This is a genomic window from Sphingomonas epibiotica (assembly GCF_039615155.1).
GTDB lineage: Bacteria > Pseudomonadota > Alphaproteobacteria > Sphingomonadales > Sphingomonadaceae > Sphingomonas.
Map to the genome: position 1 here is coordinate 1 of NZ_JBDGHY010000004.1, position 458,378 is coordinate 458,378.

Below are 458,378 nucleotides of genomic sequence, written 5' to 3' on the forward strand. Positions count from 1 at the left end.
GGGAAAACCAGAGGTTCGGACCTGTCAAAACCTGTCATGGCGGACACCGATCGCTCGGCCGGCCGGTTGACATTTGTTGACATGCGGACCCCGCAAAACCCAACGCTGCGCCGGCTGCGCGCGATTGTAGGCGCTTCAGAAAACTTCAGGTCGGGCAGGCTCAAATCGGAGCCATAGGGCGAGTTAGGAACCTAATAAAACCTAACATCGCGGACCTGTTTTGCCAGGGCGGTAACAGGCTGGTGGGTGCGCAACCCACGCCGAAGGTATGGCCATGATGGCCACACGTCGGCGGGGTTTCGCGACCAGTACGCGCAGGCGCGCGCGATAAGTAAGGGGCGGGTGCGGAGGCAGCGAATCCACCCGCTGCCTTTCCCTCACTTTTGACGGAAAGAACGGCGCAAATCTGCGGCCGGGACTGGGTGAACCGTCTACCGCCAATCCGCACCAGCGGCGGCATTTGCCGGTCGTTCCGCACGTTCCCCAATGGGGGCAGTCCCACCAACGGTGTCCGTGCAATTCCCTCCACCGGAGGCAATTCATTTCCCCCGGTCCAGGCGCAAATCGCATGCCCTCAAATTGAGGAACTCCAGCCGGGCAGCAACCTCGCGCTGGGGGTGTCCCCAATATTGGGGAGAGCTCGCCCGTTAAAATAACTGGGAAAAACGGGCGCGACTTGATCGCCGGCAAAGGAAAGGGCGACGCCAACCTGTGACGCTGGGAATGGCCGGACAAACCGTTAGCGTTTGGCAGCCGGCTGCGTTCCGAAACGGACATCCCTGAAGCCGGCTTCCTGCAATCTGTAGATCGTGCCGCCTATGCATCGGTAAGGCGTCTGCGCCATGTCCGTTTCGATCTGCGCGACCTGCGTCCGCTTCGACTCCTGCTGCCCAATGGTTCGCAGTTCGTCTGCCGTGACCTGACGGCCCCCAACCGTAGTGGCGCATTCGGCGCCCGCACCGCGAACAGTAATAATGAAGGGCGTGCTGGGAGCGCGTGTCACGCAACCAGATCCGGTGCTGGCGAGCATGATCGCGACGAGCAGGTTCCGGAATGTCCTCACGCTATGATGGTGCATTACGCGCCTTCCTGAGGCAATGTCCTGCCTCATGCCTCAACGCCCATTCCGTCAAAGCGACATAACGAAAGTCATCAAGGGTATGCAGGCGGCTGGCATCCGCGCCCGGCAGATTCAATTGCGGACGAGCAGTTTGTCACCGTTCCGCACTATGAATTGTTGACCATCGTCACACATTTAGGCATAGTATCGGCACGCGCCCATTCGCTGACAGAGCAGCGAAAGCACGTTTCCCCACAGTGGAACGGAGCGGCGCATGTATCTCGATCAGCAAATTGACGACATAAGTCACGGCTTGCCGAATGGTACCGCCGTGCGTCGTCTTTCCACGCGCGAGGATGCCATGCAGAAAATCGTGAACGACAAGACATTCTCTTTCCGAGGGAACGGGATCCTGTTCGCAGCCGCCCATGAGCGCGCACGCCGTGCGAACATGACTTTTGCGGAGTTCTGCCGGGCGGCGGTTCGCGATGCGGTCAAGGATCAGGCGGCATGATGGTCGACATGGTCATCCCCGATTATGAGGAAACGCCGCCTCCGATCGTTCGGACCCAGCAGAGTGAGGCGTCCCGCTTGGCGGCGGAGTGGGATATGGATTGCCAGCGCGTCTGCGCGGAAACACTGGCCTTCGCTGCTGCCTATCAGACGCCTGGCATGGACGTTGAGGCCGCATGGGCGGCGCTCAAATCAATGCCGCTGTCCTGCTTGGACTGGCTCTACACGCCGGACGGCTGGGCCATTCTCATCGACGGCCTCCGGCAAGGCTTGGGCCTTGAAGGCGCAGCCCCCCGCATCACGATCCATTGAGGTAGCGCTATGCCGTTCGGAGCCCTCCCCCTCTCTGCTTTCGCTGCCGGGCCCCGCGCTTCGGCGATCTATAATCCCAACGAGCAGGCGTTAATGCCGCAGGTTCCGCGCGGAATGATGTTCGCAGGCTTTGGAGGCCAGCCGCCACGCCCGTCCGACGCTTTCGGCTTCAACCGCCAGCCGGTCACGACGCCGCCCTACAGCCCCGGCGTACCTGTCGGGTCGGACACGTCCGCGCCGCTGATGGGCAGCTACAACCCGACGCCGACCCAGAACCGGGCGGCTGGCGCGCCGGGGGGCTATGTCGACCCCACGGCTGGTCAGCAGCGGCCGAAATTTTTTGGCAAGGGCGGCGCGGGTTGGGACGTTCTGTCCAGTATCGGCGATAGCCTGATGATGCTGAGCGGGATGCCCGGAGCCGCAGAACTCGTCAGCGCGCGGCGGCATGCTCAGACGCAGGCGCAGGCCCGCCAGTGGCAGATGCAGGACCGCGAACGCGAACGAGCGCTTGAACAGCAGCAGTGGTTGGAGCGCCAGATCTGGGAGCGGCAACATCCTGCACCAGTCCGCAACGACACGGTGAACGACTACGAATTCCTGCGCCAGAAGCTGGGCGACGATGTCGCGAACCAGTACCTACGCAACTTCGCTGCTGGACCGGTCACCGCTGTTGATGGGTTTGACGCAGCCGGCAACCCCACGAAAACCTTCGTGCCGCGCGGGTCACTCGGAGGGGGCATGATGCCGGCGGGCAGCGACATGGATCTGGACCCCGCACCTACGCAGCCAGTTGGCAAGCTGCGTCCGCCACGGGGAGGTGCGCCCTCGCAAGGGGGCGCAACCTTTCGCTGATCCCTTTGGAGCCCCGGGGCGGGTAACCAGCGGCCGGCGCACACCAGCGGGTAATCGGGCAGTCGGAGGCGTGCCGAACAGCAGCCATCTTCGCGGCGATGGCGTCGACCATGTGGGCGCGACCGAAGCGCAGTTGCGCGCCTACTACGGCCCCGGCGTCCGGCTGTTGAACGAAGGCGACCACATTCACGCGACGCTGCCTGGCTATGGGCGCGTCCCCTATTTTGGCCGCCGGGGTGCGGCAGGAGCGCGATGATGCAGCAGCGGTTAATGGAAGACGAAGCCGGCAACCTGTGGGAAGTCGACGACAATGGTGAGGCGATCCGGCTGGCGCAACGTGCGCGTCGTAGCCCCTCCCCAGCTACGATTACGACACAACGTGATCCGTTCGACGTCAGCCGCGAACAGAGGGCACAGGCGCAGGACGCTCGAGCGAACGCCAATGAAGATCGAGCAGGACGCCGGGAAGACCGGCAAATCGATCAGCAGCGGCGCACAAACGAGATTGAAACCCAGAAGCTGGGCAACACGCGGTTCGACAACGTGACGGTGCTGCGCAAGGAGTTCGACGACCGCAAGGAAGTCCAGAACTTCAAGACGGTGTTGCCGATGATCGCGGGTGCCATGCGGATCGCGGACAACCCGAATGCGACTGGCGCGAACGATCTGGATCTGATCTACACCTTCGGCAAGGTCATGGACCCCGGTTCGGTCGTGCGCGAGGGTGAGCTGGCGCTGGCGTCAAACACGGGCAGCTTCGCGCAGAACCTTGAAGCGGCTATTCAGAAGATCAAATCGGGCGAAAAACTGCCTCCGGAAGTGCGCCATAACCTCGCCGAAGCTATGCGCCGCCGCGGCGTCGAGTTCTCCCGCGCTTACAACCAGACGCGGCAGGACTATGCGGGCCTTGCCGAGCGCAATGGGTTCGCGTCGCAGGACGTGATTGGCCGCCACCCTGCCATTCCGTTCCAGCAAGCGGAAGCAGACTTCACCAAGCGGCAGTTCCGCAATCTGGATGGGTCGCCGGGGCCCGCGCCCATCGGCATGACGAACACTGGCGGTAGCGCTACGCCCCCCATTGGTCCGCAAGGTCATTCCTTCTCCCCGGCGAATGTCATCGACTTCGCGGCTGGCCTGAACGGCGGGAAGTACACGTTCGTTGAGGGCGGCGGGCTAGCCTACAACGGCAAGGAAGTGCCGGTCTCAGAGACGATCGCGAATAGCGAGCCGTACCGGGAGGCTTATCGTGCGCAGTTCGGTAGCTATCCCCCGCTGACGGTTGACGTTGTAGGCGGCGAACTGACGCCCGGTGCGCAGTCGGCGCTGGACCGGCAGCGTGACACATTCGGCGGCGGTGTTGATGCTGTGGGGCGCGGCGTTGCCGACACGTTCAGCGTAGGTCTCGCCGACCCGTTCGCGGCAGCAATGGACACCGTGACAGGCAACGGCACTTTCGCCGACAATCTCATTCGCCAGCGCGGCGTGAGTGCTGCCGACGAACGGGTCAATCCGGGTCTTCGTATGACCGGGCAGGTTGCCGGAAGCATCCTTCCCTTCATGGGCGCATCGCGTCTTGGAGCGGCGGCTCTGCCATCGCGCCCGATGCTCGGGGCGGGCATTGCCGACACTGGCCTCGGTGCGTTCTACGGGGGCGCGTCGAACGACAAGGACCGTCTGAACGGCGCGGTTGTCGGCGGGGCTGCTGCCTTGGCGGGCAATCAGTTCGGCCAGCGTGTTCTGGCCCCCGCCTTCCGGAGCGTGGCAGGATCGCAGTTCAGCCAGCGGTTCGGGCGAGGCGTCGCTGCAGCGTTTGATCGGCCCTTCGCGCCGCCCCCTGTCCGACCAGCCGCAGTTGACCGCACGATCGCCGGCAGCGCCAACGCGAACCTCGACGTGATCCGCTCCACACTGGACGATGCGGAGCGACTGGGACTGCCTATGTCGCTTGCCGACACGTCCCCCCAGCTTCGCACGTTGGCCGGCAGTGCTGTGCGACGGTCGCCGGATGCGCGAGCGTTCGCCGAACAGGCTTTGACGCCTCGATCGCTCGGAGAGGGTGGCAGGGCTATTCAGGCGATCCGCCGCGACTTCGGGCCAGCCGTGAACATGCGGGATGAACGCGATAGCATCTTGGGCGCCGGCCGCGTTGCGTCCGCGCCGCTGTACGATCAGAGCTATGGCGCACCGATCGTGTCGACGCCCGAACTGGATGCCGTGCTGAACACTCCCTTCGGACAGCAGGCGATCAGCCGGGCGCGCATCATTGCCGCGAATGAGCGCCGCGACCCGACTGGGGCCGGGTTCAGCCTCGATACCGATGGCAATCCGGTCCTGAACCCAATCCCGATCAACCTGTATCAACGGCAGGCGGAAGCCCGTTCGGCGTTCGACGCCGCACAGGAGGCGCACCGGGTGGCATTGCGGACGCAGGGCGCGGACACGAACGCCACTCGGCAGACACTGATGGCGGCGCGTGAGGCGATGCAGATTGCGGATCGTGCGTTGGCATCGGCACCCGCCGCCGGCACCGCTGCCACACAGCGCGGGTACACCACGCAGACGCTCGACTATGCCAAGCGCGGCATGGACGACATTCTGGAAAGCCAGCGCGATCCGATCACGGGCCGGCTCAATCTGGACGAAGCCGGACGGGCGCAGAACGGGGTGCGCGGGCAGTTGCTTGCCGAAATGGATCAGTACAACCCGTTCTATCGCGATGCCCGCTCGACCTATCAGGGATACGCTCGGCAAGCTGACGCGCTAACCTCGGGCTACAGCGCCACGCGGCCTGGCGTCGGGGTGGACGACCTCAACACGATGACGGCGCGGCTGGGGCCGGCCGAACAGGCGCGGTTCGGACAGGGCTACAGCACCGGCCTTACCGAGCGGATCGAAAAGCAGGCGTTCACCGGCAACCCCTACACCGCAGTTGCCGGCAGCAGCGACGACCAAGCCAAGCTGTCGGCTCTGTTTCCTGAAGGCACCCCTAACTTTCTTCGGCAAGCCGAACTGGAACGCCAGATGGGGCTGACGAAGTACGAGACGATCGGCGGGTCGCCGACCGCAGGCCGCGCGCAGGCTGATCGGTTGCTGGATCCTGCGTTCGGCGTGCAGGCTTTGGCCGAAACCGGGCTCAGCATGGCGACAGGCGTTCCTCCGATCGGGGCCATGGCTGGCGCAGTCCGGCGCGGGTTGGGCGAGCGGTTCAACGTCACGATGGGGCAGAAGAAGGCGACGGCGATCGCCCCCCGTCTGCTGGCACCGGACCCCGCACAAGCCCGTGCCGAACTGGACGCGATGGTCCAGGCCAACGATGCCTACAACATGTACAGTCGGCGCACGAACCGCCTGCTGGGCATGTTCGGGCGCGGGTTCGGTCTGCCGGTTGGAACGACCTTCCTAGCCGACTGACTGGCTCTACGTCCGCCTGTCCGGGTCGAACAAGTTGGGCCACCGCCACATGGCGAGCGCGGTTCCGATCGCGCTTCCTATCGCCATTGCTAGCATACCTGTCGTCACTGCTGTTCCCCCTCAAACCTGCTAAGTGGGGAGCGTAGGGCAGATTGCGAAGGTGGTGGTGATGATAGCGACGGTGCTGCTGCTGGTGATGGCGACACAAGGTCCCGGGGCAACGGTGAACATGCGCGGCGTCGGTGCGATGACGTGTGTCACTGCCCTACAGGCTGAGAACCGTGTGGCTTCCGAGAACTGGATCGCGGGCTACTGGGCGGCATGGGACATGGCGCGCATTGGCACGGCCGCGCCCCTCGCGCCCGCGTCGGACCTGAACGGAATTGTTGCCGAGGTCGAACGGGAGTGCCGAAGCGCGCCCAGTCATTCACTTTTGATGGCCACGATGGCCGCTCGCGTCGCGGTGCAGGCACGATCGAAGCGGGCTCGCTAAACATTGCCCAATCATCGGCCAGCCTGGATCTGCTGTACCCGCCTTCGATAGTGGTCGGCCAAGTGGTCCTCGTCCGGTACGACGATTGTCTTTGTCGCTCTCTGCAAACGGTTAGCAGCGAGTAATGCGTCATTGGTCTTTGCGGGCAGCGTGGCGGTGGGCAAACCCCTCACACTCGCTTGAAACGCCCTCGCCTCATCCGCTGCCTGCTGTATCGCATTAAGCGTAGCCTCAGCAGTTTCTCGATCTGCTTGGGCCTTAGCCAACGCGAGTTTGGTCGACGTCAGCCTCTCCTGCACCCTCATTTTCTCTTGGGAGAGCCATGCGGCCTGGCTGCGGACCTGCTCTCTATCCTTCAACAGCTGTTGCCGGTTATTCTCCTGCTCGGCACGAAGGCGCTGAAGGGCGGCGAACTCATCGTTCCATTGAGCCTTTCGACGCTGTTCAGCATCGTTGTTCTCATCCGCCAACCGGATCGCTACCGCTTCGGCCTCGTCGGCAACCGCACGCTGGGCATCAAGATCGGCAAGCTCTTCGGCGTAGGGGCGGTACTTGGCGCGGGATCCAGACTTGCCCCTCACCAGCCCGAGAGGGGCCATCACCTGCGCGTACTCATCGTGGACCTTCTGGAACTCGCCAGGTCCAGCGACAGATCGACCGTTCAGTGTCCACGTCATCCCGTCCTCCGGCCGGCGCTTGAAGACCCGTTGCACAAGCGGGACGATGACGACGTGCATATGCGGGGTGTATTCATCCAGATGCATCACGATCGACGCGACGCGGTCTTTCCCCCACTTTTTCTTGGCGAACTCCAGCGCCTCTACAATCCAGCGACCGACGTTTTTGCTCTGTTCGAAGAATGCGTGGGAAGCGCTCAGTATCACTTCGAATGCTATGGCCGCGTTCTTGCGTAGGCGTGCAGGATCAATGTCGTGCCGTAACAGCAACGCCTTAACGTCCGCAATCAGGTTACCCGATCCATGCAGATGTACCGGCGGAGGCATATCCGGGTCGCAATGCGGCTCTGCCTTTTCACGGTTGTTATGCGCACAAACGGCACGCATCTGTGACCACGTCTTGATTGCTCCTCGATCATCGAACGCGACTATCCCGAACATACCGCTCATTGCACCCTCCTTGGTGGCGGTACTATTGTCCGGCATCATTCAATATGGGGCAATCACCCCCTCAAAATATTGTTTACCGTGATAACACACCAACGCATCCCCACCGCGACATCATAAATTCGCTAGGCCTATTAGCGGTTTCGAAATGAGTGATCGCAGGAGGAAGGAGGAAAGATTGACCGGGGTGGGCGCTAAGCGCGCCGAACCCCTTCGCCGCCCACGGGGCCAGACTGACCAGCGTCGAGCAATATCAAGCCGGCATCCGCTATGGCACGTTCGACCGCAGTCACCGACGCAACGTTGACGACCTGGCCTGCCTCGAAGCGCTTGATAGTGGCCGTTCCGAGCGAGGACGCCGTCGCCAGCTCGGCAACTGACCAACCCAGCAGCGCTCGGGCTGCACGACACTGATCCGGCGATACCATCATGATCTATTTAGCATCAGGAAACGCTTGCGCGCCAGTATAATCACTGATACCGATTAGGTCAGAACGGCCGAACAAGGAGCTTGAGCCCTCCGTGTCCGGCCTGACCACCACCGTTCCAGGAGAACGATTATGGCTATGAAGACCCTAACGCCCCACGTGCGTCCGGCCAAGACCGCTCGCGCAATTCCCGCCCTCACCGTCGTCGCAACGAAGACCGTCGACATGGCGCGTCAGCATCTGCGTAACGGCAACCCCTTCGCCTACGCTCGCCTGCTCGCTGGCCAGCACCGCGCGTCCACGATGCGGCAGCAGGAAGCGATCGAAGCGGTGATCGCCGCCGACGCCTGCCAGCGCCTGTTCGCTCGGCATGCCGTTAATGGCTGCCTCATCGCGCGGGAGGGCTGAACCATGCTCGCTACCCGACGCAACCTGATGGCAGCAATCGCCGTCCTGCCTGCCGCTGTGTGCCCCGCCCCGGCGTTCACTGCGGTTCCCAGTTCGGCTGATGCCGATTGGACCCGCCTATATGCTGCCTATCGTTCGGCAGAGGCCGAAGAAAAGGCCTGTTGCCGCATCTTCGGCGCGCGAGAAGACGCATGGGACGCGGGTAATGCCTTGCGTGAGCCCGAACCGCAGCCGTTGGAATCCCCTCCGTTCGACATGTCGCTGCCTCTGGCAGAGGCGCTTGCAGCAGCCATCGGCCCGGATTGGGAAGAACGATGGGAAGCGCGGGAAGGCGAGCGCAAGGCATGGAAGGTACGTGATGACGCGGCCTATGCCGCTTTCATCGGGGACACCGAAGCACGATGGGAAGCTGCCGACGCCGTCTGTGACAAGGCCCTCAAAGCCTTGCTCGCGCATCCGGTCGTCTCGCTATCGGCACTTGCGGAGAAGGCGCAGGTCATCACCGAACGTTTCGGTGACATGGTGGACGGCGACGACGCGAAGGTCCTGATCGCCGACATTCGTCGTCTCGCCGGCGGGGAGGCATGATCATGGACACCAGCCGCCGCGCCTTCTTGGCCGCCCCGATCGCCATTCCGCTGATCGCCTGCTCCATGCCGAGCAGCGCGGCGCCTGTCGGGGTCACACCCGCCCTCGCTCAACTTGTTGCTACGTACATCGCGACAGAGGCTGAGTACGACCGCTTCTGCGAGGAGGTACACAACCCGGCGATTCGGCGGCAGGACGCGATGATCGCCGCTATTCCACACTTCGAGATCGACGCAACGCTAGCGGCGGACGGTTCTCGCATGTGGTCGACCCGCCAAGGGAACGGCTCCGAAGCGCGTGGCATCGCCAGGCTCGCCCGACGCTACCAAAATGAAAGTCCGGAGTGGCAGGACAAACTGCGACGTGCTCGAACGTTCACTGCCGCCGACCTCCGACGCAAGCGGGCTATCGACCGAACGCATAAGGCCGCCGGCCTCGATGTGGTTGGCGTCCAAGAAGCCGAGATTTGCAACAGGATCGACAGCGCGCGCGACTGTATCCGAGACTTCCCGGCCCGCACGGCGGCGGACCTGCGGACCAAGCTTGAGACACTCGACGAATGGCTGACCCATGCGGAGATGAAGGACATGACACTGTCCGACCTCGACAGCATTCAGTCGCCCGGAACCTGAGCCATGGCATATTCAACGCACTCCGCGCTTCGCAGCGCCACCACGTCGTTCGACCCGCGCGCATGGTTATCGGCCTTCGTTGCGATCGGCGGCGGCTACGCCCTCGCATCGGGCCGGAAGCTCTGGCTGGTCGTGCAGGACTGCCCCGCCGACGACCTGACGCCGGTCATGGCCCAGATTGTGGGCAAGCCCGATCGTGCCGAGGCAATCCGCCTTTTCATTGAAGCGCAACAGAACGGGGAGTTGCACTGATGAACGCCATCACCTCTCATCCGCGCGCAGCGTTCGAAGCCGCGCACAAAGCATACACCGACGCCTTCGCATACTTCGAGGCGTTGCCAGTCGGCGACGACCGCGAGAACGCGGCACTCGACAGGTGGATCGCGGCGATGGACCACCTGATTGAGAACGTACCCGCTCCCGATGGCGAGGCGCTGGCCGTCAAGATCGAGCTGGCCGCTACGCGCGACATCCCAATGTACGACGAGTGGATCGCGGCGTTCGCCGCTGATGCCCGTCGCATGACCATGAAGGACCGGTGACATGACCGACGACAAACGCAACCTGATGACCGTGTTCGCCGGCACCGATCAGATGGGTACTCGGAAGCGGTTCGAGGCAATGTACCCCACGAACCCGACGCTCGAAATGTTCGAGAGCGTCCCGGCGTGGGCGTTCGTTCAGGCCGCCAGTGACGATCGCAACGCGCCCCTGATCCGGACGGGCGAGGTCGTGGTCGCGGAACCGGGCGCGTTCCTGCCGACTGATGGCGACCTGTTCGTGATCGAGTACGTGTCAAAACCCCAGGTGCCGTTCGAGCGCGAGCAGCGGACCCGGCAGATCGTTCTGACCCGCCACACCCCCGTTGGTTGGTGGGCATCGTCGTTGCGCCAAGGCGACGACGGCAGCAGCATATTCGTGTCGCACGGCCCGTACCCTGATCCCGTCGTACTGGCCGACAAGATCGTCGGCCGCGTGGTCGGAATCCTCGCAACGTCTTCGGTAGTCAGACGGATGGCCCGCAAATGACCGCGCTGCTGATCTACCCCGGCCGAGCGGCAGTGCTGCCGATAGAGGCGGTCCTATCAGCGATACCCCAACTCCCCCGCCCTGCCCTCAACCGGCTGGTGGCGCGGATGATCGACCGCCTCGACGACATGGACGGCGACCCGGACCTCGAACCGGACGCCGACGACGAAGACACCCACGACCAGGAGAAGACCGACGACTAGCCTCGCGGGCCATAGTGCCTCAGTTCCCCGCCCGCCTTTCCCGCTGATCGATAATCGGTCGGCGGGGATTGGTCGTACCCATCGATTCCGTGACAGCCTGGCACTTTCCGAACAATATGGGGACGGCTGGTGGCTGCCGATTTACCGCCGGGCTTTTCCGTCCCTCATGTCGGCCGTCGCCGTCCGCAACGACGGCTGGGCGCAGCGTGGTGGGATCGATAGGCTGCTGACGCTGGCCTGCGGGCGGACCTTCACAGTGGACGAGAAGATCAGGACCGAGGACTGGCCCGACGTCCTACTGGAACGCTGGTCGGACGAAACCGCACGGTCTCCGGGGTGGGTGCAAAAGCCGTTGGCGGCGGACTTCATCGCCTACGCCCATGCACCAGCCGCTACGTGTGTTCTATTGCCTGTGCCGGCGTTGCAGCGCGCTTGGCGGCAACACGGTCGGCAGTGGACCGGGCTGTACGGTCAGCGTCGCGCACGCAATGCCGGCTACACGTCGGTCAGTGTGGCTGTTCCGCGCGGGGTGCTGATGCAAGCGATCGTAGAAGCAATGTTCGTGTCGTAATTGGCACCTAACTGAACGCCATGCGTTCAGTCAGCTATTGACGAATGAAACGTTCAGTCTTAGTCTGATTCCACATGAGGATCGAGTTCGCTGATGAAGCGCTCAAACGAATTTGCACAGACGAGGCTCACAAGCTTGGGCTTCCGTTTGCGGTCATTAAAGCCGCGCAACGGAAGCTTTTACAGCTTGAAGCGGCTGTCGACGAGCGCGACCTCAGAAACCTGAAGAGCCTTCATTTCAAGAAGCTTCAAGGCGCGCGAAGTGGAAGGCATTCGGTGAGGGTGAATGATCAATACCGCATAGAGTTCACAATTTCGGAAGGCTTGAAACACCCGGTGATTACCATCCTAGAGATTGGTGATACACATTGAAGGAAACAGTATGAACATTGCCGCTTGCCTTGATGATGTTCCCCATCCCGGCGAGTTCGTGCGTGAAGAGATCGAGGCGCGTGAGTGGTCGCAGCGCGATTTGGCTTATATTCTCGGTGTTCCGGAGCAGGCGGTCGGTCTGATCCTGTCGGGAAAGCGTGGCATCAGCCCCGAGATGGCGAAAGCTCTGGGGAAGGCATTTGACGTATCTGCCGACTACTTCGCAAACTTGCAGAAGGCGTTCGAGATGTCGAATGCCCGTGCTCCTGACCCTGCGGTTGAGCGGCGTGCAAGATTGCAAACTGCGTATCCTATTCGGGAAATGATTAAGCGCGGCTGGTTGACGGATACTAATATCGGACTCCTCGAGCAGCAGGTGATGCGCTTCTTCTGCGCGAACGATTTGGACGCTGTCCCTCATCTTGCTCATGCAGCAAAGAAGGCCGATTACAGTGAGACGTCGCCGGTTCAGCTCGCATGGCTGTTCAGGGTTCGTCAGATCGCTGCCGAGATGCCGACGACTGCCTATTCCACCTCCAGGTTGCGTGGGCTGGTTGCGGACCTTCCGCGATATATGAAAGATCCGGAGGAAATTAGGCATATTCCTCGTTTGCTTTCCGAATGCGGCGTCCGCTTTGTAGTCGTCGAGACATTGCCTAAGGCGAACATCGACGGTGTTTGCTTCTGGTTGGATAACAAATCGCCGGTAGTCGGAATGACGCTTAGACATGACCGCATCGACAATTTTTGGTTTGTCCTTCGGCATGAACTCGAACACGTGTTGAACGGTGATGGCCGTGGCGAACTTAACGGCGGCCAAGTCGACGTTGATTTGGAAGCATCTGGGTCTCGTGACGACCTGCCGCCAGCTGAGAAGAAAGCAAACTCCGCAGCCCAAGACGCGTGCGTCCCGGCGGACGAAATGGAATCGTTCTACATCCGGAAATATCCGTACATTGCGGAGAAGGACGTGATTGGCTTCGCTGGGCGGGTGGGTCGCCACCCTGGCATTGTGGTCGGACAGTTGCAGCGGCGAATGAACCGCTATGACTGGCTTGCGCGGCACAAGGTTAAAATCCGGCAATTTTTGATCGGTTCAAGCGTCGTCGATGGCTGGGGTAGCGTTGCCCCGGTGTCATTCTGAAGGAGCGTGCAGATGACTTACAATGAGCAACTTCAGAAGGTTTGGCACGCTTACGAGAAAGAGCACGGCCATGTACCGGCGACTGCACGGGACGCAGTCCAATGGGGTGTAGGTCAGCGGATGATCGAAACGCCGCCTGTCGACCCTTTGGCGAAGTTGGCGGAAGACATGTCGCGCGCTCTACGCGAAGAGTACGCCACTGACCGGGACGGGCGCCGCTACCGAGTGAATCATGCAGTGCGGGTCACGCGCGGCGGAGTCCAATATACCTTTTGGGCTATGATGGCGGATGCGCCTCGCGAACATATGCAGAAGGCTTTCATCCAGCGTCGTGAACAAATCGTGGGTGACTGCGTCCAGTTGGCTACCGACGTCGAAGCCTACAATGCCATGAAAGACACCCAGCCGCCGATCCCCATGCTTTTCGACTTCCGAGACGACGTTGAAGAGCGCCGCTATTGGGACGGTCGGAAGGCGGCATGATAGTGGGACTGGCATCAGGATTGCCGTGAAAACCTGTTGCGTGATTACCCGGTGATTGCCAGCCTCGACAATCACCCTCCTTATTCCGGCAAAACCCCAGCAATTCCGCGCTTCACATCGAGAACGATACCTAAAATCTGGTACTTCCGGTATATCCGCCTCTAGACCGCGACCGGGCTCGCCACGCGGCCGCTCTCGCCGAAGATGCGCAGATAGTGCGCGATATCGGCGGGATCGCCGGTCGCCTTGGCCGGATTGTCGGATAGCTTGACCGCCGGGCGGCCATTGGCGCTGACGACCTTGCACACCAGCGAGATCGGCTCCAGCCCCGCCCCGCCCAGCGGGTCGCAACCGCGAAAATCGTTAGTCAGGTTCGTGCCCCAGCCGAAGCTCATGCGGACCCGACCATGGAAATGGCGGTAGGTCGCCATGATGCTGTCGACATCCATCCCGTCGGAGAAGATTAGCAGCTTCGAGCGCGGATCGACGCCGCGTTCCTGCCACCAGTGCAAAATCTGCTCGCCGCCCTCGATCGGCGGCATGCTGTCGGGACGGAAGCCGGTCCAGTCCGCCAGCCAGTCGGGAGCATTGCGCAAGAACGCGGTCGTGCCATAGGCATCGGGCAACGCGATCAGCAAGTTGCCGCCATAATGTCGTCGCCACTCCTCCAGCACGCGGTACGGCGCGGCGGCGATCCCGGCGTCGTCCTCTGCCAGTGCCGCCTCGACCATCGGTAGCTCGTGCGCGTTGGTCCCGATCGCCTCGACCCCCGCCTGCATCGCTAGCAGCACGTTCGAGGTGCCGACGAACCGATCGCCCAGCCCCTCCTGCAACGCCTCGACGCACCAGCGCTGCCACAGGAAACCGTGCCGCCGCCGCGTGCCGAAGTCGGATAGCACAAGATCCGGCAGCGCCCGCAGCCGCTCGACCTTGTCCCACAACCGTGCTTTTGCCCGCGCATAGGTCACGTCGAGCGCGAACCGCCCGTGATCGCGCAGCGCCGCCCGCGCGCGGAGTTCGTTGACGATGGTCAGCGCCGGAATTTCCCACAGCGAGGTTTCGGCCCATGATCCTTCGAAATGCAGCACATACTGGCCATCGCGCACCGACAGGTCATAGTCGGGCAGGCGGAACCGGCTGAGCCATTCAATGAAGTCGGGCGAGAACATGCGCTGCACGCCGTAGAAGCTGTTGCCCGCCAGCCAGATCAGTTCCTGCTTGCTGAACCCGATCGTCCGCGCATGGTCGAGTTGGGCGCGCAACTCGGCCTCGTCGATCACCTCCGCCAGCCGAACCGACTTGCTGCGGTTGATGACGGCGAAGGTCGCGCGGACGTCGGGATGCACCGCGCGGATCATCTGCACCATCAGCAGCTTGTAGAAATCGGTGTCGAGCAGGCTGCGCACCACCGGGTCGAGTCGCCAGCCATGGTTCCACACCCGGGTCGCGATATCGGTCACCACCATCGATCAGCCTTTCGGAATATGGGCATAGCGTTCGAACGCTTCGGCAGGCGGCCGAGCAGCCCGCCCCGGCCCCCGCAAACGTAGACGGCGCGGCAGATCAAGGCCGGCCGTATCACAGGCTGAAGGGGAGCAATGCATAATCGATATGCTCTACCGATATCGGTCCGGAATGTGCAATCAGTCGGGAACTGGAGGTACGACATGGCCGAACTGATCGTCGTGGTGGATACGCAGGCGGATTTCATCCGGGCGGACGGTGCGCTGCCCGTCGCGGGTGCGGAAGATATCGTCGGGCCACTGACCGAGTGGCTGCACGCGCGTACCGCCGCCGACACGGCCGCGATCATCTTTACCTTCGATACCCATTTCGTCGAAACCTATCCCGCAAGTGCCGAAGCCGAGCTGTTTCCGATCCATTGCGTCCGGGGAACCGCCGGCTGGCGGAACCTGATCGATCCCCTGACGATGCCCCCCGCCATCCCATGCCGGACATTGGAAAAAGGCGTATTCGACATGTGGGCTGAAGACCGATTGGTTCTGCACGACCCGCATGACGTCGCGCCGCCGACCGATCGCGATACGTTCTTCAATGACCTACGTAAAAGTGGCGTCGACCGTGCGATCGTGGTCGGCGTCGCCGCCGATTATTGCGTGCGCTGGGCGGTCGATGGACTGATCGCGCGTGGCTTCGCGGTTGCCATACCGGCCGCCCTGACTCGCGGCATTACGCGCTCGATCGAACAGGTCGTTGCCGACGATTTTCGCGGTCGCGCGGAGGTTGTGTAATTGCGCAATCCCAAATCGAACTTGTTCAACCACTTGGTAACAGACCATACGGCATGATATACCAAATGCGCTCCGCTCTCGAACGAAAGCGGAAACAAGGGTTGATTGATGACGCATATTCTTGTCGCTGACGACCATCCGATGTGCGCGACCGCGCTCGGCATGGCGGCGCGCGCCGTCGATCCGACCGTGACGAAAGACTGCGTGACGACGCTGGCCGAAGCCGAAAGTCTCGTTCGGCAACACGCATATGACTTGGTCCTGCTCGACCTGATGCTTCCCGATGTGCAAGGGTTCGCCGGGCTGGCGCTGCTCCGAGCGGTACGGCCGTCGACGACGATCGCGATCGTCTCGGGCCGTGAGGAACCGGCGGTGGTTGCGCAGGCTCGGGCGCTCGGCGCGCAGGGCTTCATCCCGAAATCGTCATCGATCGACGAGATGATGGACGCGATCCGCAACCTTCTGGCGGGCAATTGCTGGGTTCCTGCGGGGTCGGAAGACGTGCGGGAGGCCGATCCGCGCATCGACCTGGCCGAACGCATGGGGACCTTGTCGATCGCGCAACTGCGCGTGCTCCGCGCCATCGCCAACGGACATCAGAACAAGCAGATCGCCTACGACCTGCAGCTTGCCGAACCGACCGTCAAATCGCACCTGTCGGCGATCTTCCGAAAGCTGGGCGTCAATAACCGGACGCAAGCCGTACTGGCGTTACAAGCGTTCGACGCGTAGAGCGCTACCGGACCAGGTTGAACCACCGTCATCGCCGTGCCGGCGATCTCGCTTGATCCGGTAACGCTTTAGCGACTGCTTTACGAACGCGGAAACGACACCGCCGCCGGTCACACCGGCTCGGCCATCGCCCGCTGAGCCGCGTCGATTACCGCCGTTGCGCAGCGATCGATCTCGTCGAGTGCCGCCGGATCGATCGGCATCGCGTCGGGCGCATCCTCGATCACCTGCAATGCCGCGATCAATTCGATCGCGCCCATGCTGGCCGCCGCCCCCCGCAATGCATGGGCTTCGCGCCGGGCAAGATGGAGCCGGTCATGCGCGACCAGCGTACGCAGACGGGCCGGTATCCGCCCCGCATCCTCGATCAGCAGCCCGAGCAACGTATCGCGCTGCGCCGGACCGAGTGCGTCGGTCAGCGACTGGACACGGTTGGGATCGATGGCCCCGCCCCCCGTTTCGCGTGCCGTTGGACGGCGGATCGGCATCGCCGTCCGGTCGAGTACGGCGCGCAGTTGCGGTACGTCGACCGGCTTTGTCAGGATGCCGTGCATCCCCGCCCCGATCACTTCGGCCCGGCGTTCGGCGGACAGATCGGCGGTCAGCGCATAAATGGGCACGCCCGCCCCCGCGCCGCTCCACGCCCGGATCGCGCGGGTCGCGGCGATGCCGTCCATCACCGGCATCTGCACGTCCATCAGCACCAGATCGACCGGATTGCCGGCCGCGGCGGTGACATATTCTACCGCCCGCGCGCCATTTTCCACCGCGACGACCGTATGCCCCAACCGTCGCACGATCTCTGCGATCAGATAGCGGTTGGTGTCGTTATCCTCGGCGACCAGGACACTCGACACGCCACGTCGTTCGCCCGGCCGTAGCGGATCGGATTCGAGCGCGGATGCCTTACCGGACAGGGCAGCGCGTCCGGCGAACGGCAGCGGCAGATGGAACCAGAAACGCGATCCGGCCCCTTGCCGACTGACGACGCCGATGCTGCCACCCATCGATTCGACCAGCATTCGGCTGATGCTGAGGCCAAGCCCGGTACCGCCATAGCTGCGGGTCGTGGACGCATCGGCCTGAACGAACGGTTCGAAGATCGCGTCGAGCCGGTCCTCGCGGATACCGACCCCGGTATCGGCAACCTCGAACCGCCAGTTGTCGGCGCTTTCGCGCGTCGCGGTGATGTGAATCGATCCGGCGCGGGTGAATTTGACGGCATTGCCGACCAGATTGGTCAGCACGCGTTGCAGACGCGCCGGGTCGCCGATCACCCGCCCCTCGGGCACGTCGAAATCAAGCGACAGGTCGTGGCGTCTGGCTTCGGCCGCGAACATGCCCGTGACCGTCGCCAGCAGCTCGCGCGGTTCGAACACGATCGCTTCCGAATCGCTATGGCCCCCTTCCAACTTCGAAAAGGTCAGCACATCGTCGACGATGTCGGACAGGGTCCGACCGGCTTGTTCCAGCGCATCGAGATGCCGCATCCGTTCACCGCGATCCGGCGTGTCGCGCAGCAATTGTACGGCAGCGAGGATCGAGGTCAGCGGCGTGCGGATTTCGTGGCTGATCGTGGCGGTAAAGGTGGCTTTGGCCGCCAGTGCCCGCTCGGCCGCTTCGCGCGCCTCGCGTAGTTCGGCCATGGCCTTCACCTGATCGGTCGTGTCCTGCATCACCCCGAACACGCCGACGACCCCCGCGCCCAGCGCCCGTTCGGCCTGCCCCCGCGAAGCGACCCAGCGCATCGTGCCGTCGCGGCGGATCAACCGCGCGTCGAAGGCGAACGATCCCCCAGTGGCGATGGCGTGGTCGATCGCAGCACGAACCGTCCCCCGATCGTCGGGATGGTAGAAGTCGATCGCTGCGTCGAGATCCGGCTCCTCTCCTTGCGGCACGCCGTGCATGCGAAAAATCTCGGGCGACCACATTACATGCCGATCGAGGATATTGAGCCGCCAATGGCCAAGCCTCGCCGCACTTTCCGCCATGGCGAGCAGTCGTTGGCGTTCCTCGACCTGGCTTGCCGCGTCGACGGCCCTGCTCTCGGCCTCGCGTCGCTGCCCGATATCCCGGATCGATCCGACCACCTCGGCACCGCCCTGACTGTCACCGACCAGCCGGAACGCCCCCTCCAGCCAGACATAGTGGCCAGCCTTGTTCAGCATCCGATAATGGAACACGACACTGTCGCCACCGGGGACCAGCGCCATCATCATCCGTTCCACCCGGTCGCGGTCGTCGGGATGCACCTGTCCACAGGGACTGGAGCCGATCATCTCCTCGGGCCGATAGCCGAGCACCCGTTCCGACGCGGACGAGGCGTAGCGCCTTACCCCGTCGAGCCCCAGCCGCACGATCAGATCGCTCGAATGATCGGTCAGCAACCGCAATTCGCGTTCCTTGTCAGAGATTTCGTCTAGCGCGCGCGATTGTTCGTACAGCAGCGCCGCGACGGGGAAGGCGGTAAGTGTGATGATGCCGATGAAAATCTGCAGGAACAGCACCCGATCCGGAACCTGTGGAAACGCGTCGGCGATTGGCCCGCTGCCGTTCATCGTATAGACGACGGCAATGGTGGCGATCGTCAGCGTCGATGCCGCCGCGCCGATGAAGCGATAGAGCAGCGCCGCAAACACCGTGCAGGGCAGTATGAAGAAAAGCGAAGGATTGGTACCCGTGCCGAAGATGACCAGGGCGACCAGCATCGATACCGCTACCGGCAGCAGCAGCACCGGCGAAAATAGCCGCAACTCCTGCGACAGGGCGTGGCGCGTCGCCTTGAGCGCCGGCAGCAGCACGATCAGTGCCATTGCGATCGACGCGAACCAGTTTGCGCTGGAATAGGGCGTGCCGTTGCTGGTCAGCAGCGCGTTGACCGGTGCGGCCAACAGCGTACTGGTTCCTGCCCCCAATATCGAGATGAAGATGACCCCGGCATAGCCGCGCAGCGTACGGGGATCGGGGTCGATCCTGCGCAGGCAACCGGCGACCTGCAGCATGACGATCACATCGATCAGGACGTAACAAACGGCGAGTTGTGACGGCACGCCGTTCAGCATGCTGAAAATGAACAGGCTGACCGCGGTAACACTCAGTACCAATGGCCAACGCGATAACGGCACGCGGGTCATCTTCGCTACCGCGACCGGTGTCGCCGGCCAGATCAGTACCGGGGCCTGCGGCAGCGGCGACAGCGACATCGCAACGAAGGACAGGGCGATCAACAGGATCGCATAGCTGGCCAGATCGGCGGCGTGCCGCACGGGCGGCAATTGCCACCAGCCGCCCCCGGCAAGCGAAGCCCGTTGCCGGTGGACGTGCGCGCGCAGGACGGATAGCGATGGGCCAGTCATGTTCGATCGTTGCCGGTGGCTGTGACGTCGCGATATTGGCCGATGCGCGGCCGGTCGGCAATGCTGCATAGGTTTCGGCTAGTCCCCATCCGGGCCTTCGCGGATTGGTGCCTGACCCTGCATCGCCCAGCGTTTCGCCAGCAGCCCCCCTGCCAGCGCGGGCAGGCCGGGCCGCAGGAACAACCAATCGCGGATCGCCGGCCCCGGCTCGGCGCCGATCAGCCGCTTGTACCCGCTGTCGCCCGCGCCCCAATCGACCCGGGTGATGCCGTCGTCTACGGCGCGGACGAGATTGCGGTAATAGAGCAGCTTTCCCGGCGAACGCTGGCGGAAGGCGACGTCGTAACTGTTGGCGATCGCGAACTTATGGGTCCCGGCGTTGATGTCGAACGAGAAGGCGACGGGCTTGCCGTCCATCCGCAGCAGCGCGACCCACAGCATGTCGGCCAGCACCGGATCGCTGACGACCGAGCGCCAGAACCGGCCGTGTCCCTCCAGAGTGAATTTGGCGTCGCTGCCATCGGTCCGGCTGTTCAACCAGCTTGCCCGTTCGACAGCGGCAAGGTCGTCGAACAGCGCCGGCGTCCAGTCGGCACCGCTGGCGAACGACCAGTCGGGTTCACCGAGCGCCGCCAGATGCTTTTCGTTGAAGCGGTTCTTGCGCAGCGTCGACAGGCGCGGCCAGACCCCTTCCGCCTGGCGCGCGGTGATGTCGAGCAGATAGCTGTCGGCGATGAAGCGCGGCATGGCCCGCCAGCCGCTCGCCCGGGCGGCATCCAGTAGACCCTGTAGCATCGGATCGTCGTCATAGACCGGACCCAGCCGGAACCCGCGCACCCGCCGCCCCGCCTCGCCCAGCAGCGCCGCGAAATCGTCGGGTCCGGCGTCCAGCGCGACGGGTCCGCTGCGGAACGGCCAGTAGCAACCGGGCAGTTGCGCCATGCGCAACGCTGCCGGCCCGAGCCCGATCAACGGCAACGCCAGCGTCGGCCGTTCACCACGTTCGACCAGCACCGTCCGCGCGTTGCCACCATAGGTAGCGACCGCCGCCGCATACCATTGGCGGCGCAGGAACCGATGCGTCGGAGCCGCCGACTCCGCGACATTGTCGATCGCGTCGGGCAATTCGTCGGTCGTTCGCGCGACCGGTGGGGAAGTACGCAGCAACATGGGCAACATCATGTCGATAACCCGTTACGATTGGGTAGCGATCCGGTGTCGCAATCCCTGCGCAACCTTGCCCGCCCCTTCGGCCCACGGCATAGCAGACGCGTGGAATTCGCACCTGTCCTGTCGACCGTCGCCAAGACGATCCAGACCGCCATCGCGCCGGTCTTCCTGCTCGCCGGGATCGGCGCGATCCTGAACGTCATGGTCGGGCGGCTGGCGCGGATCGTCGACCGGGCTCGTGACTTGGAGAAGCTCCATCCCTCCTCGACGGGGCCGGAGCATGAACGCCACGTATTCGAATTGCGGCTGCTCGACCGGCGCATCCGCGTCATCAACAATGCCGTGTTCCTGGTCGTATTGTCGGCGGTCGCCAACTGCACCGTCGTCGCCATGCTGTTCATCGCCGAGCTGCTCGATCTGGGTCTTGGCAAGGCGGTGGCGATCGCCTTCGTCCTGTCGATGGTGTTGTTGATCGGCGGGCTGGTCTGGTTCCTGTTCGAGGTGCGGATGTCGGTCCATGCAATTCGCGTGCGCGCCGAATTGCTGGAGCGCGAACGCAAGTGACCCCGCGCCGCGAACGGGCGCTGTTGCAGGCGGCGGTCGCGATCGTCTGTATCGTCCCGATGGTGGTTTCCACGCTCGGCATCGTGCGCGGCGCGGTATGGTTGCAACCGGCCCCGGCGACCGATCTCGACAGTCACTTCCGCTATCTCTCCGGCATCTTCCTGGTAATGGGGATCGCCTTCGTGACCTGTATCCCCGCGATCGAATCGAAGACTGCACGGTTTCGGTTGCTCGGCGCGATGGTCGTGGGCGGCGGTCTGGCGCGGCTGGTGTCGCTCGGCAGTGTCGGCGTGCCATCGGCGGGACATGTGACGGGATTGGGTATCGAACTGATCGTCGTTCCCCTGCTGCTGCTCTGGCAGACACGCATCGCCCGGCGATATCGCGACGCCGCCGCCACATAAAGTTCCGCGCGGAAACCCGATTTCGGGCGATCATATTTTTCTATGTTCCCGAAAAGTTCGCTTGCATTTCACGAACCCGGCGGATCACCGTGCGTCGCGTATCGCCGCGCCCCCGATACCGCCATTGGCCGGCGCGAATCAAAAATTTGCCGTCTTGCGCGATGCCAGCTTTCCTACAATTAGTGGTGGCGAACGCGGGAGAGGCGCTACGGATAGTGTGTCGCCCGCCGGAACCTCCATTGCCGCCAACGCTTGTCAACAGGGAAGGCGCGCGCGGACGTTCCACAGAAATCGACAGGGGTTAGCGCCCCGTGCTAGAACACAAAAGGAACGGGACGATGACCTTCCAGGATAGTCAGGATGCCCAGATGAACGAGCTGCAATTCGCCGATCCGGCCCCCGCCGCCCCGGCCCCGGAACGCACCAGCCGCACGGTCGATGCGCTGCTGCACGCGGTCGAGGTCGATCATTCGCGCGACGCGCTGCTGACCGATTTCGGCAAGGATACGCTCAAGGACCGCTACCTCCTGCCGGGCGAATCGTATCAGGATCTGTTCGTGCGTGTGGCGTCGGCCTATGCCGACGACGCGGCGCATGCACAGCGGCTGTACGACTATATCTCGAAGCTGTGGTTCATGCCGGCGACCCCCGTGCTGTCGAACGGCGGCACCGGGCGCGGCCTGCCGATCAGCTGCTATCTCAACTCGGTCCCCGACAGCCTCGAAGGCATCGTGGAGACGTGGAACGAGAATGTCTGGCTGGCGTCGCGCGGCGGTGGCATCGGCACCTATTGGGGCAGCGTGCGCGGCATCGGCGAGCCGGTCGGGCTGAACGGCAAGACCAGCGGCATCATCCCGTTCGTCCGCGTCATGGATTCGCTGACGCTCGCCATTTCGCAGGGCTCGCTGCGGCGCGGGTCGGCGGCCTGCTATCTCGACATCAGCCATCCGGAGATCGAGGAGTTCCTCGAAATCCGCAAGCCAAGCGGCGACTTCAACCGCAAGGCACTGAACCTGCACCATGGCGTGCTGATCCCCGACGCGTTCATGGAAGCGGTGCGCGACGGTGCCGAGTGGGAGCTGAAGAGCCCGAAGGACGGATCGGTGCGCACCACCGTCGATGCCCGTTCGCTGTTCCAGAAGCTCGTCGAGACCCGCCTCGCCACCGGTGAGCCGTACATCGTGTTCAGCGACCATGTGAACAACACGATGCCCAAGCATCACCGCGACCTGGGCCTGAAGGTATCGACGTCGAACCTGTGCAGCGAAATCACGCTGCCGACCGGCAAGGATCACCTCGGCAACGATCGTACCGCCGTGTGCTGCCTGTCGTCGCTGAACCTCGAAACCTGGGACGAATGGAACGGCGACAAGCGCTTCATCGAGGACGTGATGCGCTTCCTCGACAACGTCCTGACCGACTATATCGAGCGTGCGCCCGATGAAATGGCGCGTGCCCGCTACTCGGCGGAGCGCGAGCGGTCGGTGGGTCTGGGCGTCATGGGCTTCCACTCGTTCCTGCAGGCGCGCAGCCTGCCGTTCGAAGGGGCGATGGCGAAAGCGTGGAACCTCAAGATCTTCCGCCACGTCAACGCGCAGGTGAACGAGGCGTCGATGCATCTCGCCAACGAGCGCGGCCCCTGCCCCGACGCGGCCGATATGGGCGTGATGGAACGGTTCAGCTGCAAGATGGCGATCGCGCCGACCGCGTCGATCAGCATCATCTGCGGCGGCACCAGCGCGTGCATCGAACCGATCCCGGCGAACATCTATACCCACAAGACGCTGTCGGGGTCGTGGTCGGTCAAGAACCCGTATCTCGAAAAGCTGCTGATCGCGAAGTCGAAGAACAGCGATGCGGTGTGGAATACGATCCTCGAGCGCGGCGGGTCGGTCCAGCATCTCGACTTCCTGACACAGGAAGAAAAGGACACGTTCAAGACCAGCTTCGAGATCGACCAGCGCTGGCTGCTCGAACTGGCCGGGGACCGTGCGCCGTTCATCGACCAGGCGCAGTCGCTGAACCTGTTCATCCCAGCCGATGTCGAGAAGTGGGACCTGCTGATGCTCCACTATCGCGCATGGGAGCTGGGCATCAAATCGCTCTATTATCTGCGGTCGAAGTCGGTGCAGCGCGCCGGGTTCGCGGGCGGGGTCGAGGCGGACAATACGTCCGAACTGGCCAAGTTCGATCTGGGCGAGACGACCGATTATGATGAGTGTCTGGCGTGCCAGTGAGCGGGTCGCCTCACCTTGTGTATGCAAGGTGAGGACAGACCATGGCGGGCAGCGGGGTCGCGTAGCGATCCCGTCTGACGGCGTGGTCGAGGCACCCACGAAAAAGGGGGCACGCCGCCCCCTTCCCCGTCGCATGTCGGGCGATCGATCAGATGGCGCTGCCGTCCTCTTCGGTTTCGAACGTCACGGCGACGTCGGCGTTGGCGGACAGGCGGACGGTGTCGCCCTCGACCTCGGCGACGAGGCCGCCGTCGATATAATGGTGATGCCCTTCATGCGAACCGCCCTCGGCCCCTTCGACTTCCGCGCCGCTGTCCTTCTTGGTCAACTTAATGCGGTCGCCTTCGACGCGGTCGACGGTGCCGACATGGACGCCGTCGGCGCCGATGACTTCGGCATGTTCCTTGATGTTGCTGAGATCGGCCATGATAATCCTCCGTTGGGGGCGGCGGTCAAACGCATGTCCCGGCAGTTGGTCGCATGACGCAGAACGTACTCATCATGCTGGCCATCGCGCTGATCGCAGGTGGCGCGGGCATGTGGCTGTTGCTGCGCCTGCGGTCACGCGCGACGCAGCAGAGCCGCTATGCGCATGGCATGGTGGGGATGATGGCGCTGGCACTCGGGATCATCCTCGCGATCTTCGGGATCGCGCAATGGTCGTGGGGGTCGGCATGATGCCCCCTCCCCTTCCGTCATTCCGGCGCAGGCCGGAATCCATGGACACGGGCCGCATCGAAAGAGCCGCGACTGTCACCTGTCCATGGATCCCGGCCTTCGCCGGAATGACGACCTGATTTTCATCTGTTCTTATCAAGTTTCTCCGGAGTAACCCCATGTCGCTCACCGAAGCCCGCAAGCAGTACAAGCCGTTCGAATACCCCTGGGCGTTCGATTTCTGGAAGCGTCAGCAGCAGATCCACTGGATGCCCGAAGAGGTGCCGTTGGGTGAGGATTGCCGCGACTGGGCACAGAAGCTGACCCCGCACGAGCGCAACCTGCTGACGCAGATTTTCCGCTTCTTCACCCAGGCGGACGTCGAGGTGCAGGACTGCTACCACGAAAAATATGGTCGCATCTTCAAGCCGACCGAGATCAAGATGATGCTCGCCGCCTTCTCCAACATGGAGACGGTGCATATCGCGGCGTACAGCCATCTGCTCGACACGATCGGCATGCCCGAAAGCGAATACGGCGCCTTCCTCGAATATAGCGAGATGAAGGATAAGCACGACTATCTGCAGAATTTCGGGGTCGATAGCGACGAGGATATTGCCAAGACGCTGGCGATGTTCGGCGGCTTCACCGAAGGACTGCAGCTGTTCGCGTCGTTCGCGATGCTGATGAACTTCCCGCGCTTCAACAAGATGAAGGGCATGGGGCAGATCGTATCGTGGTCGGTCCGCGACGAGAGCCTGCACTGCGAAGGTATCATCAAGCTGTTCCACGCCTTCTGCAAGGAACGCGACTGCCTGACCCGTAGCGTCCGCGACGACATTGCCGACATGTGCCAGACGACGGTGCGGCTGGAGGACAATTTTATCGACCTCGCCTTCGAAATGGGGCCGGTCCACGGCATGACCGCCAAGGAAATCAAGAAGTATATCCGCTACATCGCCGACTGGCGGCTGGGGCAGCTGGGCATGAAGCCGATCTACCTGATCGACGAACATCCCCTGCCGTGGCTGGCGCCGCTGCTGAACGGCGTCGAGCATGCCAACTTCTTCGAACAGCGCGCGACCGAATATTCGAAGGCGGCGACGCGCGGCAACTGGAACGAGGTCTGGGAAGGCTTTGACAAGCGCCAGAAGGCGAAGGTCGTGGCGCCAGCGAACGAGGAAGCCAGCGGAATGGGCGACATGTTTGGTGGGGTTGCGGCGGAATAGCGCCGGGCAAGCGGCAGCGTAAGCTGCCGCGAGCCTCAAGGCGCGGCCGGCCGGCGGCGCCGGCAGCGCCGACCGACGGCACGGGCTTTGCCCGTGCCGGCCGCCCAAAGTTCACGAAGTTCACACTTGCACGTTGTTAACGTGACGATCCGATTTGCCATGTCAAAGAGCGCGGGTCGCGACGGCCCGGCAGCATGATGACAACCGTTGATCGTGTAGGACAGTGCGAATGTCGCGTTGCCTGCGTTGGAACGACACGAGGGCCGGCAGCGAATGCGCTCAGCGCCCTCGCCGGACCGGCACCCGGAAATCCGCGGGCTTGTCGGCGACCCATTTGACGAACTTCGCGACCGCCGGAACCTCGCGCAGTGTGTCGAGGTCGGCGAGCGGACCCGCGAGTTCGGCGTTGGTCGCGCTGGCGTGGATGGTGCGGTGGCAGATCGGGTGGACGGGAACGGTCTCGCGGCCGCCCTCGCTCTTGGGCACGCGGTGGTGCCATTCGACCTGAAGCCCGATTGGTCGGCGGCATAGCGCGCAGGCCATCGGCTCGACCACGCGTGCGGCGAGCGCTTCGGCCGCCGCCAGTCCCGCCTTGCGCCTCACGCGTCCGGCCATTGCCTGCTCCCGTTCATTGGCCCAAGATCGTCATCCGTGGTCGATCCGGCAAGACCATCGAAAATGGCAAGTCACCGTTCGTCCAACGGCAGATGAACGGCAGATGAAGGAACCGCGATCAAGCCATGCGGGTTCTTCCCCGGCAAGTTCTGATCCAGGGAGAACCCGCATGAACCGCCTTCCATTACTGATCGCCGCAGCGGCAACTGCCTGCATCGCAACGCCGTCGCTGGCCAAGGACCGGTCAGTCCCGGTCTATTCGGACTATAACCCATATTATCTAGATTATAAGACCGACATCTCCGAAGCGAAGCGCGAACTGCGCAAGGATTTGCGGCGCACGAAGGACGCGTCGTCACGCGAGGATGCGTGGCACGAATATCGCCGCGAGGTCGCCGATGCCGAACATGATTTCCGCAAGGAAATGGCGGAGCGCGGCATGATCGTCCGCCGCGGTCGGGTGACCGTCGAAGAATAAGCATTCCCGTCGTCCTACGGGAATCAGCCGCCGGGTTCGCGCCCGGCGGCTTTTTCATTGCGAACGATAGGTCGCCCTGCACGAGCGGGCCGTGCGAAAAAGAAAAAGGCCCCGGGCCGATGCCCGGAGCCTCTGTCTGTACGCAATTACCGGGGCAGGTCCCGATACGCCGGACCCGCCCATACCGGGTCGATGCTTAGAAGTGGGTCGTCAGACCCAGCATCGGACGGAAGCTGTGCGCCGAACCGAAGGTCGACACTTCACCGCGCAGGCGGACGCCCGAGTTGCCGGTGATGCCGCCGAGACCAATGTCCTTCGGGCCAACTTCGAAACCGGCGCCATAGGTCATCTCGTGATAATCGCGGCTGGCGGTGCCGAACCGGTCGAAATTGACCCAGCGATAGCCGACCTTGCCATAGATCAGGCCCGAGTCACCCGCGCGGAAGCCGAAACGGCCGGCCGCGCCGTAATCCCAATCGATATCGCCCGACACGCCCTTCGAGACGCTGCCTTCGGCACCGACGAACACCGGACCCAGCGGAACGTTGAAGCCGACAATCCCTTCGACCAGCGCGCCGTTGAGTTTGTCGTTACGGGCGACCTGCGGAATGCCGGCCTTGGTCGCTTCGGAGTCGAACTGCTCCCAACCGCCCATGACGGCGATATACGGTTCGAAACCGATGCCGCTGGTGCCGTCGGGTGCGGTCACGGCAGGGGCCGGTTCGGTGGTGGTCGCCGTGTCCTGCGTCGTGGTCGACATGTCCTGCGCAAAGGCAGGGGCAGCGACGAAAGCGGCGGCAGCGGCAGCGACAGTGAAAAGCTTACGCATACAAAACCTCATCAGCGTTTACGGTCCCGGCGTCGAAGCTGCGCCGGTTTGTCCGTGGCCCCTCTGAACCCCGGACCGCGTCCCCGGTTGCATTGCGTCGCAACAGGAACGTCATGAAACTGGATACTGTGTTATAACGGCAACGGTATCTTGCAGTCGGATGAACGAACCGTGGCGAAGCTGTCCGGAACAAGGTGGTAATATGGCAGCGTTGGTGCGGCATGGCGGCAACGGGGCGCAACGAAGGGCGCGCCGAAGGGTTGGTAATCCGGTCGTACGGTGCGGCCGGACCCGCGAAAAGGACGAATGGAGGCCATATGCGACCCCATATCATCATCCTCGGTGCCGGCTTCGGCGGGATCGCGGCGGCACAGTCGCTGCGCAAAGCCGATGCCGCTGTGACGCTGATCGACCGGACCAACCATCACCTGTTCCAGCCGTTGCTCTATCAAGTGGCTGGCGCGGCGCTGTCGCCGGCGGATATCGCGACCGCCAATCGTGCCCTGCTGCGTCGCAATAAGAACACGCGCGTATTGATGGCGGAGGCGAGCGGGATCGACGCGGCTGCAAACGACTTATGCCTCGCCGATGGGCGGCGGTTACGTTTCGATTACCTGATCGTGGCGACCGGTGCCGGCTATAGCTTCTTCGGCAATGATGGCTGGCGCGACCATGCGTTCGTGCTCAAATCGATCGACGATGCGCTGGCGATCCGGGCGGCGCTGCTCGGCGCGTTCGAACGGGCCGAGCAATGCGACGATCCGGCCGAGTTGCGGCGGTTGCTGACCTTCGCCGTCGTTGGTGGCGGGCCGACAGGCGTTGAACTGGCCGGCACCATCGCCGAACTGGCACGCACGACGCTGGCGCGCGATTTCAGCCGCGTCGATCCGCGCGCAACGCGGGTGGTATTGTGCGAGATGGGCGAAAACATCCTGAACGCGTTCGACCCGAAGCTGTCGCAGGCAGCACGGGAGATGCTCGAGTCGCTCGGCGTCGAGGTGCGGACCGGCGAAAAGGTACAGGCCATCGACGAGCGCGGACTGACCGTCGGCGACCAGCGGATCGACGCGGCGGCAGTGCTATGGGCGGCAGGAACCCAGGCGCGACCGGCGGCCCAGTGGCTGTCCGCCGATGCCGCACGCAACGGCGCGGTGAAGGTGCGCCCCGACTGTTCGGTGCCGGGGCATCCCAATATCTTCGCCATCGGCGACGTGGCCAGTTTCGATGCAGGCGACGGCCCCCTGCCCGGGCTGGCCCCGGTTGCCAAGCAGCAGGGGCATTTCGTCGGCAGGCTGCTGGCGGTGAAGGTGGCCGGGCATCGCCCCGACGATACGTTCAGGTATCGCGATTACGGAACGATGGCGGTGATCGGCCGGTCGCGCGCGGTCGCGGAGATTGCGGGCCTGAAGCTCAAGGGTTTCGTCGCGTGGCTGGCATGGTCGCTGGTCCATCTGATGCTGCTGGTCGATTTCCGCAGCCGCATGTCGGTCTATGTCCATTGGGCATGGTCGTGGTTCACCTATGGCCGGGGCGCACGGCTGCTGACCGGCTATGCGCCCGATCCGGGGGAGACGCCGCGCGCGGCGGTGCTGCCGGAGATCGAGAAAGAGGTGCGGGCGGCGGAGTAGCGGCCGGGAACCGTTCTTTCTCGCCCGAAGGCGAGACCGCTGCGAACGTCGCGCTCCCAATCCCAAATCCAGCGTACCCCGGCGCAGGCCGGGGTCCAGTTGGCATGGCATTTCCGCAAGTACGAACGTCCCCCGACTGGGCCCCGGCCTCCGCCGGGGTACGGGAAAAGAGATTTCAGAAGTCTCGGATGGCGGGAATACAGTCTGCAGCGGGCGCGTCCCCAAACGCAAACGGCCCGCCCGCATTGCCTGCGGACGGGCCGTTTCTTTTACGTCGGAACCGTTCAGCCGACGCGGTTGCCCGCCATCGGGAAGCTGCCGAACGCGCCCGCGCCAACCGTGCCCGAAATCGTGTCGCCCTCGACCGTCGCTTCGCAATCGAGCGTCATCGGCATCGGCACGACGATCGCGACCTTCCACGACAGCTTATCGCCATCGACCTTGCCGTCGGTGATCTCCGTCGATCCCATCGCGCCGGAATAGGTGCCGGTGAAGGTGCCCCCGTCGCTCTTGACGTTCAACGTCGCCTGCTGGTCGCCCATCGGCGACTTGGTGATCGTGTTCCAGCTGCCATCGACATTCGCCATCTTCGCTCTCCTTACTTCGCCGCGGCGGCCGGGGCGGACGGCGGCGTTGCCGACACCACCTCCACCGGCAGGCCGAGCGCGTCAAGCTGTGGGCGAACGACCTTGGCATCCCCGATCACCACATAGACGAAGCGTGCGGGGTCAATCGCCGCGCGTGCCGCAGCGTCAAGCTGGGGCACGGTGAGCGCACGATATTTTTGCGGCAACGTCGCCTGATAGTCGTCCGGGCGGCCAAGGAAGTCGTTGAACCGCATCGCCGCCAGCACCGCGCGCGACGTTTCGTAGGTACCGGCAAGCTGCCGCGTCTCGCCATCAATCGATCGGCGGAATTCGACCGGGGTCACGCCGTTGGTCCCGAGGAAGCCGTTGATCTGTTCGCGCAGCGACGCGATCGCCGGGCCGGTCTTGTCGGCCTGCACCGGCGCGTTGATGACATAGGGTACCGCATTCTGCATCAGCTGGAACCCACCCCGCGCGCCGTAGGACCAGTGCTTGGCCTCGCGCAGGTCCATGTTGATCCGGCTGAGGAAGCCCGAGCCGAGCACGGTATTGGCCGTGGTTGCGGCCAGCGTGTCCGACTTCGCCTGCACCGGCGTCATCTGTCCGGCGACGATCAGCGACTGGGGCGAATTGGGCCGGTCGACCAGCACGATCTTCGGCGTGGTCGTCGCGCGCTGTGCCGGGAAGCTCTTGGTGCCTGCCGCACCGGTCGGCTGCCAGTTGCCGAGCGAGGCGTTGAGCGCCGCCTGTACCTCGGCCAGCGGACGGTCGGACACGACGAAGACCTTCGCCTTGTCCGGACGCAGCCAGGCATTGCGCCACGCGATCAGGTCGTCGCGCTTCAGCGACGCGACCGCCACCGGATCGCCGACCCCAGCCGCCAGCTTGGCATAGGGGCTGTCGGCGCCGTAGAGGAGCGGCGGCAGCGTCATGTCGGCCAGCCCCTGCGGGTTGGTGCGCTGCTGCCCGATCTGCGCCATCACCCGCCCGCGCACGCGCTCCAGTTCGTTCGCATCGAACGCCGGATTGCGCAGCACGTCGGCGAACAGCATCGTCGCGCTGTTCAGATTGGCGCTGGGTGCGACGAAGCCGACCGTCGTCTGATCGGCGGAATTGCCGCCGCCCATCTCCATGCCGAGCTTTTCCTTTGCCTCCGCCAGCGCGATCGAATTGCGGGTGGTGGTGCCTTCGTCGATCAGCGACAGCGTCATGCCGGCGGTGCCAAGCTTGCCCGCCACATCGGCGGCGGTGCCCGCATCGAACACCATGTCGACCTGCGTTACCGGCACGGCGGTACGCTGTGCATAGACCAGTTCCATGCCGTTCGACAGGCGGCTGCGGGTGACCTTCGGAAATTGCAGCGTACCGCCAGTATCGGCGACGCCGGGCATGGTGCCGCGCGTGCCCTGGAACGGCGTTTCGGCAGCGGCCGGCGCGGCGGGCGCGGCAGCGACCGCCTTTGCCTCCTCATAGCCTTCGCGCTCGCCCTTCTCGACGATCAGCGTATAGGCGGGGCGCGACATCCACTTCTGCGCGGCGGCGCGGGCACGCTCCGGCGTCATCGTCGCCAGCGCGTTCAGCTCCTTCTTGTAGAAGCCCGGATCGTTCGAATACAGTTCGCCCGACGCCAGCGTCACCGCCTTGCCACCGAAGCCGCCGACCGCCTCCAGTCCGCTGATAGTGCTCGACACCTGCGTCGTGGCGACGCGCGCGACTTCGTCGGCGGTGGGACCGGTGCGGAGATAATCGGCGATCATCTGGTCCAGCTTTGCCTCGACCAGCTTTTCATCGACGCCCGGCCGCACGATCGCGCGGACGATCAGCATGCCGGCCTGCGCCAGCGACTGGACGCCGGCCGACACCTGCACGGCCAGCTTGTCCTTCTTGACCAGTTCGTTGTCGAGCCGCGACGAGGCAAGCCCGCCGAACGCACTCATCGCGACGTCCAGCGCCGGCGCGTCGGGATCGTTCAGGCCCGGCACCGGCCAGACCTTCATGATCATGGTCGCGGCGACATTGTCCTTCATTACCTCGCGCACCGGGGCGGCCAGCGTCGGCACCGCGATCTTCGGGAGGACCGATTCGGGCCCCTTGGCGATCTTGCCGAAATATTTCTCGACCAGCGGACGCGCTTCCTTGGCGTCGATGTCGCCGGCCAGCACCAGCACCGCATTGTTCGGGCCATAATGACTACGGAACCAGTTCTTGACGTCCTCGAGACTGGCGGCGTCGAGATCGGCCATCGAACCGATCACCGAATGACGATAAGGGTGGCCGACCGGGAAGATGCCCTCGGTCATCTTGTAGCGGACGAGACCATAGGGCTGGTTGTCGCCCTGCCGCTTCTCGTTCTGCACGACGCCGCGCTGTTCATCGAGCACGCCCTGCGTCACCGCGCCGAGCAGATAGCCCATGCGGTCGGATTCGAGGAACAGCGCGCGGTCCAGCGCCGCCTTCGGCACCGTCTCGAAATAATTGGTGCGGTCGTAGCTGGTCGTACCGTTCAGGTCGGTCGCGCCGATCGAGCGCAGCGGGTCGAAGAAATCGCCCGGCGCATTCTCCGACCCGTTGAACATCAGATGCTCGAACAGATGCGCGAACCCGGTCTTCCCTTCCGGCTCATGCTTCGACCCGACATCGTACCAGACGGACACAGCAACAATCGGCGCCTTGCGATCGGTGTGAGTGATGACGGTCAGGCCGTTGGGCAGGGTGAATTTCTCGTACGGGATGTTCACCGGCGCGACCAGCGCCGACAGCGGTGCGGCCTTGACCGGAGCGGGCGCAGGGGGCGTGGACTGGGCGAACGCACTCGCCCCGACGAGTGCCGTGGACGCGAGCAGGACGGACGCGACGGTACGAAACATGGAACCCCCATTATCGATAAACGGAATGACGGTGTATGGGCTGGCATTGTAACACGCAAGCGCGATGACGTTGCCGTTGGCCCTCCCCATTCTTACGCGCATGTAACTTATGATGTCTTCGGAGCGAACGGCCGTTTTGGCGGTTTTCATCGCGCAAACGGTGATTATGTTGCGATGCGCCATGACTATTCCATTCGAAACGCTTCGCACGATGCTGCCGATGGCTGAACAGTTCGACCGCCTTTTGGCGATCGGTTGGGAGGATGTCGGCGGGGTCGTTTTGGCCGTGGGAGGCATCGTCTTCCTGACGGCGATCGGGGCACTGCGCTCGCGCTGACCCCCGCACGGCAATGATTGCCGTGTCGCAACATTTCCCCGGACGTGTGTTGGTCCCGGAAGAAAGGTAAGAGCTTCATGATCCGATCGATGACGGCCCTGTTGGCCGGAGCGATGGTGGCTGCGTGCGGAACGTCGGCCAATACCGTGCCGACCGAGAATGCGGCGGAGCGCGTCGACTTGCGTCATTTGGTCGAGACCGACGTGGCCGGCAACGGGATCGAACGCTATCCATTGGAAGGTACGGTGATCCCCACGCCTTCGGATGATCAGTCGCGTTACGAACTGCTCCGCCAGCGCAAGACCGCTGCTGGCACGACGATCGCGATCCTGCGCCAGCAGCGTGGCGACCGCTTCGTCTATGCTCGCACCGAACTGGATTGCGAACGCGACCTGTTCCATGTCGTCGGGGTCGCCGACACGCGTGCGCATGTCGAAACCAATGTCGCGCATGACGGGCCGCTGCGGTCGACGGCGGGTCTGCCACTGCGGCAGGAATTGTCGCGCTTCATCTGCCAACGCGCCGAAGCGTAACGGCTATTCGCCCGCCGGCGGCACGGCCGGCGTGGCGACCTCCGCCTCGAATGCCGGATCGGGAACCGCCTCGGGCAAGGTACCGCGTCGGCGTTCGAAGCTGGTAAGCAGGAAGAACAGGAGGTTGCTGCCCTGCGTCAGCGCACCGCCCGCCAGCAACAGCCCCGCCATCGCCGCGCGGGGGCCATCGATGATATGGCTCATCTCCAGCGCCGCTGACAGGAACAGCAGGTCGCGATTGGGCACGATCGGCAGGCGGCTGATGACCATCTGCACGGTCAGGAAGGTGACCCACACCGTCCACGCCTGCCCCGGTAACACCACCGCCCATTGCGTCGCCTGTAGCAGGACGACGACGAGGATGCGGGCGACGTGGATCGCCAGCACGGTGGCGGCCACCCGCCATGATACCGACAGTATCTGGCGGCGCAGACGCAGCAGCAGCGGCGTCAGGAAGGCGGCGACCAACAGGCCGGCAAGGATGACGCCCCCCGCCGAATGCAGCCAGTCGGCGATCCACTTCGCCCGACCGGTCGCCATGAAGACGATCAACAGTCCCGAGGTGATCGCTGCCGAGGCGAGTGCCGAGAGGATCGCATTGTCCTTGATCGCCAGCAGCAAGGTCTTCGACGCGATGCCGAGGCGCTGACGGGCCCAGACGAACAGATAGAGTTCGCCCGAATAGCCGACGAAGGCCGAGTTGAAGACCCGCTTGCGCACGAACACCGGCAGCGCGCCGGGCAAGGTCCGGCCGAGCAGGCGGCGGAAGATCCAGACCTCCGATACCGGCAACGCCATGAACATCACGACGAACAGGATGTAGAACCACGGCGTGCGCGGCAGCGCCGCGGCGACGTTGCTCCATCCGATCGCCCGGACCTTGAGCACCAGCCACAGCAGCACGCCGACGAAGAACAGCGCGCGAAAGACCTTGCCCAAGCGCGCCGCTGCCGGGGTCTGCGACCAGTCGTGCAGCCGCTGCCCGCGTTCGGCGAGGGTCAAGCGAATACTCCCGTACGACGCGAGTCGGCGACGAACGCTTCGAATGCGGCGCGGGTATCGGGATCGAGGCGGAAGCGCGAATGACGCCACTTGCCGCCGGGCAGCAGCGAACGCAGCGCATATTCGAGCGCGGCGGCGGGCGTGTTGCGCACCCGGCGTTCGAAATGGGTCCGCTCCCAGGTGTTCGACCCGTGAAAGGCGCGGACGAACAGGCCGGGCGCGTCGAGGACACCGATCCGGTCGAGTGGCCAATGGGCCAAAAAATCGGTATCCTCGCCGCGCCGCTTTTCGGGATAGCGCGCGGTCGAATCGGCGCGATGGACGATGCTGCCCGGTACGCCCGGTTCCAAGGTGCCGACATAGGGATGGTCGAACCAGTCGGGCGCGTCGAGATGCATCAGTGTGCCACGCAGGACGCAGGCATGCTTGCCCTGCGCCAGCACCGCGACCTGCCGCGCCAGCCGGTCGGGATGATACCAGTCGTCGTCATCCCATTGCGCGACGATGGTGCCGCGTGCGAGGTCGAGCGTCCGGTTGCGCAGGCGACCCAGCGTCGTCTCCGGGGTCTTTTCGACCCGGTCGTAAATCAGCCGGTCGGCGGGAATGTCGGCGAACAGCGGCGTATAATCCTGCTCGCCGTCATCGACTACCACCAGTTCGCGGTTTGCCCAGCGTTGCCGCAGAAAACAGTCGACCGCCCGCCGCGCCAGCGCGGCCCGGTTCGCGGTCACCATCACGCAGCTTACCCGCGCGCCGTCATCCGACCAGTTCATCGCCAGCGCCTTAGCCGCAGCATGCGCGATCGACAATCGGGTGGCGCTGTCGGCGATGCGCTGGTAGCCGGACGGCGATGCGGATCATCTTCGTCCTGACCTATCCCAGCCATCATGGCGTCGCCGATACCACCGAGTGGCTGCGCTGGGACAATCGCGACAAGCGGATGCCGGGTATTCTGACCGAACTGGGCGTCGAGAGCGAATTGTGGGCGTTGGCCCCTGCGCCGCTGAATACCGTCGTATCACTCGATGGGGTCGCGCCCTACCCCATCCGGCTGTTCGCGCCGTCCAACCCGGCGGCCAAGACCCGCGATCAGGTGAGCGACGCGATGATCGCCGCGGCGCGCGCCGATCCGGCCGACCTGTTCGTGTTGGTCGGCAGCAATGGCGGCGCCGGGTTCGACCTGTTCGACCGGGTATTACGACCCGAGCGGCGGCGGTTCGCAGTCATCATCGGCGGCGATTATTGGAGCCGGATCGTGCCGCATGCCGCCTTCGTCTTTCCCGAGACGTCGGTGCAGGAGGTGAAGCTGACCCGGCCAGGCTGGCGATTCTGGCGGCGGTCGGTGCCGGCGGCGCGGATGCAGCGGCTGCCCAAGACGATCGATACCGACCGCTTCGCGCCGATGCCGGCCGAGAAGCGGTATGACGTGATCGCGACCAGCCGGCTGAGCCCGTACAAGAAGTTCGACGAGATCGCGGCACTGGGCAAGACGATGCGGGTGGCGGTGATCGGCGACGGGCCGCAGGCGGCGGAACTGCGCGGGCGCTTCCCGCAGGTCGCATGGCTGGGACACGTACCCAATGGTCAGGTGCCCGCGATGCTGGCGCAGGCGCGGCTGTTCTTCCATGCCGGGCGGCGCGACTATTTCCCGCGCGCCATCCCCGAGGCGATGGCGTGCGGACTGCCGGTAGTGGCGTTCGACGACCGGATCGGGACCGACGTGATCCCGCCCGATTGCGGCCTGCTGGTCGGCGATGGCGATTATCGGCAGCGGGTGGCGGCGTTGCTGGCCGATCGCGATCGGCTCGACGCGATGGGCAGTGCGGCGCGGACGCATGCGGTGGCGACGCATGGGCGGCGATCGTCGGAGGCGGCGTGCCGGAAGCTGATTGAGGTGGCGGGGTGACCCGCTGGACCTTCGTCATCGCCTATTACAACGAGGCGGATTATCTGCCCGCGACGCTGGCCGCGCTAGCCAGGCAAACGGTGCCGTTGCGGCTGGTGCTGGTCGACAATGGATCGACCGATGGATCGGACGCGATCGCGCGGGGCTTTGTCGCGCCGGGGATCGAGGTGGTGAACCTGTCCGAAGCGCGGCCGGGGAAGATTCACGCGCTGGAAACAGCGATGGGCGAGCTGGCCACCGAGTTCTGCGCGTTCGGCGATGCCGATACGTGGTACCCGCCGCACTATCTGGCCGAGGCCGAGCGGGCCTTCGATGCCGATCCGGGGGTGGTGGCGGTCATGGCGCTTGGAGTCGATACGTCGGGGCAGAAGATCCGGCGGGCAATTTATGCGGGATTGGTCACGAAAATCCTCTCGAAGCAGACGCATACCGGCGGTTATGGACAGGCGTTCCGAACCAGAGCGCTGATCGAGGCGGGCGGTTTCTCCGAGAAGCTTTGGCCCTATGTCCTGCTCGACCATGAGGTCATGCAACGCGTCGCGAAGCTGGGTCGGGTGGTCTATCCGTTCCGGTTCTGGGCGAAGCCCTCTCCGCGCCGGTCCGACCGGCGGCGGGTGCGCTGGACGCTCGCAGAACGGCTCTTGTACCACGCGACGCCGTTTGCGGCGAAGGACTGGTATTTCTATCGCTTCCTTGGGCCGCGATTGAAGGCGCGAGGAATTACGCACCTGAATTTGCGGGATAAACCTTGGGAAGCGAAGCCGTAGGCCGGTCCAAAGTTCACAAAGTTCACACTCGTGCGCGTTTTGTGGCGTGGCGGGTTTGCCTTTGGGCGAGGCGCGCCGATGGTGAGAAAGAGCGCCAACCGGTATCGCACGGTCGGACGGTCGTAGGACAGCGCCGGCGCCCAACCTCTTCCGCACCCTCGCACAGGCGGGGGCGTGGCAGCGCGGACGTTACCGTTCAGCCCGGAACTGGCCTTCGCTTACGACCGCCAGCCTTGCCCCGACCGCTGCCGCCGCGCTTGCCAGTTCACCCCCTGCCTTGGGGTCGTCGGCCTCGATTTCCACCACCGTCGCCCCGTCGCGCAGTGCCCTGGCCAGACGAATCGCCGGCCACGGACAACGCATGCCGCGGGCGTCGATGCGGATCACTTGCTATGGTCGAAGGGGTTCTTCGGCGCCCGCAGGTTCAGACGCACCGGCACCGCGCCAAAGCCGAATTCCTTGCGCAAGCCGTTGACCAGATAGCGCTTATAGCTTTCGGGCAGCTGGTCGACACGGGTGCCGAACAGGACGAAGCTGGGCGGGCGGGTCTTGTTCTGGGTGATGTAGCGCATCTTGATGCGCTTGCCACCGGGTGCGGGCGGCGGGTTGGCCTCCAGCGCGCGGTCGAACCAGCGGTTGAGCTGGCCGGTCGAGACGCGGCGCCCCCATGCCTCGCGCGTTTCGAACGCGGCCTGCATCAGTACGTCGAGACCCTTGCCAGTCGCGGCAGAGACGGTCAGCAGCGGCACGCCCTTGGCCTGCGCCAGCCCTTCATCGAGCGCGCCCTTCACGCCATTGAACAGCGACGAGGCATGCTCGGCGATGTCCCATTTGTTGAGCGCGATCACTAGCGCCCGGCCCTCTTGCAGCACGCGATCGGCGATCTTGATATCCTGCAGTTCGAGGCCGCGGGTGCCGTCGAGTAGGAGCACCACCACCTCGGCGAAGTCGATCGCGTGGAGGGCGTCGGCCACGGAGAGCTTTTCAAGCTTTTCCTGCACCCGCGCCTTCTTGCGCATCCCCGCGGTGTCGATCAGCCGGACGGGGCGGACGCGGCCATCGGGGGCGGTCCAGTTCCAGTCGACCGCGATCGAATCGCGGGTGATGCCGGCCTCGGGTCCGGTGATGAGCCGGTCTTCACCGAGAAAGCGGTTGATGAGCGTCGATTTGCCCGCGTTCGGACGGCCGACGATGGCGAGCTTCAGGACCGCGGTTTCGGGGTCGTATTCGCCCTCTTCCTCGGGTTCGGGTTCTTCCTCGCGCTCGATATAAGGCTGGAGCGCTTCGAACAGGTCGGCGACGCCCTCGCCATGTTCGGCGGATAGCTGGACCGGATCGCCAAAGCCCAGTGCAAGCGATTCGAGCACGCCATTCTCGCCCGCGCGCCCTTCGGCCTTGTTCGCGACGAGCACCACCGTGCCGTCGGCGGAACGCAGCCAGCGGGCGATCTCCTCGTCCAGCGGGGTGATGCCGGCGCGCGCGTCGATCATGAACAAGGCGACATCGGCCATTTCGACCGCCGCCTGCGTCTGCATCCGCATCCGGCCCGGCAGCGTCGCGGCATCCTCATCCTCGAACCCCGCGGTGTCGACGATGGTAAAGTCGAGGCCGAGCAGCGTCGCCTGCCCTTCGCGGCGATCGCGGGTCACCCCCGGCTGATCGTCGACCAGCGCCAGCCGCTTGCCGACCAGCCGGTTGAACAGCGTCGACTTGCCGACATTGGGACGGCCGATGATCGCGACGACGGGTAAAGCCATGGGAATTCCTGGGGTGCGGGGTTGCCGCCGAGTGTAGGGGGTAAGGGAGGTTGGGTCGAGAACCGATCCCGTTCGTCCTGCGTAGCCGTGGAGCTTGTCGAAGCGGCGTATCGAAGGACATGGTACTGCCACGTACTTCGATACGGGTCTTCGACTTCGCTCAGCCCCTACTCAGCACGAACGGTAGGTAGCGGGGCGATCCCCGCCTGCGCGGGGATAACGGGGAACGATGTTACTTCCAGGCAGTCAGTTCGCCTGCATCATCGAGCAGGTACAGCACGCCGTTCGCCACGATCGGCGACAGGGTGTAGCCGGCCTTCGACCGGGTATCCTGCGTCGTGGTGATGCTGCCATCGGCGGTCGACACCGATACCAGCTGCCCCTGCGTATTGGCGAGGAGCAGGCGGTTGCCGGCAAGGATCGGGCCGACCCAGCCGATCGGGTTCTTGCGCTTCTTCAGGTTGCGGAAGCCGGGCAGTTGCTGGACCCAGCGCAGCTTGCCGCTGCCGCGCGAGATGCACAGCAGGCGGGCATCGTCGGTGACGACGAAGATCCACTCACCCGCGACCCACGGCGTCGAAATACCGGCGAGATTCTGTTCCCACAGCCGCTGGCCCGACGTCAGTTCGAGCGCGACCATGCGTCCGCCCTGCCCGACCGCATAGACGCGGCCATTGTCGATGACCGGTTCGGCGTCGATATCGGCCAGCGCCGACACCGAGGTCGAGGCCGAGGTGCGCGACAGGCTGTCGCCCCATACCGACCGGCCGTTTTCATAGCGATAGGCGTTGAGTTCGCCCGACGAGAAGCCGGCGACGACGGTGCCCTGTGCCGAGGCCGGGGCAGCAACGCCGAACACGCCCTGCGATTCGAGGCTGCCCGACTGAGTCCAAACCACCTTGCCATCGGCCTGATCGAGCGCGAACAGCTGGTTGTCCTGGCTGACGACATAGACCTGGTTGTTGGCGACGGTCGGGGCGCCACGCAGCGGGCCGCCCGGCTTGGCGCGCCACACTTCCTTGCCGTCCGCCGTGTCGAACGCGACGACATCGCCAAGGCCATCGGTGGCGAAGGCGCGGTTGCCGTCGACCGACACGCCGCCACCGAAGCGCGCGCGCGGATTCTCGTCACCCTTGACGGTGCGCGCGGTCCACACGGTCGCACCGGTATCGGCCGCCATCGCGGTGACCATGCCGTTGACGTCGATCACATAGAGCCGGCCATCGGCGACGACCGGCGCGGCGGCGAGGCGGGTGCGGGTATTGCCGCCCGCGATCCGCGCCGACCAGAGCTGGCTGAGCGTATCGCCCAATGCGACATGGCCCATTGACTTGGACGGATTGCCGCCGGGCTGCGCCCAGTTGGCGTTGGTTTCGGGCAGCGGCAGCACGACCTGCAGATTGGCGAGCGCGGGATCGACCTCCGCCAGATTTTCCGAGGCGAGGATCGGCACACGCTGTCCAACGATCGGGGTGCGCGCTGGGCCCTTGCCCTTCAAGGCGCCGCAACCGCCCAGCAGCGCCAACGCCGCGACCGCCGCCGAGAGTTTGAGATGCGTCTTCATCGAAGGGGTTCCGGAAACTGGAGAGAGGTTATTGCGCGGCGGTCTGGTTGGCCGACGCGTCGACCGCATCGACGCCCAGCGACCCGGCCATCTGCACCGCGCGCGCGCGCAGCGATTGCGGCACGCCATCGGTCTGCGCGATCAGGGCGAAGGTCTGGCCCGCCTGTTGCAGCTTGTTCTGACGGAGATAGGCGACCGCGACCATCTCGCCGGCGCTGCCGAGCCACGGGCTGCCCTTGTCGGCCAATCCGCGCAGCCGGTCGATGACCTGTTGCGGTTGCAGGCTGTCATATTCGACCGCGGTCTGGCGGACGAGCGCCATGTCGCGGAACGGCTGCGCCAGCGATTCGTCGGCAGCGACCTTACCGAAGGCGGCGGCCGCGCCCTTCTGGTCGTTCTTCGACAGCAGCAGGTCGGCCTGCGTCAGCAGCGCGGTGGCGCGCACCGCGTCGCGATCGGACGTGGTCAGCTTCGCGACCTCGGCCGTGCCCTGCGCGACGCGGCCCTGCGCGATCTCGTCGAGCGCGGTCGCGAGTTGCTCGCCCTGCTCGGCGGCGAGGCTGGTCTGGTGATGCTGCCACCATGTCCAGCCGCCGAACGCCGCCAGCGCCAGCAGCACCGCGGCGATGATCCACAGGCCATAGCGGCGGCCGATCGCCGACATCTGCTCGCGACGCATTTCGTCATCGACTTCGCGGATGAAGGCATCGTTGTTCTGCGGGGTCAACGCCAAGGGAACAGCTCCAGGGGATGGGTCAAGCGCGCTCCTTTAGCCGAGCGTCGATGGAAACGAAAGCGAATGGTCGCGGGGCGGCATGCCGGGGCGGGACCATGGCAGATCGAGGCTGTTCGGAGGATGAACGGGGAAAGGACCGCTCCACCCCGTGGCGACTTCAGCCCTTGGGCGCGTACAGCTGGTCCGGTCCGGGAAAGGCGCGCGAACGGACGTCGGTGGCGTAGGTCTCGACCGCTGTCGAGATGCGCCCGGCGATGTCGTCGAACGTCTTCACGAAGCGCGGAGTGCGTTCGAAGAAACCGAGCATGTCCTCGGCGACCAGCACCTGCCCGTCGCACTGCGCTGACGCGCCGATGCCGATCGTCGGCACCGATATGCGACGGGTGATGTCGATCGCGATCGGTTCAACCACACCCTCGATCACCACGGCGAAGGCGCCGGCTTCGGCGACGGCGACGGCATCGGCGACGATCTTTTCCGCCTCCTCCGGACTACGGCCGCGTGCGCCATAGCCGCCGAGCTGGTTCACCGCCTGCGGCGTGAGGCCGACATGACCCATGACCGGAATCCCGCGCTGGGAGAGGAAGGCGACGGTCTCGGCCATCGCCGTACCGCCCTCCAGCTTGACCGCGGCGGCGCCGGTCGCCTTCAGCAGCATCGCCGCGCTTTCGAACGCCTGCTGCGGACTGGCTTCATAGCTGCCGAAGGGCAAATCGATCACGACCAGCGCATGATAGCTGCCCCGCACCACCGCCGCGCCATGTGCCGCCATCATGTCGAGCGTGACCGGCACGGTCGAAGGCAGGCCGTAGATAACCTGCCCGAGGCTGTCACCGACCAGCAGCATGTCGCACTGCGCGTCCATCAGCTGCGCCATGCGCACGGTGTAGGCGGTCAGCATCACCAATGGCGTCCTGCCCTTGGCGGTGCGGATGGCGGGGATGGTCAGCCGTTTCATCGGCGCCGGGGTCGGCGTCGCGCGGCTGGTGGCGGTGTCGATGGTGAAGGTCGTGGACATGGCCGTCCCCTAGCGGACCGCCGTCAGCTAAGCCACCCACGGGCATCGGCATGCCGCGCCACCGCGACCTCCAACAATGCGACGGCAAGGATCGCCAGCGGGAACGGCACGACCGTCGCCGCGCCCTTCACCGCGATCAGATCGGTCGCGGCGAACACCCAGCCGAACTGAAGGACGATCGCTACCAGCGACACGACGAACAGGATCGTGGCGAACCGCCGCCGCAGCAGCAGCGCGATCCCGCCGAGCAATCCGCCCCATGTCGCCAGTCCGTAGATCCAGACGAACCAGCCGGGCAGCGCGAGAAAATAGGCGCGGTCATAGTCCGGCATCGCGGCCAGTTGATCCGGCCCGGTCGCGACATGGGCATAGAAGGCAGCGACCCCGGCCGCGCCCCACAAGGAGAACAGCAAGGCCACCGCCCGGAACCAAAGCGGCGTCAACCGGAACATCGTGGCAGCCATGTCTCTCCTGCAACCGAATCGCTGCGGTATCGCCATTGGCCCCCGCACGGACGGATGATAGCGCAATCAGCCGGCGGTCGACAATCGTTTCGCGTACTGATCAGGCTTGAAACCGACCTCGATCCAGTCGCCCGCCACCAGCACTGGACGCCGGATCATCGACGGCTGGGCAAGCATCAGATCGATCGCACGCCCGGCATCGAGGTCGGCCTTAGCGGCGTCGGGTAGCTTTCGGAAGGTGGTGCCCGATCGGTTGAGCAGCGCCTCCCAGCCGAGCGCATCTACCCAGCCGGCAAGCGTCGCGCGGTCGATGCCGGCCTTCTTATAGTCGTGGAAGCGATAGGCGATGCCATGCTCGTCGAGCCAGACGCGCGCCTTCTTCATCGTGTCGCAATTCGGGATGCCGTATAGAGTCGGGGTCACGGGGAGCCTCTTCGAAGCATAGCACGGTGCAGGTAGATCGACGCTGGAACGATCACAATATCGGTGCGATCATCCTGTCATGCTGCACCATGTCTCGCTCGGAACCTCGGACCTCGACCGCACCCGCCGCTTCTACGATCCGGTCATGGCGGTGCTGGGGCTGCGGCGGACGCTCGATGTGGCGGAGGCGGTGGGCTATGGTGCGGGGATCACGGTGTTCAGCCTGAACCTGCCCGCCGATGGCCAGCCGGCGCGTGCGGGCTACGGCACGCATGTTGCGTTCGAGGTCGAACACCGCGCGGCGGTCGACCGGTTTTTCGCGGTCGCGCTGGCGCAGGGTGGCAGCGGCGACGGGCCGCCGGGGCTGCGGCCCGAATATGACGCGCATTATTACGCGGCGTTCGTTCGCGACCCCGACGGCAACAAGATCGAGGCGTTGACCTTCGCCGCCGGCTGAGCGCTACGCCGCCGCGCGCAGGTTGCGCGGCTGGTCCCAACCGGTCTCTTCCGCAACGCTGAAGCGCGCGACGTGATGGGTGAGCGCCTCGGCCTCGCTGGCGAGGCTGCGGGCGGCGGCGGTGGCTTCCTCGACCATCGCCGCATTCTGTTGTGTCACCGCGTCCATTTCGCCGACGGCGATGTTGACCTGTTGCAGCCCGGAGGATTGTTCGTCGGCGCCCCGCGCAATTGTCGCCACCAGATCGGCGATCTCGGCGATGCGCCCGACGATGCGTTCGAGCGCGCCGCCGGTCTCGCCGACCAGGTTGACGCCGATCTCGACCTGGCTGCCGCTGGCAAGGATGCGGGCCTTGACGTCGTTGGCGGCGTCGGCGGAGCGTTGCGCCAGCGCACGGACCTCGTTGGCGACGACGGCAAAGCCCTTGCCGGCGTCGCCGGCCCGTGCCGCCTCGACCCCGGCATTCAGCGCCAGCAAGTTCGTCTGGAACGCGATGCCGTCGATCACGGTGATGATCTCCGAAATCTCGTCCGAGGCGCGCTTGATGCCGCTCATCGCCGTCACCGCTTCTCGCACGATGCGCACGCCGTCCTCGGCATCGCCGCGCGTGGCGGTCATGGTGGTGTTCGCCTGTGCCGCGCCCGCAGCGGTGCGGCGCACGGTGGCAGTGATCTGGTCGAGCGCGGCGGCGGTCTCCTCTAGGCTCGCCGCCTGTTGCTCGGTACGGCGCGACAGGTCGTCGGACGCGGTGCTGATCTCGGTCGCGCCGGTGCGGATGCCGCCGGCCGAGCGCGTGACCGAGCGCATCGCATCGGCGACCGCCGCCATCGCCGAGTCGAAATCGCTGCCGATCTTGGCGAAGGCACCGGTCAGCCGACCGCCGATCCGCGTGTCGAGCCGTCCGCTCGCGAGCGAATCCAGTCCCGATCCGACCGTCGCGACGACCCGCTGCTGCTCGGCCTCGCGCTCGGCGGCGACGATCGCGGCACCGCGGAAGGTTTCGAGCGCGGCAGCCATCTCCCCCACCTCGTCGATGCGCTCACGACCCGGGATCGGGGTCGCGGTGTCGCCGCTGGCAAGGGCACGCATCCGTGCCGACAGCGCCTCGACCGGCTGCGAGATCGAGCGGCCGATGCGGTAGGCACAGAAGGCGACGATCAGCAGCACGACCAGCGCGAGCGCGCTTTGATACAGCGCCGCGCTCCACACCGCCGCATTGACGCGGTCGAGATACACGCCGGACCCGATCACCCAGCCCCATGGCGCGAAACCGGCGACATAGGACAGTTTCGGTTCGTCATGGCTCTTGTCCGGAGTCTTCCACAGATAGCGGACGAAGCCGGCGCCGTGCGTCTTCACGACCTGCGCCATTTCGACGAAATGCGCCTTGCCGGTGGCGTCGCGATTGTTGGTCAGATCGGTATTGTCGAGTTCGGGCTTGGTCGGGTGCATCAGCATCGTAGGATGCAGATCGTTGACCCAGAAATATTCCTTCCCTTCGTAGCGCATTTCCTTGAGCGTCGAGAGCGCGGCCCGCTGCGCGTCGGCCCGGCGCATCCGGCCGGCGACTTCCTCGCTGTGATAATGCGCCACGACCGATCGGGCGGTTTCGACCACCTGCCGGGTGTTGCGTTCGATATCGTCCTGCATGATCGCCGATGTGCGGAAAATGCTGATGCAGAGCAGCGCAATCAGTCCGAGCGCCGCAACGACGCCGATCAGGTTGATACGGCCACGGACCTTCAATGTCATGAAATCGCCCTTTCCTTTCATCGTGATGTGCGCGGAAATACTGAAAATCCCGTTTATTCCTTCGCCACTTCCGCCGATCGGTTCGGGTGCGACACGGAAATCGGCACCGTGCATCGCTTCCGGCCATTGACGCCCTCAGAACGTGCCGATAGTCTCTGCGAATGAGTATCAATAGCGAGGCTCTATGTACGACCTGATCGACCGGCCGATATCGATATTATCGCGCGGCGACCGTTTCCTGGTGGATGCGATCCGGCTGTGGGTGGCGGCGCGCTCCGCGTGCCAGAACCCGTCGGCGTTGCTGGCGGCGCGCTTCGCCCAGGCAGGCGCGCTCGACGCATTGTGCGATTTCGATGCGTGTATGACGCAATTGTCGGAACATGCCCGGGTGCCGATCCAGATCAATTGTAAATGCGGGCTTGTGACCGATGATGAATCGGTTCTCTTGACCTTGGCGCGCGATCTCGTAACGGGTCGCGATGCGAAGGCACGCACCACGCTTTCGCTGCTGGTCGCCGACGGGGCGATCGCACCAACCTTTTGCGCGCTGGCCCGGACGGCGGCGATGCTCGGCCAGATCGGGCTGCCACCGGGGACCAGCGTCAGGACGTAAGGATTATCGATGACCGACCGCACCGCCGTCGTCCACGGCCTCGAACCCACCAACGCGCTCAGCGTCGAGCGCGTGCGTTCGGTGCGTCACTGGAACGAACATCTCTTCAGCTTCACCATCACCCGCCCGCCGAGCTTCCGCTTTCGCTCGGGCGAATTCGTGATGATCGGCCTGCCCGGCGACAACGGCAAGCCGCTGTTGCGCGCCTATTCGATCGCCAGCCCGGCCTATGCCGAGGAACTGGAGTTCCTGTCGATCAAGGTGCAGGACGGGCCGCTGACCAGCAAGCTGCAACAGATTGTTCCCGGCGACGAAGTCTATCTGGGCAAGAAGCCGACCGGCACGCTGGTCACCGACGCGCTGAAGCCCGGCGAGCGGCTGTTCATGCTGTCGACCGGCACCGGCCTCGCGCCGTTCCTGTCGCTGATCCGCGATCCGGACGTGTATGAGATGTATTCGTCGATCGTCGTAGTCCATTCGGTACGCCGCGTGTCCGACCTCGCCTTCCGCACCACGCTGGAGGCGAACCTTGCCGGCGATCCGCTGGTCGAGGATCAGGCGGCGCAGCAATTCACCTATGTGCCGACGGTGACGCGCGAGGAATTTCACACCACCGGCCGCATCGACGCGCTGGTCGAGAACGGCACGCTGTTCTCGGCACGCATCGGCGGCGCCCAAGCCTTCGACCCGGCGACTGACCGCATCATGCTGTGCGGGTCGACCGAGATGATCCGCGATTTCTCGGAATATCTCGAAGGACTGGGCTTCGAGGAAGGGTCGAACGCCAAGCCCGGCGATTATGTGATCGAGCGGGCGTTCGTGGGGTAATCAGCAAGTTGCCCTCTCACCCCGTTCGTCCTGAGTAGCCGTTGAGCTTGTCGAAACGGCGTATCGAAGGGCTGCCAGGGGTGCTTCGATACGAGTCTTCGACTACGCTCAGCCCGTACTCAGCATGAACAGTTCGTAGTTGGGAAAGCCACCGGTGAAAGAAGGGGGCGGCACCACCGCCCCCTTTTCGCGTCAGTAGCGGACCCGCACCGTGCCGAGCACCGTACGCGGCGCGATGAAATAGCCCTGATCGAAGTTGATCGCGCTCAATGCCTTCGCATCGTTGACGTTGCGGACATTTACGCCCAGCGACAGCCGCGGCGTCAGTTCGTAGCGCGCCATCAGGTCGACCGTCGCATAGCCGTCCTGCGTGATCCGCACCGGCTGTCCGGTGGTCGCGGTGACGCCGGGTTCGAGATACATGCGGCTCTGATACTGGCCCGACGCGCCGACCTTCAACGCCGGCAGCGTCGTCGGCGACCAGACGATGTTCAGCCGCGCGGTATTGCGCGGTACGAAGGTGCGGACCGCCGCGTCCCCCTCCCCGCGGATGCGCATGGTCGTGAAGCCACCGGTCGCCTGCAGCCCCGGCGCGACCTGTCCGCTGACCTCCAGTTCGATCCCCTGCGACTTGGCATCGACCCCGCGATACAGCGTCTGGCCGATCGTCGCATCGAAACCGGCGGCTTCGGCGGTGTTGTTCTGCCGCGCCTGGAACACGGCGATACTGGCGTTCAGGCGGCCATCATACCATTCGCCCTTCAGCCCCGCCTCCAGATTGTCGCCCTCGATCGGGTCGAGCAGGCGGCGGTTCGCATCGACCTGATCCTGCGGATTGAAGATCGTCGCAAAGCTCGCATAGGCGCTGATATTGCCGGTCAAATCATAGGTCGCGCCGACGAACGGCAGGAAGCGGGCGCGGTCGTAATCGGTCGGCGCACCATAGGACACGCCTTCGCTGAACGCTCGGGTGGCATTGCCGCCGACCATGACCTTCAGCGCATCCGTCGGGTTCAGGCGGACAAGGCCGTAGACCGTCTCGCGCCGGACATGGGTGTCGAGGCTGCGCGAAAATGCCGGGAAGTTCGGTTCGGGGAACGATCCGTCGAAGCCGCTGAACAACGGCAGCGAAATGCCGATCGTCGACACGTCATAGGCAGAATCCTGCGTATAGCGTTGCGCCGAGCGGTTGACGCCGAACATCACGTCGTGCGCGCGGCCGAACAGCGACACGGTACCACCGATATTGGCGTCGATCGTCAGATTGCGCGCGAACGAGCGGAACGCGCCGGGATAGCTGACGATGCCGAGGCCGGTCGCCCGGTCGGGCGCGCCGTTGCCGCCATCGGCATAGTTGTTGCCATAGACGTAGAACAGCTTGTCGTCTTCGTCGATCGCGCGGCGCTGCACGGTCAGCTTCGCGGTCCAGTTGCCGAAGCGGTGGGTCACGTCGCCGAAGATCTGGCGGTCGGTGACGTCGAAGCTCGACCAGTCGGGAGAACTGTTGGTCGAGCGTGCATAGTCGATGCGGCTGCCGTCGCTATAGTAGAGCGGCAGCGCGCCCCACATCGCCGCGCGGCTCTTGTGGTTCTGATGGCCATAGCCGGCACTGACGACGGTATCGGGGCCAAGGTCCGCCTCGACGATGCCATAGCCGGTCCAGCGCGTCAGGCCGTAGCGGTCGAGATAGCTGTCGGTGTTCAGATAGGAACCGACCGCGCGGGCGCGGACCGATCCGCTGCTGGTCAATGGGACGCTGACATCGCCGTCGAGACGGAGATTGTCGAACGAATCATATTGGGCGCTTGCCGATGCGGCGAGGTCGCGGGTCGGACGCTTGCGGATGAAGTTGATGACCGCCGACGGATTGCCGGTCGACGACAACAGCCCCGGCGCGCCGCGCACCACCTCGATCCGGTCGTACATCGCGGTATCGATCGACCCGTTCTGGATACCGAACGGGAATGGCAGGCCGACGCCGTCGATCTGGAAGGTCTGAATGTCGAAGCCGCGCGCGGAATAATAGAAGCGGTCGGTTTCCTGCGCCTGCACGTTCACGCCGGGCACGGTCGCCAGCAGCTGGTTGATGTCGTTGAGCTGGAAATCCTCGATCTGCGCGCGGGTCACGACGCTGATCGATTGCGGGGTTTCGCGCTGGCTGAGCGGGAGGCGCGTCGCGGTAGTCTGCGCCTTGACCGCATAGTCGTCGCTGCCCTCGGTCCGCGTGCCGGTGACAATAATATTGTCGCCACGCTGCGGATCCTCGGTCGGCGGTACCTCCGGGACGGCGGTGGCGGCGGCGAGGAGGATAGCGAAGGCGGACATGCGAAACGATTCCCTGACTGTTTCGCGCCGGGTACGCCGCCGTTACTGCTTTTGCAAGTGACTATCAGTAGCCTAGCATGTCATGGTACGGCGTTGGTCAGGAAGCGACCGAGCACGACGACATCCTGCCGCGTCAGCCCGATCGCGGCATAGAAGCCGAGCGCGGCAGCATTGTCGCTGCGGACCATCAACTGCACCTTGGGCGCGCCGGCATCGCGTAGCCAGTCCTCGGCAGCAGCGAACAATGCGCGCCCGATCCCCTGCCCCTGCAGATCGGGCGTGACCGCGAGATAATAGATCCAGCCGCGATGTCCGTCATGGCCGACCATGACGCTGCCGATCACGTCGCCATCGTCACGGGCCAGCAGCACGGTCGAGGTCGCGCCCGTCGATGCTCTTGCGAAATCGGCATGCGGGTCGTTCCACGGCCGGGTCAGCTCGCTACGCTGCCACAGCGCGACCACCGCCGCCGCATCGTCGGGCGTTGCCGGCGCGATCACCGGGCGATGCAGGTGCTGCCCGCCCACAGCGCGGTGACATTGTCCTTCGCGTCATAGATGCCGGACAGGCCGCCGCTGCTAAATTCGCGGCCTAGGCTGGTTTCCTCGACCGGCGCGTCGATCGAGGATTCGACGGTGGCGCGCTTGGCACCGATGCCGACCCCGCTCATCGTCGTGAGGCCACGACCGCGCGCCGACCAGCCGACGAAGCGCCCCTCCTGGACATAGACCGCGATCTTCGGATAGGTCGCGATATCGAGCGGGCCTTCGCCGCAATCCTTGTTTTGCGAACGTTCGGGCAGCGTCTGGGTCGCCGCTTCGACGACGCGCAGCACGATCTCGCTCGGGCTGCCGAAGGCGATCGACCGGCTGCTCGCGCCGGCGACGGTCTGGAGGCCATCGGGGGCGAGGTTCAGTGCGATCGCGTTGCGCGCCGCCGCCTCGGCACCGGCCGGCGCATCGCAACGGACGCGGCGGACCGGCCCGGCATCCCCGTTCATGTCAAGCGTCCCGCCCTCGCCCAGCGCAAGGCGATAGCGGCGCTGTTCGGTGATGCCGCCACGGTCGCCGACAACATCGACGTCGATCGCCCCGGCATCGGCGACAGTGATGCCGCGCACCGGCAGGTCGCGCTCGCCGACCCGCAGCGCGTTGGCCGTAACGATGAGCCGGTTCGCACCGGCCGGATCGGCGGCACAGGCGGCGCCGTCGCTGTCCCAGCTGCCCACGAAGCGCGTCGGGATCGCCGCCATCGTCTCGGGCGTGGGCGACGGGAAGGGCAGGATCGGATCGTCCTGCGACAGGTTGACCGACGCAGCGGGTTCGTCGGCCTGCCCGCATCCGGCCACCAATGCCAGCACTCCGATCGTCCACCGCCGCATCCACCGACTCCCGTTACCCGACAGTGCAGGACTGCCGGATTTCCCCCGAACGCGAAAGAGGTCAGTGCGGCAGCGGCGCCGCTCCGACCGCGACCACCGGAGCGCCGAGCGACGCGAAATAGGCCTTGGCCGGCAATTCGATCACCCTGATTCGGCCGGCATTGGCGCGTTCGAGCGACTGGGTGAAGGAGCGCGGCTTCTTCATTAGCTTCCGGTCCTCGACCACCGTCAGCCCCGATCGCCGCGCGGCCTCCGCAACGAAATGGACGCAGTTTCGGCGGTTGAGATTATAGTGCGAATCGCCCGCCTCGCCCCATTCGTCGATCAGCGATCGGACCGCGGCATATTGCGCATCGGTCAGCACGACCGAGAAATGGGCGTTGCTGCGGTCGATATAGGATGGCTTGGGCCGGTCGATCCGCCCGCCGACCGATCCGGTCAGCAAGGCGGGGGTGATCGCCTTTGCCGTGAAGCCATAGCTGCCGTCGACCGCCGGACCGCCGGCATCGGGGGTGCCCGAAAAGCTGAAAAAGGCGTGCGGGAAATTCTGTCCGAACTCCTGTGACCAGAAGGTGATCGTCACCGCCGCCTGTGCCGGCACCACCGCCTGCACCGCCAGCAGCAGCGCCGCAAGGACCCGCAGCACGGGCCGGAACCACCGATCGGTCGTCATGCCCCCTCCATAGCGAACGCGGCGCGCCGGCACCAGCCGACACGCCGCGTCCTTTCCGATCGATACCGTACGATCAGTCGGCGGTGCCGTCCCTCGCCAGCTTCGCTTCCTGCTCGGGATCATAGCCCGACGACGGCGCCGGGCCGTTATTGTGGACCGGCTGGGTCGAGGCGGGCGGGTCCGATGCATCCATCGATTCGTCGAGCCCGCGGTCGAGCCGCGCGTCGCTGTCGCCCGGATCGCTTTCCATCCGGCCGGCGATGCTGTGGTCGCCACCCGCATCGCCACGTCCCGGCGGGGTGTGCGCTTCGCTTTCATTGCCGTCCGGTGCGACCGACAGCGACGATAGCGCCTTTTCGTCGATTCCGGTGGTGTCGTTGGTCATGTCCCTCACTCCTTCACGCGCAAAAACGAAAGGATCGCGAAGGACGTTCCCCGGATATGAAAAGGCCCGACGGTTTCCTGCCGGGCCCTTCATGCCGTTGGCCGTGCAGCGATCAGTCGCGGTTGCCGAGGAACGACAGCAGGAACTGGAACATGTTCACGAAGTCGAGGTACAGCGACAGCGCACCCATGATGACTGCCTTGCCCGCAAAATCGGTACCCGCGACCTGGTAATACAGACCCTTGATCCGCTGCGTATCATAGGCCGTCAGGCCCGCAAACAGCAGCACGCCGATCGCGCTGATGACCATGCTCATCATGCCCGACTGGAAGAACAGGTTGAGCAGCGACGCCACGATCAGACCGACCAGACCCATGATCAGGAAGGTACCAAAACCGGTCAGGTCACGCTTCGTCGTATAGCCGTAGAGGCTGAGCGACAGGAACGCGGCCGTGGTCGCGAAGAAGGTCAGCGCGATCGACGATCCGGTGTAGCGCAGGAAGATCGTCGACATCGACAGACCCATGATCGCTGCGAACGCCCAGAACAGCCCCTGCGCCGCACCGGTCGACAGACGGTTGATGCCGAAGCTCAACACCATCACGAAGATTAGCGGCGAGAAGATGATCGCGTATTTCAGGATGCCCGGCTGATAGAAGACGGCCGCCGCCGGGGAGGTGTCGCCACCCCACGAAAACAACAGCGCGACGATGCCGGTCAACAGCACGCCGGAGGCCATGTAGTTGTACACCGAAAGCATGTAGGACCGCAGCCCTTCGTCGCGCGCCATGTCGCGGTCGCGCGTACGGGTAATCGGTGCGGCCGTCGTCCGGGGATCGGACCAGTTCGCCATTGTAAACTCCTCTTCCCGGCACTCATGCCGGATGATGGAAATATCGTCCGCCGCATCGGCGATTTCAAGCCAAACGCGGGGAGCAACATTTTGTTACGCTGCCGGGAGAATCCGCCATGCACCGTCTGTTTATCGCCCTTCGCCCACCCGTCGCGATGCGCGAGGCGCTGTTCGACGTGCAGGACGGCGTCGAGGGTGCACGGTGGCAGGATGACGAGCAACTGCACCTGACCCTGCGCTATGTCGGCGAGGTCGAACGGCCGGTAGCCGAGGATATTGCCGTGGTTCTGCAGGGGGTTCGCGCACCAGCGTTCGACCTCGCGCTATCGGGCGTCGGACAGTTCGATGCCGGCCGCCGTGGCCGCGCGCTCTGGGCCGGGGTGACGCCGCACGATGCGGTGGCGGCACTGCATCGCAAGGTCGATCATGCGCTGGTCCGGATCGGCCTCCCGCCCGAGGGACGCGCGTTCCTGCCGCACATCACCTTGGCAAGGCTGAACAAATCAAGCGGACCGACCGAAATGTTTTTGGCTGCCCATGCGGGACTTACCTCGTCGCCGATACGATTCGATCACTTCATTCTGTACGAGAGCCATGTCGGCCATGCCGGCGCATGGTACGAATCGGTGGCCCGCTATCCGTTCGATCCGCCGCCGGCAAGCACCTGACGCAACGTCCCGTCCGGGGACAGGTGCAAGCTGTCGTTTCGTTCATGAAACCGTCAGGCGGAGGGTGCGTTAAACCGGCCAGCAACGACATGGACGAAAGGAAATCCCCCATGCGCAATATCATGCTGGCGCTGGCCGCCGCATCGCTGATGGCCCCGGTCGGGGCGACCTGGACCAAGCACGGCATTTCGGTCGGCAAGAGCGAGGCGGAAGCGCAGCGTCGCTACAAATATCGCGAATGGCGCGGGCGTGATGGCCGTCGCTATTGCCGCAAGCCCAATGGCACGACCGGGCTGGTCGTCGGCGGCGTCGCCGGCGCGCTGGTCGGCCGCACGGTCGATACGCGGGGCGACCGTACGCTCGGCACGCTGCTCGGCGGCGCCGCCGGTGCGCTCGCCGGTCGCGAGATCGAACGCAGCGGACAGCGCGGCCGCTGCCGTTGAACCTTCGCGGGAGTGACGAATTCTGAAGGGCGGGTCCGGCAACGGGCCCGCCCTTTCTCCATCGCAAAGGTTTCCGCATGATCCGCAGTGCATCCGCTCGCTACGAAGGTCTCGGCAAGGACGGCAAAGGCCATGTCTCGACCCAGTCCGGCGTGCTCGACAATCAGCAATATGGCTTCAACACCCGGTTCGAGGACGGCAAGGGCACCAATCCCGAGGAACTGATCGCGGCCGCCCATGCCAGCTGCTTCACCATGGCGCTCAGCTTCGCCCTGGCCGGCGCCGGCTATAGTGACGGCACGCTGGAAACCACCGCGAAGGTCAGCCTCGACAAGGATGGCGACGGGTTCAAGGTGACGAAGTCGGCGCTGACGCTGACCGCCAACGTCCCCGGCATCGATGAGGCGAAGTTCGAGGAAATCGCCGCCGGTGCGAAGGCCGGCTGCCCGATTTCGAAGCTGCTGAATGCCGAGATCACGCTGGACCACACGTTGAACGCCTGATGCGGATCGGGCCGGGGCATGCCGCCCCGGCCCGTTTTCGCCGCAAAGCCTTCACCATTATCGGCTATCACGCCGTCCCATGCTCCGCGTCCTGACCCTTGCCACGCTGTTCCCCGACACCACCCGGCCGAATTTCGGGGTGTTCGTCGAACGGCAGACGCTGGGTCTGGCGGCGCTGGACGACGTGGCGGTACGCGTCGTCGCCCCGATCGGGCTGCCGCCCTTTCCGCTGTCACTCCATCCAAGCTATCGTCCGCTGGCGCGCCTGCCGCTCCACGAAGACTGGAAGGGTCTGAGCGTCGGTCGCCCGCACTTCGTCAACCTGCCCGCCACGCACGGCCGGTTTCATGCCGGCGCGCTGGTACGCTGCCTGACGCCGCATCTGGATGCCTTGCGCAAAACATTCCGGTTCGACGTCATCGACGCCGAATTCTTCTTCCCCGACGGGCCGGCGGCGGTGGCGCTGGGGCGGCGCTATGGCGTTCCGGTGTCGATCAAGGCGCGCGGGGCGGATATCCATCATTGGGGCCATGCGCCCGCGACCGCTGCACAGGTGCGTGTGGCGGGCCGCGACGCCGACGGCCTGCTGGCGGTGTCGCAGTCGATGGCCGCCGATATCGCCGCTGCCGGGATTGACCGCCCGGTCCGGGTGCACCGCACCGGTATCGACCGCAGCCGGTTCGGCACCGTCGACCGGACCGACGCGAAGGCACGGTTGGGCGTGGCAGGTCCGCTGGTCATGTCACTCGGCGCGCTGATCGCGCGGAAGGGACACCGCATCGTGCTGGAAGCGGTCGCCGCCCTGCCCGGCGTGACGTTATGGATCGTCGGCGGCGGACCGGATCAGGCGGCGCTGGCGGGGCGGATCGCGGAGCTGGGGGTTGGCGACCGGATCAGGCTATGCGGGGCGCTGCCGCATGACAGCCTGCCCGATGTGCTGGCGGCAGCGGACGTGATGGCGCTGGCATCGTCGTCGGAGGGGCTGGCCAATGCATGGGTCGAGGCATTGGCGAGCGGGACGCCGATCGTCATTCCCGACGCCGGGGCCGCGCGCGAAGTCGTAACCTGCCCCGCCGCCGGCCGGATCGTCGCGCGCGACGCGGCGGCGTTCGCGCAGGGGATTGCGGCAGTGCTGTCGCAGCCAAGCGATCCGGCCGCGACGCGGGCGACGGTCGATGCCTATAGCTGGGAACGCAATGCGCTGGAGCTACGCGACCACCTGACCGCGCTGGTCGCTCAGAAGGGGTAGAAGGCGGCGACGATCCGTCGCCCTTCGTCGCGTAGCACGCCCCAGGCGCGTGCCGCCGCGCGGCTGTCCATCGCCTCGATTCCCAGCCCCCGCGCATCGAGCGCACGGACCAGCGCGCGCGGCGGCTGGCGCAGCGTCGCCCCGGTGCCGAGCAACAGGAACTCCGGGGCCGGGTCGATGCCCAGCACCGCTGCCAGCGCATCGGCATCGAGCGCCTCGAAGGCGGGCGGTTCCCACACGTCGGCGCGCTGCGGCGTCATCAGCAGCGCCGGATAGATGCCGTCATCGACCCGGAACCCGCCGGCCGTCATGCCCGATACGAGCGGGCCGTCGCCCCGGCGGGTCCGGTCGAGCTTCACCGCGCGCCCTTTTGCGGGACCGGCTCCTTGACCGTCCCTTCACCCACCGGCGCACCGGGCTTCAGCCCCAGCGTGATGAGCAGCGACGACGACACATAGATCGACGAATAGGTACCGACGATCACGCCGAGGATCATCGCCGCAGTGAAGCCGCGCAGCACATGGCCGCCGAACACGATCAGCGCGGTCAGCGCCAGCAGGATGGTCAGCGAGGTCATGACGGTGCGCGGCAGCGTTTCGTTGACCGACAGATCGATCAGCTCACGCATCTCCATCTTGCGGTACTTGCGCATGTTTTCGCGGATACGGTCGTCGATCACCATCTTGTCGTTGATCGAATAGCCGATGATGGTCAGCACCGCCGCGACGATGGTCAGGTCGAATGCGAACTGTTCACGAAACAGCGCGAAGAAGCCGAGCGTCATCAGCACGTCGTGGATGATCGCGACCGCGGTCGACACGCCGAATTGCCATTCGTAGCGGAACCACGAGAAGATCGCGATGCCGACGATCGCCAGCAACACCGCGAGCACGCCGTTGGTCACCAGCTCTTCGGACACCTTACCCGACACGGTCGAATAATTGCTGAAGGTCGCGCCGGGAAACTCGTTGGCCAGCGCGGTCTTGACGCGCTCGACCAGCCGATCCGTGGCGCCGGCATCGCCCTCGGGCACCGGCAGACGGATCGACACCAGAGTCGGGTCGCCAAACTGCTGGATCGCGGGTTCGCCCACACCCAGCCGTTCGATCGTCGCGCGGACGCGGTCGATCGCCGGCGGGGTAGCGAACTTCTCTTCGATCGCGACGCCGCCCATGAAGTCGACGCCGAAATTGAGGCCACGGACGAACACCAGCCCGACCGCCAGGATGCTGAGGATCAGCGTGACGGTGAACGCGACCTTTCGCAGCGCGACGAAGCGGATATTGGTGTTGTCGGGGACCAGCTTGATGAGACGCATGACGGCCGGGCCTTAGATATGGATGTCGGTCGGACGGTTGCGGCGCATCCATCCGGCGACCAGCATCCGCGTGAAGGTGACGGCGGTGAACACCGAGCTGGCGATGCCGAGCAGCAGCACGACCGCGAAGCCGCGGATCGGGCCGGAACCGAGGATCAGCATGATCCCGCCGGCGATCGCGTGGGTCACGTTCGCCTCGAAGATCGTACGGCTCGCTTCCTTATAGCCCAGTTCGAGCGACTGGAGCACCGATCGCCCACGCCGCCGCTCTTCGCGGATGCGCTCGTTGATCAGCACGTTCGCGTCGACCGCGGTACCGATGGTCAGCACGAAGCCGGCGATACCCGGCAGCGTCAGCGTCGCTTTCAGGAACGCCATCACTGCGAGGATCATCAGGATGTTCAGCACCACGGCGATCGTCGAATAGATGCCGAAGCGGCCATAGGTCATGACCATGAACGCGATGACCGCCACCGTGGCGATGATCGCGGCGGTGACGCCCGCCTTGATCGAATCGGCGCCCAGTTCGGGGCTGACGGTGCTTTCCTGCACGACGGTCAGGTCGACCGGCAGCTTGCCCGAGCGCAGCGCGATCGAAAGCTGGTTGGCGCTGTCTACGGTAAAGCCACCGCTGATCGTCGCGCTGCCGCCAAGGATCGGTTCGTTGATGTTAGGCGCGGAAATGACCGAATTATCGACGATGATCGCGAACGGCTTGCCGGTATTTTCCTGCGTCACCTTCGCAAAGCGGCGACCGCCTTCCGAATTGAAGTTGATCGTAACGTTGGGCTGACCATTCTGGTCATAGGTCTGACGCGCATCGGCGAGCTGATCGCCCGAGATGATCGTCGAACGCTTGACCGCGATCGGTGCGCCCTGCGCCGGATAAGGCAAGATCTGGCTGCCGGCCGGCGCCTGTCCGCGCGCGACGGCGGCGGGATCGGCGGTCAGGTCGACCAGCTTGAATTCGAGCCGCGCGGTCTTGCCGAGCAGGTCCTTCAGCGCCTTCGGATCGGAAAGCCCCGGCACCTGCACGACGATGCGGTTGGTGCCCTGCTGGATGATCGTCGGTTCGCGGGTACCCAGTTCGTCGATGCGGCGGCGCACGACCTCGGTCGCGTCCTTCATCGCATTTTCGACGGTCAGGCGCAGGCCGGCCTGGGTCGGGGTCAGGACGAAGCGCGTGGTATCGCGCACTTCGATATCCCATTCGCGCTGGCCGGTCATGCCAGCACCGCCGCCGGTCAGGCTCAGCAGCTTCTCGCGCGCGGCATCGACCTGCGTCGCGTCGCGGACCATGAAGCTGATCTGTCCGCCCCGCGTCGAGATATCGCCGATGGCGACGCGTGGGCTACGGCGCATCTCGGTCGCGATCCGTTCGCGCATCGCCTCGATCTGGGTCGCGGCGACGTCTTCGGTCTTGGCTTCGAGCAGAATGTAGCTGCCGCCGGCAAGGTCGAGGCCGAGATTGATCGTCTGCGACGCATACCACGCCGGCAGCTTCGCCCGCATGGCTTCGGGCAGCAGGCTCGGCACCGCGAACAGCGACAACAGGATCACGGATGCCCAGATGGCGATCCGTTTCCAGCGCGGAAAGTCGAGCATCAGTCGTTCGCGGGCTTGGCGCCGGCGGGCGGCGTGACCTCGGCGATGGTCGCCTTGACCACGCGGACGCGGGTGTTGGCGGCGATCTCGACCTCGACGAAGGTCTCCTCGACCTTGGTCACCTTGCCGATGATGCCGCCGGCGGTGACGACCTGGTCGCCGCGCTTCACTGCAGCGATCGACGCCTGCAGCGTCTTCATCCGCTTCGACTGCGGACGGATCAGCAGGAAGTAGAAGGCGACGAAGATCAGCAGCAGCGGCGCGATGCCGATCAGCGTGCCGAGGAAACCACCCGATGCCGCGGGCGCGGCAGCGGACTGGGCAAAAGCGGAAGGTACGAGCATTGCTGGCCTGAATGTCCGAGATAGCGGACGCCGCGAACACGGCATCCTGTCAATTGCGGGCAGCTATCATCTGCACGGGTCGCACGCAACATTTGCCCGCTTGCACGCTTCGGGCTTGCATGGGCCGGAAACCCGGCCTAAAGGCACGCCCTCTCTGATCGGGGCGTAGCGCAGCCTGGTAGCGCATCACACTGGGGGTGTGGGGGTCGCAGGTTCGAATCCTGTCGCCCCGACCAGAGAGTTAAGGCGAATCATTCGCCCTTCCCCTATTTCGCCGGCACCTTTACCCGCAGCACCGCGTCGGGTGCGTCGTGCAGCCGCACGTACAGCATGTCCTGCGTCGCAGGCACGTCGACCAATCCGCCGACGAATCCGGCGGGCAGCGGCGTGGCATCCTTCATGTCCGGGGTCGTGCCGATCGCGGCGACGACGAACAGGTCGCGACCGCTGACCGTACAGCGTTCGCGACACGCGACTCCGCTCAGCAGCGGCAGGCGGACCAGCGACGCGAGCGACTGCCACGCGCCCGCCGCCCCGCCGCGCCACGGACGGAAGCGCAAGGCGCCGGCCGCCGCCGTTCCGAACACCGATTGCGGTGCGATGGTCGTCACCGCAATATCGCCGCCGACCCGCTGCACCGCGCCCGACGCGATGGTCAGCCGCTTGGTCGCGTCGCCATTCGCGATCTCGATCCCGTCCTCACCGCTGCCCAGGCCCCCGGCGATCCGCGTCGAGAAGGTCAGCGTCGCCCCGGTCGGCACCAGCCCATCGGGCAGTTCGATCGGTAGCGCACCGGCCGGCGTTTCATAGGCGACTCGCCGGTCGAGCAACGTCGCGACCGGCCGGGCCGGGGCGACCGTCGCCGCCACCGTCGCCGTCCGCCCGTCACGAAGCTGCACCGTCGCGCTGTCTCCCACTTCGGTCAGTGGCTGTTCGGCGGTCAGCGTCAGGCGATCCCCCTCCCCGACGCGCATCAGCGTACCCGCCACGAAGCGCGTCGCGCCCAGCGTCAGCCCCGCCACCTGATCGAGCCGGGCGCCCTCCAGCACGCCCTCCCGGTCGCCGGCATGGATGGCGAAACGATCGAGCCGGCTCGGTTCGGCACGCCCGGTCAGCGCGATCTGATCGGGGGCGACCGCACCGAAACGGACGACGGTCAGCGCCAGCGCGCCGGGCCGCGTCTTGGCAAGCGGCAACGTCACGTCGAGCGCATCCGGCGCGGCCGACTTCCAGGTCAGCGACCGGCTGAGGCCCGCCGAATCGCGCAGCGTCAGCCCGGCGACGCACGCCGCCGCCCCGCCGCGCAGGGTCAGCGGATGGTCGCGCCCGACGATCACCGTCGCATCGGGCTGCGCCGTCCATGCACCCGGCCCGTCGAGTTGCGCCGGCACGCGCGGGCCGCTGAACGCATCGAAGCCCCAGCGTCCCTGCACCACCGCTTCGCTCACCGGACCCGCCGCCTGTGCCGCACCGGTCGCCAGCACCAGCCCGCCGCGCTCGGCATCGGGGGTCAGCGGCAGCGTCGCCACCTTCCCATCGGCGCCGGTCACACGCAGCACCAGATCGCGCGCATAATCGGTCGCGAACAGCAGCGACGCATCGTCGATCGGCAGTACGAGGTCGGGCTTGGCAAGGCACAACGCGCCGGGCGCTGCCGACCGCCACAAAGGCGGCGGCGCGTCGCCGATCGGCGGCAACGGCGCGACCAGCACCGATCGCGGATTCTGAAACGACGGCGCGCTGTTCAACTGCAGGTGGATCGCCTGCCCCTGCCCCAAGGCGAGCGCCGGAAGATATTGATATTGCGCGCTACGAAACGCCCCGAACAGCCGCGCCAGATCGCGCGCAAGGCCGATATAGGGGCTGTAATAGCCCGCCCCGCCCTCGCGCGTCGCCGCCACCCGGTAGGCGAGGTCGACCGGGGCACCGGTCAGCGTCTCGGTCAGCGTCGCGCCGCGCTGCGCCTGCAACACCAGCGAGTCGCGCTGCTGGGTCAGGCATGCCGCCTGCAACGCGCGCTGTCGCAACAGGCAATCGGCGTTGAGCTTGATCCTGAGCGCATCGGCCAGCACCGGCGCGGCGGTGGCGAGACGCTCGGGCGCACGCTCGCCGATCCGGCCGATAGCGCCGACGAACGCATCGAGCCGCTGCCGGTCGAGCGATGCCTGATACAGATCCTGCGCCGCGCGGACGAACACGCCCGGCCGGCCTCGCACCGCGCCACGCACCGCCGAAAAGCCGCCACCGGCTTCGGGGGCGAGGAACAGCAGCACCTGCTCGGCGCCCTCGGGCACCTTCACGCTCAGGACGTTCTTTTTCTTGTTCCACGTCTCGACCGAGAAGAACCAGTCCTTGGGCGGCGGATTGGTCGCCCCGCGCAGAAAGGCGACGACCAACAGATAGCGCGCCGCCTGATCGTCGGGCAGCAGCGCCTTCGCGGTCAGCGTGTCGCCACCGCGCAACGCCGGCACCGCCGCGACCGGCAGTTCGACCTCGCCGCGCTTCACCATGACCGACACGTCGGGGCCGGCCAGATCGAAGCCGTTTTGCTGGGCCTGCGCGGCATTGGCGAACAGCGCCGAGAGCGCGGCGAGCAACAGGAGAACGCGAACCATGCGCGCCGCTATAGCGGACGCCTTATGGCGCGACCAAGGCAGCATCGCGCAGGCCGCGCCACACATGGATCGCCTGCACCGTCTCCGCGACGTCGTGCACCCGCACGATTTGCGCGCCACGCTCGACCCCGGCCAGCGCCAGCGCAACCGATCCGCCTAGCCGCTGGTCGGCCGGTGCCTCGTCCGACAGCGCGCCGATGATCCGCTTGCGGCTGGCCCCCAACAGCACCGGACAGCCAAGGCCGTGGAACAGCGCCAGCCCGTTCACCAGTGCCAGATTGTCCGACAGCGCCTTGCCGAAGCCGATGCCCGGATCGACCACGATCTTCGCGCGATCGACCCCGGCGGCGACCACCGCCTCGACCCGTGCCTCCAGCCAGTCGAACACGTCGAGCAACGGGTCGCGATAGCCGTTCCCACCATGCGGCCCCTGCTTCGGGGCGGGCGAGTGCATCAGTACCACCGGGCAGCCGCTTGCGACCACGACGTCCAGCGCGCGCGGATCATAAGCCAGCGCGGCGACGTCGTTGATTAGATGCGCGCCCGCCGCCAGCGTCGCTTCCATCACCGCCGCCTTGCGCGTATCGACCGAGATCGCGACGCCCGCCGCCGCCAACCCCTCGACGACCGGCACGACACGGGCGATCTCGTCGCCTTCCCACACCGTCGCCGCGCCGGGCTTGGTCGATTCGCCGCCTAGGTCGATCAGCGCCGCGCCCGCCGCCGCCATCGCCACCCCGACCGCCGCCGCGCCCGCCGGATCGTCGACATGCCGCCCGCCGTCCGAGAAACTGTCGGGCGTGACGTTGAGTATCCCCATCACCAACGGCTGATCGAAGCGTACCACCCGCTCGCCAAGCGTCAGCGGCGCGCGCGGCGTCGTGATCCGCCGAAGCAACCGCCGCGCGCGCTCGGCCTTCTCCGCTGGCAGGCCCGCCGCCCACGCATCGAAGCCGTCGACCGGCACGATCGTGCGCGCGCCACCGCGTTCGCGTACCTCATAGGCCGCGAACCACAGCATCCCGCCCGCCAGTCGCGCCACGCTGCCATCGGGCAACCCGACCGGCGTGTCGATGAAGCGGACCGGCCGCAGATACATCAGGGCTGGGTCGCGAGCAGCCATTGCTGGCGCAGCGCATCGACCGGGGTCAGCCCGTTCGGCCCCTCGCTATGCCAGAAGGTCCAGCCATTGCACGACGGCGCATTCTGCAACGTCGAGCCGAGCTTGTGGATCGACCCCGCCGCCCCGCAGTCGGACAGCAACGATCCATCGGCCAGCACCGTCGCGCGGAACCGGCGCTTGGCATCCATCACCACCGATCCCGCGGGCAGCATCCCGTTTTCGACCAGCACGCCGAACGCCACGCGCGGCGGCTTGGTCGGCGCGCGCATCGCCCGGATCGCCGATTCGTCGAGCGGCAGCGCCGCCTCGATCCGCGCCGTCGCCGCCTCGACATAGGTCGCGTCGCGCTCGATACCGATGAAGTGCCGCCCCAGCCGCTTGGCGACCGCCCCGGTCGTACCGGTGCCAAAGAACGGGTCGAGCACGACGTCGCCCGGATTGGTCGATGCCAGCAGCACGCGATACAGCAGCGCCTCGGGCTTCTGCGTCGGATGGACCTTCGTCCCGTCCTTGCGCAGCCGCTCCGGCCCGCCGCAGATCGGGAATTCCCAGTCCGACCGCATCTGCAGTTCGTCGTTCAGCGTCTTCATCTGGCGATAGTTGAAAGTGTAGCGCGCCTTCTCGCCCATCGATGCCCAGATCATCGTCTCATGCGCATTGGTAAAGCGCGTGCCCTTGAAATTGGGCATCGGGTTCGACTTGCGCCACACGATGTCGTTCAGGATCCAGAAGCCCTGATCCTGCACGATCGACCCGACGCGGTAGATATTATGATAGCTGCCGATGACCCAGATCGTGCCATTAGGCTTCAGGATGCGGCGCGCCTCGGCCAGCCAGTCGCGCGTGAACTTGTCGTACGCGGCGAAGCTGTCGAACTTGTCCCAATCGTCGTCGACCGCATCGACCTGACTGCCATCGGGCCGCAGCAGGTCGCCGCCCAGTTGCAGGTTGTAGGGCGGATCGGCGAAGATGCAGTCGATCGACTTGGCCGGCAGCGAGCGCATCGCGTCGATGCAATCGTCCATCAGGATTCGGTCTAGCGGCAGCGTCACCGTCTTGGGCGCCTTTGCCCGGATTTTCGTCGCTACCATCGTCGCCAGTCCCCCTTGAATCGGCTCCATTTCGGGGAATCGGCGAGTCGCGGTCAAGCGGAAATGCTTGACTCTCGTGGTTTGGTGGATTCGTTCCGGCGACGAATCGAGTCGCCGAGGGCAGATATTGAGTCTGTCGAACGCACCCGGACTCAACATCTGGTAGCCATCGGTTCGTCGCAAATCCTCCCCGGCACGGGGAGGGGGACCGCCGCGAAGCGGTGGTGGAGGGGGATCGCGGCATACGGAGCCGTTGCGTTGCGCCGACAGCCCCCTCCACCAGCTTCGCTGGTCCCCCTCCCCGTGCCGGGGAGGATTTAGAGAGGCATGCACACCTGCGCGACCGGTGCGAAACTCCGCCGATGCAGCGGGGTCGGCCCGAGCGTCCGCAGCGCATCCAGATGCACCTTCGCGCCATAGCCCTTGTTCGACGCCCAGCCATAGCCGGGATGCAGCGCATCGGCTTCGACCATCATCGCGTCGCGCGTCTGCTTGGCGACGATCGACGCTGCGGCGATCGACAGGCTGATCGCGTCGCCGCCGATCACTGCGATGCTGGGATGGCCCCAGTGGGGGCAGCGATTGCCGTCGACCAGCACCATGCCGCACGCCATGCCCAGCGCATCGACCGCGCGTTCCATCGCCAGCATCGTCGCCCACAGGATGTTCAACCGGTCGATTTCCTCGACGCTCGCGATACCGACGCCGACCGTCGCGCAATCGAGCAGTCGCGCGTGCAGTTCGGCGCGACGCTTCGCACTCAACTGCTTCGAATCGTTGAGGCCATCCGGGATGCAATCGCGGTCCAGCACTACCGCCGCCGCGACGACCGGCCCGGCGAGCGGCCCGCGTCCGGCTTCGTCCACCCCCGCCACCGGCCCGACATGGCGCGCCTCGTGGCTCCAGTCAGGCATCGGCGATACGCCACGGCGGATAGCGCCGCATCTCGCCCGCCTGATACAGGCAGACCTCGTTACCCGCCGGATCGAACAACCGCGCCTCGCGCCAGCCCCAGGGGCGGTCGATCGGTTCCTGTGCGAAGGAAACGCCCTGCCCCTTCAGATAGGGCACGATCACGTCGAGGTCGCCGACTTCGAAATAGACCGCCGGCACCTTGCGTTCCTCGGTCATCTCGATCGAGAAGGTCGCCCCGCCCTCGGTCTCGAACCGGGCATAGCGGCGGCTGGAGCGGACGATCGGTTTCAGGCCGAGCAAGCGATAGAAATGCTCGCTGGCCGGCACGTCGTTGGCGGGCACCGTCACCTGATTGAGCATCGGCGACCAGCGCGACTGGTTGAGGTCGAGCCGCACGCCCTGCTGCGCCATCGGCCCGGCGCCGCGCCCCAGTTCGTCGGCGCCCTGCATCGCGATCCGCACGAAGCTGCGCGCGCGGCCGATCGCCTCGGCCAGCGTCCATTCCTTCGCCAGTTCGCAGGCGATGGCGGTCGACAAAGTGCAGCCGGTGCCGTGCGTCGCCATGCCGTCGACGCGGGGCGCCGACCATTCGACCAGCGGCGCGGCGCCGGGTTTGCGTTGGTGCAGGCGGTCGATCACCACCTCACCCTCGCCATGCCCGCCCTTTTCGAGCAGCGCGCAGCCATGATCCAGCACCGCATCGGCCCCGCCCAGTGCCGCCAGCTCAGGCAGGTTGGGCGTGGCGACCGTCGCCACCGCCATCAGCCGTTCGAACGCGGCGACCGTCGCCTCGTCGGCCAGCCTTGCGCCGCTGGTCGCGATCATGACGGGGTCGAACACGACCGGAATGCCGCGCAACTCGCCCAACCGGTCGGCTAGGGCATGCGCGGTGCGGGCCGATCCGATCATGCCGATCTTGACCGCGTCGACGCCGATGTCGCGGACCACCGCGTCGATCTGCGCCATGACCATGTCGGTCGGGACCGGGTGGACGGCATCGACGCCCAGCGTGTTCTGCGCGGTGATCGCGGTGATCGCGGTCATGGCGTGACAGCCGAGCATCGTCGCGGTCTTGATATCCGCCTGGATACCGGCGCCCCCGCCGGAGTCGGAACCGGCGACGATCAGGATGCGGGGTGTGGTCATGTGGGTGGCGTTAGCACCCCAGGCGCTACGATCAAGCTCCTCCCCGCCTCCGGGGAGGGGGATCGTCCGCGCAGCGGATGGTGGAGGGGGATCGCCCCGCAAAGCAACGGCTCCGTATGCGGATATCCCCCTCCACCAGCTTCGCTGGTCCCCCTCCCCGTACCGGAGAGGATTTACTTGCGGCGAGTCGGTCGATCGACCAGCTCGCCCCGACAATTCGGGCAAACCTCGTCGAGTTCATCCGCGCAATCCGCGCAAAAGGTGCATTCGTGCGAACAGATGAACGCGCCATGCGCCGCCGCCGGCAGCGATGCATCGCAGCGTTCGCACTTGGGCTTCATTTCCAGCATCAGGCCGCCGCCTGCCGCACCGCGTCGCAGATGCGGTCGACGACCTGCTCGACCTGGCCCCGGTCGTCGCCCTCGGCCATCACCCGGATCACCGGCTCGGTCCCCGATGCGCGGAGAACCAGCCGCCCGCGTCCCGCAAGTTCCGCCTCGACGCCCGCCACCACGTCCTTGACCCGCGGATCGTCGAGCGGCTTGCCGCCGGCGAAGCGGACATTCTTCAGCAACTGCGGCAACGGGTCGAAGCGGTGAAGCACCTCGCTCGCCGGCGCGCCCGCGCGCTGCACTTCGGCCAGCACCTGCAACGCCGCGACCAGCCCGTCGCCGGTCGTCGCATAGTCGGACAGGATGATATGCCCCGACTGCTCGCCGCCGACATTATAGCCCGACGAGCGCATCTTTTCGAGGACGTGCCGATCGCCGACCGCAGTGCGCACCAGCCCCAGCCCCTGCGCCGACAGATGGCGTTCGAGGCCGAGGTTCGACATGACCGTCGCGACCAGCCCGCCGCCCTTCAACCGGCCGGCCCGCGCCCAGCTCGCCGCGATGGTCGCCATCAACTGATCGCCATCGATCACCCGCCCCGCTTCATCGACAACGATAAGACGGTCGGCATCCCCGTCCAGCGCAATGCCGATCTGCGCGCCCGATGCCACCACCGTTTCCGAAAGGAGTTGCGGCGCGGTCGATCCGACGCGGTCGTTGATATTCTTGCCATCGGGGGTCACGCCGATCGCGATCACCTCCGCCCCCAATTCCCACAGGGCGGCCGGCGCGACGTTATAGGCGGCACCATTGGCGCAATCGAGCACCAGCTTCATCCCGTCGAGCCGCAGATTTTCGGGGAAGGTCGCCTTGGCGAAGTGGATATAGCGGCCGCGCGCGTCCTCGATCCGCTTGGCGCGGCCGATATCGCCCGGTGCCGACAGCTCGATCTCGTCGCTGTCGATCAACGCCTCGATCGCCAGTTCGTCGGCATCGGACAGCTTGTACCCGTCCGGCCCGAACAGCTTGATGCCATTGTCGTGGAACGGATTATGGCTGGCGGAGATCATCACGCCCATATCGGCGCGCATCGAATGCGTCAGCATCGCCACTGCCGGCGTCGGCATCGGCCCGACCAATACCACGTCCATCCCGACCGAGGTGAACCCCGCGACCATCGCATTTTCGAGCATGTAACCCGACAGCCGGGTGTCCTTGCCGATCACCACGCGGTGGCGATGATCGCCGCGCCGGAAATGCGCGCCCGCCGCCATGCCGATCCGCATCGCCATCTCGGCGGTCATCGGCTTGCTGTTGGTCAGCCCGCGTATACCATCGGTACCGAAATATTTCCTTGCCATCGTGCCATACGCCTTCAGGTTGAGCCTTTGCGTGGCGCGGCTATTACCGCCACTTTGTAAAAAGGGCGAGCATGTCGCAAGCGACACGAATATTGGCGGGATTGGGTGCAGGGCTGGCGCTGGGCATCGGGCTGGCCGCGCAATCACCCGACACCGCATTGTCGGGCATCGCCATCGCCGAACCGATCGGCACCGCATGGCTGAACGCGCTGCGCATGACGATCGTACCGCTGGTGGTGGCGCTGCTGATCACCGGCATCGCGCAGACGGCGGAGGCGGCCCGGGCCGGGAGGATCGCGACACGTTCGCTGTTGCTGTTCATCGTCATCCTGTGGACGTCCTCGGCACTCGGCGCGCTGGTCACGTTGTCGCTGCTCGATCTCTTTCCGCTGGGCGACACCGCGGCACAGGCACTGCGCTTGACGTTCGGCACCGCCGCCCCGGCCGCTAAAGTCCCGCCCTTCACCGATTTCCTCGTCGCGATCGTGCCGACCAATCCGGTATCGGCGGCGGCCAACGACCAGTTTTTGCCGCTGATCCTGTTCACTTTGGTGTTCGGCTTCGCGATGACGCGCCTGCCGCAGGACAATCGCCACATATTGGTGCGGCTGTTTCAGGCGATCGCCGACACGATGCTGATCGTCATCAACTGGGTGTTGTGGCTGGGGCCGATCGGCGTGTTCGCACTCGGCTATGTCGTCGGCGCGCGCGCCGGGACCGCTGCGTTCGGGGCGCTGGTCCATTATGTGTTGGTGCTGATGACGGTCGGCCTGACCATCTGGCTGCTCGCCTATCCGCTCGCGCGGTTCGGCGGGCGCGTGTCGATCGCGCGCTTCCTGAAAGGGACGGCGCCGGCACAGGCAGTCGCGATCTCGACGCAGAGTTCGCTTGCCTCGCTGCCGGCGATGCTGAAGGGGTCGGGCGACCTCGGCGTGCCGGTCGCGACCTCGGGCGTGGTGCTGCCGATGGCGGTGGCGCTGTTCCGCGCGACCGGGCCAGCGATGAATCTGGGCGTCGCACTGTATGTCGCGCATGTGTTCGGCGTGCCGCTGGGCGCCGGGCAGATCGCGGCGGGGATCGCGGCGGGCGCGATCACGACGATGGGCGCGGCGAGCCTGCCCGGGCAGATCAGCTTCGTATCTTCGATCGCGCCGATCGCGGTGGCGATGGGCGTGCCGGTCGAGCCGCTCGCCCTGCTGGTCGCGGTCGAGACGCTGCCCGATATCGTCAGGACGCTCGGCAATGTGACGATGAACGTCGCCGTCACGACGGTGATCGGCGAGCGGGTCGGCGGGGAACGGGTGACGGAAGCGGACGTGATATTGGCGGAGGGCTAAAAATCCTCCCCGCTCCGCGGAGAGGATTTGGCGTTCCGCTCGCGACAGCGAGCCGGAACGCCCCACCACTGCCCTACTTCATCAGCACCAGTTCTTCGGCCATGGTCGGGTGCAGCGCCACCGTCTGGTCGAACTGCTCCTTGGTCAGCCCGGCCTTCACCGCGATCGCCGCCGCCTGCAAAATCTCCGGCGCATCGGGCCCGATCATGTGCAGGCCGACGATCCGCCCGGTCACATCGTCGCAGATCATCTTGTACAGCGCGCGTTCGTTGCGCCCGGCCAGCACGTTCTTCATCGGGCGGAAATCGGACAGATAGACCTTCACCGATCCCAGCTTCGACTTGGCCTCGCCCTCGGTCATGCCGACGCCGGCCATCGGCGGATGGCTGAACACCGCGCTCGGGATGCAGTCGTAATCGACCGTCACGTCCTTGCCGCCATAGGTCCGGTCGGCGAACGCCTGCCCCTCGCGGATCGCGACCGGGGTCAACTGCACCCGGTTCGTGACGTCGCCGACCGCATAGATCGACGGACAGGTCGATTGCGCCTGATCGTTCACCTTGACCGCGCCCTTGTCGTCCAGCTCCACGCCCGCCGACTCCAGCCCCAGCCCTTCGGTATTGGGCACGCGGCCGGTCGCGAACATCACCATGTCGACCGTCACCGGCTCATGGTTCGACATCTTGACCGTCAGGCAGCCATCCGCGCCCTTCTCGATCCCCTCGAACTCGGCGTGGAAGCGGAATTCGATCCCCTTCGTCATCGAGATCTGTAGCAACCGGTCGCGGATCGATTCGTCATAGCCGCGCAGGATCACGTCGGTGCGGTTGATGAGGATGACGTGCGCGCCGAACTGGTGGAACACGCCCGCGAACTCGTTGGCGATATAGCCCGCACCGGCGATCAGGATGCGCTTGGGGATCGCCTCTAGGTGAAACGCCTCGTTCGAAGTGATGCCATGTTCGTGCCCCGGACAGGACGGCACCGCCGGCTTGGCACCGACCGCGATCAGGATACGCTCGGCAGTCACCTCGCGTCCGCTCGCCAGCTTTACCGAATGCGGTCCGGTCACCGTCGCGCGTTCGTGAAGGATCTCGACGCCGTGATTTTCCAGCGTGCTGGTATAGGCGCCGTTGATCCGGTCGACTTCGCTCAGCACATTGTCGCGCAGCCGGGGCCACGAAAAGTCGCATTGCGGCGGCACGTCCCAGCCGAACGCGTTCGCATCGCGCAGATCCTCGGCGAAATGCGCGCCGTACACCAGAAGCTTCTTCGGCACGCAGCCGCGGATGACGCAGGTACCGCCGACGCGGTATTCCTCCGCCACCGCCACTTTCGCGCCATGCGCCGCCGACACACGGGCGGCGCGGGTGCCGCCCGATCCCGCGCCGATGACGAAAAGGTCGTAGTCGTATTCGCTCATGCAAGTCCTGCCCGTGCCAAAAGGTCGTTGGTCGACGCATCGAACGTCTGACCACCGCGATCGGCTGCCTTCGCCATTTCCTTGCCCAGCTCGACCCCGAACTGGTCGAACGGATTGATGCCGAGCAGCGCCGCGTTCACGAACGTCCGCGCCTCGTAGAAGGCGATCAGCGCGCCGAGACTGCGGGCGTCGAGGTCCTTCAGCAGGATCGTCGACGACGGCCGGTCGCCGGCATAGGCACGCGCCGGATCGTCATTCTTCTTGCCCGCCATCAGCGCCGCGCCCTGTGCGAAGGCGTTGAGCAATAGCTGCCGGTGGTGTGCGGGGTCGAGCGTATCGCCCGCCTCGATCACCGCGACGAATTCGAGGGGGACGATCCGCGTCCCCTGATGCAGCAGCTGGAACACCGCATGCTGCGCATCGGTGCCGACGCCACCCCAGGTGATCGCCGCCGAATTGCGCCCCAGCGGCTCGCCGGCCGCCGTCACCGACTTGCCGTTCGATTCCATTTCAAGCTGTTGCAGATAGGAAGGCAACAACCGCAGCCGCTCGTCATAGGCAAAGGTCGCCCGCGTCTCGAGGCCCATGACCTGCGAATAATAGAGGTCGGCAAAGGCGGCGAGCACCGGCGCGTTCTTGGTGAGGTCGGCAAGGCGGAAATGCCGGTCCATCTCGGCCGCGCCTTCCAGCAATTCCTCATAGGCCTGGAACCCCAGTGCCAGCGCGAACGGGAACCCCAGTGTCGACCACAGCGAATAGCGTCCGCCGACACTCTCGGCAAAGGGCAGCACGCGGGTTTCGTCGACCCCCCATTCGACCGCCTTGTCGGGCGCGGCGGTCAGCGCGATCACCCGGCCATAGGGGTCCTCGACCCCGCCCTCGCTCATCCACGCCAGCGCCGATGCGGCGTTCAGCATCGTCTCGGTGGTGGTGAAGGTCTTGGACGCGACGACCAGCAGTGTCGCGGCGGGGTCGAAGCCCTTGAGTGCCTCCTCCATCGCCACGCCGTCGACGTTCGACACGATCGCCACGTCATATTTGTCCTCGTCGCGACCGAGCGCGTCGAAGATCAGGTCGGGACCGAGCGCCGACCCGCCGATGCCGACATGCAGGATGTGGCGGACCGGCCCGAACGCATCGGCCTCGATCGCATCGATCAGTTGCCGCATCCTCGCCTGGAAACCACGCGCCCGCGCGACGTCGTCGGGACTACCTTCGCCGCGCTCCGCGGTATGCGTCGCGGCGCGGCCTTCGGTGACATTGACGACCTGCCCGCTGAACAGGGCGTCGCGCTTGGCGGCCAGCTCCATCGTCGTGGCGAGGCCGGTGAACGCCTGCAGTGCGGCATCGTCGAGATGCGTCTTGGCAAAGTCGAAATGGATGCCGCCGACGTCGAGTGTCAGCTTGCCCAGCCGGTCGGGGTCCTGCCCGAACAGGTCGGTCAGTCTGGTTTGCTTCAGCCCTTCGATCGCGGACCAGTCCTGCATCGCCATATCGTCCCTCATCTGCCGTCGGTTGCCTTGCCCGATGCCCTAGGGCGGATGACGGGGGGAGGTCCACTCCCTTCTAACGTCCCCAAGTCGCTTGACGCCCCGCCCCGCCCCACGCATGGCGGAACCATGGCTCTCGACCCGACCCCCACGACTCCCGCCGCCCCCAAGCCGAAGCGTTCGGAGGGGGCGGACCTGCTGGTCTTCCTGCTGAAGCTGGCGATCGTGGTGTTCATCATCCGCTCGTTCCTGTTCTCGCCCTTCTCCATCCCGTCGGGGTCGATGCAGCCGCGGCTGCTGATCGGCGACTATCTGTTCATCACGAAGTGGAACTACGGCTATTCGCGCTACTCGCTGCCGTGGAACCTGCCGCTGATCCCCGGCCGCATCCTGCCGCGCACCCCGGCACGCGGCGACGTGGTGGTGTTCAAGGCGCCGCCGACCGCCAAGCAGGACTATATCAAGCGCGTGATCGGCATTCCGGGCGACACGATGCAGATGCGCGGCGGCCAGCTGTTCCTGAACGGCAAGGCGATCCCGAAGCAGCGCATGCCCGATTTCGTCGTGCCGGTGTCGCCCAACACCGACTGCGCCTATGAATTCCAGCGGATCGTCGCCGAGAAGCCGGTCTGCGCCTATCCGCAATATCGTGAGACGCTGCCGGGTGGAAAGAGCTACAACGTCCTCGACCTCGGCACGACTGAAGCCGACGATACCGGGGTGTTCACCGTGCCCACCGGCCACGCGTTCCTGATGGGTGACAATCGCGACGACAGCGCCGATAGCCGCTTCCCGGCGCGCGAAGGCGGTGGCATTGGCATCGTCCCGCTGCAGAATATCGAGGGCAAGGCGGTCGTGAACTTCTTCTCGACCGACGGATCGGCACAATGGCTGCTGCCATGGACCTGGGTATCGGCGGCGCGGTGGAACCGCATCGGGGAAGGCTTCTGAGCGACGCCCTGCCCGGCTGGGTCGAACAGGCGCTGGGCCGCGCCCCGACCCGCATCGACGATTACGCACGTGCGCTGACCCATGGCAGCACCGCGAAGGCGACCTATGAACGGCTGGAATTTCTCGGCGACCGGGTGCTTGGCCTCGCGGTTGCCGAATGGCTCTACGAGCGCTTTCCGGCGGAGAGCGAGGGCGCGCTGTCGAAGCGGTTCAACGCACTGGTCACCGGCGCGGTTTGTGCCGAAATCGCGCGGTCGATCGGCGTCGTTCCGCATCTGAGGCTCGGCAAGCAGGCGCGCGACGATGGAGCCGGCGACAGCGACAATGTGCTAGGCGACGTGATGGAGGCGCTGATCGGCGCCTTCTACCTCGACCATGGCCATGACGCCGCCCGCGCGCTGGTCCGCCGCCTCTGGGGGTCGCGGATCGACGCGCAGCTTCGCGTCCCCCGCCACCCCAAATCGGCGCTGCAGGAATGGGCCGCCGCGCATAACCGCCGCCCGCCCGAATATGCGATCGTCGACAAGAGCGGCCCCGGCCACGCGCCACGCTTCACCGTCCGCGTGACCATCGGCAAGCTCGCCGCGATCGAGGCGACCGGCACGTCGAAGCAAGAGGCCGAGACGGCAGCCGCCAAGGCGATGCTCGCGCAACTGGGCGGATAGAGCGGGCTTATCCGCACCCCTCGGCGATCACATGCTGCGGGCCGGTTGCGGAGACGAAGCGCGTCGCTCGACTAATCGATTCCGCTTTGCCGGTCCAAAGCGAAGGTCGCGACGATTGCCATCGGCTTCGTTTCGTGCGCGTCGTCACTTGCGACCCTCACCGCCATTACCTGACTACTCCAGTAATTCAGCTAAATGCCGGTAGACGAAGCACTTCCCACTTCCAACACGGCTCGAAAATAATAGGAAATTTCCATACCTCAAACGTAGTAAAAAGTAAAAAAAAGATATACACGTCCTGTATTTACACTTAAAATCAACCTTGTTATTTGCGACCTGCACGCCAATGCTCTGTCGGGGTAAATAATCATGGTCGATAATGTCATTACGACGCCGAGCAGTGTTTCCGAAATCGAGAATTACCTCAAACCGGGTATGACGGACGGCTTCGCGCTGTCGGACATTGCGCTGACCGGCACGTTGAACGCCGTCGGCGTGTTCGACTCGCTTACGCTTTCCGACGGAATCAACTTCTCGCGCGGCGTGTTGATCACGTCGGGGTTGGGTACGCCGGCCCGGAGCAACACCGCCACCGGCTTCTCGCAATCCAACGGGCTGCCGGGAAATGCCGATCTGAGCGCCTTCGCGTCGGCCGCCTTTTCGGGGTCGGGCATAACGCGGGACGCTACCGTCCTGACCCTGACCTTCACGGTGACCGACCCGTCGATCAACTCGCTGTCGTTCAAGGTCGCGTTCGGATCGGAAGAATATCCGGAGTATTCGAGCAGTAGCTTTGTCGATATCGGCGCGATCTGGACGGGAACCGGGGCAGAGGCCAAAAACTATGCATTGATCGACGGCAACGTCGCCACCCCGCTCGCCGTCATCAACGAGAATATCAACCTCGGAAACTTCATCAACAACCAGAACGGCCAATTGGCCATCCAGTATGACGGACTGGTCAATGCGCAGACGATCCTCGTGCCGGTAACGATGGGCGTCAACACCATTTACATCGGCGTTGCAGATACCGGCGATACGATCCTCGATTCCGGACTGTTCATCTTCGACATCACCGGTTCGGGGTCCGATACCGGCGGCACTTTCCAGCAGATCGCGGTCGAAAACGGCAAGCAGTACGATGCCAGCGAGAACAACACGATCTTCACCGGAACCGCGTCGGACTTCGACCAGACCAGCTTCAATGGTTTTGACGAGAATGACCAGTTGCTGATTACCGGCAGCTTCTTCGAATCGAGCGGCGCAAAACTGACCGTCGGATCGCTCGACCTGCGGTTCGATACCGATGGTGACGGCCTGGTCGACACGACCATCAAGCTCGAGGATCCGGTACCGAACGCGACCGTCGTGATCGCATCCGGCGGCGAGGGCACGTCCGTGACCCTCGCCCTGCTCGCCGCTACGACGGACGGCGCTGACAGCATCGACGGCACTGACGGGCTCGATTTCCTGTCGGGACAAGGGGGCAATGACGTACTTGGCGGGCTGGGTGGTGCCGATGCGCTGTCGGGCGGGGCAGGCAACGACCAGTTGCTGGGTGGTTCAGGCGACGACTGGCTCGACGGGGGCACCGGCAACGACGTGCTGACCGGCGGTGAGGGTGCTGACGTCTTCGTGTTCCACAACGCCACCGAAGCGACCGGCCGCGACCGCATCACCGACTTCGGCGCGGACGACGTGCTGGTCACAACGGCCCGCATCTTCGACAGCAACGAGGACGGCGTCATCGACTTCGGCCGCAACCGGGTGCTGGACCTGGTCGGCGGCGGTCAGGTGACGATCAGCGACAGCGCCGGGAAGGCGGTCCGCGCCCTCGAATTCGACGGCAGCTTCGTCGACGGCGGCGTGACCTATTATGTCTACAGCCGGGTCAATTCGACAACGGGCACCGACTTCTTCGCCAAGGTGTCCGCGACCGAAGTCGTCGCGCTATAGGACGAACGTCCGCACCGGGGGGGGGGAATGCCCCCGGTGCGGCGCCGCTGCGATGGCCGTTGCCCGTCCGGCGGGGCGTGGCCTTACTTGGCCGCGCCGGTCTGCTTGTCGAAATCGGCCTTGGTCACGTTCAGCATCAGCCGGTTGCCCTTGACCGCGAACACCTCCGACGGGATCATCGCCCGCGAACTGCCAGACAGCAGTTGCACGCCATCGGGCTTCACCGCCTCGATCGTGCCGAGTGCCGCGCCGGTCGAGTCGTAGACGTTCGCCCCGACCAGCAGGTCCGCGGCGACCGCCGGTACGATGCGGTTGGTGTTGCGTCGCGTCGGCCGGGCGTTGGTCGTCGTCCCCGCCTCGTCGCGCAGATTGTCGAGCGCGAATTGCTGGTCGCGCTCGCTGCCCGCGCTACGCGACGTGTCGTTGCCCAGTCGGGCATCGGTCGACGGCGCACCGCCGCTCGGCACCTGCGCCGGCGCCGAACCGGCTGCGAACGCCATCATCGTGGCAACCAAAGCGAACCTCACCTTCATCCCTACCTCCTGTAACACTCGCATTCCGCGGGATTGTTTGCGCTAACGCTACGCCTGCGCGGACCGGCTGGCAAAGGTTTCCGTCGTTACCGCCCGCCAAGCATGCGCAATTCGATCCGCCACCACCCGATCGCCCACAGCGCGCCGAACAGCCACCCGGCGAGCACATCGCTCGGCCAATGCACCCCCAGATAGATTCGGCTCGCCCCGATCGCGATCACCAGCAGCACCGCCGCCGTCATCGCAAAGACCCGCGCCGCTGGGCGCCGCAGCAGCGGCCATGCCAGCGTCGCCAGCGTCAGATACACGATCGCCGAATTGGCTGCGTGGCCGCTCGGGAAGCTGTTCGATGTCTCCGCCATCAGATGCGGGACCAGATCGGGCCGCGCTCGCGCGACCGCATGCTTGACCAGCACATTCGCCCAGCTTCCGCTCGCACAGGCGACCGCAACCAGCGCCCCGGTCCGCCATCGCCCCATGCTGCCGAGCAACACCGCGACGAACGCGACGACGATCGTCAGCACCGTCGTACTGCCCAGTGCGGTCACATCGCGCACCATCGACGCAAAACGCATCGAACCGAGCGGAACTCCGTCGCTGCCGCGCAACGCCAGCAACAGCCGCCGGTCGAGCGCGAAAACGTCGCCCTGCATCACCCGCGTGCCAAGGAAGAACAGCAGCAACAGCACGCCCCCGGCGGTCGCGATGCCGACGATGCTCCATGGCATGCGGCGCGAGGGGCGGGGTTCGGGACGCAACGGATTGACCATGCCCGACCGAACGCGGCAGGCGGCGAAACGGCTGCCGATCATGCGGCGGAATCGGGCGGATCGATATAGAGTCGGCCTCTCGGCCGACCACTTCCTTTCCGGCAGACGATGGCCGTGTGGAAGGTTCGCGCTTGAGCATGCCCTCGCACCGGCGAGACTGCTGCAAAAGTGCCGCCTCGTACCCGGCGCATTCGGAGGACGTCGGAACGGACAATTGTCCCCGACCTGATCCGGGGGACCGCTTTTGCCGCAGGCCAAGGAGGAAGCAGCCCCCCCCCGGGTCGCGCGCAAGTTGATGATCTTCACGACGGTTCGATTACGTCACGGCGCGATCTCTGCCCCGTCCCATGCGAAGATGCGGCCGTTCTGCACGGGGGTGAGGGCGTCTAGGACAGCGAGCAACCGCTCCGCGCTATGCTCGGGGGTGAACAGCTTTCCCGCCGGTACGCCGCGCTGGAACGGTTTGCTCAAGCCTGTGTCGACGGTGCCGGGGTGCAGCGCGACGCACACCGCCTGCGGCCGGCTTCGCGCCAGTTCGATCGCGGCGGTCCGGACGATCTGGTTCAGCGCCGCCTTCGATGCGCGATAGCCGTACCAGCCGCCGAGACGATTGTCGGAAATGCTGCCGACCCGCGCCGAGATACAGGCGATGGCGGCAGGCGTGTCGCGGGCCAGCAGCGGGGCGAAATGCTTCAGGACCAGCGCCGGGCCGATGGTGTTGATGGCGAACAGATGCGCCAGACGGTCGGCGTCGAGATCCCGTAACGAACGCTCCGGCCCGCCGCCTTCGTCGTGCAGGATGCCGGTGGCGACGATGACGCGGGTCAGGGGCGCGTCGATGGCAGTGGCGGCTGCTTCGATCGACGCCGGATCGGCGATGTCGATCGGGGCGTAGGTGACCCCGGCGGGCAGCGTCACCGGTTCGCGTCGCGCGGCGGCAATGACATGATCATAGCGCCCGGATGCCGCGAGCGCCGCGACCAATGCCGCGCCGATCCCGCCATTCGCGCCGATCACCATTGCGGTCGTCATTCGCCTCTCCCGTGTCGATCGATTGCACAAACGTTCGATGGCGCCGGCAATGTCCCTGCGGCCGGGCGACCGGCGTTCGGGACCGCTGCGGTTTGCCGACCGGCGAAGCTGCGCTACACCGCCTGTTCACGAAAAGGACTTGATCTATCGATGTTTAGTCGCCGTCTTGCTGCGCTTACGCTCGCCATCACTACCGCCGCACCGGCATTCGCTGCCGAGGCCAACGCCTATCCCGACATTCCCGAACCGATGGTGTTCGACATGGTCCGCCCGATGAGCGCACGGCGCGGGGAGCTGGAAACCAATGTGCTCGCGCTGTCGCCGCTGTCGGGACAGGAGCGCGCGCTGGAATGGGCGCCGGAAGTCGAATATGCCGTTGCCGATGGCTTTGCGCTGGAGATCGAATTGCCGTTCGAGGGGACGCGGCTGGCGGAACTGAAAATGGGCGCGCAGGCGACGTTCGGGACGATGGACCGGGGGCGGATCGTCCACGGCGTGCAGTTTCTCGGCATCTATGAACGCGAGAGCAAGCGCACGTCGCAGGCGCTACTGTATATGTTGGGGCGGCGGCACAATGAACGACTGAGCACGATGACGATGGTCGGGGTCGGCGATGTCCGGCTGGGCCAGTCGGAAAGCGACGCCGGGCTGCTGGTTAATCATTCGACCTTTTACGACCTTGCCCGCGCTCGGGTAGTTGGACTGGAGGTCAATTACAAATCGCATCGCGACGGCGGCATCGCGCTGATCCCGCAATTCCATGCGCCGTTGGCGGACAAGGTGAATGTACAACTGGGTGCCGGCGCGGATCGCCAGCGCGGTGAACCGGCGCGGCCGGTCGGCGGGGTCCGGCTGATCAAGGAGTTTTGACGGGCATCCGTGCTTGCGGCAAGCAGGGGTTTCCTATGAAACGTCAGCGATCGAGAATGTCAGCGACGTTAATCGGTTGGAAATTCTCTTTGGACGGCGGCGTTGCTTCGCCATCCTTCAACGGGACTGCCTCTATCGAGCAATCGTACGCGATAGGTGATCCATACATGGTTTGCATCGAACACTTCTCCTCAAGAAGTACGAAACGGGACTTCCCTTCCGCACGCGACATTTCGGCCAACCGTGTCAGTATTGCCTGTGCCACCTCGCGGGTCTGTCGAGGTGCCGCGCGAGCGCTCACCCGAATACGGCCATCGGCAAGCTGCTTGGCCTTGACCTTGACCGGCGCGCCACCGCCGTCGGCCCGCTTCCCTAGCAACCACGCCTGCGATTAAACGGGTGATGGGGCGAAACCGAACGCCAACGACAGGACGAGCAACGGCACCGTGAAACGGGTCAAGACCATACTACCTTCGCAAAATTCCTGCGTGGCAATGACGAAGCGGAATACGGGGGCGCGTAAACCAAGCGCCCCCTCCCATCACCCCACCATGCCGCCGGCCGCCAGCACCGCCAGCGTCACCAGTTCGTTGGCGGTCGACGTCATCGGCGCGATCTGTACCGGCTTTTCCATGCCGATCAGCATCGGACCGATAACGTCGTCGCCGCCCAGTTCGCGGAGCAGCTTGGCCGAGATATTGGCCGATTGCAGCCCCGGCATCACCAGCACATTGGCCGGACCCGACAGGCGGGCGAAGGGGAAGTTCGCCATCTGACGCGGATTGAGCGCGACGTCGGGGGCCATTTCGCCCTCATATTCGAAGCCGACCTGCCGCTTGTCGAGCGCGGCCACGCCGTCGCGGACATTGTCGATCCACTGGCCTTCGGGATTGCCGAAGGTCGAATAGCTCAGGAAGGCGACGCGCGGTTCGTGGCCCATGCGGCGGGCGACGGCGGCGGTGCGTTCGGCGATGTCGGCCAGTTCCTCGGCGCTCGGCCGTTCGTTGATCGTGGTGTCGGCCATGAACACGGTATGGCTCTGTCCGACCAGCAGATGGATGCCGAACGGCACCTTGCCACCAACCGGATCGATCACCCGCCGCACGCCGCGATAGGCCTGCGCATAGGTGCGGGTGATGCCGGTGATCATCGCGTCGGCGACGCCCAGTTGCAGCAGCACCGCGCCGAAGGTGTTGCGATCCTGATTGATCATCCGCTCGCAGTCGCGCTTCAGGAAGCCGCGACGCTGCAGGCGCTGGTACAGGAAGTCGACCATCTGCGGCACCATCTCGCTGGTGCGGCTGTTATGGACTTCATATTCCTCGGGATTCGCGACACCCATCGCGCGCAGACGGTCATAGACGTCATCGCGGCCGACCAGCACCGGGATGCCATAGCCGCCTTCCTTGAACGCGATCGCCGCGCGCAGCACGACTTCCTCTTCGCCCTCAGCGAACAGGACGCGCTTGGGATGCGCGCGGGCGCCCTCATAGGCCATGGTCAGGACCGAGGTGGTCGGGTTCAACCGGGCGCGCAACTGCTGGCGATAGGCGTCCATGTCGAGGATCGGGCGCGTGGCGACGCCCGAATCCATCGCCGCCTTGGCAACCGCCGACGGCACCAGTTCCATCAGCCGCGGGTCGAACGGCGCCGGGATGATATATTCGGGGCCGAAGCTGTGCTGCGTGCCATAGGCCAGCGCCACTTCCTCGGGCACGCGCTGGCGCGCCAGTTCGGCGATGGCGGTGGCGGCGGCGATCTTCATCTCGTCGTTGATGCCGGTCGCGCGCACGTCGAGAGCGCCGCGGAAGATGAAGGGGAAGCCGATGACGTTGTTGACCTGGTTCGGATAGTCCGAACGCCCGGTCGCGACAATCGCGTCGGGGCGCGCGGCCTTGGCCAGTTCGGGGCGGATTTCGGGCTCGGGATTGGCCATCGCGAAGATGATCGGCGACGGGGCCATGTCCTTGACCATTTCGGGCTTCAATGCGCCGGCAGCGGAGAGGCCGAGGAACACGTCGGCACCATGCAGTGCTTCGGTGAGCGTCCGGCGATCGGTGGCGGCGGCGTGCGCCGACTGCCACTGGTTCACATCGTCGCGCCCCTGATAGATCACACCGGTGCGGTCGCACATGATGACGTTTTCATGGGCGACGCCCATCGCCTTCATCAATTCGGTACAGGCGATCGCGGCGGCGCCCGCGCCGTTGACCACGACCTTAACCTCGGACAGCTTGCGCTTGGTCAACAGACAGGCGTTGATCAGGCCGGCTGCGCAGATGATCGCGGTGCCGTGCTGGTCGTCATGGAACACCGGGATGTTCATGCGTTCGCGCAGCGTCTGTTCGATGATGAAGCATTCAGGCGACTTGATGTCTTCGAGATTGATGCCGCCGAAGCTCGGCTCCATCAGTTCGACCGCATCGATGAAGCGGTCGACATCCTCGGTCTTCAGCTCGATATCGATCGAGTCGACGTCGGCGAAGCGCTTGAACAGGACCGCCTTGCCCTCCATCACCGGCTTCGACGCGAGCGCACCGAGATTGCCGAGGCCGAGAATGGCGGTGCCGTTGGAGATGACCGCGACCAGATTGCCCTTGGCGGTATAGTCGTACGCGGTGGCGGGATCTTCATGGATGGCGCGAACCGGCACCGCGACGCCGGGCGAATAGGCGAGCGCGAGGTCGCGCTGCGTCGCCATCGGCTTGGATGCGATAATTTCGATCTTGCCCGGGCGCCCTTCCGAATGGAACAGCAGCGCCTCGCGCTCGGAAAACTGGTCGGTGGCTTCGGACACTGGCGCTTCTCCCGTTTGGATGGGCTTTACGCAGGGGAAGGCGGATCGGGCAAGTATGTTATCCCGGAAGTTGGGAAGCAGCATGGCGTTGCCCTCCCCTGCCCGCACCGGTATCGCACGGCCCATGGCGACCAAGGCTAGGGCGGACGATTCCCCCGCCCCCACCCCGATGATGCAGCAATATCTGGCGTTGAAGGCGGAGGCCGACGATTGCCTGCTCTTTTACCGGATGGGCGATTTCTTCGAGCTGTTTCATGACGATGCGAAGATCGCCGCCGCCTGCCTCGATATCGCGCTGACCGCGCGCGGGGAGCATGAGGGCACGAAGATCCCGATGTGCGGCGTGCCGGTCCATGCGGCGGAGGGGTATCTGGCGCGGCTGATCAAGGCCGGGCACCGCGTTGCCATCGCCGAACAGGTCGAAAGCCCCGAAGAGGCGAAACGCGCACGCGGATCCAAGGCTTTGGTGGCACGCGCGATCGTCCGGGTGGTGACGGCGGGGACGCTGACCGAGGAGGCACTGCTCGACGCGCGCGCCGCCAACTGGTGCGTCGCCATCGGCGAGGCGGCCGGGGGCGTGGCGATCGCCGCAGCCGATGTGTCGACCGGCCGGTTCGAAGTGATCGAGACCGACGCTGCCGGGCTAACCGCCGCGCTCGCCCGGTTGCAGCCCGTTGAGGTGGTGGCGGCCGAGACGTCGGCGTTCGCGGAGACCGCGACCTGCGTGCGCGGGCGGGCCGATTTTGACAGTGCGGCGGGCGAGGCGCGACTGAAGACGCTGCACGGGGTCGCGACGCTCGACGGGTTCGGGCAGTTTTCGCGCGCGGCGCTAGCGGCGGCGGGGGGGCTGATCGCCTATCTCGACCACACCGCGCGCGGACAGTTGCCGTTCCTGCGCCCACCGGTCTGCGCCGCCGATGGCCAGTGCATGGCGATCGATGCCGCGACGCGCGAAAGCCTGGAATTGACGCGGACGGCGGCCGGAGCGCGGGCGGGGTCGCTGCTGGCGGAGGTCGACCGGACGGTGACTGGCGCCGGTGCGCGCCTGCTGTCGAATGATATCGCCGCGCCGCTGATGGACCGTTTCGCGATCGAGGGTCGGCTGGCGGCGGTCGGCTGGGCGCATGACGATCCGGGTTTGCGCGACGAACTGCGCACCACGCTGCGCGCGTTGCCCGATATCGGCCGGGCACTCGGGCGGATCGCGGCGGGGCGTGGATCCCCGCGCGATCTCGGCCAGTTGCGCGACGGATTGAGCGCGGCATGGTCGCTGGGGCAGCGGCTCGACAAGCTGGCGGTGGTGCCGCCGCTGATCGGCGACCTCGCGCCGCGGCTGCGCGGGCATGGCGAGCTGATCGACCTGCTGACCCGCGGCCTCGTACCAATGCCGCCGATCGATGCGAGTGCGGGCGGCTATGTCGCCAGCGGTTTCGACGCGGCGCTCGACGCGCTGCGCGATACGGGCGCGGGCGGACGGCGGGCGATCGCCGCGCTGGAAGCGGAATATCGCGAACGCACCGGCATCGCCGCACTGAAGATTCGGCATAACGGCGTGCTAGGCTATCATGTCGAGGTACCGGCGCGCGCCGCCGACAAGCTGATGGCGGCCGACAGCGGCTTTACCCATCGCCAGACGCTGGCGGGCGTGGTGCGCTTCAACGCCCCCGACCTGCACGAAGCGGCGCTGAAGGTGACGCAGGCGGGCACCCATGCGCTGGCGGCGGAGGCCGCGCATCTGGAAGCATTCACCGAGGCCGCGCTGGCCAACCGCGAGGACATCGCCGCGACCGCCGACGCGCTCGCCCGGATCGACGTGACGGCGGCGCTCGCCGAACGCGCGGCGGAGGGCGGCTGGGCACGGCCGACCCTGGTCGGTCATGCCTGTCTGGAGATCGTCGGCGGGCGGCATCCGGTGGTCGAAAGCGCGGTCGCGAAGAGTGGCGGGCGGTTCGTCGCCAACGACTGCCGCCTGTCGGAAACGTCGCGGCTCTGGCTGGTGACCGGGCCGAACATGGGCGGCAAGTCGACCTTCCTGCGGCAGAATGCGCTGATCGTCGTGCTGGCGCAGGCCGGCAGTTTCGTGCCGGCGACCTCGGCGACGCTGGGGCTGGTCGACCGGCTGTTCAGCCGGGTCGGCGCGTCGGACAATCTCGCGCGGGGCCGGTCGACCTTCATGGTCGAGATGGTCGAGACCGCCGCGATCCTCGCGCAGGCGACGCCGCGGTCGTTCGTGATCCTCGACGAGGTCGGGCGCGGCACCTCGACCTATGACGGCCTCGCGATCGCGTGGGCGGTGGTCGAGGCGATCCACGAAGACAATCGCTGCCGCTGCCTGTTCGCGACGCATTATCACGAGCTGACCCGGCTGGCCGAACGCTGCGATGCGCTGTCGCTCCACCATGTCCGCGCGCGCGAGTGGAAGGGCGATCTGGTCCTGCTCCATGAACTGGCCGAAGGGCCGGCCGACCGCAGCTACGGCATCGCCGTCGCGCGGTTGGCGGGCCTGCCCCCCGCCACGCTGCAACGCGCCAAGGCGGTGCTGGCGAAGCTGGAGGACGGCAAGGCCAAGACCGGCGGGATTGCGGCGGGCTTGGACGACCTGCCGCTGTTCGCTGCCGTCGCGGCGGTTGAGGAAGCGCCGGTCGATACGCTGCGCGAGGCGCTGGGGGGGATGGATGTCGATGCGATGTCGCCGCGGGAGGCGATGGAGGCGCTGTATCGGTTAAAGGGGTTGGTTTGAATTATAGCTGGCGGAGACTTTCTATTTCGCGATCAGTCGCGCACGACACGGCGCGGCTGTCTCTACCCACAACCGCGCCCCTCACGACCTCGGCATCCGCGATGGCGCACCGGTCGGCGTACTCGACGGACACAATGCGGGGATCGGACTAGGCTAGTCTCCCTAGGCTAGCACCCGCAACGCGTCCGCATAGCGTCGAGCCGGGCACCGATCAGCTCAGACGCCAGCTCCAAATCAGGCAACCCGATATGCTTGCATTTCACCAAGCAGTTGATCCCAGCGCCCTTTCTCAAAGGCGGTTATCGCCTGCTGAGCCGCATCACCATTATGAAAGCCCGTCATGGTAACACCGAGTTTGAGCAAGATAATAAAGCCCATGAACTCCTTAGGATCGCCATCCAAGGCGCATAGGCTTCTGAAGGCAGCGGCATCACCGAACACGTCAATGCCGGACAGTGACACGTCCGCCTCAGGCAGAAAGTATGCCTCAACCACTCCGCGCGATGAGATCGTAGCGCCACATCCGTCATATCGGACAACCGTTTCACCCAAACGGCTTTTTCCCGTGGAATGAGGTTCCCCCAGCGCCGCAACAACTTCATCGTAAGAAGCTCCAAACTCGAAGCCTCCTGCCGATACGTAAGGCTCTATCACATTCATTTCATGGAACCTTTTTCAGATAACCCTTACCGTATGCGTAGTCGAGCATCTCGCGCGTTGCAGTATTATACTTTGTTGTCGAGCCGGAGCTTTGAACCGAGACGCGGCGAATATCCCAAATCTCCTTCGCCATTGCGCCTCGCATGTTGCCTGCATCTATCAACTGCTTAACTTCAGAACGATATAGCGCCCCAGCCAGACCTTGGCTACCATGGCTCGATGTCAGAAGGTGGTCAGCATAGTCCATCTGAATGGCCGGGCCGCTATATGTTGTATAGGGGCTGACACTATCTGCTGGAGCGTGGTGCCGCTCAATGACACCCTTCTGAGCAGAAAGCCGACCATACGCGCCACCACTATATGTCCTTCCGGCGGTCGCCGCTCCCCCTGCGGGCTCTGGGGCTGCCGACAGGCGTCCCGAGATGGGTTCCAACCCCGGACGGGGCACACCCATAGGGGATATCCTGCCGGTTGGCCTCATTGAGGCACCCAAAAGCAATCCACCCGCTATGATATCGGCGTTCGTGCTGGCGTTTATCGTGTTAGCGTCGGCACCGAGATCATAAGCAACTATTCCAGCATTAATTGAAACCTGATCGGCAACACTCAATGCGTTCACGAAAGCGACATTGCGTCGCATTTCCTTCATGGATGCGTCGCTGGGTGGGTTCGTTAGGATTGGCATTCCCGCGGAAATAGCGGCTTGCCGGGAACTATAATCTCGTCCAGCGAAATGATACCCGGGTTGGTATAACCACAAGGCTCCCGAAAACGAACTAACATACGACCCTAGCGAGCTGTTCAGTGAGAAGGTCGGTTGGTAGTTGTCAAGCTGGCGCAGCCAGTGAAGCTGACTGTAGTCGAAATTGGATGTGACCGTACGTTTACTTAGATCGCCGGTTACGACCAGTTCGTCGCCGTTATCGACGGCATACACGACACCGGGTTGGCGAGGTTCGTAGATCGGCACCGCGTCTTTGACGATGCGCGGCGTGTATTGACGAGTATCAGCGTCGACACCGCTCGCCCGTGGAGCGCTCAGATCACTATTGCTCCCACCGTCGGAAGCGCTCAAGGCGTCGGAAATACCCTGACTGTCCGAATATTCGTCCGAAGCCGACCCACCCGTCGACCCACCGCCGCCAGGCCGGCTAAGGCTCGCAACACCCCTTGCCGCCAGTCTGCCGATGGTCGCACCAATTACGTCAGGCAACACCGCCAGGACGTTATCGCCGAAGCTTGTGCGGGTAAGGATGCTACGCGTTGCAGCGCCGGCAATCCCGGACGCATAGCCTGCAGCTTGCTGTCGCCACGCAGACGTACCGTTACCGGCGACCACCTGCCCCACCCCGGCGGTTACTGCGGAAGCAGCAAGCCCGGCCCAGTCGAACCGGCTTTGCTGCTTCGTCGCGATGGCAACGCCCTGCGTTACGACGTTGCCCAAAACGCCGCGAACGACTGCCCCCTGAACTCCGCTTCCAAGCGGAAGCGTACCCAGCGTACCGCCAACCGCCGCACTCAAGCCGGCCATGGCGACCCCGCCCCAGCTGAACTTGTCCTGCATTCCCATACCGATGGCGAGGCCCTGGCTCGCCGCCGAACCGACCATCGCTCCCGCTACGCCGGCGGCGATGGTGCCGGTCACGCCTAGCGTAGCGCCACTCGACGCAGCGAACGTAGCCAGACTTCCGGTCCCAACTGCGGTCAACGAACCAGCAAACGACGCCCCCGTCGCGAGCGCTCCGATACCGGCCGTCGCAATTGCGGTTACGGCAATCGCAACGGCTGCCAGCAATATCTTCCCAAACCCGCCGCACTTGTTCCCGCGCTTTGCCTTGGGGTTCGGGTTGATGTCGCCCAGGACATCGGTCGGGTCATAGGGCTTGTACGTGTCGGCATTGTAGGTCGAGCGGACTACGCCCGCCGGGATCGTCAGCACCTGCCCGGCGACCAATACGCTGTCGGCACCGAGGCCGTTGGCGGTCGCGAGCTTGTACCACAGCGACGCGTCGCCCCAGACCTGGTCGGCAACGCCGCTCAGCGTGTCGCCGGCCTGCACCGTATAGCTGCGCCCGGCGCTGCCGGTTTCGAAGCTGTTGATGCGATCGATCGTCTCGGCGAAATGCGACCCCCGCGGCTGGCCGCCCAACGGCGCGAAGGTCGATTTGTCGTCGGGCTTCAAACCACGCCGATTGATCGATTCCTGATAGCTGTCCGATGCGCTGCCGTTATTGCCGACATAACCGATCTCGCGACCGCCATGTCGGTACCAGATTTCGTGCGGGTCGCCGGTGTCGCGGTAGTCGTCTTCGTCGCGGCGAATGGCTTGGCCGGCGAGGTCGTTGATGAAGGTTACCGTGCGCGAGCGATCGCCGCCAATCGACACGGTCTCCAACTGGCCAACGCCGCTGTAAGTATAACTGGTGTAGGCGGTGTTCGCGTTCGTCTTGGTGGTGACCGTACCGGTCAACTGCGCGCCGTCGCGCCATTCGTAGTTGTTGCTACTCGTCGTCGTGGTACTGTTACCACCGTTGACGGTAGTGGTCGACGTTACCTTCAGAACCGCGCCCAGCGCATAGTCGGTGCCGGTGCCGTATTCGGAACTGGTCGTCGTATTGACCGTGTCCGTGCCCTGTTTGGTCACGGTCGTCTCGGCGACGATCTGGCCACGGCCGTCGCCGTCATAGGTGAGGACCCGGTCGTAAATCGCTTCGTTGCTTCCCCCCCGGTCGGTCTGACGCGTGAGCCGGCCAAGTACGTCATATTCGTAGCCGGCCGACCCGGTCAGACGGTAAACGCCGTCTTCCGAAGCCGTGCCGTCGCCATTGTCGATGTAGCCAGTATCCTCAGACGTTACGGCGAGGAGTTGCCCGTCATCACGCCATTCATAGGATTCCCGGCGAGAAGCACGATACTCCACCGTCTTCTCGCCACGACCGCCCTGTTCACGGTCGGGATCGAACACCGAGGCATAGGTAAGGACGCTGGTCAGTGCCGTCGCCCGGCTGCCATCGACGCGGTAGGTGATTTCGGTACCGTCGCCGCGTTCGATGCCGTTGGCGCCCATCCTGCCGCCGTCGAGCGTCATTCGGTTCATCGAATCGAAGCGGAACCAGCGTTCCTCAGGGGGGGTGTCGCGGACGGAACCATCCTGTTTCAGCGTGGCATAGGTCGCGTACGTGCGCATGATGTTGCCGTTCTTGTCGTACAGCCAGCTCATCAACGCGGTCGGTACCGCGTCGCCGGTATCGGCCCAGGACCGCATCCGGTTCTGCATGTCGAAGATCGCCTCGCTCCGGCGATAGACGACGCCGTCCCGGGTGAAGGTCTCGGTCGCGCGGTTGCCGACCTGGTCGTAGCCGAAGGTCGCGACCGAGCGCACGCTGCCCGAACCCAGATCGCTGGTCTGGGTGGCGAGCAGCCCCGTATTCAGCCACGTGAAGCTCTGGCTCTCAAGGCCCGAGATCGTCGCGATCCGCCCCGCCTGGTCATAGCTGGTCGTCGCGACGTTGCCGCCCATGTCGGTACGGGTGGTCAGGCGGCCGAACGTGTCCTTGACCTCGATCGTCTGCTTGCCATTGGCGTAGGTCGTGGTCTGCCGCCAGCCGCCCGCGACGCCGAGGCCGCTGTCGACGGTGGCGTCCCACGCATAGCTGTTGGTCGTGACATCGCCGCCAAAGGCACGGTTGGTGGTGATCCGCCCGGCGACGTCGTAATCGGTCGTCTCGCGGTCCGACGCCTCGCGCCCGGTCTGGCTGTGCGTCAGCCGCCGGCCGAGCGAGTCGTAGGTGTAGCTGTGGGCGACGTCGCGGCTGTTGACATTGCTGGTGGTGAGCAGCCGGCCGAGCTTGTCATAGGTCGAATAGGTCGCGCGGCCCAGTTCGTCGGTGCGCTTCGCCAGATTGCCGGCGTCATCATAACGCTGGAACACCCGACCACCATCGGCATGATATTCGGCCGTCACCAGTTCGGCCGCCCCGCCATAGCCGGTGCCGCCGGCCAGCCGCCGCGTCGTCAGATTGCCGTTGCCGTCCCTGGTCCCGGCCAGCCGCCCCGAAATGTCGTAATAGCGGGTTTCGGCAATGCCGGTTTCGTCGATATCGGCGCCCAGCACCACCGGCCGCCGGATCGACGTTACCCGGCCCATCCGGTTATAGGCGTAATAGGTGGTGGCGTCGCGCGCGTCGGTATCGCTCGCGACCTCGCCAAAGGCGGTGTAGCTGCGCGACGTGCGCAGGTCGGTCCCGCCGGTCACGCCGCTGGCCAGTTCGCGTTGCAGGCTGTGGACGCGCGTCACCTGTCCGCGGGCGTCATATTGGGTGGCCGTCGCGACGATGCCGTTGGCGGGATCCCCCATCACCCGTCCCTCCAGCGTCGCCATGCGCAGGACGTTGCCCAGCGACGCGTTCTGGACCTTGGTCGCCCCGTCGCTTTCGAGCGTCAGCGTCTGCCGGCCCGCGCCGTCGTACATGAAATAGCGCCACGTCCCGTCGCCGCCGGTGCTGCGCCACATGCGGCCGGCGTCGTCATATTCATGCTGTTCCTGCACCAGTCCGCCGACCGAGCGCGAGACGAGTTCGCCGAAGACGTTGTAGGTGAAGAGGACTTCGGGCGGGGAACCGGAGGTGGTGAGGCTGGTGAACTCGGTGCTCGAGCGCGTCCATTTGGTGGCAAAGGACTGTCCGCGCAGCCGCCCGACGCCGTCATAGCGATAGATGACCCCTTCGCGCAGGACCGCGTCGGCGCTGTTGCGGCGCGAATAGGCCTCCGCCAACATGTTGCCGACGCGGTCGTAGAAATAATAGCGGGTCGACCCCATCGCGTCGGTCATCGCGACCTTTCGGCCCAGTTCGTCGTAGCGATGGGTCGTGACGCGGTCGGTGCCCTCGACGGTGCGGACCAGATTGTCGATGCCGTCGTAATAGTAAGCGAGCTGCGGGATCGCTTCGTCATCGGCGCTGTTGATCAGATTCGGGCGCTGTTCGCCGATCAGCCGCCCGGCTCGGTCATAGGCGTAGAGCGTGGTATCGCCGGTCGCCTCGCGCTTCGACGTGATGAGGCCGAGGCCGTTATAGGTGTAGGTGATTTGGGCATCGCCGGTGACGTCGGTCAGCACGCCGCTGGTCGGATCGACGCTCCACGCCACCACGTCCTTGCGCGTTTCGGTCAGGCGGCGGCCGTTGCGGTCGTAGGTGAAGTCGGTCACCCGGTCGTCGGTGTGGGCAGTCCCGACCGGACGCTCGCTCGCCGATGCATTGGCGACCGCCACCGCATAGCGGCGCTCGGAGACAGTATTGCCCTCCGCATCGAGGGCCCATTCGGTGAGATAGCCTGCCTGGTCGACCTGCGCGACCTTGCGGTCCAGCCTGTCGTAATAGGACAGGATCGACGCGCCGGTGGCGTCGGTGGTGCGCACGACATTGCCCACCGCATCATAGGCGACGCTTTCGGTCAGCGTGCCGGTGCCATAGACATAGCTGCCGCTGGCGACGTCCCATGCCCCGGTACGGATGCCGGCGATGCTGGTCGACACGCGGCGGCCGAGCGCGTCATTGGCATAGGTCGTTTCGCGATAGTCGCCGGTCTCGGCCGGGCGGCTGTCGGTCGTCAGTTGCGACGTGGTGACGGCGGTCGCATAGGCGCGACGGCGGATCAGGCCACCGTTCTGGTCATAAGCATAGGTGACATAGGCACCGGTCGCGTCGACCTCGCCATTCTTGCGGTCGAGCGCGTCGTAATAGAACCAGGTGTGGCGGCCATTGGCATCGGTGCGCCGCGTCAGGTTGCCATGACGGTCATAGAGATATTTCTCGGTCGGCTGGGCGGTGCCGGCATTCACGCTGGATCCGGGCAGGCCGTAATCGACCGCCTCGCCGCGCTTCTCGATGAGGCGGTTCAGCGCGTCATAGCTGTATTCGGTGACGCGCTGTTCGGTAAGGCCCCAGGCTTCGACCATGCGGATCCGGTTGCCGCGCGCATCGTAGCGATATTCTGTCCGAACGCCGCCCGCCTCCTGCGCACCGGCGACGATCTGTGCATTGGCGGCACGCCCCTCCGCCGCACCATAGCGGGCGTAGTGATCCAGCGGGTCGATGCCGGCAGCGGCAACGTCCGGATTGTTCGCGAGATAGTAACGGGTATCGAAATCGGCATTCGGATTGCGACCGGCGCGCCAACCGGAATTCTGCCAGTGCGCATACAATGCCGCCGGATTATTGGCGATATTTGCCAGATCCTCATAGGTATTGGCATAATACACCGGATCGAAATCGACGATCTTCGAGGTGCTTGTCCGCGCCGATCCCGTTGCGTCCCAAGCCGTCTTCGCTACATTTTCTGCGAAGACTTGTCCGCGGCGGTCGTAGAAGCGAAAGGTCACCCCACCGAGCTTGTTGGTCGCCTGCACCACTTCGCCGAAGCTGTTGTAGCGGCTGTTTTCGCTATATCCTTCCGCATCGACGGTGCGCACGACGCGGCCGAGCTTGTCGTAGAAGAATTGGGTAACCGCGTCCTTCGGATCGGTCGCGACGATGGGCACCGTTCCGATCGCGGCGGCGTTCGTCGCGCGCTGTTTGCGGCGGGTGACGGTCGCAATCTGGTCGAACGCGGTATAGCTGGTCTCGGTAACATAGTCCTCGGCATCGCGGACGGCGATGACGCGACCGGCGGCGTCGTAATGGCTGTAGGTCGCGCGGCCGGCTTCATCGACGATCCGCACCCGCTGCCCGAACGAGTCATAATCGTAGGACTGGACCTGCCCCAGCGCATCGGTGCGGGTCAGCATCCGTCCTTCGCGGTCATAGGAGAACCGGGTCGTGCTGGTGCCGTCGGGCGCGACCTGGGCGAGCAGGTTGCCGAGGCCGTCATAGCTGTAGCGAGTGGTCGACTGAAGGCCGTCGGCATCCTCGATCCGGGTGACGACGCGTCCGGCGGCGTCATAGCCGAGCTGGGTGCGGACCTGGTCGACGGTGCCATAGGCCGCCGTCGTCGACTGGACGGTGCCGTTGACGTTGTAGGCGTAGCGGGTGACGGTGCCTGCGGCGTCGGTCGTTTCGAACACCTGCCCGGCGGCGTCGTAGCTGGTCGAGGTGACGGTGTAGCTGCCGGTCTGCCACGCGGCGACACCGGCAATGGTCGTGCCGTCGTCGGCGCCGGCCATGGCCGTATCGTAGCGGACTACCGCGACCACCCGCCCGGCGGCGTCGTAATCATAGCGGCTGACATAGCCCATCGGATCGATGGTGAAGCGCAGTTCGCCGCGCGCCGCATAATAGCTGCGGGTGATGCGGTTGTCGCCATGGCCGCCATTCGCGCTGCCCCATGCCGCCATCGTCTCGTCCGTCGGCAAACTGGCGGTCGCGTAGGCGGTGGCGAAGCGCGTCGTCTTCACGACATTGCCGGCTGTGTCATATGCATAGCCGGTGACCGATCCGGCAGCGTCGATCGCGAAGGTCAGATTGCCCTTGCCGTCATGGACCGCGAAGCTGCGCCGGTTGGCCGCGTCGTTCGTCGCGCCGGCGTTGGCCAGCCCCTGCGTGACCGTGGCGACATTGTAGCTGCCCAGCGCCGCGATCGGGCGGGCATAGGCGATCGTCTGGCGCACCGTGCCGGTCGCGTCGCCGGCACGCGGGCCGGCATAGACATATTCGGTGACGCGGTTGACGGTATCGATGGTGAAGCGCAGCAGCCCCTGCCCGTCATAGACCGAACGGACGATGCGGTCGTTCGCGGTGCTGCCGACGTCGGACAGCAGCGCGGTGAAGCTGGCCGAGGTGCGCAGCGAATCGGTCGTGCGCTTGGCGAAGCTGGTCGCGGACACGCGATTGCCTGCCGCGTCATAGACCGACCGGCTGAGATACCCCTCCCCGTCGAGCGTGCCGACGACATTGCCGTCGCGGTCGTAGAAGGTGCGGCTGACACTGTCGCGGGCGCTGTCGGTCGTCGGACGGGTGACGGCGGTCGGCAGCGTCGTCTTCAGTCCGTCGACCGCCAGCCGGTTGGCATAGGCGGTTTCCCTGAGCAGCCGGCCGGATGCGTCATAGTCATAGACGACGCTGGCCCCGGTCGCGTCGATCCGCTGGACCACGCGGCCTTCGCGGTCATACACGATCCAGTTCCAGCTGTCGGCCGCCGAAGCCGCGGGCCGTAGCGTGGCGATATCGATATCGACCGCCGGATCGCCGAGGCGCGCCATCTGTTCGGTCGACAGCGCGGTGCTCCAGCCGATCGTCGCCACCAGCCGATCGTTGCGGTCGTAGCGATATTCGGTCAGCCGGCCCAGCGGATCGACCTCGCCGGTCTTGCGCCCGGTCAGGTCGTAGATGGCATAGCGGCTGTTGCCGAAACTATCGGTGGCGATGCGGACGCGGCCCACCCGGTCGTAGCGATAGCTGGCGCTGCCCGTCCCGCTATAGCTGCCCGCCTCGCTGCTCGACACCAGGTCGCCGGCACGGTTGTAGGTCGAGGTCTGCACCGCGCCGCTGGCCAGCGTCACGACCGTCCGCGCGCCGGCATCATCGAAGGCGATTGTGGTCTGGCCGCCGTGCACGTCGGTCGATCCGATCATACGCCCCATGCCGTCATAGACGAACAGCTCGCGCTGCCCGCCGGTGACGCGTTCGAGCAGACGGCCCGCCGCGTCGCGGACGAACACCGTTTCGGCATAGCTCTGCGCCGTTGTCGGATCGCCACTGCTATTGGCTGCACCGTCACGCACGATGCGCGAGACTTCGCCGCGCGCATCATATTCGTAGCGGACGATCATCCGCGCCGATTTGTCACTGAGCCCCCCGACCCAGTTGTTCAGGGCCGTTTCGGTCAGCGATACCGAAGTGCCGAGCGTATCGGCGGTGAAGCTGTCGGTGCGGACCAGCAGCCCGTTGGCGTTGTAGGTGTAGCGCGTCACGCGCCGGTCGGCCGACACCGTGTACCGCAGGCGGCTGGCGCTATCGTAGATATTGTTGCTGGCGATGGTTTCGGCCGCCCCCGCCGATACCGCACTGGCGGAGGTGCGCAGCAACTGGTTCTTCGCATCATAGGTGCGGGTGACGACGTTGCCGAGCCGGTCGGTCGTGGTCAGCAGATTGCCGGCCGCGTCATAGGTCATCTTCGTGACGCTGCCGCTCGGGTCGGTGACCGATGCCACGTTGCCGGTGCTGGTATAGCTGAACTGCGTCACCTGCTGCACGCCGCCCGCTTCGCTTGCGGGTGCGGTGATCCGGGTCAGGTGCCGCGCCGTCTCGGGTTCGTCGACCGGTCCGATCAGGTTCAGGCCGGCGACGATTACGCCCGCCCCGGCTGGTTCGTCGTTCGCCAGCGCGACGAACAGGCGAGCGTAGCCGGTTTCGTCTTGGGTATAGGTGCGAGTGATCAGGATCGTCGTCGCTTCGGTCGATGACAATCCACCGACCGCATAGAATCCGCCCGTTTGCCGACCAAGCGAACCCGGCCCCGACAGGATTCGCGCATCGGACAAATCGTCCGCGCCCCATGCACTGACCGAGCCGCCCAGCCCCAGATGGTGGCCCTGCACCGATCCGGTCGCCTTCAACGTGATGAGGAAGCTGTAGGTCTCGCCCGCCTTGGCGGTGAAGCTGCGTTGCAGGTTCGCGGCGGTATTCTCGGTCTTGACGGTGAATTTATAGGCTGGCGCGCCGCCGATCGCGCTATCGTTCGCGCGGCTCAGATTGCTGGCGGTCCATTTGGTCGCGTTCATCCGGTCGAGCGACGACGCGGTGGTGCTGCGCACCAGCGTCTGCCCGCCCGCGATCAGTGACGTACCGGCGCGGAAATTACTGCCCTGATCGACGTAGAAATACGCGCCGCCCGATCCGGTCTTGTCGTAGGTGCGCGCAATTTCGACACGGGTACCCTGCGTCGTCGATAAACCTACGACGCGCCAGAAGCCGCCGCCCAACGATTCGATGGTCCCCGGACCCGACACGATGCGTGCCGTCGAGACGCCCGGGCCACCCCATCCGTTCTGTTCGGAATACAGTCCCAAGTCCTGCGTGGTAACGTCGCCGACCGCTTGCAGATCGATGCCAAAGTTGATCGTCTCACCCGCCGTCACCGCGAAGTTTTGCGAGGAGCCTGCCCAGCTTCCCCCGGTCTGCACAGTATAGCGGACCGCCGCCGCGCCATTGATCGTCGCAGCCTGTCGGGCGAGATTGGCGCTGCTCCATACCTTCTCGTCGACCGCGAAATCGCCGGGCGCGAAATCGAGCCTTGTCACCTGTCCCGCCGGATCAGTGATTGACGTGAAATCGGTGCCATAGCTCAGCCGGGTGACACGTGTTGTCGCCCCGTCGACCATTTGCGTGACCGCCGTCACCCGGTTGTACGCGTCATATTCGAAATCGACCCGGGTGCCGTCGGTCTGCGCGACCGACGCGATCAGCCGGGTGTCGCCGACATAGGTGTAGGCGCTGCCATAGCTCTTGCCATCGGCGATGCTGTTGTCGGCCGGGGTCAGGTCAACGGTCGCGCTGCTTAGCCGGCCGAGACTGTCATAGGTGTAGCGGGTCCGCGTCTGCATCCGCTCGACGCCACCCTGCGTCGTGAAGGTGCGGATGTCGGTGATCGCATTGCCACTCCATCCATATTGGATGCGTTCCCCGTTGGCGGTGCGCAGCTCGGTCAGCTTGCCATCGGCATAGGCGAAGGTCAGCGCATTGCCACTCGGGTCGCGCTGTTCGGTGATGTAGGATTGCCCGCCGAACTGATAGCCATAGCGTTCGACGAACTGACTATCGCCGTCGGTCCACGTCCAGCCGGTTCCGTCGGCATAGGCGATGCTGTCATGCGCACCCGCGCCATCGGTGGTGCGGTAGTTGGTGCCGTTATAGGCATAGGTGATGACCGATCCGTCGGACGACACGCGCTTGATGGTCGAACCAAAGGTGTTCGCGGTACCAACCAGCGAAAACAGCCGCCGATCGGTGCTTTGGCGCCAATTGTCTCCATTTTCGTCGGAAAGATCGCCCTGGCTGTTATAGGTCCGGCTGATCGCCGCATCGGGGCCGCGCCCGAGCAGCAATTCATCCTGCTGCATCAGCATCAGATTGCCGTTGGCAGCGTTGAGCAGAAGCTGTTCGCCCGAGCGGCCGAGCGCCGCCTGCCCCAGCGTTCCCGCCCCGCCCAGCACATTGCCCGACCCGCGCTCGAACCCCGTTCCCGCGCCCGTGAAGATGGCCACCATGGTCCAAAACCCCCCAAGAAATCGCGCGGTCGGCGCTCCGCCGTCCCGCTGTCCTGATCCTTGTCGGGGAGGTTTTTCGTTCGTTTAGGACTAAGTTCGACGGGCGCGATCGATCACGTCGCGGTAGATGGACGGCGGGGGCGGAGCCGGGGGCTTCGCGGACTTGCGGGATGATCGATGGAAGCCGACCGGGCGCTCAATCTGCTCGACGACATGCTGTGGCAGTCGCTGATGGTGGCCGCGCCGATCCTGATCGCGACGCTGGCGATCGGCGTCGTCATCAGCGTGTTTCAGGTCGCGACGCAGATCCAGGAAGCGACGCTGAGCTACGTCCCCAAGCTATTGGTCGCGGCCGGGCTGCTGATCCTGCTCGGCCCGTGGATGATGACGCGGATGACCGATTTCGCACGCGGCCTGTACCTTGCCATCCCGGCACTGGTGAACTGATGCAGCCGCTGGTTCCGCAGGCGGTGGCGACGTTGCTGCTGTCGCTGCGCATCGTGCCGACGCTGGCCTTTGCGCAGCCGTTCACGCTGATCCGCATTCCCGCGATCGTCCAGGTCGGCCTCGCCATCGCCCTGTCCGCATGGCTGGTCGCAGGCAATCCGGCGGCGACGTGGCGGGCACCGCCGCCGGCCGGCGGATGGGTTGCGCTGGCGGCGGGGGAGTTGCTGCTCGGCGCCGCGCTTGCGCTGGCATTACAGCTGTCGTTCGCGGCGTTGCTGGTCGCCGGGCGGACGATCGATATTCAGGCGGGGTACGGCCTTGCCGTGCTGGTCGATCCGGCGACGCGCGCGCAGTTGCCGTTGGTCGGCACGATCCTCGCTTATGCGGCCGGGGCGATCTTCTTCGCGACCGAAGGGCCGGCACGGTTGCTGGCGATCTGGGCCGCGTCGCTCGAACGCGCGCCGATGGGCAGCGCGCTGACCGCGACCGATCCGCAAATCCTGATCGGCTATGTGTCGGGCGTGTTCCTGATCGCGCTTGGGCTGGCCGGGCTGTTGCTGGTCGTGCTGCTGGTGCTGGACCTCGCCATCGCGTTCATGTCGCGCACCCTGCCGCAGATGAACGTACTGCTGCTCGGCTTTCAGGTGAAGACGCTAGCGACGATGATCGTGCTGCCGATCGCGCTGGCGCTGTCGGGATCACTGTTCGTCGCCATCCTGTCGGCGGCGTTCGATACCATGGCGCGGATCGGCTGATGGCCGAACAGGACCAGAATCGCGGCGAGGCTCCGACCCCGTTCAAGCTGCAAAGGGCGCGCGAGAAGGGCAATGTCGCGCGCAGCATGGAACTGGGCTTCCTCGCCAGCCTGCTGACCCTCGCCGCCTACACGCTGATCGCCGGACCCGCGCTGATGGCGACGCTGGCGCAGGCGATGCGCATGGCGCTGGCGGGCGGCTTTGCGGGGGCGAGCGAGCCGGGCGGCGCGGCGGAGCTGCTGGGCATGCTCGGTCGTCGCGCGACTGCGCCGGTCGCATTGCTGGGAGGCACGATGGCTGGGATCGTCATCCTGCTCGAACTGATCCAGTTGCGCGGGTTCCTGCTGACCTTCCACCCGCTCAAACCCGACTGGAGCCGGCTCAATCCCGCCAAGGGGATCAAGCGGCTCTTTTCGCTGCTCATGCTCAAGCAGACGCTGAAGAGCATCCTGAAGTTCGCGCTGTATGCGGCTGCGACATGGATGGTCGCGCGCTGGGCGATGACGCATCTTGCGGAGAATGCAACCGATGGCGAACGACTGGTCGCGACGATGGAGGCGGCCGGACTGCGGCTGGTATTCGCGTTCCTGATCGTCGCGGTCGCTATCGCGATCCTCGACCAGATCCTCACGCGCGGCGAATTTACCCGCCAGATGCGGATGAGCCGCCGCGAAGTGACGCGCGAGGCGCGCGAACGCGAAGGCGAACTGCGCCAGAAACGACGCCGCAAGGAACTGCACCGCGAAATGGCGGCACAGGGGAAAGGCAATCTCGACGGGGCGGACCTGTTGGTGGTCAACCCCGAACATTTCGCGGTGGCGCTGCGCTATGACGAAGCGGCGATGATCGCACCGGAGGTCGCCGCGAAAGGCCGCAACCTCCACGCACTGCGACTGCGCGAGGAAGCGATCCGCCACAGCGTGCCGATCATCGCCGACCCGCCGCTCGCCCGCGCGCTGTTCCGCGCCTGCACCGTGGGCAGCGCCATTCCGCCCGACCGCTATGCGGCGGTCGCCGACCTCTATATCGACCTTCGCCGCGCTCGCGCGGGACTTCAGGACGGACATTCATGACGACCGGCATCTTGCCGCGCCTCTCCGCGCTTCCCGCCGCGAATCGCGACCTGGCGCTCGTCGCCGCGACGATCGGCATCCTCGTCATCCTGTTCGCGCCGATCCCCCCGGCGCTGCTCGATCTCGCGATCATCGCCAATTTCGGCCTCGCGCTGACAATCATGCTGCTGACCTTCTATGTCGGCAAGCCGGTCGAGTTCTCGACCTTTCCCTCGCTGTTGCTGGTCGCGACGCTGTACCGCCTGTCGCTCAACGTTGCCGCCACCCGCCTGATCCTGACCGGTGGCGATGCCGGGGCGGTGATCGGATCGATCGGCGCGTTCGCGGTGCGCGGCAATTTCGTCGTCGGGCTGGTCGTGTTCGCGATCCTCGTCGTCGTGCAATATGTCGTCATCACCAGCGGTGCGCAGCGCGTGTCCGAAGTCGCCGCGCGCTTCACGCTGGATTCGATGCCGGGTCAGCAGATGAGCATCGACGCCGACCTGAACATGGGTCTGATCGACCGCGACGAAGCCGTGGCCCGCCGCAAGGGGCTGGAAAAGGAAGCCTCCTTCTACGGCGCGATGGATGGCGCGTCGAAATTCGTGAAGGGCGACGCGATCGCCGGGATCATCATTCTGCTCATCAACATCATCGCCGGCTGGATCGTCGGCGTGACGCAGATGGGAATGGAATGGAGCGAAGCGCTCGGCCACTTCACCCTGCTGACCATCGGCGACGGAATCGCCACCCAGCTGCCCGCGCTCATCATCTCGATCGCAACCGGCATCATCGTCACCCGCTCCGCCTCCGACCGCGAATTGTCGACCGAGGTGTTCCGGCAACTGGGATCGGTGCCGCGCATCCCGCTGATCGTCGCCGCCGTGCTGGCTGCGCTGCTGCTGCTGCCCGGCATGCCCAAATGGCCGATCGTCGTGATCGGCACCATCGCCTTCGTCGCATGGCGACGCATCCGCAAAGCGGCGGCGGAAGCTGCGGCGGAACCGGTCGACGAAGAAGTCGCGGCGGAATCGACCGCGTCGCCGCCGCTCGAAATCCGGTTGGGCGAGGCGCTGTCAGGCGCATGGGCCGGCGAAGGCGCGCTGGTGATGGACCGGATCGCGGGACTGCGTCGGGTGCATGAGGAACAATTCGGCCTGCCCTTCCCCGCCGTGCGGCTGGAGGACGGCGCGGGTCTGGGCAGCCATGGCTATGAAATCCGCCTGTTCGGCGCGCGCTATGGCGCAGGCGACATCCACCCCGACCAGGTGCTGGCCGTCGCGGGCCAGGGCCAGAAACCGGCGATCGACGGCATTCCCACCACCGACCCGGCCTTCGGCCTGCCGGCATGGTGGATCGACCCCGAACAGGCCGATGCGGCCAAGGTCGCCGGCTGCACGATCATCGACCCGCTGACCGTACTCGCCACCCATTTCGGCGAGATCGTACGTAGCGAGGTCGGCACGCTGCTGACCCGCGCCACCGTCGTCGGGCTGCTCGACGGCGTGCGGCGGCGGCAACCGGGGCTGGTCGAGGAACTGGTGCCTCAGACGCTGTCGGTGTCCGACGTGCAGCGCGTGCTACAGGCGCTGCTGGCTGAAGGCGTGTCGATCGCCAATCTCGACCTGATCGTCGAGCATCTGACCGACCTCGCCCGCACGCAAAAGGACCCGATCGAATTGACCGAGCTGATCCGCCAGCGAATGAGCCATGCGATCTGTCATCAGTTGCGCGGGCGCCATGCCGACCTCGCAGTGCTCAGTCTCGATCCGCGTCTCGAAAACCAGCTTGCCGCCAGCATCGGCGCAGCGAGTGGCGGCGGATCGATGGCGGTCGAACCGCGCATCGCCGAACAGCTTATCCGCCGGCTGATGCCGCTGACCGAAGCGATGTTCCAGCAGGGGCGCGCACCGGTGCTGCTGTGCGGCGCCGAACTGCGCCGTCACCTCAAGACGTTGACCCGGCGCAGCCTGCCGACGCTGTCGGTCCTGTCGGTCGCCGAAATTCCGATGCGGATCACGCTCAAATCCTTCGATATCGTCCGGTTGGACCAGGGGACATGATGACCGATTACGACCAGCTTGCCAGCTTCCTCGCCGTCGATCCCGCCAATGTCGCGCTGCTGACCGACACCGCGCACGCCGCCATCGCCGCCGGCCGTCCGGCCGACGCGCAAGCGTTGATCGAGCGGCTGCGCGCGATCGAGGGACCATCGCCTGCAATCGACCATCTGACCGGGCTGGTGGCGATGGCGGCAGGGGATTGGACCGCCGCCATCGCCTCCTTCCGCGCGCTGACCGAGGCCGGCGTCGATGCGCCCGGCGTGCGCTACAATCTCGCACGGTCGCTGGCGATGCAGGGTGACCATGACGATGCGCTGGCGCTGCTCGACGACGACCTTGCCGACGCATTGCCGCAGGCGGCGCAGCTGCTGATCTTGCTGCTTCACGATCGCGGCGACATGGACCGCGCCGAGGTGGTCGCGCGCGCGGCGTTCGATCGCTTTCCCGAGCATGACGGCGTCAATGCCGCGATATCGACGCTGGCGATCGATCTAGAAGATCCCGACCTCGCCCGCGCTGCCGCCGAGCGCGCCGGTGATCACCCGGAGGGGCTGGTGACCCAAGCGACGCTGGCGATGGAAGCCGCCGATCCGGCCGCGGCAGCGCTGTTCGACCGGGTGCTGGCGGTGCAGCCGGACAATCCGCGAGCACGCGTCGGGCGCGGGTTGCTGGCGCTGTCGGGACAGGATGCCGCGGCAGCAACGGTCGATCTAGATCGCGGCGCGGAAAGCTTCGGATCGCATCTGGGGTCGTGGATCGCCGCCGGCTGGGCGCATCTGCTCGCTGGTGACGCGGCAACGGCACGGCTGCGCTTCGACCGGGCACTGGCGGTCGACGACAATTTCGCGGAGGGGCATGGCTCGCTGGCGGTGCTCGACCTGCTCGCCGGTGACCTCCACAATGCGCGGCAGCGCACGGCCGTGGCGCAGCGGCTCGACCGAAAGGGCTTCGCCGGTGCCCTCGCCGCAGCGATGCTGGCCGCCGGCGGGGGCGACGCGGCGAAGGTCGAGCGGATCGTGACCCTGGCGCTGTCCACTCCGCTCGACGACCAAGGGACGACGATCGCACAGGCACTGGCGCGGATGGGGACGCGGAGGTAGCGGCGGTCCCTCGAAACGGTCTAACGCCCGCGCATTGCCGCCGCAGCCCGGTCGATCAGAGCAAGCCCGCCCGGCATTTCGCCCACGATCCGTAGCACCTCGTCGAGCACCGCGGCGAACGCCGCGTCATTGGCTACCGCCTCGCCCAGTTCTTCGGTCAGCAGGCCATGTACCACCGCGCGGCGGCGTTCGTCTTCGCCGAGCGCGTCGAACCCCGCCATCGCCCGCAACCGTTCGAGCGGACGCGGATCGCCCTTGCCTGCTGCCCGCCCCGCCCGGTCACGCGACAAATTCGACAGCTTGGCACGCAGCAAAAGCAGGATATGGTCGGTGCCGGCGACCTTCAATGCAGGCTGCCCCGTCCTAACTGCCCCAGCAGGAACGAGGTTGGCGACGCTTCTTCCGTTTCGGCTACCGGGTCGAGCAACGGCCGGCACTGGTCGATGATGAGCCGCATGTCGTGGTTGAGCGGCGGCGTTTCGACATTGGCGCCGATCCCGCTTTCCAGCGCCGCGATCGTCTCTGCGAACCGGTCGTGGATCAGGTGCGTCAGCCCGGTCACGAACTGCCGCAGATAATGGTCGTCGGGCAGCGTCGACAACGGCTCCCATGTCGTCTGCGCACGCACGGGTTCGCCCGAGGTCAGCTCGAAAAAGCCCAGCTGGAACCGCGCCAGCGCAAAGTCCGGGGCCAGCGCCACTGCGCGTGACAGCGACGCATGCGCCTCGATCGGGCGACTGCTGCCGGCCAGCATCGACCCGCGAAAGAAGTGCAGCCGCGCATCGTCGGGATGCGCCGCGATCAACCGCTCGACCATCGGCAGCGCGTCGCCCAGGGAAGCTTCCGCCACGGCCAGCAACTCGCGGATGTCATCGTCGTCGCACATGATCCTATCTCCGATATCCGTGCAGCCGTTGCCGCAACCGGCCGAGCGCTGCGGCATGCAATTGCGACACCCGCCCTTTCGACAGGTTGAGCAGGTCCGCGATCTGGGCGAAACTGACGCCCGCTTCATAATGTTGGCGGATAATCACCGCCTCACGCTCGGGCAATGCGGCGATGCCGCTCGCCAGCACCGCATGGAGTTCGCGCCATTCGAGCCTCTGATACGCATTGGGACGCGGATCGATGCCGTCGGCGCCGACCACCAGCGCGCTCCCCTCCAGCATCAGACCGATGGCAAGGCCCGACACCAGTGTCGCGAGCGCCGCGACCGGATCCTCCTCCTCGTCGCGCCGCAGCGATCGCGCGCGGTCGGTTTCAGCGCGGCGGCGCTGCGACCACGTCGCGTCGCTTTCGCTCATCCGCGCCGCGCCATCGGCGATGCTGCCGACGATCCGCCGCCGGGCATAGGCGCCGAACGGAATGCCGCGCAGCGGGTCGTAGCGGTCGATCGCCTGCAACAGCCCTTCGTAGGCGAAATGCTCCATATCGCCCAGATCCGCGCCATGTTTTGGCCGCCGGCCATGCTGACGCCGGGCAATGGCGCGGGCGAGCAGGCGGTAGCGGGTGAAGATCTGCTCGCGACAGCGCTTCTCGTTCTCGAAGCGCAGCCGCCGCCACAGCGACGCCTCGACGCGTGGCGGCACCAGCAAGAGGTCGAAGCCGACGCGCCGCATCATCGGAAACTGCCGAGCACCCCTTGCAGCACCAGCCCCCAGCCGTCGATCAGCACGAACATCAATATCTTGATCGGCAGCGCGATCGTCGCGGGCGGCACCATCATCATGCCCAGCGCCAGCAGGATGCTGGCGACCACCAGGTCGATCAGCAGGAACGGCAGCAGGATGACAAAGCCGATCGTGAACGACACGCGCAGTTCGTTGAGGATGAAGGCGGGGGCGAGCTTCAGCGTCTCCACGTCTTCGGCCCGGCGCGGCAACGGCGTACGGCTGATCGCGTAGATCGATTCGAGATCGGCATCGCGCGTCTGCGCCAGCATGAACCGCCTGAGCGGCGCGGCACCCGCGGTCATCGCCGCCTCCACCCCGATCCGCCCGGCGAGCAGCGGTTGCAGCGCATCGGCGTTGATGCGGGTCATGGTCGGCGCCATCGTGAACGCGGTCAGGAACATCGACAGCGCAACCAACACCGGCGTCGGCGGCGTTTCAGGCATGCCGAAGGCGTGACGGACCATCGACAGCACGATGACGGTCCGCACGAAACTGGTCATGCTGATGACCACCGCCGGAAGGACCGCGAGCAGTGTCAGGATCAGCGCGGTGCGCACGACATCGTTGTCGATCGCACCGCCGGCCAGCATCGCGTTCATGCCGCCGGTCCCTGACGCAGCACCTGCTGCCCGGTGGCGGACGACAGGATCACATATTCCTGCCCGTCGCAGCGCAGCAGGCACAGATCGGCATGCGGGCTGATCCGCCGGCTTTCGATCACCGCGATCCGCCGCTCGGCCCGGCTGGGTAGCGTCAGCCGCCCGCCGCCACGCTTCAGCAGCACCGCCGCCAGCCCGGCCAGCGTCACGCAGACCAGCAGCGCGACGACGATCCGCGTCAACGACACATCGAGCGCCGCGCCGCCGCCCAGCCGCGCGGGCGCGGCGGCGAGGATCATTCCGGCCACGCCGCGATCTCCGTCAGCCGCACGCCGAACCGGTCGTCGACCGCGACCAGTTCGCCGCGCGCGACGATCGCCTCGCCCAGCCGCAATTCGATCGGGTGGTTGAGCGCCGCCTCCAGCGGCACGACCGCGCCGGGTTTGAGCGCGGTCAGCGCGCCGACGGTCATCTTGGCTTGCCCCAGATGGGCGTCGAGTTCGACCGCGACGCTGTCGATCAGCGTCGTGCTGACGCGCGGGGAAATCCTGGTTTCGGACATGGAGATACTCACGCAGCGACATCGACGATTTGCAGCGACGGGACCGGTTCGGCCGGCACGATCCGCACGCGCCCGCGCGGCAAGGGCCGCCCGTCGAGTTCGATCGGCACCGGGTCGGCCAGCGCGCGGTCGAGCACGACGACGTCGCCGACCTCCAGCGCACGCAGGTCGGCCAGTCGCATCGCCGCACGCCCTACAGCCGCCCCGACCGCGATCGAAATCGCCGTCAACGCCGCTGCCCCCGGCCCCAATCGCGGCAACCCGACCGGTGGCAATACCCGTCGCACCAGCGCGGCAAACAGCGCGTCGGACAATCCGAACGCCAGCCCGTCGCCGAGCGTCGCCACCCACGCGGAACCCTCCGCAAGCACGAACCCATCATCGCAACCCGCGACCGCGATCAACCGGGTCCGCAGGTCGGTCAGGCACGGCTCGGCAACCGCTTCCAGCACCGCCCGGTCCGACCCCGCGCGACCCTCCGCCGATACCCCGACGATCCGCGCCCCGATGCACAGCGCCGTATCGGGCGCGGTACCGATCGCCAGCCCGGCCGCATTGCGCCGCCAGCCCGCTCCACCGCCGCGCCGCAAGCGTGGCGCCTGCCCCGCCCCGCCAACGAACCACTCTGCCTCCCACGCCGCGACCACGCCCGCGAAGAGCGCATCCAGCGCAACTGGCGGCTGCGTATCGGCCGGCAGCCAAGCGACCGCGCTCATCCCTGCCCCCGGATGCCGAAGAGTTGCTGGATCATATCGTTCGACACGCTGACGATCTGCGACGATGCTTGGAATCCGCGCTGGATCAGGATCAGGTCGCCAAACTGTTGCGACAGGTCGACGTTCGACGCCTCCAGCCGTTTCGACCGCACCTGCCCCACGCGCGGATCGTCGCTGGCGAGCAGCATCGACTGCCCCGGCTCACGCTCGACGAACAGCCCGTCACGTTGCTCCAGCCGTGTCGGATCGCGGAAATCGGCTAGGGCGATCGCGCCGCCGTCGACCTTCTGCCCGTTCGAATAGGTCAGTTGCAGCTTGCCGGCGCTATCAGCGGCGATGCCGGTGATCGTGCCCGCTGCATAGCCATCGACCTTCGCCGCGCGCAGCGTCGACACCTCGCCCCCCGAAAACGACGTTACGCCACTTGAGAAATCGAACTGTACCGTCAGGCCGGAAGCGGCATCGGCGAAGTCGAGCTTTGCCGTCGCCGGATCGACGATCCCGGCGTTGAACTTCAACGTCTGCGTCCCGACCGTCACGCCCTTGTCGTCGGTGACGGTCACCGTCCACCCGTCGCTGCCGTTGACGAAATCCGCTTTCCACACATGCGCAGCACCACTTGCGTCGAACACGCGAATGTCGCTGACGGCGTAGCTGGTCGCGGTCGACGACAAATTGTCGGCGAAGGTCACGGCCGTCGTCGCCTTGGGCGCGCTGGTCCGGCGCGCATCGACCGACAGGCTGACCGCGCGTCCGGTCGCGTCCAGCGTCGCCAGCCGGTAACTGGTCCCACTCATCACGATGAACCCGGCCGGATCGACTTCGAAACTGCCGGTCCGCGCGTACAGCGTCCGGTCGCCGTCGAGCAGCACGAGGAAGCCGCTGCCATCGACCGACAGATCGAGATCGCGATCGGTGCTGCGTAACTCGCCCTGTTTGAAATTTAGCGTGCCGTCATCGACCTCGACGCCGTACCCGGCACTACCGCCCTGCCCGGTCAGCGACATGCCGCCGCGGTCAGGCGTCGCGTACAGATTGTGGAAGCTGACCGTCGAACCCTTGAACCCGGTGGTGTTCAGGTTCGACACGTTGTTGCTGACCTGCTGCAACCCCTTCGAATAGGCGTTGAGGCCGCTCAGGCCGATATAGATCGCGCCGAACATCAATTCTTCTCCCGGATCTGGACGATATTGCCGATGGCGAGCCCGGCGATGGTGCGTTTGTCGTCGGTTTCGATGGTGATGCTGGGCGTGCCGCTCGACAATGCGATGGCGGTGACCATGCCCGACAGCGTCGCCGCACCGGCGGCGATATCGACCCGCTTGCCGAGCAACCCGGTCGCCTGATTGGTCGCCTGCATCGCGGTCATCGCCTGCAACCGCTCGTTCGCGGTCTGCCCCTGTTGCACCTGCGAGAATTGTGCGAGCTGCGAGACGAACTGGAAATTGTCCATCGGCTTCAACGGGTCCTGATAGGTCAGCTGCGTCAGGATGATCTTCAGCAGCGCATCGAAGCCCAGGCCGAAAGCACTGGTCGCGGTCTGGGCGGCGCTCGTCTCACTCCCTTGCGTGACGGACGAAACGGGGGCGGTCTGCATCAGCGGGCTTCCTGTCGGGTGCCGGACATGCCGGCGATGGTGATGTGCGCGGGCGCATAGCCATGCGCGGCGAGCAGCGCGGCGACCTCGTCGGCCAGCGCGGCACGGTCGCGTTCGTCGAGGCCGGCGACCTGCGCCACGACCTCGATCCCGTGCGCGACCGCCTGCACCGCGACCGCCACGAACGATCCGGTCGGAAGCGGACGCTGACGGACCGGTGGCCGCGGCTGGACCGGCGCGGTTGGGGTCGCGCGGGACGATAGCGCGCGCGACGCGGTGACGGCTGCCGTCGCCGGCAAAGGTGCGATGAACTGCGGCGCAGTCGACTTGGTAACGGCCGGCAGAACCGGTGCCACGACGGGTGCTGGTGTTCTCGTGGCGACGACCGGCGTGGCGACGGAAGCGGCGGGTCCCTCGACCGAAGACACCACCGAAACCTCGGTGGCCGGCTCCACCGACGCCACCGGCAGTACCGCTGCAACCGCCGCCACCGGCATCGCGACCGACTGACCGAAGAACCCGTCCTGATTGAACCGCTCGGCCTGCACCTCGACCTTCGTCGCCGATACCGGCTCCACGGCAAGCAAGTCGGCAAAGCGCAGCGTCGGCACCGCGACGACCGGCACGCCCGCCACCATCGGCTCCTCACCTCGGGATCCGGTCGGAAGGTCAGTCAGCGGTCGGATCATCGCTGCATCCAGTTCAACGCAGCGCGATCCGCGATCGCCATCAGCGCGCGTTCGTCGGCATGACGACGTGCATCGCGCGCGGCGGCGGCGGCCTGTGTCGCGACCGCTTCGCACCGCGCCTGTTCCCGGCGGGCCGTCTCCGCCGCATCTCCGGTCGCCTGCGCAGCCGCCCGCTGCGCGTCGGTCGCCGCCATGTGCGCTCCGGCACGCTCGGTCAAAACCTGCGCATAGGCATCGCGCAGTGCCGGATCGAAACGCTCGATGACCTGCCGCTGCCACGCATCCGCCGCCTCGACCAACGCGGTATCGGCCTCCGCCAATCCGCGCGCGGCATCACGCTCCGCCAGCATCGTCCGGTGATGCTCGGCCTGTGCCCGATCGACCCGCAACGCCGCGATCGTCCGCAGCGCCTGCCACGCGCGCGCCATCCGATCAGCCATGCCGCTTCCCTTGCGCCAGCATGGTCAGGTGCCGCAGCGTCTCGGCAAAGGGCACGGCCACCCCCTGCTCCTGCCGCAAAAACGCGTTGATCCCCTCGCGCGCGGCGATCGCCGCATCGATCGCCGGGTTCGCCCCTGCCTGATACAGCCCGCTGTCGATCATCACCCGCGCTTCGTCATAAGTGGCAAGGTGCGCGGTCACCGCGCGTGCCGCCTGCGCATGAGCGGGCGTCATCAACCGCGCAGCCTGTCGGCTAATGCTGCGGATCGGATCGATCGCCGGGAAATGCCCACGATCCGCCAGCGTCCGCGACAACAGGATATGTCCGTCGAGCAATGCCTTCATCGTCTCGACGATCGGGTCGTCGATCTCGTCGGTTTCGCTAAGCACGGTCAGGATCGCAGTGATCGCGCCACCGCCGCGCACCGCGCCGCACCGTTCGACGATGCGCGGCAGGGCGGCAAAGACGTTGGGCGTATAGGCGCGCACCGTCGGCGGCTCGCCGGCCGCCAGCCCGGTTTCGCGCAGCGCCATTGCCAGCCGGGTGATCGAATCGACGACCAGCAGGACATGCTCTCCCCGGTCGCGCCAATATTCGGCCAAGCACAACGCGGTCGACACCGCCCGCGCCCGCATCGCCGCACTCTCGTCCGACGTCGCGGCGATCAGCGTCGCCGCCTTTCCCCGCGACGACAGCGCCTGCCAGAAACCCGATACCTCGCGCCCGCGCTCGCCGACCAGACAGACGATGCGGCGTGTCGCTTCGGTCTGCGCGACGATCTGTTCGATCAGGCTGGTCTTCCCCACGCCGCTCGCCGCGAAGACGCCGATGCGCTGTCCCCGCCCCAGCGTCAGCAACCCGTCGATCGTACGTACGCCGGTTTCCAGCAGCGTGGTCGGCGCGATACGGTCGAGAGGCCCCGGCGTCACCCCACGCAGGCTGACTCGCTGATCCGGCCGGATCGCGTAGCCCCCATCGATTGGCCGCCCCAGCGCATCGATCGCGCGTCCGCCATAGCCGTCGCCGACCCCGACGCCGCTATGCGTAACCGGCTCGACCCGCGCACCGATTGACACCGCCGCGCCGTCCTCGACGGGGACCAACACCAACGTATCGGCATCGACCGCCGCCACCTCGACCAGCTGCCCGCCGATCCGGCACAGGTCGCCGACCGTCGCCATCGGCCCGGTCGCCTCGATTCGCCCGGGCATCACCCGCCGCACCTCGCCATAGGGCAGAGCGAGATCGAACTCCGCGATACGGGTGAGGAAGCGATGTTCGGTCATGCCCCGGCCATCTCGTCCAGCGCCTGCGCGATCGCCGCCCATAGCTGGGGCACGTCAAGGTCGATCTGGCTCAACCGCACGCCGATCCGGCACGCGCCCGATGGCAGGTCGGGATCGATCATGACTTCGCCGTGCCCCGCCAGCGCCGCCGCGTCGGTAAAATCATTGCCGCTCACCCGCACCGTCAGCCCGGTCCGGTCGCGCAACATGGCCAGCCGGTGGTCGAGCGCATCTAAGACCATCACAGCCATCGCCTCGGGCCGGGCGAACACGCGGTCGAGACAGGCGCGTGCCAGTGCCGCCGCGAGGCCATCGAGCGCCTCCAACCGCTCGGACAGGCGCTTCGCTTCTGCCGCCAATCCCTTGGCCAGCAGGTCGACCCGCTCCCGTTCGCTACGTTCGACCGACGCGATCCCGGCCTTGCGCCCTTCCGCCAGCCCCTCCTCGCGCGCCTTGGCGATGGCGATCTTGGCCGCCTCCGCCGCGCGCGTCGCATCCGCACGCAACGCCACGATTTCGGCGCGCAACAACTCAGCTCCGTCGACCGCTGCCGGAACAGGTGGCGCCATCAACGTGCGAACGGTTGTCGCGGCCGTCTGTTTGAGCACCGCCACTTCAACGCCCCCCGATCGCGCCGCGCAGCCGACCGAGCAACGACGGCCCCGGCCCCGACAGGACCGGCGCGGCGAACGCTTCCGCCGCCTTTGCCAGCGCCGCCCGCCCGGCCGGCGTCATCGCCTCGCCCGGATCGGCCAGCCGAGCCGCGATATCCGCTGCGAAGGGCGTAGCCACCGGCACCGCCTCGACCCGTAGCCGCTCCGCCGGGGTTAGCCGCGCCAGCACCGCGCGTCGATCGGCAGGCGACAATGCGCGCAACCGTGCGATCGGATCATCAGCCGGCGACATGCTCGCCCCCCTCCTGCCCGATCCGCCGCCGCAACAGCGCCGCGAACGCGTCCTGTTCCGCCGCCGACAGCCGCGTCGCCCGCGCCCGGCGTAGCGCGACCAGAATCAAGGCCACCAAACCCAAACCCGCCAGCGCCCATGGCCACCATGCCGGAGCGGCCACCGGCTCGCTCGTCACGATCGGCGGCACATAGGTCGGCATCGTCGGCGCGACCTGTGCCGCGGACGTACCGGTCTCGAACGACAGCATGTCGCCCTGCGCATCGTCCAGCCCGACTGCCGGCCGGATCGCCGCCGCCAGTGCCGCCTGATCGCCCGCATCCAGCGGCTGCGGCGTCACCAGCGTCATGCGCAGCCGAAAATTGCGTGCGCCCTCCGTCTCGCCCGGCGTCCAGTTCGCCGGATCGACGGTTTCATCGCCCTGCGCCAGCACCTCGACGCGCAGTTCGTGGCGCAGGCCGGGCCGGACGCCTTCGATCGCGGCGCGGGCACGGGCCTTGTAATAATTCTCCACTGCCGTCGTCGCATCGCCCTCGACCGGCTGCGGCACGGCATTGGCGCTGACGACCCGACCATCGGCGTCGAGCACCACCACCCGTTCGGCGGGCAGGTCGGGCACGGCGGCCGCGACCAGGCGCTGGATCCCGGCGACCTTCGCCGTATCGGGCACGGCGCCCCCGCGCATCTGCACCGTCACCGCCGCGCTCGGTTCGATCCGGTCGTCGCGGAACAGCGTGCGTTCGGGCAGCGCGAGGTGGACGCGCGCGCCTTCCACGCCGTCCAGTAGCGCGATGGTGCGGACCAGCTCCCCCTGCAACGCCCGCTGGTAATTGATCTTCTGGGCGAAATTGGTGAGGCCCATGTCCGACTTGTTGAACAACTCGAACCCGACCTCACCCACATCGGCCCGGACCATCGCCAGCCGCGTCGCATCCGCCTCGCCGCGCGGCACCAGCACCGTGGTGCCCCCATCGCGCAGTTCATAGGGCGTACCGCGCTTGTCGAGTTCGGCGACGATCGCCGCCGCCTCCCCCGGCCGGACATGATCGGCCAAGGTTGAATATCCGTCGCGCAAAAACGCCCAATACGCCCCGCCAAGCAACCCCAGCACGACCACGAACACGCCACCGATCAACAACCATTGCCGGCGCGGCGAAGGAGCAGCGTCGCTCATAGCTGCATGTTCATCAGGTCGCGATACCCCTCGACCAGCCGGGCGCGGACCTGCATCGCCAGTTCGACCGACAGCCGCGCTTCCTCCAGCGCCACCGTCACCTGATGGACGGGGATGCTGTCATCGACCGCGAAGCGCCGCACCAGCGCGTCGGCCGCGTCGAGCTTGGCATCCAGCGCGTGCAGCCCCGACAGCAGCAACGCCCCGAACCCCTGCGCCGGCGGCGTCGGGGCGACCGGCCCCAGTTGCAGCGCCAGCGGCGCGGCGGTCACACCGGCCAGCGGCGGGATCACCCCGCTCACGACTGCTTCCCCAGATCGAGCGCACGTGCGTACAGCTGGTGCGCGATCCCCATCGCGGTCAAATCCGCCTCATAGGCGCGCGCGGTACGGATCATCAGCGCCATTTCGCCTGCCTGATCGAGATCGGGATATTCAACGAAGCCCTCGGCATCGGCCTGCGGGTGGCCCGGTTCGTGGACGCGGCGCACCCCGTTCGCGACGGGTTGCAGCCCCGTGACGCCGACCCCCGATCGCACCAGCGACCCGAAGCCCGCCATCGGTCCGGTCAGCAGCCGCTGCGCCCGGTACCCGGTGGTGTTGGCGTTGGCGATGTTGGCGGCGATCACCTGCAACCGCTGCCATTCGACGTCGAGGCCGGTACGGCTGATCCGGGCGGCGTCCATCAGCGCCCTCCCGCGATCGCGGCGCGCATCAGCCCCATTTCGCGCCCCAGCACGTCGATCAGCGCGGCGAAACGCAGCGAGGTTTCCGATGCGGTCGCGAGTTCGAGGTCGAGCCGCGCCTCGGTTCCGAACGCGGGCGTCACGCCCCATGACGTGGTCGGCCGCACTGCCGCGACCGCATCGACACTTCGCCCGGCCGCACTACGCAGCGCTTCCTCGAAATCGACCCGCATCGGGCGATAACCGGGCGAATTGGCATTGGCGATATTCGCCGCGGTCGCCTCGGCCCGGGCAGTCAGCCCGTCGAGCGCCTTGGAGATGACGACCGAAGTCAGCGCATCCATTCGAGTTTCCTCATTTGACGATCAATTCGGCGTGCAGCGCGCCGGCGGCCTTGATGGCCTGCAAAATGCCGATCATCCGTTGGGTATCGACGCGGGCGCGCGACAGCCCCTGCACCAGATCGGCGATGGTGGTGTTGCCGAAGCGAATGGTCGCGTCGCCGCTGCCCTGCCGAACGGCCAACTTGGTATTGGTGACGACCAGGCTGCGTACCCCGGCGCCCGCCTCGACGTCGCTGGCGAAGCCGGCATAGAAATCGGGCTGCGAGGCGAAATTCTCGGCGACGACCGACACCTTGATATCGCCCTGCGCGATCACGACCGACGACAGCGTTACGTCGCCCCCCGCGACCACCGTGCCGGTGCGTTCGTTGATGACCACCCGCCGCGTCGCCGCCGGCTCGACCCCGACATTCTCCAGCGCCGCCAGAAACCCGGTCAGTCCGGCCGCGCCGCCGCCGTAACGCACCCGCACCTCATCGGCATTGCGCGCCCACGCAACGCCCGCCCCGAAACGGCGCACGATCCCGGCCGCGACCCGCTCGGCCATCTCGAAACTCGGGTCGGACAACAGGAACGACAATTCACCGCCGGGCTTCAGGATGTTGCTGTCGACCGCCGTCTCGATCGTCGCCCCGCCTTCCAAAATCGCCGAGGTCGGATAATTGCGCTGTTCGCGGTTCAGATCGCTGTCGAAGCGATGCCCGCCGACCAGCAACGGCCCCTGCGCCAGCGCATAAGGCTTGCCATCCGGCCCCAGCAGCGGCGTCATCACCAGCGTACCGCCCGCCAGACTGCGCGCATCGCCGATCGAGGCGATGGTGGCGTCGATCCGGTCGCCGACATTGGCGGAGGGCGGCAACATGCCGGTCACCATTACCACCGCGACGTTGCGGCTGCTGATCTCCGCCCCGGCGACATTGGTGCCGAGGCGATTGAGCACGTTGCGCAGCGCCTGTCGCGTGACGACGCTGCGCCGCGTATCGCCCGATCCCGACAGGCCGACGACCAGCCCGTACCCAACCAACGCATTCTGCCGCCAACCGTCGAACCGGCCCAGCGCCTTGATCGGCACCGACTGCGCAGCCGCTGGAACGCTCAGCAGCAACAGCGGCGCAAGGGCGAACCCGAACCGCATCAGCCGAGCCCCAGCGCGCCGAACAGGCGGTTGAGCAGCCCCGGCCGGCTGCCGCGCGACACGAAGCCGCGGCCGCCATAATCGATTTCGGCGTCGGCGATGCGCGACGACAACACGCTGTTGTCCGGCCCGATATCGGCGACGCGGATGCGCCCGCGCACCCCGACCTCGGTCCGCTCGCCGTTGATCGCCATGCGTTGCCGCCCGGTCACGATCAGATCGCCATTGGGCAGCACCGCGCTGACCGTCGCACTCAGTCGCGTGACCAGCCGCTCGCTGCGCCGGGCCTCGCCCCGCCCGCTGAACCCGCCGCCTAGCGTCGCGCGGCCGCCTTCGCCGACCGACCCGGCATCGATCGACGCCGACAAGTCGGTGGCCTTGCGCGTCGCATTCTGCGCCGAATTGCTGGCATCGGCGCTCTGAAAGACGACGATGGTCAGCGTATCGCCGACCTGTGCCGCGCGCTGATCGGTGGCGAGCGCGCCCCAGCCGCCCGGCCGGTACAGGTCGTCGCCAACGGCAAGCGGCGCGGCGAACACCTGCCCCTGCCCATCGCGCACGAACACCGACCGCCCCGACCGGCCGGGTTGCAACGTCGTCACCGGCCGCTCGATCATGACCGGCCCCGCGACCGAGCGCAGCGTCAACTCGCTACCGCCCGGCAAAACCGGTGCAGGCGACCAGTCGCGGCGCGCCGGCGCGGGTACCAGAAAGGTGATCGCAACGGTGCCGGTCCCGCCAACCTGCACGCCGGTCGCCCGCCGCACCATCGCCGCGACCGTCGCCGCATGCAGCGTCATCTGCCGCCGTCCGGCCGGCAGGCGCAACACCACCTGCCGCCCGGCGTCGCCGGCACCTTGCACCAGATCGGCGAGCGTCACCTCGCGCACGCGCACCTTCGCTTCGGCAACGAGCATCAGCCCGGCCGCCACCGTCATCAGCATTGTCCGTTTCCCCGTGTCCGCGTCAGCGCCGCAGCGTGTTCGCAATCCCCATCATCTGATCGGCCGCCTGCAATATCTGCGCATTCGCTGCATAGGCGCGCTGGACCAGCATCATCCGCACCATTTCCTCGGTCAGTTGCACGTTCGACCGCTCGACCGCGCCCTGGATCACCTGCCCCGCCCCGTCCTCGCCGGGCACCAGTTCCTCCAGCCGCGTGGCGTCCGCCACCCGGTACAGCCCGCCGTCCATCCGCGTCACCTCCGCCGCGTCGCTCAGCCGGACCAGCCGAATCTGCCCCAGTTCGACCGGCGCGGTGCCATCGGCTCCCTGCGCCCGGACCGTGCCATCGGCGGCAATCGAAAGCGCGGTCACGTCTTCGGGCACGGTGATAATGGCCTTCAGCGCAAAGCCGCCCGCACCGGTCAGCAGGCCGTCGTCGCCCACCTTCAGTCGACCGCCGCGCCACAACACGCTTTGCCCGTCCGGCCCCATCAATTCGATGAAGCCCGCGCCGTCGATCGCGACGTCCATCGCCGCACCGGTCCGCTGCAACTCGCCCGGATCGTTCAGCATGAATTGCAAATCGAGCGCCACTCCCGCCAGTGTCGGCGCCGCCGACTGCAGGTCGGCCGGCAGCAGCGTCGCATCGGGTCGGCTGGCCACCACATCAGCAAAGCGTATTTCCGACCGCTTGAACCCCGCCGTGTTGATGTTCGAAATATTGTTGGCGATCGCGTCGAGCGCCAGTTGCTGGGTGCGCAGTCCGATCGCGCCGATCTGATAGGCGTCGCTCATCCCTTGCCTCCGAAAGTGGCGGCGGCACGGCCCATCAACTCGTCATAGAGCTGAATCAGCCGCGCCCCGCTTTCCGCCTGCCGCATTGCGACCATCGTCTGGGTCATCTCGTCGCCCAGCGTCACGTTCGACGCTTCGAGCATCCCGGTTCGGATTTGGGCCCCGTCAGTGTCGACCATCGCCTGTCCGGCAAAGAAGCTTTCGCCGACCGCGGTCATCCCCGCCGGATCGTCGCAGCGTTCGACGGCGATGCGGGCAAGGTCGATCTTCGCACCGTCGATCACCAGGTCGCCGCCGCCCGACTGTTGCAGGACATAGCCCTGCGGCGTGACCAACGCGCCATCGGCGTCGCGGCGGAACTGCCCCTGTCGGGTATAAAGGGTGCGTTCGCCGTCACGAACGCGGAAATAGCCGTCGCCGCTGATCGCCATGTCTAACACGTTGCCGGTTTCGGTCAGCGATGCCTGTGCCGCATCGATCCGCGTCGCCAGCGCGACTTCGCTTCGCGCCGCGACCGTGTCGGCAAAGCCGATCCGCCGCTTATAGCCGGGCGTCGCCACGTTCGCGATATTATGTGCCGCGACATCCAGCCGTGCCTGCGCCATGCGCATCACCGCCGTCGCCGAATCCACCAACCCCGTCATGCCCATTCCCGCCAAAGCCGCGATGCGACGCTGATGCCGCAGCGTTTAGCGAACGAACAGGAGAAGCGAGTCCGCTTCGGAGCGGCGTTTCCTCCGATCCGGATGTGTCACCGTTGCGAAAGCCAATGAGTAGGTCAGACGACGTTGCGCAAGGCCCCAGACCCAGGGCGCGTCGGCTCTCAACAGATCGGGTGCCGTTCCACCGAAGGAAACGGAAGTTGCGTCACCCCGGATCAGGTCCGGAGTGACGCAATCCGACTACCGCGCAATCTTACCGCTGCGCCGCCGGCTGCGGGGTGAAGCTCGTCACGTTCGCCATCCCGTTCGCCCCGAACGTAATGACATGCCGCGATCCCTCGCGACAGGTCGCGACCCAGCTTCCCGGCTGCTCACCGCGCTCGGCAGAGGTCACGCCCTGACACGGCAGCCCGGCGTCGCGGATCGCGCGGATGAACACCGCCTCGCGCTGTCCGGGGGCCAGCGCGTCGACCTTCGCCGCCATCTCCGACGCTTGCTGCGCATTTGCCATCGCCGCCTGATTGGCGGCCGCCTGCTGCTCGGCGCTTGGGCCACAGGCCGCCAGCATCAGCGATCCACCCAGCATCACCAGCAACCCACGCATCTTTCCATCTCCCAAAGGCACCGCCGACGCGGCCAATGTCCGTTTCGGACAATCAACGACCGCGCCGACGGTTCCCCGGGTCAGCGCTGATACGCCTTGGGCAGTCCCTGTTCCTCGGGGACGAGATAGCGGTCGCGCAGGCGTGTCTGGCGGTTGGTCAGCGGTTGGTCCACTCCATCGATGAACAGCTGCGTCGGCACCGACCCGATCTCCAGCGGATCGCCGTCCCAGATCACCACGTCGCCGCGTCGTCCGGGAACCAGCATACCGATCTCACCGTCCATGCCGATCGCGCGCGCCGGCAGCGAGGTGATCGTCGCGAACGCCGCACCCCAGTCCAGCCCGGCCGCCCCCGGAATCTTCGACAGCGCGACCAGATTGCCGGCATATTGCCGCACCAGCCGTGCCTGCCGCGCTTCGTCGTCGCCGATCATGCCGATGCCGACGGTCACGCCCGCCGCCTTCATCCGCCCGATATTGGACTGGGTCGCCGCCAGCTGCTCGAAGCTGGCCGGCAGGTCGGCCAGCGCGCTGGCGAGCACCGGCACCCCCGCCGCCGCGATCTGCTGTGCGACCGTCCAGCCTTCGGCCGCACCGACCAGCACCGGCTTCAACCCCGGAAAGTCGCGCTTCAGCGCCAGCACGCCGAGAATGTCCGACGCGCGTTCGACATGGATCAGCAGCGGGACCTGCCCCGACAGCACGCCCTGCAACGCCTGCGCATCGGCGCGGGTCAGCAGCGCTTCCTTGCCGCGATCGGCAAAGCTCGCCGGGTTACGGCCGTACGCCTGCGCCTCGAACAACGCGTTGCGGAACATCGCCATTGCCGCCGGCCGGCTGCCGCCCGCCGCACGCGCGCCGGCCTCGCCCCATTCCATGAACTGGAAGGCGCGCGGACGGGTGACCGCGTCCATGTCGTTGCCGAGATCGATGACCGCGCCCTGTCCGGCAAAAATCGACCCGCCATTGTCGGGCGCGACCACCGCGCGGGTGACGCCGTCGGTGCGGTTGATCGCGATCGGCGTCGCCCGCGGGTTCAGGCCGGCGGTCACGTCGAGGCCCGCATTGAACACACTGTCGCGCGCCGAGGCGTCGTTGGTCGGACCGACGCCATCGACCTCGACGATGCCGAGGCGGGTGAAGCCCGCGACGATCCCCGGCGTCACATAGCGCCCGCCCGCATCGATCGTCTTGCCTCCGCCGGCGGCACCGCCGCGTCCGGCCGACACGACCCGCCCGCCGCGAATGACGACGGTGCCGCCCTCGATCGGCGCCGATCCGTCGCCCAGCACCAGCCGGGCATTGGTGATGGTCACATCCTGCGCGGCGGCAGGCGCGGCAATGGTGCTGCCGAGCAGCAGCGCGAAGATCAGGCGCTTCACTTCACATCCCCTTCGCCGGGCTGGCCAAGTTCGAAATCGGATACCGGCCGCAGCCGCGGATTATTGGCGTCGTAAAGCAGCGCGCCATCGACCCACACCATTTGCGGGCGGGTATAGACGCTGAACGGATCGCCGTTCCACAGCACGACATCGGCCATTTTGCCGGCCTGGAGCGAGCCGGTGACCTTGTCGATGCCCAGCGCCCGCGCCGGATTGATGCCCAGCCACGTCCAGGCATGTTCGGGCGTCACCGGCATGCCGGCGCGCTTGGCCGAGGCCATGACCTTCGCCACTTCCTGATTGAGTCGCTGGATGCCGTTCGCGTCGTCCGAATGGATCATCGCACACGCGCCCTGCTTGTCGAGGATCGGCAGGTTCTCGCCGATCCCGTCATAGCTTTCCATCTTGAAGCCATACCAGTCGGCCCACACCGCCGAACACACGCCCTGCGCCTTCAGCAGATCGGCGATCTTGTAGCTTTCGACGGCGTGGTGGAAGGCAGTGACCTTGTACCCCATCTCCTTGGCCATATCCATGACGATGGCCATTTCGTCGGCGCGGTAGCAGTGGTTGTGGACGAGGATCTCGCCGTCGAGCACCCCGCGCAGTGTATCCATGGCGAGGTCGCGCGCCGGCGCCTCCCCGCCATCGGCCTCATATTTGTCCCATTTGCGGTCATAGTCCTTCGCGCGCAGCCACGTCGCGCGATCGACCGCCAGATTGCCCATCCGCGTCGAGGGCATCCGCCCCTTCGACCCATAGACGCGCTTGGGATTCTCGCCGCACGCCATCTTCAAGCCGTACGGTGCGCCGGGGAACTTCATCGCCTGCATCGTCCGGCCATAGACGTTCTTCAGCGTCACCGACCGCCCGCCCATCAGGTTCGCCGAACCGGGCAGGATCTGCAGCGTCGTCACCCCGCCATTGGTCAGCGCCCGCGAGAAACCGGGATCCTGCGGCCAGACGCTGTGTTCGGCCCAGACGTCGGCGGTGACGGGTCCGGTCGCTTCGTTGCCGTCGCTATGCGCCTCGACGCCGGGGCTGGGATAATCGCCAAGATGACTGTGGACGTCGATGATGCCGGGGGTGACCCATTTGCCCTGCCCGTCGATCACCGTCACGCCATCGGCCGGCGCGATCGACTGGCCGACCTCGACGATCTTGCCGTCGCGGAACAGCACCGACCCCTTGTCGATCCGCCCGCCCTCGCCGTCATAGATGGTGACGTTGGTCACCAGCGTGGCCCGCCCCGGATAGGCACGATAGGTCGAAGGATAGGGGTCATGGTCATAACCCTTCCCCGCCCCCGGCCCCTTGCCCGTGCCGGCCGGCGCATCGCCCGAAGCCGACCGCACCTCGCCCTTGTCGCCGGTACAGGCGACCAGCCCGGCGGCGAGCGCCACCATCGTCAATGTTCGGATCACGCCTTACTCCCCTTGGTTATGTCGTTCAGGCGAACACCGCTTCGAGGTCATGACTGCCCATGCCTTCCTTCGCGGTTCGCGCCTCGTGATAGACGGCGGCGGCACCTGCCGCCTGCACCATGCCGACCAGCGTGCCGGTGATCGCGCCAGTGATTGCCTGCGGCCACCCGCCGTTCGTGCCACCGATCGCTAAGGCGACCGCCTGCCCCAGGCCGGCGAACAGCGACCACCCGACCAGCACAACCAGCAGCAACAGCAGCAATCGCCAGCGCATCCCGCGCATCAGTTCACTGCTGCGCGCAAAACTGTCGAACACCCCGCGCCCCTCGCCGACCAGCACCGGCAGGATGACGAACCATGTCAGCAACAAGATGATGCCCGGCACGAACAGGAACAGAAAGCCAAGCCCGATGCCGATCGCGCTCAACAGCACCAAACCCAGTCCCGGCAACAAGCGCCGCCCGGCCAATGCGAACGCGACGCCCACATCCGCCTCGCGCCCCGCCAGCGTGTCGAGCGCCAGCCGCGTCAGTGCCAGTTGCAACACCACCCAGACTACCGCACCAATGATTCCACCCCCGGCAAACACCGCCCACAGTCCGCTCACATCGGTCCCGAGCAGCGGCCGCAACAGCGAAGACGGCGCGTTGATGAAAAAACTCGCCGCGAGGAAGATCAGCGGCGCCCCGCCGACCGCACCGAAGCTGTTGGAGATGACCCGGCCGATACCGAAGGCATAGGGCGATCGCCGCCCCTCCATCCATGCCCCGACCAGAATGATCGCCAGCGCGACCAACGGCAGCGTCAAAACCAGCATTCCGAACGCTAGCATCTACTTCGTCCCCCCGACGCCTGCCCCGGCATCGGCCGAAAGTCTGGGTGGAAAAGCGTTGCATGTAAATCGGCGATTTGCTCCAAGCAGGGCACACGCCGCGGGGGCGTACCGAAGGGACCTAGGTGGCGCGGGGGCAGATCGCGAATAGCGTGAACAATGCCGCGTCGGCACCGCCCGCGATCGATTCCGACCGCGTGACGGCGGCATGGAAGGCGATCCGCGCCGACCCGTCGATCCAGTTCAACCTGCCGCCCAAACCGATTGAGCCGCGCGAACCGCCGCCCGGCTGGCTCGAACCGGTGCTGCGCGCGATCGGCGATTTCATCCAGTGGGTCGGCGGCGGATGGCAGGTGATCCTGTGGATCATCGGCATCGCCATCGCCGCAGCACTCCTGTTCGCGCTGGTGCCGGGCCTGCGCGACTGGCTGCGCGAGCGCTTCGCCGGCAAGACCCAGTCCGAAGAACCGCAATGGGCACCGACCGAGACCCGCGCCCGCGCACTGCTGGAGGATGCCGACGCGCTCGCCGCCGCCGGACGGTTCGACGAAGCGGTCCATCTGCTCCTCTTCCGCAGCATCGACGACATCGTCGCATGGCGCGGCGACGTGGTCCGCCCGGCCGATACCAGCCGCGATATCGCCCGCGCCGACGCCCTGCCCCCGGCGGCGCGCGGCGTCTTCGCCGGCATCGTCGCGGCGGTCGAACGCAGCCTGTTCGGCGGGCGTGCCCTTGACGACGGCGACTGGCAACGCGCGCGCGCCGACTATGCCGGTTTCGCGCTGAAGGGCGCCCGGTGAACCAGTCCTCGCCCTTCGCCGTCCGCACCGTCATCATCCTCGTGATCGCCGGCGCGCTGCTGCTGCTCGCCTCGATCCTGATGTCCGGGTTCGGCGATGAATTGTCGCGCGCCGTCGGCGATGCGCCCGCTGCTGATCGCAAGGACGGTGCGGGCTATCACGCCTTGCGCCGACTGGTCGATGCGGTGCAGCCGCCCGAGCGCAACGACAAGAATACGCTCGGCAATCCGGCGATCCTGATCCTGACCCCAACGGAAACGACCCGGCCGGAAGATATCAAGACGATCGTCGACCGGCGGATCGCCCTAGCCAGTGCAACGACCGGCGGCGACGACTTCGTCGAGCGCAAAGGCCATCCGCTGATGCGCTTTCCCACCCTCATCATCCTGCCCAAATGGCAGACCGAGGCAATTCCACTGGGCGGGGGGAAAGTCCGCCGTACGGGCGTCGTGAACCTCAACCGTGTCGAGAAACTGGTCCCTGCCGAGATCGAATGGCATCAAGAGGAGCCGGGCGATGTCGGGGTCAGTGCCGACTATCCCGAAATCCGCCCCTTCGCCGTGCCCGACCGCCAACTCTATGCGGTGAAGGGCGACGCGATCGAACCGCTGATCGTCGCGCGCGACGGTGCGGCGGTGCTGGGACAGATCGGCAGCAGCGACACCTTCGTGCTGGTCGATCCCGATCTGGTCAACAACCGCGCCATGGCCGACGAACGCAATGCGCGGGCGGCACTCGCCATGCTGCGCGCGATCGATCCCGAACATGACGGGCGCGCAGTGTTCGACCGCTCGCTCCATTACACGCGCGGCGACCGCAATCTGGTCAAGCTGCTGTTCCTGCCACCGTTCCTCGGCGTGACCCTCGCGCTCATCGCCGCCGCGATCCTGGCCGGCATCGCCGCTGCCGGACGCTTCGGTCCGCCGGTCGCCGATGCGCGCGGAGTGGCGCTCGGCAAGCGGGCGCTGATCGACAATATCGTCGCGCTCACCCGGCTGGCGCGGCGCACCGCCCGCGCCGGCGAACGCTATGCGGACACGATGCTGGAGGTGACGTCGCGGCGGCTGCTGGCGGGCGAAATACCCTCGCCCGAACGGCTCGACCGCATCCATCCCGGCTATTCCGAACTCGACCGCCGCCTGCGCGATGCCAGCACCGAAAGCGACGCATTGGCCGCGGCGAAAGACCTGCACGCATGGAAGAAGGAAACAGGCGCATGACGCTCGACGAGGTACGGTCGCTGGGATCGGCGATCGACCGGGAGATCGGCAAGGCAGTGGTGGGACAGGCGGACGCGGTCCGGCTCCTCACCATCGCCTTGTTCTCGGCCGGTCACGTCCTGCTCGAAGGACCACCGGGCACCGCCAAGACGCTGCTCGCGCAGAGCTTCGCGCGTACGCTCGGTCTTGATTTCGGGCGAATTCAGTTCACGCCCGACCTGATGCCGGGCGACATCATCGGCTCCAACCTGTTCAATTTCCAGACGTCGCAATTCGCGCTGACCCGCGGGCCGGTATTCTGCGAATTGCTGCTGGCCGACGAAATCAACCGCACCCCGCCCAAGACGCAGGCGGCGTTGCTGGAGGCGATGCAGGAACGCCGCATCACCATCGACGGCCGCACCGAACAACTCTCGGACCGCTTCACCGTCGTCGCGACGCAGAACCCGATCGAGCAACAGGGCGTCTATCCGCTGCCCGAGGCACAGCTCGACCGCTTCCTGTTCAAGATCGCGATCGGCTGGCCCGATCTGGAGGCCGAACGCGCCATCGTCGCCCAATATGGCACCCGCACCGGCACCCCCGCCCCGCAGGATTCGGGCGTCGAACGGGTCGCCGATGCGGGCGCAATCGCCGCCGCGATCGACGCGGTCGGACAGGTGCGGTTGGTCGACGAAGTCATCGACTATATCGTCCGCCTGATCCGCGCGACCCGCGAACATGGCGACCTGTCCTCGGGCGCATCGCCGCGCGCCGCATCGGCGCTGGCGGCGGCGGCGCGGGCCGGGGCGGCGCTCGACGGGCGCGACTACGTCCTGCCCGACGATGTGAAGGCGCTCGCCCCCGCGCTGCTGCGCCACCGCCTGATCTTGTCGCCCAGCGCGGAGATCGACGGCCGCCGGATCGACGATGTCGTCGCCAGTCTGATCGCATCGGTCGAAGCACCGCGATGATCGTTCCCACGCCCCGTGCGATCCAGCTGACCGCGCTCGCCGCGCCGGTCGGCCTCGCGCTGGGTGTGATGGCCCCGGCGGCATGGATCGCCGCGCCGGTGTGGATCGTCGGCGTGCTGGCGCTGATCGTTGCCGACGCGGTATTGGCGAAGCGGCCGGCGGCAGCGCTGCCCGACCTCCCGGCGACGCTCAACATCGGCGAGACCTTCCGGCTGGGCAGCGCCGACCTCGCCGCCGCGATCGACGGTCCGGTCGAACGCAGCCGCCCCGGCGAATATCGCGCGGTCCGGCGCGGCCGGGCACGGCTGCACCGCCTGTGGACACGGCAGGCCGGTCCGCTCGGGCTGGCGTGGCGACAGGCCAGCCGCAAGACCGATCGCACCATCGCCATTCTGCCCGACATTCGTCCGGTCCGCGATCAGGGAATGCGCCAGTATTTGAACAGCGTGTCGGCCGGTAATCGCCTGCGCCGCGACCATGGCGACGGGCAGGATTTTCAGGTCCTGACCGATTTTCAGGCGGGCATGGAGCGCCGCGCGATCGACTGGAAGGCTTCGGCCCGCCATGCATCGCTGCTGGCGCGCGAATTCCATACCGAACGCGACAATATGATCGTGTTTGCGGTCGATGCCGGCCGTGCGATGACCGATCCGGTCGGCGACGTGCCGCGCATCGATCGAGCGGTGTCGTCGGCGCTGCTCGCGGCCTTCGTCGCCCTCAAATCGGGCGATCGGGTGCGGCTCTATTCCTTCGCCGCCCGGCCACAGGTCGACAGCGGCAGTATCACTGGCGGCACGCGCGGCTTCGCCCGGTTGCATCACGCCGCCGCCGATATCGATTACGGCGTCGAGGAGAGCAATTACACGCTCGGCCTCGTCACCCTCGACCAGAAGCTCGACCGGCGCGCGCTGGTGGTGCTGTTCACCGAATTCACCGACACGACCAGCGCCGAACTGCTGCTGGCGGCGGCGCAGCGGATGTTGAAGCGGCACCGTGTGCTGTTCGTGCTCTTCCGCGACCTTGAACTGGAGGGGGTTCGCGATGCCGTGCCCGATAGCGCCGACGATCTGGTCCGCGCCAATGTCGCCCATATGTTGCTGCGCGACCGCGCGATCGTCGTCGAACGGCTGCGGCGCATGGGCATCGACGTGATCGAGGCTTCGGCGGACGCGATGCCGCTCGCTTTGGTCGAACGCTATGTGAACCACCGGGAGCGCGGACGATGAGTGTCAACTTCGGCGCCCATCATTTCCGCACCGAACGCGAGGCCGACTGGGCGCGGCTGGAGGAACTCCTCGACAAGCTGGAGGCAAAATCGCCCCGCCGCCTGTCCGACACCGACCTGATCGACCTCCCGCGCCTCTACCGCGCGACACTTTCGTCACTTTCGATCGCCCGCGCCACCTCGCTCGACGCCTCGCTGGTCGGCTATCTGGAGGCGCTGTCGACCCGCGCCTATTTCGCGCTCTACTCCGCCCGCGAACCCTGGGGTCGGCAGGTAAAGGCTTTCTTCACGACGCATTGGCCGCGTGCCATCCGCGCCATCGCGTGGGAATTGCTGCTGTCGACCGCGCTGCTGCTGCTCAGCGCCTTCGCCGCGTACCACCTCGTCCGCAGCGATCCGGCATGGTATTCGGCGATGATCTCCCCCGAACTCGCCAGCGGCCGCGACATGAACGCGACGCCTGCGACCCTGCGGGAATCGCTCTACGGCAAGCCCGGCGAAGCGCCGCTCGAAATCTTCGCGACGTCGCTGTTCACCCATAATTCGCAGGTTGCGATCCTCGCCTTCGCCCTCGGCTTCCTGTTCGCCGTCCCGACGATCATCCTGGCCGTACAAAATGGCGCGATGGGCGGCGCGATGTTCGCCGCCTTCGTGCCGCACGGCCTCGGCTGGGGGCTGTTCGCATGGCTGATGATCCACGGCACGACCGAGATCGCCGCGATCGCCATCGCCAGTGCCGCCGGCATCCATATCGGCCTTGCCGTCGCCTTTCCCGGCGACCGCTCGCGCATGACGGCGGCGGCGGAGGCCGGGCGGCGCGGTGCGATCGTGATGATCGGCGTCATCCTGATGCTGCTGGTCGCCGGGCTGCTGGAAGGGTTCGGTCGGCAGCTGGTCAATGACGACAGCGCGCGCCTAGCGATCGGCGGCGGGATGCTGGCGCTGTGGATCGTGTATTTCAGCTTCGGCGGCCGGCGTGGCTAAACGACCGCGCAAGCCGCGTGCGCCCCGCACGCTCGACCGGCAACTGGTGACGCCCGAAGGGGTGCCGCTCAACCTCCGGCTCGGCTCGGCGGGCGCGCGCGCGGGGGCGTTCACGATCGATGCGATCATCATGCTGGCCATCCTGATCGGGACGACGCTGCTGATCGCCGCGCTGGCGATCGGCGGTCCCAAAGGGGCGCAGTCACTCTACGCGATTGTCTGGCTGCTCGGCTTCTTCGTACTCCGCAACTTCTACTTCGTCCTGCACGAAGCCGGCCGGCGTGCAGCGACCCCAGGCAAGCGGCTGATGAAGCTGCGCGTCGTGTCGCGCGACGGCGCACGGCTAACCGGTGCTGCGGTCCTCGCCCGCAACCTGATGCGCGAGATCGAGGTGTTTCTTCCGCTCACCTTCCTTGGTTTTGCCTTCGCCGAGGGGATGGCATCGCGCTGGACGGCCGTGCTGGCGCTTGGCTGGGCGCTGATCCTGTTGTTCCTGCCGCTTTTCAATCGCGACCGGCTGCGGGCGGGCGACCTGATCGCCGGGACATGGGTGGTCGAACGTGAGGTGCGCAAGCTGGGCGAGGATCTGTTGATCCAGACCGCGCACGAAAAGGACCGTGCCCGGATTGCGCCCTTCACCGCCGCCGATCTCGACGCCTATGGCGCGTTTGAGTTGCAGCGTCTGGAGGATGTGCTGCGCCGGAACGACCGCGCCGATCTGTTCGCGGTCGCCGGGGCGATCCGGCGCAAGCTGGGCCGGGCCGACGACGGCGCCGACTTAGCCTTTCTCGAAACCTATTATGGCGACCTGCGCCGCCATCTCGAACGGAAATTGCTGTTCGGCCAGCATAAGCGCGACAAATTCGACCGTAATGATTTGAACTGACGACAATTTATACGCCGCATTAACCGCTCTGCGCCACCGTTCACGGCATGTCGACGGAGAAACACAGGATCGGGATCGCGCTCTTTTCGGGGCTGATCTATTTCCTGTTGTCATTGCTGCCGATCGACGCCGCTCCCGATCAGGGCGTGGCGACGATGTGGCTGGCCGCCCCAGCGCTCCTCGCGCTGCTGATCGTGCGATCGCGCCGCGAATGGCGCGCGATCCTGATCGCTGCGACGATCGCCAGCCTTACGGCATCGGTCGTGCTGGGATACGGACTGGTCGCTGCCGTGCCGATGGCCGTCGCCAGGATCGGCGAGGTCGTGGTCGCCATCTCGCTGTTCCACCGGATGAAGATGCGCCGCGGCTTCCTCGGCACGCTCGCCCGGATAGGGCGTTATGTTCTGGCGATCGGGATCGTCGCGCCGGCGCTGGGCGCGACGATCGCTGCCGCCGTCGCCGCCCTGCAACATGATCCGTCCTTCGCGCAGCAGTGGCGGACGTGGTTCGTCGGCCATGGGCTGGGGATGATCGCCCTGACGCCGCTGTTCGCGATGCTGTTCTCGGGTGCGATCCGGCGCTGGTGGCGTGGCGCCGCGCTGCCGGTTCGCGGCGAGGGCATGATCCTTCTCGCCGCGACGGCGATCGTCGCAATGGGTGTTTTCGGGCAGGACCGCTTGCCGTTGCTGTTTCTACCGATCCTGCCGGTGATGCTCACGACCTTTCGATTAGGGCTGATCGGTGCTGCGACTTCGACGACGATACTGGCGGCGATTGGCGGCTATGCGACGCTGCACGACATGGGTCCGACGAATTTCCTCGGCAGCGACCTCCATCTTCGGCTCGAATTCCTACAACTTTACATCGCCAGCACGGTACTGACCGCCTTCCCGGTCGCGGCCGATCTCAGCCGGCGGCAATCGCTGTACCGCCGGTTGCGCGAAAGCGAGGCGCGCTATCGCCTGCTGGCCGACCATTCGAGCGACATCGTCCTGAGCCTCGATCGACGCGGGCGTATCGCCTATGTTTCGCGCTCGATCGAACCGGTCGTGGGCAAGTCGCCGGGTCAGCTGATCGGCACGCGGGCGCTCGAGCTGGTGCATCCCCTCGACCGCGACCTGGTATTGGTGGCGCACCGCGATGCGATCCATGCCCCGACAGGCACGCAAATCGTCGAATATCGGGCGCAGGTGGCCGGAGATGCGCTGTGCTGGTTCGAAGCGCATACCCGGGCGGTCACCGATGAGCATGGCGCTGTGACCGGCACGGTCTCGATGATCCGCGACGTGTCGCATCGCAAATCGCTGGAAGCCGAATTGTCGCGCGCGGCGTCGACCGATCCGTTGACCGGCCTCGTCAATCGGCGCGTGTTCGATTCGGCGTTGGCAGCACGGCTGGACGTTGCGGCAAGAGGCGGTCGCGGCGGCTGCGTCGCGGTGTTCGACCTCGACCATTTCAAGGCGGTCAACGACCGGTTCGGCCATGATGCCGGCGATCATGTCCTGCAATCCTTCGCCCGCATCGCGCGAGGCGTCGTGGGTGAGGATGACGTCGTTGCGCGATTGGGCGGCGAGGAATTCGGCATCCTGTTCCCCGATGCCGACATCACCCGTGCCCAGCATCTCAGCGAAAGGCTGCGCGCGACGCTGGCGGCAAGTCGGCTGACCCACGGCGACATATTGGTCGAACTGACGGTCAGCGCCGGGATCGCGACCATCGACGGCGGAGCCAGCGCCGCCACGGTGCTGCGCGCCGCCGACCGCGCGCTCTACGTTGCAAAGGCGGAGGGGCGCGACCGGCTGCGCCTCGCCGCATGACGGCGCGGTGGCGATGGCGGCGCAATTGGTGATAGGGTCGACGACCTTGGAAGAGCAGAGGAGGCGCGGTGTGCGCGAGACATGGTATCGCGACCCGCGATTGGGACTGGCAGTGGCAACGGTCGCCGCGATCGTGGTGGGCATCGCCGCCGGATCGACCGCCGAACCGTTGTGGCGGGTGCTACTTCTGGCGATGGCCGGGTTCGCGCTGGTCGGATGGGGCTGGTTCGCGATCCAGGGCATTGGCTGGCTGTGGCGGCGCCCCGACCGGCGCGAAATCCTGCAGGCGCTGACGCTGCAGAATGCGCAGCAGAATTTCAACCAGGCGGCATGGGGCCGGTTCGATCGCGATGCGACGATGCTGCGCATGTTGCTGGCCGAGCGGGCGCTGATCCCGATCGAGGCCGAACTGGTGCGGCATGCCATGGCGGTCGAGCAATTCAAGGCCGTGGCCGAAGCGCTGCCCGGCTTCTCACGCTCGGCGGCCTATTGGTACGACATCGCGTCGCAGGGCCATGCCGGTCTGCCGCACGCCACACCCACGCCCAGCGCGACCGCGCTGGAGGAAGCCGCCGCCGACTTGCCCGCGACGCCGCTGTCCGATGACGACCGCCGCGCGGCGCTCCATTATCTGGCCGTCCGCAAGCGGCTGACCGCCGACCGGGCACTGGTCGAGCGCGAACGCCGCGCTGCGCTGCGCAAGCTCGCCGCGCCGCCGCCGTCGATCCCGGTCGAGTAGGACGGCCTTCGTTAGGCGGACCCCAGCACCCGGCGGGCCTGTTTCAGATGCGGTGCATCGACCATGCGGCCGTCGACCTGCAATGTGCCGGCATCGGGCTGCGCGGTGAAGGCATCGACGATCGCCTGCGCCTGCGCGATGGCTTCGGGAGTCGGCGTGAAGGCGGCATTGATTGCGGCGACCTGTGTGGGGTGGATCGCCATCATCCCGGTGAAACCGTCCCGGGCCGCTCGGGCGGCGTAGGCAGCCAACCCCGCTTCGTCACGGATCGCCGGATAGACGGTGTCGATCGCCGCCACGCCGGCCGCGTGCGCGCCAAACAGGGTCAGCGAGCGGGCGAGTTCATAGGGCGCGGTATAGCGACCATCGTCCTCGCGCGCAGTCGTCGCACCGATCGCGGCGGGCAGGTCCTCGGCGCCCCAGGTTAGCCCGGCGAGACGGTGCGCAACCGCCGCATAGCTGCCGATCTGAAACATCGCTGCCGGCGTTTCGGTCGCGATCGGCAGCATCAGGAGATCGGCAAGGCCGCGCTCGGCCAGCAGCGTATCGATGCGGGCGATCGTCGCCGCGCCCTCGGCCTTGGGCACCACGATGCCGTCAGGTCGGGTGCCGAGCAGCGCATCGAGGTCGCCGACCGCTAGCGCCCCGTCGACCGGATTGACGCGGACGAAGCGCGGGACCGCAGCCGGCTCGCACAGCCATTCGGCGACCGCGGCGCGGGCACTCTCCTTGGCAGAGGCGGCGACCGCATCCTCGAGATCGAGGATCAGCGCATCGGCGCCGCTCGCCGCTGCCTTGGCGAAGCGATCGGGCCGGTCGCCAGGCACGAACAGCAGCGAACGCAACCTCATGGCCGACGCTTCAGCAGGGCGCTGCGCAGGCAGCGGCAGACCGTCTCGTCGCGCTGATTGAGCAACTCGTGGGTGAAGGTCACGATTCCGGCGTCGGGGCGCGACCGGCTGTTCTTCAACGCCGTAACCTCCGTCGTGGCGCGCAGCGTGTCGCCTATGAATACCGGCTTCGGCATCACCAGTTGATCATAGCCGAGATTGGCGACCAGCGTGCCAAGCGTCGTCTCGCCGACCGAGAGGCCGACCATCAACGCAAAGGTGAAGGTGCCGTTGACGAGGATCTGCCCGAACTCCGACGCCTTTGCCGCCTCCGCATCGATGTGCAGCGGTTGCGGGTTGTGGGTCATCGCCGAGAACAGCAGGTTGTCGGTCTCGGTCACGGTGCGGCGGATCGGGTGGTCGATCCGGTCGCCGATCTGCCATTCGTCGTAGAAACGGCCGGTCATGCTTCGTCCTTCGCGATGCGGGCCAGCAGCACGCCTTCGGCGACCTGCGCGCCTTCGCGGGCGGACAGGTCGGCGACGACGCCGTCGAACGGGCTGAGCAGCGCCTGTTCCATCTTCATCGCCTCCAGCACCACCAGCCGCTGACCGGCGGTTACACGGTCGCCCGGTGCCACCGCGACCGCGACGATACGGCCGGGCATGGGCGAGAGGATCGCGCCGTCGCCGGCACTCCCCGCCCCGCCCTGCCCCGCGACCGGTGCGGCGAAGGGAAAGGCTTCGCCGGCAGCGAAGACGACGCGTTCATGGGCGACCTGCGCGATTTGCCCCGCTGCGCCTGCGGGGGCGATATGGGTCGTGCCGCCGATCGAGACCGCGACGCGGGTGTCGGGTTCGGCGTTGAGGCGGAAGCCGGTCAGCGCCTGCCACGGATCGGTCGGATCGGTCGCGACCAGCGCCGCCGCCGCGCTGCCCATCACGGTTTCGGGCGGGGTGCCGGTCGGGACCAGCGTCTCCAGATGGCGTTCGATGAAGCCGGTATCGATCCGGCCCGCGACAAAATCGGCGTGTCCGGCGCAGCGGGCGAGGAAGGCGGCGTTGGTGCGGACCGGCCAGACCTGTACCTCCGCAGCGGCCTTTGCCAGCGCGGCGGCGGCGGCGGTGCGGGTCGGGCGGTGGACGATCAGCTTGGCGATCATCGGGTCGTAATGCGGCGTCACCGCATCCCCCTGCCGCACCCCCGCATCGACGCGGATATCGTCGGGGAGCTTCAGGTGCGTGAGGGGACCGGTCGAGGGCAGGAAGCCGGTCGTCGGGTTTTCGGCATAGAGCCGCGCCTCCATCGCCCAGCCGTTGATGGACAGCTGGTCCTGTCGCAGCGGCAGCGGCTCGCCCGATGCGACGCGGAGCTGCCATTCGACCAGGTCGGTGCCGGTAATCGCCTCGGTCACCGGATGTTCGACCTGCAGCCGAGTGTTCATTTCCATGAACCAGATGCGGTCGGCGCTAAGTCCCTGCGATCCGTCGGCGATGAATTCGATCGTCCCCGCACCGACATAGTCGACCGCGCGGGCGGCACGGACGGCGGCGTCGCAGACGGCGGCACGGGTCGCCGCGTCCATGCCGGGGGCCGGCGCTTCTTCGATCACCTTCTGGTGGCGGCGTTGCAGCGAGCAGTCGCGTTCGAACAGGTGGACGGCGTTGCCATGGGTGTCGCCAAAGACCTGCACCTCGATATGGCGCGGAGAAAGAATGTATTTCTCGATCAGCACCCGGTCGTCGCCGAACGCCGCCGCTGCCTCGCGGCGGCAACTGTCGAGCGCTTCGAGAAAGGCGGCGGGGGCGTCGACGCGGCGCATGCCCTTGCCGCCGCCGCCGGCCACGGCCTTGATGAGCACGGGATAGCCGATCGCGTCGGCCTCCGCCCGCAGCCGGTCGGGCGACTGGTCCTCGCCCAGATAACCGGGGGTAACGGGAACGCCGGCGGCGATCATCCGCGCCTTGGCCGCGTCCTTCAGGCCCATTGCCCGAATGGCGGATGCGGGGGCGCCGACCCAGATCAGGCCGGCGGCGGTAACGGCTTCCGCGAACTCGGCATTTTCGGACAGGAAGCCATAGCCGGGATGTATCGCCGCCGCGCCGGTTTCGCGGGCGGCGGCGAGGATTTTGGCGCCGTCGAGATAGCTTTCGCGGGCCGGGGCGGAGCCGATGCAGACCGCCTGGTCCGCCTCGGTCACGAAGGGCAGGCCGGCGTCGACGTCGCTATGGACGGCGATGGTGCGGATGCCGAGGCGGCGGGCGGTGCGGAGGATGCGGCGGGCGATTTCGCCGCGATTCGCGATCAGGAGCGATTCGATCACCGGACGTCCCCGAAGGTGACGAAGGTGCCACGTAGAAGGCCTTCGCGAGCGGTCGCGGCGACGCGCCCGGCGGGCGGGACAGGATAGGTCGCGCGGATCGTGTAGGAAAGCGTCATGGATGCGCCTCCGGGAAACCATGGCGGAGATGGAGCGCGTGGAGCAGCCCCTTGAAGTCGCTGACGAAGCGGGTGTCGCCGTGACGGCCGTCCGCAAGGGCGGCATCGGCACCGGCGCCAAGGACCAGCAGCGGCAGGTTCTGATGCGCCTCGCCCACTACCGCGATCACTGCGTCGCGGGGACTCGAATAGGGGATGCGGATGACCTGCAGCTCGGACGCCTTGTCGGGGAAACGGGCAAGCAGGCCGTCGATGGTGACACAGTCGCGGCAATAGAAGCTGCGGCCGGGCAAGGCCGGGTCTTCGAATTGCGGGTCGAGCAGGTAGAGGCGGTCGCGCATGGGTTGTTCCGTGGGAATGGGGTCGGCGTCAGGATCGACGCTGGTCGGGGACGAAGCGGGCGGCTGTGGCGTGAAGTCGACGCGCGGGCCCAGCATCGCGGCTGCGGCGAGCGCGAGGTCGCGGGCGCTAACCTCCGGCGCGGAAGGCGGATTTGGCTGAAACGCATCGACGATCGCGGCGCGCGCGGTGACCGGATCGGGCGCGAAGGCTGCGGCGAGACGCTGGGCGATCGCCTCGGCCTGGACAGTGGTCGCCTTCGCCTCGGCCGTCAGCGTGCCGCCGTCGCGGGGGTTCGGGGCGGCGGCAAGCTGCGCCTCAACTTCGGCAGTGACGCGGGCGACGGTGTGAAGAAAGCTCGACAACGCGGTGCCCGGCGGCAGGCTGGCGATGGCGCGGGTGACCATGGCGAGGATCGCGTCATAGGCGACGCTGTCGATGCCGGTGTTCGGGCCGGGGGTGAAGCCGGGTGCCGGGCCGGTCGGGGTTTTCGCCGGGGTGAAGGCGGGTTCGGTGAGTTTCACCGGGCGGATCGGGGGAAGGTTAGAGATGGCGGTCATGCGCCTCCCCTTTCCCCACGCGGGCCGTACCCCGGCGAAGGCCGGGGTCCAGTTACGGGCCGGTTGCGGTCATTCGGTAAGGTTCCCCAACTGGACCCCGGCCTTCGCCGGGGTACGTGCAGTGGGTGGGGGGCGGATCGCACCGGCATCACATCCGGAAGATGCCGAACTGCGCGCGGTCGGCGATCGGCGCGTTGAGCGTCGCCGACAGAGCGAGGCCGAGCACGTCGCGGGTCTGTTCGGGGAGGATCACACCATCGTCCCACAGCCGGGCGGTGGCGTAATAGGGGCTGCCCTCCGCTTCGTAGCGATCGCGGATCGGCGCCTTGAACGCCTCCGCCTCGTCCGGCGTCCAACTGTCGGCGTCGCGGTGGACGGTCGCGAGCACGCTCGCCGCCTGTTCTCCACCCATTACCGAGATGCGGCTGTTGGGCCAGGTGAACAGGAAACGCGGGCTGTAGGCCCGCCCGCACATGCCGTAATTGCCGGCACCGAAGCTGCCGCCGATCAGCACGGTCAGCTTGGGCACCTGTGCGGTGGCGACGGCGGTGACCAGCTTCGCGCCATGTTTGGCAATGCCTTCCGCCTCATATTTCCCGCCGACCATGAAGCCCGAGATATTCTGGAGGAAGAGCAACGGCGTGCGGCGCTGACAGGCGAGTTCGATGAAATGCGCGCCCTTTTGCGCGCTCTCGGAGAAGAGCACGCCATTGTTCGCGAGGATCGCGACCGGCATCCCCCAGATGCGCGCGAAGCCGCAGACCAGCGTCGTGCCGTAGAGCGGCTTGAATTCATGCAATTCCGATCCGTCGACGATGCGGCCGATCACTTCGCGCACGTCATAGGGGGCGCGGACGTCGGTCGGCACGATGCCGGCAAGGTCGGCCGCGTCGTGGAGCGGCGGTCGCGGGTCGGTGAGCGCCAGTTCGGCACGGCGCGGCGGGGGCAAGGTCGCGACGATGTCGCGGACGATCAGCAGCGCCTGCTCATCATCCTCCGCGACATGATCGACCACGCCTGATTTGCGGCCATGGGTGTCGGCGCCGCCCAGTTCCTCGGCGCTGATGACCTCGCCGGTCGCGGCCTTGACCAGTGGCGGGCCGGCTAGGAAAATCGTCCCCTGTCCGCGCACGATCACCGTTTCGTCCGACATGGCGGGGACATAGGCGCCGCCCGCCGTGCAACTGCCCAGCACGCAGGCGATCTGGGGAATGCCCTTTGCAGACATCTGCGCCTGATTGAAGAAGATGCGGCCGAAATGGTCGCGGTCGGGGAAGACTTCGGCCTGATGCGGCAGGTTCGCGCCGCCGCTGTCGACCAGATAGATGCAGGGCAGATGGTTTTCCGAAGCAATCTCCTGCGCGCGGAGATGCTTCTTGACCGTCATCGGGAAGTAGGCGCCGCCCTTCACCGTCGGGTCGTTGGCGACGATCATTACCTGTCGGCCATGGACGCGGCCGATGCCGGCGACGACCCCCGCCGCCGGGGCCTCGTCGTCATACATGCCGCCCGCCGCCAGCGCGCCGATTTCGAGGAACGGCGACCCGGCGTCGAGCAGGCGATGGATGCGGTCGCGCGGCAACAACTTGCCCCGCGCGACATGGCGTTCGCGGCTGCGCTCGGGACCGCCGAGCGCCGTGCGGGCGGTTCGCGTCCGCAGTTCGTCGGCGAGCGCTTCATTGTGCGCGGTATTGGCGGCGAAACCGTCCGATCCGCGATCGACCAGCGTCGGCAGCACCGTCATTGTGCGCGCGTCCCCTCGCCCAGCAATTCGCGACCGATCAGCATCCGGCGAACTTCGTTGGTTCCGGCACCGATGTCGAGCAGCTTCGCATCGCGATAATAGCGTTCGACCGGCCAGTCCTTCGTATAGCCCGCACCGCCCAGCGCCTGGATCGCGTCATTGGCGACCTTCACCGCATTTTCCGACGCCAGCAGGATCGCGCCCGCCGCGTCGTGGCGGGTGGTGCGGCCGGCGTCACACGCCTTCGCCACCGCATAGACATAGGCGCGGGCGGAATTGAGCGCGACCGACATGTCGGCGATCTTGCCCTGCATCAGTTGGAACGCGCCGATCGGTTTGCCGAACTGCTTGCGCTCGGCGACGTACGGCAGGACGGTGTCGAGGCACGCCTGCATCAGCCCCAACTGGATGCCCGACAGCACGACGCGTTCATAGTCGAGGCCGCTCATCAGCACGCCGACGCCACCGTTGAGCGGCCCCATGACGTTGTCGTCCGGCACGAAGCAGTCGTTGAAGACCAGTTCGGCGGTCGGCGATCCGCGCATCCCCATCTTGTCGATCTTTTGCCCGATCGAAAAACCGGCAAAGTCCTTCTCGATCAGGAAGGCGGTAATCCCCTTCGATCCCGCGTCCGGTGCGCTCTTGGCATAGACGACCAGTGTCGCGGCATAGGGGGCGTTGGTGATCCAGAATTTCGTGCCGTTCAGCCGATAGCCGCCATCGACCTTGTCGGCGCGCAGCTTCATCGAGACGACGTCGGAGCCGGCACCGGCTTCGGACATGGCGAGCGACCCGACATGTTCGCCGCTGATGAGTTTGGGGAGATATTTCGCCTTTTGCTCAGGCGATCCCCAGCGCGCGATCTGGTTGACGCACAGGTTGGAATGCGCGCCATAGGATAGGCCGACCGAGGCGGAGGCGCGGGCGACTTCTTCACAGGCGACGACGTGTTCGAGATAGCCGAGGCCTAGGCCGCCATCTTCTTCGCGTACGGTGATGCCGTGCAGGCCGAGCGCACCCATTTCGGGCCAGAGTTCCTGTGGAAAGCGATCTTCGGCATCGACGGCGGCGGCGATCGGCGCGATGCGATCGGCGGCGAAGCGCTGCGTGGTCTCGCGAATGGCATCGGCCATCTCGCCGAGCGCGAAATCGAGCATGTCTCTCTCCTATGGTCCGGTCTTTGCCGGATCGTATCTGGCGTTACCAATAGGGCGATTGTGATCGGTTGTGAACTCTTAACCGGTTTGAACGCTCACACCCCGCCCATGGCATTGCCGACGATGGCACCTGCGACGATGGAAGCGAAGGGCAACGCAAACGCCATAACAAGCTGTCTGGCACCTTGATTGAGCGTGAGACCAACGAGCAACGGCGGGATAATCATCCAGAGCGCATGCCACGGACTTGGGGGAAGGTTCAAAACGATGATGGCGTAGGTCAATAGCGCGCTCGACAACATAGTCAGCATGACTTGCGCCATCCATCTGGCGCGAACGGACCGGTTTGCGGTGTGGGTCATCCGGGCAGTCTCACCGTTTCGACACTTAGCGCAAGGCGTTGCCCGCCGGACCATCGAGACAGCGAAGCACGGCGTCCCGATCGAACGGCGGTGCGGCAGCGGCGGTCATGGGCGCGATGTCGACCGGGCGGCCGATCACTACCGCGCCGAAGCGGCGATCGGTCACCCCGGCACAGCCCTTCGCCGCGCTCAGCAATTTGGGCGGGGTCGCATAGCCTTCATAGGAGAGGCGGAACGTGCCCCAATGGATGGCGATGCCGCGCGACGCCTCTAGCCGACGGAACACATCCAGCGCGTCGACCGGTCCGATATGCGCGCCGCTCGCCATCTGTCCCGGCTGGAACCGGAACGCGCCGATCGGGATCAAAGCAAGGCGGATCGGGCCGAGCGCCCTCGCCTCCTCCACCCATGCGCCGTCGCCCATGCCGGTATCGCCCGCGAAGAACAAATTGCCGCCGGGCAGTTCGACGACGAAGGCCGACCACAAGGCGCGGTTGCGGTCGACGAACCAGCGGCTCGACCAGTGATGGTTGCGCACGACATGGACGTTGGCGCCGGCCACCCGCTGCATCTGTCGCCAGTCGAGTGCGGATGCGGGGATGCCGGCGCTACGCAGGATCGCGTCGTTGCCAAGGGCAGTGACGATCGCCGGCCGGTCGCGGTCGTAGAGCTTCCTCAGGGTAGCGAGGTCGAGATGGTCGTAATGATTGTGACTGATGACGATCAGGTCGATCTTCGGCAGGCCGGCGAGCGCGATGCCCGGTGCCACGACGCGTTTCGGACCGAAGCCGAACGGACCGGCGCGCTCTCTCCACACTGGGTCGGTCAGGATGTTCAGGCCTGGCGTCTGGATCAAGACCGATGCATGGCCGACCCATGTCACGCGCATCGGCGTCTGTGCCGGATCGAGTGCCGGCGGCGTTGCGGCGGGCAACAGTTCGGCGGGTTGCGCCGGCTGGACCGACACCTGCGCCGGCCATGGCGGGCGGCCGTCGCTGCCGGTCGCCTGTCGCCACAGAAAGCCGCTGCGGCTGCCGCCCGGCGGGGTCGAGGTGTCGTCGCCGTCGGGATTGAAGAAGCGTGCGCCGTCGAAATGGTCACCGGCGACGCCGCGATAATAGATGCGGTCGAGGAAGCGCGGCACGATCGTCACGGCAAGGCACAGGATCGCGACGATCCATATCAATGCCCAGCCGAGGATGCGGACGCCACTTGCCATCGCGCCTCCAACGCCGTGCCGTGCCAAACGATGCACGCCCCTTGTGTTGCCCTTTTACCACACCATATCGCCGGCAACATCACAGGGGAACACGATGAACCTCGAAAAATTCACCGACCGGGCACGGGGCTTTTTGCAAGCAGCGCAGACCGTGGCGATCCGCAATTCGCACCAGCGGATTACGCCGGAACATATATTGAAGGCGTTGCTCGACGACGAACAGGGCATGGCCGCCGGGCTGATCACCACGGCGGGCGGCGATGCGCGGCGGGCGATCGCCGAAACCGATGCCGCGCTTGCCAAGATGCCGTCGGTTTCGGGGTCGGGCGCGCAACAGAATCCGGGGCTCGACAATGACAGCGTCCGGCTGCTCGACCAGGCGGAGCAGATCGCGACCAAGGCGGGCGACAGCTTCGTCACCGTCGAACGCATGTTGCTGGCGCTGGCGATGTCGCAGGGGCCGGCGGGCAAGGCGCTGACCGGTGCAGGGATCACGGCGCAGAATCTTAACGCCGCGATCGACAAGCTGCGCGGCGGGCGCACCGCCGATACGGCGGGGGCGGAGGACCGCTATGATGCGCTTAAGAAATTCGCCCGCGACCTGACGGCGGCGGCGCGCGACGGCAAGCTCGACCCGGTCATCGGCCGCGACGAGGAGATCCGCCGCACGATCCAGATCCTCGCGCGCCGGACCAAGAACAATCCGGTGCTGATCGGTGAACCCGGCGTCGGCAAGACCGCGATCGCCGAGGGCCTCGCGCTGCGTATCGCCAATGGCGACGTGCCCGAGGGGCTGAAGGATCGCGCGCTGATGTCGCTCGACATGGGCTCGCTGATCGCGGGCGCGAAATATCGCGGCGAGTTCGAAGAACGGCTGAAGGGCGTGCTCGACGAGGTGAAGGCGGGCGACGGGCAGATCATCCTGTTCATCGACGAGATGCACACGCTGATCGGTGCGGGAAAGTCCGAAGGGGCGATGGATGCCGGCAATCTGCTGAAACCCGCGCTCGCGCGGGGCGAACTGCACTGCATCGGCGCGACCACGCTCGACGAGTATCGCAAGCATGTCGAAAAGGACCCTGCCCTTCAGCGGCGGTTCCAGCCGGTGTTCGTCGGTGAACCGACCGTCGAGGATACGATCAGCATCCTGCGCGGCCTGAAGGAGAAATACGAACTCCATCACGGGGTGCGGATCACCGACGGCGCATTGGTGTCGGCGGCGACGCTGTCGAACCGCTACATCACCGACCGCTTCCTGCCCGACAAGGCGATCGACCTGATGGACGAGGCCGCCAGCCGCATCCGCATGGAGGTGGAGAGCAAGCCCGAAGCGATCGAGAGCCTCGACCGCCGCATCCTGCGCATGAAGATCGAGCGCGAGGCGCTGCGCCGCGAGAGCGACGCCGCCAGCATCGACCGGCTCGACACGCTGGAGGAGGAACTGGCCAATGCCGAGCAGCAGCTCGCCGAACTGGTGACCCGCTGGCAGGGCGAGCGCGACAAGATCGCGTCCGAAGCGAAGCTCAAGGAACAGCTCGACGCCGCGCGCGTCGCGCTGGAACAGGCGCAGCGCTCGGGTGACTTGGCCCGCATGTCCGAACTGACCTATGGCACGATCCCGACGCTCGAAAAGCAGTTGCTTGAAGCGCAGGCAAATGCGGGCGGCGCGATGCTGCGCGAGGAAGTGACCGCCGACGATATCGCCGGCGTGGTCAGCCGCTGGACCGGGGTGCCGGTCGACCGGATGCTGGAGGGCGAGCGCGAGAAGCTGCTCAACATGGAGGATGCACTCGGCAAGCGGGTCATCGGCCAGAGTGAGGCGGTGCGTGCCGTCGCCACTGCCGTGCGCCGTTCGCGTGCCGGCCTGCAGGACCCGAACCGGCCGCTGGGCAGCTTCCTCTTCCTCGGGCCGACGGGCGTGGGCAAGACCGAGCTAACCAAGGCGCTCGCCGAATTCCTGTTCGACGATCCCAACGCCATGGTCCGCATCGACATGAGCGAGTTCATGGAAAAGCACGCGGTCGCGCGGCTGATCGGTGCGCCGCCGGGCTATGTCGGCTATGAGGAAGGCGGCAAGCTGACCGAGGCCGTCCGCCGCCGCCCCTATCAGGTCGTGCTGTTCGACGAGGTGGAGAAGGCGCATGGCGACGTCTTCAACATCCTGTTGCAGGTGCTCGACGACGGGCGACTGACGGATGGACAGGGGCGCACGGTCGATTTCTCGAACACGATCGTGATCCTGACGTCGAACCTCGGTTCGCAATATCTGACCAACCTGCCCGATGGCGCAGGCGTCGAAACGGTCGAGCCGCAGGTGATGGACGTCGTCCGCGCGCATTTCCGCCCGGAATTCCTTAACCGACTGGACGAGATCATCCTGTTCCACCGGCTGGCAGCGGATCATATGGCGCCGATCGTCGACATCCAGGTCGGCCGCGTTGGCCGCCTGCTCGCGGAGCGCAAGGTGAAGGTCGAGCTGACCGACGCCGCCCGCGCGTGGCTGGGCCGTGTCGGCTACGACCCGGTCTATGGCGCACGGCCATTGAAGCGCGCGGTTCAGCGATATCTACAAGATCCGCTGGCCGACCTGATCCTTCGCGGGAGCGTGAAGGATGGATCGACCGTGCGGGTCGATGAGGGGGATGGGGCGCTGGCGTTGAGCGTGGGGTGACGACAACTGCGCTCGTCACCCTAGCCAAAGCGCTATTGGTTTTGCGTGACGAGCGCGGGTAGCATTGAGCGTCCCAGCTCTTGCCCCTGACGCGCGACCTGGTCCCACTGTTTGGCAGTAAGACAGACCTTCTTTCCACGGACGTTTGAACCGGTGTCCAAAGTCCGCTTGCAGATCAGCTTCGGCGTAGTCGCTACCGGCGATGACGGTGAAGTTGCCTGTTGACCGGGGAGTCCGACAAGCAGGGTAGTTAGGAAGATCAGCATCAACATTCCCTCCTATCGCAAGACTGCGACACTGTAATGCGAACTGTAACCTGTACCAACGAGAAAAAAGGGGACGGGATCAAGTCCCGCCCCCTCTTAGCAACGTTCAAACGGTGCGGACCTAGGTATCAGAAGCGCAACCGAACGCTGGCAGCGAAACGGCGACCCAAGGCGTCATAGGTCGACGGATAGACGTTCCCGCTGTTGAAGGCGGTAGAACCGATCGATGCACCGACCACCTTCGGCTGGTTGTCGAACAGGTTCAGTGCGGAGATCGTGAAGTCGAAGTTATCGGTCACGCCGAACCGCGTCGTCAGGTCGAAATAATGCTCGGCTCCGATACGACGGAATTCCTCCAGCGGCCCGCCGCCGTTGGCGATGTCGTCGGCAAGTGCCGCCGGCTCATACGAGACGGCATCGATATACCGCCACAGCAGGGAGATGTCGGCAGCACCGATCGTCAACGTCGTCCGCTGATTGAAGCTGAACTCCGGTTGGATCGACAGGCAGTTGACACTGTAATAGCCGACGCACTCCCGATTGATCGACGTCGGGGTCGCTTGGAACCTGTTGCTGTTGGTCCAGTTACCAATGAACGACAATGCCAAAGCACCGAACCCAAGCTTCTGCCGGTAGTTTAGCGAAACGTCGATGCCGTCGGTCTTGATTCGACCCAGGTTCGAAAGCGGGAGGGCCAAACCGGTTGCTTCACCGTTCAGGCTGCCGTCGATCGGGTCGCGACCGATCGCACGACAACCAGCCGACGTAGCGGCCTGTAGCGGCGAGTAGCAGCTCGCGAAAACGTCACCGATCGTCGGCGACGTGATCGCGTCCTGCACCGCGATGTTGTAATAGTCGACGCTGGCGTTGAAGCCAGGCAGGAATTCGGGCTGCAACACGGCGCCGATCGTCCACGTCGTCGCCTTTTCGACGTTGAGGTTCGGGTTACCGCCGGTCGAAACGTTAACCTGACCCGCGGAAGGCAGCGGGATCGTGCCGATCAGCTGCTGAGCGCGAGCGGCGGTTGCGCCGCCAGCGACGATCTGCGCGGCGCAGACCTGACCCAAGGCGGAGCCGGCCGTGACGCCGGTTCCGGCGCAAGGATCGGAAGCCGAGTTGTCGAGTCCGATAACCGACGGCGCGAACAGTTCGCCGATGTTCGGCGCACGAGCCGCCTTCTGATAATTCCCGCGAATGCGGATTGCCTGTACAGGCTCCCACGTACCGCCAGCTTTCCAGGTCCAGTTGGTTCCTGCCGTGGAGTAGGACGATACACGACCACCCGCTTCCACCGTCAGGCTGTGAAAGAACGGACGCTCCGCAACAAGCGGGACGATCAGTTCCGCGAAGCCTTCCTTCACGTTATACTGGCCTGCCACATCAGGAGATGCCGCACCGTTGCCGAGCACTTCGTTCGGTCGCTGCGTCAGTTCGTCCGATACTACTGCCGCCGTGTACTTGCGATACTCAGCGCCGATCGCGAACGAGATAGCGTCCGTTGCGAACGGGCTGCTGAAGCCGAAATCGCCACTTAGGACGCCGCGGGCCTGCGCCAATGAGGTCTTGGTTGTCGTGCCATTCGTCACGCCCAACAGGAAGCCTAGCTGATCAGGAGTGATCGTACCGGCTGCGCCAAACAAATTGATAGGGACGCAACCGTTGCTGTTGTCGAGACAGGTCGCCGTGTTCGTTGCCAGTGCCGCCTGCCGCAGACGCGTACGCGTACCGTTCCCGCTCTGACGTTGCGCGTTCTCGCTTTCGCCATATCCGCCCGAAATATCGAACTGGACGTTGCTGCTAATGTCGCCGCGCACGCCGAAGCGGTAGTCGAACAGCGTGGTCGTGTAGGTCGACAAGCGCGGACCCGCTTCGACGAAGCGACGCGATACGTTGCTCGTAAAGGTGCGGTAGTTCGGATCGGTCGTCGAGGTCGCGAGGGCGGCAGCATCACACTGCGCTGCGGTCAGACCGTTAGCAGCGCAGATCTGACCGCGCGCCGCCGCTGGCAGATACGGGTTCGAATACGGGATAGTCAGCGAGTTGCCAAACGTACCCGAAGAAGCGATTACGGTCTGCACAGTGTTCTTCGAGAACAGTCCGCGACCGTATACTTCGATATTGTCGGTAACTTCATAATGCGCCGCGCCGAACATGTTGTAACGCTCGAACGGCGTCTGGAAGATGTTCTGCGGGTTGAAGTTGAAGAGCGCGTACGTCGGAACGAGACGACCGGTTTGCGGGTCAATTTGTTGGTTGGTGCCGAGGCCGAGGCCGGTGAAACGGCCCGGGACGGTCGTTCCGGAACCGCCCTGTGCACCGGTGTACGAATCGACGTTGAACTCGGAAAAGTCGCGATCGCCCTGATAAACCGGGTCCGCCTTTTGATACCCCATGCTGAACACGGCGTTGCCGCGCCCGTCATCGAAGTTCGCGCCGAGGGTCAGATCGCCGCGGAACACGTTGCCGTCGCCACGTTCGGTTATCTGCTCGCTGACGGTCGCTTCCATCCCCGAGAAATCACGCCGGGTGATAAAGTTGATAACGCCGGATACCGCGTCTGCACCATAGGTGGTCGATGCCCCGCCCGTGAGGATGTCGGTCCGCTCCAGCAGGGCAAGCGGAATATTGTTCAGGTCGGTGATGCCGCCAAGACCAGCAGGTGCGATGCGCGATCCATCGAGCAGCACGAGGTTGCGATTGGCGCCGAGACCGCGCAAGTCCACGAACGACGCGCCGCCGTTGCCGTTATTCACGGCCGAACCAATGCTGGGAACCACGCCCGGCAATTCGCGCAAGAACTGTTCGGCGACGTTGGTCTGCCGAAGTTCCAGTTCTTCCGAACTAACCGAATTGACCGGAGATGATTGCACCAGATTGGGATTGCGGATGAGCGACCCGGTAACGACGATATCCTCGGCGGGTGCCTCCTGCGGCGCTGGCCCGGAAACCACCCCCGTCGTCGCGTCCTGTGCTATAGCCGAGGTCGAGAAACCGACCATCAGCGTCGAGGCGAGCAACGCAGTCCGTACATTAAGCTTCATATTTGCCCCTATCCTATTGGCGCTCGTAAACGTTGCGCAACAATTGGAGCGTAATGGGTGCACGAGTTTCGACGCAATCAGGCGAAAGTTCGCCCGACGCTAAATCGTTCGACCGTGGTTTTTCGGTAACAGTCGCAACAAACCTTCTCATATGCGCCGGACATCGATCTAAATCACTGTAAAAAAGTGTCTTTATTTAAATACATAGATAAGCATTTAAAATGCTAGCAGATCAAATTGTTGTTCATCGATATATTCAAAATGGCAACTTTTAGTGGTTTGCTGTTGCACTTCAGTAAATCAGATCCACTGTTTTACGCCGCCAGGCTGAACCAGAATCGAAGCGTCAATGCACTGCGGACAACGAAGAAGGGCGGCTCCTTCCGGAACCGCCCTTTGGTTTTTCCGATAGCGGAGCGACTAGAAGCCGAACTTCGCACCCGCACGGAAGCTGCGACCGAAGATGCCGTTGCCGCCCTGCACCGGGTTGTACAAGTGGGCGCCATAGGTGACCGGATCGATCGGCGGCAGGCGATCGAACACGTTCAGCGCGTTGACGTAGAAGGTGACGTTGTCGTTCACGTTGAAGCTGACGTTCAGGTCGGCGGTCAGATAGCTCTTCACACGGCAGTCAACATAGCCAGGGTTGAGCGAGCAGTCGCCGTAATCGCCGCCCTGGTCTTCCGCCGACAGGTCATAGCCCGACACGTAGTTGACGGTCCCCGTCACGTCGACCTTGTCGAACGAGAAGGTGTTCGACCAGTTGCCGCGCCAGCGGAACGTGCCGTTGCCCGCCGTCAGGTTGAAGTTGCCGAGCGTGTCGACATAGGTTTCCTTGCTGCCGTCCGGGAACGTCGTGCTCAGCTCAATCAGCCAGCTGACGTTGGCGGCGGTGCGCCACTGGAAGCCGCCGAAGTCGACGCGGCCGGTCAGACCGAAGTCGATACCTTCCGAAAAGATCGTGTCAGAGTTGATGAGCTGCGATTCGACGAAACCGATGCGCGGACGGCCGTTCTGAAGATTGACGTCGGGCGCGTCCGGAATGACGTTGAACCCGGCCGGGATCGGCTGACCCGCATAGTAAGCGGCGATCGCGGCAGCGTTCGACGGCGACGTGATCGCGCCGGTCTTCTTGATATTGAAGTAATCGGCGGTGAAGGTGAAGTTCGGCACCGGCGAGAACTGGATACCGGCGGTGTAGCTCCGCGACTTTTCCGGCTGCAGGTTCGGCGAGGCGAGCGTGGTCGACCCGATCGAATAGCTGGTCAGATAGGCTGGGCAAGCGGTAGCGGCGGTTTCGTTATCGGCGCATGCCGCGCCATATTGCGCACGGAAGCTGGCCGGCACGTTAGTGATCGACTGCGTGACGTAACCGGTCGTCGGCAAAGCATTGGCTTCGGCGAAGCTCGGGATACGGAAGCCGCGCGACCAGGTACCGCGCACCGACAGTTGCCGGATCGGGGTAAAGCGTGCGCCGACCTTCGGCGAGAAGTTGCTCTGTCCGCTAGAATAATGGTCGTAGCGGCCCGACACGTTCACATCGAGCTGATCGAAGACCGGCGCCTGGATTTCGGCGAAGGCCGAGCTGACGGTACGGTTGCCCTCGGTACCGAAAGCGTTGATCGTGAAGTAACGCTGCGACGGGCCGTTGGTGTCGGGGTTGGCGCTGGGTGCGTTGACCGCTTCGTAGAAGATCGAGCCGCCGACGCCGAGCTGGACCGCACCGCCGGGCAGATTGAACAGTTCCTTCGAGAAGGTTACCTGCGTCTGGTACAGATCCGACGAGGTGTCGGTGATGTTGACCGGGGTCAGATAGTCTCGAACCGCCTGGGTGTTCTGACCCGGATTGACGAAGTTGTACGAACCGTCGGCGATGACGTTCAGCAGGTTCTGGATATAGACATAGCCATCCTGCAGACGACGCAAGTCGGTGTGCATCGCGGTAGCGCTAAAGTTATAGTCGATATCGTCGAAGATCGTGCCGTTCAGGCCGAACGCCGCACGGTACACGCGGCTGCGCGTCTCGTTATAGGTGCGTTCCTGATTGCGCCCGAGGATCTGCGCGGTCTGGCCCGACGCGGCGAACGGGTTGTTCGGGTTGAGCGTGCCGTTGGCCGCGGTGCAGTTCACGCGCGCGGCGCAGACATAGACCGGCAGGGTCAGGATCGCCGAACCCGGCGCGAAGGTTGCGGCACCCGACGAGGTCGAGAATTGCGGGAACAGGATGCCGGTCGGGGCATTGCCGCGGATCACCCCGGTCAGGCCGTAATAGCTCGACCGCGTCTGCTGGAAATTGACCGACAGATACGCTTCCGACGTATCGCCGACCTTCGCGGTGAAGCGGGCCGAACCGCCGAAGCGTTCAATGTCCGGGGTCACGTTACCGTAATTGTAGGTAAGGTCTTCCTGACAGACGTTCGAAACCGGCAGCGTTCCGTTGACAAGGTCTCCATTCGAGTTGGTCCGCGTCAGATCCGCCTGGGTCGGCGTGACCGAAGGACCCGCATAGCAGCCGGCCGTCGGGTTCAGGATCTGATAGCGACCGGTCGTGCCCGGGCGGACGTAGAAGGTGCTGCCGACGTTGAAACCGTTGATTTCACCGGCGGCATTCTGACCGTTCAGGATGCCGTTCGGGCCGCCGATGCTCCGCTGGTCGTCGGTCGTGAAGATGCCGCGCAGGTCCTTGTTGGCGACGCCTTCGCTGCGGAAATAGAAGCCGCTGATATAGGCGTTGTAACCTTGCTCATCGAGATCGCCGGTGCCGGCGGTCAGCGTCAGGCGCTGATTGGCGGCGACGCCGTCTTCCGAAATGCCGGCCTCGACCCGGCCGCCAATGCCCTTGAACGAACGCTTGGTGATGATGTTGACCACGCCCGCGATCGCGTCGGCGCCGTAGCTTGACGAGGCGCCATCGCGCAGCACGTCGACGCGCTCCACGATATCGTCAGGAATGGTGTTCAGATCGACGAAGTTGCGCGAACCATCATCGGCAAGCGGATAATAGGCGGCGCGCAGACCGTCGAACAGGACCAGCGTCGAGCTGGTCGACAGGCCGCGCAGCGACACGGCCGACGCACCACCGGCGAACGCGCCATTGGCGGTGAACGAGTTGGTCAGCGCCGGGCCGTTGTTCGACGACAGCAACTGGATTGCGTCCTGCACCGTGTTGATGCCGCGCGCGTCGAGATTTTCGGTGGTGAGCGTCGTGACCGGCGAGATTCCGCTATCGGTGCCGCGCAGAATCGATCCGGTGACGATGATGTCCTGCGACGTATCGTCGGCCGGGGTCGCAGGCACGGGCACGGTGGTGCCGGCCGGCGCGACTTCCTGCGCCGATACCGGCACAGCGAACAGACCGGCGCTGGCCGCGGCAAGCGCGGACAAAGCGGTTCCGCGGCGCAACGACGTGCGCATCGAGAAAGCAATCATGGAAGCAGCAATCCCCTTTAACCCTGGCGGGCGTTCCAAGCAGTCGGGCCGCGCGTTGGGCGGCTCGAACGGTGGCAAGTATCCGTCGATACAAGAGGATTTGCAAATACAGGCGACCGTATTATTAAAAATTACCTGTCAGCTGTAACCAATCAGCAACACTTTGGAACGGTTACAGAAAGCTTGCGCGCAACCCGTCGATTACGAATTGCGCCGCCAGTGCCGCCAACAGGACGCCAAGCAGCCGGGTAATCACAGCCTCGATCCGCGCGCCAAGCAGCTTCATCAGCGGTCCCGCCGCCAGCAACGCGATCAGCGTCAGCAGCAGGATCGACGCCAGCGCACCCAGCACCACCGCCCGCGCGCTCCAGTCGCCTACCTGGCTCATCAGCAGCATCACCGATGCGATCGAACCCGGCCCGGCGATCATCGGCATCGCCATCGGGAAGGTCGACACGTCCTCGACCTCATGCGTCTCGATGATCTTCTGTGCGCGATCCTCGCGGCGCTGGGTGCGTTTCTCGAACACCATCTCCAGCGCGATCAGGAACAGCATGATGCCGCCGGCGATGCGGAAACTGTCGAGGCTGATCCCCAGCGCCTTCAGCAGCGCCTGCCCGAACAGGGCGAAGACGAGGAGGATGGCGGTGGCGATGATGACCGCGCGGATGGCCATCGACCGGCGCTGCACGTCCGACGCCCCGGTGGTCAGCCCGGCATAGATCGGCGCGCAGCCGGGCGGATCGATCACCACGAAGAAGGTGATGAGCGACGAGACGAATAGTTCGATCACAGCGCGCTGTCGTCGAACGGCAATCCTTCGCGCCGATGCGCCGCGACCAGCGCGTTGCGCAACAGGCAGGCAATAGTCATCGGTCCGACCCCGCCCGGTACCGGGGTGATCGCGCCGGCGACCGACAGGGCGGACGCGAAGTCGACATCGCCGACCAGCCCGTCATCGGTGCGGTTGATGCCCACGTCGATCACGGTCGCGCCGGGCTTTAGCCATTCGCCCTTGACGAAGTTCGCCCGCCCGACCGCCGCAACGACGATGTCGGCGCGCGCGACATAGCTGGGCAGGTCCTGGGTTCGCGAATGGGCAATGGTGACGGTGCAGCTCTCAGCGGTCAGCAGCGCCGCCATCGGCTTACCGACGATGTTCGACCGGCCGACGACCACCGCGTCCTTGCCCGACAGGTCGCCCAGTTCGTCGCGCAGCAGCAACAGGCAGCCATAGGGGGTGCAGGGCACCATGCCGGGCAGACCGGTCGCCAGCCGTCCGGCATTGACCGGGTGGAAACCGTCGACATCCTTGTCCGGATCGATGGTCAGCAGCACCGCGTCGCTGTCGAGATGCCGGGGCAGCGGCAATTGCACGAGGATGCCGTCGACCGCGGGATCGGCGTTCAGCCGTTCGACCAGCGCGATCAGTTCCTCCTGCGACACATCGGCCGACAGTCGATGTTCGAAGCTGGCCATGCCGGCCTCCCGGGTCGCCTTTCCCTTCGACCGCACATACACCGCCGAGGCGGCATCCTCGCCGACCAGCACCACGGCAAGGCCGGCGGGACGGCCGGCGGTTTCGGCGAAGGTCGCGGCATGGGTGGCGAGGCGCGCGCGCAGATTCGCGGCGAAGGCTTTTCCGTCGATGATCCGGGCTGTCATGCCGCCGTGCATAATGGGTGGCGGCGGGGTTCGCCACCCCTTGGATCGACATCTGCGTTCGTCGCGGCAGCGTTCGGCTTCGCGTCGTCGAAAAAGGGAAAAGCTGGCCCCCGGATCGACGGATGGCGGCGCGTCGGACCAGCCGCTTTCCCTAATTCGTCTCCGCCGTCAGCGCGTCGATGAACCGCTTGCGCCACCAGATGACGTCCTCGTCGACGACATTGTCGATCATCGCCTGCCACCGTTCGATCCGTTCGGCACGCGGCATGCGCAGCGCCTTGTCGATCGCGTCGGCCATGTCCTCCGCGCTGTAGGGATTCACCATCAGCGCGCCGCACGACAGTTGCTGCGCGGCGCCGGCGAAACGCGACAGCACCAATACGCCGGGATCGCGCGGGTCCTGCGCCGCGACATATTCCTTGGCGACCAGGTTCATGCCGTCGCGCAATGGGGTCACCAGCCCGATCCGCGCCGCGCGGTAGATGCCAGCCAGCACCTCGCGCGGATAGCCCTTGTTCACATAGCGGATCGGGACCCAGTCGGTATCGGCATAGGCGCCGTTGATCCGCCCCGATAGCTGTTCGAGCGTGTTGCGGATGTCACGATAGGTCTGCACCGCGGTGCGCGACGGCGGTGCGATCTGAAGCAGATAGACCAGGGCCCGCCGGTCGGGATGGTTCTGCAGGAAGCGTTCGTACCCGGCGAAGCGCTCCGGCAACCCCTTCGAATAATCCAGCCGGTCGACCCCGACGATCAGGCTGCGCCCGACCGCGCTTTCGAGCTGGTTGAGCTGGGCCGCGCGCGCGACCGGACCTGCCGCGCCGGCCATGAAGTCCTTCGCCTCGATCCCGATCGGGCAGCTGATCGCGGTGATCGTGCGCCCGCCGACGGTGACCCGGTTGCCGTCGATCGTCCCGTCCATCTCTTCGCGGACATAGTTGAAGAAGCTGTCGAGCCATTCCTCGTTCTGGAACCCTACCACGTCATAGGCGAACAGCGCCTCGACCATGCGGCGGTGATCGGGCAGCGCGGTCAGCAACCGGCGTGGCGGCCACGGAATGTGCAGGAAGAAGCCGATACGGTTGGTGATGCCCTGCTGCCGCAGCACCCAGCCCAAGGGAATCATGTGATAGTCATGGACCCAGATCAGGTCGTCGGGTTCGATATGCGGGCCGATCCGCTCGCCGAACACACGGTTTACGCGCTCATAGCCACCCTGAAAATCACGTTCGAACTCGGTCAGGTCGAGGCGATAGTGGAAGAGCGGCCACAAGGTGCGGTTGGCGTAACCGTCATAATATTCCTCGACGTCCTGCTCGCTCAGATCCATCACCGCGCTGGTGACGCCGCCATAGGTCTGAAACCGGAGCTCGCGATTGTCGCTGGTCTCGCCCGACCAGCCGAACCAGATACCGTCCTCTTCCGCCAGCGCGGCGTTCAGCGCGACGGCCAGCCCGCCCTGCGCCCCGCCGCCGGTGCCGGGCTGGGGAGCCTGCACCCGGTTCGAGATGACGATCAATCGACTCATCGTACGACATTCCATGACTTGCTCAGCAGGACGGCGGAATTGATCATGCCGACCAGCGAGTAGGTTTGGGGATAATTGCCCCATAGTTCCCCGGTTTCGGGGTCGATATCCTCCGACAACAGCCCGGCGGGCGTGCAGCGCGACAGCATCTCTTCCAGCAACTCGCGCGCATCCTCGTCGCGGCCGGTCGCGTGCAGCGCCTCGATCAGCCAGAAGGTGCAGACGTTGAACGCGGTGTGCGGCAGGCCGAAATCATCCTCGATCGCATAGCGCAGCATGTGGCTGCCCCGGCGCAGCCCCTTTTCGACCGCATCGAGCGTGCCGATGAAGCGTGGGTCGTCGGGGTCGAGGAAGCGCAGGTCGAGCAGCTGGATGATGCTGGCGTCGAGATCGTCGCCGCCGAAGGTCGCCGACATTCGGTTGGTCTCGGGTCGCCACGCCTCGCGTTCGATCTTCGTCCGCATCGCGGTCGCCCGGTCGCGCCAGAAGGTCTCGCGCTCGGTCAACCCTAGCGTGCCGGCGACATTGGCGAGCCGGTCGCACGCCGCCCAGCACATCGCGGCACTGTACGTGTGGACATGGCTCTTGGTGCGCAATTCCCACAGGCCGGCATCGGGCTTGTCATAGGCGGCCCAGGCGCGTTCGCCGATCGGCTCCAGCGCCTCGAAATCGGCCTGCTTGCCGACGCGGAACAGCCGCTGGTCGAAGAATCCCTGCGCATTGGACAGGATGATCTGCCCGTACGCGTCGTGCTGGACCTGTTCATAGGCCTGGTTGCCGACGCGGACCGGCCCCATGCCGCGATACCCGTCCAGCCCCTCGGCCTCGCGCTCGACCAGCGTCGCTTCGCCACCGACGCCGTAGAGCGGCTGGATCTGGCCGTCGGCGGCATTGTCGACGATGTTGCGCAGATATTCGAGATACCCCTCCAGCACGTCGAGCGCGCCGAGCCGGTTCAGCGCCTGCACCGTATAATAGGCATCGCGGATCCAGCAGTAGCGATAGTCCCAGTTGCGTCCCGAATTCGCATGTTCGGGAATCGAGGTGGTCAGCGCGGCGACGATCGCGCCGGTTTCCTCATGCTGGCACAGCTTCAGCGTGATCGCGCTGCGGATCACCGCCTGCTGCCATTCGACCGGGGTGGCGAGACCCCGGACCCAATGGCGCCATTCGTCGATGGTGTTCTTCAGCATCCGCTCGACCGACGCTGGCAGTTCGTCCGAGAAACTCTCGTCCGGCCCGAGGAAGAAATGCAGCGTGCGTTCGACACGGAACAGCCGCTCGTCCTCGATCCAGCCGACCGGTGCGCTGGTCGACAGGCGGATCGTCTCACCGTCGAGCAGGTAGCGGATATGGTTCGACCCGCGCGTCCGCTCCGCCTGCGCACTGCCCCAGTCGACCGAGGGGCGCAGGCGCACACGGATGCGCGGGCTTCCCGCCAGCGGGCGCACGATCCGGCAGAAGGCGACGGGGCGGTACATGCGGTCATGCCGCTTGAAGCGCGGGCAAAAGTCGACGACCTCGATCGCATTGCCCTGCGCATCGACATGGCGCGTGACCAGCACCGGCGTGTTGCGGATATAGGTCTGCTGCGTATCGACGCAGCCGTCGAGGTCGATCTCCCAGAAACCGAACGCCCCGTCCGATCCGCGCCGCCGGTCGTCAAGCAGCGACGAGAACGCCGGATCGCCATCGACGCGTGGCAGGCACCCCCATACGAAGCGTCCGTTGCGGTCGACCAGCGCCGACACCTGACAATTGCCGATCGGCCAAAGGTCCATCGTCGCGGTCATGCATGCGTCTCCAGCCAGCCCAGAAAGGATGCGACATCGTCGAGGCGATAGGTCGCAGCGGTATCGCGCGTCGGTCCGATCAATATGCCGGCGCCGCCATGATGCGCCGCAACGACCATGCCCGGTTCGTCGGTCAGGTCGTCGCCGACGAAGATCGGCGGATGCCCCGCAAAGGGCGCGGACTCGCACAGCGTCGCGATTGCCGTCCCCTTGTCATGACCGTCCATGCGCAATTCGATCATCATCTTGCCGGCCTGCGTCGTCAGCCCGTCGCGCTGGGCGAAGGCATCGACGAGGGCGTGCGCCTCCTGCTCGACCTCGGGAGCGCCGCGATAATGGATCGCGACCCCCAATGTCTTGATCTCGATCACGATCCGCGGATCGTCACCGAACCGGTCCTTGAACGCGCGCTCGGCTGCGTTCAGACTCGCCGGGCGATCGGGCAGGAGGGTGGTGCCGCCGGCAGGGCGAATTTCGGCGCCGTGGCTTCCAACCACCGCGTAGTCGGCGATCGTCTGCCCCAAAAAACCGTCAATCTGCTCGACCGACCGACCGCTGACGATCGCGACCCGTCCGCCCAGCCGTTGCGCCAGCCGGTGCAACAGCATGCGCAGATCGTCGCCGACGACCACGCCATCGGGACGGTCGGCCAGTTCGACCAGCGTGCCGTCGAAATCGAGGAACAGGCCGGCATCGTCGAGCAGGCCGGCGGGCGGAGGGGGAAGGTCTTGGTACGCCATCGTGCCGATGAACGCCGGGTGCCAGTGAATCGTTTCGCAGGTGCAGTGTATTTTGGCACGGAGGCGCCTTGCTTGCGTCTCCATGTCACGCCCAACTCAGCCTGCGCTCCTGCTGATCCTGCGCTGCCAAGCATGGGACGAGGTCCCGGATCAGGTCCGGGGCGGCAGGGTGGGAGGGAATGTAGCGCGCCGCCCCCGCCCCTCTCCTCTCGATTACGCCCCCTCGAGCAACCGTTCCTTCGCGATCTTCTCACGCCATACCAACGGCGCCAGGTGGTGGACATTCTGCCCCTCGCTATCGACCGCGACGGTTACGGGGAAATCCTGCACCTCGAATTCGTAAATCGCTTCCATGCCGAGGTCCTCGAAGCCGACGACCTTCGACCCCTTGATCGCGCGCGCGACAAGGTACGCCGCACCACCGACCGCCATCAGATAGGCCGACTTGGCCTCGGCGATTGCCTTGGTCGCATCGCCGCCGCGTTCCGCCTTGCCGACCATCGCCAGCAGCCCCTGGTCGAGCATCATGCGGGTGAACTTGTCCATGCGGGTCGCAGTGGTGGGGCCGGCCGGGCCGACCACTTCCTCGCCGACCGGATCGACCGGTCCGACATAATAGATCACGCGCCCGCGGAAATCGACCGGCAGCTCCTCGCCCTTGGCCAGCATGTCGGCGATCCGCTTGTGCGCGGCATCGCGGCCGGTCAGCATCTTGCCGTTCAAGAGCAGTCGGTCGCCATGCTTCCACGTCGCCACCACATCCGGGGTCAGCGTGTCGAGATCGACACGGATCGCCGCCTTGTCCGGCGTCCAGTTGACGTCGGGCCAGTCGGCGAGGTTCGGCTGCTCAAGATAGGCCGGACCGCTGCCGTCCAGCGTGAAATGCGCATGGCGGGTCGCGGCGCAATTGGGGATCATCGCCACCGGCTTCGACGCGGCATGAGTCGGCCAGTCGAGGATCTTGACGTCGAGCACGGTCGACAGCCCGCCCAAGCCCTGCGCGCCGATGCCGAGCGCGTTCACCTTGTCCATCAATTCGATGCGCAGCGCCTCGACATCGGTCTGCGGTCCGCGTGCCTTCAACTGGCCCATGTCGATCGGAGCCATCAGCGATTCCTTTGCGAGCAGCATCGCCTTTTCGGCCGTTCCACCGATGCCAATGCCGATCATACCCGGCGGGCACCAGCCGGCACCCATTTGCGGAATCATCTCCAGCACCCAGTCGACGATCGAATCGCTGGGGTTCATCATCTTGAACTTGGACTTGTTTTCGCTGCCACCGCCCTTGGCCGCGACATCGACATGGACCTTGTCGCCCGGCACCATTTCGACGTGCAGCACCGAGGGCGTGTTATCCTTCGTATTGCGCCGGGTGAACGCCGGATCGGCGAGGATCGACGCGCGCAGCTTGTTTTCGGGGTGCAGATAGGCGCGGCGGACACCCTCGTCGACGACCTCCTGCAGCGACCGCGGGCTGTCGAGGCGGCAATCCTGCCCCCATTTGACGAACACGGTGACGATGCCGGTATCCTGACAGATCGGGCGATGCCCCTCCGCACACATCCGGCTGTTCGTCAGAATTTGCGCAATTGCGTCCTTGGCAGCCGGTGACGTTTCGGCAGCATAGGCCTCACCCAGCGCGCGGATATAATCCATCGGGTGATAGTAGCTGATGAATTGCAGCGCATCGGCGACGCTGTCGATCAGATCGGCTTCGGTGATGGTGACGGTCATCTGCGGGTCCATATCGGTCATTTTCCACACTGCCCTACAGGCAGGAAGCGGCGCCTTGCAAAGAATTCGTTCACGATGCGCCGCTATCGTCGGCACCATACGGAAAGGGACGGGCAGTTGGCGATCGATGGAATGAAGGCGGCGTTGCGATCGTGGGTACAGCGGCCCGACGATTCGACGCGCCTGCTCGACGACCGCGCCGCACGACTGGTGCGAGAGGCGGAGGAGCATAGCCCGAACTGGTTCTGGCAGACCGATCGCCACGGCCGCGTCGCCTATCTGAGCGACAAGATCGTACGCGTGTTCGCCGCCGCCGATATCGATCCGGTCGGCGCCGCGCTGACCGATCTGCTGCGCATCGCCGGCGCCGAATCCGGACCGGACGATTCGGAACGCACCATCGCCTTTCACCTCTCGGCCCGTACCGCCTTCACCGATTACGCCGTCACCCCCGCCCTTGCCGGCGGGCAGGACCGGAGTTGGAGCGTATCGGGCAGCCCGTTCACCGATCCCTACGGGCGGTTCGAGGGGTTCGTGGGCACCGGCACGGACATGGCGGCGGTGCGGCAATCGGATGCGGAAATCACCCGCCTCGCGCTGTTCGACAGCCTGACCGGCCTCGCCAACCGACAACGGATGCGCATCGCGCTCGAACAGACGCTGGCGCAACCCGGCTATGACGGCACCGCGCTGTTCCTGCTCGACCTCGACCGGTTCAAGGCAGTCAACGATACGCTCGGCCATCCGGTCGGCGATGCGCTGCTGAAACAGGTCGCCGAACGGCTGTTGCGCGTCGTCGGCGATGCCGGGCTGGTCGGGCGACTGGGCGGCGACGAATTCCAGGTCGTCCTGCCGCGCATGGGCAACCGGACGCAGATGGCGACGCTGGCGCAGGCGATCATCGCGTCGCTGTCGCAACCCTATTTCATCGGCGGCAATTCGGTGTCGATCGGCTGTTCGGTCGGCATCGCCGTGTCGCCCGACGACGGGGCGACGCCCGACGTGCTGGTCAGCCATGCCGACCTCGCCCTCTATGCCGCAAAGGGTGCCGGACGCGGCGTCCACCGTTTCTTCCACGAGGCGCTGCTCGAGGATAGCCGGTCGCGCCAGCAAATGGCCGACGACCTGCGCGTCGCCCTGTCGCGCGACCAGTTGCGCATCGTCTATCAACCGGTCGTCGCGCTCGACGACGGCCGGATCACCGGGTTCGAGGCGCTAGTCCGCTGGGAACATCCGACCCGTGGCACGCTGGCCGCGCAGGAGTTCCTCGGCGTGGCGGAGGAATGCAAGCTGATCGAGGCCATCGGCGAGTGGGTGTTGCGCACCGCTTGTCACGACGCGGCGTCATGGACGGGCGACACGCGCCTGTCTGTCCAGTTGTCGGGCGCGCAGTTCGCCAATCCGTCGTTCCCGGCGGTCCTGACGAACGCGGTTGCGCGGTCGGGAATGCCCGCCGAACGGCTGGAACTCAGCATCGCCGAGGCGAGCCTGCTGCGCGACATGCGTCATGCCGTCGCGACCTTCGCGGCGTTGCAGGGGGTCGGCATCCGGCTGGCGCTCGACGATTTCGGGGCTGGACAGGCATCGATGTCGTGCCTGCGCCGCCTGCCACTCGACCGGATCAAGCTCGACCGTTCGTTCGTGCGGGGGGTCAGCGATCCCGAAGGGCGCAACGCCGCAGTGGTCCGCTCGATCGTGACGCTCGCCGACCTGCTCGGCATCGCGACTACGGCTCGGGGCGTAGAATATCATGACGAGCTGGCGGTGCTGCGCGATCTCGGCTGCACCGAGGTCGCCGGGCCAGTCTATGGCCAGCCCATCGATGGAGCGACCGCCACCACGCGGCTGCTGCGCGAAGGCGGCGCGCTGGCCCCGCAGGGACCGAAGGCGGAACGTGCGACGCGGACGCGGATGCTGCGCTCGACCACGATCGAAGTCGATGGCCGCCGCCGCCCGGCGCGCATCCGCGACCTGTCGACCACCGGCGCGTTGATCGATCTGGTCGATTTCAGCGAAAGCGCGATCGGATCGGTCATCCGCATCGACACCGGCGGCGGCCACTGGTCCGCAGCGACAATCCGGTGGGCCGAGGACGGTCGCGCCGGGCTGCATTTCGACCGCCCGATCGTCGTCGAACGCCGCATGACCATCCGCCGCAAGGAATAGCGCGCCGCCTTCCCCTTGATCGCCCGCCCGGACAGCGGGTAGCGATCGGGGAATGACCACCGCCCCCCTGCCCGCCACCGACGCCGAAGCCGCCGCCGAACTGGCCGAACTGGCCGAACGGATCGCTGAGGCCGATGCCGCCTATCACGGGGCGGACGCGCCGATCCTGACCGATGCCGATTACGACGCGCTGGTGCGCCGCAATCGCGACGTCGAGGCGGCGTTCCCGGCGCTGGTCCGCACCGATTCCCCCTCGCTGCGGGTCGGCACTGCGCCGTCGGGGCATCTCGCCAAGGTTGCGCATGCCCGGCCGATGCTGAGCCTTAACAACGCCTTTGCCGACGAAGACGTCGCCGAATTCGTCGCCAGCGTCCGCCGCTTCCTGCGCCTGTCCGACGACGAGGTGGTGGCACTGACCGCCGAGCCGAAGATCGACGGCCTGTCCTGTTCGCTCCGCTATGAAGGGCGCAAGCTGGTCCGCGCACTGACCCGCGGCGACGGGGCGGTGGGCGAGGACGTGACCGCGAACGTCGCGACCATCGCCGACATTCCCCAGACCCTGCCCGCCGCCGCGCCCGGCGTGTTCGAAGTGCGCGGTGAGGTCTATATGGCGAAGGACGATTTCGCCGCGCTCAACGCCCGGCTGCTCGCCGATGCGGTCGACCCGGCCAAGGCACGCCAGTTCGCCAACCCGCGCAACGCCGCCGCCGGTTCGCTCCGACAAAAGGACGCCGCCGTCACCGCGTCGCGCCCGCTTAAATTCCTCGCCCATGGCTGGGGAGAGGTCGCCGCCCTTCCCGCCGATACCCAGGCCGGGGTCGTCGCCGCGCTCAAGGACTGGGGTTTCCCGATCGCCGACGCGTTCCAGCGCTGCGACGGCGCGGCACAGGCGCTTGCCGTCTACCGCGCGATCGAGGAGAGCCGTGCCGACCTGCCCTTCGATATCGACGGCGTGGTCTACAAGCTCGACCGGCTCGACTGGCAGGAGCGGCTCGGCTTCGTCGGCCGTGCCCCGCGCTGGGCGATCGCGCACAAATTCCCTGCCGAACGCGCGCAGACCACGTTGCGCGACATCGATATCCAGGTCGGCCGCACCGGCGCGCTGACCCCGGTCGCCCGGCTGGAGCCGGTGACGGTCGGCGGTGTCGTCGTCACCAACGCCACGTTGCACAATGCCGACGAGATCGAACGGCTGGGCGTTCGCCCCGGCGACCGCGTGATCGTGCAGCGCGCCGGCGACGTCATCCCGCAAATCGTCGACAACCTGACCCGCGACGAACCGCGTGCACCATGGACCTTTCCTACCGAATGCCCCGAATGCAGCTCGCTCGCCGAACGCGGCGAGGGCGAGGTGGTCGTGCGCTGCACCGGCGGCCTCGTCTGCCCGGCGCAGCGGGTCGAACGGTTGATCCATTTCGTCTCGCGCCACGCCTTCGACATTGCCGGGCTGGGGCTGGTCCGGGTCGAGGAATTCTTCCGTGACGGGCTGATCGCCTCTCCCGCCGATATCTTCCGCCTGCACACCCATCGCGAGGCGCTGGTCCAGCGCGAGCGCATGTCGGACCTGGTGGTCGACAAGCTGCTGGCGGCGATCGATACGCGGCGCACGATCGGCCTCGACCGTTTCCTGTTCGCGCTCGGCATCCGCCATGTCGGCGAAGTGACCGCACGCGACCTCGCCCGGCGCTATGGCACGATCGATGCGTTCCTCGAAATGCTCGAGCGCGCGCTGGCGGTCCGGGCGGAGACCGTGCCCGCGATCGGCGAGAATGACCGCAAATTCGTGCTGCGCCGCGGTCGTGCGCTGGTCGCCGCGGTCGAAACCGCCGGCATCGGCCCGGAAGTCGCCGACGCGCTGCTCGCCTTCTTCGCCGAGGAGCATAACCGCGCGGTGGTCGACGATCTGCTGAGCGAAGTCTCCCCCCTGCCCGTCGAGCACAAGGCCGTCGCCTCCGAACTGACCGGCAAGACCGTGGTCTTCACCGGCAAGCTCGAAACGCTCAGCCGCGACGAAGCGAAGGCGCAGGCCGATGCGCTCGGCGCCCGCGTCGCCGGGTCGGTTTCGAAAAAGACCGACCTGGTCGTGGTCGGCGCCGATGCCGGATCGAAACGGGCCAAGGCCGAGGAACTAGGCGTCCGCGTCATCGACGAAGCCGCATGGGCCGCAATGGTATCTGCCGCGACGACGTGATGTTTTTGCAACGCATCAAAACAGACTGATGCCCCCGCTTTCGGTTGTCGCAAAATAGAAATATGGGACGTCCATTGGCGCCGGGACGGTGAACGACACCGCCTGAACCAGCGTAACGAGTCGCGCCACCCATTTGCGATTCCAAGGGGACCTATGAACACCAAGCTCTATGCCGGCGTGGCCTTTGCCGCGCTCCTGCTCCCGGCCTCGGCCTTTGCGCAGTCGACCGGCTCGCAGGACTTCGAAGACCAGGAAATCGTCGTCACCGGCACGGCCGATCGCGATGTCGGCGGCATTCGCATTCCTGATTCGCCCAAGGCGAAGATCGAGGTGAGCCAGGAACTGATCCAGGTTCAGCAGCCCGGCCAGAGCGTCAATCAGATCATCAACCTGGTCCCCGGCGTCAGCTTCACTAACAACGATCCGTTCGGTTCGTCGGGTGGTTCGTTCACCATCCGCGGCTTCGATTCAAGCCGTATCGCGCAGACGTTCGACGGCTTGCCGCTGAACGATTCGGGCAACTATGCCCTCTATTCGAACCAGCAGCTCGACCCCGAACTGATTGAGAACATCAACGTCAATCTGGGCTCGACCGACGTCGACAGTCCGACCGCGGCGGCGGTCGGCGGCACCGTCAACATCAACTCGCTGCGCCCGTCGAACGAACTCGGCGCGTCGCTGGTCGCCAGCTACGGCAACATCGTCGCCGACGGCGCGGGTGACCGCCCGTTCCACCGGGTGTTCGGCCTGATCCAGACCGGCGACTTCACCGGCAAGGGCACGACCGCATGGGTCGCCGCGTCGACCGCCTATAACAAGGCTAGCTTCTCCAACTACGGCCGCATCGAGAAGCAGCAGTATAACGCCAAGATCCGTCAGGAAATCGGCGGCAATGGCGACTTCGTCTCGATCGCCGGTCACTATAACGAGAACCGCAACAACTTCGGTGGTTCGCCGCTGTCGGCCAACTCGTTCATCGGCACTGCCGGGTCGCTGCAGGCCAACAAGCGCAGCCGCTTCTACAACATCGCCAACGGCTATCCCTGCCAGACCACGACCGGCATCAACGGCCGGGCCGACACCGCCAATGGCTGCGGCAGCGATTTCGAACGGCGCTTCAACCCGTCGAACACCGGCAACGTCCGCCTGAACTCGCTCTTCCACCTGACCGAAGCGCTCTCGCTGTCGGTCGACGGAGCGTACCAGTATGTGAAGGCAAATGGCGGCGGCACCGGCGTCGCACGCGAAGGCTTCTATTCGTCGGGCAGCGCAACGAACCTTACCGGCGTGTTCGGCGGCAATTATTTCTATGGCCGCGACCTCAACGGCGACGGCGACGTGCGGGATCAGGTCCGCATCCTGAACCCTAGCCAGACGCGCACCGACCGCTACAACGCGATTGTCAACCTCGCCTATGAAATCGATCCGGCGAACCGCGTCCGCGTGTCCTATTCGCTCGACACCGCGACCCATCGCCAGACCGGCGAAGGCGGCTTCCTCTACAGCAACGGCGAACCCTTCGACGTCTTCCCGTCAAACGACCCGCTCGAGGATCTGAACGGCAACGTCCTGCAAAAGCGTGACCGCCGCTCGGTCGCGACGCTGCACCTCGTCGCCGCCGAATATCGTGGTCGCTTCTTCGACGACACGCTGACCGTCCTGGTCGGCGGCAGCGGCCGCTTCTTCACGCGTGACCTGAACCAGTATTGCTTCACCACGGCGAGCAACGGCAACGTTGATTGCCCGGCCGGTGCGGCCAACACCACCGCCTATGCTGCGGCGTTCCCGTACAGCGTCGCCGCCAATGGTCGTCCGACCGGCGCCGCGGCACCGGTTTCGCGCACGCTGAACTACAACCAGTTCACGCCGAACGTCGGCATGACCTACAATTTCACCCCGGCGTTCAGCTTTGCGGTGAACTATGCGCGCAACGTGTCGGTCCCCGGCACCGATCCGCTGTACAATTCGCTGTACGCGCCGGCGAACACCGATGCCGCCAACCCGGCTGCCGAAACCTCGCACAGCTTTGACGCAGGCTTCCGCTATACGTCGAGCAAGGTGCAGGCCGCGGTCTCGCCCTGGTATTCGCAGTACAAGAACCGCCTGGTTTCGGCCTACAACATTACCTGCGACTGTAACGTCGACACCAACCTTGGCGACGTGAAGAAGTACGGTGTCGACGCCAGCATCTCCTACCGTCCGGTCCGCGACCTGCTGTTCTACGCCTTCGGTTCGTACATCGGCTCGGAAATCCTGAACGACGTCCGTTCGGGGACGTCGACCTTCTTCCCGACCGCCGGCAAGCGTGAGCGCGGCGCCCCTGAATGGCTGGCAGGTGGCCGGGTCCAGGGCACGCTGGGCGACTTCCAGCTCGGCGCGCAAGCGAAGTACACCAGCGAGCGCTTCTTGAACGACATCAACACGGTGGAATTCAACGGCTATACCGTCGTCGATCTCGACCTGCGCTACTCGCTGGCCAGTGTCGGCCTGCCGAAGACCGCGTTCCAGCTGAACGTGACGAACCTGTTCGACGAATTCTATGTCGGCTCGTTCCCGGGCAGCCTGACCGGCGCCGGCACGGCGTTCGTGAACTTCGGCCCGCCGCGCGCGGTCATCGGTTCGCTGATCGTCGGCTTCTAAGCCCGCCCGTCCAGCGCGACGAACGAACCGCCGTCCCGGCAACGGGGCGGCGGTTTTCGTTTGGGGCGCCTTCGGCTAAAGCCCGGTTCCCATCCCGCCCCCGCCGCGATATGACGACGTCCGGGGGCAACACTTGCGACGGAGCGCATGACGCTTAAGCCCGCCATTTTCTCGCGCCCCTTCTTCGAACAGAAGAACCGCGCCTTCTGGCTGCTGCAGGCCGCCGGCTGGACCGGCTATCTGATCCTGCGCTCGGTCTCGACGCTGTCGAACGCCGCCTCGCTCAAAAGCGTACTGGCCAATATCGTCGAGGTCATCGTCGGTTATTGCCTGACGCTGCTGATGAGCGTGCTCTACGGCTATTACCGGTCGTTGCCGCGCGTGCCGGCGATCTTCCTGACGCTGTGCACCCTCTCGGCGGCGACCTTCGCCTATTCGCTGATCGACGCGTTCGTCTTCACCTTCATCCGCAACGTGTCGCCCGATGTCAGCTTCTCGCTGGTGCTGGGCACGCTGTTCATCAATTTCACCGTGCTGGCAGGCTGGTCGGCGGCCTATTTCGGCATCAACTTCTATCTGGTCGTCGAACAGCAGGTCGACGAGATGCGGATGCTGGAGATGCAGGCCTCGACCGCGCAGCTTGCCATGCTACGCTATCAACTCAACCCCCATTTCCTGTTCAACACGCTCAATTCGATCTCGACGCTGGTGCTGCTGAAACAGACCGAGAAGGCGAATGTGATGCTCAGCCGCCTCGCCTCGTTCCTGCGCTACACGCTGGCCAACGAACCGACCGCGCATGTCACGCTGGAGCAGGAGGTTGAAACGCTGAAACTGTATCTCGATATCGAAAAGATGCGGTTCGAACATCGCCTGCGTACCGAATTCGATATCGACGCCCGCGTGATGCACGCGCGGCTGCCGTCGCTGCTGCTGCAGCCGCTGGTCGAAAACGCGATCAAATATGCGGTGACCCCGCAGGAGGATGGCGCCGATATCGCCATCACCGCTCGACTGGCCGGGGATCGGGTGCAGATCGCCGTTTCCGATACCGGCCCCGGCTTGATCGACGGACCGAAGCGGCCGACGCTTTCCACCGGTGTCGGCATTCAGAATATCCGGGACCGGCTGGCGCAGGCATATGGTCCCGACCATCGGTTCGACACCCGTTCGGGCAACGGGGGCGGGTTCGTGGTCGAGATCGAACTGCCGTTCCAGACGCAAGACGTTACCAAAGAGGCTGCATGACCATTCGTACCATCCTTGTCGACGACGAATCGTTGGCGATTCAGGGCCTCGAACTACGCCTGCAGGCGCATGAGGATGTCGAGATCATCGACAAATGCCAGAACGGCCGCGAGGCGATCCGTTCGATCAAGACCCACAAACCCGATCTCGTCTTCCTCGACATCCAGATGCCGGGGTTCGACGGCTTCTCGGTCGTGCAGGGACTGATGGAGGTCGAACCGCCACTGGTGGTGTTCGTCACCGCATACAGCGACCACGCGATCCGCGCCTTCGAGGCGCAGGCGGTCGATTATCTGATGAAGCCGGTCGAGGAATCGCGCCTTGCCGACACGCTTGACCGCGTGCGCCAGCGCCTGTCCGAAAAACGCGGCCAGGCCGAGGTCGAGAAGCTCAAGGAAGTGCTCGCCGAAGTCGCTCCCGACACCGCGGCGGAAATGGAAGCGGCCGATGGCGGCGGCGACGACGCGCACGGCGCCAACCGCTTCGAAAAGCTCATTAACATCAAGGATCGCGGCCAGATCTTCCGCGTGGATGTCGACACGATCGAAATGATCGAGGCGGCGGGCGATTACATGGTCATTAACACCGGCGACAATTCGCTGGTGCTGCGCGAAACGATGAAGGACCTCGAAAAGCGGCTCGATCCCCGCCGGTTCCAGCGCGTCCATCGCTCGACCATCGTCAACCTCGATCTCGTCAAGCAGGTCAAGCCGCACACCAATGGCGAATGCTTCCTGATCCTCGAATCGGGGGCGCAGGTGAAGGTCAGCCGCTCGTATCGCGACGTGGTGGCGCGCTTCGTCCACTAATGGCCGAAATCACCGTCGCGGCGCTGTACCGCTTCGTTCCGATCGCCGATCCGCAGGCCGTCCGCGACGCGATGGAGGCGGTACTCGACCGTGCCGGCATTCGCGGCACGCTGCTGATCGCGTCCGAAGGCGTTAACGGCACCATCGCCGGCAGCGCGGACGGCATCGCCGCCGCGCTCGCCGCGATCCGTGCCCTGCCCGGCTGCGAGGACCTTGCGCCGAAGTTCAGCGCCGCCGACACCATGCCCTTTCACCGGCTGAAGGTGCGAGTGAAGCGCGAGATCGTGACGATGGGCGTGCCCGGAACCGATCCCACGAAGATCGTCGGCACCTATGTCGCGCCCGCCGACTGGAACGCGCTGATCGCCGACCCGTCGACCGTCGTGATCGACACCCGCAACGCCTATGAGGTGAAGGTCGGCACGTTCGCGGGCGCGGTCGATCCACGGACCGACAGCTTCCGCGACTTTCCCGACTGGTTCCGCGCCAACCGCGACACGCTATTGGCGGGCAAGACCCAGGTCGCGATGTTCTGCACCGGCGGCATACGCTGCGAGAAATCGACTGCCTTTCTGAAGAGCGAGGGCGTCGACGCGGTCTACCACCTCGACGGCGGCATCCTGAAATATCTGGAGGAAGTGCCTGCCGACCAAAGCGCATGGCAGGGCGAGTGCTTCGTGTTCGATGAACGCGTCGCCGTCGGCCACGGTCTGGCGCAAGGCACCCATGATCTGTGCCGCGGCTGCCGCATGCCGATCAACGCCGAAGACCGCGCCTCGCCGCTGTTCGAAGAAGGCGTGCAATGCCCCGCCTGCGCCGGTACCCGCGATGCGGCAACGCTCGCGGCAAAGGCGGAACGCCACCGGCAGGTGAAGCTCGCCGCCGAACGCGGCGAACAGCATGTCGGCAAGCGGATGGAGCGCGAAGAAAAATGACGGCACCCCAGCGCAGGCTGGGGTCTTCCCGGAATCAAGCGCGCTGCTTACCGCAGGAGGCCCCAGCCTTCGCTGGGGCGACGTCCGAACGCGTCAGGCGTCGTCGCCCTTGGCTGCTTCGTCAGCAGCTTCCTCGCCCTCGGCTGGCGTCTGGAAATAGGCCTCGACCGGCCCGGTCAGCTTGATGGTCAGCGGCTGCCCCTTGCGATCGACCTTCTTGCCGAGCGCGACGCGGATCCAGCCTTCGGAAATCGAATATTCCTCGACATCGTTGCGCTCGACACCCTTGAAGCGGATGCCGATGCCGCGCTCCAGCACGGGCTGGTCGAAATGCGGGCTGCGCGGATTGATCGAGAGGCGATCGGGGGGCGTATCAGTCATGGGCGCGGCCCATGCCGCAAAACGCCGCGCGCGCCAAGTGCAAAGGGCGGGAGGATCACCCCCGCCCCCTGCCGTCAGTTACAGACCCGGACGCGCACCGTCTGGTCGTAATAGGGGTCGTAGCGCCGCTCGACCCAGCACCGCCGATAGTCATTGTAGCGATAGGCGTAATAGCCGTCGTTCGGATAGAATCCGCGCTGACGATAGAAACGATCGTCATAATCATAGGCATAGCCGCGATCGCGATAATAGCGGTCGCGATAGCGCCGGTCGTTCGCGCTCGACGCCAGCGCCGCGCCGATCGCGAGGCCGGCGATCCCGGCGACGACGGCCGCCCCGCCATTGCCGCGATTGCGGTTCCAGCCCCGGTCCCAACCGCGATCATAGCCGCGGTCCCAGCCACGATCGTAACCGCGACGCCACTGCGCCTCGGCCGGGGCGGCAGCGGTCAGCGCGGTCGCCGCCAACGACAGCCCCAGGCCCGCCTTGGTCAGCAAGGTCTTCATGCCAATCTCCTCAACATGCGTGGGGGCCGTGCTGCCCCTTGTCACGTCGACGCACCTGCGCCGATGGTCGGGTCATGGCAGACGGCGACTGAACCGATGCGGAATGCTATATTCACCCGCGGTTTATCGTGAAGGGCAAGGCGATGGCATATTGGCTGCTGAAATCCGAACCCGACAGCTATGGCTGGGACGATCTGGTCCGCGACGGCGGCACCGAATGGGACGGCGTGCGCAACCACGCCGCCGCGAAACATCTGCGCGCGATGGCCGCCGGCGACCGCGCGCTCTTCTATCATTCGGGCAAGGACAAGGCGGCGGTCGGCATCGCCCGCATCGCGCGGACGGCACAGGCGGATGGCGACGAGGGCTGGGTATCGGTCCTCGTCGAACCCGACCATCCCCTGCCGCGCCCGGTGACGCTCAAGACAATGAAAGCGGCGGAGGGGTTGCAGGACATGGCGATGCTGCGCCAGTCGCGGCTGTCGGTGTCGCCGGTTACGGAAGCGGAGTGGAAGGTAGTGATGGGGTTGGCCAAGGACTGAACTCGCCACGCTCCAACCCATTCCCCCAAGCACCCCGTTCGGTTCGAGCAGCTTCGAGCGAAGTCGAGAAGCGTCCGTCGAGAACGGGTTGCCCCAAACGGGGTGTTCTCGACCGACGCTTCTCGACAGGCTCGAAGCTGCTCGAACCAAACGGAAATGAAAAGAACCCGTTCGTCCTGAGTAGCCGCTGAGCTTGTCGAAGCGGCGTATCGAAGGACCGACGTAGGTGCTTCGATACGAGCCTTCGACTTCGCTCAGTCTCTACTCAGCACAAACGGAAGCGGGGAGTCTCAAGCCCCCTCCACCCGCGCCAACCGCGGCGACAACACATGCACCAGCAGCAGCGCCACGAAATACGCCGACCCCGCCACGAAGAACAACGGCGCGTAACTGCCGATCCCGTCCAGCACGTAACCGGCATATTTCGCCATCAACATGCCGCCGACCGCACCGACCGTCCCGCCGATCCCGACGACCGACCCCACCGCCGCGCGCGGGAACAGGTCCGACGGCAGCGTATAGAGATTCGCCGAAAACGCCTGATGCGCCGCCGTCGCGATCCCGATGACCAGCACCGCCACCCACAGATTGTCGATCGACTGGGCGAACAGCACCGGCAGAACCGCGATCGCACAGACCAGCATCGTCACCTTGCGCGCATAATTGACGCTCCGCCCCCGCGCGATCAGCCGCGACGACAGCCATCCGCCGGCAACGCTGCCCAGATCGGACAAGAGATAGATCGCGACCAGCGGCGGCCCGAAACTCAGCAGGTCGAGATCATAACGATCGCCCAGATAGCCCGGCAGCCAGAACAGGAAGAACCACCAGATCGGGTCGATACAGAATTTGGCGAGCGCATAGGCCCAGGTCTCGCGCTTCGCGATCAGCCGCCGCCATGGCAGCGGCTGCACCGGATCGGCCGGGTCCTGTTCGATCCATGCCAGCTCGTCCGACGACACCCTCCGATGCTCGCGTGGGCTACGATAGAATATCAGCCACGCGATCAGCCAGACGAAGCTGACCACGCCGGTCACCACGAACGCCATCCGCCAGCCATAGGCCACGGTCAGTAGCGGCACCGCCAGCGGCGTGATGATGGCACCGACATTGGCCCCGGCATTGAACACACCGATCGCGAACGCGCGCTCCTTTGCCGGAAACCATTCGGTCACCGCCTTGATGCCGGCCGGGAAATTGCCCGCCTCGCCGACGCCGAGGCCAAAGCGCGCCATCGCGAACTGCGTCACGCTATACGCGCCGCCATGGGCGATATGCGCGACCTGCCAGATGACGAAGGCGACCGCATAGCCCATGCGCGCGCCGATCACGTCGACGATCCGCCCGAACCCGATATAGCCGATTGCATAGGCCAGCTGGAAAAAGAAGATGACGTTGGCGAAGTCGGTCTCGGTCCAATTGAGATCGCTCGACAGCGTGGGCTTGAGCACGCCGATCATCTGCCGGTCGACATAATTGATGACCGTCGCCATGAACAGCAGTGCGACGATCCCCCAGCGATACCGTCCGGCCCGCCCTGCCGCGCGCTCGATGCCGTCAGCCTCAGCCATTATCCGCCTCCTCTTGCCTGTTGCGATCGGCCTCCCGACCGATGTTCATGCGCCCCCTTGTTCGGAGGTCTTTCTTGGATACGCTCCGCCTACCATGGGGCGGTCCGTGCCGCCCAATATCCGAACATCGGCCGCGTGCCGGCCAAGCAACCTACGGACGGATCACCGCCCTCCCCCATCGTCACTCCGGGCGCACGGCGGGACCTCTACGAACCTATTTTCTCGTACCCCGGCGAAGGCCGGGGTCCAGTTGGGAAGGCTTTTGCGCACCTTACCGACGTCACCGCAACTGGACCCCGGCCTTCGCCGGGGTATGACGAGTTTCAAGGTGATCGAGGGACTTTCGCAGAGGTCTCGCGCAGGGTCGAGGTGGCGAAGAGCGGGACTCGTCCATCAGCCACCGACCCGCGCCGCCACGATCCCGCACGCCACCCGCATGTCGCCGAAATCCGCCGCGAACCGCTGCCCGGGCGCGATCTGATGCACCCCGGTGACCGCGCCCGACGACACCCATTGTCCCGGCTCCAGCGTCCGCCCGCGCGCCGCCAGACAATCGACCAGAAACGCCACCGCCCCGATCGGCCCGTCGAGCATCGTGCGCGCGCTCGCCCGTCCCACGACCGTATCGTCGATCCGTGATTCCACCGCCCAGTCGAGGAACGACAGGTCCCGCCATCCCGGCACTTCCTCACCGATCAACAGCCCGAAATTATTGCCGTAATCGCTGATCGTCACCACCGGCCCATCGGCGTTGATCCCCGGATAGGGCGAACTGGCGATCTCGACCCCGACATGCACCGCATCGACAAGGTCCAGCGCCTGATCGAGCGTCAAGCCGGACAGCCCGGCCGACGACCGTCCGATCCGCACGCAATATTCGGCCTCGGCCGCCGCGAACCCGGCGGCGATCACCGGCAGGGCTTCGGTCTCGGTTCCAACCACCTGATCGACGAAGATCGGCCCCGCCAACCGGTTGCTGCCCAGCGTGGCGTCGAGCGGCGCGTTGATTCGCCCGACCTTCCACCCGATCACCTGCCGGCCGTCGATCGCGATCGCCCGGTCCTGAATCGCATAGGCTTCCGTCAACGTCGTCGGCCGCTCCCCCGGATAGGTCGGCAGGGCGCGTGCCTGCTGCCGCGCGCCGACGAAAGCGTGCGCGATCCGATCGCGATTATCCATGCCCCTGGCCTCTCTCATTACCTGCGGATGGGTAACGGAAACCGGTGTCAGTCACAAGGGTACAAAATCGACAATGCGGGACATTGGCGGACGCTACGACCCGAGCTATCGCTGCCCCATGAAGAAAAGCGGCCAACCGACGATCAACGACGTCGCCCGACTTGCCGGTGTCTCCAAAAAGACGGTCAGCCGCGTCATCAACCAATCGCCTTTGCTGAATAACGACACCCGCGAAAAGGTACAGGCGGTCATCGCCGAGCTGGGCTATATCCCCAATCCACAGGCACGCGCGCTGGCGCTGCGCCGCAACTTCCTGATCGCGCTGATCCACGACAACCCCAATGCGCAAATGGTGTTGCGCGTGCAGCAGGGGTTGCTGGAGGTGTTGCGCGACACCGAATTCGAATTGCTGGTCCACCCGGTCGATCGCGGCGCGCCGGACATGCGCGACGAAATCCGCCGCTTCCTCGAACGCCAGCGCCCCTATGGCGTCATGCTGTTGCCGCCTATTTCCGAAAACGACCTGCTCGCCGACCTTTGTACGCAAATCGGCTGCCGCTATGTCCGCATGGGTTCGGCGACGTTCGACGATCCCGCGCATATGGTGTCGTCGAACGATCGCGAGGCGGTACGTGGTGCGATCGAACATCTGCTTGCCGCGGGGCACCGCCGCATCTGCATGATCGCCGGCCCGCACGGCTTCCGCTCGGCATTCGAACGGCAACAGGGCTATGAGGAGGCGATGGAGGCCGCCGGTCTCGGCGTCCAGCGGACATGGATCGCGCAGGGCAATTACCAGTTCGAATCGGGGATGCGCGCCGCCGAACGGCTGCTCGACCTGTCGCCGCGTCCGACCGCGATCTTTTCCTCCAACGATGAAATGGCGGCGGGCGCGCTGCATATCGCCCGCCAGCGCGGGCTCGACGTGCCCGAGGATCTGTCGATCGTCGGCTTCGACGACACCTCGATCGCCTCGCACCTCTGGCCGCCACTCACAACCGTCCGCTGGCCGATCGCGACCATGGCCCGCGCTGCCGCGCTGAAGCTGATCGGCGAAGATGATGACGAAGACGCCACTGAACCCGCTGAACCGACCATGTTCGTCTCGACCCTGATCCGCCGAGCCTCGGTCGCCAAGCCGCAGCCGTGACTTGCAGTAGCGAATGACACCGATTACCCTCCGGCGGGAACGATAAATCCCAGCCCTTCCCGTTCGTGCTGAGTAGGGACTGAGCTTGTCGAAGGTCCGTATCGAAGCACCTCGCCGCGAACGATCCTTCGATACGCTGTTTCGACAGGCCTGATAGCTACTCAGAACCAACGGGTTGGGCCGGATCGGAGAGGCTCCATGACCCCATCGACCACCCGCCGCGACCTGATCGCCGGTGCCGCCGCACTCGCGCTGGCCCGCCCTGCGCGTGCCGCACCCGCCGACCCGGTCGTCACCGCCCCCGCCGGCGGCTGGCGCGGCAGTACCGAAGCTGGCATCCACGTCTTTCGCGGCATCCGCTACGGCACCGACCCCAGCCGCCAGCGTTTTCAACCGGTTGGCGCCCCCGCCCCATCGCGAGAGATACAGGCCGCAACCGAATTCGGCCCCTCCTGTCCGCAACGCGCCAACATCGGCAACCAGAAGGAGGATTGCCTGTTCCTCAACGTCTGGACGCCCGACGCCCGCGCCGGTGCCGACCGTCCGGTCATGGTCTATCTCCATGGCGGCGCCTATTCGAACGGCACGGTCGTCGAACCCCAGGTCTTTGGCCATCATCTGGCCGCGTCGGGCGATGTCGTGGTGGTGACCGTCAACCACCGGCTGAACGCATTGGGCTATCTTTATCTCGCCCGGCTCGACCCGCGCTTTCCTGACAGCGGCAATGTCGGACAACGCGATCAATTGCTCGCACTGGCATGGATACGTGGCAACATCGTCAACTTCGGCGGCGACCCGAACCGCATCATGCTGTTCGGCCAATCGGGCGGCGGTGCGAAGATCGCGACCCTGATGGCCATGCCGGCTGCCAAGGGCCTGTTCCACGCCGCCGCGACGATGAGCGGCCAACAGGTCACCGCCTCCGGCCCCCTCAACGCCACCCGCCGCGCAGAGGCCTTCCTGACCCGCCTGAAAGCGACCCCGGCCGAAGCCGCCATCCTCCCCGTCGCCCGCCTGATCGACGCGCTCGACGCTGAAGACCCGATTCTCGGCGGCGGCGTCTATATGGGTCCGGTCCTCGACATGCGGTCGCTCGATCGCCATCCCTTCTGGCCCGACGCCCATCCGCAAGGCCGCGATATCCCGCTGATTTTGGGTAATACCCGCGACGAAACCCGCGCCTTCCTCCCCCTTGACGCGCCGGTTCTGCGCGGGCTGAACTGGGACAATCTGGCGGCGCGCATGGCTCCGCAACTGCGGATCGACGCCCCGCCCGAATGGGTCGTCGCCCAGTATCGCCAACGCTTCCCGACCCTCTCCCCGACCGACCTGTTCTACGCCGCGACCACCGCCGCACGCAGCTGGCGCGGCCAGGTGATCGAGGCGGAACAACGCGCCGCCGCCGGCGTTCCGGCCTGGGTCTATCAGCTCGACTATAGTTCGCCGCTCCGCCCCGGCGGTGGTGCCGCGCATACCGATGATATCCCGCTGGTCTTCGGCACGCTCGACGCCCCCGGCGCGGTCTGCGACACCGGCCCCGCCGCCCGCGCCGTGTCGCAGCGGATGCAGGCCGCCTTCGTTTCGTTGGCAAGGCACGGCAATCCCGGCGGAAACTGGCCGCGCTACACCCTGCCCCGCCGCCAGACGATGCTCTTCGACACCGTCAGCCGCGTCGTCGACAACCCGCGCGGCTGGGAACGCGACCTCTTCGCCCGCTTCCCCTATATCCAGCCGGGAACCTAACGCACCGGCGCAGCCAGCGGATAGGCGACGACCAGCGCCAACGGCTTCGTCCCCCGCTGCGCGATCCCGACGGTCGCACCACTGTACAGATACACCGTCGTCCCCGCACCGACGCGCCGGTTGACGCCGTCGCTCGTCACCTCGCCCTCACCGGCCACGACCTGATACACCTCGTCATGGTCGATCCGATGCAGTCCGATAGCCGCGCCCTTGTCGAGCGTCCGGCGGCGGAACTCCATCGTCCGGCCGGGGACACGATCGGTGATCCGCCACGCCGTACCCGAACCGATCTTCCCATGCGGCGGTGCCTCCGCCACCTGCGTCGAGGCTTCGTCGATCACGACCATTGCCGGCGCCTTTGCCCGCCCCGCCGCCCAGTCGAGCGCCCCGCCGACATGCGCCAACAGGCGGGGATCGGCCCAATTCTCCTTGCGATGGCCAAGACCGGTATAGAAGACCCGCCCTTGCCCGACACGATGCGCCCACGCCAGCGGCTTGGGGTTCACGTCGCTCGCCCCGATTGACTGCGGATCAAAGGTCAGCAGCGAATCGAGATCGGTCGACAGGTCGCGAAAGCCATACCACTCGTCGGGAATGCGGAACCGGTCGGGCAGGCTGTCGATCGCCGGATGGCGCTGCGCCGACCGCGTCACCTCCGCCTCCGGCACCCCCGGCGGATGTTGCGCGAAGCGGCCGCCGATCATCTTGGCATACCACGGCCAGTTATAGTGCGAGTCCGCCGCGGCATGGATCGCGACCACCCCGCCACCACCCTCGACATAACGTTGCAGCGCGTCCCGCCGCGGCCCGACGAACCATTCGGTCTCGGCCCGCTTGGGATCGGTGGTCGTCGACACCAGCACGATCGCGGCATAGTCCATCGGCCTGTCGAACACCGCCGGATCGTCGCTCGCCACCGGCTCCAGCCCGCGTTCGCGTGCCAGCCGGTCGATCGCGGCGACGGCGGTCGGGATCGAATCATGCACGAACCCCGTCGCGCGGTGGAACAGCAGTACCCGCGGCGCTGCGACCGCCGGGACGGCGCACAGCAGCGCCACCACCGCGACGACGACCCGCCGGATCATTGCCGCATCGCCCGGTCGCGTGCCGACAGCGATTCCTGGATCGGCCCCTTCTGTCCCGGATAGCGTCCCGATTTCGGCTCCATCGTGGTAAGATCCCATTCCGCTTCGACAAAAGGCGCCGTGGTCGGCACCGGATGCGGATATTCACTTACTTCGCGTTCGTCGTCGATCACCTTTCCGCGCCCCTCGGCCACGAAAAACAACACGCGGATATCATCGGCGTCGCGGTCCCAGGGCCGCGCCCCGGCATTGGCCAGCACATGCGTCTCGACGTCCTGTGCGGGCAGCACAGGCAGCCCTGCGGGCCACACCGGCGGCGTCTTCACCTCGATCAGCTTGGCGCGGGTCACGCCATAGCGCCCGAACATCGGCAGCGGATTGCCATGCTGATCGACCGCGACATTGTCCCGCCCGTGATAGCGCAGGTCGCCATCGCCGCCGAGCATCAGGAACGGCAGCCCGGCATCGGTCGACGGCCCGCCGCGCATGACGTTGCCGACCGCCGACAGCTTGCCCTCCTGATATGCGTGCCCCGCCCATTCGAGCGCCATGAGATTGTAATGCACCGCACGCTTGGCGGGGTCGTAGATCAGGTTGTTGACCACCGCCGCCTGCACCCCGCCCTTCAGCAACGGGCTGCGCTCGACATTATGCGCGTACACGTTGCGCCAGATCAGGATGCCGGTCGCGTTGTCGTGGATCAGCGATCCCTTGCTATGCTCGCCCTTCGGATGGCTGGCGTCGGCCAGCCCCTCTGCCAGCAGATTGTAGCTGAAGGTGATGTCGTGGCTGGTGCCGCGTCGCCAGTCGTCGGGGGTCGCCCCGTCGAAGCGCGGCCCCGAGGCGGACAGGTTTTCATCGAGCGCCCAGGTCATCGTGCAGTGATCGACGATGACATTGTGCGCCGACACGGTGTTCATCGCATCGACCTCCCACCCCGAACGCTTGGGCTGCCCGTCCAGCCCCGGCCGCACGCGAAGATGCCGGACGATCACGTCGTGCGCGCGGATATCGATGCCGCCGCGGATCAGCGTGATGCCGGGCGACGGCGCGGTCTGCCCGGCGATGGTCAGAAACGGCTCGGTGATGGTCAGCGTCGAACGGCCGAGATCGATCACTCCGCCGACCTCGAACACGACGATGCGCGGCCCCTTCGCCTCCAGTGCGGCCTTGAGCGATCCGGGCCCGTCGGCCGCCAGCGTCGTCACGCGCAGGATACGCCCGCCGCGCCCGCCGGGCGTTACCGCTGCCCAGCCCTGTGCGCCGGGAAAGGCGGTCGCGGCAGTGGCCGCCGGGGCAGTCTGCGCGGCGGCCGGCAGCACCGCGCTCGTGATCGACAGCAGGCCGCCAAGGGCCAAGCAGGTCAGTCGGTTCATGAATTTTCCTCTCCGCGCGCTTCTTGACAGCTTCGTCGTGACGGCACAATGTCGCGTTGACACCGGTTTCTCAAGCCGAAAACGGCAAAACTGGAATCCTGGGGTTCAAAAGGTGCCGCAGGGTAGGTTCGACGGCGGTGCGGAGCAATATTTCCGCCTCGCCGACCAGATGATGAGATCGGGCACAAACAAATTGCGCCCGGTGTCATCATGACAGGGAGAGGGTTTGCAATGCAATTTCACCACCGCCGCCATATCGTCCGCGCGCTGCTGGCCGCCACGTCGCTCGTCACGCTGACCGCCACCGCCCATGCGCAGGACGCTGTCCCGACTGCAACCGACCCGGCACCGACTGCCACCGAGGATGCCGAGGCCGAAATCGTCGTCACCGGGTTTCGCGCGTCGCTCAACGCCGCGCTGAACGTGAAGCGCCAGTCGGTCGGCGCAGTCGACGCGATCGTTGCAGAGGACATCGCCAAATTCCCCGACCAGAACCTCGCCGAATCGCTGCAGCGCATTCCCGGCATCGCCATCCAGCGTGACGGCGGCGAAGGCCGCGCGATCACCGTCCGCGGCCTCGGCGCGCAATTCACCCGTGTCCGCGTCAACGGGCTGGAGACGGTCACGACGTCGAGCGACGGCGCATCGGCCAATCGCGACCGGTCGTTCGATTTCAACGTGTTCGCCTCCGAACTGTTCAGCTCGATCGTCGTCCACAAGACCGCATCGGCCGATCTGGACGAAGGGTCGCTGGGCGCGGTCGTCGACCTGAACACCGGCAATCCGTTGGCCGGCAAAACCGGCCTGACCGTCGCCGCATCGGCCGTCGCCAATTACAACGACCTGTCGAAGACGGTCGGTCCGCGCTTTGCCGGGTTGATCGGGTGGAAGTCGCCCGACGGCACACTCGGCGCGTCGATCTCCGCCGCCTATCAGGACACGCGCACCAAGGAGATCGGCAACAACACCGTCCGCTGGGCGCAGGCGCGGTTCGATTCGGTCGATGGCACGCGCTGCTGGACCGCACCGAACCGGGGCGGCACGTACATCGCCGGTGCAGCGTGCGACCGGGCCGCCCTGTCCTTCCACCCGCGTATTCCGCGCTATGGCGAGGTCGAGCATAGCCGCGAACGGCTGGGCCTGACCGGCAGCGTCCAATGGTCGCCGACCGATGCGACCAAGGTGTCGATCGACGGCCTCTATTCGCGCTTCCGCGCCGACCGCCGCGAGAAATGGGGCGAAGTGCTGTTGCGCTCGAACGAGCGGCAGATCGACGTGCTCAACCCCACCTATGACGACAATAACAACATGGTCTCGGCGACGCTGAACGATGCGTGGGTCCGTACCGAACATTATTTCCGCCAGTCTCAGACCGAATTCTACCAGATCGGCGGTACCTGGGATCAGGACGTCAGCGACAAGTTCCGCTTCACCCTGCTCGGCGGTGTATCCAAATCGGATGCCAGCGTGCCCGTCGAAACGACGTTGGTGTTCGACGATCGCGACGCGCAGGGCTATCGCTACGATTACAGTAACAAGAATGCGCCGCTGCTGGCGTTCGGTACCAGCGTCACCGATCCCGCCAATTTCCAGCTCGCCGAAATCCGCGACCGCCCATCCGACGTGGTCAACCAGTTCAAGACCGCACAGCTACGCACCGAATGGGACGTGGCAGAGGGGTTCCAGGTTCGCGCCGGCGGCATGTGGCGGCGCTACGACTATGACATCACTGCCTTCACCCGCGACACGGCGGTCTGCGGCAATGGCGGGCGCGATCTGGTGCTCGGCACGATCACCTGCTCGGCGAGCACGGCCTTCGGTCCCACCGCCGTCTATGGGTTCCAGGCGACCAACGCGCTGTCCGAACTGTTCACGCTGCGGGGGTCGAACGCGCCCTCGGGTACGTCGCTGCAATGGCTGATCCCCAATTTCGACGCGGTGACCGGCTTTACCGGCCTCTACGATCGCCCGCTCGCGCTCGACGTCGGCAATAATCGCGGCGTGGTCGAGGAGACCAAGGGCGGTTATCTGCAATTCGATGCCAAGGGCACCGTGTTCGGCCTCGAATATGCCGCCAATGCCGGCATCCGCTACGTCCGCACCGATCAGTCGTCCTATGGCATCAACAGCGGCGTCAACGTCACGGTGAAGCGCGATTACGAGGACTGGCTCCCCTCGATGAACGTCGCGCTCTACCCGACCAGCGACATCATCGTGCGCGGCGCGATCGCGAAGGTCATCACCCGCCCCTCACTCGGCAATCTGACGCCCGGTGGATCGGCGGATGGCTTCAACTTCCGGGTGACCAGCGGCAATCCGTTCCTCGACCCGTTCCGCGCGACCAATTACGATCTGGCCGCCGAATGGTATTTCGCGCCGCAATCGGCCTTCTCGGTCGCGCTGTTCCGTAAGGACGTGGCGAGCTTCCCGGTCGCGGTCGCGCGCAGCGGCACCTTCACCGAAACCGGTTTGTCGCCTTCGGTACTGGTGTCGTCGTCGCCCGCGGCGCTCAACCCTGCGCTGCAATCGCAGGATATCTGGACGATCTCGACCACCGGCAATGGTCAGGGCGCATCGCTCGACGGGATCGAAATCGCGTTGCAGGCGCCGTTCCGCTTCCTGCCCGGCGTGCTGCGCAATTTCGGCGGGATCGTGAACGCGACCTTCGTCCGGTCCGAAGCCGATTATACGCAACAGGGTCCGGCGACGACGCCCGGCGGCGCGCTGCCGACCGTTACCCGCACCGAGACGCTGTACAATGTGTCCAAGCGCCAGTTCAACGCGACGCTCTATTATGAAGACGACCGGTTCAGTGCCCGCACCTCGGTCGCCTATCGCGGCCCCTATGTCGATGGCGGATCGGGGACCGGCAATATCTTCGAAGGTTATGTCTCGATCGCCAATGTCGATGCGTCGATCCGCTACAAGCTGACCGACTTCCTCGAACTGTCGCTGGAGGGGACGAACCTGACCGATGCCTATCGCCGCCGGATCGTCGACGTCGATGCGCGCCGTAATTACGAGAATAATCACTTCGGCCGCACGCTGCTGGTCGGCGCGCGGGTGAAGATGTGAGCGGCCTTTCGCGGCGGGGGGTGATGGCGGGCGCGGCGCTGGGCGGCGCGGTCGCCGCGCTGCCCGCCGCGAGCGGGGCCCCGGCCCCTGCCGTCCCCCATCGGCGCGGCTATGATAATCAGCGTATCGCCGATCTCGGCGACGGGCGCTTTCTCAACTCGCTGATGGCGGGCGATCATCCCGATCCGACGATCCTGAAGGATGGTCGCGATTATTACATGACCTTCTCGACCTTCGATTCCTATCCGGGGCTGGTCATCTGGCATTCGCGCGACCTGGTGAACTGGACGCCGCGTACCGCCGCGCTGACGAAGAATATCGGCGCGGTGTGGGCGCCCGAACTGACCAAGCACAAGGGCCGCTATTACCTGTATGTGCCGACCAAGAACCCGACGACCAGTTGGGTGATCTGGGCCGATCATATCGACGGGCCTTGGTCGGAACCGATCGACTTGAAGCTGCCCGATCATATCGATCCGGGCCATGCGGTCGGCGAGGATGGCTCACGCTGGCTGTTCCTGTCGGGCGGCGACCGCATCCGCCTGTCCGACGACGGGCTACGCACCGTCGGCACAGTCGAGCATGTCTATGACCCGTGGCGCTATCCCGACGACTGGGATGTCGAGGGGTTCAGCCCGGAAGGGCCGAAGGTCATGCGCCACGGCGGCTATTTTTATCTGGTCACCGCCGTCGGCGGCACGGCGGGGCCGCCGACCGGGCATATGGTGATTGCCGCCCGATCGAGGTCGATCCATGGACCGTGGGAGCATCATCCCGGCAACCCGATCGTCCGCACCACTTCGTTGAACGAAAAATGGTGGTCGCGCGGCCATGCGACGCTGGTCGAAGGACCGGACGGCAGTTGGTGGTCGGTCTATCACGGCTATGAGAATGGTTTCTGGACGCTCGGGCGACAAACGCTGCTCGACCCGGTCACATGGACGGCCGATGGCTGGTTCCGCATGACCGGCGGCGATTTGTCGCAGCCCACGCCCAAGCCGAAGGGTGGACAGGCGTTGCGCCACGGACAGGCACTGTCGGACGATTTCGCGACGCTGGCGCTCGGCACCAAATGGAATTTCTTCCGCCCCGCCCCCGACGATCGCGATCGGGTCCGCGTGCAGAACGGCGCGTTGCTGCTCGATGCGAAGGGCAAGGCGCCGTCGGACGGAGCACCACTGCTGCTGATCGCGGGCGATACCGGCTATCGCTTCGAATGCGATATCGAGATTGCACCGGGCGGGACCGCCGGTCTGATCCTGTTCTATGACGACAAGCTGTATTGCGGGCTGGGCTTCGACGAACAGCGCTTCGTCACCCACCAATATGGCATCGAGCGTGGGCGGCCGGCCAACCGCTATGGACGTCGGATGCGGATGCGCGTCACCAACGACCGGCACATCGTGTCCTATCACACCAGCCGCGACGATGGGCGGACATGGCAGCGCTTTGATCGCGGCATGGAAGTGTCGGGCTATCACCATAATGTCCGCGGCGGGTTCCTGATGCTGCGTCCCGGCCTGTACTCGGCGGGACAGGGCACCGCGCGCTTCCGCGACTTCCGCTACACCGCGCTATAGCTTGACGCGCCCGCCGCCTGCGAGGCACAGCCCGCGCGTCAGCTTCGGGGGTAGCGGGATCATGCGGATCGCGATCATCGACACCAGCACCACGCGCGCCGCGATCATCTCGGAGGGGCTGCGCGAGGCGGGGCTGGACGATATTGTCGTCATCGACGGCACGCGCCGGCTGGTCGCCGATGTCGAGGCGGCCGCACCCGAAGTCCTTCTCATCAATCTGGAAAATCCCAGCCGCGACGAGCTGGAGGAATTCTTCGCCGTGTCCCGCGCGTTGGCCCGCCCGATCGCGATGTTCGTCGACCAGAGCGATGCCGAATCGACCGCCGCCGCCGTCGATGCCGGCGTGTCGGCCTATATCGTCGACGGCCTTGCCAAGCAGCGGATCAAGCCGGTCCTCGACCTCGCCATCCGCCGGTTTCAGGCGTTCGCGCGGCTGCAGGCCGAACTGGTCGAGGCGAAGAGTGCGCTGGCCGACCGCACGACGATCGACAAGGCGAAGGCGATCCTGATGAAACGGCGCGGGATCGACGAACCCGCCGCCTATGCGCTGCTGCGCGCGCAGGCGATGCGGTCGAACCGGCGGATCGCCGAGATCGCCGATGCGATCCTGACCAGCGACGCATTGATGGGAGGCATGTGATGGCGCTCGACAAGGTCCGCATCGGTTTCGTGCCGCTGGTCGATGCCGCCCTGCCCATCCTCGCCCGCGAACAGGGTTTCGCCGAGGCCGAGGGGCTGGAGATCGAACTGGTCCGCGACATGACATGGGCGACGGTGCGCGATCGCCTGCTCTACGGCCATACCGACGCCGCCCACATGGTCGCGCCGCTGGCCATCGCTACCTCGCTCGGTCGCGGGCGACCGGCGGTGCCGCTGTCGGTACCGTTCGTGCTGGGGTTGAACGGCAATGCGATCACGCTGGCACTGCCGCTGGCGCGGCAGGTGCTCGACGACGATGGCCTCGGCGATCCGGTGACGCTGGGCGCGCGATTGAAGGCGGTGGCCGATGCGCGGGCGGCCACCGGACGACGGCTGCGCTTCGGTGTGGTCCATCGTTATTCCAGTCACAATTATAAACTGCGCTACTGGCTAGCCGCCGTCGGCATCCGGCCGGACCATGATGTAGAGATCGTGACGACCAGCCCGACCTTCGCCGCCGACGCGCTGGCGGCAGGCGAGGTGGACGGCATCTGCGTCGGCGAACCGTGGAACAGCGTCGCGGTCGATCGCGGCGTCGGGCGGATCGCGCTCGTCACCGCGCAGATCTGGCGTCGCGGGGTCGAGAAGGTGCTGGCGCTGCGCGAAGAGATGCTCGGCGACCGGCGCGAGGTGGTCGAACGCCTGATCCGGGCGCTCCACGCCGCCGCGGCGCATTTCGTCGATCCGGCGACGCGCGACGCCAGCGCTGCCATCCTCGCCCGTCCCGGATATCTCGACGCACCGGTCGATCCGATCGCGCGCGCGATCGGCGACCGGGTGCGCGTGGTGCCGGACACCGAGCCGCTGCATGTCCCCGACTTTATGTTCCAGTATCGCGAGGCTGCCAACTTCCCGTGGCGCAGCCAGGCGGCATGGCTGTATTCACAGATGGTGCGGTGGGACGGCACGCCCTTTTCGCCGCAGGAAGCGCAGACGGCGCAGGGCGTATTCCGACCCGACGTCTACCGCGCGGCGCTGGCCGGATCGGGCGCGCCGCTGCCAGGCGCCAGTTCCAAGCTGGAGGGTGCGATCGGCGGGACGGTAGCGGCAGGGTCGACGCAGGGGCGGCTGATGCTGGGCAGCGATCCGTTCTTCGATGGGCGATCGTTCGATCCCGACGATATCGCAGGATATCTGCGTGCCCTGCCCTGACGCTCCTCCTCGTCGGCGCACCAGCAGGCGGAAGTTGTCGAAGTTTACACGTTGCGGATTTTGCACAAGTTGCTGAATTGCGACGAACCGAGTATAAACTCGGTTCGTCGCAAATTGTGCTGCACTGCGAAACCACCTTGCGCGATGACCGCGAATCGGTCATCTTCTGCTGGTCCGGCAATGGCGTCGGGCACGAGATAAGCGCGATGCGGTTCCAACGGCGGGACCGATAGCGTCGGGCGATCGATGATCGTCACACGGCAACGAAGCCGCTCCGATGCGCCCGAACAGGGCCGCGTCGGGGCGGCTTTTTCTTTGTCCATCGCATTCGGGGAACTGCCATGGCTACCGCCTATTGGAAAGACGATACCGCCGCCGCCAAACCGGACAGCTTCTGGTCGAGCGGCCACACGCCGACGCTGATCGCGGCGTTCCTGTATTTCGACCTCGCCTTCATGGTGTGGGTGCTGCTCGGACCGCTGGCACCCGATATTGCCAAGACGCTGATGCTGACCCCGGCGCAAAAGGGGCTGATGGTCGCGGTGCCGACGCTGGCGGGCGCGTTCCTGCGCGTCGTCAACGGCCTGCTGGTCGACCGGATCGGGCCGAAGCGGGCCGGCGCGATCAGCCAGATCATCGTCATCGCCGGCCTGTTCTGCGCATGGACCCTGGGCGTGAACAGCTTTGCCGGCACGCTGGCGCTGGGCGTCATCCTGGGGTTCGCAGGCGCCAGCTTCGCGATCGCGCTGCCGCTCGCCAGCCGCTGGTATCCGCCCGAGCATCAGGGCAAGGCGATGGGTCTGGCCGGCATGGGCAATTCGGGCACGGTGCTGGCCGCCTTGTTCGCGCCGACGCTGGCCAAGCTGTTCGGCTGGAACGCGGTACTGGGCCTTGCCTGCATCCCGCTGACGCTGGTGTTCGTCGCCTATATGGTGATGGCGAAGGACGCGCCGAACGCCCCGCCCGCCCGCAAGCTGACCGAATATTTCCTGCCGCTCAAGCAGGGCGACGCGTGGTGGCTGATGGGCTTCTATGCCGTCACCTTCGGTGGGTTCGTGGGGTTGGCCGCGTCGCTGCCGATCTACTTCACCGACCGGTTCGGGCTGACGACCATCACCGCCGGTTACTGCACCGCCGCCTGCGTGTTCGCCGGGTCGCTCGTGCGGCCGATGGGTGGCGCGCTGGCCGACAGGGTAGGTGGTGTGAAGGCATTGTCGGTAGTGTTCGTGGTCGCCGCGGCAGCCCTCGCCGGGGTCGGCCAGGCGAACAGCGTCGAACTCGCCCTTGCGCTGTTCGTCCTCGCCATGCTGGCGCTCGGCACCGGTAACGGCGCGGTGTTCCAGCTGGTGCCGCAGCGTTTCGCGGCGGAAATCGGGGTCATGACCGGGCTGGTCGGCATGGCCGGTGGCATTGGCGGCTTCTACCTCGCCTCCTCGCTCGGCCTCGCCAAGCAGCTGACCGGCAGCTTTTCGAGCGGGTTCCTGATCTTCGCCACGCTTGCGCTGATCGCCTTCGCCGCGCTGACCATCGTCAAGGGCCGGTGGCGCCGCGAATGGACCGCCGCCGACGGCGTCCGGATCTGACCTCCTTCTTCCTGCCACGGAACCCAGTCATGAAACACGAACCTCTCTCCCCCGGCGTCGACACCCGCGAGCATCTGGTCGTGATCGGCAACGGCATGGCCGGGTGCCGTGCGGTCGAGGAACTGCTGGCGCGCGATCCCGACCGGTATCGCGTCACCATCTTCGGCGCCGAACCGCATGTGAACTACAACCGGATCATGCTGTCGCCGGTGCTGGCGGGCGAGAAGACGTTCGAGCAGATCGTCATCAACGACGCCGCCTGGTACGCGCAGAACGCGATCGAACTGGTCGCGGGCGATCCGGTCGTCGCTATCGACCGTGCGGCCAAGACGGTGACGGCACGGTCGGGTCGGGTCACCGGCTATGACCGGTTGCTGATTGCGACCGGTTCCGATCCGTTCATCATCCCGGTCCCGGGCAAGGACCTGCCGGGCGTGATCGGGTTCCGCGACATGAAGGATGTCGACCATATGCTCGCCGCTGCCGAACGCGGTGGCGATGCGGTGGTGATCGGTGGCGGCCTGCTGGGGCTGGAGGCGGCGCACGGCCTGTCGCTGCGCGGCATGAAGGTCACCGTGCTGCACATCATGCCGACGCTGATGGAGCGGCAATTGGACGAAGCGGCGGGCTGGCTGCTGAAATCCGCTCTCGAAGCGCGCGGCCAGACGATCCTGACCGGCGCCGATACCGCCGAGATCGTCGGCAGCGAGCATGTCGAGGGCGTGCGGCTGAAGGACGGGACGCTGATCCCCGCGTCGCTGGTGGTGATGGCGGTCGGCATCCGCCCCTCGGTGGCACTGGCGCGCGAAGCCGGCCTTGCGGTCGGACGGGGCATCCAGGTCGACGACCATATGGTCACGTCCGACCCCGCCATCCTCGCCGTCGGCGAATGTGTCGAGCATGACGGCAATGTCTATGGCCTTGTCGCACCCTTGTGGGACATGTGCCGCGCGCTCGCCGATGGCCTGACCGACGCGCCGACCGGCTATCGCGGGTCGGTCACCTCGACCAAGCTCAAGGTCGCCGGGCTGGATGTGTTCTCCGCCGGGGACTTTTCGGGCGGCGACGGTGCGGAGGATATCGTGCTGCGCGACGCCAGCCGCGGCATCTACAAGCGCGTCGTGGTCAAGGACGACCGTATCGTCGGCGCGGTACTGTACGGCGATACTGCCGACGGCAACTGGTATTTCGACCTGCTCAAGAAGGGCGAGAACGTCGCCGACATTCGCGACCTGCTGATCTTCGGACAGGCCTTCGCCTCGGGAGGGGCGCAGGCGGACCCTAAGTCGGCCGTTGCGGCGCTTTCCGACGATGCGGAGATTTGCGGCTGCAACGGCGTGACCAAGGGCAAGGTGTTCGCGTGCATCGACGGCGGGGCGCACAGCCTCGATACCGTCCGGTCGGGCTGCAAGGCATCGGCGAGCTGCGGGTCGTGCACCGGCATCGTCGAGACGCTGCTGGCGCTGCGGCTGGGCGACGAGGTCGAGGCTGGTCCCAAGACGATGTGCAAATGCACCAGCTTCGGCCATGACGATGTCCGGCGCGAGATCGTGGCGCAGGATATGCGTTCGATCCCCGAAGTCATGCAGAAGCTGCACTGGTCGACGCCCGATGGCTGTTCGTCGTGCCGCCCCGCGCTTAATTACTATCTGCTGTGCGCGCTGCCCGGCGTGTACAAGGACGATCAGCAGAGCCGCTTCGTCAACGAACGCCTGCATGCAAACATCCAGAAGGACGGCACCTATTCGGTCGTCCCGCGCATGTGGGGCGGGCTGACCAACCCCCGCGAGCTGCGCGCGATCGCCGATGTCGTCGAGAAGTACGACGCGCCGATGGTCAAGGTCACCGGCGGCCAGCGGCTCGACATCTTCGGCATCAAGCGCGAGGACCTGCCCGCCGTCTGGGCCGATCTGAACGCGGCGGGGATGGTCAGCGGCCATGCCTATGGCAAGTCGTTGCGCACGGTGAAGACCTGTGTCGGCTCCGAATGGTGCCGCTTCGGCACGCAGGATTCGACCGGGCTGGGCGTCAAGGTCGAACGGATGACGTGGGGATCATGGATGCCCCACAAGTTCAAGATCGCGGTATCGGGCTGCCCCCGCAATTGTGCGGAGGCGACGATCAAGGATTTTGGCGTTGTCTGTGTAGATAGCGGCTATGAATTGTCGGTAGGCGGCAATGGCGGGATCAAGGTCCGCGCCACCGATTTCCTGTGCAAGGTCGCGACCGAGGCCGAGGCGATGCATTACTGCGCCGCCTTCATCCAGCTCTATCGCGAGGAAGCGCGCTATCTGGAGCGGACCGCGCCGTGGATCGAGCGCGTCGGCGTCGACTATGTCCGCGCCCGCATCGTCGACAATGCGGCGGGCCGGGACGCACTGGCCGAACGCTTCCTGTTCTCGCAGCAGTTCATGCAGGACGACCCGTGGGCGGCGCGCGTCGCGGGGGCGGAGCGCGAGCATCACGCGCCGATGGCGACGTTCACCCCGAAGCAGGAGGTGCTGGCATGACCGGCGAATGGCTCGACATCGGCTGGGTCGATGAAATCCCGTTGCGCGGCAGCCGTACCGTGCAGGTCACCGGCGGCGACGACATCGCCGTGTTCCGCACCGGCGAAGGCACGGTCTTCGCGCTCGCCGATCGCTGCCCGCACAAGGGCGGGCGGCTGAGCCAGGGCATCGTCCATGGCGGCGCGGTCGCCTGTCCCTTGCACAACTGGCGGATCGCGCTGGCGACCGGCGAAGCGCTGGGCGAGGACAAGGGTTGTACGCCGACGGTGCCCGTGAAGATCGATGCCGGGCGGGTCCTGATCTGTCGCGCGAGTGCGCTGAAGGTGGCGGCGTGAACCGGGAAATCCTCCCCGCTCCGCGGGGAGGGGGACCATGCGCAGCATGGTGGAGGGGGGTGTCCTGCTCCACAACGGTTGCGTTCGCTGACACCCCCCTCCACCACCGCTTCGCGGTGGTCCCCCTCCCCGTACCGGGGAGGATTTGATGGCAGTCAAAACCACCTGCGCCTATTGCGGGGTCGGGTGCGGCATCGTCGCCACCCCGACCGGCCCGCGCACCGCGACCATCGCCGGCGACCCCGACCACCCCGCCAATGGCGGCCGCCTCTGTTCCAAGGGCACGCATCTCGGCGAGACGGTCGGCCTCGACGGCCGCCTGCTCCACCCCATGATCGGCCGCAAGCAGGCGACGTGGGACAAGGCGCTCGACCTCGTCGCCAAACGCTTCCGCGACACCATCGCCCAGCACGGCCCCGACAGCGTCGCCTTCTACGTCTCCGGCCAGTTGCTGACCGAGGACTATTATGTCGCCAACAAGCTGATGAAGGGGTTCATCGGATCGGCGAACATCGACACCAATTCGCGCCTGTGCATGTCGAGCGCGGTCGCGGGGCATCTGCGCGCGTTCGGCGAGGATGTCGTGCCCGCCAATTACAGCGACCTCGACGCCGCCGACCTGATCGTGCTGGTCGGGTCGAACACCGCATGGTGCCATCCGATCGTCTATCAGCGCATCCGCGCCCGCTGCGACACCGGGGCGAAGCTGGTCGTGATCGATCCGCGCCGCACCGAGACCGCCGACGAAGCCGACCTGCATCTGCCCGTAAAGCCCGGTACCGACGTCGCGCTGATGAACGGGTTGCTGGCGTGGTGCCGCGACGCCGGTGCGCTGGACGAAGCGTATATCGACTCGCATGTCGCCGTACCCGACGGCTTCTGGGAGCAACTGGCCGAGGGATATGACTTGTGGTCGGTCGCGAAGACCTGCGACCTGCCCGCCGCCGATCTGCGCCGCTTCTACGAGCTGTTCGCCGCCACGCCGCGCACCGTCACGATGTTCAGCCAGGGCATCAACCAGTCGCTGACCGGCACCGATCAGGTCAATGCCATCGTCAACGTCCACCTCGCCACCGGCCGCATCGGCAAGCCGGGTGCCGCGCCCTTCTCGATCACCGGCCAGCCCAATGCGATGGGCGGGCGCGAGGTCGGCGGCCTCGCCACCACGCTGGCGGCGCATATGGATTTCGCCCCCGACAATGTCGCGCGCGTCGGCCGTTTCTGGGCCGCGCCCCATATGGCGACTGCGCCGGGGCTGAAGGCAGTCGACCTGTTCCGCGCCGTCGGCGAAGGCCGGGTGAAGGCGGTGTGGATCATGGCGACCAACCCCGCCGTGTCGATGCCGGATGCCGATCGCGTCCGCGCCGCGCTGGCCGACTGTCCGTTCGTCGTCGTGTCCGACGTAATCGCCGACACCGATACCTCGGCCTATGCCCATGTCCGCCTGCCCGCCGCAGCATGGGGCGAAAAGGACGGCACGGTCACCAATTCGGAACGCGTGATCAGCCGCCAACGCGCCTTCCTGCCCCTGCCCGGCGACGCGAAGCCCGACTGGTGGATCATTTCGCAGGTCGCGCAGCGCATGGGCTGGCGCAGCGCCTTCGCCTATGACCGGCCCGCCGATATCTGGCGCGAGCATTGCCGGCTGTCGACCTATCAGAATGACGGCGCGCGCCGCTTCGCGCTGCCCGGCCATGCCGCGCGCGGCAACGCCGAGTATGACGCGATGCAGCCGTTCCGCTGGGACGAGACGCCGTTCGCCGATGGCGGTTTCTCAACCCCCGATGGCCGCGCCCGCATGGTCGCGGTCGCGCAGAAGCCGGTCGCCGGCACGCTCGACGCATGGCCGATGACGCTCAACACCGGCCGTTATCGCGATCAGTGGCACACCATGACCCGCACCGGCCTCAGCCCCAAACTCGCCCGCCACCGCGAGGAACCGCTGGTCGAGGTCCATCCCGACGACGCGACCCGGCTCGGCATCGCCGATGGCGGCCTCGCCCGCGTCGCCACGCCGCAGGGCGACAGCCTGTACCGCGCACAGGTTACGCCGACCCAGCGGCCGGGCGAGCTGTTCGTGCCGATCCACTGGACCGATCGCACCGCGACCGGTGGCCGCTCGGGCCGCCTGCCCCGCCCGCTGACCGATCCGGTGTCGGGACAGCCAGGGTTTAAGGCGACTCCGGCGCGGATTGCGGCAGTGGCAAGCGACTGGCGCGGCTTCCTGATCGTCCGCGACGAAACCCCCCGCCCCGATTGTCAGTGGGCGACGCGGGTGGCGGTCCCGTGCGGCACCGTCTGGGATCTGGCCGGGAACGGGGATGCCGCAAAACTCGACGCGCTGCTGCCGCGCGGCGAGCGGATCGAGGCGATCGATGCCGCACGCGGCACGCGCCGCATCGCGATCCTGCGCGATGGTCGGCTTGCCGCAGCACTGTTCGTCACCCGCGACGGATCGCTCCCGCCGCGCGACTGGCTGGTCGCGCAACTGGCCGAAGCAAGCACCGCCCCCACCCTGCTCGCCGGTCGCGCACCGGGCGTACAGGTCGATCGTGGCCCGATCGTCTGCGCCTGCTTCGATATCGGCCTCAACACCATCCTGACCACCATCGCCGACCAGCGGCTGACCGACGTCGCCGCGATCGGCAAGGCGATCGGCGCGGGTACGAACTGCGGTTCCTGCCGCCCCGCGCTTGCCAAGCTGCTGCAACCGAAAGGATCGACCCATGCCGCATGACTTCACCCCCGGCATGGTCTGGCTGGTCGGCGCCGGTCCCGGCGATCCCGACCTGCTAACGCGCAAGGCCGAACGCCTGATCGCGGCTGCCGATATCGTATTCTACGACGCGCTGGTCGGCCCTGGCGTACTCGACCTGATCGGCCCCCACGCCGAACGCGTTTCGGTCGGCAAGCGGTCGGGGCGCCATTCGAAGGAGCAGCGCTCGATCAACGATCTGCTCGCCGATGCCGCGCTGGCCGGCAAGCGGGTGGTACGGCTGAAGGGAGGCGATGCCTCGATCTTCGGCCGCTCGACCGAAGAGATCGAGCATCTCGCGGCGCACGGCGTCACCACCCGCATCTGTCCCGGTATCACCGCCGCCAGCGCGGCAGCGGCATCAGGCGGGGTATCGCTGACGCTGCGCGGGCTGGCGCGCAAGCTGACCTTCGTCACCGCCCATGCCCGGGCGGGCGAAGCGCTCGACCTCGAGTGGCGGACGCTCGCCGCCGCCGACGCGACGCTCGCCGTCTATATGGGCCGCGCCGCCGCGCACGAGGTAGCGCGCGAACTGATCGCCGCCGGCCGCGCCGCCGACACGCCGGTGATGGTCGCGGTCAACGTGTCGCTACCGACCGAACGCATCATCCGCGGGCGGCTGTCCGCCCTTGCTTTTCTGGTCGAGGCGATCAGCGACAGCGATCCCGCGCTGCTGCTGATCGGCGAGGCGGTGGCGGCTCCGATGCCGGTTGCCCGGTCCATCGACGCTGGCGTGGTGGGTCAGGTGCCGGCGCAACCCGCCTGACGGCCGATCGTCACCATGCGCGCGGCAGGCCCCCTACCCGCCGCGCGACCGCCGCCTCGATCTCGTTCATTTCGACCTGCGACAAGGTGCCGGCCGTCAGCATCTTGCGCATCAGTTCATCGACCAGCGCCGCGAGGAAATGTACCTCGGCACGCAGAGCGGCGGTGTCTTCCCCATGGGCGTTCACGTCCATTCGCTTCGACTCCGATCGCTTTCGTTGCGGGGCACCATTCACGTCGAGACTCCCGGGCGCAAGGACTTTGCGCGCGCGACCGACCGATCGGACCGGCCGCTGCGGTCAGGGCGACAGGCCATCACCACCATATTTCAGTTCCAGATAGCGGCTCTGCACCGCGATCGCGTCCAGCGCCCCATCCCCCGCCGCACCGCGCAAGCGCGTCAGTTCGGCATCGATCAGATGCAGTCCATTGACCAGATGATCGTCGGGAGTCCGCCCATCGGGCAGCATCGTCCGGCGTGCTGCGGACGGCACGTCGCGCCAGCCATCGATCAGGTCGGGCAGTTCGACCGCGATCAGCTTGTGGATCGCCCCCGCCGCCGGACTGCGCGGATCGAGCCGCGCGACCAGCGGACGCAGCCCGTCGAGGCGCTGGCGGATGTCGGTCGCCAGTTGCCGCGCGGGCGGCGGCAGACCGCGCTGATACCCTGCCAGCCAGATATCGGCTTCCTCGACCAGATCGGGCAGTGCCGCCTGGACCAGTGCCTCGCGTCCCGGTGCGCGGGGATCGGCACGCACGACGATCAGCGCCGTCGCGACGATCAGCGCCGCCATCGCCACTGCCAGCGCCACCCCCGGCGTGCCGACGGCGGCGAGGACCGCCCAGATCAGCAGCGCACCGGCGCTGGCCATCGCGAGGCGCAGCATCAGCCGGCGCTGCCGACGCGCCTTTGCCGCGCGTTCCCGGCGCGCCTGTTCGCGCCCTTCCGGCGACATGCGGCGCAACAGTTCCTCGGCGCCGCTCAGCCCTGCCTCGGCAAAGCCGCTTACGACCTTGCGCGCCCGCGGCAGGATCGGCCCCTGCTGATCGATATCGTCGTCCATACCGAACAAGATGGGGGACGTTGCCGGATGATCCAGCGTCTATCGCGCTCGCGAACGCTGTTGCGGCACGAACTCGGTCATCACCGCCTTTTCGAGCAGGTCGGGGGGCAGCAGCCCCTGCGCGAGCAGGAAGTCGTTGAACGCCATCCTGTCGAATTTCGGCCCCAATGCCAGTTCCGCCTCGATCCGGATGCGCAGCAGGCGGGTGTAACCATAGAAATAACTGCCCGCCTGCCCCGGCGCGCGCGACGTGTAGCGCTCGATCTCCTGCTTCGCCATCGCGGGCGAAACCGCGACCTGCTCGATCAGGATGCGGCGGGCATCCTCGACCGGCAACAGACCGAGGTTCAGCATCGGGTCGAGAAACGCCCGCGCCGCGCGCAGCAGCCGCGCCTGATAGGCCATCAACTGCCCCTCGATCGGGTGATAGGGCAGCGCCTCCGCCTCGGCATACAGCGCCCATCCTTCGACGTTCACGCTGTTGAAGGCATAGAGGATACGCGCCTGCGACACGCCGCCTTCGAGCATCGCCGAGAACTGCAGCTCGTGCCCCGGGCGTCCCTCATGCGCGCTGACCGACCATTGCGCGGCGGGGAAGTTGAAATCGTCATAGCGTAGTTCGGGTCCGGTGCCCGGAACCCCCACCGGCAGCACGAACGTGCCATATTCACCCGTGTTGTTCAGCAGCGGCGGCGGTTCCATGTGCGGTGCCGGCGACGCCGCCGACTCCGCCACACTCGCCAGCCGCATCTTCATCGGCCGCTCGGGCAGCGTCACGATGCGTTCGCGGCGGATGGCAGCCTCGATCTGGCGGTTGACCTCGGCATAGCTCGCCTCGATCCGGTCGTCGGGGATCGGGTCGCGCTTCAACTGGCGGATGACGTCGACATAGCTGCCCGGCGTCAGCCCCTTCTCGGCGGCGACGCGCGGGGCCAGCGCGGCCATGGTCGCGCGGGTCTCGGCGAACTCGACCTGCGCCTGCGCGATCAACTGGCGGGGGTCGATGTCGATGCCGAACTGGCGGAGCCGGAAGGCGTACATTTCGGGCGGCAGCCGATGATCGGTGCGGGCCAGCGGCAGAATGACGGTCCTGGTCCAGTCGGTATAGGCGGCGATCTGCGCATCGAGCTTCTTGAGCGCGGGACCGGCACCGGCGACCTTGTATTTTGCGAACAGCTTGCGGATGCCGTCGGCATAGGTGGCGGCATTGGCGATGGCGTTGTCGACCGACACCTTGTCGGGTCCGAGCAGCCCCGGTTTGCGCAGTTCCTCGAACCGGGCGCGGGCCAGGTTGGTCAGCGGCGTCGTGCCGGGCCAGTCGCCGACATAACGCCGCAACAGTTCGACCGCCCGTGCCCGCCTTGCCGGTGCTACCTGATCGTCGAGCAGCACCTTCAGCCCGCCGAACATCGCCTGCGGCGCGTCGATCCAGTTCAGCATATATTTCCGGCGGAGCCGCATGCTTTCGATATCGTCGGCAACCGACTGGATCAGGATGTCGAGATCCTGCCGGATCCGCGGGTCGCGCTCGCCCTCGCGGCGTCGCTTCAATTCGACGATCACCGCGTTCAGCGCCTCGGTGCGCCGCTCGTCGCGCCGCGGCGCCAGATCGGTCGCCTGCCCGTCATAGGCCGACAGGCCGTTGCCCGATGCATCCTCGGGATCGAATTTCGCCTGTGCCGCAAGGACCAGTGCGGTGTTGCGGTTGCTGGCCGCCACCCAGTCCACCTGCTGCGCAGCGGGCGCGGCCGGCGCCTGCGCGGCGTGCCCCGCCGTGCCTGCCGTCATTGCCCAGCCGGACGCCAGCGTCCCGACAACCACCGCCCGTACCAACCCGACCATCGCTTTTCCCCGCCCTCCGCACAGTTCGGGCGAACACGTACCATGATCGAAGGCATCCGCAATATTGGCCCCGGCGCCCGTCGGGATCGGGAATGGGGACGTTCGCAACGGGCCCTCGACAAGCAGAGAGCCGGGGGTGGGTCGGCTCTTGGTCGCAGTTCGAACCTTCCCGCCGCAACCGCCCCCGACACCCAAGACAAACCGCCACAAGCCGTGTAGGGCAACCCGCCGTCGCCCGGAGCCCCGCAATGTCCCTCGGCCTAGATTTCGGCACGACCAATTCCGTCCTCGCCCGCGCGACCGGTGACGCCGCGCAACTGGTACCGCTTGATGGCCCCGACGGAAACGACCCCGTCTTCCGCTCGGCGCTTTGCTTTTGGCAGGACGATGTCCCCGGCGGCATCGCGGTCGAGGCGGGACCATGGGCGATCGACGAATATCTTCAATACCCAGAGGGTTGCCGCTTCCTGCAATCCTTCAAATCGGTCGCCGCCAGCCCGAGTTTCGACACCGCCCCGATCTTCACCAAACGCTACCGGTTCGAGGATCTTGGGCGCGCCTTTCTCGATCGGTTGGCCGCGCGCGCGGGCGGGGCGCTCAAAGGCGCGAAGCGCATCGTCGTCGGCCGCCCGATCACCTATGCCGGCCATCGCCCCGACGAAGCATTGGCCCGCCAGCGCTATGACGCGATGTTCGCCGCGCTGGGCGCCGAAATCCTCTATGTCTACGAACCGCTCGGCGCCGCGTTCAGCCATGCCGCGACCTTGACCGACGCCGCCACCATCCTCGTCGCCGATTTCGGCGGCGGTACCAGCGACTTCTCGGTCGTCCGCCTCGAAGCCCCCGGCGCCGACCGCCGCGCCCGTCCGCTCGGCCATGCCGGTATCGGCATTGCCGGCGACCAGTTCGACCGGCGCATCCTCGACAAGCTGGTCCTGCCGCTGCTGGGCAAGGGCGGCACCTATCGGTCGTTCGACAAGGTGCTGGAAATCCCGGCGGGCCATTTCACCGACTTTACCGACTGGTCCCGCCTCGCGCTGATGCGCAACCGCAAGACCATGGCCGAGCTGGACAAACTCCGCCGCGCCGCCACCGACCCGGACGCCATCGAACGGATGATCGCAATCATCGAGGGCGAACAGGGATATCCGCTCTACGACGCGGTCGGACAGGTAAAGCGTGCCTTGTCGCAAGGCGACAGCGCGACCTTCGCGTTCGAAGGCGGCGGTATCGCGATCCGTGCCGAAGTCACCCGGGACCAGTTCGAGGAATGGATCGCCGACGACCTCGCCCGCATCATGGCGACCGTCGAAAGCGCGCTCGACGCGGCGGGGCTGACGGCAGGCGCGATCGACCGTGTCTTCCTGACCGGCGGGACCTCGCTCACCCCTGCCATCCGCCGCGCCTTCGCCGACCGCTTCGGACAGGACCGGCTGGCCTCGGGCAACGAACTGACCTCGGTCGCCCACGGCCTCGCGCTGATCGGGCAGCAGGACGATGTCGCGGCTTGGACGGTCTGACGCTTTCCTACATCCGGGCGGCTGGGCATCATCCGCCTGCTCTTTGACAGGTCCACCCCTACGCCACGTCACCCCTGATCCGGGTAACGTGCGGATGTGTCAACTTCGGCGCCCGAAACGCCCGATCGTGCACACACGAAACTTCAATATATTAACAACTTACGCCCAGCCGAAACCCGCGGCAAACGTTGACGCACTGTCAACTTCGTCAACTTCCGCGCCCCCGCACCATCAAAGCCCGCGCGACCCCATTGGTCCATCCGAACCCGTCCTGCAGCGGATATTCGCCCCCGCCGCCCGGCCGGACCTCCTCGACATCGTATTTCTCGACCAGCTTGCCCGACGCGGCATATTCGCGCCCGACGCTGGCCAGAAACCGCTGCGCAATCTTGTCCGCCAAGGACTTATGACCGGTGCGGTCCAGCCCGCTGACCGCGATCCATTGCAGCGGTGCCCAGCCATTGGGCTTGTCCCATTGCTGCCCGGTATCGACCAACGTCGAACGCAGCCCACCCGGCGCCAGTAATTGCCGCTCGATCGTCGCCGCCACCCGCTCGGCCCGCGCCCCCGTCGTCAGCCCGACGAACAACGGATAGGCGGTTGCCGCGGTCACACCGCCGCGAAGTTGCCGCCGCTTGACGTCGTAATCGCCATAGCGCCCCTCGGCCTCGCTCCACAGCCAGCGCTCGATCGCCGCCCCGCGCTTCGCCGCCCGGTCACCGAAGCTGCGCGCGGTCGCCGCATCGCCGGTCTTTGCCGCACCATCGGCGATCGCCCGCTCCATGCCCCATAGCAAGCTGTTGAGATCGGCCGGCAGGACGTTGGTCGTGTCGATCGTCGTGAGGGTCCGTCCATCGGCCAGCCAGCGCGACGAAAAGTCCCAGCCGCTCTCCGCCCCGGCGCGCAGGTCGCGATATACCTCCGCTACCGGTCGTCCGCTGGCCTTGGCCGTCTCGACATCCTCGCGCCACGACTCGTCTCTGGGCGTCGTCCGCGCGTCCCAATAATGCTGCAGCACCGCCCCGTCGGGCAGCGTCACCGACCTTTCCGGGGTGGTGAAGAACGCATGTTCGCGCTTCAGCGCCGCCAGCCGCCGCGCCAACACCGCCGGGTCGGCCTCCTTCGACAGCCCCATCATTAAATACAGGAATGGCGGCTGCGACCGGCTGAGATAATAGCTCCGCGTACCATTGGGCACATGGCCGTATCGCTCGACCAGATCGGTGAACGCCGCGACCATCGATTCGATCAGGTCCTGTCGATTATCGGCGGCCAGACCCAGCATGGTGAAATAGCTGTCCCAGTAGTACATTTCGCGGAACCGCCCGCCGGGAACCACGAACCGGTCGGCCACCGCCAGCGCGCTCGACCCCGGCGGCGGCGCAACCGGATCGCGGGTCAGATGCGGCCACAGCCCGGCGATATGCCGCTCGATCGGCAGGCGCGGCCCATGATCGGACTCGGGTACCGGCAACAGCCCCGGCACGTCGAAATTGGCCAGAACGAACGCCTTGAGCGCGGCATCGTCGCTGAACGCGCCGCGCGCGAAGTCGGCGAGGATCGCCGCGTCGGACCGCTTGGGCACCGCATCGACGAAGGTCTTGCCGTCGGGAAAGATGCGCCGCATCTGCACCGCTTCGAACAATGGCCCGAACCGGTCGGCCGGGGTCGGCACCCCCGCCGCCGATGCCGTGACGGCAATCGGCGGCGCCTGGCCGGACGCAGCGCATCCGGCCAGCAGCAACGGCATCAACAGCCGATAGCGGTGCCGCACGTCAGGCCACCGTCTGCTCGATGACGCCAAAGATCGGGTGATGCCGATCATCCTCGGCCCAGATGCGGACGGTATCGCCCGCCTTCAGGAACGGCGTCTCCGCCGTGCCGCCCCGGATCGTCTCGACCGTGCGGATTTCCGCAAGACAGGAATAACCGACCCCGCCCTCTGCGACCGGCTTGCCCGGTCCGCCATCGGCGTCGCGGTTCGACACCGTGCCCGATCCGATGATCGTCCCGGCGCCCAGCGCCCGCGTCTTCGCGGCATGGGCGATCAGCGTGCCGAAATCGAACGTCATGTCCTCGCCCGCTTCCGCCCGGCCGAACGGCTTTCCGTTCAGGTCGACGTTCAGCTTGCGGTACAGCTTGCCGTCGCGCCACCAGTCGCCCAGCGCATCGGGGGTCACGAACACCGGCGAGAAGGCTGATGCCGGCTTCGATTGAAAGAAGCCGAACCCCTTTGCCAGTTCGCCCGGGATCAGCCCGCGCAGCGATACGTCGTTGGTTAGCCCGACCAGCCGCACCGCCGCCAGCGCCTCCTCGCGCGACGCGCCCAGCGCGACGTCGCCGGTAACGACCACGACCTCGCCCTCGAAATCGAGGCCCCAGCTATCGTCACCTGCCGGGATCGGATCGCGGGGGCCGAGAAACCCGTCCGACCCGCCCTGATACATCAGCGGATCGTGCCAGAAACTGTCGGGCATCTCCGCCCCGCGCGCCTGCCGCACCAACGCGACATGGTTCACATAGGCCGACCCGTCCGCCCATTGATAGGCGCGGGGCAACGGCGATGCGGCGTCACGTTCGTGGAACCGGTCCTTCGGGATCACATCATGATCGAGATCGGTGGCAAGGTTGCGCAGATCGCCCTCGACCCGGTCCCAATCGTCCAGCGCCGCCTGCAACGTCGGCACGATCGCGCTCGCATCGGCATACCAGGCAAGGTCGCTCGACACGACGACCAGCCGACCGTCCCGGCCGTGCTTGAGGCTGGCGAGTTTCATGGATGCGCTCTCCTGATCGTTATGCTTGGCCCCCGGTTCTGCGCGCCCGGGCCGTCGATGTCGAGGGGCCGGACAGCACCGTTTCTTAACCCGTTCCGATGCACGGGAAATCAATCGCCTTCCACAGGCCCGCCGCCATGCTCAGCGCCGAACGATTGATCCTCGAACATCTGCAGCTGGCGTCCGTGGCGGCCGATCTCCTGCGTCACGCCGAAGCGCGGCCGATCGATCCGGCATCGATCGCGACGGCACGCTGGTCGCTTAGCCGACAGTTGCTCGCCCATCTCGCGACCGAGGACCGCTTACTCTACCCGATGCTCCGGCGCAGCCCCGACCCGGCAACGGCAGCCTTGGCCGCGCGGTTTGCCGCCGAGCTCGGCGGGCTCGCCGATACGTTCAAGGACTATATGCTCGGCTGGACCCCCGAACGGATGCAGCGCGATCCCGACGGCTTCGAACGCGACACGCACGCGCTGTTCGAACGACTGGGCGAACGCATCCGTCGCGAGGAAGCCGAACTCTATCGTCACATTCCTGACATGGGGACCGTCGCCAAGGTGGACGTAGCCGCGCGACGGGCCTAGTGCAGCGCCGATACCGGCATGCATGAGGGTAACAGGACGTGGCGAACGTAGCGGTGATCGGCGCCCAATGGGGTGACGAGGGCAAGGGAAAGATCGTCGACTGGCTGGCGGAACGCGCCGACATGGTCGTGCGGTTCCAGGGCGGCCATAATGCCGGTCACACGCTGGTCGTCGGCGGCACCGTCTACAAGCTGTCGCTGCTCCCCTCGGGCATCGTCCGCGGTACCCCTTCGATCGTCGGCAACGGCGTCGTCCTCGATCCCTGGGCGCTGAAGGCCGAGGTCGAGCGGCTGCGCGAACAGGGCGTCTCGGTTACGCCCGATACGCTAATGATCGCCGAAACCTGCGCGCTGATCCTTCCCTTCCACCGCGACCTCGACGGGCTGCGTGAGGATGCGAGCGGCGCGGGCAAGATCGGCACCACCCGCCGCGGTATCGGCCCGGCGTACGAGGACAAGGTCGGCCGCCGCGCGATCCGCGTCTGCGACCTCGCCCATCTCGATCAGCTCGAACCGCAGCTCGACCGCCTGACCGCGCATCACGACGCGCTGCGCGCCGGTTTCAACGAACCCGCCATCGACCGCGCCGCGCTGATCGCCGAACTGCGCGAGATCGCCGATTTCGTGCTGCCCTATGCCCAGCCGGTCTGGCGCGTGCTGGCGCAGGCGAAGGCCAAGGGTCAGCGCATCCTGTTCGAAGGCGCACAGGGCGTGCTGCTCGATATCGATCACGGCACCTATCCGTTCGTCACCTCGTCCAACACCATTGCCGGCACGGCGGCGGGTGGATCGGGCATGGGTCCGGGCGCGGTCGGCTTCGTGCTGGGCATCGCCAAGGCGTACACCACTCGCGTCGGCTCCGGCCCCTTCCCGACCGAACTCGAGAACGAAACCGGCGAACGTCTTGGCGTGCGCGGCCATGAATTCGGGACGGTGACCGGCCGCAAGCGCCGCTGCGGCTGGTTCGACAGCGTGCTGGTGCGGCAGGCGGCGGCGGTCGGCGGCATTACCGGCATCGCGCTGACCAAGATCGACGTGCTCGACGGATTCGAGGAAGTGGCGATCTGCACCGGCTATCGCCTTGGCGACCAGGTGCTGGACTATTATCCCGCCCATGCCGCCGATCAGGCGAAGGTCGAGCCGATCTACGAAACCATGCCCGGCTGGTCGGAATCGACCGCCGGCGCGCGGAGTTGGGCCGAACTGCCGGCACAGGCGATCAAATATATCCGCCGCATCGAGGAACTGATCCAGTGCCCGGTGACGCTGGTGTCGACCAGCCCCGAGCGCGATGACACGATCCTGGTGCGCGATCCGTTCGCGGACTGAGGACTTCGCCGACCATTTCCATCCCGTTTGCTTCGAGCTTGTCGGGAACCGAAGTCGACAAGGGGCTGCCTGTCGCGACCGAGTTCTCGACGGACGCTTCTCGACAAGCTCGAAGCTGCTCGAACCGAACGGGTAAGCAGGACAGCAAAAGGCCCGCCCGGATCGCTCCGAGCGGGCCTTTTCGGTAGCTGCCGTTACCGCGGCGTGCCGGTCGTTCCGCCCGGCGGCTTGGTCTTCGCCGCGTCGCCCGTGGTGTTGGGCGGGGTCGTGTCGTCCGTGGTCGTCATATCGTCCGTCGCCGACTCACCCGGACGGGTCGGGTCCGTCGGGACCGGGTTGGTCGGGCCGGTCGTCTGCGGCAGCGGCTGGGTCGGCCGCGCCGGATCGACCGTGCCGGGCACGCCGTTCGGTGAGGTCGGTTGCGTCTGGGTGGTCGGCACCTGCGCGACGGCGGCGGTAGCCCCGCCCAGGATCAGCAGGCTCGCGAAAATGGTCTTGCGCATCGAGTGTCTCCTTGCATCAAGCAGGGGACTCAAGTCGCGAACGTGGATAAGGGTCCGCCACGACCGCTCAACCCACCGTAAAATTTCGTCAATTTCAAGGCAGACCGTTGCTGGTCGACGACCGGAACTTAGCCGGTTTGCCCGCGATGCCGTAATTTCTGGTCCGCCAGCACCAAAGCGACCATCGCCTCCACCACCGGCACGCCGCGGATCCCGACACATGGGTCGTGCCGCCCCTTGGTCGCGATCGTCGTCGCCTGTCCGTCGGGTCCGATCGTTTCAACCGGGGTCAGGATCGAGCTGGTCGGCTTGAACGCGACGCGCAACGTCACCGGCTGACCGGTCGAAATGCCGCCGGCAATGCCCCCGGCATGATTGGCGAGGAACTCGGGTGCACCCGCGCCCGGCCGCATCGGATCGGCATTCTGTTCGCCCGACAACGCCGCCGCCGCGAAGCCGTCGCCAATCTCGACGCCCTTCACCGCGTTGATCGACATGGCCGCGCTCGCCAGTTCGGCGTCGAGCTTGGCATAGAGCGGGGCGCCCCAGCCGGCGGCCACCCCTTCGGCACGACAGGCGACGACCGCGCCCAGCGACGACCCGGCCTTGCGCGCGCCGTCGACCAACGCCTCCCAGCGTGCCGCTGCCGCCGGGTCGGGACAGAAGAAGGGGTTGCGGCCGATCTCCGCCACATCGAACGCCGCCGGATCGATCGCATCGCCGCCGATCGATTCGACCCATGCCGTGATCGTCACCTCCGGGATCACCAGCCGCGCCACTGCACCCGCCGCCACGCGCGCTGCCGTTTCGCGCGCCGACGACCGCCCGCCGCCGCGATAGTCGCGAAAGCCGTATTTGGCGTCATAGGCATAGTCGGCATGGCCGGGGCGATACGCCTTGGCGACCTCCGAATAATCTTTCGACCGCTGGTCGACATTCTCGATCATCAGGCTGATCGGCGTGCCGGTCGTCCGTCCGTCGAACACCCCCGACAGGATGCGCACGGCATCGGGTTCGCGCCGCTGCGTCGTGAAGCGGCTGGTTCCCGGCCGGCGCGCGTCGAGGAATGGCTGAATGTCCGCCTCGCTGAGCGTCAGTCCCGGCGGACACCCGTCGACCACCGCACCCAGCGCCGGGCCATGGCTTTCGCCCCAGGTCGTAAAACGGAACAAGTGGCCGAAGCTATTATGGCTCATGCATCTTCCCCCAGCGCCGCAAAGGCGCGCGCATGGGTCGCCACGCGGGGCGTATGCACACACGGCCCGTCGTTCAGGCGGATGCCCATGAAATTCTCCCCGGCATAGGGGCTGTCGAACCCCCGCGCCGTCGCAGCCTCGAACCCGAAGCGCTCGTAAAAGGCCGGATCACCCAGCACGAACGCGAGTTCGACCCCGGCGCTGCGCAACTGGCTGATGGCGGCGGCGACCAGCGCCTCACCGACTCCCTGCCCGCGTGCCGCCTTCGCCACCGCCAGCGGCGCGACCGCCACGCCCGCGACCTCGCGCGCATCGGCGGTCACCTCCATCCGACTGGCGGCGATCATGCCGACGACCGCGCCGTTATCCTCGGCGACCAGCACCAATACCAGATCGCCATCGATCGCCAGTTGCTGGACCAGCCGCGCCTCTTCGTCGCGCGGGAAACAGGCGCGCAACAGGCTATCGACCGCCGGTGCGTCGGCACCGGTCGCCGCGCGGATGACGCTCATGCGGCTCAGGCCAGCGCGATGTCGGGCGCGTCCTCGGCCTTCATGCCGATGACATTGTACCCGGCGTCGACATGGTGGATCTCGCCGGTCACGCCGCTCGCCAGATCACTCAGCAGATACAGCCCCGCGCCGCCAACATCGTCGATCGTGACGTTGCGGCGCAACGGCGAGTTCAGCTCGTTCCACTTCAGGATGTAGCGTAAATCACCGATTCCACTGGCGGCCAGCGTCTTGATCGGCCCGGCCGAAATCGCGTTCACCCGGATATTTTCCGGACCCATGTCCATCGCCAGATATTTGACCGACATGTCGAGCGCGGCCTTGGCCACGCCCATGACGTTGTAGTGCGGCACGACCTTTTCCGACCCGTAATAGGTCAGCGTCAGCAGCGATCCGCCGTTCGGCATCAGCGCCCGCGCGCGCTTGGCGACGGCGGTGAACGAATAGACGCTGATGTTCATCGTCATCAGGAAATTGTCGAGGCTGGTGTCGTAATAATGCCCGCGCAGTTCGTTCTTGTCGGAAAAGCCGATGGCATGGACGACGAAATCGATCGTTGGCCAGCGTGCAGCGATCGTGTCGAACGCTGTGTCGAGCGCACCCATGTCGGCGACATCGCACTCGATCAGGAAGTCGGAGCCGAGTTCGCCCGCCAGCGGACGGACGCGCCGTTCCAGCGCTTCCCCCTGATAGGTGAAGGCCAGTTCCGCACCCTGCGCCGCGAGCTGCTTGGCGATGCCCCAGGCCAGCGACCGATCATTGGCGAGGCCCATGATGACCCCGCGCTTGCCCTGCATCAAACCGTTCACGCGACTTTCCCTTTTTCGTCTGTTGGCACCCCCTCTAGACCGGGATCGGGCGTTTCCGCCAGCGCCGCGTTCAATTCGCCGCCGATGACCACGCCCAGACCGACGATATAGAAGAAAAACAACGCGATCATGACCCCGGCGAGGCTGCCATAGGTACGGTCATATCCGCCCAGCGCATCGATCGCCAGCGGCAGCAACTGCGTCGTGCCGATCCACACCGTCGCCGTCGCCACCGCGCCGGGCCATTTCGGACATTTCGACAGCCGATATTTCTTGGGCGCGAGCGAATAGAACAGGGTGTAGAGCGCGATGAACAGCGCCAGTGCCGGAAACAGCTTCGCAATCGACAGATAGGCTGCATAGGGCTGCAGGAACGGCAGCACGCGGTAGATCAGCTGCTCGACACCGACCAACACGACCTGAAGGCTGAACGCGATCATCAGCATCACTACCGATCCCACGATCAGGCCGATCGACCCCAGCCGATATTCCCAGAAGGGCCGCGAGAACGGAATGCCATAGGCCTGTCGCAGGATCGACCGCACGGTTTCGATAAAGCCGGTCGTGGTCCACAGCCCGACCAGCGCGCCCAGCCACAATAGCGACCCCGACCGCGCCTGCAGCACGTCGAGGATCGGTTGTTCCAGCACCACCGCCACGTCGCGCGGCACGGTTTCGAGGAAGGCAGTGACGGCATGGATGCTGTCGCCGCTACGCCCCACCGCGCGCGCGATCGCCGCTGCGACGATGAAGAACGGGAATAGCGTCAGCAGCGACAGGTAGGCGAGGTTGCCGGCATGGGTGAAGCCGTCGTTGAACGTCCCGACGGCGACGCGCTTGATGACCTCGATCGCCCGCGCCGACGGCCGCAGCCGCGACAGTGCGGGCCGGCCCCGGTGGCCGCGTACCTCGGGGCTTTCCGGGGACGGCTGATTCATGAAACGGTCTCCGGTCGGGTCAGAACCGCGTCAAACGCCGAAGCGTGCCCGTGGGTCCGCCGTCCGCCCCGGCCAGTCCGCTACGAACGCTGCCAGCGCGGCATCGTCTGCGGGCAGATCGACCATCAGCGTGACCAGCTGATCGCCGCGCGTCCCGTCCTTGCGATGGAAACCGCGTCCCTTTAGCCGCAGCGTCTTGCCCGAGGTCGCGCCCTTCGGCACGCTCAGCATCACCGCGCCTTCGACGGTCGGCACGCGCACCTTCGCGCCCTGCACCGCCTCGGCAAGATTGACCGGCAGGTCGATGCGGATATCGTCGCCGTCGCGGGTATAGAAACGGTGCGGCTCGACCTCGATCGTGACGATCGCGTCGCCCGGTCCGCCCGGCCCAGGATCACCCTTCCCGCCCAGCCGCATCTGCGTGCCGGTATCGACGCCGGCAGGCAGTTTCAGGTCGATCGTCTTGCCGTCGGCCAGCGTGATCCGCTGCGGGCTGAGCGTCGCGGCATCCTCGAACGGCACCTTCAGCTTGTAGGCGACGTTGCCGCCCTTGGGCTGCGGACGACGGCCGAAGCCGCTGGCGAAACCGCTGCCGCCGCCGGCATTGCTGCGCCCGCCGAACAGCCCCTCGAAGATATCCGAAAAGTCGCCGCCCTGCGCATCGCCACCCATGTCGAAACCGCCACGACCGCCCGGCCCGGCCCGAAAACCGCCGCCGAAGCCGCCCGCACCGCCGCCCCCGCCATAGCCGAAGGGCGCAGCCGGATTGCCGTCACCGTCGATCTCGCCCCGATCGAACCGCGCGCGCTTGTCCTTGTCGGTCAGCAGGTCATAGGCCTGCGTAACCTTGGAAAACCGGTCCGACGCAGCCTTGTCGTCCTTGTTACGGTCCGGGTGCAGCTCTTTTGCGAGCTTGCGATACGCTTTCTTGATGTCTGCCTCGGTGGCGCTGCGCGCCACACCCAGGGTTGCATAGGGATCAGCCATGGTCCGGTAGCTAGGGCCGGACGCGGCGCTCGGCAATGGGACAAACCCGCGAAACGGAAGCAAAACGATCCCCGGTTCAACGTCGGTTCACGCGTATCGCGGCACCGGAAGCGCCTGGCTGCGTTGGCAGCGCGATCTTCCCCAGGAGAACCGGCCCATGATCCATGCCCCGATGTCCCGTCGCCGCATCCTCAGCGCGACCGCCGCAATGCTTCCGATAGCGATTCTCGGCGGATGCGCGACCCCGCTCGGCAGCTATGGCGTCGAGGAAGGCGTACGGCGGCTGCTGACGCTTTCGAGCCAGCGCGCGTTCGAACGGCTGATCCGTCCCGGCGGCTTCTACGACGATCAGCTGACGCGGCTGACGCTGCCCGAGACCGCCGGGCAGAACAATGTGTTGGCGGCGGTGCTGCGGACCAATGCGGTGCGTTCGCGGATCGCGCTGGCGTTGAACGATATCGCGGTCGATGCCGCCGACCGGGCGACGCCGGTGGTGCTCGATTCGATCCGCGGGCTGACACTCGCTGATGCGGTCGCGGTGTTGCGCGGCGGGCCGACCGCCGCCACCGACCTGCTGGCGCAATCGGCGCGCGGCGCGGTGATCGACGCGCTGTTCCCGACCTTCTCGAACGGGCTGCGCTCCGATACCGCCGAAATCCTGTCGGCGATCGTCGCGGCACAGACCGGCATCGATTACGGCGCGCTGGCCCGCAGTGCCGCCGATCAGGCGGGCAACGCGATCTTCCGCGCGATCGGGCGTGAGGAAGCGGCGATCCGCGCCGATCCGCGCCGCACCGGCGATCCGGTGCTAACCGCGCTGCTGCTCGGCACGCGCTGACGCTTGGCAAGGGCGGCGGGCGGGCGGATAAGCGGTCGATGACCGCGCCCGCCCCCGCCCCGCCCGCACCTGATCTCGACGTCGTGATCGTCGGGGCCGGGCTGTCGGGTATCGACGCCGCCTATCATCTGCAGACGCGCTGCCCGGACCATAGCTACGCGATCTTCGAAGCGCGGGGCGCCATCGGTGGGACATGGGACCTGTTCCGCTATCCGGGCATCCGGTCGGACTCGGACATGCATACGCTGGGATTTCCGTTCCGGCCGTGGCGCGACCGCAAGACCATCGCCGCGGGCGCGGATATCCGTGATTATATCGCGGATACGGCGCGGATGTTCGGCATCGACCGGCAGATCCGCTTTCACCAGCGCATCGTCGCGGCGGACTGGTCTTCGGCCGACGCGCGCTGGACGCTGCGCTGCCGGAGCGAGGATGGCGAGCACATCGTCACCTGCCGCTTCCTGTTCATGGGATCGGGCTATTACGACTATGCCCGGGGTCATGCCCCGTGCTTCGACGGGCAGGAGACGTTCGCCGGCCGCATCGTCCATCCGCAGCATTGGCCCGAAGAGTTGGATGTCGCCGGCAAACGGGTTACCGTGATCGGCAGCGGGGCGACGGCGGTGACGCTGGTTCCGGCGCTTGCCGAACAGGGGGCGCAGGTGACGATGGTCCAGCGATCGCCCAGCTATATCGTCGCCCATCCGGCCGAGGACGCACTCGCCGACCGGCTGTATCGCTGGCTGCCCGTCGCCGCGGCGGGGCGGCTTGCGCGGTGGAAGAATGTCGCGCTGGGGCTGGCCGCGTTCCAGTTCGCGCGGCGCTGGCCGCGGCAGATGCGGGCGTTCATCTTGAGGGGCACACGCGCCGGGCTGCCGCGGCTGGGCGATGTCGACCGGCATTTCACCCCGAGCTACGACCCGTGGGACCAACGGCTGTGTCTGGTGCCTGATGCCGACCTGTTCCGGGTGCTCGACGACGGGTCGGCGACGATCGTCACCGATACGATCCGGCGCTTCACCCCGGAGGGGCTGGAACTCGGATCGGGCGATCGGGTGGCGGCGGACGTGATCGTCACCGCGACGGGGTTGAAACTGCACCTGATGGGCGGGATCGCGATCACGGTCGACGAGGCGCCCTTCGTAGCGAACGAGCATCTGGTCTATCGCGGGATGATGGTATCCGGCGTGCCCAATCTGGTGTTCGCGATGGGCTATACCAATGCGTCATGGACGCTGAAGATCGATCTGGTGTCGCGGCGGATGTGCCGGATGCTCGGTCACATGCGACGGCATGGCTACGACTATTGCGTGCCCGCCGCGCCCGGGGCGGGGATCGAGCGGCGACCGCTGCTCGACTTCAGTTCGGGCTATGTCCAGCGGGCCGAGGCGGGGCTGCCGGGCCAGGGATCGCGCGCGCCGTGGCGGCTGCGGCAGAATTACTTCCTGGATTACATGGCGTTCCGGTTCGGGCGGCTGGCGGACGGGGTGTTGCGGTTCCGAAAGGTGACGAAGGTGCCACATATCGTAGCTTCCTGATCCGGTTATTTACTATTGCGAGTCATTTGCATTTCTGGCAGGGGTTGTTCGGTCATCGGATCGGAGACGGATCATGCACCCTGCCCCACCCCCTGCCGATAGCGGCGTTGCGCCCGGCCAGCCCGACCGCTCGCCGGTGCGTTCCACGCTGATCACCACGGTCGCGCGATGCTGGCGGGTGGCGCGCGACGAGCGGGAGAATGCGCAGAAGTGCCTGTATGCATTGCTGCGCCCGGTCGGGCTGGGCGTGCTGGCACCGGTGTTCGACAGCCTGTTCAGCCTGTGCGAGAGCGCGCTTGGCCGGCCGATCGCCACCGGGCTGCGCGGACCGGCTTCCCCCGACGAACAGCTGGTGCTGGGCATGCTCGACGGCAGCCGGCCGCGCCGCGACTGCCTGTCCTGCGATGCCGGAAAGGCGTCCGCGCTTGACTGCGCGATCTGTTCGACGCGGATCATGTTGACACTCGCCGTCGACGACCAGCGGCGAATGGCGATCGGTTAGGCTCCGACCGGCACGTCCATCCCGGCGACGTCGCGGTCATCGGCCAATTCGATTCGGTTCCTCCCGGCGCGTTTCGCCCGGTACATGGCGAGATCGGCGCGGTGCAGCACGTCTACGGGCGGTTCGTCGCCGGTGGCGGCGGCGACCCCGGCGCTGAGCGTTACGCCGATTTCAGTGCCGTCCACTTCGATCACCGCGCGCGCCACCGCCTGCCGCAACCGTTCGGTGATCGCGCCTGCGTCGGCCGCGCCGCTGTCGGCGAACAGGATCGCCAGTTCCTCGCCACCATAGCGCGCGACGCAATCGACCGCGCGGACGCCGTCGGCGATGCGCGCGGCGACCGCCTGTATCACCTGGTCGCCAGTGTGATGGCCATAGCTGTCGTTGATGCGTTTGAAATGATCGATGTCGAGCATCGCAAGGGCATAGCCGCGCCCGCTGCGCTGCGCCGTCGCGCGCGCCGCTTCCAGCCGGGCCAGCAGCGTGCGACGGTTGGCGAGGCCGGTCAGCGGGTCGGTGCTGGCGAGTTGCGACAGCGTGACGTTGGCGGCGCGTAATTCGCCGGTGCGCTGTTCGATCGTCCGTTCGAGCGCGCGGGTCCGCCGGCGCAGCACCATGGTGCGCAAATGCACGATGCCGAACACCGCCGCCAGGGCGACCAGCGCCATTGCAAGGCGCACATACCAGCGTTCATGCCAGGCCCGCGCCACGACCATGTCGATCGCGGTCGTGACGACGCGCGGATGCACGCCGGGGATATGCGCCTGTAGTTCCAGTACATAGTCGCCGCCGGGCAGGTTGGTGTAGATCGCCGTCGCCGGCACCGAATCAGGCAGCCCGACCCAGTCTGTATCGAACCCGGCAAGGCGGTAGCGATAGTGTATCTCCTGCGGCGCGGCGTAATCGGTGAGCGCGAAGGCAACGCGCAGCGCATGGCCGTCGACGCGGATCACCCGTTGCCCGGCGAACAGGCTGAACGGCAGGGTGCGGCCATCCTGTTCGATATCGGTCGGGGCGAGCGTCAGCGATCCGGTCGGCCGCGCGGCGAGCATCCGGTCGGGGCGCAGCACCAGCAACCCGCCAGTCCCGCCGAACAGGAGGTCACCATCGTGCGTCATCGCCGCAACGCGCTGGTTATAGGCGTCGAACGGTAGCCCGTCGCGCTGGCTGACCACGCGTACCCCCCGTCCCTGCGGATCGATGACCGAGATACCGCTGGCCCCGGTCGTCCACACCTGTCCGCGCCGATCGGCGAGGACCGCGGCGACATTGTCGTTGGCCAGCCCCTCCGCCTCGGTGATCGCGCGGAAGTGCAGCTGATGCGCCGACGCGGTGCCACGCGCGACGCCGCCATAGGTGCCGACCCAAAGCGCGCCTGCCGACCGTACGATCGACCCGGTATAATTTTGCGGCAGGCTGGTCGGGTCCGCCGGATCGTTGCGATAGACGGCAAAGCGCCCCGTCGCCGGATCGAACCGGCTGAGCCCGCCGGGCGTCGCAATCCATGGCCGTCCGTCGCCGAAATCGACGATGTTGATGACTTCGTTGTTGGCGATGGTCGTCGCGTCGCCATCGGCATGGCGGTAATGGCGCAGCCGGCGGGTCCGTGCCTCCCAGGTGAACAGCCCCTTGTACGTCCCGATCAGCAGCAGGTCGCCCGACCGCGCCAAAGCGATCACGGGCAGGTCGTCGGGCAACGGCACCGCGACGTTGCGTTCGGCGAACGTCACCGGATCGATCGCCACGATGCCGCGCGCGCCGACCAGCACCGTGCCGTCAGGCATTTCGACGAACGCCTTCACATCCTGTCCGGCATGACGACCGTTGAGCCGGAGATGCCGCATCGTGCCGGCCGCGCGGTCGATCCGGTCGATCATGCCGTTGCTGAGCCCCAACCAGATGCGGTCGCGGCTGTCGACCATCAACCCGCGCACGTTGCGATCGCTCAGCGAGCGACGCGGATCGGGCATGGCGTTGGTGACGGTGAAGATCGCATCGAGCGTCGGATCGGTCTGCGACGCGCCGACATCGGTCGCCGCCCATAGCCGGCCGGTGCGGTCGATCGTCACGTCGCGCACCGTATCGCCGCCCAGCGAGGCATGGTTGGCGGGAATGTTGCGCATGGCGTAGACCGCAAGGCCAAGGTCGGTGCGGATGCGCAGCACCCCCATGCCGTCGGTCGCGGCCCAGATCGTGCCGTCACCCTCCAACGCGAAGGCGCGGATGGTGCGGTGTCCGACCAGCGGCGCATCGCCCGCCAGCGCCCGCGGCTGGACGAAACGCCCGTCGCGGAGCTGGACGAAGATGCCGTGCGACCCGGTGCCGATCCACAACCGCCCCTGTCCACCACGCAGGATCGCCCAGACGTCGCCGATCGGCGGCGTCGCCACACGCGAAAAGGCGCGGTCGTGCGGGCGGCGGACGAACAGCCCCTTGTCGCCGCCGGCATAGATGGTGCCGTCGGGATCGCGATGGACGGTGAATGCCCCCTCGGCAAGGTCGCTGCCCGGCGCGACCAGCGAAACGACGCGGTTCCGCCGGGCGTCGTAGCGGAACACGCCATGATCCGATGCGATCAGCGCGCCATCCTGTCCATCGGAGGCGATGGCGAGGATGCGGGTGCCCATGCCGACCCCCGCCGCCCCCTGCAACGCGACGAACGCGTTCGACACCGGGTCGAAGCGCACCGCACCACCGACATTGGTACCGACCAGCATGCCGCCCTGTGGCAGCGCGTGGAGCGCGCGGATATAATTGTCGGGCAGGCTGGTATGGTCGCGCGACAGCTGTCGAAACACTTTCAGCCGCTGGCCGTCATAGCGGGCGAGGCCGCCGCGCGTGCCGATCCACATCAGCGCGTCGCTACCCTGCACGATCGCGGTCGTCGTGGCATGCGGCAGCCCGGACGTTGCGTCGAGCGTCAGGAACCGGGTCGTGCGCCAGCCGTCCCAAGCGTCCGGCCGGCCGGCGGCCATCGCCGGCCGGGCGACCGATAGGACTGCAAGAAGCAGAAGACAGAGGAAAAATTGCCGCATCGGATCGCCTGCACGGCGTTGTATGCGGCCTTGCTTGCGACGTGATTAACGCCACACGACATTTTTTGAAATTGTGATCGGTCGCGGGAACCAGTTCGCGTCGACCGCACCGCGCGCCCTGCGCCGTACCCGACCCATACCGGCCCGATCGACGCTCGACGATCGCGCCTCGCTGACGAGGATAGCGCTGCGAACGTTCCGCTTCGTACCCCGGCGAAGGCCGGGGCCCAGTTGGGGGACGCCGGTAAGGTACAGATAAGCCTTCCCAACTGGACCCCGGCCTTCGCCGGGGTACGGAAGTTTTTCAGGGAATCGGGCGTCTTCCGCAGAAGGATAGTGCAAGAGAGAAACAGACGAAACGTCGCGCAAGGTCGACCGGCCCCGATACTCCGCGGCCGGTGACGCTCGCCGCCTCAGCGCGTCTGCATGCGGATACCGATGCGGAAACGGCGGCCAAGCAGGTCCGAATAGGTCGGGTTCGCCGCGAGGCCCGTTTCCGGCAGCAGCAGCGGCCAGCGGTCGAACAGGTTCGTCACGTTGACGAAGAATTGCGCTTCCGCCCCCTCGAAGCGGACCTTCTGCGTCAGGTTGAGATCGGCATAGAAGGTGCCCGACACGCGGTTGTTGTCATAGGTGAAGAAGTTGGCGTCATTGGCCGGGCAGGCGGTCGAGCATTCGATGCCGTTGGCGGCATAGCGCCCCGCACTGACCCCGCGCCCGACCGCGGTGATCGAGAAGTCGGGCGTGTCATAGGCGGCACTGACGCGGTAAATCCATGTCGGCGTGCTGGACTGGCCGCCATTCACGCCGACCGAGTTCAGCACCACCGTTCCCGGCACGCCATTGTCGAGCAGATTGTCGATATAGCGCGTGGCGATGCCGCGGACGGTGACATTGCCCGGCGCATTGGCGAACAATTCGTCGAGACCGAGCCGGTAGGAGGCGTCGATATCGACCCCCTTCACCAGCTGGTTCGCGGCGTTGAACGGCTGGCTGCGGATCAGCAGATAGGGCTGTGCCGGGTTCTGGGTGCGGACCGGATCGACCGAGATCGCATCGCAGAAGGATTGCTGATCCTGCAGATAGCACAGGTCGGCGATCTGCTGCGCGCTGAAGGTCGTGATCGCCTGCTTCACGTCGATGCGGAAATAGTCGACCGACAGGTTGAAACCGGGCAGGAAGCGCGGCGACACGACGACGCCGGCGTTCCACGAATCCGCCTTTTCGGGGCCGAGCGCGCGGTTGCCGGTGACGAAGCCCGAATAGCTGAAGCTCGCCGGACCATTGGCGCCGTCGGCGGTGTAGATCGGGTTGCGGATCGCGTCGCTATTGGCCGATCCGCCCTGGAACAGATCGTTCAGATTGGGCGCGCGAATGTCGCGCGAGCGGGTGGCGCGGAAGCGGATGTCGTCGATCGGCTGCCATGTCGCGCCCGCCTTCCACGTCGTGACATAGCCTGCGGTCGAATAGCGCGTGGCGCGGGCGGCACCGTTGAATTCGAGCCCGAAGCCGAGCGGGACCACCGTCTCGACATAGGCTTCCTTCACGTCATATTCGCCGTTGGTCGGCAGATAGTTGCCGACCGACCAGCGGTTCGACGTGATCGGGCGACCATTGGCATCGGTCGAGGAGACCGGCTGGAACTCGGTCGGCACCGAGCCGCGAATCTTCTCCTTGCGATATTCGGCGCCCAGCGCGACGCTGACATCGCCGGCCCAGGTCGCGAACGGCGTGACCGAGACGTTGAAGGCGGCATTATACTGCTCGATCAGTTCGTCCCGATACGGATTGCCCAGCACATAGGCGAAGGCCGCCGGGTTCGCGACGCCGACGCCGAGCCGGTTCAAGGGCACGCAGGCCGGGTCGTTGTTGTTCGGATTGCTGTCGACGTTGATGAGGCACTGGATCGATCCCGCGGCATAGCCGGCGGCATTGCCCGCGGGCGCGAAGACGGCGGCGGTCGCATTGTTCATCGCCGCATTGTTCATGATGTTGCGCAGCTGCGAATGCTGGTCGGTGCGGCCGTACTGGCCATAGATGTTCCACGTCGCGCGCTTGCCGAACAGCTCGGTCGAACCCTCCGCGCCGACCGCGTAGCGCTGCACCTCGCGTTCGTTGTCGACGGCGCGGAACGGCAGGTCGGCGGCGGTCGTCGCCAGCGTGACGCCGGTGATGCCGGTCAGCGCCGCGCGGCCGAGCGTGTTGTACAGGAACGCATTGCACGTCAGCGGTGCTGCCGCCGCCGTCGCCGCCGTGCCGCAACCGGTAGCGTTGAGCGCGACACCGGTCGACAGGTTGGGGCCGGCGTTGAAGAAGATCTTCTGCCGATTATACGCCCCTTCGGCGAACAGTTCGACGCCGTCGGCGACCTCGTAGCTCAACCGCCCGAACACGCCGTGGCGATCGTCACGCGGGTCGAGGCCGATGCGGCGGCCCGAATCATTGACCTGCCACGATCCCCCTTGCGTCAGCGTCGGCGGAGCGCTGCCGGTCGGCGCGGGGAAGGTCAGCGCGCCGTACTGATATTGCAGCACCTCGCCGCCATTGCCGAAATAGGTGCCGCGCAGCCGGTTGGCGGTGCCGCCGGCCGACGCGGTGATAAGGCCGCCTGGCGTCGAGTTGGCGGCACCGACCTGCCGCCGGATCAGGTAGCGCGGCGTCGTGCTGCTGGTGGTCCAGTTCGGGTCCTGGATGCGGACATAGCCGGTGGCGTTCCAGTCGCGATCGACCTGGAAGATGCCGTCGCGGTGCGCGACCTCGCCGCTGAGCAACAGATGCCCGCGTCCGCCGGCAAAGGACAGTCCGCCCGCGACACTCATCGAATAGTTGGCGCCATCGCCCTTGTCGGTCACGCCGCTGTCGATCGCGACCTTCAGCCCGGTATATTGCTTGTCGAGCACATAGTTGACGACGCCCGCGACCGCGTCCGACCCATAGGCCGACGATGCGCCGCCGGTCACCACCTCGACGCTCTTCACCAGCGCCTGCGGGATGGTGTTGACGTCGACGAGGCCGGTGACGGTCGAGGCGACCGAGCGGCGCCCGTCGAGCAGCACCAGCGTGCGTTCCGACCCGAGGTTGCGCAGGTTCATCGTGTTGATGCCCGCCTGCCCGCTCGACAGGTTCAGCCGCGAATTGGCCGGGGTGAAGCCGCCGGCCAGCGCGGGCAGCTGGTTGACGAAATCGGCGATGTTGTTCGATGGCGAGGAGTTCTGAATATCCTCGGTCGTCAGCACGGTCAGCGGCGTCGGCGACTGGAACCCGTCGCGGACGATGCGGCTGCCGGTGACGAGGATTTCGCCCGTATCGGCAGTCGGCTCGGTCTGGGCCGTCGACGCTACTGGCGCGGCGTCCTGTGCGAAGACGGGGGTGGCGACGCACAAGGCCGCAAGGCTGCTGGCGCGGGCCAGTGCGGGCAGATACCGCCGGAAATGCAAGGATGTCGTCATGTAAGCCCCCTTAAGCCCCCGTTCGGGCCGATCGATTGACGTTGCGCTTTCCTGCGGCGGCCGTCGATCCGGTCGTTCAGACGCCGGTCGTATCGGATAGGGGAAGCTGCCGGTCGTCGGGGATGCACGTCAAGCGACACATGATGCTATCGCTTCGGCAGGGCATAGACGGATGTTATGGTTTCGTGACGGTTCGGGGGGGGGGCAGGCGCACAAGACACCTTTGCCTGCGATACGAGGGGCGTATGCGGACAGTGGCGCGCCCATAAACTTGCCCTATGGACTGGACAGTGGTTGTCATACCCCCTGCCCGCGGCGCTACCATAGGATCGGTCCGTCGCCGTTGGACGAGGACGGTATCACGCAAAGGACGCCGCCGATGATGCACCGCCGAGCCTTTCTGACCGGATCGGCCGCCGCGCTGACGCTGACGCCGTTCGCGCTGGAGGCACGCGGCTTTGCCCCGCGCGGCAATGCGCTCACCGCGCCGGTCGAGATCATCGACGACGTGCACGGCGTGCCGCATGTCCGCGCGGCGTCGATCCCAGATGCCTTCTACGGACAGGGATATGTCGTCGCGCGCGACCGGTTGTTCCAGATCGACCTCGCCCATCGCCGCGAGCTGGGACGGCTGGCCGAAGCATATGGCGAGGAGTTCGCCAAGCATGACGCGACGGCGCGTCTGTTCCATTATCGCGACGACCTGAACGCCGAACTGCGCCGCGTGCCGGGCGACGTGCTGGCGTGCGCACGGGCCTATATCGCCGGGATCAACGCGCGGATCGACGAAGTGCTGGCGGACCCCGCATTGCTGCCGCAGGAATATGCCATCCTCGGCGTCCAGCCGATCAAATGGGCGATCGAGGACATGGTGCTGGCGCGCGGCAGTTCGATCGGCAATGCCGATGACGAGATCCGCCGCGCGCAGCTGGCCGCGATCGGAATGCTGGAACTGGACGAGATCGTCGCCCCGCTGCGTCCGAAGTGGCAGATGACGGTGCCCGCCGGGCTGGACGTGAACGCGGTATCGCCCACCGATCTGGGCGTATTGCGCCAGGGCGGCCTGCCCTTCGGCCCCGATACCCCGGTCCGCGATCCCGCCGAGGGGCCGGCCGAACGCGCCAATGCCGGCAGCAATGCGTGGACCGTCGCGGGCGACCGTACCACGACCGGGCGATCGATCCTCGCCAACGACCCGCATCTGGGCATCGGTGGCTTCGGACCGCGCCATGTCGTCCATCTGAGCGCGCCGGGACTGGACGTGATCGGCGGTGGTGCGCCGGGGCTGCCCGGGATCATGCAGGGCCATACCGATCGCTTCGCGTTCGGGCGGACCAATTTCCATATCGACCAGCAGGACCTGTTCATCCTCGAACTCGATCCCGCCGATCCCGAACGTTACCGCCATGACGGCGGGTGGAAGCGGTTCAAGCGGGTGGAGGTGGCGATCCCGGTGAAGGGCAGCGCGCCCTATGTCGCGACGCTGCGCTATGCAGTGCAGGGGCCGGTGGTGATGCACGATCCGACCAAGCGGCGCGCGAGCGTGCTGGCGTCCATCGCGATGCAGCCGGGCGGCGGCGGATCGTTCGCGATGATCGCGATCAACCTCGCATGCGACTGGGCATCGCTGCGCAAGGCGTTCCGCCTGCACCCCTCGCCAACCAATTTTCACTATGCGGATATCGACGGCAATACCGGGTGGCAGGTGATCGGCTTCGCGCCGGTGCGCAAACAGGGTGACGGGTTGCTGCCGGTGCCGGGCGACGGTCGCTTCGATTGGACCGGCATGCGCGATTTCACCGCGCTGCCCAACGAATATAACCCGAAAAAGGGCTGGTTCGCCTCGGCCAACCAGAACAACCTGCCCGCCGACTGGCCGCGCGACCGCATCCCCGCTTTCTCGTTCCGTGCGCCCTATCGTTACGAAAGGATCGCCGAGGTGTTGGCGGCGCAGCCGAAGCACGACATCGCCGATAGCGTGGCGTTGCAGTTCGACACGGTCTCGACCCCGGCGCGGCAGTTGCAGGCGCTGCTGCCTGCCGCCCCATCGCCCGCCGCCGACATGCTGCGCCGCTGGGACGGGCGACTGGCGGCCGATAGCGGCCCGGCGGCGCTGTTCGAAATCCTGTGGCGCGACCTGTCGCAGCGGATGCTGGCCGCGATCGTGCCGGCCAAGGCCAAGGCGCTGGTGACCGAAATCGATCCGTCGGTATTGCTGGGGCGGCTGCCGCAACACCCCGTCATTCTGCGCGATGCCCTATCCTCCTCATGGGAAACGGCCCAGACCCTGCTCGGACGCGATCCGACGACATGGCGCTGGGGGCGGCTGCATCAGGTTCGGATCGCGCATCCCCTTTCCCGCATTCCCGCCATCGCCGCCGCCTTTCCCCCGATCGAGGGTGGCGGGTCGGGCGGCGACAGCTTCACGGTGATGGCGCGATGGCTGGGCGACGGTCCCGGCTGGCGCGTCGGCGGCGGGGCGAGCTATATGCAGGTCATCGATGTCGGCGCATGGGACAATTCGCTGTTCCTGAACCTGCCCGGCCAGTCGAACGATCCGCGATCGCCCTATTATCGCGACCAATATGCGCCATGGATCGAAGGGCGGATGCTGCCGATGCTGTTCAGCCGGGCGGCGATCGATGCCAGGGTCGTGCGCCGGACGATGTTGAAGGGGAAAAGCCGATGACCCGCCTGCCGCTGATCGCACTCTGCGCGTTGCTGATCGGAGCCGCGCCCGCTGCCGATATCGTGATCCGGGGCGGCACCATCTACGATGGCGGCACGGGCCAGCCGATCACCGGCGATGTCGAGATCAAGGGCGACCGCATCGTCTATGTCGGGCGGTCGCGTGGCACGCGGGCGGCGCAGATCGTGGATGCGCGGGGAGCAATCGTCGCGCCCGGCTTCATCGACGCGCATACCCATCCCGACAGCTATATCCGATCGAAGGACGCAACCACACGGCTCAACCTGCCGTGGCTGGCGCAGGGGGTGTCGACGATCGTGATCGGCGTCGACGGATACGGCACGCCCGACGTCGCCGAGGACGCCGCGGCACTCACCAAGGCGGGAATCGGCACCAATGTCGCGCCGTTCATCGGCTTCGGCGCGGTGCGCGGGCGCGTGCTGGGGCAGGACGACCGCGCGCCTTCGCCGTCCGAACTCGCCAAAGAGAAGGCACTGGTGGCCAAGGGCATGTGCGCGGGTGCCTATGGCCTGTCGACCGGGCTGTTCTACGCGCCGCAGAGTTTCGCCAAGACCGACGAGGTGGTCGCGGTCGCGCGCGAGGCGGCGATCCGGGGCGGGATGTATGACACGCATCAGCGCGACGAATCCAACTATACGATCGGCTTGTTGAACTCCACGAAGGAGGCGATCGAGATCGGGCGGCAGGCGGGCATGCCGGTCCATTTCGCGCATCTGAAAGCACTGGGCGTCGACGTGCAGGGCAAGGCGCCTGAGCTGATCGCGGTGATCGAGGCGGCGCGGAAAGCCGGGCAGAACGTCACCGCCGACCAATATCCGTGGTTGGCATCGGGATCGAGCGTCGATGCCGCACTGGTCCCCCGCTGGGCCAATGACGGCGGCTACCCAAGGCTGATCGCGCGGTTCGACGACCCGGCGACGCTGGCGCGGATCAAGACCGAAATGGCCGAGAATCTGCGCCGGCGCGGTGGCAAGGAGTCGCTGTTGCTGACCAGCGCGAACATGCCATGGACCGGCCGGACGCTGGGGCAGATGGCCGATCAATGGGGCATCGATGCCATAGACGCCGCGATCCGCATCCTGCGCGTGGCGGACGAAACCGGAAAGGAACCGGCGGGCGTCTCGGTCGCCAGCTTCAACATGATCGACGCCGATGTCGACCGGATCATGCGCCAGCCATGGGTGGTGACCAGTTCGGACGGATCGAACGGCCACCCCCGCCAATACGCGACCTTCCCCCGCAAATATCAGGTTTATGTGCGCGAGCGGAAGGTGCTGACGCTCGGCCAGTTCATCCGCCAGTCGACCGGCGCGACCGCCGACATGTACCGGATGGCGGAGCGCGGCTATCTGAAACCCGGTCGCTTTGCCGATGTCGTGGTGTTCGATCCGGTCGGCTATGCGCCGCGTGCCGATTATGTGAGCCCGCGGGTGCCGAGCGTCGGGGTCAAGGCGCTGTTCGTGAACGGGAAACTGGCGTTGCGCGACGGTGCGACCACCAGCGCCGCGCCGGGGCGGGTGTTGTTGCGGCCGGTGCCGAAACAATGTCCGGCGACCAGCTAAGATTCCTCGTCAACCCGGACGGGATCGAGACCTGCGCGAGTCGATAAGTCGCTCCAAAAGGCCCGTACCCCGGCGGAGGCCGGGGTCCAGTTGGGAAGGCTTTTCCGTACCTTACCGACGTCCCCCAACTGGGCCCCGGCCTTCGCCGGGGTACGGCGGGAACGTTCGCAACGGTCTCGATCAAGCCCGGTGCGACGACCGTCCTCGGGACAGCATAACCCCCATCTATAGGTCGGCGTTTTCGCACGATACGGCGACCCGCCCGCCCCCGCCTTATCCCATCGTCCCGACAGCCAGCAGGTGCGCGATGATCCCCGGACCCTTCCTCCTCTATCTCGGCCATTCCGACGACGCGGTCGGTATCAAGACGTCGCGGGGCGTCGCCGCCTTTCGCCCGGACGATTGCGTCGGCGAATGGCGGCATGACGACTGTCCGCTGACGCTGGGCCTGCCGCGCATGGATGCGGCGGAGGGCCGCGCGGCGGGGGCGAATACGCTGATCCTCGGCATCGCCAATGCCGGCGGGCGGATGGGCGAGGCGCTGGTGCAGGATGCGCTGGCGGCGATCGCCACCGGCATGCACGTCGCCTCGGGCCTGCACCAGCGGTTGCGCGACGTGCCCGAGATCGTCGACGCCGCGCGACAGGCCGGCGTGCAATTGTTCGACGTGCGCGATCCACCCGCGAACCTGCCCGTCGGCAATGGCAAGCGCCGCGCGGGCAACCGGCTGCTGACCGTCGGCACCGATTGCTCGGTCGGCAAGATGTACACGACGCTGGCGCTTCAGCGCACCATGGCGGCGCGCGGGATCAAGGCCGATTTCCGCGCGACCGGACAGACCGGCATATTGATCGCCGGGTCGGGCGTACCGGTCGATGCGGTGGTCGCCGACTTCATCTCGGGCGCGATCGAGACGATCACCCCCGCGCGCGACGATGATGGCTGGGACCTGATCGAGGGGCAGGGTTCGCTGTTCCACCCCTCCTTCGCCGGGGTGTCGACCGGGTTGCTCCATGGCGCGCAGCCGCGCGCGATCGTGCTGTGCCACGACCCGGCACGCGAGCATATGCGCGGCCTGCCGCATTATGCGGTGCCGGGCATCGCCGAATGCCTTGCCGCCAACCTGTCGGTCGCGCGGCTGACCAGCCCCGATGTGCAGGCGGTCGGCATTGCGCTCAACACGGTCAAGCTCGGCGAGGAAGCGGCCCGACGTCTGTGCGCAGACACTGGCGACGCGCATGGCCTGCCCTGCACCGACCCCTATCGCTTCGGCGCGGACCCGATCATCGACTGGATGCAGACATGCTTCGACACCTCGACGTCGCCCATGACCGTTTCGGCCTGAGCACCCCGTTCCGCATCTCGCGGGGGGTCAAGACGGCGGCCGATGTCGTCACGGTGACGATCGCGCAAGGTGCGGTTACCGGGCGGGGCGAGGCGGTCCCCTATGGCCGCTATGGCGAGACGATCGAAGAGACGATCGCCGCGATCCGCGCGATCGCGCCGGCGATCGCCGCCGGATTGACCCGCACCGAGCTTGCCGGCCTGCTCCCCGCAGGTGCGGCGCGCAACGCGGTCGACTGCGCGCTATGGGATCTCGAGGCGCGGCTTGCCGGAACCAGCGTCGCTGCGCTGGCGGGTCTCCCCGAACCGGTCGCCCTGCCCTCGGCGATCACCATCGGCCTCGACACGCTCGACGCCATGGCCCGTACGGCGGCGAGGCACGCGCAGGTGCCGCTGCTCAAGGTCAAGGTCGACCGCAGCGATCCCGCCGCGCAGATCGCCGCCGTCCGCGCCGCCGCGCCCGCCCCCCGGCTGATCGTCGATCCCAATGAAAGCTGGACGATCGACACGCTCGAAGCGCTGAAGCCGCATCTGGCCGAATGGCGCATCGACCTGCTCGAGCAACCGCTGCCGGCGGGCGAGGACGGTGCGCTCGCCGGGTTCGACAGCCCGGTGCCGGTATGTGCCGACGAAACGCTCCACACCGCCGCCGATCTCGATGCCCTCGCCGGCCGCTACGACGTGGTCAACATCAAGCTCGACAAGACCGGCGGCTTGACCGAAGCCCTGACCCTCGCAAACACGGCGAAGGCAAAGGGATTTGGGTTGATGATCGGGTGCATGGTGTGTTCGTCGCTGGGGATCGCTCCGGCGATGCTGCTGGGAGGACAGGCCGCGTTCGTCGATCTCGACGGGCCATTGTGGCTCAGCGACGACCGCCCGGGCGGCGCGATCGACCGGAACGGCATGTTGTCGCCGCCTGCCCCCGGCTTCTGGGGCAGATGATGCGGAGCTGGTTCGCGATCCCGCTGTGGCAGCGCGTCGTCGGCGCCCTCCTGCTCGGCATCGCGATCGGGCTGTTGTGGCCGACGGGCGCGGCGGCGATCAAGATCGTCGGTGACCTGTTCGTGCGGCTCATCAAGATGCTGGTCGTGCCGGTGGTGCTCATCACCATCGCCGCCGGCATCGCGTCGCTCGGCGATCCGCGCCGGCTGGGGGGCATCGGCGGGCGGACCGTGGCGCTGTTCGCCTTCACGACGTTGATTGCGGTGTCGATCGGCATGGGGTTCGGCCTGTTGCTGCAGCCGGGCGACGGCATCGTCCTGGCCGGGGTCGCGCCGCATGTCCTGAGACCGGCAGTCACCCCCGCCGACCAGCTGCTCGGCATCGTGCCGGTCAACATTATCGACGCGCTGGCCAAGGGCGACATGCTCGCCATCATCTTTGTCGCGGTGCTGCTCGGCATCGCCAGCGTCGTGTCGGGCGAAGCGGGCAAGCCGGTCGTGGCGCTGTTGCAGGGGCTGGCGGCGGTCCTGCTCCACCTCGTCCGCATCGTCATGGAAGTCACTCCGTTCGGCGTGCTGGCGCTGATCGCCAATGCGGTGGCGGGCAGCGGCATGGCAGTGTTCGTCAACGTCGGCTGGCTGGCGCTGTGCGTGATCCTCGCGTCGCTCATGCAGATGGCGTTTCATGCCGGGCTGCTGCGGTTCGTCGCGCGGCTGCCGGTAGTGCGCTTCTTTCGCGGGATCGTCGATGCGCTGATCGTCGCCTTCTCGACCGCCTCTTCCTCTGCCACGCTGCCGGTGGCCCTGCGTGTTGCCCAAGACAATCTCGGCATCGCCCGCCCGATTGCCTCGACCGTGCTGCCGCTGGGCGCGAGCATCGGCAAGGACGGGACGGCGATGTATGTCGGGCTGCTCGGCCAGTTCGCGTTGCAGGCGCTGGGCATCGTTCCCGACGCATGGATGCTCTGCGTCATGCTGCTGACCGGCGCGCTCGCCGCCTTCGGCACCGCGCCGGTCCCTTCCGCGTCGCTGTTCATGCTGGCGGCGATGCTCGGCGCGGTCGGGGTCGGCGCGGAACAGACCGCGTTGGTCGTGGGGTTGGTGCTGCCGTTCGACCGGCTGCTCGACATGACGCGGACCGTCCCCTCGGCCAGCGCCAACCTGGCCGTCGCAACGCTGGTCGCGCGCGCCGAACATGGGCTGGACGAGGCGCGCTATCGCGGCCACACGACCCTATGAATTTGCGCCATATTGAAATTTTCCACGCCGTCTATGTCAACGGATCGGTCAGCGCAGCGGCCCGCGCGCTCAACATCTCGCAGCCCTCGGTGTCAAAAACGCTGCGCCATGCCGAGACGCTGCTCGGCTTCGAACTGTTCCAGCGGACCAACAGCCGCCTCGTCCCCACCGAGGACGCCCATGCCCTGTTCGGCGACGTGGCGGACATTCAGGAACGGGTGCGCGCGCTGCGCGAGGCGGGCCGCAACCTGCGCACCGGCGGCGGCGCGACATTGCGCATCTCGGCACTGCCCAGCCTCGCGCTCCACGCGCTGCCGACGGCGGTGGCGCGGTTCATGGCGCGGCGACCCGAGGTGCGCTTCGACCTGCAGACCGTCCATCACGACGACCTGCTGCGCAAGCTGTACGAACGCGAGACCGATATCGCCATCGCCGCCGAAGTCCCGCGCGGCGCCCCGCTGGGAAAGGTGTGGTTGGGCGAGGGCGAACTGGTCGTTCTCTATCGCGACGCCGATCTGGCGCAGGCGGCGCAGCGGATCGAACTGCCGCAGCTGGTCGGCCACCCCTTCATCACTCTTGCCGCCAGCGGCCCGATCGGTCAGTTGTTCGCGCAGGAACTCGAACGCCTCGGCATCGAATTACAGGAGGTGGCCTCCGCCCGCACCTTCTACATTGCCGCCGCGCTGGTCCGCGCGGGCGTGGGGTTGAGCATTGTCGACAATTTCACTGCCGAAGCCTCGCTCGCCGAGGGGCTGGCGATGCGCCCGCTCAAACCCTCGCTGACCTTCGACGTCCACGCCATGCACCTGCTCGACCGCCCGCCCAGCGCACTCGCCAGCGAGTTTCTGAGCGTGCTGCGCGGGGTGATCGAGGGTCCGTGACGGACGACCGTCATTCATTTTCGAACGGTTTGCGATTTCCCTCAAACCGTTCGTGCTGAGTAGGGGCTGAGCGAAGTCAAAGACCCGTATCAAAGCACCCGCCACCGTCCTTCGATATGCCGCTTCGACAAGCTCAGCGGCTACTCAGGACGAACGGTCGTGCTCTCGGGGATAAACAGAAAATGTCTGGCCCGACCGGTCTGTTTCCTACATCGCATCGCTGCACTATGCCGCCGGCGTTCTGTCTCAACGCCACAACCCGCACGCCTGCAGCGCCCAAGTACAACGCGCACACCAAACCGCGGCAAGTGTGAACTTAGTGAACTTTGACGCAGGCCATCACGGCTAACCGTTTGTTATTGCGTCAAACTCTGCCACGACCGCATCCCCGATCACCGGCCGCAGCTCAAAGATCCCGCTGTCGACATGTCGCGTCGGATGCACCCGGTTGGTCAGCAACGTCCAGGCCAGCCCCCGCTCGAAATCGACCCACAGCCCGGTCCCGGTAAAGCCGGTATGGCCGATCGTCCCCGTCGAACATGCCTGCCCGCCCGACCAGCCGGGAAAGCGGATTTCCCAGCCAGCCGTCCGATGCCCCGCCACCGGCGTCCGGATCGCGTCGAGCATCGCCGCCGACGCCCCCGTCCCGTTGAGCAGGCCCGCCGCGAAGTCGAGCACGCCGTCGACCGTACCGAACAGGCCGGCATGGCCGGTCCGGCCGCCCATGGCGAAGCAATTCTCGTCATGCACTTCGCCTTTGAGCACGCGCCCGCGCCACGAACACCGTTCGGTCGCGACCGCCGGCCCGGGCGGGGGGCCCCAGCTCAGTCCCGGACCCAAGGGCAGCGCGTCGAGCCCCGCACCGATGATCCGCTCGACCGCGATCCCCAGCAGGATGAAGTTGATGTCCGAATAAACCGGCGGCCCGTGCCGCCATTCCCGCTGCAACACGAACGCGCGCAGTCGCGCCGGATCGTCGCCATAGGTGTAGATCGGCTCGACTGCGGGCAGGAAGGTGCGATGGACCAGACAGTCGCGGAACGTCAGCCGTCGCTCCGCCGCATTCGCCACGTCGTACTGCCGCAGGTCGGGGATCGCATCGGTCAGCGGCCGGTCGAGGTCGATTTGGCCATCCTCGGCCAGTTGCAGCACGAAGCGGGTCGTGGCGATCACCTTGCTGACCGATGCGAGGTCGAACCAATGGTCGCGGGTCAGCGGTTCGGGCGTAGGCACGCGCTGCGCCAGCCCTGTCACCCGCACCGCCCGCGTGCCGTCGGCGGTGACGATGCCGAGCGTCGCGCCGGGTATCCGCCCTACCCCGACATACCGCTCCGCTTCGGCAAAGGCCCGGTCGATCATGCGTCATCCTCCCGCGCGCGGATCTTCGTCAGCAGCGGCAGGAACGGGATGGCGGCAAGGCTGACCGCCCCCGACAGCAGGAAGAACCCGTCATAGCCGATCACGGCGACCATCGATCCCCCGGCGCCTGCCAGCATCCTCGGCAACAGGAACGCAAAGCCGGTCAGGAACGCATATTGCGCGCCGGGATAGCGCGGGTTCACCAGCAACGAGAGATAGACGACGAACACCGCGCCCGCGAACCCGTTGCCGAACTGGTCCAGCGCCGTCGCGACATACAGCATCGTCTCGCTCACCGGCTGATGCGCCAGCCACACGAAGCCGAAATTACCGATCGCCGCCACGACCGCGCCGACCGCCAGCGCCCATAGCATCGGCCGGCGCGTGACCATCCACCCGCCCAGCGCCACCCCGACCATGCTCGCCCCCAGCGCGACGAAGCCATCCGCCCGCCCGATCTGGCTGAGCGTATAGCCCAGATCCTTGATCATCGGCTTGGACAGGTTCAGCGCCAGCACGTCGCCCATCCGGTACAGCGAGACAAAGACCATCAGCAGGATCGCGGCATATTGGAACCGCCAGAAGAAATCGACATAGGGACCGATCGCGGTCGAGGTGCGGATCAGCGCGGTCGGCGGCGCTTTCCGAATCCATGGCAGCCCCGCCGCCATCGCGATGAACGGCACCATGCACAGCCCCAGCACCCACGGCGTGACGTTGCTCTTCGCATCGATCCCGATCCCCGCCGCCGCCGACAGCAGGACATAGCCGACGCCCGCCGTCACCGCACAGGCGACGGCAAGGATCACCGCCCCGCCCAAAATCCCGGTGCCGAGCGCCACCATCCGCCCGCCGCCGCGCCCGTCCTCCGGCCGCATCGCCGCGAGGATCGGGAAGGGCAGGAACGCCGCGACCGCGACCAGCAGATAGGCGATCGTCCACCCGCCATGGTCGGCCAGCAGCAACGCCCCGCTCCCCGCCGCGACCATTGCGGTGCGGTATCCCCACAGGTTCGCGGCGACGATCGGCCCCTGCTGGTCCTGCGTCGGGAACAGCTCGATCCGCCACGCATCGGCCGCTACCTCCAGCGTGGTGGTCCAGAAGGCGAGCAGCACCGCGAACAACGCCGTCAGCGGCAGCGACGCGTCGTCGGACGTCCACGCCATCGCCGCCATCGCGGTGACGATGCCCAGTTGCGCCAACATGATCCACCCGCGTCTTTTGCCCCAGAAGCGCGCGAACCCCGGCACGTCATAGCGGTCGAGCAGCGGCGCCCATACGAACTTCAGCGTCGGCAGCAACTGTACCCATGCGAAGAAGCCCAGCACGGTCAGCGCCACGCCATGCGCCTGCAACCGCAGCACCAGCACCGTCGAGAACATGTAGAAGGGCAACCCGGCGGCAAAGCCCAGCAACCCATAGACGAGCATCGCCCGCTGCGGCGGTAGCGGCGAATGCGATGGGACCGCGGCGGCGGCGGATGCGGTCATGGAAGCTCCGGTCGTGACAAAGCGCGAACCTCCGCCGATCACATGGACACGTCAACCGGGCCATGACCGACGGTTATGGCTCAAGTCTGATCCACTTGCTTGGAAGCGGCACCGGCCCGCTCTGTTCCGGCTTTGCCGGATCAGAGGCTTGTGCTGCCGCAAACCCCATTGGTCGTCATGCAGCGTCCGCCGTCCGACGGGTGGACCTCATCGACGACCAGCGGGCTACGCTCCAGCACCAATGCGCGAAACGGCACTGCCGCACCGGCAGCGTGGCGAGCAGCGTCTGATCGATCGTCCCGACGAGCCTATCAGGACGAACGGATGGCAGGTCCAAACGACCGAGCGAGGCCTGAGCGCCCGCCCCCTACCATTCCACCCCAATCTTGCCAAAATGCTCGCCGTCCTCCTGAAGACGGAATGCCTCGGCCAATTCGCCTAGCCCGAATCGTCGATCCACGACCGGCCGAATGCCCGTAGCATCCAGCGCGCGGACGAAGTCCTGCTGTTCGCGCCGGCTGCCGACGATCAGCCCTTGCAGCTGCGCCTGCTTCGCCATCAGCGCCGCCGTCGGCACCTCGCCGCCACGTCCGGTCAACACTCCGATCAGCGAGATATGCCCGCCGACGCGCACTGCGGCGATCGACTGCGCCAGCGTTGCAGGTCCGCCGACCTCGACGACATGATCGACCCCGCGCCCGTCCGCCCATTGCGCGACCGTCGCACCCCAATCGGGATCGCTGCGATAGTTGACGGTAAAGTCCGCGCCCATCGCCGCCGCGCGCGCCAGCTTGTCGTCGCTCGACGAGGTGATCGCGACCTTTGCGCCCATCGCCCGGGCGATCTGCAATGCCCAGATCGACACGCCGCCGGTGCCGAGCAGCAGCACCCGGTCGCCTGCCTTCAATCCGCCATCGACGACCAGCGCCCGCCACGCCGTCAGCCCGGCGGTGGTGATCGTCGCCGCCTCGACCGCGTCCCATCCCCTGGGCGCGAGCGTGAAGGCGGTGGCGGGCAGCACGACCGCCTCCCGTGCGAACCCGTCAATGCCGTCGCCCGGCGTGCGCGCGAAATCGCCGATGGTCGCGGCGCCGTCCTGCCAGTCGGGGAAGAAGCACGACACGACCAAATCACCGATCGCGAACCTGGCCACGCCCTCGCCCACCGCCTCGACGATGCCCGCGCCATCGGCCATCGGTACCCGCCGGTCCTCGGCCGGCGACTTGCCGCTGGCGACGATATAGTCGTGGAAATTGAGCGAGCTGCCATGCAGCTTCACCCGAATCTCGCCCGCCCCCGGCTGTCCCGGATCGGCGCGGTCGACTAGTTCCAGCCGGTCCAGCCCGCCGGGTGCGCGCAGTTCAATCGCCCTCATGCGTCGTCCCCCGCTGCATCGACCACCGCCTGCGTCATGCCGTTCGGCGACAGGATCTCGATCCAATAGCCATCGGGATCGGTGATGAAGGCGATGTCCTTCATCCGCCCCTCGTCGGGCCGTTTGCGGAAGGTGACGCCCAGTTCCTCGAACCGCGCACAGGCGGCGGCGACGTCGGGCACGCTGATGCCCAGATGCCCGAAGCCGCGCGGATCGTCGTTGCCGCTGTGATAGCCGGCGAAATCGGGATCGTCCTCGGTCCCCCAGTTGTGCGTCAGCTCCAGCGTCGTCTCGCGGCTGAACACGAAGCGCGCTCGCTCCTTCGGGTCGTTCGGCACCGTCTCGCCACCTTGCAGAAACCCGAGGAAATAGAGCGAAAACGCCGCCTCCTCGAAATCGAGTTTCTGGAGCAGGGTCATGCCCAGCACGTCCTGATAGAAAGCGATACTGGCACTCGGATCGCGGACACGCAGCATGGTCTGGTTGAGGGTAAAGCCCTCGGTCCCTTCGGGTCGGCTCATCGCAACTTCCTTCAGCGGTCAGTGGGAGTGCCCGCCAGCCCTGCGATCGCGTGGGCCAGTTCGGCCTCGCGGAACGGCTTGGTCAGGCGCGGCAGGTCGGGTGCCAGCCCGTCGATATCGGCATAGCCCGATACGATCAGTACCGGCAGCCCGGGATGCCGGTCATGGATCGCCCGCGCCAGCCACACGCCGGTCCGCCCGGGCATCAGATGATCGGTCACCACCAGGTCGAAGCGCCGCTGCGCCAGCATTTGTTCCGCCTCGGTCGTGCCATCGGCCTCGACCACCTCATATCCCAGGCTCTGGAGCATGTCGGCGGTCGTCATCCGCACCAGCGCCTCGTCATCGACCACCAACGCCCGGCCGCGGAATGCCGGGTTCTCCGCCAGATCGTCCTCGCCCGCATCGGGGGCTCGCGCCACGTCGCCGCTGACCGGCAGCCACAGGTCGATGCGCGTACCAAGGCCCGGCGCGCTGACGATCGCCATCGTGCCCCCCAGTTGCAGCGCGAGCCCATGGACCATCGACAGGCCGAGGCCGGTACCGCGCCCGATACCTTTGGTCGAAAAGAACGGCTCGATCGCGCGCGCCGCCGTCTCGGCATCCATGCCGGTCCCGGTATCGATCACCGACAGCCGGACATATTCGCCGGGCGCCACGCCCGCCGCCGCCGTTGCGTAGATATCGGGGCAATCGGCGGCGATGGTTAGCGTGCCGCCGTCGGGCATCGCGTCGCGCGCATTCACGCACAGGTTCAGGATCGCCATTTCGAGCTGGTTGGCATCGGCCAGCGCAGCTGGCACGTCAGCGGCGATCAGCGTCCGCACCGCAACCGGCGACCCGGCGGTGCTGGCAATCAGGTCAGTCATGCCACCGATCAACGTCAACAGATCGACCGGTCCCGACTGCAAGGGTTGCCGTCGCGCAAAGGCAAGCAGGCGGTGTACCAGCGTCCTTGCGCGCTCCGCCGATTGCAGCGCGCCGTCGACCAGCCGCGCCTCACGCGCCGACAGGGTGCCGCGTCGCTGCAACAGGTCGAGGCTGCCGAGGATCGGGGTCAGCAGATTGTTGAAATCATGCGCCACGCCGCCGGTCAGCTGGCCCATCGCCTCCATCTTCTGCGCCTGGCGCAGCGCGTCCTGTGCCTCCCGCAACGCCGTTTCGCCCCGGCGCCGCTCGGTCACGTCGGTCACGAACTGGAACGCGCCGACCTGCCGCCCCTGTCCATCGCGGACGGCGTTGAACTTCATTTCATAGGCGCGACGGGCATGGCCCCGCGCCGGATCGCCGAATTCCGCTGCGGTCGTATATTCCTCGCCCGCAAGCGCCGGGTCCCACACACCGCGCACCGCCGCCTGCTGATCGGGCTGATCGACCAGCAGGTCGAGGATATTGTCGCCGACCTTCGGCCGCACCCCGAACACCGCCTCGAACGCGTCGATCCCCGCCCGGTTGATCGCCATCCAGTTGTAATCGAGGTCGATCACGTTGACGACCGAGTCGGTCGTCTCGACGATCGAGGCGAGCAGGTTGCGCTCCGCCGTCCGCTGGTCGACGCGCAGCTCGAGCGTGCGGTTGAACTGGCGCAGATCGTCCAGCGCGGTGGTCAGCTCGGCCTGGCTGCGTTTCAGCGCCGCATCGGACAGCACCCGCGCCGTGGTCTCGTTGGTGAAGATGAACAGCCCGGCGATATCGCCGCGCCGGTCGAGGATGCGCGAATAGGAGAAGCTCCACCACGTATCCGCCGCCCCGCGATCGGTATCCAGCTTCCACGGCACGTCGACATAGCGGGGGCTGTTACCGGCAAAGGCCGCCTCGATGATCGGCATCGCCTGTTCGAGGCCATCGGCCCAGACCCGGTCGAACCGCTCGCCCATCGCCCAATCGAGCCGGGGGCCGAGCAGAGGGAAATAGGCCTCGTTGAAGAAAAACCATAGTTCCGGTCCCCAGCACAGGATCATCGATTCCGGGGAGTTCACCACGAGGCTGAGCGCGCTGCACAGTCCTTCGGGCCATTGATCGGGCGGTCCCAGCGGATGACCCGACCAGTCGCGCGCACGGATCATTTCCGCCGCGCGACCGCCGCCGTTCAGGAAGGGTGCGACCGTCATGCCGGTCCCTGCGCCAGCGAGTTGGCCGTCGCGCGCGGAATGCGCACCAGCGACCCATGCCGCGCGCCGGGCGGCATCGACAGTTTCGCGCCGACATCGCGCCACGTCACGAAATCGCGCGTCGCGGCCGCACCCCATTTGCCGTCGCGATAGACGTCCCAGTAGCACACCGTCTCGCCACCGATCACGGTCGTCATCGGCCCCTCTACCCAAGGCGGCGTGAACGGCGTGCCGAGCTTTCCGAACGGTCCGGTCGGCAACCTGGCCGATGCGACCTGCAACCATTTGCGCGGCGGGGTCAGCGTCTCGTCCTTGACGATCAGGTGCAGCGCGCTCACCCCGCGCACAAACGTCCCGTCGATTACGCTGAACCCCGGATCGTACAGCACCGCCGCCTTGCTGAAGGTTACGAAATCGCGCGTCGTCACATACCAGAGGCGATGGTTGTAGCCGGACTCCGATGTTCCCGCCGTCTCCTCGAACCGCCCGGCGACCGTGCTCGACCAAAAGATCACGAAATGTCGCGCCTTCGCGTCCCAGATCGCCTCGGGTGCCCAGCAGTTGCGCGTGCCCTTGACGCCCGCCATCACCGGCAGCGCGCGCTGCGGCGACCAGTGGCGCAGATCGCGGCTGGTGGCGTGACCGATCGTCACCCCCTCCCACGCCGTCGTCCACACCATATGCCATGGCGCGTCGCGACCAACCCCGCGAAACACGAACGGATCGCGCATCAACTTCGCCTCGCCGACCATCGGCGGCAGATAGCTTCGCCCGCCGCCCAGTTCGCGAAACGCAAAGCCGTCGTCGCTGATCGCCAGCTTCAACCCCACCGCCTCGCCCTTGCCGGTCCCGAAATAGGCGAAGAGCAGCGGATCGTCAGTCCGCGCTGCCATGGCCTGCGACGCGATCGGCAGGGAGGCAAGCGCGCCGATCATCGTTCGCCGGTCCAACAGCATAACTCGCGCACTCGCCCCTTCTCGATTTCGTGGGCACGATTGCCGTACTCGGGGGTCGACCGCAACCATCGGTCCGGTCGTGTCACAATATACCGATATTGCCGTCGCCAAATGGTTGACGCGCATCGTATCAGCGGCAACGATTACCTGTCCGTCCGTTCGAAAGGCCAAACCCTTGCCCGCCGTATCCCGCATCGCGCTGGTCGCCCTGCTGCTCGCCTCGACGCCCGCCCTCGCCGACCCGATCCGCCAGACAAAGGGTGACTGGCAGGACAAGTTCCGCCAACTGGAGGGAGAGGACTGGCCGACGCCCACCGATTACCGCAACGCATCGGGCGCACCGGGCTATCGCTACTGGCAGCAAAAGGTCGATTACGACGTCAAGGTATCGCTGAACGAAGCGACCAAGGTCGTCACGGGGACCGAGACGATCCGGTATCGCAACAACTCACCCGACGCGCTGCCCTACCTTTGGCTGCTGCTCGATCAGAATCAGTATAAGCGGTCGTCGATCGCGCAGATGTCGCAAACGGTGCCTGACGCGACGACGATCAGCATCGGCGACATCCGCCGTGCCGAGGCGATGCAGAAATGGGAAGGCGGCTTCGCCATCGCAGAGGTACGTGGTCCTGAGGGCCAGCCGCTATCCTATCGCGTCACCGACACGCTGCTGCGCATCGAACTGCCGCAACCGGTCGCCGGCAATGGCGGCGAGGTGACGCTGTCGATCGACTGGTCGTTCCCGATGGCCGAGCAGAAGGTTGTCGATGGCCGCTCGGGGTACGAATGTTTCACGGGAGCGGGAGAGGACGGCAACTGTATTTTTGAAGGCGCGCAATGGTTTCCGCGCCTTGCCGTCTATTCGGACTATGAGGGTTGGCATAACAAGGCGTTCCTCGACGCCGGAGAATTCACTCTCGAATTCGGCGATTACAAGGTCGCGCTGACCGTGCCGTCTGACCATATCGTCTCGGCGACCGGTGTCCTCCAGAACCCCGATCAGGTTCTGACCGCGACCCAGCGCCAGCGGCTGGAGCAGGCGAAGTCGGCGACCACGCCAATGTACATCGTCACCCCCGACGAAGCCGCCGCCGCCGAACGCGGCCGGGCGTCGGGCACCAGGACCTGGACCTTCGCCGCGCAGAATGTCCGCGACTTCGGCTGGGCATCGTCACGCAAATTCGCATGGGACGCGATGAACGTGCGGCAGGACTATGCTGCCAATCCCAACGTCTTGGCGATGTCCTTCTACCCTAAGGAAGCGCGTCCGCTGTGGGACGCCTTCTCGACCAAGGCGATCGCCCACACCATCGACGTGTACGGCAAGTTCGCCTTCCCCTATCCCTATCCGGTCGCGCAGTCGGTCAACGGCCCCGTCGGCGGCATGGAATATCCGATGATCACCTTTAACGGGCCGCGCCCGGTGAAGGACCCGAAGACCGGCCTGCTGACCTATACCGAACGCGCCAAGACCGGGCTGATCGGCGTGGTGATCCACGAAGTCGGTCACGACTGGTTCCCGATGATCGTCAACAGCGACGAACGCCAATGGACGTGGATGGACGAGGGGCTGAACACCTTCCTCCAGTTCCAGGCCGAAAAGCTATGGGACAAGGACTTCCCGTCGCGCCGCGGCGAGCCGAAGGACATTGCCGAATATATGCTGTCCGACAATCAGGTTCCCCTGATGACCCAGTCGGATTCGGTGCTGCAATTCGGTGCCAATGGCTATGGCAAGCCCGCCACCGCGCTCACCATCCTGCGCGAAACCGTGCTGGGGCGCGAGCTGTTCGATCGCGCCTTCCGCGAATATGCGACGCGCTGGCGCTTCAAGCGGCCGACGCCCTATGACTTCTTCCGCACGATGGAGGAAAGTTCTGGCGTCGATCTGGACTGGTTCTGGCGCGGCTGGTTCTATTCGACCGACCATGTCGACATCGCGCTCGACAAGGTGGTCGAGGGCCGCATCGCCGGCCGCGATCTGGAGGCCAATGCCCGCGAACGCCGCGCGATCCGCGATGCGGAGAACACGTCGCTGACCGTCCGCAACAATGCCGGGCAGAAGACGGTAACCGAACGCGATCCCGCGACGCGCGACTTCTACGATCAGCAGGACGATTTCGCCGTCAGCCCGCAACAGCGCCGCGACCTCGCCGAAAAGCTCGACAAGCTGACGCCCGAGGAACGCGCCGCCTTCGACGTGAAGGGCAAATTCTACCGCTTCTCGCTGCGCAACGTCGGCGGGCTGGTCATGCCGGTTCCGCTGAAACTTACCTTCGGCGACGGCAGCACCGAGATCGTCCGCATCCCGGCCGAAGTCTGGCGCTACGATCCGAAGGCGGTGACGTGGCAATATGTGACCGCCAAGACGATAACCGGTGCAGAGGTCGACCCGCTGCTCGAAATCGCCGACGCCGATCGATCGAACAATGTCTATCGCGGCGCCATCCGTCCGGTCGTGCTGGAGATCGAGGATGTCGAGGATCTGGAAAACCGCATGAAGGACTTCGACGTGCAGGTGAAACCCGGCTCGCTGCGCACCTATCCCGCGCCGGTGTCAAAATGAGGGGGACGCTCGCCCTCCTCGCCTGCTTCGTGGCCGCCGCCCCTGCACAGGCGCATCGCGGCCATGACTCGCTCGCCGTGGTGACCCTCGCCGATGGCAAGGTCACTGTGTCGCACCGGTTCGAGGCGCACGATATCGAACCGGCACTGGCGAAGATCGCACCGCAGGCGCAGACCAGCCTCGACGATCCCGCCGCGATGGCGGCGTTGCGCAGCTATCTGCAGCGGCGCTTCGTCCTGCAGATCGATGGCAAGCCGGTCCCGCTGACCTATGTTGCCACCGACCTGTCGCATGCCGAGGTCCGCATCGACTATACCGGCCGCGCGCCCCGCAAACCGAAATCAGTCGCGATCCGCTCGACCGTACTGACCGACGTCTATCGCGGACAGGTCAATCAAGTGAATGTCCGCCAGGGCAATGTCGTGAAGTCGCTGACGCTGCGCGGTGCGGGCACGAGCAGCGTGACGCTTTAACGCACCTGTCGCTCCCGCGCAGTCGGAAGTCCGTACACGCCGACGACACACCTCCTAGTCGACCGGCAGCGTGTACGGATTCCCGCCCGCTCGTGCGACGACGAAGGGGGCGGCGACGTCCTTACCCTCCGCATTCCAATCGCATCCCCCGCGCGCTCGCCGCCGTCATGCCCCCGCGATGCGCCGCGCACGGCCGCCCGTCCCCGCCAATCGCCACGCTGAACGGCAACCCCGCCGTCTTCGCCAGCAACTCGCCGCGCACCTCCGCCATCCGCGCCGCATCCGGACGCCAGACCTGTTCGACGGGCACGGCGCGCAGCATCGCATCGGTTGCGCGTCCGCGATCGACCGGCACCACCAGCACCCGGTACGGCCCCGCCCCGCCCGTGATCGCCGGCAACTGCCGCAACTCGCCATGGCACGGCGCACACCAGGACGCGACGAACAGCAGGATCGACCGCGTCGGATAGCGCGCCGGATCGGCCGGCGTGGCTCCGGTCAGCAGCAGAGCGCCCGCGATTAAGGTCCAAATTCGCCGCATTCGCCCGCCCTGCCCATCGACGCTGTCACCTTGGCGTGCTTTGTTACTGGACAACAGAGGGGATGACGAATGATCGACGCGATTCTGCACGGACTGCTCGCGGTGGCGCAGGCGGCGACGCCCGCCCCGGCGGCGGCGACGCTGCAAGCCCAGTTCGATGCCGCCAACATCGCCTATGAAACCCGCAAATGTGCCGACGCGATCAGGCTGTACGACGCGCTGGAAGCGCGCACCGTAGGCACGAAGAACGCACTGCTGCTCGGCGCGGTGAAGGTGCGCAAGGGCATCTGCGTCGCGCGCAGCGGCGACCATGTCGCGGGCGCTGCGCTGATCCGGCAGGGCATGCCCGCGCTGGCCAGACAGGCGACCGAATTCGGCGCCGACCTTCGCGACGCGCATATGGTGCTCGGCACCGCCGCGTTCGATGCGTTCGACTATGATGCGGCGGCTTCGTCCTATCGCGACGCGCTGGCGCTGGCCAAGGGGCCAGATCGCATCGCCCCGCTGCTCGCCCTGTCGCGCACGCTCGCCTTCGACGGCGATGGCAAGGCGCTGGCCTATGCGCAGGAAGCCCGCGATCTCGCCGCCCGCGAACCGGCGATCGGCAAGGACGTGCTGGCGCTAATCCAGACCCGCCATGCCCGCGTCCTGCTCAACAACGGCAAGAAGGAGGAGGCGTATAGCGTCCTCAAGGATTCGCTGCGCAAGCAGGGTGGCCTCGACCAGCGCGTCAGCAGTTCCGAAGTCGCCACCCGCGCCGACCTTGCGCTGGCGGCGCTGCTCAACGGCGACCGGCAACAGGCGCAGACCTATATGGCCTATACCGGCGCGGGCCGGATGAAGGACGATGCCTTCGCCGCAGCGATCAACATGAAATCGGCGGCCTGCGGCTCGGCGACCGGCCTGAAACCCGACGATTTCGCGGTCGTCGAATTCTCGGTCGCCGACAACGGCACGGTGAACGCGGTGACCCCGATCTACACCACCGGCGGGCGCGACGTGGTGCTGGCCTTTGCCCGTGCCGTGTCCGACTGGTCGTGGTCGCCGACCGAGTCGGTCAAGATTCCTGCTTTCTTCCGTAACGCCACCCGGATCGAGCTGAAATGCTCGACCGCCGCCGACCGCCCGTCGCTCGTACAACCGCTCAGCGACGCGTTCGACGCGTGGGTCCGTGGCAAGGGCCATCAGCAGGACTGGTCGGACCTGACCCCGGCCCGCGCCTATCCGCTGGTCCGGGCCGAAGCGACCCGCGCGCGTGCCGCCGGGGACCAGGGCGCGCTGCTCGCCGCCGACGCGTGGATCGCCTATTCCTCGCTCCCGACCGAGGCTGAACGCATCGCCGCCGCCGCCGAAGCGGTCGCGCTCGCCCGGACGATGCAGGCCCCGGCCCCCGTCATTACCTATCTCGCGCTGGCCGAGATCGATGCCGATCGCAGCCATTACGATCAGGACGTCCGCAAACGGACCGCGCTGCTGGCCCGGCCGGAGATCAACGCCGACCCGCTGTCCGCCGCGACGGTCCGCATGATGCTGGCCAACCGTTCCTACCCGGCCGCGCCCAAGGCAGAGGCGGAGCAGCTGATCGCCGCCGTCGTCGCCGCGCCGCTGCCCGAAAACCATCCGCTGAAGGTCGCGGCGCTCCTCCGACAGGCGGACCTGCTGGCGCAGCGCGGCGAGGTCGCACAGGCGCGTGCCGCCTTCGACCGCACCGGCCTGACCAGCGACCAGTGCGCGCTGATCGCGCCCAGCCCGGTCGTACAACGCAGCGGTGCGACGAGCAGCCTCTACCCGACCGAGGCGGTGCAGATGGGGTTTCAGGGCTGGGCACAGGTCGAATTCGACATCGCCGCCGACGGTCGCACGGTGACTCAGCGGACCATTGCCGCCTATCCGCCCTTCGTCTTCGGCGAAGCGGCGCAGAAGATGGTCGGCGCCACCCGCTATCGCAGCAGTTTCCGCCCCGAAGGGAACACCGCCTGCTCGGCTAATATCCAGCGGTTCCGCTTCCAGTTGTGACCGGCAGCGTAACGGTGGCGACCAGCCCGCCCCCGTCCGCCTCGCCCAGTTCCAGCCGCCCGCCATAGAGCGCCACCAGATCGCGGACGATGGTGAGGCCGAAGCCATGCCCGTCGCCGCGTTCATCAAGCCGCACGCCGGGATCGGTCGCCCGTGCCCGATCCGCGGCGGGAATGCCGGGGCCGTCGTCGCTGACGCGCAGCAGCGCGAACCCGCCCTCGCGCACCGCAATGACGTCGACCGCCGAGCGGGCATGGCGCGCGGCATTGTCGATCAGATTGCCGGCCAGTTCGTCCAGATCGGCCGCATCGACCGCCACCGACAGCTCGGGCACCGCCGCCCGCACGATCAGCCCCCGGTCGCGGTGCAGCGCCGCCACCACCGCCACCAGTCCCTCGACCGCGGGTTTCAGCGCCGTCGCCGCGCGCCGGTCGATCATGCCGCCGCGTGCGCGGGTCAGATGATGCCGGATCGTCGCATCGATCCGCGCGACTTGCATAGCGCGCGGATCGTCGCCCAGCTCGATCGCCAGCGTCGCCACCGGCGTCTTCAGCGCATGAGCAAGGTTCGCCGCCGATCCGCGCGCCGTCGCCAGTGCCGTCGCATTGTCGCGCACCAATGCGTTCAGCTCGACCGCTAGTGGCCGCAGTTCGTCGGGCTGATCCTCGGGTAAATCCGCCGCCGCGCCCGCCCGCACCGCCGCCACCCGATCACGCAGGACCCTGAGCGGCCGCAACCCCAGCCGCAACTGCACCAATGTCGCGACCGCCAGCACCAACGCCACGATCGCCAGCGTCAGCAGCAGCGGCAGCATCGCCCCGCGCAACGGCTGCTCGATCTCGCGCCGCGGCACCGCCACCGCCACGCGCCCGTTGCCCTCGGGCAGGTCGAGCACCAGCCCATGCACCCGCGTCGCATCGGGCAGCGTCAGGTCGAACGGCGCACCGACCCCCGGCCCCCGCCCCGCCGGCGGTCCGCGTTCCGGTCCCACTGGCGGCCCCGGCGCGCGCAGCATCGCAAGCGGCGGCATGCCTGCACCGACCGTCCCGCCCGGCGTATCGATCCGCCACACCGCGTCCGTTCCGATCGCCGTCGCCAGTTCCGATCGGTCGAGCAACTCGCGGTCGATCGTCCCGTCGGGCCGCACCACCGCGCGCAGCAACCGCAGCCGGTCGCCCAGCCGCGCATCGATGTTGCGCGTCACGAAATGGTCGAGCACGCCCCCGATGGCGACCCCCGCGACCGGCAGCGCCACCAGCGTCGTCGCCACCGACAGCGCCAGCATCCGGGCGTGAATCGACCGGGGGAGCCTCACTGCCCGCCCGCCGTCAACCGGTATCCGCGCCCACGTACCGTCTCGATCAGCGACGCGCCGATCTTCTTGCGCAGCCGGCCAATAATGACCTCCAGGCTGTTGGAATCGACGTCGGCGTCGCCCTCATAGACCCGCTCCATCAGGTCGAGTCGCTCGATCACCGCCTCCTTCGCCAGCATCAGCGCCGCCAGCACCCGATATTCGAGCGCGGTCAGCTTGATTGGCAGTCCGTCCAGTTCGAACACCCCGGTTTGCGTTTCATAGGCCAGCGGCCCGCAAGTCAGCCGCGTCGCGCCATGCCCCGCCGCGCGGCGGACCAGCGCGCGCAGTCGCATCATCAATTCCTCGACGCGAAACGGCTTGGTCAGGAAATCATCTGCCCCTGCCTTGAACCCCGCGACCTTGTCCGACCATCCGTCGCGCGCGGTCAGGATCAGCACCGGCAGGTCGCGCCCGCCCTCGCGCCACCCCTTCAGCACCGCCGTCCCCTCGCGATCGGGCAGCCCGAGGTCGAGCACCGCCACGTCATAGCGTTCGGTATCGCCCAGATGCTGCGCGTCGATCCCGCTCGGCACCAGATCGACCGCGCAATGTTCCGCGCGGAGCGCCCGTGCGATGGCGGGGCCCAGATCGGGATCATCCTCGACAAGCAGGATACGCATGGCACCTTCCGCTATCGCTGCCGCTTAAACCGAAACTGAACCGCGGGGTTCAGCGTGGCGAGGGGACGAATCGCTAGAACGGCTCCATCGAACAACGAAGGAGTATGACACATGGCGAAATTCTCTCTGGGCGGTCCGGGCAAGCTCGGCCTCGGCGTCGCGATCGGCCTCGCCCTTGGCGCGGCGGGCGGGGCTAGTGCGGTGTCGATGACCCGCCCGTCGGTCGAAATGGCTCCGACCGTCGCCACCCCGGTCGCAAAGCTGGCGAACGACAACGGCGTCGTCACGGTCAAGGGCCGCGTCGCCGAAGTCTTTGGCGACCGCTTCGTGGTACAGGACGCGACCGGCCGGGCGATGGTCGACGCCGGGCGTGACGCATCGGTCAGCAAGGGCGCACCGGTGCAGGTGCAGGGCCGCTATGACAATGGCCAGCTCAAGGCGAGCTATCTGGTCGACGCCAATGGCAAGGTGACCCCGGTCGGTCCGCCCCCGCCCCGCCCCGGCCACGGTCCCAAGCCCGGCCCCGACGGCGCACGCGGTCCCGGCGGCCCGGGTTGCGCTCCCGGTGCGGTCCCGCCCCCGCCGCCGCCCGCCAGCGGCGAGGTCCCCCCGCCCCCGCCGGCCGGCGCGGCCCCCCTCGCCAAGGTACCGACCACGGCGCCGATGACGTCGACGCGCTAAGATCCGGTCCACTTGCGTAGAGGCTGGACCGCCTCGATCCGGTTGTGCCGGAACCCTTCCGTACCCCCGCGCAGGCGGGGGTACGGTACAGCGGACGTTCGCACAGGGCTCGCACTTGCGAGGATCGACCCGCCATTGGCGCCCTTACCCCCCGAACGACCGCCCGCCGCCCCAGCCGCCGCTAGACCGCGCACTCACCCGGCCGCCGAAGCCACCGCGCGAGACGACCGAACTTCGCGTCTGAATACGCTGCGTCGTCACTGGGGTGGTGATCGCGTCGCGGCCGACCGAATAGCGATAGCCGTTGCCGCGGCCCAGATACGCGCCCGACCCGGTGTACCAGCCGCCGTCGCGGTCGCGCCGGTCGCGGTACAGGCCGCCATAGGTATATCGCGACGAATTGTTGTTCAGCAGCTGCCCGATCAGGAAACCGGTCAGCAGCGGCGTGAAGAAGCTTTGCCCGCCCTCGTTGCGCTGAAAGCACTGCGCCGAGCCGAACTGTTCCTCGCACAGCGCCTGGCTGTCGAAACGCGGCGCAGCCTTAGCATCCTCGTTGAATGCCTTTTGCTGGGCGGCGACGCAGGTGTCGCGGTCATATTGGCCGCTGTCGACGCATTGTTGGATCGTCTGGAACGCGGCGACCTCGGTCGGCGGGCCGAAGCGCGCCTGTTCGTTATTGTCGTCGCAGCCGGACAGCATCGCGACTGCCCCGGCGGCAGTCAGGCCGGCAGCGACCGAGCGTTTGCGGCGGGGGGGCTGGGTGGTCATCGGCAGGAGCCTCTCAATAGGTCATCGACGCGGCGTTGAGCAGGCCGAGTCCGATCGAGGTCGCCGCGCTATAGATCGCGCTGGCGATGTTCCCCTCTTCGATACGGACCGCCATGTCGCGCACGATCAGGCGGCGGACGATGAAGGCCGCCACGATCTGGATCACGCCGGCCAGCAGCGCCCAGGCGGTGAATTCGATCACGCTGACGGTTACGCTGAGCGCCGAAGCGAGGGGCAGGGCGAAGCCGATGATCGCGCCGCCCAAGGCAATTCCCGCCGCCGGATTGTTGGCGGCTATCAGCGCGCGTTCGTTGTACGGCGTTGAAATCTGATACAGCCACTTGAAGACGGTCAGGAACAGACAGGCGAGGCCAAAGGCGATGACGAAGTGCAGCGCCCCGTCCAGAAAATATGCGACATCGAACATCCCGGTCCCCCTAAAGCTCAGGCGTTGAATTCGGCGGGCAGCAGCGGCAGCCCGACCATGATTTCGTGCGTCAGATCGCCACCCTCGGGCTGCATGGCGATGGCCAGCAGCAGTTCCTGCCCCTCGGGCGCGATGTCGCGCGCATAGAGCATGCACGCCTGCTTGATCTGACGGACCGGGCGGCCGGTGCGTTCGTAATAGACCGCTTCCCACAGCTCGACCGGCGGCTGGCTGCGATCGTCGTCGGCGTACCAGAAACGCTGGAAGCGGGCGAGGCCGGGTTCGTCCCAGACCGGTTGCGACAGGCGCTGGCGGAACGCGCCGGTATCGGCCCAGTCGGTCGGGTAGGTCGACGACCATGGCCGGAACAGGGTGAAATCGTCGGCATCCGATCCGTCGGCCGACTGACTCACCGCCTGCAACATCAGTTCGTCATCGGTGTAGAAGCGGTGTACATGGCTGCCATCATCCAGCCGGATGACGCCCTGCGCAGTGATCTCCAACGTATCACGGTCGAGGGTGAAGGCCGCGCCGGTCAGCCGCCGCCATGCCAGCGCGTCGAGCCGGACCTGTCGCCCGATGGTGATGTTGCGGACCACGGCGATCGCCGCGGGTTCGTCCTTGGGAGCGCCGCCGAACAGGCTGCCGAAAATCATGCCGCGATCCTTGTCCGGGCGATATAGAACAGCCGGTCGCCGACCGCGATCCGACCGTCGGGGTCGAATACCGGCGAATGCTGTCCGGCGCCACAGCTGGCGACCAATATTCCGCCCCGCGCCCGCAGATCGCGAGCGGCATCGTCGAAGCTGCCGCCGGTGCGCGCGGTGGTGGCATAAAGGGTGCCGCCATCGTCGGTATGGCTGGCGAGCTGCGCGATCAGGCGGCTGGAGCCGGGATCGCTCAGTGCCTTCACCACCAGTTCGACGGTCGGGGTCAGTACCACCTCGACCTGCGGGCAGTGCGCGGCAAGCAGCCCGGCGGTATCGGGATCGCGCAGGAAGCAGACGACATGGCCCGCTTCGTTGATTGCGGTGACGGCCAGCGTCGCCGCCAGCGTATCGGGATCGGACGGGCCGTAGACGATGACCCGCTCGGCGGTTGCAACGCCTGCCCGGCGCAGATCGGCCGGTGCGGTCAGCGAGGCGACGCGAACGAAGCGATGCGTGGCGGCATCGCCGGTCAGTTCCTGCGTCGCCACCAGCACCAGTTCGTGCCCCTGCCCGTCGGCGACGATCTCCGCGATCATGCGCGGCGTACGATCGGGGTCGTAGCCGACCAGGACGATATGGCCGCGCATCGCGCTATAGTCCCCCAAACCCATGCGTCGCCGCCGCCAGCGCGCCGACACCCCGGCGAATGCGCGCGCGATCGACACGGTGAACAGCGCGATCGCGCCGGGCATGACGAACAAGGCGGTGACGATCCGGCCCATGTCCGATTTGGGCGACAGATCGCCATAGCCGACGGTCGAGGCGGTCGTCGCATACCAATAGAGATAGGCCGAGGGACGCAGCAGGTCGCTCTCCCCGGCAAAGGCCAGCAACTCCCATGAGACGGTCATGTGCAGGACCAGCAGCGCGAGCAGCACGCCACGGTGCAGCTCGCTGGCCGCGAGATAAAGCCGCCGCAGATAATTGCCGAGACTGAATGACTTCATCCCCTGCCCATGCCCCCGCATCTTGCTTTTTGGTCGGCCCTTATGCTTGGGGTGTCAAGCGCGGCCAACACACCGGGCCAAGCTTTTCGGAGGGATGGATGGACGAAGCACCCCGTAGCTGGACGATCGCCGGACTGGCGCAGGCGCTCGGCGGTCCCGATTATGCCGACGAACTGAGCGTCGAGCGGATCGAGCAGGACGAACCGGTCCTGAAACTGACCATGCATCATTTCGGCGACCTCGCCATCTTCGCCTCAGTCGCGGGCGAGCAGATCGTCGTGTCGAGCCTGTTGTGGCCGGTCGACGAACAGAGCGAGCCGGACGCGTTCAACCGGTTCCTGCTGAAGACGCAGAAGCTGGTGCCGCTGTCCAATTTCGCCATCGCCGATGTCGGCGGGCGCGAATATTATGAACTGGTGGGTGAGTTGTCGGTCGAATCGTCGCTCAGGACCGTGTTGATCGAACTGCGCGTGCTGGCGCAGAACGCGATCGAGGCGGCGTCCGAACTGCGCACCGAATTCGCCGCGTAACGGAGAAGTATCGATGTCGATGTGGAAGAACCTCGTGGCGCTGGTGCGCGGCACCGCGCACGAAACCGGGCAGTCGATCGTCGATGCGAAGGCGTTGACGATCCTCGACCAGCAGATCCGCGATGCCGGCACGCTGCAGTCGAAGGCGCGCGACGATCTGGCGACGCTGACCGCCAAGCGGCGGATGATGGAAAAGGAACTGGAGGCGCTGACCTCGCAGCGCGAGAAATATGAATCGTCGGCGCGGGCGGCGATGGCGCGCGGCGACATGGACCTCGCGCGCGAAGTCGCACAGCGCCTCGCGACGATCGAGCAGGAACAGTCGTCCAAGACGCCGCAGATCGCCGACATGCGCGCTGCCGAGGACAAGATCCGCGGCATCATCAAGACCGGCGACGGCAAGATCGACGCGCTGCGTCGCGAGGTCGATGTCGTCCGCGCGAACGAAAGCGTGCAGAAGGCGCAGGCCTCGGTCGCCAGCAGCTATGGCGGCGCGGCATCGTCGCTGGGGTCGGCGGCGGACAGCCTCGCGCGGCTCAAGGAACGGCAGGCGATCCGCGAGGAGAAGTTCAAGGCGCAGGCCGAGCTGGAGGATATGCGCACCGGCGCCGATCTCGACGCGAAGCTGCAGGCCGCGGGGCTGCTGCCCGGCACGTCGAGCGCCGACGACATCCTCGCCCGCCTGTCGCAGCCCAAGGACGCGCCGCGCCTGTCCGACCGGACGCGCGACGGCGGGACGATCGGGCGCGATTGATGGAACGCCGCGCGGTCGCCCCCCGTCCCGACTGGCGGGCGACCGCCGAGCGGATGGGATTCACCTTCCACCATCAGGACGGCCAGAAATATTGGGAGGAGGAGGCGTGGTACGCCTTCTCGCTCGACGAGGTGGAGCAAGGGATCGAGGCGCCGAGCGCCGAACTCCATGCGATGTGCCGCGATCTGGTGGACGAGGTAATCGGCAGCGAGGCGCTGATGCACCGCCTCGCCATTCCCGACGATATGCGCGACGTGGTCGCGGCGTCGTGGAAGGCGCATGCACCGTCGCTGTACGGGCGGTTCGATTTCGCGTTCGACGGGAGCGGTCCGGCCAAGCTGCTCGAATATAACGCCGATACCCCGACCAGCATCTTCGAGACCGCGCTGTTCCAATGGCAATGGCTGGAAGATCGCATCACCGACGGCACGCTGCCTGCGGAGGCGGACCAATATAACCGGCTGCACGATGCGCTGGTCGAACGCTTCGGCGCACTGTTTACCAAGGGCAGCACGGTGCATTTCGCCTCGGTCGACGACCATGTCGAGGATCGCCAGACGGTCCGCTATCTGGAGGATGTCGCCCGCCAGGCGGGGCTGGACCCGGCGTTCGTCGCGATCGACCGGATCGGGGTCGATGGCGACGGCGCGTTCGTCGATGGCGACGACGTGCTGATCGCGGCGCTGTTCAAGCTGTATCCGTGGGAGGATATGCTGCGCGAACCATACGCCAAGCAGTTGGCGGCGACGAAGACGCTGTTCCTTGAACCGGCGTGGAAGGCGCTGTTGTCGAACAAGGGCATCCTGCCGCTGTTGTGGCAGCGGCACTCCGGGCATCCGAACCTGCTGCCGGCGGCCTTCGCCGACGATGGCGCGGCGCTGGCCGAGATCGGCGCGGCCTATGTTCGCAAGCCGATCTTTTCGCGCGAGGGCTGGGACATCGAACTGGTCGACGGCGGCGCCACCGCACGCGGACCGGACGGCGGCTATGGCGAGGAGGGGCATGTCGTCCAGGCATTGGCGCGGCTGCCGGTGTATGACGGCAATCATGCCGTGGTTGGATCGTGGATCGTCGGTGACGAGGCGGTCGCGCTGTCGGTGCGCGAGGATGACGGGCCGATCACCCGCGATCTCGCGCGGTTCGTGCCGCACGCGATTGTTTGAGGGTTAGCGGCAAACGCTCCGTCATTCCGGCGTAGGCCCGAATCCATTGGGTCGGGTGGTTTCGATGGAAACGCGGCCGGGCCGTTTCCGTGGATCCCGGCCTTCGCCGGAATGACGGTTAGGGAATTAGATTTCGCAACGCCGCCTCCAGTACCGCCGGTTCCCCCTCGATCCGCAGCCTTTTGATCCGCCCCGTCTGCCCCGAAACCAGCGTCACCGCGCTGCGTCCGGCCCGCAAACGCTTCGCCACGAACCGCACGACTTCGTCATTGGCCGCACCATCGACCGGCGGTGCGGCCACCCGTAACCCCAGCGCGGTCGCCTCCCCCTCCAGCGCGACCACGCCGGTAACCGCCGTCTTCGACGCTTTCGGCGTCGCGCGGATCGTCAGGGTAACGCCGGTCGCGTCGAGGGTGAAGGGGTCGCGCATCGCCAATCCAATGCCGTGCTGCCGATCCGTGAGGCAAGCGGCTTGGCACAAAGTCGCACGCGGCGCATTCATCGGCCATGGTATCTGCTCCCGTAACGACCACGACGGCGACGCATAGCTCGCCGCTGTCGATCCCGATCTTTCGCGCCATCTGGATCGCGTCGATGGCGTCCAATTTCGGCGGGCTGATCCAGTCGGTCGGCGCGTCGTGGATGATGACGTCGCTTGCGGCGTCGCCGCAGATGATCGCGCTGGTACAGGCGTCGACGACGCTGCCGATCATGTTGTTGTCATTGTGGGCAGGCGCGGTTGCCGACAATCTCGACCGGCGCCGGGTGATGCTGGCGGCGCAAGGGTTCATGCTGGCCGTGTCGGTCGCACTGGCGGTGTGCGCATGGATGGGGGTGCTCAGCCCGTGGCTGCTGCTGTCATTCACCTTCCTGATCGGATGCGGGACGGCGATGAACGGCCCGGCATGGCAGGCATCGGTGGGCGACATGGTGCCGCGCAGCGTGTTGCCGAGTGCGGTCGCGCTCAATTCGATGGGCTTCAATATCGCGCGCAGCGTCGGTCCGGCGCTGGGCGGAGCGATCGTCGCGGCGGCGGGGGCGGCGGCGGCGTTTCTGACCAACGCGGTCAGCTATATCGGGCTGATCGCGGTGCTGGCGCGGTGGAAGCCTAACTACGCCCCGCGCACCCTGCCGCGTGAGACGCTGGGCCTCGCGATGGCCGCCGGCGTGCGCTATGTCCGCATGTCGCCGAGCCTGCGGACGGTGCTGATCCGCGCGGCGCTGTTCGGGCTGGCGGCGAGTGCGGTGCCGGCGATGATGCCGCTGGTCGCGCGCGATCTGGTGACCGGCGGGCCGCTGACCTATGGCGCACTGCTTGGCGCGTTCGGCGCCGGCGCGGTGATCGGCGCGCTGTCGAGCGTGCGGTTGCGCCGACTGTGGAGCCCCGAACGGCTGGTGCGGGTGGCGGCGACGGCGCTGGCGGCGGGAGCGGCGATCGCGGCGGTCAGCCCGGTCCTGCCGCTGACGCTGGCGGCGCTGGTGCTGGCGGGCGCAGGCTGGGTATCGGCGCTCAGCACGTTCAACGTATCGGTGCAGATGGCCGCGCCGCGCTGGGTCGTGGCGCGGGCTGTGGCGCTGTACCAGATGGCGGCGTTCGGCGGCATGGCGGCGGGAAGCTGGCTGTTCGGATCGATCGCCGAAAGCCATGGCGTCGCCGATGCGCTGCTGGAGGCGGCGGGGGTGCAGATGTTGAGCGTCTTGGCCGGGCTGCGCCTGCCCTTGCGCGATATCGAGACCGCGAACCTCGCCCCGCGCGGCTGGGAGACGCCCGATACCGAAGTCCCGGTCGAGCCGCGATCGGGACCGGTGGTGGTGACGATCGATTACCGCATCGCCCCGCAGGACGTCGTCACGTTCCTGAACGTCATGAACGAACGTCGCCGCATCCGGCGGCGCGACGGGGCGCATCACTGGGCGCTGCTGCGCGACCTGAACGATCCCGAATTGTGGATCGAACGCTATCACGTATCGACGTGGCTCGAATATATCCGCCACAATCAGCGCCGAACCGAGGCCGATCGCGCCAATAGCGAAGCGTTGCTGGCGCTGCACCGGGGGCAGGAACCGCCGCGCGTCCACCGGATGATCGAACGCCAGACCGCCTCGCTGCCGGTCATGCGTCTGCCCACACCCCGCGAACTGGCCGATCCGCTGACCGATCCGACCCGGTCGAACTGATTTATTGAACACTGTTATTTTTCTGCTAGTCTGACCCCGTCGCCGTGATTCGGGGCGGGCCTGTGCCTGTTTCCGTATCGGGCAATCCCGATGGGGGAATGGATGTCCGCGCCCGATTTCTCGCTGCTGACCAAGCGCCGCTATGCGCCGTTGTTCGTCGTCCAGTTTCTGGGCGCGATGAATGACAATCTGCTTAAGTTCGCGTTGCTGTTCCTCGCCAATTTCACGCTGTATCGCGCCGATCCAGCGCAGGCGGCGACGCTGGCGACGGTGTCGACCGGGCTGTTCATCCTGCCCTATTTCCTGTTCTCCGGGCTCGCCGGGCAGATGGCGGATGCGTGGAACAAGGCGTGGCTGATCCGCGCGGTCAAGGCGGCCGAGATTGCGATCATGGCGCTGGCCGTGGTCGGGTTCTGGATCCAGTCGGTGCCGGTACTGCTTACCTGCCTGTTCCTGATGGGCGTGCACTCGACCGTCTTCGGTCCGGTCAAATATTCGATCCTACCGCAGCATCTGCGCCGCGAGGAATTGATGGGCGGGACCGGGCTGGTCGAGGCAGGGACGTTCGTCGCGATCCTGACCGGTCAGTTGCTGGGCGGGATCATCCCGCCATGGGAGGCGGGGCTGGTCGCGTTCGGCGTGGCAGTGCTGGGGTTCCTCGCGGCGCTGGCGGTACCGTCCGCCCCGTCGGCGGCGCCCGACATGCGGATCGACCTGAACCCGTTTCGCAGCACCGCCGCGATCCTGCGCGCGGCGCATGGCGGGCGCGGGGTGTGGCTGGCGATCCTCGGCATCAGCTGGTTCTTTTCGGTCGGTGCGGTGGTGCTGTCGGAGTTCGCGCCGCTGGTCGCCGGTACGCTGGACGCCGCGCCGGAGGTGGTGACGCTGTTCCTCGCGGTATTCAGCCTGTTCGTCGCGGTCGGATCGCTGCTGGTCAACCGGCTGCTGAAGGGGGAGGTGTCGGCGCGCTATGTGCCGATCGCGGCGATCGGGCTGGCTGTGTTCCTGATCGATGCATGGATCACGGCGAACCGGTTCGTGGTCGTGACGCCGGGCGCGGATATCGCCGCGTTCATGGCGACGCCGGGCAGCTGGCATCTGCTGATCGACCTGGCCGGCATCGCGCTGTCGGGCGGGGTATTCGTGGTGCCGCTCTACGCCATTCTCCAGACATGGAGCGCGCCGGAAAAGCGGTCGCAGATCATCGCTGCGAACAACATCATCAACGCCATCGTGACAGTGGTGATGGTCGCGGTGGTGACGGCGATGCTGGCGGGTGGCAGCAGCGTGCCCGGCATCTTCGGCGCGCTGGGCTTCGCGACGCTGTCGATCGCGCTGATCTCCTGCTGGCTGCTGCCGGAGACGGTGTTCAAGTCGGTGGTGCGCAGCGCGCTGCGGCTCGCCTACCGGGTGAAGGTGCATGGTGCCGAAAACATGCCGCTGCCCGGCGAACGCGCGGTGGTGGTGGTCAACCATGTCTCGTTCCTCGACGGGCTATTGCTCGCCGCCTTCCTGCCGGGCAGGCCGACCTTCGCGATCCATAGCCGCTTTGCGCGAGCGTGGTGGATGCAGCCGCTGCTCAAGCTGTTCGACGCGTTCCCGGTCGATCCGACCAACCCGATGTCGGCCAAGGCGATGGTCAAGGCGGTGCGCGAAGGACGGACGCTGGTGATCTTTCCCGAAGGACGGATCACGGTGACCGGCGCGCTGATGAAGGTGTTCGACGGCCCCGGCATGGTCGCCGACCGCGCCGACGCCCCGATCGTGCCGGTGCGGATCGACGGTGCGCAATATACCCGCTTCAGCCGGTTGAAGGGCAAGGCGCGGCTGCACTGGTTCCCGAAGATCGAGCTGACCGTGCTGCCGCCGCGTCGCTTCGACCTGCCTGACGGGTTAAGCGCGCGCGAGCGGCGGGCGATCGCCGGGCGGCGGCTGTACGATGTGATGAGCGAGATGATCTTCGCCACGTCGGACACCGACCGGACGCTGTACGACGCGCTGATCGATGCGCGGCACCTGCATGGGCCGAACATGGGCGTGGTCGAGGATGTGCAGCGCGTGCCGTTGACCTACGACCGGCTGGTCACGGGGACGCAAGCACTCGCCCGTCCCCTGGCGAAAGAGACGACGCAGGGCGAGGCGGTCGGCGTGCTGCTGCCCAACGTCAATGGCGTGGTCGCGACCTTCTTCGCGTTGCAGGCCACCGGCCGCGTGCCGGCGATGCTGAACTATACCGCCGGCCTCGCCAATCTGCGGGCAGCGTGTACCGCGGCGCAGGTGCGGACGATCGTCACCGCGCGCGCATTCGTCGAGCAGGCGAAGCTGGGCGAGGTCGTCGCCGGGCTGGCGGGCGACGGGATCACCATCCGCTACCTCGAGGATATTCGGGCGACCATCGGCGCGGGCGCGAAGCTGGTCGCGCTGGTCCGGTCGCGGATGGCGGGGCGGCTGCACCAGCGGCTGCGCATTTCGCCGGATGCGCCCGCCGTGATCTTGTTCACCAGCGGGTCGGAAGGCGTGCCGAAGGGGGTGGTGCTGACGCATCGCAACCTGCTGAGCAATTGCCTTCAGCTATCGTCGCGGATCGATTTCAACCGCGCGGATACGGTGCTGAACGCGCTGCCGGTGTTCCACAGCTTCGGACTGACCGGCGGCACGCTGTTGCCGATCCTGTCGGGGGTGAGGACGGTGCTGTATCCCAGCCCGCTGCACTACCGGATCGTGCCTGCGCTGGCCTACGACACCAATGCGACGATCCTGTTCGGGACCGACACCTTCCTGTCAGGCTATGCGCGGATGGCGCATGGCTATGATTTTTATGCGCTGCGCTACATCTTTGCCGGTGCCGAGCGGGTGCGCCCGGAAACGCGTGGCGTGTATGCCGAGAAGTTCGGACTGCGCATTCTCGAAGGCTATGGCGCTACCGAGGCGGCGCCGGTGATCGCGGTCAATACGCCGATGCACTTCCGCGCGGGCAGCGTTGGGCGGCTGCTGCCGGGAATCGAGGCGCGACTTGAGCCGGTACCCGGCATTGCTGACGGCGCGCGGCTGGCGATCCGCGGGCCGAACGTGATGGCAGGCTATCTGAAGGTCGAGGCGCCGGGCGTGGTGCAGCCGCCCGCCGACGGCTGGCACGATACCGGCGATATCGTCACCATTGACGATGCCGGCTTCGTCACCATCCGGGGCCGTGCCAAGCGCTTTGCCAAGATCGGAGGCGAGATGGTCTCGCTGCCGGCGGTCGAGGGCTATGCCGCAAAGCTGTGGCCGGGCGCTGAACATGCGGTGGTGACGCGTCCCGATGCTCGAAAGGGCGAGCAGCTGGTGCTGTTCACTACGCAGGCAGGGGCGATGGCGGGCGACTTGTCGTCATGGGGGCGGGCGAACGGGGTCGCCGAACTCGCCCTGCCGCGCGACGTGCGGGTGGTCGCGGCACTGCCGGTGCTGGGGACGGGGAAGCTGGATTATGTGACGATGACGGCGATGGCGGCGGGGTAGAAGTCGCGCTGATCGCTTGTAACGCACGCGCCGATGCGTGCCCCGACGCGGGCGGGGATTTAAAGCCGATCGGGATTCGGTGACGATCGCGAATTGTCGTCATTCTCGCGCAGGCAGGGAGCCATGACCGCCGACGTTTCGACTGGACTGAATATCGATCGACCCTGGAGTCGGATGACATGAACCTGACCCGTTCATCCTGAGTAGCCATTGAGCTTGCCGAAATGGCGTATCGAAGGACCGTTGGTGGCATGTGCTTCGATACGGGTTCAGCTTCGCTCAGCCCCTACTCGGCACGAACGGTTCTACCTGTTGTCATCAAGCTACAGGCGGAGATGCTCGCCGTCGGCCCGACCCGGCACCTGCCCCCGCTCACGCGAGACCGCTGCGAACATCCCTTCTCGTACCCCGGCGAAGGCCGGAACACGGCAGTTTTCAGGTGATCGGGCGACGCTTACAGCGATCCAGCCTCGATTTAGCGCAACCCCGCCACGATCGCATCCGCCGCCGCCGACACATCCGCCCACGTCACCGCGAACCCGGCGGCATCGCCATAATAGGGATCGGCCACCGCCTGCCCCCCACGCCCCGGTACCGCGTCCATCAATAACCCGATCCGCGCCGTCGAATCGATGGGCGCGCGCCGTCGCAGCTCCGCCAGATTGTCGCGATCCAGCGCGAGGATATCGGTGAACCGCCGGTAATCCGCCGCTGAGACCTGCCGCGCGCGATAGCCCGCTATGTCGATGCCGTGCGCCAGCGCCACCGCCTGCGACCGGGGATCGGGCGGGTTGCCGACATGCCATGCCCCGGTCCCTGCCGAATCGACGATGATGTCCACCCCCGCCCGCGCCGCCGCATCGCGCAACGCCGCCTCCGCCAACGGCGAACGGCAGATATTACCGAGACAGACGAGCAGGAAGGATCGGTTGGATGTCATCGGAATACTGGGCGTCCCATGCAAAAAACAAACCCGTTCGTGCTGAGTAGGGGCTGAGCTTGTCGAAGACCCGTATCGAAGTACTTGGCCTCAGGCGATCCTTCGATACGCCGTTTCGACAAGCTCAACGGCTAATCAGGACGAACGGCGCAAAGCGTGACAGGCCCTTGAAAGCTCCCACCTCGCACGAAACCCATGGCATCCTCCGCCCCCTTGCTCCAATAATATCCCAAACCGGGAGAGGCGCATGGCGACAGCAGCAACCACACCGATCGCACCGACCAATGCGCGCGAATGGATCGCATGGGCGGCGGTCGCGATCGTCGGCGCGGTCGCGCTCGGCTGGATCGCGCTGATGCGGGGTGAGCCGGTCAACGCGCTGTGGATCGTCGTCGCGGCACTGTGCGTCTATGCCATCGCCTATCGCTTCTACGGCCTGTTCATCGCCAGCCGCGTGCTGCGCGTCGATCCTTCCCGCCCTACCCCGGCGGTGCGCCGCGACGACGGGCTCGATTACGTCCCCACCCATAAGGGCGTGTTGTTCGGCCACCATTTCGCCGCCATCGCCGGCGCAGGCCCGCTGGTCGGCCCAGTCCTCGCCGCGCAGATGGGCTATCTCCCCGGCACGCTATGGCTGCTTGCCGGCGTCGTGTTCGCGGGCGCCGTGCAGGACTTTCTGATCCTCTATTTCTCCACCCGCCGCGACGCACGATCGCTGGGCGACATGATCCGCAGCGAAATGGGCCTGATCCCCGGCACCATCGCGCTGGTCGGCGTGCTGATGATCATGATCATCCTGCTCGCGGTGCTGGCGCTGGTGGTGGTCAAGGCGCTGACCGGCAGCCCATGGGGCACCTTCACCGTCTTCGCCACCATCCCGATCGCGGTGCTGATGGGCCTCTATGGCCGCTTCCTGCGTCCCGGAAAGATCGCCGAAATGTCGGTGATCGGCTTCGTCCTGCTGATGGCGGCGATCGTCGGAGGCGAGCCGGTGGCGCATTCGCCGGCGCTCGCCCCGCTGTTCACCTATTCGGGCCCGGCGCTGGCGCTGATCCTGATGGCGTACGGCTTCGTCGCCTCGGTCGCGCCGGTCTGGCTGCTGCTCGCGCCGCGCGACTATCTGTCGACGTTCCTCAAGATCGGGGTGATCGCCGGCCTCGCCCTCGGCATCCTCTATGTCCGTCCCGACCTGCAGATGCCCGCCGTCACCCATTTCATCGACGGCACCGGCCCGGCCTTTTCGGGCAAGCTGTTCCCGTTCCTGTTCATCACCATCGCCTGTGGCGCGGTGTCGGGCTTCCATGCGCTGATCGCCAGCGGCACCACGCCGAAGATGATCGCGAGCGAGGCGGATCTGCGCTTCATTGGCTATGGCGCGATGCTGACCGAAAGCTTCGTTGCGATCATGGCGCTGATCGCCGCCTGCGTGCTCGACCCCGCCGTCTATTTCGCGATGAACGCGCCGCCCGCGCTGATCGGCACGACGGCGCAGTCGGCGGCCAGCGCCATCGCCAATTGGGGCTTCGTCGTCACCCCCGACATGCTCGATCAGCTGGCGCGCGACGTCGGCGAATCCTCTATCCTGTCGCGCGCGGGCGGTGCCCCGACGCTGGCGGTCGGCATGGCGCATATCCTGTCAAAGGTGATCGGCGGGCAGGCGATGATGGCCTTCTGGTATCACTTCGCGATCCTGTTCGAGGCGCTGTTCATCCTGACCACGGTCGATGCCGGCACGCGCGTCGCCCGCTTCATGATCCAGGACCTGCTCGGCAGCTTCATTCCCGCCATGAAGGAGACGCAGAAGCTCGGCCCCAATCTGATCGGTACCGCGCTCGCCGTCGCCGCCTGGGGCTGGTTCCTCTATAGCGGCGTCACCGATCCGCTGGGCGGGATCAACACGCTGTGGCCGCTGTTCGGCATCTCGAACCAGATGCTCGCCGCCATCGCGCTGATCCTGTCGACCGTCCTGCTCTTCAAGATGAAGCGCGACCGCTATGCATGGGTGACGATGGTCCCGACCGCATGGCTGCTGATCTGCACGCTGACGGCCGGGTGGCAGAAGCTGTTCGACGCCAATCCGAAGATCGGCTTCCTTGCCCATGCCAATGTCTTTTCCGAAGCCCTCGCTCGCGGCGAGATCCTCGCCCCCGCCAAATCGGCGGCGGAGATGCAGCGGATCATCCTCAACGACCGCATCGACGCGGCCTTGTGCGTGCTGTTCATCGTCGTCGTGCTGTCGATCCTGATCTACGGCATCGGCGCGATCCACCGGGCGAAGGCCGCTACCCACGCCACCACGCGGGAGGTCGGCGATGCGCTTCCTGCATAAGCTTGCCGAGGGGGCGCGGCTGATGGTCGGCGTCCCCGATTACGACCACTACGTCGCCCATCGCGCCGCGCACCATCCCGGCGAACCGGTCATGAGCTTGAAGGAGTTCCACCGCGACCGCGTGGCCCGCCGGTACGGCACCGGCCCCGGCGCCCCGCCGCGTTGCTGCTGAAGGGCTGGCCTCAGACGCAAACGCGTCAGACCGTTATCAGAACCTACTGCTAAAGCCGTACCCCGGCGGAGGCCGGGGCCCAGTTGGGGAACGCTCCGGACGGACGGACGAACCTTCCCAACTGGACCCCGGCCTCCGCCGGGGTACGGCATGATCTTGGACAGGCGGGATCGTTGCCCGTCGCCGCTGCAACGATCAATCCCGGATATTCCGCCGGAACGTCTCCGGCAGGAACAGCACGCCCAGCACCAGCGTCACCACCGCCAGCACCACCGGATACCACAGCCCGTAATAGATATCCCCGGTCGCCGCGACCATCGCGAAGGCCGTGGTCGGCAGGAACCCGCCGAACCAGCCATTGCCGATATGATAGGGCAGCGACATCGACGTATAGCGGATGCGGCTGGGGAAGAGTTCGACCAGCAGCGCCGCGATCGGGCCATAGACCATGGTCACCAATATCACCATGAACCACAGGATCAGCACCACCAGCGGCTTGTTGATCGCCGCCGGATCGGCCTTGGCCGGATAGCCGGCCTCCGCCAGCGCCGCCGCCAGTTCGCCCTGATAAGCGGTGATCGCCGCCGCCCGCGCCGGCCCGGTCACCTCCGCCGGATCGGGCGCCACCAGCATCCGGTTGCCGACCTGCACGCTTGCGATCGCGCCCGCCGGTGCCTCGACATTGGTATAGCTGATGCCGTTCTTCGCCAGATAGGATTTGGCGATGTCGCAGCTCTTCGCATCGAACTTGTTGCGACCGATCGGATCGAACTGGACCGAACAATCCTCGTCATGCGCGCTCACCCGTACCGGCGACGCCGCCTGCGCCGCGGCAAGCGCCGGGTTGGCGGCATTGGTCAGCGCCCCGAACAGCGGGAAATAGGTGATCGCCGCCAGCGCGCAGCCGGCCATGATGATCCATTTCCGCCCGATCTTGTCCGACAGCCAGCCGAAGAACACGAAGAACGGCGTCCCCAGCGCCAGCGACACCGCCAGCAGCACGTTCACCGTCGCGCCATCGACCTTCATCATCTTCTCGAGGAAGAACAGGACGTAGAACTGCCCGGTATACCACACCACTGCCTGACCCATGGCGGCACCGAACAGCGCGATCAGCACGACCTTCAGGTTCGGCCAGCGCAAGAACGCCTCGGTCAGCGGCGCCTTCGACGTCTTGCCCTCTTCCTTCATCTTCAGGAACACCGGGCTTTCCGACAATTGCAGCCGGATCCACATCGATACGCCGAGCAGCAGGATCGACACGAGGAACGGCAACCGCCACCCGAACCCGCCGAACGTCTCCTCGCCCAGCAAAGTGCGGAACCCGATGACGACCAGCAACGCCGCGAACAGCCCCATCGTCGCCGTCGTCTGGATGAAACTGGTGTACAGCCCCCGCTTCCCATCGGGCGCATGTTCGGCGACATAGGTTGCCGCCCCGCCATATTCGCCGCCCAGCGCCAGCCCCTGCAGGATGCGCAGCGCGACGAGGATCACCGGCGCGGCGACGCCGATACTGGCATAGGAGGGCAGCAGGCCAACCGCGAAGGTCGACAGGCCCATGATCCCCATCGTCACCAGAAACGTGTTCTTGCGCCCGACCAGATCGCCGATCCGCCCGAACACCAGCGCCCCGAACGGCCGCACCGCAAAGCCGGCCGCGAACGCGCCGAGCGCGAGGATGAACCCCGTCGTTTCGTTCACGCCCGAGAAGAATTGTTTCGAGATGTACGTCGCCAACAGCCCGTACAGGTAAAAATCATACCATTCGAACACCGTGCCCAGCGACGACGCGGCGATCACCAGTTTCTCGTTCTGGCCCTTGGGGTGTGCCCCGGCCGTTGCTCCCGCCATGGCGGCATCCTCTCGTAAAGCGGGGCACGATCGTTCGCCGCACCTCCCTGCCGCGCCAGTGTCATGCGCGCGGGCCATGGCGGGAAGTACGACCTTGGTCGTAGGGGCAAGCGACTTGACGCGCGTACCCCTCAACACAGATCAAGGGCATAGGAGAGATATATGACCCAGACGATTCACGCGGCTCCGCACGATGATGCCGCGCGGGTGGACCAGAACGAATATGACGCGCGCTACGCCGCCTCGGTCGCCGATCCGGAAGCCTATTGGCGTGAGGGCGGCCGCTGTATCGACTGGTCGCGACCCTATACGCAGGTCAAGGACACGTCGTTCGACGAAGCCGATTTCCGCATCCGCTGGTTCGCCGATGGCCAGACCAACGTCTCGGTCAACTGTCTCGACCGCCATCTGGCCGAACGCGGCGATCAGGTCGCGATCATCTGGGAAGGCGACGAACCGGGCGAGACGCGCCGCGTCACCTATCGCGAACTCCACCAGCAGGTCTGCTGCTTCGCCAACGTCCTGAAGGCCAGGGGCGTGAAGAAGGGCGACCGCGTCACCCTCTATCTGCCGATGATGGCGGAGGCGGCGGCGGCGATGCTCGCCTGCACCCGTATCGGCGCGATCCATTCGATCGTGTTCGGCGGCTTTTCGCCCGACAGCCTCGCCAACCGCATCGTCGATTGCGACAGCCGTCTGGTCATCACCGCCGACGAAGGCTGTCGCGGCGGCAAACGTATCCCTTTGAAGGCCAATGTCGACAAGGCGCTGGCCCATGCCCCCGGCGTCGACACCGTCATCGTCATCCGCCGCAGCGGCGCCGACGTGCCGATGACCGAGGGCCGCGATTTCTGGCTGCACGACTTGCTTCGCGACGCCTCGTCCGACTGCCCGGCCGAGCCGATGGACGCCGAAGACCCGCTGTTCATCCTCTATACCAGCGGTTCGACCGGCAAGCCGAAGGGCGTGCTGCATACGACGGGCGGCTATCTGGTCTGGGCGCACACCACCTTCCGCGACGTGTTCGATTATCGCGATGGCGAGGTCTTCTGGTGCACCGCCGATATCGGCTGGGTCACCGGGCACAGCTATGTCGTCTACGGTCCGCTCAGCAACGGCGCGACCACCGTCATGTTCGACGGCGTGCCCAATTATCCCGACCATGGCCGTTTCTGGGAAACGATCGACCGGCTGGGCGTCAACATCTTCTACACCGCCCCCACCGCGATCCGCGCGCTGATGCGCGAAGGCGACCAGTGGGTGACGAAGTCGAGCCGCCAGTCGCTGCGCATCCTCGGCTCGGTCGGCGAACCGATCAATCCGGAGGCGTGGGACTGGTATCACCGCGTCGTCGGCGACCGCCGCTGCCCGATCGTCGATACCTGGTGGCAGACCGAGACCGGCGGCATCCTCATCTCGCCGCTCCCCTATGCCACCGACCTGAAGCCCGGCAGCGCGACCAAGCCGCTCCCCGGCGTGCAGCCGCTAATCGTCGATGCCGAGGGCAAGGAACTGTCCGGCGCGACAGAGGGCAATCTCTGTATCGCCGATAGCTGGCCGGGGCAGATGCGGACGGTGTGGGGCGATCACGACCGTTTCTTCCAGACTTATTTCACCACCTATCCCGGCAAATATTTCACCGGCGACGGCGTGCGCCGCGACGCCGACGGCTATTACTGGATCACCGGCCGCGTCGACGACGTCATCAACGTCAGCGGCCACCGCATGGGCACCGCCGAAGTCGAAAGCGCCCTCGTCGCGCATCAAAAAGTTGCCGAAGCCGCGGTCGTCGGCATGCCCCACGACATAAAGGGCCAGGGCATCTACGCCTATGTGACGCTCAACGCCGGCGAGGAACCGTCCGATGATCTCCGCGCCGAACTGCGCGGCTGGGTCCGGCAGGAGATCGGCCCCGTCGCCACCCCCGACGCGCTGCAATTCGCGCCCGGTCTGCCCAAGACCCGCTCGGGCAAGATCATGCGTCGCATCCTGCGCAAGATCGCCGAGAACGACACGTCGAACTTGGGCGACACCTCGACGCTGGCCGATCCGTCGGTCGTCGACACGCTGGTCGCCGAGCGTATCCGGCCGGTGTGAGGGGCCTTGTTGCAAACCGTTCGTGCTGAGTAGGGGCTGAGCGAAGTCGAAGACCCGTATCGAAGCACTTGGCCACAGACGGTCCTTCGATACGCCGCTTCGACAGGCTCAGCGGCTACTCAGGACGAACGGATTTGCAGAATGGCTGAAGCTCCAACCATCCTCATCGCCGACGACCACCCCCTGTTCCGCCAGGCGCTGACCCTCGCCGTCTCCCAGGTCCGCTCGCAAGCGAACATCGTCGAGGCCGGCTCGCTCGACCGCGCCGTCCAGGTCGTCCGCGAAGCAACCGACCTCGCCCTTATCCTGCTCGACCTGAACATGCCCGGCGCGGTCGGTTATAGCGGCGTGGCGCTACTCCATGCCGAAGCGCCCGACGTCCCCATCCTCGTCATCTCCGGCGCCGACCGTGCCGCCGCCTATGCGCAGGTCGCCCGCTTCGGCGCGGTCGGCTTCGTCGGCAAGGACGCCCCGCTCGACCATATCGAAACCGCCATTGCCGCAGCGCTGTCCGGCGATCGCATGGTCCCCGACGCGGCGCCCGAGGACGACATCGCCGCCCGCGTCGCCGCCCTGACCCCTACGCAACTGCGCGTCCTGCTCGGCGTCCTCGCCGGCCGCCTCAACAAACAGATCGCCCACGACCTCGGCATCGCCGAAGCCACGGTAAAGGTCCACATGACCGCCGTCCTGCGCAAACTCGACGTCGGCAACCGGACGCAGGCGGCGGTGGCGGCGCGGGCATTGGGGCTGGAGGTGGTGGGGTAGAGTCGAGGACTGGGTTATAAAAACCGGTTGCGCGCGAGGAAGGTCGGGCTTCGGTGGAAAGCGGACAGGCGGCTTCGCTACTTCGCCGCTGGAAGGGTAACGTTGCTCCGTCTATCATCATGAGCATGGGCGACACCCACAGCAGGATCATCGCGGCGGCTGCCAGGAAGGAATTGGTCCCGTTGGGCTTTCGCCAGCAGGGGCGATCTCGCCTTTCGCTTGCAGACAGGCGTTCATGGCTGAACGTAGTGGAGTTCACGCCGAGCAGGTGGTCGAAGAGCGTGTCCCTCACGAACGCGGCTCACTGGCTGTGGTTGGGCATTGGCTTCATGAGCTTCAACGTATCCGTTCCGTCGCAACTGTACGCAGAGTTCGAGACTGAAGAGCAGTTTGCGGAAGCGGCGCGGAAGATCGCGCATGCTGCGAGGGACAACGCCCGCCTCATCGACGATCGCTTTTCATCGTTCCAGTCCGTTGCCGAGTTCGTGATTGAGCGCGCCGAAAGTTCCCCTAATCGCATGGGGCCTAGTTGGTGGGGCTACGAGGCAGGGATCGCCGCTGGACTGCTCGGGCGAACCGACGAGGCGACCCGCTTCTTGCAGGGAGTCACCGACGACCGGGTAACGGAGCGGGCCGCACACCTCCTCCCTCTCATCAACAATCCTGGCGCCTTCCGGGAGACGGTGAACGCCACCGTTGCACAGGAGCGCGCGAGGTTGAAATTGGCGGCGCTAGAACAGCCTCCGTTCTAATGACCGCTCTTGGGCGAAAGCAGAAACGAGAGCGCTAGTGCTTGAGAGCGTCTTCGGAGGGGCGTCTCGAAGATCGCTGATCCTGAATGCGTCGGGTTCCCCAAACCCGTTCCGAGGCGCGCTTACCGACACCAGCGGGCGACCATCCACGACTCGGGCAACGGACCATCCGCCCCCGATCCCGCTCAACGCTTTCCTACAGCCCGACCGCCTGCCAATCTCTGCGCTCGTTCTTTCCCATCGTCGACGCGCATACCGAGACCGAACCGGCACCGCCCGAAGCAAAAGTGTCAACTTCCGCGCGACAGGCCACCCTTAACCCATTGCGCTAAAACAACCTTACCCCTCGCAAAAGCATTGCATACTGTCACCTTTGTCAACTTCCACGCCACGCTAACTCGCCAGCCAGCCGTCAAAAACCTCACCCGACAGCGGTTTAAGCAACACCGCCACCCCCGAAGCTTCCGCCCGCTCCGCCAACGTCCGCCCGGCATCCGCCGTCACCAGCGCCACCCGCAGCCCCGGCGCCCTCGCCCGCAGCATGTCGATCAGCGCCAGCCCGTCGACCGCCCCGCCCAGATCATGGTCGACGAACGCCACCGCCGCGCCCCCGACCTGCGCCAGCGCTTCCTCAACCGTCGCCGCGAGCCGCACGCCATGCCCCCGGCTCGCCGCCAGCGCCGCCATTGCCGCCCGCACCCCGGCATCGTCGTCGACGATCAGGCAGTCGAGCGGCAGCACCGCCCCCGCCGCCGCCCGCACCGGCGGGGCAACCACCGCCCCCTCCGCAAGCGGCAGGGTCACCGCAAAGCGGCTCCCCCGCCCGACCCGGCTGTCGAGCGTCACTTCCGCCCCCAGCAACGCCGCCGTCCGCGCGACGATGGCAAGGCCCAGCCCCAGCCCGGCATCCTCGGCATTGGCCAGCCGCTCGAACTCGCGAAACACCCGCGCCCGGTCACTTGTCGCAATGCCGGGTCCGCTATCGATCACCTCGATCCGCACCGTGCCGCCCCGCCGCCGCACGCCGATCACCACGCCGCCCCGCGCCGTATAGCGCACCGCATTGCCCAGCAGATTCTGCACGATCGACCGCAGCAGCACCCGGTCCGTCTCGACCACCGCGTCGCCCATGCCCAGACGCAGCGTCAGCCCCTTGGCGCGCGCCTGATCGGCAAAGCTCTCGACCAGTTCGCCGAGCAAGCCGCGCACCGCGAAGCGCGTCGGCACCGGCACGATCCCGCCGGCATCCAGCCTCGAAATGTCGAGCAGCGCGCGCAGCAACTGGTCCGCCGCCGCGATCGACTGATCGATCCGCTCGACCAGCGGCTTCGCGCGATCGTCCGCCCCCCGCGCCAGCGCGGCGGTGAACAGCCGCGCGGCATGCAGCGGCTGCAACAGGTCGTGGCTGGCAGCGGCGAGGAACCGCGTCTTGTCGGCGGTCGCCCGCGCCAGTGCGGCATTCGCCTCCGACAGCGCGCGCGTCCGTTCCTCGACCCGTTGCTCCAGCTCGGCACGCGCTGTCTCCACCGCGCGCAGCGCCTGCGCCTCGACGGTAATGTCCGAAAAACACATGACATAGCCGCCGCCCGGCATCGGTCCGCCGACGGTCTTCAGCACCCGCCCGTCGTTCCGGACCCGCTCGAAACTGTGTCGGGTGCCGCGCCGCATATGCGCCAGCCGCCGGGCGACATGGTCGTCGACCTCGCCGGGGCCGCAATCGCCACGCAGCGCATTGAACGCGATCGCATCGGCAACCGGCGCCCCGACCCGGATCATGCCGTCCGGAAAGCCGAACAGGTCGAGATAGCGTTGATTCCACGCGACGAGGTTCAGCTCGGCATCAACGACGCTGACCCCCGGATCGATATGCTCCAGCGTCGCGGCCAGCAGCCCCTTGGAGAATTGCAGGCTCTGCCCGCTCGCATCCAGCATCCGCGCGACGTCTTCGGCGCCCAGCGCCTCGCCCGACAGTGCCGACGCGACCAGTCGCCGCGCCGACGACACGCCGACCACCTGCGCCACCAGTCGTTCGGCCTGCCGCGCCGCCCGGGCGTCGACATGCGTCCCCTCGCCCAGACCGGCGACGGCGCGCTCCTCACCGACGAAGCGCGCGACCAGCCGGGTCAGCTCGCCCAGATCGCGCACCGGCGGCACGCGTTCGTCACGGGCGAAAGGCAGGCGCGGCGCACGCGACGCGGCAACGATCGCATGAACGATCAGGTTCGCGGCCAGCGTGGCCACCGCCGCCGCCGACAGCGCGCCCAGTCCCGGCACCCCCGACACCGGCAGCGGCGCCCCGGTCAGCGTCGGCACGAACAGCAGGAACGTCCACCCGACCAGCCCGGTGGTCAGCCCCGCCTTCGCCGCCAGCGGATCACGCCCGCCGCGCCCGATCGCCAGCAGCAGCGCCGGCGCGAACTGCGCCATCGCCGCGAACGCGACCAGCCCGATCGCCGCCAGCCCCCGGGTCGTCGGGATCAGCAGCGCACACGCCGTCGCCACGCCGATGATTCCGGCGATCACCCCCCGCCGCACCCAGAGCAGCGTCCGCCCGACATGCTCGGCCGCGGCCAGACGCGGATTGCGCAGCAGTAGCGGCGCGATCAGGTCGTTCGACACCATCGTCGCCAGCGCCACCGTCTCGACCACGACCATCGCCGTCGCCGCCGAAAACCCGCCGAGAAAGCCGAGCAACGCTACCGCCGGCACACCCGCCGCGATCGGCATGGCGATGACCAGCAGGTCGGGGCGCGCCATCCCGCCCTGCACCAGCGCCGCCCACGTGATCGGCAGCACCAGCAACGCGGTCAACAGCAGATAGGCGACGAACGGCCCGCGCGCCCGCCACGGATCGGCCGGCTCGGTCGCGGCGACCACCGTCACCTGGAACTGGCGGGGGAGGCACAGCATCGCGGCGGCGGCCAGCAGCGTCGTGACGACGAAATCGCCCATGTCCGGCGCCCGCGCGAACCCCGCCGACAGCCGCGCCAGCCCCGCGCTTCGGGCTTCCGGTCCCGCGCCGCCGACCAGCAGGATGGCGAACAGCGCCACCCCGGCAAATGCCGCCAGCTTGACCACCGATTCGATCGCGACCGCTGCCAGCAGCCCGGCCTCTGCGCGCGGCTCGGCATCGCTGCGCGTTCCGAAGGCGATGGCGAACCCTGCCAGCACCAATGCGGTGACGACGACCGGCCGCGTGACATCGGCCATGCCGGCCAGCGCGGCATAGCTGGTCGCGACCGACCGCAATTGCAGCGCGACATAGGGCACGGTGCCGATCAACGCGATCAGCGTGACCAGCGCCGCCACTCCCCGGCTGCGCGAGAAGCGCGACCCGATGAAGTCGGCGATCGACGTCGCGCCATCGGCCTGCACCGCGCCGACCAGCCGCACCAGCAACCGCCCGCCCAGCGCGAAGATCAGGATCGGCCCCAGATAGATCGGCAGATACGCCCAGCCATCGGCGACCGCGCTGCCGACCGCGCCGTTGAACGTCCAGCTGCTGCAATAGACCGCCAGCCCCAGCGTATAGACGATCCGCCGGTCGCGCGGCGTCAGTCCGCGCCGACGCGCCCCCCATGCCACTGCGAACAGCAGCGCGGCATAGCCGATCGCGACCGCGAACAGCAGCAATCCGTTCATGGCGACCCTCCCGCCTGCCGTCCTACGCCGGGCGGCTGGGGGATGTCAGTGGAAATCGCGCGACTTGGGTACCAGCCGCACGTCACGCGGATGTCGCGAGGCGACCGGGCGGACCGCTTCGTCGCCACGTGACGACGGGATGGGCGGCGGCGCTTCGCCCAGCCTGTCGAGCAGGTCGCTGCGATCCCATACCCGCGCGCCCATCAGATGGACGATCCCCTCGCGGCTGCGCTGCACCTCGCCTTCGACCACCATCAGCCGCGCGCCCATCACCTCACGCCGATACGCCTCGAACAACCGCGCCCAGAGCACGACATTGGTGATGCCCCCCTCGTCCTCCAGCGTGACGAAGATTGCATTGCCCTTGCCCGGCCGCTGCCGCACGAGGACGAGGCCGGCGGCGGTGACCCGCGCCCCCGCCTTCGCCGCCATGATCCCGGCGCAGCTGGTAACTCCCATCCGGTCCAATCGCTCGCGCAGGAACTGCATCGGATGCCCCTGCAACGACAGGCGGAGCGTCTGGTAGTCGGTCACGACATGCTCGACCGCCGGCATTGCCGGCAGCGTCATGTCCGGCTCGGCGCCCAGTTCGGCGGCGCGGGCATGGGCGAACAGCGGCAATTCGGCATCGGGCGTGCGCCGCACCTCCCACAATGCCGCGCGCCGGTCGAACCCGATCGAGCGAAACGCATCGGCATCGGCCAGGAGTCTTAGCGCCCGCTGCGGCAGTCGCGCCCTTCGCGCCAGTTCCTCGACGCTGGCAAAGGGTCGCGCGGCGGCGATCGCCTCCGCCCAGCCCTGGCGAAACCCGTCCATCTGCCGAAAGCCCAGCCGCAGGGCGAGTTGCTCCCCCTCCAGCTTGTTGTCCCAGTCGCTGACATTCACATCGATGCCGCGCACCTCGACCGCATGGTCGCGCGCGTCACGGACGATCTGTGCCGGCGCGTAAAAGCCCATCGGCTGCGAATTGAGCAGCGCGCAGGCGAACACCGCCGGGTGATGGCATTTGATCCACGACGATACATAGACCAGCCGCGCGAACGACAGCGCATGGCTTTCGGGAAAGCCATAGCTGCCGAACCCCTCGATCTGACGGAAACAGCGTTCGGCAAAGTCCGGCTCATAGCCACGCCGGGTCATGCCCTCGATCAGCTTTTCGCGCAGCTTCTGGATCGTCCCGGGATTACGGAACGTCGCCATCGCCCGTCGCAACTCGTTCGCCTCACCCGGACTGAAATCGGCGGCGACGATGGCGAGCTTCATCACCTGTTCCTGGAACAGCGGCACGCCATAGGTCTTGTCGAGCAGCGTCTTGAGTTCGTTGGGATCGTGCGGCGGTTTGGGCGAGGGATAGGTCACCACCTCCTTGCTGGCCCGCCGCCGCAGATATGGATGCACCATGTCGCCCTCGATCGGCCCCGGCCGCACGATCGCCACCTGTACCGACAGATCGTAGAGCGAGACAGGCTTCAGCCGCGGCAGCATGTTCATCTGCGCGCGGCTTTCGACCTGGAACACGCCGATGCTGTCGCCCCTGTGCAGCATCCGGTAAACATCTTCGTCGTCCGCCTTCAGGTCGACGGTCAGGTCATGCTCGCCCAGCCCGTGGAGCCGGAGCAGGTCGAACGCCTTGCGGATGCAGGTCAGCATGCCGAGCGCCAGCACATCGACCTTCATCAGGCCCAGCGCGTCGATATCGTCCTTGTCCCATTCGATGAAGGTCCGCCCTTCCATCGCGCCGTTATGGATCGGCACCAGTTCGTCCAGCCGCCCCTGCGTCAACACGAACCCGCCGACATGCTGCGACAAATGGCGCGGGAATTCGAGGATCTGGTCGACCAGCCAGCGCAGTTGCGCGATGTCGGGATTGTCGAGGTCGAACCCGGCACTGGTATAGCGCCGCGCCTCCATCTGCCCGGCGAAACTGCCCCATACGGTGCTGCCCAGCCGCTGCGTCACGTCGCGGGTCAGGCCCAGCACCTTGCCGACCTCGCCCACCGCGCTGCGCGGGCGGTAATGGATGACGGTCGCGGCAATGCCGGCCCGCTCACGGCCATAGCGGGCGTAGATATACTGGATCACCTCCTCACGCCGTTCATGTTCGAAATCGACGTCGATATCGGGCGGCTCGCCACGCTGTTCGGACACGAAGCGCGAGAAGAGCAGGTCATGCTCACTCGGGTCGACCGACGTCACGCCCAGCAGGAAACATACGATCGAATTGGCCGCCGACCCGCGACCCTGGCACAATATAGGCGGATCGCACGTCCGTGCGAACCGGACCAGATCATGGACGGTCAGGAAGTAATGGGCGTATTTCTCGCTGCGGATCAGCGTGAACTCTTCGTCCAGCCGCCGCCGCACCTCGACCGGCAGATCGGGACCATAGCGATCATGCGCGGCTGTCATCGTCAGATGTTCCAGCCAGTCCTGCGCCTCCCATCCCGGCGGCACCGGTTCGTGCGGATATTCATATTTCAGGTCGGTCAGGCGAAAGCGGATGCGCTTGAGGATGGCGACGCTTTCCTCGACCGCTTCGGGACAATCGCGGAACAGCCGCGCCATCTCGTCAGGGGATTTGAGATGGCGTTCGGCATTGGCGGCCAGACGCTTGCCGGCGGCAGCGATCGTCGTTCCCTCGCGGATACAGGTCAGCACATCGTGCAACGGGCGCTGTTCGTGGCTTGCATAGAGCGCATCGTTGGTCGCGAGCAGCGGCACGCCGATGGTCCGCGCCAACGCGATCCTTGCCGCCAGCCGCCGCCGGTCGCAACCGCCACGCGGCATCGTCGCCGCCAGCCATACCCGCCCCGGACAGGCATCGCGCAGCCGCGCCAGCAACGCCGCATCGGGCGCAGTGACGATCAGCAACAGCCCCTCCTGCCATTCGAGCAGATCGGTGAGTTCGAGGTGGCAGTCCCCCTTCTTCGCCTTGAGATTGCCGCCACTGAGCAACCGGGTCAGCCGCCCCCAAGCCGCACGGTCGACCGGATAGGCGACGATGTCCGGCGTCCCGTCGGCGAATACCAGCCGCGCACCGACGACAAGGTCGAAGGGATAGTCGGGCAACCCGGCCTCATGCCGCTTCTCCTTCGCATTCTTCAACGCCAGATGCGCTTGAACCACCCCCGCCACGGTGTTGCGGTCGGCGATCCCGATCCCGGCCATCTCCAGTGCGTTCGCCTGCCCAACCATCTCGGACGGTGGCGACGCCCCGCGTAGAAACGAGAAATGCGTCGCGGCGATCAGTTCGGCAAAGGCCATCTCACGGAGCCGCCACGCCCAAGCCACTGCCCGTCATCCCGGCGCAGGCCGGGATCCACCATGCCGCATATCCGATGGCTTCGGCGCTTGCGGAACCTTGGATCCCGGCCTGCGCCGGGATGACGAAAGAGCGAGCAACCCGCGTCATCGCCACACCACTTTTCGTCATTCCCGCGCAGGCGGGAATCCATTCACGCCGACACTGCGGATGGAATCGAGCCGCCAGCGCATATGGATTCCCGCCTGCGCGGGAATGACGAAGCGGGCGCAACGTCACGCAAACACCCCATGCACATACCAGAGCGGATCAGGTGTCTCGCGATCGTACAGCCCGTGCCGAAAGATCCAGTAGCGCCGCCCCCGCACATCCTCGACCCGGTAATAATCGCGCGTCCGCACCTTAGCCTGCCCGCGCCGCCACCACTCGGCCGCGATCCGCTCCGGCCCCTCGAACCGGATCACGTCGTGCAGCACGCGGCGCCAGCGGAAGCGATGCGGCGGACCATCGGGTACCTCGGCCATCACCTCGATCCGTTGCGGCGGGTCGAACAGGTGGATCGGACGCAGCGGCGGCTCGCCCGTCTCGGGCGCGTCCCAGCCGGTCGGTACCGGCGCATCGATCGCGTCGATGGTCAGCACGCCCTGTTCGGGCAGATGGCTGTCGCCCGGCGCGACCCGCGCGATGCGCCCACGGCCAAGGCGGGTGCTCAGGCGATCGACCAGCGCCGCCATCGCCTCTTCGCTCACCGCACCGCCCTCCAGCTGCAATTGCGTGGGGGCCAGCGGTTCGAGCGCGGGGACGCTCATGCGGATCATGTCGAACCCGAACCCCGGATCGATCGGATCGGCCAGCGTATCGATCCGTTCGCGGAACAGCCGCAGGATCGACGGCGGATCGCGGAGCGGCAACCCGCTTTCGACCGCCAGATCGCGCAGCGCCCCATCCGCCCGGTACAGCCGCACCGCGAACCGTCGCCCGCCTCGGTCGCGTGCGGTCAGTTCCGCCTCCGCCTCCGCCGCCAGATCGCCGATCGTCGCCAGCACATCGGCATCGCGCGCGATCGGTTCGGCGAAACGTCGTTCGAAGAACAATGCCGGCAAGGCTCGCCGTGGCCGCAACCGCTGATCGGCATCGCCCAGCAACCGCGCCAATGCCGCCACCGTCTCCTCGCCGAAACGTGCCGCGATCGGTGCGGTTGGGCGGCTCGCCAGATCGCCGATCGTGCGCAGGCCCGCCCGTCGCAGCGCCACCGCAATCTCGTCGTCGAGCCGCAGCGCCGCCACCCCCAGCCGCCGGATCGCCGCCGCCTCGCTCGCCGCAGGCGCGCTCTGGAACCGGGCCAGCGCCTGCGCCGCATCGGGCGTGTCGGCCAGCGCGTGGCGCAACGTCCCGAACCGGGCCAGCCGCGCCTCGACCTCCGCGACCAACGCCCCCTCGCCACCGAACAGATGCGCGCAGCCGGTAATGTCGAGCGTCACCCCGTCGCCCCCATCCAACGCCACCATCGGCGTGAACCGGTCGCAGGCATCGGCGATCCGCTCCAGCCAACCATGATCGGCGAACGGATCGGCATCGACCACCGCCAGGTCGGGCAGTTGCGCCCGCGCATCGGCCAGCGCCATGCCGGGGGCCAGCCCTTTGTCGAGCGCTTGCGGATCGACCGATGCGATACGTAACGCGCCCCGCACCGTCTCGACACAGACGAAAGGTGCATCATCCGGCACGGCGCAGGGGGATTGGTGCAGCAGCCGGTCGGCGGGCAGGAACGGCCACCACAGCGCCAGATGGCGTCGGGCTGGTGAAGACGGCTTGCTCACGGTTCCACTCCACTTGCCAGCGGCCATCGGCACCCCGGCCGCGCTGACGCAATAATTCTAGGTCGAAGGTCGGATGGCCCGGCGCATTGGCCGGCAGGGGCTGCGACGCGCACGACCGCACCGCCCAGCGGGTATCGGCGGCACTGGCCACCGGCGTCGCGGCGATGCGCAGCAACAGCGCCGCCACCCCGCTTTCCTCCGCCGCCAGCGCGAGCCGGCGGCTGGCGGTCAGGTCGAGCACTTTGAGATCGCGGTGCAGCTCGATCACCGCCACCCCTACCCCGGCACAACGCACAACATCGGCCGCCGCACGCAGCACCGACAAAGGATCGGGCAGGAAGCCGAGCAGTAGACGCGTGGGATCGACGCCGATCTCGACCAGTCCCGGCCCATGGAGATGCCCGCCCCCGCGCACCGCCGATTCTTCGCGCAACCACACCACGCCGCCGCCCAGCCGAATCGACAGCATCCCGGCAAAGCCGGTCGCGCTGCCGGCATCGCCCTGCTCGGCCGCAAAAATCTCGTGTAGCCGCCCGCGGGCGATGCCTCCGCCCAGCGCGGAATCGATGTCGCCATGCCCAGTCGCGACGCGAACCGCCTTGCCCACCGGCGCGCGCCGCTCCATGGCGGCGACTTGCCGCTTCAGCGCGATAAGGGTGGACGACTCTACGTTCATGGTTTGTTCTTTATCCTCCAACCCTTATGGATTCGTCAATCCGGGTTGGAGGGCGTGGGTGCGGTCAGTCGACCGGCAACGGCTCGACATCAACCGACACGTGCATCGTCTGCGCGCCCGACCCCAGTACGACGCCATCGATCGGCGCGATGTCGGCATAGTCGCGGCCGATCGCCATCACGACATGGTCTTCCGCCATCCAGATGCCGTTGGTCGGATCGACGCCGACCCATCCCAGATCGGGACCGGCCCAGACCAGCACCCACGCATGGGTGGCATCGGCTCCGACCAGCCGCTCCTGCCCAGGCGGCGGCAAGGTGCGTAGATAGCCCGAGCAATAGGCGGCGGGCAGTCCCGCCCCGCGCAACCCCGACAGCATGATCTGCGCGAAATCCTGACACACCCCGCCGCGCTTGGCGAAGGCTTCGGCAGGCGGGGTGTCGACCAGCGTCGCGGTCGGATCAAAGGCAAAGTCGCGCTGGATCCGCCGGGCCAGCACGATCGCGGCGTCGAGGATGCCGCGGTCGTCGGCCAGTTCCTCGGCACACCATGCCGCGATTTCGGGCACGATCGGGACGTGAGCGGAGGGGAAGAGATAGCTGACCGGGCTGGCCGGCCCGGCATCCTGCACCGCTGCCACCATCGCCCGGATATCGCCCAGCGTCGGATCGCCTGGTGACGGGAACGGGATCGGACGCTCGACCCGCACCGTCGCGCGGCTCTCGATCGTCAGCGTCTTTTCCGGCCGATCGACAACCAACCGCGTGACATTGGCCAACCCCGCCTGCGCCCGCGCCGGCGCGGTCGACCCGCCCGGCTCGACCAGCAGCGCATACTCCTCCAGTTCCTGCCCCGACCACAGGATCGGGCGCAGACGCAGGTTGCAACGCGCGAACCCGGCGGCCTCGGCATAGTCGAAGCGGGTGATGTGGCGGATGGCATAGCGCATCATGCCAGCGTCAACCCGGCTTCTCGAAGCGCCTGCGCTCCTTGCAGGAAATACCGCGTGGCGATGGCATCCGACAGCTTCTGCAACTGCTGGTTGATTTCCAGCAGCCAGCCCCGGTCGAGCCGTTCGGCCGATCCGATCGCGACCGCCGCGGTCAATCGCGCGGCGATGCGCTGCTGCGGTTCGGCGATGCCGGCATCGTTCAACACCGGCAGCTTGCAGAGATGCTGGACGATCGTTTCCACCTGAAATGCGATGCCGCGCGGGTTGCCGGGATCGAGCGCGATCAGGTCGATCACCGGCACCCGTGCGAACCCGATAAGATAGCGCTGGCGATAGCTGATCTGGCTGTCGGCAAGGTCGAGGAGCGTCGACAGGTCCTCGGCGCTCGCCCGGCGCAGATCGACCGCCAGCAAGGTACGCGTCGCCGCCATCGCGCGTTCGATCCGCCGACCCAGGTCGTGGAAGCGCCACGCATCGGTTCGCCCCATATGTTCGGCCGACAGCCCGGCTAACGCTGCATAGCGACGCTGCAACGTGCCCGCCCGGTCGAGCAACGTGCCCGCGGTCGGATGCGGCGCGTCGAGCAGCCGCACCATGTCCGCCGACAGCCGGTCGCGCGACACGCCGCCGATGCCGGTCGCCATGCGGTTGATCGCGCGCACGCTGCCCCAGCCCTCGACCGATTCCATCGCCTCCCGCCCGAAATCGACCAGATCGCGGCGACGGTGGCTGGGCGGCCGGGCGGCGGCACCGGTATCGGCGATGATCGTCACCAGCCGCTCGACCGTTTCCGGGGCCAATGCCGCGCCGGTATCGGCCGAGATCGAATGACCGAACAGCACGCGGATGACGCCCAGCAGCGCCTCGCCCCGCTCCAGATAACGCCCCAGCCAGAACATGTTGTCGGCGACGCGACTGGGCAAGGTACCCGGATTGCGACGCAGTTCGACGCTGTCGGCCGGCTGCAGCAGCGATATCGGTGCGACCGGATCGGGGCCGTGGACGATGACGTCGGCCGACCACGACCCTTCGCCCATCACCGCGGCGCGCGCGTCGGGCTGGTCGCCGATCCGGACGAACCCGCCGGGCAGCACGACCCAGCGACCGTCGGCTCCGCGCGCGGCGAAGACCCGCAGCGAGAAGGGGCGCGGCTGCAATCCCTCGCCACAGGCGGTCGGCATGGTCGAAAGTTCGGCGACCTCCTGACCCACATAATCCTGCGGCCGCAACGCCATCGCCGTCGCCAGCCGTTCGCGTGCCTCGCCGTCCAGTGCGGCACCGAGCACGGCGCCGTCCGGTAGTCCTGCGACCGGCGGTCCGGCAAAGGCGGGGCCGACCACCAGTTGCTCAAGCGAGGCCAGCACATGCGCACGGTCCGCCGCGCGACCGCACCACCATGTCCCGATCGACGGCAATGCGGGCGCCCGCCCCAGCAACCGTTCCCCCAGCGCCGGCAGGAACGCGGCGAAGGCGGGCGATTCGAGCACGCCGACCCCCGGCGCATTGGCGATGACGACATTGCCCGCCGCCATCGCATCGACCAGCCCCGGCACGCCGATCGTCGAACCGGCATCGAACGCCAGCGGGTCGATAAGACGCGGGTCGATCCGCCGCCACAGCGCGTCGATCCGCTTCAACCCGGCGATGGTGCGGACATAGAGGTGATCGTCGCGCACCGCCAGATCGGCACCCTCGACCAGCAGGAACCCCAGATAGCGCGCCAGATGCGCCTGTTCGGCATAGCTGGGATTGAGCTTGCCCGATGTCAGCAATCCGATACGCGGCTCCGACCGGCGACAGGCGGCGGCGATTCCGGCGCGCATCGCCGCGAAGAAGGGCGCGTGTCGTTCGATATTCAACCGCGACGGCAGACCGCCCAGCGTCCGCGCCATCGCCAGCCGGTTTTCGAGCGCATATCCCGCTCCCACCGGTACGCGGACATGGTCCGCCAGCACCCGCCAGCGCCCGTCCGGACCGCGACACAGGTCGGCGGCGACGAAGTGCAACTGGTGCCCGCCCGGCGGCACGACGCCGACCATCGGCCGCAGGAACAATGGCGATCCGGTGACCATCATCGCCGGCAAGGTGCCGTCCGCGACCAGCCGCTGGTCGCCATGGATGTCGGCGATCACGCTCTCGAACAGGTCGGCGCGTTCGGCCATCCCCTCGGCTATGGTACGCCATTCGTCGGCGCCGATCAGCAGCGGGACCGGCGACAGCGGCCAGCGGCGTTCCTCGCTCTCGCCCGCCGCGCGATAGGCGGTGCCGATATCGTCGGCATGGCGTTGCGCCCGTTCGCGCGCGGCAGCCAGCGTGCTGCCGGGCAGGCTGGCCAATTCCTCGAACGCGACCTCCCATGCCGCGCGGTCTCCGTCGCAGGCAGCCGACAACATGTCACCCTGCGGCGCGCGAGTCCGATACTCCGTCAGCCAGCGCTCACCCGTCGCGCCAGCATCAAACCGTCCGTTGATCGCGCGGCTGGCCATAATGCTTCCCAAAACCCCGACCATTCCCAAGCACGCGCGCCGCACAGGTGCAACCGGTTTGCGGAAATGGGTACGGATATGCAGGCGACGTTCGCAGCCGAGGCGGCCTTTCCCACGCCGGATATCCGCACGAAGGGTGAAGTGGTTTTAAGCATGATGACAAACGGCTAAACCGTTCGTGCTGAGTAGGGGGTTGAGCGAAGTCGAAGACCCGTATCGAAGCACCTGCCCCAGAAGGTCCTTCGATACGCCCTTTCGACAGGCTCAACGGCTACTCAGGACGAACGGGTCGGGCTCACCACCATCCTCCGACAGCAACGCTCAGGCAGCGGCCAGCCGCTGCTGCATCCGATGCACCTCGTTGCCGCTCTCCGCCGCCCCGGACAGCTTGAAGCGCGCCACTTCGGTCGCCAGCACCTCGGCTTCCTGCGCGAGCACGCGGGCGGCGGCGGTCGCTTCCTCGACCATCGCCGCGTTGCGCTGCGTGACATTGTCCATCTCGGACACGGCGGTATTGACCTGCTGCAGACCAGTCGACTGCTGCGCCGCCGACGTGGCGATGCCCGAGACGAGATCGCTGATCTCGCCGATACGGCCGATGATCCGTTGCAGCGCCTGTCCCGTCGCATTGACCAGTTCGACGCCGACATCGACCTGTTCGGAAGAAGCGAGGATGCGCGTCTTCACGTCCTTGGCGGCATCGGCCGAACGCTGCGCCAACGCGCGGACTTCGGAAGCGACTACGGCGAAGCCCTTGCCCGCTTCGCCCGCCCGGGCCGCCTCGACACCGGCGTTCAGCGCCAGCAGGTTCGTCTGGAACGAAATGCCGTCGATAACGCTGATGATCTCGCTGATTTCGGCCGACGAGCGCTGGATTCCGCCCATGGCGTCGACCGCGCGGCGGACGATCTTGCCCGATTCCTCCGCTTCGCCGCGGGCCTCACCGACGATGCGGTCGGCGCGCGATGCGCCCTCGGCGGTCTGGCGGACGGTGCCGACGATCTGCTCCATCGCCGCCGCCGTTTCCTCTAGGCTCGCCGCCTGCTGTTCGGTTCGCTGCGACAGGTCGTCCGACGCATGGCGGATATTGCCAGATCCGATGCGGATCTGCTCACCCGATCGGGTGACCATGCCCAGCGTCTCACACATCTGCCGGCGCATCGCTTCGAAACTGTCGGCCAGCGCCTGATATTCGCGCGGCAGCCCCTCCAGCGAAACGGTCAGGTCGCCTTGCGCCATTCGTTCGAACGCCGCCCCGCAGCGTTCGATGACGGCACGCCGCCCGGCCTGTTCCGCCTCGAAATAAGCGGCCAGTGCGATGTCCATGTCGATCAGCGACGCCTTGACCAGCGCGGTCGCCGCCCGTGCACGCGCTCGCGCCCCGAACGGCCAGCCAATCCGCCCGAGCACCAGCCGCGGCAGGACATGCTCGAGCATTCGCGCATAGCCGCTGATATACCACGTCGGGGCCAGCCCGATACGGGCATGGACCTGTCCGATATTCGATGCGGCAGCGGCATAGTCGCGGTTGATCGGCCCCGAAAACAGCTTGCGCCAGTGTTCGAGCTGCTTGTCGCGGGCATGGTCCATCCGCGCCTGCGACTGGAACATCGCGCTGATCGACGGCGTCGCCGCGATGTGCCGGTAGAGCGCGGTCAGCGCGGCGGGCGCATGGCGCTCGATCGCGCGCTTGACCCGCGGAAACGAACGATAGCTGCGATCATCATAGGCGAACGCCGCCAGTCTCTTGTCGAAGTCGATTTCGTCGGTTGCACTCACGATCGGTACCCTCCCGTACCAACGCAAGCTATCGCACGACGGTTAATGTTGCGTAGCTTTTTGGAGGCATGAGCGTCGCGTAAGTCCCGGTAAGTCGGGGGCTTGCCGCATCGGGTCAGACCGGCGTCGCGGCGCGGCGCAGCCGATCGTTAATCGCTGCACCCAGTCCCGCATCGGGGATCGGTGCGACCGCGATTCGACTCGCGGCCGACGCATCGGCGAGGTGCAACGCATCGAACAGCCGCGCCGCCGCCTCGACCGGATCGCCGCTTGCCGACAGCGTCGCATCCCCCGCGAACGGCCCGAAACCGATCCACCATTCGCCGTTGCGGCGATCGGTCGCGTGCAGCCGAACCGGCTTCGACGGGGCATAATGGCTGGCAAGTTGCCCCGGCGCCTCGATCCCCGCCCCCGCTCCGCCGACCGCGACGCCCAACAGGTCCGCCACCGCCGATCGCGTCACCGGGCCGGGGCGCAGTTCGCGGACCTGCCCGTCGAGACAGGCGATGATCGTCGATTCAATGCCGCGCGTCGTCGGTCCGGCATCGATGACCAGCGGAATGCGACCATCGAGGCTGCGCAGCACATGCTCGGCCCGTGTCGGGCTGATCGATCCGCTGGCATTGGCCGAGGGCGCGGCGAGCGGCCGTCCGGTCTTCCGAAGCAACGCCTGCACCGCGTCATGCGCCGGCACCCGGATCGCGATCGTCGGCAGCCCCGCCGTCACCAGCGCCGATATTTCCGCCGCCTCACGCATCGGCAGCACCAGGGTCAGCGGCCCCGGCCAGAATGCCTCGGCCAACCGCAGCGCATGGTCGTCGAACACTGCCAGCGCCTGTGCCGCCGCCAGCGTAGGTACATGGACGATCAGCGGGTTGAACCCCGGCCGCCCCTTCGCCGCATAAATGCCAGCGACCGCGTGCGAATCACCGGCATCGGCGGCGAGGCCATAGACCGTTTCGGTCGGCACCGCGACGCAGCCGCCATTGGCGATCACCGCCGCAGCAGCATCGATCGCCGCCATGCCGTACGGTAAGGTCTGGGTGGCGATGCGGGGGTTTGGAGCGGTCATAATTTGGGCGCTATACCGGCAAAAACACTCGATCGAGAGAGGGCAAATGGAACTGATCCCCGCCACCGCCGAACAGCGTTTCGCGCTGACCCATGCCGCCGGGATTGAGGAGCTTGCCGCCGCCGAACGCTTCACCGACGCGACGCCCGACATGCTCGATGCGATCCTGACCGGGATCGGCGAGTTCGCCGCCGGCGAATGGCGGCCGCTCGACCGGATCGGCGACACGGTCGGCGCGCGCTGGACGTCCGAGGGCGTGGTGATGCCCGAAGGCTTTCGCGCCGCCTATCAGGCCTATGTCGCGGGCGGCTGGGGCACGATCGGGTCGCCCGCCGATTTCGGGGGACAGGCGATGCCGTTCGCCGTCGCCACTGCGGTGCTCGAGACGCTGGGAACTGCCAATCTGGGCTTCGCGCTCGCCCCCACGCTGACGGTCGGCGCGATCGAGGCACTGACCCATCATGGCAGCGCCGAGCAACAGGCGCGCTATCTGCCCAAACTGGCGACCGGCGAATGGACCGGCACGATGAACCTGACCGAGCCGCAGGCCGGATCGGACGTCGGCGCGCTGACCACGCGGGCGGAGCCGGTCGGCGACGGCAAATGGCGCATTCGCGGGACCAAAATCTATATCTCGTTCGGCGATCACGACATGGCGGACAATATCGTCCACCTGGTCCTCGCCCGCACGCCCGGCGCCCCGGCGGGGACCAAGGGGATTTCGCTGTTCCTCGTCCCCAAATTCCGGCTCGACGCCGATGGCAATCCGGGGAAGCCGAACGACATCCGCGTCGTGTCGATCGAACACAAAATGGGTCTGCACGCCTCGCCCACCTGCGTGCTGTCGTTCGGCGACAATGGCGACTGTTTCGGCGAACTGATCGGCGCGGAGGGCGCGGGGATGCGCGCGATGTTCACGATGATGAACAATGCCCGCCTCAACGTCGGGCTGCAGGGCGTGCAGGTGGCGGAAGCGGCGACGCAGCGTGCCGTCGCCTATGCCCGCGAACGCGTCCAGTCGCCGCGCGCCTCGGCCGGTGGTGCGCCGGTCGCGATCATCGAGCATCCCGATGTCCGCCGGATGCTGCTGCGGATGACCGCGCAGACCATGGCCGGGCGGGCTTTGGTCTATTACGCAGCGGGTCAGGTCGATCGCGCGACGCTGGGGATCGAAGGGGCGAAGGCGCGGCTTGATCTGGTGACGCCGCTCGCCAAGGCGCATGGCACCGATATCGGCTGCGAGGTCGCGAGCCTTGGGGTGCAGGTCCATGGCGGCATGGGCTATGTCGAGGAAACCGGCGCGGCGCAGCATTATCGCGACGTCCGCATTACCCCGATCTATGAGGGCACCAACGGTATCCAGGCCGCCGATCTGGTCGGGCGCAAGCTGTCGGGCGATGGCGGGGCGGCGATCGACGCGCTGTTCGCCGACATGCGCGGCGAGGTCGAACACGCCGCGCTCGGCGATCTGCTCGGCGATACGCAGGCGGTGGCGCGCTGGATGCTGGAGGCGAGCGTCGACGATCGGCTGGCGGGCAGCTATTCGTTCCTGACGATGCTGTCGACCTGCGTCTGCGGCTGGCTGCTCGAGCGGCAGGGGCGTGCGCTGGCCGGGGTCGACGACGCGAACTTCGTGGCGCGCAAGCGGGCGGCGGTGACGTTCTATCTCGACCGGATCGTGCCCGAGGCGCGTGGCCTCGGCATGGCGGCGATGGCGGGTGCCGGCGGATTATACGGCCTCCGCGCGGAACAGTTCGCCGCAAGCTAACCGTGCCAGTCGATCCAGTTGCCATAGGCGTGGCAGGTCGCCAGATGGCGGACATCGCCGTCGGGATAGGTGGTGAGCGTCAGATGGACCGCATCACGCGCGTCGGTCCATTCGAAGCCGATCCGTGCCAGGGGATAATTCGCCGCCACCATGGCGTCCGTCACCTGCGCCCTGGTCGCGGCGCTGCAATATTGCAGCGCCATGGTGTGGATGACGACGCGGCAGATGCCGTCGGCGGGCGGGTGCGCGAGTTCGGCGGGTAGCCAGCGGGCGATGTCATCGCACGCGATCGACGGCGGCACTTCGTCGGCGACCGCCAGCGCATGGCGCAGACGTTCGGCGCGTTCGGGTTCGTCAGCCCAGACATAGGCCATCAGCCGTTCGCGCGCTTGGCGATCGGCAGCGGCGAGCGGGCGCAGGTCGACGCCGCGCGTCGCCACGATCTCGACCGGTCGCGCGAGCGGGGCCTGCCCGCGCCACTCGGGCGTGATCCGTACCGGCGAATCGCGACGCCCGACCCGAACCCCGCCCAGATCATAGGCATACTGCGCAAGGTTCAGGTTCAGCCCGGCGCTCGCGCCCAGTTCAAGCAGTTCGAAGGGCAGGTCGTGGATTCCGCGCAACGTCATCAACGCAGCCATGATCGCCGCCGCCCGCCCGACCTCGTTGGTCTGGGGCGGCAGCCGCATCCAGTCGGCGATAAAGCCGTCCGCCGCCGCCATGGCGTTGCCGATCACCGCATCGAAATCGCCGGCCCGCATGGCGTAGAGCGTGCTGAGCGCCGCATCATCGCCGCGCCGGGCCAGCGCATGAAGCGCGGCGTTGAACCGCATCGCCAGCGCATCGGCGGCGGCATCGCCCGGCCAGTCGGCGATCAGCGCTGCGGTACGCGGCGCGCGGGCGAGTTGACGCTCCCCCGCCCCCAATACTGCCGCGACGAACGCCGAGCCCAGGTCGCGCGCGACCAGTGCATATTGCCCCAATGGACCCGGCATGACGTCAGAACGCGTCCCAGTCGTCGCTCGCATTGACCGCGCGCCGTGGCGCGGGCTCGGGCGGCGCGACCCAGCGGCGCTGCTGCTTGCGCGGCGTGAACTTCGTTACGTTCGCCGCGGTACCGCCATCGATCGCAAAGGTCGCAACCGATCCGGCGAGCGCTTCTGCCTCCGACACCAGCTGGCGCGCGGCCGCGGAGGTCTGTTCGACCATCGCCGCATTCTGCTGCGTCATCGCGTCCATCTCGGCGATGGCGACGTTGATCTGGCCGAGGCTGGTCGCCTGATGCTCCGACTGACGGGCGATGGCGTCGATCGACCCGCTGACCGACGTGACCCGCTCGATGATCCGTCCCAGCGCCTGCCCGGTCTGCCCGACCAGCTGCACGCCGGACTGGACATGGGTCGACGCCGACTGGACCTTGTTCTTCACCTCGGTCGCGGCATCGGCCGAACGCTGCGCCAGCGCGCGGACTTCGGACGCGACCACGGCGAAGCCCTTGCCCGCCTCGCCCGCGCGCGCCGCCTCGACCCCGGCGTTCAGCGCCAGCAAATTGGTCTGGAACGCAATGCCGTCGATCAGGGTGATGATCTCGGCGATCTCGTTGCTGGCGCGTTCGATGCCGTGCATCGCCTCGATCGCCTGCCGCACGATCGCGTCGCCGCGCTCCGCCTCGGTCCGGGTATCGGCCATCGCGCTGCTGGCGCCGGTCGCCGCCCCCGCCCCGTCGCGGATCGATTTGGTCACTTCGTCCAGCGCCGACGACGATTGCTGCAACGCCGCCGCCTCGCGCTCGGTCCGTTCGGCCAGATCCATGGCGGCTTGCGAGATTTCGTCGGAATTATGCTTGATGCTCTGCACCGTGCCGCGCACTTCGCCCAATACCCGGTTCAGGCTGGACGTGGCGTTGTTGAAATCGTCGGACAGCGCACGGAACGCGTCGGGGACGTCGGCGACGCGCGCGGTCAGATCGGCCTGCGACAGGCTGCGCAGGCCGCCCCCGATCGCGGTCATCGCCGCCAGCCGATCGCGATCGTCCGCCACCTTCGCCGCCGCCGTGTCACGGAAGACCAGCACCGCGCGCGCCATATCGCCCAGTTCGTCGCTGCGCCCCGCCGCGTCGACCGCGATGTCATGCCGCCCGGCCGCCAGATCGGCCATCGCCTGCGTCAGCGTCGTGATCGGCCGCGCAATCTGTCGGCTGAGCATGACCGACAGCGCAATGGCGAGCCCGATCAGCGCGACTCCGCCGATCGCCAGCGCGATCAGCGCGGTGGTGATCGCACCTGCCTGCGCCGCCGAATTCGCCTCCATTTCCTCGGTTTCGGTCGCGCGCAACGCGCGCAGCGGCAATGCCACCTTGCTGACCAGCACCTTCTGCCCAGCGCCGCGTACTTCCTCTTGCGCCGCGTCGCGATCACCGGCCTTCACCTTCGCGATTAGCCTGTCACCCCAGTTGCGCCGCCATGCCAGCGTTTCGCGACGCGCTTCCTCCAGCTGATCCTTTTCTGACTGGACGGTCAGCATCGTCGCCAGCGCGGCAGCCGTCTCGTCGAACTCCTGCCGGCCTTCGTCATAGGATTTCAGATAGGTCGGATCGCCGGTGACCAGGAACCCGCGAAACTGGCTGTTCTGCCGAAGAATCGACGTTTCGAGCGTCAATGCCTTCGCATAGACGTCCTGACTGTGATTATTCCGTTCGGTCGACCGCGCGATCATCATGATGCTGGCAAAGAACACCAGCATCACCACCGCCGCCGAAGCGATGACGGCAAGGAACGACAGCCCAAGCTTGCGAGGAATTTTCATGGGTTCGGTTCGTCCGTAACAGGCGTGGATGACATCATCAGAACCGCGACCGCAGCGTGATGCCGTAGGTCCGTGGTTCGGCGAGGTAGGAGGCGGTCATCGCGTTACCGACGCCGAAGGCCGGCGCGCCGAAGCGGGTTACCTGCGACACGCTGCCCGCACCCTGGAACGGCAAGGCAAAGGCGACCTGCTGATAGTCGGTGTCGAGGATGTTCTGGCCCCAGAACTCGATCGCCCAGCGCTGTTCGGGACCGCGCAGACCGATACGCGCGTTCATCAGAAAGAAGCCGTCGAGCCGCTTTTCGGCGAACAGGTCCGATCCGGTATTATAGTCGCTGGTAAGGCGGCTATCGACATAGAAGAGTGCGCTGAGGTTGCGCCCGACCGGCGGGGTCCACACCGCCGAATTGGTGATGGTGTGGCGTGGCGCGTTCGACATCTGGTTGCCGGGCAACAGGAACAGCGCGGCGTTCAGCGGCTCGCCCGCCTCGCTGCCGACCAGATTGTCGCGATATTGGGTGTGAGCATAGGTATAGCCGATATTGAACGCGACGTCGCGTGCCGGATAGGCGCCGGCTTCGAACTCGAAACCCTGCGTTACCACGCCCGCGCCGACCTTGCCCGAACACGCGCCGGTCGCCGAGTTGTTGTCGCCATCGGCACCGGCCAGCGACTGATCGCACGAACTGATGTTCTGGACGATGAAGTTGGTGCCGTTGAAGGTGTTCAGCTGAAAATTGCGGAACGCCGATCGAAACGCGGCGAGGTTCGCGGTGAACTTTGCCGAGCTGTATTTGACACCGATTTCCAGCGCCTGCACCGTTTCCGGGTCGAAGCGCAGGTTGCGCGCCGATGCCGTCGTCGGCGTGGTGAACACGGTCGCAGACAGGTCGGAACGGTCGAGATTATAGCCGCCCGCCTTGTACCCGCGCGCATAGGACGCATAGAGAAGCGTGCTCGGCACCGGCTTCCACGACAGCACGGTCGTGCCGGTCACCTGTCCTTCGCTCAGCTTGTCGCGGATCGGCACGCCGGTCAGGGCCGCGGTCGAATTGCCCGTGCAGGTCAGGGTGACGATGCCCGCCGCGAGCGATCGCAGCGTCGCGTTGCTGCTGCCGAGCAGCGGCGCCATCGCCGCCTGTTGGCTGGGACATACGGTGTTGTTGTTGACGAAGCTGGCGTTCAGCGACTTCTGTTCATGCGTATAGCGCAGGCCGCCGGTGAGGCTGAGCGTATCGGTCACTTTGAAGATATTATGGGTGAAGAATGCATAGTTGCTGCTGGTCTGGTCATAGACGTCGCGTACGCTGCCGAGATCGTTCAGCGTGCTCAGCCGGTCGATCGCCCCGATGATCTGCGGACCGACCGCCGCGGTCAGCGCGGCGCGGCCGGCAGTGCTCAGACAGCCGCTCGCCGCCGGATTGCGCAGCGCCGCCAGCGGGTTGATCGTCGTCACGACACGGCACGCCGCGAAGGCACCATATTGGGAACCGAAGCGGAGATTATCGGCGACCTGCAGATTCTCGTGGGCGTAATAGCCGCCGACCATCCAGTCGAGACGATTGTTGAACAGCCCGCCGCTCAGCCGCGTTTCCTGCGTAAAGGTGTGGAATTCGCGATAGGCGTTTCCGTCGTCGGGGCGATAGGCGATGTCGACATTGCCGTAATCGACATCGGCCGCGCCGCCCGCCTTATATTCGCGGTACGCGCTGATCGAGATGAGCTGGAGGTTGGAGAAGGTCCAGCCGATCCGTGCCGAGGCACCATAATCGGTGGTGACGTTCGCGTACGCCCGCCCGGGCGTGTTGGCGATCCGGCGGTTATACGGATCGCCCGCGCTTGGCAGCACCCCGCCCAGGCTCTGGAGGATCGATACGATCCGGTTCTGCGCCGATGGCGTATAGTCGCCTGGAACTCCGGGCGTCGGATCGATCTTCTCCTGCGTATCGATGTAGACGGCGCCGCAGCATTTTTCGTCGCGATGCGTATAGTCGCCGATCAGCCGGATCGAGAAATTGTCGATCGGTTTGAAGAATAGCTGCCCGCGGACGAACGTGCGGTTGCGGTCGTTGTAATCGGTGTTGTTGACGACATCGCGGTAGAAGCCGTCGCGCTTGCCGACGACGCCGTCGACGCGGAACGCCAGCTTGTCGGCGACGATCGGTCCGGTCAGCGCACCGGCAAGGCGCACCGCGTTGAAATTGCCGTAACTTGCCTCGCCATAACCGCCGAATTCGAACGAGGGATATTTGGTGTAGATGCTGATCGCGCCCGCCGACGAATTGCGGCCCGACAACGTGCCCTGCGGCCCGCGCAGCACTTCGATCCGCTCGACCTCGCCCAGATCGTTGAGGCCCGAGCCGGTGCGGCTGCGATAGACGCCGTCGATGAACACCGCGACCGAGCTTTCGAGGCCGGGATTGTCGCCGACCGTCCCGATGCCGCGCAGGCGTGCCGCCGCATTGGCTTCGGATCCGGTCGAGGACACGATCAGCGACGGCGACAATTGCGCCATCTGGCGAATGTCGGTCGCGCCCGAATTCTGGAGTGCGGCGGTGCTGTAGGCGCTGACGGCGATCGGCACGTTCGACAGTCGCTGCGAACGTCGAGTCGCAGTGACGACGATGTCGGAGGTGTTGGCAGATTCCTGCTCGCCGGGTTTTGCCTCCGGCTTGTCGCCCTTGGTCGTTACGACGCCGCGTAATCCCTGCGCTGCCGCCGGTCCCGCCACCACCACAGCGGCGGTCGCCGCAAGCAATACTCCCAGCTTCCGCATAAACGCTCCCCCACCCGGCAATTCTGCCCGCAGGGAAGTCATTAGACCGGTAGCGGATACTAGATAGTTAACGCGAAAGACGCCAAACGACCGTTCCCAAGACAGGGACGGATCGGAACGGTCGGGACGTGTATTGACCGATCACTGTTCTGCGTCGCTTCTTTGCAAACGCAAATCCGCCCGGCAACGCATGGCTGCCGGGCTGACGATCGGTTCCGCGTCGTTCAGACTCGCAGCGGACCGTTGGCGGCGGGCGGTTCGAACTGCGGTACCCCGTCGGCATCGTAGCGCACCGGCTGCACCCGCGTATGGCGATTGGGATCGAACAGCGGGTCGCCGGTGATCTGCTCATAGTCGCGGGCATGGAAGACCAGCATGTCGCGACCACGTTCGTCGACGGTGAAGCTGTTGTGGCCAGGGCCGAATATCTTGCGGGCTGGATCGGTCTTCATCACCGGCTGCGGCGACTTGGTCCATGCCGCCGGGTCCATGATGTCGGCATCGTCGCGCGCGGTCAGCATGCCCAGACAATAGCGCGCGTCGGTGGCACTCGCCGAATAGGTCAGGAACAGCCGCCCGTTGCGCGCGAGCAGCGCCGGAGCCTCGGCAACCTTATAGCCGCGGATCTCCCACGGCAGCGTCGGCACGGTCAACCGCGCGGGCTTCGCGGCCAGCGTCAGCGGCGTCGCGAGCGGGGCGAGATACAGGTTCGAATTGGTATCGATCCCCGGCTCGCGCTGCGCCCAAGCCAGATAGCGGGTGCCGCGATGCACGAAGCTGGTCGAATCCAGGTTGAAGCTGTCCCACGGCGTTTCGAGCTGCCCCAACACCGCCCAGTTGCCGGTCATCGGATCGGGACCGTCGCACACCACCGCATAGGTGCGGATGCGGAACACGTCCTCGCCGCCGCCGCTGGGGCCGGCGGCGAAATACATGATCCACTTGCCATCGATCTGGTGCAGTTCGGGCGCCCAAAGGAAACCCGATCGCGGGCCCGACGCCTCGTGCCGCCACAGGACCTTTTCCTGCGCGTTCGTCAGCCCGCCGATCGTCTTCGACCGGCGCAGCACCAGCCGGTCATATTCAGGTACCGACCCGGTCAAATAGTACCAGCCATCGGTGTGGCGAAACACCTGCGCATCGGCGCGGTTCTTGACCAGCGGGTTGACGATGCCGGTCGTGCCCCCGCGACGTCGCTGCGCCCAGGCGGGCAGCGTGCTCGCGGCACCGGCGGCGGCCACCCCGCCCAGAAACAGGCGGCGGGACAGGGCGTCGTTCATCGGCATTCTCTCCTTCACTGTGCGCTCGGCCAGCCATCGCCACCCCATGTCAGGGTCGCGATCCGCAGGGTCGGCGCACCGGCATTTTCCTTGTCGTAAGCGTGATAGACGATGCGGTCGATCCCGTCCTGCCCACGGTAATGACCGGCATGGCCGGGTCCGCGATACCGGCCCTTTTCCTCCAGATCGGCGCGCAGCAGCACGGTGCCGCCGCCGGACAGCATCGAACTGCCGTCCTTGCCGAGATAGGGGCCGGCGATCGTCTTCGACCGGCCAATCACGGTGTAATAGGTGCTGTTCACGCCCTTGCAGCAATAGTCGTAGCTGGCGATCAGCCAGTAATATCCGCCGCGTTCGAAGATATAGGGCGCTTCGATGATCGACGGCGCGCCAGCGGGCACTGGGCGGCTGGCGAGGGCCAATGGCCTCGCGTTGGGGTTCAGCGGCTTGCCGGTCTGCGAGTTCAGCTCGACCAGCTTCAACCCGCTCCAGAAACTGCCGAACGACAGCCAGTGGCGGCCGGACCTGTCGACGACGAATGCCGGGTCGATCGCATTATACGCATCGTCCGGCATCGATCGCAGCACCATGCCCTCGTCGCGCCAGCCATAGCCGGGTGCCTGCGGGTCCAGTGTCGCGTTGGTGGCGAGGCCGACCGCCGAACGGTTCGATCCGAAGGTCGAGACCGAATAATAAAGGCGATAGCGGCCGTTCACGAACGATATGTCGGGCGCCCATAGATTGCGCGCGCCCGGAATCGCTCGAACCGCCCAGTCTGGCAGTTTGGCGAAGGGCGGTGTGCCTGGCTCCCAATGGACCAGATCGCGCGAGGTGCGCTCGGCGATCAGCCCCTGCCCGTCGCGACCGATGCCGGTCGAAAAGACATGCCACGTCCGCCCCTGCCGGATCAGCACCGGGTCATGGACCGGGCGGATATCGCTTTCGGGAGCCGCGGTCTGCGCGACCGCTGCCCCGGCGAGCAACAGCGCGGCGAGCGACAACAGCGACCGTGCGACGCCCATATTACTGCGCCACCGGCCAGCCATCGGCATCCCACATCCGATGGTCGTGGTTCTGCGCTCCTGTCGTTCGCGACCGGGCTTGGTGCGTCTGCTTGGAGGTACCAGGCTCGCATTCGTCCCTTTGGCTGGACTCACGGCAGCAACGGCCGAGCGATAGCGCATGCCGACACTGGTATTCCTGCCGCGATAACCACGGTATCCTCCCCGATCCGGCTCTAACCTTATACTCAGACAATTACGGCAGTATTCTCGGAACGCAATAGGTTCGACCCGAAATTTTTGCAGGATGTTGGTTGGCCTTAGTGAGCAGCGAGCATCCAGTTCTGCTCCCGTGTAAGCGATTGCTTCGGCGAACACCCGCGATGCCACGATCGGCTAATGCAAAGCCGACCGCCGTACCAATCGCCATGATAGCGATACCATCGAGTACGCTGCGGCGTTGCAGGTTGACCAATACGATAAAGTCAGACAATTTGAAGCCGAAGAGGATTAAAACAGAAACGTCAGGCAGGACCATCGATGTCGAACCACGTCACGTCTCCGCCCCCGCGCTGTGCCGGAACCGTCCGGGCCATGACGGTCAGTCGACGCAGCCTGCTGATCGGTGCCAGCCTGTTGCCGTTCGGCGCATCGGCGCTGACCGCGACTCCGGCAATTCGTCGAGCGGAACCGGTTCCGGCGCGATTCGTGACGTTGCAGCCCTCGCCCTTCGCCGATGCGTTCGCCGCGAACCGTCGCTACCTGCTCGACCTCGATCCCGAACGGTTGCTGCACAATTTCTACATCTCGGCCGGGCTGCCCGCGCCCAAGCCGGTCTATGGCGGCTGGGAAGCGCAGGGGATTGCCGGCCACAGCCTTGGCCATTGGTTGTCGGCCTGCGCGCTGACCGTCGCCAATAGCGGCGATGCGGCGATAGCGGCGCGGCTCGACCATGCGCTGAAGGAAATGGCGCGGATACAGGCGGCGCATGGCGACGGCTATGTCGGTGGCACCACCGTCGAACGCGATGGGAAGACCGTCGACGGCAAGATCGTGTTCGAGGAACTGCGCCGTGGCGATATCCGCAGCGGCGGGTTCGACCTCAACGGCGGCTGGGTACCGCTCTATACCTGGCACAAGGTCCATGCCGGGTTGATCGACGCGCATCTGCTGGCCGGCAACAAGCGGGCAATGCCGGTGCTGCTCGGCATGGCCGGCTATCTGGCCGGCGTACTCGAACCACTGTCCGACGAACAGATGCAGCGTATCCTTGCCGCCGAACATGGCGGGCTGAACGAAAGCTATGCCGATACCTATGCGCTGACCGGCGATGCCCGCTGGCTGCGCATGGCGGAGAAGATCCGGCACAAGGCGGTGCTCGATCCGCTGACCGCGCAGCAGGACAGGCTCGCCGGGCTGCACGCCAATACCCAGATTCCGAAGGTCATCGGCCTTGCCCGACTGTATGAACTGACCGGCGCACCGGCGCATGCGACCGCCGCGCGCTTTTTTCATCAGCGAGTGACCGGGCATCACAGCTATGTGATCGGCGGCAATTCGGAACGCGAACATTTCGGCCAGCCCGACCAGCTGTCGAAGCGGCTGGGCGAGGCGACGTGCGAGGCGTGCAACAGCTACAATATGCTGAAGCTGACCCGGCACCTTTATGGCTGGCAGCCCGAGGCGCGCTGGTTCGATTATTATGAGCGCGTGCAGATCAACCATATGCTTGCGCATCAGCGGCCGGTGGACGGGCGCTTCGTCTACTTCATGCCGCTGGCGGCGGGGGCGCGGCGGACCTATTCCAGCCCCGATGACAGTTTTTGGTGCTGTGTCGGGTCGGGCATGGAAAGCCACGCCAAGCACGCCGATTCGATCTGGTGGCAGGACGCCGACACGCTGTACCTGAACCTGTTCGTACCCTCGAAGCTCGATTGGAACGAGCGCGGCATGGCGGTCGATCTGGATACCGCCATGCCGCTGAAGGGCGATGCAACGCTGACAGTGCGGCGCGCACCGCGCGGGCGTCAGGCGATCGCGATCCGCCTGCCCGGTTGGGCGAAAGACCCGGTGGTGGCGCTCAACGGACAGGCGATCGCGCCGACGCTGCGAAACGGCTATGCGGTCATCGATCGCCGGTGGCGCGCGGGCGATAGGGTGGCGCTGACGCTGCCGATGACGCTGGCCGCCGAACCGACGCCCGACGATCCGACGATCGTCGCCTTCACCTATGGGCCGCTGGTGCTGGCCGCGGATATGGGCCGCGAGGCACAGCCGTTCGACAGCACCGGCCCGGCACTGGTCAGCGACGGCTCGATCGCCGCCAGCCTGACGCCCGCCGGCGACAATCGCTTCACCGCGACCGGCGCGCTGGGCGAGGCGCTGACGTTCCGGCCCTTCTATTCGCAATGGGACCGGCGAACGGCGGTATATCTGCCGACCTTCACCAGCGATCGCTGGGCGACGGCGCGCGGCGACTATGTACAGGCGCAGGCGGAAGCGCGCGCACTCGGCCGGCGCACCGTCGACACGCTGTACATGGGTGAGATGCAGCCCGAGCGCGACCATCAGGTGGCACCGGGCGGCAGCGAGGTCGTCAACTGGTCGGGTCGCTCGGCACGGCGGATCAAGCCGGGTCAGACGCTGACCATGACGCTCGCACGGCGGCCGGGACCGGCGGTGCTGCGGCTGCTGATCTGGGGCCGCGACGTCGATCGCGCGGTCGATATCGCGATCGACGGTGCGCCGCTCGCGACCGCCACCCACAAGGGGCCGGCGTCCGATCGGTTCGTGGCGCTCGACTATCCGATCCCGTCGGCGGGCGCGCAGCGGCGGCCGGACGCGAAGGTCGATCTGACCGCGAAGAAGGGCGATGCAGTCATTTATGAAGTACGGATGCTGACCGCCGAGGATGCCGCGCCGGTGACGGCAGTTTAGGACATTGCCGAAACCGGCGGCTCGAGCGTCCCGGCCCAGCCGATCAGCAGCACGATCAGCACGCCAGCGGCGAACTCGACCGACAGGCTGATCCTGAGCGCGCGCAGGTCGCCGTTGGCGGTCAGGCGCGGCGTCAGGACGAAGCGGTTGGCGGCGGCCAGCGCGAGCATCAGCGCGAACAGCGCCAGCTTGGCGAGCAGCAACTGTCCGTACAGGCAGGTGCCGAGCCGCGTAATGCCGTCGATGCCGACCAGCATCGCGGCGTTGACGATGCCGGTCAGCACGATCGCGGCGACGATCGCCATGCCCATGCCGGCAAAGCCGGCCAGCGCCCCGGCGGCCTGCGGCGATCGCCGAACCGCAAGGGTGACGAACACCGCCAGCGCGCCGATCCACGCCCCCGCCGCCAGCAGATGGACGATGTCGGCGATCAGGTGCAACCGGCCGGCGATCCCCTCTTCCATCGCACCATGGCCGTTCCACGCCAGCGTCGCACTGGCCACCGCCGCGAGCATTGCGACGGGTGTGAAGCGAGGCTGTGGCACGAGCAATGCGACCAGCATCGCAAGCAACGCGGCGCTGCGAACGAGGAAGGCGATACCGGGCGGCGTGTCGCGCACCAGCATCAGCAGCAGGTCGAGGTCGACCGATGCGACCCCTGCCCCGGTCATCGCCGCCGCCAGCAGGGCGAAGGCGACGCCCGACAGCAGCAGCGCGGCCACGGTCGCAATGACCAACGCCCGGCGCGCGACCAGCTGCCGGCGCGCGAACCATGCCAGCCCGAACGTCGCCGGCAACACCGCCAGCAACAGGCCGCGCACGACGATGAGCGGCCCGTCGCCCAACGTCAGCCGACCGTGATGGTGTAGCTGCCGGTCACCCGGTGGGTGTCGGACGACACGACGTGCCAGTCGACGCGGTAGCTGCCGCGCGGCAGCGGGCGAGCCAAAGTCAGCACCAGCGAGCTGCCGTCATCGCCGACCTTCGCGGCGGCGGGAATGCGGTGCGGGCCCATGCCCGGCATCGGCAACATCGTCAGTTCCGCACCCGACAGCGGCGCGACCAGTTTTTCGGAAAAGGTCAGCGTCAGCGTCTTGGGCGCGACCGCGACCTTCGCTTCGGCGGCCGGGGTCGCCGATACGAGCTTGGGATGGGCCAGCACCGGGGTGGCGAGCAGGGCGGCAACAGCGAAACCGGTCAGGACGTGACGCATGGACGGGAACCTCCGAAATGGGGACGGCGAGACACCGTCTGCTTGTCTGTACGCAGGCGGGGCGACCGCCCCTCACCCGATCGTTCGGCCGCGCGAACCGACTGTCCGGACGCAAGCAATGCAATCAGTAACCGGCGCTGCGATCGACCAGCCCCGGGGGTACGCTGCCGGCGCGATGGGCGAGGATCGCCGCCGCCACCGCGCGCGCGCCGCCATCGATATCGGTCTCGGCGGCGACGTGCGGGGTCAGCACGACCCGTGGGTGACGCCATAGCGGATGATCCGGCGGCAACGGTTCGGGATCGGTGACGTCGAGCATCGCCGCCGCGACCTGGCCTGTCTCGAGCGCGGCGAGCAGCGCGACCTGGTCGAGATGCCCGCCCCGCCCCATGTTCACGACTGCTGCGCCGCGCGGCAAAAGGGCAAAGGTCGCGGCATTCAGGATATGGCGCGTCTCCGGGGTCAGCGGCAGGGCGCAGATCAATATGTCGCTGATCGCCAGCACATTGGGCAGCGCGTCGGCGCCATGGCGGCAATCGATGCCGGGCAGGTCGCGCGGGCGCCGGCTCCAGCCGGTTACCGGAAAACCGAGCGCCGCGATCTGCGTCGCGATCGCTCCGCCCATCGCGCCGAGGCCGAGGACGGTCACGCGCCGCGCCCCCTTTGCAGTGACCGGCTGCGGCGCCCACTGCCCCGTGCGCTGTGCCGCCAGATAGCGGGGCAGGTCGCGGTGCAGCGCCAGCACCGCCAGCGTCGCGTAATCGGCCATTTCGACGATCAGTCCGGGCTCGACCGTGCGGACCAGCGCGACATGGTCGGGAAGGGCATCGGCACGCAACTGGTCGACGCCCGCTCCGACCGAGAACACCATCGCCAGGTTCGGCAGCGTGGCGAACAGGTCATCGGGTGGCGCCCACGCCGCGACATGTGTGATCGTCGCCGGATCCCCCATGTCGGGCCATAGCCGTACCGTCAGCCCGGGCACCAGCCGGGGGAGCAGCGTCTGCCACCGCTCCCCGCGCGCCGGCGTTCCCAGGTGGAGCAGGACGGGGTTCATCGTCCGTCCGCTCAATAGGAGTAGCCGACCCGGACCATGAACTGGCGCGGTGCGCCGGGCAGCGTCCACAGCCGCGAATAGGAGCTGGGGAAATAATGCTCGTCGAACAGGTTCGTCACCTCGCCCGACACGCGCAGCCGTTCGTTCGGTTCGTACGACGCCATGACGCGGGTCAGCGTATATCCCGGCAGATAGTAGAATTCGCCGTTCGCGAAGCGGAAGCCCGTCTCGCCCAGCCGCTTGCCGACATAGTTGACGCCCGCACCCAGCGTCAGGCGGCTGCTGCCGATATCGAAATCCTTGAACAGCAGCGCGCTGCCGCTGTTCTTGGGGATGTTGAGCAACGGATCACCCTCGCGCAGACCGAAGCCGAAATTGGGGTCGAGCGCGTTCGCGGCGACTTCCGCGTCGATATAGGCGTAGTTCAGCTGCACGCGGAAACCGGCCGGCAGGTTGCCCGACAGTTCTGCCTCCACGCCCTTGCTGCGCGCCTTGCCGACCGCCAGCGAGAAGTTGGCGTTGACCGGGTCGGCGGTCAGCACGTTGTTCTTGGTCGTCTTGAAGAAAGCGAGCGTACCGGTCAGCCGCTTGCGCAGCAGCGACACCTTGGCCCCCGCCTCGTACGAAACGGTGCGTTCGGGTTCGAAGGCGTTGTTGTTCGCATCGGTCCCGTTGTTCGGGCGGAAGCCGCGCCCGTAATTGGCGTAGATCGAGACGTTATCACCGAACACATAGGTCGCGCCGACCGACGGGCTGAACGCGGTCTTTTCCTGCATCGTGCGACGCGCGGCGACGCGGTCGTCGACAATCTGTTCGAAATTGTCGAAGCGGCCGCCGAACCGGACCTTCAGCGCATCGGTCACATCGACCTGATCCTGCAGATAGGTACCCCAGCTGTTCTGCCGTTCCAGATAGCTCTGGAACCGGCCGGGGGCGGGCAGCTTGCCATAGACTGGATCGAAAATGTCGATACGATTGCCAAGCGTCAGATTGCCGGCGGTCTGCGACGCCACCACCGGCGGGCGATAGCGGTTCTGGACGACGTCGAGCTGATAATCGTCCCAGTCGGCACCGACGATCATGTGATGCTGCAGCGGGCCGGTTGCGAATTGACCGCTCAATTCACCGCGGAAGGTCAAGTCGGTGGTCGAATAATCGCGTTCGCGGCGCTGGCGCGACAGGGTGGTGCCGTCGGTGTAGATCCGCTGGCGTCCTGCGGCGAGTTCGGCCTCGGTCGAAATGCCCTTGAAGAAGGTATCGCGATAGCCGACGCCGAGCACCAGCGACCAGTCGGGACTGAAGTCATGCTGCAACTGCGCCTGATGGCCCATGGCGCGGACATGGACGGGGCCATCGCCGGGTTCGCCGAAGAAGCGTTCGCGCGGTACCAGCTTCAGATTGCCGGTCGGCGCGACGATACCACGGTCGAACACGACCTTCTGGTCGATATATTCGAATTCATAGCTGAGCTGGCTGTCCTGTCCGAGCTTGGCGAGGATCGACGGGGTGACCGTCACCTTCTCGCTCGACAGGAAATCGCGGAAGCTGTCGGCGGACTCGGCGGCACCGGTCACGCGCACCGCGACCCGGTCCGACAACGGCACGTTGAAATCGCCTTCGCTACGGAAATTATTGTAGCTGCCCGCTGACAGGATCACGCCGCCATGCAGGTCGAAGCCCGGCTTCTTGGTGATGATGTTGACCGTGCATCCCGGTTCGCCGCGCCCGAACAGCGAGGAGTTCGGACCCTTCAGCACCTGCACCTGCTGCACGTTCGACGTGTCGCGCGCGCCGCCATAGCCGCGGGCGGCGTTGAACCCGTTGACCAGATAGTTGCTGCCGGCACCTTCGTCGCCGCTGAACCCGCGACAGGCGAACACATCGAACAGGCCGCCGAAATTATTCTGCCGGGCGATGCCGGTCGCGAAGTCGAGCGCGTTGTCGAGCCGGGTGATCCCGGCATCCTTCAACGTTTCCATCGACAGAACCTGAATGCTCTGCGGCACCTCGATCGTCGGTACGTTGGCGACATATTGCTGGCGTACGCCTTGCACGACGATCTCGTCCTGCTGCGGCTCTCCCTCCCCTTCGGGTGCGGCGGTCGCAGCGGCTGCGGCGACCGCAACCTCCTGTGCCGATGCGGCAGCAGGTGCCAAAAGCGCCAGATTGGCGGCGCCGAAGAAAAGCAGATGTCGGTTGCGCATTTGAACCCCCAAGCGTGAAACGGCTATCGCGTCGTCCTCGACCTGGCAGCGTCCCGATCTTCGTTCCGGTGCCTGTGGACCGGCGGATCGATGTAGCGCCACCTCTGCGGCACCTGCATCATGATGGGGAGCTTCAAGCATTTTGTTGCGAAGCTATGACAGCTTCGGAACGAAATGCGGGTTTAGGCGTGACGCGCCCATGCATTCATGCCGTCAGGCCACGGGAAGCTGCATCCGTGCCAGTTCGGCGAACCATGCGATGCCAATCGGCGTCACCGCGTCGTTGAAGTCATAGGCCGGGTGGTGAAGCGCGGCGACATGCGATTCGTCGCGCTGCCCCATCCACAGATAGGCGCCGGGCCGAGCCTGCAACATGAAAGCGAAGTCTTCGGAGGTGAAGGCCGGTGCCGGGGCTTCGGCCGCGAAGCCGCATACCGCCTGCGCCGCTGCCAGCGCGATCGCCGCGCTTTCCGCGTCGTTCACGGTCGCCGGATAATAACGGACATAGTCGACCGCGATCTGCGTCTCGCTCGATCGCGCGACGCCTTCGCACATCTGGCGCAGCGATTCCTCTATCCGGTCCTGTACGGCCGGTGAAAAGGTGCGGACGGTGCCGGTCAGCGTCACCGACGCCGGAATGACATTGTGTGAATCGCCGCCATGGACCTTCGTCACCGACAGGACCGCGCTCTCGGTCGGGGGCAGGCGGCGGGCGACGATCGTATGAAGCTGCTGGACCAGCGTCGCGGCGGCGAGGATACCGTCGGGCGTCTGGTGCGGCATCGCGGCATGGCCACCCTTGCCGGTGATCGTGATCTCGAACCGGTCGGCGGCGGCCATGATCGGCCCCGGCCGGGTCCGGGCACTGCCCAACGGCAGGTCGGGCCAGTTGTGCAGCGCGAACACCCGGTCGCACGGGAAGCGATCGAACAGGCCATCGCGCACCATCGCGTCGGCGCCGCCCTGCCCTTCCTCGGCCGGCTGGAAGATGAAATGGATCGTGCCGGAAAAGTCGCGCGTCTTCGCCAGATGCCGCGCGGCGCCGATCAGTGTCGCGCTATGCCCGTCATGGCCGCAGCCATGGAACACGCCCGGCGTCTTGCTGGCATAGGGAAGCCCGGTCTGCTCGGCGAAAGGCAGCGCATCCATGTCGGCGCGAAAGCCGATCGCGCCGTTGCCGGGACCGTTGCGCAGCGTGCCGACCACCCCGGTGCCGCCGATCCCGGTCGCCACCTCCAGCCCGGCGGCGCGCAGCGCCTTGGCGATGATCGCGGCAGTACGATGTTCCGCGAAACCCAGTTCGGGATGCGCATGCAAATCGCGGCGCAGCGCGGCGAGGTCGGCAAGGTCCTGGTCATCGATACGCATCGTGGGGCGCCTTTCGCGAGGGTTAGCTCCGCTCGTCGAACAGCGCCTCGATCGGGTCGTAGCGTTTCACGATCGGAGATTTGAGTACGATATAGCTGAAATATTTCTCGATCCCGAAATCGCTCTCAAGGATCGATTCGATTAGTTCCTGATATTGCGACACGTTGCGGGTGATGAACTTGACCAGATAGTCATATCCGCCGCTGACCAGATGGCATTCGACGACTTCGGGCACGTTGCGCGCACGTTGTTCGAAGCGCGAGAAATCACCCGTACGGTGATCCTTCAGCGTGATCTCGGTAAAGACGGTCAGCGTCTCGCCCAGCTTTGCCAGTGCGACATGCGCGCCATAGCCGGTGATATACCCCGCCTTTTCCAGCCGCTTGACCCGCGACAGGCACGGGCTAGGCGACAGGCCGACCGCATCGGCCAGATCGACGTTGGTGATCCGCCCATTGCGCTGCAACTGCGCAAGGATGCGGAAATCCAGTCGATCGAGTTTGGGCGATGGTGTCATAAAGGAGACTTTATCTCATCATTTCGTAACCGCAACGTCTATCGCAGCGCCGCGCGAACTTCGGGCAGGTCGGCCACTTGATCCAGCGTCCGCGTAAGGCGCTTCAACAATGTATCCATATCGGTTTCATCGCAACTGATCGCCGGGGCGAGGCCGATCGTGCCGTCGGCGAACGCGCGGAAGATGATGCGGTTGGCGTAGCCGGTGCGCGCCAGCTTGTCGGGCAGGCCGATCGCGGGGTCGAACCGCGTCTTGCCCGCCTTGTCCGCCACCAGTTCGATGCCGGCCAGCATGCCGGCCTGGCGCACGTCGCCGACCAGCGGATGATCGGCGATCGCGGCCAGCCCTGCCGCGAGTTGCGGCGCGCGGGCGATGCCTTTGGCCAGGATGCCGCCCTCGTACAGGTCGAGCACGGCCAGCGCGACGGCGGCCGACACTGGATGCCCCGAATAGGTCGCACCGTGCCCGACCGGCAGATGATTGTCGGGACCGTCGGCGATGCCGGCATAGATTTCGTCGGTCATCAGCACCGCGCCCATCGGCACGTAACCGGCGGTCAGTCCCTTGGCGAGCGTCATCAGATCGGGCGTGACGCCTTCGGTTTCGCAGGCGAACAGCGGACCCGTACGACCAAAGCCGGTAATGACCTCATCGGCGACCAGCAAAATGCCCAGTTCGGTGCAGGCGGCGCGCATCGCGCTCAACCAACCCCGCGGCGGGACGATGACGCCGGCCGACCCCTGCACCGGTTCGGCGAAGAAGGCGGCGACATTATCCGCGCCCAGTTCGGCGACCTTGGCCTTCAGCGCGGCGACGCTGGCGTCGATCACCGCCTGCGGATCGCTGCCGACGGCGTGGCGATAGGGATAGGGCGCCGGAATATGATGCTGCCAGTCATGCGGCAGGTCGAACAACCGGTGGAAAGCGGGCAGTCCCGTGATCCCCGCCCCGTTCGACGACGAACCATGATAGCCCTTGTCGAGTGCGATGACCTGTTTCTTGGTCGGGCGGCCCTTGGCATTCCAGTAGTTGACGATGAAGCGCAGCGCGGAGTCGACCGCGTCCGATCCGCCCAGCGAGAAATAGACGCGGTCGAGGCCCGGCGGCGACAATTCGGCCAACCGCTCGGCGAGGCGGATCGCGGGTTCGCTGGCGAAGGAGAAATAGCCGGTGGCATAGGGCAACCGCCGCATCTGTTCGGCCGCCGCCTCCACCACGCTTTCATGGCCGTAGCCGATATTGACGCACCACAGCCCAGCAAAGGCGTCGAGCAGCCGATTGCCGTCGCCATCGGTCAGATACATGCCCTGCCCGCCCGTCAGCACGGTCGCGCCGCGCGCCTCGTGCCCGCGCCAAGCGGTGACGGGGTGGATGAGGTGGCGGCGGTCGGCCTCGATCAGCGAATTGGAGAACATGACTGGCCCTGTTTCTGAAGATGGGGCCATCTTACGGGGCGTCGGCGGGCGTGGGATGATCGCGCGGGCCGCGCGGCGGGGCCAAGCTGCCGAACTTCGCGAATGTGCGGCAGATTATGCCGCGGCAGGATTTTCGAGGCCCCCTCCCCTGGAAGGGAGGGGAGTAGGAGGCGTTACCCGATCGCCGCTGCGATCGCCTTCCCGCTTTCCACGGTCGACGCCGTACCCTTCAGATCGCGGGTCCGGCCGGCTTCGCTGGCCAGCACCGTCTCGATCGCGGTCACGATCGATTTCGCCGCGTCATGTTCGCCGAAATGGTCGAGCATCATTGCCGCGCACCAGATCTGGCCGACCGGATTGGCGATCCCCTGCCCCGCAATATCGGGGGCCGAGCCATGGACCGGCTCGAACAGCGACGGCACGCTGCGATCGGGGTTGATGTTGCCGCACGGTGCGATGCCGATCGTGCCGGTGCAGGCCGGCCCCAGATCGGACAGGATGTCGCCGAACAGGTTCGATGCGACGACCACGTCGAACCGGTCGGGGTTCATCACGAACTGCGCTGCCAGAATGTCGATATGATATTTGTCGGTGCGGATGTCGGGATAGTTTTCCGCCATCGCTGCGACCCGGCTGTCCCACCACGGCATGGTGATGGCGATGCCGTTCGACTTGGTCGCCGACGTCACATGCTTGGCCGGACGCTTCTGCGCGAGGTCGAAGGCGTAGCGCAGGATGCGGTCGGTACCGATGCGGGTCATCACCGTTTCCTGCAACACGACCTCGCGGTCGGTGCCGGGGAAGGCGGTGCCGCCGATCGCCGAATATTCGCCTTCGGTATTCTCCCGCACGATCATCATGTCGATGTCGCCCGGATTGCGGCCGGCCAGCGGGCACGGCACGCCCGGCATCAGCCGCGCCGGACGCAGATTGACATACTGGTCGTATTCGCGGCGAAACTGGATCAGCGAATCCCACAACGAGATATGGTCGGGCACGGTGTCGGGCCAGCCGACCGCGCCGAAGAAGATCGCGTCGACATCGCCGATCCGCGCCTTCCAATCCTCGGGCATCATCCGGCCGTGGCGGACGTAATAATCGCAGCTCGCGAAATCATGCCATTGCTGCTCGACGGTAAAATTATGCACCGATGCCGCCGCCTCGAGCACGCGAATACCCTCGGGCACAACTTCCTTGCCGATCCCGTCGCCCGGGATCACCGCAATACGATAATTGGTCACAGGCCCTTCAATCCCCCCCAGTGAAACGCTTTCGTTTCAAGATACTCATCGATGCCCTCGCGCCCGCCTTCACGGCCGAGCCCCGATGCCTTGATCCCGCCGAACGGCGACATCTCCATCGCAATCCCGCCGGTGTTCAGCCCGACCATGCCGAATTCCAGCGCCTCGCCGACGCGCCATGCGCGATGCAGGTTCTCGGTGTAGAAATAGCTGGCGAGGCCGAACGGCGTGGCGTTGGCGAGATCGATCGCCTCCTGTTCCTGCGTGAAGCGGAAGATCGGCGCGACCGGGCCGAACGTCTCCTCCGATGCCAGCCGCATGTCGGGGGTGGCGCCGGTCAGCACCACCGGTCGGGCGAAACGTTCGTCATCGCGCGCGCCATCGGGTGCAGCCGCAATCTGCGCGCCCTTCGCCAGCGCGTCGGACAGGTGATCGGCGACCTTCTGCGTGGCGGCGGCATTGATCAGCGGGCCGATCGTCGTCCCCGCATCGCGGCCATCGCCGACCCGCAGCGCGCGCACCGCCTCCCCCAGCTTCTCGACGAAGCGGTCGTGGATGCCGTCCTGCACGAGGATGCGGTTGGCGCATACGCAGGTCTGGCCGGCATTGCGGAACTTGGACGCCATCGCGCCCGCCACCGCCGCGTCGAGATCGGCATCGTCGAACACGATGAACGGCGCATTGCCGCCCAGTTCGAGGCTCAACCGCTTCAGCGTATCGGCCGATTGCTGCATCAGCAGCGATCCGACACGGGTCGATCCGGTGAACGACAATTTGCGCACTACCGGCGATGCGGTCAGTGTGGCACCGATCGCCTGCGGCAGGCCGGTGACGATGTTGACGACACCCGCCGGCATGCCGGCCCGTTCGGCCAGCTTGCACAGCGCCAGCGCGGTGTAGGGGGTCAGCTCGGACGGCTTGATGACGACGGTACAGCCCGCCGCCAGCGCCGGCGCGACCTTGCGCGTGATCATCGCCGCAGGAAAATTCCACGGCGTGATCGCGGCACAGACGCCGACCGGTTCGCGCGTTGCCAGGATACGGCGGTCGCTGGTCGGAGCCGGAATGGTGTGGCCGGCGATCCGCCGCCCCTCGTTCGCAAACCATTTCACGAACGACGCGGCATAGCCGATCTCGCCCTTCGCCTCGGCCAGCGGCTTGCCCTGTTCGGCGGTCATGATCGCCGCCAGCGTGTCGGCATTGCCGAGGATCAGCGCATGCCAGCGTTCAAGCAGCGTCGCGCGATCATCGGCGGTGCGGCGCTTCCACGCCGGCAGCGCCGCGGCGGCGGCGGCGATCGCCGCCTCGGTATCGGCGGCGCCCGCCGAAGGAATGGTGCCGATTACCTCGCCGGTCGCGGGGTCGGTCACGTCGAGCGTCGCGCCGCCCTGTGCCGCGACCCATTCGCCGCTAATCAGCATCGTTTCGAGCAGCAGCCCGGTGCCGCGCAGGTCTGCGTCGCTCAGCACAGCGCCTGGCTCACGATCGCGAACGCCGTCGCGGGGGCGGTCGCCGGCGGCTCGGCGCCCTTGACCATCGTCACTACCCGCCCGACCCGTACCAGTCCCAGTTCCTCCAGCCATGGTCCCAATCCGCTATTCCCGTGAATGTCGAGCCGGATGAACTCGCCGCTGCGCGACCCGATCCACTGCGCGATCAGCGCCTGCGCGCGCACCATGTCGGGCGCGATGACCGGACCGACGACATAGCCGCGCCCGAACCGGCGGAACAGCGCGACCCCGGTCACGTCGTCGCCTTGGGTCAGCACCACGCCATGCGCCCGGTCGCGCAGTACGGTCATGACGGTCGGACGATCCAGCCCGCTGCCGGCGCGGACGAGCGCATCGACCACCGCCCCGTCGCGCTCGCCCATCGGCCGGATGCGCTCACCCGGCCCCAACGGCACCAGCGGCGCTTGGAACGCCGCGCCCTGATGCTGCAATATCTCGCCAATGCCGGTAAAGCCCAGCTTGCGATAGAGCGGCAGTCCGTCCTCGGTCGCGTTCAGCTGGACCGTCGCATCGCCGCCCAGCGCCTCCGCGATCTGGTCGAGCACCGATTCCATCACGATCCGGCCGATGCCCGCCCCGCGATGCCGCCGCGACACGATGACCATGCCGAGCGTCGCGACCTTCGGTCCGGCGCGCCACCACATGGTCGTACCGACGATCTCGCCACCCAGTTCGGCGACGGTACCGGCGCCGACCGCCAGCATGTCCGATAGATCCTCGGCCCGATGCGGCCATTGCTCGGCCTTAGACAGCGCGTGGAGCTCGGTGATATCGTCCGGCGTCATCGCCCGCAGGCGCATCGTCCGGCTTTCGGCCGGCAGGGGATCGGCACTTGTCTGCATCGTCTCGCGTTCCATCGCTATCCTCACACCATGGTGTAGCCGGACGAGCGGCGCAGGAGGTGCCGCGTCGCGGGGCAGCCGGCATCTTATCGCGCATAAATTGGCCACCCTCCGGAATATCCTGCCGCAAAAGCGTTGACGCGGGTAGCGGTTGGGGGAGCGAAACCTCCTTTCCGCTACCCCGCGGAAATACGGCGGAAGCGGTACGCTGTGCGGTCGCCCGGCCAACGATCGGCACATATGACCTGTCGTTCCGGCAACTAAAGTGTAACGATGCCGGACAGGATAGAGCAGATTATGCCGTGCCGGGGCAGCATCGCTCCGAGGGGGACGCCGACACGCCATGAAGCTGGAATCCTATTGGCTGGACAGCGGCGAACGCTTCGCCGGGGCCGAACAGGGCCCGGTGCCGGTGCGTGCATCGGTCATCGTCGTCGGAGGCGGCTTTACCGGCCTTTCTGCCGCGCGGGCGCTGGCAATGGCTGGAACCGATGTCGTGGTAATCGAAGCGAACCGGATCGCCGGTGAGGCATCGGGACGCAATGGGGGCCAATGCAACAACGGCATTGCCGGCGACTTCGCCGGTCTGATCGCCCGGTTCGGCATTGAACGCGCGACGGCGATCTATCGCGCGTTCGACACCGGCGTCGATCGAGTCGAGGCGATCGTCGCCGAGGAAGGCATCGCCTGCGACTTCACCCGCAACGGCAAGCTCAAGCTGGCCGACAAGCCCGAACATGCCGCCAAGCTCGCGCGGCAGGCGGAATTGCTATCGCAGACCGTCGAACCAGATATCCGCCTGATCGAGAAGAACGATTTGCCCCGTGAGATCGGGTCCGATGCCTTTCACGGCGGGCTGCTCTATCCGCGCAGCGGGTCGCTGCACATGGGGCGCTTCGCCACCGGGCTGGCCTATGCCGCCGCGCGGCATGGCGCCAAGCTGTACGAGGATGCGGCGCTGACCGGTATCGAGCGCATTTCGGGCGGGCGCCACCGGCTGACGACGAAGCGCGGCACGGTCGAGGCAGATGCGGTGCTGCTGGCGACCGGCGCGTCGATGGTTGGGCCGTTTCGCTGGCTGCGACGGCGGATCGTGCCGATCGGCAGCTTCATCGTCGCGACCGAGCCATTGGGGTCGTTGGCGCAGAACATCATGCCGGGGCGGCGCAACGGCACGACCACGCGCAATGTCGGCAATTATTTCCGCCTCACCGCCGATGATCGGCTGATCTTCGGCGGACGCGCCCGCTTCGCCCTGTCCAGCCCGCGCAGCGACACGCGCAGCGGCACGATCCTCGAGGCGGGGATGCGTCGCATCTTCCCGCAATTGGCCGATACGAAGATCGCCCATACCTGGGGCGGGATCGTCGACCTGACCGCCGACCGCCTGCCGCGTGCCGGATCACGCGACGGCATCTATTACGCGATGGGCTATAGCGGCCATGGCACGCAGATTTCGGTGGTGATGGGCGAGGCGATGGCGCGCATCCTCGGCGGCGCGCGGGAGGCCGACGAAAACCCGTTCCACGAGATCGCATGGCCGGCGGTGCCGGGACATTTCGGACCGCCATGGTTCCTGCCGGCGGTCGGCGCCTATTACCGCTATCAGGATTGGCGGCATTGATCGGCCGGCGCGATGCGATCCGCCTGATCGGCGGTGGCGGGCTGTCGCTCGGCCTCGGTGCGTGCGGATTCGAACCGGCGCGGCCCGAGCCGGCTGGCGGTCGCCTGAGGGTTGCCGTCGCGGTGTCGTCGACCGCCGATACGATGGACCCGGCGCGGCAGACGGTGGTCACCGATTTCTGCCGCTGCGCCATGGTCTATGACGGCCTGACCAAGCTCGACGAACGCTTCCTGCCACAGCCCGCACTGGCCGAGGCGATCGAGACCGCCGACGCGCGCGACTGGTCGATCCGACTGCGCAAGGGAGTCCGCTTTCACGACGGATCGCCGCTGACCGTCGCAGACGTCGTCTATTCGCTGCGCCGCCATCTCGATCCCGCCGTGGGGTCCAAGGCGAAGGTGTTCGCCGACCAGTTCGCATCGGTGCGTGCCGATGGCCCGGACCGGGTGCGGATCGTGCTCAAGACGCCCAATGCCGATCTGCCGACGATCCTCGGCATCCAGCAATTCCAGATCGTTCGTGACGGCACCCGCGATTTCAACAAACCCGTCGGCACCGGGCCGATGCGAATGCTCGAATATATGCCGGGCGTCCGTTCGCTCGCCGCGCGGTACGACGATTACTGGCGGGGGCCGGTGCGGCTGGGCGAGTGCGAGCTGTTCGCCATCCCCGACGACAGCGCGCGGATCAACGCGCTGCTGTCGGGCGATGTCGATCTGATTCATGCGATCAACCCGCGCATCACCCGGCACCTGACCGGCGCTGGGTTCGAACTGCTCGAATCCAAATCCAGCGGCTATACCGACCTGATCGCGCGGATGGACCGGGCGCCGGGCAACAACCCCGATTTCGTCGACGGGCTGAAACTGCTGCTCGACCGCGAAACGATGCGGACCGCGATCTTTCGGGGCTATGCGACGATCGCCAACGATCAGCCGATCGCGCCGACCAACCCCTATTACGACCCGAGCGTGCCGCAGCGGCCCTTCGACCCCGATCGCGCACGCTTCCTGTTCAAACGCGCCGGGCTGGCGGGGACAAGGGTGCCGCTGGTCACCTCCACCGCCGCCGACAAGTCCGACGACATGGCGGTGCTGATCCAGGACGCCGCGCGGCGCGCGGGGCTGGGCCTCGACATCCGCCGCGTGCCGTCCGACGGCTATTGGACCAATAGCTGGATGAAGGTGCCGCTGGGCTTCGGCAACACCAACCCGCGCCCGACCGCCGACATCATCTTCACGCAATTCTTCGCATCGAACGCGTTGTGGAACGAGAGCGCGTGGAAGAACGCGCGCTTCGACCGGCTGCTGGTCGCGGCACGCGGCGAGACCGACGAGGCGCGGCGCAAGTCGCTCTATGGCGAGATGCAGCATCTGGTCCACGATCGGGCCGGCATCGGCATCCCGTTGTTCATCAGTTCGATCGACGCCTACAGCCCGCGCCTCAAAGGGTTGCGCCCGATGCCGCAGGGGGGATTGATGGGGTTCGATTTCGCCGCCCATGTCTGGCTGGAGGGCAAATGACGCTGCCGCCGCTTGTTTCGCTGATCGGCCGCCGGGTCGGCGGGTCGCTGGTCACCTTGCTGTTCGTGTCACTGGCGGTATTCGGCATCGCCCAGCTGATGGAGGGCGACGTGGCCGAGGCGATCCTCGGCCAGAGCGCCACGCCCGAGGCGCTGGCGGGACTGCGCGCCGCGATGCACCTCGATCAGCCGGCATGGCAACGCTATGTCGAATGGGCGACCGGTGTGCTGACCGGGGATCCGGGGCGTTCGCTCATCACCGGGCTGCCGGTTTGGGAGATGATCGCCGCGCGGCTGGGCAATTCGCTGACGCTCGCCGGGCTGACCGCTCTGGTATCGGTGCCGCTCGCGCTGCTGCTCGGCATCGTCGCGGCGGTGAAGCGCGGCACGGCGTTCGACCGGACGATCAGCATCGCGACGATCGGCATCGTTTCGGTGCCAGAATTCCTGATCGCGACGCTGGCGGTAATGCTGTTCGCGGTGACGCTGCGCTGGCTGCCGGCGCTGTCGTCGACCCGCGACGTCCATTCCACCTGGGATCTGGTGCGGGTGTTCGCGATGCCGGTGTTCAGCCTCGCCTGTTTCGTGATGGCGCAGATGGTGCGGATGACGCGCGCCGCGGTGATCGACGCGCTCGACACCTCCTACGCAGAGGCGGCGCGGCTGAAGGGCTGTTCGCCCGCGCGGGTCGTGCTGCGCCACGCCTTGCCCAACGCCATCGGGCCGATCGCCAATGCGATCGCGCTCAGCCTGTCGACTTTGCTGGGGGGCGTGATCGTGGTCGAGATCATTTTCAACTATCCGGGCGTCGCGCGGCTGATGGTCGATGCGGTCGCGACCCGCGACCTGCCGCTGGTGCAGACCGTCGCGGTCATCTTCTGCATCGCCTATCTGTTGCTGGTGACGACCGCCGACGTCGTCGCGATCCTCGCCAATCCGCGGTTGCGCCACCGGTGAGCAGGCTCGCGATCAGCGGCCGGATCGGCCTTGCCCTCGTCGTGCTGTGGGTGATCGTCGCCCTCGCCGGCCCTGCCCTCGCGCCGCACGGCGTGGGGGAGGTCGTCGACCTCGACGTGTTCAGCGGGGTCAGCCGCGCCTTCCCGCTCGGCACCGACTATCTCGGTCGCGACATGCTCAGCCGGGTGCTCTACGGCGCGCGCTACACCGTTTTCATCGCCTTCGTTGCGACCGCCATGGCCGTGGTGACGGGAGTGCTGCTGGGCCTTGCCGCAGCGGCGGGCGGTTGGGTTGACATGCTGCTGTCGCGGCTGTTCGACATTGTCATCGCCATCCCCAGCCTGATGTTCGCGCTGGTCGTGATCGCGGCGACGGGCGCGTCGATCCCGGTGCTGATCGGGACGCTGGCGGTGATCTATACCCCCGGCGCATTCCGTACCGCGCGCGCGCTGGCGATGGGGGTCATGGCGCTCGATTTCGTGTCCGCCGCGCGTGCTCGTGGGGAAGGCTTGCCCTACATCGTTGTCCGTGAAGTGCTGCCCAACGTCACCGGGCCGCTTGCCGCCGATTTTGGTCTGCGCTTCGTCTTCGTCGTGCTGCTGCTCAGCGGGCTGTCGTTCCTGGGGCTGGGCGTACAGCCGCCCGAGGCCGATCTCGGCGCGCTGGTCCGCGAAAATATCGCCGGCCTCGGCTTCGGCGCGCCTGCCGTGCTGTTTCCGGCGGTGGCGATCGCCTCCCTCACCATCGGGATGAACCTGTTGATCGACTCCCTTCCCGGACGCCGCCGGCGATGACCGCTCCGCTGGCGCGCATCGACCATCTTCGCATCACCGCCACCGGTGACGATGGACGCGAGATCGTGATCGTCCCCGACGCCACGCTGTCGGTGGCACCGGGCGAGGTGTTGGCGCTGATCGGCGAATCGGGATCGGGTAAGACGACCATCGCCCTGTCGCTGCTCGGCTATGCCCGCCCCGGATGCCGCATCGCCGGCGGTACGATCGAGGTCGCGGGCCAGCGGCTCGACACCGCCAGCGCCGAAAAACTGCGCAGCATCCGCGGTCGCACCGTCGCCTATGTCGCGCAGAGCGCGGCGGCGGCGTTCAACCCGTCGCTGACCATCATGGCACAGGTGATCGAACCGGCGCTGATCCACGACACGCTCGACCGTAGCGCTGCCGAGGCGAAGGCGATGGACCTGTTCCGCCGCCTGGCCCTGCCCGATCCGGAGGGGGTCGGCGACCGCTATCCGCACCAAGTATCGGGCGGGCAGCTCCAGCGGCTGATGGCGGCGATGGCGCTGATCACCGATCCGAAGCTGGTGATCTTCGACGAACCGACCACCGCGCTCGACGTGACGACGCAGATCGAGGTGCTGAAGGCCTTCAAGGACGCGGTCCGCGACCTCGGCACCACCGCCGTCTATGTGACGCACGACCTGTCGGTCGTGGCGCAGATTGCCGATCGGATCGCCGTGCTGAAGGGCGGCGAGGTCCAGGAACTCGGCACCACAGAACAGATATTGTTTGCACCGACCCATGACTATAGCCGCGCGCTGGTCGCCGCCGCCGCGCCGCGCAAGCCGGCCGAAGTGCCGGTCGTCGAGGAAGAGCCGCTGCTCGACCTGTGGGGAGTCGTCGCCGGCTATGGCGGGACCAACCATGACGGCAGTCCGCGCGTGAAGATTCTCGATGGGATCGACGTGTCGATCCGCCGCGGGCAGGTGCTGGGCGTGATCGGCGAGTCCGGTTGTGGCAAGAGTACCCTCGCCCGCGTCGTCGCCGGGCTGCACGCACCGACCGCCGGACGCATCTTGCTCGATGGCAAGCCGCTGCCGCCGGTCGTCCGCCGCCGCTCGCGCGACGAACTGCGCAGGGTGCAGATGGTGTTCCAGAGCGCCGACACCGCGCTCAACCCGGCGGTCAGCGTCGGCGCCGCCATCGCACGGCCCCTCGCTTTCTATCACGGCATGGATCGCGCATCGGCACGGGCGGAAGTCGCACGGCTGCTCGACCTCGTCCGCCTGCCCGCCGCGCTTGCCGACCGGTTGCCCGGGGAATTGTCGGGCGGGCAGAAGCAGCGCGTGAACCTTGCCCGCGCGCTGGCGGCGCGGCCCGACCTGCTGCTGTGCGACGAAGTGACCTCGGCGCTCGACCCGGTGGTGGCCGAAGCGGTGCTCGACCTGTTGATCGAGCTGCGCCGCGAACTGGGCCTCGCCTATATGTTCATCACCCATGATCTGGAGATCGTGCGCGCGATCAGCGACGACGTGCTGGTGCTCTATGCCGGGCGCGTCGCCGAACGGGTGACGCGCGACGGCCTCAGCCATGGCGCGCACCATCCCTATACAAGGCTGCTGACCGCGTCGGTGCCCGAATTGCGGCCCGGCTGGCTCGAGGAAACGCCCGCGCGCGATGCAGGTGCCGCCGGCGGAGCGCGGATGCGCGAGGTCGGATGCAGCTTCCTGCCGCGCTGTCCGAAGGCGGTGGATGCCTGTGCCGCGCAAATGCCGCCGCTGCTGGCAGAGGACGACCGGCATATCTTCTGTCACCGGTCCGTTGAGGTGTTGGCCGGGAGCTTAAGCGCATTAAACGAGCCGTACCCCCGCGCAGGCGGGGGTACGGTAGTTTCGGTTATGTCACATGCCGATCAGGCCACCACCGGCCGCCAGATCGCATAGACCTTCTTCACATGCACCTGGCTGTCCCATGCGCACTGCGCGGCATGTTCGAGCAGGAAGACGTCACCGGTCGAGAAGGTCTGGCTGGCCCCCGTCTCGTCGGTGAAGGTCACGCTGCCGTCGAGCAGGTGCATCAGTTCGTGATGCCGATAGCGCATCGCGATGCGGTGATAGGGGGTCGAATCCCACGTTCCGCAGATGAACACGCCGTCGCTCGACAGATAGTCGGTGTGGTTGCGGCACGACGGGGTCGGCCCGACCAGCAGTTCGGCCAGCGGCGGGTTGGACGGGGTCAGTTCGGCCGCCTCATCGATCGGCACCACCGCATCGGCGGCCGGCGTTTCGATCGCATAGCGCATCGCCAGCGCACGGGTGGCGGGGGCCGCCTCCCAATCGAAGGCGACCCCCATCGGGATGACCGCACTACGACCCGCGTCCAGCGTGGTGTCGCCGATGCGCAGCGACCCTTCGAGGACGATGACGAATTCGTCGCCGGGCAGGCCCGTCACCGACCCGCGACCACCATCTAGCGCGACCAGGTCGACGCCGCACGGCCCGTCCGCCAGCGGCAGCGCGGTGCGTGCCGTGGCATAGTCGCCGGTGTCGTTCACCCCCGCATCGGCGGCGAAGGCGCGCAGGTCGATGAACGACCGGACCTTGGCTTCGACGCTCACAGCCCCACCAGCCCGGGCAGGCCCGCGAGGCTGGGGATGTCATGCACCTGATAATAAGGGTTAAGCGGTTCATGCCCGCGATTGACGAACGCCTTGTCCTTGATGCCGAGGTCGAACGCCGTCATCTGGTCGTAGCGGAAGCTGGACGAGACGTGCAGCACGTCCTCCGGCCCGCAGCCGAGCTGGTCGAACATATATTCGAACGCCTGCATCCGCGGCTTGTACGCCTGCGCCTCTTCGGCGGTGTAGACCGCGTGGAACGGCGCCTGCAACTTCTCGACGCTGGCCGGGATCAGGTCGATCATCGAGTTCGACAGGATGACGAGCGGATATTCGGCGGCGACGCGCTTCAATGGCTCGACGACGTCCGGATGCGGACCCCAGGTCGGGACGGCCGCATAGACTTCCGCCGTGTCGCTGTCGCGATATTCGATGTTCCACCGCTTGCAGGTCCGGCGCAGCGCACCCTCGACCACGTCGCGATACGGCTTCCACGCGCCCAGCACTTCGTCGAGGCGATAGGCCGAGAAGTCGTCGGTGAATTGCTGCATATCGGCTTCGGCGATGCGATCGGCGTACAGGCGGCGGGCGACCGGCGCCATTTCGAAATAGATCAGCGTGCCATAACAATCGAACGTGATGTACTTTGGACGAAGCACGGTCAGCCCCCTTCGTAAAGCTGGTGTGGAACGACGCAGATATTGGCGGCGGCGGCGCGGCAGATAGTCTTGTTTCGTCCGGTTTCGCACGGCGAAGCGAACGACGTTTCGCGGCCTCCAGCATAATCTGCTGCGCCTGCATTGCCATGGGCGTCGGCCGCTTTTCCCGGAACGCGCGGCGAGATCGAGGAAGATTGCGGCAGAAAATCGCGTCCGGCGACGCAAAATTGCGGACTGCATGCCCCGACGGCCGCGGGAATGCCGTTTTGCCGGTCCTTTTCGAAAGCGTCTGCTGAACGCTTGCCCCTAGACTAGGGGTCGACAGGCGGCCTTTAGGGTTCGCTGCCCGCAACGGGCGACGGACACGCGGACGGGATGGACATGACGCACGACAGGTCGGGACAATTTTATATCGACGGCGGCTGGTGCGATCCGGTCGGCGACGCGCCGTGCATCGGCGTAGTCGATCCGGCGACCGAGACGCAGATCGGCACCATCGCCGCTGGATCGGCCGCCGATGTCGATCATGCGGTCGCAGCAGCCGCGCGCGCCTTCGACAGCTTCGCCGTTTCGCCGGTTGCCGACCGGATCGCATTGCTCGATCGGATCGCGACGCTGATGGAGGAACGCGCCGAAGCCTTCGCGAAGGTGATCGCCACCGAAATGGGCGCGGCTATCAGCTTTGCCCGCGCATCGCAGGTGCCCTTCGCCATCGCCCATGTCCGCGCGCAGATCGATGTGCTCCGGTCCTACCGGTTCGAACGGCCCGACGACGGGTTCACGGTCGTCAAGGAAGCGATCGGCGTGTGCGCGCTCATCACGCCGTGGAACTGGCCGCTCTACCAGATCACGGCCAAGGTCGCGCCCGCCATCGCCGCCGGATGCCCGGTGGTGCTGAAACCCAGCGAATTGTCGCCGTATAGCGCGCTGATGTTCGCGCAGGTGGCGCATGATGCGGGCCTGCCGGCAGGCGTGTTCAATCTGATCAACGGCACCGGCGAAGCGGTCGGGGCGGCACTGTCGGCGCATCCCGATGTCGCGATGATCTCGATCACCGGATCGACCCGCGCCGGCGTGCTGGTGGCGCAGGCGGCAGCGGTCAGCGTCAAGCGCGTGGTTCAGGAACTGGGCGGCAAGTCGCCCAACCTGTTCCTCGACGATGCCGATTTCGCCGCCGCCGTACCGCGCGCGATCATGGCGGGGATGCGCAATGTCGGCCAGTCGTGCAGCGCGCCGACGCGTATCCTGGTGCCCGCCGACCGGCTGGCCGAGGTGGAGACGCTGGCGGCTGCCGCGGCGACCGAGTGGCGCGTCGGATCGCCGCTCGACGATGCGACGACGATGGGGCCGATCGCCAACGCCGCGCAACATGCCCGGGTGCAGGCGATGATCGAGGCCGGCATGGCGGAGGGCGCGACACTGGTCTGCGGCGGCCCCGGCCGTCCCGCCGACCTCAATCGCGGCTACTATGTCCGCCCGACCATCTTTTCGGGCGTTACCCGCAACATGCGGATCGCGCGCGAGGAAATCTTCGGGCCGGTGCTGTGCATCATGCCCTATCGCGACGAGGAGGACGCCGTCGCGCTGGCCAACGACACCGTCTACGGCCTGGGCGCGCACGTCCAATCGGGCGATCCGGCGCGGGCACAGGCGGTCGCCCGGCGCATCCGGTCGGGACAGGTCCATATCAACTCGCCGAAATGGACCGCGCACGCGCCGTTCGGCGGATACAAGCAATCGGGCAATGGCCGCGAATATGGCGTCCATGGCTTTGAGGAATATCTGGAAACCAAGGCGATACTGGCATGACGACCCTGATGGAAAAGACTGCGACGCAGGACGACGCCGCGACGCTGGCGACGGTCGAGACGCCCTGCCTGATCCTCGACGCCGATCGGATGGATCGCAACATCGCCCGGCTGCGCGCGCATCTCGCGCCGATGGGGGTCACGCTGCGCCCGCACCTGAAGACCGGCAAGTCGATCGAGGTCGCGCATCGGCTGATGGAAACGCCGCAGGGTCCGGCCACCGTATCGACGCTGAAGGAAGCCGAACAATTCGCGGCGGCCGGCGTGCGCGACCTGATCTATGCCGTCGGCATCGCCCCCGACAAGCTGCCGCGCGTGCTGGCGCTGCGCGAGAAGGGCGTCGATATCGCGGTCGTGCTGGACACCGTCGAACAGGCCGAAGCGGTCGCGGCGGCATCGCGCGAGGCGGGCACCGCCATCCCGGCACTGATCGAGGTCGACTGCGACGGCCATCGTTCGGGCGTGCTGCCCGACGACAGCGCGGCGTTGCTGGCGATCGGTCGCGCGCTGGTCGAGGGGGGCGAACTGCGCGGGGTGATGACCCATGCCGGTGGCAGCTATGCCGCGCGCACGCCCGAGGAACTGCGCCGCTATGCCGAAGTGGAGCGCAAGAGCGTGGTCGATGCCGCGACGACGCTGCGCGACGCCGGCCTGCCCTGCCCGGTGGTCAGCGTCGGATCGACCCCGACCGCGCATTTCGCCACCGACCTGACCGGCGTGACCGAAGTGCGCGCGGGTGTGTTCGTGTTCTTCGATCTGGTGATGCACGGCATCGGCGTCTGCGCCGTCGACGATATCGCGCTGTCGGTGCTCGGCACGGTCATCGGTTTCCAGAAGGAAAAGGGCTGGATCCTGATCGATGCCGGCTGGATGGCGATGTCTCGCGATCGCGGCACCGCCAAGCAACCGGTGGATCAGGGCTATGGCATCGTCTGCACGCTAGACGGCATGCCCTATCCCGACCTGATCCTTGCCGACGCCAATCAGGAACATGGCATCATCACCGTGCGGCCGGGCACCGACGCGCAGTTGCCGCCGCTGAAGATCGGCGACCGGGTGCGCGTTATGCCCAACCATGCCTGTTCGACCGCCGCGCAGCATCCCGCCTATCATATCGTCCATGGCGACGATCCGGCCGTCACCGCGACGTGGTCGCGCTTCGGGGGGTGGTAAGATGACCGACGCGACGATCCGGCCGGTGCTGACCGACGACGCCCCCTTCCCCGCCGGCCACTATTCGCAGGCAGTACAGGCGGGCGATCATCTGTATATCTCCGGCCAGTTGCCGATCCGTGCCGACAAGCAGCCCTTGGACGACATGGGCTTCGAGGCACAGGCGGCACAGGCGATCGACAATATGATGGCGATCCTGACCGCCGCCGGGGGCAGCCCGGCGCAACTGGCGCGCGTCACCGCCTATATCGTCGGCGTGGAGAACTGGCCGCGCTTCAACGACGTCTATGCCGCGAAGCTGGGCGATGCGCGTCCGGCACGGACCGTCGTGCCGGTGCCCGAGCTGCATTACGGCTATCTGGTCGAAATCGACGCCGTCGCGCTGCTGCCGCAGGGCTGACCCTTCTCCCACCAACGGAGTTTTCCATGGCGAGCATCCCGACGGACAGCCTCTTCCCAAGCCGAACCGCCCCGCCCGTCGCGGCAAAAGCGGTGGCGGGCGCGCGGCTGGTCAGTATCGACGCGTTGCGCGGTTTCGTGATGGTCCTGATGCTGCTCGACCATATCCGCGAGGCGTTCCTGCTGTGGGTGCCGATCGGCGATCCGGTCGATGCGCTGACCGTCGCGCCCGACAGCTTCTTCAGCCGGATGACCAGCCAGATCTGCGCCCCGGTCTTCGTCGCGCTGACGGGCCTTGGCGCCTATCTCTATGCGCAGAAGCACAGCAAGGGCGAAACGGTCGCCTTCCTGCTGAAGCGTGGCATCTTCCTCGTGCTGCTCGAACTGACCGTCGTCAACTTCGTGTGGCGTGCGGAATTTCCGTTCACGATCGTCTATCTGCAGGTGATCTGGGCGATCGGGTTGAGCATGATCGTGCTCGCCGGGCTGATCCGCCTACCCCATGCCGCGATCGCCGCGACTGGGGTGGCGATCGTTGCCGGGCATAATCTGCTCGACCCCATCGTCCTGCCGCCCGAACATCCCTTCTACGCCCTGTGGTCGCTGCTGCACGAGCGCGGTACGATCACGCTGGGCGGGCTGCCGATCCGCTTCAGCTATCCGCTGCTGCCGTGGATCGGGGTCATCTGCCTCGGCTGGACGATCGGGCCATGGTTCGCGCGGCTGGACGTGACGACGCGGCAGCGGCGGCTCGTGCTGACCGGCCTCGCCATGCTCGCCGGCTTCGTCGTGTTGCGCTTCGCCAACGTCTATGGCGACACACCGTGGTTCGTGGTGCCGGGGTCGCCGCTGCGCACGGTGATGAGCTTCCTCGCGCTTACCAAATATCCGCCGTCGCTGCTGTTCGTGCTCGCGACGCTGGGCACCGGGCTGCTGCTGCTCGCGCTGTTCGACCGGATCGCCGATGCGCGGGTCACCGGCTGGCTGTCGGTCCTCGGCGGCGCGCCGATGTTCTTCTACCTCTTCCACCTCTATGTCCTGCGGACGCTGTACCTCGGCGCGGTGGCGATCTTCGGCCTCAACCATGGCGAGGTGTTCGGCTTCCCGTCGATCCACTGGATCTGGCTGATGTGGGTCGCGATGATCGTGCCGCTCTACTTCCCGACGCGCTGGTTCTCGAACCTGAAGAAGCGTCGCAAGGACATTCGCTGGCTCAAATATCTCTGAGCGTCCCTCCCCTGTACCGGAACTGCTGGAGCCTATCGGAATGCCCGCACCGCTGACGTTCGTCGATTCGACCCCCGACCTGCCCGCGACCGCCGATGTGGTGATTATCGGCGGGGGCATCGTCGGCAGCTTCACCGCCTATCACCTCGCCAAGCGCGGTCTGAAGGTCGCGCTGGTCGAAAAGGGTCGCATCGGCGGCGAGCAATCCAGCCGCAACTGGGGCTGGTGCCGCCAGCAGAACCGTGACGCGCGCGAACTGCCGTTGGCGACCAAGGCGCTGGACCTGTGGGAGCAGTTCGCCGCCGACACCGGCGAGGACACCGGCTTTAGCCGCTGCGGCCTGCTCTATCTGAGCGATAACGAGGCCGAGATCGCCGGCTGGGCACGCTGGCGCGATTTCGCACGGACCGCCGGGGTCACCACCCATATGCTGTCGTCCGCCGAGGCGACCGAGCACGGCCGTTTCAGCAACAAGGCATGGAAGGGCGGCGTCTTCTCCCCCACCGACGGCACCGCCGACCCGTCGCGTGCCGCGCCGGCCGTCGCCCGCGCGATCATGGCACTGGGCGGCACGGTGCATCAGCAATGCGCGGTGCGCGGGCTGGAGACCGAGGGCGGTCGACTGTCTGCCGTCGTCACCGAACAGGGCGTGATCCGCACGAAGATCGCAGTGCTGTCGGCCGGCGCATGGGCGTCGTCCTTCTGTTATCAATATGGCATCCGCTTTCCGCAGGCGACGATCCGCCAGACCGTCATGTCGGTCGGGCCGGGCGAGGAGATTTTCCCGCCGGCGATGCACAGTGACTTTATCTCGATGACCCGGCGCGGCGATGGCGGCTATACCCTGTCGATCAGCGGCAGCGGCAAGGTCGACCCGACCCCGCAATTTCTGCGCTTCTCTACCCAGTTCCTGCCGATGTTCCTGCGACGCTGGCGCAAGCTGTCGCCGGGCGGGCTGGAAGGGGCGCAGTCGGGCCATGAAAGCGTCAAGCGCTGGAAGCTCGACCGGCCGACACCGATGGAGCGGATGCGTATCCTCGACCCGACGCCCGACGCCGCGACCGTCAAACGCACCCATGCGCGCGCGCTGGAGATGATGCCGCGTCTGCGCGAGCGGGCGGTGACCGGCGCATGGGCGGGCTATGTCGACAGCACGCCCGATGGCGTCCCCGGCATCGGCGAGATGGCAAGCCTGCCCGGCTTCGTGCTGGCATCGGGGTTCAGCGGGCACGGCTTCGGCATCGGCCCGGGCGCCGGGCATCTGATTGCCGATGTCGTCAGCGGGGCGGAGCCGATCGTTGATCCCAAACCCTATCATCCCGACCGGTTCGAACAATCGTCTTGGGGCAAGGTCGCGGAGTTCTGATCGCGGCCGTCGTTCCAAGGGACGAACGCGCGCCCGTTGCCTGACGAAGCCGGCGCGCTACATCCTGCCTCCGTATACCAAGGGGACAGGCATGATCGTCGGCATCGATCTGGGAACGACCAACAGCGCTTGCGCGATCTGGCGCGACGATGTGCCGGTCATGGTCCCCAATGCGCTGGGCGATTTTCTAACTCCTTCGGCGGTCAGCATCGGCGACGACGATGCGGTGCTGGTCGGACAGGCGGCGCGCGACCGGATGGCGACCCATCCCGACCGCGCCGTCACCAGCTTCAAACGGCGCATCGGCACGCGCGAGACGGTGAAGCTCGCCAAACGCGACTTCGATGCCGAGGCGCTGTCGGCGCTGGTCCTCGCCAGCCTGAAGCGCGATGCCGAGGCGTTCACCGGCGAGAGCGTGACCGAAGCGGTCGTCACCGTCCCGGCCTATTTCAACGATCGGCAGCGCAAGGCGACGAGGCGCGCGGGCGAACTGGCCGGGTTGCCGATCCGCCGGCTCATCAACGAACCGACCGCAGCCGCCCTCGCCTTCGGCATCGCCGACCGGGCGGATCACGAACCGTTCCTCGTCTTCGACCTGGGCGGCGGCACGTTCGACGTGTCGATCGTCGAAATGTTCGACGGCGTGATCGAGGTGCGCGCCTCGGCCGGTGACAATCGGCTGGGCGGCGACGATTTCAACGACTGCCTGATCGCGCTGGCCCGCGCCACACTCGATCCGCAGGGATTGTTGGCGAAGCTGCCGCCCGACCGCGCCACCGGTCTGCTTGCGCAAGCCGCCGAGCGCTGCCGCCGGGCGCTGAGCGAGCAGGACGGCGCCGACTTCAGCGTCACCATCGGCGATACCGCGCTGACCGTCCCGGTAACCGCCGTTGCGTTCGAGGAAGCCGCCGGCGGGCTGCTCCAGCGTATCCGCGAGCCCGTACTGCGCTCGCTGCGTGACAGCAACATCGCCGCGGCCACCCTGTCCGAAGTCGTGCTGGTCGGCGGGGCGACGCGGATGCCGATCGTGCGCCGCGCGGTCACGCGGATGTTCGGGCGGTTTCCGGCGACCACCGTCCATCCCGACCATGCGGTGGCGATGGGCGCGGCGGTGCAGGCCGGGTTGCTGGCGCGCGATGCCGGGCTCGACGAAATCCGACTGACCGACGTCTGCCCGTTCACGCTGGGCGTCGATACCAGCGAGCCCGACGGACGCGGCGGGTTTCGCACCGGGCTGTTCTCGCCAATCATCGAACGCAATTCGGCGGTGCCGATCAGCCGCGTCTCGACCTTCTCGACGCTGTCCAATCAGCAGACCAAGGTCCAGTTCGGCGTGTATCAGGGCGAGGCCCGCGACGTGTCGGGCAACGTCAAGCTGGGCGAGATCACCGTGCCCGTCCCCCCGCGCCGCGCGGGCGAGGTTACGGTCGAATGCCGCTTCAGCTACGACACATCGGGGCTGCTCGAGGTCGATGTCAGCGTGCCGGAGACCGGCATGACCCGCAATCTGGTGATCGTCGACGACGAGGACGCCCCCGACCCCGCCGAACTGGCAAAGCGCCGCGCCGCGCTGGCGGCACTGAAGGTCCATCCGCGCGACGATGCGGTCAACGCGGCGCTACTGGCGCGGGCACGGCGGGCGTATGAATCCTTCCTTGGCGATACCCGCGCCGCGATCGGCCATATGCTCGGCCAATTCGAAAACGCGCTGGCAACGCAGGACGACCGGATCATCGCAGAAGCGCGCACGGCGTTCGGCGCGGCGCTCGATCAGATCGAAGGCGAGCGCTTCCTGTGAGGCGCGGCATCTGGGCGACGCTCGACCTCGACCCGACGACCGACCGCAGCGCGATCCGGAAAGCCTATGCCACGCGGTTGAAAGCGATGGACGTCGACGCCGATCCAGCGGGCTTCGCGGCACTGCGGGCAGCGCGGGATGCGGCGTTGGCGGGGGCGGCCGAGACGGTGACCGAGCCGGCTCTCGAAGCCGACCTCCCGCCCGCCCCATCCGTGGAGAGCGAGCCGGAAGCCGATCCGGAACTCGCCGCCTTTCACGAAGCGATCAACGCGCATTTCCACGCGCTCGAAGCGTTGCTGTTCCCCGACCATGACGCACCGCCGACGCCGGAGGAACTGGCAGCGATCGAACATCACGGGTTGGCGCTGCTCGCCGATCCCCGGCTCGAACAGGTCGATTTCGCGGCCGGCGCCGAACGCTGGTTCTCCGAGATGCTGGCAGCGACCATCCCGCGCTGCGACCCGTTGCTCGAACCTGCTGCGGCGACGTTCGGATGGATCGACCGCCGCAACGACTATGCGCTGTCGGCGGAAGCGCTGGCGATCGTCGAACGCATCGGGGCGATCCGCTTCATGAAATTGGTCGACGATCCCGGGCACCGGCTGCACCGGGCGTGGGTCGAGCTTAATCGCAGCGATGCCGAGCGGGCGCCATGGTGGAATCCTAAGGGACCCCGGCGCGAACTGCTCACGCTGATCCGCACAAGATTTCCGATGGTCGAAAGCTGGCTCGAACCGCGTCGGGTGGCGGATACCGACGATACCGATTCCCTCCTGTCCGCCGTGCCCATCTGGAGCATCATTGCGGTCGTCGTACTGATCCTGCGCGCTACCTACGGCACCGACGATCGCCCTGCGCCAACGGCGCCGCCAGTACCGATCGATCTGCCCAGCCCGGTTATGAGCGGCAATCCGCCAGTCGTTCCGGAATCCGAGAAACCGCAATTCCTGTTCGCCGGTTTCATCAGCGGACTGACCCATGCCCCGGTGACGCTGATCCGCGACATCACCGAATGGGAACTGAAGGTCATGCGCTATTACCAGCCCTTCGACCCGGCCCAGTGTGTCGATACGACGATATGGCGCTACGACAGCAAGCTGTCGGCCAACTGGGACAGAAAACGGATTGAACTGAAGGCCCGCGTACGGGAAAACGCCCGGAACGAGATGCTTCCCCTGCCCTCGAACCGCTTCGACCTTCACGGCGAGATCGTGGAGGACGTACTGCGACGGACCAGCTTCGACCGAACGCGTTTCGAACAGTCGCTACAGAAAGGGGCCGATATCGCCGACCAGTGCAAGGTGCACGTCGCCATCCGCGAAGCGGCACTCGCCCATCCGAAGACCGGCAACAAGCTGTTACGGCAGCTGCAATTGGCAAGGTTCGGGGGAGTAAAACTCTCCCCCCGGCCGGGGCCGGGGGAGAATGGTGCGGTCGAGAAGACTCGAACTTCCACGGCCTTTCGGCCACAACGACCTCAACGTTGCGCGTCTACCAGTTCCGCCACGACCGCACGTGAACACCTTGGGGGCTGGCCCCTTGGCTGGCAGGAGCGTGCCCCTAGCAGCGCGTTTGCGGTCGTGCAAATGCTTTTATGGATTATTTGCCGCGGGCCGCCGCACGGGCGATGGCGACGGCTTCGGCGGCGGTCATCACCTCGCCCAGGCCGCTGCCCGACAGCGCCGCGCGCTCGGCATCGCGGACGCGCTCGAGCGCGCGGGCCAGCCGCGGCGCGTCCCAGCGGCGCAGCGCGGTGGCGGTCGCCGCCTGTTCCTTGAAGAACACGCGGTGGCGCTCCATCACCCGGTCGACGCTCTCGCCCTCGTCGATCTCGGCGCGCATTTCGGCCAACGACAGCAGCCGCCTGGCGACTGCGCGCAGCACCGGGATCGCGCCGCCGGGCATTTCGGGTAGTGCCGCCGCCGCCGCATCGCCCGCGATCATCGCGCTGACGATCCCGCCCAGTTCGGCATCGGCGATCGAGGCGCCGATCGCATCGAACGCCTCGCCATCGGCATCGCGCGGCCGCTCCGGCGATGCGTCTAGGTAGAGCGCCAGCTTCTCGATCTCGCTGGCCAGCACCGCCCGGTCGCCCGCCGTCACCGCCGCCAGCCGGTCGGGCACGTCACCCAATAGCCGCAGCCCCTGATCGCGCGCCATCGCCACCGCCAGCTTCGCCGCCTGCGCCGCATCGGGCACGTAGCAGGCGACCGCCACGGCGTTGAGCGACGCGGTGACCAGCTTCACCAGCTTCGACGTGCCCTTGACCGTCGGGGCGATCGCGGCGACCGGATTGCCGGCACGTTCGGCGGCGAGCAGCAGCGTCACTGCCTCGACCGATTCCTCGCCCATGCCCGTGACCCGGATGCAGCGGGCGTCGCCGAACAGCGACATCGATGCGGCTTCGTCCGCCAGCAGCCCGGGACGCGCCTTCAGCATCGGGCCGTCCATGTCGACGCGCTCGGCCCCCTCGCCCACGCCCTTCGCCAGTCGGGCGGCCAGCGCCAGCGCGCCCGCCGTGTCCGGTCCATGGAACAGGTAGAGCCGGATATCGGGGCCGGGCCGGTCGAGCCTGGCCGCGACCTGCTCGGGCCGAAGCTTCACGAGCCCGACTTGGGGAGCGTCAGTGCGATCCGCGTCACGATCTGGTCGGCGACGATGAGCGACAGCCGTTCGAGCGCGGTGCGCTCCGCCGCGATCGTCGCATATTCGGAGCGGACCACGTCGATGCCGGCATCCGACCCGGCGGTCGCATCCAGCGTCACGGCACCATTGGCCAGGTCGATCAGCTGATAGCGCGCGCGCAGCGTCCGCCGCTCGCGCGTGATCGAATCGTCGCGCCGCACGCCCAGCCCGGTGATATCGTCGTCGAGTTTGATTTCGAGCCGGTAGCGCGCTGGTCCTTCGGCGCGCAGCCGATCGCGCAACGCGTTGGCGACCAGCCAGCCATTCTGTCCGGCGATCGGCGCGACCTCGACCCCCGCCAGCGTCTGGCGCACCACGCCGCCCTCCCCGCCGCCGTAAAGCGGGCGCAGGCCGCAGCCGCTCAGCAGCAAGGCGGCGGCGAGGACGGCGGCGCGGATCATGCGACGATGTTCACGAGGCGGTCGGGCACGACGATGACCTTGCGCGGGGCCTTGCCCTCCAGCGCGCGGACGATCTTCTCGCTCGCCAGCGCCGCCGCTTCGGCATCTTCCTTGGCTATGCCCTTGGGCAGGACGATCGTGTCGCGCAGCTTGCCGTTGACCTGCACCGCGATCGTCGCCTCGGCCTCGACCAGCATTGCCGGATCGACCACCGGCCATGGCGCATCGGCGATCAGCCCGCTGCGGCCAAGCTGCGACCACGCCTCTTCCGCCAGATGCGGAATCATCGGACTGACCAGCAGCAACAGCGCGTCCATGTCGGCATCCGACATGCCCTTGGCCTTCTCCGCCTCGCCGAGCAGCGTGTAGAGCTTGGCCACCGCCTTGTTGAACTGCAGTGCGGTGATGTCGTCGGCGACGCCGGCGATGGTGCGATGGACGGCGCGGGTCAGTGCTTCGGGGCTGGTGCCGCCGGGAACATGTGCCGCGACCAGCTTCCACACCCGCTTGACGAAACGTTCGGCGCCCTCGATCCCGGCCTCGCTCCACGGCAGGTCGCGCTCGGGGGGGCTGTCGGACAGCATGAACCAGCGCGCGGCATCGGCGCCGTAGCGATCGAGAATCGGTTCGGGATCGACCGTATTCTTCTTCGATTTCGACATCTTCTCGACGCGGCCGATGGTGATCGCTTCACCGGTCGCGGTCTCGATGCCGTCATTTACCTCGGACGGAGCCAGCCAGCGGCCATCCGCCGACTTGTACGTCTCGTGCGTGACCATGCCTTGCGTGAACAAGCCGGCGAACGGCTCCTTCAGGTCGATCAGCCCGACATGGTTGAGCGCCCGCGTCCAGAAACGCGCATAGAGAAGATGCAGGATCGCATGTTCGACCCCGCCAATATACTGGCCGACCGGCAGCCAGCTTTCGGCGACCGCCCGGTCGAATGGCTTATCCGCCGGCTGGCTGGCGAAGCGGATGAAATACCACGACGAATCGACAAAGGTGTCGAGCGTGTCGGTCTCGCGCCGCGCCGGAGCACCGCAGGACGGGCAATCGACATGCTTCCATGTCGGATGACGGTCGAGCGGGTTGCCGGGAATGTCGAACGAGACATCCTCGGGCAGCTTGACCGGCAGGTCCGAGGTCGGCACCGGCACCACGCCGCAGGCGTCGCAATGGACGATCGGGATCGGCGTGCCCCAGTAACGCTGGCGGCTCACCCCCCAGTCGCGCAGGCGCCATACGGTCGTGCCCTTGCCCCAACCGCCCGCTTCGGCCCGCTCGATCACCGCGCGCTTGGCAGCGGCGACGTCGAGGTCGTTCAGGAAGTCGGAGTTCACCAGCCGGCCGGGACCGGTATAGGCTTCGGCCCCTTCGAACACCGGATCGGTCAGGTCGCCATCGGCAACGACGCGGCGGACCTCCAGCCCGTATTTCCGCGCGAAATCGAGATCGCGCTGGTCGTGCGCCGGCACGCCCATCACCGCGCCGGTGCCGTAATCCATCAGCACGAAGTTGGCGATATAGACCGGCAGGTCGATCGACGCATCGAAGGGATGCCGCATCCGATAGCCGGTATCGAAACCCAGCTTCTCGGCGGTCTCTAGTTCGGCGGCGGTGGTCCCGCCCTGCTTGCACAGTTCGATGAACGCGGCGGCGTCCGGGTTCGCGTCGGCCAGCGCTCGCGCGATCGGATGGTCGGCGGCGACCGCGACGAAGCTCGCGCCGAAGATCGTGTCGGGGCGCGTCGAATAGACCTCGATCGACTGGTCGAACGGCGCAACCGGCGCGAACGCGAATTGCAGCCCCTCCGACTTGCCGATCCAGTTTTCCTGCATCAACCGGACCTTGTCGGGCCACTGGTCTAGGCTGCCCAGCCCGGCAAGCAGATCGTCGGCAAAGTCGGTGATCTTGAGGAACCACTGGCTCAGCTTGCGCTTCTCGACCAGCGCGCCGGAACGCCAGCCGCGCCCGTCGATCACCTGTTCGTTCGCCAGCACGGTCATGTCGACCGGGTCCCAATTGACCGCCGATTCCTTACGATAGACCAGACCGCCTTTCAGCAGTTCGAGGAACAGCGCCTGTTCATGGCCATAATATTCGGGATCGCAGGTCGCGAACTCGCGCGACCAGTCGAAGGCGAGGCCGAGCCGCTTCAACTGCGCCTTCATCGCCGCGATATTGGCATAGGTCCACTGGCCCGGATGGACCTTCTTTTCCATTGCCGCATTTTCGGCGGGCATGCCGAATGCGTCCCACCCCATCGGGTGGAGCACCTCATGCCCGGTCATCCGCAGGAAACGGGCGAGCACGTCGCCCATCGTGTAGTTGCGGACATGGCCCATATGGATGCGCCCCGATGGATAGGGGAACATCTCAAGGACATAGCGCTTGGGCTTGGGCGAGGCGTCGTCGGCGACGAAGGTCCGGGCATCGTCCCATGCCGCCTGCCAGCGTGCATCGGCCTCGGCGGGCGAAAAACGAGGAGTCATGGGCGCGTCGCTCAGCCGGTCACCGCCCCGCGGCGCAGGTCGCGCGCCCGCGTCAGGATGATGTCTTCCAGCTTCTGCACCGTCGCCGCCTCGACCGGCGCCTCGACCCACTGGCCGCCGCGATTGATCTGGCGCAGTGCCGCGACGCGCAGCGCATCGGCGCGCAGGTCCTGATCGAGGATCGTGACCGTCACCTTGGTCCGCTCGGTCGGCGTCGCCGGATTGACGTACCAGTCGGTGACGATGACGCCGCCGTTCGAATCGGTCTGGGTCAGCGGCATGAACGACAGCGTGTCGAGGCTGGCACGCCACAGATAGCTATTGACGCCGATCGTCGTGACCTTCGACGCGGCGAGATCGCCGGCGACGCGCCCCTTGCCACCGCTGCATGCGGCCATCGGCAGGGCAAAGGTTGCCAGCAACGCGATCAGCAGCGGGCGGTTCATGAGCGGTTCCTTGACTACAGGCCATTACGGCAGTTCGCGCCGCTTCTATAGGAGGTGGCGCGGACGCGGCAAGCGGGTTGGTGATCGCGCCCGGAACCGGGCGGGCGCGATCGATTGCGGTCCCGGATCGATGCGGGTTCGGCGTTGGTCGGACAAATATGTGGGTTCGATGCAACAGGTCGTCGGAAAGCGACCGGAGCCGGTGGTGCCACGCAACCGAATCGTGGTAGCGCCATTGGCGGGGAGTGAGGGAAATGATGACGGGCAGCAGGATCTGGGCTGGCATAGGATTGGGGGCGATCGTCGCCGCCGGTCTTGGTGCGTCCCCTGCGCTCTTCGCGCAGGAACAGCGCGCACCGCGCGTTCTGAAGCGGCTCAATCCCGAATCGATGCCGTTGGTCGCTTTCGGTTCGTTCACCCCGGCCTCGGCCGATCCCCGGCTCGCCGCTGCGCTGTCGCGCACTGCGCTCAACGCACCGGGTTTTCAGTTCACGCCGTCCGAAGGGGCGGTGATCGGCAACCGTTCGGTCAAGGTCGCGGTGCGCAGCCGCACGATCCAGCCGAACCGCCTGCCCGATCGCGTCGCTGCGGCGGCGCCGGTACAGACGCTCAATCCGGTCGCCTATAACCTCGGCATGTCGGTCGGCTGGAAGCGGCTGGCGGTATCGGGCGACATGACCCGCCTCGACCTTGCCGGACAGCCGGGCAGCCGCGAGCAGATGGGCGTCGGCGTCAGCTATTCGGGCCGCAAGTTCACCGGCCGCGTCGGCGCGAGCAGCGATCGTCCGCTCGCCGATCAGCCTGCGCTGATCGCCGATCCGTCGGGCTATTCGCTCGACATGGGTGGATCCTACAAGCTGACCCGCAACCTCGATGTTACCGCCGGTGTCCGCTATCGCTCGGAACGCGAACGCATGCTGCGTATCGTCCCCGAACGCCGCGACAGCCAGGCGATCTACGTCGGAACCGCCTTCCGCTTCTAAGTCGATTTAAGCTCGTCCCCGCTCGCGGGGAGGGGGATCGTCCGCGCAGCGGACGATGGAGGGGCATTGCCCGAACCGACCGGGCGGTGTTTGCCGACACCCCCCTTCACCAGCTTCGCCGGTCCCCCTGCCCGTGCCGGGCAGGATTTGCCCGCCCCATGCCGGGACTCGCTAAACCACCGCTACCGCACCAATCGTTGCGCCGCCCCCAGTTACGCGTAAGTCGCTGTAACAGGCGGGAGAGATCATGGCGGCGGTCGACATTGCAGGACTTGGCAAGCACTTCGGCGATACGATCGCTTTAACCCCCAGCGATCTGCAGTTCGCCGATGGCGAATTCGTCGTGCTGGTGGGGCCATCGGGCTGCGGCAAGTCGACGCTGCTGCGGATGATCGCCGGGCTGGAAACTGCCAGCGAAGGCCGCATCCTGATCGGCGGGCGCGACGTCACCGACGTCCCGCCCGCCGAACGCGGCGTGGCGATGGTGTTCCAATCCTATGCCCTCTACCCGCATCTGACCGTCGCCGGGAACATCGCCTTTCCGCTAAAGGTCGCCGGTCTGCCTAGGCAGGAGATCGCCGCGCGTGTCGCCGAGGCGGCGGCGATGCTCGACCTGACCGACTTGCTCGACCGTCGCCCGCGCGCGCTGTCGGGAGGTCAGCGGCAGCGCGTATCGATCGCCCGCGCGATCGTCCGCCGGCCGCAGGTGCTGCTGCTCGACGAACCGCTCTCCAATCTCGACACGTCGCTGCGCGCGCGGATGCGGCACGAATTCGCACGCCTTCATCAACAACTGGGCGCGACGATGATCTATGTGACGCACGACCAGCTGGAGGCGATGACGCTCGCCAACCGCATCGTCGTCATGAGCGCGGGGCGGATCGAACAGGTCGGCGATCCGATCGAGGTCTATCGCCGCCCGGCCAGCATCGCCGTCGCCGCCGCGATCGGATCGCCGGGCATGAACCTGTTGCCTGCCATGCTGGCCGCGATGACGCCGACCGGGGCGACGCTGCGCCTGCCGGACGGCGCGCTGGTGGCAACGGCGGCACAGGTGAGCCCTGACGATATCGGCACCGCCGTCACGCTGGGCGTCCGGCCCGAACATCTGATACCCGATGACGACGGCCCGTTCGCGGGCGCGGTCGAGCTGTTCGAACGGTTGGGGCCGCTATCCTTCGCGCATCTCGGCGCGCGCGGCGATGTCGACACGATCGTCGCGCAGCTGCCCGGTGATCGTTCGGTGACACTGGGCGAGGTGCTGCATTTTTCGATCGCGCCGCACGACGCCCATGTCTTCGCCGCCGACGGCCGTGCCTATCCCTTGACCCCGCCGCCGAACAGCCCGGTCAGATAATAGCGCTGGAGCAACAGGAAGATCAGCAGCACCGGCATCGTCGTCACCACCGATGCCGCCATCATCAATTCGCCATCGGCGGCATGTTCGCGCGCGATCGCCGCGACCGCAACCGGCAGGGTATAGCGCTGCTGATCGGCTAGGATCACCAGCGGCCACATGAAGTCGTTCCAGCTGGCGAGGAAGGTGAACAGCGCCAGCGTCACCACCACCGGCGTGAGCAGCGGCAGGACGATCGTGCGGAAGATGCGCATCTCGCTGGCCCCGTCCATCCGCGCCGCATCGATCAGTTCGTCGGGGATCGCCAGCGTCGCCTGTCGCACGAACAGCACGCCGAAAATCCCCGCCAGCCCCGGCAGGATCACCCCGGCATAGCTGTTGACCAGCCCGAAATGGCGGAACATCAGGAACAGCGGAAGCATCGCCACCTGCCCCGGCACGACCAGCGCGGCGATCAACAGTTTCAGCAGCCGTTCGCGGCCGCGAAAGCGCAGCTTGGCAAAGGCATAGCCCGCCGGCACGGTCAGCAGCAGCCCGAACAGTGTCGATAGCATCGCGACGCCGATACTGTTCCTGAGCGCCGGCAGGATGCGGTAATCGAACCACGCCCCGTCAATCTGCCGCCGGACGAGCAGTTCGTGATAATTTTCCAACGACCAGCGCGACGGCCATAGCGGGATCGGCAGCGTGCCCGATTCGCCACGCGGCATGAACGACACGATGACCATATAGATCAGCGGCGCGACCGTCAGCGCGACCAGCGCAACGACGGCGGCATTGGCGACGAACGCGCGCAGCTTCCCTACAGCCATTCGTTGCGCCGGCCGATACGGGTCTGGACCCAGGTGAGCAGCAGGATCATGACGAACAGGACGAAGGCGACCGCACTCGCCTGTCCCAAGTTCCACCATTTGAACCCTTCCTCGAACATGAAATACAGCACTGTCGTCGTGCTTTGCGCCGGCCCGCCCAGCGTCATCACATAGGGTTCGGCGAAGATCTGCAGGAACCCCGCGACGCTCATCACCGCCGCCAGCAGCAGCGTCGGCCCGATCGCCGGCAGGGTTACGTGGCGGAATCGCAGCCACCGCCCCGCCCCGTCGAGCCGCGCCGCCTCCATCAAATCCTGCGGCACCGCCGACAGCGCGGCGGTGAACACGATCATGTTGTAGCCGAAGATCTTCCACGTCACGAAGATCAGGATCGCCGGAATCGAACTGTTCGGGTTGCCCAGCCAGTCGACAGGCGGAATGCCGATCAACGCCAGCCCCTGATTGAGCAGGCCGAAACGTTCGTTGAACAGGAACCGCCAGACGACGGCGGTCGCGACCACGCTGGTGACATAGGGCGCGAACAGCGCGACGCGCCACAACGGCTTCCACCGCACCGTCGCGTCGTTGAGCAGCAATGCGGCAAGCAGCGAAGTGCCGATCGCCATCGGCACGCCCAGCACCGCAAAGATCAGCGTGTTCTTGAGCGATCGCCAGAACAACGGCGTCGCGAGCAGCTCGACGAAATTGTCGATGCCGACGAAATGGAGATTGGCGGGATCGGCCAGCGCATAGACCGAATAGTCGGTGACCGACAGCGCCAGCGCCGCGATCGTGGGGATCACCAGCACGATCAGGATGATGGTCAGCACCGGCAGGGTGAAAAGCCATGCGGCGCGCGACTGGCGGGTCATGCGATCCGCCCCGCATCGACCAGCGCGCGCCGCTTCGCCAGCAGCTGGTCGACGCGTTCGTCGAGCACGGTCAGCGCCTGTCCAATCGTCTGAAGTCCGCGCACTACGCGTTCGGCGGCAAGCTGGATCTCGCCCTGAATGCGTTCCCATTCGACGACCGGTGGGATCGATGCAGGTTGCGCCATCTGTTCGCGGAACGCGCGCAGCACCGGCAGCGCCAGTTGCGGCGAATCCCATGCGTCCAGTCGCGCGGGCAGGTTGCCGATCATCCGTTGAAACGTCAGTTCGCTGTCGCGTGAGGTCATGTGCCGGACCAGCGCCCATGCCTCGGCCGGCCGGTCGGTCGTGGTCGACACGCACAGGCTGGCGCTGTCCCCCGATACCGGTCCCGGCCCCTTCGGTCCCGCGAGCCGTGCGGTGCCCCAGCGTTCGGGCGGAATATCGGCGGCCCGGCGACGCAGGTCGAGCAATGTCGTCGGCGAACTTGGCCAGATCGCGAAATAGCCTTGGGCGAATGCGGCCAGCGGGTCCTGCACCTCGGTCGAGGCCGCCCGCGGCGCCAGCCCCTCAGCGAAGAGATTGGCATAATAGGCAAAGGCTTCGCGGACCGGTTCCGACCGGAAATTGCCACGCGTGGCATGGTCGCGCAGCATCGTCGCCCCCGCCTGCGTCATCATCGTCAGCAGCGCGCCCGGCCAGTTGAGCAGCATCAGGAAGACATAATTGTCGGGCCGCCGCCGTTTGATCGCCCGCGCCATCGTCAGCCACCCGGCCCAGTCGAGCGGTGGCGCGGGATAGCCCGCCTCCGCCACGATATCGGTGCGGTAATATTGGACCTGCGGCGCGACCGACCACGGTACCGCATAGTCGCGCCCGTCGATGCGCAACGCATCGCGGATGCCGGGGAACAGCCCAGCGGTCAGCGCCGGCGACGGCACCGGCGCCACCGCGCGGATCATCGCGAATTCGCGGATCCACCCGTTGAACAACATCAGCACGTCGGGCAACGCCCCCCCGGCATGCGCCGTCAGCAGCTTTTCGTGCGACGCGGTGGAGGGCAGCGACTGAACCTCGACCGGTATGCCGGTGGCGGCGGTAAAGCCCGGCATGAGATGCGGGGAATAATCGCCCTCATAGCTCATCGCCCAGACGCGCAGCGGCACGACGCCGGTCGGTCGCGCACAAGCCCCGATCGCCAGCGCGGGCAGCATGCCGAGCATGGCCCTGCGGGTCGGCCCGCCTTGTTCGTCCCGGCTCTGCACCGCGCGACGATGGCGGATCGCGGCGCCGTGCGCCAGCGAGCCGGACCCTAAACACCCGTAGAAACGTCGCTTTTCATGGTCCACCGCGTACACAGCCGAACCCTTTCGAGCGGCTGGCCGTTTTGCCGTTCGACCAGAACCGACGTCCATGGGGCGCGCTGGTCGGGGGGAACCAAAGTCATGCCGATCATCATCCGCCGTCGCCTGCTCGCTGGAGCGGCGCTGTTCGCTGCCGCGTCCGCACAGGCCCAGACCGCGCCCGAAACACCGTCCGCGAACGACGAGGGCAGCGAGATTGTCGTCACCGGATCGCGCATCGCCCGCCCCGATTATGCCGCGCCCAATCCGGTCGTGTCGCTGGGCGCCGAGGAATTGCGCCAGTCGGGCACCACCAATGTAACCAGCTTCCTGCAACGCGTGCCCGCGCTGACCAACTCGCTCGACAGCACCCGCACCGCCGGCCGCAACCAGGCCGATGGCGCGCTGGGACAGGTCGGGCTGAACCTTCTCGACCTGCGCGGCCTTGGCCCCAACCGCACGCTGGTGCTGGTCAATGGCCGCCGCCATGTCGCCGGACAGCCCGACACCGCCGCCGTCGACATCAACGCGATCCCGACCGACCTGATCGAGCGCGTCGACGTGCTGACCGGTGCTGCCTCCGCCATCTATGGCGCGGACGGGGTCTCGGGCGTCGTCAACTTCGTACTGCGCCGCGATTTCGACGGCATCGCCGCGCGCGCGCAGGCGGGCATTTCGGAGCGCGGCGATGCCGGCAACCGCTTCGCGTCGCTGATCGCCGGACGCAACTTCGCCGAAGGGCGCGGCAACCTGACCCTCGCCTATGAGTATAATGCCGACGATCCGCTGGCGAACGACGATCGCGACTATCTGACCCTCGCCCAGCGGCAATATTTCGTGAACCTCGACGGGTACGACCCGAGCCGCGCGGGCAGCTACAAGATCGGCCCGGTCGGCGACCTGCGCTATCCCTATGGATCGAACCAGGGCTATGTCGTGATCGGCGATCAGGTGTTTCGCGGCGACGGCGCGCTCTATACCCCCGGCCGGTTCCTGCAGAATGACGGCTATTCGATCGGCGGAGACGATACGCCGGTCGCGGGCTATATCGGCGATATCCTGCCGCGCACCGAACGCCACGCCGTCAACGCGCTGGCCCATTTCGATGTTTCCGACGCGTTCAAGCTGGCGGTCGAGGGTAAGTTCGTCCAGAGCGAGGTGACCAGCTTCAGCGGCTATGGCGGCAATTATCCGGCGACGATCGCGCTCGACAATCCGTTCATCCCGGCACCGATCCTGACCGCGGCGCGCGCCGCCGGTCTCACCTCGGTCGATATCAGCCGCAACAATTTCGACATTCCCCGCCGCGGCGAGCGCGACCGGCGACGGACGTGGCGCGGCGTCGTCGACGTCAGCGGGCGGCTGACCGATCATGCCAGCTACGACGTCTCCTACACCTATGGCCGCACCGATGTGCGCGCGACCAAACTGAACGACCGGCTCAACACCCAATTCCTGAACGCCCTCGATGCCGTGCTCGACGGCAGCGGTGCGATCGTGTGCCGTTCGGCCGAGGCACGAGCGGCGGGGTGCGTGCCGGTCAACACCTTTGGCGGCAACACCGTCGATGGGCGCTCGTTCGGCTATTATCTGAGCAACCCGGTCAGCAACGCGCGCATCGAACAACATGTCGCGACCGCATCGCTGACCGGCGATTTTGGCCAGTTCTTCGAACTGCCCGGCGGCCCGGTCGCCTTTGCCGCTGGCGGTGAATATCGCCGTGAATCGAGCCGCTTCCGCCCGGCACAGGCGCTGATCGACAACGCCTTCTACCAATATGACGAATATATCATCCCGACCCCGTCCGACGGCAGCTTCGACGTCTGGGAAGCATTCGGCGAGGTCAATGCCCCGCTGCTGAAGGAGGTACCCTTCGCGCATCTGCTATCGGTCGGCGCGGCGGGCCGCCTTTCCGACTATTCGACGATCGGATCGACCCGCGCCTATCAGTTCAACGCCATCTATGCGCCGATCGCGGCGATCAGCGTCCGGGGATCCTATGGCCGGTCGGTGCGCGCGCCCAATATCGGCGAGATCTTCCGACCGCAGACCGGCACCAGCAATTTCTTCTCCGACCCCTGCTATGTCGCCAATCGCAGCCTCGGCACGTCGTTCCGCGCCGAGAATTGCCGGACGCTGATCGCTGCCGCCGGCGGCGATTTCGCGAACTTCACCGCCGCCAACAATCCCGATGCGACGATCTTCATTCCGGGCACACAGGAGGGCAATCGCAACCTGCGCCCCGAAGTCGCCCGGACCTGGACCGCCGGCCTAGTCCTGCGTCCCGATTTCGTGCCGGGCCTGTCGATCGCGCTCGACTGGTACGACATCGACCTGCGCGACGCGATCAACACCCCCGACGCCAATACCATCGCGGCATTGTGCGTCGATCAGCCGAGCCTCGACAATGCCTATTGCGGGTCGATCACCCGCCGCGCGGGCAGCGGCTTCATCAACGGCTTCATCGTCCAGCCGCAGAACGTCGCTGCCTTCCGCACCGCCGGTGCCGAACTGAACCTGACCTATCGCTTCTCGACCGCATCGGCGGGCGATTTCGACCTGCGGCTGGTCGGCGGCTATCTCGACCGGCTCGAACAGGTGGCGACGCCGGGCGCGGTGGCCGAGAACAATGTCGATCAACCCTTCCGCCCGCGCTACACGCTGGCCTTCTCGCCGACATGGAACAGCGGCGTGCTGACCCTCAGCTACAATCTACGCTGGCAGAACGGCGTTCGCCGCTTCGCCCGGATCGATACCGACAGCAACCCCAGCCTCGTCGATCCGCGCTATTTCCGGTACAAGCAATTGTGGAGCCACGACGTGCAGGCGCAGGTCGCGGTCAATAACGACTTCTCCTTCTATGGCGGCGTCAATAATCTGGGCGATCAACGGCCCGATATCGGGTTCGAGACCAACGTGCCTATCTCGCCGGTCGGACGCTATTACTATGCCGGCGCAAGGCTGCGGTACGGCAACGGGCGCTGATCGGGTACGGTAGCAGCGCTTGATCGCGCGCGCGGTTCTGGCATGGGGCGGACATGCTGCAATCCGCCGATCCGTTCGTCGCGTCGTACGACGTCGTCATCCCATGCCATAACCGCGCGCACGTCGTTGCCGATGCGGTGGCGAGCGTGCTGGCACAGGTGCCGGCGCCCGAGCGGGTGATCGTGGTCGATGACGGGTCGAGCGACGACAGCGCCGCCGTCATCCGGGCGCTCGCCGATGCCGATCCGCGCGTCGTCGCGATGATCCTGCCGCGCAATGTCGGCGCGTCGCAGGCGCGCAACAGCGGCGCGGCGCTCGCCACCGCCGACTGGATCGCATTCCTCGACAGCGACGATGTCTGGCTGCCCGGTGCTGCACGGGCGTTGCTCGGCAAGGCGACCAACACCGCCCACGATATCGTCGTCGGCCATTTCGCACGGGTCGAAGGCGATGCCGATCCGACCGATCCCGAATGCGGCTGGGACGGCGACTGCATCCGCGCCGGACTGGCCAGCGGAGGCGTGATCGGGCCGAGCTGGTCGGTGGTCCGCCGCGCGATGGTCGAACGGATCGGCGGGTTCGATCCCAGCTTCCACAATTGCAACGACTGGGATTTCTACACCCGTGCCGGGGCGGCCGGGGCGCGCTTCGCCCGGATCGACGCCTGTGTCGCGCAATATCGCACGGTGGCGGGCAGCCGCCTCGTCAACGATACTGCGATCGGCGAACGCAATGCCCGCCGCGTGCTGGCGCACCCCTATCTCGCCGGCTTCGCGTCCGTCGAAGCGGAGCGCGTCGCCGCCGGCTGATCGGGCCGCGCCGGGTCGATCACCAGCACCAGCCGCCGCGTGCCGGTGCCCATGATCGGGGGCGAGCGGTGGACGATCGGCGTGTCGGACTGGTCGCGCCCCTTGAACAGCGCGACGTCGCCCGTCGCGATCGAACGGATCGTCGTGGGCTCGACGCCCGCCGCCAACGCCAGCGCATCGTCGTTCGCCAGCCACTGCGTTCCCGGCCCGGCATAGGTGCAGATCAGCCGCACCGCGACATAATCGGCATGGAAGCGGCGACAGGCGTCGGTCTCGATCACCTCCAGTCGGATCGCCACCCGGTCGAGCGCCAGCAGCGCGGCGAAGCGCGCGGTAAGGTCGCCGATATCGTGCCCGAGCCGCGTCGCCAGCGCATCGTCATATCCAGCCGCTATCAGTGCGTCCGGTATCGCCGAGCGTGCTCCAGCCGGGACGATGACCGCGACATCGGCTACCGCGTCGAGATCGCCCACGTCGACCACCGGCGCGTCGTCGCGCTGCCAGATGGCAAGGTTGACCGGATCGCCGAGGATGGCGGCGAGCCCCTGTCCCTCCACCGTCGTACAGGCATGCGCGGGTGGCGCGGACGGTTTGGATGCGATCGTCAGTGGCATATGAAATGTAATAACGTCTCGCACTTGATCGTCCAGTCCCGTGATGACTTTCCGCTGCGAATGCGATAGGCTTGCGTTCGTGCTGACCCGAGCCTGGTCCTTGTTGCTGGTGCTGTTGCTGTCGTCGCTGGTGCTGGCGACCACGGTGCATGCGCGCGAATCGGCCGGGCCGGCGACCGTCGAATGTTTGGGCGCGGTCCATGACGATGCCGACACCGCCCCCGATGGTGGTGATACCGACAAGGCGGCGTTGCACCATCACGGCAACTGCCATGCCGGCACCTTCAGCGTGCCGCAGCGTGGCACGATGACGCTGTTGTCGCTGGCGACCACCAATCCAGCGACGCTGGCGCAGGATCGCGGGCAAGCGTCGCGCGCGATCGATCCGGCACTGCGGCCGCCCGCCGCCTGACGAACGCCGCCGGCCGGTTGCGACCGGCCTGACGCAGTTCGTCGGGATTACTCCATCATGCAAATCTGGTTCGCGGCCGTTCTGGCCGCGGCGTCGTGCGCCGGTCCGGCCATGGCGCAAACCGCGCCCGCAGACGCCGGGCCGGTCTATACGCTCGAAGCGGCACTTCGTGCAGGCGGCGGCGCCACGCCCGCGATCGACGCCGCCACCGCTGCGGTCGACGCCGCCGAACAGGCGCGCGCCGTCGCCGCGCTCCGCCCCAATCCGCAGCTGCAGGCACAGGTCGAAAACATCATCGGCTCGGGCGCCTATCAGGGGCTGCGCAGCGCCGAGACAACGCTGGGCATTGCCATCTCGATCGAACTGGGCGGCAAGCGCGGCGCGCGCGGCGCGGTCGCCGGGGCGCAGCTGTCGCGCACGCGGATCGCGGCGGCGGTGATCGCCGCCGACCTGCGGCTCCAGATCACGCAGCTTTATGTTAAGACGCTCGCTGCCGACCGCCGTGTCGCGACCGCGCGCGAACAGGCGCGGATCGCCACCGAAGCGCTGCGCGTCGCCACGATCCGGGTCGAGGCCGGGCGCGCTTCGCCGCTCGAACGCCAGCGGGCCGAGGTTGCACGGCTCAATGCCGAGGCGGGGATCGAACGCGCCGAACGGCTGGCGGCGGCCGCGCGCACCAATCTGGCGCGCCGGACGGGGCAGCCGATCACGGGCGCGCTCGACGACGAGTTGCTCAATCGCCTTCCCCCGGACGTGCAAGGGCCGGCCGCGCCGGTCGCGCCCGACGGCACGCTGGCGCTGGCGGCAGCGCGGGCCGATATCGCCGTTGCCGATGCCGGCATCCGCCTCGCCCGTGCCGCACGTATCCCCGACCTGAATCTGGGGCCTGCGATCCGGCGGCTGGAGGCGACCAACGACACCGCCGCCGTTCTCGCGCTGTCGCTGCCGATCCCCCTGTTCGACCGGGGCCGAGCCGCGATCGCGCAGGCCAGCGCCGAACGCACCCGTGCCGAGGCGCAGGCCCGCGTCACCGCACTCGACGTCGCACAGGCGATTACCGATGCTGAGGTCCAGGCCGCCAACGCCGCGACCACCGCGCGCACCGCCGCCGGCCCGGCGCTGGCGGCGGCGCAGGAGGCCGCGCGCATCGCCCGGATCGGCTATCGCGAGGGCAAGTTCGGCCAGATCGAATTGCTCGACGTCGAACGCACCCTCGCCGACACCCGGCTCGCCGCGATCGACGCGCTTGCCGACTATCAGAATGCCCGTGCGCAGCTGGAGCGTCTGACCGCCCCTGCGCCGCTTGCGGAGAATCCATGATGACCCTGCGCACGACCCTCGCGCTCGCCCTGTTGCTGTCCGCCTGCAACACCGCCGACGCCCCCACCAACGAAGTGGCGCAAGCCGACCATGGTGAGGAACATGGCGGCGAGCATGACGAAGAGACCGTCACCCTGACCGCCGAACAGATCGCGCTGGCCGGCCTCGAACTCGGCCGCCCGACCAATGACGGCGCGGCGACGATCGAGATACCGGCGATCGTCGAGGGCGATCCGCAGGCGACACAGGTCGTCTCCGCCGCGATCGGCGGGCGGATCGTCGCGCTCACCCGCAATTTGGGCGAAGGGGTCGCGCGCGGCCAGACGTTGGCCGTGATCGAGAGCCGCGAGGCGGCACAGATAAAGGGCGAGGTACAGGCGGCCCGCGCGCGCCTCGCGCTCGCCAACACCAATCTCGCCCGCGAACAGCGGCTGTTCGCGCAACAGGTCTCGCCCGAACAGGATCTGGTCGCCGCACGCACCGCCGCGACCGAGGCACGCATCGCGCTGACGCAAGCGAGCGCCATGATGGCCGCGACCGGCGGCGGGGGTGGCAGCCTCAACCGCATCGGCATCGTCGCGCCGATCGGCGGGCGGATCATCGCCCGCCCGGTGGTGCTGGGCCAGACCGTCGCCGCCGATGCCGAATTGTTCCGCGTCGCCGACCTGTCGCGCGTCGCGCTGTCGCTCAGCCTGAAGCCCGAAGATGCCGGCCGCATCGCACCGGGCAATGTCGTCACCGTCACCGCCCCCGGCCGCGAGACGACGGCGCGCGTCCGCTTCGTCTCGCCCGCGCTCGACCCCGAAACCCGCCTCGTCCCCGCCATTGCCACGCTCGACAATCGCGGCGGCCAGTGGCGCGTCGGCGAGCCGGTCACCGCGGCGATCCGCCTGACCGGCAGCGAGGGCACCGGTGCCATCCGCGTACCGACCACTGCCGTCCAGACGGTCGAGAACCGATCGGTCGTGTTCGTCCGCACCCCCACAGGGTTCAAGGCGGTTCCGGTCGAACTCGGCACGGCATCAACCGGCGCGGTCGTCGTCCGCAAGGGGCTGTCGGGCAACGAACAGATCGCCACCACCGGCAGCTTCACGCTCAAGGCCGAACTCGGCAAGGGTGAAGCCACCCATGCGGATCACTGATCGATGATCGCCCGTATCGTAGCGTGGTCGGTCGCCCAGCGTTGGCTGGTGCTGCTGCTGACCCTCATCGCCACCGCCATCGGCGCATGGTCGCTCTATCGCCTGCCGATCGATGCCGTGCCCGACATCACCAACAATCAGGTGCAGATCAACGTCCGCGCCCCCGCCCTCTCTCCCGAACTGGTCGAGAAACAGGTGTCGTTCCCGATCGAGACCGCGCTCGCCGGTACGCCAGGCCTCGAATATACCCGCTCCTTGAGCCGCAACGGCTTTGCGCAGATCACCGCCGTCTTCGACGAATCGACCGACATCTATTTCGCCCGGCAACAGGTCGGCGAACGGTTGCAAGGTGTGCAGGAAAGCCTGCCGCCCGGCGTCACCCCCGAAATGGGGCCGATCGCGACCGGCCTCGGCGAAGTCTATATGTACACCGTCCGGCTCCAGCACCGCGCCGACGACCTGCACAAACCCGGCGAGCCCGGCCAGCAGCCCGATGGCAGCTATATCACGCCCGAGGGCGAACGACTGGTCAGCGAGGAGGACAAGGCGACCTATCTGCGCACCGCGCAGGACTGGATCGTCACCCCGCTGCTCAAGACCGTGCCGGGGCTGGCGGGTGTCGATTCGATCGGCGGCTATGCCAAGCAGTTCCTCGTCGTCCCCGATATCCAGCGGCTGGCGGCGCTGAACCTGACGCTGACCGATCTCGGCACCGCACTGGAACGCAACAACAGCAGCGTCGGCGGCGGCTTCGTCGATCGCGGGGGCGAGGGGCTGGCAGTACGCTCCGACGCGCTGGTGCGCAGCGCCGCCGATCTGTCGCGCATGGTCATCGCCACCCGCGAAGGCGTGCCGATCACGCTCGATCAGGTCGCAACCGTGCGCACCGGACAGGCGGTGCGAATGGGTTCGGCCTCCGAAAACGGTACCGAGGTCGTCGTCGGCACCGCGATCATGCGCATCGGTCAGAACAGCCGGACCGTGGCCACGGCAGTCGCCGACAAGCTCCGATCGATCAACGCCTCGCTACCGCCCGACGTGGTGGTGCAGCCGGTGCTCGACCGTACCGCACTGGTCAACGCGACCATCGCCACCGTCGGTAAAAATCTTTCCGAAGGCGCGGTACTGGTCATCGTCGTCCTCTTCCTCCTCCTCGGTAATTTCCGCGCGGCGGTAATCGCGGCACTGGTGATCCCGATCACGATGCTGCTAACCGGTTTCGGCATGTTGCATGCCGGGGTGTCGGCCAATCTGATGAGTTTGGGCGCGCTCGATTTCGGGCTGATCGTCGACGGTGCGGTCATCATCGTCGAAAATGCGATGCGGCGCCTCGCCGACCGGCAACATGCCGAGGGGCGATTGCTGGCCACCGACGAACGCCTCGCCACCGTCACTGAGGCGGCGCGCGAGATGATCCGGCCGTCGGTTTATGGACAGGCGATCATCATCCTCGTCTATGTCCCGCTGCTCACCCTGTCGGGGGTCGAGGGGCGGACCTTCGTGCCCATGGCGCTGACAGTCATCATCGCCCTCGCCTTCGCCTTCATCCTGTCGCTGACCTTCGTCCCCGCGATGATCGCCTTGCTGCTGTCGCGGCGGATCGAGGAAAAGGACGGGCGGATCGTCGCGTCGCTCAAGCGCCGCTACGAACCGAGCCTGACCCGCGCGATGCGGCGCCCGTCGTTGACCATCGGCGCCGGGATCGCCAGTCTGATCGTCGCGTTGCTCGCCTTTGCCGGGTTGGGACAGGTGTTCCTGCCGCAACTCGACGAAGGCGATCTGCTGATCCAGGCGCTGCGCATCCCCGCGACCTCCGTCCAGCAGAGTCAGGCGATGCAGGTCCCGATCGAGCGGCTGATGTCGCGCCAGCCCGAAGTGCGCTTCGTCTATTCGAAGACCGGCACCGCCGAACTGGCGTCGGACCCGATGCCGCCCAACGCCACCGACATGTTCGTGATCCTCAAACCCCGCGCCGAATGGCCCGATCCCCGCCTGCCCAAGGCGGAACTGGTCGAGCGGATCGAGCACGACCTGTCGAGGATTCCGGGCAATGCGTACGAGATCACGCAGCCGATCCAGATGCGCTTCAACGAACTGATCGCCGGGGTGCGCGGCGACATCGCGGTGAAGGTCTTCGGCGACGATTTCGACGCAATGAACCGCACCGCCGAACGGATCGCCGCCGTGCTGCGCCAGACGAAGGGCGCGGCGGACGTGAAGGTCGAACAGACGACCGGCCTGCCGATGCTCGACATCCGCGTCGATCGCATGGCGATGGCACAGCGCGGCGTCACCGCACAGGACGTGCAGGACGTCATCACCGCCACCATCGGCGGGCGGCCGTCGGGCATGATCTTCGAAGGAGACCGGCGCGTGCCGATCGTCATCCGCCTGTCCGACACCCAGCGCGCCGACCTGCAGCTCTTGCAGCGCGTGCCGGTGCCGATCGCGGGCGGGGGCAGTGTGCCGCTGTCGAGCGTCGCCGAGATCCGCGTCGTTGACGGGCCGAACCAGATCAGCCGCGAAAACGGCAAGCGCCGCGTCGTGGTGCAGGCCAATGTCCGCGGCCGCGACGTCGCCTCGGTCGTCGCCGACGCACAGGAAGCGATCGCCGATCAGGTCCGCCTGCCCTCGGGCAGCTATCTCGAATGGGGTGGCCAATTCGAAAACCTCGCCTCCGCTACCGCGCGCCTGAAACTGGTCGTGCCGGCCTGTTTCGTGCTGATCCTGTTGCTGCTCTACGGCGCGCTACGGTCGGTGCGCGATGCGGCGATCGTGTTCACCGGCGTCCCCTTCGCGATGGTCGGCGGGGTGTTGCTGCTCTACGCGCGCGGCATCGACTTCTCGGTGTCGGCAGCAGTCGGCTTCATCGCGCTGTCGGGAATTGCGGTGTTGAACGGGCTGGTGATGGTCAGCTCGATCCAGCACTTGGTCGCAGGCGGCATGGCGCGGGCGGAGGCGGCACGGACCGGGGCGATGCTCCGCCTGCGTCCCGTCGCCATGACCGCGCTGGTCGCCAGCCTCGGCTTCGTGCCGATGGCGCTTGGATCGGGTGCCGGGGCGGAGGTGCAGAAGCCGTTGGCGACGGTCGTCATCGGCGGGCTAATCTCCGCGACGTTGTTGACGCTGTTCGTGCTGCCGACATTGTACGCCCGGTTCGGCGGGCGACCGGGGACCGGCAGCACGGGCGAACCGGCATGAATCGTCCTGTTTCGGGAACTTACGCGCAAGTAGCACTTGGCAACCTAATTTGCTGCTGCGAGTTTGCACGCCATGACGACGGCTTCCCCCGATAACGCCGACGCAGTTTCGACGTCGCGCGCGCTTCCGCTGGTCTGCGCAGTGGCGCAAATCCTGACCCCGTTCCTGCCGATGATCGGCTTCGGACGCACGATCGGCGAACAGTCGAATGCGGTCCGAACGCTGGTCACCCCGGCGGGATGGGCATTCGCCATCTGGGGCGCGCTGTACACCGGCGCGCTGGCGTTCGCGCTGTATCAGGCATTGCCGTCGCAGCGCGACAATCCGTTGCTCGCCCGGTTGCGCGGTCCCGCCGCCGGTGCGTTCTTCGGCAATGCGCTGTGGGCCGCCTATACGCAGGTCGCGGGCCTGGGCGTGCCGTCGGCGGCGATCATCCTGTTCACCCTGCTGTGCCTGCTCAAGAGCTATCGCATCCTGTCGGCTTGGCCGGGCGGCTTTACCACCGGTGAACGTTGGTGCGCGGTTCTGCCGCTGACTGCGCTCGCAAGCTGGCTGACCGTAGCCTCGATCGTCAACATCGCCGCGACGCTACGTGCGCACGGTGTCTATTTCGGGGGGGAAACACCGATCATCGCCGCGGCGGTCGTGGTACTGGGCGGGGCAATCGCGGCGGCGGCGCTGATCGCCGGTCGCGGCTGCCCGCCCTTTGCGCTGGTGTTCTTCTGGGCATTGTCGGCGATCTGGGCAGCGGGCGGACAGCGTTCGGCGCTGGTCGCGATCGGTGTGGTCGTCGCCGCGCTGTTGGTCATGCTCGGCACGATCACCGGGCTGCGGCACGGTGGCCTCGCCCATTGGCTGGGACAGCGCCCACGGTCCCTTCAGGACGACAGGCGCGCACGGGCGCGGGCGTGACCCCGCGCCCCCGCTGACCGCCGGGCTTAATTCGCGCGCAGCGGCCCGAGGTCGCCCAGCCCGACCGTGCCGCTCGCCATCGCCAGCATCCGGTCGAGCGATACCTTCGCCCGCTGGCGCAGGCTCTCCTCCATCTCGATCCGCGGGGTCAGGTCGCGCAGCGCGACGTACAGCTTTTCGAGGGTGTTGAGCGCCATGTACGGACAGATATTGCAGTTGCAGTTACCGTCCGCGCCCGGCGCGCCGATGAACGTCTTCTCCGGCACCGCCTTTTCCATCTGGTGGATGATATGCGGTTCGGTCGCGACGATCAGCGTGTCGCCCGCCATCGCCTTGGCGAAGTCGAGGATACCGCTGGTCGACCCGACATAATCGGCATGGTCGAGGATGATCGCCGGGCATTCGGGATGCGCCGCGACCGGTGCGCCGGGATGCTGCGCCTTCAGCTTCAGCAACTCGGTCTCGCTGAACGCCTCGTGGACGATGCACACGCCCGGCCACAACAGCATGTCGCGCCCGGTCTTGCGCATCAGATAGCCGCCCAGATTGCGATCGGGACCGAAGATCACCTTCTGGTCGGCGGGCAGTTGCGACAGGATCTTTTCCGCCGACGACGACGTCACGATGATGTCGGACAGCGCCTTCACCTCGGTCGAACAGTTGATATAGGTCAGCGCGATATGATCGGGATGCTGCGCGCGGAATGCGGCGAACTGTTCGGGCGGGCAGCTATCCTCCAGCGAACAGCCGGCATCCATGTCGGGCAGGATCACCGTCTTGTCGGGCGACAGGATCTTGGCGGTCTCCGCCATGAAGCGCACGCCGCAGAAGGCGATGACATCGGCATCGGTCGCCGCTGCCTTGCGGCTGAGGTCGAGGCTGTCGCCGACGAAATCGGCGAGGTCCTGTATCTCGGGCTTCTGGTAGTAATGGCCGAGGATGACGGCGTTGCGCTCGCGGCGCAGCCGGTCGATCTCGGCCAGCAAATCGGTGCCGGTGGGCAATTCGGTGCGCGCGTTCATCATCGTCTCCTGTGGCAACCCGTTCGGGTCACCAAACCATCCGTTCGCCCTGAGTAGCCGTTGAGCTTGTCGAAACGGCGTATCGAAGGACCGCCAACCGTACTTCGATACGGGTCTTCGACTTTGCCCAGCCCCTACTCAGCACGAACGGGTTTCTGCAAGCCGCCCCCTAGCGGGCCACCCGCCCCTTGTCACCGCCGATTGCCAAGCACGTCGGCGGGTGGGGCCGAAACGTCCCAGCGCTCGCCATCCCTCGCCCCCCGCTCGGCCGGGAAGGTGACGACGACCCGCACATTCCCCTCGCCCGCCGCCTTGAGCGGTGCCGCCAGCAACCGTGCCAGTCCGGCCCGCGCCATTTCGCGTGCCTGCGCCAGCCGTTCGGGGCTGCGCGCCTCGCGCTCGGCCCGCGTCTGCGCCACCGCCGACACACGCTGCGACAGCGCCGCCGCCGCCTCGCGCGTGACATACAGCCCGTTGGTCTGGATCAGCGTCCGTGCCGCCTCGTCGACATTCGGCCGCGCCACCGACACATCGGGGGCATCGACCACCAGCGTCCGCGTATCCGCCGACCAGCTGAGCTGCCCCTCACCGATCCCGCCGACATCGACGAAATAATCGACCGAATAGGGCATCTTGACCACCTGATCCGACCGCAGCCAGCCGAAACCGCGCACGTCGCTCGCCGTCGCCTGCAGCGTGCCCGACAGCGACGCGACCTTCAGCGCGCTGGCCCCCGACAGCCGTGCGGTGATGATCCGCGTCACCGCCTGCCCGCTGTCCGGCTCGGTGGTGACGGTGTAGCGCTCCTCATAGCGCTGCCACAGCACCCAGCCGCCGACCGCCAGCGCCAGCAGCACGACCGCCGCCACCGCCAGCCGCAACGCCTGCGGCCTTACATGCGATGCCATGTATCCCCCTCCTGCCGCACCAGTCCCCGCCGTTCCATGTCGATCAGATGCGCCAGCACCGACCGCCGCGCCGCGCCGACCAGCGTCGGCGCCAGCCCGACATACATGGCCGAAACCATTGCCGGCACGTCCTGCGTACCGCGTTCGATCGCACGGACGATCTGCCCCTCGCGCTGCTTGCGATGGCCCAGCATGCTGCGCACCAGTCGCTGCGGCGTCGCGACCGCATCGCCATGCGCCGGGTAATAGACGCGGTCGTCCCGCTCCAGCAGCTTCGACAGGCTGGCCATGTAATCGCCCATGTCGCCATCGGGTGGCGACACGATCGTCGTCGACCAGCCCATGACATGATCGCCGCTGAACAGCGCGCCGGTCTCGGGCAGCGCGAAGGCGAGATGGTTCGACGTGTGCCCCGGCGTCGCCACCGCGACCAGCGTCCAGCCATCGCCCGCCACCGCCTCGCCATCGGCCAGCACCCGGTCGGGGCGATAATCGACATCGAACGCCGCATCCGATCGCGGCCCGGCATCGTCCAGCGTCAGCGGCGCGCAACCGATGATCGCCGCCCCCGTCCGCTCCGCCAGCGGCGCCGCGCCGGGACTATGGTCGCGGTGGGTATGGGTACACAGGATCGCGGCGACCTCGCGCCCGCCGACCGCGGCAAGGATCGCATCCAGATGCAGGTCGTCGACCGGCCCCGGATCGATCACCGCCACTGCGCCCTTGCCCCCGACGACGAAGCTTTGCGTGCCGCTATGGGTGTAGGGAGAGGCATTGCGCGCCAGCACGCGGGTCACCAGCGGTTCGAGCGGCTGGGCGATGCCGGTTGGATAGTCTGCCATCGCCGGGAAACATGGCCGCTGGCGGCGCGTGATACAAGGCAAGCGGGCCGGCCGGCGCGATGCCGACCGGCCCTGCCACGGACGAACGGGGCAGAACGTCCGTGGATCCGGGATCAGTCCTGCTCGTCCAGCTCGGCCTGAAGTTCGCGAATGCTTTCGTCGATGCCGGCAAGCGCGCTGGTGCGGCCCGCAGCCGGCATGTCGCGGTCCGCCGCGATCGACGCGCGGGTCGAGCGCAGGCTGGCGAGCGCGGTGCGGATACCCTGCCGGGCATAGGCTTCACCCTGTGCCGCCTGCGCTTCGCCCCGCGCTGCCGCTGCCTCGCCGCGGGCAGCCGCCGCCGCGCCAAGTGCTGCCAGCCGGGCGCCATCATGGGCACGGGCGGCGGCCTGCCGGGTGATGATGCGGATACGGTCGGAACAGATGGTCGTGACCTGCTTGCCGCCGTCGTTGCGGGTGATGGTCGTCTGGCTGCCCGGACCGCAATTGCCGTTGACGATGTTGACCTCGGGAATGTCGCTGACGCTCTGCCCGATCAGCTTGCCCTCGCCGTCATAGCGCTGGACGACGATCTTGCGGACCTTGCCTTCGGACGCCTTGGCCAGGTTCGCTGGCAAGGCAGGCATTGCCGGCATGATGACGGTGACCGGCATCGGGACCTTGGGCGCAGTCGCCGGTATCGCCGGCTTTGGCAACGCGGCAGGGTTCGCCGGTTCGGCCGGCACCACCGGCAGCGTCGCCGCCTGTGCCGGCACGATCGCCGCCACCGGGGCCAGCACTGCCGCAGCCTTCGCCTCGACCGATGCGATCTCGACGCCGGTCGCATCCTCGACCTTGCCACGGAATGTCTCGGCCGCCTGCGTCCCCGACGCGGTGATCCCCAGCCCCAGCACCGCCAGCGCCAGCGTCGCGCCCCCTGCGACGCGCTTCGTCACGGGCGACATCACCCGATGCTTCGACAACATGATAAGCCTCCCTTTGAGTTCATGGACGCCGTGCAGGTGGCAGGCGGCCGACAGCCCCTGCCCATGCGCGGACTTGACGATGGCGGTGGCATAGGCGTGGCGGACGCCCGGCGTGGCACGCGCCAGCACCATCGCGTCGCACGCCATTTCCTGGTCGGCCCGGAATGCCCGGAACGCGCGCCACGCGACCGGATTGAACCAGTGGTACCCCAGCACGACCAGCGCGAACCAGTTGGCGAGCAGGTCGCCCCGCGCATGGTGGCCCAGTTCGTGCGCCAGCGCCAATGCCTGTTCGCGTTCGTCATAGCGTTCGCGGAAATCGACCGGCATCGCGACGTAGCGATGCACCACGCCAAAGGCGAGCGGCCCGGCGGCATGGCGTGATTCGATCATCTTGACGTGCCCGCCGGCGACGCCCTTCGCCCGGCCCGACGCCAGCACTTTCGCGCAGAAACGGCGATGCTGGACGATATGCCATGTCACGAACGCGACCGCGCCCAGCAGCCACAGTGCCATCACCGCCAGCGGTACGTCGGCCATGCCCCACCCTTGCGGCAGCGCGGGGACTTCGGCGACCGGCACGCCCAGCATGATGACCCCCGGCTCGGTCGCCGCGCCGATCGGCGCGATGTCGACCGGGCGCCATGCGTCGGGAATAGGCGGCAGGATCATGCGCAGCGCCGGTAACGCCCATAGCGCATAGGCCGCCTGCGGACCGAAGCGTCGCGCGACGGGGCCGCGCAGCGCCAGCACCAGCAGCATCAGCAGCGTCGCCGCCGCGATCGTTTCCACCGCCCATCCGATCATTGTTTCAGCGCCTTTAACAGAGCCTCGATCTCGTCGATTTCACGCGCGCTCAACTGGTCGCGTTCGGCCAGATGCGCGACCAGCGGGGTCAGGCTGCCACCGAACAGACGGTCGATGAACTTCTGCGATTCCCCGGCGACATATTCCTCGCGCGCGACCAGCGGGCGATAGCGGTAGCGCCGCCCATCCTCCTCCGCGCCGATCACTTCCTTGGCGAGCAGCCGGCCGAGCAGCGTCTTGACGGTGTTCGCGCTCCAGTCGCGCGACGGGGCGACGCGTTCGACCACCTCCTGCGCAGTAAGCGGGTTCTTGTCCCAGAGCACTTCCATCACGGCATGCTCGGCATCGCTGATTCGTTCGGCCATGGGCAATGACTACACCCGTGGTCGTTACGTTTACAAGTGTAATTTACAGTTCGGCTGCAACCTGTCGGAACGGCTTACAACTCCGCCGCTTGGTAAAGGGCGATTAACCGCAATCCCCCGCGAAAACCCGTAATTCCCGGAAATGGCACGCAGCCTGCAAGAGAGTAGGTACCCGATGCGTTCGCGCTTCAATTCGGGCGGACCGGCACCCCCGCCGGTCCGCCCACCCGGGTCACTCGACCAGCAACGGCATCCATCGCGGCCAACCGGTCGCAGCGTCGCGCCTATAGCGTGATGACAAGAGGCAGAACCGGTTATGCTGAGTAGGGGCTGAGCTAGTCGAAGACCCGTATCGAAGCAGACGCCGCAGACGGTCCTTCGATACGCCATTTCGACAAGCTCAATGGCTACTCAGGACGAACGAGTCAGGTTCATGTCGTCTGACACTATCGCGTCCCGAAACGGCTTATCCCCAAAGGAAAAGCCCGGCCGCGCCATCGCGCGACCGGGCTTCTGCACCACGTCGAGAAGGTTTGCTCAGGCGGCCTTGTCGCCACCCAGCAGCTCGGCCAACTCGCCGCTCTCGTACATCTCCATCATGATGTCCGATCCGCCGACGAACTCGCCGTTCACGTACAGCTGCGGGATCGTCGGCCAGTCCGAATAGGCCTTGATACCCTGGCGGATGCCCTGATCCTGCAGCACGTCGACGCTTTCGAACTGGGTGTTCAGGTGGTTCAGGATCGCCACTGCCCGGCTCGAAAAACCGCATTGCGGGAAGAGCGGGCTGCCCTTCATGAACAGCACTACAGGGTTGTTCTTCACCACCGCATCGATGCGGGCGTTGGTATCGTCGGTCATCGTCATATCCTTGATCGTTCGCCCGGCGGGCGCTTCATGCCTGTGGAGTGGGGACGCCGGTCGTCAGTTGCAATGCGTGCAGTTCGCCGCCCATCCGTCCGCCGAGCGCGGCATAGACCGCGCGTTGCTGCGCGATGCGCGGCTTTCCCCGGAAGCTTTCCGACACGACCCGCGCGGCATAATGATCGCCGTCGCCCGCCAGATCGGTGATCTCGACCACCGCATCGGGGATGGCGGCGACGATCAGCGCCTCGATCGCCTGTGCCTCCATCGGCATTACAGGCTGCCCAGCAGTTGGCGACGCGCCTCGACCTCGCAATCGGCCAGCGCCTGACGGACATCGGCCTCGCTGCAATCGACGCCGGCGGCGGCCAGATCGGACAACAGCTTGCGGATCACGTCCTCGTCGCCGACTTCCTCGAAATCGGCCTGCACCACCGAAGTCGCATAGGCATCGGTTTCGGCCGGGGTCAGCTCCATGCGTTCGGCGGCCCAATGGCCCAGCAGCTTGTTGCGCCGCGCGGTCACGCGAAACGCCATTTCCCCGTCACGGGCGAATTTGGCTTCGAAAGCGCGCTCCCGGTCGTCGAACGTCGTCATGGCAATCCCCTAATGGTCCCTCCCCCGCGAGATAGGGCGAGCGCGGGTTCCGCGCAACGGCGCGGCGTTTAGGCTTAGGAAGAAGCGGGGTCACGCAAAGGCGCAAAGGACGCAAAGGGATGACTATCGCCGCAACGGCCCGCCGCGCAGCGGCCTTTAGCTATCGCGGCAACAAGTAAAAGGCTTCGCCAGACAAGCTGCGATCACCGCGCCCCCAACTGCTCTGCGCCTCTGCGCGAAAAACCGCCTTCTTCTTCGCGCCCTTGGCGCCTTTGCGCGTATCAAATCTACGGCACCACTACCAACTTCCCGACGACCCGACGCGCCGCCAGCGCTGCGATCGCCTCCCCGCCGCGCTCCAGCGGAAACACGCCCGTCACCTTCGGCGCGATCGCCCCTTCGTCCCACAGCCGGAACAGCGTCGCCACATGCGCCGCATTCGCTCCCGGATCACGCATCGCGAACGCCCCCCAGAACACGCCGCACACGTCGCAACTCTTCAGCAACGTCAGGTTGAGCGGCAGCTTCGGTATCCCCGCCGGAAACCCGACGACCAGATAGCGTCCTTCCCATCCGACACTCCGCAGCGCCGGTTCGGCATAGTCGCCGCCCACTGGATCGAACACGATGTCCGCGCCCGCCGGCCCGACCGCCGCCTTGAACGCCTCCGCCAATGCCTTCGACGCATCCTTGTCGAGCGGCGCGTACGGATAGACGACCACCTCATCCGCCCCCGCACCCCGCGCCGCGTCGGCCTTCTCCTGCGAAGACACCGCCGCCACGACCCGCGCGCCGAACGCCTTGCCCAGTTCGATCGTCGCCAGCCCGACCCCGCCCGCGGCGCCCAGCACCAACAGCGTCTGCCCCGCCGCGATCCGCCCGCGATCGACCAGCGCATGGATCGCCGTGGCATAGGTCAGCAGCAACGCAGCGCCATCTTCGAAACTGCGGTTCGGCGGCAGGCGGTAAAGCGCGGCGGCGGGCAGCGCCAGTTTCTCGACCATTCCGCCATGGCCGGTGACCGCGATCACCCGATCGCCGACTGCCCAGCCTTCGACCCCCTCACCGACCTGCTCGATCACGCCCGCCACCTCACTGCCCGGTGCGAACGGGCGCGGCGGGCGGAATTGGTAGCGATCTTCGATAATCAGCACATCAGGGTAATTGACGGCACAGGCGCGGACGGCGACGACCACCTGCCCCTTGCCGGCCACCGGATCGGGCAGTTCCCCGATCGTGAGCGTTTCAGGCCCGCCCGGCTCCGTCGACAGCAACGCCCGCATCACCGCTTCTCCCATTGAGCCACGGTCGGGCATCCGCCACGCCGGACTCATATTTCGAAATCGCGGTATCTTGTGCCAGCGTCATGCCGATCTCGTCCAGCCCTTCCATCAGGCACCGGCGACGAAACGGGTCGAGCTCGAAGGGGAAGCGATCCTGATACGGCGTGGTGACGGTCATCGTCTCCAGATCGACCGCGATCGGCTGATCCTTCGCCACCTCGACCAGCCGGTCCACCGCCGCCTGCGGCAGCACGACGGTCACGATCCCGTTCTTGATCGCATTCCCCGAGAAGATGTCGGAAAAGCTCGGCGCGATCACCGCCTTGACGCCCATGTCGCCCAGTGCCCATGCGGCATGTTCGCGGCTGGAGCCACAGCCGAAATTCTCGCCCGCGATCAGCACCGGCGCGCCTGCATAGCGCGGATCGTCGAAGATATTGTCCGGCTCGGCCCGCACGCTCTCGAACGCACCCTTGCCCAACCCTTCGCGGGTCGTGGTCTTCAGCCAGTGTGCCGGGATGATGATGTCGGTGTCGATATTCTTGGCGCCCCATGGATAGGCGCGCCCCTCGACCTGCGTGATCGCTTCCATGTTACGCCCCGCTGCGCGGAACGACCGGCTTGGCCACCGCCGGCCGCACGCTCGATGCATAGGCCGCCGCGACCCCGCTCAGCACCGCGCCCGCGATCAGCGCCATCAACACCTTCTTCATTACGCTTGCTCCGTCACCAGTTCGCGGACATCGGCCAGCCGCCCGGTCACCGCCGCCGCCGCCGCCATCGCCGGGGACAGCAGATGCGTCCGCGCCCCCGGCCCCTGCCGCCCTACGAAATTACGGTTACTGGTGGAAGCGCAGCGTTCGCCCGGCGGCACCTTGTCGGGGTTCATCGCCAGGCACATCGAACAGCCCGGCTCGCGCCACTCGAAGCCCGCCTCGGTAAAGATGCGGTCCAGCCCCTCGGCCTCGGCCTGACGCTTGACCAGCCCCGACCCGGGCACGACCAGCGCCTGCTTGATCCCGTCGGCGACATGACGCCCCTTCACGACGCTGGCCGCCGCGCGCAGATCCTCGATCCGGCTGTTGGTGCAGCTGCCGATGAAGATATAGCTTACGGCCACGTCCTGCATCCGCGTGCCGGGCGTCAGCCCCATATAATCGAGCGACTTCTGCGCGGCGACGCGCTTCGACGGATCGTCGAAACTGTCGGGCGACGGCACCACGCCGGTGATCGGCACCACGTCCTCGGGGCTGGTGCCCCAGGTTAGCGACGGCGCGATATCGCTGGCGTGCAGCTGCACCACCCGATCGTAGCGCGCATCGGCGTCGGTCGGCAGCGTCCGCCAATACTCGACCGCCCGATCCCAATCGGCCCCGGTCGGCGCCATCGGCCGCCCCCTCAGATAGGCGAAAGTCGTCTCGTCGGGCGCGATCAGCCCGGCGCGCGCGCCGCCCTCGATCGACATGTTGCTGATCGTCAGCCGCCCCTCGATCGACAGTCCGCGAATGACCTCGCCGGTATATTCGACGACATAGCCGGTGCCGCCCGCCGCACCGATCTTGCCGATGATCGCCAGCACGACGTCCTTGGCCGACACGCCATATCCCAGCGTCCCGTCGACGCGAATTTCCATCGTCTTCGACTGTTGCAGCAACAGCGTCTGGGTGGCCAGCACATGCTCGACCTCGCTGGTGCCGATCCCGAACGCCAGCGCGCCCAGCGCCCCATGCGCGCTGGTATGGCTGTCGCCGCAGACCAGGGTCGTGCCCGGCAGCGTAAAGCCCTGTTCCGGGCCGACGACATGGACGATGCCCTGCGCCGGCGCCGTCGCGTCGATATAGCGGATGCCGAAATCGGGCGCGTTCTTCTCCAATGCCGCCAACTGGCTGGCACTGGCCGGATCGGCGATCGGCAGGCGGTTGCCCTGCGCATCCACCCGGCGCGTCGTCGGCAGGTTATGGTCGGGCACCGCCAGCGTCAGGTCGGGCCGCCGTACACTTCGCCCGGCAGCGCGAAGCCCGGCAAAGGCCTGCGGGCTGGTGACTTCATGGACGAGATGGCGGTCGATATAGATCAGGCAGGTACCGTCATCGCGGCGTTCGACGACATGGTCGTCCCAGATCTTTTCGTACAGCGTGCGGGCAGGCTTGGTCATCGCGCGGCGTTAACCGAAAATGCGTGCGCCGGGAAGGGTCGACGACATTATATTACGTTCACATGGCACGGGAGCCTTTGTCGCCGCGCCGCGTTCGGCGGCTTCATACATCATATACAGAGGCCGGCGATGGGCGAACGAACTTCCGAACGGCCCGTTTCTCCACGCAACGGGCGCGCGCTCGACTGGATGAACGCGTTCCTTGCCGACGTCCGCGACGGCCTTGGCCCCTATCTCGCCATCTATCTGGTCGCGGTGCGCGGACCCGACCATGGCTGGGACGAGGCGACCGCCGGCATGGTGATGACCATCGCCGGCATCGCCGGGCTGCTGGCGACGACCCCGGCCGGCGCGCTGGTCGACAAAAGCCGGGCGAAGCGCGCGCTGCTGGTCGCCGCCGCGCTGATCGTCACCCTCGCCTCGCTGTCGCTGCCGATCGTGTCGGGCTTTACCGCCGTCGCCGTCACCCAGTCGCTGGCGGCCGTCGCGGGCGCGATCTTCGCCCCCGGCATCGCCGCGATTACGCTCGGCATCGTCGGTCCGCGCGCCTTTACCCGCCGCGTCGGCCGCAACGAAGCCTTCAACCATGGCGGCAACGCCGTCTCCGCCGCGCTGGCCGGGGCGCTGGCGTGGAAATTCGGGCCGCAGGTCGTCTTCTACCTGATGGCGGGCCTCGCCGCGTGCAGCATCGTCGCGATCCTCATGGTCGACGACAAGGCGATCGACCATGACGTGGCGCGCGGCTGCACCGATGGCGAGGAACCCTGCACCCCGCCGCCGACCCTGCTCCAGACGTTCCGGGGATCGCCCGCCCTCGCCGTCTTCGCCGGCGCCTGCTTCCTCTTCCACCTCGCCAATGCGGCGATGCTGCCCTCGGTCGGGCAGTTGCTGGGGCGCGAGGTCGGCGCGGGTGCCGCCACCTCGCTGGTTGCCGCCTGCATCGTCGGCGCGCAGCTGGTGATGGTCCCGGTCGCGATCGTCGTCGGCCGCAATGCCGATCGCTGGGGCCACCGCCCGATCCTGCTGGTCGGCATGGCCGTACTGATCGCGCGCGGCGTGCTCTACACCTTTGCCGACGCACCGGCATGGCTGCTCGGCGTGCAACTGCTCGACGGCATCGGCGCGGGCATCTTCGGCGCGCTGCTGCCGGTCGTCGTCGCCGCGATCATGCGCGGCACCGGTCGCTTCAATGTCGCGCAAGGCGCGGTCGCGACGGTGCAGGGTCTGGGCGGCGCACTCAGCACGACGCTGGCCGGCGTCATGATCGTGCAGGGCGGCTATAACGCGGCGTTCCTGCTGCTCGCGGCGATCGCGGCGGTCGGATTTGCGCTGCTGTGGTGGAAGATGCCGGAAACGGCTTCGCAGTAGGTTTTTGGTTCACGCGAAGACGCGAGGAAGAAGGTGATTTTCGCGCAAAGGCGCAAAGGTGATGCGCTCGCCGCGACAGCGGCTCTCCTTCATCGACCGCCGGAAGATAAGAGGCTGCGCCGGAGAGGCTACACCCGCCTGCTCCGCAACCCCTTTGCGTCCTTTGCGCCTTTGCGCGAATCCACTTTCCTACTTCTTCCTCCGCGCCTCCGCGTGAACCCCAAATTACCCTTCGAACCGAGCCGTAGTCTTCGCCCGAACCTCATCGGCCGTAACCCCCGGCGCACACTCGACCAGCCGGAACGGGCTGTCATGGTCCGCCCGCTGGAACACCGCCAGATCGGTGACGATCATGTCGACCACATTGCGCCCGGTCAGCGGCAACGTGCATTCGGGGATGAACTTCGGATCGCCGTTCTTGGACGTATGCTCCATCACGACGATGATTTTCTTGACCCCGGCGACCAGGTCCATCGCCCCGCCCATGCCCTTGACCATCTTGCCCGGGATCATCCAGTTGGCGATGTCGCCCCCTTCCGAAACCTCCATCGCGCCCAGCACGGTCAGGTCGATATGCCCGCCGCGGATCATCGCGAAGCTGTCGGCACTGCTGAAATAGACCGATTGCGGCAGCTCGCTGATCGTCTGCTTGCCGGCGTTGATCAGGTCGGGGTCTTCCTCACCGGCATAGGGAAACGGGCCGATGCCCAGCATCCCGTTTTCCGACTGCAACGTCACCTCGACGCCTTGCGGAATATGGTTCGCCACCAGCGTCGGGATACCGATGCCCAGATTGACGTAGAATCCGTCCTTCAACTCGCGCGCGGCGCGCGCCGCCATCTCGTCGCGGGTCCAGCCCATCGGGTTACTCCTTGCGCGCGCCGGGATCGGTCCAGCGCAGATCATTGGGAAACACATCGTCGAAATCGCCGGCCAGCGCGGTGCCATAGACCGGGTTCGGTAGCACGAACCAACCATTGCCCCACAGGCTGGCGATGGCGGGTGCATCCGCCGCCGCCCGCCGTTCGGCAGGCTTCAGACCGGTATTGAACAGGTCGCTGAAATCGCCAAGCTGATCGCCGACCAGCGCCACGACGCAGAAACGGCTGGCGATCAGCGCCCGCCGCGCATCCTTGCCCGACCCACCCGGCGCATCGCCCTTCAGGAACAGCGTCTCGCCATGCTTCGCCGGGCCCAGCCCCGCACGGTTCAGCACGGCTTCGGTGAATTCGGCGGTCGCGGCGTTGCGGTTGGTGTTGAACACCACGGTCACGCCCGCCGCACGCAGCGCCGCCAACCCTTCGACCGCGCCCGGCACCGGCCGTGTCGCGCGCCCGTCAGACCGCTCCCACCGTTCCCAGCGCGCCGCATCATAGCCCATGCCGCCGCGCGCATCGGCATATTCGTATCCGGTATTGAGCAGCACCGTCTCGTCGACGTCGAACACGACGGCAGGCTTGCCGGTACATGGCAGCTGCGTCGGTTGCTCCAGGGTCGCGCCCGGCGCCAACACCGCCTGCAACGGCATCCGGCGCAACGTGGTACGATCGCGCAAATACTGGTTCACATAGCGGACCAGCCCGGCATAGGCCTGCCGGCTCGCCGCGCCGGCCTCACCCGACCCATAGAGATACTGCATCCCCGCCGGCACCCCCGCCACCGTCGCCGGCGCGACCGGCGCGGCGGACTGGTTGCCCACCGCCACGACGCAGCCTGACAGGGCGAAGGCGCCGACGCCGAGGGTCAAAGCGCTGGACGTACCCCGGCGAAGGCCGGGGCCCAGTTGGGAAACGCCAGCGAACGCAGACCGCCGTCCCGCAACTGGACCCCGGCCTTCGCCGGGGTACGGTACGCGCTTGGCCACCAAACCGCGCAAAAAACCCATCACACCCGCTCCCGCACCGTGCGGAACTCGATCTGCTTGTCGTACGGCGCACCGACGATCATCCGCTTCACGTAAATTCCCGGCAGGTGGATCGCGTCGGGGTCGAGGCTGCCGACCGGCACCACTTCCTCGACCTCCGCCACGCAGAAATTTGCGGCGGTCGCCATCGGCTGGTTGAAGTTGCGCGCGGTCTTGCGGAAGATCAAATTGCCGGCCTCGTCGGCCTTCCACCCCTTGATGATCGACAGGTCGGCGCGGATGCCGCGTTCGAGGATATAGTCCTCGCCGTCGAACTGCTTTACCTCTTTCCCTTCGGCGATCAGCGTGCCGACCCCGGTCTTGGTATAGAAGCCCGGAATACCCGCCCCGCCCGCGCGGCAGCGTTCGGCCAGCGTCCCCTGCGGACAGAACTCCACCTCCAGCTCGCCCGACAGATATTGCCGCTCGAACTCCTTGTTCTCACCGACATAGCTCGAAATCATCTTGGCGACCTGTCGGCTGCGCAGCAGTTTGCCTAAGCCCTGTCCGTCGATTCCCGCATTGTTGCTGGCGATGGTCAGCTTCTGCACGCCCGACGCCTGAATCGCGTCGATCAGCCGTTCGGGAATGCCGCACAGGCCGAACCCGCCCGCGCAGATCGTCATCCCGTCGTGGAGCAATCCCTGCAGCGCCGCCTCGGCATTCGGGTACAGCTTGTTCACGCGCATCTCTCCCAACTGATCGCGTCGTCGATGTCGCAGGGTCGGTCGAGCCGGTCAAGAAGCTGAACCGACTTTCAACTTCGCTCCGCGCTGGTAACGGTCGCCGCCCCGCGATAGCGTGGGGCCATGACAGTTTCACGCTCCGGCGGCCGCATCCTCGTCGATGCCCTTGTCACCCACGGCTGCGACCGAATCTTCCACGTGCCCGGCGAAAGTTTCCTCGCGGTGCTCGACGCGCTGCACGACACGCCCGCCATCGATCTGGTCACGTGCCGGCAGGAGGGCGGGGTCGGCTTCATGGCCTGCGCCGATGCGGTGCTGACCGGACGGCCGGGCATCGCCTTCGTCACGCGCGGGCCGGGGGCGACCAACGCCTCGATCGGCGTGCATGTCGCTATGCAGGATTCGGTGCCGATGCTGCTGTTCATCGGCGATGTCGACCGCGAAAATCGCGACCGCGAAGGATTTCAGGAGGTCGATTTCCTGACGATGTTTGCACCGCTCGCCAAGCTGGTGCTGCGCATCGACGATCCGGCGCGCATTCCCGAATATGTCGCGCGCGCATGGCGCACCGCCACCTCGGGCCGCCCTGGCCCGGTGGTGATCGCTCTGCCCGAAGACATGCTGGTCGAGGAAGCGGTCGCGATCGACCGCCCGCCGCTCGCGAAACTCGAAACCACGCTCGCCCCTGTCAACTTCGACGCAGTTTTCGCAGCTTTGCGAACCGCCCGCGCCCCCGTGGCGATCGTCGGCGGGGCGGGCTGGGATGCCTCCACTGGTGTAACCTTCGCCAACTTCGCCGAACGCTGGGGCGTCCCCGTCGCCGGCGCCTTCCGCCGGCAGGACGCGATCGCCAACGATACGCCCGCCTGGGCCGGCAACCTCGGCTATGGCCCCTCGCCCAAGCTCGTTCAGCGCATCAAGGCCGCCGATCTGCTGCTAGTCGTCGGCGCGCGCCTCGGCGAAGCGACCACCGACGGCTATACGCTGGTCACGCCCGACCATCCCGGCCAGACGCTGATCCACGTCCATCCCGACCCGGCCGAACTCGACCGGGTTTACCGCGCCGACCTTGCCGTCGCCGCCGACCCGTACGCCTTCGCCGCTATGCTCGCCGCGGCCGAACCACCGGCTAACCCCTTGCCGGGAGGGCAGGAAGCCCATGCCGAATGGCTCGAATGGTCGACCCCCGCCCTGCGCGACGTCGCGCTCGACCTTGGGACGTGCGTTGCGGCGATGCGCGACCGCCTGTCCGGCCACGACACGATCATCTGCAATGGTGCCGGTAATTTCTCGGGCTGGTGGCACCGCTACTGGCACTATGGCTGGACCGGCACGCAGTTGGCACCCACCTGCGGCGCAATGGGCTATGGCGTTCCCGCCGCCGTCGCCGCGGCCTTGCGCGAGCCGACCAAACTCGCGGTCGCGGTCGCGGGCGACGGCGATTTCCTCATGAACGGACAGGAACTGGCCACCGCCGTCCAGCACGGCGCCAACCTGCTGGTCATCCTCGTCGACAATGGCGGCTACGGCACGATCCGCATGCATCAGGAACGCGAATATCCCGCGCGCCTCAGCGGCACCACGCTCGCCAATCCCGACTTCGCCGCCCTTGCCCGCGCCTATGGCGGCTGGGCAGAGACCGTCGAGACCACCGCCCAATTCGCCCCCGCCCTCGACCGCGCGCTGGCACAAACCGGCGTCCGCCTGCTCCACTGCCGGACCGAGATCGAGATCATCACCCACAGCACGACGATCACCGCGATCCGCAATCGTTAGGTGGAGACCGGTGGCCGTATCACGTCTTTGGTTGCGCCGACCCAGAACCCATCCGATCGTGCTGAGTAGGCGCTGAGCTTGTCGAAGCAGCGTATCGAAGGACGGTTGGTGGCAGGTGCTTCGATACGGGTCTTCGACTTCGCTCAGCCCCTACTCAGCACGAACGGCTTGAGTAATCAGGACGTCCGCCCCACATCCGCCGCCAGCCGCACCAGCCAAGCCTGCGCCTGCTTGCGCTCCCCGACCGCCTGCGGCCCGACCGGCCCACGCGATTTCAAAAACTCCTGATGCATAGCAAAGGGCGGCATTCCCAACTGCTCGCGCATCGCATCGACATCCTCGCCGATGCCGGTCAATTCCTCGATGACCGACGCAATCGCCGCACGAGTACGGCGGTCGGCATTGTGATCGAACAGCCCCTGTTTCCCTGACGCCGCCGCCGTCAGCGCCGCGATCAGCGCCTCGCGATACTCCGCCTCGCGTTCGCTGCGCAGCTCATCGGTACGGGCAAGTCGATCTGCTCTGGCCATCGCCGAGCCTATCGCGCCGTCAGCCGCCTCGCAACGCACCCAACGAAAAGAGCCGCCCCGGTTTCCCGGAGCGGCCCTTCGGCACCATCCGCCAACTACCCGGCGGTACGCGGCGCCCTAACCCATCAGATCTTGTCGCCGAGCGCGCCCTTGACGCTGCCCTTCACGTCCTGACCGGTGCCCTTGGCCTGCTGCGCCTGGCCCTCGGCTTCCAGCCGCTCATTGTCGGTCGCGTCGCCGATCGCTTCCTTCACGTTGCCGGCGATCTTGTTGCCGGCGGCGGCGAGCTTGTCGGTGAATTCACCCATGAAAGGCTCCTGTCGGTTGGCGAGATTTCTCTCGCTGGATTGCAGGGTTAGTAACGGGCGGCACTCGCCGACGTTCCATGAAACTTAATTCATATCAGACCGGCGAGCGGGCTCGACGGATCGGCATAGCGCCGCCGCTGCATCCGCCCGGCCAGATAGCCCATCCGCCCGGCCTCGACCGCCGCCTTCATCGCGCGCGCCATCAGCACCGGATCCTTCGCCTCGGCGATGGCGGTGTTCATCAGCACCCCGTCGCAGCCCAGTTCCATCGCCACCGCCGCGTCCGACGCCTGGCCCACGCCCGCATCGACCAGTACCGGCACCTTCGCCCCCTCGACGATCAGGCGGATCGTCACGAGGTTCTGGATGCCTAGGCCCGACCCGATCGGCGCACCCAGCGGCATGATCGTCACCGCGCCGGCATCCTCCAGCCGCTTGGCCGCGATCGGATCGTCGACGCAATAGACCATCGGCAGAAAGCCTTCCTTGGCCAGCACCTCGGTCGCGCGCAGCGTCTCGACCATGTCGGGGTACAGCGTCCGCGCCTCGCCCAGCACCTCCAGCTTGACGAGGTCCCAGCCGCCCGCCTCGCGCGCCAGCCGCAGCGTACGAATGGCACTGTCGGCATCAAAACAGCCGGCGGTATTGGGCAGATAGGTGACCTTTTTCGGGTCGATATAGTCGGTCAGCATCGGCGCCTTGGGATCGCTGACATTCACCCGGCGCACCGCGACGGTCACGATCTCCGCGCCCGACGCCGCGACGGCCGCCGCATTCTGTTCGAAATCCTTGTACTTGCCGGTGCCGACGATCAACCGCGACCGGAAGGTGCGACCCGCGACGCTCCACGTATCGGCATCCGTCGGCGCGACATGATCCCCACCGCCGACGAAATGCACGATCTCCAGCTCGTCGCCATCCTCGACCTGCACGTCCTTCAGCGTCGAACGCGGCACGACCTCGAGGTTGCGTTCGACCGCGACCTTTTCCGGTACCAGTCCGATCTGCGCGGCCAGTTCGGCCAGCGTGATGCCGTCGCGGACGCGCATATGCTCGCCATTGACCGTGATGGTGATGGTACCGTCGGTATGCATGTCGTCTCCTGCGGGCGCGCCGTTCTCTCGACTTACCGGGCCCGGTCCGGCTATGGTGCGCTGCATATAGGGAGGGCGGACAAGCCCCCGCAACCGAAAGCACCGCGTTGACCGCCACCATCTTCGTCCTCAACGGCCCGAACCTGAACCTGCTCGGCCTGCGCGAACCGGCGATCTACGGATCGGATACGCTCGACGACATTGCTGGCATGCTGGAGGATCGCGCCCGCGAACTGGACCTGCAGATCGACCTGCGCCAGTCGAACCATGAAGGCCATCTGGTCGACTGGCTGCACGAAGCGCAGGCGGAAGGGGCAAAGGCGGTACTGCTCAACGCCGGTGCCTATACCCATACGTCGATCGCGCTCCACGACGCGATCAAGGCGGTGAAAACCCCGGTGATCGAGGTCCATCTGTCCAATCCGCATACGCGCGAGGAATTTCGCCACACCAGCTTCGTTGGCCGCGCCGCACGCGGCAGCGTGGCGGGGTTCGGCGCGCTTTCCTATCTGGTCGCGCTTGAAGCGGCCGCCCGCATCTGACAAGGGCGCGGTTTTTTATAATCAGCGATACCATTGGGGGTTACCATGGCAGACGAATATCAGGGCGAAGGAACGCCGTTCACCAGCCACGCGATGCGCGTCGACATCGACCTCGTCCGCGCGCTGGCGCAGGTGCTCGATGAAACCGATCTGACCGAGGTCGAGGTCGAGGACGGCGCGCGCAAGGTCCGCGTGGTGCGCAAGCCCGCGCCGGTACAGGCGGCGGCGACCTATGCCCCCGCCCCGGCCTATGCGCCCGCGCCCCAGCCGCAACTCGCCAGCGCCGCGACGACCACGATCGAGGCCGGCGCCGCCACCGCCCCGGTGAGCAGCGTGCCGCCGGTCACCTCGCCGATGGTCGGCACCGTCTATCTGGCGGCCAACCCCGAAGCCAAGCCGTTCATCGCGGTCGGGCAGAAGGTCGCCGCCGGCGACACGCTGGTCATCGTCGAGGCGATGAAGGTCATGAACCCGATCGTCGCCCCCGCGGCCGGCACCGTGACGCAGATCCTCGTGTCGAACGGCCAGCCGGTCGAATTCGACCAGCCGCTGGTGGTGGTAGAGTAAGCGCCATGCACCCGCCCCGCCCCTTTCCGTTCGTGCTGAGTAGGGACTGAGCTTGTCGAAGGCCCGTATCGAAGCAGCACCACAACGCACGGTCCTTCGATACGCCGTTTCGACAGGCTCAACGGCAACTCAGGACGAATGGCTGCCTGCGGGCGAGGACGATCCAGGAACAAAGATATGCCCGAAATCAAGAAACTGCTGATCGCCAACCGCGGTGAGATCGCGCTGCGCATCCATCGCGCGTGTCATGAAATGGGGATCAAGACGGTCGCGGTCCATTCGACCGCCGATGCCGATGCGATGCACGTCCGCCTCGCCGACGAAGCGATCTGCATCGGCCCGCCAGCGGCGACCGACAGCTATCTCAACATCCCCAACATCATCTCGGCCGCCGAGATCAGCGGCGCCGACGCGATCCATCCGGGCTATGGCTTCCTGTCAGAAAACGCCAAGTTCGCCGAGATCGTCGAACTGCATAACCTGATCTTCGTCGGCCCGAAGCCCGAACATATCCGCACGATGGGCGACAAGATCGAGGCAAAGCGCACCGCGGGTGCGCTCGGCCTGCCGCTCGTTCCCGGCAGCGACGGCGCGATCAGCGACGTCGCCGAGGCGAAGGCGATCGCGGCCAAGGCTGGCTATCCAGTCATTATCAAGGCCGCGTCGGGCGGCGGCGGCCGCGGCATGAAGGTGTGCCATTCCGAGGACGAACTCGAAACGCTGATGCAGCAGGCCGGCAGCGAGGCGAAGGCCGCGTTCGGCGACGCCACGGTGTACCTCGAAAAATATCTCGGCAACCCGCGCCACATCGAAATCCAGGTGTTCGGCGACGGCAACGGCAACGCCATTCATCTGGGCGAGCGCGACTGCTCGCTCCAGCGCCGCCACCAGAAGGTGCTGGAGGAGGCTCCCTCCCCCGTGCTCAGCCAGGCCGATCGCGAACGGATCGGCAGCGTCTGCGCGAAGGCGATGGCCGATATGGGCTATCGCGGCGCAGGCACGATCGAGTTTCTCTGGGAAGACGGCGAGTTCTATTTCATCGAAATGAACACCCGCCTGCAGGTTGAACATCCGGTGACCGAAATGATCACCGGCCTCGACCTCGTCCGCGAACAGATCCGCGTCGCCGAAGGGCACGGCCTGACCTGTCGTCAGGAGCAGATCCGCTTCACCGGCCACGCGATCGAATGCCGTATCAATGCCGAGGACCCGCGTACCTTCGCGCCGTCGCCCGGCACCGTGAAGCATTTCCATGCGCCCGGCGGCATGCACGTCCGCGTTGATAGCGGTCTGTACGCCGGCTACAAGGTGCCGCCCTATTACGACAGCATGATCGCCAAGCTGATCGTCTACGGCACCACCCGCGAACGCTGCCTGATGCGCCTGCGCCGGGCGCTGGAGGAATTCGTGATCGAGGGGATGAAGACTACCATCCCGCTTCACCAGGCGCTGCTCGACGATCCCGAGTTCCAGACCGGCGACTATACGATCAAGTGGCTGGAAGAATGGCTCGCGAAGAACGACTGACGTAAAACTCCTCCCCGGCACGGGGGGGGAACCATCCAAAGGATGGTGGAGGGGGATCGCCCCAGACGCAACCGTGGTGGAGCCGGCCAGCCCCCTCCACCACCGGCTTCGCCGACGGTCCCCCTCCCCGTGCCGGGGAGGATTTGCGAATGAAAGCCACCATCTACCACAACCCCCGCTGCTCGAAGTCCCGTGCCGCTCTCACGCTCCTCACGGAAGCCGGCGCCGACGTCACCGTCATCGAATATCTGAAGACCCCGCCGACCCGCGACGAACTCGCCGCCCTGCTGAAACGCGCGAACCTCACCCCTCGCGAAGCGCTGCGCACCGGCGAGACCGAAGCCAAACCGCTCAAGGACGCCACCGAAGCGGCAATCCTCGACGCGATGGTCAACCACCCGATCCTGATCGAACGCCCGATCGTAGCGACGACCAAAGGCGTCATCATCGCCCGCCCCCCGGAACGGGTCCAAGAAATCCTGTAACCCCTTCCGCAACCCGTCACCCCGGCTTTGAAACGGGCCTATGCGAAAGTCCGTGCGCTCCGCCAGATATCTGCCGTACCCCCGCGCAGGCGGGGGTCCAGGGTTTTAATCGCAAGCGGTTGTTTTGCTTGGCTCTGCCCCCCCCCACCTGCGCGGGGGTACGCAACTAGATCGGCGATCGGGACTCCCGCACCGATCCCGGCCGACCCCAACGTGCCGAGAAGACGAAAGACCCCTTTCCTACACCCGCCCGACCTGCCAGCCTCGCAGACCGCTCTTTCCACCGTCCACCTCGCCCGCTTCACCCGCACACGCGTCACAAACAGCGTGCAAGTGTGAACTTTGTGAACTTTGAACCGGCAATCCGCCGCCAACCCACCGCAATCGCTTGGAACCGTAACGATACCCTGCCATGGCTACACGCATGGCGCGTCACACCCCTCCGCTCGAACCGGGTCGCAACTGCTGGCGGATCGAGCGCGCGACCCGCACGACCGTGCTGGTCGATGCCGACAATTATTTCCGCCACGCCCGCGATGCGATGCTGAAGGCGAAGAAGCAGATCCTGCTGATCGGCTGGGACTTCGACGCCCGTATCCGCTTCAAGACCGATCCGGATAGCGAAGGCCCTGAAAAGGTCGGCGAATTCATCAGCTGGCTGGTCCGTCGCACGCCGGGGCTACAGGTCCATATCCTGCGCTGGGACACCGGCGCGATCAAGACGCTGTTCCATGGCCGCACGCTGGTGCGCATCGCCAAATGGATCGCCGATCCGCAGGTGCATCTGCGCCTCGACGGCCATCACCCGATCGCCGGATCGCATCATCAGAAGGTCGTCGTAATCGACGACGACGTCGCCTTCTGCGGCGGGATCGACATGACGGTCGATCGCTGGGACACGCGCGAGCATCGCGACGATGATCCCCGCCGGATCGAGCCCGACGGCACTCCCTATCAGCCATGGCATGACGTCACGACCGCGCTCGAAGGGCAGGTCGCTGCGGCGCTCGGCGACATGTGTCGCCGTCGCTGGGCGGTGGCGGGGGGCGACGAACTGCCTGCACCGATCGGTACCGGCGACTGCTGGCCGACCGGGCTCGACGCCGACTTCACCGGGATCGACGTCGCCATCGCCCGCACCATCCCCGAAATGGCCGAGCAGGAACCGGTACATGAGATCGAGACGCTCTATCTCGACCTGATCGCCCGCGCCGAACGCTTCATCTATGCCGAAAGCCAGTATTTCGCGTCGCGCAAGGTAGCCGAGGCGATCGCGCGGCGGCTGGAGGAAGCCGATGGTCCCGAGGTCGTGATCGTCAATCCGACGACCGCCGAAGGGTGGCTCGAACCGGTCGCGATGGATAGCGCCCGCGCGCGCATCTTTCAGGCGCTGAAGGAACGCGACCGCCATGACCGGCTGCGCCTTTATCACCCCTTCACCGCCGGCGGCACCGCCATCTATGTCCATGCCAAGGTGACGGTGATCGACGACCAGCTACTGCGGGTCGGCTCGTCCAACTTCAACAACCGCTCGCTGCGGCTCGACACCGAATGCGACGTGACGATCGACGCTACCCGCCACGTCAATGCCGACGAACGCCGCACCATCGCCGGCATTCGCGATTCGCTGCTGGCCGAACATCTCGACGTGACGTGCGAGGACGTACAGGCGACGCTGGCCCGCACCAACTCGCTGATCGCGACGATCGAGGAACTGCGCGGGGAGGGACGTTCGCTACGCCCGTATGAAGTGCCAGATCTCGGCGTGGTCACCGAATGGCTCGCCGACAACAAGATTCTCGATCCCGAAGGACCGGACGAGATGTTCGAGGCACTGTCGCAGCGCACCCCGTTGCTCAAAAAGCTGAAGAAGCACCGCCCCCATCTCCACCGTGCCGACAACACGCTGTCGCCGGTGGTCACCGCCGTTGCGGTCGGCGGCACCGTTGCCGGCGGTACGCTGATCGGCATGATGCTGTGGCAGGCGTGGAAGAAGCGCGAGAAGTAAGCAGGCCTTTTCGACGGGGAGGTTGCCGGATGTTCTGGGTTCTAGCTGGGGCGACCTGGACGACCGCCCTGCTAACACTCATTGCACTACGCTACTCGGTCCCAGCCTCGGTACGTCAGGCGGTGGGGATTGTGGGTCTCGCCCTGTTCGTCGTGGCGGCATGGCGCTGGTGGTCCGGCGCGTGGTCGGCCGAAATCGATCTCGCCTTCTTCGTCATGCTGGGCGGCTTGCTTTGCGACGACCTGCTTTCGAAGCTCGGCGAACGTCGCGCCGCCGCGACAGGGCAGAATGCCTAGCGAGCGGCGAACCCATAACCGAAGCGGGGACCGAACCGGCCCCCGCCCCGCAACCGGACTTAGTTGCTGTCCGAATTGTCGTCGACGGCGATGATGACGCCGCCCGCGACGATCGCTGCTGCCAGCAGCGCGAATACGATGCCGCCACCGGCAAGCTTCTGGCCCTTGGCCGGAGCCGATGCGCGGACCGACTTGGCGACCGACAGTGCCTGCGCGTTCGACGCGGCGTTGGCGGCGACCGGAGCCGCGACCAGCGTGGTGGCGGCGATTGCCGTCAGAAACTTCGAAACCATCCAGATTCTCCCTTGCTCGGCATAACGCCCTGCTACGCCAGCGACCGGCGACGCGGGTCACCGACGTCTAGCGCTATGCATGGTTCCCATAGGAAAAGGGTTAATCGAAGCGGATTAAACCGGGCCGACCATATTTGTTCCGCAACTGTACCTATTTTGCAACGCAACAGGCGCGTCGGAAACGCGGAAGCAACGATCATAAACCGGCTGGCACCGCCCGCGCCCGCGCGCTAGAGGCACGCCCATGACCCAGATCACGCCCGAGATCGTCGCCGAACACGGCCTGAGCCCCGAAGAATATGCGCGCGTCCTGCACGCGATGGGGCGCGAGCCGAACCTGACCGAACTCGGCATCTTCTCGGTGATGTGGTCGGAACATTGCAGCTATAAATCCAGCCGCATCCATCTGAAGAAGCTGCCGACCACCGGACGGCAGGTCATTTGCGGGCCGGGCGAGAATGCCGGCGTGATCGACATCGGCGACGGGCAGGCGGCGATCTTCAAGATGGAGAGCCACAACCACCCCTCGTACATCGAACCCTATCAGGGCGCGGCGACCGGGGTCGGCGGCATTCTGCGCGACGTGTTCACCATGGGCGCGCGCCCGATCGCGAACCTTAATGCGCTGCGCTTCGGCCGGCCCGATCATCCGAAGATGCGCCACCTGATCGCGGGCGTGGTCCATGGCATCGGCGGCTATGGCAATTGCGTCGGCGTGCCGACCGTGGGCGGCGAGGTCAATTTCCACCCGGCCTATGACGGCAACATCCTCGTCAACGCGATGACCGTCGGCATCGCCGACACCGACAAGATCTTCTATTCGGCGGCCTCCGGCGTCGGCAATCCGATCGTCTATGTCGGGTCGAAGACCGGCCGCGACGGCATCCACGGCGCGACCATGGCCTCGGCCGATTTCGGCGAGGATGCCGAGGAGAAGCGCCCGACCGTGCAGGTCGGCGATCCCTTCACCGAAAAGCTGCTGATCGAGGCGTGCCTCGAACTCATGGCGTCGGACGCGATCGTCGCGATCCAGGACATGGGTGCCGCCGGCCTCACCTCCTCTTCCGTTGAGATGGCGTCGAAGGGCGGCGTCGGCATCGAGCTGGCCATGGACGACGTGCCGCAGCGCGAGCGCGGCATGACGCCGTACGAGATGATGCTGTCGGAAAGCCAGGAGCGGATGCTCATGGTGCTGAAGCCCGGTCGCGAGGATTTCGCCAAGGCGATCTTCGACAAATGGGAACTCGACTTCGCGGTCATCGGCCATGTCACCGACACCGGCCGCATGGTGCTGAAGTGGCAGGGCGATGTCGTCGCCGACATTCCGCTCGGCCCGCTGGCCGACGACGCGCCGCTCTACGACCGGCCGCATGTCCCGACGCCCAAGCCCGCCGAACTGACCAACGTCCCCGAATGCACCGATCCGGCCGCCGACCTGCTGAAGCTGATGGGATCGCCCGATATCGCGTCGCGGCGCTGGATCTGGGAACAGTACGACCACATGGTCGGCGCGAACACCGTGCAGCGCCCCGGCGGCGACGCGGCGGTGGTGCGGGTGCATGGGACGCAGAAGGCGTTGGCGATGACCACCGACTGCACCCCGCGCTATTGCTTCGCCGATCCGGTCGAGGGCGGGAAACAGGCGATCGCCGAGGCCTATCGCAACCTGACCGCGGTCGGTGCGACGCCGCTGGCGGTGACCAATTGCCTGAACTTCGCCAATCCGCAGCGGCCCGAGATCATGGGCCAGATCGTCGGCTGCCTCGACGGGATGAGCGAAGCCTGCCGGGCGCTCGACTTCCCGATCGTGTCGGGCAACGTGTCGCTCTACAATGAATCGAAGGCGACCGGCGGCGGTTCGGCGATCCTGCCGACCCCGGCGATCGGCGGCGTCGGGCTGCTGGCCGATTGGGAGAAGTCGGCGACGATCGCGTTCAAGCAGACCGGCGACATCATCCTGCGCGTCGGCGATCGCACCGGGTCGCTCGGTCAGTCGCTATGGCTGCGCGAACTGCACGGCCGCGAGGAAGGCCCGCCGCCGCCGGTCGATCTCGACGCCGAACGCAGCACCGGCGGCTATATCCGCAAGGCGATCCTGTCGGGCAAGATCACCGCCTGCCACGACGTCAGCGACGGCGGCATCGCCGTGACGGTCGCCGAAATGGCGCTGGCCGGCAATATCGGTGCGATCCTCGACCGCAAGCTGCCGTTCGACGACATCGCCCGCTCGCTGTTTGCCGAGGATCAGGGCATCTATATCGTCACTGTCCACGACCATGCCCTGCTCGAATTCCTGCAGGGCGCGGAAAAGGCCGGGGTCGATGCCGAGCCGATCGGCCGCACCATCGGCAGCCGGATCATCTTCGAACTGACCGATGGCGATTTCGCGGTGTCGCTCGACGATCTGCGCAAGGCCCATGAGGGCTTCTTCCCCGCGCTGATGGGTGCGGACGCCGCCCTTGCCTGACCCGACGCCGACGGGCCGTATCGCGACGATCGATACGGTCCGGGGGGTAGCGGTGATGGGGATATTGTTCCTCAACATCATCGCCTTCGCGATGCCCGAAGCCGCCTATGTCAGCCCGCGCGCCTATGGGCTGAATGGTTCGGCCGACCGCTTCGTCTATTACGCCACGCTGATCCTGCTTGACGGGAAGATGCGTGGCCTCTTCTCCTTCCTGTTCGGCGCATCGCTGCTGCTGGTCGTCGACCGGGCGGAAGCGAGCGGGCGCGATCCGGCGGCGGTGCATTACGCCCGCATGTTCTGGCTGTTCCTGCTCGGCATCGCCCATGCTGCGCTGTTATGGCGCGGCGACATCCTCGCCCATTATGCGCTGATCGGGTCGATCGCCTACTGGTTCCGGCACAATAGTGCCTGCCGGTTGCTGGCGTTCGGCATCGCCTTCGCCGTCGTCGACATGCTGCTGATGGGATCGATCCCCCTATCCTATCTGGCGATGCTGGGCGGCGGCGGCGCGGATGCGGCACGGGGGCTGCGCGATTTCGACAATGGCTTCGGCATCCCCACCGCGACGGTCATCGCTCGCGAACTGGCGCTGTTCCGCAGCGGCTATGGTGCGATCCTTGCCGACAATATCGCGCAGGTCCCCGACATTCTGAACGAGACTCCGATTATCGGGTTCGAAACGCTCGCCTATATGCTGTTCGGCATGGCCGCATTGCGCAGCGGGATGCTGCATGGGCAATGGTCTCGTCGCCGCCTGCTGCGCTGGGCGGTCGGCGGCATGGGCATCGGCATCGCCGGCTATGGAGCGATTGCCCTGTGGATCGCCTCGCGCGACCTCGACGTGCTGGCGATCGTTGCCGGCCCGATCGCCCTCGCCACCCCGATCCGCACGATCATGATTCCCGGCTGGGCCGCGACCATCATCTCGCTCGCGGGTAATGGCGGCCCGATCGCGCGGCGGCTGGCGGCGGTCGGTCGGATGGCGCTCAGCAACTATCTCGCCACCAGCATCGTGATGTGCTTCCTCTTCTACGGCTGGGGCCTCGGCCAGTTCGGCTATTGGTCGCGCGCCGCGCTGTACCTGCCGGTCTTCGCCATGTGCGCGGCGATGCTGCTCTGGTCGCCGTGGTGGCTCGCCCATTTCCGGTACGGCCCATTCGAATGGCTGTGGCGATCGCTGGCACGGTGGCAGTGGGAGCCGCTACGCCACCCGTCGCACCTCCAGACGCGACGAGTTGATGCGAATGATCCGCAATAATTGTTGCGAACGATTTTCACTACTATTATGAGTCGACCCAACGGAGCGAGGGTCGAACATGGTCGTATGCGTCTGTAATGCCATTCGGGAACGCGATGTGCGGGAGGCCGCGCGCGGTGGCGCGAACAGCGCCTGCCAGGCATATCGAGCGCTGGGATGTCAGGCGAAATGCGGTCAATGCGTCCCGTTCGCGCGAGCCATTATCGACGCCGAACGCGCGGCTGCGTAGCGTTCGCACCTGCGAGAAACCGCAGAAATCAGCCATTTTGATGCTGTCCCTGTTGCGCCAAACCGCGTAAGTCCCGTCCATCACAGCATAAGGACGAACGACGTGAAGGGCGACGCCAAGGTCATCGAATTTCTCAACGAGGCGCTCAGGAACGAGCTGACCGCGGTCAACCAATATTGGTTGCACTATCGCCTGCTCGACCATTGGGGCGTTTACAAGCTCGCGCAGTTCGAACGCCACGAATCGATCGACGAGATGAAGCACGCCGATCGTCTGGCCGAGCGCATCCTGTTCCTCGATGGCCTGCCCAATTTCCAGCTGCTCGGCCGCCTGCGCGTCGGCGAGACGGTCGAGGAAATCCTGAAGGCCGATCTCGCGATCGAGGTCGAGGCCGTGGCCCAGCTGCGTGAAGCCGTCGCCTATTGCGAAAGCATCCGCGATTTCGTCAGCCGCGATCTGTTCGCGGAAATCCTGATGAACGAGGAAGAGCATGTCGACACGCTCGAAACCCAGTTCGAAATGATCGAGCGCATGGGCATTCAGAACTACATCCAGCTCAACGCCAAGTCGGAATACGACAAGCACGGGCTGTAAGGTCGATCGCCGGTCGCGCGATGGCGCGGCCGGCTCGATTTGTCCGGCTCGACGTTCGGCGATTTCCATGAATGTTGGTCATTCCCGCGCAGGCGGGAACAACGATAGTACATGTGTCGGCCACGGCCGCACGTGGTCGACTGACCGTTAATCCACCTTGGCCCTAAGTGGTCGGCAACGCCGCCCCTACAACGCCACCGGCCGCTTGCCGAACCCGGCGGCCTTGCGCTGCGCCAGCGGGTTGCTGTCGCGGTCGAGCAGCGCCAGCGTCGCGTTGAACGTCGGCCGCAGCTGCGCGACATGCTCCATCGCTTCGGTCGGCTCGTCGCGTGTCTCGACGCATTTGCGCGAGATCATCTCGATCCCCTCGGCGATATCGGCCAGTGCCTCCGCGCCGAACTGCCGCGATTCTCCCTTCAGCGTATGCGCCGGCAGGACCATCGCCACCGCATTCTGTTCGCGCATCGCCTTCTCGATCGCCAGCAGCGACTTCAGCCCGTCCTCGCGGAAATAGCCGAGGATGCGGACGAAATTCGCCCCGAGTTCCACCCGCGCCTGCGCCAGTGCCCGCTGATCGATCAGTCCGTCGTCCATGGTCGTCCCCATCACGCAACCCCATGCCGCGTCCGGCATGATCGGCGGACCCTATTGGAGATGCCGTAAACAGACGGTTGACGCGGCCGAACCGTCGCGTGACTTCAGCTGAGCAGCAGTCCCGCCAGCGCCGCCGACATCAGGTTGGCGAGGCTGCCGGCGACCAGCGCGCGGACGCCCAGCCTCGCGATCATCGGTCGCTGGTTCGGGGCAAGGCTGCCGGTCACCGCCATCTGGATCGCGATCGACGAGAAATTGGCGAAGCCGCACAGTGCGAAGGTGATGATCGCGATCGTCCGGGTCGACAATTGCGTGCCCGCCTCGCCCAGCGAGATATAGGCGACGAATTCGTTCAGCACGACCTTCTGCCCGAACAGCCCGCCGGCGATCCCCGCCTCGTTCCACGGCACGTTCAGCAGGTACATGACCGGCGCAAAGACATAGCCGAGCAGCCGCTGGAAACTGAGGTCGGCGATCCCGAACCAGTTGCCGATCCCGCCGAGCAGCCCATTGGCCAGCGCCACCAGCGCGACGAACGCCAGCACCATCGCGCCGACCGCCACCGCCAGCTTCACGCCGGTCTGCGCACCCTGCGCCGCCGCCATGATGATATTGGCCGGGCGTTCCTCGTCATGCGTCGCCTCGGCCAGCGCGATCGCCTCCGCCTCGCGGTCGTCGCCCAGCGGCAATTCGCCCGCCGCCGGCTCGGGCGTGTCGGGCATGATGATCTTGGCCATCAATATGCCGCCCGGCGCCGCCATGAAGCTCGCCGCCAGCAGGAAATCGATGCGGATGCCCATCGACGCATAGGCCGCGAGGATCGTGCCCGCCACGCCCGCCATGCCGCTGGTCATCACCGTGAACAGCTGCGCCGGGGTCAGCCCCGCCAGATAGGGGCGGATCACCAGCGGCGATTCGCTCTGTCCGACGAAGATGTTGGCGGCGGCGCACAGCGATTCGACCTTGCTGACGCCGATCACCTTCTCGATCGCACCGCCGATCCAGCGCACCACGAGCTGCATGATGCCGAGATAATAGAGGATCGACACCAGCGACGCGAAGAAGATGATGACCGGCAGCGCGGCGATCGCGAAGCTGGTCCCGCCGATCTCCGGCCGTGCCAGCGGGCCGAACAGGAACGACGTCCCGGCATTGGCATAGCCGAGCAGATTGGCGACGCCGCCCGACAGGAAGCCCAGCACGCCCTTCCCCCATGGCGTGTACAGCACCAGCACCGCGATCCCCGCCTGCAGCGCAAAAGCGGCACCGACCACCCGCAGCCGGATCGCGCGGCGGTTGGTCGATAGCGCAAAGGCGATGCCGAGAATCACGACGATGCCGGCGATGCCGATGAGGAAACGTGTCATGTGAAGCGCAATACCCTGCCCCGCCGTCCGCCCGGACGGCCCCAAACCGTCGCGATATGCCATGGCGGCGGCGCGGGGGCCAGCGGCGACAAACGCTTTTGCCATCGACGATTTTCGGGACTAGCAAGGGCCATGACGACACCCGACCATCCTGCGCCCGCCACGATCACCATGCCGCGCGCGCTGTTCATCTTCGCGATCTTCTATGGCGGCATGGTCTGCATCGCCGGCGTGCTGGGCAACAAACAGGTCGCGATCGGCCCGTTGGCGGTGGAGGCGGGCATCTTCGCCTTTCTGCTGCTGGTGGTGGTGTCGAGCGCGGTCGCCGAACTTTATGGCGCGCTTCGGGCCAAGCATCTGGTCTGGTTCGGCTTCCTGCCGCTGCTCGTCTCGATGCTGCTGGTCGCGATCGTCCTCGAACTGCCCGCCGCCGCCAGCATGGAGGCAGACCGGCTCGCCGCCTTCGACCTCGTCATGCGCTCCAATCTGCGCATCTGGATGGCCGGCATCGTCGCCTATGGCGTGTCGCAGACGCTGAACGTCACCATCTTCGGCTGGCTGAAGCGTGGCAAAGGCCGCCTGCTGTGGCTGCGCGCGGCGATCGCCAGCGTCCTGTCGCAGATCGTCGACACGCTGATCTTCATCTCGGTCGCCTTCTACGGCGTGTTCCCGATCGGCCAGCTGGTCGTCGGACAGATGCTGGCCAAGGTGACGCTGTCGATCGTGCTGGTCCCGCCGCTTATCTATGCGTTCGTCGGCCTCGGCCGCCGGCTGGATCGCGCGTAGGATTCGATTTCACGCGAAGGCGCGGAGAGAAAGAGATTACTCGCGCAAAGGCGCAAAGAACGCAGAGAGGTTACGCTCGCCGCGACAGCGGCTCTCCTTCATCGGGTTCCGAGGGAGAAAGGCTTCGCCGGACAGAAGGCGGTCGCAGCCGTCGCGCCCCCTCTGCGTCCTTTGCGCCTCTGCGCGACTAAAAACTTATTTCTTCCCCCCCCCCCCCCCCCGCGCCCTGGCGCCCTCGCGTGAACCAAATTCTTTCTTCCGCCCCCCGACCCCGCTAAAGGCGCGCCATGACCCACGCACCCGATCCGAAGATGCTCGCCAAGGCGGAAACGCTGACCGAGGCGCTCCCCTATCTGCAACGCTATGCCGGTCGCACCTTCGTGGTGAAATATGGCGGGCACGCGATGGGCGATCCCGAACTGGCGCGCGACTTCGCCGAGGACGTGGTGCTGCTCAAGCAGGTCGGCATCAACCCGGTCGTCGTCCATGGCGGCGGGCCGCAGATCGGTGCGATGCTCAAGCGCCTCGGCGTCGAATCGCGCTTCGTCGACGGTCTGCGCGTCACCGATGCTGCGACCGCCGAGGTCGCCGAAATGGTGCTGGCCGGCAAGATCAACAAGGAAATCGTCGCATGGATCGCCGCGGCCGGCGGCAAGGCGGTCGGCATTTCGGGCAAGGACGCGCGCCTCGTCACCGCCGAAAAGGTCGGCCGCAGCGAACCCGACCGCAGCCAGGGCATCGAGCGCCATGTCGATCTGGGCTTCGTCGGCACCCCGGTCGCGGTCGACCCGACCATCCTGCACAGCCTCGCGCGCGACGGCTTCATTCCGGTCGTGGCTCCGGTCGCGCTGGGTGCCGATGGCGAGACCTATAACATCAACGCCGACACCATGGCCGGGTCGATCGCCGGCGCGATGGGCGCGTCGCGCTTCTTCCTGCTGACCGACGTCGCCGGCGTGCTCGACAAGACCGGCGAGCTGCTGACCGACCTGAACGCCGACCGCATCGCCGAGCTGAAGGCCGACGGCACGATCAGCGGCGGCATGATCCCGAAGGTCGAGACCTGCGTATCGGCGGTGGCGCAAGGGGTGGACGCAGCGGTCATCCTTGACGGTCGGGTGCCGCATGCGATGTTGCTCGAAATCTTCACCGAACAGGGCGCCGGCACGCTCGTGCACGCCTGAGGCTTGGAGCCGGGCGCATGCGTCCCTATAGTCGAGAACCATTCGCGAAAGGCCCCATGCGTTGAACGTCCTGCTCGATATCATTCAGGTGCTGCTGAACGTCCTGTGGTGGATCATCGTCGTGCAGGCGATCCTGTCGATCCTGATCTCGTTCAACGTCATCAACACGCACAACGATTTTATCCGTTCGATGTATCGCGGGCTGATGACCGTGACCGAGCCGGTCTATCGCCCGATCCGGCGGATTCTGCCCGATTTCGGCGCGCTCGACTTCGCGCCGTTCGTGGTGCTGGTGCTGATCGGCATCCTGCAGGGCATCATCCTGCCCGCCATCTACCGCGCGACCGCCTCGACCTTCATCTAAAGCCCGATACGGGGGAGACGCACCGCCTCCCCCGGCCGAGCTTACCGCGTCGGCACCGGCTCCTCGCCCGAATAGTCGTAGAAGCCGCGCTTGACCTTGCGCCCGTACCAGCCCGCCTCGACATATTTGACCAGCAGCGGCGCCGGCCGGAACTTGGGATCCCCCGTCCCCTCGAACAGCACGCGGATAATCTCCAGACAGGTGTCCAGCCCGATGAAATCGGCCAGCGTGAACGGCCCCATCGGGTGGTTCAGCCCGAGCTGACACGCCGCATCGATATCGGCGATCGTCGCCACCCCTTCGCCCAACGCGAAGCATGCCTCGTTCAGCATCGGCATCAGCACGCGGTTGACGATGAAGCCCGGCGCGTCATTGGCATGGACGATGCGCTTGTTCAGGCTCTGCCCGAATGCCTCGACCGCGGCGACCGTCGCGTCGCTGGTGGCGAGGCCACGGATCAGTTCAATCAGCCCCATCACCGGCACCGGGTTAAAGAAATGCACCCCCATGAACCGCGCCGGATCGGGCGCGGCCTGCGCCAGCCGGGTGATCGGGATCGACGAGGTATTGCTGGCAAGGATCGCCGTGTCAGACAGCGCCTTGCCAACGCTCTCGAAAATCTGGCGCTTGATCGCCTCCCGCTCGGTCGCAGCCTCGATCACCAGATCGCACGGTCCCATCGCCGCCAGATCGCCGATCAGTTCGATCTGCCCCAGTGCGGCATCGGCGTCCGCCTGCGTGATCTTCTCCTTGCTCACCGCGCGCGCGAGTTGCTTGGCGATGCCGTCCTTGCCCGCCTGCGCCCGCTCGACCGATACGTCCGACAGCAGCACGCGATAGCCCGCCTGCGCCGATACCTGGGCGATCCCCGCCCCCATCTGGCCCGCGCCGATCACGCCAATCGTCTTCATCCTGAACGTCCTCTCATTGCGCCTTTGCGGCCTGAACGCGGGAATAGCGCCTTTCGGTCGGCCGTCCATGCCGGTATCGCACCCGCATGCGCCGTTTCCTGCCCCTTGCCCTGCCGCTGCTGCTCCCTGCCTGTAACGCCGACGCGCCCACGCCCGGTCCGACGCCGTCCCCCACCGCCTCGCCCACACCGCTCACCGACACTGCCACCCCGCCCAAGCCGTTGCCGCTCAAGACGTTCGGCGACTGGGCGGTGGGCTGCGACAATGGCGCGACCTGTCAGGCGGGATCGCTGGTCCCCGACGACGGCGAGCCGCCCGCCCTGGCTCTATCGATCGAACGTGCCGCCGGCCCGGACGCGGGCGTGGCGATCCGCCTGCGCGGCAACGGACCCGCCCTGCCGCTGACCTTCACCGTCGATGGCGAAGCGGTCGCGCGCGGCGGCACGGCGCAGGGCGAGTGGACCGGGCTGAGCGGCGAACCCGCCCTCGCTTTGACGCGCAGGCTGGCAAACGGCCGGACGATCGCCATCGCCGACGCCAGCGGCAAGACCATCGCCACCCTGTCGCTGACCGGCGCCGCCGCCGCGCTGCGCTGGATCGATGCACAGCAAGGGCGCGACGGCACCATCGGCGCGCTCGCCGCCCCGGGCAAGCGCCCCGACACCCGCCCCGCCCCCGCGCTCCCGATCGTCCGTGCCCCGGTCGTCCGGGGAGAGGCGGCGCTACTCGACCCGCTGCTTGTCACCCGGATGCGCGAGACGGCGAAATGCGATGCCGACGACCTGCCCCCCGCCACGACCAAACCGCTCGGCAGCCGGACACTGGCGATCATACCCTGCACCGTCGGCGCCTATAACGTCCTGTCGGCGCTGTTCGTCGTCGAACGCGGCGCGGCGGTCCCGGCGACCTTCGACGCGCCCCCGGCCGGCGATGCGCCCGACGAACAGACACTGGTCTTCAACGCCGGGTTCGCCGACGGCATCCTCGCCGCCGACGCGCGCGGTCGCGGTCTCGGCGATTGCGGCACGACCCAGCGCTACGCATGGGACGGCACCCGCTTCCGCCTGATCGAACAGCGCGACATGACCGAATGCCGCGGCAATATCGACTATATCCGGACCTGGACGACGCGACTGATCCGCTGACCGAATCCCTCTCCCGCCGGGAGAGGGAGGGAGCGGCGCAGCCGCGCAAGGGTGAGGGTGATCGGGCCTGAGCGACTATAGCGCCATGACAACAGGTAGAACCGTTCGTGCTGAGTAGGGGCTGAGCGAAGTCGAAGACCCGTATCGAAGCATACGCACAGACGTTCCTTCGATACGCCATTTCGACAAGCTCAATAGCTACTCAGGACGAACGGGTCAGGTTCATGTCATCCAACGCTAAACCTACCGCCCCAGCGTCACCACCACAGGATAGTGATCCGACGGAAACACGTCCCCCCGCCGCGTATCGACCGTCGCCGCGCGCTTCACTGCTAACCCCTTCACGAACACCCAGTCGATCCGCCGATCGGGCTTGCCGGTAAAGCCGTGGAACGTCGCCTCCGGCCCGGTCCGTACCGGTGCTGCGATCCATGCGTCGCGCAATCCTTGCGCCATCCGCAGATAGGTCGGACTGTCGGGCACCGTGTTGAAGTCGCCGGTCACCACGACCGGCAGGTCGCCGGCGATCGCCGGGATGCGCGCCGCCAGCAACGCCGCGCCCTTCTCCCGCGCCGGCTCATCTTCGGCGCGATAGGGCAGATGCGTGTTGAACATGGCGAAGCGCCGACCATCCGCCTCCCGGAAAATCGCCCACGTCACCATCCGGGGAAAGGGGTGGCCCCAGCTATTGCTGCCCGGCACCCCGGGCGTATCGGACAGCCAGAAATTGCCCCAGCGCTCGATGGCCAGCCGGTCGGCGCGGTAGAAAATGCCCATATGCTCGTCATCGGCACGTTCTGCACCGCTGCGCCCCACCCCGATCCAGCGATAGCGCGGCAAACGCGCAACGACATCGTCGCCCTGCCGTTTGAACAGTTCCTGCGTCCCGATCACATCCGGGTTTGCCCGCCGGATCGTCGCCACGGTCAAATCGCGCCGCAATTCCCACCGGTTCGCGCCGTCGTCGGGCGACGGCATGCGGATGTTGAGGCTCATGACCGTCAGGTCGCGTGCCGTCGCTGGCGCAACCACTGCCAGCAGCGCCAACAACCCCGCCAACCACCGGATCACGGCGCGATCGGCAGTCCCTGTGCTTCGGCGAGGATTACGCAGAACGCGCCATCGTCCCCGCACCATTGTTGTTTCGGTGTCCATCCGCCACTGCGTAGCAGCAGCCGCGCGTCGCGGTCGCCATATTTGTGGCTGTTCTCGGTGTGGATCGTCTCGCCGGCCTTCATCGCGAACGTACGGCCGTCGATCGAGAAGGTCATGTCGCGCATCGCGCGCAGATGCATCTCGATCCGTGCGGCATCGTCGTTCCAGCGCGCCTCGTGCTCGAACGCCGCGACCGGCACGTCGCCGCCCAGTTCGCGGTTGATCCGGTCGAGCAGGTTCAGGTTGAACGCCGCCGTCACCCCCGCCGCATCGTCATAGGCGGCGACCAGCGTGTCCCGGTCCTTGATCCGGTCGATGCCGATCAACAGCATTGCCCCCTCGCCCAGCCAGTCGCGCATCGCACGCAGCAGGGTTCCCGCCGCCAGCGGTTCCATATTGCCGATCGTCGACCCCGGAAAGAAGCCCAGCTTCGGCAGGTCCGCGACCTCTTCGGGCAACGGCACCGGATGCATGAAGTCGGCCTCGACCGGCAGGACCGGCAGTCCGGGAAACTGGCTGGCCAGCGCCGCCGAGGACGACCGCAGGAAATCGCCCGAGATATCGATCGGGACATAGGCGGCGGGTTCGATGCAGTTGAGCAGGATCGGCGTCTTGACCGACGATCCCGATCCGAATTCGACCACGGCGACGCCGTCGCCGACCGCCCCGACCAGTTCGGGACAGATCGTCTTCAGGATCGCCGTCTCCGCCCGCGTCGGATAATATTCGGGCAGCCGGGTAATGTCCTCGAACAGTTCCGACCCCTTGCGGTCATAGAACCAGCGCGCCGGTATCGCCTTTTGCGGCAATGCCAGTCCGGCGAGCACATCGGTACGGAAAGCGGGATCGGCGCGGGTCGCCATCGGTACGTCGTCGCTACGCAGCATCACAGGTCCTTTGCGAGCCGGACGCCGGTGAATTGCCAGCGCTGGTGGGGATAGAAGAAATTGCGGTAGCAGGTGCGCGCATGGCCACGCGGCGTCGCGCAGGAACTTCCACGCAACACGAACTGCCCGCTCATGAACTTGCCATTATATTCGCCGACCGCGCCTTCGACGGCACGGAAGCGCGGATAAGGGCGGTACGCGCTGCCAGTCCATTGCCACACATCGCCGAAGAACGCCGGGCCGCCGGTCGACGGACGCGGTTCGACGGCATGGGCATGGTCGAGCTGGTTGCCGCCGGCCGGGTCGTGCGACGCGGCGGCCGCCTCCCATTCGAACTCGGTCGGCAGCCGCGCGCCCGCCCAGCTGGCATAGGCATTGGCCTCGAAGAAGCTGACATGGGTGACCGGTGCGGCGGGATCGATCGCACGCCGCCCGTCCAGTCCGAAACGGGTCCACGCCTCGCCATCGCGCTCCCAATAGAGCGGTGCCTCGATCCGGTTAACCTGCACCCAAGCCCAGCCATCGGCCAGCCACAGCCGCGCATCGCGATACCCGCCATCGGCGATGAAGGCCGCCCATTCACCGTTGGTGACGGTGCGGTCGGCGATCGCATGCGGGTGTAGCAGCACGTCGTGGCGCGGCCCCTCGCAGTCGAAGGCAAAGCCGTCGCCGGCATGGCCGACCTGCACGATCCCGCCGCCATGCTCGATCCAGCCGGTCGGCCGCGGCACCGCCACCGGACGCTTCGGCTCCGGCGCGAACATCGCCGGTTCGAGCGGATTTTCACTGAAATGGTGGAGGATATCGGTCAGCAGCAATTCCTGATGCTGCTCCTCGTGATTGCAGCCGAGTGCCACCAGTTGCCGCACATCGTCGGACAGGTCGGGCAACGCCGCCAGCAACGCAGCGTCGACCGCCGCGCGATAGGCGCGCACCTCGTCGAGGCTGGGGCGCGTCACCATACCGCGCCGCCCGCGTGCATGGCGGCGCCCCTCGGCCTCGTAATAGCTGTTGAACAGGAACGGGAAACGCTCGTCGTGCAGCGTATAGCCGGCGACATGATCGCGCAGGACAAAGGTTTCGAAGAACCATGTGGTATGCGCCAGATGCCATTTGGCCGGGGAGGCATCGTCCATCGACTGGACGGTCGCATCGGCGTCGGACAATGGCCCGGCCAGCGCGTCGGTCAATGCGCGGACGTTCGCATATCGGGTGGCGAGCGCCTGGTCGGGCTGTTTGACCGGTGTCGCTCGCATGGGGTGCTCCTATGCCGGCTGGTGGACCCCGCCTGGCACCCACAAAACGTCCCCGCCGCCACTTTGGTTCACCCATCTGGCGTATACGAAGAGGAGATCAGACAACCTATTGATATAGGCTAATAAATTATGATTAAGGTCCGCCTCGTACGAAGCATGCACCACCGATCGCTCGGCGCGCCGGACGATCGCCCGCGCAAGGTGCAACGCCGCGCCCGCCGCCGTTCCGCCGGGCAGGATAAAGCTGGTCAGCGGCGACAGATCGGCATTCATCCGGTCGATCGCTTCCTCCAGCGCGGTCACCTGCGCCGGCAAAATGCGCAGCGCGCCCGCTATGCCCGGCGGGGTCGCTAGGTCCGCGCCATAATCGAACAGGTCGTTCTGCACCCGGCGCAGCAACGCCGTATCGGCATCGCCCAGCGCGACGACGGCGACGCCCAGCGCCGAATTGGCCTCGTCGACATCGCCGATCGCCTGCATCACCGCTGCGTCCTTGGCGACGCGCGATCCATCGACCAGCCCGGTCGTGCCCGCGTCGCCGGTCCGCGTGTAGATTTTGTTGAGCTTCACCACTGCGTCAGGTGCGCCCGGCCATGAACAGGATAACGACAACGATCAGAATCGCGATCGCCTGAAACAACACCCGCGCCTGCATCATCCTGTTCGATTTCAGCGCCTGTTCGCTCGGCCCCTCGCCACGCGCGGCGGCGGTTCCTTCGGCAAGGAAGGATACGATGCCGCGCACCAGCGCGACGACGACCGCGATCATCGCCGCGATCAGCAACAGGACCAGGAACGTGTTCATGGAGCGAAGCTAAGCATTTGCGAGCGCGAATCCAATGGGAAGTCTGCCCTGTCGCAGGTCGTCGGCGAACGCCTTCCCCTCCACCCCCGCATCGCGCAACGCCGCCAGCGTCGGCGCGCCGTTGCGCTTGGCCAGTCTTTGCCCGTCCGGTCCCAGCAACAGCGGATGATGCCGCCACGCCGGCACCGGCAGGTCGAGCAGCGCCTGCAACAGCCGATGGACATGCGTCGCCGCGAACAGGTCGATGCCGCGCACGACATGGGTCACGCCCTGCGCGGCGTCATCGACCGTCACCGCCAGATGATAGCTGGTGCCGGCATCCTTGCGCGCCAGCACGACATCGCCCTGTGCCAGCGGATCGGCGCGGACCCGTCCGGCCAGTCCGTCGACCCAGTCGAGCGGCCCGACGCGGTCGACCGCCTTCGCCATGTCGATCCGCCATGCGTGCGGCTCGCCAAGCCGTGCCGCTGCGACGTCCGCCGGGATCGCGCGACAGGTGCCGGGATAGACGACGCCATCGACCCCGTGCGGCGCCGACGCACTCGCCGCGACTTCGCGCGCTATATCGGCGCGGGTGCAGAAACACGGATAGACCAACCCCATCCCCCGCAACCGGTCGAGCGCGGCGCGATACAGCGCCATCCGCGCCGACTGGAACAACACCTCACCGTCCCAATGCAGCCCAAGCCATTTCAGATCGGTCAATATTCCCGCGACATGCTCCGGCCGGCTGCGCCCGCCATCGATATCCTCGATCCTGAGCAGCCACCGCCCGCCCGCCGCCCGCGCGCGGTCGTGCGATTCGATCGCGGCCAGCGCATGGCCGGCATGGAGTGCCCCGGTGGGACTCGGGGCAAAGCGGGTCACGACCGCTCCGGTTTGACTTTCGGCCTCGCCCCGTGCTGTCATGTCCGCGTCATCGTTGCCGATCATATCGGCGGCGACGTTTACGCGAGGGGGACTTCATGTACCATCCCGATCGCCTCCGCCATCCCGATGGCTGTCCCGCGCTGGTGCTCAACGCGGACTATACGCCGTTGAGCTATTATCCGCTCAGCGTCTGGCCATGGCAGACTGCGGTAAAGGCCGTGTTTCTCGACCGGGTCGACATCGTCGCCCAATATGACCGCGAAGTGTGTAGCCCGACCGCGCGCATCAAATTGCCGTCGGTGATCGCGCTCAAGCAATATGTCCGGCCGTCCGAATTTCCGGCCTTCACCCGCTTCAACCTGTTCCTGCGCGATCGGTTCAGCTGCCAATATTGCGGCGCGACCCACGACCTGACCTTCGACCATGTCGTGCCCCGCGCGCAGGGGGGCCGGACGACGTGGGAGAATGTCGCCACCGCCTGCGCCCCCTGCAACCTACGAAAAGGAGGCCGCACGCCCAAACAGGCGGCGATGCCGCTGCATGTCCAGCCGATTCGCCCGACCAGCTGGCAGCTGCAGGAACAGGGCCGCCGCTTCCCGCCAAACCACCTCCACGAAACGTGGCACGACTGGCTCTACTGGGACGTCGAGCTGGAGGCGTGACCTTCGTCAGCATCACCCGGCTGCGCATCCGATCGGCGCGCTTCCTGCCGGCGTTCCTGATCGATACGTGGCTGTCGATGCGACAGGTCAAGCGCGCGGCGGGCTATCGCGGCGGCGCGCTGCTCGCCGATCGCGACCGGGCCTATTGGACGATGACCGCGTGGGACGACGCCGCCGCGATGCGTGCCTATATGACGTCCGGCCCGCACCGCCGCGCCATGCCCAAGCTGATGCGCTGGTGTGATCAGGCCAGTATCGCCCACTGGACGCAAGCTGACGACACGCTGCCCGACTGGCACGAGGCCGATCGCCGGATGCGGGCCGCGGGGCGCGTATCGAAGGTACATCATGCCGCCGCCGGGCATGACCCGATGACGTTCGACGCGCCGCGCATTGCTGGCAGCGTGACGCTGCGCCCGCAACAAAACCGCTCGCTTCCAAACCAAACCGCTCGTCCTGAGTAGCCATTGAGCTTGTCGAAATGGCGTATCGAAGGACCGTGGTCGCGCGGTGCTTCGATACGGTTTTTCGACTTCGCTCAGCCCCTACGCAGCACGAACGGTTGGACGTTTCGGTCATAGCGTTACGGAGCTAACCCTACTCCCCCTTCGACGTCAGCGGCGGGGTCTGCTGATGCTGCACCACCGTCCACACGCCATGTTCGATCCAGCGATAGGTCGAGGTACAATAGGCCAGATACGCCTCGCCGCCCTTGTGCGCCTCCGCCTTGTAGGCGACGACGATCAACCCTTCCTGCGGCCGCGCGACCTGTCGTTCGGTCAACGATATCTGTTCCCAGCGCGGCGTATCCTTGACCGCATCGATCGCTTGGCGGCCGGTGAACACGAACGGCGGCGTCGGCAGCACCATCAGGCATTCGTCGTCGACCGATTCCTCATAATGCGCCGCGTCGGCGGTCCACAGGCTTTCCTCGAAACTCCAGATGCGATCGTCGTCCACGCCGTTTCTCCTTGACTGTCCGGCACCTAGCGCGCGGAGGACCCAGCGGTTCCGGCATTGGTGCACTGCGCACCCTCGGCGGCACGCAACCGCGCTTGCCGAAGCTGTATCAGAACGGTAATACACGGCCGGTATCATGGCTTACGATCCCCCGTCCCCGCCCTCCGGCCCGATCGATCCCAGCCGGATCGGGCGCCTGTCGACCCCGTTGACGGGCGAGGCGCTGGAGCGGCGACGGCGGCTGGCCGCGTTCGACGATGCGCTGGCCGATTACGACCGCAGCTTCCCCGGCATGGGCGAAGCGCCGCCGCCACCCCCGCCGCCCGAAGCGCCGCAGACCGCCCGCCGCCGCAAACCGCTGCGCTGGTGGCTGCGATGGATCATGCGCGGCTTCGGCATCCTGATTATCCTGCTGGTGATCGCCATCGCATGGCTGGCCTTCACCGCGCCGCTGTCGAAATCGCTCGAACCGCCCGCCCCGCCCTCGATCACGCTGCTGTCGGCCGAAGGCACGCCGATCGCCGAGCGCGGCGCGAATATCGGCAAGCCGGTCGACGCGACCAAGCTGCCCGCGCACGTCAGCGAAGCCTTCATGGCGATCGAGGACCGCCGTTTCCGCACCCATTGGGGCATCGATCCCCGCGGCATCCTCCGCGCGATGTGGACCAATACCCAGGCGGGCGGCGTGCGACAGGGCGCAAGCACGATCACGCAGCAGCTCGCCAAGAACGCCTTCCTCGATTCGGACCGGACGGCGGCGCGCAAGCTGCGCGAGGTGCTGATCGCCTTCTGGCTGGAGGCGTGGCTGACCAAGGACGAGATCCTCTCGCGCTATCTCTCCAACGCCTATTTCGGCGACAATGCCTACGGTCTCGACGCCGCCGCCCGCCATTATTTCAGCCGCGCGCCCAAGGACCTGACCGTCGGGCAGGCGGCGATGCTGGCCGGGCTGGTCAAGGCACCCTCGCGCCTCGCCCCGACTGGTAACCTGAAGGGCGCGCGCGCCCGACAGGCGGTCGTCGTCGGCGCAATGGAGGATGCCGGCTATCTGACCCCGTCCGAAGCGCGCCGGGTCAAGCCTGCCGTGCTGCGCGTCACCGACAACAGCACGCTCCCCTCCGGCACCTATTTCGCCGACTGGGTGCTGCCGCAGGCGCGCGACCGGGCGGGCGGCATCGGCGCCGATCGCAAGGTCGCGACCACGCTCGAGGTCCGGATGCAGCGCGCCGCCGAGCGCGCCGTCCGCAATGCGGGCCTCCGCCAGACGCAGGTCGCGATCGTCGCGATGCGCCCCGACGGCCGCGTGATCGCCATGGTCGGCGGCAAGGATTACCGGAACAGCCCGTTCAACCGCGCGGTACAGGCGCGGCGGCAACCCGGATCGACCTTCAAGCTGTTCGTTTATCTCGCCGCCATGCGCTCGGGTCTGACCCCGCAGAGCCAGGTGCTCGACGAACCCGTCACCATCGGCGAATGGAGCCCCAAGAACAGCGACGGCCGCTATCTCGGCACCATTACCCTTGAACGCGCCTTCCAGCGTTCGAGCAACGTCGCCGCCGCGCGGCTGACCAAGGAAGTCGGCGTCCGCAACGTCATCCGCGCCGCCCGCGATCTCGGCATCTCGACGCCGATCGCCAATGAAGCGTCGATCGCGCTCGGCACCTCGACCGTGTCGCTCTTGGAACTGACCAGCGCCTATGCCGCGATCGCGGCGGGTGAGGCCCCGGTCATCCCACGCGGATTGGCCGAAAAGGACGAACCGACCTGGCTCGACCGGCTGCGCTCGACCCGCAAGACGCTGTCGCGCGAGGAGCTGGAGGGGATGCGCACGCTCCTCGCCGCGTCGATCCGGCAGGGTACCGGCATCGCCGCCAACCTGCCGGTCGAGGCGTTCGGCAAGACCGGCACGACGCAGGACAATCGCGACGCGCTGTTCGTCGGCTATGCCGGCGGCATCGTCGCGGGCGTGTGGCTCGGCAATGACGACAACAGCACCAATCCGGGGCTGGCCGGTGGCGGCCTGCCCGCGCGCATCTGGCGCGACTTCATGCGACAGGCGTTGAACATCCGCGACCCGATCCCGGTCGCCGCCCCCGAGCCCGAACCGATCGACAATGCGATCGACGCGGTACAGGACCTCATCGGCAACCCGTTCGACGCGCCGCCGACGATTCAGGGACCGGGCTTCGACGTCTCGGTCGATCCCGACGGGCAGGTCCGCTTCAACCCCAACGACCGCCGTCGCCGCGAGGAAGAGCCGGTACCGCAGGAAGAACGACGCCCGCCGGACGAGGATGAGCAATAGGGGTTTCAGGTCCGCGCAACGTCCGCACCCTATGAAACTGATCCAGAGTACCACCTCCGCGAGACCTTACCAGAACCCCGACACCGCATCCCCGCGAAGGCGGGGACCCAAGGCCACGCGCACAAACCGTTGTTTTGCTTGCCCCTGGGCCTCCGCCTTCGCGAGACCTCTGCGAAAGTCAGGCCCCAGTCCCAGCTCTCTCGTACCCCGGAAAAGGCCGGGGTCCAGTTGGCAAGGATTTCGAGCAAGTTACGGACGCCCCCCAACTGGGCCCCGGCCTTCGCCGGGGTACGGAAAAGGTAGCTCCGCAAAGGTCTCGCCTTCACGCGGGTTACGCACGGATTGGGGGATCGGTGATGCGTCGATCCAAATTTTCGACGTCTCAGCCCCTACCTCACACGACGGTTCCGATTGCGGGTACATGGTCCAACCTTCCCCGGTTGACCCCCGCCCCCTCCCCCGCCAAGGCTGCGCCCATGCGCTTCTTCTCCGACAACGCCGCCCCCGCCTGCCCCGCCGTGCTCGACGCGATCGTCGCCGCCAACGGACAGGACACTGCCTATGACGGCGACGGCTTGAGCAAGCGGCTCGACGCCCGCTTCGGCGAACTGTTCGGCTGCGAGGTCGCGGTGCTGTGGGTGCCGTCGGGCACCGCCGCCAATTGCCTCGCGCTGACCGCAATGTGCCCGCCGCATGGCGGCATCGTCTGCCACACGCACGCGCATATCCAGAATGACGAAGGCGGCGCGCCCGAATTCTACACCCATGGTGCCAAGCTGATGCTGCTGGACGGCGACGGCGCGAAGCTCGCGCCCGATGCCATCGAAGCCTATCTGGCAACGATCCGCGACGACGTGCATCAGGTTCAGCCGCACGCGATCTCGATCACCCAGGCGACCGAAGCCGGCCGCGTCTACACTCCCGACGAAGTCGCCGCGATCGGCGCGGTCGCCCGTGCGCGCGGCCTCGGCCTGCACATGGACGGAGCGCGCTTCGCCAATGCCGTCGCCCATCTTGGCTGCTCGCCCGCCGAGGTGACATGGGCCGCCGGCGTCGACGCCCTGTCGTTCGGTTTCATCAAGAATGGTGGCATGTCGGCCGAGGCGTTGGTCTTCTTCCGCCCCGAACTGGCGAAGGTCGCCCGCTATCGCCGCAAGCGCGCCGGCCTGCTCGCGTCGAAGGGCCGCTTCCTCGCCGCACAATTGCTGGCGATGCTCGAAGACGATGTCTGGCTTGCCAACGCCCGCGCCGCCAATGCTGGAGCGGCACTGCTGGCCAAGGCGGCGGGCGACCGGCTGGTTGATCCGGTCGAAGCGAACGAGGTCTTTCTGCGCCTGACGGCGCAAGAAGCCGCAGCGTTGCGCGCGCAAGGGTTCGACTTCTACGACTGGGGCGTCGGACAGGCGCGGCTGGTCGTGGCGTGGGATCAGGACGCGGCCACCGTCCGTCCGCTGGCGGAGGCGATAGCCGCGCTATGATCGACACGCCGCGTTCGGCGACGCCGGCGGTCCTCATCCCGTTCGGCATCGTCACCCTGATCTGGGGATCGACCTGGATCGTGATCCGCGATCAGCTCGGCATCGTCCCGCCGTCGTGGTCGGTAACCTATCGCTTCCTGATCGCCGGTATCGTCATGCTGCTCTGGGCGTGGCAGCGCGGCGACCGCATTGCCGTCGACCGGCGCGGCCTGCTGTTCGCCGCTGGCCTCGGCCTTGCGCAATTCTGCCTCAACTTCAATTTCGTCTACCGCTCCGAACAATATGTCACGTCGGGGCTGGTCGCGCTGATGTACGCGCTGTTGATCGTGCCCAATTCGATCCTCGCGCGCATCTTCCTCGGCCAGCGCATGGGGCGGCAATTGCTGGTCGGATCGGCGATCGCGCTGGCGGGCGTGGCGCTACTGTTCATCCATGAGGCGCGCGAGCATCCTGAAAACGGCGCGGCGGTGCTGATCGGCCTCGCCATCGCTTTGGCCGGCGTCTTCTCCGCCTCGGTCGCCAACGTCATGCAGGCGACCCCGACCGCCAAAGCCTATCCGATGGTCCCGCTACTCGGCATCGCGATGCTGATCGGCGCGGCGATGGATGCCAGCTACGCCACGCTGACGGTGGGCGCGCCGGTGTTCGACTGGCGCTGGTCCTATGTTGGCGGACTGCTCTATCTCGGCATCGTCGCCTCGGCGGTCGCTTTTACCCTGTATTTCGGGCTGATCCGCACGATCGGCCCGGCCAAGGCGGCCTATAACGGCGTCGTCGTGCCGGTCATCGCGATGCTGTTGTCAACTTTGTTCGAAAATTATCGTTGGTCACCGCTCGCCGGGGCCGGGGCAGCCCTGGCGCTGGCTGGACTGGTCGTTGCGCTCAGGGCGCGCAGGCCGAACCGGTAATCGGGATAATCGGGCGTCCAGCCCAGCACCCGCTTCGCCTTGCCGTTCGCCACCCGCCGGTTCTCGCCGTAAAAGGCGCGTGCCATCGGACTAAGCGTGTCGAGCGTTACGAACGACGGCGGCTCGACTCCCAGCAACCGAGCCGCATATTCGACGACCTCGTTCTGCGAAGCCGGCAGATCATCGGATAAATTATACGAACCTGGTTCCGCCGACAGCCCGTACGTGACACCTTTGGCAACATCCGCAACATGCACCCGGCTGAACACCTGTCCGGGGCAATCGACCCGGTGTGCCTCTCCCGCCACAACCCGGTCAAGCGGCGAGCGCCCCGGCCCATAGATGCCCGGCAACCGGAACACCCGCGCCCCCAGCGCCAGCCACGCGCGATCGGCTAAATTCCGATTGCCCCGCCGCCCGGCAATCGGGGTGCTTTCATCGACCCAGCCGCCCCCGGCATCGCCATACACCCCGGTCGACGACAGATAGGCAAGCGTCGGTCCTGCCAGCAATTCCCGGTAGTTGGTCAGTACCGGATCGCCCTCGCCGTCGGGCGGTACGCTGGAGAGGATCGCGGTCGCCTGCTGCGCCTCGAACCGCACCCGGTCGCGGTCGGCAAAGGCAATGCTGCCGTCCCGCCCGTCGCGCGTCGTGCCCACGACCCGCCACCCCCGCGTCTCCAGCCGCGCCGCGATCGCCCGCGACGTGTATCCCATACCGAAGATCAGCAGCCGGCTCACTTCGCCCCGTAACCGTCGTACAACACGGCGAAATAATCGCCCTTGTTCCATCGCGGCCGTTCGTCGGCATTGGCCAGGTCGAGCGCGATGTCGTGGTTGATCGCGACGAACACCCGCCCCGCCGTCCAGTCGAACGTCTGGTGCATGTCGTCGCCCGGCTGGTGATAGCGCTTCTCCAGAAAGTCCGCGACCGCCGCCTTGCCCGGCCCCGCCCAGCCGGTATCGAGCGAGACCGACGGCACGCCTGCCTTGACGAAGCTGTAATGGTCCGACCGGACGAAGATCGCCTCCTCCGGCTCGGGATCGGGGCTGAGCGCGATGCCGCGCTTGCCCGCCGCCCGTGCCACCGCCTGCGCGACCGTCGAATGGTCGGCCCCGATCGCGACCATGTCCTGAAAGCGGTAGGACAGGATCGGCATGTCGAGATTAACGTCGGCGACGATCGCGTGCTTGGGCACGCTCGGGTTCATCGCAAAATATTCGCTGCCGATCAGCCCCTTCTCCTCCGCCGTCACGCTGACGAAGATCAGGCTGCGGCGGGGTTTGCGCGGATCGGCGGCGAATTGCTTCGCGACCTCGATCATCGCCGCGGTGCCGACGCCATTGTCCATCGCGCCGTTATTGATGACGTCGGCACCCTTGGGCAGCGTCGGGTCGGTCGACAAGCCGATATGGTCGAGATGCGCCGACAAGGCGACATATTGGTCGCGGAGCGCGGGATCGCTGCCCGGCAGGATGCCGACGACATTGGCGCTGTCGAAGCGTCTGGTCTTCGACCGCTGGCGCGTCGTCACCTGCACGCCGGTCGCCCCGCGCGGCACCGGCGTGCCTGCCGCTTCGGCCTTCAGCACCGCCGGCCAGTCGATCGCCGATCCGGTGAACAGCTTGGCCGCGCCCGATGCGCTCAACCAGCCGATCGCCGGCGCGGAGGCGCCGGCGACGTGCGGTCGCCCGTCCTTGCCGACCCAGGTCATGCGCGAACTGCGATAGATCGACATGAGGTAGCTGAACGGATAGCGTTTCGACTGTTCGTCGGTCTCGATCTGGAGCACGCCGATCGCGCCATGCCCCGCCGCATTGGCGCGTTTGGTATCGCCGCTGGCTAGGTGCGCGCGGATCTCGCTCGGCAATTTCGCGGGTGCGCCATAGAGATAGGCGACGATCTTTCCGCGCACGTCCAGCCCGGCATAGTCGTCGATGCCGTTCGCCGCATCGGTCACCCCCTGCCCGACGAACACCACCTCGCCCGACCGGCGTAGATCGGGTTCGAGGAAGCTGGTCGAGGTCAGGTAATCGCTGCCGAAGGTCAGCGCCGGCCGCCCCGCCGCGGTCAGCTTACCCCTGCCCACCGGCACCGCCGAGATCAGCGGGACGCGCTGCAGATAACTGCCGTCATCGCCACCCGGCTGCAATCCGGCGGCGCGCATCTGGTCGGCGACATAGGCGGCGGCGCGGTCATATTCGGGGGTACCGGGTTCGCGCCCCTTCATGTCGTCGGCGGCAAGGAACGCGACATGCGCCCGCATCGCCGCCTCTTCCGGGGTCAGCGGCGCGGTCTGGGCGAGCGCGTCGGTCGATGCGAGCAACAGCGCGAGCGGAAGAAGGCGCATGATGGTCCTTGCTGATCAGACAGGTCCGCCGTCCTGGCACCTGCCGGGACGGCGCAAGTCGATTACTTCGCGCCGTAGCCGTTATACAGCGTGCCGAAGAAATCGCCCTTGTTCCACGCTGGCCGCGCGGGGGCGTCGGCGATGTCGCGGGCGATCTGATAATTGACGTTGATGAAGCGTTCGCCCGATTCCCAGTCGATCGGCGGGCCCTGCACCACTTCGTCGGACGGTTTGTGGTAGTTATTGGCGAAGAACGCATCGACCGCCGCCTTGCCCGGTCCCGACGTGCCCGGCCACAGGAACACCGACGGCACGCCCTGTTGCACGAAGCGATAATGGTCGGAGCGCACGAACAGCGCCATTTCGGGCATCGGATCGGGCGAGAAGCTCACCCCCGCCGTCGCCGCCGCGCGCTTGACGATATCGCCCAGGCTCGACCGTACCGCGCCGAAGGCGATGACGTCGGCGAACTTGTAGGTGATGATCGGCATGTCGAGATTGACGTCGGCGACGATGCGCGCCTTGTCGATCGTCGGATTGTTCGCGAAATAATCGGAGCCGACCAACCCCTTTTCCTCGGCAGTGACCGCGAGGAACAGGATCGAGCGCTTGGGCGCCTTGCCCGCCGCCTTGAAGCGCTTGGCCTCCTCGATCAGCGAGGCGATGCCGACGGCATTGTCCATCGCGCCGTTATAGATGGTGTCGCCCTTCGCATTGGGCGCGCCGACGCCGACATGATCGAGATGCGCCGACAGCACCACGGTTTCCGGCGCGACCGACGGGTCGCTGCCCGGCAATATGCCCGCGACGTTATAACTCGGCAGCGGCTTGGTCGCGGTCTTGATCGACACCGTCATGGTCGGCTTGAGCGCGACGGCGCGGAACTTGCCCTTGCCCGACAGCGCGGCTGCCGCCTTGGCCCAGCTCGTTCCCGATGCCGCGAACAGCTTTTCCGCACCTGCGGCACCGATCGCGGCAATGGTCGGTACGCCGCCGCCCATGACGTGGCCGACGCCATCGGCGCCCGCCCAGCTGACGCTCGGGCTGTCATACATCCCGGCCATCTTGCTCATCGGCATGCGCGCCGCCGCTTCGGGCGTCTGCAGCGAAATTACCGCCACCGCCCCCTTGGCCTTGGCGATCGCCGCCTTGGTCGCGATGCCGCCGAAATGCGCCGCTTCCTCGCTGTCCAGCCCCTCGGGCGCGCCGCGCACCACCGCCACGATCTTGCCGCGCACGTCGACGCCGGCATAATCGTCGCGACCCGGACGGACGATGCCGTATCCGACATATACGACCTTGCCCTCGGTCATCGATTCCGGCGCCTGCGGATTGACGCCGGGCAGATAATCCTCGCCAAAGGTCAGCGGCTGGCCGTTCAACGTCACCTGCCCCTTGTCGGCGGCGTTCATGCGGATCAGCGGCACCTTCTGCAAATAGCTGCCGTCATCGCCCGCCGGGCGCAGCCCCGCCGCATAGAATTGCGAAGCGACATAATTGGCGGCGATGTCATATTCGGGCGATCCGGCATCGCGCCCGCGCATCGCGTCGCTCGCCAGGAACATGACATGCGCCTTCATCGCTGCCTGTGCCGCGGGCAGTTCCGCATTCACTTCCGTATTACGCGCCGTCAGTTCGGCGGCGGTGGGGGCGGGAGCTGGCGTCTGCGGCGCATTCTGCGCGATTCCGGCGGTGCTGATGAGAAGACCGAGCAACAAGGCTGGACGGAACATTGGAATCCTTCGACAAGCGAACATAGATACAGGCGTAGCCAATGGCGTGGCCCCACGCAACGACGGCACGAACGCGATTGGAACGGGTGAGAAGATGATGGTCGATGCGACGCGTACCCCGACGGTTCCACCGATCATCCGTCGCAGCGACTATTGCCCGCCCGCGTGGCATGTGCCCGATATCGCACTGGAATTTGACCTCGACCCGCGCGGTACGCGGGTGCGTGCGACGCTGTCGGTCGAACGCCATGGCGAGGGGCCGCTGCGCCTCGACGGCGACGGACTGACGCCGCTGTCTATCGCGGTCGACGGGCGCCCACGCAACGACTGGCGGCTGGAGGACGGCGCGCTGATCCTCGACCTACCCGGCGACGCCCACGAAATCACGACCGAGGTCGAGATCGAGCCGCAGGCCAACACCCAGTTGATGGGCCTGTACGCATCGGGCGGCAATCTCTGCACCCAGTGCGAGGCCGAAGGGTTCCGCCGCATCACCTTCTTCCCTGACCGCCCCGATATCCTCAGCCGCTACCGGGTGAAGATGACGGCGGACAAGGCGCGTTTTCCGGTGCTGCTCGCCAATGGCGATCCGGTCGCATCGGGCGATCTGGACGACGGGCGCCATTGGGCCGAATGGCACGACCCCTTCCCCAAGCCCTGCTACCTCTTTGCGCTGGTCGCGGGCGATCTGGTCGCCAATCGCGCGCAGTTCGTCACCGCCTCTGGGCGCGAGGTCGAACTTGGCATCTGGGTGCGCGAACCCGATCTGGCCAAGACCGACCATGCGATGCGCGCGCTGAAAACGTCGATGGCGTGGGACGAGCGCGTCTATGGCCGCGAATATGATCTCGACGTGTTCAACATCGTCGCGGTCGACGATTTCAATTTCGGGGCAATGGAAAACAAGGGGCTGAACATCTTCAACAGCCGCTACATCCTCGCCGACCCCGACACCGCGACCGATTACGACTATGACGGCATCGCCGCGGTCGTCGCGCACGAATATTTCCACAACTGGTCGGGCAACCGCGTCACCTGCCGCGACTGGTTCCAGCTTTCGCTGAAAGAAGGCTTCACCGTCCTGCGCGACCAGCAATTCTCGGCGGACCAGGGGTCGGCAGCGGTCAAGCGGATCGAGGATGTCCGCAGCTTGCGCGCCTCGCAGTTTCCCGAGGATGCCGGGCCACTGGCGCACCCGATCCGCCCCGACGCCTATCAGGAGATCAGCAACTTTTACACCGCCACCATCTATAACAAGGGGGCGGAGGTCGTCCGCATGATCGCGACGATTCTCGGCGAGACCGCATTCCGTGCCGGTACCGACCTGTATTTCAGCCGCCATGACGGGACGGCGGCGACCTGCGAGGATTTCGTGGTGGCGATGGAGGACGCCTCTGGCGTCGACCTGTCGCGCTTCCGCCGCTGGTACGAACAGGCCGGCACCCCGCGCGTCACCGCGACGTTGGCGCACGAAGCCGGCGGCGGTCGCGCGACGCTGTCGCTGACGCAGACCGTACCGCCGACGCCGGGTCAGGCGACCAAGCTGCCGATGGTCCTGCCGCTCAAGGTGCGTCTGTTCGGGGCGGAGACCGGCCGGCCGCTCAGCGAGGAACAATTGTTCCTGCTTGACGAGGAACAGGGATCGATCACCTTCGAAACCGTCACCGAACGCCCGGTGCTGTCGATTAATCGCGGCTTTTCGGCGCCGGTGATCGTCGAGACCGATCGCGGATCCGCCGACCTTGCGTTCCTCAGCGCGCAGGACGACGATTCCTTCGCCCGTTACGAAGCGATGCAGCAACTGATGCTCGACACGCTCGTCGCGTCGGTCGCCAGCGGGCATGGCGATCATGCGGCGGTGATCGAGGCGGTCGGCAACACGCTGGCCGACGACCGGCTCGACCGGGCGTTCATCGCCGAAGCGGTGCTGCTCCCCTCCGACAGCTTCATCGGCGACCAGATGGGGGTCGTCGATCCCGACGCGATCTTTGCCGCGCGCGAGGCGCTGCGCGCCGATATCGGGCGGGCGTTGCTGGTCGAATGGCGGGCGGCCTATGCCGGGACCGAGGCCGACGCGTTCGAATATACCCCCGATGCCAAGGGCAAGCGCCGACTGCGCACCGTGGCGCTGGGCTATATCGCGGCATCGGGCGCGAACGATGCCGACGGGATCGCCTTTGCCCAGTTCCGCCACGCCGACAACATGACCGACCGCCAGGGCGCATTGATGACGCTGGTCAATTCGGATTCGGACAGCCGCATCGCCGCGCTCGACATTTTCTACAACCGGTATCGCGACAATGCGCTGGTGCTCGACAAATGGTTCACGACACAGGCGCTGTCGACGCGCGCCGATGCCTTCGAACAGGTCGCCGACCTCGCCGGCCACCGCGACTTCACCCTGACCAATCCCAACCGCGCCCGCGCGCTGATCGGGGCGTTCAGCATGAACCAGAAGGCGTTTCACCGTGCCGACGGCGCCGGATACCGGTTCCTTGCCGACCAGTTGATCGCGCTTGACCGGATCAATCCGCAGACCGCCGCAAAGATGCTGCCGCCGCTCGGCCGCTGGCGGCGGTTCGACCACGCGCGCGGGGGCATGATGCGCGCGGAGCTGGAGCGGATCCTGTCGGTGCCGGGCCTGTCGAAGGATATGCTGGAACAGGTCGGCAAGTCGCTGAACTGATCCGGCATCCCGCGGAGCAGGTCTTGGCCGCACCAAATATTAAACTCCCACGGCTAGAGCGGACCGCGTGGGCGGCCAATCCCGGTCGCGGGGGTCATCGATGAGCAAACGGATGCAACGGGTGTTGGTCGTGTTCGGCACGCGCCCCGAAGCGATCAAGCTGTTTCCGTTGATCCAAGCACTGCGCGCGCATCCCGGCTTCGACTGTCGCGTCGTGGTGACCGCGCAGCACCGCGAGATGCTCGATCAGGTACTCGCCTTTGCGGGCATCGTCCCCGATATCGACCTGAACATCATGACCGCCGGCCAGTCATTGGACGGCCTGACCGCACGACTGCTCGACGCGCTGGGCCCGGTGTTCGATGCCGAGAAGCCCGACCGGGTAATCGTGCAGGGCGATACCGCGACCGCGATGGTCGCCGCGCTTGCCGCTTACTATCGAAAGGTACCGGTCGCGCATGTCGAGGCGGGCCTGCGCAGCCACGACATCTACCACCCGTGGCCGGAGGAGGTGAACCGCAAGATCGTCGGCAGCATCGCCGACCTGCATTTTGCCCCGACCCGGACCGCCGCCGACGCGCTGCTGGCGGAGAATGTGCCGCCGTCGCGAGTGCAGGTTACCGGCAATACCGTGATCGACGCACTGCACCTGGCGCGCGAACGGATCGCCGCCGATCCGCGGCATGGCGCCGGGCTGGACACCATCGCCGAACGGTTCGCCGGCAAGTGCATCCTGCTGGTCACCACCCATCGCCGCGAGAATATCGGTGACGGCATGGCAAGCATCGCCCGCGCCATCGCCCGCATCGCCGGGCGCGACGATGTCGGCGTGGTCTTTCCGGTCCACCCCAATCCGCAGGTGCGCGGGGTGATGGCGGCGATGCTCGGCGACCACCCGCGCGTCGCGCTGATCGATCCGCTGGACTATCCGCATTTCGTCCGCCTGCTCGACCTGTGCTACCTCGTCCTCACCGATTCGGGCGGGGTGCAGGAGGAGGCGCCGGGCCTCGGCAAGCCGGTGCTGGTCCTGCGCGAGACGACCGAACGTCCCGAAGGGGTCGCCGCCGGCACCGCCCGACTGATCGGGTCAGACGAGCACCGCATCGTTGCCGAAGTGACGCGGCTGCTCGACGACGTGCAAGCCCATGCCGCCATGGCGCGGGCGCATAATCCCTTCGGAGACGGCCATGCGTCCGCACGCATCGTGGAGACACTCTATGCTTGAACAGCGGATCACCGCCGCCACCAGCTATGACGTGTGCGTCGTGGGCCTTGGCTATATTGGCCTGCCGACCGCCGCCGTCGTCGCCCGGTCGGGTGCGCGCGTCATCGGGATCGACGTCAGCCAGCGCGTGGTCGACACCGTCGCGCGCGGCGACATCCATATCGAGGAGGCCGATCTCGACACGCTGGTGCGCGACGTCGTGCTGCTCGGGCGGCTGACCACCGCGACGACGCCCGCCCCGGCCGACGTGTTCGTGATCGCGGTACCGACCCCGTTCGGCCCCGGTCATGCGCCCGACCTGTCCTATGTGCTCGACGCCACGCGCGCGATCGCGCCGGTGCTGGCGCCGGGCAATACCGTCATCCTCGAATCAACGTCGCCGGTCGGCACGACCGAGCAGATTCGCGACCTGCTCGCCGAACTGCGCCCCGACCTGTCGCTGCCCGGCCGGTCGGATACGCCCGATATCGCCGTCGCCTATTGCCCCGAGCGGGTGCTGCCGGGGCGGATCATCCTCGAACTGGTATCGAACGAGCGCTCGATCGGCGGCATCACGCCGGCATGTGCGGAAGCGGCGTGCGAGTTCTACCGCCGTTTCGTGGAGGGGGCATGCACCGTCACCACCGCGCGCACGGCGGAAATGGTCAAGCTGGTCGAAAATACCAGCCGCGACGTCGCCATTGCCTTTGCCAACGAACTGTCGATCGTGTGCGACCGGATGGATCTGAACGTCTGGGACGTGATCGAGCTGGCCAACCGCCATCCACGCGTCAACATCCTGAAGCCCGGCCCCGGCGTCGGCGGACACTGTATCGCGGTCGACCCGTGGTTCATCGTCGATGCGGCGCCCGAACAGACCCCGCTGATCCGCACCGCGCGCGAGGTGAATGACGGCAAGGTCGACCATGTCGTCGCGCGCGCTTCGGCAATGCTCGACGCCGCGCCGGACGCACGCGCGTCGCTGCTGGGATTGGCGTTCAAGGCCGATATCGACGACCTGCGCGAAAGCCCGGCGGTGAAGGTCGCCGCTGCGCTGATCGAGCGATATGGCGACCGGATCGACCTGGTCGAACCGTTCGTCGACAGCCTGCCCAAGACGCTGGCGGGCGGGCGGCTGGTGTCGCTGGAGGACGGGCTGGCGAACGCGATCCAGGTCGTGCTGGTCGATCATAGCGTTTTCAAGCGGGTGCCGGCCGAGGCCCGGGCAGGCAAGCAGATCTATGATACACGCGGGATGTGGCGTTGAATTTCGTTCACGCGAGGCGCGAAGAATAATTTGCGCGCAAAGGCGCAAAGGACGCTGAGGGGTTGTGGAGCGGGCCAGTTCAGCCTGTCTGGCGCAGCCTTTTCTTTCCCGGCCCCCGATGATGAAGAGCTGCTTTCGCAGCGAGCGCTACCTCTCAGCGTCCTTTGCGCCTTTGCGTGAAAATAAAACCTTCTTCCTTCCAACGCCTTCGCGTGAACCAACCTACTTCTTCCGAAACTTCGTCCACAAATGCCTTGCCAGCATGGCAGGCGGCATCCGCAGCCAGTGCGAGCGGACATAGAAGCCGAACTCGGTCCTCTTGTGCCGCAACCGCCCCCAGCCGTCGCGCGCCAGTAGCCGCCGCGCGAACAGCGCGTCCGACGCGACCGGCGCGAACCCGTCGACCGGCGTCCCAAAAACCCGCTTCGCCAGCCGCAGCGCCCGCGCCGTCGCTTGCGTCAGCTCATGCAGCGCAGCCCGCGCCATCAGTCGTTCGACGAAATCGTCATCGTCGAACTCGCGGACCAGCCGGTCGATATCCCACAGGTTGCGCAAGCCACCCTGCAAATCGCCATCGGCGAACAGATGCGCGGCGGCATGGATCAACATATCCTCGCGCGACAAGACCGACAGCCCGTTGCCGAGCGGCATCGCGTCCGCGATCAGCGCCGCCGCATCGGGCGTCGGTCGCGCGGTCGGGGGCAGGATCGTGTGGTGGACGTCGATCATCCGGTCCCGTGTCCGGTGGATCAGCGGCGGCAGCTCGTGCATCCACCGGCGATAATAGGCGTCGTCATAGGGGTCGGGCTTCACCCATTCCCACCCCGCCGCCAGCAACGACGCCTCGACCGCATCGAGGGCATCGCGCGGCACGAGAATGTCGAGGTCGCCGATCGACCGCCCGCGCCCCGCATCCAACCCGGCGGCAACGAACGCGGTCCCCTTCAACAGCACCACCGGCACGCCGAGCGGCGCGAGCGCGCGACGCGCCATCTCCGCTTCCCACAGCGCCGCCACCCGCCCCTGTTCGGCCGACGCCCGCGCATCGGCCATGATCCGCGCGGCGGCGGGCGGGATCGGCAGCCCGTCCAACCGTGCCGCCAGCGACCCGATCAACTGCTCCGCCCGCGCTGCCGCGATCAGGGCATTCCATGCGTCTGACGTCAGCACCGTCGCCCGGGCCGGATCGGTCAGCACCGAAGCGACCAGCGCCCCGCTCATGCAAGTTCACGCCACAGCCGCTCGACCAGCGCGATGCCGCTATCGGTATCGGCATAGTCGATCGCCCGCACCGGCACGTCCTGCACCAGCCGCCCGAGCGCCTCGAAGCCACGCTCGCCCAGCGCGACATAATTGGTCGATGCCTGGGTCAGCCGCACGAACGTCTCCGCCGCGCCGACCGCCCGCACCGCCTCCGCCGGCCCGAAGGTCGGGAACAGCAGCAGCGCCGGCACCGCCGGTCGATCCATCGCGGCGATCGCGGTCGCATCGGGGACCAGATGCCGGATATCCCCCTTGGGCGTGCCCGCCAGCAACGGCCCGAACCGCGCCTGCCCTGCGGCGCGTTGCAGGACCGCGATGCTCTCATTCTTCAGGCTGACGAGCCGCGGAAACGCATGGACCAGCCCGCTTGCCGGATCGACCAGCGCGAACTCGTCGCCCATCAGCCGCCAGCCGCGCGTCATCAACAATGCCGCCAGCGTCGACTTGCCCGCCCCCGACACCCCGCTCAGCAACAATGCCCGCCCGTCGCGTTCGACGACGGAGGCATGGAGCAACAGATACCGCCGCTGCGCCAGCGCCATCTGCAGGTTCATGCCCATTTCCGCCGCCAGCAACCCCTGTGCCAACGGCAGGGGCAGCGCATCGGGCAACATATAGTCGCCGCCGATCGTCACCGCCGGCCGGACGAAACGCCGCCACGGCCGCGCCGCGAACAGGCGGACGTTGAAATCGACGATGCCGTCCTCCGGCAGCGGATAGTCGCGATACAGGTCGCCCAGCGCCGCGATCGGCGCACGCCATTCGCTGCCGATGCGGAACCCGACCGGGCCGATCCGCAGCGTCCGGCTAAACCGCATCGCGCGTCACCAGCCCGATCGCCGCCAGTTCGTCGAGCCGCGCGGTCAGCGCCGCCAGATCGCTGTCGGGCAGCACGTATCGCTCGGCCAGCGCCGCCAGCAATTCCCCGGGCGTCAGCGGATCGCCCAACAGCGCCAGCATTTCCGGCACCGGCGGCGCGACCACATGCGTCTGCCCCGATGCGCGATGATAGATCGCGGTCAGCGGATCGAGCGGCAGTATCAGGACATGGCCCGGCGGCGGCGCGCGATAGCGTGCGCCCATGCGCGTCAGCCGCGCGGCATCTGCAACGATGCGAAGCAGGTGAAACCGCTGGTCCCGTTCTGCAACCGCTGGACATATTTCATGTACGCGCGGGTGGTGTCGCCGTCGGCACCGGGCAGGTTCGCGCCGTTCATCGCACGCTTCACCTCTTCGCCGGTGAACGGACGGTTGGCGCCCGGAAATGCGCCCGGCGTGCCCGGCGCGACGACGCTGCCATCGGCATCGATCATCTGCCCCCGCCGGGCATTGTCAGGCACCGGGATCTCGCAGGTCATCACCGACGCCTGGGTCTGCGCCAGCGCCGGCCGGATCGATACGACCGCCGACGTCCCCGCCGCGCCGATCAGCAGCGTGCGCCGCGTGGTCGCGGCACCGGGCGTGACGGGGGGATGCGGATCATCGGCCATCGGCGCATCTTTCCGAACCTGCGCGATTACGCAATCGTAAAGACGGACGCTGGCTTACGGCGGCACTTGCGCCTAATCGGGGCCGATGGACGAATTCGGCCCCCGCCTGCCCCTCGCCCTCGCCGTTGCGGTCGGCGTCGCCCTGCTGGCCTTTCTGCTGGGCGCGGGCATCAATGCGAGTGCGGTCGTGCTGGTTGGTGCAGTCGCGGCGGTGCTGGTCGCCGGGCTGCACGGCCCCGATCGCAGCAGCGGCGAATCGCCCAACACCGCCCGCCAGCACGGGGCCGCCGCGACCCAGGCGGCGATCGACGCGATCGACGAACCGATCCTCGTCATCGCCGCCGGCCATGTCGATGCCGCCAATCCGGCGGCGCGCGCGCTGCTGGGCCAGCATATCGTCGGCGGCGACGTCCGCCTTGCCATTCGCCACCCCGCCGCCGCCGAACGGCTGTTCGGCAATAGCGACGACCCGGAGCCGGTCGGGCTGGTCGGACTGGGTTCGCGCGACCAGAGTTGGGAAATGCGGGTACGCCCACTCGGCGGCGAACGGCGGCTCGTCCATCTAGGCGACCGGACCGGCAACCGCGCGACGGAGCGGATGCGCGTCGATTTCGTCGCCAATGCCAGTCACGAACTGCGCACCCCGCTCGCCTCGCTGCTCGGCTTCATCGAAACGCTGCGCGACGAAGCGGGCGAGGATCCGGGCGTGCGCGAACGTTTCCTGAAGGTCATGAACGACGAAGCGCGGCGGATGCAGCGGCTGATCGACGACCTGATTTCCTTGAGCCGGATCGAGGCGGAGAAATATCGGCCGCCCGACCAGTCGGTCGACCTGTCGGCGATGCTGCGCGCCGTCCGCGACGAACTGAGTGCGACCAATCCCATGCGTTGCGCCGACCTGTCGCTGCTGGTCGAACCGGCGGTGACAGTGATCGGCGACCGCGCGCAATTGTCGCAGCTGCTGCACAACGTCATCGGCAATGCCATGAAATATGGTCGCGCCGGCACGCCGGTCGAAATCCGGCTGACGCCCCGCGATACCATGGCCGAACTGGTCGTACGCGATCATGGCGAGGGGGTGGCGATCGATCATCTGCCACGCCTGACCGAAAGATTTTATCGTGTCGATTCGGGACGCAGCCGGGCGCTGGGCGGCACCGGCCTCGGCCTCGCCATCGTCAAGCACATCGTCGAACGCCATCGCGGGCGGCTGGATATCGCCAGTGTCGTCGGCGACGGCACGACGGTCAGCGTGTTGTTGCCCCTTCACGCTGTCATGAAGCCGTAACGCCATGGTAACAGAGCACGGCGGAGCGTCGCGAATGACCGTATACGCATCTGGAAACCGGAACCGCATGACCCGTCGGATCGCGTCCGCCTTGACCCTCGTGCTCGCGCTGTCGGCGTGCGAACCGCAGACGTCGCGCGACCATATCCGCGTCGTCGGGTCGTCGACGGTCTATCCCTTCACCACCGCCGTTGCCGAGATGCTGGTCAACGCCAATCCCGATCTGCGCGCGCCGCTGGTCGAATCGACCGGCACCGGCGCGGGCGCGGCACTGTTCTGTGCTGGCGTGGGACCGCAGCATCCCGACATTCTCGACGCATCGCGCCGGTTGAAGAAGTCGGAGTACGCCACCTGCCTGTCGCACGGCGTGAAGGACATCATGGAGGTGCAGGTCGGCGTCGACGGCGTCGCGCTGGCCGAATCGAACAACGGCCCGAAGCTGCAATTGAGCAAGCGCGACGTCTATATGGCGCTTTCCGCCAACCCGCTGGGCAAGCCCAACACGGCGCGAATGTGGAACCAGATCGACCCCAGACTGCCCGCCATTCCCATCCAATTCTTCGGACCGCCCGCGACCAGCGGCACGCGCGACGCTCTCGTCGAACTCATCATGGTCCCCGCCTGCGAAGCCGCCTTTCCGGAAGCAAAGGCGCTGAAGGAAAGCGACAAGGATCGCTACGAGGATATCTGCACCCGCATTCGCGAGGATGCCGGCTATGTCGACAAGGGCGAGAACGACAATCTGATCGTGCAGAACCTGTCGACCAATCCCAATGCGATCGGCATCTTCGGCTATTCCTATCTCGAGGAAAACAAGTCGCGGCTGCACGGCGTGCCGATCGACGGCATCGCGCCCAGCTATGACAGCATCGCCGACGGCACCTATCCCGGCGCACGCCCGCTGTTCATCTATGTGAAGAAAGCGCACATCAAACCCGTGCCCGGCATGAACGACTTCCTCGCCATGTATGCAAAGTCATGGGACCCGGGCGGCCCGCTGACCCGGCGGGGCATGATCGCCGCACCGGCGGCGGTCCGTGCCGAATCGACGGCGGAGATCGCCAGCCAGACCGCGATGAACCCGGCGGAGTTGCACTGATGCACGGCGTCACGCTGATCCTGCTGGTGCTGGGCTTTGGCGGCATCGGCTGGATGGTTGCGCGCGCCCGCGCCGCGCGCTTCGCCAAGCCCGCGACCGCTGCCGGTCGTCCCAATTCGCTGCCCGGCCAGCATGGCTGGCACATGGCGATCTGGATCGCCGCGCCCGCACTTCTGTTCCTCGGCATCTGGAGCGCGGTGTCGCCGGCACTGGTCCGCGACGCGGTGCTGTCGACCCCGGCCGCCACCGGCCTGCCCGGTCCCGGCTTCGAACGCTCGGCAATATTGGCGGAGGCGCGTTCGCTGGCGCTCGGCAACGCCTATGGCGCGTTCAATGAACAGGCGGAGGTGCTGGCCCCCGCCTATGCCGCCGCACAGAGCCGCTATGACTGGATCGGTACCACGCTTGCCATCCTGCTCGCCTTTGCCGGCGGTGCCTTTGCCTTCACCCGCATCCGCCCCGATTATCGTGCGCGCACGCAGGTCGAACGCGCGGTGATGCTGGCGCTGCTGGTCGCCTCGCTGATCGCGATCCTGACCACGCTCGGCATCTTCCTGTCGCTGGTGATCGAAAGCTGGCGCTTCTTCCGCATCGTGCCGGTCACCGATTTCCTGTTCGGCACCAACTGGAGCCCGCAGGTCATCCGCTCGAACGATCCGGGTGCGACGCTGGGCGCGGTACCGCTGTTCTGGGGCACCTTCTTCATCGGCGCGGTGATCGCGATGATCGTCGCCATCCCGTTCGGGCTGATGAGCGCGGTCTATCTGACGCAATATGCCAAGCCCGGCGTGCGCAAATGGATGAAGCCGATCCTCGAGATTCTCGCGGGCGTCCCGACGGTGGTCTATGGCTATTTCGCCGCGCTGACCGTGGGGCCGGCGATCCGCGATCTCGCCGTCATGCTCGGCATGCCCTTCGCCAGTTCGGAAAGCGCGCTCGCCGCCGGGCTGGTGATGGGGGTGATGATCATCCCGTTCGTGTCGTCGATGGCCGATGATTCGATCGCGGCGGTGCCGCAGTCGATGCGCGACGGCAGCCTCGCCATGGGCGCCACCACCAGCGAGACGATCGGCAAGGTGCTGCTCCCCGCCGCCCTGCCCGGCGTCGTCGCGGGCGTATTGCTCGCCGTCAGCCGCGCGATCGGCGAGACGATGATCGTCGTCATGGCGGCATCGGGCGCGGCATCGATCACGCTGAATCCGTTCGAGAGCGCGACGACGGTCACCAAGCAGATCGTCGACCTGCTGACCGGCGAGGCGGAATTCGACAGCCCGAAGACGCTCGCCGCCTTCGCGCTCGGCCTGACGCTGTTCGCGATCACCTTCCTTCTCAACGTCGTCGCGCTGCGCGTCGTGAAACGCTACCGGGAAGCTTATGAATAGTCCCAGCCTCGTCGCCGGATCGCCCGCCGTCGAGCGCGCCGCGACCCCCGAGCGCGTGCCCACCGACTGGAAAACGGGGGCGATGCAGAAGCGCATCCGCCGCCGCTATGCCGCCGAACGCCGCTTCCGCTTCTTCGGCCTCGCCGCGGTGGTCCTGTCGGCGGGCTTCCTCGCCTTCCTGCTGGTCACCATGTTGATGAGCGGGATCGGCGGGTTCCAGCGGACCATGGTCTCGCTGCCGATCGATTTCCCCGCCGCCGGACTGGAGGTCGATCGCGCACAGTTGAAGACGCGTGGAGCCGATCTGGCGTTGGCCGGCGCGGGCCTCGAAAACACCGTCAACGGCGCAGCCGCCGCGGCGTTCGGCGAGGACAACCGCGTCATCTCCGACAGCGCATGGCTGACCGTCCGCGACGCGATCAAGGCCGACCCGTCGATCCTGTCGCGCAAGGTCAGCATCCCCGTCCCCGCCGCGCCGGGAATCGAGGAAGCCACCAAGGCCGATGGCGAGGCTGCGGACGAAGCGATCGTCACCCGGCTGGAAAAGGCAGGCACGATCTCGACCGGGTTCAACACCGACTTCTTCAAATCGGCCGATTCGACCGATCCGACCGCGGTCGGCATCTGGGGCGCGCTGAAAGGCTCACTGATGACGATGCTGGTGACGCTGCTGATCGCCTTCCCGGTCGGCACGCTGTCGGCGCTGTATCTCGAGGAATATGCTCCGCGAAACCGCTGGACCGACCTGATCGAGGTATCGATCAACAACCTCGCCGCAGTGCCCTCGATCATCTTCGGCCTGCTGGGGCTGGCCGTATTCCTCGGCACGCTCAACCTGCCGCGCTCCGCCCCGATCGTCGGCGGCCTGACCCTGGCGCTGATGATCATGCCGGTCATCGTCATCGCCGGGCGCAACGCGATCAAGGCGGTACCGCCCTCGATCCGTGACGCCGCGCTCGGCATCGGCGCGTCGAAGGTGCAGGTTGTGTTCCACCACGTCCTACCACTGGCGCTGCCCGGCATACTCACGGGCACGATCATCGGCATGGCCCGCGCGCTGGGTGAGACCGCGCCGCTGCTGATGATCGGCATGCGCGCCTTCATCAGCCAGCCGCCACAGGGTTTTGCCGATCCCGCGACAGTCCTCCCGGTGCAGATCTTCCTGTGGTCCGACCAGGTCAGCCGCGGCTTCATCGAAAAGACCAGCGCCGCGATCCTCGTGCTGCTGGCGTTCCTCCTCGCGATGAACGCACTCGCCATCTATCTCCGCAATCGCTTCGAGACCCGCTGGTAATGACCGACACCAATCTCTCCAACGCCGTCCCGAAGCTGTCCGCGCGCGGCGTGGACGTGTTCTATGGCCAGAAACAGGCGATCAAGGACGTGTCGATCGACATCGCCATGGAGCATGTCACCGCGTTCATCGGCCCGTCGGGCTGCGGCAAGTCGACCTTCCTGCGCACGATGAACCGGATGAACGACACCGTGTCGTCGGCCCGCGTGACCGGCGACATCCGCCTCGATGGCGAGGATATCTACTCCCCCGCCATGGACGTGGTGCAGCTGCGCGCCCGCGTCGGCATGGTGTTCCAGAAACCGAACCCCTTCCCCAAATCGATCTACGAGAACGTGGCATACGGCCCGCGCATCCACGGCCTCGCCGCGTCGAAGGGGGAGATGGACGGTATCGTCGAACGTTCGCTGACCCGTGCCGGGCTGTGGAACGAGGTCAAGGACCGCCTGACCGACAGCGGCACCGCGCTGTCGGGCGGTCAACAGCAGCGGCTATGCATTGCCCGAGCCATTGCCGTCGACCCCGAAGTCATCCTGATGGACGAACCCTGTTCGGCGCTCGACCCGATCGCCACCGCCAAGATCGAGGAACTGATCCACGAACTGCGCGGCCGCTACGCCATCGCCATCGTCACCCACAACATGCAGCAGGCCGCGCGCGTGTCGCAGCGTACCGCCTTCTTCCACCTCGGCACACTGGTCGAATATGGCCGCACGTCGGACATCTTTACCAACCCCCGCCAGGAGCGCACAAAAGACTATATCACGGGGCGTTATGGTTGAGGGAGGCGAGATGACGACGGGCCACGAACATACCGTCAAGGCGTTCGATCGCGACATCGGGCACTTGCGCGCGCTGATCTCGCAAATGGGCGGCCTTGCCGAACAGGCGATCAGCGACGCAATGCTGGCGCTGACCCGCAACGATCCGGCGCTTGCCAAACAGGTCCGCGCGCAGGACAAGGCGATCGACGCGATCGAGGCGGAGGTCGAGAAGCTGACCGTCCGCGTCATCGCGCTGCGCGCACCGATGGCCGACGATCTGCGTGAGGTCGTGGCGGCGCTGAAGATCGCCGCCGTCATCGAACGCATCGGCGACTATGCCAAGAACATCGCCAAGCGCGTGTCGTCGATCCATGGCGAGACGCACGACCCGCGCATCGAACCGCTCAGCATCCTGCCGGCGATGGCGCAGCTCGCCGCCGACATGGTCCATGACGTGCTCGACGCCTTTTCGGCGCGCGATGCGCAGGCAGCGGTCGAAATCTGCAAGCGCGACAATGCGCTCGACGATTACTACAACAGCATCTTCCGCGTGCTGGTGACCTATATGGTCGAAAATCCCAAGACGATCAGCCAGGTCGCGCACCTGTTGTTCGTCGCCAAGAATCTCGAACGCATCGGCGACCATGCGACCAACGTCGCCGAAATGGTCTATTTCGCCGCCACCGGTCAGACGATGGCGGAGCGTGAAACTACGGAATTCGCAGGATAATCATGACCAAGGCACGGATGTTGCTGCTGGAAGACGATGCGGCGCTCGCCGAGCTCATCGCCTTTCATTTCCAGCGCGAGGATTTCGAGGTCGTCCGCACGCACGAGGGCGAAGAAGCGCTGCTCCTCGCGCGAGAGGCGACGCCCGACATCGTCCTGCTCGACTGGATGGTCGAAGGGCTGTCGGGGATCGAGGTGTGCCGCCAGTTGCGTCGCCAGGCCGAGACGCAGAACGTCCCGATCATCATGCTGACTGCGCGTGGCGAGGAAGAAGACCGCGTCCGCGGCCTCGAGACCGGTGCCGACGATTATGTCACCAAGCCGTTCAGCCCCCGGGAGCTCGTCGCGCGGGTCAACGCCGTGCTCCGCCGCGTACGCCCGGCACTGGCGGGCGAGGCGCTGACCTATGCCGATATTGAGATGGACACGGTCGGCCACCGCGTGCGGCGTGGCGGCGACGTCGTACCGCTCGGCCCCACCGAATTCCGTCTTCTCAAGCACTTCCTCGAACATCCCGGCTGGGTATTTTCACGCGAACGTCTGCTCGATGCGGTGTGGGGCCATGATTCGGACATCGAATCGCGCACCGTCGACGTGCATATCCGGCGACTGCGCAAGGCGATCAATGTCGGCGATCGGCCCGATATCATCCGTACCGTGCGTTCGGCGGGCTATGCACTCGACGCGACCGGCTGAAGACTGAACCGGAAACCTTTTCGACTTGGCTCGTTTGGTCCGCAGCCTAAACGAAACAAGTCGAAAAGGAATCTTCCGATGAAGACTGTCGCTTTCATGGCCGCTATGCTGATCGGTAGTGCCGCCGTCGCCCAGACGACCCCGCCGACCACGCCGCCCGCCGATTCGACGATGCAGGCGGGCACGCCCGCTGCACCAACCCCACCCGCCGACAACATGACGCCGCCGCCCGCCCCGATGGCGCCGGACGCGAACGCACCGGCCGACCCGAACGCGCCGCCGCCGCCTGCGCCGATGGCGGCCGATCCGAACGCGCCGATGGCCCCGCCCGCCCCGCCGGCACCGATGGCCGGCGCGCCGATGGCAGGTTCGCCGCAGATCACCTTCGCCCCGCCGCAGGTGACCCCGCCCCCGCCCGCGCCGCAAAGCTATCCGGTCTGCACGCGGACGCTGAAGGACGGCTGCCGCAACCCCGGCGGCAAGTAAGCCCGGCGGCCAACCGGCTTGATCGAGCGCCCTGCCTCCCCGGCAGGGCGCTTTTTTTGTCGCGCCTAACGCACTTCGACACACGGTTCGCCAGAACGTGCGGGCAGCGTCACCGTCATCTTCCCTGCCTGGCGCAAGAACGCTACGATCGATGCCGCCTGAAACGGGGAAACGCGATGCCGACGTCCTTGCGACTATTTTACAGCAACGGGGCATGCTCGCTCGCGCCGCATATTGCGCTTGAGGAAACCGGCATTCCCTTCGAACCGGTTCGTGTCGACATGGCGTCGGGGCAGCAACGATCGCCGGAATTTCTGCGCATCAATCCCAAGGGGCGGGTGCCCGTGCTCGCCGTCGACGACTGGGTGCTGACCGAAAACCCGGCGATCCTCCAGTTCATTGCCCGATCGCATCCCGACAGCGGATTGTGGCCCGAAGCGCTGCCCGATCAGGCACGCGTCGCCGAATGGTTGGCGTGGATCGCGTCGACGGTCCATGTCGCCTACGCCCATGTCCGCCGCGCGGAACGCTATGCCGACAGCGAACCGGCGCTGGCAGAGGTTCGCGCCAAGGGTCTGCTGACCTGCCGCGACCTGTGGCGGGCGGTCGATGCGCGGCTCGGCGAAGGTCCTTGGGCGATCGGCGAGCGTTATTCGGTCGCCGATGCCTATCTGCTGGTCTTCTGGATCTGGGGACGCGGACCAGTCCTGCAATTCGACATGGCCAGCGACGTCCCGCATTGGACCGCCCACGCCCTGCGCATGGCGGAACGTCCCGCCGTCCAGCGCGCATTCCGCCGCGAAGGGCTGACGCTGCCCGGCGCCCACTAATCGATCTGCCCGCCCTTGTGTATTGCAACGGCAATACACTCGTGTCATACTCGACCAATACAGGGAGGTTATTGGCATGTATAGCGAGAGCGATCTGAACGGGGCGGTGGAGGCCGGGGTCCTGTCCCCCGATGCCGCCGAAGCCCTTCGCGCCCATATCGCGCAGCAACGCGCGACGCCGGTGGTGGACGAGGAACATTTCCGCCTGCTGACCGGGTTCAACGACATCTTCGTCTCGGTCGCGCTCGCCCTGCTGCTGGTATCGCTCGCCTGGATCGGGGGCACCATCCTGACGCCGCTGGGAGGGCTTGGCGTTGCGGGCGCCGCGTGGTTCCTCGCCGAGTATTTTACGGCGCGCCGTCGCATGGCGCTGCCCAGCATCCTCCTGCTGCTCGCGTTCGTCGGCGGCGTCGCCGCTACGCTGTTCGGGATCGTCGTTGAACTCGATCCGCAGAATGTGCCCGATCGCACCACGGCGATGATCTTTGCTGGCATCGGCCTCGTTGCAGCGGGTGCGGCCTGGGCGCATTGGCGGCGGTTCATGGTGCCGATCACCGTCGCCGCAGGGGCGGCGGCGCTGGTCGCGACCGTAGCGTCGCTGATCGTCGCGGCGTTCCCGGCACTAAAGGATAATTTCTATCCGATCACCCTGCTCGGCGGCGTCGGCGTGTTCGTTGCGGCGATGCGCTGGGACATGAGCGACCGCGATCGCCGTACCCGGCGTAGCGACGTCGCCTTCTGGCTGCACCTCGTCGCCGCACCGCTGATCGCACACTCGCTGTTCCAGCTGCTCGGCGTGTTCGGACCCAGCGTCACGCTGCCGATGGCGGCGGTGGTGATCGCGCTCTACATCCTGTTCGGCATCGTCGCGCTGGCCGTCGACCGCCGCGCGCTGCTGGTCTCCAGCCTCGCCTATGTCCTCTACGCGCTCTTCGCGCTGTTCGAGAAAGCGGGCGCAGTCGAACTGTCGGCAGCGTTCACCGCCTTCGTCATCGGATCGGCGCTGCTGACCTTGTCGGTATTCTGGCAACCGATGCGCCGTACGGTGGTTGGAGTGCTCGGCGGCCTGGGCCAACGCCTGCCGCCGGTGGCGATGGCCTGAAACATTCCTTGAGCAGCGACCTCACGGCCCCGGGCGACCGGGGCCGTCTTTTATTCCTCGACCAGCTTCATCAGCCGCCGTTCGACCGGGGCCAGCACCGGACCCAGTTCATGCCCACGCTTCACTACCGCACCGGCTTCGCCGACCAAGGCCCACATGCCCTGTTTGTTGCGTAAGGACGGCCGCTTCTCGATCCGGAACTCGGGCCGTTCGGTCGCGCGGCGGAACGCGCTGAATACCGCCGCGTCGCGCCCCAGATCGATCGCATAGTCGCGCCAGTGCCCCGCCGCGACCATCCGGCCGTACAAGTCGAGGATACGAGTCAGTTCGGCGCGTTCGAACCCGACCTGTCCGGGCTGGCGCGATGCCGGAAAGGGCGTGACGACTCCCATCAGGCCCGGTCGCGATGGTCCTGTTGCTCGGCCAGCACTTCGTCCAGCCGCTTGCGAAGCGTCTCCAGCTCGCAACGCAGCAGTTCGATACGCTGCGTCTGCGGATCAAAGATGTCGCGGCAAGGGGTGCCATAGGGGACGAAGCGCGGATCGCCCGCCTGCCCGCCCTCGACCACGGTCGGACGCGCCGGGATGCCGACGACCGTCGTGCCCTCGGGCACGTCCTTCGTCACGACTGCATTGGCGCCGACGCGCGCGCGCCGCCCGATGGTGATCGGTCCCAGCACCTGCGCACCCGACCCGATGATCGCGCCGTCGCTGATCGTCGGGTGACGCTTGCCGGCGATGCCGTTGTCGGGACTGGTCCCGCCCAGCGTGACATTCTGGTAAATGGTGACGCCGTCACCGATCTCCGCCGTTTCGCCGATCACGACGAAGCCATGGTCGATGAAGAAATGCCGCCCGATCGTCGCACCCGGATGGATGTCGATCGCGGTCATGAAGCGCGAAAGATGGTTGACGACCCGCGCCGCGAAATACCATTCGCCGCGGAACAGCCGGTGTGCGACCTTGTGCAGCGCGACCGCCCAGACCCCGGGATAGGTCAGGATTTCCGCGCGCGACCGCGGCGCGGGGTCGCGCGCCTTGATCGAATCCAGATAGCGCACGAGCCGCGCGAACATGGGCAATCCCCTTAACCGATGCCTGCATGTAGGCACCTTGCCGCCCGCCGCCAAGCCATGCTGTAGGCGTAACAAAGCCCATGTATCTTGTAGGCATTGTCGTTTGCCGTCATCACTGTCCGCCGCTTGAGCCGATATCGAAGGAAATTGGATGTTCGAGAATATCGACTGGGCGCGTCTGGCCGAATTCATTGCCGCCGGATTCGCTGCCCAGATCGTCGATGGCGCGCTCGGCATGGCGTTCGGAGTGATTTCGTCGACGCTGCTGGTCAGCGTATTGGGCGTGCCGCCCGCGACCGCCTCGGCCAGTGTCCATGTCGTGGAATGTTTCACGACGGGCGTGTCGGGGATCAGCCATGCGCTGCACAAGAATGTGAACTGGAAACTGTTCGGGCGGCTGGTACTGCCCGGCATCGCCGGCGGGGTGACCGGCGCCTATCTGCTGTCGTCGCTCGATGCGTCGGTCACGCGGCCGTTCGTGATGACCTATCTGGCCGGGATCGGCATCTATCTGTTGTGGCGCGGCCTGCGGAAGCCGCCCGAGCCGAAGGAGCCGAAGATCATCGCCCCGTTGGGACTGGTCGGCGGCTTCCTCGATGCGGCGGGCGGCGGCGGCTGGGGCCCGGTCGTGACCTCAAACCTGCTGGTGCAGGGCGCCACGCCGCGCACGACGATCGGCACGGTCAATACCGCCGAATTCTTCCTGACGGTCAGCATCTCGCTGACCTTCCTGCTCAACCTCGGCCTGGAGGCGTTCACGACCGCCGTGGTCGGGCTGCTGATCGGCGGGATCGCCGCCGCACCATTCGGGGCGATGTTCGCCAAACACATCCCGGCGCGTACGCTGCTGATCCTCGTCGGCATCGTGCTGACGGTCACCAGCCTGTACAGCGTGTACCGGTCGCTGTCGTAAGAACGTCAAAAAATTGGTTCACGCGAAGGCGCGAAGACGCGGAGGAGGCTAGCTCGAGGAAACCGATCGCGTAGCGATCTGCCGTTCCACGGGTTGACGCAGGTCTGACAGTCCCGCTGACGCGGGACGACAGCGGGCCGAAGCCCCTTTGCGTCTCCGCGCCTTCGCGTGAGACAAATCTTGTTACGCCACCGCCGCGTGGACGGTAGCCACCGCCGCCAGCACCGCGCCGATGCGCACCGCGCCCTGGATCACCTCGGCCTTCACGCCGTGCTTCTTCAGCACGTCCTCATGCGCGTCGATGCACATGCCGCAGCCGTTCATCGCCGACACCGCAAGGCTGAACAGTTCGAAATCGACCTTATCGATCCCCGGCGCGGCGATGACGTTCATCCGCAGCTTGGCGGGCAGATTGCCATATTCCTTGTTCTTGGCGAGGTGGACGAACCGGTAATAGACGTTGTTCATCGCCATCACCGCCGCCGCCGCGCGCGCCGCATTCGCCGCTTCGGGCGACAGCTTGTCGGCGACTTCCGCCTCGGCCGCATCGACCAGCGGTTTGTGGCCGGTGGCGTGTGCGCAGGCCAGCATCGTCCCGAACTTCTTCTGCGGATCGAGCACCGTCTCGTTCAACAGCGAGCCGACGTTCAGGCGGATATCCTTGGCGAAATCGGGCAGCGCGCCCGCAAATTCCTTGAGCGACATGGGGTATCTCCGTCAGATACACGACACCCCAGCCGATCGGGCGAAAGGCCCGGTCTGCGCTGGGGTGCCGAGAGAAAGGGAGCGGACCGCGGCCCGCTCCCGAAAGATCAGGCTGCGACCTGCAGGACGTCGTCGCCCTTGTTCCAGTTGCACGGGCACAGTTCGTCGGTCTGCAGCGCGTCGAGCACGCGCAGCGTTTCCGCCGGGTTGCGACCGACGTTCAGACCATTGACCTGCACCGCCTGGATGACGTTGTCCGGATCGATGATGAAGGTCGCACGGAACGCGACATGCTCGTTCTTGTCGAGGATGCCGAGCTTGCTTGCCAGCACCGCGCCATTGTCGGCGATCCACGGGAAGTCTGCGGCGGCCAGGTCCGGGTCCGACTTGCGCCATGCGAGGTGGACGTGTGCGGTGTCGGTCGACGCGCCGATCAGCACGGCGTCGCGATCGGCGAAATCGTCCTTTAGTTCGCTATAGCCGACGATCTCGGTCGGGCAGACGAAGGTGAAGTCCTTCGGCCAGTAGAACAACACCTTCCACTTGCCCGGGAACGCGTCGTGGCTCAGCGTCTCGCCGGCGGGCAGCGCGCTGGTGCCCTGCTGGACGGGAACGGTGAATTCGGGGAGCTTGTCGCCAACGGTCAGCATGAGATGCCCTTTCTTTTGGTGCGTTGCCGCACCGTGAATTGCTGCATCGCGATATAGGGTACGATCCGGACCGATCCAATCGGAATTCCCCTTGGGAATGATCGGTGCAATCGATAAGTAACGCGGTCATGTCGGTGTACCTGCCTACGCTCAAGCAACTTCAATATCTTGTCGCGCTTCGCGACGCGGGCCATTTCGGCCGCGCCGCCGAGGCATCGTTCGTGACACAATCGACGCTGTCCGCCGGCATTCGCGAACTCGAAACATTAATCGGCGTGGTGCTGGTCGAACGGACGCGCCGAGTCGTCCGCTTCACCCCGCTCGGCGAAAGCATCGTGACCAAGGCGCGCAAGGTGCTGCGCGAGGCCGAGGAACTGACCGACATGGCGCGCGCCGCCGGCCGGCCGCTGTCGGGCGAAATGCGGATGAGCGTCATCCCGACCATCGCGCCGTTCCTCCTCCCGCGCCTGCTGCCCCGCCTGCGCCGCGACTATCCCGACCTGAAGCTGTTCCTGCGCGAGGAGCCGAGCGCGGCGGCGTGCGAGGGTCTGCATCATGGCCGCACCGACTGCGTGCTGCTGGCACTTCCCTATGGCTGTGGCGAGGTCGAGGTCGCGCCGCTGTTCGAGGATCGGTTGCTGCTGGCGGTGCCGGGAAACGACATCGGCGACACCGCGCCACTGGTCGCCGACGATATCGATCCCGAACGGCTATTGCTGTTGGAGGACGGCCATTGCCTGAAGGACCATGCCCTGCGCGCCTGTGAGCAACCCGAACTGCGCGGACAGGCGATGATGATGGGCACGTCGCTGCACACCATCGTCCAGATGGTCGACAACGGCCTCGGCACCACCATGTTGCCGCAAATGGCGATCGATGCCGGCATTCTCGACAATACCGGCGTCACCGCCCGCCCGATCGAATCGCAAAATGCCCAGCGCCGGATCGCGCTGGTGTGGCGCCGCGCATCGCCGCGCGAACGCGATTTCCGCCTGCTGGCCGAGGTACTGGCGGCCGAGCGCGGCTGATCCAAATCAGTCCGGCGGGAACCGTTTTCGCCGCTGAACCGTATTTCCGGGGTCGGTGTGCGACGCACCGCATATCCAATTTTCGCAACCACCGGAGAAAACCGATGATTCGCGCCACGCTTTCCACCGCCGCGCTCGCCCTGTCGCTGGCCGGCACCGCTTATGCCCAGACCCCGCCGGCGCAACCGGCCGCGACCGCCACGACCGGCGCTCGGACTGGCACGACCGCGACCGCGACCACCCCGGTCGGCACGGTCCAGACCGGCGTACAGGCCAATACCAACGCCACCGCGACCGCGCCGGTCATGGTCGGCGGCGCGCCGATGCTGCCGACCGCGACGATCGTCGCCAATGCGTCGAAGGCGGGCAATCTGACTACGCTGGTCAAGGCGGTACAGGCCGCCGACCTGACCGCGACGCTGTCGGGTCCGGGTCCGTTCACCGTCTTCGCACCCACCAACGAAGCATTCGGTCGCCTCGCCCCCGGCACGCTCGACACGCTGCTCAAGCCCGAGCAGAAGCCGTCGCTGACCAAGGTGCTGACCTACCACGTCGTCCCCGGCAAGCTCGATTCGGCCGCGCTCAAGGCCCAGATCGAAGCGAGCGGTGGCACCGCGACGCTGACCACGGTCGAAGGTCAGCCGATCAAGGCTACGCTGGAAAACGGCGCGCTGGTGCTGACCGATGTCGGCGGCGGCAAGAGCTATGTCACGCAATATGACGTCGAACAGTCGAACGGCGTAGTCCATGTCGTCAACGGCGTGCTGGCGCCGAAGCTCGGCTAATTCGTTTTCGAGGAACGAACGAGCCGGACGGGAGTGATCCCGTCCGGCTTTGGCTTGAGACGTGATTCAAGTCTTTACCGTTTGCTTCGAGCAGCTTCGAGCGAAGTCGAGAAGCGTTCGTCGGGAACGCCCCACCCCGAACGCGACGCTACAAGACACCCCGGCGGAACCCCTTCCGTGCCAACTGGAGGCCGCTCCCGCCAAAGCCTTTATCGAAGCACTGCCCCCTTCACCCCCAGCGCGCCGCCGCCGCATCGTCGCTTTCCCGCGACTCGACCCAGCGGGCATCGCCGCCGCGCCGCTCGCGCTTCCAGAACGGCGCGCCGGTCTTCAAACGGTCGATCAGAAACGCACAGGCCTCCAGCGCCGCTCCACGATGCCGGGCGGTCGTGGCGACGAACACCACCCGGTCGCCCGGCACCATCGGCCCGACCCGGTGAACGACCACCGCCTTCGCCAAGGCCCAACGTGCTACGGCTTCCGCGCACAGCGCCTCCAGCGCGCGTTCGGTGGCGCCGGGATAATGTTCGAGTGCCAATTCGGTCACGCCATCATCACCGCGCACCAGCCCGGTGAAGGTCGCCACCGCCCCGGCATCCTCCGCCTCGGCCAGCGCGAACTCTGCCGCAAGGTCGATCGGCGCCTCCTGTACGACTACGCGGATCATCCGCCAGTCACCGGCGGAAAGAGCGCGATCTCGCGGGCGCCGGCAATCGCGGTGTCGAGCGGCACGAACGCCTGGTCGACCGCGGCGCGCAATCGCTCGCGCTGTTCGAACGCCGTCGCATAGCCGCCGCCGCGCAGGGCGAGCCAGTCGACCAATTCGGCGACCGTCGTGACGTCGGCAGGCGGATCGACCCGCTCGCTGCCCTGCCCGATCGCTTCGCGCACCCACGCGAAATAGAGGATCTCGATCGCCATCAACTGTCCATGTGCTTCAAACCGACCCGCAAATAATCCCAGCCGGTGATCGCGGTCAGCACCGCCGCTCCCCACAGGCATATCAGCCCGGTAATGTGTACGAAGGGATAGGCCGGGACCGCGCCGGCGAGGATCAGCGCGCCGAACGCGACCAGTTGCAGCGTCGTCTTCCACTTGGCCAGCTTCGACACCGGCAGCGATACCTGGATGCCGGCAAGGAACTCGCGCAGCCCCGACACCGCGATCTCGCGCAGCAGGATGATGAGTGCGGCGATCAGGTGGATACCGGTGATGATCGCCACGTCGTGCCGGGTACCGACCAGCATCAGGATGACGGCCGCGACCATGATCTTGTCGGCGATCGGGTCGAGGAACACGCCGAGCTTCGACACCGTCCCCTGCGCACGTGCCAGGTAACCATCGAAATAATCGGTGATCCCCATCAGGCAGTAGAGGGCGAAGGCGATCGCATAGCCTGCCTCCCACATCGGCCACCACAGGAACGCGACCAGCAGCGGCACCGCCAGAATACGCGACAAGGTCAGAATATTGGGAAGCGTCAACACGGGCGCGGTCTAGCACCGCGGCGCCCCCCGGCGAAAGCGGCAATCGGCGATTGAAGCGGGCGGCTTGGCTCGGCTACACCCCCGCAACACCCTGCGGGGACATAATTAGGTCTTTGTTCGAATGATAAATGCGCTGGGGTTGCTCAAGCAGCGCCGTTTCCTGCCGCTGTTCGTCACCCAGTTCCTGGGCGCGTTCAACGACAATCTGTTCAAGCACGCGATGGTGCTGTTCGCGACCTACCAGCTGTTCAAGGACCCGGCGAGCGAACAGAATTTCAACGCGTTGGCCACCGGCCTCGCCATCCTGCCCTTCGTGCTGCTCTCCGCGCTGTCGGGCCAGCTCGCCGATACGCATGACAAGGCGCGGATCATCCGCATCGTCAAGACCGCCGAGATCGGCATCATGCTGTACGGCGCGGCGGGGATGCTGATCGCGCGCACCGGGTACGTCACGACCGGGGTGGTGATGATGCTGAGCGCCGTCGTGATGCTCGGCGTCCATTCGACCTTTTTCGGGCCGATCAAATACGCGATCCTGCCGCAGCATCTGGAGGATCATCAGGTGCTGGGCGGCACCGGCCTGATCGAGGCGGCGACCTATCTGTCGGTGCTGACCGGCACGATCGTCGCGGGGTGGATCAGCGTCGAATGGGCCGCCGGGCTGGTGGTGGTCGTCGCGCTGATCGGCTGGGTCACCGGCCGGTTCGTGCCGCCGGCCCCGCGGAGCGGCCCCGAACTGACCATCAACTTCAACCCGCTGACCTCGTCATGGCATCTGATTGCGGCGACGATGCATATCCGCCGCCTGTTCCTCGCCATCCTGTCGATCAGCTTCTTCTGGACGATCGGGTCGGTGCTGATCGTCATCTTCCCGGTGCTGGTGAAGAACATCCTGACCGCCGACCAGCAGGTCGCGTCGCTGACCATCGCGATCTTCTCGATCGGGGTCGCGATCGGATCGGTCATCATCAACGCGCTGCTCAAGGGCCAGATTTCGGCGCGCTATTCGCCCGCGTCGGTGATCGCCATGGCGGTGTGCGTACTCGCTTTCGCGTTCGAGGCGCGCAACTGGGTGCCCGCGCCCGACGACGGCCTGTACGGCGTCATCGATTTCGTGACCCATCCGCAATCGCTGCTGCTGCTCGCCACGCTGGCGCTGATCGCGATCTTCGGCGGCATGTTCGTCGTGCCGCTCTATGCCTTCCTGACCACCACAGTGACCAAGGACCAGACCGCGCGGACGGTCGCGGCGAACAATGTGGTCAACTGCGCGTCGATGACGGTCGGCGCGATCAGCGTGATCCTGCTGACCAAGGCCGGCCTCGGCCCGACCGACATGCTGCTGATCGTCGCGGGCATGTGCCTGATCTCGGCATGGCTCGCCGCTCGCCTGAACAAGGCGTGCCGCGACGGCTGCCCGGCATAGGCGTCAGAGCAGGAACGTGTAGAAGCAGACGAAGAACGCCGTGAAGCTGACTGCGAACAGCTTCAGGTCGCTGTCGTCGCTCGACAGCGGCACGCGCGCCAGCTTGGGCAGGCTGGCGCGGAAGGGATGACGGCGTGGGGCGATGGGCTGCGGTTTCATGATCACCGCTCTTAACGATTCGTCTACGATTTCGCCCAACGTCAATCGCGTCCCGCCGGTCCGAAAGCGGGACGTCCGGTACAGGCTACACCGCCATCGGCACCGTGCGGTCGAGATGCAGATAGCTGGGGGTGAACGACGCCAACTGACACAGCCGGTCGAGGTCGAGGATCGTCAGCGACCGCCCCGCCCATTCGATCAGCCGGTCGCGACGCAGCTCCTGCACCATCCGGTTGACATGCACCGGCGTCAGCCCGGTCGCCTCGGCCAGATCGGCCTGGGTCAGCGGGAATTCGCAGGTCGGCCCCGCACAGCGCCCGACCAGCCGCAGCCGGAAATATACCTCGCAGAACAGCAGGGCGATCCGTTCGCGCGCCGATCGCAGCCCCAGGCTGGCGATCCATTCGCGATGCGTGCCGAACGCGACATGATCGTTCCACCACAGCGCCTGTGCGATGCCGACCCGCGCCTCGGCCAGCGCCGACAATGCGTCGGGCGACACCTCCGCCACCGTCATCGCCGTGATCGCGCCGATCGCATGGTCCATCCGTGCCACGACTTGCGGGTTCGTATCGAACAGGTCGCCCGGCAGCAGCAACGACAGCAACTGCCGCCGTCCATCGGACATCTGCCGATACCGACAGCCCCAGCCGTCGAGCACGAAATGCACGAATCGCGGCGCTTCGCCTTCCGACACAATGTCGCGGCGCGGCGCGACGCTGCGCTGACGCTGATCGAGCAATTCGTCGATCAGGACGCGGTCGGCGGCGTGTAATCCGGAATATGCGAACAGTCGCGAACGATACCGCAGCGCTTGGTCCCCTGTCATAGGGTTTTCAGCTAGCGGCTGTTGCTGCTCCGTTCGCTATACTGGTTTAATCGCGAAACATTCTCGACCGTTTTGCAACATATTTGCAGCGTTGGCGACGGTACACCGCATAACGTGTGCAAAACCGCGGTGCGCGAACAACAAAAAACCCCGCATCGCTGCGGGGTCGTTTGGAAATGGTGGAGCCGAGGGGGATCGAACCCCTGACCTCTGCAATGCCATTGCAGCGCTCTCCCAGCTGAGCTACGGCCCCGTCCATTTTGCGCAGGGCCGCTGCTGGTCGGCGGCCTTGCTTCCCCTTGCGGGGAGGAGCGCCCTCTATGCGGAGGGCGCCGGTTTGGCAAGCGCCTTTTGCGCCCGCCGCCCCAAAAAAATCAGCGCTCGGCGTCGCTGTCCTCGTCAGACGTGTCGACGCCCAGATCGTCGTCGCCACCCAGATCGACATCGTCGTCGGCCGACGGCTCGTCGTCGCCCTCGATGTCCAGATCGTCGCCCAGATCGGCGTCCTTGGCGCCTTCCTTCTCGACCTTCACCTGTTCGAACGGCAGCGGCTGCTTCGACTTCAGGATCGGTTCGGGCGTCCAGTGCACGCCACAATTGATGCAGGTCACCGGGTCTTCATTGCCCAGATCATAGAAGCGCGTCGCGCATTTCGGACAGGTACGCTTCGTACCCCATTCCGGCTTCACCATGTGTAGCCAAACCTTTCGGTGTCGTGGAAGAACAGGGCACATGCCCCGGATGGGCCGCGCCTTGCCATAGCGGGCACGCGCTGTCAAAGCCGCCGGTCATGCACCACGCCCAGCCCACCCCCCTATCCGTCGCCGCCAGCGGTCCGCTGACCGGCACCGCCCCCGTTCCCGGCGACAAATCGATCAGCCACCGTTCGCTCATGCTATCGGCACTGGCCGTCGGCACCAGCCGCGTGACCGGGCTGCTGGAGGGGGAGGACGTCCTGTCCACCGCCGCCGCGATGCGGGCGATGGGGGCGACGATCGTACGCGGCGACGACGGCATCTGGACGATCGACGGCGTCGGCGTCGGCGGCCTGCTGCAGCCCGCCACCGCGCTCGACATGGGCAATTCGGGCACCTCGACCCGGCTGCTGATGGGGCTGGTGTCGTCCCATGCGATCACCGCGACCTTCACCGGCGACGCCTCGCTCAGCAAGCGCCCGATGGGCCGCGTCATCGAACCCCTCAGCCATATGGGCGCGGAGATCACGGCCAGCCCCGGCGGTCGCCTGCCCCTCATGCTGCGCGGAATCGTGCCGGCGGTACCGATCGACTATACGCTGCCGGTCGCCTCGGCGCAGGTGAAGTCGGCGATCCTGCTTGCCGGGCTGAACACGCCGGGCATCACCCGCGTCGTCGAACCGGTGCCGACCCGCGACCATAGCGAGCGGATGCTGACCGGTTTCGGCGCGAAGCTGACCGTCGAGCAGACATCGGCCGGCCGCGTGATCGAACTGCACGGCGAGGCGGAATTACAGCCGCAGACGATCACCGTCCCCGGCGATCCCTCCTCCGCCGCCTTCCCGGTCGTCGCCGCGTTGCTGGTGCCGGGCAGCCATGTCACCGTCACCAATGTCGGCCTTAACCCGACCCGTGCGGCGTTGTTCGACGTGCTGCGCGCCATGGGCGGCGACATCGCGTTCGAGAACCGCCGCGACGTCGGCGGCGAGCCGGTCGCCGATCTGGTCGTCCGCGCCTCGACTCTGACCGGGATCGCGGTCGATCCGGCGGTCGCCCCGTCGATGATCGACGAATTCCCGATTCTATTCGTTGCCGCCGCGCTCGCCAAGGGGCGCACCGTGACCCGTGGCCTCGAAGAACTGCGCGTCAAGGAAAGCGACCGCATCACGACCATGGCCGAAGGGCTGCGCGCGATCGGCGCGCGGGTCGAGGAGACCGAGGACGGCCTGATCATCGACGGCACGGGCGGCGACCCGCTGCCCGGCGGCGGCACCATCGCCGCGAAACTCGACCACCGGATCGCGATGAGCTTCGTCGTCGCCGGCCTGGTGTCGCGCGAACCGGTCACCATCGACGACATGGCACCCGTGGCGACCAGCTTCCCGACCTTCACCACGCTGCTGCGTGGCCTCGGCGCAACGCTGTGATCATCGCCGTCGATGGCCCGGCAGCATCGGGCAAGGGCACCATCGCCCGGGCGCTGGCGAAGCATTTCGGCCTGCCGCATCTCGATACCGGGCTGCTCTACCGCGCCGTCGCGACGCTGGTACTGCGCGAAGGGCTTGACCCGGAGCGCGAGGCGGACTGCGTCGCCGCCTGCGACTTTCCCGACACGTTACTTTCCGATCCATGGCTGCGCACCGACGACGCCGGCCAGACCGCCTCGATCGTCTCCGCCCACCCGCTGGTCCGTTCGGCACTACTCCGTCGTCAGCGCAAATTCGCGCAGCAACTGGGCGGCGCCGTGCTCGACGGCCGCGACATCGGCACCGTCATCGCGCCCGACGCCGACGCAAAACTGTTCGTAAAAGCCACCCCCGCGATCCGCGCCCGCCGCCGTCACGCCGAACTCGCCAAGGCCGGATCGACCGTGACCTACGACCGCGTCCTCGCCGACATCCGCGCCCGCGACGAACGCGATTCGTCGCGCTCCACCGCACCGTTGGTGATGGCGGCGGACGCCGCACCGCTGGATACCAGCTTCCTGTCGATCGAGGCATCGGTCCAGCGCGCGATCGCCATCGTTGAGGGGCAGCGCAAGGGGTAGGAGTAGCGTTCACTGCGCCCACCCCATCGTCATTCCCGCGAAGGCGGGAATCCATTGCCGCCGACGATTCGGCAGGCAGGGCGACGACAGCGTGTATAGCCTCCCGCCTGCGCGGGAGCGACGAAGGCTATAGGACTATCCCGCTTCAGCTCCATCCTACCCAGCGCCCCACCGTTCGCCCTGAGTAGCCATTGAGCTTGTCGAAATGGCGTATCGAAGGGCCGTTAGTGGCAGATGCTTCGATACGGGTCTTCGACTGCACTCAGCTCCTACTCAGCATGAACGGGTGTAGAATCCCTACTCATCCCCACCTTTATCCTTACTCCAACCCCCACCCCGTTCGGTTCGAGCAGCTTCGAGCCTGTCGAGAAGCATCCGTCGAGAAGCCGGTCGCCCGGTGGCAACCCCTTCTCGACTTCGGTTCTCGACATGCTCGAACCTGCGCTCGAAGCAAACGGAGGGGGGAAAGGGAAGGAAAAGAGAAAGGTTAGGAACGCCCCCTCAACTCCGCCGGATCAACGCCCGCGCCAGCTTCCGATCCTCCAGCGAATAATACAACCAAATCGCCCCCCGCTCCACGACCACCGACGCAGCGAACGCGATATCGGTCGCACTCCGGTCATCCACCGGCGGCGGGGTAATCAGCGGCTCGATCCCCCGCGCCACCACGCGCATATAGTCCGCATCGAACGCCACCCAGCCGATCCGCCACCGCGCGTCGCGGGTCGCGCCGTTATAGAACATCACCGGCATCGCCGGATCATCGGTCAGCAGCGGCCCGGTCGACAAATGCCAATCGTCCCAGCTGTCGACGCGCGGCATGAACGGCGTCGGCTGTTCCTCCCACGGTCCCGCGACATCGGCACCGATCGCCATGCCGATCCGCGACGCCTCGTCGGCAGCATATTCGTAGAAGAGCCGCCAGCGCCCGTCGGGCGTCCGGTCGATCGTCGCTTCCTTGGTATTGCCCTCCGACTTGGACGATGCCAGCGCGACGCCGCTTTTGGTCAGCCGGTCGAGCGAGGGCCCGGTCGCATAGGACAGCTCGCCATGGGCATGGTCGCCCAATACCCCCGAATAATAGACGATATAGCCGTCGTCGCGCCGCACCACCGTCGGGTCCTCGACCCCGCCCGCGTCATGGTCGTCCGGCCCCGGCATGATCGACGGTTCGGGCAGCATCGTGAAGTGGCGTCCGTCCGTGCTCCATCCGGCCCAGATCACGCCGGTATCGGTCATCGGTTCGCCCGCGCGCGTCACCGCCCGCACCATCATCCCGAACCGTCCGTCCGCTTCCTGCCAGACATAGGGGCTCATCAGGTCGCGCGCCATCAGCGCGGGCGGACCGTCGAGCGTCACGCCCTCGATCCGGCGAACGTTGAAATCGAGCTCGACCTCGTTGTCGGCGACCACGTCCTTGCGGTGCGGATCGTCGATGTTGCCACCCCCGCTCATGCGCCGATCGCCTGCATCAGCGACAGCCCGCCATCGATCACGATCCGCGCGCCGGTGATGTAACGCGCGCGGTCGCTGGCAAGGAACACCGCCAGATCGGCGACCTCCTCGGGCCGCCCCGCGCGTTGCATCGGGATATTGTGCTCGAGGGTCGCGCGATAGGTCGCATCCGCTTGGGCTCGGGCGTTCATCGGCGTCAGGATCATGCCCGGCTCGATCGCATTAACGCGAATGCCGCGCGCCGCCTCCTCGATCGCCAATGTTTCCACCAGGTTGGTCAGCCCGCCCTTCGCCGCGCAATAATCCGCCCCGCCCGCACGCACTGCATAGGCATGGATCGACGAGATGTGCAGGATCGCCGCGTCGCCGGTCCGCTCGCCGCGTCCGGTCAGGAACCGGCGCGAGGTCAGGAACGCCCCGGTCAGGTCGGTGTCGATCAGCCGCCGCCACTGGTCGAGCGCCATGTCGCGCACGGTGACGCCGGTCATGTTCAGCCCCGCCGAATTGACCAGCACGTCCGCCGGACCCCATTGCGCCTCGACCTTGGCAAAAGCGGCGTCGACCGACGCCTCGCCGTCAACATCGGCCTGGATGGTGGTCGCTTCGCCACCACTTTCCCGCACCGCCGCCGCACTTTTCTCCGCGCCGTCCTGGTCCGAATGATACAGCACCGCCACCCGGTCGCCTGCGCGCCCGAATGCCGCCGCGCACGCTGCACCGATCCCTGATTCCGCGCCCGTCACCACCACCGTCCGTCCGCCCACGTCATCCTCCGACTTCGTTCGGACAGGGAAACGATCGGTGGTGCGCTTGGCTTCATGAACTTTCCTACACCTTCGGATGGCGTCATGCTGGCGAGCGGCGCCGTCCCTGCCGGCGCGACCGGACGCGCTTCTAAATGCACGCTACGTGTAACCTTCACCAACTTCGGCCCGCGCCCTATAGCCGCTCCAGTTCCTCCTTGTCGGACAATGCCATGCTCCCCGGTTTCGACCTTCCCGCCTTCGTAGCCGCCACCCTGTCCGAGGATATGGGCGAGGCGGGCGACATCACCGCCGCCGCGGTCATCCCCGGCGACGCGGTCTTCACCGGCGTGATGGACAGCCGCGACGCGATCACCGTCGCCGGCCTCGATATCGCCGCCGCCTTCTTCCGCCACCTCGACCCACAAGTGGTTCTGGAACCGCTGGTTTCCGACGGCGATCGGGTTGCGGCCGGTACCGCATTACTGCGCCTGCGCGGCAATGCTCGCGCGCTACTGACCGCCGAACGATCGGCGCTGAACACCGTCCAGCACCTCTCGGGCATCGCCACCCTCACCGCCCGCTATGTAGCGGAAATCGCCGGCACGGGCGCGACTCTGCTCGACACGCGCAAGACGATCCCGGGCCTGCGCCTCCTCGAAAAATACGCGACCCGCATGGGCGGCGCGACCAATCACCGCATGGGCCTGTGGGACGCGGCGATGATCAAAGACAATCACGTCGCCGTCGCCGGATCGGTCGGCGAAGCCACCGCCCGCGCCCGCGCGGCGGGTATCGAGAGCATCATCGTCGAGGTCGATTCGCTCGACCAGATCGAACCCGCGCTGACGGCTGGCGCGACCCATTTGCTGCTCGACAACATGACCCCGCTGACCCTGCGCGAAGCCGTCGCGATGATCGCCGGCCGCGTCCCCGCCGAGGCATCCGGCGGCGTAAATCTCGATACGATCCGGGCAATTGCCGAAACCGGCGTGACCTATATCAGCGTCGGCCGCCTGACCCAGTCGGCCCCGGCGGCCGATATCGGGCTGGATTTCACCCTCGACGCCGCATAACCACGGCCCAGCGCTGCAACGGGGAACGCCATGCGTCCAGTTTCAATCGTCCGGTTCGACCGGCTCTACCTCGCCTCGATCGTCGTCGGGCTGATCGGCAATATCATCGAATGGCCGGTGACCATCGCCCGGCTGAACGAGAATCCCGATACGGCGGCGCTGGGATCGGGCGCCACGATCGCGGCGGGCGGCATGATCGCGACCGGCGTGCTGATCGCGCTGCTGCTCTGGTTCTTCGCCGCAAAACGCGCCAGCAACGTCGCACGCTGGATCGTGACCGTCTTCACCGTCTTTGCCCTTGGCAGCCTGTTCATCGGCTTGGCGGGCAGTGCGGTGATCGTCGATAACGGCGGGATCCTGCGCATCCTCGCCGTCGCGCTACAGACCGCAGCGACCTTCTTCCTGTTCCGCCCCGACGCCGCCGCATGGTTCGCACCGTTCGACACCGTCGAGGACGACGCATGAAGCGGATCGCCCTGACGCTCGCCGCCTTGCTGGTGCCTGCCGCCGTACAGGCACAGACACTGCAATGCGCGCTCCCGGCCCAGATCGAACGTCCGCGCCCCGACCTGCCCACCCCCTCGCAGCCGCGCCGCGTCCTTCCGATCGGCAGCTACACACTCGCCATCACGTGGAGCCCTGAATATTGCCGGACGCGCGCCGACGATTCACGCAATGCCTTCCAGTGCGGCGGCGGCAATCGTTTCGGCTTCACGCTGCACGGCCTGTGGCCCGATGGCGAGGGCAAGGACTGGCCGCAATATTGCGCCTCGACGCCGATCCTGCCCGAAGCGGTGATCGCGAAGAATCTGTGCGTCACCCCGTCGGCGCAGTTGTTGCAGCACGAATATGCCAAGCACGGCACCTGCATGGGCGTATCGCCTGCCGCCTATTTCAACGAATCGCGCAGCCTGTTCCAGAAGCTGCGCTTTCCGAACATGATGGCGCTATCGCGCCGCCCGAATCTGACCGCCGGACAACTCGCCGCAGCCATCGCCCGCGTCAATCCGGGGATCACGCAGCAATCGATGCGGATCACAACCAACAAGCGCGGCTGGCTCGACGAAGTCTGGCTCTGCCTCGACAAACGCCGCCGCTACGCCGCTTGTCCAGCGCATCAGGGTGGGGTGACGCCCAACACCCGGATCAAGGTCTGGCGCGGCGGACGGCAGGCGGCGTAATCAGCCCTCGACCGTCGCCGTTGCTGGATGGTGGCGGTCGAGATGCTTGCGGATGATCCGCAGATTGCGGGTGTTCGATCGGAAGAAGAAATCGGGCACCGCGCCGACAATCGGGATTAGCCCCAGCGCCCAGTCAGTGCCGACATTGCCCGCCATCCGCGCCATCTGCCACCGCGACATGCCGAGGTTGCGCGCTTCCCACAGCATATAGCTGCCCATCGCCGCGCCGATGAAGCTGCCGACCACCGGTATGAAGTTCAGCAGAAAGTCGAGGCCCACCGGATGGTTGGTACCCGGAATGGTCATCGACCGCTCCATCAGCCGTTCGATCGCCACTACCCGGCGGCGCACCGCGTCGGGATGTTTGTCGAGATGTCCGGCGATCTGTTCGAACAGTTCGGGGGAGATGCGGGTCGGCTTTGCCATGCCCCCTATCTGGTATCGCCGCGCAGATGGTTCAACGGATGCACGCCACGCGGATTGGTCTGGAACCCGCGCAGCCGGGGCGCGACTAGCGACCAGCGCCATGGCCGCGCAACGGGCACGAACGCGACATCCGCCGCCAGCGCAGCGTCCGCCGCCGCCAGCCGCTGCGCCCGTTCGGGGAGCGACGTGGCATCGCGCGCCGCGGCGATCAGCGTCATCGCATCCGGTGCGCATCCCCGACAGGCCGTCGCTAGATACCAGCGCGCGCTGTCATAGGGTGCGACCCTGTCGACCAGCACCAGATCGGCGGGCGCATCGATCTCGACCCGTTTCCCGCGCACCCCGATGCGCGCCAGCGCCGCCGCCGTCCGTCCCCACAGCAGCGTCGCGCCGGGACCATCGGGCAACGCGACGCGCACCGTCACCGGCTGTCCCCATGCGGCGACCTGCGCACGGGCGGTCTGCCAGCGTTGCGCCTCGGTCAGATTGCGCCACGGCGGCAGCGCCGGTGCGCTCGCCGAATCGAACGCTTCGGGCAGGACGGTATCGGCACCGCTCCAGTTCGCGTCGATGGCGGCGGGCAGGTTGGCGGTCTGGATCGCCATCGCCACCGCCGCGCGGTTGAGCGGCGCGCTTAGGAACCCGTCGCGCCCCGCAATCGCAAAACCGAACAGCCCGCGCGCCGGATCGACGCGGATATCGGCCGGTCGCGGCGCTGCGGCAGCCACGATCGGCCAATCGGCAAACGCGCCCCCCAGCACCAGATCGCTGCGCTTCTCCCGAAACCGCGCCACCGCCAGCGCCGGGCGCATGCCGTTCAGGCGCACCTCGTCTGCCGGAACCGGCGTCGGCGCATCGGGATCACCTGGCGCGCGCAGGCGCACTCCTTCGCCCGCCAGCCGCCGCATCGGCCCGCTCCCTTGCGCGCCGCGCATCACCGCCAGTTCGGGCTGTGCCAGCAGGGTAAGTAATTCGGTATTGGGCCGTTTCAGCCGGACCTCGATCACCTGCGGCGTCATTGCCACGATCTCGTCGATCGATCGCAGGAACGGGGTCAGCCGGTGTTCGGCCTCGACCCGCACCGCCCGGCGAAGTGCAAACACGACCTGATCGGCGGTCACCGGCCGCCCGTCGCTCCACGTCGCATCGCCCAGCCGAAAGATATAGCTGCGGCCGTCATCGACCATGTTCCATCGCTCGGCAATCGCCGGCTCGACCTGTCCGGCGGCATCGAAACGCACCAGTCCCTGCGCCAACGCACCGCGTAGCAGGACACGCTCGGTATTGCCGTTGCCGTCCTGCTCGATCGCATCGACCACCACCGGCCGCTCGTCCGCCCCCCGATCGCACGCGGCGAGCGTCAACAGCAAGGCGCCAAGAAACAGCAAGCGGGTCATGCGCCGCTTCATGCCATGAATGCCGGGGCGACGGCCAGCCCTTGGTACGGACGGCGGGACTTGAACCCGCACTCCCGATGGGAAGCGGATTTTAAGTCCGCTGCGTCTACCGATTTCGCCACGTCCGCGTGGGGAGCCGCGTTCCAAGCGGATCGGCGCTGCGCCGTCAAGTCGCCGCTATCGCAACGTCTGTATGATGCCCGAGAAATCGGTAGCGGCATGGCCGTCCTCGACAAAGCGGGTATAGAGTTCCGCCGCGCGGGCACCCATCGGCGTATCGGCCCCCGCCCCGGCCGCCGCCTGCATCGCAAGGCGCAGGTCCTTGAGCATCAACGCGGCGGCGAACCCGCCCTGGAACCCACGATCGGCAGGCGTTTCGGGGCCGACACCCCCCACCGGACAATAGCTTGTCATCGACCAGCATTGCCCCGAACTGACCGACGAAATGTCGTAAAAGGTCTGCGCGTCCAGCCCCAGCTTATCGGCCAGCGCAAAGGCTTCGCAGGTCGCGATCATCGATGCGCCGAGCAGCATGTTGTTGCACATCTTCGCCGCCTGCCCCGCACCGTTCGCACCGGCATGGATTACCGCCTTGCCCATGTCCTCGAGGAACGGTGCGGCCTTGGCGAACGCCGCCGCGCTGCCACCGACCATGAAGGTCAATGCACCGGCATTGGCAGCGGCGATCCCGCCCGACACCGGCGCGTCGACCGCCTGCAATCCTTTCGCACGGGCGGCTTCGGCCACCTGTCTTGCGGTATCGACGTCGATCGTCGAACAATCAATCAGCACCGCGCCGGTATCGACCGCATCGAACAGCGCCTCGGCATAGATTTGCGCGACATGCGTGCCGGCGGGCAGCATCGTCACGACGGCCTGCGCGCCCGTCGCCGCCTCGACCGCGTCGGCGACCGGCAGGCACCCCGCCGCCTTTGCCCGCGCCAGCGCGTCGGCGGACAGGTCGAAAGCGCGGACGTCATGCCCCGCCTTCGCCAGATTGGCTGCCATGCCGCCGCCCATATTGCCGAGGCCGATGAACCCGATCCGTGCCATGCTGGTCTCTCCTACCGCCCCGTCCAGTTGCCGGGACGCTTTTCGACGAAAGCGGTCATGCCTTCCTTCTGATCGGCCGTGCCGAAGAGGGCGTGGAAGAGGCGGCGTTCGAATTGCACGCCTTGGGAAAGTATTGTCTCGAAGGCGGCATCGACCATTTCCTTGTTCGCCTTGACCGCCAGCGGGGCCATGGCGGCGATGGTCGCGGCGGTCTTCACCGCATCCTCGACCAGATCATCGGCGGGGACGATGCGCGCGACGAGGCCGCAGCGTTCCGCTTCCTCGGCGCCGATCATCCGGCCGGTCAGGCACATTTCCATCGCCTTGGCCTTACCCACCGCGCGCGCGAGCCGTTGCGACCCGCCCATGCCGGGGGTTACGCCCAGCTTGATCTCGGGCTGGCCGAACTTCGCAGTATCGGCGGCGAGGATGAAGTCGCACATCATCGCCAGCTCGCATCCGCCGCCCAGCGCGAAGCCGGCAACCGCCGCGATGATCGGCTTGCGGGTGCGGGTGAAGGCGTCCCAGCCGCTGAAATGGTCGCCGCCATACATGGCGGCGAAGTCCATCTCCTGCATCTCCTTGATATCCGCCCCGGCGGCGAACGCCTTGGCCGATCCGGAGATGACCGCGCAGCCCTGCGCCGGATCGGCATCGAACGCGCGCATCGCATCGAGCAATTCGGACAGGATCTGCGCGTTCAGCGCGTTCAGCGCCTGCGGCCGGTTGAGCGTTACCAGCGTCACCGCGTCGCGCTTCTCGACCAGAATGCTTTGGTAGTCGGACATGCTATTCCCCAAATCAGTGCGGCTGCCACTCGTCGTCCTCGCCGAGCGGAGCGAAGATGCGGTCGATCATATGGTCGGTCACCGCCGCCGGGGTAGCCGGGTCCCATTTCGGCGCGTGATCCTTGTCGACGATTACCGCGCGGACGCCCTCAACGATGTCGGGTCGCTGGACGATGCGGGTAACGACCGCATATTCCTGCCGCATCTCATCCTCGAAGGTCGGCATGGTCGCCCCATCGAGCAGCAGTTTGAGCGACACCTTGCACGACAGCGGCGAGCGCTGGCGCAGCGTCGCCAGTTGCGTGCTCGCCCAGTCCGATCCGTCCGCTTCCAGCGCCGAAAGGATTTCCTCGAAATCGTCGCTGGCGAACAGTCGGTCGATAGCCGCGCGCTGCGTCAGGATTGCCGCTTCGCCGGGCGTAGTCGCGTGGTCGGCGAGAATCGTCCCGGTCGCGAGCGGATTGGCGGCGATGGCGCGCTTAATGTCGTCCAGCGCGCCGGCCGGCACCAGATGCGTCGCGAGGCCGAGCGCCAGCATCTCGCTCCCGTCCAGCCGCGCGCCGGTCAGCGCCAGATATTGCCCGATCCGGCCCGGCAGCCGCGACAGATACCAGCCGCCGCCGACATCGGGGAACAGACCGATCGCGGTTTCGGGCATGGCGAAACGGGTGTTATCGGTCGCGATGCGGACCTTGCACGGCTGCGAAATGCCGACGCCGCCGCCCATCGTCACCCCATCCATGACCGCGATGGTCGGCTTGGCATAGGTGAACAGCCGATGGTTCAGCCGATATTCGGTCGCGAAGAAGGCGCGTGCCGCTGCGCCGTCCCCGGCGCTGCTGTCGGCGATCATGCGGATGTCGCCGCCCGCGCAAAAGCCACGCCCTTCGGCATGGTCGATCAGGATGGCATGGACCGACAGGTCGTCGCGCCATGCCTCCAGCGCGGACAGCATTGCCTCACACATTTCGAGGTTGAGCGCGTGCAGGGCCTTGGGCCGGTCGAGCCGGATGCGGCCGAGATGGTTGTCGACAGAGGTAAGGATCATACCAAATCCTCCCCGCTCGCGGGGAGGGGGACCAGCGAAGCTGGTGGAGGGGGCGTGCCCCAATCGCAGCCGTGGCGGAGCAGGACACCCTCCTCCACCATGCTGCGCATGGTCCCCCTCCCCGTGCCGGGGAGGATTTTCATCGTACCAGCTCCCTGCCCACAATCATCCGCATCACCTGGTTCGTCCCTTCCAGGATCGAATGCACGCGCAGGTCGCGCCAGAAGCGTTCGATCGGATAGTCCATCAGATAGCCATAGCCGCCATGGAGTTGCAGCGCCTGATCGACCACCTTCGATCCGGTGTCGGTGGCGAAACGTTTGGCCATTGCGGCGAAGCGCGTCTTGTCGGGTGCGTTCGCGGTCACCTTGGCTGCGGCGGTGTAAAGCAGCGCGCGTGCCGCCTCCAGTTCGGTCGCCATGTCGGCCAACGTGAACTGCGTGTTCTGGAAGTCGGCGATCGGCTTGCCGAACTGCTGCCGCGCCCTGGTATAAGCGATCGCTTCGTCGAGGCAGCGTTGCGCCCCGCCGAGCGAACAGGCGCCGATATTCAGGCGACCGCCGTCCAGCCCCTGCATCGCGATCGAGAAGCCCTGCCCCTCGGCCCCGACCAGATTGGCAGCGGGCACGCGCACCTGATCGAGGATGACCGCGCGCGTCGGCTGCGAATGCCAGCCCAGCTTGCGTTCGTTCGCGCCGAACGAGACGCCGGGCATATCCTTCTCGATCAGCAGGCACGAAATGCCCTTCGGCCCTTCCCCACCGGTACGGACCATCACCAGATAGACGTCGTTGTCGCCCGCGCCGGAAATGAACTGCTTGGTGCCGGTGACGATATAGTCGTCGCCGTCCTTGACCGCCTTAGTCTTCAGCGCAGCCGCGTCCGACCCGGAGGACGGCTCGGTCAGGCAGTAGCTGGCGAGCTTGTCCATCGTCACGAGGTCGGGAAGGAAGCGCGCCTTCAGTTCCGCCGACCCGAAGGCGTCAAGCATCCACGCCGCCATGTTGTGGATCGAGATGAAGGCGGACGTCGACGGACAGCCATAGGCCATCGCCTCCATGATGAGCGCCGACTCCATCCGGCCAAGTCCGATCCCACCCGAATCCTCGGACACGTAGATGGCGGCAAAGCCCAGTTCCGCCGCCTGCTTGATCGTGTCGCGTGGGAAGATGTGCTTCTCGTCCCATTCGGCAGCATGAGGGGTGATCGCATCGGCGGTAAACCGACGCGCCAGTTCCTGAATCTCACGCTGGTCGTCGGTCAAATCGAACGGATTCACGCTTCACTCTCCACTATCGCTTCGGCCTCGATCTCCACCCGCCATTCGGGACGGAGAAGTGCGGCCACCACCAGCATCGTCGCGGCGGGCCGCACGTTGCCGAACAATTTCCCATGTACCTGCCCCACCACCTCGGCATCGGCCGGATCGATCAGGTACATGCGGGTGCGGACGACATCGTCGATCCGGCCGCCCAGTTGCCCGATCGCCTGCGCGATGATGGCGAAGCAGCGCTCCGCCTGCGCGGCGGCGTCGCCCGGCGTGCTGCTGCCATCCGGTTCGACCGGCGCGGTGCCCGACACGAAGATGCGGTCGCCCACGCGCAAGGCGCGCGCGAAACCGATCGTCGCTTCGTAAGGGGACGCCGAAGCGCTATGCCGACGCACCATCATTTGCCCTCATGCAACACGCGCTGCCGGAACAGCGGATCGGCGATCGATAACGTATTGCGTTCGTACCAGCGCGGTGCCGGCACCCCCTTCTCCCACGCAATCGCTTCCAGCAAATTGCCCTGCGCCGATGGCGTATCGGGATGCAGCTTCGCGATCGGATCGCGATAGGCGGCATCGGCTGTCACGATCGTCCAGCCCTTCGCCCGCAGCGCCGCGACCAGATCGGCGATCCAATAGGCGGCAAGGTCGGTTTCATGCAGCAGCATCACCTGCACCGGCTGTCGCCCCAGCGCCTGTTCGGCCAGACGGTCGGCGAATTCGGCGGACTCGACATGCGTCTCGACATACAGGTCGCGTAAGCCGGCCATGTCGATCGGCTTGCCGGCCTTGCGCGCTTGCGCGGTCAGGTTCTCGATATTCCAGTCCGACCCATCGACCGTGACATAGCCGTTCGACAGCCTTCGCGCGGCCAGTCCGGCGCGGACCGCGTCGCGCTTCGCCTTGTCGGTGCCGCCTTCGTCGAGAAACGGGAAGCGATACCAGGGCCGCAGCCCGCGCCGCCCCTTCAGCCAATCCCCCGCCCGGTCGATATTGGAAAGATAGGCTTGCGCCGTCATCGATTTCAATGCCGGATGGGTGAAGCTGTGATTGGCGATGACATGCCCCGCCGCGACATAGGCGGCGATCCGCTGCTCGCCCCCCGCGCCGTCGGGTGCGGCGAGATTGCCGGGCACGACGAAGAACGCCGCCTGGCGCACCTTCGCCTTGCGCAGGCCCGCGATGATGCGGGCCGTACGCTCTTCGGGCGTCAGGAACGGCCCGCGGGCGCGCGGCGCGTCGTCGAACGTCAAAGCGATCCGTTTCTGGGCGGCGGCCGGCAACACCACCAGCAACGCCAGAACCGCCACCAACCACCGCTTCATACCGATCACCCCATCGTCGGAATGACGAACGCGTCCTGCATTCGGGCAGCGCCGCCATCCTCGGCCTGGGTGCCCAGCGCCGATCCGTCGGGCCAGCGTTGAGTGATCGTCTTCACCTTGGTCCAGAAACGCACGCCTTCCTCGCCATGCTGGTTCACGTCGCCGAACGCGCTGCGCTTCCACCCGCCGAAGCTGTGATAGGCGACCGGCACCGGGATCGGCACGTTGATGCCGACCATGCCGACATTGACCCGCGCGGCGAATTCGCGCGCGGCATGGCCGTTGCGGGTGAAGATCGCGACGCCATTGCCGTATTGATGCTCGCTCGGCAGGCGGACGGCGCTTTCGAAATCGTTCGCGCGGACGATCTGAAGGACGGGTCCGAAGATTTCCTCGCGATAGGATTCCATCTGCGGCGTTACATGATCGAACAGCGTCGGGCCGATGAAGAAGCCGCGTTCATGCCCCTGCAGGCTGAACCCGCGCCCGTCGACGACCAGCTCGGCACCTTCCTCAACCCCCTTGGCGATCCAGCCCTCGACCCGCGCCTTGTGCTGGGCATTCACCACCGGACCGTAATGCGCGTCGGGGTCGGTCGACACGCCGACGCGTAGCGCCTCGATCGCGGGGATCAGCTTTTCGCGCAAGCGGTCGGCGGTCTTGTCGCCGACGGGCACGACGACGGGCAGCGCCATGCAGCGCTCGCCCGCCGACCCGAAGGCCGCGCCGGCGAGGTCGGCGACGACCTGATCGAGATCGGCGTCGGGCATGACGATGCCGTGGTTCTTTGCTCCGCCCATCGCCTGCACGCGCTTTCCCGCCGCGACCCCGCGCTTGTAGACATAGTGCGCGATGTCGCTCGACCCGACGAAGCTGACCGCGCCGATGGCGGGATGGTCGAGGATCGCATCGACCACCGTCTTGTCGCCATGCACGACCTGCAGGATTCCCTCCGGCGCACCAGCCTCCAGCATCAGTTCGGCGAGGCGCACCGGCACCGACGGATCGCGTTCGCTGGGTTTGAGGATGAAGGCGTTGCCGCAGGCGATGGCGACGCCGAACATCCACATCGGGATCATCGCCGGGAAATTGAACGGAGTGATGCCGGCACCGATGCCGATGGGTTGCCGCATCGAATAGACGTCGATGCCGGGGCCGGCACCCTGCGTGTAATCGCCTTTCAGCAGGTGCGGTACGCCACAGGCGAATTCGATGACGTCAAGGCCGCGCTGAATGTCGCCCTTGGCATCGGCAATGACCTTGCCATGCTCGCTCGACAGGAGTTCGGCGAGCGAGTCCATGTTGGCCTCGACCAGTTGCTTGAACGCGAACAGCACGCGGGCGCGCTTCTGCGGGTTGGTCGCGGCCCAGCCGGGCTGCGCCGCCTGTGCCGCGATGACCGCGCGGTCGAGATCGGCGGGAGCGCCCAAGCGGACATGCGCCTGCACCTCGCCACGATTGGGGTCGAAGACGGCACCGGTCGCACCGTCCGCATTGCCTGAACCGCCCGCGATCACATGATCGATGACCCGCATAAACTCTCCTGTCGGTCGCGATGGACGGTCTGATGCCGACTCATCCGCGTGTAATTTTATTGCTTTTGGCATAGCCGTACGGAGCGGGCAATCGCCGGGACCAGATTCCGCGGTCGGCCGCGAAGGTGAAGGTCCGCCCGCGCCTTCCTTAGCGGGGCGGAGCGAATTTCGGGAGGCGGTTGGCCGCACTTCGCCACGATGCTTCCCGCCTCGTTGCAGGTCGTGCCGGTGGTGCAGCGGTTCGTCGACCGCTGCTAGGCATCGACCCGCCCCGATGACGGGAAGCGAAATGCGCCTTATCCCAGTTTGAACTCGTCGAACTTGATCGGATCGCGTGCTGGATAGCGCGTGTCGAACGCATAGGACGTGACCAGTCCGGTCCCGGTATCGAACACGCTATAGGCGGTGATATCGTTGCTGGTCAGGAACGGCACGTTCTGCGTCGCGCCGGCCAACTCCACCTGCGGATTGCGCAGGCTCGGCATCGCCATGGGCCGGTCGTGCGGATCGTCGTCGCGCGGGTAATCGGCGGGATCCCAGCGCAGCGCGGTCAGGCTGGCGACCTGCGCCTCGCTCGGTGGCCCCGACCGGCGCGGCGACAGGTTGCTGACATAGGCACCATAGCTGTTCCCGACGTTCGACGTCTCGAGATAGTGCATGGCGCCGACCTTGCTGCGGCACCACAGATGCGAATGGCCGACCTGCACCAGCTGCACCCCCGCCGCGGTCAGCAACGGCTCGATGTCGCTGCGCCACAGGTCCTTCGACAGCGGATAGTCGTATTTGACATAGCGCATCCGCCCGGCGTCGAGCACCGGCTGGATCTGCCCGTTCCACGTCGCACGGTCGATCGGGAAGGCGAAGGGACCCATCGTCCGGATCGCGCCGGTCGCGTCGCTATATTCGAACGTCGCCTCAGTCTGCGCCATGACCGGCGTGGCATTGTCGCCAAGGCCGAACACCGACTGGTGGACCAGCACGATCTTGTACTTCGCCGAACGGAAGGCGTCGCTGGCGAGCACTTCTAGCAACCACTGGTATTGGCGCGAGCCTTTGGCAAAGGGATGGAACTGGAAATCGCCGAAGCCCCACGCCGCCGGATCGTTGATCGCCGCGGTCGCCTCGGTCAGCTTGCCGCGCGTATTGGCGGTCCAGCTGCGCCAGATGCGGTTGCCGTCCATCGCGATCAGGAAGGTGTCGCCGATCCGTTGCGCATAATAGCGTCCGCCCTCCGGCCCCTGCGGCAGCGTGAAGATTTCCTCGTAGGAAATCGTCTCGTAGCTATTGTCCTGAATCCATCGTTCGCGGATCGCGGTGTCGCCCGACGGGTTCACCGTCGCCGCGACCCGGTCGTAGCGCAGTTCGGCATACCAGCGCGGCTGCGGATCGTTGAACATCGTGTTCAGACTGTTCGCCGGGTTCCACCGCCCCGAATATTCGTGGTTGCCGAGGATCGGGTAGATCACGCCACTCTGCAACAGCGGCCCGCCGGTATAGGTCGATGCCGGCTGCCATTTGCGCATCGTCCCCTGCAACGCGCCGAAGAAGGGCGGCAGGTTGAGCGTGCCATTGTCGAACCATTCCGACGCACGGTTGGGCACGTTGACCAGGTCGCCCGCGAACAGCACGACGTCGATCGGTGCCAGCGTTTCGGCCACGCGTTCGTAATTGGCCGACGCCATCTTCTTGAGCTGCAAGTCGGAAGTGAGCAGGAACCGCGTCGCCTGCCCCGCCGCAGGCAATGGTTGCAGCGTCCCCTCGCTGCTGCGCATCGCCTTGTTCCCGTCGCTGCTGATCGCGACATAGCGCTGCCGCCCGGCCGACGCCGACAGCCCGGTGACGACCGCTTCGTGCCGCCAGATGTCGCGCTGGGTCAGGCCCGAATAGCTGCGACCGGTGACGGTCGAGTTGGCATCTTCGTACATCCGCGACAATTTGGTCGAGGTCGCCAGCACCTGTTGCCCGAAGCTGGTGCCGTAGCGGACGGCATGGTCCTTTCCCCGGAACTCGGTGAACCAGACGACGCGCACCGAATCGGCGGTCGGCAGTTGCAGGAACGGCTCGCTCAGCACCAGCGGTTCGGCGACGAAGCTCTCGGTGGGCAAGGCCGCGCTGGTCGGCGTAGGTGTCGGCGTCGGGGTCGGCTGAGGGATGTCAAGGATTCCGGCCCCTTCGTCGCAACCGACCAGCAGGCCGCTGGTCGCCGCGGCCAAGAGCCAGCCGCTGCGCTTGGTGAAACTGCGTCGATCCATGGTCGTCCCCCGATGTCGATATCGGGGCCGGATAGGCATCGGATATGACGGTATCGGAACAGGCGGATGACAGCCGCGCGACAGGTCGCGGAAGTTGACAAAGGTTACACGTAACAATTGGTGCAGCGTCGGCACTTATAAGATAAATTGCTATATTATTGGAGGGGGGAGGCAGGACGCGGTGTCGCCCCAGTAGATAACGCCTTACGCCAGCTACGATTGACAGCGCTCGACCTGTTTGAGGCGGTTCTTCGATACGCTGTTCCGACAAGTGCAACAGCTACTCGAGACGAACGGATTCACCGCAAATCATATTGCGATAGTGCTCCGGCTTGCGCAGCGCACCGCCGCCGCGCACATTGCCGACAGCCTAGTCGGAGAAGTCCATGCGCCATCTGTTTGCCGTCCTTGCCGCGTCCACCCTGTTCCCCGCCGCGGCGATCGCGCAGGACGCGCCGACCTCCGCGACCGGCAAGGAAGCGCTGAGCCTGCTGACGCGCGGCATCGCGTTCAAGACGGTCGAGGGCGAAGGGCAGGTGCCGGCCTATGCCGCCTATCTGAAGCAGCAACTGGTATCGGCGGGCTTTGCCGAGGGCGACGTGACGTTCGTGCCGATCGGGGAGACCGGCTATCTGACCGCGCGCATCGCCGGGCGCGACCGCAAGGCCAAGCCGACAGTGGTGCTGGGGCATATGGACGTCGTCGCCGCCGACGCGAAGGACTGGACCCGCGATCCGTTCGCCCCGGTGGTCGAGGACGGCTATGTCTTCGGACGCGGCAGTCTGGACAACAAGGCGAATGTGTCGCTGGTCGTCGCGACGCTGATGAAGCTGAAGCGCGAGAAATGGGTGCCGAAACGCGATCTCGTGCTCGTGCTGACCGGCGACGAAGAGACCGAGATGAAGACGACGCAGGCAGCGGCCAATGCATTCGCCAATGCGGGCCTGGTGCTCAACGCCGATGCCGGCGGCGGGGCGCTGGGCGAGGATGGCAAGCCGATCGCCTATGGCCTGCAGGCGGCGGAGAAGGTCTATGGCGACTGGCATCTGACCGTCACCGATCCCGGCGGCCATTCGAGCCGGCCGGGGCCGCGCAACGCGATCGCGGTGCTGGCCAATGCGGTGGTTCGGATCGCCAATTATCGCTTTCCCCCGCAGCAGAACGAGATCACCAAGGCGTCGCTGGCCGGCACCGCTGCCGCGACGCCGGGCGAACTAGGCGCGGCGATGAAGGCGTTCGCCGCCAACCCTGCCGATACCGCCGCCGCCGACATCCTGTCCGCCGACAAACGCTATGTCGGGCAGGTACGGACCACGTGCGTCCCGACGATGTTCAACGGCGGCCATGCGCCCAACGCGCTGCCGCAGCGGGCGATGGCGAACATCAACTGCCGCATTTTCCCGGGCACGCCCCGCGCGGAAATCGAGAAGAAGCTGATCGAACTGGTCGCCGATCCGACGGTGCAGGTGACGTTCCGCGACAATGGCACGATCGAGGCCGGCGCCTCGCCGCTCGACCCGAAGGTGGTCGGTGCGGTGAAGGCGGTCGTCGCCAAGCGCGCGCCGGGCACGCCGGTGCTGCCGATGCAGGAAGCGGGCGCGACCGATTCGATGCACTTCCGGGCGAAGGGGATACCGAGCTTCGGCGTCGGCGGCGTGTTCATGAAGCCGGGCGAGATTTTCGCGCACGGGCTGAACGAACGGGTGCCGGTGGCGACGATCGATCCGGGGGTCGTGTGGTGGGAGGCGTTGCTGAAGACGCTGGGGTAATCGCGAACATCGCCTGCGCGACACCGCTGGAAGGGCCACGCACAGTGGCGACTTCGTCGTACCCGCGCGCAGGCGGGACCGCTGCGAAAGTACCTTCTCCTACCCGGCGAAGGCCGGGGCTCAGATGAGGGGAAGTTGGCAAGGTGCGGAAAAGCCTGCCCAACTGGACCCCGGCCTTCGCCGGAGTACGCGAGTTTTCAGGTCATCGGACGACTTTCGCAGCGGTCTCGCGCAGGCGGGGTTGCAAGCCGAGCAGAACAAGGGCTTGCGCACGTGGCTTTGCATCCCAGCCTGCGCCCGCCCGGGGATATGATTAGGGTTTGATGAGATGAAGCTGACCCGTTCGTTTTGAGTAGCCATTGAGCTTGTCGAAATGGCGTATCGAGGGACCGTCACAGATACTTCGATACGGGTCTTCGACAGGCTCGGCCCCTACGCAACACGAACGATTATACTTCTGGTCATCACGCTCAAAGGGTGTGCTTCGATCGCAGTCAGGCGTTGAGGTGTCGGAACGCTACCGAACCCCGTCCAGCCCCGGCCCCACCTCGGCCCGTTCCGGATAGCGCGGCGCGACTCGTGCCTGCGCCTTCTGCTCATAGGCATAGCCGGCGTTCAGCACCTGCTGGTCGGCGCCCGCCGTGCCGATGAACGACAGCCCGACCGGCAACCCTCGCGCCAGCCCCATCGGTACGGTCAGATGCGGATAACCCGCCACTGCCGGCAGTTCGGACGCCGACGGACCGCCATATTGATCGCCATAGACCGGATCGCTGAGCCACGCCGCGCCATAGGTCGGTTCGACCAGCAGATCGAGCTTCGCGGCCTTGAGCATCGCGTCGATCCCTTCCGCGCCGGCCAGCCGCAGCGACTTCGCCCGCGCCGCGCGATAGGCGGGATCGTCGAGCCCCCTGGTCTTCGCCGCCGCCTCGAACGTCTCCTGTTCGAAGAACGGCATTTCGGTGCCGGCATTGGCGCGGTTGAAGGCGATGACCTGATCGAGCGTGCGCGTCTTCACCACCGCCGGGGTGGTGGCGAGATAGGCGTTCAGATCGGCCTTCAACTCGGTCTGGAGCACCAGCAATTCCGCCTCGCCCAGCCCGTCCAGCTTGGGCGGCGTCACCTCGACCAGCGTCGCGCCGCCCCTGCGCAGCACCGCCAGCGCCGCGTCGAATTGCTGGGTCAGCGGTGGCGTCATGCCATTCGGCCGGATGACGCCGATCCGCCGCCCCTGCAGTGCGTCCGCCGACAGGTCCGCAGCATAGTCGCGGACTTGGGTGCGTGTGGTCGCGGTATCGGTCGGGTCGGGGCCGGCCATGGCGGAAAGCAGCACCGCCGCGTCGCGCACCGAACGCGCCATCGGGCCGGGCGTGTCCTGGCTATGGCTGATCGGCACCACCCGACTGCGGCTGATTACACCCAGGGTCGGCTTGAACCCGACCAGCCCGTTGATCGATGACGGGCAGACGACCGACCCGTCGGTTTCGGTCCCGACCGCCGCCGCCGCGAAGCTGGCCGCGATCGCCGCGCCCGACCCCGACGACGAACCGCAGGCGGTGCGATCGAGCGCATAGGGGTTGCGCACCAGCCCGCCGACCGCGCTCCACCCGCTCATCGACCGGGTCGATCGGATATTGGCCCATTCGGACAGGTTGGTCTTGCCGAGGATCACCGCCCCCGCGCGGCGGAGATAAGCCACCAGCGGCGCATCGCGCCCGGTGATGTTGTCGCGCAGCGCCAGACTGCCCGCCGTGGTCGCGATCCGGTCGGCGGTCTCGATATTGTCCTTGATGAGAACGGGCACGCCGTGCAGCGGCCCCCGCACCCGCCCGGCGCGCCGTTCGGCATCGAGCGCCGCCGCCTGTTGCAGCGCATCGGGATTGACCGCGATGACGCTGCGCAGCATCGGCCCGGTCCGATCCATCGCCGCGATCCGGGCGAGATAGGCGCGGGTGACGGCAACGCTATCAGTCGCGCCCGCGCGCATCTGCGCCTGCAACTGGTCGATCGAGGCTTCCTCGACCCGCTGGGCGGCGGCAGGGGTGGCGGCCGCCAGCGTCGCAACAAGACCGATCCAATCGTAGCGCCGCATCATACCCCCCCACCGTGCGAGATGATGCTAGCGTGGTCCGATCTGCACCGCAAAGCGAGACTTGCAGTTCGATGTCACGGTGGTGTTGCGGCGCGATCGCCGCGCGCTCAGCCTAAGCCGAAGCGGGCAGGCGCGACCGACCGCATCATCGAGGAAAACGCTAAAGATTTTTCGCCGCCAAGCGGCAGCCATCCAAGCTGCCTGCCACCGGTATCAAGCCATCCCGACCGCCCGTTTGACCTTCGCGACCGCTCGCTCGGTCTTGGTCGGACGATACCGATTTTTGGTCAATTTTTGCAGCGCACTATCGCGATGGGGACGCCAGATCTCCGTCGAACAGCTTACAGCCATGTACATCGCCTTACGAAACCCCGTGATGGCAGTCACCGGGTTCACATCATGCAACGCGGAATTTGACTGCAGCGACGCCACCATCAAATTTCCCTTCGCAGGATACACTTTATCGATGATCGGTGTCTTGTCTTCGAGCCGATATAGACGGTGTTCGCCACCGATCATCGTCGGGTTGTCATCGATGTAGAGCAAGATCGAAACCAAGCGTGTCAGGTTATCGACGTGTATGCCACTACCACCATTCTCCAGGCCATAATTTACCTTGCCAATGCCAATATCCAGCCTGGGAAAGAGGAACGGATCGTTCTTTTGGACATTCCACCGACCGATCATCTTCCGAAATTCATACGGGTAGGGGTGGATCGGCAGCGTCCGTGGATCAAGGACCAGATCGCCCGACGCCACGCGCATCTCTATCTGCTCATCGAACATTTCCAGGAATGTCTCGATGAACTTTCTGGAATAGACCCAGTCGTGCAGCGCCTTGTACGCCGAACTATGTTCCTTGAGCTTTTCATAACCGACGTCACCGGCGGTCATGTCGCCATGCATTCGAAGCTTGCCAGCAAACTGATCTTCCGCCGGGAAATCCGCGACCAGATCGTCATGTACCTCAACGGCATTGCCAAACGCGATATGCGGATACGGCTCGGAAATGACAGGAATGTCCTTCACCGACTTCGTCAACATGCTGCTTCCCCCCACAGGATCCGCATATACTATCGTCGGCATTCATGTGCGCAATTGATTCGTTATTGATCAAAGCGGTAGCTACGGACCGTCCTCTTATCGACAACGGATCGCATTCGGCGGACTGAAAGTGTGGCAACCTCGTCGTCGACCAACAGTTGCACAAGACTGCTGGTGCAACGAGGCCGCCGGTTTGCCACCAGCCGGCTTGCCCGCCCCTTCCGAACCTACCGCGTCACTGCTCGCGATGCGCGCCAAGCCTCGGCGTGGCGGCCGCGGACGCGATCAAGCCGCAGAATCACGCGTTTGACCGCCGCCTGCATCGGCATTTCGTAGAGCCGGAAGCTGAGCGAGGCGGCGACGACGATTGCGGAAAGGACGAGGAAGATTTCCAGCACGATCGGCATGTCGAACCCCGCCAGCACGTTGCGGACCGTATCGGCAACCGGTTCATGCAGGAGGTAGATCGAAAAGCTGTACGCGCCGAGCAGCCGCATGACGCGATTGGCGAAGAAGAAGCGGGCAAATGTCGTGTCGATCGTGAACGACAGCACGAACGCGCCGAACAGCAACGCCATCGGCAGGTTCTCATACACGCGTCCGCGCTCCCATCCGAACCCGGTCTTGGACGGATCGGTCGACACGATCCCGGCGAAGATCGACAGCATCAGGACGATGCCAAGGCACTGGACGATCGTCGCCGATCGTTTGTCGATCCGGTCGAACTGCACATAGCGGCACAGCACTGCCGCGCCGACCCCGACGAGGAAGATCGGCAGCGAATTGAAGACCGTGATCCCCGGGAACATCGGCTGCAACACGAACATCGCGGCCAGCCCGAACCCGAACAGCGGCAGATACCGCAGGACCAGGCGCCGCGCGACGACGTACCACAGCCCGACGAAGACGACGTAGAATTCGACTTCGGGCGGGATCGACCAGAAGACATATTTGCTGCCAAGGAACAGCAAATGCTTCACCGTGTCGAAGGTCGTCAAATAATAGACGAAATCCGGACCGACGGTCTGCGACGCGATGTAGGAAGCGAGGATCACCGCGTAGAAGAGCGGAATGACCCGCGCGATCCGCGACGCCATGAAATGGATGACCGCCGCCATGTCGAACGGCCGGAACAAGTAGAGATGGCCCATCAGAAAACCGCTGAGGACGAAGAAGATCATCACCCCGAAGGTGCCGGATTGCGGGACATAGCCTTCCGACAGGCCAAGAGTCTGGAAATGGGAGATCACGACCAGCAACGCCGCCGCGCCGCGAAGTCCGTCGAGCGCCGGAATATGCGCAGGCTTACGGAGCGGCACGTCCGCAAGCGGCTCCTCGCGATGATAGGATCGCACCCATTCCATGTCGTCTTCCCCCGAAGTTGTGCCCGACCCTCCCCTGCAATTATTGTTTCATCAGTAATGACATGCCAGCCGACTTTATTTCAACCCGATTTTAACCAATCTGCTGAACCATAAGTATTTACGGTGCTATTCCGGGGATTTGACCAGGCCGACTTCGATCATACTTCCGCACGAGGTCCACGACTCGCCCCACGGACGGCGAATCCGTTGCAAATTGCTACCGTCCCAGCTTTGCCGACCGAACGATCGAGTGCACATGGGCAAGGCCGAAAGCGAATGGCGATCGAACCACGAAGCAACGAGGCAGAATAGAAAAAGCCCGCCAGGTTGTTCACCTGACGGGCTTTCTAAATGGTGGGCGCGGCAAGGATTGAACTTGCGACCCCTGCGATGTCAACACAAGGCGGTAGCCCCGAAAACGCGGTTTTACGCGATTTTCGAGGCCATGCGTTCGGGAACGTGACAAGAACAAACAGCCCGGATCGACCGGTTTTACCGCAATCTTACCGCAGCCATCATTGGTCGATCAGTCGCAGGCCGAGGCGGTGCATGACGTTCGATCGATGGCCGCCAATGCCGCAGTTCGACAGCGCGCGGCCGAAGGATGTGAGCGATACGATGTCGCAACGGTTGACCCCCTCGCGCTTCGCCCAGTCCAGATAGTCGTGGTACAGCGTCATGCTCGGCACCCGGTGGCCGGGGGCCGCTTCGGTCCGCGCGTCCATCCACTCCGCGACCGACTGATGGAGCTTGCCAACGACCGCGACCGCCCCGGACAACAGCGGCTGAGCTTCTGACAGGCCCAGATCGGGCAGGCCGGCGATCGCCCATGCACGACGCGCACCGCGCGTACCGAACGCGATTCGTGCTTCGCGCACCAGATTGAGTTGCAGCCGCAGGCGTTCGGTTTCGTCCACTAGCGGCTCGGACGGTTCGGGATCGCCCATGTCGTTCGCCGGTTCGTAGCGTCCGGTTGTGCGGATGGCCGGCAGCACTTCGTTAGTCAGCCACTTACGGAAGCGGTGCGCCACGCTCCCGGCCTTCATCGCGTCCCGGCAGCGAAGAACCAGCGTGTAAGCACCACCTTCGCTGATGATCGTTGTCGACTGGGTTCGACCGATGGCGTCGGTTAAACCGACCTCATCCTTTTCATCGTCGTCCAACTTCTCGATCGCGTCCCGATGATTAGCGATATTCAGCGCGCCGCATACATCCTTTGCAATCAACCAAATGCTGCCGCCACGGTCTGTCGCCCGCACCAGTTGCTCGCCAAACCCAAAGGTTTGCAGGGGCACGGCCGTCATGCGACCTTCTCCGCTTTGACCATGCCAGAGGTCAGGATGCGAATATCGTCGAGCGATTGCCAGATATGACCCAAGACGTTCTTCATCATCGCGTCTAGGTCTTCGGCGCTGATGGCCAGCCCGATGAAGTCGCGAAGATATTCGATCCTACTGTCGATAGCACTCATCTGGGCGGGCGCGCTCGCGGTCATGTCCTTCGGCAGCAACGGGCCGCCGATGTCCAGCGAGACGTTCACCCGGAGGGTGGAAAAATCACCGTAGAATCCCGGTGACGGATGCGCATTACGGGTGCTACCCGCCTTGTCAGCCTGTTGCATGTTATCTCCATGCGATGGGTTAGGACCGGCCAGATGTTGACGCATCTAGTCGGTCCGTTTGTCACTACATGCAATGGTTGCAATGGGTCAAGTGGTAAGCTACGCGATCCTGATGGCCCTTCAACACGACAAGCTGTTCCAAATGCGCGCCTCGGCGGATTGGCTCGCGCAAATCGACGAATGGCGGCGTCAGCAGCCGGACCTACCATCCAGAGCCGAGGCAATTCGCCGCTTGGTCAGTTTGGCCCTTGAGCATCCCCCTGCGAACAGAGCGCCATGAACGCCGCTTCGGACAGGATCTGAATAGTCGACCCTTCGGCAATCATCTGCTCGATCTTCACCTGCTTGCTCGACTTCGCCGCTCCGGGTTCACTTCCCCCAATGACCAGCATCGTGACTTTCCGCGAAATAGAGTTGGCACATTCCGCGCCCAGCCCATTCGCCAGCTTCGCAGCGGCACCACGTTCGATCGAAAGTTCGCCGGTAAAGACCACCCGATGACCGGCCAATGGCCCTTCACCACCAGCAAAATCTTTCAACGCCACCTTCCGATCCGGCATCGGCGTTCTACGCCCAAAACTGGCAGTCGGAGCCTTTGCCTGCGTCCCGCCAATCGAACGACCGTAGACCTGTGCGGCTTGCTTGATCGTAGTGGGAACGGCCGCCAATGCCGCTACTGCAACCAGTCCCGCTGTTCTGGCATCTTCCAATGCGTCGTGATGATCGAACGCAATACCCAGCCCTTCGGCCAGCGTGGCAAGCCGGTATCCGCCGGGGCGGGGTTTATCAGGCCACGCCCATTTCGCGAGGTCGACGTTATCGATCCAGACGCAGTCTGGCAGAGCACGACCAATCTTCAGGTATGCGCCGCCAAGCGCGGTGCGATCAAAATTCCCGTGGCTTACGACAATCTCGTCACGGAGGTATGTCTCGATCTCCCCGACCACCGCGCGGAAAAGCGGGGCGTCAATCACAGCGTCTTCGGTTATTCCGTGCACGCCAATGTTCATTTGATCGAAGGCGCACTCCGGGTTGACCAAGGTGCAGAAGCTTTCGACTTCCCTGCCGTTCTCGTACAATGCAATACCGACCTGACAGATACTGTCCCACGAAGCACACGCAGTTTCCAAATCAATCGCAACGAATCGCATCGTCTCGCCCCCTGTGTTTGGCGAGACGATCAGATACCTTCTTGGCGAGCGCAAGCGAAGTTGGCGGGGCGGCGAACCACCCCGCCAAGCATCACTTCACACCCTGCCGGAACGTGACTTCGGTCGATTCACCCGGCGCGAGCAGCACGGCCGGCCACACCAGTTGCAGGGTCAGGTCGACCTTTGCGTCGTACCCGATCTCGCGCCGCGTACCCGTCACTTGCGCCTTGTCATAGGGGTTGGTCGCGGCATACGCCCCGGCATCGGTCGTCTCGATGAAATACGTCTCGCCGGTCGTCAGGCCCGCTTCCCATCGCCCTTGCGTCACCACGCGGTTCTGCGTCGCATAGCTGGCGGCGGTGTCGGGGTCTTCCGACCTGAAATAGGTCACCGACACCGGGACCGATCGGGCGTTGGTCAGCCGGACCCGGTAGAACAGCGTCGTGCCCTCGATCGTCACCCGCTGCACGATCTTGATGCCGTCCGGGGTCGGCACGCTCTTCGTCGTATCGACCGTCTCACCGGAGAAGGTGAACGGATCGCTGAACACGCCCCGCATCTGGCGATAGCCGTGCAACAGGCCCGCGACATAGTAGCGGCCATTGACGATCATCCCGGCGATGTCCTGCGATCGACCATGCAGCAGCACATCATCGCCCTTGCCGGTATACATCGACAGCCGCAGGAACCCGCTCTTCGTATCGGTCAGGAACGGTGCGCCGACATTCTGGGTAGTGCCAAGGCCACCGTCCGGGCCAAAGGCGACATTGAAGCCCGCGCGCTGGATCGCCACGCCACCTTCCGGCAGCATCTTGGTCACGATATCGCTCGGCACCGGATCGGGCTTGGGTTCCGGAGGCGTCACGACCGGCGGTTCGATCACGGGCGGCGCGGTGACCTCGACACATGCCTGCCGCACGCGATAGCTGAAGTCCGGCAGGCCGGGGCACGGGCCATAGACGGTCGTCTTGCGCGGCAACTTGGGGCTGACCTTCAGCGCCCATCCGTCGAGCTTGATCACGCCATCGGCGTTCGTATCGGGGATGCGCGTCAGGCTGGTGACGATGCTGCCCGTTCCGGTCTGGGCGACGGCCACCGCCGGCATGAAGCAGGCGCAGAGCATCAGCAGCGCGGCCGACAGCCGCGCCGGAAAGGCGATTTTGAGCATTTTGATATCTCCGGAAAGGGCGGTGGCGTATGCGCGTCACCGATGCTGCATCTAAGATGCGGGCATTCAGGCTAGTCGGCCTATTGCGTCAGCCGTTCTTGATGAAATTGTAGTAGGCCGTGCCGACGACGCTTGATCCAAGCTTGTTCAGATGGATACCATCGGTGTGCATGTACCCAGCGGCGGTTGCAGCGTCCAAAGTTTCGAAGCCGGGGATTGTCGTGATATCCATCACAGCGACGCCCTTCGCGGTCGCCACGTCCTTAACCGCCTGATGCAGTTCGACCTGCTTTGACTGCGGGCGCGATCCGGTCGCGACCCAATGCGGGACGATAAGCAGCGCGTCCGCGCCGTTCGCCTTAATGTCGTCCACCATTTCACCCAGCCGGGTCGTGAACGTAGCAACCGCTACCCCGAGCGAATCGCTGCGCGCGTCGTTGATGCCGAGATTGACCGAAACCAGCTTGACCCCAAGTTCGGTAATCAGGCGGCGCAAAGCCTGCGGCGGTCCGTAGATCGGCGACAGGCCATCGGGGTTGCCCGCTGCGCCACGCCAGCTTGCGGTAGTCGCACCGCTCCACCCGCCGTTCATAATCATCACGCCGCTCGCCATCATGTCGCGGGCAATCACGGCGATGATGCGGTTATTGGTGGTGGTGCTGGCGATCTTCGCTAGCCCGCTGACTGCCGGAGCGCCCGAAGTAGCCGTAGTCGACGCTGCATAAGTGAACGTCGAAAATCGCAGTTCGTCCGGTGCGCCAGAATCAGTCTTTGTGCCGCTGATCTGCACGCCAGAGGCACCGGGATAGGAAACGTTGTAGGTCGAGTAATTCGTGGCGAACGGATACATGATATCGAGACGGCTATATTTCTTGGTGCCGTCATCGTTGAAGCCAAGCGTCGTCGTACTGCCGCCGCCAGCCATGGCACCACCGATCGACATTTCGGGTGCCGCGGTCGAACCCCACTGGCCGTTACGCAAGTCGGGTCGATACGACAGCGTGCTGCCGCTACCCATGCCGCTATCACCCATACCGGTCAGCGAATTGCCGATGGACGGCAGACCCATGTCCGTCTGGAACAGCTTATTCGCGACGATCGGCGGCGAATTGCCATAGGCGTTATTATTGTACCCGTCAGCGGTATCGCCGCTCTGCGAACCTGCCGTGGTGCTGTCGCCTGCGGCGTACACCAGCGCCTGACCTTGGCCAGCCTTCGCCTTATTCAACTGTGCCTGCCACAACGGCATCAAAGTTGCAGCGCCGGCCGCAACAACCGAAAGAGCGGTGTTAGTCGTGCGCGGCGTGTTCGTCGCTCCGGAAAGCGTTTCAACGACGTTGACGGCGCCGTCCGTCGTCGGCGTGCCACTGATCGTCGTCCCGGACAGCGACAAACCAGCAGAACCGGGACCAGCCAATGCCAACGTGCTACCCGCCGTCCGCCCGCTTATCGTACCGGTATAGGCTGTTCCTACCGTTCCAGACGATGGCGATACCGACAACGCGTTCAGCGTGGGCCCAGGCGCCGGGGTGCCGCCGCCTGCGGCGGCAGTGGTCACGCTGAACGTTCGCGGCGTCCCGTCGATCGTCGCAACAACGCTGGCGGTCTCGCCGGCAGTCGCAGATGACGTGACCCGCAGCTTCAGCGTGTCGCCGTTCGTGACGGTCGTCGCAGCGCTCGAATAGGCCGCACCGTTCTTCGAATACTGCCCGCCGCTAATCGTCAGCGCGGGCGACCCGACCAGCCCCGACAGGGTGACGGTGTTGCTCTCGATCACCGACGACAGGGCCGCGCCCAGCACCGGCAGGAACCCGCCCAGTGCCGTGAACGCCGCGCGCGACTGCGCCCGCGCCGCAGGGCTACCGAACCGGCGTGGATATCGTGCCATCTACTTGTTCTCCATGTCAGGGGCAGTGGGCCACGCGTCGATCGCGAGGCGGCGTTTGTCGTCGCAGGCGGCCAGATCGAACCGGCCGTCGCGAATGGTGGCGTCGTCGTCGGCCGCCGTGGCGCTACCGTCTGCTTGCCGGTGCTGCGGCGTCGGCCGGCACGGCTCGGTCGCGGCGACCGGGGGCGGCGGTAGTTTCTGCAAGGCGGGCGTCGAGCAGATCGATTGCTTGCACCCGGTCAGCAGCGCGACAGCGCACGCGACCAGCATCAGTCTGGGCATATTCCCTCACGGTGTTCGTGCTTTCGAGGATGATTGGCGCGCGGTTGGCGAGCCGATCGGCGTAGGACATCGCCGCCGCAGCGACGCGATCGGCGGCGTTCCGCTCCGCCCTCAGCTTGGCTTTCTCGGCGTCGGCCACGTCCAGCTTCCAGACGGTCCGTTCGTTGGCGAGCGTCAGGCGCACATCGACAAGCTGGCGATCGGTCCACCACCACCCGGCCGCCAGCGCCGCGATCGGCACCAGCCACCAGACGCGGCGCAACAGGGCGAGCGCGCCGCCCATCACCGGCACCCCACGCGGTGCCACAGCGCGATCAGCAGCGAGACGGCGACCATGAACAGGATGAAGGCCAGCGCCAGCGGCCAGCACAGCGCGATCACGACGACGGCGGCGAACGGTCCGTCAGCCGACCGATCGCTTTGCAACCATGCCGCCACGGCAACCGCGACTGCCAGATAAAAGAGAAACCAGACCATCACCGGTCCAGTTCGAAATGCGGGCTGTCGGTCTCGCCACGCTCGCGCGGCTTGCCGTCGCGATCCCAGTCCGCACCCCAGCGGATCGGCACGCCCTCGACCTTCGCCGCTTCGACCATCAGCGCGGCGACCCGGTCGAACCGCGCAAGGTCGTTCCAGTCGATCGGGAACGGCGCGAGGTCGACGGCGTGGCTATAGCCGTCCGGGCGCGGATAGTGCTTCGACGCCAGCGGGTTGCTAAGCCACGTCACCTTGCCAACGCGCGGCGCGGCATAGTTCGCCGGCACCTTGGCCGCCTTGCACTCCGCCTCGGTCCGGCCCTTGCCGTAGTTGATGAAGCACTGCTCTTTCGTGCGGACGCCTTCCAGCACTGTGAAGTCGTCGCGCGCGTCCGCCATGATTGCCGCGCGCTTTACGACGCGGACCAGATCGGGATGCACGCCAGCGAGCCGCGCCAGCGACCGCTGACCCAGTACAATTGCCATTGCTTTGCCTTTCAGGAGTGCCGCGCGCGGCGGCGGAAGATCAGTCGGCCTTCGGCCCCGGCGCGAACGGCCCGGTCGCGCGCTGCACCCACGTCAGCGCGATCGAGATGATACCTGCGCCCAGCGCACCGATCCCGGTCCCGGTCATCAGCGCCCACAGCGGCTCCGGCCGCTGCGAGATGACCATGCCGGCGGTGAACAGCAGCGTCAGCGCCGACACCGGCACGTCGACCGTCCAGCGATGCGCCTTGCGATCGGTCTGGACGACGTAGAAGCGCACCGCGATGCAGGCGCAGATCGCGGCAATCATGCTGCCCGCCTCGAACGGATAGCCGAGAAAATGCCAGACGATCGGAACCGAAACAGCCACCGTCGCCCCCTTGTCTTGTCCCATCGCAGCCGCGACCGGCGCCAGCGCAGCAAGCGGCGCCACCACCTTGCCCATCATCGCGTCGCCACCACGCCCAGCGCTGCGAGCAGGCTTAACCCCACGATCGCGGCCGGCCGCTTCAGCAGTGGCAGAGCAGTCCAGAAATCGACAGGGTGCGGCCGGCGGCGAAGCTGTTTCACCATGCCCGGAGCAGCCATGTAAGCAAGCGCCAGGCCGGATAGACCAAAAGCGACCGCGACCGGGTCCATCAGGCGCTGCAACAGAAGCAAACTGCCGGTGTCGGCCGGCTTTGCCGGGTTCCAGCCCCAAAGGACGATCGCCGCGCCACAGCAGCGGATGGCCATACCGGTGGCAAAGCAGAAGATCGTTGCGCGCCACACCGTCACCGGATGGCGGCGCTTGTCGATCGCACGGCGACGCCAGACGTGCCGGATCAGGTCGACCGCCATCATCGTCGCCAGCACCATGGCGGCGGTCATCACCGCCAGATTGATGACGACCAGCCAGCCTTGCCCGTCGAAGCTGGGCGGCGCGACCGTTGCCGGCCCGTCCGCCACGGCCCGCGCGGCATAGCCTTTGGCGGAGGCGGCCGAAATCATGCGGGCGCGCCCCAGCGCGCCCGTGCGAGCGTCATCATACGATCAGTCCTTTCAGTGTGTCGGTTCAGGCGCGGATTGCTATTGCCACTTCACCGCCGCGTAGATCGCGCGCATTTCGGCGAGGTTCTTGGCAGCTTGCAGCTTCTCGACCGTCACCTGTTCGACCGCCTCGATCCGCGCAGTGCCGGTGTTCGATGCGTCGGCCCCGGTTGCATACCGCTCGATCGTCTTGACGATGTCGGTCTCGCCCCGCGCCGCCGCCTCGGCCAGCGCGAACCGGAAGCGACGACCGCGCGCGACCGGCGCCAACCCGAGCAACGCCGCAACCCGCCCGGCCGCGGTCGTCGCCAAGGCGTTGTACGCCTCGACCTCGGCTTGCTTCATCGAATAGACCGCCTTCTTCGCACCGCCGGGCGACATATAGCGCATGCGCTGATCCTCGGCGTCCTGCTTGACCTTTGCGATCAGGTCCGCACGCAGGACGGCGGGGGTCGGCTCCGGCATCGTGCGCGGCGTGAAGCCGCTAGGCCCTAGTTGCCAATCGCCGGGCGCGACGGACACGTCAGGACACGACACCGGATCGCAACCTTGCGGACAGTTCATCATCAGCGTTTCGAGATCGTCGGCACTGACGATGCTGCGGACGACGGAATCGGACTGCCGAACTATCGCGTACCGCATTATTTCTTGAACTCCGAAACCGCGATTGACGCTCGAAACACGTAGTAGATGCGTGTCCCGCTCGACGTGCTCAGCGCCAAGTCATAGGTGACGGAGCCGGCCGCAGGGTTATCGAGAAACCAGAACGAGTAAGGCGCACGGGCACTTGCCGTGCTGACCGTGATCGGGTTCCCGATCCGCACTGTCTGGCCGTTCTGGGTGCGGTTGACGTACATTTCAGCGCCACCCGAACTGGTGCCTGCCGATACCGAGGTCTCGTACTGGATGTCGATGCGAGTGTATCCGAGGCCGGAGGCGTTCAGCGCGGCGGACTGGGCAATTCGAACCTCCCCGTTGCTGGCCTCTTCGCTGCCGCCCGAGACGGCCACGCTCGATGTCACTGCTTGGTTGGCGATCTTGTCCGTGATGATGCTGTCGCGGACCAGCAGGCTACCGTCCACAATCATATCGGCATCGACGTAGAAGACGCCGCGCTGACCATTCGACTTCGAAAGACGAACCCTAGTAGAGCCGTCGCCAGTGGTGCCGACCACCTCCCAATATACCGACGTACGGCCATCGGCGGCGGCAAGGGTAGCTGCCTGCTGCTGCACGGTGGCTACCGTGCCGTTATAGTCGCTCCGCAGCGCCTGCACCGTCTGCGCCACGGCCCCGGCCTTCGCATCGGCAATGGCCGTTGCTCGATCCTCGATCCGGGCGGACAGGATGTTGCTGGTCTCGTCGATCCGGCCGTTGACGGCGCCAATGGTGTTACCGAGGCCGCTGACCGCATCGCCGCGCAACTGTGCTTCAAGCGTGGCGGTGCGGCTTGCCGCCGCATACCGGTTCGGCAGATCGGCCAGCGTTTCTTCGTTCGCTGTGATGCGCGCCAGCACGCCGCCGGGCGCGTTCAACGTGGCATCGGCCTTGCCCGCCTTGATCTCGCCATCGGTGGCCGGACGCAGCGCGAGGCGATGCCAGACCATATACTTGGCGGCCATGCCACGACCGAAGCCGGCCCATCCATGCATGGCGTGAACGTTGATCTGGTCACGGCCATCAAGGTCGACCATCTTCGTCCACGACCGGGTCTCGCCGGGCCGATCGCCGACCAGTCCGTTGATGTCGGGATCAGAACAGAAGTCGATGTTCCAGACGCCGTGCAACGTGACGCCCGCGCCGCGCGCCCCCGAACCGTCGAACCCGGCGGTGACCTCGATCACCCACTTGCCGGCGCCGGCCGTGTAGATCGTCTGGACGAAGCCGCTCGATACATCCGCGACATCGTTCAGCGTCTGAACGCAGTACTGGCCGCCACCGCGACCCGGCGCCAACCTGTTGGTGCGGAAGTTGCCTTCGGCAAGCCACACCGACCAACGCGACGGCAGCACCCCGCCGTCCGGCCAGTAGTTGAAGTTGTCATTGAAGACGATGCTGGTGCTGACGGCAGACGCGGCCGATTCCAGCGTTGCCGCGCGCGAAGCAATTGCGAGGTCGGCATCGGCATATGCGCGGGTCACTTCCTCGGCTTTCGCGGCGATCCGGGCGTCGACCGTACCAAGGCTGGCCTCGATCGACTGCGCCCGTTCGGCAAAGGCCGCGTCGGCGCGGGCCAGTGCGTCGGTCGTGTCTTTGACCCGCGCGACGGTGCCGAGCAGCACAGGCGACGCGCGGCCGACGCTGTACGGGTTCCACGCCGTCTGACCTTCACGGGCGGCACCAACATACGGACGCAGGAACCATGCGTAGCTGTCGGTATAATTCTTGATCGTATCTAGCTTCCGCAGGATCAGATAGCCGTTGACCGCGCCGTCGGGCACGCGTGCCGAAACGACGCCGGCACGAGCATAATACGAAAGACGGTCGCCGAGGTTCTCGACCGGGCCGGCGACTGCCGAATGGATCGCCGACATGAACCCGCCGGTGCCGTCACGGAACACAAGGATAACCTGCACCTGCGCACGGTGGCAGTTCACCAGCGCGGAGAATTGCAGATACTCGCCAGCGGTAACCGGGAAAGTTGAGCTGTTCCAATCGATATACGCCGACCCATCAGCCGTGTTCGGCGGACCGTATTGCAGGATCGACAGCACATTCTCGCCCGGCGGATGGTACGGGTCGCCAGCGGCGTTAAGACCTAGATACGGAACGGGATCGAGCGGGCCGCCGGGCGTATGCCTTCCCGTCGCCCAACCGTCCGTCGTGACGAGGTCACTGTTCGGCACCATATTCCCGCCGCCGGGCGAGAAGGTCGCCTCCACGGTATCGACACGCCGTGCCACCGCCCCATCGCGCTCGATAGCTGTCGTATCTACGCGGCTGATCTCGGCTCGCACAGCGCTATCGTCGTAGCCTCCATCGGCGACGATGCTGTCGATCCGCCGTGTCAGGGCGCGGTCGGCGTCGGCATAGGCCGTGGTAATCTCTTCGGCCTTCGCCGCAATACGGCTGTCGACCGTGTCGAGGCTGGCCTCGATCACCTCCGCTCGCTGGGCGAAGGCTTCGTCGGATCGAGCGAGCGCGTCGGTCGTGACCTTCACATCGGCACGGACCGCGTCGTCGCCCTCTGTCACGCTGGCCGACACGATGTCGATTTCACGGGCCAGCGCGCGATCGTCGTCGGCACGAACCAACTGCTCGTTGGCAATGATCGCGCGAATGTCGCGATCATCATAGCCGCCGCTCTCCGCAACGATACTATCGATCCGGCGGGAGAGGGCTTCATCGGCCCCTTTCGCCCGGTCGACCTCGGCGGCGAAGTCACGCACCGCGTCGTCGATCGCCTGATCGGCCGCGTCGATGCGGGCGTTGGCGTCCGCTGCCGCCTGATCGGCCGCCTGCCGCGCTTCATCAATCCGCTGATTAGCGGTCGCTACAGCGAGGTTGACCGCCGGGATCGCGACATCGTTGATCTCATCGACACGGGCGAGCAGTTCATCCGCCGGCCGACCGCCGACAGCGTTCGTGTCCTTCGACGTGTTTTCGCCGGTCACATCGGCGTAATCGACCGGGCGACCTTCGCCGACAACGGCACCCCATGGCAACGGCTGATCGACAGCGACGCCGTCGAGAACGTCACCCGCTACCAGCCTAGGGGTCGGCGGTGCCGTCCCAGTCCGGCCGAGCGCAAAATCATGCTTTGCCGCCGTCTCTCCCCGAAGGATCAGTTCGACGGTCATGTTGACGGGATCGACGGTGCGTTTCAGCACGACGCAGGGCTGATTGACCAAGCCGTCATCCGGCAGATGCACGATCAGCAGATCGCCGGCCCCGTAGCGGCGCAGGCGCGGCTTGCAGGTCACAACGATTTCGCCCAGTTCCCGCGCGTCGAGCAGTTCATAGGCGGCAAGCTGCGCCGCCTGATCCTTCGACTGGACCAGATTGTATTGCCGCTCTTCGGCCTTCTCCTCGCCGTCCTCGGCAAGGTAGCTGGCGATCGTCACCGCGGTCGACGGGACATATTCCCACTTATGATCGGCAGACCGGTACTTCGGCACGATCGTATTGAGCCGGCTTTCCCAGCCTTGCATCGCGCCGACTTCGACTTCGTCAGTGGCGAGGTCATATTCGGTGATCGTATCGAGCGCGACGCGCGGCGCCGACAGCTTCAAACCCAGCTTTCCCCCGATCCAGCAACGCTCCGCGCCGCCGGCCGCAAGGATGTTTTTCATGTTGTCGTCGCGGTTGCCCGGCTCGTGAATGACGCCGTCGACCTTCCAGCCATTGGCATCGCACACGTTGGCCAGCGCCACGAAATCGGCGACGCGAATGCCGTCGATTGGGATGCCGGGACCGAACGTCTTGCGATAGCGCGCGTCCGGGTTCGACTCATCGCGTTCCCACGTGCCGAGCGCATAGCGCAGGCCGTGCAGGCCGGGACAGCGCGACCACTCCCATGTCGCCTTCGCGGCCGAGAATGCCGCCGTATCGGTCGGATCAGCCCAACGGTGCGGTCCGCTGCCGCCCGGATAGGTGCTGTCCTTGCGCGGATCGTAGCACAGCACACCCCGCCACACGGCACCGGTCTGGGGAACGCCTGCCGCGAACCGCTTGCCGTCCTCATCGAATCGGAGGCACCACGAGATTGCAGCATAGCTGGACAGCTTGTGCTGCGGCCCCCAGGTCTGGGAACCGCCCCAATGCGTCGATAACGCCGCCGGCTCGGGCGTACGACCAAGCTGGTGATAGACGTACAGATGGTTGGCGGCATAGCCGGTCGCGGCGTTCCCGTTCAGCGTGACCGGCACGAAGTCGAGATAGGGCGCGACGAAGCCTGCGACCGGTCCAGCGCCGGAATACACGTCGACCAACACCATGTACGGGTTGTTGACCTTGGATACCTTGCCGCCGAACCCCTCTTGGTTGATCCGGTTGCCGCCGTAATAGGTCTCGCCGATCAGGTATGGCTTGGGTTGGTTCGCCCCAAGCGTGATCCGGTTGACGCTGCCCGACATGGCAGGCGGTTTCTTGGCGGTAAGCTGCGCGGTGACGTTGGCCGCGACCGCGACGGCAGCCGCGATGGGCTGGTGCGGCCCCGGAATGAGGGCGGCGATGCCAGCAACGGTGCCAATGAATTTCGCAACGGCGCTCACAGTCGCCACGCCCCCTTGAATGCCTGTGGAATGATATTGACGATGCCACCGCCCAGATGGTCAGCATGGTAGCCGGCGACCATCTGGCCGCCGCCGATCGGACCGGACCCCGTCTGCCCGGTCGACACGACGATCGCGTCAAACGGGTCGTCGGTACCGCTGTCCATCAGCGCCAGATCACCGACCCACATCGCGGCCGGCGCGATGCGCGGCAGCATTGAATCGAGCAGCCCAGCCAGATCGTCATGCCCGGTCGCGCGCAGCGCCTTCATCGCACCGACTGCCGAATAGAACCGGGGGATCGACGGCACCTTGTGCCCCAGCGCCCGCATCTGGGCGCGGGCGAGGTGGATGCAGGTTCCCCCGCTATCCCATCCGAACGGCCGGGTGCGGAAGCGCGCGACGACCGCTGCCGTCTGCTCGGCCCGAGCATGAAGGTTCATCATACCCGCTGAACCCCGCGCGGCGGCGACACGACGCCCCACGGTATCTCGACATCCATCCCGACCGCATTGTCGAACCCCCGCTCGCCCGCGAAGACGCGTTGGTGCGCGGGCGAGGTCAGTGCGTTGCCGTCGTTGCGTATCAGCAGCCGTTGCGACCGGGTGACGCACCCGATGTCGAGCGCGCGCGTGCCGGTCTGCCGGCGGATGACCGTCTTGTCGGTCTGCCAATCGGCCATGAGATCGGGTTCACCAATCAACCGGCCGGTGGCTTCATCGACCTCCCCAATCCACATCCGCAGGCGGGAATTCTGATAGGCCGGCTGCGACAGTTCAACCGCCGCCGCAACGTTGCGCGGCAGGAAAGTGATGGTGCCGGCGGGCAGTTCGTCGCCGGTCCCCTCGGTCAGCGCTTCGAACGCGTCGACCGTCCCGAACACGTCGTCGATCGACTGATATAGCTGCCCGGCATAGGGTACCATGCCGCCGTCACACAGCAACACGTCCCGGCCGGGCAGTTCGAGCTTCAGCAGCCCGACCAGCGTCACGCGATCCATCAGGCGGCTTCCTCAATCGTAAATTCGATACGGGTGTTGTGATCGACAGCGAGTTCCCAATCCTGCTCGCTGCCGTCGATCAGTCCCTCGATCATTGGCCGGACCAGATGCACGCGCGCCCCATCGGCGAAGGCACGGCGAAGCATGGTATCGTCAACCGATAGCGTTGCCCGTCCGTCGATCCCGGCGGCGGCATCGGCACCGACGTTGTGCAGGTAATGCTGACCGCTGCTCGACTCGATCGAGAACCAGAAACCCTCGCGAACGATCGCGTACGGCGGCAGTCCACGGACGCGGATCGATCCGCCGGTCTGGCCTGCACCATCGACCACAACGCCCGTCCCGCAACCCGACTGGTCGACCGACAGCAGCGGATACGGCACGCGCAGACCCTTGCGCTTGGCCCGGATCAGGCGCGACACGACGACTCGCGCACCGTCCTCATCGTCAAGCGGAGGCAGTGTCATAGCGATGCGGTAGTGGTTGCCCAACCGGTCGACCCGGAGGGCGCTGGCACCGCGCTGGACGCCCCCTCGATCGACGATCGAGGCAATGGCACCGTTCGGCACGATGTTCGGCGGAAATTCGAGCATTATGCGAGCCGCTGCCTGTTCTGCATTGCCGCCCGGCGGCTCGTCGTCCGCTGGGACTGAATGTTCACGTCGCTGGAAATGCCGACCACGCGCGACGCGAAGCCGGGTGCTTCCTCGATCCTGACCGTCGCCGGAGCGTTTCGGCCACCGCGCAAGGCGCTGTTCGGATGAATGGTGCCGGCGCTGTCGGGCACGAACGGCTCTGGCCCATGTTCGCCGACCATGTACCAGTTGCCCGGTCCGACCCGACCGCCCGACGCCTTGCCGCCGCCGAAACCGAGCTTGGAAAACACGTTCCAACCCTTGCCGAACAGCCCGCCCAAACCGCCGAAATTCGGATCGGCATTGATCGTTTCCCCGGTCGACATCAGGCCGGAACCGCTACCCTTTGAACCGCCCAGCAAGCCGCGCAGAAAACCGCCGCCGGCATCGCCACCGCCGCCCAGCATGTTCGCCAGCGGCTTGATCAACTGTTGCTGGACCTCGATCCGGACCAGATCGCGGATGATCGACGATGCCATGTCGCGGAACGACTTCGCCAGATCGTCCGCGCCCATCACCGCGTCGGCCATCCAGTCGTTCAGCTTTTCGAACCCCGCGACCTGAATGCTCTCGATCGATTCGTTCACCGCCGCCGCCGACCGGTTCAGGTCGCGGCGATAGGCGTCCATCGGACCTTCATTGTCGCGTTCGGCCTGTTGCCGGCGCTGGCCATAGATCGCGTCGAGTTGATCCTTGCGCGCCCGTGCGTTCGACCACGCGGTACTGGACGTGGCTTCGGTGGCGAGGATCAGATCGAGGTCCGCTTCCTCCTGCCGACGTTGCAGATCAAGCAATCGCAACGCTGCCGCCCGGCGCGCGGACGCGCTGTCGGCAAGGTCCATTTCGGCCCGGACGGTCTCCTGCGCAGCTTCGTTCGACGCCTTGCCCAGATCGTACCGTTCCTGCGCCAAAGCCGCCGACCGCCGCTGTTCGGCCAACCCTTCTTTCTGCGCCAGTTCGCCTTCCTTGGCCGCGATCAGCGCCGCACGCTTCGCTTCGTTCAGACCATCGTCGAGCGCTACCGACCGCGCATAGGAGGCGCGATCTTCCTCGATCGCCGCCATCTCCGCATCGTACCGTGCGGTGATTGCGCCGGTCAGGTCGGCGGTCGCTTCCAGCGTCGCGACCCGGATGCGACCCAGTTCATCCTGATACTGCGCCTGCTCGCGCGCACGGTCCTCGGCAGTCTTACCCTTCGGTCCGCTGGAACGGTCGGACTTCGGCCCATCCGAGCCGCCGAAGGTCGGGTTCGACGTGCCGGTGTCCTGTGCGGTCGCGTTGCGGATATCGGCGATGATCCCGCGCACGGCTTTGTTGTAGGTCTGTACGACCTCCATCTGTCCGCGCAGATCAGCTTCCGCCTGTGCGATCCGATCATCCGCGCGCTGACGCATCGTAGAACCGACCGCACCCGGTGCCGTGCCGCCCTGTGCCGCCGCGATGCTTTCAATGGACGCTCTCTCCGCCTTCGCACGCGCTAGAGCCGAACGGGCCTTGACCATGTCCGCAGCGGCAGACTTCAGCGACTCGGCTGCCGCACGTCCATCCGCCTTTGCTTTTGCAATCACTTCCTTGCGCAACTGACCCGTGGCAATCGCCAGTTGCAGCGACCGTTCGCGAGCTAGGTCCAAGGTCTTGTTCGCGGCATCCTGCGCCTTGCGCACCGCATCCGATGCAGTCGCCGTGCGGAACAGCAACGGCCACAGCAGCGTCAACAGCGAGATGGCAACGCCGAGCGGCCCGGCGAGCGCGATCAGGCGCGTACCGAGCATCCCCACCATCGTCGCGGCGCCAGCCTGCAATGCCAGCCTGCCCATCAGGCTGACGACCAATCCCATGGGATTGACGATCGCGGCGAGGGCAACGGGGATGGCGCCCAGACGAAGCGCAAACAGCGGCAGCGCCATCTTCGACAGCGTGACCAGGGCGATCAGCACCGGACCAAGTGAGGCGGCGAACAGACCCGCCGCAACCCAGGCATAGTGAAACGCAGGTGGTAGATCGGCGAGCCACTGCAGCCCAACGGCGGCGGCGTTCTTGACCGCCGCGAACACCGGCAGCAGGATTTGCCCCAGCTTAATCGACAGGTTCTCGATCGCGGTCGCCAGTCGCGCACTGGCAGCAGCGTCACCTTCGAGCAGGACCGCCATCTTCTGGTCGGCGGTGACCTTGTCGATGGCGCCGCGATAGCGTTCGATCCCAGCGGCACCTTGGCTCATCAGCGCGATGGCGGTCCGCATTCCGTCCGATCCGAACATCGCCGACAGCGCCTCGCGGCGGCTCTTATCCGACAGGTTGCCCAGCTTTTGGCGCAGTATCTCCGCGACCTCGGTCAGCGGCTTTGCTTTCCCAGTGGCGTCAAAGAACTCGATACCGAGTTGCTTCATGATCCCGGCCGCTTCCTTCGACACCGGGTTCAGGCTGGTCAGGAACGTCTTGAAACTCGTGCCGGCGTCCGACCCGCTGGCGAAGGTCGACGCGGTTGCCGCCAAGGCGACGTTCAAATCCTCGAACGGCACGCCCAGTCCACCGGCCACGCCGCCCGCCTGACCGATCGCGAGCCGATAATCATCGAACCCCATCTTTGATGCATCCAGCGCGCCCGAGACTTTGTTGACGATGCCCGGCAGGTCGCCGCTGGTTTTGCCGAACTGCGCCATGATGTCGGTCGTCAGGTCCGACGCGCCCGCGAGTTCCGTCTGCCCGACCACCGCGAGCCGCATTGCTGCCGTCAAACCGCCGTTCAGGATCGCCGCCGCCGACATGCCGTTCTTGGCCAGCATCTCGATCGCGCCGGCCGCCTCGATCGAACTGCGCCCCATCGCCGGCCCCAGCTTCATGGCCGCGTCGGATAGCTGCTGTAGCTGGGCAGGCGATGCGTTCAGCATCGCCGCCTGCACCCGGTTCATCGCCGTCTCGAAATCGGCCGCCGTATCCTTGCTGCGCTTGCCGACCAGCGCCAACGGCACCGTGATGCCAGCGGTCAGCGCCACGCCCGCGCGCGTCACTTTCTGGCCCACCGACGCAACCGCTTCGCCCGCCTGTATCATGGCGGTATTGATGCGGTCCGCCGCGCGCTCGACCGCATTGCCCATGCTGTCGGTCGAGCGTTCCAGATCCTGTTCGGTTTTTTTTGCACGCGCACTGGCGGCTTTCATGCCGGACTCGAACGCAGCATCCTTCACGCTCATCGACGTGACAAGCGAGGCGATAAGCTGCTGCATTCAAACCCCCTTCGTGGAAATGAAAAGGGCGCCGCAATCGCGACGCCCTTTGCGTTGGCCAATCTGGCCGTGAGTAGTGATCGGTTTTAGTTGTTCCGGATCATTACCGAACGGGTCGCTTGAGGCAGCTTGTGCTGCCGCCACGCTTAATCGTTTCGGCACATTCCAAGGCTCGTTTAGTCGCGGTATCCATGCAAATTCTAAACGAAGCCTGAAACTCTTTCGTATCAGGATCGTCAGCATGCGTTACGATACCATCTCGATATGAGAACCACTGAAAACCAGTGAACCCGCCGAACCCGTTCCGGGCATTGACCCGTCCACATGCGGTTTTTTCGGCAGGATTGATGGTGATCTGCTCGAAGCGCGCAGAGTCTGGCTCTCGAAGAGATTTTCGAACACTCTGCTCGACAGCCGTTTGGAAAGCGTCGTCCGAAGAGGTCGAAACACTGCACGCGCCTAAGCAAGCAGTCAGCAATATGACGATTCGCATTGCGCCCTCGAACGGTTGGTGGCTGCCAACCTAACAACTCAATCCTAACAGCATCAAACTAGAAACTACCGACGCCGTTCGACCTTCCGGATCGTCATTGGCACGCCCGCCGCGCGCATGGTCTCGAACACGGCAAGCTGTTCCATCGGCGTCTGACGGCCTCGCTTTTCGCGACCGAGCATCGCTTCAGCGTAGTGCGAAAAGCCCCGCAGATTATCCACACGGGCGAACCGTTCGGTCGCCCATGCGCCGTATAGCACCCGCTCCCGATCGCGGCGGAGCGCGTCAGCCGCACCTCGCATGGCCGCCCCGTACGTCGCCTGACACTGGTCCCAGAACGACGACGGCGGAAACCCCGCCGCCGCCCATGCCCGTTCTAGGCCTTCCCAGTCGGTCGGCGCGTACGGGTCGACGGCTTTTTTGGCGCCGGGCCGCCCTCCTCGACGACCCGATCGGCGGCAGCGGCGATGGCGGTACCGATAATCTCGCCGAACCGCTTGAACCCGAGGTTGTCGATGATGTCGTTGACTTCCGCCATGCCGATCCCCGGATGATGCTTGACGAGGCCATGTAGGGCGAACGACCGCAGGGTGCCGATGCGCAGATCGCGTGCCGCTGCCGCCATCTTCACCTTGTCGTCGACATCACCCAAGCCGACCGAAGGCATCGCGTCCTGAAGGATCGCGAAAAACCCCTTGTCGTGCTCTGCCTCCAGCGCGCACTGGGCCGCCGTTCCGATGAACAGCGTCCAGCGCGCGCCCATGGCGTCGAACGGGACTTCTCCGCGCATTACGCGCCGGCCGCTTCGGTCGTCGCGCCGGTGAAGCGCACGGCGATCGACTGCGTCTTACGGTCACCGATCGGCACCGCGCGCGGACGGCTCTTGACGATCAGGAAGCCTTCGATCTCCCAGGTACCATCCTCGGTCAGCAGCACCGACTTGTACGCACGCACCTTGCCATCCTGATGGGCAGCCGCGAGCAGCAAATCGGTCGGCGATCCCGGAATGTAATTGACCATCAGCGTGCCTTCGCCCGGCTCGATCAGTCCTGTTTTGTACTCTTTACGGCGGCCCGGCGACTTCATGTGCGTGACTTCGACGTCGTCCGCCACTTCTTCAGCGAACGGCACCTCGACCACTTCGTCGAGTTCGGTCAGAACGCCGGCCGCATTCGCCAGCCAAAATTCGGTACCCCAGCCAATCTGGGCTTCGCTGTTGCCGTTTGCGTCAGCCATTATTCTGCTCCTGCATTGAACCTGTGTACGTGAACTGGATGTCGATGATCTGGCGGTAGAGGTCGGTGCCATCGCCGCTCGCCTCGCGATCGGCGCGGACCGACACGTCCTGCCCGCGCTGGAACCGGACGCCATCGATCATCGTCGCCGGCACGACGGCCGCGATGGCGGCATCGCGGAGTGCGAGCGACGACAGGAAATCGACCGACCAGATATCGATCTGAATGCGGGCGACCGTGGGGTGAAAACCCTTCATGTGCTGCCCGCGCCGGTCGGAAATGGTATGGAGCGTGATCGCTGGCACTTCGGCGCCCTGCACCCGCCGCATCCAGTCTACCCGCGTTCCAACGGCTTCGCTGATCGGCGCCGCCGACAGCAACCGCTTGGCCAGCGCCGCTTCGAAACTCATTGCGCCGCTTCCCTAACCAATGCCGCCAGCCCAGCGGCGACGATGCCGATCGCCTCCGCGCCCTTTGCGTCGACCGCCGGGCGGGCGAACGGCTGCGGCGCTGAATGCGACGTGCCCCATTCGAGCAGGTGCATCGTCGAACCGGCACCGCCGCGACGCGGCCCGATGAAGATCGACACATCGCGCGGCCCCATGCCGTCGAGCACGAATCCCGGCGAATTTGTCACAGTGATCGTGCGGCGGTGCCGCCCCGTGTCGACCGGGATTAAGCGGCGCTGCTCGGTGGCGACGACGTTGGCCGCGACCCGCAACACCCCGTCTACCTTGCGGCGCGGCGTCGCATTCGCGAGGCGCGTCAGCTTGCGATCCAACTGGCGGAAACCGGTCGTGCTGAACGACCCGGCCTTGCCCATCAGCGAACGATCCGAACGACGCCGATGTCGATCGCATCCTGCCGACCTACCGGCACGACCGAGACAATCTCCCATAACTGCCCATCGGGGCGTGCGGGACAGCGAAGGCGGTCCTCCACACTAAGGCCGCCGACCGCATCGGGATCGATTTTCGAATCCCAACGGATGCGGAACAGCGCGGGCATGGCCGCCGCCGTTTCCGCATTTGCGTACCGCTCGCGGCCCGGCGAGCCGATGAACTGGGCAGAACGCTTCCAGACCACGACAGGCGGCCCAGGTACGTTCTGCGTACCGTTATGAACCAGCGGGCCGGACCGCTCGATCTGGATGCGCTTGTCGAGACGCGACGGCTTCATACCAGCATCCGCCGATATGGATCGCAGACAACCATCGCCGGTGCGAGTGCCGTTGCCGCCTCGCCATCCCGCAAACGATCAAACGCTGCAGCGTACAGCAGCACACCATGCAATAGCGGCGCCGGCACAGTTTCAGGATCGGCTCCCGCGATCGTACGGCCGGTATATTGCTCGACCCACTGGACCCCCGCCAATAGTGCGAGGTTGAGCGTATCGTCTTGATCCTCGTTGTCTGCGTCATAACGGAGGAAGGCTTTGACCAACTCCAGCGTCAGCGTGGGCATGTCAGGCGCTTCCTACGTTCAGGGGACCGGAGATGGCAAAGGTGTAGAGCGGTCAGCGCAAACGCCGCCGCCCCACGACGTGAAGAACTAGTTGGCGCGCTGCTGGCGCGACTGGCGAGCGGGCTTCTGCTCGGTGGTGACGGACGGCTTCGACGCTTCGTCCGGCGTCGCGTCTTCGGTCACGTCCTCGTCGGTCTCTTCGACGGCGCCGCTTTTCAACAGCGGCTCAGCCTCCGCGGCGGTCATCTTGCGGACCGTGCCGATCGGCGATCCTTCGAGATCGCGCTCGTAACGATAGTGCTTCATGGGGCTTCTCCTTTCCAGAAGGGCGGAAGCGCCCCTCAGGAAAGGGGTGGGTGCTACACCCACCCCCATGTGGAGGATCAGGGGTTCACGTTGCCGTAGACGAACGCCTCGGGGCGATAGATCGCCAGCGCAAGCCGCTCTTCGGCGAGGATGGTGACGAGGTTCGCGATGAAGTTGTCGCGGTCCTCGCTCGAGACGGTAACCGCCGCGAGCATCCGATCGAAGATTTGGGCGGCCATGCGCCACGCGCCGGTCGTAAACTTGCCGACCGCCTGCGTCTGGGTCTGCACGACCGGCTGACCCCAGAGGGTCGGACCGGTCAGCCCGGCCGGGTTGGCGAGGATGTAGCCGCCGGCCGCGTCCTTCACGAGTTCGATGTTCGTCCAGTCAATCGGGTTCAGCACAAAGCCGGTCGAAAGGTATTCGGCAAGAGACACCTGCAACATGCCCAACCGCAGACGGTCGACCGGCGTTTCGCCCGCAACGACCGCACCGGTTGGCTTTGCATAGGGCGAAGCGACAGCATTGATGCCAAGGATGTTTTGACCGACGCCATCACCGTTCAGCAGCTGCCCGTCTTCCTTGAAGGCGAGGCCGTAACGCAAGCGCTCATCGATCATTGACTGCAAGGCAGGCGCGTCGGCGAGGATTTCCGACGATGCCCGCATCCAGTGCGCGATCTTGCGGACCGGGGCCTGCTTCAGCCCGTACTTCAGGCTGGATTCCGGCTTGAGCGCACCTTCCGCGGTCATGCCGGCCGCGTTGGTGAAGCCGGTTTCCTGCGGATATTCGATCGAGGACGACGACGTCGTGCCCGGCGCGATCAGGTCGCGCACACGTAACTGACGGTTCTGCAGGTTGGTCAGCATGCCCGGAACCCGCTCGGCACGGACCAGCGCGCCTGCTGAGCCGTCGGCGTTGGTCGACAGCGAGGTGATCGTCTTCATTTCGACGGTCACGGTGCGACCTTGCGCCATGTTGCCGCCCAGCGCCTTGAACTCCTCGCTTTCGACAAACTGCGCGCCGACACTGCGGTCCTGCTCTTCGTCGCCGCCGGTACGGGCCATCTTCTGTTCGAAGTCGTCCATGCGCGTCTTGATTTCGGTTAGGCCGGACAGCGCCTGGTCGGCTAGTTCCTTGGCGGTACCGGTCAGAGGTTCGCCACGCTCGGCCTTGCCCAGCGCGTTTTCGGCGATACCCTTCACTTCGTTCAGCTTGTTATCGAAGTGAGTCTTCAGTTCGGTCGCGATTTCCGAGACGCTTCTGCCGTTATGGCCGTCGGGGGAGCGCATGTAGCGGCCCTTCGCCCGTTCGGCACCGGTCATCGGCCCGAGCAGCGCCACTCGGCCCAGCGCAACCGCGCTGGCCATCAGGATCGTCGTTCGCATTGTTTGCCCTTTCGGCAGAGAGGATGATTACCCGCGAAGGATCGTGTCCAAGGTTCGCAAGTCGTCGATCGCCTTCGCCTCGGGTTCCCCCCGAAGATGCGGCGTGCAGGCTGCGGCCATTGCCGCTGCCTTGGTTCGAGAAAATCCGGCGTCCCGCAGGAAATCCTCAAGATCGCGGACAGTCGGCATGTC

General features: G+C 66.3%; 413 protein-coding genes, 4 tRNA genes and 1 pseudogene (1 of these 418 running past the window's edge). 170 read left to right on the forward strand and 248 right to left on the reverse strand.

All coding sequences use genetic code 11. The features are described from left to right. Window positions 1-739 precede the first annotated feature (739 nt). Window positions 740-1,078, reverse strand: coding sequence for an ExbD/TolR family protein (locus AAIO73_RS08800; RefSeq protein WP_345877401.1), 339 nt, complete (start codon window positions 1,076-1,078; stop codon window positions 740-742). Window positions 1,079-1,334: 256 nt separating this feature from the next. Between AAIO73_RS08800 and AAIO73_RS08805 the strand changes: the two genes are divergently transcribed. From AAIO73_RS08805 to AAIO73_RS08830, 6 genes are all read left to right on the forward strand, one after another. Continuing rightward, window positions 1,335-1,574 carry a hypothetical protein gene (locus AAIO73_RS08805; RefSeq protein ID WP_345877402.1) on the forward strand — a complete coding sequence of 80 codons (240 nt, stop codon included), beginning with the start codon at window positions 1,335-1,337 and terminating at the stop codon, window positions 1,572-1,574. Then, on the forward strand, window positions 1,571-1,885 hold the full coding sequence (locus AAIO73_RS08810; RefSeq protein WP_345877403.1) for a hypothetical protein: 315 nt from the start codon (window positions 1,571-1,573) through the stop codon (window positions 1,883-1,885). The genes AAIO73_RS08805 and AAIO73_RS08810 overlap by 4 nt, the downstream gene beginning before the upstream one ends. Before the next feature lie 9 nt (window positions 1,886-1,894). Further along, window positions 1,895-2,737, forward strand: a complete 843-nt coding sequence (locus AAIO73_RS08815) for a hypothetical protein (protein WP_345877405.1) — start codon at window positions 1,895-1,897, stop codon at window positions 2,735-2,737. Beyond that, the gene (locus AAIO73_RS20290; protein ID WP_526023791.1) at window positions 2,703-2,993 is read left to right on the forward strand and encodes a D-Ala-D-Ala carboxypeptidase family metallohydrolase; all 291 of its coding nucleotides are present in this window, start codon (window positions 2,703-2,705) and stop codon (window positions 2,991-2,993) included. The genes AAIO73_RS08815 and AAIO73_RS20290 overlap by 35 nt, the downstream gene beginning before the upstream one ends. Continuing rightward, on the forward strand, window positions 2,990-6,148 hold the full coding sequence (locus tag AAIO73_RS08825; protein WP_345877408.1) for a hypothetical protein: 3,159 nt from the start codon (window positions 2,990-2,992) through the stop codon (window positions 6,146-6,148). The genes AAIO73_RS20290 and AAIO73_RS08825 overlap by 4 nt, the downstream gene beginning before the upstream one ends. A 169-nt stretch (window positions 6,149-6,317) precedes the next feature. Continuing rightward, window positions 6,318-6,641 carry a hypothetical protein gene (locus AAIO73_RS08830; protein WP_345877410.1) on the forward strand — a complete coding sequence of 108 codons (324 nt, stop codon included), beginning with the start codon at window positions 6,318-6,320 and terminating at the stop codon, window positions 6,639-6,641. 11 nt (window positions 6,642-6,652) lie between these two features. On the opposite strand, the gene AAIO73_RS08835 is transcribed toward AAIO73_RS08830, so the two are convergent. After that, window positions 6,653-7,768, reverse strand: coding sequence for a plasmid recombination protein (locus tag AAIO73_RS08835; RefSeq protein ID WP_345877411.1), 1,116 nt, complete (start codon window positions 7,766-7,768; stop codon window positions 6,653-6,655). A 557-nt stretch (window positions 7,769-8,325) separates the two neighbouring features. On the opposite strand from AAIO73_RS08835, the gene AAIO73_RS08840 reads away from it, so the two are divergent. From AAIO73_RS08840 to AAIO73_RS08890, 11 genes are all read left to right on the forward strand, one after another. Next, window positions 8,326-8,601: a hypothetical protein gene (locus AAIO73_RS08840; protein WP_345877412.1), complete on the forward strand. Its 276-nt coding sequence runs from the start codon at window positions 8,326-8,328 to the stop codon at window positions 8,599-8,601. Window positions 8,602-8,628: 27 nt separating this feature from the next. After that, window positions 8,629-9,189 (forward strand): hypothetical protein, encoded by a 561-nt coding sequence (locus tag AAIO73_RS08845; RefSeq protein WP_345877413.1) that lies wholly within the window; start codon window positions 8,629-8,631, stop codon window positions 9,187-9,189. After that, window positions 9,186-9,821 (forward strand): hypothetical protein, encoded by a 636-nt coding sequence (locus tag AAIO73_RS08850; protein WP_345877415.1) that lies wholly within the window; start codon window positions 9,186-9,188, stop codon window positions 9,819-9,821. Before AAIO73_RS08845 ends, AAIO73_RS08850 begins: the two co-directional genes overlap by 4 nt. Before the next feature lie 3 nt (window positions 9,822-9,824). After that, the gene (locus AAIO73_RS08855) at window positions 9,825-10,073 is read left to right on the forward strand and encodes a hypothetical protein (RefSeq protein ID WP_345877416.1); all 249 of its coding nucleotides are present in this window, start codon (window positions 9,825-9,827) and stop codon (window positions 10,071-10,073) included. Further along, window positions 10,073-10,363 (forward strand): hypothetical protein, encoded by a 291-nt coding sequence (locus AAIO73_RS08860; RefSeq protein WP_345877418.1) that lies wholly within the window; start codon window positions 10,073-10,075, stop codon window positions 10,361-10,363. The genes AAIO73_RS08855 and AAIO73_RS08860 overlap by 1 nt, the downstream gene beginning before the upstream one ends. Window position 10,364: 1 nt before the next feature. Continuing rightward, complete coding sequence (locus AAIO73_RS08865) at window positions 10,365-10,850, forward strand: hypothetical protein (RefSeq protein ID WP_345877419.1); 486 nt, start codon at window positions 10,365-10,367, stop codon at window positions 10,848-10,850. Then, window positions 10,847-11,053, forward strand: a complete 207-nt coding sequence (locus AAIO73_RS08870; protein ID WP_055823219.1) for a hypothetical protein — start codon at window positions 10,847-10,849, stop codon at window positions 11,051-11,053. The genes AAIO73_RS08865 and AAIO73_RS08870 overlap by 4 nt, the downstream gene beginning before the upstream one ends. A gap of 166 nt (window positions 11,054-11,219) precedes the next feature. Then, window positions 11,220-11,624 carry a hypothetical protein gene (locus tag AAIO73_RS08875; RefSeq protein ID WP_345877423.1) on the forward strand — a complete coding sequence of 135 codons (405 nt, stop codon included), beginning with the start codon at window positions 11,220-11,222 and terminating at the stop codon, window positions 11,622-11,624. A gap of 74 nt (window positions 11,625-11,698) precedes the next feature. Beyond that, entirely contained in the window at window positions 11,699-11,995 is a 297-nt protein-coding gene (locus tag AAIO73_RS08880) for a type II toxin-antitoxin system RelE/ParE family toxin (protein WP_345877425.1), read from the forward strand. 10 nt (window positions 11,996-12,005) lie between these two features. Beyond that, window positions 12,006-13,139, forward strand: a complete 1,134-nt coding sequence (locus AAIO73_RS08885; protein WP_345877426.1) for a HigA family addiction module antitoxin — start codon at window positions 12,006-12,008, stop codon at window positions 13,137-13,139. A gap of 12 nt (window positions 13,140-13,151) precedes the next feature. Next, window positions 13,152-13,622 (forward strand): hypothetical protein, encoded by a 471-nt coding sequence (locus tag AAIO73_RS08890; protein ID WP_345877427.1) that lies wholly within the window; start codon window positions 13,152-13,154, stop codon window positions 13,620-13,622. A 161-nt stretch (window positions 13,623-13,783) separates the two neighbouring features. On the opposite strand, the gene pncB is transcribed toward AAIO73_RS08890, so the two are convergent. Continuing rightward, window positions 13,784-15,088, reverse strand: a complete 1,305-nt coding sequence (gene pncB, locus AAIO73_RS08895; protein WP_345877429.1) for a nicotinate phosphoribosyltransferase — start codon at window positions 15,086-15,088, stop codon at window positions 13,784-13,786. Window positions 15,089-15,289: 201 nt separating this feature from the next. Here pncB and AAIO73_RS08900 point away from each other — a divergent pair, with 201 nt between their 5' ends. Continuing rightward, window positions 15,290-15,874: a cysteine hydrolase family protein gene (locus AAIO73_RS08900; RefSeq protein WP_345877431.1), complete on the forward strand. Its 585-nt coding sequence runs from the start codon at window positions 15,290-15,292 to the stop codon at window positions 15,872-15,874. 108 nt (window positions 15,875-15,982) lie between these two features. After that, window positions 15,983-16,606, forward strand: a complete 624-nt coding sequence (locus tag AAIO73_RS08905; RefSeq protein ID WP_345877433.1) for a response regulator transcription factor — start codon at window positions 15,983-15,985, stop codon at window positions 16,604-16,606. Window positions 16,607-16,716: 110 nt separating this feature from the next. On the opposite strand, the gene AAIO73_RS08910 is transcribed toward AAIO73_RS08905, so the two are convergent. Together AAIO73_RS08910 and AAIO73_RS08915 are read right to left on the reverse strand one after the other, a co-directional pair. Further along, a complete protein-coding gene (locus tag AAIO73_RS08910; RefSeq protein WP_345877435.1) occupies window positions 16,717-19,962 on the reverse strand; it encodes an ATP-binding protein in 3,246 nt (1,081 codons plus the stop codon). A gap of 78 nt (window positions 19,963-20,040) precedes the next feature. After that, on the reverse strand, window positions 20,041-21,144 hold the full coding sequence (locus tag AAIO73_RS08915; protein WP_345877437.1) for a GNAT family N-acetyltransferase: 1,104 nt from the start codon (window positions 21,142-21,144) through the stop codon (window positions 20,041-20,043). A 90-nt stretch (window positions 21,145-21,234) separates the two neighbouring features. Here AAIO73_RS08915 and AAIO73_RS08920 point away from each other — a divergent pair, with 90 nt between their 5' ends. From AAIO73_RS08920 to AAIO73_RS08930, 3 genes are all read left to right on the forward strand, one after another. Further along, window positions 21,235-21,696, forward strand: coding sequence for a DUF2721 domain-containing protein (locus AAIO73_RS08920; RefSeq protein ID WP_242116737.1), 462 nt, complete (start codon window positions 21,235-21,237; stop codon window positions 21,694-21,696). Then, entirely contained in the window at window positions 21,693-22,100 is a 408-nt protein-coding gene (locus AAIO73_RS08925; RefSeq protein ID WP_345877440.1) for a DUF4345 domain-containing protein, read from the forward strand. Before AAIO73_RS08920 ends, AAIO73_RS08925 begins: the two co-directional genes overlap by 4 nt. A 338-nt stretch (window positions 22,101-22,438) precedes the next feature. Beyond that, a complete protein-coding gene (locus AAIO73_RS08930; RefSeq protein WP_056456096.1) occupies window positions 22,439-24,337 on the forward strand; it encodes a ribonucleoside-diphosphate reductase subunit alpha in 1,899 nt (632 codons plus the stop codon). 148 nt (window positions 24,338-24,485) lie between these two features. Here the strand turns inward: AAIO73_RS08930 and AAIO73_RS08935 are convergent, their stop codons facing one another. After that, window positions 24,486-24,764, reverse strand: coding sequence for a DUF2171 domain-containing protein (locus AAIO73_RS08935; protein ID WP_345877444.1), 279 nt, complete (start codon window positions 24,762-24,764; stop codon window positions 24,486-24,488). A 53-nt stretch (window positions 24,765-24,817) separates the two neighbouring features. On the opposite strand from AAIO73_RS08935, the gene AAIO73_RS08940 reads away from it, so the two are divergent. Both AAIO73_RS08940 and AAIO73_RS08945 read left to right on the forward strand, forming a co-directional pair. Continuing rightward, window positions 24,818-25,015, forward strand: coding sequence for a hypothetical protein (locus tag AAIO73_RS08940; RefSeq protein WP_345877445.1), 198 nt, complete (start codon window positions 24,818-24,820; stop codon window positions 25,013-25,015). A 158-nt stretch (window positions 25,016-25,173) separates the two neighbouring features. Further along, entirely contained in the window at window positions 25,174-26,223 is a 1,050-nt protein-coding gene (locus AAIO73_RS08945) for a ribonucleotide-diphosphate reductase subunit beta (protein WP_345877447.1), read from the forward strand. A gap of 279 nt (window positions 26,224-26,502) precedes the next feature. On the opposite strand, the gene AAIO73_RS08950 is transcribed toward AAIO73_RS08945, so the two are convergent. Beyond that, a complete protein-coding gene (locus AAIO73_RS08950) occupies window positions 26,503-26,838 on the reverse strand; it encodes an HNH endonuclease (protein WP_526023792.1) in 336 nt (111 codons plus the stop codon). A 169-nt stretch (window positions 26,839-27,007) separates the two neighbouring features. Between AAIO73_RS08950 and AAIO73_RS08955 the strand changes: the two genes are divergently transcribed. Further along, window positions 27,008-27,316, forward strand: a complete 309-nt coding sequence (locus AAIO73_RS08955) for a hypothetical protein (protein ID WP_345877448.1) — start codon at window positions 27,008-27,010, stop codon at window positions 27,314-27,316. 196 nt (window positions 27,317-27,512) lie between these two features. Here AAIO73_RS08955 and AAIO73_RS08960 read toward each other — a convergent pair whose 3' ends face one another. Continuing rightward, window positions 27,513-28,145 carry an outer membrane protein gene (locus AAIO73_RS08960; RefSeq protein ID WP_345877450.1) on the reverse strand — a complete coding sequence of 211 codons (633 nt, stop codon included), beginning with the start codon at window positions 28,143-28,145 and terminating at the stop codon, window positions 27,513-27,515. 317 nt (window positions 28,146-28,462) lie between these two features. Here AAIO73_RS08960 and AAIO73_RS08965 point away from each other — a divergent pair, with 317 nt between their 5' ends. Continuing rightward, window positions 28,463-29,773, forward strand: a complete 1,311-nt coding sequence (locus AAIO73_RS08965) for an NAD(P)/FAD-dependent oxidoreductase (protein ID WP_345877452.1) — start codon at window positions 28,463-28,465, stop codon at window positions 29,771-29,773. Between the two features lie 284 nt (window positions 29,774-30,057). Here the strand turns inward: AAIO73_RS08965 and AAIO73_RS08970 are convergent, their stop codons facing one another. Together AAIO73_RS08970 and AAIO73_RS08975 are read right to left on the reverse strand one after the other, a co-directional pair. After that, the gene (locus tag AAIO73_RS08970) at window positions 30,058-30,360 is read right to left on the reverse strand and encodes a hypothetical protein (protein WP_056456111.1); all 303 of its coding nucleotides are present in this window, start codon (window positions 30,358-30,360) and stop codon (window positions 30,058-30,060) included. A gap of 11 nt (window positions 30,361-30,371) precedes the next feature. After that, a complete protein-coding gene (locus tag AAIO73_RS08975; RefSeq protein ID WP_345877454.1) occupies window positions 30,372-33,227 on the reverse strand; it encodes a M16 family metallopeptidase in 2,856 nt (951 codons plus the stop codon). A gap of 136 nt (window positions 33,228-33,363) precedes the next feature. Here AAIO73_RS08975 and AAIO73_RS08980 point away from each other — a divergent pair, with 136 nt between their 5' ends. Further along, window positions 33,364-33,564, forward strand: a complete 201-nt coding sequence (locus tag AAIO73_RS08980; RefSeq protein ID WP_345877455.1) for a hypothetical protein — start codon at window positions 33,364-33,366, stop codon at window positions 33,562-33,564. Between the two features lie 89 nt (window positions 33,565-33,653). Further along, the gene (locus AAIO73_RS08985) at window positions 33,654-34,097 is read left to right on the forward strand and encodes a hypothetical protein (protein ID WP_345877456.1); all 444 of its coding nucleotides are present in this window, start codon (window positions 33,654-33,656) and stop codon (window positions 34,095-34,097) included. Window positions 34,098-34,100: 3 nt separating this feature from the next. Here AAIO73_RS08985 and AAIO73_RS08990 read toward each other — a convergent pair whose 3' ends face one another. Next, window positions 34,101-35,099, reverse strand: a complete 999-nt coding sequence (locus AAIO73_RS08990; RefSeq protein ID WP_345877458.1) for a hypothetical protein — start codon at window positions 35,097-35,099, stop codon at window positions 34,101-34,103. Next, window positions 35,096-35,908, reverse strand: a complete 813-nt coding sequence (locus AAIO73_RS08995; RefSeq protein WP_345877460.1) for a glycosyltransferase family A protein — start codon at window positions 35,906-35,908, stop codon at window positions 35,096-35,098. The genes AAIO73_RS08990 and AAIO73_RS08995 overlap by 4 nt, the downstream gene beginning before the upstream one ends. A 41-nt stretch (window positions 35,909-35,949) precedes the next feature. Between AAIO73_RS08995 and AAIO73_RS09000 the strand changes: the two genes are divergently transcribed. Then, on the forward strand, window positions 35,950-37,005 hold the full coding sequence (locus AAIO73_RS09000) for a glycosyltransferase (protein ID WP_345877462.1): 1,056 nt from the start codon (window positions 35,950-35,952) through the stop codon (window positions 37,003-37,005). Further along, window positions 37,002-37,772, forward strand: a complete 771-nt coding sequence (locus AAIO73_RS09005; RefSeq protein ID WP_345877463.1) for a glycosyltransferase family 2 protein — start codon at window positions 37,002-37,004, stop codon at window positions 37,770-37,772. Before AAIO73_RS09000 ends, AAIO73_RS09005 begins: the two co-directional genes overlap by 4 nt. Before the next feature lie 189 nt (window positions 37,773-37,961). Here the strand turns inward: AAIO73_RS09005 and AAIO73_RS09010 are convergent, their stop codons facing one another. From AAIO73_RS09010 to AAIO73_RS09040, 7 genes are all read right to left on the reverse strand, one after another. Continuing rightward, entirely contained in the window at window positions 37,962-38,135 is a 174-nt protein-coding gene (locus AAIO73_RS09010; protein WP_526023795.1) for a sulfurtransferase TusA family protein, read from the reverse strand. A 20-nt stretch (window positions 38,136-38,155) separates the two neighbouring features. Then, the gene (gene der / locus AAIO73_RS09015; RefSeq protein ID WP_345877466.1) at window positions 38,156-39,529 is read right to left on the reverse strand and encodes a ribosome biogenesis GTPase Der; all 1,374 of its coding nucleotides are present in this window, start codon (window positions 39,527-39,529) and stop codon (window positions 38,156-38,158) included. 232 nt (window positions 39,530-39,761) lie between these two features. Next, a complete protein-coding gene (locus tag AAIO73_RS09020; protein ID WP_345877468.1) occupies window positions 39,762-41,093 on the reverse strand; it encodes a BamB-related PQQ repeat family beta-propellar protein in 1,332 nt (443 codons plus the stop codon). A gap of 28 nt (window positions 41,094-41,121) precedes the next feature. Next, a complete protein-coding gene (locus tag AAIO73_RS09025; protein WP_242116757.1) occupies window positions 41,122-41,826 on the reverse strand; it encodes a tetratricopeptide repeat protein in 705 nt (234 codons plus the stop codon). A gap of 160 nt (window positions 41,827-41,986) precedes the next feature. Continuing rightward, window positions 41,987-42,847, reverse strand: coding sequence for a 3-methyl-2-oxobutanoate hydroxymethyltransferase (gene panB / locus AAIO73_RS09030; RefSeq protein ID WP_345877469.1), 861 nt, complete (start codon window positions 42,845-42,847; stop codon window positions 41,987-41,989). A gap of 23 nt (window positions 42,848-42,870) precedes the next feature. Next, entirely contained in the window at window positions 42,871-43,311 is a 441-nt protein-coding gene (locus AAIO73_RS09035) for a hypothetical protein (RefSeq protein WP_345877470.1), read from the reverse strand. A gap of 66 nt (window positions 43,312-43,377) precedes the next feature. After that, window positions 43,378-43,734, reverse strand: a complete 357-nt coding sequence (locus tag AAIO73_RS09040) for an ArsC family reductase (RefSeq protein WP_345877471.1) — start codon at window positions 43,732-43,734, stop codon at window positions 43,378-43,380. Between the two features lie 79 nt (window positions 43,735-43,813). Here AAIO73_RS09040 and AAIO73_RS09045 point away from each other — a divergent pair, with 79 nt between their 5' ends. Beyond that, window positions 43,814-44,191, forward strand: coding sequence for a VOC family protein (locus AAIO73_RS09045; RefSeq protein WP_345877472.1), 378 nt, complete (start codon window positions 43,814-43,816; stop codon window positions 44,189-44,191). 3 nt (window positions 44,192-44,194) lie between these two features. Here AAIO73_RS09045 and AAIO73_RS09050 read toward each other — a convergent pair whose 3' ends face one another. Then, a complete protein-coding gene (locus AAIO73_RS09050) occupies window positions 44,195-45,943 on the reverse strand; it encodes a methyl-accepting chemotaxis protein (protein WP_345877474.1) in 1,749 nt (582 codons plus the stop codon). Between the two features lie 184 nt (window positions 45,944-46,127). On the opposite strand from AAIO73_RS09050, the gene AAIO73_RS09055 reads away from it, so the two are divergent. Both AAIO73_RS09055 and AAIO73_RS09060 read left to right on the forward strand, forming a co-directional pair. Further along, entirely contained in the window at window positions 46,128-46,556 is a 429-nt protein-coding gene (locus AAIO73_RS09055; RefSeq protein WP_345877476.1) for a hypothetical protein, read from the forward strand. Window positions 46,557-46,565: 9 nt separating this feature from the next. Continuing rightward, a complete protein-coding gene (locus tag AAIO73_RS09060; protein WP_345877477.1) occupies window positions 46,566-47,384 on the forward strand; it encodes a ferredoxin--NADP reductase in 819 nt (272 codons plus the stop codon). Window positions 47,385-47,576: 192 nt separating this feature from the next. Here AAIO73_RS09060 and AAIO73_RS09065 read toward each other — a convergent pair whose 3' ends face one another. From AAIO73_RS09065 to AAIO73_RS09090, 6 genes are all read right to left on the reverse strand, one after another. Beyond that, entirely contained in the window at window positions 47,577-49,709 is a 2,133-nt protein-coding gene (locus AAIO73_RS09065; RefSeq protein ID WP_345877479.1) for a TonB-dependent siderophore receptor, read from the reverse strand. An 80-nt stretch (window positions 49,710-49,789) separates the two neighbouring features. Continuing rightward, entirely contained in the window at window positions 49,790-50,209 is a 420-nt protein-coding gene (locus tag AAIO73_RS09070; protein ID WP_345877480.1) for a GNAT family acetyltransferase, read from the reverse strand. Further along, on the reverse strand, window positions 50,206-51,090 hold the full coding sequence (locus AAIO73_RS09075) for a hypothetical protein (RefSeq protein ID WP_345877481.1): 885 nt from the start codon (window positions 51,088-51,090) through the stop codon (window positions 50,206-50,208). Before AAIO73_RS09075 ends, AAIO73_RS09070 begins: the two co-directional genes overlap by 4 nt. A 61-nt stretch (window positions 51,091-51,151) precedes the next feature. Continuing rightward, complete coding sequence (locus AAIO73_RS09080; RefSeq protein WP_345877483.1) at window positions 51,152-51,763, reverse strand: hypothetical protein; 612 nt, start codon at window positions 51,761-51,763, stop codon at window positions 51,152-51,154. Between the two features lie 73 nt (window positions 51,764-51,836). Next, the gene (locus tag AAIO73_RS09085; protein WP_345877484.1) at window positions 51,837-52,148 is read right to left on the reverse strand and encodes a hypothetical protein; all 312 of its coding nucleotides are present in this window, start codon (window positions 52,146-52,148) and stop codon (window positions 51,837-51,839) included. Window positions 52,149-52,260: 112 nt separating this feature from the next. Further along, complete coding sequence (locus tag AAIO73_RS09090; RefSeq protein WP_242116770.1) at window positions 52,261-53,001, reverse strand: Bax inhibitor-1/YccA family protein; 741 nt, start codon at window positions 52,999-53,001, stop codon at window positions 52,261-52,263. A 116-nt stretch (window positions 53,002-53,117) separates the two neighbouring features. On the opposite strand from AAIO73_RS09090, the gene thpR reads away from it, so the two are divergent. The 4 genes from thpR to AAIO73_RS09110 all read left to right on the forward strand — a co-directional run bounded on the left by thpR (window position 53,118) and on the right by AAIO73_RS09110 (window position 55,864). Beyond that, entirely contained in the window at window positions 53,118-53,669 is a 552-nt protein-coding gene (gene thpR / locus AAIO73_RS09095; protein ID WP_345877485.1) for an RNA 2',3'-cyclic phosphodiesterase, read from the forward strand. A 110-nt stretch (window positions 53,670-53,779) separates the two neighbouring features. Next, window positions 53,780-54,112 (forward strand): glycine zipper 2TM domain-containing protein, encoded by a 333-nt coding sequence (locus AAIO73_RS09100; protein WP_345877486.1) that lies wholly within the window; start codon window positions 53,780-53,782, stop codon window positions 54,110-54,112. Window positions 54,113-54,189: 77 nt separating this feature from the next. Beyond that, entirely contained in the window at window positions 54,190-54,615 is a 426-nt protein-coding gene (locus tag AAIO73_RS09105; protein ID WP_345877488.1) for an OsmC family protein, read from the forward strand. 79 nt (window positions 54,616-54,694) lie between these two features. Beyond that, complete coding sequence (locus AAIO73_RS09110) at window positions 54,695-55,864, forward strand: glycosyltransferase (RefSeq protein WP_345877489.1); 1,170 nt, start codon at window positions 54,695-54,697, stop codon at window positions 55,862-55,864. On the opposite strand, the gene AAIO73_RS09115 is transcribed toward AAIO73_RS09110, so the two are convergent. The 4 genes from AAIO73_RS09115 to yajC are packed head-to-tail and all read right to left on the reverse strand — an operon-like array spanning window position 55,852 to window position 59,131. Beyond that, the gene (locus tag AAIO73_RS09115; protein ID WP_345877490.1) at window positions 55,852-56,223 is read right to left on the reverse strand and encodes an MTH938/NDUFAF3 family protein; all 372 of its coding nucleotides are present in this window, start codon (window positions 56,221-56,223) and stop codon (window positions 55,852-55,854) included. The two genes, AAIO73_RS09110 and AAIO73_RS09115, sit on opposite strands and share 13 nt — an antisense overlap. After that, window positions 56,220-57,182 carry a protein translocase subunit SecF gene (secF, locus tag AAIO73_RS09120; RefSeq protein ID WP_345877492.1) on the reverse strand — a complete coding sequence of 321 codons (963 nt, stop codon included), beginning with the start codon at window positions 57,180-57,182 and terminating at the stop codon, window positions 56,220-56,222. Before secF ends, AAIO73_RS09115 begins: the two co-directional genes overlap by 4 nt. Before the next feature lie 12 nt (window positions 57,183-57,194). Beyond that, window positions 57,195-58,787, reverse strand: a complete 1,593-nt coding sequence (gene secD, locus AAIO73_RS09125; RefSeq protein WP_345877494.1) for a protein translocase subunit SecD — start codon at window positions 58,785-58,787, stop codon at window positions 57,195-57,197. Next, entirely contained in the window at window positions 58,787-59,131 is a 345-nt protein-coding gene (yajC, locus tag AAIO73_RS09130) for a preprotein translocase subunit YajC (protein WP_056456166.1), read from the reverse strand. The genes secD and yajC overlap by 1 nt, the downstream gene beginning before the upstream one ends. Before the next feature lie 159 nt (window positions 59,132-59,290). Between yajC and AAIO73_RS09135 the strand changes: the two genes are divergently transcribed. Further along, a tRNA-Pro gene (locus tag AAIO73_RS09135) sits at window positions 59,291-59,367 on the forward strand. 30 nt (window positions 59,368-59,397) lie between these two features. Here AAIO73_RS09135 and AAIO73_RS09140 read toward each other — a convergent pair. The 7 genes from AAIO73_RS09140 to glmM form a co-directional block, all read right to left on the reverse strand. Continuing rightward, window positions 59,398-61,746, reverse strand: coding sequence for an amino acid adenylation domain-containing protein (locus tag AAIO73_RS09140; RefSeq protein WP_345877495.1), 2,349 nt, complete (start codon window positions 61,744-61,746; stop codon window positions 59,398-59,400). Between the two features lie 22 nt (window positions 61,747-61,768). Next, window positions 61,769-62,845 carry a dihydropteroate synthase gene (gene folP / locus AAIO73_RS09145; RefSeq protein WP_345877496.1) on the reverse strand — a complete coding sequence of 359 codons (1,077 nt, stop codon included), beginning with the start codon at window positions 62,843-62,845 and terminating at the stop codon, window positions 61,769-61,771. Further along, window positions 62,845-63,960, reverse strand: coding sequence for a site-specific DNA-methyltransferase (locus tag AAIO73_RS09150; RefSeq protein WP_345877498.1), 1,116 nt, complete (start codon window positions 63,958-63,960; stop codon window positions 62,845-62,847). Before AAIO73_RS09150 ends, folP begins: the two co-directional genes overlap by 1 nt. 317 nt (window positions 63,961-64,277) lie before the next feature. Next, entirely contained in the window at window positions 64,278-64,874 is a 597-nt protein-coding gene (rnhB, locus tag AAIO73_RS09155; protein WP_345877500.1) for a ribonuclease HII, read from the reverse strand. Then, entirely contained in the window at window positions 64,867-66,021 is a 1,155-nt protein-coding gene (thiD, locus tag AAIO73_RS09160) for a bifunctional hydroxymethylpyrimidine kinase/phosphomethylpyrimidine kinase (RefSeq protein WP_345877502.1), read from the reverse strand. The genes rnhB and thiD overlap by 8 nt, the downstream gene beginning before the upstream one ends. Before the next feature lie 173 nt (window positions 66,022-66,194). Then, the gene (locus AAIO73_RS09165) at window positions 66,195-66,371 is read right to left on the reverse strand and encodes a DUF1272 domain-containing protein (RefSeq protein WP_242116783.1); all 177 of its coding nucleotides are present in this window, start codon (window positions 66,369-66,371) and stop codon (window positions 66,195-66,197) included. Beyond that, on the reverse strand, window positions 66,371-67,714 hold the full coding sequence (gene glmM, locus AAIO73_RS09170) for a phosphoglucosamine mutase (protein ID WP_345877504.1): 1,344 nt from the start codon (window positions 67,712-67,714) through the stop codon (window positions 66,371-66,373). The genes AAIO73_RS09165 and glmM overlap by 1 nt, the downstream gene beginning before the upstream one ends. 71 nt (window positions 67,715-67,785) lie before the next feature. Here glmM and AAIO73_RS09175 point away from each other — a divergent pair, with 71 nt between their 5' ends. Next, complete coding sequence (locus AAIO73_RS09175; protein WP_345877506.1) at window positions 67,786-69,051, forward strand: dicarboxylate/amino acid:cation symporter; 1,266 nt, start codon at window positions 67,786-67,788, stop codon at window positions 69,049-69,051. Between the two features lie 73 nt (window positions 69,052-69,124). On the opposite strand, the gene gorA is transcribed toward AAIO73_RS09175, so the two are convergent. Beyond that, window positions 69,125-70,474 carry a glutathione-disulfide reductase gene (gene gorA, locus AAIO73_RS09180; protein ID WP_345877508.1) on the reverse strand — a complete coding sequence of 450 codons (1,350 nt, stop codon included), beginning with the start codon at window positions 70,472-70,474 and terminating at the stop codon, window positions 69,125-69,127. Then, on the reverse strand, window positions 70,471-71,979 hold the full coding sequence (gene pgi / locus AAIO73_RS09185; RefSeq protein WP_345877510.1) for a glucose-6-phosphate isomerase: 1,509 nt from the start codon (window positions 71,977-71,979) through the stop codon (window positions 70,471-70,473). Before pgi ends, gorA begins: the two co-directional genes overlap by 4 nt. Window positions 71,980-72,093: 114 nt before the next feature. Here pgi and lepB point away from each other — a divergent pair, with 114 nt between their 5' ends. The 3 genes from lepB (at window position 72,094) to AAIO73_RS09200 (ending at window position 75,536) form a co-directional block, all read left to right on the forward strand. Then, window positions 72,094-72,915, forward strand: coding sequence for a signal peptidase I (gene lepB / locus AAIO73_RS09190; protein WP_345877512.1), 822 nt, complete (start codon window positions 72,094-72,096; stop codon window positions 72,913-72,915). Further along, entirely contained in the window at window positions 72,864-73,580 is a 717-nt protein-coding gene (rnc, locus tag AAIO73_RS09195) for a ribonuclease III (protein ID WP_345878034.1), read from the forward strand. Before lepB ends, rnc begins: the two co-directional genes overlap by 52 nt. Before the next feature lie 369 nt (window positions 73,581-73,949). After that, a complete protein-coding gene (locus tag AAIO73_RS09200) occupies window positions 73,950-75,536 on the forward strand; it encodes a choice-of-anchor L domain-containing protein (protein WP_345877514.1) in 1,587 nt (528 codons plus the stop codon). Window positions 75,537-75,619: 83 nt separating this feature from the next. On the opposite strand, the gene AAIO73_RS09205 is transcribed toward AAIO73_RS09200, so the two are convergent. The 3 genes from AAIO73_RS09205 to AAIO73_RS09215 all read right to left on the reverse strand — a co-directional run bounded on the left by AAIO73_RS09205 (window position 75,620) and on the right by AAIO73_RS09215 (window position 77,871). Beyond that, window positions 75,620-76,069, reverse strand: coding sequence for a hypothetical protein (locus AAIO73_RS09205; protein ID WP_345877516.1), 450 nt, complete (start codon window positions 76,067-76,069; stop codon window positions 75,620-75,622). A gap of 86 nt (window positions 76,070-76,155) precedes the next feature. Continuing rightward, window positions 76,156-76,881: a phosphatase PAP2 family protein gene (locus AAIO73_RS09210; RefSeq protein ID WP_345877517.1), complete on the reverse strand. Its 726-nt coding sequence runs from the start codon at window positions 76,879-76,881 to the stop codon at window positions 76,156-76,158. A gap of 279 nt (window positions 76,882-77,160) precedes the next feature. Then, window positions 77,161-77,871, reverse strand: coding sequence for an SDR family NAD(P)-dependent oxidoreductase (locus AAIO73_RS09215; protein WP_345877518.1), 711 nt, complete (start codon window positions 77,869-77,871; stop codon window positions 77,161-77,163). A gap of 150 nt (window positions 77,872-78,021) precedes the next feature. On the opposite strand from AAIO73_RS09215, the gene AAIO73_RS09220 reads away from it, so the two are divergent. Then, entirely contained in the window at window positions 78,022-78,741 is a 720-nt protein-coding gene (locus AAIO73_RS09220; RefSeq protein WP_345877520.1) for a hypothetical protein, read from the forward strand. Between the two features lie 541 nt (window positions 78,742-79,282). Here AAIO73_RS09220 and AAIO73_RS09225 read toward each other — a convergent pair. After that, window positions 79,283-81,538: an NADP-dependent malic enzyme gene (locus AAIO73_RS09225; RefSeq protein WP_345877522.1), complete on the reverse strand. Its 2,256-nt coding sequence runs from the start codon at window positions 81,536-81,538 to the stop codon at window positions 79,283-79,285. Between the two features lie 169 nt (window positions 81,539-81,707). Between AAIO73_RS09225 and mutS the strand changes: the two genes are divergently transcribed. Then, window positions 81,708-84,278, forward strand: coding sequence for a DNA mismatch repair protein MutS (gene mutS, locus AAIO73_RS09230; protein ID WP_345878036.1), 2,571 nt, complete (start codon window positions 81,708-81,710; stop codon window positions 84,276-84,278). A gap of 234 nt (window positions 84,279-84,512) precedes the next feature. Here the strand turns inward: mutS and AAIO73_RS09235 are convergent, their stop codons facing one another. Then, window positions 84,513-84,938, reverse strand: coding sequence for a hypothetical protein (locus tag AAIO73_RS09235; protein WP_345877524.1), 426 nt, complete (start codon window positions 84,936-84,938; stop codon window positions 84,513-84,515). A 1-nt stretch (window position 84,939) separates the two neighbouring features. After that, window positions 84,940-96,138 (reverse strand): LysM peptidoglycan-binding domain-containing protein, encoded by an 11,199-nt coding sequence (locus tag AAIO73_RS09240; RefSeq protein WP_345877525.1) that lies wholly within the window; start codon window positions 96,136-96,138, stop codon window positions 84,940-84,942. Between the two features lie 177 nt (window positions 96,139-96,315). Between AAIO73_RS09240 and fliQ the strand changes: the two genes are divergently transcribed. The 5 genes from fliQ to AAIO73_RS09265 are packed head-to-tail and all read left to right on the forward strand — an operon-like array spanning window position 96,316 to window position 101,555. Continuing rightward, window positions 96,316-96,585: a flagellar biosynthesis protein FliQ gene (gene fliQ, locus AAIO73_RS09245; protein WP_345877527.1), complete on the forward strand. Its 270-nt coding sequence runs from the start codon at window positions 96,316-96,318 to the stop codon at window positions 96,583-96,585. Beyond that, window positions 96,585-97,340 carry a flagellar biosynthetic protein FliR gene (locus AAIO73_RS09250; RefSeq protein WP_345877529.1) on the forward strand — a complete coding sequence of 252 codons (756 nt, stop codon included), beginning with the start codon at window positions 96,585-96,587 and terminating at the stop codon, window positions 97,338-97,340. Before fliQ ends, AAIO73_RS09250 begins: the two co-directional genes overlap by 1 nt. Next, complete coding sequence (locus AAIO73_RS09255) at window positions 97,340-98,413, forward strand: EscU/YscU/HrcU family type III secretion system export apparatus switch protein (protein WP_345877530.1); 1,074 nt, start codon at window positions 97,340-97,342, stop codon at window positions 98,411-98,413. The genes AAIO73_RS09250 and AAIO73_RS09255 overlap by 1 nt, the downstream gene beginning before the upstream one ends. Further along, window positions 98,410-100,455: a flagellar biosynthesis protein FlhA gene (locus tag AAIO73_RS09260; protein ID WP_345877532.1), complete on the forward strand. Its 2,046-nt coding sequence runs from the start codon at window positions 98,410-98,412 to the stop codon at window positions 100,453-100,455. The genes AAIO73_RS09255 and AAIO73_RS09260 overlap by 4 nt, the downstream gene beginning before the upstream one ends. Further along, entirely contained in the window at window positions 100,452-101,555 is a 1,104-nt protein-coding gene (locus tag AAIO73_RS09265; protein ID WP_345877533.1) for a tetratricopeptide repeat protein, read from the forward strand. The genes AAIO73_RS09260 and AAIO73_RS09265 overlap by 4 nt, the downstream gene beginning before the upstream one ends. Before the next feature lie 20 nt (window positions 101,556-101,575). On the opposite strand, the gene AAIO73_RS09270 is transcribed toward AAIO73_RS09265, so the two are convergent. From AAIO73_RS09270 to AAIO73_RS09395, 26 genes are all read right to left on the reverse strand, one after another. After that, a complete protein-coding gene (locus AAIO73_RS09270) occupies window positions 101,576-101,902 on the reverse strand; it encodes a hypothetical protein (RefSeq protein WP_345877534.1) in 327 nt (108 codons plus the stop codon). Beyond that, window positions 101,899-102,441, reverse strand: coding sequence for a tetratricopeptide repeat protein (locus tag AAIO73_RS09275; RefSeq protein ID WP_345877536.1), 543 nt, complete (start codon window positions 102,439-102,441; stop codon window positions 101,899-101,901). Before AAIO73_RS09275 ends, AAIO73_RS09270 begins: the two co-directional genes overlap by 4 nt. A 4-nt stretch (window positions 102,442-102,445) precedes the next feature. Beyond that, window positions 102,446-103,177 (reverse strand): sigma-70 family RNA polymerase sigma factor, encoded by a 732-nt coding sequence (locus tag AAIO73_RS09280; protein ID WP_345877538.1) that lies wholly within the window; start codon window positions 103,175-103,177, stop codon window positions 102,446-102,448. After that, a complete protein-coding gene (fliP, locus tag AAIO73_RS09285) occupies window positions 103,174-103,827 on the reverse strand; it encodes a flagellar type III secretion system pore protein FliP (protein ID WP_345877540.1) in 654 nt (217 codons plus the stop codon). The genes AAIO73_RS09280 and fliP overlap by 4 nt, the downstream gene beginning before the upstream one ends. Beyond that, window positions 103,824-104,135 carry a hypothetical protein gene (locus tag AAIO73_RS09290; RefSeq protein ID WP_345877542.1) on the reverse strand — a complete coding sequence of 104 codons (312 nt, stop codon included), beginning with the start codon at window positions 104,133-104,135 and terminating at the stop codon, window positions 103,824-103,826. Before AAIO73_RS09290 ends, fliP begins: the two co-directional genes overlap by 4 nt. Then, the gene (locus AAIO73_RS09295; RefSeq protein WP_345877544.1) at window positions 104,123-104,389 is read right to left on the reverse strand and encodes a FliM/FliN family flagellar motor switch protein; all 267 of its coding nucleotides are present in this window, start codon (window positions 104,387-104,389) and stop codon (window positions 104,123-104,125) included. The genes AAIO73_RS09290 and AAIO73_RS09295 overlap by 13 nt, the downstream gene beginning before the upstream one ends. 8 nt (window positions 104,390-104,397) lie before the next feature. Further along, window positions 104,398-105,105, reverse strand: coding sequence for a FliM/FliN family flagellar motor switch protein (locus tag AAIO73_RS09300; protein WP_345877546.1), 708 nt, complete (start codon window positions 105,103-105,105; stop codon window positions 104,398-104,400). Then, entirely contained in the window at window positions 105,102-106,268 is a 1,167-nt protein-coding gene (locus tag AAIO73_RS09305) for a flagellar hook protein FlgE (protein ID WP_345877549.1), read from the reverse strand. Before AAIO73_RS09305 ends, AAIO73_RS09300 begins: the two co-directional genes overlap by 4 nt. Next, window positions 106,268-106,702 carry a flagellar hook assembly protein FlgD gene (locus tag AAIO73_RS09310; protein ID WP_345877551.1) on the reverse strand — a complete coding sequence of 145 codons (435 nt, stop codon included), beginning with the start codon at window positions 106,700-106,702 and terminating at the stop codon, window positions 106,268-106,270. The genes AAIO73_RS09305 and AAIO73_RS09310 overlap by 1 nt, the downstream gene beginning before the upstream one ends. Further along, window positions 106,702-107,391: a hypothetical protein gene (locus AAIO73_RS09315; protein ID WP_345877552.1), complete on the reverse strand. Its 690-nt coding sequence runs from the start codon at window positions 107,389-107,391 to the stop codon at window positions 106,702-106,704. The genes AAIO73_RS09310 and AAIO73_RS09315 overlap by 1 nt, the downstream gene beginning before the upstream one ends. Beyond that, window positions 107,388-107,831, reverse strand: coding sequence for a hypothetical protein (locus AAIO73_RS09320; RefSeq protein ID WP_345877554.1), 444 nt, complete (start codon window positions 107,829-107,831; stop codon window positions 107,388-107,390). Before AAIO73_RS09320 ends, AAIO73_RS09315 begins: the two co-directional genes overlap by 4 nt. Next, complete coding sequence (locus AAIO73_RS09325) at window positions 107,824-109,119, reverse strand: FliI/YscN family ATPase (RefSeq protein ID WP_345877555.1); 1,296 nt, start codon at window positions 109,117-109,119, stop codon at window positions 107,824-107,826. Before AAIO73_RS09325 ends, AAIO73_RS09320 begins: the two co-directional genes overlap by 8 nt. Next, on the reverse strand, window positions 109,116-109,688 hold the full coding sequence (locus tag AAIO73_RS09330; protein ID WP_345877556.1) for a FliH/SctL family protein: 573 nt from the start codon (window positions 109,686-109,688) through the stop codon (window positions 109,116-109,118). Before AAIO73_RS09330 ends, AAIO73_RS09325 begins: the two co-directional genes overlap by 4 nt. Before the next feature lie 46 nt (window positions 109,689-109,734). After that, entirely contained in the window at window positions 109,735-110,025 is a 291-nt protein-coding gene (locus tag AAIO73_RS09335; protein ID WP_345877557.1) for a hypothetical protein, read from the reverse strand. Further along, window positions 110,012-111,199 (reverse strand): flagellar basal-body MS-ring/collar protein FliF, encoded by a 1,188-nt coding sequence (fliF, locus tag AAIO73_RS09340; protein WP_345877558.1) that lies wholly within the window; start codon window positions 111,197-111,199, stop codon window positions 110,012-110,014. The genes AAIO73_RS09335 and fliF overlap by 14 nt, the downstream gene beginning before the upstream one ends. Then, window positions 111,196-111,501, reverse strand: a complete 306-nt coding sequence (gene fliE / locus AAIO73_RS09345; protein ID WP_345877561.1) for a flagellar hook-basal body complex protein FliE — start codon at window positions 111,499-111,501, stop codon at window positions 111,196-111,198. Before fliE ends, fliF begins: the two co-directional genes overlap by 4 nt. Continuing rightward, complete coding sequence (locus AAIO73_RS09350) at window positions 111,498-111,884, reverse strand: flagellar basal body rod protein FlgC (RefSeq protein ID WP_345877563.1); 387 nt, start codon at window positions 111,882-111,884, stop codon at window positions 111,498-111,500. The genes fliE and AAIO73_RS09350 overlap by 4 nt, the downstream gene beginning before the upstream one ends. Further along, window positions 111,884-112,228 carry a flagellar basal body rod protein FlgB gene (locus AAIO73_RS09355; RefSeq protein WP_345877565.1) on the reverse strand — a complete coding sequence of 115 codons (345 nt, stop codon included), beginning with the start codon at window positions 112,226-112,228 and terminating at the stop codon, window positions 111,884-111,886. Before AAIO73_RS09355 ends, AAIO73_RS09350 begins: the two co-directional genes overlap by 1 nt. Before the next feature lie 10 nt (window positions 112,229-112,238). Then, a complete protein-coding gene (flgI, locus tag AAIO73_RS09360) occupies window positions 112,239-113,363 on the reverse strand; it encodes a flagellar basal body P-ring protein FlgI (protein WP_345877567.1) in 1,125 nt (374 codons plus the stop codon). After that, a complete protein-coding gene (locus AAIO73_RS09365; RefSeq protein ID WP_345877568.1) occupies window positions 113,363-114,307 on the reverse strand; it encodes a flagellar basal body L-ring protein FlgH in 945 nt (314 codons plus the stop codon). The genes flgI and AAIO73_RS09365 overlap by 1 nt, the downstream gene beginning before the upstream one ends. A gap of 22 nt (window positions 114,308-114,329) precedes the next feature. Continuing rightward, window positions 114,330-115,103 carry a flagellar hook-basal body protein gene (locus AAIO73_RS09370; protein WP_345877569.1) on the reverse strand — a complete coding sequence of 258 codons (774 nt, stop codon included), beginning with the start codon at window positions 115,101-115,103 and terminating at the stop codon, window positions 114,330-114,332. Next, on the reverse strand, window positions 115,100-115,747 hold the full coding sequence (locus tag AAIO73_RS09375) for a flagellar hook-basal body protein (RefSeq protein WP_345877570.1): 648 nt from the start codon (window positions 115,745-115,747) through the stop codon (window positions 115,100-115,102). Before AAIO73_RS09375 ends, AAIO73_RS09370 begins: the two co-directional genes overlap by 4 nt. A gap of 271 nt (window positions 115,748-116,018) precedes the next feature. Then, the gene (locus tag AAIO73_RS09380) at window positions 116,019-116,369 is read right to left on the reverse strand and encodes a hypothetical protein (protein WP_345877571.1); all 351 of its coding nucleotides are present in this window, start codon (window positions 116,367-116,369) and stop codon (window positions 116,019-116,021) included. Window positions 116,370-116,449: 80 nt separating this feature from the next. Then, window positions 116,450-117,751, reverse strand: a complete 1,302-nt coding sequence (locus tag AAIO73_RS09385) for an amidohydrolase family protein (protein WP_345877572.1) — start codon at window positions 117,749-117,751, stop codon at window positions 116,450-116,452. Further along, complete coding sequence (locus AAIO73_RS09390) at window positions 117,748-119,157, reverse strand: amidohydrolase (protein WP_345878037.1); 1,410 nt, start codon at window positions 119,155-119,157, stop codon at window positions 117,748-117,750. The genes AAIO73_RS09385 and AAIO73_RS09390 overlap by 4 nt, the downstream gene beginning before the upstream one ends. Window positions 119,158-119,200: 43 nt before the next feature. Beyond that, window positions 119,201-120,007, reverse strand: a complete 807-nt coding sequence (locus tag AAIO73_RS09395; RefSeq protein WP_345877574.1) for a hypothetical protein — start codon at window positions 120,005-120,007, stop codon at window positions 119,201-119,203. Window positions 120,008-120,132: 125 nt separating this feature from the next. On the opposite strand from AAIO73_RS09395, the gene AAIO73_RS09400 reads away from it, so the two are divergent. From AAIO73_RS09400 to AAIO73_RS09435, 8 genes are all read left to right on the forward strand, one after another. Further along, window positions 120,133-120,807 (forward strand): DUF4129 domain-containing protein, encoded by a 675-nt coding sequence (locus AAIO73_RS09400; RefSeq protein WP_345877575.1) that lies wholly within the window; start codon window positions 120,133-120,135, stop codon window positions 120,805-120,807. Further along, complete coding sequence (locus tag AAIO73_RS09405) at window positions 120,804-122,027, forward strand: hypothetical protein (protein ID WP_345877577.1); 1,224 nt, start codon at window positions 120,804-120,806, stop codon at window positions 122,025-122,027. Before AAIO73_RS09400 ends, AAIO73_RS09405 begins: the two co-directional genes overlap by 4 nt. Next, window positions 122,024-122,980 carry an AAA family ATPase gene (locus AAIO73_RS09410; RefSeq protein ID WP_345877579.1) on the forward strand — a complete coding sequence of 319 codons (957 nt, stop codon included), beginning with the start codon at window positions 122,024-122,026 and terminating at the stop codon, window positions 122,978-122,980. The genes AAIO73_RS09405 and AAIO73_RS09410 overlap by 4 nt, the downstream gene beginning before the upstream one ends. After that, complete coding sequence (locus tag AAIO73_RS09415) at window positions 122,977-124,206, forward strand: DUF58 domain-containing protein (RefSeq protein ID WP_345877582.1); 1,230 nt, start codon at window positions 122,977-122,979, stop codon at window positions 124,204-124,206. The genes AAIO73_RS09410 and AAIO73_RS09415 overlap by 4 nt, the downstream gene beginning before the upstream one ends. After that, window positions 124,203-125,189: a stage II sporulation protein M gene (locus AAIO73_RS09420; protein ID WP_345877583.1), complete on the forward strand. Its 987-nt coding sequence runs from the start codon at window positions 124,203-124,205 to the stop codon at window positions 125,187-125,189. The genes AAIO73_RS09415 and AAIO73_RS09420 overlap by 4 nt, the downstream gene beginning before the upstream one ends. Continuing rightward, window positions 125,182-126,075: an RDD family protein gene (locus tag AAIO73_RS09425; RefSeq protein ID WP_345877585.1), complete on the forward strand. Its 894-nt coding sequence runs from the start codon at window positions 125,182-125,184 to the stop codon at window positions 126,073-126,075. Before AAIO73_RS09420 ends, AAIO73_RS09425 begins: the two co-directional genes overlap by 8 nt. Window positions 126,076-126,122: 47 nt before the next feature. Next, a complete protein-coding gene (locus AAIO73_RS09430; RefSeq protein ID WP_345877586.1) occupies window positions 126,123-127,892 on the forward strand; it encodes a sensor domain-containing diguanylate cyclase in 1,770 nt (589 codons plus the stop codon). 70 nt (window positions 127,893-127,962) lie between these two features. Continuing rightward, complete coding sequence (locus AAIO73_RS09435) at window positions 127,963-128,631, forward strand: hypothetical protein (RefSeq protein WP_345877588.1); 669 nt, start codon at window positions 127,963-127,965, stop codon at window positions 128,629-128,631. Window positions 128,632-128,642: 11 nt separating this feature from the next. On the opposite strand, the gene AAIO73_RS09440 is transcribed toward AAIO73_RS09435, so the two are convergent. From AAIO73_RS09440 to AAIO73_RS09475, 8 genes are all read right to left on the reverse strand, one after another. Next, window positions 128,643-129,482, reverse strand: coding sequence for an HpcH/HpaI aldolase/citrate lyase family protein (locus tag AAIO73_RS09440; protein WP_345877589.1), 840 nt, complete (start codon window positions 129,480-129,482; stop codon window positions 128,643-128,645). Beyond that, a complete protein-coding gene (locus AAIO73_RS09445; RefSeq protein WP_345877591.1) occupies window positions 129,479-129,928 on the reverse strand; it encodes a MaoC family dehydratase in 450 nt (149 codons plus the stop codon). Before AAIO73_RS09445 ends, AAIO73_RS09440 begins: the two co-directional genes overlap by 4 nt. Then, window positions 129,925-131,784, reverse strand: coding sequence for an acetyl/propionyl/methylcrotonyl-CoA carboxylase subunit alpha (locus AAIO73_RS09450; protein ID WP_345877593.1), 1,860 nt, complete (start codon window positions 131,782-131,784; stop codon window positions 129,925-129,927). Before AAIO73_RS09450 ends, AAIO73_RS09445 begins: the two co-directional genes overlap by 4 nt. 112 nt (window positions 131,785-131,896) lie before the next feature. Beyond that, window positions 131,897-132,799, reverse strand: a complete 903-nt coding sequence (locus tag AAIO73_RS09455) for a DUF3088 family protein (protein WP_345877595.1) — start codon at window positions 132,797-132,799, stop codon at window positions 131,897-131,899. 148 nt (window positions 132,800-132,947) lie between these two features. Further along, window positions 132,948-134,543 carry a carboxyl transferase domain-containing protein gene (locus AAIO73_RS09460; protein ID WP_345877597.1) on the reverse strand — a complete coding sequence of 532 codons (1,596 nt, stop codon included), beginning with the start codon at window positions 134,541-134,543 and terminating at the stop codon, window positions 132,948-132,950. After that, the gene (locus AAIO73_RS09465) at window positions 134,540-135,700 is read right to left on the reverse strand and encodes an acyl-CoA dehydrogenase family protein (protein ID WP_345877600.1); all 1,161 of its coding nucleotides are present in this window, start codon (window positions 135,698-135,700) and stop codon (window positions 134,540-134,542) included. The genes AAIO73_RS09460 and AAIO73_RS09465 overlap by 4 nt, the downstream gene beginning before the upstream one ends. 95 nt (window positions 135,701-135,795) lie before the next feature. Next, window positions 135,796-136,011, reverse strand: coding sequence for a hypothetical protein (locus AAIO73_RS09470; protein WP_345877601.1), 216 nt, complete (start codon window positions 136,009-136,011; stop codon window positions 135,796-135,798). A 76-nt stretch (window positions 136,012-136,087) separates the two neighbouring features. Continuing rightward, entirely contained in the window at window positions 136,088-137,281 is a 1,194-nt protein-coding gene (locus AAIO73_RS09475) for an MBL fold metallo-hydrolase (protein WP_345877603.1), read from the reverse strand. Between the two features lie 94 nt (window positions 137,282-137,375). On the opposite strand from AAIO73_RS09475, the gene clpB reads away from it, so the two are divergent. Next, the gene (clpB, locus tag AAIO73_RS09480) at window positions 137,376-139,952 is read left to right on the forward strand and encodes an ATP-dependent chaperone ClpB (protein ID WP_345877604.1); all 2,577 of its coding nucleotides are present in this window, start codon (window positions 137,376-137,378) and stop codon (window positions 139,950-139,952) included. Between the two features lie 394 nt (window positions 139,953-140,346). Here clpB and AAIO73_RS09485 read toward each other — a convergent pair whose 3' ends face one another. Both AAIO73_RS09485 and AAIO73_RS09490 read right to left on the reverse strand, forming a co-directional pair. Further along, complete coding sequence (locus tag AAIO73_RS09485) at window positions 140,347-143,259, reverse strand: TonB-dependent receptor domain-containing protein (protein ID WP_526023796.1); 2,913 nt, start codon at window positions 143,257-143,259, stop codon at window positions 140,347-140,349. Window positions 143,260-143,679: 420 nt separating this feature from the next. Continuing rightward, window positions 143,680-146,673, reverse strand: a complete 2,994-nt coding sequence (locus AAIO73_RS09490) for a TonB-dependent receptor domain-containing protein (protein ID WP_345877607.1) — start codon at window positions 146,671-146,673, stop codon at window positions 143,680-143,682. Here AAIO73_RS09490 and AAIO73_RS09495 point away from each other — a divergent pair. Then, complete coding sequence (locus AAIO73_RS09495; RefSeq protein ID WP_345877608.1) at window positions 146,666-146,836, forward strand: hypothetical protein; 171 nt, start codon at window positions 146,666-146,668, stop codon at window positions 146,834-146,836. The two genes, AAIO73_RS09490 and AAIO73_RS09495, sit on opposite strands and share 8 nt — an antisense overlap. A 24-nt stretch (window positions 146,837-146,860) precedes the next feature. Here the strand turns inward: AAIO73_RS09495 and AAIO73_RS09500 are convergent, their stop codons facing one another. The 6 genes from AAIO73_RS09500 to AAIO73_RS09525 all read right to left on the reverse strand — a co-directional run bounded on the left by AAIO73_RS09500 (window position 146,861) and on the right by AAIO73_RS09525 (window position 154,148). Continuing rightward, complete coding sequence (locus AAIO73_RS09500; protein WP_345877610.1) at window positions 146,861-147,481, reverse strand: MarC family protein; 621 nt, start codon at window positions 147,479-147,481, stop codon at window positions 146,861-146,863. Next, the gene (gene folD / locus AAIO73_RS09505) at window positions 147,478-148,353 is read right to left on the reverse strand and encodes a bifunctional methylenetetrahydrofolate dehydrogenase/methenyltetrahydrofolate cyclohydrolase FolD (RefSeq protein WP_345877611.1); all 876 of its coding nucleotides are present in this window, start codon (window positions 148,351-148,353) and stop codon (window positions 147,478-147,480) included. The genes AAIO73_RS09500 and folD overlap by 4 nt, the downstream gene beginning before the upstream one ends. Window positions 148,354-148,504: 151 nt before the next feature. Next, on the reverse strand, window positions 148,505-149,881 hold the full coding sequence (locus AAIO73_RS09510) for an alpha,alpha-trehalose-phosphate synthase (UDP-forming) (RefSeq protein WP_345877612.1): 1,377 nt from the start codon (window positions 149,879-149,881) through the stop codon (window positions 148,505-148,507). Next, window positions 149,878-151,674, reverse strand: a complete 1,797-nt coding sequence (locus AAIO73_RS09515) for a glycoside hydrolase family 15 protein (RefSeq protein WP_345877613.1) — start codon at window positions 151,672-151,674, stop codon at window positions 149,878-149,880. Before AAIO73_RS09515 ends, AAIO73_RS09510 begins: the two co-directional genes overlap by 4 nt. Next, on the reverse strand, window positions 151,671-152,414 hold the full coding sequence (otsB, locus tag AAIO73_RS09520; RefSeq protein WP_345877614.1) for a trehalose-phosphatase: 744 nt from the start codon (window positions 152,412-152,414) through the stop codon (window positions 151,671-151,673). The genes AAIO73_RS09515 and otsB overlap by 4 nt, the downstream gene beginning before the upstream one ends. A gap of 213 nt (window positions 152,415-152,627) precedes the next feature. Beyond that, a complete protein-coding gene (locus AAIO73_RS09525) occupies window positions 152,628-154,148 on the reverse strand; it encodes a fumarate hydratase (RefSeq protein WP_345878038.1) in 1,521 nt (506 codons plus the stop codon). Between the two features lie 117 nt (window positions 154,149-154,265). Here AAIO73_RS09525 and AAIO73_RS09530 point away from each other — a divergent pair, with 117 nt between their 5' ends. The 6 genes from AAIO73_RS09530 (at window position 154,266) to trhO (ending at window position 164,137) form a co-directional block, all read left to right on the forward strand. Then, a complete protein-coding gene (locus AAIO73_RS09530) occupies window positions 154,266-156,314 on the forward strand; it encodes an EAL domain-containing protein (protein WP_345877615.1) in 2,049 nt (682 codons plus the stop codon). Between the two features lie 52 nt (window positions 156,315-156,366). Beyond that, entirely contained in the window at window positions 156,367-158,505 is a 2,139-nt protein-coding gene (gene ligA / locus AAIO73_RS09535) for an NAD-dependent DNA ligase LigA (RefSeq protein WP_345877617.1), read from the forward strand. A gap of 153 nt (window positions 158,506-158,658) precedes the next feature. Continuing rightward, window positions 158,659-161,145 (forward strand): TonB-dependent receptor, encoded by a 2,487-nt coding sequence (locus AAIO73_RS09540; RefSeq protein ID WP_345877620.1) that lies wholly within the window; start codon window positions 158,659-158,661, stop codon window positions 161,143-161,145. Between the two features lie 147 nt (window positions 161,146-161,292). Continuing rightward, window positions 161,293-162,393, forward strand: coding sequence for a sensor histidine kinase (locus tag AAIO73_RS09545; RefSeq protein WP_242117166.1), 1,101 nt, complete (start codon window positions 161,293-161,295; stop codon window positions 162,391-162,393). Beyond that, on the forward strand, window positions 162,390-163,202 hold the full coding sequence (locus tag AAIO73_RS09550) for a LytR/AlgR family response regulator transcription factor (RefSeq protein ID WP_056506582.1): 813 nt from the start codon (window positions 162,390-162,392) through the stop codon (window positions 163,200-163,202). The genes AAIO73_RS09545 and AAIO73_RS09550 overlap by 4 nt, the downstream gene beginning before the upstream one ends. Beyond that, a complete protein-coding gene (trhO, locus tag AAIO73_RS09555; RefSeq protein WP_345877625.1) occupies window positions 163,202-164,137 on the forward strand; it encodes an oxygen-dependent tRNA uridine(34) hydroxylase TrhO in 936 nt (311 codons plus the stop codon). The genes AAIO73_RS09550 and trhO overlap by 1 nt, the downstream gene beginning before the upstream one ends. Window positions 164,138-164,230: 93 nt before the next feature. Here trhO and AAIO73_RS09560 read toward each other — a convergent pair whose 3' ends face one another. Both AAIO73_RS09560 and AAIO73_RS09565 read right to left on the reverse strand, forming a co-directional pair. Further along, window positions 164,231-164,518 (reverse strand): DUF3297 family protein, encoded by a 288-nt coding sequence (locus AAIO73_RS09560; protein WP_345877627.1) that lies wholly within the window; start codon window positions 164,516-164,518, stop codon window positions 164,231-164,233. Between the two features lie 74 nt (window positions 164,519-164,592). Next, window positions 164,593-165,024, reverse strand: coding sequence for a hypothetical protein (locus AAIO73_RS09565; protein WP_345877628.1), 432 nt, complete (start codon window positions 165,022-165,024; stop codon window positions 164,593-164,595). Between the two features lie 143 nt (window positions 165,025-165,167). Here AAIO73_RS09565 and AAIO73_RS09570 point away from each other — a divergent pair, with 143 nt between their 5' ends. Beyond that, a complete protein-coding gene (locus tag AAIO73_RS09570) occupies window positions 165,168-165,566 on the forward strand; it encodes an EVE domain-containing protein (protein WP_345877629.1) in 399 nt (132 codons plus the stop codon). Between the two features lie 290 nt (window positions 165,567-165,856). Here AAIO73_RS09570 and AAIO73_RS09575 read toward each other — a convergent pair whose 3' ends face one another. Both AAIO73_RS09575 and AAIO73_RS09580 read right to left on the reverse strand, forming a co-directional pair. Then, the gene (locus AAIO73_RS09575; RefSeq protein WP_345877630.1) at window positions 165,857-167,137 is read right to left on the reverse strand and encodes an MFS transporter; all 1,281 of its coding nucleotides are present in this window, start codon (window positions 167,135-167,137) and stop codon (window positions 165,857-165,859) included. Window positions 167,138-167,530: 393 nt separating this feature from the next. Beyond that, window positions 167,531-168,316 (reverse strand): 2-keto-4-pentenoate hydratase, encoded by a 786-nt coding sequence (locus AAIO73_RS09580; protein ID WP_345877631.1) that lies wholly within the window; start codon window positions 168,314-168,316, stop codon window positions 167,531-167,533. A gap of 118 nt (window positions 168,317-168,434) precedes the next feature. On the opposite strand from AAIO73_RS09580, the gene AAIO73_RS09585 reads away from it, so the two are divergent. Next, on the forward strand, window positions 168,435-169,466 hold the full coding sequence (locus AAIO73_RS09585; RefSeq protein ID WP_345877632.1) for a LacI family DNA-binding transcriptional regulator: 1,032 nt from the start codon (window positions 168,435-168,437) through the stop codon (window positions 169,464-169,466). Window positions 169,467-169,664: 198 nt separating this feature from the next. Further along, a complete protein-coding gene (locus AAIO73_RS09590; protein ID WP_345877633.1) occupies window positions 169,665-171,209 on the forward strand; it encodes a carboxylesterase/lipase family protein in 1,545 nt (514 codons plus the stop codon). Here the strand turns inward: AAIO73_RS09590 and AAIO73_RS09595 are convergent. Next, window positions 171,206-172,294, reverse strand: a complete 1,089-nt coding sequence (locus AAIO73_RS09595; protein WP_345877636.1) for a ThuA domain-containing protein — start codon at window positions 172,292-172,294, stop codon at window positions 171,206-171,208. The two genes, AAIO73_RS09590 and AAIO73_RS09595, sit on opposite strands and share 4 nt — an antisense overlap. Then, window positions 172,291-173,670, reverse strand: coding sequence for a pectate lyase family protein (locus tag AAIO73_RS09600; RefSeq protein WP_345877637.1), 1,380 nt, complete (start codon window positions 173,668-173,670; stop codon window positions 172,291-172,293). The genes AAIO73_RS09595 and AAIO73_RS09600 overlap by 4 nt, the downstream gene beginning before the upstream one ends. A gap of 231 nt (window positions 173,671-173,901) precedes the next feature. On the opposite strand from AAIO73_RS09600, the gene AAIO73_RS09605 reads away from it, so the two are divergent. The 4 genes from AAIO73_RS09605 to AAIO73_RS09620 all read left to right on the forward strand — a co-directional run bounded on the left by AAIO73_RS09605 (window position 173,902) and on the right by AAIO73_RS09620 (window position 180,176). Further along, window positions 173,902-176,745, forward strand: coding sequence for a TonB-dependent receptor (locus AAIO73_RS09605; protein ID WP_345877639.1), 2,844 nt, complete (start codon window positions 173,902-173,904; stop codon window positions 176,743-176,745). Window positions 176,746-176,768: 23 nt separating this feature from the next. After that, entirely contained in the window at window positions 176,769-178,325 is a 1,557-nt protein-coding gene (locus AAIO73_RS09610) for a family 43 glycosylhydrolase (protein ID WP_345878039.1), read from the forward strand. Window positions 178,326-178,386: 61 nt separating this feature from the next. Then, entirely contained in the window at window positions 178,387-178,965 is a 579-nt protein-coding gene (locus AAIO73_RS09615) for an ANTAR domain-containing response regulator (RefSeq protein WP_242117148.1), read from the forward strand. After that, window positions 178,965-180,176, forward strand: a complete 1,212-nt coding sequence (locus AAIO73_RS09620; protein ID WP_345877641.1) for a CmpA/NrtA family ABC transporter substrate-binding protein — start codon at window positions 178,965-178,967, stop codon at window positions 180,174-180,176. The genes AAIO73_RS09615 and AAIO73_RS09620 overlap by 1 nt, the downstream gene beginning before the upstream one ends. Before the next feature lie 44 nt (window positions 180,177-180,220). Here AAIO73_RS09620 and AAIO73_RS09625 read toward each other — a convergent pair whose 3' ends face one another. Then, window positions 180,221-180,499, reverse strand: a complete 279-nt coding sequence (locus tag AAIO73_RS09625; RefSeq protein WP_345877644.1) for a hypothetical protein — start codon at window positions 180,497-180,499, stop codon at window positions 180,221-180,223. A gap of 18 nt (window positions 180,500-180,517) precedes the next feature. On the opposite strand from AAIO73_RS09625, the gene AAIO73_RS09630 reads away from it, so the two are divergent. The 5 genes from AAIO73_RS09630 (at window position 180,518) to cobA (ending at window position 188,125) form a co-directional block, all read left to right on the forward strand. Continuing rightward, window positions 180,518-181,759 carry a nitrate/nitrite transporter gene (locus AAIO73_RS09630; protein ID WP_345877645.1) on the forward strand — a complete coding sequence of 414 codons (1,242 nt, stop codon included), beginning with the start codon at window positions 180,518-180,520 and terminating at the stop codon, window positions 181,757-181,759. Between the two features lie 29 nt (window positions 181,760-181,788). Then, window positions 181,789-184,269 (forward strand): nitrite reductase large subunit NirB, encoded by a 2,481-nt coding sequence (nirB, locus tag AAIO73_RS09635; RefSeq protein ID WP_345877646.1) that lies wholly within the window; start codon window positions 181,789-181,791, stop codon window positions 184,267-184,269. Continuing rightward, window positions 184,266-184,604, forward strand: a complete 339-nt coding sequence (gene nirD / locus AAIO73_RS09640) for a nitrite reductase small subunit NirD (protein ID WP_345877647.1) — start codon at window positions 184,266-184,268, stop codon at window positions 184,602-184,604. Before nirB ends, nirD begins: the two co-directional genes overlap by 4 nt. Window positions 184,605-184,752: 148 nt before the next feature. Next, entirely contained in the window at window positions 184,753-187,341 is a 2,589-nt protein-coding gene (locus AAIO73_RS09645) for a molybdopterin-dependent oxidoreductase (RefSeq protein WP_345877648.1), read from the forward strand. Then, window positions 187,331-188,125: a uroporphyrinogen-III C-methyltransferase gene (cobA, locus tag AAIO73_RS09650; RefSeq protein ID WP_345877650.1), complete on the forward strand. Its 795-nt coding sequence runs from the start codon at window positions 187,331-187,333 to the stop codon at window positions 188,123-188,125. The genes AAIO73_RS09645 and cobA overlap by 11 nt, the downstream gene beginning before the upstream one ends. A 10-nt stretch (window positions 188,126-188,135) precedes the next feature. On the opposite strand, the gene AAIO73_RS09655 is transcribed toward cobA, so the two are convergent. The 3 genes from AAIO73_RS09655 to AAIO73_RS09665 form a co-directional block, all read right to left on the reverse strand. Beyond that, a complete protein-coding gene (locus AAIO73_RS09655; RefSeq protein ID WP_242117136.1) occupies window positions 188,136-188,318 on the reverse strand; it encodes a hypothetical protein in 183 nt (60 codons plus the stop codon). 105 nt (window positions 188,319-188,423) lie between these two features. Next, window positions 188,424-189,188 (reverse strand): hypothetical protein, encoded by a 765-nt coding sequence (locus AAIO73_RS09660; protein WP_345877653.1) that lies wholly within the window; start codon window positions 189,186-189,188, stop codon window positions 188,424-188,426. Between the two features lie 39 nt (window positions 189,189-189,227). Further along, on the reverse strand, window positions 189,228-191,030 hold the full coding sequence (locus AAIO73_RS09665) for a DUF885 domain-containing protein (protein WP_345877655.1): 1,803 nt from the start codon (window positions 191,028-191,030) through the stop codon (window positions 189,228-189,230). Window positions 191,031-191,278: 248 nt separating this feature from the next. On the opposite strand from AAIO73_RS09665, the gene AAIO73_RS09670 reads away from it, so the two are divergent. Further along, entirely contained in the window at window positions 191,279-192,550 is a 1,272-nt protein-coding gene (locus AAIO73_RS09670) for an Hsp70 family protein (protein ID WP_345877657.1), read from the forward strand. A 208-nt stretch (window positions 192,551-192,758) separates the two neighbouring features. Here AAIO73_RS09670 and treF read toward each other — a convergent pair whose 3' ends face one another. Further along, complete coding sequence (treF, locus tag AAIO73_RS09675) at window positions 192,759-194,300, reverse strand: alpha,alpha-trehalase TreF (RefSeq protein ID WP_345877658.1); 1,542 nt, start codon at window positions 194,298-194,300, stop codon at window positions 192,759-192,761. Window positions 194,301-194,325: 25 nt separating this feature from the next. Then, a complete protein-coding gene (locus AAIO73_RS09680) occupies window positions 194,326-195,327 on the reverse strand; it encodes a fumarylacetoacetate hydrolase family protein (RefSeq protein ID WP_345877660.1) in 1,002 nt (333 codons plus the stop codon). Between the two features lie 98 nt (window positions 195,328-195,425). Between AAIO73_RS09680 and AAIO73_RS09685 the strand changes: the two genes are divergently transcribed. Next, on the forward strand, window positions 195,426-195,911 hold the full coding sequence (locus AAIO73_RS09685) for a hemerythrin domain-containing protein (RefSeq protein WP_345877661.1): 486 nt from the start codon (window positions 195,426-195,428) through the stop codon (window positions 195,909-195,911). Window positions 195,912-195,949: 38 nt separating this feature from the next. Continuing rightward, window positions 195,950-197,239 carry an adenylosuccinate synthase gene (locus AAIO73_RS09690; protein WP_056456401.1) on the forward strand — a complete coding sequence of 430 codons (1,290 nt, stop codon included), beginning with the start codon at window positions 195,950-195,952 and terminating at the stop codon, window positions 197,237-197,239. 194 nt (window positions 197,240-197,433) lie between these two features. Here the strand turns inward: AAIO73_RS09690 and AAIO73_RS09695 are convergent, their stop codons facing one another. From AAIO73_RS09695 to AAIO73_RS09720, 6 genes are all read right to left on the reverse strand, one after another. Next, window positions 197,434-197,742, reverse strand: coding sequence for a hypothetical protein (locus AAIO73_RS09695; protein ID WP_345877664.1), 309 nt, complete (start codon window positions 197,740-197,742; stop codon window positions 197,434-197,436). A 128-nt stretch (window positions 197,743-197,870) separates the two neighbouring features. Continuing rightward, window positions 197,871-198,938, reverse strand: coding sequence for a chorismate synthase (gene aroC / locus AAIO73_RS09700; RefSeq protein ID WP_345877665.1), 1,068 nt, complete (start codon window positions 198,936-198,938; stop codon window positions 197,871-197,873). Beyond that, window positions 198,935-199,450, reverse strand: a complete 516-nt coding sequence (locus AAIO73_RS09705; RefSeq protein ID WP_345877666.1) for a GNAT family N-acetyltransferase — start codon at window positions 199,448-199,450, stop codon at window positions 198,935-198,937. The genes aroC and AAIO73_RS09705 overlap by 4 nt, the downstream gene beginning before the upstream one ends. Window positions 199,451-199,455: 5 nt before the next feature. Then, window positions 199,456-200,259: an enoyl-ACP reductase FabI gene (gene fabI / locus AAIO73_RS09710; RefSeq protein WP_345877667.1), complete on the reverse strand. Its 804-nt coding sequence runs from the start codon at window positions 200,257-200,259 to the stop codon at window positions 199,456-199,458. Further along, the gene (locus AAIO73_RS09715; RefSeq protein WP_345877668.1) at window positions 200,256-201,197 is read right to left on the reverse strand and encodes a YihY/virulence factor BrkB family protein; all 942 of its coding nucleotides are present in this window, start codon (window positions 201,195-201,197) and stop codon (window positions 200,256-200,258) included. The genes fabI and AAIO73_RS09715 overlap by 4 nt, the downstream gene beginning before the upstream one ends. A 30-nt stretch (window positions 201,198-201,227) precedes the next feature. Continuing rightward, window positions 201,228-202,184, reverse strand: a complete 957-nt coding sequence (locus AAIO73_RS09720) for a DnaJ C-terminal domain-containing protein (protein WP_345877670.1) — start codon at window positions 202,182-202,184, stop codon at window positions 201,228-201,230. 157 nt (window positions 202,185-202,341) lie between these two features. On the opposite strand from AAIO73_RS09720, the gene AAIO73_RS09725 reads away from it, so the two are divergent. The 3 genes from AAIO73_RS09725 to AAIO73_RS09735 all read left to right on the forward strand — a co-directional run bounded on the left by AAIO73_RS09725 (window position 202,342) and on the right by AAIO73_RS09735 (window position 205,062). Further along, complete coding sequence (locus AAIO73_RS09725) at window positions 202,342-203,022, forward strand: DUF4197 domain-containing protein (RefSeq protein ID WP_345877671.1); 681 nt, start codon at window positions 202,342-202,344, stop codon at window positions 203,020-203,022. Between the two features lie 38 nt (window positions 203,023-203,060). Continuing rightward, on the forward strand, window positions 203,061-204,560 hold the full coding sequence (locus tag AAIO73_RS09730; protein ID WP_345877673.1) for a flavin-containing monooxygenase: 1,500 nt from the start codon (window positions 203,061-203,063) through the stop codon (window positions 204,558-204,560). Between the two features lie 73 nt (window positions 204,561-204,633). Further along, on the forward strand, window positions 204,634-205,062 hold the full coding sequence (locus AAIO73_RS09735) for a hypothetical protein (RefSeq protein ID WP_345877675.1): 429 nt from the start codon (window positions 204,634-204,636) through the stop codon (window positions 205,060-205,062). Here AAIO73_RS09735 and AAIO73_RS09740 read toward each other — a convergent pair. Together AAIO73_RS09740 and AAIO73_RS09745 are read right to left on the reverse strand one after the other, a co-directional pair. Continuing rightward, on the reverse strand, window positions 205,059-208,097 hold the full coding sequence (locus AAIO73_RS09740; RefSeq protein WP_345877677.1) for a ligand-binding sensor domain-containing diguanylate cyclase: 3,039 nt from the start codon (window positions 208,095-208,097) through the stop codon (window positions 205,059-205,061). The genes AAIO73_RS09735 and AAIO73_RS09740 overlap by 4 nt on opposite strands. A 413-nt stretch (window positions 208,098-208,510) precedes the next feature. Beyond that, on the reverse strand, window positions 208,511-211,546 hold the full coding sequence (locus tag AAIO73_RS09745) for a TonB-dependent receptor plug domain-containing protein (RefSeq protein WP_345877678.1): 3,036 nt from the start codon (window positions 211,544-211,546) through the stop codon (window positions 208,511-208,513). 379 nt (window positions 211,547-211,925) lie between these two features. Between AAIO73_RS09745 and AAIO73_RS09750 the strand changes: the two genes are divergently transcribed. From AAIO73_RS09750 to AAIO73_RS09775, 6 genes are all read left to right on the forward strand, one after another. Continuing rightward, window positions 211,926-214,235, forward strand: coding sequence for a penicillin acylase family protein (locus AAIO73_RS09750; RefSeq protein ID WP_345877679.1), 2,310 nt, complete (start codon window positions 211,926-211,928; stop codon window positions 214,233-214,235). Continuing rightward, entirely contained in the window at window positions 214,232-215,818 is a 1,587-nt protein-coding gene (locus AAIO73_RS09755) for an N-acyl-D-amino-acid deacylase family protein (protein WP_345877680.1), read from the forward strand. The genes AAIO73_RS09750 and AAIO73_RS09755 overlap by 4 nt, the downstream gene beginning before the upstream one ends. 307 nt (window positions 215,819-216,125) lie before the next feature. Further along, on the forward strand, window positions 216,126-217,163 hold the full coding sequence (gene dgcN, locus AAIO73_RS09760) for an N-acetyltransferase DgcN (RefSeq protein ID WP_345877683.1): 1,038 nt from the start codon (window positions 216,126-216,128) through the stop codon (window positions 217,161-217,163). Continuing rightward, complete coding sequence (dgcA, locus tag AAIO73_RS09765; RefSeq protein WP_345877685.1) at window positions 217,121-218,107, forward strand: N-acetyl-D-Glu racemase DgcA; 987 nt, start codon at window positions 217,121-217,123, stop codon at window positions 218,105-218,107. Before dgcN ends, dgcA begins: the two co-directional genes overlap by 43 nt. Then, entirely contained in the window at window positions 218,104-219,345 is a 1,242-nt protein-coding gene (locus AAIO73_RS09770) for a dicarboxylate/amino acid:cation symporter (RefSeq protein WP_345877686.1), read from the forward strand. Before dgcA ends, AAIO73_RS09770 begins: the two co-directional genes overlap by 4 nt. After that, window positions 219,342-220,226 carry a LysR family transcriptional regulator gene (locus AAIO73_RS09775; protein ID WP_345877688.1) on the forward strand — a complete coding sequence of 295 codons (885 nt, stop codon included), beginning with the start codon at window positions 219,342-219,344 and terminating at the stop codon, window positions 220,224-220,226. The genes AAIO73_RS09770 and AAIO73_RS09775 overlap by 4 nt, the downstream gene beginning before the upstream one ends. A gap of 345 nt (window positions 220,227-220,571) precedes the next feature. On the opposite strand, the gene AAIO73_RS09780 is transcribed toward AAIO73_RS09775, so the two are convergent. The 6 genes from AAIO73_RS09780 to AAIO73_RS09805 form a co-directional block, all read right to left on the reverse strand. Next, window positions 220,572-221,585 carry a serine hydrolase domain-containing protein gene (locus AAIO73_RS09780; RefSeq protein ID WP_345877690.1) on the reverse strand — a complete coding sequence of 338 codons (1,014 nt, stop codon included), beginning with the start codon at window positions 221,583-221,585 and terminating at the stop codon, window positions 220,572-220,574. Continuing rightward, the gene (locus AAIO73_RS09785) at window positions 221,582-223,075 is read right to left on the reverse strand and encodes an MFS transporter (protein ID WP_345877691.1); all 1,494 of its coding nucleotides are present in this window, start codon (window positions 223,073-223,075) and stop codon (window positions 221,582-221,584) included. The genes AAIO73_RS09780 and AAIO73_RS09785 overlap by 4 nt, the downstream gene beginning before the upstream one ends. Before the next feature lie 367 nt (window positions 223,076-223,442). Beyond that, the gene (locus AAIO73_RS09790; RefSeq protein WP_345877693.1) at window positions 223,443-224,450 is read right to left on the reverse strand and encodes a zinc-dependent alcohol dehydrogenase family protein; all 1,008 of its coding nucleotides are present in this window, start codon (window positions 224,448-224,450) and stop codon (window positions 223,443-223,445) included. Beyond that, the gene (gene gloA, locus AAIO73_RS09795) at window positions 224,447-224,971 is read right to left on the reverse strand and encodes a lactoylglutathione lyase (RefSeq protein ID WP_345877694.1); all 525 of its coding nucleotides are present in this window, start codon (window positions 224,969-224,971) and stop codon (window positions 224,447-224,449) included. Before gloA ends, AAIO73_RS09790 begins: the two co-directional genes overlap by 4 nt. 11 nt (window positions 224,972-224,982) lie before the next feature. Beyond that, on the reverse strand, window positions 224,983-227,082 hold the full coding sequence (locus AAIO73_RS09800; protein WP_345877696.1) for an ATP-binding protein: 2,100 nt from the start codon (window positions 227,080-227,082) through the stop codon (window positions 224,983-224,985). Continuing rightward, entirely contained in the window at window positions 227,079-228,017 is a 939-nt protein-coding gene (locus AAIO73_RS09805; protein WP_345877697.1) for a glycoside hydrolase family 43 protein, read from the reverse strand. The genes AAIO73_RS09800 and AAIO73_RS09805 overlap by 4 nt, the downstream gene beginning before the upstream one ends. Window positions 228,018-228,213: 196 nt before the next feature. Between AAIO73_RS09805 and AAIO73_RS09810 the strand changes: the two genes are divergently transcribed. Both AAIO73_RS09810 and AAIO73_RS09815 read left to right on the forward strand, forming a co-directional pair. Then, window positions 228,214-230,604 (forward strand): M1 family metallopeptidase, encoded by a 2,391-nt coding sequence (locus AAIO73_RS09810; protein ID WP_345877698.1) that lies wholly within the window; start codon window positions 228,214-228,216, stop codon window positions 230,602-230,604. Continuing rightward, a complete protein-coding gene (locus tag AAIO73_RS09815; protein ID WP_345877699.1) occupies window positions 230,601-231,077 on the forward strand; it encodes a DUF6702 family protein in 477 nt (158 codons plus the stop codon). Before AAIO73_RS09810 ends, AAIO73_RS09815 begins: the two co-directional genes overlap by 4 nt. 121 nt (window positions 231,078-231,198) lie before the next feature. Here AAIO73_RS09815 and AAIO73_RS09820 read toward each other — a convergent pair whose 3' ends face one another. Continuing rightward, window positions 231,199-231,618, reverse strand: a complete 420-nt coding sequence (locus AAIO73_RS09820; protein ID WP_345877700.1) for a hypothetical protein — start codon at window positions 231,616-231,618, stop codon at window positions 231,199-231,201. Window positions 231,619-231,687: 69 nt separating this feature from the next. Here AAIO73_RS09820 and AAIO73_RS09825 point away from each other — a divergent pair, with 69 nt between their 5' ends. Continuing rightward, on the forward strand, window positions 231,688-233,634 hold the full coding sequence (locus AAIO73_RS09825) for an energy transducer TonB (protein WP_345877701.1): 1,947 nt from the start codon (window positions 231,688-231,690) through the stop codon (window positions 233,632-233,634). Here the strand turns inward: AAIO73_RS09825 and AAIO73_RS09830 are convergent. Both AAIO73_RS09830 and AAIO73_RS09835 read right to left on the reverse strand, forming a co-directional pair. Continuing rightward, the gene (locus tag AAIO73_RS09830) at window positions 233,603-234,949 is read right to left on the reverse strand and encodes a sensor histidine kinase (RefSeq protein ID WP_345877702.1); all 1,347 of its coding nucleotides are present in this window, start codon (window positions 234,947-234,949) and stop codon (window positions 233,603-233,605) included. The two genes, AAIO73_RS09825 and AAIO73_RS09830, sit on opposite strands and share 32 nt — an antisense overlap. Next, window positions 234,946-235,611 (reverse strand): response regulator transcription factor, encoded by a 666-nt coding sequence (locus tag AAIO73_RS09835; RefSeq protein ID WP_345877704.1) that lies wholly within the window; start codon window positions 235,609-235,611, stop codon window positions 234,946-234,948. The genes AAIO73_RS09830 and AAIO73_RS09835 overlap by 4 nt, the downstream gene beginning before the upstream one ends. Window positions 235,612-235,722: 111 nt before the next feature. Here AAIO73_RS09835 and AAIO73_RS09840 point away from each other — a divergent pair, with 111 nt between their 5' ends. Then, window positions 235,723-236,292: a hypothetical protein gene (locus tag AAIO73_RS09840; protein WP_345877705.1), complete on the forward strand. Its 570-nt coding sequence runs from the start codon at window positions 235,723-235,725 to the stop codon at window positions 236,290-236,292. Window positions 236,293-236,436: 144 nt separating this feature from the next. Here the strand turns inward: AAIO73_RS09840 and AAIO73_RS09845 are convergent, their stop codons facing one another. From AAIO73_RS09845 to AAIO73_RS09860, 4 genes are read right to left on the reverse strand one after another with little or no spacing between them, the layout of a single operon-like run. Beyond that, entirely contained in the window at window positions 236,437-237,060 is a 624-nt protein-coding gene (locus AAIO73_RS09845) for a DUF1190 domain-containing protein (protein ID WP_345877706.1), read from the reverse strand. 13 nt (window positions 237,061-237,073) lie between these two features. Then, window positions 237,074-237,487 carry a DUF350 domain-containing protein gene (locus AAIO73_RS09850; RefSeq protein WP_345877707.1) on the reverse strand — a complete coding sequence of 138 codons (414 nt, stop codon included), beginning with the start codon at window positions 237,485-237,487 and terminating at the stop codon, window positions 237,074-237,076. A 17-nt stretch (window positions 237,488-237,504) separates the two neighbouring features. Continuing rightward, complete coding sequence (locus AAIO73_RS09855; RefSeq protein WP_345877708.1) at window positions 237,505-238,143, reverse strand: DUF2491 family protein; 639 nt, start codon at window positions 238,141-238,143, stop codon at window positions 237,505-237,507. Next, on the reverse strand, window positions 238,140-239,144 hold the full coding sequence (locus AAIO73_RS09860; RefSeq protein ID WP_345877710.1) for an ion channel: 1,005 nt from the start codon (window positions 239,142-239,144) through the stop codon (window positions 238,140-238,142). The genes AAIO73_RS09855 and AAIO73_RS09860 overlap by 4 nt, the downstream gene beginning before the upstream one ends. A gap of 98 nt (window positions 239,145-239,242) precedes the next feature. Here AAIO73_RS09860 and AAIO73_RS09865 point away from each other — a divergent pair, with 98 nt between their 5' ends. The 3 genes from AAIO73_RS09865 to AAIO73_RS09875 are packed head-to-tail and all read left to right on the forward strand — an operon-like array spanning window position 239,243 to window position 241,591. Then, entirely contained in the window at window positions 239,243-239,674 is a 432-nt protein-coding gene (locus AAIO73_RS09865; RefSeq protein ID WP_345877712.1) for a YjfI family protein, read from the forward strand. 13 nt (window positions 239,675-239,687) lie between these two features. After that, window positions 239,688-240,428: a PspA/IM30 family protein gene (locus AAIO73_RS09870; RefSeq protein ID WP_345877714.1), complete on the forward strand. Its 741-nt coding sequence runs from the start codon at window positions 239,688-239,690 to the stop codon at window positions 240,426-240,428. Further along, window positions 240,428-241,591, forward strand: coding sequence for a glutathionylspermidine synthase family protein (locus AAIO73_RS09875; RefSeq protein ID WP_345877716.1), 1,164 nt, complete (start codon window positions 240,428-240,430; stop codon window positions 241,589-241,591). The genes AAIO73_RS09870 and AAIO73_RS09875 overlap by 1 nt, the downstream gene beginning before the upstream one ends. 118 nt (window positions 241,592-241,709) lie before the next feature. On the opposite strand, the gene AAIO73_RS09880 is transcribed toward AAIO73_RS09875, so the two are convergent. After that, window positions 241,710-242,021, reverse strand: a complete 312-nt coding sequence (locus AAIO73_RS09880; protein WP_345877717.1) for a DUF167 domain-containing protein — start codon at window positions 242,019-242,021, stop codon at window positions 241,710-241,712. 77 nt (window positions 242,022-242,098) lie between these two features. Between AAIO73_RS09880 and AAIO73_RS09885 the strand changes: the two genes are divergently transcribed. Both AAIO73_RS09885 and AAIO73_RS09890 read left to right on the forward strand, forming a co-directional pair. Beyond that, window positions 242,099-243,769 carry an MFS transporter gene (locus AAIO73_RS09885; RefSeq protein WP_345877719.1) on the forward strand — a complete coding sequence of 557 codons (1,671 nt, stop codon included), beginning with the start codon at window positions 242,099-242,101 and terminating at the stop codon, window positions 243,767-243,769. A 102-nt stretch (window positions 243,770-243,871) separates the two neighbouring features. Further along, window positions 243,872-247,267 carry an acyl-[ACP]--phospholipid O-acyltransferase gene (locus AAIO73_RS09890; RefSeq protein ID WP_345877721.1) on the forward strand — a complete coding sequence of 1,132 codons (3,396 nt, stop codon included), beginning with the start codon at window positions 243,872-243,874 and terminating at the stop codon, window positions 247,265-247,267. A gap of 475 nt (window positions 247,268-247,742) precedes the next feature. Here AAIO73_RS09890 and AAIO73_RS09895 read toward each other — a convergent pair whose 3' ends face one another. After that, entirely contained in the window at window positions 247,743-248,207 is a 465-nt protein-coding gene (locus tag AAIO73_RS09895; protein ID WP_345877723.1) for a low molecular weight protein-tyrosine-phosphatase, read from the reverse strand. A 247-nt stretch (window positions 248,208-248,454) separates the two neighbouring features. Between AAIO73_RS09895 and AAIO73_RS09900 the strand changes: the two genes are divergently transcribed. Both AAIO73_RS09900 and AAIO73_RS09905 read left to right on the forward strand, forming a co-directional pair. Further along, a complete protein-coding gene (locus AAIO73_RS09900; RefSeq protein WP_526023793.1) occupies window positions 248,455-250,536 on the forward strand; it encodes a carbon starvation CstA family protein in 2,082 nt (693 codons plus the stop codon). Continuing rightward, window positions 250,520-250,708, forward strand: coding sequence for a YbdD/YjiX family protein (locus AAIO73_RS09905; protein ID WP_345877725.1), 189 nt, complete (start codon window positions 250,520-250,522; stop codon window positions 250,706-250,708). Before AAIO73_RS09900 ends, AAIO73_RS09905 begins: the two co-directional genes overlap by 17 nt. A gap of 195 nt (window positions 250,709-250,903) precedes the next feature. On the opposite strand, the gene AAIO73_RS09910 is transcribed toward AAIO73_RS09905, so the two are convergent. Continuing rightward, the gene (locus AAIO73_RS09910) at window positions 250,904-252,562 is read right to left on the reverse strand and encodes an MFS transporter (protein WP_345877727.1); all 1,659 of its coding nucleotides are present in this window, start codon (window positions 252,560-252,562) and stop codon (window positions 250,904-250,906) included. A 162-nt stretch (window positions 252,563-252,724) separates the two neighbouring features. Between AAIO73_RS09910 and acs the strand changes: the two genes are divergently transcribed. The 3 genes from acs (at window position 252,725) to AAIO73_RS09925 (ending at window position 256,179) form a co-directional block, all read left to right on the forward strand. Then, window positions 252,725-254,659, forward strand: coding sequence for an acetate--CoA ligase (gene acs, locus AAIO73_RS09915; protein WP_345877728.1), 1,935 nt, complete (start codon window positions 252,725-252,727; stop codon window positions 254,657-254,659). Window positions 254,660-254,800: 141 nt separating this feature from the next. Then, window positions 254,801-255,427 carry a response regulator gene (locus AAIO73_RS09920; protein ID WP_345877729.1) on the forward strand — a complete coding sequence of 209 codons (627 nt, stop codon included), beginning with the start codon at window positions 254,801-254,803 and terminating at the stop codon, window positions 255,425-255,427. A gap of 125 nt (window positions 255,428-255,552) precedes the next feature. Further along, window positions 255,553-256,179, forward strand: coding sequence for a hypothetical protein (locus AAIO73_RS09925; protein ID WP_345877730.1), 627 nt, complete (start codon window positions 255,553-255,555; stop codon window positions 256,177-256,179). A gap of 393 nt (window positions 256,180-256,572) precedes the next feature. Here AAIO73_RS09925 and AAIO73_RS09930 read toward each other — a convergent pair whose 3' ends face one another. The 8 genes from AAIO73_RS09930 to AAIO73_RS09965 all read right to left on the reverse strand — a co-directional run bounded on the left by AAIO73_RS09930 (window position 256,573) and on the right by AAIO73_RS09965 (window position 271,868). Next, on the reverse strand, window positions 256,573-259,821 hold the full coding sequence (locus AAIO73_RS09930) for a PAS-domain containing protein (protein WP_345877732.1): 3,249 nt from the start codon (window positions 259,819-259,821) through the stop codon (window positions 256,573-256,575). A 45-nt stretch (window positions 259,822-259,866) separates the two neighbouring features. Beyond that, complete coding sequence (locus AAIO73_RS09935) at window positions 259,867-263,085, reverse strand: error-prone DNA polymerase (protein WP_345878042.1); 3,219 nt, start codon at window positions 263,083-263,085, stop codon at window positions 259,867-259,869. Window positions 263,086-263,358: 273 nt separating this feature from the next. Beyond that, entirely contained in the window at window positions 263,359-264,903 is a 1,545-nt protein-coding gene (locus tag AAIO73_RS09940) for a Y-family DNA polymerase (protein ID WP_345877734.1), read from the reverse strand. Then, entirely contained in the window at window positions 264,800-265,579 is a 780-nt protein-coding gene (locus AAIO73_RS09945; protein WP_345877736.1) for an ImuA family protein, read from the reverse strand. Before AAIO73_RS09945 ends, AAIO73_RS09940 begins: the two co-directional genes overlap by 104 nt. A gap of 64 nt (window positions 265,580-265,643) precedes the next feature. Beyond that, window positions 265,644-266,528 carry a transglutaminase family protein gene (locus AAIO73_RS09950; RefSeq protein ID WP_345878045.1) on the reverse strand — a complete coding sequence of 295 codons (885 nt, stop codon included), beginning with the start codon at window positions 266,526-266,528 and terminating at the stop codon, window positions 265,644-265,646. Beyond that, entirely contained in the window at window positions 266,528-269,017 is a 2,490-nt protein-coding gene (locus tag AAIO73_RS09955) for a circularly permuted type 2 ATP-grasp protein (protein WP_345877737.1), read from the reverse strand. Before AAIO73_RS09955 ends, AAIO73_RS09950 begins: the two co-directional genes overlap by 1 nt. A 321-nt stretch (window positions 269,018-269,338) precedes the next feature. Next, the gene (locus AAIO73_RS09960) at window positions 269,339-270,796 is read right to left on the reverse strand and encodes a methyl-accepting chemotaxis protein (protein WP_345877739.1); all 1,458 of its coding nucleotides are present in this window, start codon (window positions 270,794-270,796) and stop codon (window positions 269,339-269,341) included. 115 nt (window positions 270,797-270,911) lie between these two features. Then, the gene (locus tag AAIO73_RS09965; protein ID WP_345877740.1) at window positions 270,912-271,868 is read right to left on the reverse strand and encodes an L-threonylcarbamoyladenylate synthase; all 957 of its coding nucleotides are present in this window, start codon (window positions 271,866-271,868) and stop codon (window positions 270,912-270,914) included. Between the two features lie 46 nt (window positions 271,869-271,914). On the opposite strand from AAIO73_RS09965, the gene AAIO73_RS09970 reads away from it, so the two are divergent. Beyond that, a complete protein-coding gene (locus AAIO73_RS09970) occupies window positions 271,915-273,636 on the forward strand; it encodes an acyl-CoA dehydrogenase family protein (RefSeq protein WP_345877741.1) in 1,722 nt (573 codons plus the stop codon). On the opposite strand, the gene AAIO73_RS09975 is transcribed toward AAIO73_RS09970, so the two are convergent. The 6 genes and pseudogenes from AAIO73_RS09975 to AAIO73_RS10000 all read right to left on the reverse strand — a co-directional run bounded on the left by AAIO73_RS09975 (window position 273,633) and on the right by AAIO73_RS10000 (window position 282,036). Next, window positions 273,633-274,631: a DUF2332 domain-containing protein gene (locus AAIO73_RS09975; protein ID WP_345877743.1), complete on the reverse strand. Its 999-nt coding sequence runs from the start codon at window positions 274,629-274,631 to the stop codon at window positions 273,633-273,635. The genes AAIO73_RS09970 and AAIO73_RS09975 overlap by 4 nt on opposite strands. Window positions 274,632-274,635: 4 nt before the next feature. Continuing rightward, window positions 274,636-276,441 carry a methyl-accepting chemotaxis protein gene (locus tag AAIO73_RS09980; RefSeq protein ID WP_345877744.1) on the reverse strand — a complete coding sequence of 602 codons (1,806 nt, stop codon included), beginning with the start codon at window positions 276,439-276,441 and terminating at the stop codon, window positions 274,636-274,638. Window positions 276,442-276,478: 37 nt separating this feature from the next. Further along, window positions 276,479-279,217: a TonB-dependent receptor gene (locus AAIO73_RS09985; RefSeq protein WP_345877745.1), complete on the reverse strand. Its 2,739-nt coding sequence runs from the start codon at window positions 279,215-279,217 to the stop codon at window positions 276,479-276,481. Window positions 279,218-279,450: 233 nt separating this feature from the next. Further along, window positions 279,451-280,497 (reverse strand): annotated as a pseudogene (locus tag AAIO73_RS09990) (glycoside hydrolase family 43 protein); the annotation flags it as partial. 14 nt (window positions 280,498-280,511) lie between these two features. Then, on the reverse strand, window positions 280,512-281,549 hold the full coding sequence (locus AAIO73_RS09995; RefSeq protein WP_345877747.1) for an arabinan endo-1,5-alpha-L-arabinosidase: 1,038 nt from the start codon (window positions 281,547-281,549) through the stop codon (window positions 280,512-280,514). A gap of 205 nt (window positions 281,550-281,754) precedes the next feature. Continuing rightward, a complete protein-coding gene (locus AAIO73_RS10000; RefSeq protein WP_345877748.1) occupies window positions 281,755-282,036 on the reverse strand; it encodes a hypothetical protein in 282 nt (93 codons plus the stop codon). A 56-nt stretch (window positions 282,037-282,092) separates the two neighbouring features. Here AAIO73_RS10000 and AAIO73_RS10005 point away from each other — a divergent pair, with 56 nt between their 5' ends. Continuing rightward, window positions 282,093-284,435 carry a beta-L-arabinofuranosidase domain-containing protein gene (locus AAIO73_RS10005; protein WP_345877751.1) on the forward strand — a complete coding sequence of 781 codons (2,343 nt, stop codon included), beginning with the start codon at window positions 282,093-282,095 and terminating at the stop codon, window positions 284,433-284,435. Here the strand turns inward: AAIO73_RS10005 and copD are convergent. From copD to AAIO73_RS10055, 10 genes are all read right to left on the reverse strand, one after another. Continuing rightward, entirely contained in the window at window positions 284,432-285,280 is an 849-nt protein-coding gene (gene copD, locus AAIO73_RS10010; protein ID WP_345877752.1) for a copper homeostasis membrane protein CopD, read from the reverse strand. The genes AAIO73_RS10005 and copD overlap by 4 nt on opposite strands. Before the next feature lie 2 nt (window positions 285,281-285,282). Beyond that, window positions 285,283-285,648: a copper homeostasis periplasmic binding protein CopC gene (gene copC, locus AAIO73_RS10015; protein ID WP_345877754.1), complete on the reverse strand. Its 366-nt coding sequence runs from the start codon at window positions 285,646-285,648 to the stop codon at window positions 285,283-285,285. A 124-nt stretch (window positions 285,649-285,772) separates the two neighbouring features. Then, on the reverse strand, window positions 285,773-286,705 hold the full coding sequence (locus tag AAIO73_RS10020) for a 2-hydroxyacid dehydrogenase (RefSeq protein WP_345877755.1): 933 nt from the start codon (window positions 286,703-286,705) through the stop codon (window positions 285,773-285,775). A gap of 11 nt (window positions 286,706-286,716) precedes the next feature. Then, window positions 286,717-288,909 carry a TonB-dependent siderophore receptor gene (locus AAIO73_RS10025; RefSeq protein WP_345877757.1) on the reverse strand — a complete coding sequence of 731 codons (2,193 nt, stop codon included), beginning with the start codon at window positions 288,907-288,909 and terminating at the stop codon, window positions 286,717-286,719. A gap of 213 nt (window positions 288,910-289,122) precedes the next feature. Further along, window positions 289,123-290,277: a M20 aminoacylase family protein gene (locus tag AAIO73_RS10030; protein WP_345877759.1), complete on the reverse strand. Its 1,155-nt coding sequence runs from the start codon at window positions 290,275-290,277 to the stop codon at window positions 289,123-289,125. Between the two features lie 22 nt (window positions 290,278-290,299). After that, window positions 290,300-290,794: an Lrp/AsnC family transcriptional regulator gene (locus AAIO73_RS10035; protein ID WP_242116998.1), complete on the reverse strand. Its 495-nt coding sequence runs from the start codon at window positions 290,792-290,794 to the stop codon at window positions 290,300-290,302. 38 nt (window positions 290,795-290,832) lie between these two features. Then, a complete protein-coding gene (locus tag AAIO73_RS10040; protein ID WP_345877762.1) occupies window positions 290,833-292,209 on the reverse strand; it encodes an aminotransferase class III-fold pyridoxal phosphate-dependent enzyme in 1,377 nt (458 codons plus the stop codon). Window positions 292,210-292,382: 173 nt separating this feature from the next. Beyond that, the gene (locus AAIO73_RS10045; protein WP_345877763.1) at window positions 292,383-293,450 is read right to left on the reverse strand and encodes a tartrate dehydrogenase; all 1,068 of its coding nucleotides are present in this window, start codon (window positions 293,448-293,450) and stop codon (window positions 292,383-292,385) included. After that, complete coding sequence (locus tag AAIO73_RS10050) at window positions 293,447-294,871, reverse strand: NAD-dependent succinate-semialdehyde dehydrogenase (protein ID WP_345878046.1); 1,425 nt, start codon at window positions 294,869-294,871, stop codon at window positions 293,447-293,449. The genes AAIO73_RS10045 and AAIO73_RS10050 overlap by 4 nt, the downstream gene beginning before the upstream one ends. A 41-nt stretch (window positions 294,872-294,912) precedes the next feature. Then, window positions 294,913-295,818 (reverse strand): GNAT family N-acetyltransferase, encoded by a 906-nt coding sequence (locus tag AAIO73_RS10055; protein WP_345877765.1) that lies wholly within the window; start codon window positions 295,816-295,818, stop codon window positions 294,913-294,915. 328 nt (window positions 295,819-296,146) lie between these two features. Between AAIO73_RS10055 and AAIO73_RS10060 the strand changes: the two genes are divergently transcribed. From AAIO73_RS10060 to AAIO73_RS10080, 5 genes are read left to right on the forward strand one after another with little or no spacing between them, the layout of a single operon-like run. Continuing rightward, window positions 296,147-297,427: an NAD(P)/FAD-dependent oxidoreductase gene (locus AAIO73_RS10060; RefSeq protein ID WP_345877766.1), complete on the forward strand. Its 1,281-nt coding sequence runs from the start codon at window positions 296,147-296,149 to the stop codon at window positions 297,425-297,427. Continuing rightward, window positions 297,415-298,950 carry an ABC transporter substrate-binding protein gene (locus AAIO73_RS10065; RefSeq protein ID WP_345877767.1) on the forward strand — a complete coding sequence of 512 codons (1,536 nt, stop codon included), beginning with the start codon at window positions 297,415-297,417 and terminating at the stop codon, window positions 298,948-298,950. Before AAIO73_RS10060 ends, AAIO73_RS10065 begins: the two co-directional genes overlap by 13 nt. Further along, entirely contained in the window at window positions 298,947-299,906 is a 960-nt protein-coding gene (locus AAIO73_RS10070) for an ABC transporter permease (protein WP_345877769.1), read from the forward strand. The genes AAIO73_RS10065 and AAIO73_RS10070 overlap by 4 nt, the downstream gene beginning before the upstream one ends. Next, on the forward strand, window positions 299,903-300,700 hold the full coding sequence (locus AAIO73_RS10075; protein WP_345877770.1) for an ABC transporter permease: 798 nt from the start codon (window positions 299,903-299,905) through the stop codon (window positions 300,698-300,700). Before AAIO73_RS10070 ends, AAIO73_RS10075 begins: the two co-directional genes overlap by 4 nt. After that, complete coding sequence (locus AAIO73_RS10080) at window positions 300,697-302,586, forward strand: ABC transporter ATP-binding protein (RefSeq protein WP_345877772.1); 1,890 nt, start codon at window positions 300,697-300,699, stop codon at window positions 302,584-302,586. The genes AAIO73_RS10075 and AAIO73_RS10080 overlap by 4 nt, the downstream gene beginning before the upstream one ends. Here AAIO73_RS10080 and AAIO73_RS10085 read toward each other — a convergent pair. Together AAIO73_RS10085 and AAIO73_RS10090 are read right to left on the reverse strand one after the other, a co-directional pair. Continuing rightward, a complete protein-coding gene (locus AAIO73_RS10085) occupies window positions 302,556-303,260 on the reverse strand; it encodes a cupin domain-containing protein (RefSeq protein ID WP_345877774.1) in 705 nt (234 codons plus the stop codon). The two genes, AAIO73_RS10080 and AAIO73_RS10085, sit on opposite strands and share 31 nt — an antisense overlap. Then, the gene (locus AAIO73_RS10090; RefSeq protein WP_345877776.1) at window positions 303,257-303,919 is read right to left on the reverse strand and encodes a haloacid dehalogenase type II; all 663 of its coding nucleotides are present in this window, start codon (window positions 303,917-303,919) and stop codon (window positions 303,257-303,259) included. Before AAIO73_RS10090 ends, AAIO73_RS10085 begins: the two co-directional genes overlap by 4 nt. Before the next feature lie 381 nt (window positions 303,920-304,300). Here AAIO73_RS10090 and AAIO73_RS10095 point away from each other — a divergent pair, with 381 nt between their 5' ends. The 6 genes from AAIO73_RS10095 to AAIO73_RS10120 all read left to right on the forward strand — a co-directional run bounded on the left by AAIO73_RS10095 (window position 304,301) and on the right by AAIO73_RS10120 (window position 311,690). Next, a complete protein-coding gene (locus AAIO73_RS10095; RefSeq protein WP_345877777.1) occupies window positions 304,301-305,728 on the forward strand; it encodes an aldehyde dehydrogenase family protein in 1,428 nt (475 codons plus the stop codon). Continuing rightward, window positions 305,725-306,900 (forward strand): DSD1 family PLP-dependent enzyme, encoded by a 1,176-nt coding sequence (locus tag AAIO73_RS10100; protein WP_345877780.1) that lies wholly within the window; start codon window positions 305,725-305,727, stop codon window positions 306,898-306,900. The genes AAIO73_RS10095 and AAIO73_RS10100 overlap by 4 nt, the downstream gene beginning before the upstream one ends. Before the next feature lies 1 nt (window position 306,901). Then, window positions 306,902-307,300, forward strand: a complete 399-nt coding sequence (locus AAIO73_RS10105; RefSeq protein WP_345877782.1) for a RidA family protein — start codon at window positions 306,902-306,904, stop codon at window positions 307,298-307,300. Window positions 307,301-307,326: 26 nt separating this feature from the next. Then, window positions 307,327-308,526, forward strand: a complete 1,200-nt coding sequence (locus AAIO73_RS10110; RefSeq protein WP_345877783.1) for an acetyltransferase domain-containing protein — start codon at window positions 307,327-307,329, stop codon at window positions 308,524-308,526. A 40-nt stretch (window positions 308,527-308,566) separates the two neighbouring features. Continuing rightward, window positions 308,567-309,892, forward strand: coding sequence for an NAD(P)/FAD-dependent oxidoreductase (locus AAIO73_RS10115; RefSeq protein WP_345877785.1), 1,326 nt, complete (start codon window positions 308,567-308,569; stop codon window positions 309,890-309,892). 91 nt (window positions 309,893-309,983) lie between these two features. After that, window positions 309,984-311,690 (forward strand): Hsp70 family protein, encoded by a 1,707-nt coding sequence (locus AAIO73_RS10120; RefSeq protein ID WP_345877787.1) that lies wholly within the window; start codon window positions 309,984-309,986, stop codon window positions 311,688-311,690. Here AAIO73_RS10120 and AAIO73_RS10125 read toward each other — a convergent pair. The 6 genes from AAIO73_RS10125 to AAIO73_RS10150 form a co-directional block, all read right to left on the reverse strand. Continuing rightward, window positions 311,663-312,892: a hypothetical protein gene (locus tag AAIO73_RS10125; protein ID WP_345877789.1), complete on the reverse strand. Its 1,230-nt coding sequence runs from the start codon at window positions 312,890-312,892 to the stop codon at window positions 311,663-311,665. The two genes, AAIO73_RS10120 and AAIO73_RS10125, sit on opposite strands and share 28 nt — an antisense overlap. Window positions 312,893-313,116: 224 nt before the next feature. After that, window positions 313,117-313,203, reverse strand: a tRNA-Leu gene (locus AAIO73_RS10130). Between the two features lie 86 nt (window positions 313,204-313,289). Beyond that, window positions 313,290-314,294 (reverse strand): DNA polymerase III subunit delta, encoded by a 1,005-nt coding sequence (gene holA, locus AAIO73_RS10135; protein ID WP_345877791.1) that lies wholly within the window; start codon window positions 314,292-314,294, stop codon window positions 313,290-313,292. Further along, window positions 314,291-314,776, reverse strand: coding sequence for an LPS assembly lipoprotein LptE (lptE, locus tag AAIO73_RS10140; protein ID WP_345877792.1), 486 nt, complete (start codon window positions 314,774-314,776; stop codon window positions 314,291-314,293). The genes holA and lptE overlap by 4 nt, the downstream gene beginning before the upstream one ends. Continuing rightward, window positions 314,773-317,268, reverse strand: coding sequence for a leucine--tRNA ligase (gene leuS / locus AAIO73_RS10145; protein WP_345877794.1), 2,496 nt, complete (start codon window positions 317,266-317,268; stop codon window positions 314,773-314,775). Before leuS ends, lptE begins: the two co-directional genes overlap by 4 nt. Window positions 317,269-317,279: 11 nt before the next feature. Then, window positions 317,280-317,714: a DUF3576 domain-containing protein gene (locus AAIO73_RS10150; RefSeq protein ID WP_056453460.1), complete on the reverse strand. Its 435-nt coding sequence runs from the start codon at window positions 317,712-317,714 to the stop codon at window positions 317,280-317,282. Between the two features lie 254 nt (window positions 317,715-317,968). Between AAIO73_RS10150 and AAIO73_RS10155 the strand changes: the two genes are divergently transcribed. Next, window positions 317,969-318,697, forward strand: coding sequence for a hypothetical protein (locus AAIO73_RS10155; RefSeq protein WP_345877798.1), 729 nt, complete (start codon window positions 317,969-317,971; stop codon window positions 318,695-318,697). Window positions 318,698-318,944: 247 nt separating this feature from the next. Further along, window positions 318,945-320,054 (forward strand): ABC transporter ATP-binding protein, encoded by a 1,110-nt coding sequence (locus AAIO73_RS10160; RefSeq protein ID WP_345877800.1) that lies wholly within the window; start codon window positions 318,945-318,947, stop codon window positions 320,052-320,054. Here AAIO73_RS10160 and AAIO73_RS10165 read toward each other — a convergent pair. From AAIO73_RS10165 to AAIO73_RS10175, 3 genes are read right to left on the reverse strand one after another with little or no spacing between them, the layout of a single operon-like run. After that, window positions 320,015-320,866 (reverse strand): carbohydrate ABC transporter permease, encoded by an 852-nt coding sequence (locus AAIO73_RS10165; RefSeq protein ID WP_345877801.1) that lies wholly within the window; start codon window positions 320,864-320,866, stop codon window positions 320,015-320,017. The two genes, AAIO73_RS10160 and AAIO73_RS10165, sit on opposite strands and share 40 nt — an antisense overlap. Continuing rightward, the gene (locus AAIO73_RS10170; protein ID WP_345877803.1) at window positions 320,857-321,738 is read right to left on the reverse strand and encodes a carbohydrate ABC transporter permease; all 882 of its coding nucleotides are present in this window, start codon (window positions 321,736-321,738) and stop codon (window positions 320,857-320,859) included. Before AAIO73_RS10170 ends, AAIO73_RS10165 begins: the two co-directional genes overlap by 10 nt. Further along, window positions 321,735-322,958, reverse strand: coding sequence for an extracellular solute-binding protein (locus AAIO73_RS10175; protein WP_345877805.1), 1,224 nt, complete (start codon window positions 322,956-322,958; stop codon window positions 321,735-321,737). The genes AAIO73_RS10170 and AAIO73_RS10175 overlap by 4 nt, the downstream gene beginning before the upstream one ends. Window positions 322,959-323,180: 222 nt before the next feature. On the opposite strand from AAIO73_RS10175, the gene AAIO73_RS10180 reads away from it, so the two are divergent. Both AAIO73_RS10180 and AAIO73_RS10185 read left to right on the forward strand, forming a co-directional pair. After that, the gene (locus AAIO73_RS10180; protein ID WP_345877807.1) at window positions 323,181-326,063 is read left to right on the forward strand and encodes a TonB-dependent receptor plug domain-containing protein; all 2,883 of its coding nucleotides are present in this window, start codon (window positions 323,181-323,183) and stop codon (window positions 326,061-326,063) included. Window positions 326,064-326,116: 53 nt separating this feature from the next. Next, window positions 326,117-326,872 carry a glycosyltransferase family 2 protein gene (locus AAIO73_RS10185; protein WP_345877809.1) on the forward strand — a complete coding sequence of 252 codons (756 nt, stop codon included), beginning with the start codon at window positions 326,117-326,119 and terminating at the stop codon, window positions 326,870-326,872. Here the strand turns inward: AAIO73_RS10185 and AAIO73_RS10190 are convergent. After that, a complete protein-coding gene (locus tag AAIO73_RS10190) occupies window positions 326,821-327,486 on the reverse strand; it encodes a DUF1826 domain-containing protein (RefSeq protein WP_345877810.1) in 666 nt (221 codons plus the stop codon). The two genes, AAIO73_RS10185 and AAIO73_RS10190, sit on opposite strands and share 52 nt — an antisense overlap. Window positions 327,487-327,565: 79 nt before the next feature. Here AAIO73_RS10190 and AAIO73_RS10195 point away from each other — a divergent pair, with 79 nt between their 5' ends. The 5 genes from AAIO73_RS10195 to AAIO73_RS10215 all read left to right on the forward strand — a co-directional run bounded on the left by AAIO73_RS10195 (window position 327,566) and on the right by AAIO73_RS10215 (window position 334,473). After that, window positions 327,566-327,898, forward strand: coding sequence for a hypothetical protein (locus AAIO73_RS10195; RefSeq protein ID WP_345877812.1), 333 nt, complete (start codon window positions 327,566-327,568; stop codon window positions 327,896-327,898). 57 nt (window positions 327,899-327,955) lie between these two features. Further along, window positions 327,956-329,218: a TolC family protein gene (locus tag AAIO73_RS10200; RefSeq protein WP_345877813.1), complete on the forward strand. Its 1,263-nt coding sequence runs from the start codon at window positions 327,956-327,958 to the stop codon at window positions 329,216-329,218. Next, window positions 329,215-330,360 (forward strand): efflux RND transporter periplasmic adaptor subunit, encoded by a 1,146-nt coding sequence (locus AAIO73_RS10205; RefSeq protein ID WP_345877815.1) that lies wholly within the window; start codon window positions 329,215-329,217, stop codon window positions 330,358-330,360. Before AAIO73_RS10200 ends, AAIO73_RS10205 begins: the two co-directional genes overlap by 4 nt. Window positions 330,361-330,363: 3 nt before the next feature. Beyond that, a complete protein-coding gene (locus tag AAIO73_RS10210) occupies window positions 330,364-333,561 on the forward strand; it encodes an efflux RND transporter permease subunit (RefSeq protein WP_345877816.1) in 3,198 nt (1,065 codons plus the stop codon). Window positions 333,562-333,633: 72 nt separating this feature from the next. After that, window positions 333,634-334,473: a TspO-related membrane protein gene (locus AAIO73_RS10215; RefSeq protein WP_345877817.1), complete on the forward strand. Its 840-nt coding sequence runs from the start codon at window positions 333,634-333,636 to the stop codon at window positions 334,471-334,473. Between the two features lie 26 nt (window positions 334,474-334,499). On the opposite strand, the gene nadA is transcribed toward AAIO73_RS10215, so the two are convergent. The 11 genes from nadA to leuC form a co-directional block, all read right to left on the reverse strand. Then, window positions 334,500-335,495, reverse strand: a complete 996-nt coding sequence (gene nadA, locus AAIO73_RS10220; protein WP_345878047.1) for a quinolinate synthase NadA — start codon at window positions 335,493-335,495, stop codon at window positions 334,500-334,502. A gap of 191 nt (window positions 335,496-335,686) precedes the next feature. Continuing rightward, complete coding sequence (locus tag AAIO73_RS10225) at window positions 335,687-336,403, reverse strand: DUF4230 domain-containing protein (protein WP_345877819.1); 717 nt, start codon at window positions 336,401-336,403, stop codon at window positions 335,687-335,689. Next, entirely contained in the window at window positions 336,388-337,245 is an 858-nt protein-coding gene (locus AAIO73_RS10230; RefSeq protein WP_345877820.1) for an MBL fold metallo-hydrolase, read from the reverse strand. The genes AAIO73_RS10225 and AAIO73_RS10230 overlap by 16 nt, the downstream gene beginning before the upstream one ends. Before the next feature lie 113 nt (window positions 337,246-337,358). Then, on the reverse strand, window positions 337,359-339,017 hold the full coding sequence (locus AAIO73_RS10235; RefSeq protein ID WP_345877821.1) for a M56 family metallopeptidase: 1,659 nt from the start codon (window positions 339,015-339,017) through the stop codon (window positions 337,359-337,361). Beyond that, complete coding sequence (locus tag AAIO73_RS10240) at window positions 339,014-339,382, reverse strand: BlaI/MecI/CopY family transcriptional regulator (RefSeq protein WP_242116928.1); 369 nt, start codon at window positions 339,380-339,382, stop codon at window positions 339,014-339,016. The genes AAIO73_RS10235 and AAIO73_RS10240 overlap by 4 nt, the downstream gene beginning before the upstream one ends. A gap of 537 nt (window positions 339,383-339,919) precedes the next feature. Further along, the gene (gene grxD / locus AAIO73_RS10245) at window positions 339,920-340,243 is read right to left on the reverse strand and encodes a Grx4 family monothiol glutaredoxin (protein ID WP_345877823.1); all 324 of its coding nucleotides are present in this window, start codon (window positions 340,241-340,243) and stop codon (window positions 339,920-339,922) included. 34 nt (window positions 340,244-340,277) lie between these two features. After that, entirely contained in the window at window positions 340,278-340,520 is a 243-nt protein-coding gene (locus AAIO73_RS10250; RefSeq protein WP_125653995.1) for a BolA/IbaG family iron-sulfur metabolism protein, read from the reverse strand. After that, window positions 340,520-340,843: a DUF1476 domain-containing protein gene (locus tag AAIO73_RS10255; RefSeq protein WP_242116921.1), complete on the reverse strand. Its 324-nt coding sequence runs from the start codon at window positions 340,841-340,843 to the stop codon at window positions 340,520-340,522. The genes AAIO73_RS10250 and AAIO73_RS10255 overlap by 1 nt, the downstream gene beginning before the upstream one ends. Window positions 340,844-341,130: 287 nt before the next feature. Continuing rightward, window positions 341,131-342,126 carry an NADPH:quinone oxidoreductase family protein gene (locus AAIO73_RS10260; RefSeq protein WP_345877828.1) on the reverse strand — a complete coding sequence of 332 codons (996 nt, stop codon included), beginning with the start codon at window positions 342,124-342,126 and terminating at the stop codon, window positions 341,131-341,133. Next, window positions 342,089-342,718 carry a 3-isopropylmalate dehydratase small subunit gene (gene leuD, locus AAIO73_RS10265; RefSeq protein ID WP_345877830.1) on the reverse strand — a complete coding sequence of 210 codons (630 nt, stop codon included), beginning with the start codon at window positions 342,716-342,718 and terminating at the stop codon, window positions 342,089-342,091. The genes AAIO73_RS10260 and leuD overlap by 38 nt, the downstream gene beginning before the upstream one ends. A 120-nt stretch (window positions 342,719-342,838) precedes the next feature. After that, entirely contained in the window at window positions 342,839-344,281 is a 1,443-nt protein-coding gene (gene leuC, locus AAIO73_RS10270) for a 3-isopropylmalate dehydratase large subunit (RefSeq protein ID WP_345877831.1), read from the reverse strand. Between the two features lie 129 nt (window positions 344,282-344,410). On the opposite strand from leuC, the gene AAIO73_RS10275 reads away from it, so the two are divergent. Continuing rightward, window positions 344,411-345,649: an MFS transporter gene (locus AAIO73_RS10275; protein ID WP_345877832.1), complete on the forward strand. Its 1,239-nt coding sequence runs from the start codon at window positions 344,411-344,413 to the stop codon at window positions 345,647-345,649. A gap of 225 nt (window positions 345,650-345,874) precedes the next feature. Here AAIO73_RS10275 and AAIO73_RS10280 read toward each other — a convergent pair whose 3' ends face one another. The 3 genes from AAIO73_RS10280 to AAIO73_RS10290 form a co-directional block, all read right to left on the reverse strand. Further along, window positions 345,875-346,510 carry a CoA transferase subunit B gene (locus tag AAIO73_RS10280; RefSeq protein WP_345877833.1) on the reverse strand — a complete coding sequence of 212 codons (636 nt, stop codon included), beginning with the start codon at window positions 346,508-346,510 and terminating at the stop codon, window positions 345,875-345,877. 4 nt (window positions 346,511-346,514) lie between these two features. Then, window positions 346,515-347,396 carry an HAD family acid phosphatase gene (locus tag AAIO73_RS10285; RefSeq protein WP_345877835.1) on the reverse strand — a complete coding sequence of 294 codons (882 nt, stop codon included), beginning with the start codon at window positions 347,394-347,396 and terminating at the stop codon, window positions 346,515-346,517. A gap of 137 nt (window positions 347,397-347,533) precedes the next feature. Further along, window positions 347,534-348,235 (reverse strand): CoA transferase subunit A, encoded by a 702-nt coding sequence (locus AAIO73_RS10290; protein WP_345877836.1) that lies wholly within the window; start codon window positions 348,233-348,235, stop codon window positions 347,534-347,536. 126 nt (window positions 348,236-348,361) lie between these two features. Here AAIO73_RS10290 and AAIO73_RS10295 point away from each other — a divergent pair, with 126 nt between their 5' ends. Further along, window positions 348,362-350,014: a thiamine pyrophosphate-binding protein gene (locus AAIO73_RS10295; RefSeq protein WP_345877838.1), complete on the forward strand. Its 1,653-nt coding sequence runs from the start codon at window positions 348,362-348,364 to the stop codon at window positions 350,012-350,014. A 176-nt stretch (window positions 350,015-350,190) separates the two neighbouring features. Here AAIO73_RS10295 and AAIO73_RS10300 read toward each other — a convergent pair whose 3' ends face one another. The 3 genes from AAIO73_RS10300 to thiS form a co-directional block, all read right to left on the reverse strand. After that, window positions 350,191-350,544 carry a hypothetical protein gene (locus tag AAIO73_RS10300; RefSeq protein ID WP_345877842.1) on the reverse strand — a complete coding sequence of 118 codons (354 nt, stop codon included), beginning with the start codon at window positions 350,542-350,544 and terminating at the stop codon, window positions 350,191-350,193. A gap of 125 nt (window positions 350,545-350,669) precedes the next feature. Then, window positions 350,670-350,852: a CsbD family protein gene (locus tag AAIO73_RS10305; RefSeq protein ID WP_056453386.1), complete on the reverse strand. Its 183-nt coding sequence runs from the start codon at window positions 350,850-350,852 to the stop codon at window positions 350,670-350,672. A gap of 89 nt (window positions 350,853-350,941) precedes the next feature. Then, window positions 350,942-351,946, reverse strand: coding sequence for a sulfur carrier protein ThiS (gene thiS / locus AAIO73_RS10310; RefSeq protein WP_345877844.1), 1,005 nt, complete (start codon window positions 351,944-351,946; stop codon window positions 350,942-350,944). A gap of 107 nt (window positions 351,947-352,053) precedes the next feature. Here thiS and aroQ point away from each other — a divergent pair, with 107 nt between their 5' ends. The 6 genes from aroQ (at window position 352,054) to AAIO73_RS10340 (ending at window position 357,371) form a co-directional block, all read left to right on the forward strand. After that, the gene (gene aroQ, locus AAIO73_RS10315; protein WP_345877845.1) at window positions 352,054-352,488 is read left to right on the forward strand and encodes a type II 3-dehydroquinate dehydratase; all 435 of its coding nucleotides are present in this window, start codon (window positions 352,054-352,056) and stop codon (window positions 352,486-352,488) included. Between the two features lie 45 nt (window positions 352,489-352,533). Beyond that, window positions 352,534-353,055 (forward strand): acetyl-CoA carboxylase biotin carboxyl carrier protein, encoded by a 522-nt coding sequence (accB, locus tag AAIO73_RS10320; protein ID WP_345877846.1) that lies wholly within the window; start codon window positions 352,534-352,536, stop codon window positions 353,053-353,055. Window positions 353,056-353,232: 177 nt separating this feature from the next. After that, a complete protein-coding gene (accC, locus tag AAIO73_RS10325) occupies window positions 353,233-354,582 on the forward strand; it encodes an acetyl-CoA carboxylase biotin carboxylase subunit (RefSeq protein WP_345877847.1) in 1,350 nt (449 codons plus the stop codon). A gap of 149 nt (window positions 354,583-354,731) precedes the next feature. Continuing rightward, the gene (gene arsC, locus AAIO73_RS10330; RefSeq protein WP_345877849.1) at window positions 354,732-355,067 is read left to right on the forward strand and encodes an arsenate reductase (glutaredoxin); all 336 of its coding nucleotides are present in this window, start codon (window positions 354,732-354,734) and stop codon (window positions 355,065-355,067) included. Window positions 355,068-355,491: 424 nt separating this feature from the next. Further along, window positions 355,492-357,075, forward strand: a complete 1,584-nt coding sequence (locus AAIO73_RS10335) for a phospholipase D-like domain-containing protein (protein WP_345877851.1) — start codon at window positions 355,492-355,494, stop codon at window positions 357,073-357,075. A 131-nt stretch (window positions 357,076-357,206) separates the two neighbouring features. After that, window positions 357,207-357,371, forward strand: a complete 165-nt coding sequence (locus tag AAIO73_RS10340; RefSeq protein ID WP_345877852.1) for a hypothetical protein — start codon at window positions 357,207-357,209, stop codon at window positions 357,369-357,371. 59 nt (window positions 357,372-357,430) lie between these two features. Here the strand turns inward: AAIO73_RS10340 and AAIO73_RS10345 are convergent, their stop codons facing one another. Beyond that, complete coding sequence (locus AAIO73_RS10345) at window positions 357,431-357,664, reverse strand: hypothetical protein (protein ID WP_242116898.1); 234 nt, start codon at window positions 357,662-357,664, stop codon at window positions 357,431-357,433. A gap of 244 nt (window positions 357,665-357,908) precedes the next feature. Between AAIO73_RS10345 and purL the strand changes: the two genes are divergently transcribed. The 4 genes from purL to bfr all read left to right on the forward strand — a co-directional run bounded on the left by purL (window position 357,909) and on the right by bfr (window position 362,212). Next, complete coding sequence (gene purL / locus AAIO73_RS10350) at window positions 357,909-360,131, forward strand: phosphoribosylformylglycinamidine synthase subunit PurL (protein ID WP_345877853.1); 2,223 nt, start codon at window positions 357,909-357,911, stop codon at window positions 360,129-360,131. Further along, on the forward strand, window positions 360,124-361,389 hold the full coding sequence (locus tag AAIO73_RS10355; protein ID WP_345877855.1) for a DUF418 domain-containing protein: 1,266 nt from the start codon (window positions 360,124-360,126) through the stop codon (window positions 361,387-361,389). Before purL ends, AAIO73_RS10355 begins: the two co-directional genes overlap by 8 nt. 58 nt (window positions 361,390-361,447) lie before the next feature. Then, window positions 361,448-361,618 (forward strand): (2Fe-2S)-binding protein, encoded by a 171-nt coding sequence (locus tag AAIO73_RS10360; RefSeq protein WP_055996590.1) that lies wholly within the window; start codon window positions 361,448-361,450, stop codon window positions 361,616-361,618. Between the two features lie 102 nt (window positions 361,619-361,720). Continuing rightward, complete coding sequence (gene bfr, locus AAIO73_RS10365) at window positions 361,721-362,212, forward strand: bacterioferritin (protein WP_055996593.1); 492 nt, start codon at window positions 361,721-361,723, stop codon at window positions 362,210-362,212. A 186-nt stretch (window positions 362,213-362,398) separates the two neighbouring features. On the opposite strand, the gene AAIO73_RS10370 is transcribed toward bfr, so the two are convergent. Then, complete coding sequence (locus AAIO73_RS10370) at window positions 362,399-362,818, reverse strand: Hpt domain-containing protein (protein ID WP_345877861.1); 420 nt, start codon at window positions 362,816-362,818, stop codon at window positions 362,399-362,401. A 92-nt stretch (window positions 362,819-362,910) separates the two neighbouring features. Beyond that, window positions 362,911-364,173 carry a NupC/NupG family nucleoside CNT transporter gene (locus tag AAIO73_RS10375; protein WP_345877862.1) on the reverse strand — a complete coding sequence of 421 codons (1,263 nt, stop codon included), beginning with the start codon at window positions 364,171-364,173 and terminating at the stop codon, window positions 362,911-362,913. 132 nt (window positions 364,174-364,305) lie between these two features. On the opposite strand from AAIO73_RS10375, the gene AAIO73_RS10380 reads away from it, so the two are divergent. The 3 genes from AAIO73_RS10380 (at window position 364,306) to AAIO73_RS10390 (ending at window position 366,507) form a co-directional block, all read left to right on the forward strand. Continuing rightward, the gene (locus AAIO73_RS10380) at window positions 364,306-364,959 is read left to right on the forward strand and encodes a queuosine precursor transporter (RefSeq protein WP_345877864.1); all 654 of its coding nucleotides are present in this window, start codon (window positions 364,306-364,308) and stop codon (window positions 364,957-364,959) included. Window positions 364,960-365,246: 287 nt separating this feature from the next. Further along, on the forward strand, window positions 365,247-366,143 hold the full coding sequence (gene argB / locus AAIO73_RS10385) for an acetylglutamate kinase (protein ID WP_345877866.1): 897 nt from the start codon (window positions 365,247-365,249) through the stop codon (window positions 366,141-366,143). 61 nt (window positions 366,144-366,204) lie between these two features. After that, window positions 366,205-366,507: a YggT family protein gene (locus AAIO73_RS10390; protein WP_345877867.1), complete on the forward strand. Its 303-nt coding sequence runs from the start codon at window positions 366,205-366,207 to the stop codon at window positions 366,505-366,507. 41 nt (window positions 366,508-366,548) lie between these two features. Here AAIO73_RS10390 and AAIO73_RS10395 read toward each other — a convergent pair whose 3' ends face one another. Further along, the gene (locus AAIO73_RS10395; protein ID WP_345877869.1) at window positions 366,549-367,418 is read right to left on the reverse strand and encodes a 3-hydroxyacyl-CoA dehydrogenase NAD-binding domain-containing protein; all 870 of its coding nucleotides are present in this window, start codon (window positions 367,416-367,418) and stop codon (window positions 366,549-366,551) included. Between the two features lie 86 nt (window positions 367,419-367,504). Between AAIO73_RS10395 and AAIO73_RS10400 the strand changes: the two genes are divergently transcribed. Next, complete coding sequence (locus tag AAIO73_RS10400) at window positions 367,505-368,563, forward strand: DUF1176 domain-containing protein (RefSeq protein WP_345877871.1); 1,059 nt, start codon at window positions 367,505-367,507, stop codon at window positions 368,561-368,563. Window positions 368,564-368,806: 243 nt separating this feature from the next. Here AAIO73_RS10400 and AAIO73_RS10405 read toward each other — a convergent pair whose 3' ends face one another. The 6 genes from AAIO73_RS10405 to gluQRS are packed head-to-tail and all read right to left on the reverse strand — an operon-like array spanning window position 368,807 to window position 373,575. Then, window positions 368,807-369,634 (reverse strand): endonuclease/exonuclease/phosphatase family protein, encoded by an 828-nt coding sequence (locus tag AAIO73_RS10405; RefSeq protein WP_345877872.1) that lies wholly within the window; start codon window positions 369,632-369,634, stop codon window positions 368,807-368,809. Beyond that, on the reverse strand, window positions 369,631-370,605 hold the full coding sequence (gene egtD / locus AAIO73_RS10410; protein ID WP_345877873.1) for an L-histidine N(alpha)-methyltransferase: 975 nt from the start codon (window positions 370,603-370,605) through the stop codon (window positions 369,631-369,633). The genes AAIO73_RS10405 and egtD overlap by 4 nt, the downstream gene beginning before the upstream one ends. Further along, window positions 370,605-371,861, reverse strand: coding sequence for an ergothioneine biosynthesis protein EgtB (egtB, locus tag AAIO73_RS10415; protein ID WP_345877875.1), 1,257 nt, complete (start codon window positions 371,859-371,861; stop codon window positions 370,605-370,607). Before egtB ends, egtD begins: the two co-directional genes overlap by 1 nt. Before the next feature lie 9 nt (window positions 371,862-371,870). Then, window positions 371,871-372,434, reverse strand: coding sequence for a cob(I)yrinic acid a,c-diamide adenosyltransferase (locus tag AAIO73_RS10420; protein WP_345877877.1), 564 nt, complete (start codon window positions 372,432-372,434; stop codon window positions 371,871-371,873). Window positions 372,435-372,438: 4 nt separating this feature from the next. Next, window positions 372,439-372,666: a twin transmembrane helix small protein gene (locus tag AAIO73_RS10425; protein ID WP_242116870.1), complete on the reverse strand. Its 228-nt coding sequence runs from the start codon at window positions 372,664-372,666 to the stop codon at window positions 372,439-372,441. Window positions 372,667-372,675: 9 nt separating this feature from the next. After that, entirely contained in the window at window positions 372,676-373,575 is a 900-nt protein-coding gene (gene gluQRS, locus AAIO73_RS10430; RefSeq protein WP_345877878.1) for a tRNA glutamyl-Q(34) synthetase GluQRS, read from the reverse strand. Window positions 373,576-373,631: 56 nt separating this feature from the next. Between gluQRS and AAIO73_RS10435 the strand changes: the two genes are divergently transcribed. Both AAIO73_RS10435 and AAIO73_RS10440 read left to right on the forward strand, forming a co-directional pair. Continuing rightward, window positions 373,632-374,198: an HNH endonuclease gene (locus tag AAIO73_RS10435; protein WP_242116865.1), complete on the forward strand. Its 567-nt coding sequence runs from the start codon at window positions 373,632-373,634 to the stop codon at window positions 374,196-374,198. After that, on the forward strand, window positions 374,195-374,662 hold the full coding sequence (locus AAIO73_RS10440) for a DUF3291 domain-containing protein (protein WP_345877882.1): 468 nt from the start codon (window positions 374,195-374,197) through the stop codon (window positions 374,660-374,662). Before AAIO73_RS10435 ends, AAIO73_RS10440 begins: the two co-directional genes overlap by 4 nt. Window positions 374,663-374,795: 133 nt before the next feature. Here AAIO73_RS10440 and AAIO73_RS10445 read toward each other — a convergent pair whose 3' ends face one another. Then, a complete protein-coding gene (locus tag AAIO73_RS10445; RefSeq protein WP_345877884.1) occupies window positions 374,796-375,158 on the reverse strand; it encodes a DUF4440 domain-containing protein in 363 nt (120 codons plus the stop codon). Between the two features lie 136 nt (window positions 375,159-375,294). On the opposite strand from AAIO73_RS10445, the gene AAIO73_RS10450 reads away from it, so the two are divergent. The 3 genes from AAIO73_RS10450 to AAIO73_RS10460 all read left to right on the forward strand — a co-directional run bounded on the left by AAIO73_RS10450 (window position 375,295) and on the right by AAIO73_RS10460 (window position 379,849). Beyond that, window positions 375,295-377,463: a transglycosylase domain-containing protein gene (locus AAIO73_RS10450; protein ID WP_526023794.1), complete on the forward strand. Its 2,169-nt coding sequence runs from the start codon at window positions 375,295-375,297 to the stop codon at window positions 377,461-377,463. 476 nt (window positions 377,464-377,939) lie between these two features. Continuing rightward, window positions 377,940-378,941 (forward strand): threonine aldolase family protein, encoded by a 1,002-nt coding sequence (locus AAIO73_RS10455; RefSeq protein ID WP_345877885.1) that lies wholly within the window; start codon window positions 377,940-377,942, stop codon window positions 378,939-378,941. After that, window positions 378,938-379,849, forward strand: a complete 912-nt coding sequence (locus AAIO73_RS10460) for a DMT family transporter (protein WP_345877886.1) — start codon at window positions 378,938-378,940, stop codon at window positions 379,847-379,849. The genes AAIO73_RS10455 and AAIO73_RS10460 overlap by 4 nt, the downstream gene beginning before the upstream one ends. On the opposite strand, the gene AAIO73_RS10465 is transcribed toward AAIO73_RS10460, so the two are convergent. The 3 genes from AAIO73_RS10465 to AAIO73_RS10475 all read right to left on the reverse strand — a co-directional run bounded on the left by AAIO73_RS10465 (window position 379,759) and on the right by AAIO73_RS10475 (window position 383,932). Continuing rightward, a complete protein-coding gene (locus tag AAIO73_RS10465; RefSeq protein WP_345877887.1) occupies window positions 379,759-380,589 on the reverse strand; it encodes a Rossmann-fold NAD(P)-binding domain-containing protein in 831 nt (276 codons plus the stop codon). The genes AAIO73_RS10460 and AAIO73_RS10465 overlap by 91 nt on opposite strands. Continuing rightward, complete coding sequence (locus tag AAIO73_RS10470) at window positions 380,586-382,199, reverse strand: M28 family metallopeptidase (protein ID WP_345877888.1); 1,614 nt, start codon at window positions 382,197-382,199, stop codon at window positions 380,586-380,588. The genes AAIO73_RS10465 and AAIO73_RS10470 overlap by 4 nt, the downstream gene beginning before the upstream one ends. A gap of 62 nt (window positions 382,200-382,261) precedes the next feature. After that, window positions 382,262-383,932: a M20/M25/M40 family metallo-hydrolase gene (locus tag AAIO73_RS10475; protein WP_345877889.1), complete on the reverse strand. Its 1,671-nt coding sequence runs from the start codon at window positions 383,930-383,932 to the stop codon at window positions 382,262-382,264. A 97-nt stretch (window positions 383,933-384,029) separates the two neighbouring features. Between AAIO73_RS10475 and pepN the strand changes: the two genes are divergently transcribed. The 3 genes from pepN (at window position 384,030) to wecC (ending at window position 389,089) form a co-directional block, all read left to right on the forward strand. Next, window positions 384,030-386,618: an aminopeptidase N gene (pepN, locus tag AAIO73_RS10480; RefSeq protein ID WP_345878050.1), complete on the forward strand. Its 2,589-nt coding sequence runs from the start codon at window positions 384,030-384,032 to the stop codon at window positions 386,616-386,618. Window positions 386,619-386,730: 112 nt separating this feature from the next. Further along, on the forward strand, window positions 386,731-387,843 hold the full coding sequence (wecB, locus tag AAIO73_RS10485) for a non-hydrolyzing UDP-N-acetylglucosamine 2-epimerase (RefSeq protein WP_526023797.1): 1,113 nt from the start codon (window positions 386,731-386,733) through the stop codon (window positions 387,841-387,843). Beyond that, window positions 387,836-389,089, forward strand: a complete 1,254-nt coding sequence (wecC, locus tag AAIO73_RS10490; RefSeq protein WP_345877891.1) for a UDP-N-acetyl-D-mannosamine dehydrogenase — start codon at window positions 387,836-387,838, stop codon at window positions 389,087-389,089. The genes wecB and wecC overlap by 8 nt, the downstream gene beginning before the upstream one ends. Window positions 389,090-389,311: 222 nt before the next feature. Here the strand turns inward: wecC and AAIO73_RS10495 are convergent, their stop codons facing one another. From AAIO73_RS10495 to AAIO73_RS10510, 4 genes are read right to left on the reverse strand one after another with little or no spacing between them, the layout of a single operon-like run. Further along, entirely contained in the window at window positions 389,312-390,310 is a 999-nt protein-coding gene (locus AAIO73_RS10495) for a nucleotidyltransferase domain-containing protein (protein ID WP_345877892.1), read from the reverse strand. Further along, a complete protein-coding gene (locus tag AAIO73_RS10500) occupies window positions 390,307-391,170 on the reverse strand; it encodes an HprK-related kinase A (RefSeq protein WP_345877894.1) in 864 nt (287 codons plus the stop codon). The genes AAIO73_RS10495 and AAIO73_RS10500 overlap by 4 nt, the downstream gene beginning before the upstream one ends. After that, a complete protein-coding gene (locus AAIO73_RS10505; RefSeq protein WP_345877896.1) occupies window positions 391,160-391,435 on the reverse strand; it encodes an HPr-rel-A system PqqD family peptide chaperone in 276 nt (91 codons plus the stop codon). The genes AAIO73_RS10500 and AAIO73_RS10505 overlap by 11 nt, the downstream gene beginning before the upstream one ends. 5 nt (window positions 391,436-391,440) lie before the next feature. Then, on the reverse strand, window positions 391,441-391,842 hold the full coding sequence (locus tag AAIO73_RS10510; protein ID WP_345877897.1) for a hypothetical protein: 402 nt from the start codon (window positions 391,840-391,842) through the stop codon (window positions 391,441-391,443). 85 nt (window positions 391,843-391,927) lie between these two features. On the opposite strand from AAIO73_RS10510, the gene AAIO73_RS10515 reads away from it, so the two are divergent. The 10 genes from AAIO73_RS10515 (at window position 391,928) to AAIO73_RS10560 (ending at window position 401,512) form a co-directional block, all read left to right on the forward strand. Further along, entirely contained in the window at window positions 391,928-393,130 is a 1,203-nt protein-coding gene (locus AAIO73_RS10515; protein WP_345877898.1) for an ATP-binding protein, read from the forward strand. 67 nt (window positions 393,131-393,197) lie between these two features. Beyond that, entirely contained in the window at window positions 393,198-394,229 is a 1,032-nt protein-coding gene (locus AAIO73_RS10520; RefSeq protein ID WP_345877899.1) for a substrate-binding domain-containing protein, read from the forward strand. Next, window positions 394,229-395,611, forward strand: coding sequence for a phosphate ABC transporter permease subunit PstC (gene pstC / locus AAIO73_RS10525; protein WP_345877901.1), 1,383 nt, complete (start codon window positions 394,229-394,231; stop codon window positions 395,609-395,611). The genes AAIO73_RS10520 and pstC overlap by 1 nt, the downstream gene beginning before the upstream one ends. Before the next feature lie 82 nt (window positions 395,612-395,693). Next, window positions 395,694-396,905 carry a phosphate ABC transporter permease PstA gene (gene pstA, locus AAIO73_RS10530; protein WP_345878052.1) on the forward strand — a complete coding sequence of 404 codons (1,212 nt, stop codon included), beginning with the start codon at window positions 395,694-395,696 and terminating at the stop codon, window positions 396,903-396,905. After that, on the forward strand, window positions 396,905-397,687 hold the full coding sequence (pstB, locus tag AAIO73_RS10535) for a phosphate ABC transporter ATP-binding protein PstB (protein ID WP_242116844.1): 783 nt from the start codon (window positions 396,905-396,907) through the stop codon (window positions 397,685-397,687). Before pstA ends, pstB begins: the two co-directional genes overlap by 1 nt. A gap of 10 nt (window positions 397,688-397,697) precedes the next feature. Further along, entirely contained in the window at window positions 397,698-398,399 is a 702-nt protein-coding gene (gene phoU / locus AAIO73_RS10540; protein WP_345877903.1) for a phosphate signaling complex protein PhoU, read from the forward strand. 2 nt (window positions 398,400-398,401) lie between these two features. Continuing rightward, window positions 398,402-399,094 (forward strand): phosphate regulon transcriptional regulator PhoB, encoded by a 693-nt coding sequence (phoB, locus tag AAIO73_RS10545; protein WP_242116842.1) that lies wholly within the window; start codon window positions 398,402-398,404, stop codon window positions 399,092-399,094. Window positions 399,095-399,172: 78 nt separating this feature from the next. Next, window positions 399,173-399,580: a hypothetical protein gene (locus AAIO73_RS10550; protein WP_345877905.1), complete on the forward strand. Its 408-nt coding sequence runs from the start codon at window positions 399,173-399,175 to the stop codon at window positions 399,578-399,580. Window positions 399,581-399,756: 176 nt separating this feature from the next. Next, entirely contained in the window at window positions 399,757-400,410 is a 654-nt protein-coding gene (locus tag AAIO73_RS10555; protein WP_345877906.1) for a glutathione S-transferase family protein, read from the forward strand. A 76-nt stretch (window positions 400,411-400,486) separates the two neighbouring features. Then, complete coding sequence (locus AAIO73_RS10560; RefSeq protein ID WP_345877907.1) at window positions 400,487-401,512, forward strand: hypothetical protein; 1,026 nt, start codon at window positions 400,487-400,489, stop codon at window positions 401,510-401,512. Window positions 401,513-401,562: 50 nt separating this feature from the next. On the opposite strand, the gene AAIO73_RS10565 is transcribed toward AAIO73_RS10560, so the two are convergent. Beyond that, entirely contained in the window at window positions 401,563-401,904 is a 342-nt protein-coding gene (locus tag AAIO73_RS10565) for a DUF2794 domain-containing protein (protein WP_345877909.1), read from the reverse strand. Beyond that, window positions 401,904-402,587: a serine O-acetyltransferase EpsC gene (gene epsC / locus AAIO73_RS10570; RefSeq protein ID WP_345877911.1), complete on the reverse strand. Its 684-nt coding sequence runs from the start codon at window positions 402,585-402,587 to the stop codon at window positions 401,904-401,906. The genes AAIO73_RS10565 and epsC overlap by 1 nt, the downstream gene beginning before the upstream one ends. A 151-nt stretch (window positions 402,588-402,738) precedes the next feature. Between epsC and AAIO73_RS10575 the strand changes: the two genes are divergently transcribed. Further along, window positions 402,739-403,500 (forward strand): sulfite exporter TauE/SafE family protein, encoded by a 762-nt coding sequence (locus AAIO73_RS10575; RefSeq protein ID WP_242116836.1) that lies wholly within the window; start codon window positions 402,739-402,741, stop codon window positions 403,498-403,500. 183 nt (window positions 403,501-403,683) lie between these two features. Here the strand turns inward: AAIO73_RS10575 and ahpD are convergent, their stop codons facing one another. Together ahpD and AAIO73_RS10585 are read right to left on the reverse strand one after the other, a co-directional pair. Next, a complete protein-coding gene (gene ahpD / locus AAIO73_RS10580; protein ID WP_345877913.1) occupies window positions 403,684-404,205 on the reverse strand; it encodes an alkylhydroperoxidase, AhpD family in 522 nt (173 codons plus the stop codon). Between the two features lie 107 nt (window positions 404,206-404,312). After that, window positions 404,313-404,855 carry a peroxiredoxin gene (locus AAIO73_RS10585; RefSeq protein WP_345877914.1) on the reverse strand — a complete coding sequence of 181 codons (543 nt, stop codon included), beginning with the start codon at window positions 404,853-404,855 and terminating at the stop codon, window positions 404,313-404,315. A gap of 128 nt (window positions 404,856-404,983) precedes the next feature. Between AAIO73_RS10585 and AAIO73_RS10590 the strand changes: the two genes are divergently transcribed. Together AAIO73_RS10590 and AAIO73_RS10595 are read left to right on the forward strand one after the other, a co-directional pair. Beyond that, complete coding sequence (locus AAIO73_RS10590) at window positions 404,984-405,883, forward strand: hydrogen peroxide-inducible genes activator (protein WP_345877915.1); 900 nt, start codon at window positions 404,984-404,986, stop codon at window positions 405,881-405,883. 104 nt (window positions 405,884-405,987) lie between these two features. Continuing rightward, complete coding sequence (locus AAIO73_RS10595; protein ID WP_345877917.1) at window positions 405,988-406,668, forward strand: fasciclin domain-containing protein; 681 nt, start codon at window positions 405,988-405,990, stop codon at window positions 406,666-406,668. 229 nt (window positions 406,669-406,897) lie between these two features. Here AAIO73_RS10595 and AAIO73_RS10600 read toward each other — a convergent pair whose 3' ends face one another. From AAIO73_RS10600 to pgsA, 3 genes are read right to left on the reverse strand one after another with little or no spacing between them, the layout of a single operon-like run. Then, window positions 406,898-407,335, reverse strand: coding sequence for a molybdenum cofactor biosynthesis protein MoaE (locus AAIO73_RS10600; RefSeq protein ID WP_345877918.1), 438 nt, complete (start codon window positions 407,333-407,335; stop codon window positions 406,898-406,900). Beyond that, complete coding sequence (gene moaD / locus AAIO73_RS10605; RefSeq protein WP_345877919.1) at window positions 407,332-407,589, reverse strand: molybdopterin converting factor subunit 1; 258 nt, start codon at window positions 407,587-407,589, stop codon at window positions 407,332-407,334. Before moaD ends, AAIO73_RS10600 begins: the two co-directional genes overlap by 4 nt. Beyond that, window positions 407,589-408,155, reverse strand: coding sequence for a CDP-diacylglycerol--glycerol-3-phosphate 3-phosphatidyltransferase (pgsA, locus tag AAIO73_RS10610; RefSeq protein WP_345877920.1), 567 nt, complete (start codon window positions 408,153-408,155; stop codon window positions 407,589-407,591). Before pgsA ends, moaD begins: the two co-directional genes overlap by 1 nt. Window positions 408,156-408,276: 121 nt before the next feature. Here pgsA and AAIO73_RS10615 point away from each other — a divergent pair, with 121 nt between their 5' ends. Beyond that, complete coding sequence (locus AAIO73_RS10615) at window positions 408,277-409,581, forward strand: MFS transporter (RefSeq protein ID WP_345877922.1); 1,305 nt, start codon at window positions 408,277-408,279, stop codon at window positions 409,579-409,581. A 3-nt stretch (window positions 409,582-409,584) separates the two neighbouring features. Here AAIO73_RS10615 and AAIO73_RS10620 read toward each other — a convergent pair whose 3' ends face one another. The 4 genes from AAIO73_RS10620 to AAIO73_RS10635 form a co-directional block, all read right to left on the reverse strand. Continuing rightward, window positions 409,585-409,740, reverse strand: coding sequence for a hypothetical protein (locus tag AAIO73_RS10620; protein ID WP_345877923.1), 156 nt, complete (start codon window positions 409,738-409,740; stop codon window positions 409,585-409,587). An 85-nt stretch (window positions 409,741-409,825) separates the two neighbouring features. Continuing rightward, a complete protein-coding gene (locus tag AAIO73_RS10625; protein ID WP_345877924.1) occupies window positions 409,826-410,569 on the reverse strand; it encodes a Crp/Fnr family transcriptional regulator in 744 nt (247 codons plus the stop codon). A 177-nt stretch (window positions 410,570-410,746) separates the two neighbouring features. Continuing rightward, window positions 410,747-410,822, reverse strand: a tRNA-Ala gene (locus tag AAIO73_RS10630). A 121-nt stretch (window positions 410,823-410,943) separates the two neighbouring features. Further along, complete coding sequence (locus tag AAIO73_RS10635; protein WP_242116827.1) at window positions 410,944-411,261, reverse strand: FYDLN acid domain-containing protein; 318 nt, start codon at window positions 411,259-411,261, stop codon at window positions 410,944-410,946. Between the two features lie 98 nt (window positions 411,262-411,359). Here AAIO73_RS10635 and aroA point away from each other — a divergent pair, with 98 nt between their 5' ends. Both aroA and AAIO73_RS10645 read left to right on the forward strand, forming a co-directional pair. Beyond that, a complete protein-coding gene (aroA, locus tag AAIO73_RS10640; RefSeq protein ID WP_345877925.1) occupies window positions 411,360-412,691 on the forward strand; it encodes a 3-phosphoshikimate 1-carboxyvinyltransferase in 1,332 nt (443 codons plus the stop codon). After that, a complete protein-coding gene (locus AAIO73_RS10645) occupies window positions 412,688-413,311 on the forward strand; it encodes a (d)CMP kinase (protein ID WP_345877926.1) in 624 nt (207 codons plus the stop codon). The genes aroA and AAIO73_RS10645 overlap by 4 nt, the downstream gene beginning before the upstream one ends. Window positions 413,312-413,812: 501 nt before the next feature. On the opposite strand, the gene AAIO73_RS10650 is transcribed toward AAIO73_RS10645, so the two are convergent. Next, window positions 413,813-414,766, reverse strand: a complete 954-nt coding sequence (locus AAIO73_RS10650; protein ID WP_345877927.1) for a glycoside hydrolase family 130 protein — start codon at window positions 414,764-414,766, stop codon at window positions 413,813-413,815. After that, window positions 414,763-415,530 carry an SDR family oxidoreductase gene (locus tag AAIO73_RS10655; RefSeq protein ID WP_345877928.1) on the reverse strand — a complete coding sequence of 256 codons (768 nt, stop codon included), beginning with the start codon at window positions 415,528-415,530 and terminating at the stop codon, window positions 414,763-414,765. Before AAIO73_RS10655 ends, AAIO73_RS10650 begins: the two co-directional genes overlap by 4 nt. A 212-nt stretch (window positions 415,531-415,742) precedes the next feature. On the opposite strand from AAIO73_RS10655, the gene nadC reads away from it, so the two are divergent. Genes nadC through AAIO73_RS10670 form a run of 3 tightly spaced genes read left to right on the forward strand, consistent with a single transcriptional unit; the run spans window position 415,743 to window position 417,766 of the window. Beyond that, entirely contained in the window at window positions 415,743-416,585 is an 843-nt protein-coding gene (gene nadC / locus AAIO73_RS10660; protein WP_345877929.1) for a carboxylating nicotinate-nucleotide diphosphorylase, read from the forward strand. Window positions 416,586-416,615: 30 nt separating this feature from the next. Next, complete coding sequence (locus AAIO73_RS10665; RefSeq protein ID WP_345877931.1) at window positions 416,616-417,050, forward strand: hypothetical protein; 435 nt, start codon at window positions 416,616-416,618, stop codon at window positions 417,048-417,050. Then, window positions 417,047-417,766, forward strand: a complete 720-nt coding sequence (locus tag AAIO73_RS10670) for a ribonuclease T2 family protein (protein ID WP_345877932.1) — start codon at window positions 417,047-417,049, stop codon at window positions 417,764-417,766. Before AAIO73_RS10665 ends, AAIO73_RS10670 begins: the two co-directional genes overlap by 4 nt. Here AAIO73_RS10670 and AAIO73_RS10675 read toward each other — a convergent pair whose 3' ends face one another. From AAIO73_RS10675 to AAIO73_RS10725, 11 genes are all read right to left on the reverse strand, one after another. Then, the gene (locus AAIO73_RS10675; RefSeq protein WP_345877934.1) at window positions 417,767-418,192 is read right to left on the reverse strand and encodes a DUF4112 domain-containing protein; all 426 of its coding nucleotides are present in this window, start codon (window positions 418,190-418,192) and stop codon (window positions 417,767-417,769) included. A gap of 5 nt (window positions 418,193-418,197) precedes the next feature. Beyond that, a complete protein-coding gene (locus tag AAIO73_RS10680) occupies window positions 418,198-419,589 on the reverse strand; it encodes an ABC transporter substrate-binding protein (RefSeq protein ID WP_345877935.1) in 1,392 nt (463 codons plus the stop codon). A 42-nt stretch (window positions 419,590-419,631) separates the two neighbouring features. Continuing rightward, window positions 419,632-419,717: transfer RNA gene (locus AAIO73_RS10685), tRNA-Leu, on the reverse strand. 49 nt (window positions 419,718-419,766) lie between these two features. Continuing rightward, the gene (mmsB, locus tag AAIO73_RS10690) at window positions 419,767-420,642 is read right to left on the reverse strand and encodes a 3-hydroxyisobutyrate dehydrogenase (RefSeq protein ID WP_345877937.1); all 876 of its coding nucleotides are present in this window, start codon (window positions 420,640-420,642) and stop codon (window positions 419,767-419,769) included. Window positions 420,643-420,653: 11 nt separating this feature from the next. After that, complete coding sequence (locus AAIO73_RS10695) at window positions 420,654-421,430, reverse strand: enoyl-CoA hydratase (protein ID WP_345877939.1); 777 nt, start codon at window positions 421,428-421,430, stop codon at window positions 420,654-420,656. A gap of 13 nt (window positions 421,431-421,443) precedes the next feature. Beyond that, window positions 421,444-422,478 carry an enoyl-CoA hydratase/isomerase family protein gene (locus AAIO73_RS10700; protein WP_345877941.1) on the reverse strand — a complete coding sequence of 345 codons (1,035 nt, stop codon included), beginning with the start codon at window positions 422,476-422,478 and terminating at the stop codon, window positions 421,444-421,446. A gap of 139 nt (window positions 422,479-422,617) precedes the next feature. Beyond that, window positions 422,618-423,757, reverse strand: coding sequence for an acyl-CoA dehydrogenase family protein (locus AAIO73_RS10705; protein WP_345877943.1), 1,140 nt, complete (start codon window positions 423,755-423,757; stop codon window positions 422,618-422,620). Next, window positions 423,754-424,149: a RidA family protein gene (locus tag AAIO73_RS10710; RefSeq protein ID WP_345877944.1), complete on the reverse strand. Its 396-nt coding sequence runs from the start codon at window positions 424,147-424,149 to the stop codon at window positions 423,754-423,756. The genes AAIO73_RS10705 and AAIO73_RS10710 overlap by 4 nt, the downstream gene beginning before the upstream one ends. Beyond that, window positions 424,146-425,072 carry a polysaccharide deacetylase family protein gene (locus AAIO73_RS10715; protein ID WP_345877946.1) on the reverse strand — a complete coding sequence of 309 codons (927 nt, stop codon included), beginning with the start codon at window positions 425,070-425,072 and terminating at the stop codon, window positions 424,146-424,148. The genes AAIO73_RS10710 and AAIO73_RS10715 overlap by 4 nt, the downstream gene beginning before the upstream one ends. 5 nt (window positions 425,073-425,077) lie before the next feature. Beyond that, complete coding sequence (locus AAIO73_RS10720) at window positions 425,078-426,607, reverse strand: CoA-acylating methylmalonate-semialdehyde dehydrogenase (RefSeq protein WP_345877948.1); 1,530 nt, start codon at window positions 426,605-426,607, stop codon at window positions 425,078-425,080. A 296-nt stretch (window positions 426,608-426,903) separates the two neighbouring features. Then, window positions 426,904-428,859: a metallophosphoesterase gene (locus tag AAIO73_RS10725; RefSeq protein ID WP_345877950.1), complete on the reverse strand. Its 1,956-nt coding sequence runs from the start codon at window positions 428,857-428,859 to the stop codon at window positions 426,904-426,906. A 386-nt stretch (window positions 428,860-429,245) separates the two neighbouring features. Between AAIO73_RS10725 and AAIO73_RS10730 the strand changes: the two genes are divergently transcribed. Then, complete coding sequence (locus AAIO73_RS10730) at window positions 429,246-430,628, forward strand: M20/M25/M40 family metallo-hydrolase (RefSeq protein WP_345877952.1); 1,383 nt, start codon at window positions 429,246-429,248, stop codon at window positions 430,626-430,628. A gap of 517 nt (window positions 430,629-431,145) precedes the next feature. Here the strand turns inward: AAIO73_RS10730 and AAIO73_RS10735 are convergent. The 8 genes from AAIO73_RS10735 to AAIO73_RS10770 all read right to left on the reverse strand — a co-directional run bounded on the left by AAIO73_RS10735 (window position 431,146) and on the right by AAIO73_RS10770 (window position 440,491). Next, window positions 431,146-432,723, reverse strand: coding sequence for an amidase (locus AAIO73_RS10735; RefSeq protein ID WP_345877954.1), 1,578 nt, complete (start codon window positions 432,721-432,723; stop codon window positions 431,146-431,148). Window positions 432,724-432,933: 210 nt separating this feature from the next. After that, window positions 432,934-433,764: a 2OG-Fe(II) oxygenase gene (locus tag AAIO73_RS10740; RefSeq protein WP_345877955.1), complete on the reverse strand. Its 831-nt coding sequence runs from the start codon at window positions 433,762-433,764 to the stop codon at window positions 432,934-432,936. Window positions 433,765-433,991: 227 nt separating this feature from the next. Continuing rightward, entirely contained in the window at window positions 433,992-435,128 is a 1,137-nt protein-coding gene (locus AAIO73_RS10745) for an acyltransferase family protein (protein ID WP_345877956.1), read from the reverse strand. 515 nt (window positions 435,129-435,643) lie between these two features. Further along, window positions 435,644-436,432, reverse strand: a complete 789-nt coding sequence (locus AAIO73_RS10750; protein WP_345877958.1) for a BRO family protein — start codon at window positions 436,430-436,432, stop codon at window positions 435,644-435,646. Next, window positions 436,429-436,749 (reverse strand): hypothetical protein, encoded by a 321-nt coding sequence (locus tag AAIO73_RS10755; protein ID WP_345877960.1) that lies wholly within the window; start codon window positions 436,747-436,749, stop codon window positions 436,429-436,431. Before AAIO73_RS10755 ends, AAIO73_RS10750 begins: the two co-directional genes overlap by 4 nt. A gap of 236 nt (window positions 436,750-436,985) precedes the next feature. Next, window positions 436,986-437,900: an exonuclease domain-containing protein gene (locus AAIO73_RS10760; protein ID WP_345877962.1), complete on the reverse strand. Its 915-nt coding sequence runs from the start codon at window positions 437,898-437,900 to the stop codon at window positions 436,986-436,988. A 91-nt stretch (window positions 437,901-437,991) separates the two neighbouring features. Further along, window positions 437,992-439,068: a hypothetical protein gene (locus AAIO73_RS10765; protein ID WP_345877963.1), complete on the reverse strand. Its 1,077-nt coding sequence runs from the start codon at window positions 439,066-439,068 to the stop codon at window positions 437,992-437,994. An 88-nt stretch (window positions 439,069-439,156) separates the two neighbouring features. Continuing rightward, window positions 439,157-440,491: an SGNH/GDSL hydrolase family protein gene (locus tag AAIO73_RS10770; RefSeq protein WP_345877964.1), complete on the reverse strand. Its 1,335-nt coding sequence runs from the start codon at window positions 440,489-440,491 to the stop codon at window positions 439,157-439,159. Between the two features lie 88 nt (window positions 440,492-440,579). On the opposite strand from AAIO73_RS10770, the gene AAIO73_RS10775 reads away from it, so the two are divergent. Further along, window positions 440,580-440,753 (forward strand): hypothetical protein, encoded by a 174-nt coding sequence (locus AAIO73_RS10775; protein ID WP_345877965.1) that lies wholly within the window; start codon window positions 440,580-440,582, stop codon window positions 440,751-440,753. 327 nt (window positions 440,754-441,080) lie between these two features. Here AAIO73_RS10775 and AAIO73_RS10780 read toward each other — a convergent pair whose 3' ends face one another. The 22 genes from AAIO73_RS10780 to AAIO73_RS10885 all read right to left on the reverse strand — a co-directional run. Beyond that, complete coding sequence (locus tag AAIO73_RS10780; protein WP_345877967.1) at window positions 441,081-441,545, reverse strand: hypothetical protein; 465 nt, start codon at window positions 441,543-441,545, stop codon at window positions 441,081-441,083. Further along, on the reverse strand, window positions 441,521-441,715 hold the full coding sequence (locus AAIO73_RS10785) for a hypothetical protein (RefSeq protein ID WP_345877968.1): 195 nt from the start codon (window positions 441,713-441,715) through the stop codon (window positions 441,521-441,523). The genes AAIO73_RS10780 and AAIO73_RS10785 overlap by 25 nt, the downstream gene beginning before the upstream one ends. Then, on the reverse strand, window positions 441,715-442,200 hold the full coding sequence (locus AAIO73_RS10790) for a M15 family metallopeptidase (protein WP_345877971.1): 486 nt from the start codon (window positions 442,198-442,200) through the stop codon (window positions 441,715-441,717). Before AAIO73_RS10790 ends, AAIO73_RS10785 begins: the two co-directional genes overlap by 1 nt. Before the next feature lie 40 nt (window positions 442,201-442,240). After that, a complete protein-coding gene (locus AAIO73_RS10795; protein ID WP_345877972.1) occupies window positions 442,241-442,648 on the reverse strand; it encodes a hypothetical protein in 408 nt (135 codons plus the stop codon). Beyond that, window positions 442,645-443,190, reverse strand: coding sequence for a hypothetical protein (locus tag AAIO73_RS10800; RefSeq protein WP_345877973.1), 546 nt, complete (start codon window positions 443,188-443,190; stop codon window positions 442,645-442,647). Before AAIO73_RS10800 ends, AAIO73_RS10795 begins: the two co-directional genes overlap by 4 nt. A 78-nt stretch (window positions 443,191-443,268) precedes the next feature. After that, on the reverse strand, window positions 443,269-443,871 hold the full coding sequence (locus AAIO73_RS10805; RefSeq protein WP_345877974.1) for a hypothetical protein: 603 nt from the start codon (window positions 443,869-443,871) through the stop codon (window positions 443,269-443,271). Continuing rightward, window positions 443,871-448,451, reverse strand: coding sequence for a hypothetical protein (locus AAIO73_RS10810; RefSeq protein WP_345877976.1), 4,581 nt, complete (start codon window positions 448,449-448,451; stop codon window positions 443,871-443,873). Before AAIO73_RS10810 ends, AAIO73_RS10805 begins: the two co-directional genes overlap by 1 nt. Then, the gene (locus AAIO73_RS10815) at window positions 448,439-448,888 is read right to left on the reverse strand and encodes a DUF6950 family protein (RefSeq protein ID WP_345877978.1); all 450 of its coding nucleotides are present in this window, start codon (window positions 448,886-448,888) and stop codon (window positions 448,439-448,441) included. The genes AAIO73_RS10810 and AAIO73_RS10815 overlap by 13 nt, the downstream gene beginning before the upstream one ends. Next, window positions 448,885-449,442: a hypothetical protein gene (locus tag AAIO73_RS10820; protein ID WP_055995084.1), complete on the reverse strand. Its 558-nt coding sequence runs from the start codon at window positions 449,440-449,442 to the stop codon at window positions 448,885-448,887. Before AAIO73_RS10820 ends, AAIO73_RS10815 begins: the two co-directional genes overlap by 4 nt. After that, a complete protein-coding gene (locus AAIO73_RS10825) occupies window positions 449,442-450,035 on the reverse strand; it encodes a hypothetical protein (protein ID WP_345877983.1) in 594 nt (197 codons plus the stop codon). The genes AAIO73_RS10820 and AAIO73_RS10825 overlap by 1 nt, the downstream gene beginning before the upstream one ends. Next, the gene (locus tag AAIO73_RS10830; protein ID WP_345877985.1) at window positions 450,035-453,301 is read right to left on the reverse strand and encodes a phage tail tape measure protein; all 3,267 of its coding nucleotides are present in this window, start codon (window positions 453,299-453,301) and stop codon (window positions 450,035-450,037) included. Before AAIO73_RS10830 ends, AAIO73_RS10825 begins: the two co-directional genes overlap by 1 nt. After that, entirely contained in the window at window positions 453,302-453,544 is a 243-nt protein-coding gene (locus AAIO73_RS10835; protein WP_345877986.1) for a hypothetical protein, read from the reverse strand. A gap of 315 nt (window positions 453,545-453,859) precedes the next feature. Next, window positions 453,860-454,096: a hypothetical protein gene (locus AAIO73_RS10840; RefSeq protein WP_056455241.1), complete on the reverse strand. Its 237-nt coding sequence runs from the start codon at window positions 454,094-454,096 to the stop codon at window positions 453,860-453,862. A gap of 74 nt (window positions 454,097-454,170) precedes the next feature. Beyond that, window positions 454,171-454,584: a hypothetical protein gene (locus tag AAIO73_RS10845; RefSeq protein WP_345877989.1), complete on the reverse strand. Its 414-nt coding sequence runs from the start codon at window positions 454,582-454,584 to the stop codon at window positions 454,171-454,173. Then, on the reverse strand, window positions 454,584-455,030 hold the full coding sequence (locus AAIO73_RS10850; RefSeq protein ID WP_345877990.1) for a phage tail tube protein: 447 nt from the start codon (window positions 455,028-455,030) through the stop codon (window positions 454,584-454,586). Before AAIO73_RS10850 ends, AAIO73_RS10845 begins: the two co-directional genes overlap by 1 nt. Continuing rightward, window positions 455,023-455,439 carry a tail completion protein gp17 gene (gp17, locus tag AAIO73_RS10855; protein ID WP_345877991.1) on the reverse strand — a complete coding sequence of 139 codons (417 nt, stop codon included), beginning with the start codon at window positions 455,437-455,439 and terminating at the stop codon, window positions 455,023-455,025. The genes AAIO73_RS10850 and gp17 overlap by 8 nt, the downstream gene beginning before the upstream one ends. Beyond that, window positions 455,436-455,852: an HK97-gp10 family putative phage morphogenesis protein gene (locus tag AAIO73_RS10860; RefSeq protein WP_345877992.1), complete on the reverse strand. Its 417-nt coding sequence runs from the start codon at window positions 455,850-455,852 to the stop codon at window positions 455,436-455,438. The genes gp17 and AAIO73_RS10860 overlap by 4 nt, the downstream gene beginning before the upstream one ends. Then, window positions 455,852-456,208, reverse strand: a complete 357-nt coding sequence (locus AAIO73_RS10865) for a phage head completion protein (protein WP_345877993.1) — start codon at window positions 456,206-456,208, stop codon at window positions 455,852-455,854. Before AAIO73_RS10865 ends, AAIO73_RS10860 begins: the two co-directional genes overlap by 1 nt. Next, on the reverse strand, window positions 456,205-456,492 hold the full coding sequence (locus tag AAIO73_RS10870; protein ID WP_345877995.1) for a head-tail connector protein: 288 nt from the start codon (window positions 456,490-456,492) through the stop codon (window positions 456,205-456,207). Before AAIO73_RS10870 ends, AAIO73_RS10865 begins: the two co-directional genes overlap by 4 nt. An 87-nt stretch (window positions 456,493-456,579) precedes the next feature. Then, the gene (locus AAIO73_RS10875) at window positions 456,580-456,798 is read right to left on the reverse strand and encodes a hypothetical protein (RefSeq protein ID WP_345877996.1); all 219 of its coding nucleotides are present in this window, start codon (window positions 456,796-456,798) and stop codon (window positions 456,580-456,582) included. A 77-nt stretch (window positions 456,799-456,875) separates the two neighbouring features. Then, entirely contained in the window at window positions 456,876-458,186 is a 1,311-nt protein-coding gene (locus AAIO73_RS10880) for a phage major capsid protein (RefSeq protein ID WP_345877998.1), read from the reverse strand. Between the two features lie 27 nt (window positions 458,187-458,213). Continuing rightward, on the reverse strand, window positions 458,214-458,378 hold the final stretch of the coding sequence (locus tag AAIO73_RS10885; protein ID WP_345878054.1) for an HK97 family phage prohead protease. It continues 453 nt past the right edge of the window; only the last 165 of its 618 coding nucleotides appear in the window; its start codon lies beyond the right edge, outside the window; its stop codon occupies window positions 458,214-458,216.

Coding starts and splice junctions, on each gene's coding strand:
- AAIO73_RS08800 (WP_345877401.1), bottom strand. CDS start 1,078: ATGCACCATCATAGCGTGAGGACATTCCGGAACCTGCTCGTCGCGATC.
- AAIO73_RS08805 (WP_345877402.1), top strand. CDS start 1,335: ATGTATCTCGATCAGCAAATTGACGACATAAGTCACGGCTTGCCGAAT.
- AAIO73_RS08810 (WP_345877403.1), top strand. CDS start 1,571: ATGATGGTCGACATGGTCATCCCCGATTATGAGGAAACGCCGCCTCCG.
- AAIO73_RS08815 (WP_345877405.1), top strand. CDS start 1,895: ATGCCGTTCGGAGCCCTCCCCCTCTCTGCTTTCGCTGCCGGGCCCCGC.
- AAIO73_RS08825 (WP_345877408.1), top strand. CDS start 2,990: ATGATGCAGCAGCGGTTAATGGAAGACGAAGCCGGCAACCTGTGGGAA.
- AAIO73_RS08830 (WP_345877410.1), top strand. CDS start 6,318: ATGATAGCGACGGTGCTGCTGCTGGTGATGGCGACACAAGGTCCCGGG.
- AAIO73_RS08835 (WP_345877411.1), bottom strand. CDS start 7,768: ATGAGCGGTATGTTCGGGATAGTCGCGTTCGATGATCGAGGAGCAATC.
- AAIO73_RS08840 (WP_345877412.1), top strand. CDS start 8,326: ATGGCTATGAAGACCCTAACGCCCCACGTGCGTCCGGCCAAGACCGCT.
- AAIO73_RS08845 (WP_345877413.1), top strand. CDS start 8,629: ATGGCAGCAATCGCCGTCCTGCCTGCCGCTGTGTGCCCCGCCCCGGCG.
- AAIO73_RS08850 (WP_345877415.1), top strand. CDS start 9,186: ATGATCATGGACACCAGCCGCCGCGCCTTCTTGGCCGCCCCGATCGCC.
- AAIO73_RS08855 (WP_345877416.1), top strand. CDS start 9,825: ATGGCATATTCAACGCACTCCGCGCTTCGCAGCGCCACCACGTCGTTC.
- AAIO73_RS08860 (WP_345877418.1), top strand. CDS start 10,073: ATGAACGCCATCACCTCTCATCCGCGCGCAGCGTTCGAAGCCGCGCAC.
- AAIO73_RS08865 (WP_345877419.1), top strand. CDS start 10,365: ATGACCGACGACAAACGCAACCTGATGACCGTGTTCGCCGGCACCGAT.
- AAIO73_RS08870 (WP_055823219.1), top strand. CDS start 10,847: ATGACCGCGCTGCTGATCTACCCCGGCCGAGCGGCAGTGCTGCCGATA.
- AAIO73_RS08875 (WP_345877423.1), top strand. CDS start 11,220: ATGTCGGCCGTCGCCGTCCGCAACGACGGCTGGGCGCAGCGTGGTGGG.
- AAIO73_RS08880 (WP_345877425.1), top strand. CDS start 11,699: ATGAGGATCGAGTTCGCTGATGAAGCGCTCAAACGAATTTGCACAGAC.
- AAIO73_RS08885 (WP_345877426.1), top strand. CDS start 12,006: ATGAACATTGCCGCTTGCCTTGATGATGTTCCCCATCCCGGCGAGTTC.
- AAIO73_RS08890 (WP_345877427.1), top strand. CDS start 13,152: ATGACTTACAATGAGCAACTTCAGAAGGTTTGGCACGCTTACGAGAAA.
- pncB (WP_345877429.1), bottom strand. CDS start 15,088: ATGGTGGTGACCGATATCGCGACCCGGGTGTGGAACCATGGCTGGCGA.
- AAIO73_RS08900 (WP_345877431.1), top strand. CDS start 15,290: ATGGCCGAACTGATCGTCGTGGTGGATACGCAGGCGGATTTCATCCGG.
- AAIO73_RS08905 (WP_345877433.1), top strand. CDS start 15,983: ATGACGCATATTCTTGTCGCTGACGACCATCCGATGTGCGCGACCGCG.
- AAIO73_RS08910 (WP_345877435.1), bottom strand. CDS start 19,962: ATGACTGGCCCATCGCTATCCGTCCTGCGCGCGCACGTCCACCGGCAA.
- AAIO73_RS08915 (WP_345877437.1), bottom strand. CDS start 21,144: ATGATGTTGCCCATGTTGCTGCGTACTTCCCCACCGGTCGCGCGAACG.
- AAIO73_RS08930 (WP_056456096.1), top strand. CDS start 22,439: ATGACCTTCCAGGATAGTCAGGATGCCCAGATGAACGAGCTGCAATTC.
- AAIO73_RS08935 (WP_345877444.1), bottom strand. CDS start 24,764: ATGGCCGATCTCAGCAACATCAAGGAACATGCCGAAGTCATCGGCGCC.
- AAIO73_RS08940 (WP_345877445.1), top strand. CDS start 24,818: ATGACGCAGAACGTACTCATCATGCTGGCCATCGCGCTGATCGCAGGT.
- AAIO73_RS08945 (WP_345877447.1), top strand. CDS start 25,174: ATGTCGCTCACCGAAGCCCGCAAGCAGTACAAGCCGTTCGAATACCCC.
- AAIO73_RS08950 (WP_526023792.1), bottom strand. CDS start 26,838: ATGGCCGGACGCGTGAGGCGCAAGGCGGGACTGGCGGCGGCCGAAGCG.
- AAIO73_RS08955 (WP_345877448.1), top strand. CDS start 27,008: ATGAACCGCCTTCCATTACTGATCGCCGCAGCGGCAACTGCCTGCATC.
- AAIO73_RS08960 (WP_345877450.1), bottom strand. CDS start 28,145: ATGCGTAAGCTTTTCACTGTCGCTGCCGCTGCCGCCGCTTTCGTCGCT.
- AAIO73_RS08965 (WP_345877452.1), top strand. CDS start 28,463: ATGCGACCCCATATCATCATCCTCGGTGCCGGCTTCGGCGGGATCGCG.
- AAIO73_RS08970 (WP_056456111.1), bottom strand. CDS start 30,360: ATGGCGAATGTCGATGGCAGCTGGAACACGATCACCAAGTCGCCGATG.
- AAIO73_RS08975 (WP_345877454.1), bottom strand. CDS start 33,227: ATGTTTCGTACCGTCGCGTCCGTCCTGCTCGCGTCCACGGCACTCGTC.
- AAIO73_RS08985 (WP_345877456.1), top strand. CDS start 33,654: ATGACGGCCCTGTTGGCCGGAGCGATGGTGGCTGCGTGCGGAACGTCG.
- AAIO73_RS09000 (WP_345877462.1), top strand. CDS start 35,950: ATGCGGATCATCTTCGTCCTGACCTATCCCAGCCATCATGGCGTCGCC.
- AAIO73_RS09010 (WP_526023795.1), bottom strand. CDS start 38,135: ATGCGTTGTCCGTGGCCGGCGATTCGTCTGGCCAGGGCACTGCGCGAC.
- der (WP_345877466.1), bottom strand. CDS start 39,529: ATGGCTTTACCCGTCGTCGCGATCATCGGCCGTCCCAATGTCGGCAAG.
- AAIO73_RS09020 (WP_345877468.1), bottom strand. CDS start 41,093: ATGAAGACGCATCTCAAACTCTCGGCGGCGGTCGCGGCGTTGGCGCTG.
- panB (WP_345877469.1), bottom strand. CDS start 42,847: ATGTCCACGACCTTCACCATCGACACCGCCACCAGCCGCGCGACGCCG.
- AAIO73_RS09035 (WP_345877470.1), bottom strand. CDS start 43,311: ATGGCTGCCACGATGTTCCGGTTGACGCCGCTTTGGTTCCGGGCGGTG.
- AAIO73_RS09045 (WP_345877472.1), top strand. CDS start 43,814: ATGCTGCACCATGTCTCGCTCGGAACCTCGGACCTCGACCGCACCCGC.
- AAIO73_RS09050 (WP_345877474.1), bottom strand. CDS start 45,943: ATGACATTGAAGGTCCGTGGCCGTATCAACCTGATCGGCGTCGTTGCG.
- AAIO73_RS09055 (WP_345877476.1), top strand. CDS start 46,128: ATGTACGACCTGATCGACCGGCCGATATCGATATTATCGCGCGGCGAC.
- AAIO73_RS09060 (WP_345877477.1), top strand. CDS start 46,566: ATGACCGACCGCACCGCCGTCGTCCACGGCCTCGAACCCACCAACGCG.
- AAIO73_RS09065 (WP_345877479.1), bottom strand. CDS start 49,709: ATGTCCGCCTTCGCTATCCTCCTCGCCGCCGCCACCGCCGTCCCGGAG.
- AAIO73_RS09075 (WP_345877481.1), bottom strand. CDS start 51,090: ATGCGGCGGTGGACGATCGGAGTGCTGGCATTGGTGGCCGGATGCGGG.
- AAIO73_RS09080 (WP_345877483.1), bottom strand. CDS start 51,763: ATGACGACCGATCGGTGGTTCCGGCCCGTGCTGCGGGTCCTTGCGGCG.
- AAIO73_RS09085 (WP_345877484.1), bottom strand. CDS start 52,148: ATGACCAACGACACCACCGGAATCGACGAAAAGGCGCTATCGTCGCTG.
- AAIO73_RS09090 (WP_242116770.1), bottom strand. CDS start 53,001: ATGGCGAACTGGTCCGATCCCCGGACGACGGCCGCACCGATTACCCGT.
- thpR (WP_345877485.1), top strand. CDS start 53,118: ATGCACCGTCTGTTTATCGCCCTTCGCCCACCCGTCGCGATGCGCGAG.
- AAIO73_RS09100 (WP_345877486.1), top strand. CDS start 53,780: ATGCGCAATATCATGCTGGCGCTGGCCGCCGCATCGCTGATGGCCCCG.
- AAIO73_RS09105 (WP_345877488.1), top strand. CDS start 54,190: ATGATCCGCAGTGCATCCGCTCGCTACGAAGGTCTCGGCAAGGACGGC.
- AAIO73_RS09110 (WP_345877489.1), top strand. CDS start 54,695: ATGCTCCGCGTCCTGACCCTTGCCACGCTGTTCCCCGACACCACCCGG.
- secF (WP_345877492.1), bottom strand. CDS start 57,182: ATGCGTCTCATCAAGCTGGTCCCCGACAACACCAATATCCGCTTCGTC.
- secD (WP_345877494.1), bottom strand. CDS start 58,787: ATGCTCGACTTTCCGCGCTGGAAACGGATCGCCATCTGGGCATCCGTG.
- yajC (WP_056456166.1), bottom strand. CDS start 59,131: ATGCTCGTACCTTCCGCTTTTGCCCAGTCCGCTGCCGCGCCCGCGGCA.
- AAIO73_RS09140 (WP_345877495.1), bottom strand. CDS start 61,746: ATGGTTCGCGTTCTCCTGTTGCTCGCCGCGCTCTCGGCGCTGTTCGCC.
- folP (WP_345877496.1), bottom strand. CDS start 62,845: ATGTATCTGCGGCCGGTCCGCTTCATCGACACGCCGGTCGGGTTGCCC.
- AAIO73_RS09150 (WP_345877498.1), bottom strand. CDS start 63,960: ATGGTAGCGACGAAAATCCGGGCAAAGGCGCCCAAGACGGTGACGCTG.
- rnhB (WP_345877500.1), bottom strand. CDS start 64,874: ATGCCTGACTGGAGCCACGAGGCGCGCCATGTCGGGCCGGTGGCGGGG.
- thiD (WP_345877502.1), bottom strand. CDS start 66,021: ATGACCACACCCCGCATCCTGATCGTCGCCGGTTCCGACTCCGGCGGG.
- AAIO73_RS09165 (WP_242116783.1), bottom strand. CDS start 66,371: ATGCTGGAAATGAAGCCCAAGTGCGAACGCTGCGATGCATCGCTGCCG.
- glmM (WP_345877504.1), bottom strand. CDS start 67,714: ATGGCAAGGAAATATTTCGGTACCGATGGTATACGCGGGCTGACCAAC.
- AAIO73_RS09175 (WP_345877506.1), top strand. CDS start 67,786: ATGTCGCAAGCGACACGAATATTGGCGGGATTGGGTGCAGGGCTGGCG.
- gorA (WP_345877508.1), bottom strand. CDS start 70,474: ATGAGCGAATACGACTACGACCTTTTCGTCATCGGCGCGGGATCGGGC.
- pgi (WP_345877510.1), bottom strand. CDS start 71,979: ATGAGGGACGATATGGCGATGCAGGACTGGTCCGCGATCGAAGGGCTG.
- lepB (WP_345877512.1), top strand. CDS start 72,094: ATGGCTCTCGACCCGACCCCCACGACTCCCGCCGCCCCCAAGCCGAAG.
- rnc (WP_345878034.1), top strand. CDS start 72,864: ATGGACCTGGGTATCGGCGGCGCGGTGGAACCGCATCGGGGAAGGCTT.
- AAIO73_RS09200 (WP_345877514.1), top strand. CDS start 73,950: ATGGTCGATAATGTCATTACGACGCCGAGCAGTGTTTCCGAAATCGAG.
- AAIO73_RS09205 (WP_345877516.1), bottom strand. CDS start 76,069: ATGAAGGTGAGGTTCGCTTTGGTTGCCACGATGATGGCGTTCGCAGCC.
- AAIO73_RS09210 (WP_345877517.1), bottom strand. CDS start 76,881: ATGATCGGCAGCCGTTTCGCCGCCTGCCGCGTTCGGTCGGGCATGGTC.
- AAIO73_RS09215 (WP_345877518.1), bottom strand. CDS start 77,871: ATGACGACCGCAATGGTGATCGGCGCGAATGGCGGGATCGGCGCGGCA.
- AAIO73_RS09220 (WP_345877520.1), top strand. CDS start 78,022: ATGTTTAGTCGCCGTCTTGCTGCGCTTACGCTCGCCATCACTACCGCC.
- mutS (WP_345878036.1), top strand. CDS start 81,708: ATGATGCAGCAATATCTGGCGTTGAAGGCGGAGGCCGACGATTGCCTG.
- AAIO73_RS09235 (WP_345877524.1), bottom strand. CDS start 84,938: ATGAATGTGATAGAGCCTTACGTATCGGCAGGAGGCTTCGAGTTTGGA.
- AAIO73_RS09240 (WP_345877525.1), bottom strand. CDS start 96,138: ATGGTGGCCATCTTCACGGGCGCGGGAACGGGGTTCGAGCGCGGGTCG.
- fliQ (WP_345877527.1), top strand. CDS start 96,316: ATGGAAGCCGACCGGGCGCTCAATCTGCTCGACGACATGCTGTGGCAG.
- AAIO73_RS09250 (WP_345877529.1), top strand. CDS start 96,585: ATGCAGCCGCTGGTTCCGCAGGCGGTGGCGACGTTGCTGCTGTCGCTG.
- AAIO73_RS09255 (WP_345877530.1), top strand. CDS start 97,340: ATGGCCGAACAGGACCAGAATCGCGGCGAGGCTCCGACCCCGTTCAAG.
- AAIO73_RS09260 (WP_345877532.1), top strand. CDS start 98,410: ATGACGACCGGCATCTTGCCGCGCCTCTCCGCGCTTCCCGCCGCGAAT.
- AAIO73_RS09265 (WP_345877533.1), top strand. CDS start 100,452: ATGATGACCGATTACGACCAGCTTGCCAGCTTCCTCGCCGTCGATCCC.
- AAIO73_RS09275 (WP_345877536.1), bottom strand. CDS start 102,441: ATGTGCGACGACGATGACATCCGCGAGTTGCTGGCCGTGGCGGAAGCT.
- AAIO73_RS09280 (WP_345877538.1), bottom strand. CDS start 103,177: ATGATGCGGCGCGTCGGCTTCGACCTCTTGCTGGTGCCGCCACGCGTC.
- fliP (WP_345877540.1), bottom strand. CDS start 103,827: ATGAACGCGATGCTGGCCGGCGGTGCGATCGACAACGATGTCGTGCGC.
- AAIO73_RS09295 (WP_345877544.1), bottom strand. CDS start 104,389: ATGTCCGAAACCAGGATTTCCCCGCGCGTCAGCACGACGCTGATCGAC.
- AAIO73_RS09300 (WP_345877546.1), bottom strand. CDS start 105,105: ATGAGCGCGGTCGCTTGGCTGCCGGCCGATACGCAGCCGCCAGTTGCG.
- AAIO73_RS09305 (WP_345877549.1), bottom strand. CDS start 106,268: ATGTTCGGCGCGATCTATATCGGCCTGAGCGGCCTCAACGCCTATTCG.
- AAIO73_RS09310 (WP_345877551.1), bottom strand. CDS start 106,702: ATGCAGACCGCCCCCGTTTCGTCCGTCACGCAAGGGAGTGAGACGAGC.
- AAIO73_RS09315 (WP_345877552.1), bottom strand. CDS start 107,391: ATGATCCGACCGCTGACTGACCTTCCGACCGGATCCCGAGGTGAGGAG.
- AAIO73_RS09320 (WP_345877554.1), bottom strand. CDS start 107,831: ATGGCTGATCGGATGGCGCGCGCGTGGCAGGCGCTGCGGACGATCGCG.
- AAIO73_RS09325 (WP_345877555.1), bottom strand. CDS start 109,119: ATGACCGAACATCGCTTCCTCACCCGTATCGCGGAGTTCGATCTCGCT.
- AAIO73_RS09330 (WP_345877556.1), bottom strand. CDS start 109,688: ATGGCGCCACCTGTTCCGGCAGCGGTCGACGGAGCTGAGTTGTTGCGC.
- AAIO73_RS09335 (WP_345877557.1), bottom strand. CDS start 110,025: ATGTCGCCGGCTGATGATCCGATCGCACGGTTGCGCGCATTGTCGCCT.
- fliF (WP_345877558.1), bottom strand. CDS start 111,199: ATGAGCGACGCTGCTCCTTCGCCGCGCCGGCAATGGTTGTTGATCGGT.
- AAIO73_RS09350 (WP_345877563.1), bottom strand. CDS start 111,884: ATGGACGCCGCCCGGATCAGCCGTACCGGCCTCGACGTCGAATGGCAG.
- AAIO73_RS09355 (WP_345877565.1), bottom strand. CDS start 112,228: ATGGATGCGCTGACTTCGGTCGTCATCTCCAAGGCGCTCGACGGGCTG.
- flgI (WP_345877567.1), bottom strand. CDS start 113,363: ATGCGGTTCGGGTTCGCCCTTGCGCCGCTGTTGCTGCTGAGCGTTCCA.
- AAIO73_RS09365 (WP_345877568.1), bottom strand. CDS start 114,307: ATGCTGATGACGGTGGCGGCCGGGCTGATGCTCGTTGCCGAAGCGAAG.
- AAIO73_RS09370 (WP_345877569.1), bottom strand. CDS start 115,103: ATGAGCGACGCCTATCAGATCGGCGCGATCGGACTGCGCACCCAGCAA.
- AAIO73_RS09375 (WP_345877570.1), bottom strand. CDS start 115,747: ATGACGGGGTTGGTGGATTCGGCGACGGCGGTGATGCGCATGGCGCAG.
- AAIO73_RS09380 (WP_345877571.1), bottom strand. CDS start 116,369: ATGCGTGGGTTGCTGGTGATGCTGGGTGGATCGCTGATGCTGGCGGCC.
- AAIO73_RS09390 (WP_345878037.1), bottom strand. CDS start 119,157: ATGGTGGCGCTCGCCGCCGGGCTGGTCGCCTGTACCGGCGACAAGGGC.
- AAIO73_RS09395 (WP_345877574.1), bottom strand. CDS start 120,007: ATGCTAGCGTTCGGAATGCTGGTTTTGACGCTGCCGTTGGTCGCGCTG.
- AAIO73_RS09410 (WP_345877579.1), top strand. CDS start 122,024: ATGACGCTCGACGAGGTACGGTCGCTGGGATCGGCGATCGACCGGGAG.
- AAIO73_RS09415 (WP_345877582.1), top strand. CDS start 122,977: ATGATCGTTCCCACGCCCCGTGCGATCCAGCTGACCGCGCTCGCCGCG.
- AAIO73_RS09420 (WP_345877583.1), top strand. CDS start 124,203: ATGAGTGTCAACTTCGGCGCCCATCATTTCCGCACCGAACGCGAGGCC.
- AAIO73_RS09430 (WP_345877586.1), top strand. CDS start 126,123: ATGTCGACGGAGAAACACAGGATCGGGATCGCGCTCTTTTCGGGGCTG.
- AAIO73_RS09440 (WP_345877589.1), bottom strand. CDS start 129,482: ATGAGGTTGCGTTCGCTGCTGTTCGTGCCTGGCGACCGGCCCGATCGC.
- AAIO73_RS09445 (WP_345877591.1), bottom strand. CDS start 129,928: ATGACCGGCCGTTTCTACGACGAATGGCAGATCGGCGACCGGATCGAC.
- AAIO73_RS09455 (WP_345877595.1), bottom strand. CDS start 132,799: ATGACCGCCATCTCTAACCTTCCCCCGATCCGCCCGGTGAAACTCACC.
- AAIO73_RS09460 (WP_345877597.1), bottom strand. CDS start 134,543: ATGACGGTGCTGCCGACGCTGGTCGATCGCGGATCGGACGGTTTCGCC.
- AAIO73_RS09465 (WP_345877600.1), bottom strand. CDS start 135,700: ATGCTCGATTTCGCGCTCGGCGAGATGGCCGATGCCATTCGCGAGACC.
- AAIO73_RS09470 (WP_345877601.1), bottom strand. CDS start 136,011: ATGCTGACTATGTTGTCGAGCGCGCTATTGACCTACGCCATCATCGTT.
- AAIO73_RS09475 (WP_345877603.1), bottom strand. CDS start 137,281: ATGGCAAGTGGCGTCCGCATCCTCGGCTGGGCATTGATATGGATCGTC.
- clpB (WP_345877604.1), top strand. CDS start 137,376: ATGAACCTCGAAAAATTCACCGACCGGGCACGGGGCTTTTTGCAAGCA.
- AAIO73_RS09485 (WP_526023796.1), bottom strand. CDS start 143,259: ATGAAGCTTAATGTACGGACTGCGTTGCTCGCCTCGACGCTGATGGTC.
- AAIO73_RS09490 (WP_345877607.1), bottom strand. CDS start 146,673: ATGCGCACGTCGTTGCGCCGCGGAACCGCTTTGTCCGCGCTTGCCGCG.
- folD (WP_345877611.1), bottom strand. CDS start 148,353: ATGACAGCCCGGATCATCGACGGAAAAGCCTTCGCCGCGAATCTGCGC.
- AAIO73_RS09510 (WP_345877612.1), bottom strand. CDS start 149,881: ATGAGTCGATTGATCGTCATCTCGAACCGGGTGCAGGCTCCCCAGCCC.
- AAIO73_RS09515 (WP_345877613.1), bottom strand. CDS start 151,674: ATGACCGCGACGATGGACCTTTGGCCGATCGGCAATTGTCAGGTGTCG.
- otsB (WP_345877614.1), bottom strand. CDS start 152,414: ATGGCGTACCAAGACCTTCCCCCTCCGCCCGCCGGCCTGCTCGACGAT.
- AAIO73_RS09525 (WP_345878038.1), bottom strand. CDS start 154,148: ATGACCGTCACCATCACCGAAGCCGATCTGATCGACAGCGTCGCCGAT.
- ligA (WP_345877617.1), top strand. CDS start 156,367: ATGACCACCGCCCCCCTGCCCGCCACCGACGCCGAAGCCGCCGCCGAA.
- AAIO73_RS09540 (WP_345877620.1), top strand. CDS start 158,659: ATGAACACCAAGCTCTATGCCGGCGTGGCCTTTGCCGCGCTCCTGCTC.
- AAIO73_RS09545 (WP_242117166.1), top strand. CDS start 161,293: ATGACGCTTAAGCCCGCCATTTTCTCGCGCCCCTTCTTCGAACAGAAG.
- AAIO73_RS09550 (WP_056506582.1), top strand. CDS start 162,390: ATGACCATTCGTACCATCCTTGTCGACGACGAATCGTTGGCGATTCAG.
- trhO (WP_345877625.1), top strand. CDS start 163,202: ATGGCCGAAATCACCGTCGCGGCGCTGTACCGCTTCGTTCCGATCGCC.
- AAIO73_RS09560 (WP_345877627.1), bottom strand. CDS start 164,518: ATGACTGATACGCCCCCCGATCGCCTCTCGATCAATCCGCGCAGCCCG.
- AAIO73_RS09565 (WP_345877628.1), bottom strand. CDS start 165,024: ATGAAGACCTTGCTGACCAAGGCGGGCCTGGGGCTGTCGTTGGCGGCG.
- AAIO73_RS09570 (WP_345877629.1), top strand. CDS start 165,168: ATGGCATATTGGCTGCTGAAATCCGAACCCGACAGCTATGGCTGGGAC.
- AAIO73_RS09575 (WP_345877630.1), bottom strand. CDS start 167,137: ATGGCTGAGGCTGACGGCATCGAGCGCGCGGCAGGGCGGGCCGGACGG.
- AAIO73_RS09580 (WP_345877631.1), bottom strand. CDS start 168,316: ATGGATAATCGCGATCGGATCGCGCACGCTTTCGTCGGCGCGCGGCAG.
- AAIO73_RS09585 (WP_345877632.1), top strand. CDS start 168,435: ATGAAGAAAAGCGGCCAACCGACGATCAACGACGTCGCCCGACTTGCC.
- AAIO73_RS09590 (WP_345877633.1), top strand. CDS start 169,665: ATGACCCCATCGACCACCCGCCGCGACCTGATCGCCGGTGCCGCCGCA.
- AAIO73_RS09595 (WP_345877636.1), bottom strand. CDS start 172,294: ATGATCCGGCGGGTCGTCGTCGCGGTGGTGGCGCTGCTGTGCGCCGTC.
- AAIO73_RS09600 (WP_345877637.1), bottom strand. CDS start 173,670: ATGAACCGACTGACCTGCTTGGCCCTTGGCGGCCTGCTGTCGATCACG.
- AAIO73_RS09605 (WP_345877639.1), top strand. CDS start 173,902: ATGCAATTTCACCACCGCCGCCATATCGTCCGCGCGCTGCTGGCCGCC.
- AAIO73_RS09610 (WP_345878039.1), top strand. CDS start 176,769: ATGGCGGGCGCGGCGCTGGGCGGCGCGGTCGCCGCGCTGCCCGCCGCG.
- AAIO73_RS09615 (WP_242117148.1), top strand. CDS start 178,387: ATGCGGATCGCGATCATCGACACCAGCACCACGCGCGCCGCGATCATC.
- AAIO73_RS09620 (WP_345877641.1), top strand. CDS start 178,965: ATGGCGCTCGACAAGGTCCGCATCGGTTTCGTGCCGCTGGTCGATGCC.
- AAIO73_RS09625 (WP_345877644.1), bottom strand. CDS start 180,499: ATGGACAAAGAAAAAGCCGCCCCGACGCGGCCCTGTTCGGGCGCATCG.
- AAIO73_RS09630 (WP_345877645.1), top strand. CDS start 180,518: ATGGCTACCGCCTATTGGAAAGACGATACCGCCGCCGCCAAACCGGAC.
- nirB (WP_345877646.1), top strand. CDS start 181,789: ATGAAACACGAACCTCTCTCCCCCGGCGTCGACACCCGCGAGCATCTG.
- nirD (WP_345877647.1), top strand. CDS start 184,266: ATGACCGGCGAATGGCTCGACATCGGCTGGGTCGATGAAATCCCGTTG.
- AAIO73_RS09645 (WP_345877648.1), top strand. CDS start 184,753: ATGGCAGTCAAAACCACCTGCGCCTATTGCGGGGTCGGGTGCGGCATC.
- cobA (WP_345877650.1), top strand. CDS start 187,331: ATGCCGCATGACTTCACCCCCGGCATGGTCTGGCTGGTCGGCGCCGGT.
- AAIO73_RS09655 (WP_242117136.1), bottom strand. CDS start 188,318: ATGGACGTGAACGCCCATGGGGAAGACACCGCCGCTCTGCGTGCCGAG.
- AAIO73_RS09660 (WP_345877653.1), bottom strand. CDS start 189,188: ATGGACGACGATATCGATCAGCAGGGGCCGATCCTGCCGCGGGCGCGC.
- AAIO73_RS09665 (WP_345877655.1), bottom strand. CDS start 191,030: ATGGTCGGGTTGGTACGGGCGGTGGTTGTCGGGACGCTGGCGTCCGGC.
- AAIO73_RS09670 (WP_345877657.1), top strand. CDS start 191,279: ATGTCCCTCGGCCTAGATTTCGGCACGACCAATTCCGTCCTCGCCCGC.
- treF (WP_345877658.1), bottom strand. CDS start 194,300: ATGCCGTTGCTGCTGGCCGGATGCGCTGCGTCCGGCCAGGCGCCGCCG.
- AAIO73_RS09680 (WP_345877660.1), bottom strand. CDS start 195,327: ATGAAACTCGCCAGCCTCAAGCACGGCCGGGACGGTCGGCTGGTCGTC.
- AAIO73_RS09685 (WP_345877661.1), top strand. CDS start 195,426: ATGCACGGGAAATCAATCGCCTTCCACAGGCCCGCCGCCATGCTCAGC.
- AAIO73_RS09695 (WP_345877664.1), bottom strand. CDS start 197,742: ATGCGCAAGACCATTTTCGCGAGCCTGCTGATCCTGGGCGGGGCTACC.
- aroC (WP_345877665.1), bottom strand. CDS start 198,938: ATGAGCCATAATAGCTTCGGCCACTTGTTCCGTTTTACGACCTGGGGC.
- AAIO73_RS09705 (WP_345877666.1), bottom strand. CDS start 199,450: ATGAGCGTCATCCGCGCGGCGACCGGTGCCGACGCACCGGCGGTCGAT.
- AAIO73_RS09715 (WP_345877668.1), bottom strand. CDS start 201,197: ATGAATCAGCCGTCCCCGGAAAGCCCCGAGGTACGCGGCCACCGGGGC.
- AAIO73_RS09720 (WP_345877670.1), bottom strand. CDS start 202,184: ATGGCTGATCCCTATGCAACCCTGGGTGTGGCGCGCAGCGCCACCGAG.
- AAIO73_RS09725 (WP_345877671.1), top strand. CDS start 202,342: ATGATCCATGCCCCGATGTCCCGTCGCCGCATCCTCAGCGCGACCGCC.
- AAIO73_RS09730 (WP_345877673.1), top strand. CDS start 203,061: ATGACCGCGCCCGCCCCCGCCCCGCCCGCACCTGATCTCGACGTCGTG.
- AAIO73_RS09735 (WP_345877675.1), top strand. CDS start 204,634: ATGCACCCTGCCCCACCCCCTGCCGATAGCGGCGTTGCGCCCGGCCAG.
- AAIO73_RS09740 (WP_345877677.1), bottom strand. CDS start 208,097: ATGCGGCAATTTTTCCTCTGTCTTCTGCTTCTTGCAGTCCTATCGGTC.
- AAIO73_RS09745 (WP_345877678.1), bottom strand. CDS start 211,546: ATGACGACATCCTTGCATTTCCGGCGGTATCTGCCCGCACTGGCCCGC.
- AAIO73_RS09750 (WP_345877679.1), top strand. CDS start 211,926: ATGATGCACCGCCGAGCCTTTCTGACCGGATCGGCCGCCGCGCTGACG.
- AAIO73_RS09755 (WP_345877680.1), top strand. CDS start 214,232: ATGACCCGCCTGCCGCTGATCGCACTCTGCGCGTTGCTGATCGGAGCC.
- dgcN (WP_345877683.1), top strand. CDS start 216,126: ATGATCCCCGGACCCTTCCTCCTCTATCTCGGCCATTCCGACGACGCG.
- dgcA (WP_345877685.1), top strand. CDS start 217,121: ATGCTTCGACACCTCGACGTCGCCCATGACCGTTTCGGCCTGAGCACC.
- AAIO73_RS09770 (WP_345877686.1), top strand. CDS start 218,104: ATGATGCGGAGCTGGTTCGCGATCCCGCTGTGGCAGCGCGTCGTCGGC.
- AAIO73_RS09775 (WP_345877688.1), top strand. CDS start 219,342: ATGAATTTGCGCCATATTGAAATTTTCCACGCCGTCTATGTCAACGGA.
- AAIO73_RS09780 (WP_345877690.1), bottom strand. CDS start 221,585: ATGATCGACCGGGCCTTTGCCGAAGCGGAGCGGTATGTCGGGGTAGGG.
- AAIO73_RS09785 (WP_345877691.1), bottom strand. CDS start 223,075: ATGACCGCATCCGCCGCCGCCGCGGTCCCATCGCATTCGCCGCTACCG.
- AAIO73_RS09790 (WP_345877693.1), bottom strand. CDS start 224,450: ATGAGGGCGATTGAACTGCGCGCACCCGGCGGGCTGGACCGGCTGGAA.
- gloA (WP_345877694.1), bottom strand. CDS start 224,971: ATGAGCCGACCCGAAGGGACCGAGGGCTTTACCCTCAACCAGACCATG.
- AAIO73_RS09800 (WP_345877696.1), bottom strand. CDS start 227,082: ATGACGGTCGCACCCTTCCTGAACGGCGGCGGTCGCGCGGCGGAAATG.
- AAIO73_RS09805 (WP_345877697.1), bottom strand. CDS start 228,017: ATGATCGGCGCGCTTGCCTCCCTGCCGATCGCGTCGCAGGCCATGGCA.
- AAIO73_RS09815 (WP_345877699.1), top strand. CDS start 230,601: ATGAGGGGGACGCTCGCCCTCCTCGCCTGCTTCGTGGCCGCCGCCCCT.
- AAIO73_RS09820 (WP_345877700.1), bottom strand. CDS start 231,618: ATGCGGCGAATTTGGACCTTAATCGCGGGCGCTCTGCTGCTGACCGGA.
- AAIO73_RS09825 (WP_345877701.1), top strand. CDS start 231,688: ATGATCGACGCGATTCTGCACGGACTGCTCGCGGTGGCGCAGGCGGCG.
- AAIO73_RS09835 (WP_345877704.1), bottom strand. CDS start 235,611: ATGCGTATCCTGCTTGTCGAGGATGATCCCGATCTGGGCCCCGCCATC.
- AAIO73_RS09840 (WP_345877705.1), top strand. CDS start 235,723: ATGGCGAAATTCTCTCTGGGCGGTCCGGGCAAGCTCGGCCTCGGCGTC.
- AAIO73_RS09845 (WP_345877706.1), bottom strand. CDS start 237,060: ATGACCACCCAGCCCCCCCGCCGCAAACGCTCGGTCGCTGCCGGCCTG.
- AAIO73_RS09850 (WP_345877707.1), bottom strand. CDS start 237,487: ATGTTCGATGTCGCATATTTTCTGGACGGGGCGCTGCACTTCGTCATC.
- AAIO73_RS09855 (WP_345877708.1), bottom strand. CDS start 238,143: ATGATTTTCGGCAGCCTGTTCGGCGGCGCTCCCAAGGACGAACCCGCG.
- AAIO73_RS09860 (WP_345877710.1), bottom strand. CDS start 239,144: ATGAAGTCATTCAGTCTCGGCAATTATCTGCGGCGGCTTTATCTCGCG.
- AAIO73_RS09865 (WP_345877712.1), top strand. CDS start 239,243: ATGGACGAAGCACCCCGTAGCTGGACGATCGCCGGACTGGCGCAGGCG.
- AAIO73_RS09870 (WP_345877714.1), top strand. CDS start 239,688: ATGTCGATGTGGAAGAACCTCGTGGCGCTGGTGCGCGGCACCGCGCAC.
- AAIO73_RS09875 (WP_345877716.1), top strand. CDS start 240,428: ATGGAACGCCGCGCGGTCGCCCCCCGTCCCGACTGGCGGGCGACCGCC.
- AAIO73_RS09880 (WP_345877717.1), bottom strand. CDS start 242,021: ATGCGCGACCCCTTCACCCTCGACGCGACCGGCGTTACCCTGACGATC.
- AAIO73_RS09885 (WP_345877719.1), top strand. CDS start 242,099: ATGGTATCTGCTCCCGTAACGACCACGACGGCGACGCATAGCTCGCCG.
- AAIO73_RS09890 (WP_345877721.1), top strand. CDS start 243,872: ATGTCCGCGCCCGATTTCTCGCTGCTGACCAAGCGCCGCTATGCGCCG.
- AAIO73_RS09895 (WP_345877723.1), bottom strand. CDS start 248,207: ATGACATCCAACCGATCCTTCCTGCTCGTCTGTCTCGGTAATATCTGC.
- AAIO73_RS09900 (WP_526023793.1), top strand. CDS start 248,455: ATGGCGACAGCAGCAACCACACCGATCGCACCGACCAATGCGCGCGAA.
- AAIO73_RS09905 (WP_345877725.1), top strand. CDS start 250,520: ATGCGCTTCCTGCATAAGCTTGCCGAGGGGGCGCGGCTGATGGTCGGC.
- AAIO73_RS09910 (WP_345877727.1), bottom strand. CDS start 252,562: ATGGCGGGAGCAACGGCCGGGGCACACCCCAAGGGCCAGAACGAGAAA.
- acs (WP_345877728.1), top strand. CDS start 252,725: ATGACCCAGACGATTCACGCGGCTCCGCACGATGATGCCGCGCGGGTG.
- AAIO73_RS09920 (WP_345877729.1), top strand. CDS start 254,801: ATGGCTGAAGCTCCAACCATCCTCATCGCCGACGACCACCCCCTGTTC.
- AAIO73_RS09925 (WP_345877730.1), top strand. CDS start 255,553: ATGGGCGACACCCACAGCAGGATCATCGCGGCGGCTGCCAGGAAGGAA.
- AAIO73_RS09930 (WP_345877732.1), bottom strand. CDS start 259,821: ATGAACGGATTGCTGCTGTTCGCGGTCGCGATCGGCTATGCCGCGCTG.
- AAIO73_RS09935 (WP_345878042.1), bottom strand. CDS start 263,085: ATGGCCTTTGCCGAACTGATCGCCGCGACGCATTTCTCGTTTCTACGC.
- AAIO73_RS09945 (WP_345877736.1), bottom strand. CDS start 265,579: ATGAACGTAGAGTCGTCCACCCTTATCGCGCTGAAGCGGCAAGTCGCC.
- AAIO73_RS09950 (WP_345878045.1), bottom strand. CDS start 266,528: ATGCGCTATGCCATCCGCCACATCACCCGCTTCGACTATGCCGAGGCC.
- AAIO73_RS09955 (WP_345877737.1), bottom strand. CDS start 269,017: ATGGCCAGCCGCGCGATCAACGGACGGTTTGATGCTGGCGCGACGGGT.
- AAIO73_RS09965 (WP_345877740.1), bottom strand. CDS start 271,868: ATGACCGCTCCAAACCCCCGCATCGCCACCCAGACCTTACCGTACGGC.
- AAIO73_RS09970 (WP_345877741.1), top strand. CDS start 271,915: ATGGAACTGATCCCCGCCACCGCCGAACAGCGTTTCGCGCTGACCCAT.
- AAIO73_RS09975 (WP_345877743.1), bottom strand. CDS start 274,631: ATGCCGGGTCCATTGGGGCAATATGCACTGGTCGCGCGCGACCTGGGC.
- AAIO73_RS09980 (WP_345877744.1), bottom strand. CDS start 276,441: ATGAAAATTCCTCGCAAGCTTGGGCTGTCGTTCCTTGCCGTCATCGCT.
- AAIO73_RS09985 (WP_345877745.1), bottom strand. CDS start 279,217: ATGCGGAAGCTGGGAGTATTGCTTGCGGCGACCGCCGCTGTGGTGGTG.
- AAIO73_RS09995 (WP_345877747.1), bottom strand. CDS start 281,549: ATGCCGATGGCTGGCCGGTGGCGCAGTAATATGGGCGTCGCACGGTCG.
- AAIO73_RS10000 (WP_345877748.1), bottom strand. CDS start 282,036: ATGGTCCTGCCTGACGTTTCTGTTTTAATCCTCTTCGGCTTCAAATTG.
- AAIO73_RS10005 (WP_345877751.1), top strand. CDS start 282,093: ATGACGGTCAGTCGACGCAGCCTGCTGATCGGTGCCAGCCTGTTGCCG.
- copC (WP_345877754.1), bottom strand. CDS start 285,648: ATGCGTCACGTCCTGACCGGTTTCGCTGTTGCCGCCCTGCTCGCCACC.
- AAIO73_RS10020 (WP_345877755.1), bottom strand. CDS start 286,705: ATGAACCCCGTCCTGCTCCACCTGGGAACGCCGGCGCGCGGGGAGCGG.
- AAIO73_RS10025 (WP_345877757.1), bottom strand. CDS start 288,909: ATGCGCAACCGACATCTGCTTTTCTTCGGCGCCGCCAATCTGGCGCTT.
- AAIO73_RS10030 (WP_345877759.1), bottom strand. CDS start 290,277: ATGCGTATCGATGACCAGGACCTTGCCGACCTCGCCGCGCTGCGCCGC.
- AAIO73_RS10035 (WP_242116998.1), bottom strand. CDS start 290,794: ATGACACCATCGCCCAAACTCGATCGACTGGATTTCCGCATCCTTGCG.
- AAIO73_RS10040 (WP_345877762.1), bottom strand. CDS start 292,209: ATGTTCTCCAATTCGCTGATCGAGGCCGACCGCCGCCACCTCATCCAC.
- AAIO73_RS10050 (WP_345878046.1), bottom strand. CDS start 294,871: ATGCTGATTAGCGGCGAATGGGTCGCGGCACAGGGCGGCGCGACGCTC.
- AAIO73_RS10055 (WP_345877765.1), bottom strand. CDS start 295,818: ATGGAACGCGAGACGATGCAGACAAGTGCCGATCCCCTGCCGGCCGAA.
- AAIO73_RS10060 (WP_345877766.1), top strand. CDS start 296,147: ATGAAGCTGGAATCCTATTGGCTGGACAGCGGCGAACGCTTCGCCGGG.
- AAIO73_RS10070 (WP_345877769.1), top strand. CDS start 298,947: ATGACGCTGCCGCCGCTTGTTTCGCTGATCGGCCGCCGGGTCGGCGGG.
- AAIO73_RS10080 (WP_345877772.1), top strand. CDS start 300,697: ATGACCGCTCCGCTGGCGCGCATCGACCATCTTCGCATCACCGCCACC.
- AAIO73_RS10095 (WP_345877777.1), top strand. CDS start 304,301: ATGACGCACGACAGGTCGGGACAATTTTATATCGACGGCGGCTGGTGC.
- AAIO73_RS10100 (WP_345877780.1), top strand. CDS start 305,725: ATGACGACCCTGATGGAAAAGACTGCGACGCAGGACGACGCCGCGACG.
- AAIO73_RS10105 (WP_345877782.1), top strand. CDS start 306,902: ATGACCGACGCGACGATCCGGCCGGTGCTGACCGACGACGCCCCCTTC.
- AAIO73_RS10110 (WP_345877783.1), top strand. CDS start 307,327: ATGGCGAGCATCCCGACGGACAGCCTCTTCCCAAGCCGAACCGCCCCG.
- AAIO73_RS10115 (WP_345877785.1), top strand. CDS start 308,567: ATGCCCGCACCGCTGACGTTCGTCGATTCGACCCCCGACCTGCCCGCG.
- AAIO73_RS10120 (WP_345877787.1), top strand. CDS start 309,984: ATGATCGTCGGCATCGATCTGGGAACGACCAACAGCGCTTGCGCGATC.
- lptE (WP_345877792.1), bottom strand. CDS start 314,776: ATGATCCGCGCCGCCGTCCTCGCCGCCGCCTTGCTGCTGAGCGGCTGC.
- leuS (WP_345877794.1), bottom strand. CDS start 317,268: ATGACTCCTCGTTTTTCGCCCGCCGAGGCCGATGCACGCTGGCAGGCG.
- AAIO73_RS10150 (WP_056453460.1), bottom strand. CDS start 317,714: ATGAACCGCCCGCTGCTGATCGCGTTGCTGGCAACCTTTGCCCTGCCG.
- AAIO73_RS10155 (WP_345877798.1), top strand. CDS start 317,969: ATGATGACGGGCAGCAGGATCTGGGCTGGCATAGGATTGGGGGCGATC.
- AAIO73_RS10160 (WP_345877800.1), top strand. CDS start 318,945: ATGGCGGCGGTCGACATTGCAGGACTTGGCAAGCACTTCGGCGATACG.
- AAIO73_RS10165 (WP_345877801.1), bottom strand. CDS start 320,866: ATGGCTGTAGGGAAGCTGCGCGCGTTCGTCGCCAATGCCGCCGTCGTT.
- AAIO73_RS10170 (WP_345877803.1), bottom strand. CDS start 321,738: ATGACCCGCCAGTCGCGCGCCGCATGGCTTTTCACCCTGCCGGTGCTG.
- AAIO73_RS10175 (WP_345877805.1), bottom strand. CDS start 322,958: ATGCTCGGCATGCTGCCCGCGCTGGCGATCGGGGCTTGTGCGCGACCG.
- AAIO73_RS10180 (WP_345877807.1), top strand. CDS start 323,181: ATGCCGATCATCATCCGCCGTCGCCTGCTCGCTGGAGCGGCGCTGTTC.
- AAIO73_RS10185 (WP_345877809.1), top strand. CDS start 326,117: ATGCTGCAATCCGCCGATCCGTTCGTCGCGTCGTACGACGTCGTCATC.
- AAIO73_RS10190 (WP_345877810.1), bottom strand. CDS start 327,486: ATGCCACTGACGATCGCATCCAAACCGTCCGCGCCACCCGCGCATGCC.
- AAIO73_RS10200 (WP_345877813.1), top strand. CDS start 327,956: ATGCAAATCTGGTTCGCGGCCGTTCTGGCCGCGGCGTCGTGCGCCGGT.
- AAIO73_RS10205 (WP_345877815.1), top strand. CDS start 329,215: ATGATGACCCTGCGCACGACCCTCGCGCTCGCCCTGTTGCTGTCCGCC.
- AAIO73_RS10210 (WP_345877816.1), top strand. CDS start 330,364: ATGATCGCCCGTATCGTAGCGTGGTCGGTCGCCCAGCGTTGGCTGGTG.
- AAIO73_RS10215 (WP_345877817.1), top strand. CDS start 333,634: ATGACGACGGCTTCCCCCGATAACGCCGACGCAGTTTCGACGTCGCGC.
- nadA (WP_345878047.1), bottom strand. CDS start 335,495: ATGAACGCGCGCACCGAATTGCCCACCGGCACCGATTTGCTGGCCGAG.
- AAIO73_RS10225 (WP_345877819.1), bottom strand. CDS start 336,403: ATGGCATCGCATGTAAGGCCGCAGGCGTTGCGGCTGGCGGTGGCGGCG.
- AAIO73_RS10230 (WP_345877820.1), bottom strand. CDS start 337,245: ATGGCAGACTATCCAACCGGCATCGCCCAGCCGCTCGAACCGCTGGTG.
- AAIO73_RS10235 (WP_345877821.1), bottom strand. CDS start 339,017: ATGATCGGATGGGCGGTGGAAACGATCGCGGCGGCGACGCTGCTGATG.
- AAIO73_RS10240 (WP_242116928.1), bottom strand. CDS start 339,382: ATGGCCGAACGAATCAGCGATGCCGAGCATGCCGTGATGGAAGTGCTC.
- grxD (WP_345877823.1), bottom strand. CDS start 340,243: ATGACCGACGATACCAACGCCCGCATCGATGCGGTGGTGAAGAACAAC.
- AAIO73_RS10250 (WP_125653995.1), bottom strand. CDS start 340,520: ATGCCGATGGAGGCACAGGCGATCGAGGCGCTGATCGTCGCCGCCATC.
- AAIO73_RS10255 (WP_242116921.1), bottom strand. CDS start 340,843: ATGACGACGTTCGACGACCGGGAGCGCGCTTTCGAAGCCAAATTCGCC.
- AAIO73_RS10260 (WP_345877828.1), bottom strand. CDS start 342,126: ATGCGGGCGTTGCTGTCGACGGAGCCGGGCGGGCCTGAAACGCTCACG.
- leuD (WP_345877830.1), bottom strand. CDS start 342,718: ATGGAAGCGATCACGCAGGTCGAGGGGCGCGCCTATCCATGGGGCGCC.
- leuC (WP_345877831.1), bottom strand. CDS start 344,281: ATGACCAAGCCTGCCCGCACGCTGTACGAAAAGATCTGGGACGACCAT.
- AAIO73_RS10275 (WP_345877832.1), top strand. CDS start 344,411: ATGGGCGAACGAACTTCCGAACGGCCCGTTTCTCCACGCAACGGGCGC.
- AAIO73_RS10280 (WP_345877833.1), bottom strand. CDS start 346,510: ATGGGCTGGACCCGCGACGAGATGGCGGCGCGCGCCGCGCGCGAGTTG.
- AAIO73_RS10295 (WP_345877838.1), top strand. CDS start 348,362: ATGACAGTTTCACGCTCCGGCGGCCGCATCCTCGTCGATGCCCTTGTC.
- AAIO73_RS10300 (WP_345877842.1), bottom strand. CDS start 350,544: ATGGCCAGAGCAGATCGACTTGCCCGTACCGATGAGCTGCGCAGCGAA.
- AAIO73_RS10305 (WP_056453386.1), bottom strand. CDS start 350,852: ATGGGTGAATTCACCGACAAGCTCGCCGCCGCCGGCAACAAGATCGCC.
- thiS (WP_345877844.1), bottom strand. CDS start 351,946: ATGCATACCGACGGTACCATCACCATCACGGTCAATGGCGAGCATATG.
- accB (WP_345877846.1), top strand. CDS start 352,534: ATGGCAGACGAATATCAGGGCGAAGGAACGCCGTTCACCAGCCACGCG.
- accC (WP_345877847.1), top strand. CDS start 353,233: ATGCCCGAAATCAAGAAACTGCTGATCGCCAACCGCGGTGAGATCGCG.
- arsC (WP_345877849.1), top strand. CDS start 354,732: ATGAAAGCCACCATCTACCACAACCCCCGCTGCTCGAAGTCCCGTGCC.
- AAIO73_RS10335 (WP_345877851.1), top strand. CDS start 355,492: ATGGCGCGTCACACCCCTCCGCTCGAACCGGGTCGCAACTGCTGGCGG.
- AAIO73_RS10345 (WP_242116898.1), bottom strand. CDS start 357,664: ATGGTTTCGAAGTTTCTGACGGCAATCGCCGCCACCACGCTGGTCGCG.
- purL (WP_345877853.1), top strand. CDS start 357,909: ATGACCCAGATCACGCCCGAGATCGTCGCCGAACACGGCCTGAGCCCC.
- AAIO73_RS10360 (WP_055996590.1), top strand. CDS start 361,448: ATGGTCGTATGCGTCTGTAATGCCATTCGGGAACGCGATGTGCGGGAG.
- AAIO73_RS10370 (WP_345877861.1), bottom strand. CDS start 362,818: ATGGGGACGACCATGGACGACGGACTGATCGATCAGCGGGCACTGGCG.
- AAIO73_RS10375 (WP_345877862.1), bottom strand. CDS start 364,173: ATGACACGTTTCCTCATCGGCATCGCCGGCATCGTCGTGATTCTCGGC.
- AAIO73_RS10380 (WP_345877864.1), top strand. CDS start 364,306: ATGACGACACCCGACCATCCTGCGCCCGCCACGATCACCATGCCGCGC.
- argB (WP_345877866.1), top strand. CDS start 365,247: ATGACCCACGCACCCGATCCGAAGATGCTCGCCAAGGCGGAAACGCTG.
- AAIO73_RS10395 (WP_345877869.1), bottom strand. CDS start 367,418: ATGAAGACGATTGGCGTGATCGGCGCGGGCCAGATGGGGGCGGGGATC.
- AAIO73_RS10400 (WP_345877871.1), top strand. CDS start 367,505: ATGCGCCGTTTCCTGCCCCTTGCCCTGCCGCTGCTGCTCCCTGCCTGT.
- egtD (WP_345877873.1), bottom strand. CDS start 370,605: ATGCTGCGTAGCGACGACGTACCGATGGCGACCCGCGCCGATCCCGCT.
- egtB (WP_345877875.1), bottom strand. CDS start 371,861: ATGCGAGCGACACCGGTCAAACAGCCCGACCAGGCGCTCGCCACCCGA.
- AAIO73_RS10425 (WP_242116870.1), bottom strand. CDS start 372,666: ATGAACACGTTCCTGGTCCTGTTGCTGATCGCGGCGATGATCGCGGTC.
- gluQRS (WP_345877878.1), bottom strand. CDS start 373,575: ATGACAGCACGGGGCGAGGCCGAAAGTCAAACCGGAGCGGTCGTGACC.
- AAIO73_RS10435 (WP_242116865.1), top strand. CDS start 373,632: ATGTACCATCCCGATCGCCTCCGCCATCCCGATGGCTGTCCCGCGCTG.
- AAIO73_RS10450 (WP_526023794.1), top strand. CDS start 375,295: ATGGCTTACGATCCCCCGTCCCCGCCCTCCGGCCCGATCGATCCCAGC.
- AAIO73_RS10455 (WP_345877885.1), top strand. CDS start 377,940: ATGCGCTTCTTCTCCGACAACGCCGCCCCCGCCTGCCCCGCCGTGCTC.
- AAIO73_RS10460 (WP_345877886.1), top strand. CDS start 378,938: ATGATCGACACGCCGCGTTCGGCGACGCCGGCGGTCCTCATCCCGTTC.
- AAIO73_RS10470 (WP_345877888.1), bottom strand. CDS start 382,199: ATGCGCCTTCTTCCGCTCGCGCTGTTGCTCGCATCGACCGACGCGCTC.
- AAIO73_RS10475 (WP_345877889.1), bottom strand. CDS start 383,932: ATGTTCCGTCCAGCCTTGTTGCTCGGTCTTCTCATCAGCACCGCCGGA.
- pepN (WP_345878050.1), top strand. CDS start 384,030: ATGGTCGATGCGACGCGTACCCCGACGGTTCCACCGATCATCCGTCGC.
- wecB (WP_526023797.1), top strand. CDS start 386,731: ATGCAACGGGTGTTGGTCGTGTTCGGCACGCGCCCCGAAGCGATCAAG.
- wecC (WP_345877891.1), top strand. CDS start 387,836: ATGCTTGAACAGCGGATCACCGCCGCCACCAGCTATGACGTGTGCGTC.
- AAIO73_RS10495 (WP_345877892.1), bottom strand. CDS start 390,310: ATGAGCGGGGCGCTGGTCGCTTCGGTGCTGACCGATCCGGCCCGGGCG.
- AAIO73_RS10500 (WP_345877894.1), bottom strand. CDS start 391,170: ATGCGGTTTAGCCGGACGCTGCGGATCGGCCCGGTCGGGTTCCGCATC.
- AAIO73_RS10505 (WP_345877896.1), bottom strand. CDS start 391,435: ATGGGCGCACGCTATCGCGCGCCGCCGCCGGGCCATGTCCTGATACTG.
- AAIO73_RS10510 (WP_345877897.1), bottom strand. CDS start 391,842: ATGGCCGATGATCCGCATCCCCCCGTCACGCCCGGTGCCGCGACCACG.
- AAIO73_RS10515 (WP_345877898.1), top strand. CDS start 391,928: ATGGACGAATTCGGCCCCCGCCTGCCCCTCGCCCTCGCCGTTGCGGTC.
- AAIO73_RS10520 (WP_345877899.1), top strand. CDS start 393,198: ATGACCCGTCGGATCGCGTCCGCCTTGACCCTCGTGCTCGCGCTGTCG.
- pstC (WP_345877901.1), top strand. CDS start 394,229: ATGCACGGCGTCACGCTGATCCTGCTGGTGCTGGGCTTTGGCGGCATC.
- pstA (WP_345878052.1), top strand. CDS start 395,694: ATGCAGAAGCGCATCCGCCGCCGCTATGCCGCCGAACGCCGCTTCCGC.
- pstB (WP_242116844.1), top strand. CDS start 396,905: ATGACCGACACCAATCTCTCCAACGCCGTCCCGAAGCTGTCCGCGCGC.
- phoU (WP_345877903.1), top strand. CDS start 397,698: ATGACGACGGGCCACGAACATACCGTCAAGGCGTTCGATCGCGACATC.
- phoB (WP_242116842.1), top strand. CDS start 398,402: ATGACCAAGGCACGGATGTTGCTGCTGGAAGACGATGCGGCGCTCGCC.
- AAIO73_RS10550 (WP_345877905.1), top strand. CDS start 399,173: ATGAAGACTGTCGCTTTCATGGCCGCTATGCTGATCGGTAGTGCCGCC.
- AAIO73_RS10555 (WP_345877906.1), top strand. CDS start 399,757: ATGCCGACGTCCTTGCGACTATTTTACAGCAACGGGGCATGCTCGCTC.
- AAIO73_RS10560 (WP_345877907.1), top strand. CDS start 400,487: ATGTATAGCGAGAGCGATCTGAACGGGGCGGTGGAGGCCGGGGTCCTG.
- AAIO73_RS10565 (WP_345877909.1), bottom strand. CDS start 401,904: ATGGGAGTCGTCACGCCCTTTCCGGCATCGCGCCAGCCCGGACAGGTC.
- epsC (WP_345877911.1), bottom strand. CDS start 402,587: ATGTTCGCGCGGCTCGTGCGCTATCTGGATTCGATCAAGGCGCGCGAC.
- AAIO73_RS10575 (WP_242116836.1), top strand. CDS start 402,739: ATGTTCGAGAATATCGACTGGGCGCGTCTGGCCGAATTCATTGCCGCC.
- ahpD (WP_345877913.1), bottom strand. CDS start 404,205: ATGTCGCTCAAGGAATTTGCGGGCGCGCTGCCCGATTTCGCCAAGGAT.
- AAIO73_RS10585 (WP_345877914.1), bottom strand. CDS start 404,855: ATGCTGACCGTTGGCGACAAGCTCCCCGAATTCACCGTTCCCGTCCAG.
- AAIO73_RS10590 (WP_345877915.1), top strand. CDS start 404,984: ATGTCGGTGTACCTGCCTACGCTCAAGCAACTTCAATATCTTGTCGCG.
- AAIO73_RS10595 (WP_345877917.1), top strand. CDS start 405,988: ATGATTCGCGCCACGCTTTCCACCGCCGCGCTCGCCCTGTCGCTGGCC.
- AAIO73_RS10600 (WP_345877918.1), bottom strand. CDS start 407,335: ATGATCCGCGTAGTCGTACAGGAGGCGCCGATCGACCTTGCGGCAGAG.
- moaD (WP_345877919.1), bottom strand. CDS start 407,589: ATGGCGATCGAGATCCTCTATTTCGCGTGGGTGCGCGAAGCGATCGGG.
- AAIO73_RS10615 (WP_345877922.1), top strand. CDS start 408,277: ATGATAAATGCGCTGGGGTTGCTCAAGCAGCGCCGTTTCCTGCCGCTG.
- AAIO73_RS10620 (WP_345877923.1), bottom strand. CDS start 409,740: ATGAAACCGCAGCCCATCGCCCCACGCCGTCATCCCTTCCGCGCCAGC.
- AAIO73_RS10625 (WP_345877924.1), bottom strand. CDS start 410,569: ATGACAGGGGACCAAGCGCTGCGGTATCGTTCGCGACTGTTCGCATAT.
- AAIO73_RS10635 (WP_242116827.1), bottom strand. CDS start 411,261: ATGGTGAAGCCGGAATGGGGTACGAAGCGTACCTGTCCGAAATGCGCG.
- aroA (WP_345877925.1), top strand. CDS start 411,360: ATGCACCACGCCCAGCCCACCCCCCTATCCGTCGCCGCCAGCGGTCCG.
- AAIO73_RS10650 (WP_345877927.1), bottom strand. CDS start 414,766: ATGAGCGGGGGTGGCAACATCGACGATCCGCACCGCAAGGACGTGGTC.
- nadC (WP_345877929.1), top strand. CDS start 415,743: ATGCTCCCCGGTTTCGACCTTCCCGCCTTCGTAGCCGCCACCCTGTCC.
- AAIO73_RS10665 (WP_345877931.1), top strand. CDS start 416,616: ATGCGTCCAGTTTCAATCGTCCGGTTCGACCGGCTCTACCTCGCCTCG.
- AAIO73_RS10670 (WP_345877932.1), top strand. CDS start 417,047: ATGAAGCGGATCGCCCTGACGCTCGCCGCCTTGCTGGTGCCTGCCGCC.
- AAIO73_RS10675 (WP_345877934.1), bottom strand. CDS start 418,192: ATGGCAAAGCCGACCCGCATCTCCCCCGAACTGTTCGAACAGATCGCC.
- AAIO73_RS10680 (WP_345877935.1), bottom strand. CDS start 419,589: ATGACCCGCTTGCTGTTTCTTGGCGCCTTGCTGTTGACGCTCGCCGCG.
- mmsB (WP_345877937.1), bottom strand. CDS start 420,642: ATGGCACGGATCGGGTTCATCGGCCTCGGCAATATGGGCGGCGGCATG.
- AAIO73_RS10695 (WP_345877939.1), bottom strand. CDS start 421,430: ATGTCCGACTACCAAAGCATTCTGGTCGAGAAGCGCGACGCGGTGACG.
- AAIO73_RS10700 (WP_345877941.1), bottom strand. CDS start 422,478: ATGATCCTTACCTCTGTCGACAACCATCTCGGCCGCATCCGGCTCGAC.
- AAIO73_RS10710 (WP_345877944.1), bottom strand. CDS start 424,149: ATGATGGTGCGTCGGCATAGCGCTTCGGCGTCCCCTTACGAAGCGACG.
- AAIO73_RS10715 (WP_345877946.1), bottom strand. CDS start 425,072: ATGAAGCGGTGGTTGGTGGCGGTTCTGGCGTTGCTGGTGGTGTTGCCG.
- AAIO73_RS10720 (WP_345877948.1), bottom strand. CDS start 426,607: ATGCGGGTCATCGATCATGTGATCGCGGGCGGTTCAGGCAATGCGGAC.
- AAIO73_RS10725 (WP_345877950.1), bottom strand. CDS start 428,859: ATGGATCGACGCAGTTTCACCAAGCGCAGCGGCTGGCTCTTGGCCGCG.
- AAIO73_RS10730 (WP_345877952.1), top strand. CDS start 429,246: ATGCGCCATCTGTTTGCCGTCCTTGCCGCGTCCACCCTGTTCCCCGCC.
- AAIO73_RS10735 (WP_345877954.1), bottom strand. CDS start 432,723: ATGATGCGGCGCTACGATTGGATCGGTCTTGTTGCGACGCTGGCGGCC.
- AAIO73_RS10740 (WP_345877955.1), bottom strand. CDS start 433,764: ATGTTGACGAAGTCGGTGAAGGACATTCCTGTCATTTCCGAGCCGTAT.
- AAIO73_RS10745 (WP_345877956.1), bottom strand. CDS start 435,128: ATGGAATGGGTGCGATCCTATCATCGCGAGGAGCCGCTTGCGGACGTG.
- AAIO73_RS10750 (WP_345877958.1), bottom strand. CDS start 436,432: ATGACGGCCGTGCCCCTGCAAACCTTTGGGTTTGGCGAGCAACTGGTG.
- AAIO73_RS10755 (WP_345877960.1), bottom strand. CDS start 436,749: ATGCAACAGGCTGACAAGGCGGGTAGCACCCGTAATGCGCATCCGTCA.
- AAIO73_RS10760 (WP_345877962.1), bottom strand. CDS start 437,900: ATGCGATTCGTTGCGATTGATTTGGAAACTGCGTGTGCTTCGTGGGAC.
- AAIO73_RS10765 (WP_345877963.1), bottom strand. CDS start 439,068: ATGCTCAAAATCGCCTTTCCGGCGCGGCTGTCGGCCGCGCTGCTGATG.
- AAIO73_RS10785 (WP_345877968.1), bottom strand. CDS start 441,715: ATGGTCTGGTTTCTCTTTTATCTGGCAGTCGCGGTTGCCGTGGCGGCA.
- AAIO73_RS10790 (WP_345877971.1), bottom strand. CDS start 442,200: ATGGCAATTGTACTGGGTCAGCGGTCGCTGGCGCGGCTCGCTGGCGTG.
- AAIO73_RS10795 (WP_345877972.1), bottom strand. CDS start 442,648: ATGATGGGCAAGGTGGTGGCGCCGCTTGCTGCGCTGGCGCCGGTCGCG.
- AAIO73_RS10800 (WP_345877973.1), bottom strand. CDS start 443,190: ATGATTTCGGCCGCCTCCGCCAAAGGCTATGCCGCGCGGGCCGTGGCG.
- AAIO73_RS10805 (WP_345877974.1), bottom strand. CDS start 443,871: ATGCGGTACGCGATAGTTCGGCAGTCCGATTCCGTCGTCCGCAGCATC.
- AAIO73_RS10815 (WP_345877978.1), bottom strand. CDS start 448,888: ATGATGAACCTTCATGCTCGGGCCGAGCAGACGGCAGCGGTCGTCGCG.
- AAIO73_RS10820 (WP_055995084.1), bottom strand. CDS start 449,442: ATGGATCGCGTGACGCTGGTCGGGCTGCTGAAGCTCGAACTGCCCGGC.
- AAIO73_RS10825 (WP_345877983.1), bottom strand. CDS start 450,035: ATGCTCGAATTTCCGCCGAACATCGTGCCGAACGGTGCCATTGCCTCG.
- AAIO73_RS10830 (WP_345877985.1), bottom strand. CDS start 453,301: ATGCAGCAGCTTATCGCCTCGCTTGTCACGTCGATGAGCGTGAAGGAT.
- AAIO73_RS10835 (WP_345877986.1), bottom strand. CDS start 453,544: ATGCTGACGATCCTGATACGAAAGAGTTTCAGGCTTCGTTTAGAATTT.
- AAIO73_RS10840 (WP_056455241.1), bottom strand. CDS start 454,096: ATGCGAGGTGCGGCTGACGCGCTCCGCCGCGATCGGGAGCGGGTGCTA.
- AAIO73_RS10845 (WP_345877989.1), bottom strand. CDS start 454,584: ATGCGCGGAGAAGTCCCGTTCGACGCCATGGGCGCGCGCTGGACGCTG.
- AAIO73_RS10850 (WP_345877990.1), bottom strand. CDS start 455,030: ATGGCTGACGCAAACGGCAACAGCGAAGCCCAGATTGGCTGGGGTACC.
- gp17 (WP_345877991.1), bottom strand. CDS start 455,439: ATGAGTTTCGAAGCGGCGCTGGCCAAGCGGTTGCTGTCGGCGGCGCCG.
- AAIO73_RS10860 (WP_345877992.1), bottom strand. CDS start 455,852: ATGGGCAAGGCCGGGTCGTTCAGCACGACCGGTTTCCGCCAGTTGGAT.
- AAIO73_RS10865 (WP_345877993.1), bottom strand. CDS start 456,208: ATGAAGCCGTCGCGTCTCGACAAGCGCATCCAGATCGAGCGGTCCGGC.
- AAIO73_RS10870 (WP_345877995.1), bottom strand. CDS start 456,492: ATGCCCACGCTGACGCTGGAGTTGGTCAAAGCCTTCCTCCGTTATGAC.
- AAIO73_RS10875 (WP_345877996.1), bottom strand. CDS start 456,798: ATGAAGCACTATCGTTACGAGCGCGATCTCGAAGGATCGCCGATCGGC.
- AAIO73_RS10880 (WP_345877998.1), bottom strand. CDS start 458,186: ATGCGAACGACGATCCTGATGGCCAGCGCGGTTGCGCTGGGCCGAGTG.